Genomic DNA, 456,148 nt, shown 5'->3' with positions numbered 1-456,148 from the left:
GCAGAGTTGTACACGTCACCGGGGAGGTCGTCGCGGCAGGTCACCGCGTTGGGCGTGCCACTGACGGAGTCCTCGAAGACGGGCGCGGCGAAGGTGGTCTCCTCCGGGATGACACCGCCGGTCGCCCGTGCGACAGCGTGCTGCACGGCCAGTCGGACATTGTCGTTTCCGGTGGCGACGGTGAACAGCTTGAAGTCCGGGTTCGTCGCGACCTTCTCGTCATGGAAACAGGCCAGAACGTTGCCATCCGACGTGGCGAGGGCGGGGATCGAACGCCCGCTCTTTTCGAACTCGGGCAAGGCTCCCACCAAAGAGGGTCCGAAGTCCGAGATGATCACGTCGATCTGGTCGTACTTCGCGATGGCGGCAGTCAGCACCTGCTGCGTCAGGGCGGGGTCCCAGTTGGTCACCTCGAAGGGCTGCTCGCCGACGTATTCGTACTTCTCGTCGGTGAGGACCGATTCCAGGCCCTCACGCTCTTCCGCGCCCTGGCTGCTACCGGCCGGTCCGCCCACGAAGAGGATCTTCGCGCCGTCCGGGAAGTTCTCGAGGATCCACTCGCCCCATGCGACACCGTCGGATCGGAAGTCGGCGCCGATCCAGACGTCGTAGTCCTCGCCGGCGGTGCCACCCGGGTCGGCCCGGTAGGGAACCGTCACGACACCGGCGTTGTAGGCGCTGCGCAGCGCGGGGAGCATTGCTTCCCCGGCGTCAGGGAAGACGACAAGGGCGTTGGCGCCGGACGCGACCATGCCCTGGATGTCCGAGATGGATTTCTGGGTGTCGCCCTGGCCGTCCGCGTAGAGGTACTCCACCACGCTCGGGCACTTCTCCACTTCCTCTTGACCGGCCGCCGTCGTGATGAGCCGCCAGCTGTTACCGCCGAAGCCGTCGAGAAGGCCGACAACGGCCTCGTCGGGACCGCACCACTCCGGCGCGCCCTCGAGCGACGTGCCGGGGCCGTCCGCCTCATTCGAATTCCCGGAGCCGGAGCATCCTGCCAGCGCCAGCGCGGTCATGCCTGTCGCGGCGATCGCTGCGGCGATTCTGCGGTGAATCATGTTTCCTCCATATTGCAAGCGCCAGTCTTGACGCGGGTCTTGGTGTCTCGGGAGCGCGGGTCTTTAGGTCGCCGCGGAAGTCGCCGCCCGGGTGGGCGCGAGTCGACGCCGAACAGCGCCCCAGTCGACGGTGTAGATGGCGACGCCGACGGCGAGCGCTGCGGCTTGGACGAGCGTGCGCACCGCGAAAGGCACCCCCAGCGCGAGCACGACCTGTTCCAGGAGACTGAGGAACAGTGCGGCCACCACCGTGGCGGCGGGGAAGCCGCGCCCACCCAGCAGCGACGTGCCGCCGAGGACCACGACGGCGACCGAGGTCAAGAGATAGGTGTTGCCCTGGAACGCGGTGGGCTGGTTCATGATGCCGGCGAGGAGAATTCCCGCGGTGGCGAAGAGAAGCTGTGCCCACACGTACGCCGCGCCTCGATGCGTCTTGTACCGCAATCCCGTGGTGCGCGCCGCAGCGGGGCTGGCCCCGACGGCCTCGAATCGCCTGCCGGCGACCGTCTTCTTGAGGATGATCGTGACCAGAAGGAAGACCGCGAGCGCGAAGAGGACAGAGTTCGGGATGCCGAGAGTCCGCCCGCTCCCGATGGAACTCAGGAGCCTCGTGGTCGTACGCGGGATGCCGCCGGAGATGCCGAGGACCGCACCGAAGAGCAGCGCATTCGTCCCGAGCGTGGCGATGATCGGGTTCAGGCCCAGCCGTCCCACCATGAATCCGTTGAGCAGGCCTGCTCCGAGGGCCCACGCGTAGATCACCAGCACGGCCGGAAGGAGGAGGGCGTCATTTTCGTTCGGCATGTGCGTGGCCAGAACGACGGCGAGTGAGACGGCACCAGGAACGGAGAGATCGATGCCGGCCTGCTGAATCACCAGCATCTGCCCGAGGCCGATGATCGCCAGCACCGACGCGAACGGGAGCATGCCGAGAAGCGCTCCCTGAGACATGCTGCTCGGGGCGAAAAGGAACGCCAGCACGATGAGCACAATGGTCGAGATCGAGACGGTCAGGAAACCCTTGGAGACACCGAAACCTGCGCTCGGCGATCTGCGCGGCGTGGAGTCCACGGTCATGCTTCCCCTTTGAATGCGTTCAATTGGCCAGCACAGGCCGACGACAGTGTTGAGTCACACTGTAACCGCTGAATTTCGACCTCACAACTGAGGCGCTCCTACCCTGCCGATCCGCGGGCCATCGCGGGACCCGGAGAAGACTCGCCCCGCGACTAGTGTTTACTTCAGCTGAACGCTATTTCTTCAGGAGGAGCCGTCATGGTCAATGGGAACCCGCGTCGCGCATTGGTCGTCGGTGCGTCCGGCATTACGGGGCAGACCGTCGCGCGGCAGCTCACCGACGCGGGCTGGCAGGTCTCCGGCCTCGCACGCCGTGCGAGTCGCCTCCCCGCCTACGTCGATGCGGTGGAAGCGGACCTTCTCGACGCCGAGCAGACGAGGGCGGCGCTCGCGGGTGTTCGGCCCGAGATCGTCATCGTCACCGCGTGGATCCGCCGGGACACCGAGGCCGAGAACATCGAGGTCAACTCACGCACCTTGCGCAATCTCTTCGCCGCTCTCGAACCGGACGGAGGCGTTCGCCACGTCGCCCTTGTCACCGGGCTGAAGCACTACCTCGGCCCGTTCGAGGACTACGCCACGGGCGTCAGGGCGGAGACGCCGTTCAAGGAATCCGAACCGCGCCTGCCCAGCCCCAACTTCTATTACGCCCAGGAGGACGAGCTTTTCGCCGCCTCGGAACGAATGGGTTTCACCTGGAGCGTGCACAGGGCGCACACGATCTTCGGGTTCGCCGTGGACAACGCGATGAACATGGCGCTCACCCTCTCGGTCTACGCGACGATCTGCAAGGAGCTCGGTCGCCCCTTCGTCTTCCCCGGGTCGCAGCAGCAGTGGAACTTCCTCGCCGATGTCACGGACGCCGACCTTCTCGGGGAACAGCTGATGTGGGCGTCCACGCATCCGGCTGGCGAGAACGAGCCGTTCAACATCGTCAACGGCGACCAGTTCCGGTGGCGCTGGCTCTGGCCTCAGATCGCCGAGCACTTCGGCGTCGAGTGGGAAGGGCCCACCGATCAGCCGCAGACGCTCGAGGAATCGATGACCGACCTCGCGCCCGCTGTGTGGGAGCGCATCGCCGAGCGGACGGGACTGGTCGAGGCGGATGTCTCCAAGCTCGCGTCCTGGTGGCACACCGACAGCGACCTGGGCCGCGAAGTGGAGTGCGTGACCGATATGACCAAGAGCAAGGAAGCCGGGTTCCTCAACTTCCGGTCCAGCCCGAAGAGCTTCTTCGACAAAGTCGACCGCTATCGGCACGCACGCCTCATCCCCTGACGGATACCCGGCTCCTCATGCCCTGGCGTGAGGAGCCGGTATCCGTTGTCAGACCGATGCGGTGAACTCGATGTGCGCCTTGATGGTCTCCGAGGGCCGCTGCGCCGCCTCCAGGGCAGCGATCGCGTCATCGACGCCGAATCGCTGGGTCACCAGTGACGACAGGTCGATTCCCGTCTGCGCCATGAACCGCAGCGTCTCGGGCCACACGCCGGGGGATCCGATCGAACCGGTGATCGTCAGCTCCTTGGACTGGATCAGGCCGAGCTTCGCGGGAGCCTCCCGACCGACGTCGATCCCGATGTACCCGATGCGGCCCTTGAAGGCCGCGATCTCCAGAGCCTGAGCCATGACTTCCGGTCGACCGGTAGCCTCCATGACCACACTCGCGCCTCGCCCGCCGGTTTCGTCGGCAAGCACGGACTCCAGTTCCTCGGGGGCGATCGCGCGGTACGCGCCCAGTGCCAGAGCCTTCTCGCGACGGTGTGCGCTGGGCTCCACCACGATCGTGCGCCCACCGAGGGCGACCGCACCTGCCGTGACGGCGAGGCCCACAGGACCGGCACCGAGCACGACGACCGTGTCGCTGGCGTTCACGTTGCCGACGCGCATGAGGGCGTAGTAGCCCACGCTGAAGGGCTCGACGAGCGCGCCGTTCGTCCAGGAGACCGCGTCGGGCAGCTCGTGGAGCCAGGACTCCTTCGCGACGAACAGTTCGGCGGCGGCGCCGCTGATCGAGAACCCGAAGTGATCGTCCCCGATCACGCACTCCCCCACGACCCGGTCCCCCGGCGCGAAGCGGGTGACCTTCGAGCCGACTGCCGCCACCTCACCGGACCACTCGTGGCCCGGGATGATCGGATACTCGAACGGGATGATGTAGCGGCCCTCGAGCAATTCGATGTCGGAATGACAGACGCCCACGGAACGAGCCGCGACGAGCACCTCGTCCTCTCCGATTTCCGGTGTGTGCAGGTCGACGATCGACGGATCGCCGGCGGATTCGAAGCGCAATGCCTTCATGTGACTACCTTGCCTCTCAGTGTGCGCGAACCAGGACCTTGATCTGGTCCCCCGTGGGGGAGAGCAGGGTTTCGAAGCCCTGAGAGACGATGTCAGCCATGTCGATCCGCGCGCTGACGACCTTCTCGACATCCAGCCGCCCGCGCCCGATCAGGTCGATGATGCGCGGCCAGTCGGTGACCGGATAGCACCAGGTTCCGCGCAGCGTGATGTCACGCTCCGACAGCACCATCGGATCGATCGCCGCCGGCTTCGTGTGCAGTCCGGTCTGGGCGATGGTGCCGGAGGCGCGAACGGACGCCAGCGCGGTCTGCAGCGCGACCTCATTGCCCGAACATTCGATGACGGCATCGACTCCGATACCGCCGGTACGGTCCTTGAGCTCTGCGGCGACATCCGTGGAACGAGGATCCAGAAGCTCGCCCACGTCGAGCGACCGTGCGAGCTCCTGACGCTTCGGATTCACTTCCGACATGTACACGGTGGCCCCCAGCGACGCCGCGTACATCGACGCGAGCGCCCCGATCGGCCCGAGTCCCGTCACCAGCACCGTGTCGCCCGGTCGCACGCCGGCCTTGTCCACGCCGTAGGCGGCGACGGCGGTCGGCTCGACGAGAGCGCCCTGGATGTCGCTCATGGAGTCGGGCAGCTTGGCGACCTTCGACTCGTGCACCACGCACTGTTCGGCGATGCCTCCCCAGGAATCGCTGAGACCGATGCACGCCATCGAGACGCAGAGGTGGTTGAGTCCGCGCTGGCAGAAGTAACAGGTTCCGCAGAACAGCAGTGGCATGACGGATACGCGATCTCCGGCGCGTACCGAGCGGACTGCTGCACCGACCTCGAGCACTTCCCCGGAGAACTCGTGGCCGAGGATCTGGGGCGCGACCGATCCGTTGAGCCGATGCGGGCTGGTGGGGATGACGATGGGGCCGACGGCGTACTCGTGGAGATCCGTTCCGCAGATCCCGCACCAGAAAGGCTTCAGCCGCACCTCGTGCGGGCCGACGGATCCCGGTTCAGCGACATCCTCTACTCGGATGTCTTTCGCATCGTGGAAAACAGCCGCTCTCATGGCAGAACCATCTCTCTTTGTCTGATGGGGTCGTGGTCTGGATGGGGGTCGATATTCGACGGATCGAACGTCGACGGTTACAACGTGCGGGTCGGGTCGAACAGCACCTTGCCGGTGATCTTCCCGTGAGCCAGTCGGGCGATCTGGTCCGGGACCGCGTCCAGACCGTACACGGCCTCGACGAGTTCTTCCCCGAGGTTGGTCGACGCAAGGATCTCGAGGGCCGGAGCCATGTCCTGGTGGCAGACATGGGCGACGGTCGTCGCGATGGTCACCTCCTGCAGCACGAGGTGGTGGACATCGATCTCCTGCCGCGTCGCGGGCAGTCCCACGGCGAGGATGGTTCCTCCCGGCCGCACCAGATCGAGTGCGGCGGCCAACTGGCCGGACGCGCCCGTGGCTTCGATGACGATGTCCGCGCCCCGCGCGCCCACGACCTCGCGGAGGTTGGTGGGCGTCATGGCATCCACGGGGACCACCCGGGTAGCCCCGAGGCGGAGCGCGCGATCCAGGCGCTCCCCGGCGAAGTCCACCACCGTGATGTCCGCGCTGACCAGCGAGACGAGCCCGGCGAGGATGAACGTACCGATCGCTCCGGCGCCGTAGAGGACGATCCGGTCGCCCTCGTGGGGCTTGGCTTGCCGTGCCGCGTGGAGGCCCACCGCGAGTGGCTGCGCCACCCCGGCGGCGTCGAGGCTGCAGCCTTCCGGGACACGGACCAACGTCGAGACGGGTACCGCGACGTACTCGGCGAGGCCGCCGTCGATATTCAGTCCGTAGGTGGCGTAGCGATCACAGAGGTTCGTCCGCCCCTCCAGGCACCGTGGGCACTCGCCGCACGAGACACCCGCGCCGGAGGCCACACGGTCGCCGACGGCGAATCCGTCGTCGGCGCCAGCCGAAAGCTCGACGATCTCGCCGATGAATTCGTGGCCGAGGATGAGGGGACCCTGGTGGCCGCTCTGCGGGTGGGCGCGCTCGATCGGGAACAGAATCGGCCCGGCCTTCCACTCCGTCGCATCCGTTCCGCAGATGCCGCTGCGGAGGACCTTGAGCAGCGCCTGGCCCTCGCCGGCCGTCGGGATCGGACGTCGCTCGATGCGCACGTCGCCGCGACCGTGGTAGACGGCCGCCGTCATCGTTTCGTCAGTGCCGTTGGCCATGGTGACGTTCACGTTCTTCTCCAGATCTCTGCGGACGCTCAACCGGTCAGACGAGGATCATGCCGCCTTCGATGGGGATGATCTGGCCGGTGATGTAGTCGGAGTCGCTGGCTGCGAGGAAGATGCCCGTCGGGACGATGTCCTCCGGGTCTGCGGGGCGCCCGAGGATGATGCCGCTCGACATGGAGTCGAAGCCGTTCTGACCCTCACCGATCTCGTCCAGTTCTCGGTCCAGCTTCGTCCAGAGCGGCGTGGCGACCACACCGGGAGCGAAGCCGTTCACCGTGATCCGGTCGGCGGCGAGAGCGCGCGCGGAGGCCTGAGTGAGGGAGATGACAGCGGCCTTCGCGGCGCTGTAGGGCGCGAAACTCGAGAAGCCCTGACGCCCGGCGATCGAAGCGGTGTTGACGATCTTGCCGCCGCCGCCCTGGGCGATGAACTGCTTCGCGGCCTCTTGTGTCCCGATGAGGACTCCGAGCGCGTTCACCTTCATCACCAGCTCGAAATTCTCCTCGCTGATGTCCAGGAACTTCATCGGGGCGTTCATGCCCGCGTTGTTGAAGTACGCATCCAGGCGGCCGTACGCGGCCACCGCAGCGGCGATGCCGGAGCGCACGGATTCGCGATCCGTGACGTCCACGCGGGCCGCCGTCGCCTGACCGCCGGACTCGGTGATCTCCTGCGCGACCGCTTCCGCGGATGAGATGTTGAGGTCCGCGATGACGACGTTCGCTCGCTCGTGGGCAAAGCCCTTCGCAAGCGCGGCGCCGATGCCCGATGCTGCGCCGGTGACCACGATCGTGCGGCCTTCAAGCCGTCCTGTCATTGGATGCTCCTTTGATTCCTGACCAGGTCCGTCGCCATGTGGAAACCGGACCGACAGCTGTTCACTATAACTGAACTGCGCCGACATCCCGATGAGGTTCATTGAACACGCGCTCCTCGGCTCGGCAGCGTGCGGTCGGACCGCACGCGGCCGATCTCTGCTGATTTCCGGGCATCCGCAGGCCGCGGGGAGCGCACGGTCTCCGCTGCCTGACACGGTGTGGGCGGATGCGGTGGCAATAGTGTTGAGTGTGAGCGGATGAGAGTCCGCGACGCGGCTGCACAAACAGACGCGGCTGCACACAACAAAGGAGTTGCCATGACCTTCGCCATCCAGGGCGTCCACCATGTCGGCATCACCGTTCGCGACATGAAGCGGTCGTTCGAATGGTATTCACGGATGTTCGGGTTCACTCCGGGGCCGATCAATCAGGGATCCGGGCCCGAGCTGGAGCGCGGAGTGCAGGTGCCTGGAGCCGAGCTGTCGTTCTCGATGATCCGGGTCGGGAACGTCAACATCGAGTTCCTGGAGTATCACCGTCCCGCCGGCAAGGACTGGGATCGCACGAATGCAGATGTCGGCGCCTCGCACATCTGCTTCGAAGTGGACGATATCGAGGCGGCGTTCCACGACCTGAGCAGCCGCGGTGCGGTCTTCAGCGGCCCCCCGGTCACCCTGACCGAGGGGGATGTCGCCGGGTCTCGCTGGGCGTACCTGCGCGACCCCGATGGGATCCAGTTGGAGATCTGGCAGTACCCGAAGGCGTAACCCACCCCCGCTGACGGCGCACGTGCTGTCTCAACCGCGGGAGGAGTGACACCGGGCCACTCACCGCGGTCAGGTCAGCTCGTGCTGTCCGCGCGGATGGTGTGGATGATCGCGGAGAAGTCCTGGGCGCCGCCCGCCCCATCGGCGAACTCGCGATAGATCTCTCGCGCGAGCATGCCCAGCTTCGCGTCGACGCCGGTGAGGTCGATCGCCGCCTCGGCCAGCCCGAGATCTTTCGACATGAGGGCGCCGGCGAAGCCGGGCTGGTAATCACGGTTGGCCGGGCTCGTGGGCACCGGCCCCGGCACCGGACAGTTCGTCGTGAGCGCCCAGCACTGCCCCGACGCGTTGGAGGCCACGTCGAACAGCGCCTGATGCGACAGGCCGAGGCGCTCGCCGAGAACGAAGGCCTCCGCCACGGCGATCTGGGTGACACCGAGGATCATGTTGTTGCACACCTTGGCCGCCTGTCCGAGGCCGGGTCCCCCGCAGTGGACGATGCGCCGTCCCATGCGCTCCAGGAGAGGCAAGGCGGCAGCGAACGCCTCTTCCGACCCTCCGACCATGAAGGCGAGGGTCGCTCCCTCCGCGCCCACGACGCCCCCGGACACCGGAGCATCCAGGCTGCGATGTCCCGCCGCGGCGGCGAGCGCGTGCGCGGCGCGGGATTCGTCGACGGCGATCGTCGACGAATCGATGAAGAGGGTGTTCGGCCGTGCGGATGCGAGCAGACCGGGCGCATCCTCGCCGCCGGTGTACGCATCGATGACGTGACGGCCGGTGGGCAGCATCGTGACGACCACCTCGGCGTCGGCCACCGCGTCGCCGGAGGTGGCCGCCACCGCGATCCCGGCCGTCCGCGCAGCCTCCCGTGCGGCCGGGACCACGTCGAATCCGGTCACGGTGTGCCCGGCGGCGGCGAGGTTCTTCGCCATCGGCAGGCCCATGTGGCCGAGTCCGAGGAACGCGATCGTGGTCATTTCTTCTCCTTCGGTGTGGGGGTCACCTGGGTGCGGAGGGTCATCGGGGGTCCAGGAGACTGCGCCCGACGATGAGACGCATGATCTCGTTCGTACCCTCCAGGATCTGGTGCACCCGCAGATCGCGCACCACACGCTCGATTCCGTACTCCTGCAGGTAGCCGTACCCGCCATGCAACTGCAGCGCCTGATTGGCGACCTCGAATGCCGCGTCGGTGGCGAACCGCTTCGCCAGCGCGCACGATGCGGCCACCCCGGGTGCCCCGGCGTCGAGGTCGCTGGCAGCGCGCTCGAGGAGGGCGCGAGCGGCCTGCAACTGCGTTTCCATGTCGGCGAGGGTGAACAGCACGCTCTGGTTGGCGGCGAGGGGCGCTCCGAAGGCGTGGCGGTCCTGAACGTACCTGCGCGCACGATCGAATGCCCACTGCGCCCCGCCCAGCGAGACGGCGCCCATGTTGAGACGGCCGCCGTTGAGGCCCTTCATGGCGATACCGAAACCGTCGCCCTCCTCCCCCAGGCGAGAGGAGACGGGCACCCGCACGTCTTCGAGGATCACCTGACGCGTCGGTTGGGCGTTCCAGCCCATCTTCTTCTCGTTCGGACCGAAGCTCAGACCGGGCGTGCCGTCGGGAACGAGGATGGCGCTGATCCCGCCCGCCCCCGCCGCACCGGTACGGGCCATCACGACGTAGACCGCCGAGGAGCCGGCACCCGAGATGAACTGCTTCACGCCGTTCAGCACGTATTCGTCGCCCTCGCGCCGCGCGGATGTCGTGAGCGCCGCCGCGTCGGAACCGGCGCCCGGCTCGGTGAGGCAATAGCTGCCCAGCTGGGTCATCGCCGTGAGACCGGGAAGCCATTCCTCCCGGTGGGCGGGCGTGCCGAAGGAATCGATCATCCACGCGACCATGTTGTGGATGGAGATGTAGGCGGCGATCGTGGTGTCGCCGCCGGCCAGTGCCTCGAAGATGGCGACCGCATCCAGTCGGGTGAGGCCGGCGCCGCCACTCTCCTCGCGTACATACACGCCGCCGAGTCCCAGCTCGCCCGCCGCGGCCAGCGCGTCGACGGGGAAATGCTTCTGCGCGTCCCACTCGGCGGCATACGGAGCCAAGGCGACATCGGAGAAGTCACGGACCGCTTCGACGAGGGCGGCGCGTTCGTCTGTCATCTGCGCGTACATGTTCAGTGCATCGTCGGAATGACGAAGCTTGCTCCTTCCTTGATACCCGACGGCCAGCGGGTCGTGACCGTCTTGGTCTTCGTATAGAACCGGAACGCGTCGGGACCGTGCTGGTTGAGGTCACCGAATCCTGACCGCTTCCAGCCGCCGAACGTGTGATAGGCGATCGGCACGGGAATCGGAACATTCACGCCGACCATGCCCACGTTCACGCGCGTGGAGAAGTCCCGGGCGGCGTCACCGTCCCGCGTGAAGATCGAGACGCCGTTGCCGAATTCGTGATCGGATGCCATGGCCAGCGCCTGCTCGTAGTCATCCGCCCGAGCGATGACGAGCACGGGTCCGAAGATCTCCTCCCGGTAGATCGTCATGTCGGTGGTGACGTGGTCGAAAAGCGTGGGTCCCAGGTAGAAGCCGTTCTCGTAGCCCTCGACGGTGTGGCCCCGACCATCGGCGAGGAGCGTGGCGCCCTCCTCGATGCCCTTCTGGATGTACCCGCTGACGCGCTCGACGGCGTCCCGGCTCACGAGCGGGCCGTAGTCGACCCCCTCGGCGAGCGCCGGACCGATCTTCAGTGAGGTGATGCGCTCGGCGAGCTTGACGGAGAGGGCGTCCGCGGTCGCTTCGCCCACGGGCACGGCCACGGAGATCGCCATGCAGCGTTCGCCGGCGGAGCCGTAGCCGGCGCCGATCAGCGCATCGGCCACCTGCTCGAGGTCGGCGTCCGGCATGACGATCATGTGATTCTTGGCACCGCCGAAGCACTGCGCGCGCTTGCCGTTCGCGGCCGCGGTGGCGTAGATGTACTGCGCGATCGGGGTCGATCCGACGAACCCCACCGCTTTCACCCGGTCGTCGTGCAGGAGCGCGTCCACCGCCTCCTTGTCACCGTTCACCACGGTGAAGACGCCCTCCGGAAGGCCCGCCTTGAGAAACAGCTCCGCGATGCGCAACGGCACCGAGGGGTCGCGCTCGCTGGGTTTGAGGATGAAGGAATTGCCCGCCGCGAGGGCGGGTCCGGCCTTCCACAGGGGGATCATCGCCGGGAAGTTGAACGGCGTGATGCCGGCGACCACGCCCAGTGGCTGGCGCAGCGAATGCACGTCGATGCCGGTGCCCGCGCCGGTGGTGAACTCGCCCTTGAGAAGGTGCGGCGCACCCGCGGCGAACTCGATCACCTCGACGCCGCGCTGGATGTCGCCCTTGGCATCGTCGACGGTCTTGCCGTGCTCGCTGGAGAGGAGCCTGGCCAGGTGATCCATGTCCTTCGCGATGAGGTCGAGAAAGCGCAGGAGCACCCGCGCACGGCGCTGCGGGTTCCACGCGCCCCACACGAGCTGTGCCTCTTCGGCATTGTCGATCGCGGCTTCGACCTCCGCGGCGCTGGCCAGCGGGACGCGCGCCTGAACCTCGCCGGTCGACGGGTCGAACACGTCTCCGAAGCGGCCGGAAGTGCCGGCGACGTGCTTCCCCCCGACGAAATGGGTCAGTTCTCTCATCACGTTCTCCTTCAGTCAGACCATGGTCAGGGCACGTGCCGGATCCGCGAGAATCGCACCGAGCTCCGCCAACACGCTAGATCCGAGTTCGCCGTCCACCAACCGGTGGTCGAACGACAGCGCGAGCTGGGTGACCTGGCGCGGCACTATTGTGCCCGCCACGACCCACGGCATCTCCCGGATCGCGCCGAAGGCGAGGATCGCGGCTTCGCCGGGGTTGAGGATGGGGGTCCCCGCGTCCACTCCGAGCGCGCCGATGTTCGTGATGGTGAGAGTTCCCCCGCTCATCTCCGCCGGACTGGTCCGGCCCGCCCGCGCCTTCTCGACCAGCTGACCGAGGGCGTCGGCGAGGCCGGCGAGGTCCAGCGTGTCCGCGGCCTTGATGTTCGGCACGAGCAGTCCGCGTGGGGTCGCGGCGGCGATGCCCAGGTTCACATGTCGATACTGGATGATCTCCTGCGCCGCTTCGTCCCAGGAGGCGTTGATGGCGGGATGGCGGCGGATGGCGAGCAGGAATGCCCGCGCCACCAGGAGAAGGGGGTTCAGCCGGACCCCCTGGAATGCTCGATCGGCCTTCAGCCGGGCGAGGAAGTCCATCGTCGGCGTCACGTCCACCGTCAGCCAGACCGTCGTGTGGGGAGCGGTGAACGCGGAGCGCACCATCGCCTCCGCCGTCGCCTTCCGGACCCCCCGGATAGGGATGCGCAGATCGCCTTCCGCCGAGCGGGATGCCGCGGGGCTGGACGCGGACGCCGCATCCTCGCTCGCCGCGGCCGTTGCCAGCAGAGCATCGCGATGCACGACGCCGGACGCATCCGCCGGGACCCCCGCAAGGTCGACGCCCAGCGATCTGGCCAGGGCCCGCACGGGCGGCTTCGCGCGGGGACGGTCGGGTGCGTCGGCGGACAGGGAGGCCGCCCCGGAGACTCCGAGCCGCCGTTTGCGCGGCTGGGCTGCGGTGGGCCCGGTGCCGACCAGGACGAGCGGCTTCTCGTCCGCTTCCGTCCGCTCCTCTGCCGTGCGGGCCGACTCCGCCGCCGAGTCCGGTGCGGCCGGTGCGGAGGGCTGGACGCCGACGGCGGACACGTCGCTTCTGTCGCCCAGGGTGACGAGAACGGTTCCGACGGGCACCGTGGTGCCGGCATCCACATGGATCGACAGCACCGTACCGGCGATCGGCGAGGGAAGCTCCACGACGGCTTTGGCGGTCTCCACCTCGACGAGCAGATCGTTGATGCCGACGGGGTCACCCTCGGCCACGAGCCAGGTCAGGACGTCGGCCTCGGTGAGCCCCTCTCCCACGTCCGGGAGTGCGAATTCCACGACGGGCATTGTCGGCCTCTCTAGAAGTTGAGCGCGCGGTCGACGGCATCGAGGATGCGGTCGACGTCGGGCAGGAAGTGGTCCTCGAGGTCCGCCGCGGGGTACGGCATGTTGTAGGCGCCCAGGCGCAATACCGGTGCCTCCAGCTCGTAGAAGCACGCCTCCGTCACGGCGGCGGCGATCTCCGCGCCGATTCCGAGAAACGTCGAGGCCTCATGCACGACGACCATGCGCCCGGTACGGCGGGCGCTCTCGCGCAGCAGCGGCAGATCCAGCGGCGAGATCGAGCGGAGATCGACGACCGACACCGAGAACCCGTCTTCCTCCGCGGCCTGTGCGGCGGCGAGCGCGGTCGCGACCGACGGGCCGTGAGCGACGAGGGTGCAGTCGGTACCCTCCCTGACCACAGCGGCCTCGGAGAGGGTTCGGCTCGGCTCCGTCCGCACGGGAGCCTTCTCCCAGTAGCGCCGCTTGGGCTCGTAGAAGATGACCGGATCATTGGATCGGATCGCCTGCTGGATCATGTGGTACGCGTCATCAGGATTCGAGCACGAGACCACCCGGAGACCTGCGGTGTGCGCGAAGTACGCCTCGTTCGACTCGCTGTGGTGCTCAACGGCCCCGATGCCGCCGCCGGCGGGGATGCGGATGACGATAGGAAGCGCGATGCGCCCGCCCGATCGCGCGCGCAGTTTCGCCAGCTGGCTGACGATCTGGTCGAACCCGGGGTAGACGAATCCGTCGAACTGGATCTCGCACACCGGACGGAATCCGCGCAGGGCGAGCCCGATGGCGGTTCCGATGATCCCCGACTCCGCCAGCGGGGTGTCGATGACCCGGCGAGGGCCGAACTCGGCGCGCAGGCCGTCGGTGACACGGAAGACCCCGCCCAGCACACCCACGTCCTCCCCCATGAGGACGACACGATCATCGTCCGCCATGGCCTGGCGAAGGCCGGCGTTGAGGGCCTTCGCGAGAGTGAGGGTTCCCAGGGTGTCCTCCACCGCGTTCACGGAATCGAGCACGGCGCTCACATCCCCTCCATTCCGGCGGCTCGGCGCGCCCGCTCCAGGCGTTCCTCTTCCACAAGCGGATGCGGTTCGGCGTAGACGGCATCGAACAGGTCGTCGAAGTCGGGGCCGGTGAGCGCGCGACACTCGGCGCGGGTCGTCTCGGCGAGCTTCTCCAACGATTCGTCGAGGCGATCGAACCATCGGGCGGGTGTCCCGGTGGTCTCGAGGAGTACGCGGAGTCGGGTCAGCGGATCGCGCGCGGTCCACGCGTCCACGTCGGAATCGTCGCGATATCGCTTCGGATCGTCGGAGCTGCTGTGGCCGGCCAACCGGTACGTCTGGGCCTCGACCAACACCGGGCCGTTGCCCGAGCGCGCGTACTCGACCGCCTGGCGGGTCACCTCGTGCACCGCCAGCGCGTCGTTGCCGTCGACGTGGAAGCCGGGGATCCCGAAGCCCGCCGCGCGCCGATGCAGCGGCGATCCCATCTGGGTGTGTGTCGGGGTGGAGATCGCCCACTGATTGTTCTGTACGAAGAAGAGCACCGGCAGCCGCGCGGCGGCCGCCCAGTTGAGCGCCTCATTGACGTCGCCTTCGCTCGCCGCGCCGTCACCGAAGTACACCGCGACGACCTCGTCCGCGCCTTCCAGCGCGACGCCGGCCGCGTAGCCGACGGCGTGGAGCGTCTGCGTGCCGAGCACGAGCGAGTAGATGTGGAAGTTCGACTGCTCGCTGCTCCACCCGGCATGAGTGACCCCTCGCCACTGGGCCATCAGTTCGCTCGGGGTGAGCCCGCGCACGAGCCCCACGGCGTGCTCGCGGTAGCTGGGGAAGATGTGGTCGGAGTCGCGCAGTGCGCGAGCGGAGCCGACCTGAGCCGCCTCCTGCCCCCAGGACATGAGCCAGAGCTTCAGCTCGCCCTGCCGCTGCAGGGCGAGCGCTTCCCGGTCGAATCGGCGCGCCCGCGCCATGTCGCGGTACAGCTGGCGGGCCAGCACCACGTCGACTCCCTGCTCGGCGCCCTCGACCGTGAGCTGGCCGTCCGGCGCCACGAACTGTGTCGCGGGGAGGGCCGGCTCGGGTCGCGCGGGCGAGATCAGCCGGGGAAGAGCGGGGGCGGTCATGACGGCTCCTGCGACGTGGGCACGGTGACCTCGTATCCCGTCACGCCGACGGTGTTCGAGAGGGTGAGGGCGAGCGTGTGCAGGCGCGGCTCGGTGGTCTCCACCGTCGCCTCCATCCGCCGGAAGGACCCGGCCGAGGAGTAGGTGGCCTGGAGGATCTCGACCTGGCGGCGATGGAAGATCGACACCAGGCGCAGGAGACCTTCGGCGTCGCTGCCGTGGACCGTCACGGTGACAACGGAGCGTCGGACATCCTCCGTCGACGGCCGCCCCTGCACGACTGTGCTCATCGACGACCTCCTCGTTCAGCGACGCCCCGGCTCGCTCGCGACGCCCCGGAAAACAACTGCAGTGTCAGCTATGTTGGAAATACCTAGGCACAGTGTCAAGTGATGTGTTCGCAACTATTCACTTCGGAGACTTAATGCCGACCATGTCCCCCGGAGGTGTGCGAATTGCCAATGATCGACAGGCTCGACGCAGAGATCATCAGCAAGCTGGCCGAGAATGCGCGCATCGGCATCGCCGAACTCGCCGCGGACCTCGGGGTGAGCCGGACCACCGTGCAGCTTCGGCTCCGCAAGCTGGAGGACGAGGGCGTCCTGCTCGGCTTCCAGCCCATCGTCAATCTGAGCAAGATGGGAGCGCCGGTCGAAGCGCTCGTGACGCTCGAGATCGACCAGCGACGCATGGGTTCGATCGTGCGCGGGCTGCATGCGTTACCGGAGGTCCTCGAAGTGCGCATCCAGGCCGGCCGGGAGGACCTGCTCGCGCACGTGGGGATCGGCTCGCTCGAGGAGCTTCAGGTGCTCACGGCGGCGATCGTCGCGATCGAGGGGGTGCGCAAGACGACGTCGACTTTCACGGTCTCCACGCCCGTCCGCTACCGCCTGGCACCGCTCCTGCGTAAACTCACCCGCGAGTCGGGCTGGGGGCGTGCCAATCCGGCGCCGACCGACCTCCACGCGGCCCCCGGCCGCTAGTACCGCTGGGAGCGCATCCGTGTTCGAGGTTGTCGACCAGTCTCCGGCGCAGCCCTGCGAGGTGCTCTTCGTCAGGGGGCGGGTCATCGATCCGGAGACCGGGCTCGATGCGATCCGCAACGTCGGCATCCGCAACGGCTCGATCAGCTACGTCGGTGCGGAGCATCCGGCCTCGGATCTGATCGTGGACGTGAGCGGATGCGTCGTATCGCCCGGGTTCATCGACCTCCACAGCCACGCTCAGTCCCCGACCGGGGCACTGCTGCAAGCGCAGGACGGCGTCACCACGGCTCTGGACCTGGAGGGCGGAGCCCTCCCGGTCGGCCTCGTCTACGAGCGCGCCGAGGCGGAGGGCCGACCGATCAACTTCGGGTTCTCATCGTCCTGGGCGCTGGCACGGATGCACGTGGTGGATGGTGTCGAGCTCCCCGGCGCGAATTCGCCCGAGCCCCTCCCCGAACCGATCCACCTGTTCGAGGACAACCTGACCGGCCCGCGCTGGAATTCCCTCGCCACCGATCGCGAGGTGTCCGCGATCCTGGACCGCGTGGAGGAAGGGGTTCTCGAAGGCGGCATCGGCATCGGGGTCCTCCTGGGGTACTCGCCGCAGTCGGGACGCGACGAGTTCTATCGCACCGCCCTGCTGGCCGAGAAGCTGGGGGTGCCCGCCTTCACCCACGCGCGACAGATGTCGAACGTCGAGCCGGGCTCGTCATTGGACGGCGTTCTGGAGATCATCGCGGCTGCCGCGGGTACGGGGGCGGCCCTGCACATCTGCCACATCAACAGCACCTCGCTTCAGCGCATCGACGACATCGCGGCCGCCGTCGAGGGTGCCCAGTCCCGCGGGAACCGCGTCACGACGGAGGGTTATCCCTACCCTCGCGGGTCGACGGGCGTGGGAGCCGCCTTCTTGGAGCCGGGCAGCCTGCATCGCCTGGGCATCACGCCGCAGTCCATCCAGTACCTGCCCACCGGCGAGCGCGTCGCCGATGCGGAACGTCTGGCCGCGCTGCGTCGCACCGACCCGGCGGGTCTGTGCATCATCGACTTCCTCGACACCGACGACCCGACGCAGTTCGCGATGCTGATGCGCGGACTCACCCTTCCCGGCGGGGCGATCGCCTCCGATGCGATGCCTCTCACCTACGGCGCGCGCCGCCTCCACGACGAGTGGCCGGTTCCGGAAGGGGCCGTCGCCCACCCGCGGAGTGCGGGATGCTTCGCCCGCCTCTTCGCCTGGCTCGTCCGCGACCTGGGCGTGTTCACGCTCGCCGAAGCCGTCCGCCGTGTCACCTATATTCCGGCCTCGCTTCTGCAGGAATCCGTGCCGGCGATGCGCACCAAGGGTCGCGTGCAGGTGGGAGCCGACGCAGACCTCACCATCTTCGACCCCGAGACCGTCTCCGACCTGGCGACGTTCGAGGAGATGAGGGCGTCCACGGGCTTCCGGCACGTCCTGGTCGGTGGGGCCTTCGTCGTGCGCGACGGCGGGATCGTGGCATCCAGCCGCCCCGGCCGCGCGGTCCGCAGCGCGGTGCGGTAACGGCCCCCGCGGCCCACCGCGGATGTCAGCCCCGAGGATGACGCGGGACTCAGGACGTCACTCCCCCGGACGACGACACCGCGGCGGGCGACGGCGAGGCTGGGATCATGAATTCCTCAGTGCTGCATGCCAGCGGACTCGTCAAGACCTTCGGATCGACCCCGGCCCTCGCCGGAGTGGATCTCACCATCCGTCGCGGGGAGTCGGTGGCGGTCATGGGGGCGTCCGGATCGGGCAAGACCACCCTGCTGCACGTGCTCGCGGGAATCATCCAGCCCGATCAGGGTCGGGTCGCCTTCGCCTCGGCCGCCGGCGCGTCCGTCGATGTCACCGCTCTCGGAGAGACGGGCCGATCCCGGCTCCGCCGGGAGAGCTTCGGCTTCGTCTTCCAGCAGGGTCTTCTGATCCCCGAGCTGACGGCGATCGAGAACGTCGCCATCGCCGTGATGATCACCGGGCGCGGACGTGCCGAGTCGATGGAGCGCGCGTCATCCTGGCTCAGCGCCCTCGGACTCGCCGGCTGGGAAGATCGCCGCATCGGCGAACTCTCCGGCGGGCAGGCGCAGCGGGTGGCCATCGCGCGTGCCCAGGTCACCGGCGCGGAGGTGGTGTTCGCTGACGAGCCGACCGGGGCGTTGGACTCACGGACCTCGTCCGACGTCATGGATGCCCTCCTGTGGGCGACGACCCAGCAGGGGCGCACCCTTGTGGTGGTGACGCACGACGCCGACGTCGCCGCGCGCTGCTCGCGGACGGTCTCGGTCAGCGACGGACGTCTCGTCACCGAGGGGGTGTCGGCATGAACCCCGGCGTGCTCATGCTGCTGATGCGGCCGTCCCCGGGCCAGAACGACGTGCTTGCCCTGCCGATCGTCGCCTTTGCGACCGTCAGCGCTCTGGTTCTCACCGTCGTGGGCGGCGCGCAGTCGTTCTGGACGTGGACGGACCCCGAGGCACCGATCTATCACGCGCTGGCCGCCATCGCGCTCGTGCTGCTCGTGGTGCCCCTTGTCACCCTGGGTGGGGCGGCCGCGCGACTGTCGGCCCGGCGCCGGGACGAGCGGCTCTCGACCCTTCGGCTGCTGGGCGTCTCGCCCGCCGGCGTGGTGGTGGCGACCGTCGTGGAGTCCGTCGCCCTCGCCGCAATCGGCGCCGTGGTCGGGTTCGTCCTCCACCTCCTGCTGGTTCCGCTGGTCGGGCTCATCCCGTTCCGGGGCGAAGCGCTCGGGGCCGGTTCCGTCCTCCTCCCGGCACCGACCGTCGTCGCGGTCGTCGCCGGGATCGTGCTCCTGGCCGCCGGGAGTGCCGCTGTCGGACTGCGCAAGGTCGTCATCTCGCCGCTGGGAGTGCGCACGCGCGCGGTGGCCGGAAAAGCGCACTGGATGCGCGCGGTCGTCACCGTGATCGCCCTCGTCGCCGCGTTCGTGCTCATCTCCGTGGTTCCGCATGCGACAGGGATGCTGCCGACCATCGTCGTGCTGACGATCGTGTTCGCGGTCGCCTTCGGGGTGCTCAACGTCGTCGGCCCGTGGGTACTGGGCGTCCAGGCCCGGCGACAGCTGCGCCGCGCGAACCAGCCCCACCACCTGCTCTCGGCGCGGACGGTGCTCGAGTCACCGAAGGCGGCCTGGCGTCAGGTCAGCGGGATCGCGATGACGAGCTTCATCGCGGTGTTCGCCGGAACCGCGGTCGCGGCGCTCGAGGTCATGGGCACCGGTGCAACGGAGGACGTCCAGCTGGCCGCCGACATCCGCACCGGTGTGACGATCACCCTCGTCGCGTCGTTTCTCATGGTCGCGTCGTCCGTGGGGGTGAACCAGGCCGCCGAGATCCTGGACCGCCAGGAGCTGCACCGGAGCCTTCACCGGCTGGGGATGCCCGTCGGAACGGTGGAGCAGGCACGTCGGCGCGCGATCATGAGCCCCCTGCTCCTCACCGCGATCGGCTCCGCCCTCTGCGCGGGCGCGATGATCTTCCCGCTGCTGGGCATCGCGCTGATCACCGCCCCGGTGTCGCTCCTCACGATCGCGACGGTCGTGGCGGTCGGAATCGGGATCGTGTGGCTCAGCACCCGGGCGACCCGGCCCATCCTCCGCCGCGCGTTCGCTGCGGCGTGAATGTCGGATTCCGCGCATCCTTTCGGCGCGCCGCACGCCACGGGGAGTTGCCGCGGAGCGGTGGACCTGGTTGGCTCAGGTTATGACTCTTTCGCCGATCTTCAACCGCGAGGGTCGTGTGACGGGCTGGTCCGAAGCCGACCGACTCTACTCCGCCGACGGCCAGCCGATCGGCTGGAGCCGCGACGGGGCTGTGTATGCCTCCGACGGCGCCCATGTGGGATGGCTCGAACGCGGACAGTTCCGTGACGCCGCCGGATGCGTGGTCGCCTGGACGACCGGAGCGGTGGGCAGCCCCGCGAAGCCGAAGGTGCAGGATCCGGTGCGCAGCCCCGTGACAGGCCCGATTCCGAGGAAGCCGAGTTTCTCCCGACGGATGAGCCGGGTGCCTTTCGTTCCGCTGTGGAGCGAGCGCGAATGGGACACCTACCTCCGCCAGGAGGCCGAGGCGGGCGCCTCGCCCAGCCGTACTCTCGGCTTGTAACGTGCGGGCATGAAAGCGATCGCGTACTCCTCTCCCGGCGACTCCTCGGTCCTCTCCCTCGTCGACCGTGAACCCAGCGAACCCGGCCCCGGCGAGGTACGCGTACGGATCGTCGTGTCCGGCGTCAACCCCACGGACTGGAAGGCGCGAACAGGGTCCACCCGGCGGGACGACTTTCCCGAGATCGTTCCGAATCAGGATGGCGCCGGGATCGTGGATGCCGTGGGCGACGGGGTGAGCGGCCTCAGCGTCGGCGACCGGGTGTGGATCTACCTCGCGCAGCATCAGCGCCCCACGGGCACCGCGCAAGAGCAGGTCGTGATCCCGGCGGAGCGTGCTGTGCGGCTCCCCGACGGCGTGGACATGGCAGTCGGCGCGTCGCTCGGAGTCCCGGCGATGACCGCGCACCGCACGCTCACGGTGCACGAGGACGGGCCGGGGCGTCTGCATCCCGGCGCGCTCGCCGGCCGCACGGTCCTCGTTGCGGGCGGCGCCGGCGCGGTGGGGCACGCGGCAATCCAGCTTGCACGCTGGGCGGGCGCGACCGTTCTTGCCACCGTCTCCTCGCCCGCGAAGGCAGCTCTCGCCCGCGCCGCGGGAGCACAGCACGTCATCGACTACACGCGGGAGGACGTCGCCGCGCGGATCGGTGAGATCGTGCCGAGCGGCGTCGACCACATCGTCGAGGTCTCGATCGCCGCGAACGCCGGGATCGATGCCGCCGTGGCGGCCAATCATGCCTCGATCGCCTATTACGCCGACGACGGCGGCGACCGCTTCTCCATGCCCTCACGCCCGACATTCGCAAAGAACGTCCGCGTGCAGGGAGTTCTGCTCTACACGGTGGGCCAGAAGGCGTGGGAGGCAGCCGCAGCGGACATCACCGCGGCTCTGGAGGCCGGCGCGCTCCCCGTCGGCGAGGACGCCGGACTGCCGCTGACCTGGTTCCCGCTCGCCGAGACCGCCGCTGCGCACGATGCGGTCGAGCAGGGCGCGGTCGGCAAGGTGCTCATCCGAGTGACCGACCTGTAAGGCGGTCACCGGTCGGCGCGCTCAGACGAGGTTCCTCTCAGCCCACCGGCCGAGCTGCTGGAGCAGGGGTACCAGCTCCTCGCCCGCCGGTGTGAGAGCGTACGCGACGGAGACCGGCGGGCCGGGTTCGACGGCGCGGCAGAGGAGCCCCGCGTCGGCCAGCTCCGACAGCCGATCCGACAGCACGGCATCACTGATGCCGGGGACGGCGCGGCGGAGGAGAACGAACGAGAGCGCCCCGCCGCTCAGCCCGTCGACGATCATGCCGTTCCACCGTTTGCCCAGCACGGAGAACGCGAGAGTCACGGCCGCATCGCAGACGCGCGGGTCGTGCGCCACCTGCAACTCCGCATCCATGCCTCGATTCTACCGTGCTAGCCTCGACGAATCGCTCTGTTTTTCTTAGCGACTAATACAAACTTCGGGAGTTCACGTGACGTTGTTCCGCCTGGATGCCAGCATCCTTCCCTCCACCTCTTCAAGCCGGTCCCTCGGCGACCTCGTCGAACAGGAGTGGACGTCCGCTCACCCCGACTCGACCGTGATGCGACGCGACCTGGCGGCGAACCCGATCCGGTCGACCGCCTGGCAGGACGCCGTCGTCGGCTCGCAGCTGCCGGAGTCGGAGCGTACCGAAGGGCAGCGCGAAGCGATCGCCCTCGCCGCCTCCATCGCCGACGAGCTCATCGGCGCGGACGCACTCCTCTTCGCCGTTCCGCTGTACAACTACGGCGTCTCCCAGCACTTCAAGATCTGGTTCGACCTGGCCTATGCCGACCCCCGCATCAACCCGCGGGGCACGGCGCTGCGCGGAAAGCCGGCCACACTGGTCACGGTGCTGGGCGGCAACTACAACCCGGGAAGCCCCAAGGAGGGGTGGGACCACTCCACCGGCTGGCTTCGCCGCGTGCTCGAAGACGTCTGGGGGCTTGACCTGCGGGTCGTTCAGCGGCCTTTCACCCTCGTGGGCGTGGACTCCGCGCTCGACGCGTTCGCCGACGTGGCCGCGACCATCAAGTCGGAGGCCGAGACCGGCGCACGCCGGTCGGGCCGCGAGCTGGCCGAGCTGCGTCGAAACCAGTCCGCGGCCTGAGGCAGGGCCCTCCTCGCCTGAGCCGAGGAGATCGGCTGAAGCGAGGCCCGCTACGGCCGATCTCGTCCTCGCGCCGGCGGATGTCCTCGCCCGGGGCGAGGAGAGCCTGCCGAGTCCCCGTCCACGACGAGGCCCCCGCCGAGCCGCGTTCTCAGGCGGCTCGGCGGGGGCTTCTTCGTCGTGCCCGGGCGGACAGGTCAGAGGTCGCGGCGACGAAGGGCCACGGTGGCCGCTCCGAGGACGATGACGACCCATCCGGCGAGAGCGGCGAGCGCGGCCAGCGGGGCGATGGCTCCGGGGGTGGCGCCGATCGCGGTCTGGCTGAGCGTGAGCGGGAGCAGCTGCCCCCACACCGGCTGCGTGCCGGTGGCAAGGCCCACGAAGCTCTGCACCAGCAGCTCGAGCACGACCACGCCGAGCATGATCAACACGCCCGCGAGTTGGTTACGCGCCAGCACGCCCACACCGAGGCCCACCAGCGCCAGGAGCGCGACGACGACGGCACCCTGCGCGAGCACGGTCGCGATCTCGCCCCATCCGAGAACGAGCGTGGCGCCGGCAGCGGGAAGGGAGAAGAGGAGGGTGATGAGGCTCACCAACGCATAGGCCAGCCCCAGAACCAGCCCGGTGGCACCGGTGGCCAGCGCCTTCGCGGCGAGGATCCGGCCCCGACGAGGCTCGGCGAGGGCTGTCGGTACGATGCCGCCGAACCGGAAGTCGGTCGTTCCGGCCAGCACACCCAGCACGAGCACGGCCAGCGATGCGATACCCAGCGATCCGCCCCCTTCGCTGACGCCGAGTGGGCTCAAGGCGGCCAACTGCGCGGCGGCCGTGGAGAGGTCGTATGCAGGCAGGTCACCGTCGAGAGCCGCGGCGCCGGGACCGATGGCGCCGCTCTCCAGAGCAGGAAGCAGGGTGACCAGCGTGAGTTGCGTGCCGATCAGCCCGATGATCCCGACGGCCAGAGCGACCTTCGTCGCCGCCGTGGTCGTCAGCTTGAGAAGTTCTCCGCGAAACATCAGTGCACTCCATCCGTTGTCGAGGTGACATCGAGATAGAAGCGCTCGAGGTCTCCGTTGTGTGTTGCCACGAGCGACGCCATGTCGCCCGCTGCGGCGACGCGCCCTTGCGCGATCACCACCACGTCGTCCGCGATGAGTGCGATCTCCGACAGCAGATGTGAGGAGATCAGCACGGTGCCGCCTCCGTCGGCGAACGCCCGGAGGCGTTCTCGCAGCCAGTGGACACCCTCCGGATCGAGGCCGTTGGCCGGCTCGTCGAGGACGAGGATCTCGGGGTCCCCGAGGAGCGCGGCTCCCAGCGCGGTGCGCTGTTTCATGCCCAGCGAGTACCCCGACACGTGCCGTCGTGCGGCGGAGGTCAGCCCGACCTCCTCGAGTACGGCGTCCACGCGCTCGGGCGAGGCGCCGATCTGCGACGCGATGATGCGCAGATGGTTTCGGCCGCTACGTCCGGGGTGCAGGCCGCCGCCGTCGAGCATGGCGCCGACGGTCTGTCCGGGATGCGGCAGCGCCGAGTAGGGGCGGCCGTGAATCGACACCGTACCGGCGTCGGGGGCGACGAGCCCGAGGATCATTCGAAGGGTGGTCGTCTTGCCGGCGCCGTTCGGCCCGAGCAGCGCGGTCACCCGACCGGCGCGGACGTCGAACCCGACGTCCTCCACGGCCGCGTGCGTTCCGAAGCGCTTGGTCAGCCCGCGGACGGCGATGGCTGAGGGAGTGTTTTCGTCCATGCCCTCAGCCTTCTCGCGACGGCCACCGGGCACCCCGTCCCGGAGGACAGTCCGCCCCTGTCCGAGCGGATGGAAAGGCAGCGGAGGTCAGCTCGGCCCTGAGCGATGCCGCGCCGTCCACAGCAGGTACCCGCTCAACGTCGTGACGACGGTGACGCCGGCGCCCAGGAGGGTGCTCTGCCGGGAACGCCACCGGGAGTCTCCCGCGATGAGCTTGCCCACGGTGTTGATCACGGCGGCGGTGAGAACCCCGGCGACGAGCCGGTTCCCGATCCGCTCGGCCCGGGCGACGAGAGGCTCCAGCTCTGCCGCCCGCAGGTGCACCTGCAAGCCGTTGCGGTCCAGGTCGTCGATCGCCCGGCGGAGGCGCGTGGGCAGCTCCAGTGCCAGGGCACTGGCGTCGGCGGACGCACGGGCAACACGGTTCGCGATGGCCGATGGAGCGAACCGTTCTCGCACCAGCCGCCGGGTGTACGGAGTGAGCACGGAGGTCAGGTCGAACTCCGGGTCGAGCTGCACGCCCATGCCCTCGATCATCATGAGGACCTTGAAGATCAGGGACACCTCACGCGGCATCTGCAGCCGTTGCTCCCGGAGCACGACGAGCAATTCGCTCGCCAGGCGGGCGAACCCGACCTCGCTGAGCGAACGATCCGCGTACAGGGCGATGAACGACGTCAGCGCTTCGCGGAAGGCATACCGGTCCACGTTGCCCCTCGTCACCGAGACACCCTCCAGCGCGTCGGCCAGGCTATCGGGGTTGCGGAGGGTGAACGCGATGAGGAAGTCAGCGAACCGGTCGCGAAGTTCCTCGGTGATCTCACCGACCATGCCGAAGTCGATCAGCGCGATGCGCCCGTCCGGGTGCACGAAGAGGTTTCCCGGGTGGGGGTCGGCGTGAAAGAAGCGGTGTTCGAAGATCATGCTCAGCACGATGTCGGCCCCGCTGCGCGCCAGAGCGCGCCGGTCGACACCGGCGGCGTCGAGGGCGGCGAGATCATTGATCTTGATGCCCGTCATCCGCTCGAGCGTGAGGACGCGTGACGTGGTTCTCTCCCAGAAGACCCGCGGGATCAGGACCTCGGGCCGGTCGGCGAACTGCGCGGCGAACCGCTCCGCGTTCTGTGCCTCGCGGTGGTAGTCCAACTCGGCCCGGAGGGTCCGCGAGAACTCCCGGACGATACCCCGGATGTCGTAGGCCCGCGCCGGCGCCCACGCGCGGGCCGCGCGGGCAGCGAGGCTGTTGAGGATCTCCAGGTCTTCCTGCACCTGCCGGACGGCATCGGGGCGGCGCACCTTCACCACCACCGAGGTACCGTCCTCCAGCCTCGCGGCGTGCACCTGCCCGATCGATGCGGACGCCAGTGGAGTCCACTGGAACTCGGCGAACAGCTCCTCCGGCTCGGCTCCGAGTTCGTGTGTGATGATCTCCCGGACGTCCGCGGCGGGCACCGGCGGCGCCGCATCCTGGAGCTTCGACAGCTCGATGATGTAGGCGGGCGGCAGCAGGTCGGGTCGAGTGGAGAGCAGCTGGCCCAGCTTGATGAAGGTGGGGCCGAGCTCCTCGAGGGCGACGCGGAGCCGCTGCGCCACCGTGTACGGCGGAGTGCTCGGGTGGGCTGCGTCGCGACCGCGACGGGTGGGCACCCACTTGCTGATGCCGGTGGCTCCGGCCAGGAAACCGAGCCCGTGCCGAGCCAGCGTGTCGGCGATTTCCTGATACCTGCTGAAGTGGGTCCTCACCTGCGGGCAGACCCGGTGCCGGGGAGGGACGGGATGCAGGGGGAAGTCACCCTCGATTGCGCCATCGTGTCATTGTCGCCGACCCCCCTTTGCGCGGGCAAGGATACCCGGTGTGCGGCATCCGCGCTGCCGGTCATCGGCACGGCTGCGCGAGGCGTAAAATTGCGATCTTGACGGAGCGAGCCAGATGGGCGCGTTCGACGGAGGAATCGTGGCCGGAAATGCGACCACTCGCTTTGACAATGTCTCACTCTTGTCAGTGGCGAGTACCCTGCCCGGGAGAGTGACGACATCCGAGGAGATCGAGGATCGTCTCTCCTCCGCACTCCGACGACTCAAGTTGCCCGGCGGCCTCCTGCAGCGCGTCGCCGGCGTGCTCGAGCGTCGCAACTGGGCTGCGGAGGAATCGTCGGATGACGCGACGATCGATGCCGGCAGGCGCGCCCTGGCGGAGGTGGCCGTGGACCCGGCCGATGTCGGGCTTCTGATCAACACCTCCGTCTCGCGCAAGCATCTCGAGCCGTCCGTCGCTGTGCGCCTCCATCACGGGCTGGGGCTGCCGAGTTCGGCCATCAACTTCGATGTCGCCAACGCCTGTCTCGGGTTCGTGAGCGGCATGAGCCTGGCGGCGAACATGATTCAGTCGGGTCAGATCCGTTACGCCATCGTCGTCAATGGCGAGGACGCGGACGAGATCCAGGCCAACACGATCCGCCGGTTGTCGCACACGGATGTCGGCCGAGCAGGCTTCATGAGCGAGTTCGCATCCCTCACGCTCGGGTCGGGTGCCGCTGCCGCGGTCCTCGGTCGCACCGATGAGCACCCCGGCGGACACCGCATCCTCGGCGGAGTCACACGCGCCGCAACCCAGTTCCATGAACTGTGCGTCGGCAGCGTCGACGGCATGTTCACCGACGCGAAGGCACTCTTGAAGGGCGGACTGGACCTCGTGGTCTCCGCCTGGAAGGAGGCATCCGGGCCGTGGGACTGGTCGTCGATGGACCGGTACATCACCCACCAGGTGTCCTCCGTGCACACGAATGCGATCGTGAAGGCGGCGAAGCTCGACAGTGCTCGCGTGCCCGTGACCTTCCCGAAGTACGGAAACGTCGGGCCGGCCTCGATCCCCATCACCCTCGCCGAGGAGCAGGCAACCCTGGCCAGGGGCGACCGGGTGCTGCTCATGGGCGTCGGCTCCGGCCTCAACACGGCCATGATGGAACTCGCCTGGTGAGTGCCGGCGCGACCCTGCCCCCGCCTGGTCTCCCCGGCCTCGATCCCCGGTTCAGCCGTATCGTCGCGGTTCCCGGCGTGGGCGGAGACCAGGGACTCGTGCGCGAATGGCACTGTCTTGATACCGGGCCCGAGCTCGCCCGCCTCGGCGTCGCGGCCGTCGGCACGATCCTCGCCGTGCACGGCAACCCGACGTGGTCCTACCTCTGGCGTGACCTCGTCAGGCAGTCGGTGCGCGCGGCCGAGCGCGGAGAGCCCGCGTGGCGCGTCGTGGCGGTCGACCAGCTCGACATGGGATTCTCCGAACGCACCGGCGTGGATCGTCCGCTGGCGCAGCGCGTTGCCGACCTGGGGGCCTTCACGGCGGCGCTCGCCCTCGACGCTCCGGTCGTCACGCTCGGTCATGACTGGGGCGGAGTCGTCTCGTCCGGCTGGGCGATCGACCATCGGAGATCCCTTGCCGGTGTGATGCTGCTCAACACCGCCGTTCACCATCCGAACGGCGTGCCGATCCCCGCCCCGCTGCGGCTCGCGGGTGCCCGCGGAATGCTCGCCGCCTCGACGGTCGCCACGACGGCCTTCTTGGACACGACGCTCGCGCTCGCATCGCCCGCATTGGATGCTGCGACCCGGAACGCCTACCGGTCCCCGTACGCCTCCGCCGCGCGGCGTCGCGCGATCGGCGGCTTCGTGGCCGACATCCCGGTCGATGACCGTCACCCGAGTCATCCCGAACTGGAACGGATCGCGGCTGGCGTCGCGGAGCTCGACGTGCCGGCGCTGCTGCTATGGGGACCCAAGGATCCGATCTTCAGCGACCGTTACCTCGACGACCTCCTCGACCGCCTCCCTCAGGCGGATGTGCACCGGTTCGAGGGCGCGGGTCATCTCGTCGCCGAAGATCGCCCCTACGCGGAGGCGGTGCTGGCGTGGCTTCAGGAGCGGGGCGATCGGCTCATCGCGTCCGTGGGGATCTCGCCGCGCCATCCAGACCGGGCGACGGCGCTGCCTGCCGACGGCACGCCGTTCACCCCGATCTGGCACGGACTGGAGGAACGCCGATTCGACGATGAGACGGCGATCGTGGATATGTCGCCGACGCGCTCGGGGGCCATGCGCCGCGTGAGCTGGCGGCAGCTCGATGATCGCGTCCGGCGCCTCGCCGCGGGGCTCCACCGCATCGGTGTCCGCAAGGGCGACCGCGTGTCGCTCCTGGTGCCCCCCGGTCCGACGCTCTCGGCCATCGTCTACGCGTGCCTTCGGATCGGCGCGGTCATCGTCGTCGCCGACGCCGGCCTCGGCGTCCGGGGCCTGACCCGCGCCGTCCGCGGGTCGTGGCCCGACGTCATCATCGGTGAGACCCTGGGCCTCACCGCCGCTCGCGCCCTCGGCTGGCCGGGAGTGCGGATTTCGGCCAGGCGCCTCCCGGGACCAGCCGCCGCGGCGCTCGGTGTCCGCTACAGCCTGGGCGACATCCTGGCCCAGGGCACGGGCGAGCCCCTCCCCACCCCGCCCGGGCCGGAGGATGACGCCGCCATCCTGTTCACCTCCGGATCCACCGGACCCGCGAAGGGCGTCGCCTACACGCACGGGCAGCTCGCGGCGCTTCGCGACGTGCTCGCGCAGCATTTCATGGTGACGAAGGAGACCGGTCTCGTCACCGGGTTCGCGCCGTTCGCCCTGCTGGGCCCGGCGCTCGGCACCCGCTCGGTCACGCCGGAGATGGATGTCTCCTCGCCCCGGACGCTCACCGCGAGCGCAGTGGCCGCCGCCGTACGCGAATCCGACGCCGGCATCGTGTTCCTCTCCCCCGCCGCCGTCCTCAACGTCGTCGCGACCGCCGGTGCCCTCACCGCGGACGACCGCGCCGCCCTGGCGCGCGTCGACACATTCCTCTCCACCGGCGCACCGATCAGCGCGCGCTTGCTGGAATCGGCCGCGGAACTCATGCCGAACGCGACGCCGCACACGCCGTACGGGATGACGGAATGCCTTCTCGTGACGGATGTGACGCTCGACGGAGTGCGTGAGGCGGCACAGGCCCCGGACGCGGGTGTCTGCGTGGGGCTGCCGATCGGCGCCAATCGCGTGCTGGTGAGCGCGCTCGACGCGGACGGCCGCGCCACCGGCACGCCCACGGCGGAGCCGGGAGTGCTCGGCGAGATAGTCGTGTCGGCGCCCCACCTCAAGGATCACTACGACCGGCTGTGGCTCACCGACCGCGAAGCCGCTCGCGGCACCGACGACCTCGACCCCTTCGAGCCCGGAACCCGCTGGCATCGGACCGGTGACGTGGGGCACCTCGACGCGCACGGTCGGCTCTGGGTCGAAGGGCGGATGCCGCATGTTCTGGTCACCGCGGACGGGCCTCTCGCCCCCGTCGGACCTGAGCAGGAGGTGGAACGCGTGGATGCGGTGCGCCGCGCGGCCGTCGTGGGCGTCGGCCCGCACGGACTGCGGCAGGCGGTCGCGGTCGTCGAGACGATTCCGCCCACGCCGCGGGCGGCCCTCGCCGACCCCGACCTCACCGCCGACGTGCGAGCAAGCACCGGCATCCCGCTGGTCGCGGTCCTCGCGGTACCGCGGTTACCCACCGACATCCGTCACAACTCGAAAATCGACCGTTCGAAACTGTCCGGGTGGGCCGAGCGCATCCTCGCCGGCGAAAGACCCGTGGCGCCGTGATCGTCCTCGTCACCGGGGCATCGGGCTTCCTCGGACGCGCCGTCGCCGCGCGCCTCGTCGCCTCCGGCCACCGTGTGCGCACCTTACAACGCCGGCCGTCCGGTGTCGAAGGAGCGGCCGATATCCTGGGTTCCATCACGGCCCCGGGCGACGTCACACGCGCCGTGGACGGTGTCGAGGGGGTCGTGCACCTTGCCGCGAAGGTCTCCCTCGCAGGAGCGAGGGACGAGTTCGACGAGGTCAACGTGGAGGGGACCAGGGCGCTGCTGGACGCGGCTGAGCAGGCTGGCGCATCCCGATTCGTACAGGTCTCCTCCCCCTCGGTCGCCTACGCGGGTGCGGCGCTCGCCGGCGTCGGCGCCGAGCCGGCCGATCCGCTCCGCGCCCGGGGGGACTACGCGCGTACGAAGGCGAAGGCGGAGCTGATCGCGCTGGCGCGGAACTCGCCGTCGCTGCACGTCGTGGCGGTCCGCCCGCACTTGGTATGGGGTCCGGGTGATACGCAGCTGATCGCGCGGATCGTCGATCGGGCGCGCGCGGGGCGCCTTCCGCTCCTCAACGGCGGCACCGCCCTGATCGACACCACCTACATCGACAACGCCGCCAGCGGGATCGCCGCCGCCCTCGAGCGGGCGGAGGAGGCCGGGGGCCGCGCCTACGTCCTCACCAACGGTGAGCCGAGACCGGTGGGCGACCTCCTGGCGGGCATCTGCCTCGCCGCGGGCGTGAAACCCCCGCGGCTCAGCATCCCGGCGTGGCTCGGGCGCACCGCCGGCTCGGTGATCGAGCGCGCGTGGGCCATCAAGCCCGGCGCGGATGAGCCGCCGATGACCCGGTTCCTTGCCGAGCAGTTGTCGACGGCGCACTGGTTCGACCAGCGCGACACCCGCCGCGCTCTCGCCTGGGCGCCGACGGTCTCCATCGATGAGGGCCTTCGTCGCCTCGCCGCCAGCTACGCGAGCTGAAGGACGCGGGAGGGAGGAGTCGCCGCAATGCGAGCCGCCGACGGGCCGTCACATCTGCCCGCGGGCCTCCCACAGGCGCACGAGTTTCAGCGCGAGATGAAGAGTGCTCCGCTTCATGCCGTCCGCGAGCGCATCCTTCACCACCTGTGGCATCTTCTCCAGCCGGTAGTAGAGCGTCGTGCGGTGGATGAATAGCCGCTGGCAGGCATCAGCGACATTGGCGCCCGCGTCCAGGTAGGTCTCGACGGTGCTGCGACGAAGATCGTCCGCATCGAATCGAAGGGTGTACGCAGCGGGCGAGATCGTCTTCAGATCCGAGGGGTCTGCCGTCGTCCAGGCCACGAGGAGCCAGCCGCCGATCACGGATGCTTCGGCTGTCGGCCGGAGCTCGTCGAGAAGGGCGGACAGTTCCGCCGCAGCAACGGCCTGTGTGGCGGCGGCCGCCAAGTCCTCGGCCCCCCGCGTCGGTGACGCAGTACCCATACCGACGACCTGAATGCCGTGCGCAGCCGCCTGCTCCACGACCGTCGCGTCGGCCACCGGATCGCCGGGGGCTCCCACGAGAAACACCACGTCGTCTTGCCGACCGGCGATGTACAGCGCGGTGGGACGCATGGCCGACAGCCGCCGCCCCAACGCCGCGCACTGCAGCGGAGTCGCGGGCGCCTCGGTCATCAGCGCACGCACCACCGTGCCATGGCCCGGTCGTAACCAGCGCTTGGTCAAAGCGGTCGCCCATGCCACCTTGCGCGCCGAGATGCGGTCGGACAGCAGATCCGCCATGACGCCGAGCCGCTCGGACTGGGGAGGCGCCTCACCGTTCTCGAGGGCACGCCGCAGCAGCCCCGCCCCGGCGTCAAGCACGTCCAGCTGGGAACGCGGGATGGGCGGCTTTCCGCCTCCGCCCACCGCCAGGTAACCGAGTACGCCTTCCCCGCCCCTGACGGGCACCTGCAATTGGTGGTCATCCGCCCCGTCCGAACCCGACGGTGCCTGTACCGTGCCGGACGGGCCGTCCACGTGGGTGCTGGTGACGCGCAGCGACAGCGCGGCATCGCGGACGACCACGGGGCGCTCCAGGATTGCGGCGAGCTCGTCGACGATCTCCTGCAAGGCGAGTCGAAACTCTTCGGATGATGCAACTTCGGTGCCGACCATTTTCCCTGTCCCTCCCGAATTCTCGTGCCAGCGTGCGATGTGCGACCGATCCTCCTCGCTGCGTCGGAAGTCACCGATGTCTAGTCGCCTATAATCCGTTGCCGACAGTGTCGGCGCGCACATACTCTGGGGCATGGACACCCCGTCGCCCGAGCGGGCACTTCCCACGGATCTCGACGCCTGGCTGAACTCGCTGCGCGACCTCAGCGCGACAGTGGCTGCCGGAGGTTCGCTCGAGCATCTCCTCAACAAGGTGGCCGCCTACGCCTGCGTGCTGCTGGGATTCGAGCTCAGCGGCGTGTTCGTGCCGAACGCCCAACGCACCCATCTCACCCTCGCAGGTGCGAGCGGGCTGTCCGCCAACTTCGTGCGTACCGTGAACGAGAGCATCCGCGTCCCGCTGTCAGGCCCGGCGCCGGCAAGCCGAGCCTTTGCAACCGGACAGCCCGTCGCGGTGTGTGACATCTCCGTCGATCGCAGTTTCGCCCCATGGGGCGCCCAAGCTCTCCAGGAAGGGTTTCGTTCGCTCGCGGTCGTGCCCCTGCTCGCAGAGGGAGAAGTGCTGGGTACCCTCAGCGGCTACCATCGCCCGGTGCACCGGTTCTCGGTCGCCGAGCTCGAGCAGATGGCCCACCTCGCCGACCACGCCGCGATCGGAATCGCTGCGGCGCGGATCATCGGCGACCTGCGCGCGGCCAACGCCGAACTCGTCCGTCGGCAGGATCTCCTCGCCCGATCCGAAGACCTCCATCAGCGCTTCCTCACCGTCGCCCTCAACCTCGGAGGGATGGACGGCATCGCCGGCACCTTGGCCACACTGCTCCAGCGGCCGGTCCTCATCGAAGACACCCGCGGCACCGAATTGGCGACCCGTCGCGTCGACCGGACATTCGCGCCGGCCGCACTGCGCGCGTCGCTGATTTCCGGGAGGGAGTCACGCGTCCCCATCCGACTCGTCTCCGATGAGCGGCGCCTGTGGTGTTCACCGGTCCGATTGGCGGGTGACGAGGTCGCCCGGCTGTGGGTGTCGGAGGGCACGACGGCGTTGGATGAACTCGATGTGCGCGCGATCGAGCATGCGACGCTGGCGACCGCCCTCGAGATGATGCGACAGCAGACCGACGCGGAAACGGAGTACCGTCGCCGCTCGGAGCTCGTCGTCGACCTCCTGCACACGGGGGTGGACGATCGCCTGGTGGAACGCTCGCGCCACCTCGGCCACGACCTCTCGCTGCCGCATGTGGCGCTCGTGGTCGAACCTGTCGCGACCGGCCCCGAGGCGGTCGCGCAACTGCAGCGCGGACAGGCCACGGCCTCGGCGCTGGCGGCCTCGCTTCCCACGCCCCGACCCCTCGTAGCCGGGCACGCCGAAACCCTCATCGTCCTCTGGCCGATGATGCCGATCGAGGATGATTCGGGCGCGGAGGAGCCGGAAGCACGGATCGCGAGCCTGGAAGCGGAGGTTCGACGCACAGCCGGTGCCATCACGAGCATCGTCACGGCGGGACGGATGTACCGCTCACCCGCGCAGGCGCTCAGAGTCGCGCTGGGTGCGTTGAAGATGGTGCGCCGCGGCGGGCGCCACGGCGGGATGATCCGGATACCCGAGCTCGGCCTCGGCGGCATGCTGCTGCAGATGGAGGACACGGCCTCGCTCCTGGCGTACGTCGAGGAGAAGCTCGAACCACTGACGCAGTACGACCGCGAACACGGCACAGACCTGGTGGACACGCTCGCGGCGCATATCCGGTGCAACCTCGAGGTTCGAGCGACCGGCGCCCGCCTGCGCATCCATCCGAATACCGTCCGGCAGCGGCTTCGGCGTATCGAGGAGCTCACGGGCGCTGACCTGCGCCATCCCGACAGCGTGCTCGAGCTCAACACGGTTCTCACCATCCGTGAGGTCGTCGCCGCGTCATGACGAGCCGGCTCGACAATCGTTCAGCGAGGAATCGACGACCGTTCCTGGAGGCGGCATCCGCGCACGCCTAGCTTCGGTGGCACACCCACCGATCGCTCCGCAGAGCCGTACCCGGGAGAACCGAGCCCATGCCTTCCACCACCACCTCCGGCCCCACTCCGACCTTCGATACCGGAGGGTTCTCGTTCGAGGCCCTGCGCGCGGTCGCCTACACGCCCTACGGGGGCGGGGATATCGGTGAGGTCAGGACGACGTCGGAACGAGTGACGCCGGGAGATATCGATTCGTGGCATCGCGAATGGCACGCGCTCGCCGACCGCATCGCCGCCATCGGCGACGACTGCGCCGCGCGCGGGCACGCCGTCAGCGCCAGCGGCGCCTACCTCCGGGCATCGAACTATTACCGCACTGCCGAGTTCTTCCTGCGGGACGATCCGGCAAACGACCCGCGGGTGGCAGAGACGTCCTCCCGCGCGACCGAGACATTCCGGAAGGCGAGCGAGATCCAGACGCGGTGGAGTCACCTGCGGATCCCCTACGAGGGCGTGGAGTTGGACGGGTATTACCTCAACGTGAGCGGCGACGAGGCGGCACCGACGCTGCTGGCGCACGGCGGTTACGACTCGACCGTCGAGGAGATGTATTTCGCGGTGGGGGAGGCTGCGAGGCGGTACGGCTGGAACTGCCTCATCTTCGAGGGCCCCGGTCAGGGCGCAGCCCTGCGTGTGGACAAGCTCCGTTTCCGATACGACTGGGAGAAGGTCGTCACCCCCGTCGTCGATGTGGCCCTCCAGCTCCCGGGGGTCGACCCAGGCCGCATCGCCCTCATCGGCATGAGCATGGGAGGGTACCTCGCTCCCCGTGCGGCCGCCTTCGAACATCGGATCGCAGCGTGCATCGCATGGGACGGAGTGTTCAAGATCGCCGGTGCGTTCGGGGCGGGTCCCGGTCCCGACCCGACCGACCCGGGACAGCGGGTCGCGGCGCTCGAGCACCTGATCGCTCATCGGGCGGAAGCTCCGGTCGGGCAGCGCTGGCTGCTGTCGAACTCGTTGTGGGTCTTCGGAGTCGAGACGGCCCAGGATCTGCTGGCAGAGGTCGTGAAGTACGACCTCACCGATGTCGCGAGCCTGATCGCCTGCCCCACCCTGGTCTGCGAGGGAGAGAACGATCGGGTGGCCGCCGGCCAGGCCACCATGCTTTACGAAGCACTGCAGTGCCCGAAGACCTTCATGGAGTTCACGGAAGCCGAAGGCGCCGGGGAGCACTGCCAGGAAGGGGCCCTCACTCTCTTCCATCAGCGGATGTTCGACTGGCTCGATGAGACGCTGAGCTCCACCCCCGGCCCACTCTGAGCTCCTCCGCGTCCGCGGCGTGCGAGGGACGGCGGCTGAGACTGCGGGCGTGGCGGATGTCCAGAAGGAGAGAGCCGAGGCGGAGCATCGGTGGCCGGCAGCGATCGGCGTGATCGCCATCATTTTGAGTTATACCGCGCTCCCCGGCGATCTGCTCGGTACCCCGAGATACATGATCGTCGCGATCTGCGCCGGCCTGTTGATCACCGAGATCGTCGTGAATCCGCACCGGATGAACCCGGCAGACGACGTGGTCCCGGCGCGCGGGGGTGGCACTCGCACTTGCGATCGTGGTCGTGAACCAGGTCATCCTTCTTCAGCTGATTCCTCTTGCCTCTGGTCATCTCGCGCGGCGTCAGCCTGCTGGGGTGACACGGAGCCGGGAGCCGGCCACGGCACGCACGACGAGCCCGTTCACCCGTTCACTTGCGTCCACGCGACGATACGCATGTTCCGGATCTCGAATGAGGCGAAACCCGCGATCTCGTGGGTGTGCGAGATGCCGGGCAAGCGCAGAGTCAGCAGCTCCTGCACCAGGATGACCGGACCGCTCGCCGCGATGCGCATCACCCTCGGGTGGTACACGTCGAACGCCGCCCAGATGGCCTCGCAGACGTCGAGCACGCTCTCGCGGCCCACGGCACCGCATCCGGTGCCGTGGGCGAAGGACACGTCGTCGTCAAGGAAGGGGATCAGGGCGCTGCGGTCTCGCATCCCGAGAAGCTCGACGAAGTCGGAAACGACCCCTTCGCGCCGACGGCGGAGCGACGTGCGGGGCTCGTCACCCAGTCTCACGTGAGTCGTCCCCTATCCCGCCGACCAGGCGAGGATGTCCTGGTCGATGCTCATCAGCATGCCTGGTTCCATCGGATGTGTTGATGCAGGCCATGGCTTCGTTCTCCCGGAGTAACGGCTCTACTGAGCGACAGGTGGGTGTGCCACCGAAGCTAGGCGCGCACGGATGCGGCCTCCAGGAACCGCCGTCGATACCTCACTGAACGATTGTCGAGCCGGCGCATGACGGCCACGCCCATCCGATTCCGACGCGTCAGTTCCCGCCTGCGGCAACCCGGCCCCCCTCGTGCCGGGCGTGCGAGGCGCGTCCGAGCAGGACGGCCATCGCGACCAGGCTCCCCAGCGCGATCAGCACCCCCGCGAGGAGGACGCCGCCGCTCGGGTGCACGATCGACTGCCCCAGGAGGGCTTGCACCGTCAGGTTGGCCAGCGTCGCGGAGAACGCCGCGACCACGACTGCCAGCACCGGGAAGCGGGCGTGCGGCGTGGACAGTGCCCGAACTCGCCGCCCGAGGAGTTCGAGCGCGAGAAGCGCCAGCGGGATCGCCTGCAGGGCGTGCATGCCGACGAAGTGCGGGATGCGGAGGTCGCCGCCCACCGTGCTCCACCCCACGAGAGGAAGTCCCGGGCCATCGTCCGCAACGCCGACGGCGTGGGCGCCCACGATGCCCTGGAAGTCATTGATCTGATCGGCGGTCGGTAGCGTCATCAGGAAGCCGAGGCCCATCCCGATGAGGGCGAGGATGATTCCGGATCTCGCCGCGAGAGTGCGCGCGGGATCGGGTCCGGGGTTGCGGACCACCGCGATGGCGATGAGCAGCGTCATGACCCAGACCAGCGCGATCGAGGCCGCCATGATGCCCCAGACGATCGTGTGGAACGGCGTCGTGATGTTGAAATGGCTGGACAGTGCCGCGCCTGCCAGAACGAAGATGAGGAAGATCTCGACCGACAGGGCGACGACCACCCAGGTTCCCGCGCGGTCCGCGATGCGTCGTCCGCGGTGCACCTGTCCGATCAGCCACGCGAGCGTCAGCGTGTAGATGGCACCGGACAACGCGAACTTCAGGGGTTTGCTCCACACCCCGGCGCCCGTGACCTGGCGCTGATCGATCACGGCCATCGCCGCCGCCCCGACCGCGAGCACCACCATGGCGATGGCGAAGAAGAGCAGGGGGCGGTGCCAGTGGTCCGGTCTCGGAAGCGGGTCCGCGACAGGAGACGCACTCACGAGGTGACCCCCTGGACGATGAGTCCGATGCCTGCCGAGATCAGCCCGATCACGAGTACGCCGGCGCCGATCCACAGCAGGGCGATTGCCCGATTCGGACGCACCGGATCCTTTCCGACCACGGAGAGGAAGAATCCCGCCGGCATGAAGATCCCTGCCAACAGCACGGCGATCGATCCGGTCGCGAAAGGTTCGGGGACGTCGTTGGTCTGCACGATCACCATCGTGAGCAGACCGAGGATGACCAGCACTCCGGCATGAGCGTGTCCGGCTCGGAAGAACGACTTCTGAAGATCATTGAGGGGGAGCTTCCCCGTGAGGGCCGTGAAGACGACCCGCCCGCCGTAAGCGACTCCCACAACGGTGAGAAGAACGACGCCGGCGATGACCTGGTGGACGCTGTCGAGCATGTGGGTACCTTTCTCGGGCGGAGGCAACTGGTCAAACGGTACCGCTCGGTACGTAATGCCCGATATGTCGATGCGCAACACAATGCGCCAACTCCCGTAGCTCGGTTGACCTCGCGCTCAGTGCGGGACGAGCGCCGGACCGACCCGATGGATGGCGTGGAATACGGCGTCGTGATTCGTGACCGCCGCCTCCGCGAGTGAACGCGCGCGATTCTCGATCGAGATGTTCTCGTCGCCGATCGGTCCTCGGTACCCGGTAGCGAAGATCGCTGCCAAGAACCGGTCGACATCGAGATCACCACGCCCGGCCGGTCGGCGGTGATCGATGCTGTCTTGGATCAGGTCGCCCCGGAACGGCTCGCGCGCCCCGTCGATAAACTCGACGCTGACGATCCGCTCAGCGGGAATGCGCCGCTGGACGTCGTAGTCGACGCCTGCGGGCGCTAGCCGCCTCGATCCTCACCGAGATGTCATGGGGACTCACCTGACTGCCCGGCTGCACCTCCGGTGACACATCGCCCGCCAGAGTCAGATAGCTCCCGAGGATCACCGGCTCCCCCGCGGTTGCCCTCATGCTGTTCCTGACCGGTTGCCATCTGAACTCAGGAGAGGGGGTTCCGTCGGCGTCAGCGCAATCCGGTCGCGTGGCCCCGCGCCTCGGCTCTCTCGGCCGACGTTCAACCGCTTCCGCCCAAACTCGATAGCAACCACTGCTACCAACAAGGCGCCTGTGACCAGCTGCGCAACGCTGGGCTGGAGCCCCTGGTCCGCCGTGCCGCTGGAGATGAGCGAGATGATCGCCACGCCGAGGGCGATGTTGACCACCGTCCCCCGCCCCCCGGTCAGGGCGACACCGCCGACCAGCACCGCCGTCGGCGCCGCCAGCAAGAGCGTGGAGAAGTTGGTGGGTGACGCAACGCCCGACCCGAGAGCCACGAGCGTTCCGGCAAGCGCGGAGAAAGCACCGGAAAGCACGAATGCGGTCACGACAGAGAGCCCGGTGCGCGCTCCCGCTGCGCGCGCCTCGTCGCGGGCTCCGCCGGTCGCGTACATCTCATGTCCGAGTCGCGTGTAACTCATGAAGAAGCCGACGAGGACGAACAGAACGACAGCTACGAGGCTGCCGGTCGACAGCAACCAGAATCGCTGGAGAAGGGGCTCGCCGAGGGAGAGGTCGTTCGCACTGATGGGCGCTTCCGACGTGATGGCGAGCGCGATCCCCTTGAGCATGATCAGGCTGGCGATCGTCACGGCGAGGGAGCTGATCCCCAGCCGCGTGATGATGATCCCCTGTAACAGCCCGTAGAGCGCGCCGAAGCCCACCGCGATGACTGCCGCCGGCAGCAGACCCAGGTCGGAGAACGTGATGGCAACCACGCCCGAGAGTGCGGCCATCGATCCGACCGACAGATCGAGTTCCCCCACGATCATCGTCAGTCCGATGCCCAGGGCGACAACTCCCAGGAGCGCGAACGACTGCAGAACCGGGTACACGGCCGACGTTCCGCGGAAGGTGTCGCTCGTCGCGATGAAATAGATCCACATCGCGGCCAGAAGCACGACCTGCGGCGCGTACCGCAAGCCGGGAACGTGGCGACGGGTACCCGTCGAGAACGCGGAACTCATCGTCCAGACCTCCGACCGGCGACCTGCAATACGATCACAACCACGAGGACGATCGCCCCCACGACCGCCTGTTGGACGCCGTTGCTCGCATGGTTCAAAAGCAGAATGTTGGTGGCCTGCGATACCAGGACCGCGCCGGCGGCGGAACGGATGGGCGAACCTATCCCGCCGGAGATCGCGTTCCCGCCGATGAGAACGGCGGCGATCGAATTGACGGTCAGGTTGGGGAGGGTGCCGACTCCGGCCACGCCGAGTTGGGCGGCCCACAAGATGCCTGCGAAGGCAACGCCCACCGAGAAAATGATGAAGACCACCAGCGCCACCCGAACGCTGGAGATCCCGCTGAGAAGCGCCGTCTCGCGATTGGCGCCGAAAAGGATCAACTGGCGTCCGAGAACGGTCTTGCGCATGAAGACCACGGCCAGCGCCGTCACGACGAGGAATACGTAGACCGGCATCTGGAGGCCGAGGAAGCTGGCATTACCCCACGGCGGGCCGATGTTCCCGAGAGAGACGTTCGTTCCCCCGGTGATCGTCGCGAGCACGCCGAGGATGACGGTCGCGGTGGCCAGCGTAGTGAGGATCGGGTTGAGGCCGCCCGACACCACCAGTCCCTGAACGACACCGATCGCGGTGAGCAGGCCGATTGTAATCAGGCACGCAAGCACAACGTTCCCGCCCTGGCGGAACACTTCGATGAACAGCACGGCTGCCAAGGCGCCGGAGGCGGACCCGGCGATGGAGACGAAGTGTCCGGACAAGATCATGGGCGTCATCGCGACCGCGACGATTCCGGTGATCGACGCGCTCAGCAAGATCGCGGCGATGTTCTCGCCGCTGGCGAATCCCGGTGTGGTGACCGTACCCCCGAGGAAAATGACCACGACCGCGAGGAGCAGATTCAGCTCCGGCGAGAAGAATCTGCGTAGGCCGCCGCTCGGCGCTGCGGGGTCGCGCGTGGCGGTGCGGGTCTCGATGACCTGAGTGTCGCTCATGCGGGCACCTCCTCTGCCTGCATGACGGCTTTCACAAGACGTTCCTCCGTGAGTTCCTCTGTGCGATAGATGCCGGTGAGCTCGCCCTTGTAGAAGGCTGCGACGCGATCGCAGATACCGAGCACCTCTGAGGTGTCCGAGGAGGCGACGATGACGGCCATGCCGGCCTCGCACAGCGCGTTGATGCGCTGATAGATCTCGGCCCTGGCACCGACATCCACACCCCTCGTCGGCTCCTCCACGATGAGGACGGCGGGATCGACTCCGAGCCACTTGCCCAGCGCGACCTTCTGCTGGTTGCCGCCACTGAGATTTCCCACGAGCGCGTCGATCCGGCTCCCGTCGATCGCGAAGGCGGCGGAATCCGCCTTTACGCGACGCAGCTCCTTGCTGCGCGACAGCCACCCGCCGCGAGAGATCGCGCGCAGCCACGGCGCCGACATGTTGTAGCGCACGCTGATATCGGCAAAAATTCCGTCGCGCTTGCGATCGGACGAGCAGAACGCCACTCCGGCCTTGATTCCGGCCGCCCGCCGTCCCAGCGCCAGCTCACGCCCTCGGATGCGCACGACTCCCGCCGTCGCCGGCACCACGCCGGCCAACCCACGAGCGATGTTCGCGGCGCCGCTGCCGATCTGGCCGGCAAGGCCGAGGATCTCTCCCTCGCGGACCTCGAACGACACCGGTGAGCGCAACGTCGGAACAAGCAGATCCGTCACCTGCACGCTGACGTCACCGAACGAGCCCGATCGCTTCGGATACATCGAGCTGAGCTTGCGTCCCAGCATCATTTCGATGATGTGGTCGGAAGTGAGGCCGGCCAGCGGGCGGGGAGCACTCGCCCGGCCGTTGCGCACGACGGTCACGCGGTCGGCGATCTCGAACACCTCCGGTAGTCGGTGGGTGACGTAAATCACGCTCTGTCCGTTGTCGGCCAATCTGCGCACGACCTCCAGGACGCGCCGGATCTCGGCATCGTTCAGCGCGGCCGTGGGTTCGTCGAAGATGACGATGCGCGCGTCGTCGGCGAGGACTCGCGCCAACTCGATCAGCTGCATCTCGGCAACCGTCAGTTGTTCGACGGGCGTTGCCGGATCGACGTGCGACAGGCCTACGGCATCAAGAAGGGGCACGGCCTGCTGGCGCAAGCGTCGGGGGGTCCAGGCCGCGGGTGCGCCCGGTCGGCCCAGTGCAAGGTTCTGGGCGACCGTCCGGCATCCGATGAGGCTGAATTCCTGCTGGACCACGGCGATGCCCGCCGCACGTGCGCGCGTCCCGCTGGAGAGGTCGGCAGCGACGCCGTCGATCTCGATCTCGCCGCTGTCGGGGCGGACGAGACCGGTGAGGGTTTTCACGAGAGTGCTCTTGCCGGCTCCGTTCTCGCCAAGCAGGGCCATGACTTCACCGGGTCGAAGTTCGAAGTCGACGTCCGAGAGCGCCCTGACGGCGCCGTACTGCTTCGACAACCCGCGAACTGAGAGACGGAGCGCGGTGGACGCGCCCTCGCTCGAGTCGCGAAGGTCTGGCTCGAGGTTCACTGTGCTTCCTTCGCAGATGTCATCGTGCAGGATCCGGCCGGTCCGGGCGGTGCCGAGGGGCCGGCCGAGAGCTTCCGCACTCGACCGAACCCCCGCGCGTCACATCGGGCAGAGCTCTTCGACGGACTTGCCCCAGATCTTCACGCTGTCGAGCTCGTCGATGCCGTTGACGGCGACGACCGGCGGGCTCGTGACCTCGTAGGGTGCCTCTTCGGGGTCGAAGGGGGGCGGACCGTCGGGGCTGACCGGAGCCATCGTGCTCCCGGATGTGGCCGTACCTGTGGCGATCGCCTGCAGGATTGTCCGCACCCAGATGTGACCGCTGGCGTCGTGCGACAGCACCGCTTGGGCGGCGACCTTGCCGTCTCTCTGGTCCTGGACCCCGTAGCCGCTGGTGGAGCAGTCGCCCGAGACGATGATCACGTCCTTGCCGGGCTGGATGCCGGCCTGCTCGAACGCCTTGATGACACCGGCCGTCTGATCGCCGTTGTTGGACAGGACGAAGTCGATGCCCTCGTTCTTGATCTGAGGCAGCACCTGGGTCACCATCTCGTACGTGCCCTGGGTCGCGTTGTCCTCGACCCGGAGCTCGCGGATGATGTTGAAGGGCTGCTCCTCGAACTGGGCGTACGCTGCCGCCTGTCGGCGCTCGTACTCCGGGTAGTTGGGCATCGCCCCTACCACGAGCAGGTTGCCCTCGGGGCTGTGCAGTTGGCGGCCCGCCGCTTTCGCATCGTCGCGCACCTTCACCAGCGCGTCACCCATCACCTCGCCGATCGCCTCCGGGTTGAGGCCGGCGAATGCGGAGATGAAGTCGAAGTCCTCCGTGGGGGGCTCGATCTGCACCTGGACGACGGGGGCGACCCCGGTGAGACTGCGCACCGACGCCGATACGACCTCGGGATTGAGCGCCATGACCATGAACCCGTCGGGCTTCTGCCCGCTGTCGATGAATTGCTGGATCTGCTGCACCTGCGCCGACTGATCCAGCCCCGAAAGGATGTACTTGACGTCGACGCCGAGCTCCTCGGCCTCGTCGTCCACACCCGCATACATCAAGTCGAGGCAGGGGCACACCGCCCGGTCGAGTCCGAAGAACACGATCTGCTGGGCGTCCTGCTCACCGCCACCGCCGGACGCACCGGCGCCTGCCCCGCTGGCGCAGCCGGCTACGAGAACGCAGATGGCCGCACCGGAGACCAGCGCTTTGCCGCTACGGGCGATCGGCGTACGCCGACGTCGCATCGCCGCTCGCACCTGACTCCACAGACGAGCCCACCGATCTGTTTGATCCGCTCTGCTGCTTATCGACATGAATCACTCCTTCGTGATGAGGACGTCGCGTCCCTGAGCGTGACGGGTGCCCGACCTGAATATCCACCGACACGCTGCATTTTGTCAACCATTTTGGATACTCGAATTGTCGGGTTCTCTTGGTAACGCGCTATTTACATCCCCTTTTCGTCGTATATCTTCGATACTAGTTGCGCCGTGTTTTGCTCTCGTATACTCTTTCCGAAGCTCTCCGGCTCATCGATCGGCGCCGCCGCAACCGTCACGCGGCGGAGAACCGCCCAGGGGAGGGCGCTCACGGTGGGACAGCCCTCATACGGCGCGAACCCCTCCCTCGCCAGCCACCCGTTGGAGGTCACCATGTTCGAACCATTCCCCGGCAGATACGTGTGGAATCTGTCCGTTGGACTTGCCCTGGCCGTCGGCGGCCAGATCGGCGAGGTCGATCGCGCGTGCCGAGAGCTTCAGGGGCGGATCGGAGCGAACGACGACAGCGCCGCGCTCGCGTTCTTTGAGGAATGGTGCCGCCTCGGCGACCGCCTCGTGGAGCTGGCGAAGGACGACGAGGTCGCCGGCAACCACCGCAGCGCGGGCCTGAAATATGGACGCGCCTCCGTGTACTACCAGACGGCGGAGAGAATGCAGGCGCGAACGTACGCCCCGCGGACCGCTGCCTACGCCAACGCGCTCGACACGTTCGGTCGTTTCCTCGAGTTGTCCGGAGAGCCCGGCAAACGGGTGCGTGTGCCTTTCGGCGACAAGGATCTTGGGGGCATCCTGGTCGTGCCCGACCGGCCCGGCCCCGTGCCTTGCGTGCTCTTCTTCAACGGCCTCGACAGTACGAAAGAGCAGATCTACGGAACCGGTACGGCGCAGGAACTCGCTCGCCGCGGTATCGCGACGTTGATCGTGGACACCCCCGGTTCCGGTGAGGCGCTGCGGTTGGCGGACCTGCGTGCCATCCCGGAGAGCGAGGTATGGGCGAGCGCCTGCATCGATTACCTCGAAACCCGCAGTGAGATCGACAGCGAGCGCATCGGCATGGTGGCCTGGTCGCTCGGCGGTTACTACGGCCCGCGTGCGACGGCCTTCGAACCGCGAATCCGATTCGGCGTGGCATGGGGCTCTAATTATGACTGGGGCGAGGTCCAGCTTCAGCGGATGCGCGACGAGGGAGACCGACCCGTCCCGCACTACTGGGACCACGTGCAATGGGTGTGGGGAAGTGACAGCCTGGAAGAGTTCCTGGAGCTCGCGCCGAAGGTGACGCTGCGGGGCGTCGCAGACAAGATCCGAGTACCTTTCCTCGTGGTGCACGGCGAGCACGACCGGCAGATCCCGCTTCGCTACGCCTATCTGCTCTACGACGACCTGGTGAACTCCCCCGCGCCCCAACTGAAGATCTTCACCGACCGCGAAGGCGGCGTGGAGCATTGCAGCGTCGACAACATCCCCGTCGTCCGCGATTACATCTGCGACTGGATCGATGACACGTTGCGCCAGCTCGATGACTCGTCGGCACCCTTCGCCGTCGAGACGGCGGGCACCACGCCGCGGTGACCGCCCGCGACGGCTCCGCTGCTTCGCGCGCACGGCGATCGCCGTCGAAGTCACGCCGTACTTGGCCGCGAGCGCATCCAGCGCCTCATTGAGCGGACCGTATTCCTCTCGATCGCCGAGGAAGACGCCGTTGAACAGGTCCTTCTGAAGGGCGGCCACGCCTGAATCGTGAGGTCGTTGCGCCGGCTGTAGTCCAGTAGGCCGTTGTCCCGATCGATCGATCGCCCGTTCATGTTGGCGGCCACGCCCGCCGCGACGAGCGGAGCGTGCGTGATGCTCAGCTGCACCCGGTTCGCCACGAGCGGTTTCGGCCAGGACATCCGGCCGGTGCAGAAGCAGAAGATCGAGATACTCAGAGCGGGTCGATCCGCATCAAGGCGAGGAACACATGGGACGCGAGGATGTCCGTCTGCGGGAGCGCAATCATCTTCATGGGCGGTCCTCCCCCTCCAGCTGTTTCTTCAGCACGGCACCGTCGTGAATCGCAGACATGTGGCGGAACCTGCCGTTGCTGATGGTGTAGACCGCGAACTCGACGATCTCGAACCTCTTGTTACGGGGCGCCACTCCCAGCCACTCCTTCGTAGGGGTGCCGGAGTTGATCAGGCGTGCGCCGAGACGATCGCCATCAACGATCAACTCCTGGGTTTCCCAATGAAAGTCCGGCACCGCGTCGGTGAGGGAGCGGAGGTTGGCGATCAGGATGGCGCGGGAGGCCGGCTCGCCCTGCTGCGATACGTTCTCATGGGCGAACTCGTCCATGCGGTCAAACTCGTGCGCGTTGAGCGCCTCGATGTACCGGGCGTAGAAGTCCCGCAGATTCACGTCAGTCATCATTTCCGCCTCGCTGTCGCCGTGGAAGATCGTCTTCTCCGCTCGCCGTCGCGGCGCACTTCTCAGGCCTGCTCGGCGGGGTGCTTCGCCAGCGGGTGGACGTCGATGTCCATCCACGGCCACAGGGGCAGAGAACTCAGCACGTCGTGGAGTGCGGTGGCATCCGCAATCGAATAGAGGCTCCAGTTCTCGCGCCTCCCCGGCACTCGCCAGACGCGGAGGAGGGTGCCGGCCTGGCGGAGCTCGACTCCTCGCGCCAGCTCCGCCCGCCGCAGCTCTTCCTCCGTCGCCGCAGGCATGTCCGGCGGTAGCTGGATGCGGATGTGCACCAGGAACTCCACGCCGGTCATCCCGCCAGGAAATCGGCGATGGGCTGCATCTGGCCGATCAGCATGTGCCGACCCTCATGGACAGTCAATCCGCGAGCGGCCGCCGCGGCCAGGAAGGGCGTCAGCTCGCCGGAGACGATAACGTCGGCCGCGACAGCATCCGCGGCGAATCGCTCCACGTCGAAGACGACGTCCTCTCCGGGCGTCATGCCCACGGACGTCGCATTGACGACCAGGTCCGCGTCAGCGGCCCGGGTTCCGCCGACGCTCACGTCCGCGAACCCCAGGCGATCGGAGAGCCGCTGCGCCAGGGCCTCTGCCTTGGCGGGCGTGCGGTTCTCGATGTCGAGCGACGCGATACCGGCGCCGACCAGGGCAGCGGCTACGGCACTGGCCGCACCACCCGCACCCATCAGCAAGACGGCGCGCCCGGCCGGGTCGATTCCCTGCTCTCGCAGTCCGGCCACGAAGCCCGCACCGTCGAACGTTTCCCCGACCAGCCTGCCGTCCTCCGTCCGCCGGATCGCATTGATGGCGCCGCTGATCACGGCGTCCGGACCCAGCTCGTCGCACAGCCCTGCAGCAGCTTGTTTGTGGGGAACGGTCACCACAGCGCCCGCCGTGCTCCGGGTGGCGCGCATCATGTCCAGGAAGCCGGGAAGATGCGAGGCAGGTACGTGCGCGGGTACCGTGACGAGGTCGAGCCCCCGCTCCTGCCAGATCGCGTTCTGGGCCTGCGGCGTACGCAACTGGAACACGGGATCGGCGATCACGAACACTGTGCGCGTCGCCCCACTGATCGGCAATGGACTGACCGTCATCTCAATTCCTCGATTTCATCTCTCCGGCGGATGGCAAGGCGACGTGCTGGCATGGAATGACGACGTCCGTGCCGGCAGCGCGAGCGGCGTCGAGCGGTGAGGACCACTCGACGCCGGTCGCGTGAGATTCCGCCGCAGCGCAGCGCCAGGGCGCTGACGTCAGCTGATGCCCCGGATGGCGAAGGGGCTGGTCTCGAGGTCGCCATCGGGGTTGACCGCACCCGCGCGCCCGCCAGGGAAGAGTTCGTTGATGGAGTCCGGCACCGACCGGTTCCGGAACGCGTCCAACGAGCCCTGCTTGGCCAGCCAGCCGATCGGCTCCCAGTCAGGCATGTAGTTGCGGTAGCCGCCGGAGAAGAGCTCGATACGGAAGCCGGAAGGCTCCCGAACATAGAGGAAGGTGTTCTCCCCCATGCCGTGCTTGCCGGGGCCGTACTCCACCGGGAAGCCAGCCTCGATGAGCACGTCAGCCGCGCGGTAGACATCCATCTCCTGGTCGAGCCAGTAGGCGACGTGATGGACCGCGCCGGACACTCCGGTCGTGTTGTGCAGGATGCCGAGGTTGTGAGCCTGCTCGGTGGTGCTGACCATCCCGAAGAAGGGTGTCTCCGGCGACTCGTCCAACGCGGTGTACTCCATGTACCGGAAGTTGAGCTTGTCGCGGAACCAGGTCACGTCACGGAGAACGTCGTCGGTGCCGAAGGTCACGTGGTCGATGGAGCGAGCCGCCACTCCCAGGGGGGAAAACTTCTGGCGTCGGTTCGGGTAGGTCGAGCGCAGGTTCTCCGGAAGAGCGAGGTGCTTCAGATCCCAGAAGATCTCGTGTCCGTGCCCGCCCGGCGAGCGGAACTGGAATGCGCGGCCGCGCCCCAGGTTCTCCCCGATCCATGCCCCCTCACGACCCTCGGCGGTGAGGACCTCGACGGCGTGCTCGAGGTCCTCGGCGCTGTCTGCGCGCCACCCGATGCGCAGGGCCTGCGCCTCGGGACCCTCGGTCAGCTGCAGGCTGTAGGGAAGGAAGTCACCCCAGGCGCGGAGGAAGATCCCCGCGTCGTTATGGGCGACCTCGGTCATTCCCAGCACGTTGACGTAGAAGTCCCGCGACTGCTGGAGCTGCGGCGTTGCCAACTCCACATATGCCAGCTGGGAAACCGTGCGGTTTGACATGGTGTTCTCCGTTCGATTGGTAAGGCGACTCGAGTGCCCGACGGCGGATCTCCGTTGATGGGTGAGCGGCTCGGATACGACACATCGCTGCATCCAGACGAATCGCGTACTACTTGTATATTATAGGCCCTTGAATCCGCTATCCCAAGCAAATATGCAGTCTCAGTACATGACGAGCCCGGAAGAGACGTTCATGTCCTCACCCGTCACAGACGCGGAATCGTCCGAAGCCAGGAAGACAGCGGCATTGCCGACGTCCTCCGCCGGCGTGAACTGGCCGAGGGGAGACAGGCGGAGGAACTCCGCGTGGACCTCCTCGTACGTGATTCCTCGCGTCTCCGCCTGGCCTCGCAGCATCGCATCCATGCGCGGTCCGTCCGACCCGCTCGGGGAGATGAGGTTGGCGCGCAGACCGTAGGGACCGATCTCCCACGCGAGCGTGCGCACCAATCCCACCAGCCCGAGCTTTCCCGTGGTGTACGCGGTGCGACCGTGCAGCGGGCGCTTTCCCGACGGCGAGCCGATGATGATGATGTTTCCGCTGCGCCGCTCGATCATCGAAGGCAGAAAGGCCCGACAGGTAAGGAAGACCCCGCGGACATTGACGTCGAAGGTCTCGTCCCACTCGGCGGGGTCGATCTTCCACAGTTCCTTCATCGGGCCGGTAACACCGCTGTTGTTGACGAGGACGTCGACGTGGCCGAATCGATCGAGGGTTTGCCGGGCGAGATCGTCGATCTCGTCCTCGGAGCGAAGGTCGGTCGGCACGACGAACGCTTCACCGCCCGCCGCTTCGATCTCCGCCTGGACGGCCTCCAGGTTCGCGCGAGTTCGCGCCGCGAGGACGCAGCGCGCGCCCTCGCGAGCGAGAGCCAGCGCGATGCCGCGGCCGATGCCCTGACCACCTCCAGTGATGACAGCGACTTTGTCCTTCAAACGCATGGAACCCTCGATTCAGACGTGGGGGAACGGGCAGGTCATCCGTGAGACAGGTCCGGCGAGGGCAGTCGCCCCATCCACGGGTGGAAGAGGCCGGCCGGATCGTACCGGTGACGGATCTCATCCAGGCGCGCCAGGTTCTCGTCCGAGACGAAGCGAGCCGGTCGACGACCGAGGTTTTCGTCAGCCAGCTGAATTCCGGTGGACAGGTGGGCCATCGCGCCGATCCGCTCCTCGGCCCACGTCGCATAGCGGTCGTCGTCCGCGGGATCGTCCCAGACCCCGTAGGCGGCGATGTATGTCTCGTCCTCGACGCTGAACGCCATGGAGGGACGCTCCGGCCCGTCCCCTCCCCAGTGGTTCCACATCATGGCGGAGGGGTAGGGCGGAAGCGTCCGGGCGATCTCCTTCATCCCCGGCAGCAGGTCGGCGGCGCGCGCGTGGGTCCACATATTGTCGACCGCGTAGCGCGACCCGGCGGGATAGAACCCGCCGACGCCGGCGTACAGGTCGCCCAAAGAGGCTTCGGTGGCTGTCACGACCTCCAGCGCCCGCTCCCGCAGAGGACACTCGGCGATGAAGGCCAGCGCTGCGGCAGCCTCCTCCGCCGTGTCGACCAGGGCAGGAGCTGTGAGCGTGATCTCGGGGTCGCCGTTCTCCGCGCGGTGGATGAAGAGGGAGAGCTCGACCTCGCGGGCGAGCGTCGGGGCGACCTGCTGCACCCACGGGAACAGCTCGTCCGCGACGTCGAAGGGGAATCGCATCAGGCTGCTCGCGATGTAGCCGGGCGCCTTGTAGAGGCGGACATGGAACGCGACCACGACGCCGAAGAAGCCGGGCCCGGCCCCGCGGGCCGCCCAGAACAGGTCAGGATGCCGGTGCTCGTCGGCGTGTACGAGCTCGCCATCGGCGGTGACGACGTCGATCGCCTGAACGCTCATGCATGCCGGACCGTGGACGCGGCCGTTCCAGCCGAAGCCGCCCTGCAGAAGGTAGCCGCCGACGCCCACGTCGAGATCGTGGCCCCCCGGGAAGAAGAGCCCGTAGGGCTGGAGTGCGCCGGCGAGCCCCTTGAACCCGGGTCCGACCACGGCGGTCAGGGCCTCGGAATCCACCTCCAGCTGGTTCAGCCGTGAAACGTCGAGCAGCATGCCGCCGTCGCGGAGGTGATTGCCCGCCCAGCTGTGCCCGCCGGACTTGACACCGATCCGCATCCCGCGTTCGACGGCGCGGCGCACGGCAGCCACGACATCGTCGGCGCTCTCGGCGAGCACGATCTCGTCCGGGTATCGCGCCGGAGTGCGCCCATTCCAGACGGCGTTCCGTCTCGCCTCCTCGTAGGCGGAGTCTCCTTGCGCGAGCACCACTGGTTGCGTTCTTGCCATGTCCGTCATTGGGCACTCCGAGGGTTTTGGATATTTTACAGATAAAATATGCGTTATCGAGGAAGTATAGACCCTGAAAGACGCGACACGTTAGGCCGATATTCTGACGAGAGGCTTCTCCTCCGGCGGGAGGCTTTCCCGAAGATCACGTGCGAACTTCTCGCGCTCTGTCGCGCCGCCGATCGCGCCCATCATGCGAGCCAACCGCATCCCGGCCTCGATGTGGTGGCGGGCGAGTTCGCGCGCGACCGCTTCGCCGTCGCCGGCCTTGGCCGCGTCCAGGATGGCGCGGTGCTCGGTGAAGCGTTCCTCCCAGAAGCGCGGTAGCCCGGTCGCAAACGCCCATCGGTAGCGGCGTACGCGGTCGATCAGGTCGGCGATGGCTCCGAGGAAGACCGGTCCTGCCGGTGCCACCAGCCCCAAGTGGAACGCGACGTGAGGGCGTTCCAGTCTCTCGAAGTCGGCACTGCCGAGGTAGTGCGACATCTCGGCCATCAAGCCCTCCAGCCGTGCGAGATCGTCCATGTCCAGGCGCGGCACGGCAAGCCGCACCGCGGCGGATTCGAGCGCTATACGAGCGATCTGGATCTCTCCGAAAGCGCTCATCGAGAGCTCGGGCACTTTCAACCGACCGTTCGGCAGCACCTCGAGGAGGCCTTCGGCCTGCACCATGCGCACGGCCTCCCGAAAGGGCGTGCGCCGGACACCGAGCAGTTCCATGACGGCGTCCTGCGAATGCAGGCTGCTTTCCCGCAGGCGACCCTTGAGGACTGCCTCCCGGAGACGGTCCCGCACCTCGGGAACCCCGACAGCGCCCTGTTCGTCGACGACCGCCACCCCGCTCCCCGCTTTCATTCCGAGGTGTGGACCCACACCGCAGACGCCCTCAGATCCATTGCTACGCGCCGCACTCGTGCGGGTCAGAGAATGGCGACCGGTCCCGGAGGAGCACCGGCGGACCCCGTGAAGGCGAGGGGCGGCGCAGAGAAGAAGACCTCGTATCGCCCTTCCTCCGCGCAGGCCTGTGACAGCCCCTCGAAGTCGAACATCTCACCCAGCGCCAGTCCCATGTAGACCAGTGCCGGGATATGGAAGGGCTGGAAGGCTCCGGGAAGCTCGTTGGGCCGGACTTCGACGCCCCACGTGTCGCTGGCGATCGCCGCGATCCCGTGCGAGGCGAGCCACGGCACGGTGTAGTAGCTGAGGCCCGGGGCGTCGCCACCTGCATACGTACCCCACCCCTCGGCACGGCCGCGCTTGAGCTTGCCCGTCCGCAGCAGGAGGATGTCGCCTTCGCGTATCTCGACGTTTCCGAAGTCCGCCGCCGCATCCAACTGGTCGGCGTCGATGGCGTGCCCGTCCTCGAGCCACTCGACCCCGAGTGTGGCGGGCAGGTCGAGGAGCACCGCACGGCCGACCAGGGTCTCGCGCCAGAGTTCGGCCCCGCTGAACTGGGCTCCTCCCGCAGTGACCGTCGAAGCCGGGCGGCCGTTGTACATGCGACCATCGTGGAAGATGTGCGACAAGACGTCCCAGTGGGTGGCCGACTGCAGCGGCATCACGATGACATCGTCGGCGAATCCGAACCCATGTGGCAGCGGCTCCCCCGCCAGGCGTTGCAGTCCTTCGGCATGATCGGTGCCCGTCGCCGAGGAGTACCGCAGGCAGTTGGTTCGGCCCAGCACCCCGGTCTGCGGTCCGTTCTGGTCGAACGGCAAGCCCAGCCCGACGACACGACCTGCGCGCACAGCATGAGCGGCGCCTCGCACGATCGAGGGGGTGATGAGGTTGACTGCTCCGAGCTCGTCCTCGACACCCCAGCGGCCCCAGTTCGAGTACTTCGCGATGTACTCCTCGATGGCCTCGGTCGTGACCAGCGGCGTGCCCGCACTCATGCGGACACCGCCCTTTCGTAGTCCTCGACGTGCGGGTAGATGAGGATCTTCGCGTCCTGGCCCTTGAGCGCTCGCTCCATCGCGCCAAGTCCGTCGTCCAGGGGAAAGCGCGCCGTGACCATGCTGGTCAGGTCGAGCTTTCCCGCGGCGTGCAGAGCGATGACCGCAGGGAACCCACCCCCGAGGTGCCCCAGAGTGAAGTGCATGGACGCTGCCCGGAACATCAGCTTGATCGTGTCCACTTCGACCGGTGCCATGTTCGCTCCAACGGAGACGATCTTGCCGCCTACCGCGATGACCGGAACGATCTGCGGAATCACGAGTCGACCTACGCCCGTCGCATCCACCGCCATGTCGACGCCCGCACCACGGGTCACTTCGAGCAGCCACTCCTCCGTCCGCGCGGTGGTCGGATCGAAAGTCTCCGTCGCGCCGAGCGCGGAGGCGATCTCACGTTTGGAGGGGACCGGATCGATGGAAAGCACGCGGCCCGCTCCCAGTGCGTTCGCCAGAGCGACCGCGGCGAGCCCGATCGGACCGGCGCCGAAGACCGCGACGGTGTCGCCGGGACGGAACCCCCCGGCGCGGTTGACCATCCCGTTGTACGCGACGCTGGCCGGCTCGACCAGGGCGCCGATGTCGGCCGCCTTGCGCTCGCCGAAACGCTCCGCGACATCGGTCAACGACCAGCAGTGCCGTTCGTGCGCGACGGACATCGTGGCCGTGCCCCCGTCGAGCGTGAAACCGCGGTCCCACAGGTTCTCGCAGGCGGCCTTGAGACCCCGCAGGCACGCGCGGCAGGTTCCGCACTCCACCTGGGCCTCCACGGCGACGAGATCGCCGGGCTTGACGCGGGTCACTTGGCTTCCGACCTCGACCACAACGCCGGAGTTCTCGTGTCCGAGGGCCACAGGAACGCGGAACGGCGCCGGAAGGTCCATGTAGCCGTCCGCGTCAGAGATCACCATATGAAGGTCGCTTCCACAGATTCCGCTGGCGACATTGCGGATCAGGACGTCATGGTCCCCCGCGAGTACGGCGTCCGGGCGCTCGGCAACCGCCAGGCTCGGGTTATGAAGCACCTGGTTGGCCAGCCGCACACGACCGGTTCGTTCCTCCGTAGCGGTGACTCGGTAGCCCTCCTTGGGCTTCCAATCCGCGGATACCACAAGACCTCTCATGCGCCATTGCCCTCTCGTGAGCCTGAATATCCTGAACACCGTACCGCGTTCATCAGGCATGAAAGTATACAACGGGCTGAATTGGCGAACAACACCGCGACGCTGTCTGGCCGCGCGCCAACGCGAGCGGCGCCCCGGCCAGTCAGCGCGGGGCGTCACGGAGGACGGCCGTCCGCCTAGCGAAGCTTCAGGACATCCGACCGGACACTCGGCGCAAGGCTGGCCATAACAGCCTCTTCGAATTTGTCCCGACCGGTCGCGCCGTCGGAGGCCTGCGTCAGGTCAGCGAGCAACAACCCCGCTCTCAGGTAGTGCCGAACGAGCTGCGCGACGGCGGCTTCGACATCCCCGGCGATCGCGGCATCCAGAATCGCCCGATGCTCCGCGGTCCGATTCACCCAGTCGTCGCGCAACTCCACCGCGTGAGCCCATCGATAGCGCCGCACGCGGTCGCTGAGTTCGCCGATCTTCGAGACGATCGTCGACCCGGCGTCGACGATGAGCCCGTGGTGGAACTCCAGGTGCGGAGTCTCCACCCGATCGAAGTGATCCGAACTCAAGTAGTGCGACATCTGGGCCATGTATCCCTCGAGATGCGCGAGATCCTCAGGCCTCAGCTTCGGGATCGACAGTCGGAGGGCCGCCGACTCGAGGGCGATTCGGGCGACCTGCACCTGTGTGAAGTCATCCATCGAGAGCTCGGGTATCCGGAGCCTCCCGTTCGGGAGCATCTCGATGAGCTGTTCGACCTGAACCATTCGCAGGGCTTCGCGGAACGGCGTCCGGCCCACGTCGAGGAGCTTACGCACCTCGTCCTGGGCGTACACCGCCCCCGGCCGAAGCTCCGTGCGCAGCACGGCCTGCCGGAGTTGGTTCCGCGCCTCCGTGACACCCCCCGCGCGATCGTCGGATTCGACAGCCATAGGCACGGTCACCTCCCGCTCTCTGCACCGGTCCACGCACACATACGACCAGTATGCCAGCGCAGGCGAGGAATATCAGGGAGGCTTCTGTCGACGGCACTAGTCCGGGTGCACGTACGATGTCGCCCATGACGACGATGCTCATCACCGGAGCCAACCGCGGACTCGGCCGCGAAGCCGCCCGACGCCTGATCGACCTCGGACACGATGTGTGGGTGGCCGCCCGCGATTCCGAGCGCGGCCGCGAGGCGGCCGATGCGATCGGCGCCCGCTTCGTGCGCCTTGACGTCACAGACGACAAGAGTGTGAACGCAGCGGTCCAGACGGTGCGCGAGGCAGGCACCGGGCTCGATGTCCTCGTCAACAACGCCGGCATCTTCGGGCGATCGGTCGCCGTCGAGGACACGACGGGCGACGACGTCGAGGAGGTGATGCGCACGAATGTTGCGGGCGTGGTCCGCGTCACCAACGCGTTTCTTCCCCTCCTGCGCGACAGCGCGGCGCCTGTCATCGTCAATGTCGCCAGTGGGCAGGGATCGATCGTTCTGACCAGCGACCCCACCCGCGACGAGAACGCGAGCAACAATGTGACGTACGCGCCGAGCAAATCGGCGGTTGTCATGCTCACGACGCAATATGCGCGCGCGCTCCCCGGGGTACGGGTCAATGTCATCGACCCGGGCTACACAGCCACCGATCTCAACGATCACAGCGGCCCGCAGACCGTCAGAGAGGGCACCGACGCGATCGTCGCAATGGCCACCATCGGCCCGGGTGGCCCGACTGGGACCTTCACGGACCGCCACGGACCCGTCCCCTGGTAGCGGCGCGCGCGCGGCGGACTCGCTTCGCGCGGCTAGCGGGATGCGAACACCGAGTAGATATACTTACCACCTTGTGGCATATTGCTGACGAATCGATCGATGCGCGAAGGAGCACGCGATGCAGGGCAGAGTTGTCGCCGTGACCGGCGCCGCATCCGGACTTGGAGCCGCGTGCGCGCACCTGCTCGCCGAGCGCGGGGCCACCGTGATCGGCATCGACCGTCAGGCCGCCCCACCGCCGGCCGGCGGGAGTTGGGCACTCCTGGACCTCGCCGAGGTGGAATCGATCGAGCCGGCGTTGAACGAAGCCGTCGCCGTCCACGGCCGCCTGGACGGCCTGGTCAACGCCGCCGGCGTCATGCACACCGAGCGCTTCGACCGGATCACCCCCGACGCCTTCGATCGGGTCTTCGCCGTCAACATCCGCGCCGCGTTCTTCCTCCTCCAGGCCGCGGCCGCGCAGATGGCTCACTCCGGCGGCGGAAGCGCCGTGCTGTTCTCGTCCACAGCGGGTCGCGTGGGACGCCCTCTGGCCGCCCACTACGCGGCCTCGAAAGCGGCGATCGTCTCCCTCGTGAGGTCGACGTCCGTGGCACTCGCGGAATCCGGAATCAGGGTGAACTGCGTCTCGCCGGGGCTCGTGGAGACCCCCATGCTTCAGGGTATCCGCGTCGCCCGCACCGCCCAGGGGGCCGCGTCACCGGACGCCGTCCGGCAGGAATGGGAGAGCCGGATCCCGCTCGGGCGCCTGGGCTCCCCCGCCGAGGTTGCCGAGGTCGTCGCCTTCCTGATCTCGGACGCCTCCGCCTATGTCACCGGTGAAGACCTCGGGATCCACGGCGGACTTCAAGGGTCCTGAGCCCGACAACACCGACCCGATCACGAACGCGAACCGAGAGAGGACCGGCTGATGCGCGGACTGATTCTGACAGCACAGTGGAGGCCCCGCGAGGGCTACGACGTCACCGCCGCTGAGGAGAGCTCCCATCGGGCCCGCCACGGCAATCAGGTGTGGTTCAACCCGCAGATGGCGGTGGGGGAACGGCCCGACGCCGTCATCAGGGATGAGCACGACGTCCTCATCCGCAACCGGGTGTGCGGGATCTGCGGGTCGGATGTGCACATGTACGTCCCGGACGCGGACGGGTATCTCAATCATCCCGCGCAGTCGCGCGCACCTATTGCGATCGGGCACGAGTATTCCGGCGAGGTCGTCGCCGTCGGCCGCGCCGTCACGCGCGTCGCACCGGGCGACCTCGTGGCCGTCGAGGCGCAGGTGAACTGCGGACGCTGCCGGCCGTGCCTGCGCGGCATCCCCAGCAGTTGCGACAACATCGAGGATCGCGGCATCACCCTCGATGGGGGAACAGCGACCATGTCCGTCGCCGAGGAACGCTACTGCTGGCCGCTGACCTCCGTCGCGGAGCGGTACGGGGAGGCATTCGCCTTGGATGTCGGCGCACTGACCGAGCCCGGCGCGGTCGTCTACAACGGCATGGTCTCGCGCGCCGGGGGCTTCCTCCCCGGAGACACCGTCGCCGTGTTCGGCTGCGGTCCCATCGGGCTCGCGGCGGTCGGGCTGGCGGGCGCGCTGGGCGCGGGGAGAGTTCTCGCTCTCGAGCCCGAGCAGGTCAAACGCGACATCGCCACCCGACTGGGCGCTTCGGCGACGTTCGACCCCACCTCCGGCGACGCCGCGTCCTGGCTGATGGACCAGACGGGCGGGATCGGCGTCGACATGGTCGTGGATGCCAGCGGCGCCGGGTCGCGCGTCATGCCGGCGATCTTCGCCTCCATCGCCGTGGGCGCCAAGATCGTCGTCCTCGGCGTCAACGGCGCGCCGTTTCCGATGGACACAAATCCCCTGATGTTCCGCTCCGCGTCGATGCACGGCGCCGTAGCCCACCTCGGCGGCGGTTACCCCGCTGTGATCGCCCTGCACGCCGCCGGACGACTGGACTTGACGCCGATGATCACCGGGCGGTTCGCCCTGGAGGACGCGGTCGCGGCCATGGACCGCGCCGCGACCGGGCGCGACGCCAAGCTGTTCATCCACCCGCAGGGGCTGCCCGCGTAGCGGACCTCAGATGTGGAAGCCGCCGGCGATGTCCAGAACGCTGCCGCTGATGTACCCGATGCCCGGGCTCACCAGGAAGCACACCGTCGAGGTGACCTCGTCCAGCTCGGCGATGCGCCGGATGGCGTGGTAGTCCATCATCGTCGATGGCACGTTGTGTGCGGCATCCGCGGCCATGTCGGTGGGCATGACGCCCGGCTGCACGACGTTCACGGTGATGTTGCGCGGGCCGAGGTCACGCGCGACGCCTTTGGCGTACCCCGCGATGGCGGCCTTACTGCCGGCATAGTCGGCGACCCCCGTGAAGGCCACACGGCTGGCGATGGCCGAACCGATGAAGACGATCCGGCCGCCGTCGGCGATCACGCGGGAGGCGGCGCGCGTGACGGCCACGACTCCGAGCACATTGGTGTGCCAGAGGTGGTCCAGGTCCTTCCCCCGCAGCTGCGGGTCGTCCACCTTCTGCCCCTGGACGGTGATGGCGGCGTTGTTGATGAGGATGTCGAGCCGCCCGAAGTGGGAGATCACCGCGTCTACGAGCGGCCCCGCGGCGGTCAGATCGGCCTGGTCGCTCTGGATGGCGATCGCTCGGCGGCCGAGCCCTTCGACGAGCCGCACGACATCGCCGGCCTTCTCGGCCGACGCCACGTAACTGATCGCCACATCGGCCCCGCGCTCGGCGAGCGCGACGGCCGTGGCCGCTCCGAGGCCCCGCGCTCCGCCCGTCACCAGCGCGACTTTTCCGCTCAATTCATCGCTCATGAGATTCCTTTGCTTGTTCCTTGATTGCTCATCGGTAGGTGCGCCGCCGGACCCGGCGGCAGTGATTGGAGGGAGGAGAGGTACGTCAGGGGGCCAGCTGGGTGAGCAGCGTCTCCGCATCGTGCATCGACGAAAGGTGGAGGAATCTCCCGTCTCGGATCGTGTACACGGCGAACTCCACGATCTCGAACGACCTGCCTGTGGGCTCCGCCCCGAGCCACGTCTTCGTCGGGGTACCCGTATTGACCAGGCGCGCGGCCAGGCGTTCGCCGTCGACCGCGATCTCCTGGATGACCCAGTGCATGTCGGGAACGGCGTCGAGGATGCTGCTGAGCTGCTCCACGACTGCCTCTCGCGTGCTCGGCTCACCGTGAAGGGTGATGCGCTCGTGCACGAATTCGTCCATGCGATGCGCCTCGTGCGCATTGAGGACTGTGATGTAGCGGTGATAGAAGTTCCGAAGGTCGTCGGCGACCATGATGTCCTTTCCGGGGGCCACGGCGCCCGCCGGCTCAATGGGGAGCTACGAGAGCGTCAGTTTCGAACCGGGTTTCGCGGGGGTCGGCGTTGCGGGCTGTGGCCGAAAACACGGCCGGCGACCGTGGCGTTGAAGGCGGCGATCGGTTCCACGAGCTCCGTGTACGGCTCGTCATCCGGACTCTTCAGCCCCCAGCCACGGCTGTAGTTCTCCGAGTAGGAGCACCAGTGCCAGCCGATGAGCCACGGCTCGTCGATCACCGCCTCGAAGGCCGCGATGTAGTCGTCGGCGCGGGCGTGCTGATCGGCGAGGCCGCTCGCGCGCTGCGGATTGTGCTCGGTGGCGCACCAATTGCCGATGTCGGCGATGACGACGGGCTTGCCGGTTCGCTCATGCCACCGGGCCAGGTCGTCGCGCATCCGCGTGCGACCGTCATCATCGCCATCCGGGAAATACTGCACGGAGAGCACATCCACGTACGGGGCCATGGCATCGAGCACGACATCGGGGATGCCGACGTTGCCGTTGTATCGGTCTCCGAGGATCAGATGGTGCGGATCGTATGCGCGGATGACGTCGTGGATGCTCTGGTAATACCGCTCGGCCACGGCCGCGAGTGCGCTCGCGTCTCCCGGCTGCACCCCGGGGAAGTAGGCGCCGGTAGCATGCGACCTCCACGCGGGGATGTCGACGAAGAAGTAGCCGATCAGGAGCGGATCGTCGGCGTGGTCGGCGACGAGAGATCTACCGATGTAGTCGCACCACTGCTCCCATTCCTGGGAGAAGACGTCGGGAAAGGCCGGATGCATGTTCCACTCCTCGAATGCGGCGACAGGCAACGCGATGCAATACGGCATACCCGCGGAGGCGAAGTCCGCGCGCGCCCATTGCGAGGCATGCCTGGCATCGTAGGGGGCGTCATAGTCGTTGACCTTCACTTCCCCCAACGCCACGCATTCCGTCGTCCAACCGATGGTGTTGAAGCCCCAGGCCGTCAGATCGGGCACGACGCCCTGCGTGATCCACGAGGCACGCGAACCGTACCGCCGCCGCCAGACATCGATGTTGCTCAGGTACTTGAGGTTCGTCTCATCCGCATGGTTGACCCCGAGGCTGAAGAACGGCTCCCCCGCCGGGTCCGTGAATGCCCACCGGCCGTCGATGTCCGTTACGCCGAAAAACCCGCTTGCCTCCGGGCGCATGTCTGCCACGGCGGTCACAGATTCGTGTTCGCGAGCGTCTCCTGCAGCTCGCGGGGTGCGGGACGCAACGGGTCCTGCCCGTCCCAGCTGCCGGCAGCGACGGCCAGGGACGACCAGAACTCGTCGAACATCGGAAAGGGGCGGTGGACCTCGATGGTGTGACCGAGAAGCGGTGCGTCGAACAGAAGCGAGTCGTGCGGCCCATTGGACGCTTCGAACAGAAACGGCAGCCCCATCGCTTCCAAACGCGCCCGTTCGGCGTCCAGATCATCCGTCACGTATGCGACGTGGTTGATACCGTTCGTGCGCTGGTAGGAGGCACCCAGTGCATCCGCGGGCTCGAGCCTGTGCACCTCCTGCAGTTCGACGGCCACGTCGCCCCACTGGCCGAAGGCGGCCGAGTGTTCCCAGATGATCGGGCCGTTCGCGTTGCGGAGCACAGGGATGCGAATGTCGGCCATCAGGAAGAACGGCCCCGCACCCGCGGTGGTCATCAAGAAGTCCACCGCCTGCGGGATGCTCTCGACCGCATATCCGATGTGGTGGACGGGGCGACCGAGGATGCTGCGGCCCTCGGCCTTGTCGAGCGCGGTGGGGGACGTCACGGCGGTACTCCGTTTCACGGTTGATGCGGGCGGTGCGAGGTGGACCATCATGGCGCTGATACCGGGCCCTCGTGATCGGACGCCGCCGAAATGAGCTGAGGCGTGTCGGGGTCTCCGACGTCGCCGACGTTGATGGCTTCCATGAGGACGCTCTCGGACAGGCGATGCCCCTCGATCTCGCCGACCACCCTGCCGCCGAAGAACACGAGCACGCGGTCGCACACCGCTGCCATCTCCTCCAGGTCGCTCGAGGTGTAGAGAACCACCTTGTGACTGGCGGCCATCTGGGCGATGACCGCGTGCATCTCTTCTTTGGCGCCCACGTCCACGCCGCGCGACGGGTCGTCCAGGAGGATGACCGAGGGATCGGCCTCCAGCCATTTGGCGAAGACCACTTTCTGCTGGTTCCCGCCGGACAGCGAGCCAGCCGGCTGGTCCGGTGTGGCCATCGCGATACTGAGGGTCTTGTGCCAATGGTCGGCCCTGCTCCGCATCGCCCGTCGACCGAGGATGACTCCCATCCGCTTGAGCGGGCCGCCGCGGACCGTGCTGATGTTCTCGGCGATAGACACGTCCAACATGAGGCCTAGTCGCTTTCGATCTGCCGGGATGTAAGCAATGCCGGCCTTGACCGCGCGGTTCATCGTTCGCGGCCACCCCCCGCCGCCGGGCAGCGTGATCCGGCCCTGGCTAGGGCGCTGCAGCGCGAAGACGACATCGAGCACGGCGCGGGCGCCGGACCCCTCGAGGCCCGCGAGGCCGACCACTTCGCCCGGCCTCGCGACGAGGTCGATCGGCTCGAGGACGCCCTTGACGGCCACACCCTCGAGGACGAGCGGTTCGGCCGACTCCGAGGCGCCGCTGAAGGGCGCCGAGTCCGCCGATCGACGCTCCTCGGTGGCCGTCTCTCCCAGCATCGCCTGCACCGTCTGCGAAATCGTCATGTCGGTCCGCAGCCGACGCGCGACGACCACCTCCCCCGATCGCAGGATCGTGATCCGGTCGGCGACAGCGAAGACGTCCTCGAGGAAGTGGGAGACGTAGACGACGGCTACGCCACGATCCCGCAGGTTGCGGACCACACCGAGGAGACGCTCGGTTTCGGCGGCTTGTAGAGCCGACGTCGGCTCATCGAGAATCAGGATCTTCGGATCCTCCAGCAGTGCACGCGCAATCTCCACGAGCTGCTGTTCGCCCAGGCGCAGGGTGCCCAGTGGGCGGCTGACGTCCACGTCCAGACCGATGTCCTCCAGCACGGGAGCTGCGGCGCGGCGCATCGCCCGGCGGTCGATGGAGATGCCACCGGCGAGCGGCTCCCGACCCAGGAAGAGATTCTGCAGCACGTCGAGGTGCGGGAAGAGCGTCAGCTCCTGCGACACGATCGCGACGCCGCGGCGGGCCGCGTCGCGAGTGTTCGAGAAGCTCACCGGCTCGCCGTACAACTCGAGCGCGCCCTCGTCGGGGTGGGCCGCCCCCACGAGCACCTTGATGAGCGTCGACTTGCCCGCCCCGTTGGCACCGAGGAGGGCGTGCACCTCGCCGGGGACGATATCGAAATCGACGCCAGCGAGGGCCTTCACTCCACCGTAGGTCTTGTGTAGATCTCTGACCGTGTACATGAGGTCCTCGCTGACGTCGCTTCTCTGATTCCGATTACTTCCAGGCGTCCGCGATCGGAGCAGCCTCGGGCATTCCGTCGGCGAACAGCTCGTCCACCAGCGGCTGGTAGAAGGTCGCCGGATCGTTCTCGCGGACCTCGATCTCATCCGCGTTGGCCGGGGTGAACAGCGAGCCACCGGTCGAGACGAATCCTTCCGGAAGCTCCTCGCCGCGGGCGGCCATCGTCAGCATGCGCGCGGTGGTGTAGCCCATGAGCCAAGTATTGGCCGACTGGACAGCGGTGATCAGGCCGTCCTGCAGGCCCGCCACCCCCTCGGGGGTGAGTTCCATGGCGCCGAGAGCGAATTCGTATCCGCGCTCCTTCTTGAGGCGGTACAGGCTCTGGCCATCGGGCTCGCAGGTGCCGGCGGCGAGGATGGCGTCGGGTTCGGCCGTCAGGGCGGATGACCACCGGTCCTGGTTCTCCTTCACCGAGGGGGCGGTGACGACCGTCACGACGTTGGCGTTGGGCAGCAGCTCCTCGACGGCGTCGACGAAGCCCGCCAACCGCAGCGCGACGGTGCCGGTCGTGTCGGCCGTGCACGGTCCGAGAAGCACGGTCCCGGTGCTGGACTCCGGAAGCCCCGCCTCCTTGATGGTCGCCTCCATGAGGGCCTTCGACTGGCCGCGGTCGTTGTAGCCCACCGTCGTCGTGACGGCGGCGTCGGCGGCGTCCTCCTCCGCGGAGGTGGGGCGCTCGCTGAACGCGATCACCTTGCCGTCCATCTGCTCGACGGCGTCCTTCATCGTGCGCACCCACAGGTCGGGGGGCTGCGGAGTGAAGCCGATCGCATCCGGCTGAGTGGCGAGGAGATCGCGGATCTGCTTCTGGGCGACCTCGGCGTCGTAGGCGGGTGGTCCGGTGACCGTCAGATCGACGTTGCCGTCTTCCGCGGCGAAGTCCTTCGCCCCCTGCATCTCCTCCTGGTAGTACTTCGCGGCGGTGTGCAGCACCGTCATGGCGACGATGACTTCCCCGTCGCCTCCGCCCGAGCCGGCGTCCGATCCACTGTCGCTGGCGCAGCCGGCGAGGCCGACAGTGAGCGTGACGGCGGCAAGGCCCGCGAGAGTGCGCGTCGTCCTACCGAGGCTGTTCGTATTCATGCGTCTGAGTTCTCCTTTGACTCGTTCTTGCGTGATTGGGGGAAGTCGTGTGGTGTTCAGCGGCGCCGGGCGTCCCGGCGACGCCGGAGCACCGCATCCGAGCAGACGGCGATGACCACCACGGCGCCTGTGACGAAGCTCGTCCAGTTCGGGTCGACGCGGAAGAAGACCATGCCACTGTTGATCACCGCGACGATCAGTGCTCCGATGAGGGCTCCGGGCACCGTGCCGGTGCCGCCGCTGATCGCCGTTCCACCGATGATGGCCGCCGCGATGACCTGCATCTCGAAGCCCACCCCGACAGAGGGGTCGGCGCCCTGGTAGTACGCCAGGCTCAGGACGCCGGCGACCCCGGCGAGACCGCCGGTGAGCATGAGCGCGTACAGCCGGATGCGCCGGGTAGGGATTCCGGAGAACTCCGCCGCCTGGTAGTTCGATCCGCTGGCTCGAACCATGGCGCCGAAGCGCGTCTTCTTGAAGATGAAGGTGAGGATGATCCCGAGGATGAGCGCCGCCCACGCCGCAGCGGGCAGTCCCAGCACGTTCTCTCCGAGCACGCTGAAGAAACTCGCATCCAGGGGCAGGCCGGTGGCGGGGCTTCCTCCTGTGATCACTTGGACGAGACCGCGATACGCCGTGAACGTGCCCAGCGTGATGATGATCACGGGCACGCGGAAGATGTTCGCGAGGAGGCCGTTGATCGCGCCCAGACCGATGGCCACCACAATGGCGAGTCCCGCCGCGATCCACGGGTCGATCGAAGTCATCCACTCGGCCGCGAGGATGATCGCTACGGCGTATGTGCCGCCGACGGAGAGGTCGATCTCGGTCATCGCCAGCAGGAACACCATCCCATAGGCGGTGATCGCGACCAGGCACGCAGTGCGGAGCGTGGCCAGCAGCACGTCTTCGTCGAGGAAGCGGGGTTGGAATGCGCCGATGATCACGACCAGCGCCACGAGTGCCAGGAGCGGACCGAGCTCGTCGAACGACAGGAGGCGGCGCAGGGTGGTCTGCTGTCGGCCGCGGCCGAACGGGGCGTCAGTGCGGACGGTCGGCAGCGTGTCGGTTGGCGCCGCGGTAGTACCTCGAGTCTGATCCATCTCTCCCTCGAATCTCGTACGCCGTTGTCACGAGCGGTTCCCACTCACGATCGCCATAGTATACGAATAGGGCCGAAGTCGTCAAAGTGATTTGGATATACCCATAGGCGCGGTAATCGATCTAGGCTTCCCGGTATCCGACGACGCTCGTCGGTGCACCCTCGACGACGAAAGTGATTCTCACATGCATAACCTTTCTGATCGCGATGGCGCGGTTGGCGGCGGCTCCAGCGGAGCCGTAGGCGAGGCGGCAGGGGGCGAGAGTGGCGCTTCCGTCTTCCATATCGGCATGACCGTGAAAGACCTGGACCGCGCGATCGAATTCTTCGCCTACGGATTTGGGATGGAGGTCGTTCATACCCAGGTACAGGACAACCCGTACTCGCGCCTTCTCGTCGGCGAGCCGGAAGCTCGATTCCGGATCGCGCAGTTGCGGTTCACGGATGGCGCCAGGCCGCAGAGCGGACACGTGCTCGAGCTCATCTCCTATGACTCGCCCGAGCTGGAAGAGCTCACGTTGCGCAACCCGCAACCGGGGGCGATGCACCTGGCTTTCCTCGTGCCGGACATCGGCCCCGTCTTCGCCCGGATCACCGAGCGGGGCGCCGTTGCGCTGTCGGAGCCGGTTGCGATCACTGCCGGGATCAATGCCGGCGGCTGGGCGTGCTACCTGAAGGGCCCCGATGGCATCACCATCGAACTCCTGCAGCGCCCATCCGCCGGGGCCGTGATCGGCGCGGTCTGAGGCGGGCGGGTGACGCCGCGTGCGTGAGGTGACAGCCGGCAAGACGGGCGCGGAGAAGACCGTCTCCGCCGGGGCAGAGACGACCACGATGCAGGAATATCTCGTGTGCCTGGAAGTGGAGATCCCCGTGTGGGTCTCGCCGTCTGAGGTGCAGCATCTCCGGCGACGTGATCGCGAGTCCCTCACCGCACTCGCGGCGCAAGGCTCCCTGCAGCGCGTGTGGGGTGTGCGGGGTCGCTCGGCAACGTGGGGGTTGTGGCACGCACGGAACGCGGCGGAGCTGGATGCGATGTTGGCGACTCTGCCGCTGCGCTCCTTCACCGAGATCACTGTGCACGAGACGGACGCGCATCCCTCCGACCCTGGCGCCCCGAGAGGGTGTCCTCGCTCGCCGTCGGCGTTACAGTCCGCGACGGAGCGCTGAGCGCAAGCGCCCGTGCGTCAGCGCTGGGCTCCGGCCATGTCGTGCCGGTCGTCGCGGACCGACCCGTCCACGCGCGGCGCGACTGCGGCGAGCATCATGAGCTTCTCGGCATCGGCAGACTGGGCGTCCGGATGGAAGACCACCATCATCATCCCGTCAGCGCCGCCGATGCTCAGGCGCTCGCCGTTGAGGAAGAGCTCACCGACCTCCGGGTGCTGAATACGGAAGAGCGCGCCGCTTTGCCCGCGCACCTCATGCCGCTCCCACAGCTGGCGGAAGCGAGGGCTCGCGGCGGAGAGCTCGGCGGCGAGATGCACGAAGCCGGGGTCGTCCAGGTCGCTTCCCATGGCGTGCCGCAGGCTGGCGACGAAGCACTCGGTGACCGTCTCCCACTCGGGGTAGAGGGCGCGCACGGCGGGATTGAGGAAAAGATCCCGCAGGCGGTTGGATCCGACGCCGAGGTCGGGAGACAGCGCCCGCGCCAGATCATTGGAGGCGACGACGGTGAAGTACCGGTCTTCGATCAGGGCGGGCTGGGCCATCGACTCGATGAGCTTCACCGCCCCGGCGGGTGGATCCTGTAGCACCGGCCGGGGGCGCCGGGGAGCATCCGCCGCCAGGGAGAGCAGGTACGCGAGGTGCGCATCATCCAGGTGCAGGACGCGGGCAAGGGACTCCAGCACCTGCACGGACGGACGGCGGTCACGTCCGCGCTCGAGGCGGAGATAGTAGTCGGCGCTGATACCGGCGAGCAGGGCGACTTCTTCGCGCCGCAGACCCGTGACGCGCCGACCGCCGGTGTCGTGTATGCCTGCCTGGGCGGGCGACACCAGTGCGCGCCGCGCGCGCAGGAAGGATCCGAGCGGGTTGGTGAGATCAGCGCTGGCCGCCGGGTCAGGGCGCCCGAGCGAGGGAGACGAGGATGCGACCGATATGCGCGAGGTGAGAGCGGACCCGGCGAATGGCTGCGTGTTTCCCATGACGAGCAACAACCCTCTGCGGCTCGGACCTATTCCGGCCGTCACTGAGCCGGCGGCAGAGACCGAGGAGGTGGGCAACCGCTTCCGGGTGCTCACCTCCTCGGTCTGCGTGAGATCAGCCCCTGCGGATGCGCAGGCTGGTGATGAGCACAGCGCCCGCGAGGACGGCGACCGCACCCACGACGAACGGGCCGCTGGCCGCGACGTTGTCCACGAGAAGTCCGCCGACGACCCCGCCGATGGCCACCGAGACGTTGGACGTCGTGACGATGAGACCGCCGACCTGCTCGAGGCGAGTCGGCTCCGCGCGCGCCCCCCAGGTCAGCATCGCGGTCGGCGTACCACCGAACCCGATTCCCCACAGGACGGCGCCGATGAACAGCCCCACGGTCGATCCGCCCAGGAGCAGCGCCACGAGGAGTCCTCCGCCGACCAGGGCGGGGAACAACAACACCGCGACCCGCAGAGCGCGATCCGCCAGCGGGCCGGCCAACGCCGCACCGATCAGGTTCGCGACACCGAAGGTGCCGAGCAGCAGCGCAAGACCGCCGGCATCGATTCCGGCGATGAACTCCGCGGCAGGACGGATGTAGGTGAACCCGCTGAAGTGGCCGCCGAAGATCAGGAGCATGGCGAAGAGCCCAGCCAGCATCGTGCCCGAACGCAGCACCTGGCCGAGAGCACGAATGCCGTGACTCTGAGCAGGTGCCACGGCCGGCAGGGTCACCAGCTGAGCGATAAGGGCGACGGCCGAGACAACCGCGGCGAGCACGAACGAGCCGCGCCATCCCCAGAACTCGCCCAGCCACGCCCCGAGCGGGACGGCGATGACGGTGGCGAGCGCGACACCCGTGTTGATGATCGTCAGCGCGCGGCCCAGGTGGTCGGCACTCACCAGGTGAGCGGCCACGGCCGTCGCCAGGGCCCAGAATCCACCGAACGCCACGCCGAGGAGAATCCTCGACAGCATCACGAGTTCGAAGTTGGGCGCGATGGCCACCAGAAGGTCGGAGACGATCGCGAGAGTCGTCAGCACGATCATCACGCGGCGGCGATCGGCGCGCGGCAGGATCGCCGGCAGCAACAGAGCCGTCAACGCTGCGGCGATGGCGGTCACCGTGACCATCTGCCCGGCGGCGCCCGTGGTGATTCCGAGGTCGTCGCTGATGCGGGGCAGCACGCTCGCCGGCAGGAACTCTGCCATGACGAACGAGAAGATTCCGACGCCGAGCGCGACGACGCCGCCCCAGGCTGGCTTGTGCGGTGTCGACCGCTCGGTCGACAAGTTTGCGGTGGTCAACTTCTTCTCCTGAGTGTGAATAGGGTGGCGCGGATTTCGGCCCGCGACCGCTCCAACGGCACCCTGACGAGTTCGATTCCGCCGGAGAGGGGCCCTGCCGGCCCCCTGGCTCCGGGGGGAACTGGCTGGGGGATGACAGCGCTCGTAGCTTGTTCTCTGCCCCACCCGGGCACGGAAAACAGAAGAAGAAGGAAGCAACATGTCTGACATCGAGACCATGCGTCGCTGGTACGAGCGCTACATCGCGGACCTGAACGCCCACAAGTTCGACGGCATGGATGAGTTCATCAACGACACCACGACGCTCAACGGCGTACCGGCGACCCGTGATGTGCTCCTCACCGTTCAGAAGGCCGACGTGGAGGCGGTTCCCGACCTCCATTGGGAACTGCACGAACTGCTGTTCGACGGTGACCGTCTCGCCGCGCGCCTCACCAACACGGGCACTCCCGTGACGGAGTGGCTCGGCGTCCCGGCGACGGGCAAGTCGTTCTCCATCACGGAGTACGCCATCTACGAGGTGCGAGACGGCCGTTTCATCCACATGACGGCGCTGCACGACGCCGGGACGATGAAGCGGCAGCTCGCGGCCTGACAGCCGGAACCGGCATCGACGACCATGACTGTCACATTCATCACCGGAGGCGCCCGCGGTATCGGTTTCGAAACCGCCAAGCAGCTTCTCAGTGTGGGCCACACCGTTTACATCGGAGATCGCGACATCGCGGCGGGGGAAAGGGCAGCGGCCGACATCGGTGCGCGGTTCGTCCCGCTCGATGTCACCGACGACGCATCGGTGAACGCCGCCCTCGCTGCGATCTCGGCCGCCGAGCCGCGCCTGGACGTCTTGGTGAACAACGCCGGGATCCACGGCGACGGGGTCGTCGATGCCGCTACGGCCCTCCGGGTCTTCAACACCAACGCGGTGGGCTGGGTGCGCGTGACGGAGGCGGCTCTGCCGCTCCTGCGCGCGTCCGCCCACCCCACCGTCGTCACCGTGTCCAGCAGCGCGGGGTCGTTCTGGGCCGTCACCAACCCCGAGCGACCGGAGTACGCCGTCGCTTTGCCGTTGTACTCCGCATCCAAATCGGCCATCACGATGCTGACGGTGCAGTACGCGAAGGCCTATCCCGAGATCAAGTTCAACGCCGTGGAACCCGGCACGACTGCCACGGAGATGACGGCCGCCCTGCAGGTCGACGGGAGACCGGCTGCCGAAAGCGCGCGCGTTGTCGTCCGACTGGCGACCCTCGCTCCCGACGGCCCCACAGGGACCTTGCAGGACGACCACGGCATCTTGCCCTGGTAGTCAGCGGACACGCGTGAACTGACGGAAACGCCCGGAAGAGAAACTCTTCCGGGCGTTTCCGCGTCGACTCACCGCGCGACGTGGTCAGACGGACGCGGAGCCGTGTCTCTCGGACCAGGCCTGTTGCAGCGCATCCGCCATGAGCTGGGTGGGCTGCACGCCGGCCACCCCGTACCTGCCGTCGATCACGAAGAAGGGGACGCTCGTGATCCCGTAGGCTCCGGCAGCCGCTTCGTCGGCGTGGACAGCGTCCACGTACTCCCCCGCTTCGAGGGACCGGACGGCGTCTGCGCGATCCAGGCCGAGCTCGTCGGCGATCTGCCCGAGCGTCTCGACGTCCGAGACGTTGCGACCCTGCGAGAAGTAGGCCACGAACAGCGCCTCCTCGGCCTCCGGCTGCTTCCCGCGCGCCTTGGCGTAGTGGATCAGCTGGTGGGCCAGCGATGTGTTGGTGAGCAGGGCGGTGTCGAAGTTGATGTCGAGCCCGATGCTCCGGCCGCGCACGGTGACGCGCGCCAGAAGCGCGGTGGCCTCGCTCTCGCTCATCCCCTTGCTCTCGACGTTGAAGTCGAAGACCGACTGCGTCTGCCCGATCGGGAGGTCCGGCTGGAGCTCGAAGCTGTGGAACTCGACCTCGACCGCCCGGCCCTCGCCGAAGCCGGCGGCCTCGAACGAGCGAACAGCCTCCTCCAGACGACGCTTGCCGATGTAGCACCACGGGCACATCACGTCGGCCCAGACATCCACTTTTACCCGGCGATTGCCGCGCGATGCGGCGGTGAGTGAACTCACTTCTGTTCCTCTCAACCGACGACGCGTTGTGCGCGCTGCAGGTGGCGGATGAGGTCCTCGCGGCTCTGCCCATCCACGATGTGGCGCCACATCGGTGTGCCGGGGGCACTGCGCCAGGACTCGCTCAGCGGGCTGTTGTCGACGGCATCGAAACCGAGGTCGTCGTAGAAGCGCGTCAGGAGCTCGACGGCTTCCGGGTAATCGCTCGAGACGACCAGCGCCTTCCGGTCCGGGGCGCCGGCAGGCCGGGCCAGCCGCACGATGGCAGGCAGCGCGTCGCTGGGTACGCGGATCTGGAATCGCTCGTGGAACTGGATGTGACTGAACGCCTTGACGACCATCGATCGAGGCAGCTGCTCCTGACGCAACTCATGGATCGTCTTCAGGCCCGAGTCCACCTCTGGGTAGTTGCCGTCGCGCCAGACCATGTAGTTGTTGTTGTCGATGACGACCTTCCCGGCGAGTTCCTCGACCGGAAGGATGTCATTTGGCGTGTACGGGAAGGCCAGGAACGCGAAGTCCCCAGCGGCGGCGGCTTCTGCCGCGGTGGCGGCACGCGCCTGGGGGCCGAGCTCGGCGACGAGACCTCTCAGGGTCTGGGGTCCGCGCGAGTTGGCGATGACGACGTCATAGCCCGCCCTGATGGCGACGCGGGCGAGCGTGCTTCCCGCCTGGCCCGCCCCGAGGATGCCGATGGTGGTCACGAGTGTTCTCCTTGAAGGGTCGTCGGGGTCGTTGTGGTCTGCCCTCAGACGAAAGTAGAGCCTGCGGGCCCGGCGAGCTTCGGCGAGAGGGGGCCCTGTTGCACCCCGGGACCGCGGGGGCAGGACGGCATATGCCTCCGCGGGCACGTCCGGCATCCGTACCCGTTACGTAGTTGCACGGATGAGAGCGACCGTCCTCGCGAGAGTGAATGGATGGGTGCTTCCCCCGGCCTCTCCTTCCTCAGTCCTGCGCGCCCGAACGGCGCCGAACCGCGTGCGCGCCGTCGCAGCGACAGCGGGCGTCATCCTCGCCCTCTCGCTCGCGTCCACCCCGGCCCCTGCCCTCGGGGTGACCCCCGTCGGGGTCGTCGCAGCCTCGGGGGCGACCGACGAGGTGCCGTTCTACGTCGTCCAGACCGCCTTCAACGGTGAGCCGGAGTTCCTCTTCGAAATCGCGCAGCGCTTCCTCGGCGACGGCGAGCGCTTCCGCGAGATCTTCGCCCTCAACGAGGGCCGCGTACAACCCGACGGGCTGGCCATGACCGATCCCGCGGTGGTGAAACCCGGATGGATCCTGCAGCTGCCCACCGACGCGCGCGGAGAGGAACTGGAGTTCGCCCCGTCCATCTCCGAATTTCAGCCCGCGCGGCCGGTGGCCGGCGCGTCACCCTCGGCCAGCGCCCCCGCCGGCGACGGGACGGTCAACGAGTCGACGCCCGACGACGGACAGCCCGACGCCACCGGTGTTCCCGCATTCGCCGTCATCGCCGGGGCGGGCGCGATCGCGGCGATCGTGCTGGCGGGCCTGAGCATCATCGTGATCCGCCGGATGCGACGGCGCGGGGCCTCCGCGACGCGGGCGACGAGACTCCCCGCCGACCGGTCGTCGTCGTGGATCGTCGACAGCGCGCTGAAGATCCTCCTGGCCGCGTGCGCTCGCGAGAACGTGCGCTTCCCCGGCTTGTACCTGGTGACCGTCGACGATGACGCCGTTCACCTCCTCCTGACGGCCCCGGCTACCCCCGCACCCATCGGGTGGACGGCCTCGGCCGACGGGCGCACCTGGACGGCGACGCACGCGCATCTGCAGGCCCAGCCTGTCCCGGCCGGCGCCGACAGGTCCTTCTCCCGGCTGGTCGGGCTCGGCATGAGTGCGTCCGGCGCCATCCTCCTGGATTTCTCCCGCGCCAACGGTCCGATCAGCATCGACGGCCCCGCAGAGGCGGTGGACGAGGTGGTCGAGGCGTGGATCGCGGAACTCACGACGAGCCCCTGGTCCGACCCGGACCAACGCGTGGTGCGAGCGGGCGGGCGAGAGGAGAGCGGGCAGCGGAGCTTGGACGCCGTTCTCGAGCGCCTGGAGCAGGAGGGCACCGGGATCATCGTGCTCGAATCCCCTCCCTCCCGCGCGCAGGGTGAGGTTCTTCGCACGCTCTTCGGGTCGAGCGATTTCTCCTGGGTCGTCCTCGTCAAGGGCGGCTTCGGCGCCGCGCCGTGGCGCTTCACGGCGCGTGGCGGTGTGCTCACCAGCGGGTTCCTGCCCGACGTCCGGTACACCGCGCCGCGTGCCACGCCCGAGCCGGCGCACTCCTGATCCTCCCCTCCCCCTGAATGCCGGCGCGCCCGGCCCTGGAAGAAAGAAGGCACATCATGGCCAATCTCAGCGTCACCTACGACGACATGAAGGATGCAGCGACCCGGCTGAAGGCGGGCGAGCAAGAGATCAACGCACGCCTGGCCCAGCTACGGAGCCTCGTAGACAGCCTGGTCTCCGGCGGGTACGTCACCGACAAGTCGTCGGTGGCCTTTGATCGGGGCTATGCCGAGTTCACGGACGGTGCCAAGAAAACGATCTCGGGTCTCGACGGCATGAGCACCTATCTGACCAAGGCCGCCGAGCTGCTGCAGCAGACCGACAGCGACCTCGCCAACGCACTGCAGAAGTAACCCTCCCCAACCGCGGTTCCGCGTCCGCACGGACGCGGAACCGCGGTGCGTTCACCGGAGCATCCCCCATGCGCATCATCACCACCCTTCGCGACCTCGATCGGAGGAGCCGCGACTTCCTGGTGGAAGCCGAAGGCGACGCATCCGTCGGCGATGTCCTACGCCGCATGGGTGCCGACAGCGCCGCGGCCGCTGCCGGCGACGAATACATCATCATCGACGGCCGCGCGGTCGACCCGTCGCTCTCCCTCCGGGACGCCGGGATGCGGCAGGGCGCGGTGATGTCCGTCGCCCGCTCCTCCGCGAGCACAGCCTCGAGTACCGGCGCGGGTCTCGTCGACATCGGGCTCGCCGGCGGACGCGGCAGCGGGCGGGTCGTCCGCCTCGGCCCGGGCCGGCACTCCATCGGCGGGTCGGCGACGCGCGGCCCCTCGCTGCCCGGCCTGCCCGACGCCGCTCTGATCGTCGAGGTGGACGTCCGCATGCGGGTGCGGGTACGCGCCGCCGCCGTGGGCGTGGCGGCTGCGCTGGACTCACACGCTCTGGGTGACGAATTCGTCGACTGGCCATCGGGCACCGACATCCGCATCGGCGACCGGCTCGTGCAATATCGGCCGGCAACGCTCACCGACGCGGTGCTCGAACCGTCCGACGACGGTTCCGTACAGGAGTTCCACCGCCCGCCGCGCGTGCGGTTCGCCGAGCCCGAGTCGACGTTCACGATCCCGGCGGCACCGTCCCCTCAGGCGCGCAGTTCCTGGCCCTGGGTCGCCGCCTTCCTGCCGCTACTCGGAGCCGTTGTCACCGCGGTCGCGTTCGGGTCGGCCATGTTCCTCCTCATCGCCGTGCTGAGCCCGGTCATCGCCTTCGCCAACGCGTTCGTCAGCCGGCGGCAAGGGCGCCGCACGCACGCCGAACGCACCACTGAACACGCGACGCTCGTGGCGCAGATCGAGTCCGACATCGACGAGCGCCGCACCCAAGAGCGCGCCGCACTCCTGGAAACCGCGCCCAGTGCCGCCGATCTGTGGCCCATCGCAACAGGCCCGGCCGCGCAGCTGTGGGCCCGACGACCCGGCGATGACGACCACCTGCTGCTGCGGCTGGGCACCGCCGACATCCCCAGCCGGGTGGTCGTCGAGGATATGCGCGAACCGCTCGAGCACCGCCGACGGCGTCCGGCGACGCTGCACGACGTGCCCGCGACCCTGCCGCTGGCGGTGTCGGGCGTCGTCGGACTCGCCGGATCCGTCGCGGGGGTTCGATCCACCGCGGGATGGATCATCGCCCAACTGGCCGTCCTGCAGAGCCCCCGAGACCTGCAGCTGTACGTCCTGACCACCGGGGACCGAGCATCGGATTGGGGCTGGACCACGTGGCTTCCGCACGCCGTGCCGGCCCTCGGCCAGGACGCGCGCGCGCTCCTCGGCAACGACGCCGACACGATCGGCCGACGCGTGGCCGAACTGGCACAGCTGGTCGCCTCCCGCCGGGCCCAGGCGGCCGCATCCTTCGGCAAACCGGCGCGCTTCACGCCGGACGTGCTCGTGGTCTGGGACGGCGCCCGCCGACTGCGCAGCTACCCCGGTGTCGCCGGGGTGTTGCGCGATGGTCCCAGCGTCGGCGTCTACAGCGTCTGCGTGGACGAGGACGAACGCTCCCTCCCCGAAGAATGCACCGCCGTCGTCGCGATCGGATCCGACTCTCGCGCGGTCATCCGGCGGTCGTCGTTCCAGGCGGTGCGCGAAGTACGCCTGGACGGAATCGACCCCGACTGGTTCGAGGATGTGGCGCGCGCACTCGCGCCCCTGCGCGATCCCGGCGACGAGGATGACGCCATCCCCGACGCCGCACGGCTCACCGAGGTGATGGAGCTGGAGCCCGTGGCGGCGCCCGATCTCCTGCGCCGCTGGTCAGGTGGTGCCCGCAGCACCCGCGCCGTCGTCGGCGTCTCGCTGGACGGCGCGTTCTCGCTCGACCTCTCCAGTGACGGCCCGCACGGGCTCGTCGCCGGCACGACCGGCTCCGGCAAGTCGGAACTGCTGCAGACGCTCGTGGCGAGCCTCGCGGTGGCGAACCGTCCCGATGGCATCAACTTCGTGCTGGTGGATTACAAGGGCGGCGCCGCCTTCAAGGACGCGATCCGTCTCCCCCACACCGTGGGCATGGTCACCGATCTCGACGCCCACCTGGTGGAGCGCGCTCTCACCTCCCTGGGAGCGGAGCTGACCCGGCGCGAGCATCTGCTCGCTCGCGTCGGCGCCAAAGACATCGAGGACTACGTCGCCGACGCTCACACCGACCCGGACCGCCCGCCGATGCCACGTCTGGTCATCGTCATCGACGAGTTCGCGTCGATGGCCCGCGAGCTGCCCGACTTCGTCAGCGGTCTGGTGAACATCGCCCAACGGGGGCGCTCCCTCGGCATCCACCTCATCCTGGCCACGCAGCGCCCCTCGGGAGTGGTGTCGGCCGAGATCCGCGCGAACACCAACCTGCGCATCTCGCTGCGCGTGACCGACGCCGCCGACAGCACGGACGTCATCGACGCGCCGGACGCGGCCCGCATTCCAGCGTCGGTGCCCGGGCGCGCGTACGTGCGTCTGGGGCATTCCTCCCTCGTCCCGTTCCAGACTGCGCGGGTGGGCGGGCGTAGCCGGGGGGCCGCCTCCGCACGCCAGGCGGCGCCCTTCGTCGCGGAGGTGGGGTGGGACACCGCGGGCTATCCCCTGCCGGCGCCACCGCGCACGCCGTCCGCCGACGGCGAAAGCACCGACCTCTCCCGACTCGTGGATGCGGCGCGGGACGCCGCCGACCGACTCGCGCTCCCCCCGAACCATTCGCCGTGGCTTCCGGCGCTCCCCACCTCTGTTCTGCGCGCCGACCTGCCCGTCGACGCCGTCGCCGCAGGGAGCGCTCGGCTGCCCGTCGTGGCCTGGGCCCTGGCAGATGTACCCGCGGAACAGGCGCAGCGGCCCGTGACCATCGACTTCGCCGACTTCAGCCACCTGTTTCTCGCCGGGTCCGCGCGCAGCGGCCGGTCCCAGGCGCTGCGCTCGATCGCGGGAGGCATCGCCGCGCGGATCTCCAGCGCCGACGTGCACCTGTTCGGCGTCGACATGGGAAACGGCGCCCTCCTCCCCCTCAGCCGCCTGCCGCACACCGGCGCCGTTGTGCAACGGTCCGAGCGGGAGCGCATCACGCGCCTGTTCGACAGGCTGCAGGCCGAGCTCACCCGCCGCCAGGAGCTGCTGGGGCGGCTCGGCGTCGCCGACGTCGGTGAGCAGAGGGCACAGGCCGAGCTGCCCGATCGCCTCCCGCATCTCGTTCTGCTCGTCGACCGGTGGGAGAGCTTCGTGAGCACCTTCGGCGACGCCGACGCCGGGGCTCTCGTGGAGACGGTGCTCGGGTTCCTGCGCGAAGGCGCCGGCGCCGGCCTGCATGTGGTCCTCGCCGGTGACCGCTCGCTGCTGTCGGGTCGCATCAGCGTGCTGACGGAGGACAAGTGGATGCTGCGCCTGGCTGACCGCACGGACTACAGTCTGGGCGGGGTCAGTCCTCGTGTCATTCCGGAGTCCATGCCGGAAGGCCGGATGATCCGGGCGGGCTCCGGCCGTGAGGCGCACGTCGCGCTGCTCGCGGCCGACGTGAGCGCGACGGCGCAGGCGGTGGCGCTCACCGAGATCGCCATGGCGGCACGCGCCCGCGACCGGGACGTGCCGCGCACCTCACAGCCGTTGCGGATCGATCTGCTACCCAGTTCCCTCACCTGGGAGGAGGCGACCTCGTATCCGCGCTCGGGCACGGGGCACACGGCGCTGTGGGCGATGGTGGGCGTCGGTGGAGACGATCTCGCCGCCGTCGGCCCCGACCTGGGAGGCGGCGCACCGACCTTCCTGGTCGCAGGACCTCCGCGCTCGGGGCGCAGCAACGTCTTGGCGGTGATGACGCGTTCCCTGCTGGACGGCGGCTCCGATGTCGTCCTGCTGACTCCCCGCCGCTCCCCGCTTCCGGCGATGTTCGCGCACATGCCCGGCGTGCGCCGGATCTTCGAGCACGCCGACGTCGCAGAGGCCGAGCTCGCCCAGGCCCTCGCCCCCGGCGAGCGCCCGGTCGTCCTCATCGTCGACGATGGTGAGGACACCCGCGACATGCCGGCCAAAGACTTCCTGCGCACGTGGATCCGCGAAGCCGCCGGCGGGGACCGCGGCGTCATCCTCGGCGGCAGCGCGGCGGAGGTCGGCAGTGGCTTCACCGGCTGGCAGGTCGACATTCGCAACAACCAGCGTGGGGCGCTGCTGAGCCCACGGACCGTCCTCGACGGAGACCTACTGGGCGTGCGCCTCCCCCGCTCCCTCACCACGGCACCGATCGCTGCCGGTCGCGCCGTGGTGCACCTGGGGGGCGGGACCCTCCAGACCGTGCAGATCCCCCGGCTTCTGGACTGAACATCTCCGACTCGTAGAAAGGCACCACGATGGCCAATCTCATCGTCGATGACACCCTCGACGACACCAACCGCGACCTCAAGTCGATCCGCGACGAGTTCACGAACGCCGCCCGCAATGCCGACGACAAGGCAGCGATCTGGGGGCAGCGCGACGTGAGCCGCGCCATGGACGAGTTCGCCGACAACTGGCGTGTGCACCGGGACAAGATCCTGGAGCGGCTCGGGAAATTCAGCGACCGCGTCGAGGAGGCGTGCAACACCTGGAGCGAGGCCGACAAGCAACTCGCCGAGAGCATCGAGACGGAGGTGGCCCATGGCTGAACGTCCAGGACCGTGGGACCTGCTCGGGCTGGATGGCGACCCGGTGGTCGCGGATGTCGTCGCGATCGATGAGCGTGTCTCGCACTTCCGCTCCCTCGCGGAGGCCATGCGGGTGCAGGGCGATCGTCTCTCGCGGATCGCATCCGGCGAGTCGCTCCGCGGCGCATACGCCGACGAGTTACGCGGCTCCGCCGAGCAGGTGTCGAAAGACCTGACCCAGGTGGTCGGTCGGTACGAAGCGGTCGTCGGGGCCCTGACGCAGTTCCGCCCGGAGGTGGATGCCGCTCTCACCGGCTCCAGCGCAGCGCTCGACGACGCCATCGACGCGAGCGGCGCCGCGCGCCAGGCGGAGTCGCTCCCCGAAGCCCTGCCGCAACCCGGCGCCGAGCTCACACCGGAGCAGACGCAGGCGAACACCGATCGGACAGCCGCGGTGGATGCTGCGGCGTCGCGCGTGGCGGCGGCGAAGGCGAAACTGAACGATGCGTTGGCCCGATTCGACGAGGCCGGCGCCGCGGCTGCCCGAATCATACGCTCCGGCTTCGGTGACGGTTTGACCGACAGCTGGGTCGACCGCTTCGTCGCCGCCTTCAAGAAGTTCTTGAAGATTTTCATCCAGGTACTGACCTACATCGGGATGGCACTGGCCGTCCTGGCGCTGATCATCCCCGGGGTGGGCCCGCTCCTCCTGGCCGGAGCGATCATCGGCGCCGTCGCACTCGTCGCCGAGGTGGCGCTGATGGCCCTGGGAGAAGGCTCGTGGGTCGACCTCGGAATCGCCATCGCCGGAGTGCTCACCCTCGGAGCCGCGAAGCTGTTCGGCCCGTCTCTGAAGTCCGGCTTCCGCGCGACGATGGCTTCTCTGCGTAACCGTCCGGGGGTGCGACCCCCGACACCCACGCCCCGGCCCGCAACGCCTGACGCGACACCCACGCCCCGGCCCGCCACCCCTGACGCGACACCTACGCCGCGCCCCGCCACCCCTGACGCGACACCCACGCCGCGCCCCGCCACCCCTGACGCGACACCCACGCCGCGCCCCGCCACCCCTGACGCGACACCCACGCCGCGGCCCGCCACCCCCGACGCGACACCCACGCCGCGCCCCGCCACCCCCGACGCGACACCCACGCCGCGCCCCGCCACCCCCGACGCGACACCCACCCCGCGGCCCGCGACACCCAGCCCGACCCCAGCGCCTCTCCCCCAGAGCGCGGGACGATGGCGTCCGAAGAAGCGGGACAAGCCCACGGAAGAGCTTCCGCCCGACCTGGACAAGTTGGATCCCGACGAGATCCTCAGCCCCGAGGCCACCGCGATGCACAAGTACCTGGGCGGCGGAGCGACCCCGATGAATCGGTATCTGCGGGGACTCGACGGTCCGCCCAATCCCGCCCGAGATGGAGAGGCGGCACTCGTGTCGGCGGAGTTGCGCAAGCTTCCTCCGCTCGACGAAGCCGTGACCTACCGTGGCGTGAATGTCGACCTCGCGAGCAGGCTGAAACCGGGAGAGACCTTCGTGGACCCCGGGTTCGTCTCGACGTCGCTCTCACGAGGTGAAGCCGAGTCGTTCGTCGTGACCGGCGGTGAGCTTAACGGCAGGAACATGAGTGGGGTCGGGACCGTATTCCAGTTCGAGAGCCGAGGAACCGGGCGCGATGTCAAACCGCTGACGACCGCGGGCGAGCACGAAGTGCTTTTCGACAGGGGCACGCCGTTCGAAGTGGTCGACGTGCGGAACGGACCCCCGGTGCCTGACGGGCGCGGCGGCGAGATCAACATCCAGGAGGTCATCCTTCGAACGCCCGATGGTGTTGCCGGCGGAGTGGGCGGGAGCTGACATGGACCAGGACGACACGATCCTCCGTGCCGCGGGACTGCTGATCGGGCTGGCTCTCGCTGACGAGTGGTCGGCGACGACCGAGATCGCCCTGTGCGTGGCGGACGCGGCCGCGACGGGTCTGCCTCTGGACGACCCACGGGCGATCGACCTCCTCCGGCGCAACCTCCGGGATCGCCGTGCGACGGCGCCGGGTGGCGAACTCGGCGACGCGGTCTCGGCGGACGCTCTGCTCGCGGCGTGCGCCATCGTGGCCCTCGCCCACCATCGCGACACGCGAGACGAGCAGGAAAGTGCGCTGCGCGCGGTGCTGGCCGTCCTGGGCAGCCCGCTCTCTGCCGAACCGGAGCACCTCCTATGGACGGAGACGGTGGCAGCGCTCATGAACGCCGAATCGTTCGATGTCGCCCGCCGCCTGCGTGAGGAGTTCACATTGACGTCACTACGCGCGGTCGCGGACGCGGTGCAGACCGCAAGCGCGCCCCCCGCTGCGAGTCCGCAAGACGTCACGGAGGCGGCTCTCGACCCCCTCTCGTCCGCCATGAGGATCGCGCCGGGTGCGACAGGAGCGCTCGTCGGTGCGCTGTTCGGAATCGGCGCTCTCCCCGGAGCCCGCGTCGCGCGCCTGTCGGGCTGGCCGGATGCCGACGGGGCCGCACTCGTGCAGATCGCCCGCGACGTCGCCGCGCGACGCGAACGCGGGCTCCCGGGGGTAGCGCTCCCCGTCGGCGCGCCGCCCGCGGAGCCCGACGAGGGCACGCTCGATCCCACCGGCGACGGGAGCCGCTGGCGCGTTGTGCGCGTCGCCTTGACCGCACTCGCCACGGAGGGAGCACCATGAGCACGCACGGGGCCATCGAGAGGGTGCGGGTGCACCGCATTCCGGCGACGTGGCGCACCGGTGAGCGCGAGGGGGAATTCGTCGCCACGGCCCTTCCCCGTGGAGAGCAGACTGCCTTCGTCACCGCGCGCCCGCCCGAAAGCGCCAATCCCGACTATCTGCTCGAACGGTACGGCGCTCGAACGCCGGGGCCGCTCGGTCGCCCGGTAGTGCAGACCCTGCCCGACCTGCTGGCTGACGGGGTGTCGATCGTCTCCTTCCCCGCCGGACGAGACGGCGCCCTGCACGCCCGTATCGATCTCGTCCGTCGCGCCTGGAATCTCGATATCGCCGTCTCGGCTCGTGACGTGCACATCGAGAACGCGGACGCGCTGTACTCCGACATGCTGGACCTCCTGTGGGAAGTCCGCCCGGAAGGAACCCCATGACCGCATACGACATCGTCCAGATCCCCGGGTGGGAGAACCTGCCGCTGCAGGCCGCCGACGCGGCCGAGTTGGATCGACGACTGGACGAACTCGCCCACGATGCGGTGCCCGACGACGTGCCGCGCGACTCGGCGACGCCGTTCCGGGGCGAGCTGCGCAAACATCTCGGCCGGCTCGTCGACCGTGCACGATCGGCCGGCGCGGGGATGCTGTGCCTGCCGACCCAGCGGATGGGCGACCTCGCCATGCCCGCCTCCTACACGGTCTCGGAGTGGCGCGACCCGGAGGCGGGAACCGTCACACCCGACGAGGTGATCGCGTCGCTAGCCGCAGACAGCGGCGCAGCCGTCGCGAGGGTGGACGTCGACGGACAGCCGGCGCTGCGCGAGGAGGACATCGAGCGCCCTGAGCCGGGGGCCGACGTCCTCGCCACCCACGCGGGGCGGCGCGTGACGTACACGATCGCTGCCCCCGACACCGCGGGCGCGTGGCTCGTGTTCTCGTTCGTCACCATCGGCGACGGACACGCCGACGGCCCTCTCGCCGACGTCCTGGTGGAGTTGTTCGACGCCCACATGGGCACGCTGCGCTGGGGGTGACGAGGCCTTTCCACAGGGTGACGTATTCCCGAGCCGGTCCCCTCTGGCGCTCGTAGACTTGATCGCGATGTGCCCGGACGGACGCAGCGAGGATCTCGCCGCGATGATCTCCCGGGCGGAGCACTACCTCCGGGCATCCCAGCACGCCGAAGCCGCAGCCCTCATCCAGCGCAGCCGCCCCGCGCAGCTCCCGGCGGCACTTCTTGACCGCGCTCTGCCGACGCTGCTCATGGCGGTGAGCGTGGATGCCGGCGAGTTCGAGGCACGTCGCGTTTTCGATGCGATCGCCGAGGCGACCGAGAACGACGCCGCGCGCGGCATCCTGGACACCTACCGCGCCGAGGCCGCCCTCGACCCGGAGCAGCGCGCCACGCTCGCGCGAGCGGCGCTGGGCCGGCTCGATGACGACGCTCCGGTGTCACGGCACCGCGCGCTGGCGGCGCTGTTGATGGCCGAACTCGATCTGGGCCGTGGGCTCGACGAGACACTCCTGGACCGCATGGCGGCTCAGGAGTCACATCTGGAGCTGACCGCGCTCGTGGACAGCGCGCTCGCACAACGCGGTTTCTTCTCCTACCAGGTGGGAAAGCTCGATGAGTCGCGTACGGCGCTGCGCGCCCTGGTGCGCAGCGCTCACGACGATGGTCAGCCGTTCATCGAGCGGGTCTTCCGCACCCACCTTGCCACCGTCGACATCTACGCGGGCCGACTCGACACCGCCCGCCGTGCGCTCGACGATGCGGCACGTGCGGATGCGGGCGCCGCATCGATGTTTCCCGCCGAGGCCCGGGCCCGCGGGCTGCTCGCCATCCGCACCGGCGACGAGGAGACGCTGCAGGCGGTACTGCTGGAGCCCACCCTGCAAGGTTCGGAAGCAGCCGGTGAGTTCTCGCGTGCGGCGCTCACCGGGCTCGCCGCCGCTGTCCGCGAAGACTGGCGCGAGGCGTACGTGCAACTCGCCCGTGCCAGGGAGATGGCCGAAGGACTCGGCCTGCACGAGCCCGGCAGACGTTTGTGGATCGACTTCGATCTGGCTCGCGCGGCGGTCGAGTGCGGCCTCAGCGACGAGGCGGTCAAGATCGCCGACCGACTCGAAGAGATCGCCAAGAACGGGCGTCCGCTCCTCACGGGCCTCGTGCAACACATACGCGGGTTGGTCGAATCGTCGGTGGCGCGCCTGGAGGGGGCGGTGGCGGTCCTTGCCGGTGCGGGCTTCCCCGACCAGCACGCGCTGACACTCCTCGCACTGGGGCGCGCCTATACCGCGGCCGGTCAAGCAGGCCCGGCCCGCCGGGCACTGGACCGTGCGGACTTGATCGTGCGACGCACCGGAGACATCGCCATCGGGAGGCTGGTGGCAGCCGCCCTCTCCGCAGTCTCCTCCGAGGGTCGGCTGGCGATGCTGACGACCCGCGAACGGGAGGTCGCGCAGGCCGCCGCCGCGGGTGCGTCCTCCCGCCAGATCGCTTCATCGTCGTTCACCAGCATCCGCACCGTGGAGTCGCAGCTGTCGTCGGTCTACCGGAAGCTCGGCGTGCATTCGCGCACTCAGCTGGCCGCGCTCCTGGCCGACGGAGTGCGCGGGCGCGCGATCCTTGGAAGCGACCGCGCCGAGCGGTAGCAGAACGCGGACCCGCGAATCCGCCTCACTCCGTCAACTGCCACGCGGTGATCGGCGGACGGGCTTCTTCGTCGACGAGGACTTCGACGAGTGTCGGGGCCTCGGTGCGCAGCGCCGCGTCGAGCGCGTCGGCCAGCTGCGCCGCCTCTCCCACGCGCCAGTGTCGCATCCCCACCGCGGCGGCGATTCCGGTGTGATCGACCGGTGCGAACCGGATTGCGGACGTGTGCTCTCCGAACTGCTCGAGCTCGGAGTGCTTCTGGAAGCCGAGAATCGAGTTGTTCAGGACGATGACCGTCACATTGATGCGCTCCCGGACCGCCGTCTCCAGCTCGCTCCACACGTGGCCGAACCCGCCGTCTCCGGTCACGCAGACCACCGCGTGACCAGGACGCGCAACCTTCGCCCCCAGCGCCATCGGCAGGCCCCATCCCAGGCCTGCGAGGCCCCGGGGCGTGAGGAAGCGCTGTCCCCCGACGCGGGCGCGGAGGAAGCCGGTCACCCAGAGGGTTGAGAAACTTGCGTCCGCCACCACGATCGACTCCGCAGGAAGAAGGTCGTCCAGCGCAGACATCACGTGTCGCGGGTCGATGGCCGCACCGACGGATCGGACCGCGGCGGCGGCGGCACGGCCCTGCGTCCGCGAGGCCGAGATCTCCGCCTCCACCGCCGGACGCCGGTCTCTTCGACGCCGGCGCTGCTCCTCGCCCACCGCCGCCGTCAGGGCTTCGAGCCCCAGACGCGCATCGCCCACGAGCCGGAGGGCCTCGTAGTTGCGCCCCACCTCCGTGCCATCGATGTCGAGGTGGATGAACGTGGTGTCCTTCGAGAACAGCGTCCACGCATCCGTGCCGTTCTCATTCGTCCGCGTTCCCACGAGCACCGCGACGTCGGCGCCGTGGACGAGGTGGCGCAGGCGGTGGTTCGGAGCATCGGCGGACATCGCGTTCCCGATCACCCCGAGCGAGAGCGGATGCGTCTCGTCGACAGCGCCCTTGCCCATGTTCGTGGTCCCCACCGCCAGGGACAGCTCCTCCTGGAGCCGACCGAGTGCGGAGGCCGCGCCGGACAGGTGCACACCTCCCCCCGCGATCACCACCGGGCGCTCGGCGGACGCGAGCAGCGCGGCCGCCTCGTCGACCCGCCGCGGATCCGGCCCCACGCGGTCCAGGGGAAACCCGCCCAGCTGTGCGCTGCGCGCGGGCTCCCCCGCCTCGGCCGCCAGGATGTCCTTCGGCAGCAGCAGGACGACCGGTCCAGGCCGCCCTGTGGTCGCCTGCGTGATCGCCATATCCAGGAAGTCCTCCGCACGCTCTGCGGAGGGCAGCCGACGGCACCACTTCGTGACGCCGTCGAAGAGCCTGTGATGGTCCAGCTCCTGAAAGGCATTGCGATCCTGCCGGTCCGCGGTGACCTCTTGAACCAGGGCGAGCACCGGGATGGAGGCCTTGAAAGCCTCCGCCAGGGGAGGAACGAGCAGCGTCGCAGCGGGGCCGTTCTGCGCCGTCACCACGCCGATTCGCCGACTGATGCGCGCCGCAGCGTCCGCCATCGCACCCCCGGCGTTCTCCGTGCGGTACGCGACCTGACGGATGCCCCGTCGTTCCGCCTCCAGGATCAGCAGGCTGGGCAGGCTCTGCCCGAAGATCTGCTCGATTCCGTGACGGCGCAGTCCTTCGGCCAGGGCGATGGCGACAGTTCGGGTCATATCCCGAAGTCTTCGCCGAACGCGAGTCGCGGGCCAATACACGTTGCCTCTGGACGGATCAGGCTCCGTTATCGAAGTCGTCGCGGCTCACCCAGGTCTTCGCGAAGGCGATGAACCGTTCCACGGACGGCGCCATATGCGCGGTCTCGATCCACGCCACGCCATAGCCGACACGCGGCATCGGGTCTGCGAACCCACGGATCACGACACCGGGAGGGCACAGCATCTCGGCCCGGGCACGATCTAGCACCCCGACGCCGGCACCGGCGCGTACCGCCCCGAGCACGTACGCGGCATCGGCTTCCTCCACAACGACTGTCGGACCCTCGTCACCCCAGATCAGCCCGACGAGCGCGTCGTAATACCCCGGGGACTGTCGCCGCGGCCACATCACGATGCGCTCCCCGCGAAGCGACTCGCGCTCGATCCGCTCCTGACCGACGAGGGGGTGTCCGGCAGGCAGTGCGGCGACCAGCTCGCTCGTCCCGAGCGGCACATAGTCGATGCCCTTCGAGTCCATCAGCGGAAGGCGAACGAAAACCGCGTCCGCGTCGCCCTGGCGTAACAGCTGGCAGTTGTGGGCAGTCCATCCCGACTCGACCTCGATCGACATGTCCGGATGGTGCTCGCGGAACTCCGCGAGCAGCTCGGCGGCGCCGAGCTCCGGCGTCGAGCGATTGTGCGCGATCCGCAGCGTACCGCCGGCGCCGCTGCTCCATGCGCGGGCGGTCGCCTCGAACGCGTCGGCATGGCGCAACAAACTCTCCGCCTCCCCGAGCAGGGCGTGACCGGCACCCGTCAACGCCACACCGCGCCTACTGCGCTCGAACAGCCGCACGCCAAGCTCGTTCTCGAAGACCTGGATCTGCTGGGAGAGCCCCGGCTGAGCGATGTGCAGGCGCGCCGAGGCGCGCCCGAAGTGCAGTTCACGGGCGAGAACTACGAAGTAGCGAACTCTGCGTAGCTCCACTTCCTCAGCCTACGACCCGCTCCTCGGCCCGATCCGCGGCGCCGTCCCGAGACTGATCGACGGGCCGGGCGCGCCGCAGCCGCCCGGATGCCCAGGACCAGAGACGGGGCACGCCGCCGGCGATCCCCTCGGGGAAGAAGAGCACGACGACGATCACGGCGAGCGCGAAGACGGCACCCGGCAGGACGTCGAACGAGGAGTTACCGAGTGGGATCGCAAATCCCTCCAGGTTGATGTGCAGCCACCACACCAGCACCGCACCGATGACGGCGCCGCTGAGCCGGCGCATCCCGCCGAGGACGATCATCATGAGGAACTGCAGGGAGAACGCGAGGGAGAAGGAATCCGGGGTGACGATCCCGAGCACCATGGCGTACAGACCCCCGCCCAGACCCGCGACGAACGCGGCCAGCAGGAAAGACGACATCCGGTAGCGAAAGAGCGGAACGCCGCTCGCGCGGGCCGAGACGTCGCTGAATTCCAGGGCACGGATGGCCAGGCCGTGGCGGGACCGTGCGATAGCGCCCACGCAGAGTACAACCAGCACGAGAACGATCAGCACCACTGCGTATTGTGCGACGGAGCGCCCGACGAGATCGGCCCCCGGGATCATCGGCGCATCGAGGATCAGGCCGTTGGCGCCTCCGGTGAGGTCGCTGATCCCGTCGAGCTTGATCAGCGGGGGAAGGGCGACCACGAGGGCGAGGGTGACCATGGCCAAGTACAGTTCCTGCAGGCGCAGGGCGACCAGCCCGATGATCGTCCCGGCGACGGCGGCCACGATCGCACCGATCACCAAAGCGAACAGCCAGGGAACCCCGAGTGTGAAGGCGACGGCGAAGCCGTAGGCGCCGATCGCCGCGAGCGCACCCTGGCCCAGGGACATCTGCCCGGAAAGGCCGGTGATGAAGTACTGGCTGATCGCGATCACGCCGAGAGCGATCGCGATCGTGGCATTGTCCACGCTGATGATGCCGGGAAAGACGAAGGGGGTCAGGGCCGCGATGCACGCGGCCAGGCCGAGGAAGAACCATGCCGGAACTGTTGCGACGCGGCGTGCGAGAGAGGTACTCACGGTCGGACAACCTTTCCGCGCCCGAAGAACCCCTGCGGGCGGACGAGCAGAACAAGGACCAGGAGAAGGAACGCGATCGGCGTGCGCAGCGCGGCGGCCCCGTCCACGTAGGTTCCGAGGAGGCTCTGGGCCAAGCCGAGGATCAGGCCGCCGAGCACCGCTCCGAGCGGACTGGACAGGCCGCCGACGGCCATGGCCGCGAAGGCGAGGATCATGGGCATGACCATCATGGTCGGCTCGAGCAGCAGCATATTCGCCGAGAGGATGCCGGCGACGCCGCCCACCGCTGCAGCCAGCGCCCAGCCCGCCATGTAGGCCCTGTTCGGTTCGATGCCCACGATGCGGGCGGCGGTCTCGTTGGACGTAGCGCCCTGCAGACCGAGTCCGAGCTTGGTGAAGCGGAAGAACAGGGTGACGAGCACCATCGTCACGATCGCGATGATCAGGACGACGATGACGGTGCTGCTGATGCGCGCGCCACCGATGTCCAGCACCTCCGTTCCGAAGATCGGGGGGAAGGCCTTCGGGATGCCCGTCCAGGTGCTCAGTGTCACGCTCGCGAGAAAGGTGAAGAGGGCGAGGGTGAGGATGGCGATATTGGTGTGCTTCGCCCGCCCCCGGATCGGACGGACCAGGAACGTGAAGATCCCGGCTCCGAGCGCGGCCGATGCCACGAGCGCCAGCACGACTGCCAGCGGCCACGGCACACCGGCGAGGATCAGCGTGTAGGTGATGTACGCCGTGAGCGTCGCCATCTCCCCCTGTGCGAAGTTCACAACGCCGGTCGCCCGGTAGATCAGCACCAGGGCGAGCCCGAGCGCCGCATAAACCGAGCCGTTGGCGATGCCGATGATGATCTGCTCGATCATGACTCCTCCTGCTTACTCAGGGAGCCGAGATAGTGCTCGCGAACGACAGGGTCGCTGGCCAGCGCCGCGCCCGTCCCCTCCATGACGACACGGCCCGAGGAAAGCACGTACCCGCGATCGGCGATCCGCAGCGCCGCCGCCACGTTCTGCTCGGTCATCAGCACTGCGAGTCCTTCCGAGCGGTTCAACGCGACGAGGGCGTCCAGGATTTGTGCAGCCATCATCGGCGCGAGTCCCAACGACGGTTCGTCGAGCAGGAGCATCTTCGGGCGCCCGATGAGCGCCCGGGCGATGACGAGCATCTGCTGTTCACCTCCGGAGAGGGTTCCGGCCCGCTGAGTGCGGCGCTCCTCCAGGCGGGGGAACAGCTCGTACATGCGCAGGATGTCGGGCATCCTCGCCCCTCTCCCGCGGAAGCGGTAGGCGCCGAGGTGCAGGTTCTCCAGGACGGTGAGATCCCCGAAGACCTGGCGCCCCTCGGGGACATGCCCGAGGCCTCGGCGGACCGCTCGCGCGGCCCGCTGATTCTCGATGCGCTCGCCGGCGTAGCTGATCGAGCCGGACGACACACGCACGAGGCCGGTGATGGCCCTCAGCAGCGTGGACTTGCCGGCGCCGTTCGATCCGACGAGAGCGGTGATCTCGCCCTCGTGCGCTTCGAGCGACAGGTCTTCCACGGCCCTGACCGGCCCGTAGGAAACGGCGAGGTGTTCGATGATGAGTGACGACGAGCTCATGCGGCTTCTCCGTCCTCGGCAGCCGCGCCGAGATAGGCCTCCAAGACGGCGCGGTTCTCGCGCACCTCCGCCGGCGTGCCGTCCGCGATCTTGCGCCCGAAGTCGAGCACGGCGATCTTCGAGCACAGGCGCATGACCATGTCGACGTGGTGCTCGATGAGCAGGAAGGAGTGCACGCCACCCTCGCGGTGCAGCTGGGCGATGACGTCGGCGAGTTCCCCGGCCTCCGCGTCGTTGAGGCCCGCGGCAGGTTCGTCGAGGAGCAGCAGCTGGGGATCGGACGCCAGCGCCCGGGCGATGTCGACACGGCGTTGCTGCGGGAACGGCAGCGTGTCCACCCGGCGGTCTGCGAGATCGGCGAGATCGAGCGCGTCCAAGGTGGCCATGGCGGCCTCGCGACGGCTGCGCGTCTCCATCCGGGCACGAGGGAGGCGCAACGCGTAGGCGAGCATTCCGACAGTGCCGGTGTGGTGCGCGCCGACGAGCACGTTCTCGAGCACGGTGAGCTCGGTGAACAGATGCACGTGCTGGAACGTGCGTGCCATGCCCATCGCGGCCAGCTGCTCGGGCTTGCTGCGGTCGATGGACTCGCCGCGCAGGGAGATCGAGCCGGTGTTGTGGGAGAACGTGCGTGAGACGCAGTTGACGAGCGTGGTCTTACCGGCGCCGTTGGGGCCGATGAGGCCGTATGCGTCGCCGCGCTCGATCTTGAGCGAGACGTCGCTGAGGGCTTTGACTCCGCCGAAAGCGATACTCACCCCGCGGGCTTCGAGAAGGACGTCGGCGGTCATGAGGCCTCCCCAGCGAGGAATCGGCGCGGATTGTCGCGGCAGATGGTCTGGACGTCGAGTTCGCCGATGCCCGCGTCTGCGGCCCCGGGGAGGACGACATCGGGGATGAGGCGATAACCGTCGCTATTGCGCCCCCACCCGGAACGCGGCGGGATGCTGTGCGAGAACTCCACCGCCCAGTCGTGGGAGAGCAGGAGGTGGTCGGCCAGGCCCTCGTCCACCGCCGCGACGAGGAGATCGATCCGGGCCTGGAGATCGGCCCCGTGGTCGCCGGGGAATCGGTCGAAGCCCACGAATGCACCGCGCCCGGCGAGCTCCGAGACATAACCGAGGTCGACGGTGTCGTTACTGTGCCCGATGCAGATCCGGGCGGGATCCGCTCCGGCTGCGACGAGAAGATCCAGCTGTCCGAGACCGTCCCGCGTCGCGGAGGCGGAATGCGTGTAGACCGGGGCGCCCGTCAGTCGGCTGGCAATGCCCGCCGCTTCGATGATCACGCGGTATTCGTCGCTGATCGGCCCTTCAGAGGCCACCTTGATGACGCCCGCGCGCACCGAAGTCCCGGCGATACCCTCGGTCAACTCGCGAACGAACAGCGCCGCGACCTCATCCGGCTTGCGTCGATAGAACGACCGGGGCGCATCCATCCAGCATCCGGTGGCCACCACGACGTTGATCCCGCTCTGCATGGAGACACGACGCACGAACTCGACGTTCCGGCCCAGATCGTGGGTCGTGAGATCGACAATGGTGCGGAAGCGAGTGCCCAGCAGGGCGGTGAGCGCGGAGACGGAGTCTGTCTCCAGCCGCGCCTGATCGCCGATGAGCTCGGGGTACGAATCCCAGATGCCCGCGCTCGAGGTCACGACGTGCTCATGCGGGAGAACCCAGCCGAGCCTGTCGAGCTCGACGTCACCAAGCACCGTGTGTACCTTGCGAGTGGTCATGGAATTCGTACCCCGCACGTGCTCAGCCGGCGCAGATCGGGTCGGAGATGAACTCGAACGTCAGATCCGCCGTGTACTGCGTCATCGCCATGCAGCTGATCGCGTCGTGATCCTCAGCCGTTACCGTCACCTCACCGATGACCGGGAGACCCTGCACGTCCTTCAGGTTCTGCGCTGCCTCGACCAGGGCCTCACGTGTGGGGTTTTCTCCTGCCGCCTCCAGAGCGATCATGAAGAGCTTCGTGGCAGCGAAGGTCTGCATCGAGCTGGTGCCCACGGGTGTGGACGGGGAGTACTTCTCCATGAGCTCTCGGTACTCCAGCACAGACTCCTCGTCGCTGTCGATCGAGGGGAAGCTGGAGCCGGCGATCACGCCCTCCAGGGCGTCCGCACCGGCCTCGGAGAGGACCGCGGGGTCGTTCGCATTCGAACTGATGACGAGCGGGGCATCCCAGCCGGTGTCGTTCATCGCCCGCATCGCGAGGATGCCGAACTTGGCGAGCACGAATGAGACGACGACGTCGGCGCCGGACGCTTTCAACGCGGAAATCTGGCTGGAGACGTCCGAGTCCGAGCTCTCATAGGGCTGCTCGGCGACGATGGAGCTGCCGGCGAGTTCGTTGAAGACGCCTTGGAAGCTCTTGCCGAAGTCGTCGTTCTGGTAGAGCACGCCGATCTTCGCGTCGGGGTGCGACTCTTGAAGGTAGTTCCAGATCAGCTCCGGCTCCGTGCTGTAGGACAGCTGGAAGGGGAAGATCAGGGGATAAGTGTCCGGGTCATTGAACTGGGGGGCGCCGGTGACGATCCAGAGGTTCGGCACACCCTGCTCGTCGAGGTACCGCGCGACGGCGTCGTTCACGGGGGTACCCGGCGTCGACACGAAAGCGAAGACGTCGTCCTCGGTGACCGCCTTGCGGGCTGCTGCGAGCGACTTCGCCGGGTCGTAGCCGTTGTCGTACACCTTCAGCTCGACCTGCTTGCCGCCGATGCCGCCCGACTCGTTGACATGCTCCACGTACGCCTCGATGCCGCCCTGGTAGACCGGTCCGTAGTTCGCGGCCGCACCCGAGAGCGGCAGCAGCGCGCCGATGGTGATCGTGTCGCTCTCGGCCGTGTCTCCACCACCGCCCGTGCCCGCGCCCGCGGCGCAACCCGTCAACGCGAGCCCGAGCGCTGTGACAGCGCCGATCGCTTGCAGAATCCGACCTTTGATGTGCATTTCTCTCCTCAATGAAAGATGCCGAAGCTTGTCTTTCCATGCTGTTGTCCGGCGAGATCGCCGTCCAATACCGGGCTGCTCGCCTGTCATAGCCAGCGTCTATCAACGGGTGTGGGCACCGTCTGGGGGCCAAGGTGATCGGGCCTCGGCGTTAGCCGAACGCTCCTCGGGTTTGGAGCTGTTCCCTCTCATCCTCGCCGAGTTCGAGCCACTCCGTGAGCACGTCGCCGGTGTGCTCGCCGAGCCCCGGCGACGGACGCAGCCCCGACGCGGGCGCGCCGGCCATCCGGAGGACGGGACCGGCGAATTCAACGGGACCGGCGACGGGATGATCGATCTCGACGAAGTACTCACGCGCACGCAGTTGCGGATTGCGCACCACATCGGCCACGGTCTGGACCTTGCCGGCCGGCACCCGCGCCTCGCGGAGCGCGGCGACGAGTTCCTCAGACGTCTGGGCCCGAGTCCATCGACGGATCTCGTCCGTCAGGCTGCCGACGTTCTCAAGGCGCAGGGCGTTCGTCGCGAACCGTGGATCGCTGAGCATTTCTGGTCGTCCCATGGCCGTGGCGAGAGCGACGAAGAGCGCGTTGGTCGATGCGCTGAGCTGCACGAACCCATCCGCAGTCTCGAAGACATCTGCGGGGGCCGCGTGGATGCTGCGGTTCCCCTGCCTCGTCGGTTCGACGCCGGCCGCGGTATACCCCGGAACGAAGGTGGCCGACATCGACAGCAGGCTCTCTACGAGAGAGATGTCGATCGCCTGGCCACGGTCAGTGCGCGTCCGTGCGAAGAGCGCGACGACGGCGCCGAGCGCGGCGTGCAGAGCGGCCGCATAATCGGCCACGTAGAAGCCCGCGCGCGAGGGCGCCTCCCCCGGCGCTCCTGTCACGGACTGCAGCCCGCTCACCGCCTGGGCCACGGAGTCGAAGCAGCCGTCGCCGGCCTGCGGACCGGTCTGGCCGTATCCCGACACCGATACGGTCACGAGGCGAGGGTTGATCTCGGCGAGTCGTTCCGCCCCGAGCCCCATCGCCGCCAGGGTGCCCGGCCGGAAGTTCTCGATGAGGATGTCCGCCTGCGTGAGCAGCCGGATGAGCAGGGCGATCCCCGCCTCAGACCTGGTGTCAACCACAACGCCGCGTTTGCTTCGGTTCAGGGCCATGAAGTACGTGGACTCACCGTGGACGTGCGGTCCGGACAGGCGCGAGGGGTCTCCCCCGGGGCTCTCCACCTTGACGACGTCGGCGCCGAGGTCTCCGAGGATCAGCGCGGCGTGCGGCCCGGCGATCCACCGCGACATGTCGATCACCCGAACACCGCTGAGTGGACCGGCGCTCATCGCTGAACCCGGGCGTGCCCGACGGTGACGATCCGTTCCTGTTCGTCTTTCGCGAAGGCATGCAGGTGGACGGCTTCGGCGGTGACCTCGTCGATGACCGCGACGGCGGTCAGCGTGCTGCCCACGAGGACCGGGGCGATGAACGAGAACGAGAAGCTCGATGCGCCGGGCGCGCTGTCGCCGAGATCCTCCAGCACGGTCGAGATGATGTGGGAGGCGGACATCAGGCCCTGCGCGACGGGCGCGGGGTATCCCGCCGCTTCCGCGATGGCCGGCTCGGTGTGGATTCCTCGGCGCAACGGTTGCGGGGTCGGCTGCGCCCAGGAGAACGGGAAGCCGGAGAAGACGATGCTCTGCTCGTAGGAGACGCTCCGCGGTGAAGACCGGATCACATCCCCCGCCCGCGGCTCAGCTCCGGGCACGTACGGGGCGTCGTCCGGTCCGACCTCGGTGGTCACGCGGGGGAGATCCGCAGCCCAGTTCTCTGGCATCTCGCCCGAGTCCTGCTCGGACAGTACGTCGAATCCGACGGTCTCCGTGGCGAGCATCCGGATGGCCTCAACGCCGTCGCTGCCGGTGACCGCGCTGCGGCACGACCGATACCGGCGGCCGCGGCGGATGTACTTCGCGACATGGCTGCCCGTCACCGTGACCTCCTCGTCGACGGCGACCGGCCGGACGATGTCGATGACGGCGCGGGTGTGCAGCCCCCCGACCATCGGCGGTGTGCAGTCGTACCCCAGGAGGAAGAGCTTGAGCAGATCGTTGATGAACAGGGTGGACGGAACGAGACGGTTCCCATCCTCGCGATCCAGATAGCGGGCGGCACTCTCATCAATCGCGAAGGCGTGCGCCCGCACATGCGACTCCGAGACCCGCCCGGAGACGAGCCCCAGATCGTCGCCGACGGCGATGTTGTCCCAAGTAAACCGCGGTTGAGCAGGTGGCAGCGTCACCGTCATGGTGAGGTCCTCTCCGGAGAAGCGTGTCGGTGGTCGTAGAAGCCCCTGCCCGTCTTCGCCCCGAGGGAACCGGCGTCGACGAGGGCCTCGAGGGCGGGGGATATCGGGGTGCCGCGCTCGGCGGCGTACGCACGCTCGATGAGCAGGATGGTGTCCAGCCCGACGGCGTCCATCCGCTCGAACGGTCCGCGGGTAGGGCGCGGTTCGAGCGCGCGATAGATCTCGTCCACCTCTTCGGCGGTCGCGATGCCCTCGTCGACGATCGCTAGCGACTCACGCTTGACTGCCGCCCAGATGCGGTTGTACAGCAACCCGAAGCTGGGCTGAGCAAGCGTGAACACACGGAAGCCGAGAGCCTCCATGAAGGACCGCAGAGCGAGGAGACGTTCCGGCGCTGTGGTACCGGAGGTCATCAGCTCGACCACCTTGCGTTCCCAGGGTCGTACGTAAAAGTGCAGGTTGACCAGTCGGGCGGGGTCGGCGGCGAGACGCGCGACCGGCAAGGAGGATGAGTTCGACGCGATGGTTGCCCGCGGTGCAAGTTCCAAGAGCGCGGTGAGAACCGCCCGCTTGGCCGCCTCATCTTCGCTGATGGCCTCGATCACCAGGTGGACGTCGGAATGACCGTCCAACGCGGGTACCACCTGGATGCGCCCCCGCACCTCCTCATCGTCGATGAACTCGTCCAACCAAGCGCTGGCGTCGTCTCGCTGAAGAGAGCTCTGGTCGAACACCGCGACGTGCGCTGTTCCGGCGAGCGCGAGGGTCGCCGCGATCTGCCGTCCCATCGTCCCGCCGCCCACGACGAGTACGCGGCTGATGTCGTGCTCAGTCATTTCTTGCCACCCCCAGGTTCGAGGTGAGTGCGCCCAAACCCGCATCCACCGGCAGCACCACCCCCGTCATCCAGGACGCTGCGCGGGAGAGCAGGAAAGTCACCGGTGCCGCGATGTCCCACGCGGTGCCTTCGGTTCGAAGCATCGACGTCGACGCCCTGCCCGTGCGGGCACTATCCGTCAGGCCCCTGTCGGCGACCATCGGGGTGTACACCAGGCCCGGAAGCACGGCGTTGACGCGGACACCGTCGGGACCGTGGTGCCCCGCCATGGTGCGGGTGAGACCGACCACGGCCGCCTTGGTCGTGGGGTAACTCAGCGCGTGGTGACCGCCGCGGACAGCCGCGAGTGAGGAGATGTTCACCACACTTCCGCGTGTCTCGATGAGGTCGGGAAGTGCCGCCCGCAAGACCCGGACCATAGAGGTGACATTGACGTCGAAGGCCGTGGACCACGCGACCAGGTCGACCTCCGCCGTGGTACCGCGGGGGCCACCGATGCCGACGTTGTTAACGACCCCGCTGATCGCCGCGAACCGCTCCCGCAGTTCGTCCAGCGCCCTTGTCACATCGGCATCGTCTGTCACGTCGGCCTGCAAGGCGATCACCCGTTCCGCGACGTCCGGGTATATCTCTTCCGCTCGGGCCACGGTGCGCCGGGCCGCGTCGATGTCGACGTCGAGGACACCGATGCGCCCGCCCGCACCCGCGGCATAGGCGGCCACGGCCGCGCCTATCCCCCAGAGGCCTGGCGGGGTGTGCGCGGCCGTGCCGGCACCGGTCACGACGATCACATCGCCGTGCAGGGCGACAGCCGGTTCCTGCGCTGAAACACTCACTGTCGCCTCCTGGTCCGTGCGCGCTCACGCGGAACGCCTCTCTGTCCACCGTGGGCGACCAGTCGCGTAGGCGTCCAATAGGCATTGACCGGTCACTGATACGCGGTTCTTATGGGTACACGGGTGCGCCTGCATCGACGGTCGCTATCGGCTGATCGGCAGCATCTATTGGCTGTGCCACCCCGAGTCGGGAACGCTGGAAATGTGAGGTACGCGCAGACGACGATCGATGGGTCCCCCTATGTGCTGGTCAGCGCCGAGGGCGGTCCTTGGCGGCGCAGCGACTCCCCCCAGACGCTGCTGGCTCTGCTCGGCTCCGGGCGAGATCGCACTCTGTCAGTAACGGATGCGATCCTCACCCGTGGCATCCCCGTCGATACGGAGGTCCACCCGATCGGTGAGTCCTTCGGCACCCCCCCGACCGTGCGGGATTTCTACGCCTTCGAAGACCACGTCAAAGCCGGCCGCCGCTGGCGGGGGCTCGAGATGGACCCGCTGTGGTATGAGCGCCCGGTCTTCTACTTTTCCAACCCCTATGCCGTCGGCGGCGCGGGCGCGGTGTCGATGACGCCGGGCTCGGCGGAGTTCGACTTCGAGATGGAGGTCGCCGCCGTGCTGTGGTCCGGCGGACGCAACCTCGCTCCGGCGGATGCGGAGTCGCACATCGCCGGGTTCTGCATCATGAACGACTGGAGCGGCCGCGACGTCCAGCGCGAGGAGATGCGGCTGTCGATGGGACCCGTCAAGGGCAAGGACACCGCCACCACCCTCGGCCCGATCCTCGTCACGCCGGATGAGCTGGCGGACCGCCGGAGTGGTCGCAGCTTCGATCTGCGGATGAGCGTCGCCGTGAATGGGCGGGTCTACTCGGAATCCAACCTGTCGGAGATCTACTGGAGCTTCCCCGAGATGCTGTCCTACGCGTCGCGCGGCACGGAGGTGCGCGCCGGTGATGTGATCGGGAGCGGGACCGCCAACGGTGGGTGCCTCCTGGAGCTTCGCGGCACCCACGGCACCGAGGGGTACCCGTGGCTGACTCCCGGCGACACCGTCGAGCTTGCCGTGGAGGGTCTCGGGACGCTCCGCAACGAGGTGGTCGCCGCCGACCCGATTCACCCGTTGCGCTGACCGCGGTCCGGCCGCCGCGCGTCGGCCCGGGTGTGAGCTGTTGCTGGCCAGGAGGTTGTTGACGCGCGCGCTCGGAGGGCTGAGAGCGGGATTACTGAAGTATGCGGTCGACGAGTTCGTTAATGGTGGCGTCGACAGATAATCCTGTGTCGAGTGGCGCGGTGAGGTGGTCGAGCATCAGTCCGTCGATGGCGTAGTGAAACAGGGCGATCTCGGTTCGTCCCCCAGGCAGGCCAGAAGCGTCGTTGAATGCGACATCCTCCTGGAATGCTCGCTGTCGCCACGCTCCGAGCGTCTCGGCGATGGCGGGGCGTCGAGCAGCCTCGAGCCGCAGCTCGAAGAGGGCAAGCGCCACATGCGGGTCAGCGCTGAGTCGTCGCACGACGTCTCGCAGGTAGTCGGCAAAGAGTGCCCGGTCGGGAGACCGAGCGCCACGGGAAGGAACGATCTCGGGATCGGGTGTGAGTCGCTCTCCGATGCGGTCAACGAGTGCGGAGATGACATCGTCGCGGGTCGGGAAGTAATTCGACGCGGTGCCGCGTGGCGTGCCGGCTGCGGCATCGACAGCTCGGTGGGTGAGACCGCGGGCTCCTTCCTGAGCGAGCACACGGATCCCGGCGTCGGCGAGAGCAGAGCGTCGTTCGTCGTTGCGGGCCATGTCGCCCATGCTAGCCAAACCACGACTGCTGTTGTAGTTTAACTACGACAAGTGTCGTGATTGGAGACATCATGCGAGAGCTCATCTATTACGTCGCCGTCAGCATCGACGGGTATATCGCCGACCCGACGGGCGGGTTCGATGCGTTCCTTGTCGAAGGCGATCATGCGTTGGTGGTGTTCGGCGAGTACGCAGATGCCTTACCCGCGCATGCATATGCAGCGCTGGGCATCGAACCACCGAAAACGCGATTCGACACGGTGATCATGGGGTGGAACACACTCACACCCGCCCTCGATATCGGCATCACCAGCCCCTACCCTCACCTGCGTCAGATCGTCGCGAGTCGCCACCCACGCGACGTCGACCCGGCGATCATCCTCACTGACGATCCGCTCGCCACGGTCCGCAGCCTGAAGCGAGAAGAGGGTCTGGACGTCTGGCTCTGCGGTGGTGGCGAGCTTGCAGGCACGCTTCTGTCGGAGATCGATCACCTCGTCATCAAACGCCACCCCGTCGTCTTCGGCTCCGGCATCTCCATGTTCGGCGGTGCCCCCTACGAGCCGTCCGCGTTCGCTCTGACCGAAACCCGCTCCTTCGGGTCGGGTGTTGTGATCGAGGAGTACGCCTCCTGTGGCAGAGCCTGAATACCGTGAGCGTGCACGGGCCATCGCGCGTCGGCCACCGCACGCGAAGGCTCCGTTGACGCTCGAAGGTGGTCGCCGGCTGATCGAGCGGTGTCGCACACGTCCGATCGCTCATGTCGCCGCTGAGATGGGTATCTCCCGCGCGACCGCGTCCAAGTGGTCAACCGTTACCGGCAGTTCGGGGAGGTTGGCCTTCTCGATCGTCCCTCGTGGCCGCGTCAGCCCACCTGCATATCGATGTCAACAAGGTCGGCCGGATCCCCGATGGCGGCGGGTGGCGCATCCACGGCCGTGATAGGCCCGAGGCTCGTGCGTCGAGCGGACGAAGAAGCGAGGCGCCCCGCGCGGATACGTCTACCCCACTCAGCTGTCGATGGGCACACGCGCCTCGCTTACACCGAATCGCTCGACGACGAGAAGGACGTGACCGCAGCCGGGTTCCTCGTACGCGCAAAGACCTGGTTCGCGGACCACGGGGTCACCTCGATCGAGCGCATCGTCACCGACAACGGCGCGCGCTATCGCTCAAACGTGTTCGCCTTGGCCTCATTCAGCTAGCCCTCCGCGTTCGCGCGTCGGTGCGCACGTCCTCCGAAGTGGAGGTAGCTGGGGAGGCCGTTCTCCTCGGCGGGGTTGAAGAAGACCGCGAGGAGGGCGGCGTCAGCGATGGGGAGCTCGAGGAGGAAGGAGTCCTCCCGGGTAACAGGCACCAACGGCAGCTCGATCATCGGCGGCCAGCCCTGCTCTTGCGCCACTCCGTGAGACGGCGTCACCGTAGCACGCAGACGGCCCTCCTCGTCCGCTGAGATCTCGAAGGTCAGTCCCTCACGCTCGTAGCTGCCGGTGTATCGTTCCGGCTCGGTCACTCGCTGGTCGTCGAGGGCTGCGGGGTCAGGTCGCGGACCTACTCCGAGTCGCCGCCCGAACAACCAGTCGGCGAGCTCGCGGTACATGCCCAGCGCACTGTCGACGTTGGTCTGCAGGCAGAACCCGAAGCGCTGCTCGGGGGCCACGCGCATGAAGGCGTTCTGCCCGATGGAGTTCCCGTCGTGGCCGATGACCGTGACATCCCCCCAGCGGTCCAGGATCCAGCCGAGACCCCACCCCTGTCCGAGCACCGAATCGTCCACCAGCTCGACCTGCTGCTCGAGCATGCTCTCCGCCAGCGCCGCGTCCAGCAACCGAGTGCCGTCGGGGGCGACACCGCCGTCGAGGTGCAGTCGCGCGAACGCGAGCACGTCACCAGCCGAGGCCACGAGGGCGGAACCCATCGGCCCGAAGGCGCGCCAGAGCCCCCACGTCGGGCTGACCACCAGGGTCGAGGGATCGTCCTGGTCGGGCACGTGCCCGACCGAAGTGGGGTGGACGATCGCCTCGTCGGCGAAGGACACGGTGTGCTGCAGCCCGAGCGGCGTGAAGATCCGGTCGCGCAGCGCCTGCTCGAATGTCGTTCCCATGAGGACTTCGACGATCCGCCCGAGGATGGAGTAGCCGCTGTTGCTGTAGCTCCAGATGGCACCGGGGGCGGCGATCTGGGGCAGGCCGGCGCACCCGGCAACGTAGGCGGCGAGCGCGTCGTCGCCGCGGCCGGTGTTGGTGAAGTGGTCGCCGTCGAAGCCGCTGGTGTGGGTGAGCAGATCGCGCGGGGTCACGGTGTCGCGAGCATGCCGGTCGGCCACCTCGAAGTCGGGGAGGTACGTACGGATGGGGGTGTCCAGGTCGAGCGCACCCTCCTCGACCAGCATCATGATCAGCGTCGCGGTGTAGAGCTTGCCGATCGAGCCGGGCAGGAACAGCGAATCCGGGGTCGTGGGCAGGCCCGTTCGCAGACTCAGCACACCGGCCGCCACCTCTGTGACGGAGTTCCCGTCCAACACGGCCAGCTGCGCGCCTGGGACGCGGTGTTTAGCGATCAGTTCGGCGAGCTTCTGCTCCAGCTCCTGGGATGTGAACATCCGCGTCTCCTTCTCTCATAACCTACAGTGTAGGTGCATCATACCTACAGTGTAGGTATGCGTGTCAAGAGCGTTATGCTCATCCGGTGGCAGCACTGACGCGGGAGCGAATCGTGGACTGCGCGGTCGCCATGGCCGATCGTGACGGCTTGGACGCTGTGACCCTGCGGCGAATAGCCGGGGAATTAGGCGTCCACGTCACCTCGCTCTATAACCACGTCGAGACGCGCGACGCGATCACCGACGGCATCGTCGATTCTCTGCTCGATCAAGCGCACCTCCCCACGACGACGGTGGACTGGGAAGAGTGGGTCCGCACCTTTTTCGCCGCGATGAGCGCGCTGGCCACGCGTCACCCCGGAGCGTTCGCCGCCCTCTCACGCCGCCCCGTGCAAGGCGCCCGCGCGGCGGCTTCGTTCGAAGTCGCCATGGCGGCGTTCGCCGCGGCGGGGCTTTCACCCGGCGATGCCTACAGCGCCGTGAAGGCGGCCGTGTTCCCCGCGCTGATGGTGGGCGCTGAGCGCAGCTTGCTTGCCCGAGGCGAGCTGCCCGAGACGGTCATGGAGGACCTGCCGCCGGAGAGGTTTCCGCAGTTCCACGCGCTGGAGGGTTACGACCCCGCCCTGGCGTGGTCGTTCAGCCTCGAGACTCTCGTCTCCGGGCTGCGGGCGCAGATCGCGGAGAGCTCCGCCCCCGGTTAGACCCGCCCGGCCACCCGGTCTCCGCCGGGAGAGTGACGTCAGTCGGGCTGCTCGCTGTGGTCTCGAGTATCGGGTTCGGACCGCAGGACATCGGCGATCCCTTCCTCCGGCCGAGGCGGGATGCTCTCGTCGACCTCGAGCTCCGGGATGGTCGGCTCATCGGAGGCCGGAATGCGCTCGTGGGAGGACTGCTCGCTGTGGGAAGACATGCAAAGCCTTTCGATTGGCAACATCCACAGCGTATGACGACGAGCGAGGCGGATCCTCCTGCACCGGATGCGGCGGCCGGCGGCACGTGCGGCAGCCCCGGCATACACCGGGGCTGCCAGACGTCGCTCGCCTCGCGCGATCACACGGAGGGCGATCGGGGGACGAACCGGATCACCGGCAGGAGCCGCCCGGCGTGTGCCTGATACTGGCCGAAGGAGGGCGCCATCCGAACGAAGCGGGCGAACGCCCGCTCGCGCTCAGTGCCGCTGAGCTCCTCGGCGATCACCGGCACCTCGCGGATGCCGCCCGCCTCGGCGACCTCGATGACGGTGCGGGGATGCGCGCGCAGGTTCGCGACCCACGCGGGGTCCTTCGGAGAGCCCATCGCGGAGCCGACCACCATCCACGAGCCGTTCTCCCGGATCGACATGGCCGGGTTGATCCGGGCGAGACCGGTGCGCACACCCCGATGATGGACGAGCACCAGCTGATCGCCCCACCCTCCCACGACGCCGTTGCTCCGCCGGAACTGCGTGATGACCCGGTCATTGAATTCGGTCATGTCGTCGTCTCCTTCGTGTCAGTTCATGAACATGCCGCCGTCGACGTTCAGCGTCTGCCCCGTGACGAAGTCCGCGTCCGGTGAGGCAAGGAAGAACATCGGACCGACGAGGTCTTCGGCGTGCTGGTCGCGCTTGAGGGCTCGCCCCTTGCGCTGACTCTCGATGAGCTCCTGCGGGAAGTTCTCGAGAACAGGTCCGGTGAGGGTGAGACCCGGGGTGAGGAGGTTGACGGTGATGCCGTCCTCGCCGACCTCGCGGGCAAGACTCCGCGTGAATCCGATGAGTCCTGTCTTGGCGGACACGTAGTGAACCTGACCGGCGACGCCCGGGAACATCGATGCCGAGCCGACGTTGACGATGCGCCCCCATCCGCGGCCCTGCATCAACGGCAGAAGCGCGTGGGTGACCAGGAAGTACCCGGTGAGGTTCACATCGATGACGGTGCGCCAGCGGTCGGGGGTGGTGTCGGCGAAGGTGTCGAACGGGAAGAAGCCGGCGACGTTGAGGAGGACGTCGACCCGGCCGAACCCGCGGGCGACCTCGGCCAGAGCTTCGACCTGGGCTTGGTCGGCGATCTCGGCCGCGAGGGTCACGAGGCGTTCGGAGTCGAGGTCCTCGCTCAGCTTCTGTAGCGCGTCTTCGGAGATGTCGGTGGCGATGACGGTGTCGCCGTTGGCCAGGAAGCGGGATACGAGCTTCGCACCCATTCCCCCGGCGGCGCCGGTGATGACGACGACGCGACCGGTGCTGCGGTCAGCGGCAAGAGGAGCGGGGGCGGAAGTGGTGGTGGACATGGAACGGTTGCCTTTCTGGGAGGAGATGTCAGTTGCCGGCCGCGGTATCGGCCAAGCGGGGGTAGTCGGTGTAGCCGGCACTGTTGCCGCCGTAGGCCTTGCTGAGGTCGGGAAGGGCGAGTGCCGCGCCAGCGGCGAGCCGCTCGACCAGGTCGGGGTTGGCGATGAACAGGCGTGCGAACGACACCAGGTCGGCTGTGCCATTGGCGACCAGTTCCAGACGCTCCCGATGGGTCAGCGGGTCGGCTGCGGCGGAGTTGAGGATGAGCACGCCATCCCAGAGCTCGCGCACCGTGGGGGTGAAGCTCGGGTCGCCGGACTCGACGAGGTGCAGGTACGCCAGGTTCAGGGTTCCCAGGCTCGCGATCAGCACCGGGTACACGTCCCGGTAGTCGGTCTCGACCGTGTCTCCCAGGCCGTTGTGGGGGGAGATGCGGATGCCGGTGCGGTCGGAGCCGATCGCCTCGGAGACCGCGCGGGCGACCTCGACGGTCAGTCGGATGCGGTTCTCGACGCTGCCACCCCAGCGGTCGGTGCGCTCATTGGCGTTGGGGGCGAGGAACTGGTGCAGAAGGTATCCGTTGGCACCGTGGATCTCGACGGCGTCGAAGCCCGCATCGATGGCGTTGCGGGCGGCGTCGACGAAGTCGGCGATCGTGGCCTGGATGTCGTCCTCGGTCATGGCCACCGGCACGACGTAGTCCTTCATCCCGGCGGGGGTGAAGATCTGGCCGGCGACTTTCACGGCGGAGGGGCCGACGGGGAGCAGACCCTCATTGCCGACAGCATCCGTGGTGGCCGGATGTCCGATGCGCCCGGTGTGCATGAGCTGGGCGGCGATGATACCGCCTTCGGCGTGGACGCGGTCGGTCACGGCGCGCCACGACGCGACCTGCTCGGCCGTGTGGAGCCCCGGGGTGTCGGGGTAGCCCTGCCCGACGGCGCTGGGCTGAATCCCCTCGGTGATGATGAGTCCGGCGCCGGCGCGCTGGGCGTAGTACTCAGCCATGTCGTCGCTCGCCGTCGTGCCGAAGGCGCGACTGCGAGTCATGGGTGCCATCACGATGCGGTTGCCCAGGTGAAGGCGTCCGACCGAGACCGGCTCGAAGGCGGAAACGGTTCGCGTGCGGAAATCTGGCGTAGTCATTGCTGTCCTTTCGCGACCCATGGTGGATCGTTACTTGTTCGAGCAATGACTTAGCTCATCTTATTCCTTGTTCGAGCAACTTTCTTTGACGCCCGAATTCCACCCGGAGGCCGTCCTCAGGGGACGGGCATGGTGAGCCCCGGCTTCCGCACGCCTTCCAGGGCATGCGACCAGGCGATGAGCTGGTCGAACAGGGTGTTCAGGAGGTCGACTTGGAAGGCGCGGGGTGTGAAGGTGCGGAAGTTCTCGAACTCGGTCATGAGCGGGATCAGGCCGCGGCCGGCCTGGGTGAGCCCGCGGCGGCCGAGGCATCGATGAGTTCGCGGAGGTCATCTGCTGGGACGTTGGCACCGAACGTCGGGTTGCCGGGCTGCAAGAGAACGCCTGCAGCGAGGGGACCGGCGATGACAGGGTCGAACCCGAGCGCGTCGATGAACTCTGCGGTACGCGCGAGGTCGACTTCCCGGTCGCCGGCGAGTGCGATCGCCTTCCGGCCCGAAGCGCCAGCGGGGCGAGCTTCTTCCTCAAGGTCGTGGTAACCCATATGGTTCAGCGCCTTCACGACGCGCGACCCCGGGAGGAAGTCCTGGACGACCTCGCTCGTCGAGGTGCGCGGATCGTTCAGGTCGTCGCGAATGCCGTCGGTTTCCCACCAGTAGTTCATGGCGTCCACAACGAGCTTGCCGTGGAGCTGCGCCGCCGGAACAGCCCGGAACTTCCCGAGAGGCAGCGCAAGCACAACGATGTCGGCCTCGCGGGCGGCGACTTCTGCACCGACGGCAGTCGCGCCGGGCGCGAGCACATCGATGGTGAGAGCGATCCGCTCGGGGTCTCCCGAGCCCGCGATCAACACCCGGTAACCCGCGGCGACGGCAAGGCGGGCGAGCACCGTGCCGACTTTGCCCGCCCCGAGAATCCCCACCGTGACGTCGTCGCTGAAGTTGCTGTCCATGTCATTCCTCTCGCTCATCGCCGGAACGCCGCGCCGGTCATGGTGGGCCGCGTCGGCGTCTCGGCGAGCATCTCGCGGACCATCGGAATCACTTGCGTGCCATACAGCTCGACAGCGCGGAGGCGTGCGCTCGCGGACAGTGCGCCGCCGGCGGTGTAGATCAGGTCGAATCGGCCGACGTCCAGCGTGCGGATGGCATCGGCCATCCTTCGGGCGACGGTCTCCGGCGAGCCCACGTACAGCGACCCTTGCGCGACGTCGGCTTCGAACTCCGACCGCCGCAGGGGTGGCCACCCGCGCAACGCCCCGATACGGTCGCGGATCACCTTGTACCCGGGGTAGAAGATCTCCTTGGCCTCAGCATCCGTCGCCGCGATGAAACCAGGGGAATGCATGCCCACCGGATGGGCAGTCGTGCCCAGCTGCTCGGTTGCACGGCGATACAGATCTACATAGGGCGCGAAGCGGCCGGGGGCGCCTCCGATGATGGCGAGCATGAGCCGGAACCCGTACTGCGCGGTCCGAACGACAGACTGCGGCGTTCCGCCGACGCCGACCCAGGTGCGCAACCGCCCCGAATCGGTTTTCGGGAAGACGTCCGCCTCGTGAAGGGGCGCACGCGTCGTGCCTTCCCACGTGACCGGCTTCTCATCGAGCAAGGCGTGGAACAGATCGATCTTCTCGTCGAAGAGCAGCTCGTAGTCGGCGAGGTCATACCCGAACAGCGGAAACGATTCGGTGAAGGAACCGCGGCCGAGGATGACTTCGGCACGCCCGTTCGAGAGCGCGTCGACCGTGGCGAAGCGCTGGAATACCCGCACCGGGTCGTCGGAGGACAGCACGGTGACGCCGGAGCCGAGACGGATGCGGTCCGTCGCCGTCGCGATGCCGGCCAGCACGGTCTCCGGGGAGGAGATGGCGAACTCGGGGCGGTGGTGCTCTCCGATGGCGATCGCGTCGATCCCCAGCTGGTCGGCCAGGACCGCCTCCGCCACGGTGGCACGGATCGCCGCTGCGTAGGAGACGACCGCGCCTTGGTCGTCGCGTGGCAGGTCTCCGAATGTATCGACGCCGAACTCGAGGTCGGTGTAGTCGCTCATGATCGCTTTCCTTTCGTGAATGTCAGGCATGGGCGGCTTTGCCGCCCTTGATGATTTCGGCCGTGGCACGCCCGGTGAGGCGCCAGTTGCCGGGATCCTCGTGGAGCAACTCGCGCACCCGAGGGACGACACGTTCGCCGAACAGGCTGATGCTGTGCTCACGCGCTTCCCGCGGCATATGCAGCACGTCGTACTTCAGGTCGAAGCGCGACAGGTGGTTGGTACGGACGATGCCCGCGATCTTCTGCGCCACCGTTTCGGGCGATCCGACATACAGCGCTCCACGACCGACCTCCGTCTCGTACCTCTCGGCGGTAGGGGGGTAGAAGCCTCGCTCCTCATTGAGCGCAGCCACGACCGGCTGCCAGTACGTCCAGTGCATGTTCTTCGCCTCCTCGTCACTGTCGGCGATGAAACCGAGGGAGTGCTGACCGATCGGGAGTTCCGGGCGCCCGAACTGGGCGAGCGCACGCAGATACAGCTCGGCATGCCCGGCAAAGCGCTCCGGACGTCCACCGATGATCGCCATCATGAGCGGAAGGCCGTGGCGGGCCGCACGAATGACGGAGTCGGGGCTTCCGCCGATCCCGATCCACGTAGGGATTCCTCCCTGGGGCATTCGAGGATGCAGTCGCACGTTCTCCAGCGGAGCGCGGTAGTCACCGGTCCACGAGACACGGTCCTCACGCATCAGCCGCAGGAACAGGTCGAGCTTCTCCTCGAAGATCTGCTCGTACTCCGCGATGTCGTATCCGAACAGGGCGAACGACTCGATCGCCGATGCGCGGCCCAGCACCAGCTGCGCGCGGCCCCCCGACAGGCCGTCGACCGTCGCGAACTGCTGGTACAGCCGCACGGGATCCTGCGTCGACAGGACGGTCACCGAGGTACCGAGACCGAGGGTCGAGGTCCCCTGCGCGATCGCCGCCAGGATCACCGGGGTGGCCGAGTCGACCATGCCCTCCCGGTAGTGCTCACCGACGCTGAACACGTCGATCCCGACCGACTCTGCGAGCTGCGCCTCCTCGACGAGCAGCCGCAGCGTCTCAGCATCCGACATCACCCGTCCCCCGTCGGTGGCGATGTCACCGAACGAGTTCAGTCCGAACTCGACGTCCCCGATCTGCATTGCCATGGTCAACGCCTTTCTCGTCACCGGCCGCCCGGATTGACGTGTCAATGAGAGAACATAGGTGTTGACATGTCTATTCCCAGAGGAGAAGAGATGGCCCAACACCGGAAGACGCCGTCGCGGGAGCAGTTGCGCATCTGGCGGGACTACATCGAGACCTCGGAGGTGCTTCGCACGCGCCTGGGGAGTCGCCTGCAGAACGAGACATCGCTGTCGGCCGGCGACTACGGTGTGCTCCTCGCCCTGAGCGAGGCGCCGCAGCAGACTGTGCGGTCGTCGGAGCTGGCGGAGCTCGTCGGATGGGAACGCAGTCGGCTGTCGCACCACCTGGGCAGGATGGAGAAACGCCACCTGATCCGGAGGATCCCCTGCGCCGACGACGTGCACGGGGTGGACGTGACAGCCACCGAACTCGGCCGCGATAGGTTCCGGAGAGGGTCCGTCCCACATCTGCGCGCCGTGCACGAGCTGTTCGTCGAGGCGCTGACCCCCGAGCAATTCGCCCATCTCGACGACATCTCCGGCGCGCTACGCCGGCACCTCGGCTTGGACGCCGCGGGCACGCAGGAGTGAAGAGCCCGCACGAGGATCCCCACCCTCGGCGTCACATTACTGATGCGGCCGACACCCGGAGCTGGCAGTGTTCATCGTGTAAACCCTCCCCGTCCCGCACGACGCCCACCCCAAGGAGCACACGATGTCGACTTTCCGCGAACAGTCCGCGCTTGCAGACGCTCGAAAGTACGCCAGTGCTGCAAGCTTCGACATCCAGCAACTCCCGAACGACCTTGAGCAGCAGCAAGCGCTTCGCAACCTGCTCAGTGCGATCGAGTCGTTGATCACGGCCGTCGACGAATTGGCCGAACCCGACGACGAGGAATAGACCGTCCCGACCTTCTTCACCCCGTCGCGCCCGATGTGCGGTGGAACGGGAAGGCGCGCCGTCACGGTCGTTCCGCCGCCGACGGGACTGACGACCGACAACGTTCCACCCCCCGCCTCCACCCTGTCCATGAGGCCGGTGAGCCCGGATCCGCCGGCGGGGTCGGCACCCCCGATGCCGTCGTCCGTGACCACGATGAGGAGCTCGTCGCTCGCGCCGGTGATGTTGGCGGTGATCGCCAGCGCCGTGGCGTTGGCACGTTTGACGGCTCTGAAGGTGCGCGTTCACTTCCCCGGCATCCTCGCGCTCAACGGCGCCGAGGCGTAGATTGCCAGGATTGGTTTGCCGCGGAACTCCCTGGCGAACTTTCATCCGAGGGTGAGGCAGAGCATGAGACGCGACACGGTGAAGATCGGCGAAGACAGGTTCCTCCTCGCCCAGGGCCACGACATCGAGATCGTCAAGGCCGCCACAGTCGCCGCGCTCCGCGCCAACGGCGACCTCGTGGACCTCGTCGTCTACGGCAACCGGGAAGTGTCCGTCCTGGTCTCTCCCGGCGTCGCGGTCCTGTTCACGTCCGAGATTGTCGAAGACGAGGATCAGGACAGCCGCGACACCGGCGACGTCTCCTTCCCGTTCCCGGCGATCAGCGACTACGAGTACATGTAACGGCGCTGCATCCGCTCCGGCCCGCCGGCGCGATGTCGGACCATCGGCAAGGAAGGCGCCGCGCTACGCGCGGGTCGGTGCGTCGTTGGGGGGCTCTGGGATGAGCCGGAGACCTTGCGTGCTGTTCGCGGAGTCGGCCAGGAGTGCGAGCCATCGCCGGTTCAGCGGTCGATCCAGCGGTCGGTCGTAACTAAAGTACAGGGACGAACTCCGCGATATCCACACGGTGCCGTGGAGCCCGGTTTCGGGGACAGCGGCATCCCCGTCGACGTCCTGTTCGTCGTCCCAGCTGAAGCTGAAGCTCTCGTTACGCCGCAGCCGTGTGAGCATGACGGACTGAAGATGCCGAAGCCCCCAGTCCTCGATGCCGATGGCGGGCGCCACGCCATAAATCAAGTGGCCCATGCTCCCCCGTTCGATACCTGTACCCGTCTCAGATGCACGCGCAAACGTGCGCCGCTCCCGGATGACGTGAGCCTACGCCTCCAGGTCCGCAGGACGTGGGATGGGTCGCGTCACGTCTGACCTGACTTCGGGGGCGGGCGTCAGCCCTCAAGCGATCTGGTCGTCGTCCAGATCGACGATGTGCGGTCCCTCGTCGTATCGCGGTGAGGGCGGGTTACGGAGGCGGTTGATTTGGTTCCTCATGTACTCCAGGGCCTGCCCGTTGTCAGCCATCTGGGCGCGGGAGTTGGTGGACTCGGAGATCAGATTGCTGGCCCCGTTGAGCACGAATGTCGCTTCCGTCTCGTTGCCGTCTCGGCTCAACACATTGACCGTCACGGTGTCGGCGATGTTCTCCGTCCCGAGGAGCGCGGCATACTCGGTCAGGCAATCGGCGGTCTCGTCGTCGACGAATACCGACTTATCGGCAAAGGTGATGTGCTTCACGGGCCCCACTGTGGCCCGCTCACACACAGAATCGTGAAGGGGTTGACAGCCCACCCTTCCCCCCGATGCGTTCGAGGCGTTCCCCACTCGACGTCCCACAGAGGGACCCGGCGGCGCAAGCCCTGCCGACCCTGGTCGGCAATGTCGTAGCTTACGGAGGTGACCGAAGCAGAAACGATGGTGAGGACCGAACTCACGGTCAACGGTGAGAGCTACCTGCTCGCGCAGGGGCAGGACCTCGACGAGTTGCGCCGCGAGATGGAGGAAGCCGCTCGCGACGGGGGGCGCTTCGTCGAGTTCGTCGTGGTCGGGAACCGGTCAGTGTCGGTTCTCGTCTCGCCGCGCACGGAGATCGTCATGTCCGTCCAAACGGTCCAATTCGACTCGCGCGACACGGGCGACGACGAGACTCCCTACGGCGGCTTCTTCGATCTCTGAGAAGCCGCGCCTCGTGCCCGCACGCGCGATCGAATACGTAGACAGAGCGCGCAGCCGCGCGCGGTAGAGCAGGAGCCAGAATGGGCAAGTTCTCCTACAACACTCAGGTCAGCGCCACCTTCGATGATCGGCTGCTCGCTCACCTTCAGATCGTCATCGGTACCAAGCTCCGTCGAGCGGAGCCGTTCTTCTTCACGTGGAAAGACGATGTCAGCCTCGGCAGCGGCCGCACATCCCTGTGGATTCACCCCGGAGCCTCGCTGACTTTCAAGTTCAGCGGAAACCGCCAGCCCCAGATCAACCGCGCGTGGCTCGAAGTGCTCACCAGCGCGGCGAACTCCCCGACCGGCCTCTACATCATCAGCGAGCCACAGCAGGCCGAGAGGCCAAGTGACGGCATCCTCTACGGCTGACGCCCCCCGGTCCACCTGACACGGTTTCGTACGCTCACTTCTTCGAATCTGGACCCCGGCCCTCACCGGGCTGTGGCACCCGGCACACGTACCCGCGCTCGCGGTTGAGGCATGTCGGCAAGGGAACGCCGCTGCCATAATCGGTTGTCGGTCGGGACCCGGTCGACGACCCGTGCGAATGGACCTGAGGTCGGATGTCTGAGTCTTCCCTGGAGCGATTGCCGCCGGAGATCCCCTCCGGCCGGCTGGCACGTGCAAGGCGCTGGCTGCTCGAGGGACTTGTCGACGGCCAGGGCAGGCATCAAGGTCCGCACGCGCAGACCACGGGCCGGACGCACTCGTGGTGGCAGGTGATGTGCCTGACGGGGGTGGACTACTTCTCCACCCTCGGGTACCAGCCGGCGATCGCGGCGCTGGCGGCCGGGTTGCTGTCTCCGTTGGCGACGATCGTGCTGGTGCTGCTCACCTTGCTCGGTGCGCTGCCGGTGTATCGCCGCGTGGCGCGGGAGAGTTTCAACGGGTCGGGTTCGATCGCGATGCTCGAGCATCTGCTGCCGTGGTGGGCGGGCAAGGTGTTCGTCCTGGTTCTGCTCGGCTTTGCCGCGACCGACTTCATGATCACGATCACCCTCTCGGCCGCCGATGCCACCGCGCACGCGGTGGAGAACCCCTTCGCGCCCGAGTGGTTCGAGGGCAACGAGGTGGCGATCACGCTCTTCCTGGTCACGCTCCTGGCCCTCGTGTTCCTCAAAGGCTTCCGTGAAGCGATCGGCATCGCCGTTGTCCTGGTCGCCGTCTTTCTGGCCCTGAACCTCGTCGTCATCCTGGTCTCCCTCGCGCACGTGGCCCAAGCCCCCCTGGTGGTGACCGACTGGTGGGCAGCACTGAACACCCAGAACGGCAGCCCCTGGCTGATGATCGGCATCGCCCTGCTTGTCTTCCCGAGGCTCGCCCTGGGACTGTCGGGGTTCGAGACCGGCGTCGCCGTGATGCCTCAGATCCGGGGGGACGCCCACGACACGGCGCAGAACCCCGCGGGGAGGATCCGCGGGGCAGGACGCCTTCTGACAACGGCTGCCATCATCATGAGCGCCTTCTTGATCAGCTCCAGCTTCGTGACAACGCTGCTCATTCCGCAGGGAGAGTTTCAGCCGGGCGGCAGCGCCAACGGTAGAGCTCTGGCATATCTTGCGCACGCGTTCCTCGGCGACGGGTTCGGGACCCTCTACGACATCAGTACGATCTGCATCCTCTGGTTCGCCGGCGCCTCCGCGATGGCAGGCCTGCTGAATCTCGTGCCCCGCTATCTGCCGCGGTACGGGATGGCTCCGCACTGGGCGCGCGCGGTCCGCCCGCTGGTACTGGTGTTCACCGCGATCGCCTTCCTGATCACGATCGTCTTCGAGGCGGACGTCGACGCGCAGGGGGGCGCATACGCGACCGGGGTGCTGGTCCTGATCACTTCTGCGTCCGTCGCCGTCACCCTCTCCGCACGGCGGAGGAAGCAGCGTCCCGCCACCATCGGATTCGGCATCATCGCCCTCGTCTTCGTCTACACGACGGTGGCGAACATCATCGAACGACCCGACGGCATCCGTATCGCTGGGCTGTTCATCGTCGGGATCATGGTCATCTCTGCCGTGTCGCGGATCGGTCGCTCCTTCGAGATCCGGGCAACAACCGTCACGTTCGACCGGACTGCGCTGGCCTTCATCGAGGACGACGCGGAGGAGGGCGAGATACGGATCGTCGCCCACGAACCGGATGACGGCAGCCCGGAGGAGTACTCCAGTAAGGATGCCGCCGAGCGGCGGTACTCGCACATCCCGGCAGGGTCCCGGATCATCTTCCTCGAGGTCCACCCCACCGACCCGTCCGAATTCGAGGAAGAACTCCTCGTCGAGGGTGTGGACAGGTTCGGCCACCGCGTGCTGACCGTGAACAGTGCCAACATCCCCAACACGCTGGCCGCCGTGCTCCTGCAGATCCGTGATCAGACCGGCGTGATCCCGACCGCGTATTTCCAATGGACCGAGGGCAACCCGGTCTCGAACATGCTCAAGTACCTATTCGTCGGCTCCGGCGAGGTGGCGCCCGTGACCCGCGAGGTGTTGCGGGAAGCGGAGCCGAACGCGAAGCGGCGCCCCACCATCCACGTCAGCTGAGCGCCGGCGCGGACAACCGCTCGGTAGTCCATCAGGGTCACTTACGTGGCTTCTACCGACGCGGCAGATCCGCCCCCGCTGTGATCCTGTCTGCAGAGCCGGACAGGTGCCGATCACATCGACATCGCCGCTGGTCGGCCGGACGCGCTCACGGGACACGGCCCAGACGTACGCGAAGAGCGACGCACACCAGAACGGATCCACCGATGATCGAACAATCCATCCAAGCCCCGTCCGACGGACCTGCTCCCACGCACCCCACGCCGAGCGAGGCGCCGCTGGCCCACCCACCGGCCACGGCCGGCGAGAAGGACACGCGGTACGCAGCGGGCGTCAGTCTGGCTGCGGTGCTGGGCAGCACGCTCCTGGGCGTGAAGGGGCGGAAGGAGTTCGGTTGATCGCCTGGAGTACGCGTGAATTGGCGGAACTGGCGGGCACGACCGTCAACACGGTTCGCCACTACCACCGACTCGGCATCCTCAACGAGCCCGGGCGCAGGTACAACGGTTACAAGCAGTACGGGGTACGGGACCTGGTGAGGCTCCTGCGGATCCGCCGTCTGGGGGAGCTGAGCGTGCCGCTGTCCTGCATCGACCAGCTCCGCACGTGTGGGGAGAGCACACCAGATGCCCTGTCGGAGTTGGACTCCGAACTGGAGAGGAAGATCGAGCGTCTGCGGCGGGCGCGTGCTGACATCGCTACGCTACTTCGCGAGAATGCGCCAGTCGATTCGCCGGCGGGCTTTGCGTCAGTCGCGACGCGTTTGTCCCCATCGGACAACTCGATCCTCCACATCTACGCGCAGTTGTACGACGCGGATGCGATGGCGGATCTGCGGCGCATGGTGGAGGTCGACGCCGATGAAGGCGCGGTCGGGGATCAGATCAATGCGCTCCCACCGGATGCGGATGAGGAGACCCGGCAGCGCCTGGCAGAAGGTCTCGCGCCCACGCTCGCCCGAAACCTCATCGACTACCCGTGGCTGCAAGACCCGTCCCACCACCTGTCCAAGAGTGCGCACGTCGCCCAGGAGACGCTGCTGGAGGCGATGACCGAGCTGTACAACTCGGCGCAACTCGATGTCCTCTCTCGCGCGGGCGCGCTGGCTCACGACAGGTTGCGGACGAGCGGGATGACGACGCCCCGAATCAGAGTTGAAGCTCCTTGAGTTGGCGGCGAGAGGTGATACCCAGCTTTCGGAAGATGCTCCGCAGGTGAGCCTCGATCGTTCGCGGACTCAGGAACAACATCGCGGCCACTTCCCGTGAGGTGGCGCCGCTCGCGACAAGACGCGCGATGTGCAGCTCATGCTCCGTGAGTACCGCACGGGGCACAGAGTGGCGAGCACGAGGGTGCTCGCCCGTGGCGCGCAGTTCCCGGGCGGCGCGCTCGGCGAAACCTCTCGCTCCCATGTCGGTCAGCATGTCATGTGCCGTCCGTAGCTGTGCTCGGGCACCGCGACGACGGCCTTCGCGCCGGAGCCACTCACCGTAGAGCAGGTGAGCACGCGCGAGGTGACCCACCACGCGTGAGTCGGCCAGCCGTTCGATTGCCTCGCGATACTGGTTCTCGGCGGCATCACCCGGCGTGATCAGAGCTTGTGAACGTGCTGACAGACCGAGCGCCCACTGCGTGCCACTCGCGCGGGCTCGCGCGGCCAGTTGCTCGTACGCTGCTCGAGCTTCCTCGAGGTGACCTGCGCGTGCGGCCGCTTCGACCAGCTCCGGTAACGCGAGGCTGACGACCGCGAGTTCATCGGACTCCGCGGCGTGCTGAGCCGCAGCCATCGCCGGCACGAAGTTTCCCGTCGCGTTGTGCAGCACGGCGAGCGTGGTGTGCGAACGTGACCTCCGCTCCCCTGCCCTCCGCCGTGGTCCGGACGCTCGCCCGATAGAGCTCCGTGGTCTTTTCCTCCTGGCCGCGCCAGGATGCGAGCAACAGATCGGCGAAGCGCAACGGCACAGCCCCCGTCGCGCGAGCGATGGCCGTGCTCTCAGCGACGAGTTCGGCGGACCGAGTGAACTCGCCGCTCAGGGCGAGAGCGACCGAATGAGCGACCAGAGCGGTATGAAGCGTGGCCAGCGCCCCCGCCCCCCGCGTGAAAGCGACATTGCGAACGGCCAGGCGGTGCATCAGGTCGTCCTCGAAGAGCGCGACGGCCGTACGGCTGGCGAGCCACAGCCAGCGATCGCTGTCTGTCTGGCCAACGACGTCCCGATCGAGCTCTTCATCGCAGAACAACGTGAGCGCTCGTCGTAGCTCGCCCGCGCCGGTGGAGTACCCCTGCGTGTAAGCCGTCACGAGCCCGTCGAGCAGGAAGTCCACCGGCCTGGGCGGCTCCGGCGGCCGGGGCGCCGCTCGGGCTGCCTCGGCCACGTCTCGCACATCCCCGCCATCACCGGCACCAATGAGCATGGACGCGTTGAGGGCGAGGAGGAAGGTCTCCCGAGACATCGCGCGGTCGAGCGGCGCCAGTGCGTGCGCGGCTTCCAGGAACTCCGCGGGAACGTTCCCGCCCTGCGCGAGATAGAAGGTGATGTGCGCTTTGAAGAGGGTGAGGCGCGCAGACTGCAAAGGGTCCAGTGGCCCCTGCGCCGCAAGCGCGAGCAGCTTCAATGCCTCATCCGCGGCGCCCGCCTCATATTTCGCCTGTGCCGCCAGCATTGCGCGCTGTGTGCGGAGAGCGGGGTCCGGGGTGAGTTCCGCCGCACGCTGGATGAACGCGGCCGCCGCCGCCATGCCGCCGCGCGCGAGTGCGCGATGGCCGGCGCGCTCCAACTCGATGGCGATTCCCTCGTCTGTACCGAGGATCGCCTGTCCTTGATGCCACGCGCGGCGATCCGGATCGATGCGCGTGTCGGTGACCGCAGCCAGTGCGGAATGGGCATGGCGACGTTCCGACGCGGTGGCAGCGCTGTAGATCGCTGACCGCACCAAGGGATGCCGAAACCGCACCGCGGAGTCGATGCTCAGTAAGCCCGCGGCCTCCGCTGGGGAGGCGGCGGCCCGTTCGATTCCGAGGTGTGAGGCTGCCCGGAACAGCAACGTCACGTCTCCCGTCGGCTCCGCCGCAGCGACGAGGAGCATGCGTTGCGTCTCCACCGGGAGTGCTCTCGAGCGGCGCCGGAAGGCCTCTTCAAGACGGTGTGGGATGTCCGGCCGATCGTGAACATCGAAGCCGCTTGCCAGGATCGCGGGCCGGACGATTCGTGGCAACTCCAGCAGCGCCAGGGGATTCCCGTGCGCTTCCGCGATGACGCGGTCTCGCACGGAGTCGTCGATGGGGGTCCGGATCTCGGCATCAAGGAGCGCCTGTGCGTCGCGGTCAGCGAGTCCGGTGAGTCTCATGACCGGTATGCCGGAGAAGGCGGACTCGGTGTGGTCGTCATCCCGGCCCGCGATGACGAAGGCGATCCGTTCGGCAGACACGCGGCGAGCCGCAAAGGCGATGACCTCGGCCGACGACCGATCCAGCCATTGAGCGTCGTCGACGAGACACAGGAGAGGCTGATCTTCCGCGCACTCGGCCAGGAGATTCAGCACGGCGAGACCGACGAGGAACCGGTCCGGCGGCGGACCCGCCTTCCCACCGAAGGCGATGGCGAGTGCGTCGCGTTGCGGCTCAGCCAGCGCGGAGCCGTACTCCAGGAGAGGCGCACACAATTGGTGCAGCGCGGCGTACGCGAATTGCCTTTCCGATTCCATGCCGATCGCGCGTTCCACTCGGAACCCCAACGCGCCGGCGGCGGCGCGTGCGTACTCCAGGAGCGCGGACTTCCCTATCCCCGCCTCGCCGCGTGCCGACAGAGCACTGCTCCGGCCGGCTTGCGCGTCTGCGAGGACACGATCGAGCGCGTCTTGCTCTACCCGCCGGCCGAACAGCTGCACCCGCTACCCCCGTAGACGTCAGTCTAGTTCGTGACGGGCATAGTCATTCCGGGTCAGCGAATCGCACTTGACCATGTGCCTACAACACAGTGCCCACCGAGTGCAAGCTCTCCCCCCTTCCCTATTGCGCAGTATGGGGACTCTTGGATGCGGCTGCCTCGACACGATGCGGCGTTGTTCGGTGTCCGGGCCGGCCCGGTGCGCCGGGTGCGCGTCCACACCCCACAGTCGTGACAGCAGCGCCCAGGTGTCCGGGAAGCCGGCTGATCGGCGATGGCAGGAGGACGGTCATGCCGCTCGCGGGGATTCGTGCGTGCGCTCCGTCGTGGACATCGCGGCCTCGAGCGCCCCGACGACGAGATCACTGAGATCGATGGATACCGTCGGTGGTAAGGCGATGTCGCTGGGTCGTGGTTGGTACATGTCGTGCCTCCTGTGGGGCGATAGGGCGGCGAGGCCCTTCACATCGGTGCGGGTTCTCTACTCGCCGCCGTCGAAGAGACCGCCGTCGAGGAGCCAGTTGTAGCGCAGCCGCAGTGCACGCTCGGTGCTCGCCGTGAGCGTCGCAACCAAAAGCAAGATGTTCGTCCACATCGGAAGGCGGAAGGGGCTCGCGAACGTGCCGATAGTCTCCGCGATGAGCGGGACCTGCGTGATCTGCTCGATGACCTGTGGAACCCCGAGCACGAGGGCGACCGCGAGTACGCTCACCGACGCGATACCCAGCGCTCGGCTCAGCGCCGGGTTCGTCCGTTCAAGACGCGCACGCCGCCCCTCGGCTGAGGCCGGATCGGGCGTGAGCTGCCATTGCGCCCCGTCGTGCGTCACGTAGTGGCAGCGTTTGAGTCCGAAGCCGCTGGCAGCGACTTCGATGGTGCCACCCGGCACCGGGAACGCTGCGGGGAGCTTGGACGTGGCTTGGTGGGCACCGTCGCGGTAAAGCCGCGCGCGCAGCTCGCCGTCCGAATCGCCCCCGCGCCGGAAGTCGATGGACCACGTGTCCCGCGCGCCCCCCTCGCCGGCGAGATACAGATGAAAAAGGGAGCGCGAGAACAGCTGCCACCAGCGAAAGGGCGGCAGCGCGTGTCCGTCTCCGGGCTTCACCGTCTTTTTCCGGGTCACTGGTTCTTCTCCGTGTTGCTCAGAGTTGCTGGCCCCGAAAGGGATTCGGTTCGGGGGGCATTCTTGAGCGGATCGTGGAATCGAGCCATATTCGATTCGGCCCTCAGTAGAAACCGTGTTCTCAGAACAACGTCAAGCCGTGTCCTGCCGCGTCTTTTGATCTGGTGTCGCACGTGGCGACGCCACGGCACGCGAGCCATTCCCGGGTCGGGCCACAACGGTCGGCGCGCGCCTTTCAGCCACCGGGCTTGACCCTGTGCCCGGCACACGGCATTGAATAGGCCCGGCTCTCAACCGTGGAACGCACCGCTGGGACCGACGCCGAGAGAGGGAGAGATCGACCGCATGGCATGGAGCACACGAGAGGTCGCGAGTCTCGCCGGCACCACCGTCAACACGGTGCGGCACTACCATCGGGTCGGCATCCTCGACGAGCCGGACCGAATGCCGAACGGCTACAAGCAGTACCAGGTGCGGCACCTCGTGCGGCTTCTGCAGATTCGGCGCCTGCGGGAACTCGGCGTGCCACTCGAAAAGATCGAGCAGGTTCGTGGAGACGGTCACACGTCGGCGGAGGCACTCGCGGCGATCGATGCGGACCTGGCTACGAGCATCGAACGGCTGCAGCGTGCGCGAGCGGAGATCGGAGCGATCCGTCAGGGGTCCTCCGCGACAGACGTGCCACGCGGTTTCGAAGATGTCGCCGCCCGATTGTCCAGCGCTGACCGCGCCCTCATCCTCATCTACGCGCAGCTGTACGACCAGGAGGCGATGGCCGACCTACGGCGGATGGTCGAGGCAGAACGCGACGAGGCGACGGAGGCGTTCGATGCTCTGGCACCGGACACCGACGAAAGTGACCGGCGACAACTCGCCGAGAGGTACGCACCCACCTTGGCGCGGCACCTCGCCGACTATGCCTGGCTGAGCGACCCGGGTGCGCACCTCTCCCGTAGCCCGACGGCCACCCAGCAGATCTTCGTCGAGTCGATCGTCGCGCTCTACAACCCGGCTCAAATCGATGTCCTCAGTCGCGCCAGCGTGATTGCGCAGCAGCTGCTCGCGAACATGGACACCCGTGCGGATCGGCCAACAGGGCCCGAGGACGACGCGATTCAGCCATGACCAGCGCGTCGCAGTGCGTTCTCACCGCACCCGATGGGTGACGGAGCGGCGGTTTCGGGTGGCGGTCCCTACTCGCTGATGCTGCGCACCACGCGGGCCGGCGATCCGACAGCGATGGATCGGGGAGGAATGTCCTTCGTGACGATGGATCCGGCGCCGATGACGGCGTCGTCGCCGATGGTGACGCCGGGGAGCACGGTGACGTTCGCTCCCAGCCAGACGTTGCGCCCGATGACCACGGGCGACGGGATGAGGTCGCCGCGTCGGGCGGGATGGATGTCGTGCTGGAGGGTGGCGATCACGGCGTTGTGGCCGATGAGGCAGTCGTCGCCGATCGTGATTCCGCCTTGGTCTTGAAACCGGCAGCCGGAGTTGATGAAGATGCGCTGCCCGAGCGAGATGTTCTTACCGAAGTCCGCGGTGAAGGGCGGGAACAATGTGACGGAATCATCGACGGGGCGCCCGATGAGCTGTGCGAGGAGTTCCCTCACCCGCGTCGGTTCGTGGTACCCCGTGTTGAGCTCACCCGCGATGCGGAGCGCTTCCTGGCTGGTTTCGATCATCACCGCGTGCGCGGCCGAGCCGCCGATGATGGTCTCGCCGGCGTCGAGGGCGGCGAGAAGCTCGGTGAAGGTCATGCTGTGTCCTCCGCGCGGGGGGATGAGGCGACGGATGGATGAAAAGGCCGCCCGCGTGGGGCCATTCCGCCGTCGCTGTGTCCGCGGGCGAGATACGCGCGCCGGGTCATGAAAAACTCCCGCACCTCCGCCTGATTGTGCATGGAACCACAGTAGGACTGCCCTCACGTGCAGGGGATGCACAGTCAGTACACCCACCGCCAGGGGCTCCCTGAATGGGTGTGGTCCGGCTGGACTAGCCGCGTGACCGACGCGTGGCTCGACCAGGTCGTCTCACCCCAGGACGAGGGGCTGAGGCTGATCGTCGGGCTGGTCCGCTTCGCCCCGGGACCCGCACCGCGTGGCACTCGCACCCGCTGGGCAAGATCCTCCGCATCTTGGAGGGCACTGCGCTCATCGTTGAGAGAGGAAAGCTCATGCGAGCAACCCTGATGTACAGCGCCGGCGACGTGCGCGTTGCCGAAGTCCCTGACCCCGCCGTCAAGGAGCCGACCGACGCGATCATTCGTGTGACCTACTCATGCGTGTGCGGATCGGACCTGCACCCCTATCACTCCCTGAAGGAGACGCCGGAGGGACGCCGCATGGGACACGAGGCGATCGGGGTGGTCGAGGAGGTCGGTTCCGAGGTCACGCGCTTGGCCGTTGGGGACACGGTGATCGTCCCGTTCGCCTGGTCCGACAACACCTGCACCTTCTGCCGTGACGGTGTGACGACCTCCTGCGTGCACGGCGGCTTCTTCGACGGCGCCTCCTCGGCAATGCAGGCGGAGAAGCTGCTCGTCCCGCAGGCGGACGGCACCGCCGTCGTGATCCCGGAAGGCACCGACGAAGCTCTCATGCCGTCGCTGCTGACGCTCGCCGACGTTTACTTGACCGGTTACCACGCCGCGCACAAGGGTGGCGTCCGCGCAGGGAAGACCGTTGCTGTCATCGGTGATGGCGCCGTCGGCCTGTCAGCCGTCCTCGCCTCCACGCAGCTCGGCGCGGAGACGATCATCCTCATGGGTCGCCATGAGGATCGCACCTCGCTCGGACGGGAGTTCGGCGCTACCCACGTCGTCGCTGAACGCGCAGGAGCGGGCGTCGCGAAGGTCCTCGATCTCACCGGGGGTGAAGGCGTTCACGTTGTCCTCGAGGCCGTCGGGCACATGCCGGCGTACGAACAGGCGTACGGAATCGTCCGTCCCGGCGGCGTCATCTCCCGCGTCGGCGTCCCACAGTATGAAGAGGCCCCCGTGGGCTTCGCATCGCTGTTCGGAAAGAACGCGACGCTGACCGGCGGGCCTGCCACCGTCCGTGCATACATCGAGGCAGCTCTGCCTCAGGTGCTGGACGGCACGATCGCCCCGGGCAAGGTGTTCGACCGCGAGCTTCCTCTCGCCGAGATCGCCGAGGCGTACCGCTTGATGGACTCCCGCGAAGCCCTGAAAGTGCTCATCCGCCCCTGAGCGCCGAGCGTCGCGGGGAGGTCGAGCTGCGGTGCGCGGACGGCCGAGACGGGAGTGCCCCACCCCCGGCCAGGCCGCCGGTATCACGCGCCTCCGGGCATGGCAATGCCCTAGGGACACGGGGGTGGCCGGGTGCCTACTGTCGACCCAACAGATGGGTGAACCATGGTTTTTCACCACTACGTCGTCATCGACGGAGCCAGGTACTTCGTGCCGGACGACGGTGGCATAGACACGGTGAGACAGGAGCTACTGGACGCTGTCCGATCAGGCGCTGCATACGTGGCGCTGGGCCGTGAGGGCGCCGGGTACACGGAGGTCTTAGTGACCGCGGTGACGCCCATCCATATCGAGCACATCAACCCGGCAGCACCGCTGCTCGCGGATGACAGCGACCGAGCCGACATGCCGGACATCGACTGGTGGCTTTAGCCCGTCCCTCGCATCGACCGGACGTGCCGCGTGATCTAAGCGGAAACGCCCTCACGACGAGCCGGGCGACGCGAGCTGGGCGTGCCCGATTCTGGTTCGGGAATCAGCCGAAGACCCGCGCTGCTGAAGGCGGCGTCGGCGAGAACATTCAGCCACGCCCTGTTGATGATCTGGGGCTCCGGCGAGGAGTAGGTGAAACGCAGGGGAAGGGACGAAGTGAGCCACAGCACCGACTTCGGGCCGCTTGCCCCTTCCGCGGGGGAGAGCGTGAGGGTGAATCGTTCGTCTCGGCGCAGCTTGTTGCAGATCACGATCTGCAAGTGCGCCAGCGTCCGGTCGTCGATCTCCGCGATGTGTTGAGCGGTGACGTATTCCAGAGTGCCCATTATGATTTCCCGGTCCGTTGGTGCTCGTCCATGACATGGAGTCGACCGGGGTCTGGGGCAACTTCTTTGAAGCTACCGCGCGGAGGCCATCCTTCGCAATCCCTGGGCGGCAGAGCCCGGGCGGTGACGCGGGACCTTGTCCTCTGGCAATCTCTGGTAACACCTCTCAGGAGGATGAGGGGTGGGGGTGTTACTGTGACGGTGACGGCACCAAGACCCTGCGCCAAGTCATTCTGACGAGGACGGGTGGTATCCATGGCTAAGTCTCTACCGGGCGACGATCGTGAGGTCTTCGCCGAGGCCCTCACGCGTCTCACCGGCGCGGGCCACGCTGATGATCTGTGTGGACCGTTTGTGGATGCTGCGGATGTGACCGGCGCCGTCATCTCCACCCTCGGCCGACCGCTCGGTAGTCAAACCGTGTGTGCCAGCGACGGCGTGGCCGCGAGGATCGACGAGATTCAGATCGATCTGGGCGAAGGCCCCTGCTGGGATGCTCTGCGCACGCGCCGCCCCATCCTCGAGCCGGACCTGCAGCGCGGCGGCGGCACGCAATGGCCCGGTGCGAGAGAGGCGATGCGCGCGCTTCCCATCGGAGCGGTATACGCGTTCCCCCTGTTCGTCGGAGAGCTCAGTGTCGGGGTGGTCGACCTCTACTCTGAGCAACCTGGGCGACTGTCCCGGCAAGCGGTCAGCGATGTGACGGTGCTCGCGGAGGTCGCTTCCCGGCACCTGCTGCGACGCGCCCTGGACGAGGTCCACAATGTCGATGCCGGCGTCGCTGCCGGCCCGCACTCGCGACGAGAGGTGCACCAGGCGACCGGGATGGTCGCTGCGCAGCTGTCGATCGGGTTGGACGACGCGCTGCTCGTGCTGCGGGGTCGCGCGTTCTCCTCCGGCCGTACGGTGAGCGAGGTCGCCGCCGACGTCGTTGCGCGGCGACTGGCCTTCGACCGCTGACCTTGAGCGCCTACACTCAACTATGAGCACACGGGAAGATCAGTTGCTTCAGACAGTGGGCACGCTGGCGGACTCGCTCATCGACGACTTCGACATCGTCGAACTCCTCCAGCTCCTGGTAGAAGAGTGCGCGGCCATCTTCGATGCCGCCGCCGCAGGAATCCTCCTCGTCAGCCCGAGCGGAGACCTCGAGGTCCTGGTCTCCACGAGCGAGCGCAGCGAATTCGTCGGATTGATGCAGGTCCGCGCCGGCGAAGGGCCGTGCGTCGAGGCGATCTCCACCGGACAGGTCGTATCTGTCGAAGATCTCGGCAACATAGACGCCCGTTGGCCCGCGTTCGCCGCCGACGCCCGCCGTTCCGGGTTCGCCTCGCTGCACGCCATCCCCATGCGACTGCGCAACTCCGTCATCGGCTCCCTGAACCTCTTCCGCGACCGCGTAGGAGAGTTGAACGCGTCGGACGCGGCTGCCGCCAAGACCCTCGCCGACATCGCCACCATCAGCATCCTTCAGCAACGACTTGTCGAGGAATCCGTGGTCGCGCAAGGCCAGCTGCAGCGGGCCCTCGACAGCCGGGTGATCATCGAACAGGCCAAGGGATACATCGCCCAGAGCCACGGACTCGACATGGATGCCGCGTTCCGACTCATCCGCGCCCACGCGCGATCCACCCAGACCCGACTGAGCATCGTGGCAGAAGACGTCACCGCGGGCAGGCTGGTCCTCTAGGCGTGGGACCCGCCTACCGAGCGAAGAGGCCGGACGTCATCTGACCCCCGGCCCCCTCCGGATGCGACACCCCGTCCACGGCAGCGTGTCGCTCCCGAGGACGTACCCGTCGATGTCTGCCGCGAACAGCTCCTGAATCGCGTCCCGGTCCTGCCGGCAGTCGCACCAGGGTCTCGTGCTTCACGAGGCTACGTCTGCGCCCTTGCCTGCGGCTTCCTTCGTGGGCAGACCGGAGACGATGGACGTGAACGCGGCTCCGAGCGACTCGGCGATCGCCTCCGGCTCGCCAAGATAGCCGTTGACCATCGCGCCGTCACGCAGGAGCATCAGTTGCCGCGCAGCCGAGTCCACGTCCTGCACCCTCGCATCGGCGGCGATGGCGGCGAAATACTCCAGGGTCCACCGGCGGTGCGCGTCGACCGTGGTGCGTACCGGATCATCGGGGTCGGAGTACTCGGCGGCCGCGTTGATGAACGCGCAACCCCGGAACCCGGGATGACAGCTGGCCGCCCCGATCAGCGCTGCCACGTCCTGCAGCGACCGCTCAGGCTCGCCCTCATGACGGTGGTCCTCCAGCATCTGGCGTTCAGCCGCAGCCTGCTGCTCGAGATAGGCGACCACGAGCTGGCCCTTTGTGCGGAAGTGCCGGTAGAAGGTCACCTTAGTGATGCCGACCTCTTCGATGATGCGATCGGCGCTGGTGGCACGGATGCCCTGCGAATAGAACAAGTCGCGCGCGGCGTCGAGGATGCGCGAGCGCGTGTCTTGCCCAGACGGCGGGCGCTTGCCGGTCTGGCTGGTGTCGGCATTCACGTCTGCTCCTGATTTGTCGTGCGAGCTTGCCCCCGCGGTAGTGATAGTTTACAGTCACCCTGTAGACGTACTAGTAACTCTACCAGTCGTTCATCACTCATTCCCTCTCTGAAAGAAGCAACATGACCACCGAAAGTCGGGCCGCTTCCGGCCTCAGCAGCGCCCTGCGGCGCCTCTACTTCACCCGCTTCGCCTTCGCCGTCGTCTGGGCCGTGGCGCTCATCATCACCGGCGGCAGCCCGAGTCCCTTCCTGACCGTATGGCTGCTCATCTACCCGCTGTTCGATGCCGGCTCGGTGCTGTACCAGATCCGCTCCGAGGGGCGTTCGAGCTCGCCGCGGATCGCGGAGTGGACCAACGTCGTCCTGAGCGTTGTGGCGGGTATCGCCCTGGCGTTGGCATCCACCGTCTCCACGTCCGCCGCCCTCGTCACGTGGGGCGTGTGGGCCATCGTCTCCGGTCTCCTGCAGTTCATCGTCGCCATCCTGCGTCGCCGCGCCGGCGGTCAGGTGCCGCTCATGATCAGCGGCGCCGCGTCGGTCCTCGCCGGTGGCGCCTTCGTCGCGATGGGCGCGGCAGGCGCTGCCACCCTGGCCGTCGTCGGCGGATACGCGATCATCGGAGCCATCCTGTTCCTCATCTCGGCCATCCGCTTGAGCATCCTGCTAGGACGCAAGTCATGAGCGGCGAGACCTTCGACTACGACCTGATCGTCGTCGGGGCCGGCCCGGTTGGCGAGAACGTCGCGGACTACGCGCTCAAGCGCGGGGTCAGTGTGGCGATCGTCGAGGCCGAACTCGTGGGCGGCGAGTGCTCATACTGGGCGTGCATGCCCTCGAAGGCGCTCCTGCGCAGCGGCCAGGCCCTGCGCGCGGTCCAGCGCCTCGCCGGTGCCCGCGAAGCCGTCACCCGTCCGCTGGATGTCGCGGCGGTTCTGGCACGCCGCAACGCCTTCACCGAGGACTGGAAAGACGACGGTCAGGTGAGCTGGCTCGACTCCGCCGGAATCGACCTCATCCGCGGTCACGGCCGCCTGGTGGGCGCGCAGGAGGTGCAGGTCGGCAATCGGACCTATCGCGCGAAGGCCGTCGCAGTCGCCACAGGATCGGTGCCCTTCGTCCCGCCCATCCCTGGGCTCGAGGCCGTTTCGCCGTGGGGGACTCGCGAGGCGACGGCGGCCGACCACGTGCCGGGACGCCTCGTCGTCATCGGCGGCGGCGTGGCCGGCACCGAGCTCGCCTTCGCATTCCGCTCCCTCGGCTCGGAAGTCACCGTGATCTCTCGAACGCCGCTCCTCGAGCAGGAGGAGCCGTTCGTCGGCGAGCATCTGGCCAAGGCGCTGGCCGAGGACGGCGTGGACGTGCGGGTGGGCATCGGCCCGGAGCGCGTCGACCGCAACGGGGACGGCACCATCACCGTGAAGCTCGCGGACGGCACCACGATCGAGGCCGATGAGATCCTCGTCTCGACCGGGCGCCGACCGAACACGGCCGACGTGGGGCTCGAGACCGTGGGAATCGCCCCAGGCCAGGCGCTGCCGGTGGATGACACGATGCTCGTAGAGGGCACGGACTGGCTGTACGGGGTCGGCGACGTCAACGGCCGTGCACTGCTGACCCACCAGGGGAAGTATCAGGCGCGCGCTGCAGGCGAGGCCATCGCGGCCCGCATCCAGGGCAGACCCGTGCAGGACGAGCCGTGGGGCGCTCACGCGGCCACCGCCGATCACCAGGCGGTACCGCACGTCGTGTTCACCGACCCCGAGGTCGCCAGCGTCGGACTCACCGAAGCCCGCGCACTGGCCCAGGGAATCAACATCCGCGCCGTCGAGTACGACCTCGGTTGGGTAGCGGGTGCGAAGCTCCACGCCGACGGGTACGCCGGACGCGCCAAGCTCGTCGTCGACGAAGACCGCCACGTGGTCGTCGGCGCGACGTTCATCGGTCAGGACGTGGCCGAGATGCTGCACTCCGCCACGATCGCGATCGTCGGCGAAGTGCCGATCGAGCGCCTGTGGCACGCGGTGCCTTCGTACCCGACGATCAGCGAGATCTGGCTGCGACTGCTGGAGACTTACGGTCGCCCGTAACAGCCCGCAGCGAAAGGATGGCCCCGGCGCACTGCGCCGGGGCCATCCTTTGTGCCCGTGGGCCGGCGCCGTCGAAGGTGAGGGAACAGTCGTTGCCCTGTATCTGCGATAGCTGCCGGACCGCCGAGATCGAACTGTCAGTCCGCTTCGATGTCAGAGAAGAGCCCGGTGAAGGACGCTCCCGTTCCGAAGAGCCGCTGGAAGAACCCCCCGGCCGCGGGGGTGGCGACGGCAGCTGACGCATCGTCGTAACTGTCGAAGTACAGGTCGAGCGTGCGATACGCGGGTGTCGGCGTGCCGTCCTCCTTGGGCCAGACCTTCGCCGCCTCGAGCCGGCGGAGCCCGGGGAATTGCCGGGCCTGCGCAGCAATCTCGGTGTAGTCCTTCTCGAAGGCATCGGGGTCGGCGGGATTGTCGATGATGATCGTGATCTTCGTGGGCATGATGTGTTTCCTCTCGGGGGTCGTTCGGATGACTCGGTACGTATCGGGTCCGCCTATGCATGTAGACGAACTAGTACCTCTACCAGAGACTCTACGACCCACCGCTGCGGGGCGCAACCTGCGGAGCGAAGAGGAACACCAGCGCGAGCGCGGTCCGACTACCCAGAGGTGCTGCGCGCGCACGCGACGTTCTGGCTCGTAAGTGCCTCGAGTTCACCGACCTCCAACAGACCGGGCAAGCCGGTCGAAATTCCGTTGCGCGTAGCGGCGGCGCAGCAGGGTTTAGAGGAGACTGCCGCCCGAGACCTCGATGCGTTCGGCCGTCATCCAGCGCAGCTCGCTCGACGCGAGGGCTGCGATGGCATCGGCGATCTCGTCGGGCTGGCCGACGCGGCCGAGCGCGGTGGTGGCGGCCAGGGTTCTACGCAGCTCGGGATCGTCGCGCATGGCGCCGCCGTTGAAGTCAGTGGCCGTCGGGCCGGGGGCGATGCTGTTGATGCGGATGCCGCGGGGCCCGAGCTCCACGGCGAGGCTGCGGGTGATGGCCTCCACCGCCTTCTTCGACGCGGCGTAGAGCGAGGTTCCGGGGCTGACGTGGCGGGTGAGCGAGGTGGATACGTTGATGATGCGACCGCCGTCGCTGATGTGGGGTGCCAGCGCCTGGATGAGGAAGAATGTGCCGCGCACGTTCGTTCCGAACAGGGCGTCGAACTCGTCGACGGTGGCGTCTTCGAGGCGGCCGAACAGTCCGATCCCGGCATTGTTCACCAGTACGTCGATGCCGGAACGCCCCCAGCGCTCGTCGATGTCGCGCCGCAGCGAGACTGTGAAATCGGCGAAGGAGGCGACATCGGCCAGGTCGAGTCGCGCGGCGATGGCATCACCGCCTGCGGCGCGGATCTCCTCCACGACGCGGGATGCCTCGTCAGCATCGCCTCGATAGGTGAGCGCCACGGCGAAGCCCCGCTGGGCGAGGGTGCGAGCGGTCGCTCGGCCCAGGCCACGGTTGGCCCCGGTGACGACGGCGATTCGAGGGGTGTTCTCGGTCATTCGGTGTCTCTTTCCGGGAAGTCCCGCTGATGAGCGACTTCCCTGCATCCATTTGTCGAGGGGTGCGACCGGCCGCCGGATGCCGGCCGGGGTCCACGGTTGATTGAGGGCGTCGGGAGTTGACGAGAACACGGCCTCCCGCTGCCGGATGGCGTACCCACGTAAGTAGCCGTTTACTTATAGACTAGACGCGCGATGGAGATCGCGTCAAACGACGGCACTGAACGGAGTGAGCATGCGGCAGCGAGACGCGGAGGCGACTCGGGCGCGGATTCTCTCGGCGGCGGTGACGGAGTTCGCGGCGCATGGCTACTCGGGCGGCAGGATCGACCGCATCGCGAAGGATGCCGAGAGCAATGTGCGCATGATCTACGCGTACTTCGGCAATAAGAGCGGCCTTTTCGACGCGGCGCTCTCCGAAGCGATCGTGCGGATGGCGGAGGAAGTGCCCCCTCGTCCGTCCGATCTGGCGACCTGGGTCGGCGAGCTCTTCGACTTCCATCAGCGTCGGCCCGAGGTGCTGCGCATCTGCCTCTGGGCTCAGCTCGAACGGCCGGAGGCCGCCTCCGAGCCGCTCGAGACGTATCTGGCGAAAGTCGAATCAGTGCAGCAGCAAGCATCGCCCGCCATCGGCGCAGTCGACCTCCTCGTCATCATCTACGCCGTCGCCCAAGCCTGGCAGCTCGCCCCGATCGGCCTCCTGGCGGCCGACACGCGTGCCAGCAGCGACACGAGGCGGGCCGCCGCGGTCGAATCCATCACCCGCATCCTCGCCTGATCGCCGACCTGCCCACACTCTTCTCACCAGGGCGTCGAGACTTCGTCCTGGACCGACCTGCCCCCCGCCACACCGTCTTCCTGCGTGTCGGCACGTCGGGTGACACCGTTCTCTGCGCCCTCGACGACCACGTAGTTCCTGAAGTGATGACGGTGAAACCGTCGATGCAGCCGCGACGTCGTCGGTCCCTGCGCCGTCGGTCCTACGGCGATCTCCGTATGCGCCGCCTGCATCTGCACGACGACGGGACGGGGAGGGGTCGCGAGGCTGGGAACAGTCCCAATGAGAAGTGGAGTGCTCCCCCATGGCAAGCATGCTGAGTCGTCTTGGTCGTTTTTCCTATCGCCGAAGGTGGCTGGTCGTCGCCGTGTGGCTGCTCGCGCTCGGCGGGGCGGTGACGCTCGCCGTCACATCGGAGGGGCCGGTCAACACGCGGGCCACCATTCCGGGAATCGAGTCGCAGCAGGCGTTCGACCTCATCGAGGAACGCTTTCCCGACGCGGAAACGGATGCCGCGTCGGCGACCCTCGTGTTCGTCGCCCCGGCGGGCGAAGAGCTCGCGTCCGCCGAGAACGCCCTGGCTGTCGAGAAGGCGCTGGCATCCATCACCGACGGTGATCAGGTCTCGCGGGTGGTTCCACCCTCGCCCGGAGGCACCATCAGCGCCGACGGCGCGACCGGCTTCGCTTCGGTGTCGTACGAGGTGCCCTCGTCCGAGGTGACGGAGGCATCCCGCACAGCCTTGGCCGACGCGGTGGACCACGCGCGCGACGCGGGGTTGACGGCGGAGATGTCAGGGTCGGCGCTCAAGACCGGCACCAAGATGAGCATCATGGAGCTCGCCGGCGTCGCCATCGCCGCTGTCGTCCTGCTCATGACCTTCGGTTCGCTGCTCGCGGCGGGCCTTCCTCTCCTCACGGCTCTCATCGGTGTCGCCATTTCCTTCCTCGGCGTCTGGGTCGTGGCCGGCCCGCTCGAGATGACGATCACGACCGGAATGCTCGCCCTCATGCTCGGGCTCGCGGTCGGTATCGACTACGCGATGTTCGTCGTCTCGCGATTCCGGGAGGAGCGCCATGGTCCCGACGACGCCGAGAACGCTGCGGCTCGTGCGGTGGGCACGGCCGGCTCGGCCGTTGCCTTCGCGGGAACGACCGTGGTGATCGCGCTGGCCGCGCTGTCGGTGGTGGGCATCCCGTCGCTGGCGAAGATGGGTCTCGCCGCCGCGGGTGCGGTGGTGATCGCGGTCCTGGTGGCGCTGACACTCGTCCCGGCACTGCTGAGCTTCGCCCCGAACAGGGTTCTGTCGCGCGCACAACGTCGAGGCGATTTCCGTCTCCCGTCGCGCCACCCAGTAGCGCGCTCATGGACGCGGTTGGTGCTGCGTCGCCCGCTCCTGGTGACCGTGGCCGGTGTCGGTCTGCTCGCCGCAATCGCCGTGCCCGCGCTGTCGCTCCAGCTCGGCACGCCCGGGGACGCCTCGCTGTCGGTCACAGAGACGCAGCGGCGCGCATACGATCTGCGGGCCGCAGCGTTCGGTCCGGGGTACAACGGTCCGCTGACGGTGGTGGTCGACGCACGGGATGCGGCGGATCCGGACGTCGCAGTGGCAGCGGTCGTGGACAGCATCAGCTCGACCGACGGGATTGTGTCGGTCTCGGAGGCGACCTTCAACGAACAAGGAGACACCGCGATCCTCAGCGCTGTGCCCTCGACGAGCCCCACCGACGAGCGCACCGAGAAACTTGTCGATGAGCTGCGCTCCGCCCGCGCGGATGTGGAGATCGCCGAGCACGTGACCTACGAGATCACCGGCACCACCGCGCTGGACATCGACATGGCGCAGAAGATGCAATCGGCGCTCGTGCCCTACGTCGCGATCGTGATCGGCTTGGCCGTGCTGCTCCTGATGGTGGTGTTCCGCTCCCTCTGGATCCCCATCACCGCGGCGCTCGGCTTCCTGCTCTCCCTGTTCGCCGCGCTGGGCGTGATCGTCGCCGTGTTCCAGTGGGGGTGGGCGGCCGAACTCCTCGGCGTCGAGCAGATGGGGCCGGTGATGAGTCTGATGCCGATCCTTCTCGTCGGGATCGTCTTCGGACTGGCGATGGACTACCAGGTGTTCCTGGTCTCGCGGATGCGCGAGGCCCACGTGCGCGGGCTGCCCGCGCGGGAGGCAATCGTCACCGGCTTCCAGCAGAGCTCGAAAGTCGTGGTTGCGGCCGCGGTGATCATGATCGCGGTGTTCGGCGGGTTCACGGGAGCACATGAACCGCTCATCAAGATGGTCGGACTCGGGCTGGCGTGCGCGGTCTTCTTCGATGCGTTCATCGTGCGCCTCCTGCTCGTACCCGCCCTGCTGCAGCAGCTCGGTGAACGTGCCTGGTGGCTGCCCCGATGGCTCGATCGCGTCCTGCCGCGGGTGGACGTGGAGGGCGAGTCGCTGGAGAACGAGCCGCGCAATCCGGCGGATGCAGGGCCGGAACATCCCGAACTGGCGGATGCGGGAGCCCCGCAGTCATCTCCCCGGTAGAGTCGGCGCGGTGAACGTGTTGGCGGCGCTGGTCGCGTTCGTCTTCGCGGCCCTCGGTGCGAGCGTGAGCACCGAGGGCATCTTCCGGCCGGCCGCCCTCCTGCCGGGAGCGTTGCTGAGCCTGGTGGCGAGCGCGGCCCTGCTCGTGTCGGTGCGCTATCCGCGGGCCGCGACCGGTGTCGCGATCGGCTGCGGGGCTGCCGCGTGCGCGATGGGCTACCTGCCGACGCCGTTGCTGCTGGCGCCGCTGATCGGATGCCTGTACCGGCTCACGGTTCGCTGCGGCGCCCGCACCGCCGCCGGGTGGACGGGTGTCGCCGTGTTGGCGGTGACCGTGGCCGGAATCGCAACGGAGGTGCGGCCGACGACGGGGGCGGTGCTCCTGCAGACCGTCGGAGTCGCCCTGTGGCTCCTGCCCGCGGTGTTCGCCGGGCGGCTGGCCCACGCCCAGCGGGAGTACCTACGGGTGGTTCAGGCTCGCGCCGAAGACGCCGAACGCAACCGAGACGATGAGGTACGCCGCCGGTTGGACGAGGAACGCCTACGCATCGCCCGTGACCTGCATGATGTCGTCGCGCATCATCTCGCCGTGGCGAACGCGCAGGCCGGGACCGCCGCCCACCTGCTCGCTAAGCGACCCGATCAGGTGCCAGATCTCCTCGCGGGGCTGAGCGACTCTACGTCGGCCGCTCTCCGCGAACTCAAAGCGACTGTCGGATTGCTCCGTGGCGCCGGCGACGACACCACGGAGGCGACCCCGCCGGCGCCCGGCATCGACCAGCTGCCCGATCTGATCGAGGCTTGCCGGGCAACCGGGATGGACGTCAGCGTGGTCAGCGACGGGAACCCGCGGACCTTGCCGTCACTTGTCGGACTCACCGCGTTCCGCGTCATCCAGGAAGCCCTGACCAACGTCACCAAACACGCGGTCGATCCCGTCGTCACGGTCTCGCTGATCTATGACGAGCACACCTTCTCGGTTCGGGTCGTCAACACTTCCGTCGGCGGCGTCCCGGCCGGAGCGGAAGGCTATGGCCTGATCGGCATGCGTGAACGCGCGCGCGCGGTCGGCGGGTCGGTGCAGGCGGGCCCGACCGGCCCCGATCGGTACGAGGTCTGCCTCACCATCCCCCTCGCGCCCTGGCAGGAAGACGTGGTGACCGGATGATTCGAATCCTTCTCGCCGACGATCAAGCGCTCCTGCGCTCGACGTTCCGGATGCTGATCGACTCCTGCGACGACATGGTGGTCGTCGCGGAGGCGGCCAACGGAGAGGAAGCGGTCGATCTCGCGCAGCGGCACGGGCCCGATCTGGTGCTGATGGACATCCGCATGCCCGTCCTCGACGGGCTGGCCGCGACGAAGCGGATCTGCTCCGCCCCCGAGCTCGCGCGCACGCGGGTCCTGATCCTCACGACGTTCGAGACGGACGAGTATGTGGCCCGCGCGCTGGAAGCGGGAGCGAGCGGATTCCTCGGCAAGGACGTGACCCCGGATGTGCTGCTCGCCGGGATTCGCACGGTAGTGGGCGGGGAGGCGCTTCTGTCGCCGACGGCGACCCGCGCGCTGATCGGGCGCTACTTGTGCGGCGCTCGAAGCATCGGCGAGCCGCCCCGGGGTTCACTGGAGACGCTGACCGACAGAGAACGCGAGCTCACGGCTCTCGCCGCCCACGGCCTGTCGAACCAGGAGATCGCCGCGCGGCTGGTCGTGAGTCCTCTGACGGTTCGGACGCACATTCACCGCGCGATGATGAAGGTGGGGGCACGAGACCGCGCCCAGCTGGTCGTCGCCGCCTACCAGCAAGGGCTGGTCAAGGTCCGATGACTCGAGACACCACCTACGTTTGACGTGCGTCGCGGGCCATCACATCCGTCGCACCGAATCGGCCCCTGCGGCCGAAGCCGCGGGACGATCCGGGACGAGAATCAGTTCAGGTCCTCGGTCTCGGAGCGCTCTCCCGCGACGATGTCCGTGAAGATCTGGCCGAGTCCCTCCGCGCGTGTGACGATCATGTCGCCGGGCTGCAGGTACACGCCCGCCTCGTGGGCATCGCGGACGTAGACCTTCAGGGCGGAGTCGACGATGGAATCGGCGTTGGTGCCGAAGCTGGCCGCGTACTCCATGAACCCGAGGACACGCTGTCGGGTGTCGGGGGCGCGATAGATCACGCCCTCCGGCGTTCCGCTCTGGATGATGGTGCCCCGGCTGATCACCCCGGGCTCCGCGGTGAGCGGAGTCTGCACGCCGTCGCTGTCCCACGTGCGGTCGCCGATGGCGAGGGTCTGCTCGATCAGCTCGGCCGCGTCCCAGACCATGTCGGCGGGGTGGGCGCGCTGGCGCAGGTCGCCGTTGACGAAGAGGTCGAGTTCGAGGTCCCGGTAGAAGGTCTGCCAGTCCGCGGGGATCACGAACAGGTCGCCGGTGCTGAAGAAGCCGGGCTGGCTCTTCGCGTTGGTGAAGCCGGCCGCGTCGGTCAGGTTGTCAGGGTCGATCTGGCTGACGAGAAGCTCGCGATCGGTCCAGTCGTTGGTGAGCAGAAGGCCCATGTACTCGGGGATGCCGGTCTCGGCGGTGATGTCGTTCATCGCCACGAGGCCGAGTTCAACCTCATAGTCGAGCAGTCCACCGACGCCGGCGGCCAGCGGCTCGTTCGAATCGGTGATCGCACCCACCTTCGGGAAGAGATACGGCTCGTGGATGGTCGCCTCCTCCTGGTGCTCGACGTAGTTTGTTCCGGTCCCGACATGGTGCTTGTGCGTCTCGATCGCCGTGAGCACCGCGGAGGCCGCCACCGTGACCGTGGGTTGCGACGCGTCGGTCGCGACGTCGTGGAGCGTGTCGTAGCCGAGAGTGTTGAAGGCGGTGATCGGCTCGGTGTGAGCGGTACCGGTGGCAGCACTGATATCGATCCCGGTGATCTCGCCGCCGGAATAGTCGGTGACGGCGAGGACGGCAGGCCCAGTGGCCGTGGCTACCCGCGCGAAGGTCAGCGCGATCGCCGGGTCGGCCAGCGCGACCCCCTCGGTCGCGCCCGGCTCGATGGTCTCGGAGTAGACGAGGGGGAACTCCGGCGGGATGGACCGGAGCACGCCATACGAACCGAGGCTCCCGACGACGAGCCCGGCCGTGACGATCCCGGTGATCATGAGGCCTTTGCGGTGGCGACCCCAGAATGGGTCGGGGTGGCCGGTCTTGCTCACCGGCATGTCGCTGGTCGTGGGACTGGTCCTGCTGATCATCGCGGTCTCCCTGCTCGGGTCGTAGCCGCTCCATGCGACACTTCCCCGAAGGTACGAGCCGGATGCCGGAGGGGTCTTCACCCCGCCGGTGCTCTTTGCCCGTACGCGTGTAGGGGTACCCGGCGATCCTCAGCCGGGCGCACCGGGCCTGACGAGCCCGGTGTCGTAGGCGAGCATCACGGCGTGGATACGATCGCGGAGGTGCAGCTTGGACAGGATGCGGCTGACATGGCTTTTCGCGGTCTGTTCCGCCATAAACAGCTCCTTGCCGATCTCGGAGTTCGACCGCCCGGTGGCGATCAGCAGGAACACCTCGCGCTCACGGTCGGTGAGGCTGTTGAAGACGGTCGTGGACTGCAACCCGGTCGGCTTGCTCGCGACGAAGTCCTCGATGAGTCGGCGCGTCACGCGCGGGGAGAGGAGGGAATCGCCTCCGGCGACGATGTGCACCGCGGATGCGAGCTCTTGGGCGTCGGCGTCTTTCAACAGGAAGCCGCTCGCGCCGGCCTCCAGCGCGGCATAGACGTACTCGTCGATATCGAAGGTCGTGAGCATGATCACGCGTGGAATGTTCGCCGGCCCGGTGGGACGCGTCAGCTGACGGGTGGCGTCGATGCCGTTCATCTTCGGCATGCGCACGTCCATGAGCACGACGTCGGGATGAAGCACGCGGTTCCGCGCGAGCGCTTCCTCGCCGTCGCCGGCCTCCCCGACGACGGCGATGCCGTCCGCCGCCCCGAGGATGGCGGACATCCCCGCCCGGTACATCGGCTGGTCGTCCACGATGAGCACTCGGACGGTCATGACGTCTCCAGTCGGCTGTCGATCGCGGCGGGCAGGACGGCATTCACGAGGTAGCCGCCGTCAGGCGTAGGTCCGGTCGACACGTGTCCTCCTAAGAGGCTCACGCGTTCTCGCATTCCGCGCAATCCCTGGCCACCAAGGTCGGCGATCGGCGTTTCTTCCGCTGTGCCGGTCACGCGGCCGGGTCCGGCGTTGCGCACCTCGATGTAGACCGAATCCTCGCCGACGCTTACTCTCACCGTCGTCGGAGCGCCCGCAGCATGGCGCACGACATTGCTGAGGGCTTCTTGGACGATGCGGTATGCGGTCAGTTGCACGAGCGAGCTGGTTGTGAACGCGCGGGGATCGGTGACGATCTCGACATCGGTTCCGGCGCGCGACGCAGACTGCGCGAGCTCGGACAACTCGGTGAGCTGGGGCTGCGGTACGAGGTCGGCGTCCTCGTCACCGGAGCGGAGAGCGCCCAGCAGCTGCCTCATCTCGGACAACGCCGTGCGCGCGGAGCGGGCGATGCCGGAGAACTCCTCCTCGATGGCAGAGGGTGCGGCGTCGCGGAGGCGGAAGGGTGCGGAGATCGCCTGCATGTGGATGATCGACATGCTGTGGGCGACGACGTCGTGCAGCTCGCGCGCGATGCGCCCGCGTTCCTCGACGTACAGGCGCTGCGCGTGCTCGAGTTCGATATCCCGGCGTGCTCGCGCGAGATCGCTGCGAATGTGGGCTCTCTGGCCCACGGCGATCGCGGCAGCCAGAACGGTGACCGTGTAGCTGCTGTAAATGATCAGATTGGTCCCCCACTGATCGGGTGACGCGTACTGCGCGGGGGATGCGGCGATCACCGCGACGAGCACGACGATGCTCAGCCACCACACGGTCACGGACACGATCCAGCGTTCGCGGATCCCGAGAAGAAGGATCAGGGCGCCCAGCGAGATCAATCCGGTGACGGGCAGCGGCCACGGCCCTTCGGGGAAGCCGCGCGTCGCCAGGGCCAGCGCGACGATGGATGCGAGATGCGCGGCGGCGCCGACGAGCGGCCGGAAGATCGTGAGAATCAACGAGCCGGACTGAACGGTGCAGATCGCGAAGGCCACCAGAAGCGGAACGTCGTAGACCGCGGTCGTGATCGGAACCGAGGCCGTGAAGAGCGCCGCGCAGAATGCGGCGGCCGTGCACCATGCCCAGAACGGCAGTTCCACATTCGATTGACGGCCGGCTGCTCTCCCGTTCGTCGTGCTTGTCACGATCGCCCTCTCCGGCCGGCGGAGCGGCCTTCGCCGTTACGCTACGGCCGATCTCCTGCCGCGTCATCACCCGGCGGTGGGTGTCGGCCCCCTACCGTCGTATGGTGAGGCAGCTGCCCGCGAGACATTCGCCTGCGAGTGGGCGCAGTGTCTCGGCGGATCAGTGGAGGAAGGTCTCAGCGGCGATGATTCCGGCGCCGAAGCCCGCGGTCGTCACCGCCGCGAACAGCGAGCGCCGCATCGAAGCGTGGCGGTTGCGCAGAGACAGGAAGCCGACGATAGCGAGCGTGACAATCCCGGTGGTGAGGCTCACGGCGTATGCCATCGGCGAGGGCAGCACCCCGATCGATGCCAGGACGAGGGGGACGGCGGGAGCGATGCACGCCTCGAGAAGGGGGATGTGACGCCTCATCTCATGCCACACCGTCGCGATGCCGGTCGGCACGGAGGCGCTGGGGGTGTGCTGGTCGGCGAGGACTGCCGAGTAGACGTGTGCGCACCAGAAGAGGACGACAGCGCTCGAGGAGTAGATGAGCATCTTCCACGCGGGATAGTCGGCGACGAACGTCGCACCGACGACGGCGACGAAGAGCACAAGACCGTGGACGGCGTACTCGAGAGCCTCCGGGCCGATGGCCCGAGCCGCCCGCAGCGGGCTCAGGAGCCGTGTCGAGGCAGCGGAGCTCAGCGATGCTGGGGTGGCGGTCATGATGGTCATCCTTCGAATCCGTTTTGGGTCGATGCGGGTTGATTTCGGAAAGGTAGGGCCGCGCGTGCGCCGAGCACGTCACCCCTCGGTACGGACGAGGGGCATACCGCGGACCACGCTGATCGACACCACGGGGGGAGGCGCGGCTGCGGTGCAGATGCCTAGTGTCCTGACACGGCCGGATGAGCCGGCCGAAAAAGAGAAGGGAACACTCTCATGAGCGAGAACAGCCACAAGGCGTACGAGGAGTTCGAAGTCGATGCCGAGGACGCGGTCACCCGCGTTCGCGAGATCGTCCGTGAGGGCAACGTCAGCCGCCTCTTCGTCAAGCGCGATACCGGGGAGACCATCCTCGAAGTGCCACTCACGGCCGGCGTCGCAGTGGCCACGGTCGGTCTCTTCCTGGCTCCGGTCCTCGTCGCCGTCGGTGCCGTCGCGGCGCTCGTGACCCGCGTCACGATCGGAGTCGAGCGCCACGTGGTCACCGAGACCGTGGCTTGACGACCCGGCGCGGATACGCGAAGAAGCCCGGACCCGCAAAGGGTCCGGGCTTCTTCGTCTTCCGGGGTCATCCCGCCTCGGCGGCCTGCTCGATGTAGGCGATCTCTCGGCGGATGACGTCCTCCATGTAGCGCTTCCACAGTGGTGCGAAGACGAAGCGGAGGATGCTTCGCCGGTAGGGCCGGGGGGCGAACTCAGCCATCCGCTCGACGATAGTTCCGCCTGATGCGCCGACGGTGAAGCGGAGCTCGCTGTGCATCTCGGTCGTGAGGAAGCGCAGTGCGTTGGTGAACCCGACGGCACGGTACGTGTACCGCTCGCCCTCGCGGTACTCGAGGAGCGTCTCCTGCACGCTGCCGCCATCGGAGAACAGCAGGTCGCGGGACGAGCCCACCCGGCCCCAGCCGTCGGGGCCCGGTGTGCACACAACGACTGCGGGGAGTAGGCCACGCCCGGTGAAGATGGCTGTGACGTCGCTCGTCAGGATGCGCTCGGAGGCGATCGACGGGCTCGCAGCGGCGACACCACGTACGCTCATCCGGACCGGCTCGGCGTTCATCGGGTCTCCTCCACCCACGCGGCGGCCAGCTGGCCGGCGACGGCGGCTCCGCGCTCGTTGAGGTGCACGTTGTCGGCGGTGACCTGGAGTCCGTGACGGTCAGACATCTCGTTGAAGGTCTTGCCCCACAGGAACCTGTCGAAGGCGGTGCCAAGGATCGGGAACGAGAACTCGGGAGCCTCGTCGTCGAGCAACGGCACGAGCTCCTCGAAGAGCGGCAGGTAGGAGACGCCTCGTTCGGCGGCCTCCTCCTCGAGCATCAGGTTGTAGGCGCGGACCTTGTCGTTGTGCACGCTGCTTACTTGCTCGCCGAGCGGCTGCAGCGACATGACAGCGATATCGGCATCGGTCTCGGTCGTGAGCTTGTCGAGGATGTCCGACATGTTCCCGTGCGACTCGGCGGGGTCGACGCCGTGACGGATGTCGTTGGTGCCGACCAGCAGGATGACCCGCTCGGGGTCGAGATCGATGACATCGTGATCAAGGCGCGCCAGCAGGTCACCCGTCGTGTGACCGTTGACGCCGGCGTTCACGACATCGGTGCCGGGCTCGTACAGGCCGCTGACCCAGTCCGCGCTGATCGTGCCCTGGACGGTGCTGGCTCCTGCCACGACCATGAGCGAGGCGGACGCCGGCCTGTCACGGAAAGCGTCGGGGGTGTTGCTGGGGCGCGAGATGAACGCCTTGTAGAGCACGGTGCCACACGTGATCAGCACCACGGCCAACACGATGGATGTCGCCACGAGGACGCGCCCGAGCACAGCTCGTCGCCCCGTTCCGTCGGCCGGTGTCTCGGCTTTGCTGAACATGTTGGTTCCTCCACTGTTGTTGTCCTCGGTAATCCGAAGTGACGGTTGATCGTCGCGGGGCGACTCGCGTCATCGTCGGGCGAGGGCCGCGGACCGTGCATCACCCGTGCGGTGGGTCCCACGCGCTACGCCGGTACCGCCTGAGGCTGCTGCCGCGGGCGGATGCTTTGCCACCCCTCGTGTAACCCCGCCGCGCGAACGTCCGCGTCGCGTGACACCTCACGGCCTCCGCGGCACTGCGGCACTGCGGCAGGGCGGCAAGCCTCGCCATCAGCGGCGGCGTCAAGAGTCAGCGCGCTTGGATCACTGCGTCGCCGCGGCGGCGTCAAGCAAGGGGTACAGCCAGTCCTCGAGGGTGTGCAATGACCGCGAGGTCAGGCTGTGGAGCGCCTTCCGGTCCGACCGAACGCACTCGACGAGACCCGCTTCGCGCAGGATGCCGAGATGGCGCGACGCCGAAAACCGGCTCATGTTCACGCGAAGCGCCACCTCGGATATGGTCCTGGCGCCCGACCCCTGGGGCCAGGATTCGGCGGCTCGACGTAGCTCCGCGAGTATCGCCAGCCGATCCGCGCTGGCAAGAGCCGAGAACACCCGGGCAAGCTCTGGCGAGCTCATCGCCCCCATGCCGGCCTCGTCCTCACTCACGACCGGATCGCGCCGCGCGCATCTTGGCCTGTGAGCCTCGTTCCGTCCGGCCACCCCACCCCGCGGGCGCCCCTACCGATGACGATCACCTCGCCTGCGACAAGCCATGTGCCGCGCGTTTCCGGCTCTTTTCAGTTGCGGCGGCTCACTCACCGGAAATCTCCTCGAGCGCGCGTTTGGCTGTCCGCTCTCCCAGCAAGCCGATGATGAGCCCGACCACCACCACGATCACCGCCAGGACGAGGTAGAGGCCCTGGAAGCCGATAGCGGCGAAGATTCCCGCGACCACGAGTCCCTGCAGAACGCCCCCGATCCGGCCGACGCCGTTGATGAGCCCTGCACCGATACCGCGAACGTGCGTGGGCAGGATCTCTGGGATATAGGTGTAGAACGCAGCCGAGCCGACTGCCAGCATCGTCTGACCGATGAATGCGGAGACGACCATCACGATCGGAGAGATAGCGAACGAGAACACCGTGAAGCTCGCTGCCGCCACCAGGCAGGCGATCATGATCGTCGTCCTGCGGTTGAGTCGATCGGCGATGGGAAAAAGCAGCACCGGGCTGAGGAAGGACGAGAAGGACAACACAGAGACGAAGCCGAGCGCCTCCGTTTGCGACATCCCGGTCTCGACGAGCACAGTTGCCACCCAGGACAGGTGCCCGTAGACGACGAAGAGGAACAGGAACCACCCTGCCGTGGCAACACCGATGCGCTTCAGGTAAACCGGTGACAAGAGTTCCCGGTAGGTGCCCTTGGGTGTTGCCAGCTCGGGTACCGCGACCGGATCGGCCAGCGGCCGACGGGTATAGGCGACAGCTCGGCTTTCGAGATTCGACACGATCTGGTCCGCGACAGCATGGCGTCCCACGGATTGAAGCCACCGAACCGATTCAGGCAAGGAGATCGCTGCCAGGATGGCGACCACGAGACCTGCGGCGCCCAGCACGAACAGCCACCGCCAGGAGCCGGCGTCGCCTTCGGTTGCGAGCCGGAGCGCGAGGAGAGAGGTGACAGGACCTGCCGTGAGGCCAATGAATGTGAGCGCGCTGAAGAATCGGCCCCGCGAGAGCCGAGGGAACATCTCGGCAAGGTAGACCATGATGACCCCGGTCGCTGCTTGCACTCCGATCCCGGTGATCACGCGGCTCACGGCGAGGATCTCGTAGTTCGGAGCGAGCGCTGACATGAGGGACCCGAGCGAGTAGAGCACCGAGGACCACACGAGCAGGCGCTTTCTTCCGAATCGGTCAGAGACTCGGCCGCCGACGATTGCGCCGATCATCATGCCCACGAACACGGCGGAGGTGATGACTCCGATCGATTCGAGGGGGAGGCCCCACTCGGCCCGGATCGTGGGCGCCGCGTAGGCGAAGACCGAGTTGTCGAAGGTCTCGACGAAGTAGGCCAGGCCCAGCACGATCACCCAGAAGACCTGTATCCGGGTCACCGGGAGACGATCGAGGCGGGCGACGATACGTGCGCCGGTGTCGGGCAACGGTTGGGCAGCGCCGGGGATGGTGGTCATGTCTTCTCCTTTGAAGCGATGGACGGTTTGGGGTTCGGTCAGCTTTTCCGGCGGGCGCTTGCGTATGCCCGGGCCTCCGTGATGCCGGCCTCGTCCCAGTTGGGCGTGGATATGAAGTCGAAGCCTTCATCGATTGCGCGGTGAAGATCGATTGCGGCGGGGTTTCCGACGGGGATGCCCGCTGCCTTGCACGATGCGACGACGGCCGCCCGGTACGGATCAAGTACTGGGTCGGCGACGTCGAAGGTGTGGATACCGAGGCTTACGAGACCGTCGCCCGGTCCCCAGAGGACGGCGCCGACACCGGGCACGGCGACCAGTTCGTCGATGTTCTGCCAGGCCTCGACACTCTCCACGAGCAGCACGAGCATCAGTTCGCCCTGCGGGTTGAGGGGCCAGAGATCTGCTCGGGCGAAATACTCCTCGTGGGAGTCCATACCCAGGTATCGCATCGCCGTACCGGGTAGCGCGCCGCGCCGCCCGACAGGGCCATCGTCCGCCGGCCGGCGATATCTCATCGACTGCACAACCTCGCGGACGTCTTCGGGCCGGGACGCTTGCGCGAGCAGGAGACCCATCGCGCCGTAGTCGAGCGTTTGCTTATGGACCCACGCTGCCCGATCGTCCGCGGTGACAGGGGTTCGCACGATGGGCGAGGCGGGGGCCGGACGGAGATGAGAGGTGCGCCGGCTGAGGAGCCATTGCAACGTGTGGCCGAGCTCGGTGAATCCGAAGCCCGTGTGCTCCATGTCCACGATGACGAAGTCCGCGGACGAATCCCCCGCGCGCTGCGCCGCGGAGAAGTCGCCGTTCTGGAGCCACGCGCCGAAGGCGACATCGCCCTGTTCCAGCGTTGCGATGAGCCCATTCACGCGACCAGACATCAGCGCACGATCCCGAGCATTTCCCGTGCCTCGTCAGGGGTCGCCAGCTCGCGTCCGTGCTTCCGCGCGAGGTCGACGACGGCCTGAGCGAGTTCTTGATTGGTGGGCAGACCGAGCTCGGGGTAGGCGTAGTCGCCGATGCCGATCGAAATGTGCCCGCCGTTTTCGAGGACGTCAGGGGCGATCTGGAAGAGATTGTCCGCGAACACGGTGGCCGACCACTCCCCCCGCAGGTTCTCGGGCACGAGCGAGCGGTAGGCGTGCAGGCCCGCGAGGGTCGGCGGGTGATTGATGAAGGACCGCCCACCGCTCATCCCGAATGTCATCCACACCGGCGAGTCGAGAATCGCCATGTCGACGAAGATCTCGGCCAGCCTCAGGTTGGGCGCGTTCCAGATCTGCAAGTACGGTTTGATGCCCTCGTCCCGAAGGATTTCGGCGAACTGTTTGAGCGTGCCCGTGGTATTCACGTACACCTTGTCGGTCGTCTCGAAGTCCGAGCCGTCCGGGGTCAGCAGATCGAAGTTGCTGCTGCCCATGTCCAGCGGGATCAGATCCGGGCCCAGCCCGTCCCGGACCAAACGAATAACGTTCTCCAGCCGAGTCGCGGGGTCTGCGACCTGCATCTCCGCGCCGAGCGAGGTGTGCACCAGGATGTCCGATCCCGCCCGCACGCGCCGCATCACGTCGCGATAGGTCTCGTAAGAGAAATCGGGCTCGCCGGTCGCGGTGCGCGCATGGAAATGGAACATGGAGGCGCCGATCTCGCGGCAGTCGTCCGCGACCTGGCCTAGTTCCTCCGGGGTGAAGGGGATGTTCGGGTTGACATCGCGGGACGCGAACTCGTTCACGCGCATCTCAAGGATTAGCTTCTTCATCGAACCTCACTCGGTAAGGGAACTTTTACTTCACCATAGGATCGCACCACCGGCCAGGTCAAGAAGAACTTACTTCGCTAGACTTGCCGGGTGGCCTCCTCTCCCCCCGACACCTCGACCCGGATCCTTGATGCGGCCGTGCACGAGTTCGCATGGCACGGGCTCGCGGGCGCGCGGGTGGAACGCATTGCAACGCTCGCCAGCGCGAATGTGCGTTCGATTTACGCGCACTTCGGTAACAAGGAGGAACTGTTCTTCGCGGCGCTGAACTCCGCGCTCGACAGCATGGCGGCGAGCGTGCCGCTTACGGACGACGATCTCCCGCAGTGGGCGGGGCGCCTCTTCGACTACCATCGCGCTCACCCGGAGGCGCTGCGCATCCACTTATGGCGCCAACTCGAGCGCCCAGAGCAGGGTCACAATTCGACTCGGTCGTATATCGACCGCGTGCGAGCCATGTCAGCGGTCGACACCATCTCCACGCAATCCGTCGATACCCTTGCCTTCCTCTTCGGCCTCGCTCAAAGCTGGTACCTGTCCCCCGCCGCACTGCTGACAGCAGACGGAAGCGACCCGACTTCCGTCCAGCGCCTGCAGGATCACCGACGCGCGCTCATTGAGGCCGCAGCAGCCATCTGCGAGCGCACCTCCGTTCACGCTGGCACGACCGACTGATCCCCCGGTGGCCGAGCCCCGCGGGATTCGGGCGGGGCCTGCAGCCACTACGACCCCGGAATCGGCACCCTGTCCCATTCCCCCCTCGACCACGACGGAGAGCCACCAGCCACCATCGAGGAGGCCACACGCGCTAGTCCTCGGAGTTATCCCAGCGCCGCACGAAACCGGACATCGGCTCGATGGCCGACAACAGATCGTTCCCACGCTCGGTCAGGCCGTACCGCACGCTGACGGGTGTGGTCGGAATGACCTCACGCTCGACCAGCTGCGCCGCACCGAGCTGCCGCAGGCGCACGGTAAGCATGCGGGCTGACAGACCGGGGACCGCGGCGAGGATCTCGCTGAACCGTTCCGCCCCGCGGGCGAAGGCGAGCAGGATACTGGCCGACCAGCGCTGCCCGACGACCTCGAGCATCGCACCGGCCCGCTGGCAGTCCCGCTCGTCGGCGTGTTCCCATGCGGTCGTCGGCTTGGCAGAGGAGGCGGATGTCGCAGTCACTTACTCATCGTAAGTCAGTTACGCGGCGTTTGCATCGGTTCCGGGAAGAAGCACAGCATGGCCGCATGCCTGATTACGGTCACCCGCTGAAGTTCGGGAGCTTCATCACTCCCCGAAACGACATCCCCCAGCTCCCCGTCGACCTCGCGGTCCTGAGCGAGGAGGCGGGCCTCGACGTCGTCACCTTCCAGGATCATCCGTACCAGCCCACGTTCCTCGACACCGCCACGCTCCTGACGTGGGTCGCGGCGCGCACCTCCCGCATCCATGTCTCAGCGAACGTGCACAGCCTGCCGCTGCGCCCCGCCGCCGTGCTCGCGCGCGCCAGCGCCAGCCTGGACCTGCTCAGTGGAGGCCGCGCCGCCCTCGGGCTGGGGACCGGAGGGTTCGGCGGCCCCATCGCGGCGATGGGAGGCCCCGATCGCACCGTGGGTCAGGCCGTGAGCGCCCTGGACGAGGCCATCGACGTCATCCGCGGGATCTGGGCAGGGAACGACCCGACACCGCTGTATATGAACGGCGAGTATTACCAGCTCAAGGGCGCCAAGCGTGGGCCCAACCCGGCCCATGACCTGCCGATCTGGGTAGGCGCTTATAAGCCCCGCATGCTTCGACTTGTCGGGCGCAAGGCCGACGGCTGGCTCCCGAGCCTTCCCTGGCTGGAGATGGGTGTGACGCGGGCCAACGAGATCATCGACGAGGCGGCCCGCGGCGCCCGGCGCGATCCGCGCGACATCGTACGGCTGCTGAACGTCTTCCCGCAGACCACCACCGACGAGCTCGCCCGGCTCGCGATCGAGGACGGCGTGAGCACCTTCATCGTCGCGACTGATGACCCCGCCGAGATCCGCCGCTTCGCTCAGGTGGTCGCCCCCGAGGTGCGCCAGCGCCTCGAAGAGCACCGCGCCCGAGAGGCGTCGGCGGGAGGAGGCGGTCGACCGGCACCGAGGTTCGAGGACGATCACGTGCCGGGCTCGCTCGCGGCATCCGCCCTCACCCCGGGCGACACGGGGTACACGCGGTACACGTCGGGGTACTTCCGCGGCGCCCGCCCGGGCCTCGTGCTGCGGCCGCAGACGCCGGCGCAGGTCCAGGATGCGGTGCGCTTTGCCGCTCGTCACCGCGACGTGCCGCTGGGCATTCTCAGCGGGGGCCACGGTCTGTCTGGTCGCTCGCTCAACAACGGCGGCATCGTGATCGCCGTCGACGCGCTGAACCGGGTCGACGTGCGGGAAGGCGGGCGCTTCCGGGCCGGGCCGGGCGCACGTTGGGGGGAGGTGGCGCGCGCGCTCGCGTCGCACGGCTTCGCGCTCACGGCGGGCGACTACGGCGGGGTGGGCGTGGGGGGCCTTGCCACCGCCGGTGGCATCGGCTGGTTCGTGCGCGAGCACGGGCTGACAATCGACCACCTGCGCTCCGTCGAGGTCGTCATTGCCGACGGCGAACTCGTGCGAGCGAGCGCGGACGAGAACGCCGATCTCTTCTGGGCGATGCGGGGTGCCGGCGCGAACTTCGGGGTCGCGGTGTCGTTCGAGTTCGAAGCCCACCCCGTCGGGCCCTCCGTCGGCTTCGCGATGCTCACGTACGCCGTCGACGACATCGCCGAGTTCTTCCAGGACTGGGGCAGGGCGCTGGAGTCGGCGCACCCGAGCGTCACTGGAACGCTCATGATCGCCCCTCGCGGGCGGGCAGCCCCGCTCGGGGTGCAGGCGCTTCTCGTGGTCGACTCGCACGACCCCGACACCGTCATCACGCGGCTGCAGCCCTTCGCGCCGCTCGCTCCGCTGGCCGACCAATCGGTACAACTCGTCCCCTACTCCGCGCTGCTAGAAACGCCGATGGGCGAGCAGCAGCAGGGCCGCGGCGAGCCGCACTCGCATTCCGCCTTGACCAACCACCTGGGCGAAGACGTCGCCGCCGCGCTCGCCGATCTGCTGGGCGCTGATTCGCCGTTCATCCTCTCGGTCCGCTCGGCCGGTGGAGCAGCGGCGGACACCCCTGCGGATGCCACCGCATACGCCTGGCGCGGCGCGAACTTCCTCATCGCGACCATCGGCGGAGGCACGCCCGACTTCGAGGCACGGTGGGCGCGGGTGCGCGACCGCGGGGAGGGCATGTACCTGAGCTTCGAGACCGACACTGGCCCCGAGGTCGTCGCGCGCGCCTTCCCGCCCGCGCACCTCGCGCGCCTGCGAGAACTCAAGGGCCGCTGGGACCCCTCCGGGCTCTTCCGCGACAACTTCTCCATCGATCCCCACATATCCGACGGCGCCCCAGCCTGACCCTCGTCCGAAGGCACGCGCGTCCGCACCATCCGCCGCGCTATCCGGACGAGAACCATGCCCCCTGTTCCGTCTCGAGCCGAACCTGCGCAAGGAGCCCGTGAAGCACGGTTGAAGTCGGCGCTCAGGCTGGCGGGGCCACCCAGCCGCTACGCGGTCGGGATCGGCGCCCCGTCCCATTCCTCACACGTCAGGGTGCCTTCAGCATCCAGATGGGCGCGGACCATGGACGTGTTGGCGAGGCGATGCTCCTTGAGGATGAAGTCCGGCGTCAGGTCGGAGCCTTCGCAAATGGTGGGGAGCATCAGCGAGAGAGTGGCGAAGTGCGCGGCGACCACGACCGTTCCTTGCTCATGGCGGAACTCATCGGCGAACTCGGTCCACCAGGAGTGAAAACGATTGTTCACGACGTCGTAGTCACCCTCCGTGGAGTACTTCTTTTCGCGCTCTTCACCGTCGAGCCACGCGGCCATCCGCCGAGGGATCTCCACAGTCTTATCCGCATCACCGATGCCTTCGTTGAGGTCGACCTCGTTGAGGCGCGAATCCGCGAGGAGGGGGAGGTCGTGGCTCTCTGCGACCGCGGCCCCGGTCTGGAAGGCGCGGGTCATCATGCTGCTGTATACCGCTGCCACCGGCTCGTCCTGCAGCGTGGTGGCCAGGTCCGCCACCTGCTGCAGGCCGAGCTCGGACAGCGGGCCCTGTGAGGGCTTCGCTTCGCCGTGCCGAACAAAGATCATGTCGACGCCGGTCGTGTCAGGCGTTTGGGGTGCCGCCGGTGCTCCTGGAGTCGCGCCGCTGCAAGCGGTGAGAGCCGCAGCGCCTAGGGCCAGGGCGACCACGCCCCCCATCAGCCTTCGGGCCGGCCACCGCCGACGATAGGAAAAACGACCAAGACGACTCGGCATGCTTGCCATCGGGGGCACTCCACTTCTCATGGGAAACGTACTCCCAGCGTCTCTACCCGCTCCCGTCGCGTCATCGTGCAGATGCAGGCGGCGGGTACGCAGTTCGCCGTAGAACCGACGGCGCCGCCAAGCCCACGTGCTGCGCGACCCCCTCACTCCCGGTGAAGGGCGGGACGTCCGCGAATCCGCGACTGGAGCGGGGTTCGCACGGTGCGCGAGGTGGTCGGCGACACGCGCCGCGGGAGCTCCGCTTCGACGATTGTGCGGGACGCCGTCGCGCGGCACCGGGGCAGCACCGGGTCTCTCTCCGACCCGGCTGCTTCGGACCGGGTGTCTTCGGTCTCGGCGCGCCTCGGCTGAACGCAGCGCCACCGCATTGCGGCGATCGCCGTGCCGCGCGATGGTTAGGCATGTGCCTCGCTATCGCGACGAAGTGGACGTGATGCTTCGCGCGCTCGCTGATCCGACTCGTCGCGCGAACGTGGAGCGCGTCGCGAAGTCGCCGGCGGTGATGTCCCAACTGCTGGCCCCGTTCACCTGTCCCGCGCAACCGACGAGGAGACCGGAGAGATGACTCGCGTTCGGATCGACCTGTTCTCGTCACTCGACGGATACACCGCGGCGCCGGACGTCGCATCAGACAACCCGATGGGTGAGGATTGGGGCGCGCTCGCGGCGGCCTACACGGCCACCCGCACGTTCCGGAGGAAGGTCTTCGCCGACACCACCGGCGCAGGGACGACGGGCATCGACGAGGCCCACGCGGCCGCGTTCTTCGATGGTGTCGGCGCGGAGATCATGGGCGCCGCGATGTTCGGGCTCCATACCCATCCCGCCGACGCGGAGTGGAAAGGCTGGTGGGGCGACGAGCCGCCGTTCGGCTACCCGGTCTATGTCCTCACCCACTCCGCACCACGACCGCCGATCGCGATGGCCGGCGGCACCACGTTCCACTTCCGAGCGGGCGCGCTCGAGGACGCTCTTGCCGAGGCGACCACTGCTGCCGCTGGCCTCGATGTTCGTATCGGGGGCGGAATCCGAACAGCGCGCGCATTCCTCCGCGCAGGTTTGGTGGACGATCTGCACGTGGGAATCGCCCCGGTGGTACTCGGCCGCGGGAACCGTGTCTGGGACGATCTCCGGGGGCTCGAGCACACGCATGCGGTGAGATCCGAAGTCGCCGAGAGCGGCACCATCCACGTCACCTTCACGCGATAAGGCGCAACGATGTGAGCGCCTCGCGGACTGCCGCGTCGGCGACATGAGGCAGGGTTGAGCGCATGACCTCGACGACGCCCACGCACGCCCCGGCACTCGACGTCCTGCGTGCCCTCGTCGGCCGCGACGACGCCGAGTTCCACGACGGCCAGTTCGAAGCGATCGAGGCGCTCGTGGACGACCGTCGCCGCGCGCTCGTCGTGCAGCGCACCGGGTGGGGGAAGTCGGCGGTGTACTTCGTCGCGACGCTCCTTCTCCGTCGACGCGGCGCCGGTCCGACCGTGCTGGTGTCGCCTCTGTTGGCACTCATGCGCGACCAGATCGCCGCGGCCGAGCGTGCCGGGGTGCGGGCCGTCGCGATCAACTCCACCAACGCGCACGAGTGGGGCGACGTGCTCACGCAACTCGACCGCGACGAGGTCGACGTGCTGCTGGTGTCTCCCGAGCGCCTCAACAACCCGTCCTTCCGCGACGAGCAGCTGCCACAGCTGGTCGCGAGGATCGGGCTGCTCGTCGTCGACGAAGCGCACTGCATCAGCGATTGGGGGCACGATTTCCGCCCCGACTATCGACGGCTCCGCGACCTCATCGCACGCATACCCACGGGGGTTCCCGTGCTCGCGACGACCGCGACCGCCAACAGCCGCGTCGTGTCGGATGTGGCCGAGCAGCTCGGCGTGCCCGACGAGAGCACCGGCTCACCCGAGGTCCTCATCATCCGCGGTGCTCTCGCACGGACATCGCTCCGGCTCGGCGTGCTGCGGCTGCGGGACGCGCCATCCCGGCTCGCCTGGCTCATCAGCCATCTCGGCGAGCTCCCCGGTTCTGGCATCATCTACACGCTCACCGTCGCGGCCGCCAATGACACGGCCCGGCTGCTGCGTGACCGGGGATACGAGGTGCGCGCGTACACAGGTCAAACCGATCCCGATGAGCGCGAAGAGTCCGAGTCGCTCTTGAAGGACAACCGGGTCAAAGCCCTCGTCGCCACCAGCGCTCTGGGCATGGGCTTCGACAAACCCGACCTCGGGTTCGTCGTTCATCTCGGCGCGCCCTCGTCGCCCGTGTCGTACTACCAACAGGTCGGGCGCGCAGGGCGCGCCACCGCCTCGGCCGATGTGCTCCTGCTCCCCGGCGCCGAAGACCGCGACATCTGGCACTACTTCGCGACGGCGTCGATGCCCGACCGCGACCGGGCCGAGAGCGTGCTCTCGGCCCTTTCGACCGCGGGAAGCCCACTGTCGACGCCGTCGCTCGAGGCCCTGGTCGACATCCGTCGCACCCCGTTGGAGCTGCTGCTGAAGGTGCTCGACGTCGACGGTGCGGTCGCCCGCGTGCAGGGCGGCTGGGTCGCGACCGGTCGGTCGTGGACGTACGACGAGGAGCGCTACGACCGGATCGCCGCGGAACGCCTGGCCGAGCAGAAGCACATGATCGAGTACGAAGAGACCACCCGGTGCCGCATGGAGTTCCTGCAGCGCTCCCTGGACGATGACACCGCGACGCCATGCGGACGCTGCGACAACTGCGCCGGCGCATGGTTCCCCACCCGGATCGACGAGGAAGCGACGGATGCCGCATCCGCTGCCCTCGATCGCGTCGGCGTGCCGCTCGAACCGCGGCGGCAGTGGCCGACAGGTGCCGACCGACTCGGCGTGCCCGTGCGCGGTCGCATCCCCGCCGAGGAGCAGGCGAGCGAAGGGAGGGCGCTTGCCCGGCTCACCGACCTGGGATGGGGTGGAACGCTGCGCGAGATGTTCGCGGAGGGCGCCGATGATGCCCCGATTGCCCCGAGTGTTCTCGCCGCCTGCGTCCGGGTGCTGGCCGAGTGGGGATGGACGGAGCGTCCGGTCGCCGTGGTCGCGCTGCCCTCGCGATCAAGGCCGCAGCGGGTCGGCTCGCTCGCGCGCGGGATCGCTGAAATCGGGCGAATGCCGATGCTCGGAGCTCTGGATCTCGTGGAGGACGGCCCGAGGGGTGGGCCGGGCGGCAACAGCGCCTTTCGACTCGCCGGAGTCTGGGCGCGGTTCAGTGCGGCAGGCCTCGAGGTTCCGCCCGGCCCCGTGCTGCTCGTCGACGATCTCGTGGACAGCCGGTGGACGCTGACGGTCGCCGCGCGTGAGCTGCGCCGTGCCGGCGCGACCGGGGTCCTTCCCTTCGCCCTCGCGCTTCGCAGCTGACGCGCGGCCGCTCCGTTCTCCATGCGGCCTCCTCGCCAGCGACGTCAGCGCTCAGCGGCTCGACTTCTCTCTCGTGCCCGCCGTCGGGATTCCCCCGCTGAGCGGCGACTCGGTCGAGTGCCGTGAGGACGAGCCCGCCCAGCCGGTCTCGTAGGAGTCGCTCATCAAGGATTTCGTGCAGCACCCACCGGGTGATGCGACCCCCGATGGGCGCCAGCTCGGCGACGGGCGCGGCTTCACCCAAGCGCGGTTCGACATCGTGCTCGCGCCGGCGCACGCCGAGTGACGAGGTTCTCCCGCTCCCGGCACTGATACCGTCCCGTTGTCGCCCAGGACGGTCAGGGAGTCGCGTGGGTGTGCCCGGCAACAGCCCGGGGGCTCATCGGCTGGGTGACGCCACGCGGCTGTCAAGCAGGCTGACCAGACGCGCCAGCGCCTCCTCTGCTCTCGGCATCTCACTGATTGCTGTCGCGATCCCAGCGGCCGCTTCCCGGTAGGCCGGTTCTGTGATGAGGCGGTGCGCCGCGTCCGCCACGTCCGCCGGATCCTCGATGGCGATCGCTACGCCGGCGTTCGCGAGTCGTGTCGCGTTCCAGGGCTGATCCGCCAAGAAGGGGCGGATGACCATCGGCACCCCCGCGGTGAGAGCGGCGAGCGTCGTTCCGGTTCCCCCCGCGGACACGACCACATCCGCCAGCGGCAGAAGCCGCTGCAGAGGGATGAAGCCGACGCGATGCACGTTCTCGGGAGACGTCCCCGGCTCTGCGGCACCACGCGGGCTGGTGAGGAGGACCTGGAGCCCCGCTCCGGCGAGCCCCTGCACCAGGGCGGACTCGATCTCGGGCTCATCCACGCTCGTACCAAGGCTGACCACCGCGACCGGCCCGGAGCGGTCCAGCTCGAAGCCCAGCGGATACGACTCCGGTTCTCGGTAGACGGCGGGCTGCATCGCCTCGTGAGCGGAAGCTGCCTCCCGCTCCTCCCCGTCAAGCAGGGCCGCGGGGAACGGGTCGACCACCGCGATCGGCGTCGGGCGCGTCAGCTGCCGGGTGCTGAACGACGACGACGCTCGGTCCTCGATCGCCCGCATGAGCGGGCTGGGAATCGGCCCGGAGGGGATGAACTGCACGAAAGGCACTTGCAACGAGGCGGCCACCAGTGGAGCGAGCTGGTCGAGCAGATCGCCGATGACCAGGTCGGCATGGAGTCCGTCGATAGCTTCCAGCACAGCATCCGCGCCGAGGTCGGAACGCACTCCCCCGAAGAGCTCGATCGCACCCGCACCGGGATGCCGACCGTCGTCGCCGACGAGGCGATGCTCGGTCTCCGCCATGCTCTCCGCCACAGAAGGACCCGCCTCCACGACTCGGTGATGCGGGAGGAGCGCAGCGCCACCCGCACCCGTGATCACGATGACGTCGTGACCCGCGGATACAGCCGCATCCATCAAAGGAGTCATGGGGTACAGGTGGCCGGCAGCCGGAACACCCAGGAAGATGATGTGCATGGCCCAATGGTACCGCGAACGTTCATTCGCTTTGACGATGATGGGGCGGCGCTCGTGCCGAGGCTGACCCCGCAGACAGCGGCGTTGCGACGGGCGACGATCATCGACGCTGCGCGACGGGTGTTCGCCGATACCGGATTTGGGAATGCCTCGATGCAGCGACTGGCGGCAGAGGTGGGCATGTCGGTGGGCGGACTTTACCGGCACTTCCCCTCCAAGGCAGATCTCATCGCCGCCGTCGTCCGCGGCCGGGACGGCACTTCCGACCCGGCGGTCGACGAGCCTGCAGGCGCCGTCGCCATCCTCGACAGACTCCTCGAATACATCGACCCATCAGCCGGGGGCGATGACCAGGCGCGGTTGACGACGTTCATCTGGGCCGAGACGCTCACGGACGAGGCGGTGCGCCACCTCGCAGTCGAGCGGCACTCAGCCCTTCACGCGTTGTTCGCCAGGGCGCTGGGCGGCGACAGTTCGAACGCGACGCCGGAGACGAGCGCGGCCATCGACTCCGTCCTCGCCGCCCTGGTCGGATTCAGCGCGATGACGAGTGCCGGCTACACCGTCGACTTCCCGAGGTTCGCCGACATGCTGCGCCGCATTCTCGAGGGGGCCACCGAGACGGTATAAACCGACGCCAGGCACTACGTCGCCGAGGAGCAACCCGAGACCGTGGCCGCCGCGCTGGACAGGTTCGCCGTGGAGGCGACCGCAGCCCAATCCTGATGGCGAAGGGGTCCCGACACACTGGACCGTGGGCTGCGCCCCCAGGCTGACAGCGCCGGTCCTTGCATGCGTGGGAGTGGGGCTCGCCGGGGACCCTCAGCCCGCCACCTCGTGCAGGAGGAACGCGGCGAGGAAACCCAACGTCGCCCACAGGCCGGTGAGAGTGCGCTGCGTCTCGAACGCCTCGGGGATCATGGTGTTGCAGATCATGGCCAGCAGCCCGCCCGCGGCGATCGCGATGACGAATGCAATGAGCGCGGCCGGCGCGGCCTGGAACGCGGCGTACCCGAGCACCGAGGCGATCACGGTGATCAGCCCGATGCTCCCCCACAGCAGCGACACCGAGCGACCGCTGGATCCGCTGCGCTTAAGGGCGGCGGTGGAGCCCAGGCCCTCGGGGAAGTTGCTGATCGCGATGGCCGCAACGATCGGGATGCTGATCTCACCGCCGCGCAGCACCGACAGCCCCATCAGGATCGATTCCGGGATGCCGTCGATGAGCGCGCCGATGGCGATCGCCGCCCCGGTGCCGCTCGCCAGCCGTGCGTCGCGACGCCGCGCGGCGATGTTCGCCGGCGGGCTGGCGGTGGGGTCGGTGGGGCGCGAGACGAACCAGTCCGCCACGATGTACAGCAGCGCGCCGGCCAGAAGGCCGCACGCCGTCGGGGCCACTCCGCCGTCGGCGACCGCCTGGTCGACGAGTTCGAAGGCCACGGTCGCGATGAGCACCCCGGCGCCAAGCGCCATGATTCCCGCCACCACCCACTGTCGGATGTCGACGTACCACGCAATGGCAGCGCCGAGCAGCAGCGTGCCCCCGGCGATCAGTCCGCTCAACGCGGCGAGCCAGAGGCCTGTCATGGCCTCAACCTAGACCTCGCGGGTGCCGAGCGGTCCCGGACGGCCCGCGGTCGCCCGCATGTGCGGCGGCGGTTCCGGTAGCGGCCGCGCGACCCCGCGTCGCTCGAGCCCACGTCGGAGGGGTAGACACTCTGTGGTGCTGGGCGCTAATAGCAGGCCAAAAAAAGTTCCGACCGGTTACAATTTCCCGGTGACCTTCGCACTCGCCCTCGACATCGGAGGCACCAAGGCCGACGCCTGTCTCACTACGGAGGATGGCCAGGTGGTGGTGGGTACCCGAAGTCGCGCTGAGACCGGCCCAGCCACCACAAACGCTTCGCTGGACGCCGCCATATACGAAGTCATCCGCCGCGCGGTGTCGATGCTTCCTGCGCGCGCAGACCTCGCGGGTGTCGGAATCGGAAGCGCAGGGCCCATCGACGTGGTCGCGGGCACGATCTCACCCCTAAACATGCCCAAGGTCGATCGCTTTCCGGTAGTCGACCGGGTGAGGTCGCACCTGCCCGTCGAGTACCGCTCGAAGCCTGTCGCGCTCGCGCACGATGGTCAGTGCATAGCAGTGGCCGAACATTGGCTTGGTGCTGGCCGTGGCGCTCAGTCGATGCTGGGCATGGTGGTTTCGACAGGCATCGGTGGCGGGATCGTTCTCGAGGGCGCCCCCCTCCGCGGCGCAAGCGGGAACGCCGGTCATATCGGGCAGATCGAGGTCGCGAGTTTCGCCCCGCAAGGCGTCACTGGTTTGGAAGCCACAGTCGAGCGCATCGCGAGCGGTCCTAACATCGTGCGGTGGGCCCGGGAAAGAGGCTGGCGAGGCGTCAGCGGCGAGGACTTGTCCCGGGACTACGCGAATGCCGACGAGATCGCCGTCGCCGCGGTTCATCGCAGCGCCGCCGCAGTGGGCGCTGCGCTTACATCAGCGGCGGCCTTACTCGACTTCGACCTCGTCGTCATCGGTGGAGGATTCTCGTATGTATCCGACGACTACATAGACCTCGTCCGCAGAAGTCGGGACACAACGGCCGCGTTCCCGTTCCTCGCGCGCGCCGACATCACCCGAGCTCGCCTGGGCCCCGACAGTCCGCTCGTTGGGGCGTCAGCGATGATCTGGCGACGATGACGCGCAGGGTGGGGGAACCGTCCATGGCGCGCCTCACTGTTCCCGGCCCGGACGGCGCAGACTCCCATCGCCGCATGGTGGCGCTGGTGATCAACGGGCTGCGCGCCTGATCAGCGCAGCGACTGCCAGCCTGCGTTGACGGCCGAGCGACGCACTGCGTCGCCCACGCGCACGGCACGCACGCCGGCGTCGATCGTGGGAAGTCCGTCCACGACCTCGCCCGACATCGCGGCGTAGCTGTCGCGTACGAAGGCCGCGAAGGAGTGGAAGTAGTCCTGCACGGTTCCGGTGGGGGCGAACCCGAGCCGGGTCGCCTGCGCGGAGAGACCGCCCTCGGTGAGGGCGATCGTCGAGCCGGTGCCCTCGCCGGCGGTGCCCTTCCATAGCACGGTCGGCTCCTCCTGGTCGAGCGCGATCCCGGCGAGATGCCCCGACAGCTCGAGTGTGAGCGACTGGCCGCGGCCGGCGGTCACCTGCGACACCAGAAGCGTACCGATTGCGCCTCCCTCGAGCTCCAATGCCACCGCGATCGCGTCGTCGGCCTCCTCGGCCTGACTGCGGCCGGCCAGGACGCTGCGTTCGACCGCGACCACGCGGGCGACGCGCTCGCCCGCAACGAATTCGAGGAGATCGACCAGGTGCGACCCGACATCGCCGAACGCTCGCGACGGGCCGGTGCGATCGAGGTCGAGGCGCCACTCCGACTCGGGCGCCGAGAGCAGCCAGTCCTGCACGTATCCGCCGCGCACCGTGATGAGCGGCCCGAGCTCGCCGGCCGCCACCCTCGCCCGCGCCTCCTGCGCGAGCGGGTGATAGCGGTAGGTGAAGGCGATGGTGCCGATGACGCCGGCGCGAGCCGCCGCATCCCGCAGCTTTTCCGCGTCGTGCAACGAGGTCACGAACGGCTTCTCGCACACGAAGTGGCGACCGGCCGCGATCACCTCTCCGACCTGTTCCGCGTGCCGGGTGTTGGGCGAGGTGATGTGGACGGCCTGGATCGACTCGTCGGCGAGCATCTCGGTCGCGCTCATGTAGGCCGCGGGCACGCCGAGCCGCTCGGCCGCCTCGACCCCGCGTTCGGGCGTTGACGAGACGACTCCGGCGATCTCCGCACCCGCCGCACGGATGGCGCTGGCGTGCAGGTGCGCGATGCGCCCCGCGCCCACGAGCCCGACCCGCTCGATGGCCGTCATTTCATTCCCGAGAACGCCAGACCGTCGATGACGCGGCGTTGCATGAAGAGGAACAGGACGAGGATGGGCAGGCACGCCAGCAGCGCTGCCGCGAGGATCACCGGGTAATCCGTCGAGTACTGGCCCTGCAGACCCGCGAGCCCCACCGACAGCGGCTGCGCACCCGGCCGGGTCGACACCACGAGCGGCCACAGCAGATCGTTCCACGAAAGCAGCACACCGACCACGGCGAGGGCCGACAGGCCGGGGGTCGCCAGCGGCAGCATGACTCGCCAGAAGACCTGCCAGGGGTTCGCCCCGTCGATACGCGCCGCCTCTTCGAGCTCGGCGGGCAGCCCTAGGAAGAACTGCCGCATGAGGAACGTGCCGAAGGCGCTGAACAGTCCCGGGAGCACGATACCGGCGATCGTGTTCAGCAGCCCCAGGCCCTGCACGATCTGGTATTGCGAGAGCAGGAACACCTGCGGCGGCACGAGCAGTATGGCCAGCACCAGCGCGAAGATCACGTTGCGCCCAGGGAACCGCATGCGCGCGAAGGCGTATCCGGCCATCGAGCACAGGATGAGCTGAGCCCCCACGCGAACCACGGTGATGATGATCGACACGGTGAACTGCGAGAGGAACGGCAGGCGCTCGAAGACGGCGACGTAGTTCTCGGGATGCAGCGCCGAGGGGAACAGCTGCGGGGGCACGGCGGTGATCTCGGCGTTCGTGGAGAACGACGCCAGGATCTGCCACGCGAACGGGAACAGCATCACGAGGCTGCCGATGATCAGCACGACGTGTGCGACCGCGTTCCCCCCGGCCCGCTTGGCCGTGGTGCGCTCGAAGGTGGCCGTGGTGCGCTCAGACATAGTTGACCCATCTGCGCTGGAGCCGGAACTGGATCGCGGTCACGATGGCCACCACGACCAGGATGAGGATGGCGATGACCGCGCCGTACCCGCGGTTGTTCGCGATGAACGACTCGTCGTAGTAAAGGAATACGAGCGACTTCGACTGCGCGATCACGGGGCTCTGCGTCCCGATGAGTCCGTAGATCAGATCGAACAGCTGGAACCCGGCGATCACGTTGATGACCGAGACGAAGAAGATCGAGGGCGTCAGCAGCGGGATGGTGATCTGGAAGAACTGCGAGCGCCGCGAGGCGCCGTCGAGGGATGCCGCCTCGTACAGCTCGGGTGGGATGCCGCGCAGCCCCGCCGAGAGGATGATGATGTTGAACCCGATCGACATCCACAGACCCACGATGGACACCGAGACGATCGCGAGCCCGGGCGTCGACAGCCACCGCGGCCCTTCGATCCCGATCAGATCGAGCGTCGCGTTGAAGATTCCGAAGTCGCCGTTGAACAGCACGCGCCATACCAGCGCGATCGCGATCGGCATGGCGAGGTAGGGCAGGAAGAACATCGTCCGGTAGAAGGACGCGAACCTCAGCCCGGGTCGGTTGAGCAGGCTCGAGAGCCATACCGCCAGCGGGATGCCCAGCAGCACAATGACGATGTAGACCGCGGTGTTCAGGAAAGCCAGGGGGATCTCGGCGTCGCCGAGCAGGGCCGCCCAGTTCTCGAGGCCGACGAACTCGACCCCGCCGAACGCGCCCCACTCCGTCAGGCTGAAATAGGCGGTCTGCAGGATCGGGAACAGGTAGAAGACGGCGATCCCGACGAAGAAGGGTCCGACGAAAAGCAGGGTCCACCAGCCGGATCGGTCCGAGCCACGCCGGCGCTCCGGCGCCCGGGTGGGCGCGGCCGCAGCCGCGCCCACCCGGTCAAGAGTGTGCGATGTCATTCGTCGGCCAGCGCCTCGTTCATCTCCGCAGCGAGTTGCTGCGTGGCTTCCTCCACGGTCATCGCCCCGGCGAAGTACCCGCCCACGATGACCGGCTCGTTGGATGCCCACGCGTCGGTGTTGATCGACACCGGCATCGGGTAGGCGTAGTCGATCGCGTCGACGAACACCTGCAGACCGAGCTCCGGGTGACTGTCGACGAACGCCTTCGAGGTGCCCGCGTACGCCGACGGGCTGACGCCGCTCTCGGCCTGCAGCAGCTGCGCCTTCTCGGTCGCCGCGAACGCCTGGAACGCCTGGGCCGCAGCCGTGTTGGCCGACCGCGCATTCACGACGTTCGAGATCGCGTGCCCGACCGTCGCCTTGCGGTCGCCCTGCGGCAGCGGCACCGCGACGTAGTCGGCCGCTTCGGGAGCGTTCGCGATCAGGGCGACGCTCGCCCCCGCGATGCTGGGGAACATCGCCGCCTTGCCGCTGGTGAACCAGTCGTTGCCGCGCGTCTCCGACAGCTGTTGGACGGAGGGAGCCGAACCGTCGGCGATCACGTCGGCCCAGACCTCCAGGCCCTTCGCCGACCCCGGCTCCCCCCAGCCCGAGCTCACGCCGTCCTCGTTCACGACGGCACCGTTGTAGGCGAAGACCGAGCTGTAGTAGGTCGTTTGACCGTAGAGGTAGAACGCCGAGCCATAAACGCCCTCGGAGCCCAGGGCGTCGTGGATCTGCGCCGAAATTTCGCGGAAGTCGTCGTAGGTCCAGTCGGCCTCGGGAAGCGGCACGCCGGCCCGCTCGAAGAGCGCCTTGTTGACCCACATGGCGTTGGTGTCAGCGTCCTTCGGCACACCGTACTGCTCGCCATCCCAGGAGTAGGCCTCGGTGAGGTTCTCGGGATACTTGGCAGGCTCGATCTCTCCGGCGGCAACGAGGTCGTCGATCGGCGCCAGCTGATCGTTCGATGCGTAGAGCTGGAAGTGCGCCATGTCCATCCAGAACACGTCGGGGAGCGTGTTGGATGACGCCTGCGTCTGCAGCGCGGTCCAGTAGTCGGTGAAGGGCGTGACCAGCGGTGTCACGGTGACATCGGGGTACTCCTTCTCGAAGGCCTCGATGATGGACTCCATCGCGGGCTGCTGCAACGGGTCCCAGAATCCGTAGGTGATTTCACCGGAGATGTCTTCGGACGACGGCGTCTCCGACTGCCCTGAGCACCCCGACAGCGCAAGTGCGGCCACCGACAGCGTGGCCACCGCGAGAGCGACGGTCTTCTTCATGCTGCTTCCCTTCATGGAGACGCGCGTGCTCGGGTGATGCCACGTCGCGTCGGTCGAGTCGCGCGTCCTCACCAAGGAGGCGCGCAGGATTTGTGGTTCAGATGGTGGGGTTACCTGCGGCAGCCAGGCCGCCCGGTGTGCACATCGCCGGTGGCGGAGTCGTGCCCCGCCGGCAGCGAACAGACGTGCGGAGCGGTTCTGCTGCGCGCGTTTGAGTGACGACACCGTCATGCATGTGGTGACGGTAACACAAATGTTCCGCTCGGTACTTTGTTTTTCGTCACGATTTGTCGCGGCAGTCGCTACCCGGCGCGTGGGACGCGGGAAAAAAGATCCATACGGAACTTTTTATGTTAGGTTCGCACAGTCGCGGCGTGAAGGAGCCGAGAAGACGTCGAAAGAGAGTCCCCGTGGACGAGTCGCATCCCACATCTGCCACCGCCGTGAACCCCACCCCTCGCAGTCGCTCGGGCGCTGCTGCCACCGGGCTCGACGATCGACCGTCGTCTCGCTATGCCGTGGTCGCCATCCCTCTCGCGCTGCTGGGCTTCTCGATCGCGCTCACCCCGCCGCTGTTCATCACGATCGCGCTGCGGATGCGTGAGCTCGACCTCGAGAACTCGGCTGCGAACCTCGGCATCGTCCTCGGGGTCGGCGCGCTCTTCTCGTTCCTCGCCAACCCCATCGCCGGGCGTCTGTCCGACCGCACGACCGGGCGGTTCGGTATGCGCAAGCCGTGGGTGTACGGCGGCGCCGTCATCGGGTATCTCGGCATCCTGCTCATCGGGTTCGCGCCGAACGTGTTCCTCGTGATCGTCGGGTGGAGCGTCGCGCAGACGGGTCTGAACTTCGCCCTCGCCGCCCTCATCGCCATGGTCCCCGACCAGCTCGCGCCCGCCTCGCGCGGCAGGGCGTCGTCGTTCATCAGCCTGGCGCTGAACGTCGGCGGCGTCGGTGCCGCATTCCTGGTGCAGCTGTTCCCGATCGGGGTCGTGCAGAACCTCGTGCCCAGCGCCGTGGGCGTGATCCTCATGGTCGCGATCATCGCGCCGGTGAAGGACCGCGTACGCACCGAGCCACCGACCGAGCCCTTCGGGTTCAAGACGCTCATCGGAAGCTTCTACTTCAACCCCCGCAAGTACCCCGACCTCGGCTGGGCGTGGCTCACACGCTTCCTGCTCAGCACCACGCAGTTCACCGCGACGAGCTACCTCACGTACTACCTCATCGCCGTTTTCGGCGTCTCCGACGCCGACGCCCCCGCCCTCGTGTTCCAGGCGATACTCGCCAACGCCGTGGGACTCCTGCTGGTCACGCCCGTACTCGGCTGGCTCTCCGACCGCCTGAAGCGCCGCAAGGCCTTCGTCATGGCCTCCGCGCTCATCGCGACGGCCGGCCTCATTGTGATCGCCCTGGCCCCCTCCATCCCGATCGTGCTGCTCGGCGAGTTCATCCTCGGTGCGGGCATCGGCGCGTTCTTCGCCGTTGAACTTGCCCTGCTGACTGACGTGCTGCCCAACAAGGAGGACGCGGGCAAGGACCTCGGTGTGGCGAACCTGGCGCAGTCCCTGCCGCAGTCGCTGATCCCGATCGGCGCTCCCCCGGTGATCGCTCTCTTCGGCTATCCCGGGTTGTTCATCGGGGGCGCGATCTTCGGCATCCTCGGGGGGATCAGCGTGACGCGCGTCAAGAAGGTGCGCTAGCCGTGACGAACGTGAGCGATCCCGAATGGTGGCGTCAAGCGGCGATCTACCAGATCTATCCGCGTTCGTTCGCCGATGGCAGCGGTGACGGTGTCGGCGACTTCACCGGGGTGCTCTCGCGCATCGACTACATCGCACAGCTGGGCGTGGATGCTGTCTGGTTCAGCCCTTTCTACCCGTCCGCGCTCGCGGACGGTGGCTACGACGTCGACGACTATCGCGACGTGGATCCGACGATCGGCACGCTCGCACAGTTCGACGACGTCGTGCGCGCGTTGCACCGCCACGACATCAAGGTGATCGTCGACCTCGTCCCCAACCACAGCTCCGACCGGCACGCGTGGTTCCATGCCGCCCTGCAGGCGGCTCCGGGCTCTGCGGAGCGCGAGCGGTACATCTTCCGGGACGGTCGCGGTCCCGACGGCGCCACCGCCCCCAACGATTGGCAGGCGCTGTTCGGCGGCCCCGCGTGGACCCGCATCGTCGAGCCCGACGGCTCGCCGGGCCAGTGGTACCTGCACCTGTTCACCACGCATCAGCCCGACTGGAGCTGGCAGAACCGCGACGTGCGCGATGACTTCCTGCGCACCATCCGCTTCTGGGGCGACCGGGGGGTCGACGGCTTCCGTGTCGACATCGCGATGGGCCTGGCGAAGGACATGAGCGAGCCCTACCCGACGTGGGAGCGGGTGCGCAGCGGGGCGTCGCTGCTCGGCGGCAGCGACGACGTGTTCGGGCCAGGACGCCACCCGCTGTTCGATCGCGAGGAGCTCGACGACATCTACACCGAGTGGCGCGCGGCCTTCGACGAGTACACGCCGCCGCTGTTCGCCGTAGCGGAAGCGTGGGTGGCGCCCGAGCGGCGAGGCCGGTACGCCAGCTCGGAGGGACTCGGCCAGGCTTTCAATTTCGACCTGCTCACCGCGGGGTGGGATGCGGACACGTTCCGCGCGATCATCGGCTCGAACCTCGCGTTCGCCGAGGCGCACGACACCACGAGCACATGGGTGCTGTCCAATCACGACGTCGTACGTCATCGCACGCGCTACGCCCTCACGGCGGACGGCGCCTTCCCCAGCCGGCGGCTCATCGACGTGGACGAGGCGGAGTCGGCGCGCGGACTGGCTCGTGCACGCGCGGCGATCACGCTGGCCCTCGCCCTCCCGGGCAGCACGTACATCTATCAGGGCGAGGAACTCGGGTTGCCGGAGGTGACCGACATCCCCGTCGATCGCGTCCAGGATCCCTCGGCCGTGATCGAGGACGGACGCGTCGTATCGGGCCGCGACGGGTCGCGCGTGCCTCTGCCGTGGTCGACGGACGACGCGTCCTTCGGGTTCAGCAAGCACGCCGCCCACCTGCCGCAGCCGGCCTGGTTCGCGCAGTACGCGGTGCAGACCCAGGATGGCGACTCCGCTTCCACGCTCGAGCTGTACCGGGGTGCCCTTGCGCTGCGCCGCGAGCTCGTGACCGACGAACGCGCCGAGTGGCTCGACCTCGACCCCGCCACGGTCGCCTTCCGCCGGTCAAACGGATGGGTCAGCTTGACGAACTTCGGCGCGACGGCGATCGAGCTGCCCGACGGCGAGGTGCTCCTGCGCACCGACGGCGATGCGGGCCGCTCACCGCTCCCGCCCGACGCGACCGCGTGGCTGCGCGCCTGACCCATGCGGCCGCGACTCGCCGACTCACGATCGCCGGGGCCCAGCGGAGGTCAGTCGGAGGCCCCCCGCGGGGGCTGCAGGAGGGTCTCGAAGAGAAGCATGCCCTCATGCATGCTGACGTCCGGATCGACGAGCCATTGCGTCGACAGACCGTCCATGGCCGCGATCGCCAGGGACGCGGCGGTCTTCAGTGAGATGTCGGCGCGGAGCACACCCGCTTCGCGGGCGAGGGAGAGGATCTCCAGGGCCTCGGAGCGCAGGCGGTCGTAGCGCTCGGCGAAGAAAGCGCGCGAGTGCTCGTTCTCGCGTTCCATCGCGCGCGCCACCATGCTGTGGCGAAGCGCCATCAGACCGGGCGCGCGGGTCGCGAACGCGTCCAGGCGCTCCGCGAACTGGATGCGGGAATCCCCGCTGGCTTTGGCCTCGGCCAGCGCCTGCCGGTCCTTCTCGCGCAGCACCTCGAGGAAGAGTTCCTCGCGGGTCTCGAAGTACCGACGTAGCGCCGCGTGGCTCACCCCGATGGCCTCACCGATCGCCCGCAGACTCGTGCCCTCGAATCCCAGTTCGGCGAATACCTCGATGGTGCGATCGAGGATCTGCTGTCGCCGCTGGATGCCTTTCGGGTAGCGTCCGCGCCGCGGGGCGGACGTGTTGGACGGATCGATAACGGCATCGTTGGCGACTTCGTGCGACACTGCCTCACCCCTTTCACTGGAGGTCCCATCTAATCAGGACCGTGTTGGTGCGCCCAGACGCCGAAGGCGGCGATGCGGGGGATGATCAGCCGTTGACCCGCACGCGCAGCGTCGCCACCTCGAACGGCCGGAGGTCCAGCTCGACAGCATCCTCGGATCCCCACGCCGCTGTGCTGAGGTCCTGTTCGAGCAAGTCGGTGCGCCACACGGAGGACACGGGAACGCCCAGCTCCAGGCGCGCGCTCGCGCGCGCGCCCTGCGACTCGTACACGCGGACGATGACGTCACCCGACCGGTCTTGGGCGAGCTTGATCGACTCGACGATCACCGACGACGGTGACACGGTCACGAGCGGCTCGACCGTACTCACCGCCGCGTCGGAGACACGGCGCGCGGGCAGGTTGAGGCGGTATCCCGCATCCGCCGCCTCGCGCACCGTGGGCGCGGGGCCCAGCGTGGTCGAGAACGTGTGCTCGCCGCGGTCGGCCTGCGGGTCGGGGTACACCGGCGCGCGCAGCAGCGACTCACGCACGAGCGTCGTGGTTCCGCCGTCGGCGCGCACCGAGCGGGTGATGTCGTGACCGTAAGTGGCCGCGTTGGCGACGACGGCACCGAAGCCGGGCTCTCCGACGTGGACCCAGCGGTGCGCCACGGTCTCGAACCGCGCCGCATCCCACGACGTGTTCACGAACGTCGGACGCACCACGTGCCCGAACTGCACCTCCGAGGCCGCATAGTCGGTGCGCAGGTCGAGTGGGAAGGCGAGCTTGAGCAGCTTCTCCTGCTCGTGCCAGTCGACGAACGTCTCGATGCTCAGGTCGCTTGAGTCGCGGGGCAGACGGAAGCGCTGCACGATCGTCGACTGGCCGTACTCGTGCGTCACGACGACGGTCTCGCTCTCGATCTCGACCGACAGCGGCGTCTGCAGCTCGACGAGCGAGCGCTGATACGACCTGTCGATGTCCCACGCCTCGAAGAGGTTCGGGATGTCGCGGAAGATCTGCAGCCGCGCACCCGCCTCACCGGCCGGGATGAGGTCGCGGCCGCTCGGGAGGTCGATGAACGACACGAGCGCGCCCGCGTCGTCGAAGCGCACCGAGACCACGTCGTTCTCGAGGACGATCCCGCCGTCCGTGCGCACCGGCGGGACGTCTCCACGGGCGTCGGCCCGGCCCGCCCCGAGGGCGCGCACGCCGCCCACGGAGAGGGGCGTGGCGTTGAACGTGAGCGTGTGCTCGCCGCTACCGGCGAGCGCGCGCTGCGCACGGGCGATGATGTCCTCGAGTTCGACTGCCACCGCGGCGTACTTCTCCTCGGCCTCCTGGTGCACCCAGGCGATGGCCGATCCGGGAAGGATGTCGTGGAACTGCTGCAGCAGAACCGTGTGCCAAATCGCGTCAAGCTGCTCGTACGGGTACTCGAACACCCCGCGAGTCGCCCCGGTGCTCGCCCACAGCTCAGCCTCGCGGAGCAGGTGCTCGCTGCGCCGGTTGCCGAGCTTGGTCTTGGCCTGCGTCGTCAGCGTGCCGCGGTGCGCTTCGAGGTACATCTCCCCCGACCACACCTCGGGGTGCGCGAGCGCGCCCTTCGCCTCGGCGAAGAACTCCGCGGGCGATCCCAGCCGCACCTTCGGTGAGCCCTCGAGGTCGCGGAGGCGCTCCGCCGCCGCGAGCATGTCGGGGGTGGGACCACCGCCGCCGTCGGAGAAGCCGTACAGCGTGATCGAGCTGTTGGTGAGGCCCTTCTCGGCGAACTGCCGCTGGGACTTGGCGAGGTCGCCGGCGTTCAGATCCGAGCCATAGGTGTCGTTCGGCGGGAAGTGGGTGAAGATCCGGCTTCCGTCCAGACCTTCCCACAAGAAGGTGTGGTGGGGCAGGCGATTAGCGTCGTTCCACGACATCTTCTGCGTGAGGAAGCTATCCAGTCCCGCGCCGACCGCGATCTGCGGGAAGGCGGGGGTGAAGCCGAACGAGTCGGGCAGCCAGCCCTCGCGGGAGAGCACCCCGAACTCGCGCTCGAAGAAGCTCTGGCCGTACAGGAACTGCCGCACGAGTGCTTCGCCGCCGGGCATGTTCACATCGCTTTCGACCCACATCCCGCCTACGAGGATGAAGCGCCCCTCGGCCACGCGCGGACGGATGCGCTCGAACAGCTCAGGGTAGAACTGCTTGACCCACGCGAATTGCTGCGCGCTGGAGGCCGCGAACACGAAGTCCGGGTGAGCGTCCATGAGATCGAGCACGTTCGAGAAGGTGCGCGCGGCCTTGCGCACCGTCTCGCGCGTCGGCCACAGCCAGGCCGAGTCGAGGTGCGCATGTCCGACGGCGACGATCTCGTGCGCGCTCGCATACGCCGGCGACGAGAGGACGTCGGCGAGCGCCGCTCGGGCCACGTCGGCGGTGCCCGAGACATCTCGCGGGTCGAGCACGTTGCACGCCCGCTCGAGCGCGCGGAGGATCTCCGCCCGGCGGGGCAGGGCGGCGTCGAGCTGGTGCATCAGGCCCACGAGCACGCCCATATCCGTCAGCAGACGATCCACCGCGAGATCCCGCTCGACCAGCGTGATGTGGCGGAGTGTGTAGATGGGGTCGATGCCCGCGGTCGCTTTGTCGCCGAGGTGGGTGACATCCTTGCGGACGGGTCTCGCGAAGTTCGACGGCAGGGCCCCGCCGCCCGCCACCGGGGCCAGCGTCGAGACGAAGAGGTGCTCGAGCATGTTCGGGTTGGAGGCCGCCTCGATGTACAGCCGGACGGAGTCGCCGGGCGCGGCATCGATGTCGATCCCCTGATTGAACGGCTCGATGCCCTTCACGATCGACCCGTCGGGGCGGTACACCAGCGCCTCGGCCTGGAAGGCCGGAAGCAGGCCGCTGAACCCCAGGTCGACCATCAGCTGAACCGTCGTGCCCGCGTCGCCCCATCCCGTCGGCACGTCGGCGTCGACGCGGAACCAGGTGGTACCCCAGGGTTTGCTCCACGCCTGGCCGCTCGCGAACGGCGAGTACGCCTGCTCTATCGCTTCCGTGAACGGCACCGGCTCGTCGGGAACCTCCCACGCGGCGAGGCTCACGGGCTGAAAACGCCGGAAGAGCGCGGGGCCGATTTGTTCGCGCAGCGCCTTGTGGATCCGCATCTCTATCTGGACGGCGATGTCATGCATGGCACGACGGTAGCATGAAAGCTCCATGTGGAACTTTCTGTTCCTCCGCTCGCGTCGGCGCGAACGGAGACGAGCCTGGTCGCCAATCGGGCCAAGGCCAGTGCAAGCACTTGGGCTTGATCAGGTATTTCCTTCAGTCCTCGCGTGACACTCCTCACCCTCTATGCGTGCGGGCAACCATGTTGATCGCGTGCCTCGGCATGCTCGGGGTCACTTGCGGGTCACTTGAGCCCGGTGTGCGCATAGATCATGGACGCGTTTATGGTGGCGCGGGTCGCGCGTTAGGCGCAGTGGTGCCCTCGTCCCAGAAGTCCAGAAGCCACTGATGACCAGCCGGTGCTGCGAGTCGAGCCAGCAGGGCCTCCTCGGCTGAAACCCGGCCTCGCATGGGCTCGTCCTGCTTCCCGAGCCGGTCTCACCGACTCGGGAAGCAGGACCCCGACGAGGGCTGATGGCCCTACCGGCCAGATGCCAGCGGTGTCAGATGTCGAGCTGGTCGCGAACTGCCTGTGAGTCGATCAGGTAGTTCATCTCGTAGAACTTGCCGTCGCGGAGCTTGTGGAACGAGTACTCGGCGAACTCCAACGTCTTGCCCGTCGGCGCGACGCCGAACCACTCCTTGGTGTGGGTGCCCTTGTTGTACAGGCGGGCCACGACGCGGTCTCCGTCGATGGCGATGTCCTGGGGCCGCCACTCGTAGTCCGGCACGGCGTCGCCGTGCCCCTTCAGCTCGGCGATGATGTGCTCGCGCGTGACCGGCTTGCCGTTCTCGACGAGCTCGTCGTGGACGAACTCGGTCATGCGGTCGAAGTCGTGAGCGTTGAGCGCCTCGATGTAGCGCTCGAAGACGTCGCGGATCTCGCTCTCAGACATGGACATGGTGGTCTTCCTTTCTGTCCCCGGGGCCCGGGGGTGTGCACTTGCTGGTGATAGGGACGTCCTCCACGGTCTGGCTGTGGCGGCCGCTTCAGTGGGTGGGAACCGCGCCCGAACGACTTCTATTCCGAGCGTTCCAGAAAGGATGGGTCGAGCGCCTCGGACGGCACAGGCTTCGCTCGGTCGGCATGTGGGTGCGCCGATCGGGGTCGAAGCTCCTTAGCGACGGGCGCGCTGGTTCGAGGACTTCTTCGGACCCGACGACACCATCGACCCCCGATGCAGGTCGGCGCCGACGGCCCAGCCGGCGGGACTCCCGTGGGTGTTGCTCTCGATCAACGGAACGGTCGTCGTCGCTGACGGAGTGATCTCCGCCGTCGCCGAGGCCGACCCCCCATCCCGGAGGGCGCTCGCGTCGCCGACGTCACCGGCCGCTGGGTGCTTGCGGGATTCATCGAGGCTCACGGCCGCCTGAGCGTCCACGAAGACGGCGGGGGTGGTCGGGCAACGACACCAGCGAAAACGACCCGAACGGCGCGCGCTTCGGCGCGCTCGACAGCATCGACATCGAAGAGGTCAGCTTCCGCGACGCCCTGCGCGCGGGAGTGACATGTTCATGCCTCAGTGGTGGAAGGCCGGGTGCTGACCCTCGACCGGCATGGCCGACTCGAGGGCATCGAGGTACGCGGTCTCGGTCTGGATGTCGGCGAGGAGCTCGGCCGCGAGATCCATGCTCAGGCCGTTGCGGACCACGATGCGCTGCACGGTCAGCTGGGCGAGGTCGTCGGGCATCGGGTACGCCGGGACGAGCCATCCCTTCTCCCGCAGCCTGTCCTGCAGGTGGTAGAGGTTCCAGTTCTTCGTGTGCCCGTCCTTCAGGTACCACGCGAAGACGGGGATGTCGCTGCCGTCGTTCCAGAGCTCGAACGCGTCGAGCTTCGCGACTCCGGCGGACAGGTACTTCGCGACGTCCTGGGACGTCTGCTGAACGGCACGGTACCCGTCGAACCCCAAGCGGAGGAACATGTAGTACTGCAGCAGAACCTGGGCACCGGGGCGGGAGAAGTTCAGGGCGAAGGTCGGCATCTCACCGCCCAGGTAGCTCACCTTGAACACCAGGTCGTCGGGCAGCCACTGCGTGTGGCGCCAGACGACCCAGCCCAGGCCCGGGTAGACCAGACCGTACTTGTGGCCCGACGTGCTGATCGAGTGCACGCGCTCCAGCCGGAAATCCCACACCAGATCGGGCTGCAGGAACGGGGCGATCATCGCGCCGGATGCCCCGTCCACGTGGATCGGGATGTCGAGCCCTTTCTCGGCCTGGATGGCGTCGAGCGCCCGGGCGATCTCGGCCACCGGTTCGTACATGCCGGTGTAGGTGACTCCCATGATCGCGACGACCCCGATCGTGTTCTCGTCGATGTACTTCTCCAGGTCGTACCCGTCGAGCGTCTTGTGGTCCATGCTGATCGGCACGAACCGCGGCTCGACGTCGAAATAGTTGCAGAACTTCTCCCAGCACACCTGGACCGCGGACGACATCACCAGATTGGGCTTGGACGTGTCCTTGCCCGCGGCGCGACGGGAATGCTGCCAGCGCCGCTTGAAGGCCAGGCCGCCGAGCATGCAGGCCTCCGAGGAGCCGATCGTGGACGTGCCGATGCTGCGGGACGCGTCGGGCGCGTTCCACAGGTTCGCGAGCATGTGCCAGCAGTTGTCCTCGACGGCCGCGGTCTGCGGATACTCGTCCTTGTCGATCATGTTCTTATCGAAGGACGCCTCGTACACCTGCTTGGCGTCCTCGTCCATCCACGTACCGACGAAGGTCGCGAGGTTGAGCCGCGAGTTGCCGTCGAGCATCGTCTCGTCGTCCACGATCTGCTTGGCAGTGTCGGGAAGGGACTCCTCCTGGGGAATCACGTGGCGCGCGGCGAGGGTAGCCTCGCCCGGCCGCGCGAAACGCGGCGTGAGGTCATTGTCGGCCTGAAGATCGCTCATGGAAGCTCCCGTCTATGGGGTGCGCCGGACGGACGCCGACGCACGGTCATCCCAAATGTGTCGGTGTGAGCCGAGCCCGCGGGCTGGCCACGCGGACAACGGTAGGCCCGGGCACCTTCCAGGGCCAGGGACGCGGGACCAAGTGCTCGGTCCAGCCCGAGCTCTACGCTCACATCCTCGGCGAGGGCCAACGCCGAGCCCATCTTCAGCGTCTCGCCGACGCAGAAGCGGCAGAATCAGCCGGGGGCCACCTGGGGCCTGCACGGCCCGGCTGAGGGGATTGACCGGTAACATCACCAGAACCAAAATCCCCTGGCTTACCGGGGGATTTTTCGCGGAGACGGAGGGCGGTCCGTGACATCCGGCGTCAGTCGGGAGATGTGCCCGCTCGAAGGCACGGTCAGCCGCGCCGGCTCGCACCGGCATCGCCCCGTCGCGCGGCGAACGCGGCGATCAGGGTGACGACGCCGGCGCTGATGACCATGAGTGCCACCGGCCAGTACGCACCGCCGCTCACCGCCACCAGGTACGCCGCCAGAATCGGAGCCGGCGCTCCCGCCAGGAGAGAGCCGAGCTGGTAGCCGACGGAAACGCCGGTGTACCGGATTTCCGCGTCGAACAGCTCCGCGAACCACGCAGACAGCGGCGCGAACACCATCGAGTGGGCGAGAGCGAGAACGATGACGCAGGCGAGGATCACCGCCCACGGGTTCGCGGTGCCGACCAGCCAGAAGAACGGGAATGCCATGGCGATCATCACCAGGGTCCCCGTCACGACCACTGGCCTGCGTCCGAGCCGGTCAGAAAGCGCGCCGAAGAACGGCATGGTGACGAGTTCGATCGCCGATGCGGTCAGCACTCCTGCGAGGGCGACGCTGTTGGGCAACCCGAGTTGAGTCGTCATGTAGGTCAGCCCGAAGGTCGCGAAGACGTAGTACAGGACGTTATCGGCGAAGCGGATACCCGCGATGACGATGACATCGCGAGGATGCTTGCGAAGAACCTCGACCAGCGGCCGCTTCACCTGGGCCGCACTCTCGATGATCTTCTGGAAGGCCGGCGGCTCGCTGATCTTCGCGCGGATGTACAGTCCCGTCGCCACAAGCAACGAACTGGCGAGGAACGGCAGGCGCCAGCCCCATTCCAGGAAGGCGTCGTCCGGGAGCAGGTTCACCAAGGCGAATGCGGCCGAAGAGAGCAGGAGACCCGCGGGGATCCCCATCTGAGGCCAGCTCCCATAGAACCCCCTTCGCGCGGCGGGGGCGTGCTCCACGGCCAGAAGCGCCGCGCCTCCCCACTCGCCTCCCACACCGAGGCCCTGGCAGAGACGGAGGACGACGAGCGCGATCGGCGCCCAAACGCCGATCGCGTCATAGGTGGGCAGCAGTCCGACCGCCGTCGTCGCGATTCCCATGACCAGCAAGGTGGCCACGAGCGTTTTCTTGCGCCCGATCCGGTCGCCGAGATGACCGGCGATCACTCCGCCGAGCGGACGCGCGAAGAAGCCGACGCCGAAGGTCGCGAAGGCCAGCATCGTCCCCGCGAGGGGATCGGCGCCGGGGAAGAACAGTCGCCCGAAGATCAACGCCGCTGCCGTTCCAAACAGGAAGAAATCGTAGTATTCGATCGCAGCGCCGATGAAGCTGGCCGCAGCAACCCGCGCCATGCCCCCACGCGTCTCGGTGGCGGCAGGGGTGTGTGTCGTCGTCATTGATCGCCATCTCCTTGAATGTGCCGCGGGATCCCCGGCTCCGCGTGTCGACTACAGTTTCATTATTGGAACTGTAGGTTCACATGTGATTAATGACACGGACCTAGACTGGTTGTCAAGAGTCCGCACCCCGGCTGCCCGCGCAGGAGGGTGACGAAGACAGGAGACCCCCGTGGCCAGCATCGCCGCCTCCCCAGAAACCGCCCCCTCGGAAGGCACCCGCGCCGTCCATGCCGCCTTCCAGATCCTCGACGTCGTGGCGCTCGCCTCGGCACCGATGCGGATGACAGACATCGTCGCAGCCGTCAACCTGCCGAAGTCCAGCGTCTTCCGGCTCTTACGCGCACTCGAGATGGAAGGCGCCGTCCGACGCGGAGAGGGGGATCGTCGATACCGTCTCGGTCAGAAGTTCGACGACTATGCGCGGATCTCCCAGACGCCGCTGCTGGTGAGCAGGTTCCACGACAAAGCGGCACCGGTATTGCGGCCGCTCAACGAAACCGCGCAGTTCGGCGTCCTCACCGGGAGCGAAGTCACCTTCCTGACCGGGATCGAGTCCACGAAGCCAGTGCGCCTCGTCAGCTACGCCGGCCGGACGCTCCCGGCCCACGCCAGCGCCACCGGCAAGGCGATCCTGGCGTTCTCCGACGAACAGGCGCTCCACGAGACTATGGCCGGAGGCCTGCCCGCCCTGACACCGCGCACGGTCACCGACCGGGACCAGCTCCTGGACCAACTCGACGAGGTACGCCGGCTCGGGTACGCGACGGAGTCCGAAGAATCGACGGCGAATCTCTCGTGCCTGGCAGCTCCCATATGGGGACGCAGTCGTGACGTGCTCGGCGCCGTCACGGTATGCATACCGCGCGCCGACCTCCCCGCCGACCGGCTCCCCGCTATCCGCGAGGCCGCGCTGGACGCCGCACGCCGCATGTCTCTCAGCTGAGATCCTGCTGTTGACACGGTGGTGATCACTGTGTCAACCTCTGTTTCACATTCGGGATCCAAGTTCCAAATGTGAACCGGCTATCCCGGCGACGGTTCACGACATTGCCGCGGAGAGGACAGCAGGATCATGAGCACCACATCCTTGTCGGAGGCCAGCGCCATCGTCGCGGGCACGCGGGTGACGACCGGACTCCACATCTCCGGTCACTGGCAGGACGCCTCCGACACCTCCCGCTTCGAAGTGATCGACCCAGGATCGGGCAGGCTCCTCACCACCGTGGCGGACGCGACGCCCGACGACGCCGTATCGGCCTTGCGCAGCGCGGATGCCGCGCAGCCCGGATGGGCGCGCACGTCTGCTCGTGAGCGCGCGACGATTCTGCAGGCTGCCTTCGCGGCCGTCACGACGCGAAGGGAGGAGTTCGCCGCCGTGATCTCGGCCGAGGTCGGGCGCCCATTCACCCAGTCCCTCGCCGAGGTCGACTACGGCGCCGAGTTCCTGCGCTGGTTCGGGGAGCAAGCAGCACATGTGCACGGCGAGTTCGGCTCATCGCCACGCGGTGACTTCATGATCGCGACGACGCGCGTGCCGGTCGGTCCGTCGCTGCTCATCACGCCGTGGAACTTCCCGCTTGCGATGGGCACGCGCAAGCTCGGAGCCGCTCTCGCCGCCGGCTGCACGACCATCATCAAGCCCGCGGCGCAGACGCCGCTGACCATGGCTCTTCTCGTCGAGGTGCTCGAGCAGGCGGGCGTCCCGGACGGCGTGGTGAACCTGCTGCCGACGACGCGTGCGGCAGCGGTGTCCGAAACACTGATGGCCGATCCGCGGTTGCGGAAGGTCAGCTTCACGGGGTCCACGGCGGTCGGCTCCCGACTGCTCGAGCAGGCCTCCGCCCATGTGCTGCGCTCGTCCATGGAGCTCGGGGGGAACGGTCCCTTCCTCGTCCTCGAGCACGCGCATGTCCCCTCGGCCGTCGACGGGGCGATGATCGCGAAATTCCGCAACAGCGGGCAATCGTGCGTCGCGGCCAACCGCTTCATCGTGCACGAAGCCGTCGCTGACCAATTCATCGACGCTTTCGTGCAGCGCACGAAAGCGCTCCCCGTGGGCGGTGGAACCGACACCGCCCTGGGCATCGGCCCCATCATCGATGAGCGCCAGCGCCTCCGCATCCACGGGCTCGTCGAAGACGCCGTGGCATCGGGTGCGCGTGTACATACGGGGGGTCGCATCATCCCCGGCGAGGGCTACTTCTACGAGCCGACTGTTCTCACCGACGTCCCCGATTCCGCGTCCATCATCCGCGAAGAGATCTTCGGGCCGGTCGCGACAGTGACCGTGGTCTCGTCCGACGACGAAGCGATCGAGAAGGCCAACGCGACGCCCTACGGGTTGGCGGCGTTCGTCTACACGCAGGATCTCTCCCGCGCGCTGGACGCGACGGCCCGTATCGAGGCGGGCATGATCGGAGTGAACCGCGGGTTGGTGTCCGAGGCCGGCGCGCCCTTCGGCGGCCTCAAGGCGTCAGGGCTTGGCCGCGAGGGAGGCCACTTCGGCATCGACGAGTACTTGGAGACCAAGTACCTCGCCCTCGACCCGACCCTCCACGGCTGAGACCACTCGAAGGCAGGAAGAGAACATGAGAATCACTGGCGCCGTCCTCGAAGACGCCGGGCGGCCCCGACCCTTCGCCGCCTCCGCACCCATCACCATCCGGGATCTCGAACTCGACCCGCCCGGGCCCGGCGAGCTGCTCGTCAAGATCGAGGCGGCCGGACTGTGTCATTCGGACCTGTCGGTCGTCGACGGCAACCGGGTGCGCCCGTTGCCTATGCTGCTCGGGCATGAGGCGGCAGGCATCGTGATCGATCTCGGCGAGGGAGTCGACGACCTCACCGTCGGGCAACGGGTCGTCATGGCGTTCCTGCCACGGTGCGGGCAATGCCCGGCCTGCCTCACCGACGGCCGTTTGCCGTGCGAGCGCGGCACGGCGGCGAACACGGCGGGCACGCTGATGAGCGGCTCTCGCCGGCTGCACCTGGACGGCGAAGAGGTGCATCACCATCTCGGCGTCTCCGGTTTCGCCACCCACGCTGTCGTGGACCGCCGCTCGGTCGTGCCTGTCGGCAACGACGTCCCGCCCGATGTCGCGGCCGTGCTCGGATGCGCCGTCCTCACCGGCGGCGGCGCCGTCATCAACACGGGTCGACCCCAGCCTGGTGACAGCGTTCTCGTGGTGGGCCTGGGCGGCGTGGGGATGGCGGCGCTCATCACGGCCGTCTCCCTCGGCAACGGCGCGGTCATCGGGGTCGACGCGGTACCGGAGAAACTCGAACACGCGCTGCGACTGGGTGCTTCCCAAGCTCTGACCCCCGCCGAGGCGCTGGAGGCGGGGATCAGAGCCCCCATCGTGATCGAAGCGGCCGGGAACACGCGCGCGTTCGAGACCGCGATCGCGTTGACGGCCGTCGGCGGCACGACGGTGACAGTCGGACTGCCCCATCCCCGTGCCGAGGCCGTCATCAATCCCCTTGTGATCACCGCGGAGGCGCGCCGCATCGAGGGCAGCTACCTCGGATCGGCGGTGCCGTCCAGGGACATTCCCGCGTACGCCCAGCTGTGGCGCGACGGGCGCCTCCCCGTGGAGCAGTTGATCTCCGGGCGCACGACCCTCGTGGGTATCAATCAGGCCATGGACGACTTGGCCGACGGACGTGCCATCCGTCAGATCATCACGTTCGACGAGCCCGACTGACCGGCGTCATACGTATGGCAGCTTCCCGCCCGTGCGGACGACGCCGGTCAGTTGCAAGCCTCGTCGGGCCGGCGTCACCCGTTTGGCAGGCTCCCGCCCGTGCGAATGACGCCCGCGACGGCCTGGCGAATGGGAACGTCCCCCGCCGTCACTTCGAGGATCTCCTGAGTGATACGCGGCTCGTGAAGGATCTCCACCAGAGCCGCCGCGACGTCGGCGCGGGCGATCTCGTCGTGGATCTCCGCCAAGCCCAGCGCCACCGATCCTTCGCCCGGCCCATCCTGCAGGGCGGATGGGCGAAGGATCACCCAGTCGAGTCCGCTTTGCGAGAGGGCGATATCGGCCGTCTTCTTCACGTGAATGTAGTGGTCGAAACCCTCCCCCAGATTCCGCTCACGCCAGGCCTCCGGGAAGACCGACACCAGCACGAACCGGATGCGGCGCCCGGTGAGTTGTGCGGCGGCGATGGCCTTGGCCACACCGTCACCGTCGATCGCGGTGGTCGCATCCCGGCCTCCTCCGCTCGCGCCGGCAGCGAAGACGATGCTGTCGGCCGTCCCGATCATGGCGGCCAGGTGCTCCGCCGTGAGGGCGATGAGATCGCCGATCTGGGCGCTCGCTCCGATGGCGGCGAGCGAGTCTCGCTGGGATTCCGCCCGCACGAGTCCGGTGACGGAGTCTCCTCCCCTCCGCAGGTCACGCGCGACCAACGAGCCGACGCCACCGGTGACGCCAATGATGAATACGTGCACGATCGCTCCTTGCTTCCGGCGTGGGTTGGTGGTTGTGCCGATCCTCAAGCGGACGCGGCGTGCTCCGACATTCATCTCCGCGTTGAATGGCTGGTCGCCCGACGGCCACGCTCCGACTGTAGGAGTGCGGCAACGGCGAGAAAAAGGGGCAGAAGCGCACAACGTCTCTGCACTCTTGCGCAACGGAGGCCCAACAATGGCACATGAGATCGACATCCGTAGCATCCGCGCAGATGATCTTCGATACCTGGCGGCGGTGGCGGACACGGGTCGCTTGGTGGGGGCGGCTCGCAGCCTCGGTGTGGACCACAGCACCGTCTCAAGACGGTTGCGGGCGCTTGAGACGGCGCTGGGTGCACGCCTGGTGGGGCGCGGTCATGAGGGGTGGGTACTGACGGAAGAAGGGAGAAGGGTCGCCGAGCACGCGCGGACCATCCAGATTGCCGTGGAACGGGCCGCGCAGTCCATCGCAGGGGTCGCCACCGACGGGATCAGTGGAACAATCCGGCTTTCGGCCGCGGACGGGTTCGGCGCGCGTTTCGTCACTCCCGCGCTCACCAGGCTGCGTGTGCAGCATCCCGGACTCAACGTCGAGTTGGTGACAGGTGCCCAGCACCTCACCCTTCGACAGACAAACTTCGACATCGCCCTGATTCTGGGAGCACCTCCTTCGTCGGCCCTCTTCACCGAGAAGCTCTGCCGATACGACTCAGCCTTCTACGCAAGCGCCGCCTACCTGGCCGAGCACGGTGACCCCGGATCCGCCGAGGACCTGGCGCACCATCCACTGATCTACATGATCGACTCGCTGGAACGCGTGAAGGAGCACGAGATACGCTCCTACGTACCTGGCGCGTCGGTCGCTTTCGCGTCGACCAACATCTTCGCGCTGCTCGAGGCCGCCCGGCAGGGCGCGGGAGTTGCACTGCTGCCCAAGTTCATCGCTGACACCGCACCCGAATTGTGGCGGGTGTCCGCCAGAATGCCTCCCGCGCGAGCCGATGTCTCTCTCGCCTTTCGCAAGCAGTCCATCGATCGGGTGGACGTACGAGCCGTTCGCCTGGCCCTGCATCAGGAGGTTCTGCGCCGACGCGACGAGTTGGTGTGGCACGCCTCAGCGGAGCATGCCCCCACGAGTCGCTAGGTGGTGGCGCCCAGTGCTGGGCAGTCCAGGGCGAACGGCGTCTTCTTGCCAATACCGTCGAAGACCACGTCAGCCTTCTGATCATCCGTGGGCCGTGCGACCTCGGCGGGAAGGTCGCACGCCCCACACCAGCACAGCGTCGCACCCGATAGCCCAGCCCCCGGACTAGGCGTGCGAGGGCAACCACCACCACGTAGAAGATTGCACACCGGCGCGGAACACGCTGGTTCAGCGCGCGCCTCAGGCTCCCAGCCGAAACGGTCCCGTGCTGTCACGAGGTGTCGCACCGAACGGGGGGCTGGAGTCACCAGGCGGGGGTGGCGCCGGTTGCCTCGTCGTATGCGTCCCTGTGCCGTTCGACTTCGGCCAGGTGGTCGACCGTCCAGGCGCGCAGGGTCAAGAAGGGCTCCTCGAGCGTGCGACCCAGCGGCGTGATCCGGTACTCCACAGCAATCGGGCGTTGCGTCAGCACCCGGCGCTCAACGAGGCCGTTGCGCTCCAAGCGCCGCAGCGCCTGGGTGAGCGACTTCTGAGTGACCCCATCGAGCTCTCGCTTGAGCTCGTTGAAGCGTCGCGGCTGGTGGCACACCGCGGCCAGCAGCAGCTGACCCCACTTGTCCAGTAGCTGATCGAGGAGCTCGCGCTGAGGGCCGACGATGGTGTCGCGATTGGTGCGATCCTCGCCGATACCAGGTTTCGTTGAAGTACCCATCATGTACCAGGTATACCAGAGATACCTCACGTTAAGGAATCTCATGACTGAACAGTCCCTGCCCACCCTCCATCTCAAGCGCCAGGACGGAGTCCTGTGGGTTTCGATGGATGTTCCGCCCGTCAACCTGATTACGGCCCAGCTCCTGATCGACCTGGACGCCGTCGCAGCATCGGCGGAGAACGATACCGACCTGCACGTCATTGTGCTCCAGAGCTCCAATCCGGAGTTCTTCATGGCACACGGTGACCTCACATTCGTGAAGGACCCCGCGACGTACGCCGCCCTCCCGATCGCGGAGGAGACGCTCGTCGGGACCGGACCGATGATGCGGCTCCATGAACGCTGGCGGCGTCTGCCTCAGACCACCATCGCCAAGGTCGCGGGATTTGCCCGCGGAGGTGGATCCGAACTGGCCTCCAGCCTGGATCTGCGATTCGCGGCCCTCGAGACGGCGGCGTTCGGCCAGTTCGAAGCGCTGATCGGCATCGTTCCGGGATCTGGTGCAACTGCCCACCTCCCCCGCCTCGTGGGTCGCGCGCGCGCCCTCGAGGTCGTGCTGACGGGCGAGCTCGTCGACGCGGCGACCGCCGAGCGGTGGGGATGGGTGAACCGAGCCCTGCCCGCCGCAGAGCTGGACGAATTCGTCGATCGGGTCGCACGGATCATCGCGACTCTGCCCGACGGTGTCCGCGCCGCAGCGACCGAAGCGATCGACGCGGCGGACGGCACGCTCGAGGACGCACTGCGCGCGGAGGACCGCCTGCTCGGGGTGACCTTCACCCCCGCGTCTGGGGAGCTTGCCGCGGCGGCACTCGCCGCCGGGATTCCCACGCGGGAGGCGGAGTTGAATCTCGAAGAGGTCCTGCGGGCGAACCTCGCCCGACACTCGTGACCGCTATCGGCGCTGCGTAGCCGGACTACGGAGGTCGTCCACGACTCGTGTGCGACCCAGACTGAAATGACCGTGCCAGGGTCCGGCTCTCACCGCAGAGCCGGGCCCTGGCACGTCAGGTGCATGTCGGCCTTTGAGACGGCTGCGTGAGCCCGGGTCGCGCAGACGAGACTCACGGCTGCGCGCACCTCTGCAGCGAGGCGGGAGACACCTGGGGGACACCTCGCTCGAGGTCCACGTCGAGAATCGGAGGTCAGTCGCCGATATGGCGACGAAGTGCACCACCTGTGACGGATGGCGGGCCACCCGCTGCCGACGATGCCGAGACCGCCTCGAACCGCGAGTTCACGCGGGCGGGCGCCCCATGCTCCGAGTGTAGGTGGCCCCACCGGTGACCCCCGCAGTGGTCACTTCACCCCCCGAAATGAGGTCGAATGACGCCAGGCAATCGGAAGCGTCCTCGACGGGAATCCAGGCCGGGCCAGGCATTCTTTTGCGGAGACGGAGGGATTCGAACCCTCGGTCCCCGTAAGGGGACTCCACCTTAGCAGGGTGTCTCCCAAGCTCAATTTGGGCCGGACCGCCGCACCGATCTAGTGGAAACCCATCTCGAATTGGACTGGTGATCAGCCGATTCCCAGAATCGTCGCCAGGCTCGCTTGACACGCAGTGCACTCAAGGACACTCAGGTCGATCCCCTCCTCGAGATGCTCGGGGTCACCTGGGGGTCAACTCGCAGGTCGCGGCGCCCCATCCGCAGCGTCGGCTCACCGCAGTTCTGGCCGCGAGTACCCATCTTCGGGTCTCCGCGGTCCGCCGCTGGACGATCGTCGTGTTGGGGCCGCAGAGCGCTCTGACTCGGGTTTTCGTGCTATCTGGGCCTCCCCGAAGTAGCCGCTCCGGGCTCGACCAGGGCGCCCTGGAGGTCGGACACCTCGCCGGGAAGCACGCTGACGTTCGCGGCGGGAACGATCGCGACCTCGGCGAGGCCCCCCAGGCGTAGCTCAGTTCGATGCAGGCCATGCGCTGGCACAAGTGGTTCAGGGCGCGCCGACAGAAGTCGCACTCGCCGCAGAAGAGCAGGGGCATCACCGACACGCGCTGGCCCGCACGGACGTGACTGACCTCGGATCCGACCTCGATCACCTCGGCGGAGAACTCGTGACCGAGGATCTGCGGTGCGATCGAGCCGTTTAACGGGTGGGCTTGCTGGGGATCACGATCGGTCCCTGCGCGTACTCGTGCAGGTCGGTTCCGCAGATTCCGCACCAGCACGGCTTCAGCAGCACATCGCGAGGCCCCACGCGCCCGGGTGCCTGGACATCCGTCACGCGGATGTCGTGGTCGGCATGGAAGACAGCGGCTTTAATGATGCCCCTGCGAAGTGGGGATCGAGGTCCCCGTCGTTGCCGCGCAGCGACACCGACGGGGACGCAGGGATGGTCGGCTTCCTGACGCCGGTCAGAGACCGAGGTCCTCCGCCGAGTAGAAGCCGCTGTCGACCAGGACTTCCTGAACGTTGTCCTTCGTGACGTTCACAACGGGGAAGAGCTTCGCCGGCACTTCGAAGTTGTTGTTATCGAAGGTGGTGTCGGGCTCGGGCCAGTCGCCGCCGTCGAGCACGTCCGCGACCATGCTCGCGGCACCCTCGGCGAGGGTGATGACGTCGATCCAGGCGGAGGAGTACTGCTCGCCGGAGAGGATCAGCTTGATTGAATCGAGCTCGCCGTCACCCCCGGGCAGAATCGGCCAGTCTTCGGTGCCCGGCTGCAGTCCCGAGGATTTCAGTCCGGCGATGACACCACGGGTCATTCCGTCGAAGGGCACCCAGACGGCGTCGAGCTTCGTCCCGTCGGAGTAGTTCGCCGTCACGAGGTCCTCGATGCGGCTCTGTGCGCCCTCCGCGGTGAAGTTCGGCACCGCTGTCTGGTCGAACTCGGTCTGACCGGACGGGATGTTGATGACGCCCTCGTCGACGTAGGGCTTGATCGTTTCGAGGTAACCGTCGAACATGTCGTACGCGACCGAGTCGGTCGGGCTGCCGTTAACGATCTCGATGTTGAACGGCCCCGTCTCGCCCGTCGGGTTGCCGTCTGCGTCCTCGACACCGAGCGCCGTGAGGATCGAGTGCCCGCTGGCGGCGCCGTACGCGGTGTAGTCGAAGGTCGTGTAGTAGTCGACGGCATCGGTGTCCTGCAGCAGACGCGTGTAGGCGAGTACCGGGATGTCCGATGCCTCCGCGTCGGCGAGCGGCCCATTGAGCGACTGCGCATCCACGGCGACGACGACGAGCGCATTCACGCCCGACGTGATCATGTCCTCCATCTGCTGGACCTGCGTGGACGCGTCGTCATTGGCGAACTGCACGGTGGTGTCATAACCGCGCTCCTCGAACGTGTCAGTCATGACGTCCGCTTCGAGTTGCCAGCGGACGCTGGTGACACCCGGCATCAGGATGCCGACCGTGCCTTCACCGTCGCCGCCGGAGCCGGATCCGCCGCTGCAGGCGGCGAGTCCCGCCGCGAGGACAACCGTGGTTGCGGCGACTGCCAACGTCCGGCGGACCGGAAGGCCCTGGGCTACGGAACTGAGCTTCATAGCGTCTCGTCTTTCTGTGCTGTGTTTCGGATGGGACGATCCGCCCTCTCAGGCGAAGTTGGGGAGGAAATCCTTCAGACGGCGCGCGGCACCCGACGACTCTTGTTCCAGATGTCGAACGCCACGAACAGCAGGACGACGATGCCGAGCACGGTCTGCTGCCACTGCGTCCCGAGACCCATGATCGACATGCCGTTGTTGATGATGCCGATCGTGAGGCCCCCGACGAGCGCTCCGGCGATGGAGCCGACACCGCCCTGAACGGCAGCACCGCCCACGAATGCCGCGGCGATGGCTTCCAGCTCGAAGCCCGCACCGGCACCCGAGGTGGCGAGGTTCAGTCGAGCGGTGAGGATGATGCCGGCCAGTGCTGCCAAGACACCCATGTTGACGAAGAGGAAAAAGTCGACGCGACGATCTTTCACGCCGGACAGCTGCGCCGCACGGCGGTTGCTGCCCACCGCGAAGATGTGCCGGCCGATGACCGAACGCGTCATCAGAATTGTGTACCCGGCGGCGAGCACGATGAGGATGAGCAAGACGACGGGAAGGCCGCGAAAACTGGCCAGGGCGTAGGTCACCGCGAGAATCGCGATAGACACGAGGGCCAGCCCGATGATGAATCCGATGAGATTGCCCGCCGGCTCGCCATGCCGGGCCTTGCGGCGCCGGCTCGCGACCTGCCACCACACGATCGTCGCGGCGATCAGGACACCGATGGCCATCGTGACGATGTCGGGACCGGACCCGGAACCGAGATTGATGTACCCGGCGCCCAGGAACACGAAGGGTTCCGGCAGCGAGCCGATGTTGTTACCGCCTATCAGGGCGAGCGTGAGCCCACGGAAGATGAGCATGCCCGCGAGCGTGACGATGAACGACGGCACGCGCGCGAACGCGATCCAATATCCCTGGAACGCGCCGGCAGTGGCGCCGACGACGAGCGCCAGGATGACGGCGAGCCACCAGTCCAGGCGCCACTGCATCATGAGGATCGCCGCGACCGCCCCGGATAGCCCGGCGAGCGAGCCGACCGATAGGTCGATGTGACCGCCGATGATCACCATCACCATTCCGATGGCGAGGATGAGGATGTAACCGTTCTGAGTGACGATGTTTGAGATGTTCTGCTCGCGAAGCAGGATTCCGTCGGTCGAAAACGCGAAGACCGTGATCACGACGATCAGTGCGACAGCCATGCTGTATTTGTTAAGGAAGCGGCCGACGCGCGAGACGAGGTTCGTCGTCCGCACCAATCCGTCCTGGTCCTGCGGCGCAAGGCGGGTGGTGCCACTAGTTGACATGGCGCGTCCTCTCGAGGGTCATCAGCTCCATGAGCTTTTCGGGTGTGGCGTCGTCGATCGGCAGTTCTCCGGTGATCTCGCCCTCGTGCATCGCGATGATGCGGTCGCAGACGCCGAGCAGCTCGGGTAGCTCGGAAGAGATGAACAGAATCGCCTTGCCGCTCGCCGCCAGCTCTTGAATGATCGCGTAGATCTCGAACTTGGCTCCGACGTCGATTCCACGGGTCGGTTCGTCGAGGATCAGCACGCGCGGGTCGGTGTAGATCCACTTGCTCAGCACGACCTTCTGCTGGTTCCCGCCCGAGAGTTGGCCGACCGGCTCGAAGATGGAGGGTGTCTTGATGCGCATCGAAGTCTTGAAACCGTTCGCGGCGTGGATCTCCGCGTCTTCGTCCACCAGGCCGTTGCGCGAGAAGCGCCGCAGGTTCGGCAGGCTGATGTTGCGTACGACATCGTCGTCCAAGTGCAGGCCCAGAGTCTTCCGGTCCTCGGTCGCGTAGGCGAGGCCCGCGCCGATCGCCTTGCTCACGGTGGAGACGTCGCGGACGGAGCCGTCAACGCGCACCTCTCCCGAGATGCCCACGCCGTAGGAGCGACCGAACACGCTGAGCGCGAGCTCGGTGCGGCCCGCGCCCATGAGTCCGCAGATGCCGACGATCTCGCTGGCGCGGACGGTCAGCGACGCGTCGCGCACCTTGAAGCGATCGGGGTCGGCGGGGTCGCGGACGCTCCACGAGTCGATGCTGAAGGCTTCGTCGCCGAGTTCACGCTCGACGCGGTCGGGGAAGAGGTGGTTGATGTCGCGTCCGACCATTCCACGGATGATCCGAGGCTGCGAGATCTCCGCTTTCGTCAGCGTCTCGACGACCGAGCCGTCTCGGATCACGGTGACCCGGTCGGCGATCTCTTCGACCTCGTTGAGCTTGTGGCTGATGATGATGGAGGCGATGCCGCGCTTCTTGAGGTCCGCCACCAGGCCGAGGAGGTGCTCCGACTCCTCCTCGTTGAGCGCCGAGGTCGGCTCGTCGAGGATCAGGATGCGGACGTCCTTGCTAAAAGCCTTGGCGATCTCGACAAGCTGCTGTTTGCCCACACCGAGCTCGGCGACAGGCGTCGACGGCTTCTCGCGGAGACCGACGGTCTTCAGCAGCTCGGCCGCGCGTCGATGTGTCTCCTCCCAGTCGATCAGCCCGAACGCACCCTTGACCTCATTGCCGAGATAGATGTTCTCGGCGATGGACATGTTGTCGGTAAGGGCGAGTTCCTGGTGGATGATGACGATGCCGAGCCGCTCGCTCTGGGCGATGCCCGCCATTTCGACCGGCTGCCCATCGAGGAGGATCTGCCCGTCGTAGCTGCCGTGCGGGTACACACCGCTGAGCACCTTCATCAAGGTGGACTTGCCGGCACCGTTCTCGCCGCAGATCGCCAAGACCTCGTTCGCGCGGAGATCGATCGTGACGTCGCTCAACGCCTTGATGCCGGAGAAGTCCTTGGTGATGCCGCGCATCTCGAGGAGGCTGGAAGGCTCCATTGCCGCCGTTCTTTCGGGTCTGACCGGTGCTCTCGGTCAGCCGAGTGTGCACCTGTAGTGAACTGACATCGCTTACTGAACCCGGCTCGCCCCGTGTTGTCAAGTCCGCGGCGGGGGAGCTGTGTGTTGTGAGTGAACAGTGTGGCAGGATGTTTACGGCGTTCGTCGCTCCCGACGAGCCGAGTGGCAGAGGTCGAGGAGGACCACATGAGCGCAACTACGCGCACCGCCGTCGTCACAGGCGCGGCGGGAGGAATTGGACGTGCAATCGCCACGGCGTTCGCACGTCATGGCGTAAGGGTCGTCGTCGCCGACATTCGCCAGGACGCGGCCGAACGCACCGCGGCGGAGATCGCGGCCGAAGTTGGGTCCGAGCTCGTAGGCATCTCGGTCGATGTAACCGATTCCACCTCGGTAAAGGCGCTCGTCGCCGCCACCGTCGAGCGATTCGGCAGAGTGGATCATCTCGTGAACTGTGCGGGAATGTCGCTGGACGGGGCGTCCGCCGAGCAGCCTGACGATGTGTGGAAGCGAGTGGTCGATCTGAACCTGACCGGCACCTTCTATGGATGTCGAGAGTTCGCGCCCGAGCTCTTCAAGACGAAGGGCACGATCGTCAACATTTCCTCGATCACCGCCTTCGCGGCACCCCGGCCGGAGGTGCACGCCAGTTACGACGCGACTAAGGCCGCTATCGTCGCACTGTCGCGCACCCTCGGAGTCGAGTGGGCCTCCCGCGGCGTCCGGGTGAACGCGGTGGCCCCCGGTTACACGAACACCGAGCTGCTCAAAGACGTCGGGGCGAGTGATCCCGAGATCATGAGCACCTGGATCTCGCAGACGCCGCAGGGTCACCTCATGGAGCCCTCGGACATCGCCGAGGTCGTAGTCTTCCTGTCTTCGCCGGCTTCTCGCGCCATCACCGCGCAGACGGTCGTCGCGGACGGCGGATATCTCGCCGCTAAGTGACACTGATACCCGGGCGAACGTCCGACGGAGCGCTGGCCCCTTTTCGGGCCAGCGCTTCGTCGTATCCGGATCAACTCTGGCCGCGCGCGCAGCGAGCCCATCATCGACAGCACCTCGACGGCGGAAATGATCGGCGTGCCCCGGCTCGCGCTGGCCCCCTCGCCGCCCTGTTCCCCTCGGCGGCCGATTACAGACCACACTCCTCGCGCCGCCGACGAGGTGTGGTTGAAGTAGAGGTGCGGACGTTCGCTGTGGAAGGAGAACGAGTCGCGCACCGGAGACCGGGTCAACGTGCAGGCCCGGACAGCACATAAGGAGCAAGGAATCACCGCGGGCGCGGCCACCAGCTACACCCACGACTCCCGTAACCGCCTCACCCTGGCCCAAGAAGAATCCGGGTCGACGACGACAGCGTCGTGGGCGTACACCTATGACAACAACAGCAACCGGACGCAGCAGATCCGAGCTGGTGCCACCGGTGCCACCGCGGGAACCATCGACTACACGTACGACGCGGCCAACCAAATCACCGCGGCTACCGGACAAACCACCACCTGGACCTACGACGCCGCCGAGAACCAGACCCGCAACGGCCTCACCGGCACCACAGGAACGTTCGGAGACCGCGGCCAGCTGACCGCGCTCGGCAGCAACAACAGAACCTACTTCGGCACCGGAAACACCGACCGCCTTTCCCAAGGCAGCGTCACGTTTAACAGCGGCGCCCTCGGCCTCATGCAACGCACCAGCGGGACCACCGTCGACAACTACGTCCGCACACCCGCCGGGGACGCCGTAGGCGTCCTAGGCGGGTCAGACGACTCCCACAAGTACTACATCCACGACCACCTCGGCTCCGTCGTCGGTATCTTCACCGAAACAGGCACCTACGCGGGTGGCTACTCCTACACCCCCTACGGCGAAGCCCGCACAACCGACACCAACACCGCCGTGTACTCGGACCTCTTCGAAGCCGACCTCGACGCCGTCTCGAGTGCGCTCGACCGCGCCGCCGAGAATGCTGGCATCCGAGGAATATTCAGCGAGGACTGAGCAGGCCGACAGCTCCACGCGTGGTGCCGTTCGACGCGTTCCGCGACCGGGTTTACGCAATCCTTACGCAAACAGCCGTCCTACGAGAAAGCTATGGCCCGTGACCCCAGTGTTTCCAAGGGATCTTGGGCCAAATAGCTGCGCGGAGACAGAGGGATTCGAACTGACGTGACCGCGTTCCGAATCTCGTCGAGGGCGGCGGCCTCACACAGAGTTCCAATGCCGTAACAACTCAGGCCGCAACGCCACCCAAACCATGCTGACAAGCCGCCCTGTGAAGTCCACGGTGATCATGGCCGAGGCCCGCCCATGCGAGGTCACTACAAGGCCGGCCTGACCGTTCACAGAACGCTCCACGACGGAGGCTCCCGGTTGAGCCGCCATGCCATGAATCAGCAGTCCGGTCGCGTCTCGGGGTCCTCGCGCGGTCAGCATTCCGGGGTTTGCTCCCGCATCGGAAACGACCACGACAGCCACATCGGCGTGAAGAAGGGATTCGAGCCGCGGAGCGTCGCCTTCCTGTGCCGCGACCCGTAGGCTGCGCACGGCGCTGTAGTGCACCGGCCGAGCGAACCATTCCCAAAAGGTGTCCCAGCGGGAGGACGCGCGAGCGCGTTGACGCACACTGTCACGTCTGCTGATGACCGACATCTTGCACCTCCGCCCGTCGGCGCGACGGGGATCTCCTAGCTGGGTCCGGTTCGCCCCGCGGTTGAATGGGGTCTCTAGTTAGGACCGCAAACACCGCTCATTTGTGAGGGAATCAAAGCCCGCCCCGCGAGCGTTAGGCGGACCTCCTCGCGACGTCGCAGCCACCGCCGGTCCGTACGGGAGGCTGCAACGGAGCAGGGAATCCTCGGTCGGGGCCTGTGCCTCACCCTGCGGGCAGCATCTCCGCAGGTCCCCAGCGACATGTGCCTTCAGCCAGCGCAGTGCACCGATGCCAGACTCCGGTGCGACCGAACAGATCAAACGGCCGTCCGCCCTCACAGTCCGGCCGGCGAGGCTGTCTTGATAGATATGGACAATACTTCTCGACGAGTGGTCCTGGCCCTCACCATCCTCATCGGCCTTTACGTGGGTCTGTGGGCGCAGTTTTTCCCGCACGCGTTCTACACGTCGTTCCCCGGATTCGGGCTCACCTGGATCAGGCTCGACGGCGCCGAAAACGAGCACCTCATCCGGGACATCGGAAGTTTCTACCTGGCCCTGACCGCGATCAGTATGGCGGGATTCCTGTCCAAGACGGCGACGGTCGGACGCGTCGCCGGACTCGGCTGGGCGGTGTTCGGAGTACTGCACCTGGCTTACCACGTAAGCCACATCATCGGCGGACCGGTCGATGTCGTCGGAACAGCGCTCAGCCTCGGAGTGAGTGCCATCCTCGGTGTCCTTCTGGTCTTGCCTGTACGCACACCTCGCCCTAGGAGAACCGGCTCCGGAGAAGAAAGCGCACGATGAAGTTCGCGTTCGCGGGGCAACGGTGCCGCGAGGCGTCACGTCGTCGCCGGCACGACAGGCCGGCCACACGCCTCCGGTACTCACCCGCCGTACTGGCCTCGACTTGATGCGCGTAGCTGAGGGGCGCGAACGTCGGTCACTATCGGTCGTCGACCGCGACGGCGACGGCGCCGGCGTCGGCGAGAGCACCGCGCCCGCTTCCGCTCCCGAGTAAAGACCCCACGCGCTCCTGGTCCCCTCAGAGGAACGGTTAGATGGGGCAACGAATGCGCACACGGATTTGTCCCCGAACGTAAGCATGGTTCCGCTGTCCCCGCGGGGGGGCGATGGGATCGAGCACGTTCATAAGCATGATGTGGTCTCTCCCGGGCGCGAGCTCCCGTGCCGTCGTTCCCACGCATGACCCTCCTAGCGCCGCAACGCGAATCCCGGAAGCCTCTGCCGGCGACAGGCCGGTGTTCAACGGATTGGGGTGGGGCGCGGCGTCGCCGACGGTGAACCGCACGACACCCGGCATCGGCGTCCCGTAGGCCGAGATAACGCTCCAGCGCCGCTCGCACCGGCCCTCGGGAAACCCGGCCGCACATCGCCTTACCTGCTACAAACTGGTCAGGTTCTCTGCAGCGCGAACGTGATGATCCACCCGTCTCGCGATAGGTCGAGCAATGAATAGTGGGCTCTCATGTCGGGGACCCACCCCGTGGAGCGTAGGGGGTCCAATCTGACGTACTCGGGCCTGAGCCGTGCGCCGCGGCCGTCGGCGTCGAGAACAGCCTGCACCTTCGTCCAGTGCCGCAACAACGAATCGACGTTGTCCTCGTCGAACAGGTGCGAATGCAATTGCATCTCGGCCACCGCGCCCTCATCGGGATAAGGGTCGCGTAGGTCTAGTCCGAGCCGGACGCCGGGTTCCACGAGAGCAACTACCGTTGCGGCTCCGAAGTGCACGGTGCGCATCTTCAAGGGAATCCTCGTATGGGCGATCTCGGCAAAGGATTGCTGCTCAGACCCAAAGCCCGCAGGCGCTTCTCGCAGAACGCCGACCGCCTGCCTCTCCACGCCGAATCGCACCGCTACAAGCTCTCTGGCGAGGGTGCGATGCCGGTCCCAGGCCGACGCCCGCGGGTCGGCACCGAGCCGAGCCTCGATCCCGGCCGGGGTCTCAAGGCGAACTGAATTCATTGCAAACCTCCTGGTCGTGGTCGGGCATTCGGACGTGTCTCCGCCGCCTCTGGCGTGGCGGGTCACTCCCAGAGCGTTCGCGATGGAGCCCCTCTCGCAACCTCGAGCGACGGCGAGCACGGCCGAACCGACAACCCGCCACAGGGGTGTCCGCACTTCGGCAAACCCCGTCGCGCGGTCACCCCTTATGTGATCTGGTAAAACTCAAACGGTTACGGCGATGCTTCCCTGCAGCGGCACGAACCCCATTCTGGGGATGCTCCGCCACACTCGGCCTCTCCTTGATCGCGTGATTCTTTGGGGGCATATCGATCCGGTCCGCGAAAAACCAGCCCGCCAACTTTCCTCGGGCGCGTTCCAGCAGAGTGAGCTGCCCCGCGTCGTTGGGCCTCGCATCGGCAGCGAGGGTGTGCGAGTGCGCAGTCAGTCGCTCCTGCTCGTCGTCGTCAACGGAGTTGTGCACCTCCACGTACTCGCCTCCAGGAAGCCGAACGATACGCCCGGTCTCGTAGCCGTGCAGAACAAGATCCCGATCCTTCTTCTGAAGAGCGAGACACACGCGCCTCGTCAGAACAAAGGCGAACACAGGTCCGAGGATTAAAGTGATTTGGAGCGTCATGATGACCGACTCCAAGCTCAGACGGAACACCAGCGCGAGAATGTCGGCGCTGGCCGCCACCCAGAGGACACCGTAGAAGACGATCCCGGCAACGCCCAGACCTGTGCGGGAGGCGACGTTTCGCGGGCGGTCCAGGATGTGATGCTCTGCCTTGTCGCGAGAGATCCACCCCTCAATGAACGGATAGGCGACAACGGAGAGAAGGAACAGCCCGATAACACCCAACGGCGCCAAGACCGCTAGCGACCACGTGCGATCGAGCCGCACGAACTCCCACCCGGGGGGAACGAGCCGGAGGGCGCCGTCGAGAAATCCGGTGTACCAGTCCGGCTGGCTTCCCGCCGAGACGTTGCCGGGATCTGCGGGCCCATACAACCAGATCGGGCTGACCGTGACGGTGGCAGCGATCAGGACCAGGATGCCGGCAACCATCGAAAACAGACCGCCGGCGCGAGCGACGGCGACCGGGAAGAGAGGCACCCCCACGACGTTGTCCTCCCGACGCCCTCTCCTGGCGAACTGCGGCGGCTTGATGCGATAAGCCGCCCACGCGCGGGCAGCGACGAGCACGACGGCACCGGCGGGAATCACAAGAATGTGGATCACGTACAGGTTCTCCACGATGGTGCCGGGGAACTCGCCGCCGAACAACAACATCGACAACCAGGTGCCGACGAGGGGGATGCCGAGCATGATGCCCTGAACGATGCGAAGGCCTGAGCCGGACAGCATGTCATCGGGCAGCGCGTACCCGCTCCAGCCGCCGGCGAGCGCGATGACGAACAACAGGAACAGCAGTACCCAGCTCGTCCGACGTGGACGGCGGAACGCGCCGGTGAAGAAACTGACGAGCAGCTGCAGCATGATCGAAGCAGGAACGAGGAGCGCCGCCCAATGGTGCAGCTGCCGGATCAGGAGGCCACCGGGAACTTCGAAGGACAGCCGCATCACTGAGACGAACGCTCCTGAGGCCTCAACGCCCTGCAAGGGCGCGTACGGTCCGCGATAGGGGACAGGTTCGCTCGACGGCACGTAGACGATCATCAGTAGAACGCCGGTGAGGAACAGCACCGCGATGCTCGCCAGAGTGATGACGCCGAAAAGGTTGGTCCAGTGCAGAGGGACCCTTCGACCACGCAACTCGGCTGCGACCGCAGCGTACCTCCGTCCGAACGGCGTACGCTCCCGGAGGTATTGCGACGCCGTCGCCGTGAATGGCTTGGCGCGACGATTAACCGGCACGACGCGCCTCTGGCGGGGTCGCGTTCGCCGCGGTGGCCACTCCTGCTGTCGTGGTCGGTTCCGCGACGTGCGACGAGGGAAGCGGCAGTGCCGCCAGGAATGCCGCCCGGGGCTGCTGGACCGACTGCAAGGAGATGATGTCGCGGCCGAACAGGAACGCCACCACCCACAGCACCAGCACTCGTGCCTTCCGTTGCCACGTGGGCACGGCGAGTACGTGGTAGCCGCGATGCATGAGCCACGCCAGGACCCCCTTGATGACGATGCTGCGGTACTGGAAGATCCCGTGTCCGAGCCCCAGCGTTGCGATCGTTCCCGCGCTGTGGTGGAGGTAATTCCTCGGGACCTCGCCCTTCATCACGGCCGCGAGATTCTTGGCCAGGAGCTTGCCTTGGCGTACGGCGTGCTGGGCGTTGGGTACTGTTCGGGCTCCGTTGACGGCGACAGCAAGGTCGGGTACAGCGGCATTGTCGCCAGCGGCCCATGCGTCCTCGACGAAGGCTTCGCTCGTACCAATGCGCAAGTCCGGTCTCGTCAGGAGGAGCCCGCGCGCATCGACCGGCAAATCGGTGTTCGTAGCAACCACGGGATTCGCCGCGTTGCCAGCCGCCCAGACGAGGACATTGGTGAAGTACTCCTCGCCCGTGGACAGGACGACTCGGCCACCCCGCGCCGACACCATCTGTGTGTTGAGGTGGACGTGGGCACCGCGTCGGGTGAGGTGTTCGACAACCCAGCGGCCGGGCTGCTCGGTCACCTCGGGCAGAATGCGGCCGCTCGCTTCGATGAGGTGGAAGGCCAGGTCGGAGAACTTCAGCTCGGCATAAGACTTCAGCAGGGAAGAAGCCAAGGAGAGCATCTCCCCGAAAACCTCCACGCCGGAGAAGCCGCCCCCGACGACCGTGAACGTCAGCAGACGACGGCGCTCCGGTCCATCCGGAAGCCAGGCTGCCTGCTCGAACGCGGTGAGGAGCTGGTCGCGGACCGCGACGGCCTCTTCCACGGTCTTCAATCCGATCGCGTGTTCCGCGATGCCCTCGATGGGGAATGTTCGGGTGACCGCCCCTGCGGTTACGACGACGATGTCGTAGTCCAGCGTTCGGGTCGAGCCGTCGGGCATTTCCGCGAGTACTCGCTTGTCCGCGTGGGTGATGGAAACCACCCGCCCGGGGACCACGGACGTGCGGCGGAGGTTGCTCCGAAGGGAAACAGCCACATGTCGGGGCTCCACCGACCCCGCGACGACCTCCGGTAGGAACGGCTGGTAGGTCATATATGGCCGCGGCTCGACGATGGTGATCTGCGCGCGCTTCGCGTTCACCTTCTTCTCGAGGTGCCAGGCGGCGTAGAAACCGGCGTAGCCTCCACCGACGATGAGAATTCTTTGCATGGCTCCTCCGTGTTGCTCTCACTGTTAAGACCGGGCAGCTTGCTGAAATGTGATCGCCGATGCTCTGCTGAGGAGGTGTCCGCAAGGGAAGGGCGCCGGGCGACTCTCCCCCTCCCCCGCAGGCGCGACAAGCAGCTCCTCACGGCCGGGCTGGCGTGGACAGCACCGGCGCGAGCAAGCGTTGAACGGTCGAGAAGGAGTGCTGGTCTTCCCTACTCGACGAGCTTCCCGTCGGCCGAAACCTCTGTGATCAGCGCCTGCACCTCCGGCGCTACGGGCGGGATCCGCTCGTGTTCGACGGTGTCGTCGGGTGACCACACCAGGTTGACCGTGAGCTTCGGGTCCATTTCGGGATAGTCGCTGCGATTGTGTGCGCCGCGCGTCTCCCGCCGTTCGAGTGCTGCGCGCATGGTCGCTCTTGCGGCGATGGCTGCGGCGCGTAGGTCGAAGTAGTGGGCGAGGGCCTGGAAGCCGGCCACGTCCGGGTGCACGCCGATGTCGGTGAATCGGGTCTCGGTGTCGCTCAACTCTTCAAGACCGACCAGAAGACCTGCTTCGCTCCGAACGACTCCCGCGTGGGTGGTCATCGTGTTCCGGATGGCGCGCTGAAGCACACGGACGTTCTCGGCGCCGTCTGAGCGAAGAGCGGTTCGGATCTCTTGCCGGGCTTCGTCGACGGCGTCGGTTGAGCGCGTCTGTGCGGCGAGCCCGGCGCTGTAGTTTGCGGCGGCTTCGCCGACGATGCGGCCGAAGACGAGCAGTTCGATGAGGGAGTTCCCTCCGAGGCGGTTTGCCCCGTGCAGGCCGCTGGATGCTTCGCCAATGGCGTAGAGACCGGCGACATCGGTCGAATGGTCTTCGGGACGTACCCACACACCGCCCATTGAGTAGTGCGCGGTGGGTGCGATTTCCATGGGTGTCGTCGTGACGTCGAGCATCTGCAGTTCGAGCATGGTCGAGTACACGCGAGGGAGTTTGGTCATGATGGTCTCGCGGGGCAGATGGGACACATCCAGCAAGACACCGCCCTTCTCGGTCCCGCGACCTTCTGCGATCTCTGTATACGCCGCCAGTGCTACGCGGTCGCGAGTCGACAGCTCCATACGCTCAGGGTCGTAGCGGGCCATGAACCGTTCCCCGTGAGCGTTGCGGAGTAGTCCCCCTTCGCCCCGGGCCGCCTCGCTGATGAGAGTCCCGGCCGCGCCTTCCGGCTCGATGATGCCGCTGGGATGGAACTGTACGAGCTCGGGATCCCTGATACGTCCGCCGGCGAGGGTCGCAAGCCGGAACGAATCGCCGGTGTTCTCGTCGCGACGAGACGATGTCCGTCGCCAGATCCGGTTGTGGCCGCCCGCTGCCAGGATCACAGCGTCGGCATGGATCAGCACGCATTCTCCGCTGGAGGTGTTGAACCCGTAAGCGCCGAAGACCACGTTGTCCTTCACGAGGAGACGGGTGATGTAGACGTCGTCCATGACAGGTACGTCGAGTTCTTCCGCGCGTTTGATGAGAGTGCGCTGAATCTCCAGCCCGGTGTAGTCCCCTGCGAAGGCGGTGCGACGGTAGGTGTGCGCCCCGAAGAAGCGCTGGCTGATGCGCCCGTCCGCCTCACGAGCGAACGGCATGCCGTACCGTTCGAGATCCTCGATCCCCCGCTGTGCATTCTTTGTCACGATTTCCGCGGTGTGTGGATTCGCGAGGAAGTAGCTCTCTTTGATGGTGTCCGCTGCGTGCTGCTGCCAACTGTCATCTTCATCCATCGTGGCGAGGGCGGCGTTGATGCCGCCGGCAGCGAGCGAGGTGTGCGCGTCCTGTTTCGGTCGCTTGCCGACCGCGAGGACGTCTACGCGCCGCTCGGCGAGTTCGATGGCAGCACGGAGGCCGGAGCCCCCGGTTCCGATCACCAGAACTGTGGTGGAGATGCGACGTTCAGTCGGTTGCATGAGCGGTTCCTTCCGACGCCGGGCCTACTCGGAAGTGGCTGCTGATGGCGACCCGATTCGCGGAATTGATGGCGACGGCAACCCAGGTGGCCGCGGAGATCTGGTGGTCGGTAAGAACCGTGCCCACGTCGATGCCCCGGTCGACCTGCCACGGGGGCGTGCCGATGTGCGTGACCTGCTCGGCAATCTGCAGTGCCGCCTGTTCCTGCGGCGTGAAGTACTGCGACTCCCACCACGCCGCCAACACGGCCAGACGATCCTGGGTTTCGCCGAGTTTGACGGCGTCTTTGACATGGAGCCGCAGGCAGTACGCGCATCCGTTGATCTGTGAGGCACGGATCTTCACGAGTTCGACGAGCATCGCATCGAGCCCGGACTCCTTCGCGGCAGCTGCCGCGCGGGCGTTCAACTCCGTCATGGCCTGATAAGCGGCCGGATGCACCTTGCCCATATGCACTTGAGACATCGATCGTCCTCTCGTTTCCGGGCACGTCAGGTGCCCACATGGAAGACCACGTGCACGGCAGGTTTGTGAGGTTGTGCGGGACTCGGTAACCCGCACCTCACATGCGGAGCGGCCGCGTGGTCCTGATGGGTAAGCGCGTGTCGCGCAGAAGCGCGAATCGGCCAACTCGGAGATCCCGAGCACAGCGTTCACGTCTTCACGAGCGCGCCATGCGAGGCCGCCGCGCCTCGCCGAAAGGACCCGCATGCCCGAGAAGACGAACGCAGCTCGTCAGTCTGCTTCCGCGAAACGGAAAGCCGCCGGTCTCGCCGACCCAGGAATGCCTGTGCGCTTCTACCGGAAGATGGTGCTGATCCGTCGGTTCGAGGAGCGCGCTGCCCGGGCGTACTCGGAGGCGAAGATCGGCGGGTACTGCCACCTGAACCTCGGCGAGGAGGCGACAGTCGTAGGCATCGTGGCTGCCGTCGGCGCCGAGGACTACATCTATACGAACTACCGGGATCACGGCTACGCGCTCGCTCGGGGGATCAGCCCCGGCCGTGTCATGGCCGAACTGTACGGACGGAAGGACGGAGTGTCCAAGGGCTGGGGAGGGTCCATGCACCTTTTCGATGCGGCCTCCCGCTTCATGGGGGGTTACGGAATCGTCGGCGGCCAGGTGCCGCTCGCAACCGGTACCGCCCTGGCCGTGGCGTACCGCGGCGGCCCGGAAGCGGTGGTGTGCCTCATGGGGGACGGGACGACGAATATCGGCGCCTTCCACGAGTCGTTGAACATCGCGGCTTTGTGGTCGCTGCCTGTGGTCTACATCGTCAACAACAACGGCCTTGGCATGGGCACCACGGTGGCGCAGTCGTCGGCCGAACCCGAGCTCCACAAACGCGCGTCGTCTTACCGGATGGCTTCGGCCATCGTGGACGGCGAAGATCCTGCCGCGGTGTACGAGGCGGCCCTAGCCGCTCTCGACAGCGCACGGAACGGCAAGCCATACCTCCTGGAGACGACCACCAAGCGCCTCAAAGGCCACTCTGTCGTCGACCCGGCTCGCTACCGCAGCCGAGACGAGGCGAGCGCCCTGATCGCCGCCGATCCGGTGAGGAAGTATGCGCAGAAGCTGAAAGACCACGGCCTGCTCACGGACGAGACGATGGCGGAGATCGACGCGGAGGCGATGGCTTCCGTCGCAGAAGCTGTGCGGTACGCGGAGGCGAGCCCGCACCCGGAGATCTCGTCGCTGTTTGACTACACCTACGCGACGGCGGTTCCCAACGACTCACGTCGACTCCCCGGCCAGGCTCTCTACCCGGCGGCGCCCCGGCCGGCCGCGACACTCAGGGAGGTACCCGCATGAGCGTCATCAGCTATCGGCAGGCAATTCACGATGCTCTGAGGGAGGAGATGCTGCGTGATCCGAGTGTCTTCCTCATTGGTGAGGAGATCGGAATCTTCGAAGGCTCGTACAAGATCACGGCGGGAATGCTCGAAGAGTTCGGTCCGCGACGGGTGCGAGACGCCCCCATCGCTGAGGAGGGTTTCACCGGCGCGGCGATCGGGGCCGCGGTGGTGGGACTGCGCCCCGTGGTCGAGATCATGACCATCAACTTCTCACTGCTGGCCCTGGACCAGATCGTCAACCACGCGGCCAAGATCTATGGGATGTTCGGCGGGCAAGCGGCGGTTCCCATGGTGATCCGCACACCGGGGGGCGGCGGGCAACAGCTGGGAGCTACTCACTCACAGAACATCGAGCTGTACTACGCGTTCGTCCCGGGGATGAAGGTGGTTGCGCCGTCGACCCCTGCTGATGCGAAGGCGCTCATGGTCGCCGCGATACGCGACGACGATCCCGTGCTCGTCCTCGAGAACCTCTCTCTCTACAACACCACCGGCGAGGTCCCCGATATCACTAAACCGGTTGAGATCGGTCGCGCCGTAGTGGCCCAGGAGGGACGAGACGTCACCGTGGTGGCGTACTCCCGGATGGCCGTCATCGCCCGCCAAGCAGCCGCCCGGCTCGCCGAGGAGGGCATCGAGGTCGAAGTGATCGACCTCCGCAGTCTTCGCCCGCTGGACCGAGAGACCATCATCGCGTCAGTGAAGAAAACCCACTGTGCCGTCGTGTTGGAGGACGACTGGCTGACCTACGGCATCGGCGCAGAAATCGCGGCGACCATCTCTGATGGCGCCTTCGACTGGCTCGACGCCCCCGTGCGTCGAGTTGCGATGGCGGAGGTGCCGATGCCCTACGCGAAGTCGCTCGAGACTGCAGCACTCCCCTCGATCGACGACGCCATCATCGCGATCCTCGAAACCCTCGATTCCGTGGCTCGCCGGACCAGGAAGGACGACCATGATTGACATCCTCATGCCGCGGCTGTCAGACACCATGACCGAAGGCGCCATCGCCGCATGGCGAAAGAAGCCCGGCGACATGGTGAAGCCCGGCGACATCCTCGTGGAGATCGAGACGGATAAGGCTCTCATGGAGCAGGAAGCCTACGACGCGGGCACCCTCGTCGAGATCCTCGTCCCAGAGGGCCAGAACGTCGAGATCGGTACCCCCATCGCACGCCTCGACAACGGCCAGAACAACAACCAACCCGAGAGCGGATCCCGCGGAGCCGCTCCGCCTCCCACCGGCGGCGGGACCGCGGCGGTGAACCGGACGAGCGCAGAGACCACGTCAACGCCACGTGCACGGGAACACGATCCAGAGGATCGCCAAGCCGCTACGCCGCTGGTGCGACGGCTCGCCCGAGAACGCGGGATCGATCTGCACACCGTGTCGGGGAGCGGCCCCGCAGGCCGCATCGTGCGCGCTGATCTTCCAGGAGCAGCAGCGCCGGCCACCGACGTGTCCTCGATCCTCGAAGCCACCAGGGATCGTCGCGAACCGACGCGAGTGCCGTTCGACGCGGTTCGCCAGGCAGTCGCTGCGCGGCTGACGGCGAGCGGCTCAGACATCCCGACGTTCACCGCGACGGCATCCGCGGATGTGGACCACCTCTTGTCGCTGAGGGCGGAGATCAACTCGGCTCATTCGGAGGTAGGTGTCAAAGTCAGCGTGAACGATCTTCTCCTGCGCGCGGCCGCCGTGGCCTTGCGCCTCAACCCTGCCGTGAACGCGTCATACGACCCCGAAGGTGACGGGCACACGCTCCTGCACGCTCGTGTGAATGTGGGGTTCGCGGTGGCCTCACCGGCGGGGCTCATTGTGCCAGTGGTACACAACGCGGATCGCGTCTCGGTCAGCGCAATCGCCATCACCGCCCGCACACTCGTGTCCAGGGCGAGCGAGCGGAAGCTGACGTTCGCAGACATGAGCGACGGAACCTTCACCATCAGCAATCTCGGGATGTTCGGCATCGACCATTTCACCGCCCTCATCAACCCGCCGCAAGGTGCGATCCTCGCGGTGGGAGCCGTCCGGGACGAGCTGGCTCTCGAGAACGGACGAGTGGAGAGTCGCAAACGGCTCACCTTCACGCTCACGGCCGACCACCGCATCATCGACGGAGCCGACGCGGCCCGTTTCCTTGCCACACTCTCGTCTCTGCTCGAAGATCCGCTGCGCGTGATCAGCTGAGGCATCAGACAAGCGCTGTGGGGTTGCACCTCACATTTCTTCCGCTTGCTCGGTCAATTAGGTGACAGGAGGCTCACGATGGCCGGCAACGAGCACGACGGCGGGGACTACGACGTGTGGGACGAGCGTCGCCGATTGGTGTCGCTTGCTTTCCGGATGCTGGGCACAGTAGCGGACGCAGAAGACGCCGTGCAGGAGACTTACATTCGTTGGTATCGAATGAGTGAGTCCGAACGCGACGCCATAATCGTGCCACGGGCCTGGCTCACTCGAGCGACAAGCAGGATTTGTCTCAACGTCCTCGCCTCCGCAAGACACCGTCGGGAGACGTACGTCGGCGAGTGGCTTCCAGAGCCCGTCCCCGCGTTGGCTCTGGCGTCACCCGCGGCGGGGGCGGAGGACCCTCTCGAACGAGTGACTTTGGACGAGTCCATAAGCACCGCGCTGCTCGTCGTACTGGAAGCCATGACCCCCGCGGAGCGCGTCGCGTTCGTCCTGCACGATGTGTTCGCAATGACATTCGACGAGATCGCTGAGATCGTCGGTCGAACTCCGGCTGCGTGTAGGCAGCTAGCTATGTCCGCTCGGGGGCGCGTCCAGAAAAGTCGTAACCGTAGAGCGACGCACAGCGAACACGAAAGAGTTGTGAAGGCTTTCGCGGCAGCAGCCCGCGCGGGCGACATCGCCGGTCTCGTCGCCGTGCTCGATCCTCAAGTCGTCCTCCGCTCCGATGGAGGCGGCATCGTGACCGCCGCTTTGAACCCCATCATGGGGAGCAACAAGGTCGCTCGCTTCGTCCTGGGCGTGTTGAGCAAACACCCCTACGCGTCGGTCGTGGAGCAGGTCACGCCCGACGGGACGGGCTTCGCCCTGCGGGAGAACGGGCGAGTCTTCGGGGTCGTGACCCTGGACGTATTGAATGGTCTGGTAAGTGACGTACGGATGATGATGAACCCGCACAAGCTCACCATGTGGGCCTGACGATCGCGTCACGGCATCGCGTCTACGGCCATCGGTACGCTGGGGCGAGCGATTCGGACCAGTATCGTGCTCTGCCCCCGCACCAATGAACCCCGCGAGAGTGATGGATGCCTCCCGACGCACGTGTGGGCCCGACGGCGGTGGAGAGGGAACGCCCACGTTTGCTCGCTATAGCGTTCCGTATGCTCGGCACGGCGGCCGATGCGGAAGACGCCGTTCAGGACACCTACGTGCGTTGGTACCGCATGCGCGCGGAGGAGCGCGACTCCGTCGTCACGCCGGCCGCGTGGCTCACGCGCGCCGTCAGCCGCGTTTGCCTGAACGTTCTGACATCCGCTCGTCACAACCGCGAGCTCTACACCGGACCGTGGCTACCGGAGCCCGTTCCCGTAGGCGCCTTCGAGCCGACACTTACTTCAGAGCTTTCCGATCCGCTCGAGCGGGTCACTCTGGATGACTCCGTCAGTACCGCACTCCTCCTTCTCCTCGAATCGATGACCCCAGCCGAGCGGGTGTCGTTCGTCCTACACGACGTCTTCGCGGTCCCGTTCGACGAGATCGCCGCGATCGTCGGTCGCACGCCGGCCGGTTGCCGGCAACTGGCCACAGCAGCCCGCCGTCGCGTGAGGGACGGCCGGGGTCAGCCTGTCACCCGAGAGGAGCATGACAGGGTGGTTCGCGCCTTCGCTGACGCCGCGCGGGAAGGGGATTTGGCCGCCCTGCTCGCCGTCCTGGACCCTCGCGTGGAGGTGCGATCGGACGGCGGCGGTCACGTCACGGCCGCGCGCCGACCGATTTCCGGCGCCGACAAGGTCGCTCGGTTCCTCCTTGGTGTGATTCGCAAGTACCCATCGATCACCGTTGAAGACGTGGAAACGGCGGATCGCCTCGGCTTCGCACTGCGCCGCGACGGCCGCGTCGTCGGTGTTGCGACGTTGAATGTCACGGGGCGGACGGTTTCGGCGGTTCGTCTCGTGATGAACCCCTACAAGCTGTCGTTGTGGAACTGACTGCACACAGGCGAACAACCCAGTCAGGTCCTGGTCGTTTTCAACGGTATTCTCACGCGCGCCCGCCCCTTCAAGGCCGGCGTCAGCAAAGGTCCTCGTGCGCACCCTGTAGCTGAATCGCCGCAATTGCTTGGTGGCGGACGGCGACTGACACCGCTGCGATGATACGGCCGTCGTCCCAAAGCGCGAGCCCAAGACCTATGGGACTGTCCTGCGGGAGGACCGCCACGGCCGGACATCTCTCCAGAGAAGACAGAATGTACAACGACGCGTCCGCGGCACTGAGCACTCGCCTCCGCGTCTGCTTCGTGTTCCCGTCGCAGCTCGGCTCAAGTCGGACATGCGGATCCATAACGGCGAGAAGCGCCGCTTTGTCGCGGTTGTGGGCCGCCGACGCGAAAACCGTCACGACATCGTCATGCTGCGCGCGCTCGGTTCGCTGCGTGCGGCTTTCCGTCTTCCGGCGACGAGCGGCGTCGGTGATGCGCTGGCACACAGCCGGCGAGTGGTCCAGGATCTCGGCCATCTGCTCGAACGTCATGTTCAGCGCGTCGAGCACCAGGGAGACGCGTTCTGCTGGGGTCATCGCTTCCGTCACCTCGAAGCGCGTCTCCTCATCATCGGTGTGACGAGACTTGGGCAACCAGGCCTCCGAGTGGTGCGCGCTCTCTCGGTCTGCGTTCGTGAGTTTGCTCAGACAAGCACGAGATACGGCTCGAGTCAGCCATGTTCGGGGTGTCTCGACCGCGTCTTGTTCATCTGCCGTCAGGTAATACCAGCTGATGTAAGACTCCTGCACGGCGTCCTCAGCACCGGTCACGGATCCCAGCATCCGAAAGGCTAGTGATGCGAGGTGGCGTCTTTCCTCCTGCATTGCGGAGTGCTGTTCATTGAATTCGTCCGGCGTCATTGCTGTCTACTCAGCGGACTCGGACCGCGGATTTGCCGTCCGTCCTGGCATGGCCGAAATACATGACTTCCCAGATGGCCTCGTCGGTGAAGGTTTCGGCGAGTCGGTTCCCCGACCATCGTTCAACAGTGAGATCACCGACAAAACGAAGGTATGCGCCGTCGAACCGCATCAGCCGGGCGGCGAGCTTGCGCCACCCGTCCATCTGCTCGACGAAGGTCGCAGCGACGAGGTCGCGTCGTCTCGCGAAGGTGACGACGTACCGGTCGGCGCCGTCGTCGTAGGTATATCGCGTGACGTTGGCAACCGGCTTTCCAGTCCTCGGGTCGATGTACGCGTCGGAGGCGCGAAATCGGACGAACTCCGCACCGTCCGCGACGATGTGACCGTCCTTGGCAAGCATAAAGATGGGAATCCCGTCGAAGTCGAAATCTTCATGAGCAGTGATGTACGACGCGATGACGGAGTACGGTCCGGCCTTGCCGCGGGCCCAATACCAGTCATTGATGATCTTCGTCATGCCGACATTGCCCCAGTTGTGGTCGTGGTAGCCAACCCCCGTCACCTCAGTGCGGATACCCGCCACCTCGTAGTACCCACGAACCGTTCCCTCCGGAACTGCGGGCAACCAGGAGAATTCCCGGTCTCGCTTCTCGCCGAACACGAGGTATCCCGTTTCCGGGCGCCACGGGCGGATCGTCGCGTCCAGAGCCACGCGAACGACGACGTCGTCCAGCTCCACATCGATCTCGTAATGCGAGAGATCACCGACGAAGCGGTTCTCCGCGATACGCACATCCGCGCCCTCCGCGGATGCTGAGAACACGCCGGCCGGGAAGCTCCGGATGAAGCTTCGGCTGCGTCCGTCAGGCAGATCGAGATTCAATCGAATCATCGGCGATAGCGGCTTACCCGGCGTCGACAGATCCTTCGTCATGAAGATCGCGACGAGCTTCGCACCGTTGTCGAGGTGCGCATCGAAGTACCACCACTCGTAGGTCCCTCTGCGTCCGTCCGTGCGTGCTCCGTCTTCTCTCGCCACGATCCGGTCCCGGTCGATTCCGATGCGTCGATAATCGCGCTCGAGGCCCGCGATGCTTGCGGTGTGCATGGTGCTCACGATGACTCCCATCACGGCTGTGTCGGCGCCGCTCACAATAAGGACCAGGACGCGCGCCGCATTGTGAGGCGGCTAAGTCGCGTGGTCGCGAGGATGCCGGTGGGTACGCTAACCGGGTGGCCATGAGCATCCCGACCCCCTACGAAGACCTCCTGCGTGAGGTGATGTCCACCGGCACACCGAAGGGCGACCGCACGGGAACGGGCACGACGAGCGTGTTCGGCCGACAAATGCGGTTTAACCTCGCGCAGGGGTTTCCCCTGATCACGACCAAGCGCGTCCACTTTGCGTCGGTGGCCTACGAACTCCTCTGGTTTCTCCGGGGCGAGTCCAACGTTCGCTGGCTGCAAGAGCACGGCGTATCCATCTGGAACGAGTGGGCCGATGCGGACGGCGAGCTCGGTCCCGTCTACGGCGTCCAATGGCGCTCGTGGCCCACTCCGTCAGGCGAGAGCATCGACCAGATAGCGAACGTCGTCGTTCAGATCAAAAGCAACCCCGACAGCCGCCGGCACATCGTGACCGCCTGGAACCCCGCTGATGTAGACGCGATGGCACTCCCGCCGTGTCACGCCTTCTTTCAGTTCTACGTCGCGGACGGCAAACTGAGCTGTCAGCTCTACCAGCGCAGCGCGGACATGTTTCTCGGTGTGCCGTTCAACATCGCCTCCTACGCGCTGCTGACGTTGATGGTGGCACAGCAGACGAATCTGGAGCCGGGCGATTTCGTTTGGACCGGCGGCGACTGCCACATCTACGACAACCACCGCCTCCAGGTTCAGGAGCAGCTCTCACGTGCTCCCTTCCCTTACCCGCGGATGAAGCTGCGCCGGGATCCGTCCACCTTGTTCGACTACACCTTTGACGATTTCGAACTGCAGGACTACCAGCACCACGCGGCCATCCGGGCTGCGGTGGCGGTGTGACAACCACGTTGCGGGCCATCTGGGCACAATCGCGCTCGCGCGTCATCGGAGCCGACGGCGGACTCCCCTGGTACTTACCGGAGGATTTGGCGTACTTCAAGCGAGTCACCGCAACGGAGCCGGTGGTCATGGGCCGTCGCACCTGGCAGTCGCTTCCGGATCGCTATCGTCCGCTTCCGAACCGCCCTAACATCGTCGTCTCCCGAGACGTCTCATTCCGCGCCTCCGGCGCCACCGTGGTTCACTCCCTCGACGCTGCGCTGGAAAGCGCCGCGGCGCTGAGCCCTGACACCTGGGTCATCGGCGGTGGCACTCTTTACGCCGGCGCCTTGAGCCGGCTCCGTGAAGTGCACGTGACCGAGGTGGACGTCGAGGTCGACGGCGACGTGCTGGCCCCCGAACTGAGCGCGGAGTGGACTCGACTTCTCGTCGACCCGGGCGAGCGCGAATGGCATACCAGCCGGACCGGGACGCGGTACCGCTTCGTCATATACGTCCGTCGCTGATGCGCGAAGGTGTCGTGGAGCGACGCCCAGGTTCGATCAGCGCCCGTTCCCCTCGGGAGAGCGGATCTACCTCGCGAGAACGGCAGGAGCATCCGCGTAGCGGTCGACCAGCGCGTCGAATGCGTGAAGATATCCCACCAGGAACTCGGCTGTACCCTCGCTGGTCACCTCGCCCTCGTCGGTAAACATTCCCGGCAAGGACTGGATGTACCCCTCAGGCTGACCGAGCGTGGGCGCGTTCAGGTGGCTGAGGATCGCCTTCAGGTGCTGTTGCGCTGCGGCGGTGCTGACGGATCCAGCAGAGGTGCCGATGACGGCCGTTGGCTTGCCACTCAGCGAGCTCTGGCCCACCGGTCGCGCGATCCAGTCGAGGGCGTTCTTGAGTACTCCCGGAATTGACCGGCTGTACTCCGGGGTCACGATGATGACGCCGTCAACGTAGTCGATGGCCTGCTTGAACTCTCGGGCGACCTGCGGGATGTCGGCGTCGAAGTCCTGCGAGTAAAAAGGAAGGTCCCTGATGGGGATCTCGACGAGATACATGCCCTCCGGGGCGATCCTTCGCAGTGCCCTCGCGAGACGGCGGTTGATAGAGGTGGAGGAGATACTGCCGACGATGTATCCGATGGTGCGAACAGTCATTATTCAGCCCTTCTGGCACTGGCGGTACCGCAGTGACGGTCACTGCAGGCGCATCAATACTGACCAGGCGACCAGTGGCGTTGTGAGGCCGCGCCGCTCCACGGATTCTGCTCGTACGCGGTTGTCGTTCTACTGAAAGGAATTGGTCTTGCCAGCTTCCCCCGCTCCTAGCCGGCCGAGTTACCTCCGATGCGGGAGGTCCGCTTAGACGGTGTCATGGCGGGCGCCAATGGTCGCCTGAGTTTTACCCGGCGCGGTACCCGTGGCTACACGAGTCGGAGACGACGGTCGGTCCTATCTGCCGCTCGGACAGGATGACCACCCCACCCGGCCAAGCACGGATCGCTGGAAGCATCAGGCGTGGGGATCGCCGGCATCCGATCATGGACGCCTTTCCGCAGCACTCCCGGTTCGCGGCATCACAGTCAAGGCCTGATTGCGGTCAACGTGATGAGAGGTTTCACCTTCATCACGGTCGGGAGACACACATGACGAATTCGGGTAGAGCGCGCTACCACACCTGCGGCAGTCGCAGCATAATCCGAGGTACCAGGCGATGGCCGGGTTCAGCTTTTCTCAATCAGTGAGGGTACGCCGCTCATCCCCCCTGCCCCGGTACGAGCCGCCGAGGGTTCCTGAGGAGGCGCGCGGCCCCGAGCCGACCGGAACCATACCCGTGAAGAACGTCAGGTCGATGGCGGAGGGAGACTTCGGCGGCGGTCGGCTTCTTCTGGTACTCGATCAGATCCAGCGGCAGGGCCCTCCTCGCACGGTCGCCGGCTGGAGGGCCTTGGCCGAACGGCTCTTGGTGGACGAACGCTGTGCTGTTGACCGCAACCGACAGATCTCGTCGTACTACGCCTGGGCCTACATGGCTCTGCCCAGTTCCTTCAAGTGGGCGGGGATGGCCGCGATCGCTTCGCACCACGTCCGCGTCGCCCTTGTTCCGCTACACATCGAGACCGCCCTCGGAGGCACATATGGTCACATGCGCATCATGAAGAGATGTCGGGTGCTCACGACGGACGTGAATACCCTCCGGGCGACGAACAACGACATCTTTGACGATCTGTTCTGGGTCCACCTCGCGTACGTCACCTCGGAGGACGGGATCCAACTGCTCCGCGCCCTGCTGCGGAACGAGCGTCACTATGCGCCTGTACTGGCCGGATTCGAAGCACTTGACCAGGGCCGCCGGGTACTGGAGAACGCAACAGCGTCGCCTGCGGCTCGAGTAAGAGCACAGGCTCTTATCTGGAAGGGCACTCTCCTCCTTCTCGAGCACGAGCAGCGCTTCGTCGTGCAACCCCACTTCGATCGCCTCTCCGGCAGGTACGCCCGGGTCGTCTCAATCGGGTCGACGACGACGTTCGATTCGCGTGGACTGGGCCGGGCCATCAAGTTCTTCACATCGTTCTTCGTCTACACCCTCCTTCGCAAGAACCCACGCGGCCTCGACGGACGACTGTGCCCGCTCATCACCAACTACGACGACCGGTGGCGTTGGCTCGAGTCGAGCGTGGTGCCCCGGTTCCAACGCGTCGATACTGATCCGCACGTGATCCGGGCCATCCTGCGACGCATCCTCGACCAGGACCGCCAGCACCTTCCTTCCCCGTGTGGCACCTCGATCAGGAGAACGTCCACCGACTCACGTTCAACGGAGCCGTCATCGAAGCCGGTACTGTCTCCTGCCGCGTCGCCCGCCCTCTCCCCCTTGCCCTTGGCCGCTGAAGGATGAGTTGGTACTCCCTGCGGGGTCACCTGGGGGTCACTCGCGCTCAAGCGCTACTCAAAGGCGCGGCTCAGAGGGTGTTTTCAGCAGGAGGACGCCACCCTTCCGAAGCCATGCAGGGTGGTGCTCTCCCGGGGTCACCTGGGGGGTCACCTGAGATCGAATCCGCCGCCCCCGGTTGCCCATGGCGGCGGTCTTTCCAATCAGGAAAAATACGCTCACCAGGGCTTTATCTCGCGGAGACGGAGGGATTCGAACCCTCGGTCCCCGTAAGGGGACTCCACCTTAGCAGGGTGCCTTGGCGCGTTCCCGGAGCCGGCGCTCGAGGACTGTTCACGGTGCAACTGCCGTCATTTCTTCCTATTCATCTGGAGTTGCTCACAATCCTCATGTCGCTCATCTCGCACTCCGGAGTATCGGGCTGTACGCACTGCACGTGCGCCTCAGGATGCTCGGGGTCACTTGGGGGTCACCTGACGACGGGGCCGAGGGGGGCGTTGACGGCGACGCCGACATTGCGTTGACAAACACACCGACCCTCGGACCGGCTGCTCTCCGGTGTGTCAGCGAGGTCGCCGTGGTCTACTTTTACAGGCGCAGCTGCAGACGGATAGCCAGCTAAAGGGTCGCTGCGGCAAGCCGACTGCCTCGTTCGCTTTCACGACCGGATTGCCCGGCCTTTCCATTGAGAGAGGAGCCCTCCTCTTGCTCTAACGGATGGGGACGACGTCAGGCGCCCGCAACGACGAGATCCTCGACCATCCCGTGCGGCTGTTCGCCGCGCTGAGGATCGCCGCCTCGTCGTGCGGCTTCACTGGGTAGGGCCCTGTCCGCTCCCACCTCTCATATGCATGGGTGAAGCCTCGATCGTCTACCGCTCCAGTACTACGGCCAGACCCTGGCCAACGCCGACGCACAGTGCGGCGACAGCGACGCCGCCTCCCCTGCGTGCGAGTTCGTGGACGGCGTGACCGATGACACGTCCGCCTGACGCGCCAAGTGGGTGACCGATCGCGAGCGCGCCGCCATGGACGTTGAGCTTCTGCGGATCTATAGGCCATTGCGCGAGGTCAGCGAGGCACTGCGCCGCAAAGGCCTCATTAAGTTCGACGAGATCGACGTCTTCCCACGTCTTACCGGCCTTGGCGAGGGCCTTGTTCGCCGCCTCGATAGGAGCGAGGGGAAACACGTCTGGGTCGACGCCGTGCGTCGCGCGCCCCGCGATCCTCGCGAGCGGCTCAGCGTCGATCGCGCCTTCGGCGCCAATAAGCAGCGCGGAGGCACCATCGTTAATACCGGACGAATTGCCGGCGGTCACGGTGAGACCGCCACCAAAAAGCGGCTTCAACCGGGCGAGCGCCTCGACGGACGTATCGTCACGGATGCCCTCATCCCGTGGAAGTTCGGCGCCCGGCACCTGCACGATCTCCGCTTCATAAAAGCCGTCGGCCCACGCTTTTGCGGCACGGCGGTGCGACCGGACGGCAAACTCGTCCTGAGCCTCGCGCGTGAGCCCGAGCCCGTCGGCGACCTTCTGGGCGGACTCCCCGTTGGAGATCGTCCAGGCCTTCGGGAACGCGGGGTTGACCATGCGCCACCCGATCGACGTGTTCCAAAGCGTCCCGTTTCCGGTCGATGGCCAGCCTTTCGGCGCCTTCTCCACGACGAACGGCGCGCGGCTCATGGACTCGACGCCACCGGCGAGCACGATGTCCGCGTCGCCGGATTCCACTGCGCGCGATGCCTGAAAGACGGCCTCCATCGAAGAAGCGCACAGCCGATTGACGGTCACGCCCGTCACCGTCGTCGGCAGTCCCGCGAGCAGCGCGCCGAAACGTGCGACGTTGCGGTTGTCCTCGCCAGCCTGGTTCGCGTCTCCGAACACCACGTCCTGGATCCTCCCGGGGTCGACGCCGGTGCGCTCAACAATCGCCTTCATTACAACGGCGGCCAGATCGTCTGGTCGCACGCTCGCGAGCGCCCCACCCGCGCGACCAAAGGGCGTGCGCACGGCGTCATAGACGAAGGAGGCGGTCATGGCTGGGTCCTATCGATCAGGGCGAGACCGGTGAGCTGCCTCAACTCGGCCACGGTGGTGTCACCGAACGTCTCGATGACGGCGAACCCGTCTGGCGTGACCGCGAAGATTGCGTGATCGCTATACACACGGCTGACGCATCGCCTGCCGGTGAGAGGTAGCGCGCACTCGTTGACGAGTTTCGACCGACCGTCCCTCGTAATGAGATCCGTCATCACGAAGATGTCCTTCGCGCCGCTGGCGAGGTCCATTGCCCCGCCGACGGCAGGGATGGAGTCCGGCCCGCCAGCCGACCAATTCGCGAGGTCACCGTGCTCGCTGACCTCGAAGGCGCCCAACACGCAAACGTCTAGATGTCCGCCGCGCATCATCGCAAACGAATCGTGCTGCGCGAAGTAGGCGGCACCGGGCAACTCCGTCACGGCCCACTTCCCGGCGTTGATGAGGTCTGGATCAATCTCACCCGGCCCCGGTCTGGGCCCCATCATCAGCATCCCGTTCTCGGTGTGGAGGATGATTTGCTTTCCCTCCGGCAGGTGATCGGCCACGAGCGTGGGAACCCCAATACCGAGATTGACGTAAGCGCCGTCGGGAATGTCTCGCGCGAGTCGCGCCGCAAGGTCCGCACGACTGATCCGGGTCGCCATCAGCGGTCCTCCCCCTCGACCGAGGCCGTCTGATTGACCGCTCGACCGTTGACGTCCACGAGCCCTCCCACGAACGTGCCGTGGGGCGTCCAGGGACGCCATCCGACCGGCACCACGACGTCGACGAAGATGCCCGGAAGAGCGATGGCCTCGGGATCGAGTCCGCCAGGTTCGACGATCTCGTCGACCTGCACGATCGTACGTTTGGCCGCCATCGCCATCGCCGGCCCAAAGTTCCGACTGGTCTTGCGGAAGACGACGTTTCCGAGGCGATCGCCGCGGAAGCCCTGGACGAGCGCAACGTCGGCGCCCAGCGCCGGCACGAGCACATACTCGCGGTCGCCGAAGACCCTCGTTTCCGCGTCACGGTAGAGATCGGTGCCCGCGCCGGTCGCCGTGTAGAACGCAGGGATCCCGGCACCCGCTGCGCGGATGCGCTCCGCGAGATTGCCCTGTGGAACGAGTTCCATCTCTAATGCGCCCGCCCGGTAAGCGGCATCGAAATGCCACGAATCGCTTTGGCGGGGGAACGAGCAGATGACCTTCCGGACGCGCCCGAGCTGGATGAGCCTTGCGAGCCCCTCGTCCCCGTTGCCTGCGTTGTTGCTGATGACCGTCAGATCGCTTGCGCCCTGTTCGATCAGCGCGTCGATGAGCTGCACGGGCTGTCCCGCTCTCCCGAACCCGCCGACCATAATGCTCGCGCCGTCGGCGATGTCGCCGACGGCCGTGAGGGTGTCCAGCGTGGTCTTGTCGATCATGGTTGAACCTTCCGATAGCAAGTCGACTTCGGCCCTTGGGCCGTTCGGCTCACGCGCGCTGCCGCGGGCTCACGGAGGGGCCTACGCGCGCGTGTCGAGGGGCGGACGCGAATCCTGCGACGGAAGCACATTTGAGGGCGTGTCGCCTACGGCCCGCTGCTCCGACGAGGTCGCCACACCGACTCACCGCACCGTTTCGCATCACGCCTTTGTGCGGTCCACCGCCCGCACGAGCAGCCAGGCTCCCGGGACCAGCAAAGCGGCGGCAGCGGCCTTGATGAGGCCCGGCAGGATGAACGGCCACACCGCCGCGTCGAGCACCCCGGCGAGCGCGACATCCTGCCCGAGCACGAGCCCGAGGATCATCGCGGTGTACGGCACGCCGATCAGAAACGGCACGATGGAAGCGCCGGCGAAGCCGACGAACGCCAGCGCCGGGTTGCGATCCCAGGCGTGCTCGGCGAACCAGCCGGCCACGAACGCGGCCGCGATGAACCCGATGATGAAGCCGAAGGACGGCATGAGCACATAGGCGGGTCCGGCTGCCGGGCCAGCGAAGACGGGAGCGCCTGCCAGTCCGATCAGCATGTAGGTCGTCAGGGATGCGGCGGCCCGCTTCGCACCGAGCGCCGCGCCCACAACGATGACGCCGAGAGTTTGACCGGAGATCGGAATCGGACCGATGAAGAACGACACCTTGGCGAGGAGCGCGACAAAGGCAACGCCCGCGAACACGAGCCCCCCGTCGACAGCGAAAGCGTAGCGACGGCTCTGGGGACGTGTGATGAGATCCGCCAGGACGGGGCGGCGGGCGGGGATGGAGAGAGACGACACTGCGAACGCTCCTTGTCAGTTGGTGGTCGAGGTGGTCAGAATCGCGGCCTCGCTCCGACCCGCTATGAGGGCGGCGACGAAAGCGGTGTTGAAGTGGCCGCTGCGGAACCCTTTGCTCTGCAGGATCTCCTGGTGGAACTCCGCAGTCGTGGTGATTCCGTCGATCTGTAGCTCACGGAGGGCGCGAAGAGTGCGCGCGATCGCCTCCTCGCGGTCGGAACCCCAGCAGATGAGTTTGCCGATCATCGAGTCGTAGAACGGCGGGATCGTGTAGCCGGTCTCGACGTGGGTGTCGATCCTCACACCGAACCCACCGGGGGCGCGGAACCGCGTGATGACTCCGGGTTCAGGTGCGAAGGCGCGCATGGGATCCTCCGCATTGATGCGACACTCGATCGCATGGCCCCGCAGCGCGATGTCGTTCTGTGTCAATGAGAGCGGTTCTCCGCCCGCGATTCGCAGCTGCAGTTTGATGAGGTCGATGCCGGTCACCATCTCGGTGACCGGGTGCTCCACCTGGATGCGGGTGTTCATTTCGATGAAGTAGTACTTCCGGTCGATGTTGTCGAAGACGAACTCGACCGTGCCGGCGTTTCTGTAGCCGACCTCGCGGCACAGCGCGACGGCCGCCGCTGTGAGTCCCGAGCGGAGCTCAGCATCGAGCACGGGCGACGGCGATTCCTCGATGAGCTTCTGATTGCGCCGCTGCGCCGTGCAGTCCCGCTCACCGAGGTGAAGCACAGTCTCCCCGTCAGACACGACCTGCACCTCGATGTGGCGGATGTCTGTGAGGTAGCGCTCGATGTAGACCGACGGGTCTCCGAAAGCCATCTCGGCCTCCGACATGATCTCCGAGAGGTCCTGCTCCAGCGTCTGGATCGTCTCCACCACTCTCATTCCGCGGCCGCCTCCTCCCGCGGCAGCCTTGATGAGGAGTGGGAAGCCGACGTCGCGTGCGACTTCGAGCGCCTCGGCGTGCTCGGAGACAGCGCCGAGCGAACCGGGCACGGTGGGAACTCCGGCGCGACGGGCGATCTCCTTTGCCTCGATCTTGTCGCCCATGCGCCGGATGACGTCCGACGATGGTCCGACGAAGCGGATTCCTTCGCGTTCGCACAGGGCGGCGAAGTCGGCATTCTCCGAAAGGAAGCCGTAGCCGGGATGGATGGCGTCCACCTTGAGCGCGAGGGCTGCCCCGACGATCGCCTGGGCGTTCCGATAGCTCAAATTCACTTGGGCGGGACCGATGCATACGGCCTGATCGGCGAGCTTCACCGGCAGAGAGTCCTGATCGCCCTCGGAGTAAGCGAGCACGCTTCGGATACCGAGCTCCTGGCAGGCCCTGATAACTCGCAGGGCGATCTCGCCGCGGTTAGCGATGAGAACGCTCGACAGCGGCTCAGGCATCAGGACGGACCACCATGAGCGGCTGGCCGTACTCGACGGTTTGGTTGTTCTCGACGAAGATACTGGTGACGACACCCGCGATCGACGCCTCAAGGTTGTTCATGAGCTTCATAACCTCGACGATGCACAGGACGTCGCCCACCGCAACGCGGGCGCCAACTTCGACGAAGGCCGGAGCTCCCGGCTTCGACGCGGCGTAGAACGTCCCGACCATAGGCGCCTTCACCACGACGTCGCCGTCGGCAAGCGCCGTCTCGCCGCCCGCGACGTTCTGAGGTGCCACTGGGCTCGGGGCCGGCGCGACGGGACTGAGTGCGGGCGGAGCCGCGGCTGCAACGGGTTCGGACGGTGCCGGTGCCAGGGGGGCCGCAACTGCGGGCGGGCTTGCGACGGCGGGCGCAGAGGAGTGGTTGCGACTGATGAAGAGCTCTACGTCACCGTACTTCAGCGACAGCTCACGCACGTCTTCGCTCAGGTTGGCCCAGTCGATGATGGCCTTCAGTTCTTTGAGGTCTGGCGGGTTAAGCGACATCCTTTACTCCCTTGTCGATGCTGATGCGGATATCTCCGGCGTTGAGCGTGCGGCGTCCCGGGCCGCTCGAAGCGGCGAGCGAGCGGATGAGGTCGAGGATCGGACGCGGGACCTCGTCGGGGTTTCCTCCGGAGGCTGCGGTCGCCAGCATCTCGTCCACCTGGGATCCCGCGAACATGGCGCGGAGCAGGACCGTGTCGATGTCCTCGTCCGGGTGCTGGGCGACGAGATCGTCGAGCATGGGCGGGATCAGCGCTGGCGGCTCGAGGGCGATGTTCGCAGACCCGTTACGGATGATCTTTTCGAGGACGCCTGGCTCGATGTCCGTGAGGAGCTTGCCGAAATAGCCGAGGGCGTACTTCTTAATTTCATTGGGGACGACCGAGTAGCGGTCGCCTGTGATCACATTCATGACCGCCTGGACTCCAACGAACTGGGCGAACGGTGTGATCATGATGGGGTAGGCGAGTTCGCTACGCACTCGTGCAACCTCTGTCAGGAGATCGTGGTAGCGGTCTGACAGTCCCGCGGTCTCGAGCTGCGACCGGAAGTTCGCGAGCATTCCGCCGGGGATCTGGTGCATGTAGTGGAGTCCGTTGTACTCGACCGGAGCGCCCAGCGGCTTTCCCTCCGTTTGGGCGATGGTCACCAGCTGCTCGCTGATGCCGTCCACCCGGTCCAGGTCGACGTTGACCTGGTACCCCAGCGCACGCAGGTCGCGGACGAGGTTCTGTGTCGAGGGTTGCGCATTTCCCGTGGCGAGCGGCCACGTGGAAGTGTGAATCTGGTCGGCACCGAGCTCGACCGCTTCGAGGTACACGAGCGGGGCCAACCCCGTCAGAGAGTGGGTGTGGACCTCGAGCACTCGGTCACCCATCACCTCCTTTAGCGCCGGCACAAGCGTGCGGACACGGTCGGGTGTGAGCAGTCCCGCTGCATCCTTGAGCATGATCGCGTCGACATCCGCCTTCTCGATAAGCTCACGCGCCCTGGCTACGAAGAGCTCGTCGGTGTGCACGGGGCTTTCCGAGAACGAGACCGCACCGAAAGTGGACGCACCCAGCTCCTTCGCTCGGATGAGGCCCGGGATGATGTTGCCCATGTCGTTGAGACCGTCGAAGGAGCCGATCACGCGGAAGCCGTTCGCGTGTAGACGCTCAACCCACGCCATGATGACGTCGTCGGGGAGAAAGTCGAATGCCGCGATGTTGCGCGACCGGACGAGCGCTCGGAGCTTCGTGTTCGGCATGTGCTCATGCGCAAGCCGGACCCGCTCCCACGGGTTCTCCTTGAGATAGCGCACGGCGACGTCGAACTGAATCGGCGCGACCAGATCCACCTGCTCGAACCCAGCGGCGTCGTAGTTGTCGGCCATGGCGATGATGTGATCGGTCCGCATCCGAGTCGCCCAGAGGCTCTGATGCCCGTCGCGCAGCGACGTCTCGACGATCCTGATCTCACGGCGGCTGTTCGCCGGGCGACCACCCCCACTCATTACCGCGGTGATCGACTCCGAGTTCGTCGTTGACATAGCGACCCCTGCCCGTGTATTCGGCGCTCCGGTCAGGGGTCTGATCCCGCCGCTCCATCGCGTCCAGTCGTGGGGCGCCATACCTCCGCACGACGCCAAATGCGACACTACGCGCGTCATGAGCAAATGCAACTATGCTTCCTTGCGTGATACGCAAATTTGAGCCGGTGCAATCCGTGGAGCGCGCGCTCACCCTGGTGAAACTCGTCCTCGACGAGGGATCGATCAGTGTGACGGAGGCAGCCTCTGCACTCGACGTCAACCCGTCGACCGCCTACAGGCTGCTGGGCACCTTGGCGGTGCAGGGATTCGTCGTGCGAGGGAAGCGCAAGCGCTACGAGATCGGTCCTGTGCTCCGCGTCGATCACGCGGCGTATCCCCAACCGTCCCTCGTCATGCAGCTGCGGCCCGCTCTCGAGCAGCTCTTCGAACGCACCGATGAGACAGTGCACATCGCCACTTTGGCAGGGACTCAGATCCAGCATCTCGACGGCATCGAAGCAACCTCGCACTTTCTTCGCTTCGGTTCGAGAGTGGGGGTGTGGCTCCCCGCCCACCGCACGTCCGCGGGCAAGGTGCTTCTGGCGGAGCTGACGGACGACGAGATCGACGCAAGGTACAAGATGGCGATGGCCGGCCCACGTGGGCGTCGCATCACCGTGGACCTTGCAGCGCTGCACGAACAGATTGACGACGTGCGCGACACCCGCATCGGCTGGAATTTCGAGGAGAGCGAACCGGGAATCGCGGCCATGGCGATCGCGACATGCGATCTGAACGGGCAGCGCGCAGCGATCAGCATCTCCCTGCCGATCGTGCGGTTCACACGAGAGAAGGGAGAGATCTGGGCGGCCGAACTCATCCGGCTTGTCGACGAGCTGCGGGCACGCTGAGGCCCCCATCACCCCAGTGCCCGCGAGCCGCGAGCAGCACGATCGAAGGACTGCTCCCATCGTCGCGGCTCCGACAGCGGCATCAGCGTTGCAGCCCGGCCGAGGGGGTCGTGCCGCGGCCCCGGCTGCCCGGTGTGATGTCAATAGCCTCGCCGTACCAGGTCATGCCGTGCGGCACGTCCTTCGGCTGCCAGAGGATCGCCTCCCAGTCGGGATCGTAGACGTGGTACCCGCCCGAGTAGAGCTCGACACGGTGATCGGAGCCCGGGTCGTGGAGGTAGAGGTACATCGCCTGACCGACACCGTGCTTGCCGGGGCCGACTCCCCACGAGACATCGAGGTCGCGGATCTGATCGGCCGCCGTGAGCATGTCGTGGTAGTTCTCGAGGTTGAACGCGACGTGGTGCATCTGCGCGGTCTTCTCGTCGCGGTTCACCCCGATCGCGACGTCGTGCATCTGCGAGGTCACCGACATCCACGATGCCATGAGCGTCGTCGGGTGGTCGGGCATCATGATGTACTCCCGGCGCTTGAGCCCCATGAAGTCCTGCAACCACTGCTCGGCCTGGTTCATCGTGCCCGGGCTGGTCTGGATGTTGAAGTGGTCGATACGGCGGGCGCCGAGCCCTCGACGGGTCGAACTGTTCGACGCGAGCCGTGAGCGCAGCCCCTCGGGCGCGAGCGGCTTCTCGATGTCGTAGTAGAACTCGAACGGATGCTCGCTGAAGGGAGTGAGGAATCGGATGGCCGTGCCGCGGCCGGTCTCGAGGCCGGCCGGCAGTTCGAGCACCTCGATGTCGCTCGCGAGCAGTTCGTCGCGGAACAGCTCGACGTCCTGCGGGCGCTGGGTGCGGAACGAGTACGCGTTGACGGCGGCGGTCTCCTGCTGCGTCAAGACGAGCGAGTGGTGCGCGAGCTCCTGGTAGCCGCGGAGATAGGCGACGCCGTCGGTCTCGGCGACGACCTCCATGCCGAGCAGGTCTCGGAAGAACCAGAGCGATTTCTGCAGGTCGGGGGTTCCGAGGTCGATGCTGCCCGCGTGCGCGATGCGGGGGCCTGGGTCGTAGCCGGGGCGGGTCATGGCGTGCTCCTTCAGGACCGCTGCGCGGCGAGGGTGATGGCGATGTCGATGAGCATGTCCTCCTGGCCGCCGACGAGCTTGCGCGCGCCGGCTTCGATGAGGATGTCGCGGGCGTCGACGCCGTACTGGGCGGCGGCGTTCTCGGCGTGGCGCAGGAACGATCCGTAGACGCCGGCGAAGCCGATGGTGAGCGTCTCGCGATCGACCCGCACTGGCCGATCCTGCAGCGGGCGCACGAGATCGTCGGCGGCGTCCTCGAGGGCGAACAGGTCGCATCCCGTCTCCCAGCCGCGCAGCTGCGCGACCGCGACGAACGGCTCGATCGGCGTGTTGCCGGCGGCTGCACCGTGGCCGGCGAGCGAGGCGTCGACGCGGAAGGCGCCCTCCTCGACGGCGGCGACGGAGTTCGCGACCGAGAGCGAGAGGTTCTCGTGCGAATGGATGCCGACCTGCGTTGCGGGGTCGAGCACGTCGCGGTAGGCGCGGACGCGTTCGCGCACGTCATCGGTCGTGAGCCGGCCGGACGAATCGGTGATGTACACGCAGTGCGCGCCGTACGACTCCATGAGCTTCGCCTGGGCGGCGAGCTCGGCCGGCTCGAGCATGTGGGCCATCATGAGGAAGCCAGAGACGTCCATGCCGAGGTTGCGGGCTTCGGCGATGTGCTGGGCCGAGACGTCGGCCTCGGTGCAGTGCGTCGCGACGCGCACCGAGCGCACGCCGAGGTCGTAGGCCTTGCGCAGTTCGGCGATGGTGCCGACGCCCGGCAGCAGCAGGGTGGTGACGACCGCGTTCTTCACGTTGTCGACGATCGCGCTGATCCACTCCCAGTCGGTGTTCGAGCCCGGTCCGTAGTTCAGGCTCGCGCCCGCGAGACCGTCGCCATGGCTGACCTCGATCGCGGACACCCCGGCGGCGTCGAGCGCCGCGGCGATGCGGCCGACGTTCGCGGGGGTGATGCGGTGACGCAGCGCGTGCATGCCATCCCGCAGGGTCACGTCCTGCACGTAGATCTTCTGCGACATCACGCCGCTCCCTTCACGGTGCGTGCGGCGATGCCTTCAGCGACCCGCATGGCCGCCGAGGTCATGATGTCGAGGTTGCCGGCGTACGCGGGCAGATAGTGGGCGGCGCCCTCGACCTCGAGGAACACCGACACCTTGGTGTCGACCGCACCCGTGCCGTCAGGCAGCAGCGTCGCGACCTCGTCGCGGGTCACCGGGGTGAACTGCACCTGCTGCACGAGTCGGTAGCCGGGCACGTACTCGGCGACCTCGGCCGCCATCGCCTGGATCGACGCCTCGATCGCCGCATGATCGGCATCACCGACGAGGGCGAACACCGTGTCGCGCATGATGAGCGGCGGCTCAGCAGGGTTCAGGATGATGATCGCCTTCCCCCGGGACGCCCCGCCGACGGCCTCGATCGCGTGCGCCGTGGTCTCCGTGAACTCGTCGATGTTCGCCCGCGTTCCCGGACCAGCCGACTTCGAGGACACCGACGCGACGATCTCCGCGTACGGCACCGGCGTGACCCTCGAGATGGCGGCCACGATCGGGATCGTGGCCTGTCCGCCGCAGGTGACCATGTTGATGTTCGGCGCATCGAGGTGGTCGGCGAAGTTCACCGGTGGGATCACCATCGGCCCGATCGCGGCCGGCGTGAGGTCGATGAGGCGCACTCCAGAGCCCTCGAGCAGTTTGGCGTTCGCGATGTGCGCACCGGCGCTCGTCGCGTCGAGCACGATCTCCACCCCGGCGAACTCTGGCATGGCCATGAGCCCGGCGACACCGTCGGACGTCGTCGCGATGCCGAGACGACCAGCACGGGCGAGGCCGTCCGAGGCGGGATCGATGCCGACCATCACCGCGACCTCGAGCGTGGTCGACCCGCGGATGATCTTGAACATCAGGTCGGTGCCGATGTTGCCGGAGCCGACGATCGCGACCCCTGTCTTGTCACTCATACGTACTCCTTCACTTGCCGAACCGGGCCGTGACCGACCCGAGCGGCTCGATGCTCGCCACGAACGCGTCTCCCGGCTTCGCCGCGATCATCGGCCCGAGCGCGCCGGAGAGGACGACGTCGCCGGCTCGCAGCGGGTCTCCGAGCTCGATCGCGGTCGCCGCCAGCCAGGCCAGCGCGTTGAGCGGATCACCGAGGCAGGCCGCACCGCGGCCGTCTGAGACAATCTCGCCGTTCCGAGTCATCGACATCACGGCGTCGACCGGGTCGAACTCGTCGAGGGTCATCCCGCGGTCGGCGATGACGAACACCCCGGACGACGCGTTGTCGGCGATCGTGTCGACGATACCGATCTTCCAGTTCTCGATGCGCGAGTCGACGACCTCGATCGCTGCATGGGCCGTGGCGACCGCGGCGCGCACCGCGGTGGCATCGCCGGCGTCGAGGATGTCGGCCCCGAGCACGAACGCGATCTCGGCTTCGGCGCGGGGCTGCAGCAGGACTGCGGCGGGAATGGGCTCCCCATCGGTGAACCGCATGTCGTCGAAGAGCACGCCGAAGTCGGGACGGTCGACACCGACCTGGCGCTGGATCGCCTCAGAGGTGAGGCCGATCTTGCGCCCGATCACCCGACCTCCGCGTGCGATACGACGGGCCGTGAGCCGCTGTTGCACGCCATAGGCGGCGTCGATGTCGCGCTCGGCGAAGAGGCCGTTGATCGGGGAGCACGGGAGGCGCGTCGACGCGGCCGCGTCGAGCAGCGATGCGGCGAGGTCGAGGTTCTCCTCGCTCGCGCGGGTGGCGCTCACGCGCCACCCCCCAGAAACTCGAGCGCGACGCGGTCGAATTCGACCTGCTGCTCCCACTGGGGCCAGTGCCCGGCGTTCTCGATGAGCCGGAATTCGCCGGCCGGGATCCGCTCGGCCATCGACATGCCGGCGCCGGCCGGCCCTGAGGGGTCGTTGCTCGTCCAGATGACCAGCGTCGGCGCGGCCACGGCCGCGAGTTCCTCGTCGGTCACCAGGTTGCGACGGCGGACGTCTGGATCCTGCAAGCACAGGATGTGCCGCATCGACTCGGCGAAGCCGGGCCTCGAGTAGACGCCGCGGCGGATCGCGACGAGCTCGTCGGTCACCGACGCAGGATCGGCCATGAGCCACTCGAGACGGGTGCGGATGCGCTCCTTGCTCGGGTCGTCGGCGGCGGCCTGGCTCAGCGAGCGGATGCGCTCCATCACCTCGGGCGTCGCCATCGTGCCGCCTGGCGTGTTGAGGAGCAGGCGGCCGACACGGTCGGGGTGCGCCGCCGCGAATTTGATCGCGACCCAGCCGCCGAGCGACTCGCCACTGAGGTGCGCACGGTCGATGCCGAGGGCGTCCATGAGCGCGAGCAGGTGATCGATGTAGGCGTCGATCTCGAGATCGAGCGTCGAGGTCGTCGTCCAGCCGTGGCCCGGGTAGTCGTAGAGCACGACACGGTAGTGCGCCGCGAGCGCCGGGAGGTTCTTGGTGAACGCCTCGAGGTGACCTCCGGTGCCGTGCATGATGATGAGCGGCTCGCCCGAACCGGCCTCGAGGACGCGCGTCGACCATCCGCCGATGTCCACGTGTCGGATCGAGTAGTCGAGCCCCCCGAGGTCTGACCAGATGCTCATTCTGCACTCCGCTTCGCGGTGGGACGGGCGGTGGTTTCACGGTCGGTGGTGGCGATGCGCGCGACCTCGATGGCGTCGCCGAAGGCCCTGACCATGTCGGACGCCGCGAACGCCGGGCTCGCGCCGGCGACGATGCGGTCTGGCCGTACCAGGACGAACGACTCCGACCGATCGTCGAAGTACCGCTTGAGCGCACCGCTCGGGTCGCCGATGTGGATGATGTCGTCGGAGGCCTCGGCGTCGGCGAGCTGCACGGCCGGTCGCGCCCAGACCAGGCGGATGCCGAGCTGCTCGGCCAGCGCGATGGCGTCGTCGTCGAGGATGAGCCTCGGGTCGTTGTTCCAGCCGATGAGGGCGAACCACGGGCCGATCGCGTCGTCGAGCCGCACCGTCGCCCCGCTGATGGTGCGAACCGTCGGCTGGAAGAAGAGGCGACCGACCCCCTCCGCACCGATGGTCGAGCCGACCCGGGTGATCGCACCGGCCTCGATGGTCGGCATCGGCTTGAACTTCATGGTCACGATGTAGCGCTTCGCCCTCGGCAGGATCGAGATCCCCTTGAAGAACACATTGCGGAGACCGGCGACCAGACGATTGCGCACCGAGACCACGGCGCCGACCCGGGTCGAGAGGTCGATCATCGCCTGCGCGTGGTCGCGTCGCTCGAGCTCGTAGCTGTCCAGGACGGCCTCGCTGCCCAGACCGCCTGCCGCGAGCGCGAGTTTCCAGGACAGATTGAACGCATCGCGGATACCGCTGTTGTACCCCTGGCCCTGCCAGACCGGCATGAGGTGGGCGGCGTCGCCGATGAGGAACGCCCTGCCGACGCGGAAGCTGCCGGCCATGCGCGAGTGGTGGGTGTAGACGCGTCGACGGATGATGTCGATCTCGGCGGTCGGCGGGATCATCGGCGCGAGCACCGAGCGGACGAACTCGTCGGAGACCACCTGCTCCTCGGTCTCGCCCGGCAGCACCATGAACTCGAAGCGTCGGATCCCGTGCGGGATGCTGATGGAGACGTACGGGCGCTTCGGGTCGGCGTAGACCCACGCTCCCGGCTGCCCGAGCGGGTCGTTGCGGATGTCGATGACGAGCCAGTTCGCCGCGGATGAACGACCCTCGAAGCTCAAGCGGAGGGACTTGCGGGTCTGGCTGCTGCCGCCATCGGCGCCGACGATGTAGTCGGCCGCCGCGGTGCGCTCGCCGTCGGGCGTGTCGAGGGTGATGGTGACACCGCCGGCGTCCTGGGTGAATCCGGTCACCGCCGACGACCAGTGCACGCGCACGTGCTCGAATCGGCTCAGTCCCTCCATCAGCACCCGGTCGGCGAGCGGCTGCACGAACCCACTTCGCCTCGGCCAGCCGAACTCGGCCGCCGACGGCGCGAGCCTCGCGAGATCGCGGCCCTTCGCATCCACGAACACGAGCAGCTGGTTCGGAATGGTGTGCTGCAGCACGGCATCGGCGAGGCCGGCGTTCTGGAACGTCCGGAGGGTCTCGTCATCCATGCCGACCCCGCGCGGGAAGTCGATGAGCGACGGTCCGGCTTCGAAGACGTCGACGCGGACACCGTGCAGGCCGAGGAGGTTCGCGAGCATGAGGCCCGTTGGGCCCGCGCCGACGATCGCGACCTCAGCACGGTCGGCGGTGCCCAGGGGCATGCTCGCTTCGGACACCATCATCCTCGTTCAATAATTGATATCGTGTGTTCACTAACTGCTCTGACAGTAGTCAGGCCCCTTTGGACTGTCAAGTGGGGCGAGCGAGACCACCTCGTCATTTCGTCGATCGGCTGAATCGAAGGAGATCGCCATGACCGACCCACAGGTGTCACGACTCATCGACGTCGCGGCCGTCGAGCGCACCGTGCTCGACTACGCGGCCGCGATCGACCATCGCGACTACGGCCTCCTCAGAACCGTGCTGGCCGACGAGGTGCGGTTCGGACTCCGTCCGGGGAGCGCGGACGTGGCCTTCGTCGGATTCGGGGCCGGGGCCCGCGTGATCGGTGCCGACGAGTTCGTCGAACGCAATCGCACCCTGTTCCTGGGGTTCGCGGGGACCCACCATCAGGTCACGAACATCCGGATCGACATCGACGGCGACGTCGCGAGGGAGCGAGCCATGCTGCAGGCGACCCACTTCCTCCCCGGCGACCCCGACACCGAGTACACCTTCGGCGCGAGCTACGACAACCGGCTCGCCCGGACGCGAGATGGCTGGAAGCTCACCGACATCGATCTCACGGTCCACTGGGAGCGCGGCGATGCCTCGCTCACGGAACGGGCGCGCGCGGCCGGGGAAGCTCGGCTCGGGATGGGTTGACGGAGCACAGAGCGAGGGTTACGCTCGCGTCAAGTATTGATCATGAGCGTTCATCATATGCACGCTGAAATCATGACCGGGAGCAAGCGACGGAGCTTGCGACGGCACCCGTCGCCGGGCGCCGCACCCCGAATCAGCTCAAGGAGGAGTCGACGATGTCGAACGGCAACGCAGTGGAAGGTCGAGTCGCGATGGTCACGGGGGGTGGGGCCGGGCTCGGTCGGGCCACCGCCCTGATGCTCGCGCGTGAGGGCGCGGACATCGTCATCTGCGACCTCAACCCCGAGACCGGCGCTGCGGTCGCAGCGGAAGTCGAGGCGCTCGGGCGCCGCGCTGTGTCGGTTCCGACCGACGCTGCCGACGAAGAACAAGTCGAGTCGCTCGTGGCGAAGGGGATCGCCGAACTCGGCAAGATCGACATCCTCGTCAACAACGCGGGAATCGTCACGACCGACCAGATCCTCGACCTGTCCGTGGAGAACTGGGACCGGGTCGTCGCCGTGCATCTGCGGAGCACGTTCCTCTGCTCGAAAGCCGTCGTGCGCGACATGAGCACGCGCGACTGGGGACGCATCGTGAACGTCACCTCGCGGGCCGCCTACCGCGGCCGTGCCGGAGTCGGCCCGTACGCCGCCGCGAAGGGAGGCATGCTCGCCTACTCGCGCGTGCTGGCCAACGAGGTCGCGCAATGGGGGGTCACGGTCAACAACGTGGCCCCGGGCACGACCCTCACCCCGATGGTCGAGCGTGCGTTCCCGACGCTCGAGCAGCAGGTCGCCGAGGCGCACTCGTCCGGCGTGATCGCCTCACCGGTTCGACTCGGGGATGCCGACGAGATCGCCGCAGCGGTGCTCTACTTCTGCGGCCCGTACTCCGACCACACAACGGGCACGACGCTGCACGTCAACGGCGGAAGCTTCATGCCATGACCTCGTCGATTTACGTCGTCCACACCAACCCAGTCGAGGGCCGTGAGGACGAGTACAACGACTGGTACTCCAACCAGCACCTCAGCGACATCGTCGCGATCCCCGGCTTCGTACGAGCACGACGGTTCGAGCTCAACGACGATGCGGAGGCGGCGCTGAAGTCGCACCGCTACATCGCGATCTACGAGATCGAGGGCGACCCGCAGGTGGCGATGGCGAACATGTGGGAGGCCGTGTCGGCCGGCATGCACCTCTCGGAGGCGCTCGCGCCCGAACTGCTCGCGACGACGTACACGGCACTCACCGACTGGGTCACACCCGACGGGTCGTAGTCGCGGCCGGCGCCGCTCGCCTCATTCGGCGGCGGCGTCGGCTCGGCCCAGGTACGCGTCGCGGACAGCCTCCCGCACACCGTCGGCTCCGGCCGCGCTCGAGAGCACCAGGGTGCCGAGATCGATCACGACGAGATTCGACGCGATCGCCAGAGCGAAGTCGATCGATTGCTCGACGAGTACGATCGACATGCCGCCATCTCGCAACCGGGTAAGGCTGCCGAGTACCTCGCCGACGATGGACGGCGCCAGGCCGGCTGATGGCTCATCGACGAGCAGCACCCTCGGCTCCGGCATCAGCGCCTGCGCGATCGCGAGCATCTGCTGCTGGCCGCCGGAGAGCATGGCGGCGTTCTGACGGCGCTTCTCCTCGAGGATCGGGAACATGTCGTAGGCCCAGTGGATCCGTTCCGCGAGTCCGGCAGACGAGAACGACTTGGAGTAGGCCCCGAGCCGCAGGTTCTCCTCGACGCTCATGTCGCCGATCAGGCGCTTGTTCTCCTGCACGATTCCGATTCCTCGGCCGACGCGCTTGTACGGAGGGAGGCGGCCGAGATCATCACCGTCGAGGCGGATGTGCCCGGCGTGGACGGGGTTGAGCCCCATGATCGCCCGGAGGATCGTCGTCTTGCCGGCTCCGTTGCGGCCGAGCAGTGCCGTCACTTCGCCTTCGCCGACCTGGAAGCTGACATCCCAGACCACGCGCAGATCGCCGTACCCCGTTGCGAGGTGTTCGACTTCGAGGATGCTGCTCATGTCGCGCTGCCTTCCGTGGTCTCGATCGGAGCGGCGCCCGCGATGGTCGTGCCGGTGACGCCGGCGCCGGTGCCGAGGAATCGGCGCAGGACTTCGGGATGATCTGCGATCTCGGCCGGGGTGCCATCGGTCAACACCGTCCCTTCGGCGAGCACGACCACGTGGTCGGCGAGCGACTGCACGAGGCTGAAGTTGTGCTCGACGAGCACGATCGTGGCGCCGGCGTCGCGGACTCGACGCAGCACGAGGGCGAGTTCGGCCACCTCGTCGCGGTCGAGACCCGACGCGACCTCATCGAGGAGCACGATCGAGGGTTCCGAGTTGAGGGCCCGCGCGAGCTCGATCATGCGCCGAGTGCCGAGCGGCATCGCGCCCGCTGGGAATTCGGCGACCGCGCTGAGCCCGAGGAAGTGGAGCCATTTCGCGGCGGACTCGCGGTTCTCCCTGGTCACGCGCCCGTACTTCGGCAGACGAAGGATGGTGGCGAACAGCGAGACGCGGTGGCGCTGCAGCCGGCTCGAGGCGACGACGTCGAGCACCGAGAGCTCGATCGGGATCGCCGGCGTCTGGAACGTGCGCGCGACGCCTTGCCGTGCCACCTCGACGGCGCCCTGCGCGGTCACATCGGTGTCACCGATCATGATCCGTCCGCTCGTGGGTCGCATGAAGCCGCTGATCATGTTGAGCGTGGTCGTCTTGCCCGAGCCGTTCGGTCCGATGAGCGCGGTGATCTGCCCTGCCTGCGCGGTGAGCGTCACGTCGCGCACGGCGGCGACCCCACCGAACTGCTTCGAGACCGCATCCAGCCGGAGGGCTTGGCCGGGAAGGGCCGGCAGCTTCATCACCGGGATCGATTCGGCGGCGTGCGCCTCGGCGTCGGCGACCGCGGCCAGCGCGGACTCGGCCGCGGCCGCAGTCCGGCTCCGCTTCGCTCGCGCGATGAACCAGTGGGCGGCTCCGGCGACGCCGCCGCCGAACGCGATACCGCCGATGACGAGGAAGATTCCGAACGCGACGTCGCCGAACTCCCCGAACTTCGTCGAGAGGGAGTTCACGATCTGCACGAAGATCACGCCGACGAACACCGCATAGATGGCCCGCCGGCCGGCAACGATCGAGGCGACGAGTGTCGTCAGAATGAGCCCGAGCCCCATGGCTTCGGGTGCGACGAAGCGATCGTTGAACGCGTACAGCGTTCCCGCGAGACCCATCGGGAGCGAGGCGAAGGTGTACGTCGTGATCTTGAGGCGGTAGCGCGACAGGCCGAGCGACGGCGCGAGGTGATCACCGTGCTGGAGGATGAGCAGCGAGTTGCCGAAGGGCGAGCGGACCGCATTTCGGTAGGCGGCGAACCACAGCGACACCACGATGATGACGACGACGTAGAAGCCGAGGGTGTCGAGGGTGATCCCGAAGAGTTGAGGACGCGGGATCCCGGTGAATCCGGACTGCGCTCCGAGCACGTTGAACGGAATGACCTGCAGCGTCACGGGGATCAGGAGCACGAGCATGAACGTGCAGACCGCGAGCATCCATCCGCCGAGTCGGAGTCCAGGGGCGCCGGCGAGGAGCCCGACGGCGACCGCGGCGAGGGCCGCCAGGATGAAGCAGATGACGAGGTCGTTGAACACCCGGGTGGCGAAGTAGGCGGTGACGTAGGCGCCGGCGGCGTACATCGCCGGGAGGCCCATGTTGAATTCGCCCGCCCAGCCGATGCTGAGATTGAGGCCGCTCACGAGGAGGGCCGAGATGCCGACGAGCAGGATCTGCCGCGTCCAGAAGGGGGGCAGGCCCAGGTACGGCAACACGGCGACGATCACCGTGAGCGCGATCCACAGGATGGGGAGCAGGGGTCGGAAGGGGCGGCGGCCGACGACCGCGGTGCTGGTGCTCACTCAGACGCTCCTCAGGCTGCGCTTGCCGAACAGTCCCTGGCCTCGGAAGACGAGCACGAGGACGAAGAGGATGAAGACCGCGTAGTCGCCGAAGAACGGCCCGACCCAGAGGGCGACGAACGCCTCGACGAGTCCGATGATGAAGCCGGCGATGACGGCCCCGAGCTGGCTCCCGAGCCCACCGAGCGCCATGGCGACGAAACCCTTCAGCGCGATCGTCAGCGCAATCCAGGGACTCGCGGTGGTCGACATGAGCACGAACGGCCCGACGAGTCCGGCGAAGAGCCCGGAGACACCGAACGCGATGATCGAGAGCCATCGCACGTCGACTCCGCGCAACATGGTCGCCTCGCGGTCGAAGGCCTGCGCTCGGCTGGTGAGGCCGAATCGCGTCTTCGCCATGAGCAGGTGCAGCACGAGGCCGAATGCGACCGGCAGCGCGATCAGCACCAGGCTGATCGGCTGGACGCGCCCGCCGAGCAGATCCATCGGCGCCTGCGGGAAGAGGTCGAGCCGCTGCGGGTCGGCCCCCCAGATGATGGCGGTCAGCGCCGTGATCGCCGTGCCGGCTCCGAGGGTCGTGATGAGTTCCGCCTGTGAACCGGAGGGGAGGAAGCGGATCGCGCCGCGCTCGACGATGATCGAGAGCAGCGCGCAGGTGATCGCGGAGAGCAACAGGATGATCGGCAGCGGCAGGCCGAGGCCGATCCCGGTCAGCGCGACGAACCCGCCGAAGACGAGGATGTTCGCGAACGCGAAGTTCACCACGCCGGCAGACGTGAGCGTGATGTTGTATCCGATCGCGACCAGCGCATAGATCGCGCCGGTCGACAGGCCAGCGAACACGGCCGTCATCATGTGAGTGCCTCCTCCGACCGTTCACCGTTGAGCGATCGTCGCGTGTGCATTTAATGCTCCCGCGTATCCAATATGAGCACGATAGTGGTTGAGTTGCGTGCCGTCAATCCCGGTGATGTAGCGTCGCCGGGTCGGTCACCGCGAGCGTGACCCGGATGTTCCCCCTGGTCGCGTTGGAGTACGGGCACACCAGATGCGCCGCCTCGGCGAGCGCCAGGGCGTCCTGCCGTGAGAGGCCGGGAAGCGACACCTCGAGCACGACCGCGAGCCCGTATCCTCCATTGCCGTTGGGACCGATACTCACCCGCGCCGAGACGCTCGAGTCGGCCGTTTCGGCGCGAACCTCCCCCACCGCGACGGCACGCAGTGCCGAGTGGAAGCACGCGGCGTAGCCGGCGGCGAACAGCTGCTCGGGGTTGGCCCCCTCACCGGTGCCGCCCATCGCCCTGGCCACGGCGAGTTCGAGGTCAAGGCGGCCATCGGTCGTCCGGACACGACCGTTGCGACCACCTCCGGTCGAAATCGCCTCGGTCGAGTACAGCTCGGATTCCGAGCATGGCGGCTCCTTTCATTCCCGAGCAGGGGTGGCAGCAACTGGTCCTTGCGTCCGGACTGCGTCGGTGTCATTGTTGCGACCGTGCACATTACGCGCAGCCAAGTGCGCTATGTGCCTAGTCAAAGGAGACTGCACTCATGCACAAGCAATGGAAACTCCGGGGAGCGGCCGCCGGCGTCGCCCTGCTGACCCTCGCTGGCTGCGCCGCCGACGGCGACCCATCCGGCGATGCATCGGGCGAGCCATCGGACGGACCCATCCAACTCGCGGTGATGTACGGCCTCACCGGCCCATACGGCGCCTACGCCGACAGCTTCTTCGCCGGCTTCAATGCCGGAGTCGAAGCGGTCAACGCCGAGGGTGGCGTGCTCGGCCGCCAGATCGAGGTCGAACTCGTCGACACGAAGGGCGATGGCACCTTCGCCGTCAGCGCGCTCACCGAGTTGCTCGACTCCGGCTATGTGCCGGACGTGATCGTGCCGAGCGTCGTCGCGAACGAGACACTCGCCGTCCTGCCGATCCTCATGGAACGCGAGATCTTCTCGATCACCCCGGCGCTCTCACCCCTGCTGGAAGACCCCGAGTCGTTCCCGTACATGTTCGATCTCTCCCTGCCGTCGCGCGAGCCGCAGCGCGTGCTCGCCGAGCTCATGGACGCCGAGGGGGTCGAGACCCTCGGCGTGATCATCGGTGCCGACGCCGACGGTGACGCGTTCTGGAACGACCTCCAGACCGTCGCCGCCGAGAACGACATCGAGATCATCCAGGCTGAGCGACCAGACCCCGCGCAGTTGAGCTTCGACGTCGAATACCTGCGGATCCTCGAGGCCGAGCCCGACGCCGTGTTCTTCGACTTCAACAGCTTCGAGCAGATCTCCCGCGCCTTCACGGCCAGATCGACGGTCGGCGCAATGGACATCCCGGTGTACGTCGGCATCTCCAGCTCGGGATCGGTGCCGTCGTCGTACGCCGATGCCGGCAGCCTCGACAACTGCTCGATGCCGGTCTACGCGTCGACCGTGAAGACCGACGCGCCGGCCGAGTGGATGGAGCCCCTGCTCGACGCCTACGTCGGCAACCCACAGAGCGCAGCCGCGGGCTCGATCGGATTCGACATCGTGAAGCTCATGGCGCTCGCGATCGAGCGAACCGGTGGCGACACGTCGGCGAGCGCGCTCACGGCTGCACTGCTCGATGAGCCGATCCCGTCCGACTACCTCGTCGAGTACCCGGGCGGATTCGCGTACAGCGATGACTACCGGTTCCCGACGGTCGCGGACGGTGACCTCGTGCTCGTGCCGTGCGACTCCACGATCGCCGACGGTCTCTGGATCGCCAACTAGGACGAGAACGGGATGCTCGGGTGCGATCATCGGACCGCACCCGAGCATCCGCTCGTCCCCGGTCGTGCAATTAACGCTCACAGTTGATCACTATTAGGTTGACAACTGGTCCGTCTCTCCATAGCCTCGCCTCACCGTCACGTTTCTCGAGGAGCAAGCATTGAAGCTTGGAATGTTCATCATGCCGTCGCACCCGCCGGAGCGTCCCCTCGCGGACTCCTACGCGTACGACCTCGACATCATCGAGTGGGCCGACGAACTCGGCTACGAAGAGGTGTGGCTCGGATCGCACTTCACCGCACCCTGGGAGCCCGTCCCCGCGCCGGATCTGCTCATCGCCGCGGCCATCGCCCGCACGAAGAACATCAAGCTCTGCCCGGGGGCGCACCTCCTGCCGTTCTACAACCCGGCTGAGCTGGCCCACCGTTTGATGCAGCTGGACCACATGTCCGGCGGGCGACTCATGGTCGGCTTCGGCGCCGGCTCGGTACCGACCGACTTCCCCCTCTTCGGCATCGACTCGAGTACCGGCCAGCATCGAGAGATGATGGAGGAGTCGCTCGAGATCATCCTCAAGATCTGGACCGAGGACGGCCCGTGGAAGGTCGACGGCAAGTACTGGAACGTCGAGCTCGCCCCCGAGATGCTCGGATTCAAGCCCTTCATGAAGCCACTGCAGCAGCCGCATCCGCAGCTCGGGATCGCCGGGTTGACCGAGCGAAGCAGCTCGCTGCGCTTCGCCGGGACCCGCGGGTACATCCCGCTCAGCCTGCTGTTCAATCCGATGTATCTGAAGAGCCACTGGGACGCCTACGAAGAGGGCGCGAAGGAGGCCGGGCGCGAAGCCGACCGATCGATCTGGCGCATCGTCCGCGACGTATTCGTCGCACCGACCGACGCCGAAGCCAAGGAGCTCGTGCTCAGTGGCAACCAGCGGCGCCAGTGGGATGAAGCGAGTGCCCCGCTCAACCGCGCCGCAGGGTGGCCCCGCTTCCTCAAGCACGACCCGTCGATCTCCGACGACGAAGCGCTGACGGCCGAGTATCTCGTCGACCACCTCTGGTCGGTCGGGTCGCCTGACACCGTCGCCCGGCGCTTGTTCGAGACCTACACGCAGGTCGGCGGCTTCGGCACGGTGCTCGTCGAGGAGTACGACATGGCCGACACCCCGGAACTGTGGCGTCGATCGATGGAGCTGCTGGCGACCGAGGTCATCCCCCGGTTCGACGCGCTCGTCGCGAAATCGTGACCGCGATCTCGGCGGGCGACCCACGCGGACCGCTCGACGCCGACGCGGCCGCATTCCTCGCGGGATTCGGAGCCGCCCTCGCCCTCCGGGCCGACGAGGTGCAGACCGACGAAGCCATCGCCGCCTACCTGCACGACGAGCGCTCCCGGCTCACCGCGACGCCGGGGGCCGCGCTGCTCACGCCGCACGCGCGTGCGGTCGACGCTGAAGACCACGACCTCGGCGACGGCCTCCGGGTGCGCACCTACACGCCGGCGAGCGGTGCGACCGGGAAGCCGCTCGCCGTCTACATCCACGGTGGCGGCTGGGTGTCGGGCAGCATCGAACTCCACGACACGACCTGCCGCATCCTCGCCGCCGACGGCGACATGCTCGTGGTCAACATCGGCTATCGACTCGCACCGGAGGCGCCGTACCCGGGGCCGCTCGACGACTGCGACCGGGCACTGAAATGGGCGATCGACGTCGCCCCCCCTCGATTCGGCGCCGACGGGTCGAAGCTCGCGCTCATCGGCGCTTCATCAGGCGGAAACCTGGCGGCCGCGCTCACGCTGCGGTGGCGGGAACGTGGCGACGACGCCATCCGACTGCAGGTGCTGCTCTACCCGGCGCTCGATGCGTCGATGTCTGGTGCCGCCTATGCCCCATCGGTCAACGGCACCGACTACTTCATCTCCACTGAGCACATGCGGTGGTACTGGGATCGCTATCGCGCCTCGCAGCCGGGTCTCGACGAGGATCCGTCGTTCTCCCCGCTCGCCGCCACCGACCTCGCCGGGCTCCCTCCCGCTCTCATCGTGAGCGCCGAGTTCGACATGCTGCGGGACGACGCGATCGCGTACCACGAGCGTCTGCTCACCGCCGGGGTGCCATCGCGCCGACGGCACTACCAGCAGATCCACGGGTTCCTCGCGTTCTTCGACGTCATCGCGGCCGCGTATCCGACGGTGGTCGAGCTCGCACACGAGATCGGCGACGACCTGCGCGCGGCGGCCGAACCGACTGCATGAGCCAACCCCCGGCATCCGCCTACCCCGAACGTGTGCGGTGGCAGGCGTTCGCGATCTGTCTCACGGTCGCCGCGCTGACGATCATCGACATTTCAAAGGTCAACGTCGGTATCCCGGCGATCGAGCAATCGATGGGCGCGAGCCCGACCGCCCTCCAGCTCATCACCGCCGGCTACGCGCTGACCTATGGGCTCGCCCTGGTGCCGGCCGGCCGACTCGGAGACCTGTACTCGCGCCGCACCATGCTGCTCATCGGCGTCATCGCGTTCACGCTCGCCAGTGCGCTGTGCGCGACCGCACCGACCATCGAGTTCCTCGTCGCAGCTCGACTCATCCAGGGCGTCGCCGCCGGCATCCAGATGCCGCAGACCATCGGGCTCATCCAGCAGATCTTCCAGGGGGCCGCTCGAGGTCGTGCATTCGGAACCTTCGGCGCGTCGGTCGGCATCGCGGCGGCGATCGGCCCGACGCTCGGCGGCCTGATGATCTTCCTCGGCGGCGACGTCGACGGCTGGCGCTGGTTGTTCTGGATGAACGTGCCGATCGGGATCATCGTGCTGCTGCTCGCGATCCGATTCCTCCCCAAGCGCCCGGCTCGAACCGAGCCGGAGACCCGCACGCTCGATCCGATCGGAACGCTGCTGCTCGCGATCGCGACGTTCTCGCTCATGCTCCCGTTCGCGCTCACCACGGGCGGGCAGTCCGACTCACCGCTGCGGTGGCTCTGGCTCGTCGCCGCCGCGACCGCGGCCATCGCGTTCGTCTGGTGGGAACAGGCGTACCGCCGCCGCGGGCGCTCCCCGGTCGTCGACTTCGCCCTGTTCCGTCACCGGTCGTTCCGCAATGGCCTGATCCTCGCGACCGGGTACTACGGCGCGATGCCGGCCACCTTCCTCGTGACCACGATCTTCCTGCAGAAGGGCCTCGGTCTCTCGGCGATCCTCGCCGGACTCGTCTCCGTGCCCTTCGCGCTCATGAGCGCCCTCGCGTCGACGATCGCCGGCCGGCACGTGCTGCGGTGGGGTCGGGCCTTCGTCACCGCCGGACTCATCGGCGCGATCGCGGCCTTCGCCCTGCTCCTGGCCATCGCCAGCACCTCATCCGGCGAATCCACGCCGCTGCTGATCGCGGGGGCCCTCGCGATCGCCGGCTTCGGGGGCGGCTTCGTCACGTCGGCGAATCAGACCATCACGCTCGTCGACGTGCCGGTGACGGATGCCGGAGTCGCCGGCTCGCTCTCGCAGGTCGGCCAGCGGATCGGGACGGCGATCGGCACGGCGATCGCTGCATCACTCTTCTTCGCCACCATCGCGAACACGCGTGACACGGCTACGGGATCGGCAGGGTTCGCCACCGCCTACGGCGCCGCGGTGCTCGTGACGATCAGTGTGCTGGCCATCACGATGCTGCTCAGCGTCGTCGACCTCGTGCAGCACCGTCGGCGCGCGCTCTGAGGACGATGAAGGCCCCCGGACGGATCTGGGGGCCTTCATCGTCGTCCTGATCAGACGGGCAGATTCTCGAACGTCCGCTTGCCGTTTTCCTTGCCGAATCGCGCCCACCGCATGCCGGGCACGTGCGATCCCACGAAGGGCTCGCCAGTGTCGACGAGACCGCGCCGCACCACATCGATCTGGTGGGCTGCCGCCTCGCCGTCCTTGTGCGACGGGAGCGTCCAGTCCTCCTCTTCGAGCAGCTCAGGGTACCCGTGGATGAGGTCGCCGAGGATGAGCCCGGATTCCCCACCGTCGGCGATGCGGATCATGGAGGTGCCCGGCGTGTGGCCGGCCGCGTCGACGGTCTCGATGCCGGGGAACAGCTGCGAATCGCCGTTCCACGTCTCGAGGCGGTTCGCGATCGGACCGAGGCGGGGCTGCGGTGCGTCGAACTCCGGCTTCGCCAGGAAATGCTCCCACTCCGGAACCTCATAGCCGGGGGCCATGAAGTAGTTCCAGTCGCGCTCGTCGACCCGGTAGGTCGCATTCTCGAAGAAGGGCTTCCCGTTCAACGACGCCCACCCGATGTGATCGAAGTGCAGGTGGGTGAACAGCACATCCGTGATGTCGTTCGGATGCACTCCGAGCGCCAGCAGACCGGAGCGCAGCGCCCCGCCGGAGAACGGGAACGTCGGATTGTTCCCGACCCCCGCATCCACCAGGATCAGCCGGTCGCCGACCCCCTCGATGAGGAAGCTGCCGACGGTCTGCACCGGATTGTGCGTGATGTGGCAGAGCGAGAACGAGAACTCGTTCCAGTCGTCGTTCGTCTTCCCCTCGTTGTAGTAGTTCTCGGTCGGGATGGAGATCTCCCCGTCGATGACGGAGGTGATCGAGATGTTGCCGATGCGCATGAGGCGTCCTTGCTCTCGTGTGGCGAGGGATTACGAGGTGGTGGCGAGCTGCCCGGACGGGATCTGGCTGATGTGGCCCGGCGTCTGCCAGTCCTCAGGGATCCGACCCTGCAGTTCGGCCTGGATGCGCAGCGCGACGAGCGGCGCGTACCAGCGACCAGCGCAGATACCGCTGCCGCAGATCGCAAGGCGAGGCTGGCCGGCGATCGGCTTGTACTGGTGCCGCTCCGGGTCGCCGTCTTCGTTGTAGCTGCCGACGTCACCGATTCGTTCGGCGACCTCGGCGCCGAACAGTCGCTCGAGCAGCGTCTTCTGGTTCGTCCACCCAGTGGCCATGACGATGGCATCGAACTCGAGTTCCTCGCCGTCCTTCATGACAAGCCCGCTCCCGACGAAATGGTCGAGGTCGGCAGCCTGCTTGACGGTGATGTCACCGCGGATGATCGCCTGTGATGCGCCGACATTGATGTAGTAGCCACCGCCCACCTCGAAGTACTTCGCGAACCAGCCGTACTCCGATTCCTCGAGGACGAGTCCTGCCTTGCGCAGGTCCTCGTGCAGCTGCTTGTCGAGCTCGTTGCCCATCGCGGTCACCGCTTTGAAGTTGTTCAACATCATGGGCTTGATCTGTGACGACATCCACCGCTTGTCGAGCACGTCCGTCGGCACATCGCGGGTGTTGAACGCCCCGTAGTTGAGGTTCGCCGACGGCAGGTCGACCACAAAAGTCGGACCGCGCTGCAGCATGGTCGCCGAGCCGCCCTTGTTCACGATGTCGAATGCGATGTCGTGCGCGCTCGTACCGACACCGACGACGAGCACCTTCTTGCCCTGATAGTCGACACCTGAGCGGAACTTCGAGCTGTGGACGATCTCGCCCGTGAAGTCCTTCAGGCCCGGCAGGTCGGGGATGCGCGGAGTGCCGGCCGCGCCGGTCGACAGGATGATGTACTTCGGATGCAGCACCCGCTCGGAGCCATCGCCGCGACGGACGACGGCGGTCCACTCCTGCTTCTCCTCATCGAACTCGCCGCTGATGAACTCGGTCGACAGCCAGACGTTGAGGTCGAGGGCGGTGACGTAGACGTCGTACCAGTCGGCAAGACGGTCCTTCGAGATGTAGTCGGGGAAGCTCTCCGGGAACGGCAGGTACGGGAAGTGCATCATGCCGTGCGGCATGTGGAGCACGAGCGACTCGTAACGCTTGCGCCAGCTGTCGCCGTTGCGCTCGTAGCGGTCGACGACGAGCGCGTCGATGCCGAGTCGACCGAGGGCTGCGGCCGTCATGACACCGTTGTGTCCACCGCCGACGATGAGCACCTCGGGATCGTGGTCCTCGTACTCGGCCTTGGCGGCCTGCTGCTTGCGCTCGTTCTCGAGCTGCTCCTGGCTGTAGCGACCGAACTTCGGCCACGTCGGCTCGAGATCGCGAAGCTTCTTGAGACGGGTGAAGAGCAGGACGCCCTTGATCCCGACCGGCGACGACTCATCGACGACCACGTTGACGAGGGCATCGGCGTAGCCGGCGACGGTTTCGAACGTGAAGTTGATCTCGTAGGTTCCCTCGGGCGCGAACGGCACCGGGGAGATCGGGTCGACCGGGAACTCCGTGTCGACCGCGAAGTTCGACGGCTCGAGCTCGTCCGCCAAGGCCCAGATGATCTCGCCCATGGCGTCCCGGCTGTGGAATTGGCGGATCGTCAGGGTGAACGCCATGAGGTCGCGCCACATGGCGGTCTCGGTGAAGAGCTGCTCGAATCGAGCGTTGTCGCGAGTTCTGATCGCGCTTTCCAGTTCGGCGAGCCATTCGTTGGCCTGCACCGTGATGTCACCCATCGTTCCCACTTCCTCGTGATAGACAGTCGTGCATTTATCGATCAGCAATGATCAATACTTGGCGAAACAGTAGGGGCGCCCGTCTCGAAAGTCAAGCGTCTCCAATCAGGTGAACTCGAGGCTCGGATACCCGGCGGCGGCCTCGGCGTCGGCGTGGCGGACGTACGAGGGAAGCCCGCCGCCCCACGGCACGTAGACGCGACTGCCGTCGTCGTTCACCTTCACCATGTAGTTGTTCACCTGACGCCTGATGAGCTTCTCTGCGCCCTCCGCCTGGAGCGCGGCCCACCGATCCTGGGCCTCGTCGGTCGGTTGCACCTGCGTCAGGTCGTTCGCCTTCATGTGCGAGATGAGGTTGCCGATCCAGTCCACCTGATAGGTGTTGCCCACGTAGAGGTTGGCCAGTACCGAGGTGCTCCCCGGCGCCATGAGCATGAAGAGGTTCGGGAATCCTCTCGTCTGCAGCCCCAAGTAGGTGCGCGGCCCGCGGTCCCAGAGGTCCGTCGGCGCGATCCCCTCGTCATTGCGGATGTTCGCCTCGATCAGCGTGCCCGTGAACGCTTCGAACCCGATCGCGAAGACGATCACGTCGAACTCGATGTGACGGTCCTGGGTCTGCATCCCCGTCCGGGTGATCCGCTCGATCGGGTTCGAACGCACGTCGACGAGATCGACATTCGGCTGGGCGAACACCTCGTAGTAGCCGGTGTCGAGGATGAGCCGCTTCGTCCCCATCGGGTAGTCGGGCACGAGGCTCGCCTCGAGCGCCGGATCCTTGACGATGTCGCGGACCTTCTGCCTGACGAACTCGGACACGAGCTCGTTCGACGCCCAGTCGGTCATCTGGTCGTTGAAGACCCCGAGCATCGACTGGCTGCCGAAATCCCAGCGCTGCTGCATGAGCTGGTACTGGGTCTCTTCGGTGTACGACGCGGCCGGACCTGCGGGCGGTGGCATGAAGGTCGCCGCGTCCGTCGCCAGCAGGTCGCCGTAGAGCGCCGGGAACCGACCCTTGAGTCGCCGGATGCGCGACGCGTCCGGCGGGCGGTTCTGCGCGGGAATGGAGTAGTGCGGAGTGCGCTGGAAGACGGTGAGCTGCCCCGCGTATCCCGCGATGTCGGTGATCGCCTGCACGCCCGATGAACCGGTGCCGATTACGGCGACGCGCTTGCCGGCGAGATCGACCGCGTCCTCCGGCCAGTGGGACGTGCGGTACCAGTGGCCTTCGAACTCCTCGAGACCCGCGAACGTGAGATCGCGGGGTCGGGCGAGCTGCCCCGTCGCCATGACGAGGAAGCGGGCCTTCACCGACGGACCGGTGTCCGTCTCGACGAGCCAACGATCCTCATCCGGCAGCCAGGTGGTGCCGATCACCCGGGTGCTGAAGCGGATGCTGCGGCGCACGTCGAATCGGTCGGCGACGTGCTTGAGATACGCGAGCACTTCGGGCTGGGTGGCGTACCGCTCGGACCAGGTCCAGTCGCGGTAGAGGTCTTCATCGAAGAAGAAGCAGAAGGTATCGCTCTCGAGGTCGACCCGCGAGCCCGGATAGGCATTGTGGTACCAGACGCCGCCGACCTCGGGTGCCGACTCGATACCGACGACCGAGAAGCCCTCGGATCGGAGCTTGTGCACGGCGTAGATGCCGCCCATGCCCGCTCCGACGACCGCGACGTCCGGGGTGAGGAGACCGGCGTCGGCCCCGGCGTTCAACGGTCTCCTCCGTCGAGTGCCGGCGCCCAGACACCGTGTCTGGCGCCGCTTCGCGCCGCGGCGAGCAGCCCCCTGGCCTCGTCGCTTCCATCGAGCACGCGGTTCCACCTCCTGGCTATTTTCCATCCGTCGTCAGTGCGCACCATCTCCCAACGGTTCGCACTCACCCGCCACTGCCTGAATCCGTCGGCATCGGCGTCGCGGAGCAGCACCTGCTGGTAGCACGTGCCGACCGCGATGTCACCGTCGACCTCGATCATCGGGGCGCTCACGATGTGCGCCGCCCCGTCGTGGATGAAGCGCTGATGGGGGTCGGATGCGATCATGTCGGCGATGCCGGCAGCGCTGTCGAACGCGACGACCTTCGCGTCGTACACGCCGTCCTCGAGCCAGAGAGCACCCGTGTCATCCGGCGAGCCGCTGTCAGCGGCAGGACCGTATGACGCCATGAGCTTGGCCACTTCGAGTCGGTCTTCGAGCTGCGCCACTCGGGCGCTGAGCTCATCCACCACCGCCGACAGATCCAACGTGGACATCGTCGTCCTCCTGCAATAAGATTGACCTGTGCACTATTTGCGTCACTAAGTGCACTTATCGGCCACTCTATCGATCGGGTAGAGGCGGGTCAAGTGGGCGATGCACCGCCTCGATCGACGATGGAGTCGAAAGGAACACATGGGTACCTCCGCATTCCAGACGCGGCTCACCGGCAAGCGGATCGCCGTCATCGGCACCTCACCCGGACAGATCGGTGGGGCGATCGTCGCCCGGCTGACGTCGGAGGGCGCCGAGCTTGTCATCGGTGGTCGCAGTGTCGAACGCGCCCGCGCCGCCGCGGATGCTGCTGACGGCCCTGGGCGCATCCTCGCCGTCGAGCGGGTCGATCTTGCCGATGACGAATCGGTGAAGCACTTCATCGACGGCGCTGCGGAGACCCTCGGCGGACTCGACGGCTTCATCAACAATGCGGCGATGTACGGCGGCCCCGGCCAGGATGTGGATCTCGCCGAGATCGACCTCGACGTCTTCGACCAGCTGGTCCGGGTCAACCTTCGGGGGCACCTCGTCTCGGTGCGGTTCGCGGTGCCGCACCTCATCGAGTCCGGGGGCGGCTCCATCGCGCTGACGAGTTCGATGGCGGGGCTCCTCGGCGAACCCACGAGGGTGGCGTACGGGGTGGCGAAGGCCGGGATCATGGCCCTGACCCGCCACGTCGCCTCTCGATGGGGCAAACAGGGCATCCGATGCAACACGATCGTGCCCGGCAGGATCGTGACGGGCGAGCCGAGGGACGACGTCGACGCGATCTTCCGGAACGCGCACCTCGGCATCGCCGCATCCCCGCGGCTCGGACGACCAGACGACATCGCGGCGGCAGCCGCGTTCCTGATGTCGACCGACGCCGAGTTCGTCAACGGCACGAGCCTCGTGGTCGACGGCGGGATGTCGCCGATCTTCGCCCCGGCACCGGCCGATGTCGACGACTTCATCGACCGCTATCCCTTCTCCAAGTCCGACCTCGGGTTCGACTGAACTCGAGCCAATGCGAGAGGCCCCTCCCATGCCAGACGACACCGACATCATCGCGCGCCTCGAGGCGCGAATCGCCGCGCTCGAGGACCGGCTCGCGATCGCAGACTCAATCGTTTCCTACGGCTCGAGCGCCGACGCCGGCGACGCCGTCGCCGCGGCGTCGATCTGGACCGATGACAGCATCTTCGACGCCGCGCCTGGAATGGTCTTCACCGGCCGGGCCGGCATCGAGGACCACGTCGCAGCCGAACCGCACCAGGCGAACATCCGGAGTGGATCGGCCCACGTCATCGGGGCCCACCGGATTGAACTCGACGGCGACCGAGCGACCTCGTGGGGATACTCCGAAGTCTTCCGCTACGACCCCGAACAGCAGCACTACACGTGTTGGCGCATCGCCGCGAACCGCTGGGACTGGGTGCGCACTGACGACGGCTGGCGGGTGCAGCGCCGCATCGCGCGGCCGCTCGACGGCGGCGACGAAGCCCGTGCGATCCTGGGCTCGGCATTCACGGACCGTGCGTGATCGACGACACCGCTGCGGGCTTGACGAGGTCGAAACTCGACGGTAATGTGCGAATACTGCCCATCTGAGTGCGATAATTGAACACCCGATCGTCAGCGGACACTTGGTAGCCCAGAATCGATGAAGATGGCAACCGGTATCGCGGGCGAGGGTCGCTCTCGATCGACGGCGACCGAACCACTCCGACTCCAAAGGATCCCATGACCGACACCCTGTCGATCCCGACGTCGACCCTCTCGCCGACGGAAATCGCCGAGGTCTTCGGCACCTGGCTGAGCCGGTTCGCCGACGCGATCGCCGAATCCGACTCCGCTGCGCTCGGAGCGCTTCTCGGAGACGACATCACCTGGCGGGACTTCATGGCGTTCCTGTGGGACTTTCATCACACGGTCGGTCACGGCCAGACGGTCGACCGCCTCATCGAACTCGCCCGAGAGTGGAACGTCTCGGACATCGGCCTGAGCGCCGAGCAGGCACCGATTGCGTTCAACGGCGGGATCGCCGGCTTCTTCGACTTCACCACCACCGACCGCGTCGACCGCGGCTACGTGCAACTGCGCGCATCGGCGGCCGGATGGATCGCCTCGATGATGCAGACGCAGATCGTGGGTCTTCAGGACTTCCCCGAGCACGTCGGCGGTCACCGCCCCGAAGGGAAGGTCTACGGCATCGTCCCCGGCCGCACACGGTGGTCCGACGACCGCGCCGCCGAGTCCGCATTCGAGGACACCGATCCCGCCGTGCTCATCCTCGGCGCCGGCCACAACGGCCTCGCGCTCGCCGCACGACTCGGGGCCCTCGACGTGTCGACCCTCGTAATCGACCGCGAGGCGCGCGTCGGCGACACCTGGCGCAAGCGCTATTCCTCGCTCGCTCTGCACTCCAGCGTCCACGGCGACCACTTGCCGTACTTCGAACTGCCGCCGAACTGGCCGGCGCACGCGCCGAAGGACAAGGTCGCCGACTTCCTCGAGTCGTACGCCAAGCTCATGGACGTCAACACCTGGTTGAGCACGACGTTCATCGGCGGTCGCTACGACGAGGACAAGCAGCGCTGGGACATCCGGGTCCAGCGCGGCGACGGCAGCATCCGTGTGCTCCGGCCCCGTCACTTCATCGTCGCCGGCGGCCTCTTCGCCGGGCCGAAGATTCCGCAGATCCCGGGCCTCGACCGATTCACCGGGCTCGCAGTGCACTCCGACAGCTTCCAGGACGGCGCGAGATTCGACGGCAAGCGAGCGCTGGTCATCGGCGCCGGGGTCTCGGGGCACGAGCTCGCCCACGACCTGTGGGAGCACGGGGCCGACACCACGATGCTGCAGCGCAGTTCGACCTACGTCGTCACCTATGACACGTACCACAAGTACTGGGCGTCCCTCTTCTACGAGGGTATGCCGCTCAGCCCCGAGTTCGCCGATCAGATCACGTACGCGATGCCGAACGAGCGCTCGGACGAGATCAACAAGGAACTCGTCGAGCTCGCCGCCGAGGAGGACCGCGAGCTGCTCGAAGGGCTCGAGTCGGCCGGGTTCAAGCTGAACCGCGGCCTCAACGGCACCGGCATCCTCGGCAACCACCAGTCGGGCAAGGACTCCTACCAGATCGACATCGGCGCGTCGCAGCTCGTCGCGGACGGGCGGATCAAGCTCAAGCAGGGTGTCGAGGTCACGGAGATCAGGGACGGCAACACGGTCGTCTTCAGTGACGGTACCGAGCTCACCGACGTGGAGCTGCTTGTCTTCGCCACCGGGTACCACCAGTTCTGGGGCCACATCAAGCCGGCGCTCGGTCACATCGCCGACCGCATCGACAAGGCGTACGGCAGGGCAGCGGACGGCGAGTACGCCAACACCTGGCGCCGATCCGAACAGCCGGGCCTGTGGTTCGCCACCGGCTTCATCCGGATGGCGCGCTTCTACACCCCGTTCACGGCGCTCCTCATCAAGGCGATCGAAGAAGGTCTTCAGCCGATGGATCCCGAACGGCCCGAGGCCCGACCGGGCGCATGACCGAGGTCTGGCGCGCGGGCGGCGTCGACACGCTGGGCCTCGACCCGTCGTCGATCGTGGCCGAAGGCTGGGACGGCCAGATGTTCATGGACTCCCAGTCGCTCGGGGGTGATCCGTACGCGCTCATGGGCGTCTGGGCGGCGAAGACGTCATCCCTGCGGCTCTCCACCGGCGTCACGAACCCGCTGACCAGGCATCCGGCCGTGACCGCGGCCGCGATCGCGACGGTGCACGCCGTCTCGGACGGGCGCGCGGTGCTCGGCATCGGCCGCGGCGACTCCGCTCTCGCGTACCTGGGCTACTCGCCGTCCCCGACGAGCCGTTTCGAGACCGCACTGACGAACATCCGGACGCTCCTCAGCGGCGGATCGATCGCGTTCGGGGATGACGGACTCACGGGGGCCGCCGAATCCGCCGCCCGACTCGAGCTCGGCGACCGCCCATCCACGGCCAGTCTCGGCTGGCTCCCGTCCTCGCTGACGCCGGTCGCCGTCGATGTCGCCGCAACCGGACCGCGCGTGATCGACATCGCCGCGCGCGTGGCCGATCGGGTGACCTTCAGCGTCGGCGCCGAGCCCGAGCGGATCCGGTGGGCGATCGCGCGTGTCACCGACGCCGCGACAGCGGCCGGACGACCGACGCCCTCGCTCGGCGCTCAGCTGGTCGTGGTCTGCCATCGAGACCCGTCGGTGGTCCAGTCCGCCGCGGCGAAGCTCGCCCTCCCGCTCGCGCGCTTCCAGGTCATCGGGGGCGGCCGGGCAGCCGGCCCCGGGGGTTCCGCCGACGCGGCGCACTACGACGCCGTCCGACGGGGCTACGCCATGACCAAGCACAGCGACTTCGAGGGCGAAAAGCTCGTCGGCGAAGTGCTCGTCCCCGACTTCGTCAACCGGTTCGCGATCGTGGGCACGCCTGAGCACTGCCTCGAGCGGCTCCTCGAGCTCGAGGCGCTCGGCCTCGACCGGTTCGTCGTGTTCGGCCCCGGCTTCCACGACGACGGCGAGCGCGGCGCGAGCCTCTTCTCGAAGGAAGTGCTGCCGTTCCTCAGTGGCCGATCGACTCGGCCCAATACCCGTTGAGTTGGTCGCCGAGTTCGTCGGGACGCCAGGAATCCGTGCGGGTCGCAATCGAGTCGAGCTCGGTCCGGTAGGTGCTCACCGATCGGCCGTCGAATCGCACGATCCTGCCGGTGACGCTGCTCGTCGAGTCGGAGAGCAGGGCAACGACCAACGGGGCAATCTCGTCCGCGGTCGGGAACGACGTCGGATCGGCACCGCTCTGATCGATGTGCTCCGCCGTCATCGGCGTCATCGCCCACGGGGACACCGCATTGACCCGGATCCCGTGGGGCGCGCCTTCGATGGCCCAGTTGACCGTCATCGCGTTCACGGCACCCTTCGTGGCGCCGTAGGCGCTCATGCCGAGGATGCCGTGCTGGGCGCCGGAGACGATGGTGACGATCGACCCGCCGTTGCCCGCCTCCACCATGGCCGACAGTGCGTGCTTCACCCCGATCATGACGCCGACGACATTGATCTCGACGATCCTGCGCAGCGCGCTCTCGCGCTCGTCCCACGGACTCGCCATGTGCATGACCGCCGCGTTCGCGACGTATCCGTCGAGTCGGCCGAACCGCTCGATGGCGGTGGCGACCACGCGCTCGGAGTCGTCCCACGAGGTGACCGAGCCGGCTTGGGCGAGGGCGGTTCCGCCGGCCTCACGGATCCGGTCGGCCACGGCCTCGACCGCGGCTTCGTTCACGTCGACCAGCAGCGTCGTCGCGCCGGCGGCCGCGGCAGCGAGCGCGTACGCCTCGCCGAGCCCTTGGCCGGCGCCCGTGACGACCACAACGCGGCCATCGAGGGATGCGGCGTCGTGGCCGTCGGGGATGGACGTCGTGACTTCAGGCATTCGAGCTCCTTCGCGCGTGCCACTGCCATCCGCGATCTCGCGAACGTCGTTCCCTGAGAGAACGTTACAGTTCAATAGTTGCATTGAGCGTATTCGCTCCCACGCATCCCGTCAATCGCCCCTCGAAGCGGAGCATGACAGAATCGTGGGAGTTGCACTAAGGTTCGCATTTAGTGCACAGTTGCGTGCAGATAGCGCCGGCCGCCGGACGGGGGCGGAGATCGAGCAGACCACCAAATGGAGGCGGATGTGGACGAGCGCGGCAATCACGACGCCGACCGTGACCTTCCGACTTCGGTCGAACTCATCCCGGGAGTCGCGGTGCGCGTGCTCCCGAGCGTCGAGGTCCGCCTCCGCCCGCTGGTGCTGTGGATCGGCGACGAGGACGGACGCGACGACGTCGGCGCGGATGGACTCGCCGACCAGGCCGTGGTCGTCACCGTCGAGCACCGGCCCGGAGACGAACGGCGATCCGACCTCGATGACGTCGACCGAGCGCTCCAGTGGGTTCGCGCCCGAGGGGTGGCGCTCGGTGGGGATCTCCGACGCCTCGCCGTGGTCGGCATCGGCAGCGGCGCTCCGCTCGCCGTCGAGCTGGCCGACCGGGTGCGTGGTCGCGGCATCCGCGAAATCGCACTCGTCGTCGTGGCCCCCGGGTCGATCGTGATCGGTGACCACGACTCGAGCGCGGCACCCACGGTGACCGTCACCCGACCCGTCGACGTCGCGGCGACGATCCAGAGCACGATCGACACGGTCGATCCCAGCTCGGCCCCGCCGCCGGCGATCGACGTCGACCGACGCATCGAACCACCCAGCCGCGCATTCCTCGATCGACTCGCGCACTGGGACACGTCCAGCATCGCGACGATCCGGGCGACGTACGGCTCACTCCCCAGGCCGATCACCCCCGCATCCGACGACGTCGCCCGATCGGACGACACCGTCATCGGGGCGTCCGGCCACCCGATTCCGGTCCGCTGGTACCGTCCTGCCGACCTCACGAGCCCGGCGCCCGCGATGCTGTACCTTCACGGTGGCGCCTACATCATGGGCACCTTGAACGAGAACGACGAACGGCTCGAGCGGCTCGCGATCGAGCTCGGATGCGCGATCGTGTCGGTCGACTACCGACTCGCCCCCGAGCACCCGTACCCAGCAGGACTCGACGACGCGCTCGCGGTGTGGTCGACGCTCGGCGACGGATCGAATCCCGACATCGATCCGGATCGCCTCGTCGTGCTCGGCTCGAGTGCCGGTGCCGGCCTCGCGGCAGCGCTCTGCATCAGGTTGCGCGAGCTCGGAGCCCCGCAGCCGTTGCTCCAGGCCCTGGTGTATCCGATGCTCGACGACCGGGAGCATCCGTCGATCAGCGCGCTCGAGGGCGGCTCCGGTCACTGGGGGCTCTGGCACCTCAGCGCCGAGCGACTCGCCTGGGACGCGTATCTCGCCGGTGTCGGTGATCGCGGCGCTCCGCCGGTCACCGCCGTCCCCGGCCGGGCCGCACCGGACTTCGTGCGCGATGTCGCTGCGGCGTTCATCGGGGTCGGTGATGTCGACGCACTCGTGGACTCGAACCTGCGGTACGCGGCGACGCTCATCTCGGCCGGGGTGCCGACCGAGCTCCACGTCTATCCCGGGGTCATCCACGGCGGATTCGTCCCGCATCCCGTGACGGACGGCACCCGCGCGTTCCTGCGCGACGTGACCGCGGCGCTGCGGCGCGCCCTCAACGGTCGCGACGACGCGACACGCGCATGATCGGCGAAGCGATGACCTCAACAGAAGGCGAGACACGACCAGTGGCACGAATCGGCATCGTCGCAGAGGGCGACGGCGAGACGAGGGTGTCGGCGACGCCGGCGACGGTGACGACTCTGCTCGCCCTCGGATACATCGTCGCGGTCGAGACCGGCGCCGGTGTCGCATCCTCGTTCCCGGACTCCGCGTACGAGGCGTCAGGTGCTCAGATCACCGATCGACGGTCGGCGTGGGGCAGCGACATCGTGCTGAAGATCGCCGCGCCGTCACCGGCCGAGGTCGCGCTGCTCGCCGACGGCGCGACGATCATCGCGCTGCTGAGCCCCGCCCTCCGCCCCGACATCCGGGAATCGCTCGAGACACGAGGCATCACCGCACTCGCCCTCGATGCCGTGCCCCGCATCTCGCGGGCGCAGTCGATGGACGTGCTGAGCTCGATGTCGAACATCGCCGGCTACCGCGCCGTCATCGAAGCGGCGCACGAGTTCGGTCGGTTCTTCACCGGCCAGGTCACCGCCGCCGGCAAGGTGCCACCGGCGCGCGTTCTCGTCGCCGGCGCCGGCGTCGCCGGTCTCGCCGCGATCGGCGCCGCCTCGAGCCTCGGGGCGATCGTCGTGGCGACCGACCCCAGGCCCGAGGTCGCCGACCAGGTGAAGTCGATCGGCGGCACGTACCTCCCGGTCGTCGTCGACGAGGAGATGGCATCGACCGACGGCTATGCGAAAGCGACCAGTGAGGCGTACGACCGCGCTGCGGCCGACCTCTACTCGACCAACGCGCGCGACGTGGACATCATCATCACGACCGCGCTCATCCCGGGGCGGCCTGCCCCCAGGCTCATCACGGCCGCCGACGTCGCGGCCATGAAGCCCGGCAGTGTCATCGTCGACATGGCGGCGGCCCAGGGCGGCAACGTCGAAGGATCGAAGAACGGCGAGCGGACGGTCACCGAGAACGGCGTCGTCATCCTCGGCTATTCCGATCTCGCCGCCCGTCTCCCCGCCCAGGCCTCGCAGCTGTACGGACGGAACCTCGTCAACCTGCTGACCCTGCTCACCCCCGGCAAGGACGGCCGCCTCGTCCTGGACTTCGACGACGTGGTGCAGCGCTCGATCACCGTCGTCCGCGACGGGGAGTCGACCTGGCCTCCTCCCCAGGTCACGGTGTCCGCGGCACCGATCGCGGCGACCGCACCGCCGGCCCCCAATTCCCCGGCTCGCCGATCGTCGCCGATACGACGCGCCGCGCTCATCGTGCTCGGCATCGCCGCACTCTTCGCCGTCGCGGCGATCGCCCCCGCGCCGCTCCCTGAGCATCTGACGGTGCTCGTGCTCTCGACGGTCGTCGGCTTCTACGTCATCGGCAAGGTCCACCACGCGCTGCACACCCCACTCATGAGCATCACGAACGCGATCTCGGGCATCATCGTGATCGGCGCCATGCTGCAGCTGACCATCCCCGATCTGCCGGTGCAGATCCTGGCTTCGATCGCCGTCCTGCTGGCGTCGATCAACGTCGTCGGCGGATTCGCCGTCACGAGGCGGATGCTCGCCATGTTCCGGAAGGCCGACCGATGACCGCCGCCGCCATCTCGACCGCCGCCTACCTTGTCGCCGCGGTGCTGTTCATTCTGAGCCTGCGAGGACTCAGCACCCACGAGACCGCTCGATCTGGCGTCGTCTTCGGGATCACCGGAATGCTCCTCGCGGTGGGCGCCACCGTCTGGGTCACCGTCGAGAACGCGTGGGGCGATCCGCAGGCGACGGTCGGGCTCGTGCTCCTCATCGTCGCGGTCGTGGTCGGCGGCTCGATCGGTCTGTGGCGTGCGCGGGTCGTCGAGATGACCGGGATGCCCGAACTCATCGCACTCCTGCACTCGTTCGTCGGACTCGCCGCGGTGCTGGTCGGGTGGAGTGGCGCCCTCCATCACAGCGGTCTCGACGGCGCCCTCCGCGACATCCACAACGCCGAGATCTTCATCGGCGTCTTCATCGGCGCCGTGACCTTCACGGGCTCGATCGTCGCCCACCTCAAGCTGTCGGCGCGGATCTCGTCCCGACCGCTCATGCTGCCCGGCAAGAACCTGCTCAATGTCGGCGCCCTGGTCGCGTTCGTCGGGCTGACCGTCTGGTTCGTCGTCTCACCGGCGCTCTGGTTGCTCGTGGTCGTCACGATCCTCGCGCTCGCCCTCGGATGGCACCTCGTCGCCTCCATCGGCGGCGGCGACATGCCCGTCGTCGTGTCGATGCTCAACAGCTACTCGGGGTGGGCCGCCGCGGCCGCCGGCTTCCTGCTCTCGAACAACCTGCTCATCGTGACCGGTGCCCTCGTCGGTTCCTCCGGTGCCTACCTCTCGTACATCATGTGCAAGGCGATGAACCGATCGTTCTTCTCGGTCATCGCCGGCGGATTCGGCATCGAGGCCCCCGTCGTCGGCGACGACGCGGTGGGTGAGCACCGTGAGATCTCAGTGGCGGATGCGGCGGAGCTGCTCATGGACGCCGAGACCGTGGTCATCACCCCCGGCTACGGTATGGCCGTCGCCCAGGCCCAGTATCCGGTCGCCGAGCTGGCCAACCGGCTCCGCGAACGCGGCATCGACGTGCGGTTCGGGATCCATCCGGTGGCCGGGCGGCTACCGGGGCATATGAACGTACTGCTCGCGGAGGCGCGGGTGCCGTACGACATCGTGCTCGAGATGGACGAGGTCAACGACGATCTCGGATCGACCTCGGTCGTCCTCGTGATCGGAGCGAACGACACCGTCAATCCAGCGGCCGCCGAGGATCCGAGCAGCCCGATCGCCGGGATGCCGGTGCTTCGCGTGTGGGAAGCAGGCCACGTGATCGTGTTCAAACGATCGATGGCGTCAGGCTATGCGGGGGTGTCGAACCCGTTGTTCTTCCGCGAGAACACCTCGATGCTGTTCGGCGATGCGAAAGAGCGCGTCGAAGACATCCTGCGGCTGGTCTGACGTCGAGGCTATGCTGAGAAATGTGCAGAATGCGAACAGCAATGGAGCCGTGAAGCCCCGTGATGGCAACCAGACTCTCGCGAGGGGGTTGCACGTCATGCTGGCGATCGCCGACTCGCGCGAGGGACTCACGGTGCAGCGGGTGAGCGAGTTGCTCGGGGTCCACCGGTCGATCTCGTACCGCCTCCTGCAGACGCTCGTCGACTTCGACCTCGCCACCAGGACCCGCGATGGCCTCTATGCGCCAGGGGCTCGGCTCGCGACGCTGTCGGAGTCGTACCTGCCGACGCTGCGCGACATCACCCGGCCCGTCATGCGCACCCTCGCCGATCGGCTCCAATCCACCGTCTCGCTCTTCGTCGAACAGAGCGACGAGGCCGTCGCGATCGCGATGGTGGAACCGACGACGGCCTCGCACCACATCGCGTTCCGTCCAGGGATGCGCACGCCGCTCACTCTCGGCGCTGCCGGGTACGCGCTCCTCGCGGCCAAACCACCGCGCGACGGGGAACCCGAGGCGGTCGCGGTCGCGCGCACCCGCGGGTACGCATCGAGCCATGCCGAAATCGAAGAGGGCCAGTTCGCGGTCGCCGCGTGGATCCCGACCGATGGGGTCACGTCGGCCTGCCTGAACCTCATCACCTACCGCTCCGACATCGCCGAGACGGCCGGTCCGATCATGCGCCAGGCCGCCGACGACGTCGGCGCCCTCCTGCGCGGCGAGTCCTCCTAGACGACGAGGCCGGGCGGTGGAGCATCCGTGCTTCCCGCCTTGATTGCGCGTGCCGTGCCGGATAGGCTTGGTGCAATTAGGGATCAATCGTGCTCTCTATGCGCACGTTCGCCGAACGCCGCGTCGAGCACGATCGCCGGCGCAAAGGTGTGACATGCAGGAATCGTTCGATGTGATCGTCCTCGGTTCGGGCGCAGCCGGCCTCACGGCAGCCCTGGCAGCCTCGGTCGAGGGCGCCAAGGTCATCGTGCTCGAAAAGGCCTCCCTCATCGGTGGGACCACCGCGCTCTCCGGGGCCGGCATCTGGATCCCGGGCAATCATCAGGCCGAGGAACTCGGCATCGACGACTCGGTCGAGCGCGGTCTCGAGTATCTGATGAGCCTGTCGAACGACCTCATCGATCCCGAGCTGGCCGAGGTGCTCGTCAGCGGCGGGCCCGATCTCATCGACTTCCTCGAGCGCGAGACGCGACTCCGCTTCACCGTGGTCGAGGGCTTCCCCGATTATCACACCGAGAACCCGGGCGCCCTGGCCGGTGGCGGTCGCACGCTCGAGCCCGGTCTCTTCTCGTTCGAGCGCATCCCGGAGTGGGTCGATCGGATCAGCGGCGATGCGCGCCGCGTCGTGCTCGTCGAGATGCCGCTCGGCGGTGGAACCGGCGTGATCGCCCCCGAGGTGCTCGCCCAGCGAGAGGCTGCCCTGCAGGAGGGACTCGGTCGAGCCCTCGTCGGGGGTCTCCTCGAGGCCGTGCTCGAGCGCGGCGTCGAGGTGCGCACCGACGTCAGGGGCCTCCGGCTGATCATGGACGACGGCGTCCGAGGCGTGGAGGTGTCGACACCTTCGGGCGACATCGCCGTCACCGCCAAGGCGGTCGTCATCGCGACCGGCGGCTTCGAGTACGACGCCGAGCTCTCCCGGTCATTCCTCCGAGGTCCCCTCACGAGGCGCGTCGGGGCACCGACGAACACGGGTGACGGCCTCAGGATGTCGATGCGGGTCGGTGCCGACCTCGGCAACATGCGCGAGGCATGGTGGTCGCCGGTGATCGCCCTCCCCGGCGAGCGTCGCGACGGCGGCGAGCACGGCCTCCTGGTGGCCAGAGAGCGGGCGATGCCCGGCTCCATCATCGTCAACTCGGCGGGGCGCCGCTTCGCGAACGAGGCGGCGAACTACAACGCGTTCGGCGGCGCCTTCCATCATCTCGACGAATCGCGCCTCACCTACCCGAACCTGCCCGCCTTCATCATCTTCTCCCAATCGGTGGTCGATCGATTCGGCGTCTTCGGCGGCGGCGCCGGCGGCGGCGTTCCCGACTGGGTCACGAGCGCCGACACGCTCGACGAGCTCGCAGCACTCATCGGCGTGGACGCCGCGGGCCTCACCGAATCGGTGGCGAGGTTCAATGCGAACGCGATCGACGGGATCGATCCCGACTTCTCGCGGGGCGTCAGCGCGTACGACCGCTTCCCCGGCGGCCGCATCCTCGACCCCGATTCGGTGTTCTCGACGCTCGGCCCTCTCGAAGCCGGCCCCTTCTACGCGACCGAGCTCTTCAGCTCGGCACTCGGCACGAAGGGCGGACCGAAGACCGATGGGTCTGGTCGTGTCCTGCATGTCGACGGGCCAGTAATCCCCGGCCTCTACGCCGCCGGCAACGCGGCGGCGAGCGCGTCGGGCATGGTCTACGGCGGCGCCGGCGCCACGCTAGCGGTCGCCGGCATCTGGGGTCGCAACGCCGGCCGCGCGGCCGCCACCGACGAGCTCGGGATCTCGTGATCGCCGGCGAGTCCGCCGATCTCGATCGGCTCATCGCAATCCAGGAGGTCCTGCAGCTCAAGGCTCGTCGGGATCGGGCGCTCGACCAGAAGGATTGGTCGACCTATGCTGCCCTGCATGCCCCCGACCACGAGTCGGCGAACGACGGGTTTGAGTCGTGGATCGGCCCTGAGGCGCTGGTCGAGCGGGCGAGCGCGGTGCTCGAGGGCGTCGCGACGGTGCATCACTCGCACACGCCCGACATCACGATCGAATCGCCGGATTCGGCCTCGGCCATCTGGTACCTGGAAGACCAGCTCTACTGGTCGCAGGGCGACGCCGAGCACTGGGCACGTGGGTTCGGGTTCTATCACGAACGCTGCGAGCGCCGCGACGGCGTCTGGCTCTTCACCTACCGTCGCCTCGAGCGCACGCTGCTCATCTCGTCGCCAGGCGCCGAGCATCCCGCCATCAGCGGAGCGAAGGCCGCCGGAGCGCATCGCGTGGCCCCGGTCGCCTGAGCGTCACCCGCTGACGGACAGGTCGGGCAACCAGGTCACGATCTCCGGGAACACCGTCAGCAGCACGATGAGCACGACCGCGGCCGTGATGAACGGCACCACGCCCTTGTACACGTCGGTGAGTCGGATGTTGACGCCGGGCATGCCCTTCGTGCCCTGCCGCGCGATGGAGTGGACGACGAAGTTGAGCACCCCGAGCGGCGGTGCGATGAGGTCGATCTCGGCGATGATGATGAAGAAGATGCCGAACCAGATGAGATCGACGTCGAGCGCCGTGAGTGGTCCGAGCAGCACCGGGAACGTGAGCAGCATCATCGGCAGGGACTCGAGGAAGATGCCGAGGATCAGGTAGAGCGGGATCAGCATGAGCAGGAACCCCGTGCGGTCGAGCCCCATCGTGATGATGAAGTCGGCGAAGCTCTGCGCGAGTCCGCTGAGGGCCATGACCTTCGTCAGCACGAGCACACCGACGAGGAGCAGGAAGATCGACGAGACGGCGGCGATCGTCTCGCGCAGGGTGCCGCTGAAGAAGACGCCGAGGGATCGGACGACCCTCGGTTTCGGCTGGACTCCTGTGCGACGGGCGTTCAGCGTGGTCGTGATGACGGCGACCACACCGACCACGACGGTGATGGCCGCACCGATCGCGCCCGCTTCGGTGGCGGTGAAGAGTCCGAGGTAGATGCCGCCGAGCACGACGAGCGCGATAAGGAGGATCGGGAGCAGGAACGGGAGGACGCCGAACCGCTGTCGCCAGGTGTAGGTCGTGGCGTTCTTCGATCGCACCTTCGCGATGAGGCTCCACACGACGATGACGATGGTGAACAGGATGGCGAGGATGAATCCGGGGACGATGCCCGCGAGGAGCTGCTGGCCGACCGAGGTCTCGGCGACGCCGGCGTAGATGACCAGGAGGATGCTCGGCGGGATCACCATGCCGAGCGAGCCCGTGGCTGCTACCGACGCCAGCGCGAGCGACGGCGGATACTTCTCGCGGATCATCTCGGGGATCGCGACGCGGCCGATCGCGTAGGCGATGCCGATCGAGCTGCCGCTCGTCGAAGCGAGTCCGGCACCGGCGAAGTTCGTCGAGACGGCGAGTCCGCCGGGCAACCAACCGAGCCAGCGGCGGGCCACCTCGAAGGCCTTGATCATCAGGCCGCTCTTGCCGAGCGCGACCCCCATGAGCACGAACATCGGGATCACGCTGTACGACCACGAGGCGAAGGTGTTGAAGAGGGAGTCCTGTAGCGTACCGGTCACCGCTCGAGGGCCGACGAGGACGAAGATGCCGAGGATGCCGGGGAGCGCCATCGAGATGCCGATCGGAACCTTGATGAGCATGAGTCCGAGCATCAGACCGAGGGTGAGCAGTCCGATCGTGAGCTTGTCGAGCTCGACGGCGAGCAGGAGCACGACGAAGAGCACGCTGATCGATCCGGTGATGATGAGGCCGATCGACCATCGGCGCGCACGGACGAGCTGCTTGCGATCCGGCTCGGTGGCGACGGTGGTCATCGGATGCCCCCGCTGCTCTGCGCCGCGTCGAGCGCTTCGTCGAGGTTCGTGACCGGCGGCTGCGAGCCGAGGTTCACGAGTTCGTTGTCGTCTTCGGGGTCGAACTCGGGAACGGTGATCGCGCGCACCAACTGGGCGGCGGCCTGGAGCACGAGACCGAGGACGCCGATCACGAGCACCCATCGGAACGCCCAGATCGGCAGCCACGGGGTCGACGCCGGCGCTTCGGCGATCCCCGTCGCCGTCATCGCCCGCTCCATGCTGAACCACGCGAGTGCGGCGGCCGTGGCGAGGGTGACGGCCATGCCGATGATCTCGATGATGCGCTGAGTGCGCGGGGATGCTTCACCGGTGAGCAGGGTGACCCTGATGTGCTGGCCGACGAGGAGGGCGTACCCGAGACCCAGGCTGATGACGACCGGCATCCACGCGAACTGCGTGAGATCGACGGTGCCGGGCAACGGACGGGCGACTGCCCTCGCTATGACATCGGCGACGATGTTCACCATCATGCCGAGGCAGGCGATGCCCGCGAGGATGGCGAGCGCGGTCGTGGACCGGTCGATCCAGCGGAGCCACCCGAAGCGTTGCTCCCAGCGCTCGCGCTGCAGCACTGCAGACAGCTCATCGGCCATGGCGCCGTACCTCCATCGGTAACTCACGGACTGACCAAGTATCGCATACTGATGTTCGTTATACACACATCGGGTCGCGTGCCCTGCATGGATCCACTGCAACGACTGCTCGACATCGAAGATATCCGGCGTCTCAAGCACCAGTACATGCGCAGCATCGACACGCGTGACTACGTCGTGCTACGCGAAATGCCTCGCGGATGATGTGACGACGGCCTACGCCGACGGCACACTGCAGCTCCTGGGGGCCGACGCGGTCGTCGAGGAACTCCGCACCTGGTCGAGGCGTCACAGCACGCATGTCGTCGCCCAGCCCGAGATCGAGATCCTCGATGAGACGTCGGCGCGTGCGCGGTGGCGACTCGACGAGCTCGTGGTCTACGAGGACGACACCGTCATCCGCGCGGCGTCGATGTGCCTCGACGAGTACGTGAAGCGCTCTGGCCGCTGGGTCATCAGCCACACCGGGTATCTGCGGATCTTCCAGGTGCGCGGTCAGGTGCCCGCCGCGTTCACCGTGGTGGACCCGCTGTCGGTCGACATCATCTCGCCGGCGAATCCGGCCTGGCGGCCGTGGGCTCCGAAGCACTGACGTCCGGCGGAACGACCGCGTGCCGCGGGCTGCTGGCTTCAGCCCCACCACGGGCCGAGCCTGCAGCCCGCGGCACGCGAGTCTGGAGTGCGATCAGACGTCAGTTCGGCAGCGTCGTCAGCACCGATTCTTCACGGAATCGCTCCCAGAAGGGCTCGATGTCGATGTCAGCGGCACCGACGTAGAAGTCGAACACCGCCTCGGTGTCGGCGCCGTCGATGAGCGGGTATCCCAGCTCGACGAGCACGTCACCCCAGTACGCCTTGCGCTCGACGAACCGCTCGATGATCGCTTCCGGGTCGGTGACTCCGGCGGGCGCAGTGGCTGCGAGCTCCGCGAGGGTGTCTTCCTGATACTCAGTGAGCATCGGCAGGAGTTCGCTCACGTCGTTGATCCGCACGGTCTCGTCTTCGAGGAACGTGCCGAAGGCGCTGGTGTCCGCGAGCTCGATGGTCGAGAAGTCGAGCACGGTCGCCTTGGCGGCCTCTTCATAGATGATGTTTTGCAGCTCGGGCGACAGTGACTCCCAGAACTCGAGGTTCGCGGTGTAGCCGCCGAGTGGGGAGATGACGGGCAGTGGGAGGAACTCCGGCGAGACCTCTTCGAACCCGTACGACGCGTAGGCGCCGGGGTTGACGAGCTGGCAATCGATCACACCGCGCTGCAGACCCTCGTAGATCTCGTTGAACGGCAGGGTGACAGGCACGCCGCCGAGTGCCTCAGTGGCGCCGGACTGGTACACGCCGGATGCGCGGGTATTGCGGCCGGCGAACGCATCGGCGGTCTCGCCCGGCTCGACGCAGTACGGCGCAAATGGCACCGTGCTGGTCCAGTAGAGCGGCTTGAGGTTGTGGCCCGCGAACTCCGTGAGGAGGGGCTTGTAGTCCTGCACCATTTCCTGGATTGCTGCGGACCCGCCGACGAAGTCGTGGAGCGGTGAGCCGGTCTGGTCGAGACCGAGGCCGAGCAGCCAGGATGCGACGGGAAGCTCGGCGGGGAAGATGCCGCCGAAGATGAGGGCGATGTCGGCGGTGCCATCACGGACCCCGGAGAGCTGCTCGGGAGCGCCGAGGAGGGCACCGGCCCAGTAGTTCTCGAATGTCACGGCGCCGTTGGTACGCTCGGTGACGCCCTCCTGGAAAGCGAGGCTCATCCGCCCGAACGTCGACGTCTCGGTCAGGTAGTCGGCATAGGTGATGACGAGTGGTTCGAACTCGGTCGCCGTCTCCTCGACCTCGGGCGCCTCGCTGGTCGGGGTGCACCCGACCAGCACAGTCGCCATGACCGCAGTACTGGCGACGAGCGCGGCGAGCGCACGGCGGCGGGGATGAATGGTTCTCATGTGACGCTACCTCCATTGGTATCTCACGGTGCACGGTCTCTAACGCTTCTCAAGCATTCGGGGAGATCGCCACGAATCGGTCGCGGCTGCTGTGCCGCTGAATCCCAATTATTGCACACCCGCGTGCATTATGCACACATGCTCGTGAGGCTGATCAGCGACCCGCGAGCGCCTCGCAGACTCGATCCCGGATCTCTGCGAGAAAATCCAGGTGGTCCCGCAGCGACGTCAGCCCATATCGCGCCGTCGTCACGGTCGCGTCGGTACCTCCCGCATCACGAATTCGCAGCACGGCCGCCACCACATCACCGATGCTCCGACTGCCCACTTCCTCGGGCAGGAGACTGAACGCCGACCGGAATCCCTCGACAGGACGGCCCGCTTCGCCCAGGAGGTCCTGGACTCGCTGCCATGCGGTCAGCGCTTCGTCGCCCAATCCATACCCGAAGATGAACCCATCACCGAGGCGCGCACCGCGCGAATACGCCGCCTCGGACGATCCTCCGATCCAGATGGGGATGGGCTCGTGCGGCGGAGGGACGACCGCGGCCTCGAGAATGGTGTCGAATCGACCGCTGAAGGATTGCGGTTCGCCCGTCCAGAGCCGGCGCAGATACGGGATCTGCTCGTCGAGCCGACGCCCTCTGGTTCGGAAGTCCTGCCCGAGCGCCTCGTACTCGACCGGGTTGTATCCGACGCCGACGCCGAGCCGGAGTCGACCACCGGACAGCAGTGCGACGTCGGCGGCCTGACGGGCGACCAGGGCCGATTGCCGCTGCGGGAGCACGAGCACGGCGGTGATGAGCTCGATCCGCTCGGTCAGGGCTGCAAGGTGCGCGAACGCGACGAGTGGGTCGTGGAACGGGTCTCGCTCGGTATACGCGCGGGGCGGCAGCGGCGGGTCGCGGTCAATTCCGTGCACCGCGTTCACCGGGTGGTCGAACATTACGAGATGGTCGAAGCCGAGCCGCTCGACCTCACCGCCGAAGGCCCTGAACGCATCCGGGTCGCCCCCGAGCTCGCTCTGGGGGTAGGCGATCCCCACGCTGATCGATGGGTCCATCAGACTTCCCTGCTCTCAAGTGGCCGAAGATCGCTCGTCACGTGCTGCGCGGCGAGCCACGCGAAGGTCATCCCCGGGCCGAGCGTGCCGCCTGGACCCCCGTAGCCGGAACCGGTCGGCGACGAGACGTTCCCGGCGGCGTACAGGCCGGGTATCGGCTGACCGTCGAGATCGATGACCCTCGCATCGGCGTCGACCTTCGGGCCGCCCTTGGTGCCGAGCACGCCGGGCCGGAGCTCCATGGCGTAGAAGGGTGCGTCGGTGATCGGGCCGAGCGTCGACGCCGGAGTCCCCTTGTTCCATGGGTCACCCCACCACCGATCGTGGGCGCTTTCGCCACGGCGGAAATCGGGATCCACGCCGTCGGCGACGGCGCGGTTCCAACGCTCCACCGTCGACTCGAGTTCGTCGGCATCGATCCCGAGCCGTTCGGCGAGCGCGCGCAGGCTCGGCGCCGACGTGAGCCAAGGTGGCGCGGACGTGCCGTCGAACGGCGTCCCTCGGGATCCATAGCGCTCGAGGTACGTCTGGTCATGGATGACCCACGCCGGGATGTTCGCCGGCCCGAACGCCGTGACGTCCTCCTGGTGGAACGCACTTCCGAGTGCGTTGTAGTTCGCCGCTTCGTTCACGAACCGGCGTCCTCGACGGTTCACCATGATGCTTCGCGGTCGCGTGCGATCGCCGTTGATCATGTCAAGATTCATCGGGTTCACGCCGTCGGGCAGCATCGCGATCGGCGTCCACCACGCCTCCCGCATGTTCTGCAGGTCGGCGCCAACTCGCATCGACATCCGCAACCCGTCACCGGTGTTCGTCGGGATCGACGCCGGTCGATGGACCCCGCCCCGAAGATAGGTCCTGCGGTACGACTCGTTCCACTCGAAGCCACCGGTGGCGAGGATGACCCCGAGCCGCGCGCGCACCTCGCGCCGCCCCTCCGCATCCTCAATCTGCACTCCGACGACCCGATCTCCGTCTCGCACGAGCTCGAGGCCGCGCGTCGACGTCTCGACCGAGACGCCGGCGCCGAGGGCCGCCCGCAGGAGGAAACCGACGAGGCTGCCGCCCTGGCCGCGTTCATCGGAATCGGCTCGACGCTGCAGCTCGTCAGCGGTCGGCGGCTTCGGCACGCCGGAGCCGATCCCGGTCTCATCCATGCGGAAGTACGGCGAGTAGTACGGCGTGACCTCGACCCGGTCACGCCATTCGCCGAGTTCGCGGAACGGGAACAAGGGAGTACCCAGGGTGCGTCCGCCGCCAGGCCGGCCCCCGGGATGCTCGGGGTGGTAGTCGGGGAGCCCCGGGACCGAGTAGAACTCGATGCCGCCACGAGACTCGAGGTCGTCGATCATCGCGGCGCCGTTCTCGACGAAGGCGCGGACGAGCGGTTCCTCGGCAAGGCCCCGCCCGACGCCGAGCAGGTACTCGACGCCCGCGGCGATGCTGTCATCGAGACCGTGCTCGCGCATTTTCGAGTTTGCCGGGATCCAGACGTGACCGCCGGACCACGCGCTCGTGCCACCGACCCGGTCATGCTTCTCGAACAACGCGACAGTCGCACCGTCTGCCGCTGCGACGAATGCCGCGGTCAACCCGGCAGCCCCGCTGCCAAGCACGATGACATCGACTTCCATGGGTAAGGTCACTGGCCACCTCCGCCTCGTTGCGGGTCGCGCGTTCAGTCGAGCGCCTACTAGCCCACGATATGGGACGAATAGTGATTCGTACAACTCTATAAATGCACTATGACGAGAGGGGCGACATCGTCGTTGCATCCACCCACCCGTCTCGTGCCCCGATGGTGCAAGCCCTCGCACGCGGCAAGCAGCCCTACGAACTGCTCCTCGGCTCCGGCACCGAGCATCTGCGACCGCCGTCCCACAGGACGGGTCACCTGGGGCCTACACGGCCCATCTCACGGTGTCGACTGGTAACACCGTCAAAACCAAAATCCCCCGGCTTGCCGGGGGATTTCTGCGGAGACGGAGGGATTCGAACCCTCGGTCCCCGTAAGGGGACTCCACCTTAGCAGGGTGGTGCACTAGGCCTGACTATGCGACGTCTCCAGGCATCCGACGCCGAAACGGCGGACGCACGCACTAATACTAACCGGCGCGACGCGCCTCCTCGAACGGCGGATGCGGCTACCGGAGGTTGCCGTTGGAGCAGGTGTTCTGCGCTGCGGTCTGCCCGGTGATGTTCGAGGGAAGGGCGACGGCGCTCTCCTCCGGGGCGGGCGTCTCCGTCGCGCCCTCCGTCGGCTCAGCACCCTCGGCAGGCTCGGTCGGATCGGTCGGCTCGACCGGGGTCTCCCCGTCCGGCGCATCCGCGTCGATGACGCCATCGCCGCCGCTGACATCTCCGGTCAACTGCAGCGGCTGATTCGCCTCCAGGGCCGCCCACAGCGCGTCTGCGGCATCCAGGTCGGGCACCACGCGGTTCGGGTCGGCGGGGTCGGGGCCCGTGGGGTACTGAACGAAGACGATCTCTTCGAACGGCACGTTCTTCACGGCGAGGGCGATCTGCACGAGCGTCAGCGGGTTGGTGAGGCTCGTGGACGGGTCGACATTCTCCAGCGCGGTGGAGGCCAGCTTGTAAAGGGCGGCGGGGTTGGAGAGGACTTCCTCGCTGACCAGCTTGCGCGCCAGCTTGGACATGTACTGCTGCTGGTTGCTGATGCGCCCCAGGTCGCCGCCGTCACCCACGCCGTGCCGGGTGCGGAGGAACTGCAGGGCCTCGATGCCCTGGATGTTGCGGTTTCCGGCGGGCCAGTCGATGCCGGTGTGCCGGTCGCGGATGCCGTTGGCGATGCAAACATCCACTCCGCCGACGGCGTCGGTGATGTTGATGACGCCCCCGAAGCTCACCTTGGCCGCGAAGGGGATGTCCTGTCCACTGAGCTCAGACACCGTGTTCACGACGCACGATAGGCCCCCGGTCATGAAGGCGCTGTTGATCTGCTGCTTGCGCGACGCCGAGACGGAGCTCCCGTCCTCGGCCGTGCACGCGGGGATGGGGACCATCAGGTCACGGGGAAACGAGACCACCGTCACGCGACGTGGGTTGTCCGAGATGTGCACGAGCATGTTGACGTCGTTGAGGTTGCCCTCGGCGTCGGGGCCCGTGCAGCGCTCCCCGAAGTACCCGGCGAACTCGGGTTCGCACTCGTCCGTGCCGGTGATGAGGAGGTTCACGCCGCCTTCGATCTCACCGATGTCGGGCGGCACCGGCCCCTGCCCGTCGAGCTCAACGGCGTCGGCGTTGAAGCTCGATGTCAGGTCGTACCCGATGTAGGCGGCGACACCCGCCCCGGCGACCAGAACGACAGCGAGGCCGATGGCGAGGATCCGCATCACCTGGGCGAACGGGCGCGGCGAGGTCAGGCGACCGTGGCGGGCCACCGTACGGCGACCTCGCTGGACGGGCTTGATCGAGCTCACTCGTGTCCTTCCGGGCGTGCGGGCGGCGCTATCCTACGTTCGCCCACCTGAAAGGCCGGTGAGGACCGGCTGAAGAAGGTGATGCTCGGCGATCAGGGCGAGCGACAACTGCTTGTACCCCTGACTTTCGAAGAACACCGTCATCCGGTCATCCTCGACGGCCATCACCGTGCCCTCCCCCCAGATGGAGTGCCTGACACGCTCGTCCACCGCGAACCCACCGGGCTTCCTGGCTCCGGCCTCGACGCGGGGCACGTGGTCTTCGTACGCCGACCCGTCGGCGCAGGTGTCGCAGTTGCCGCACGGCTCGTCGAGAGTCTGCCCGAAGTAGCCGAGCAGCACGTGTCGCCGGCACCGGCGCGTCTCGGCGTAGCCGCGAAGCATCTCGATGCGAGATCGGTCGATCCGCTCACGCTCCTCGGTACGCTCGAGCGCCGCGGAGACGGCTGCCTCAGCGTCCTGCCCGCGCCGCAGCTTCGGGCCATCCTCTTCCGTGCGCACCGCGGCGACGTCCACGAGCAGGGCGACCAGCGCGGTGACCCGCCGCAGGCTCGCGTCGACCACTCGCGCAAGCTCGCTGGGCCTGGTGACGCCGTCTTGCAGCGCGGCGACGAGGCGGCGGAGCTCCGCGGCGTCCGGATGCTTCGTCGCGAAGTAGCGGCGGAGGGCGAGATCTTCGGGGCGATAGTGCAGGGTCGCGTGCGCGGGCTGTCCGTCGCGTCCGGCGCGACCCATCTCCTGCGCGTACGCATCCACGGAATCGGGGGCGTCCGCGTGGACGACGAAGCGGACGTTCGGCTTGTCGATCCCCATCCCGAACGCGGAGGTGGCGACGACCACATCGAGCTCGTCGGCATGGAACCGCTCGTGCACACGCTCGCGCTCGCGCGCGGGAAGGCCCGCGTGATAGGCGACGGCGCGGATGCCGCGCTTCTCGAACTCGCTCGCGTACTCCTCCGAGCCGCGGCGCGTGGCCGCGTACAGCAGACCGGGCTTCGGCAGCTCGGCCACTTCAGCCAAGACGGCGGCGCGCCTGTCGGAGCCTTCCGCGTAACGGTGGACGGTGAGGGTGATGTTGGGCCGGTCGACGTCGCCGGCGAGGATCAGCGGATCCCGCATTCCCAGGCGCTCGACGATCTCCTCACGGACAGGCGTGGATGCTGTGGCGGTGAGAGCGAGCACCGGCGGCCGGCCGAGCCGGTCGGCCACCGCATCCAGGAGCAGGTAGTCGGGCCGGAAGTCGTGCCCCCAGGACGCGATGCAGTGCGCTTCGTCGACGACGAGGAGCGATACGTTCTGCTCGGCGAGCCGGTCGACCACCTCGTCTTTGGCGAGCTGCTCGGGCGCGAGCAGCACGTACTCGACCTCACCCGCGCTCACCCGCCGCCACGCCTCGCGCTGCGCTTTGGCGCCGTGGGCCGAATTCACCGCGACGCCGGTCGGAGCATCCGGAGCCTCCTCCAGCCGAGCGAGCTGATCCTCCTGCAGTGCGATCAGCGGCGAGACGACGGCCGCGAGACCCGGGCGAAGCGCCGCCGCGACCTGGTATACCGCCGACTTCCCCGACCCGGTGGCCCACACCACGAGCACGTCGCGGCCGGCGACGGATGCCTCGATGGCCTCGCGCTGCTCGGGACGCAGGTGGTCGAGGCCGAAGTACTCGGAGGCTACGCGGGCGATCTCGTCGATTGTCATGAATCCGCTACACCGAAATGGGGCTTAGCCATGCGGGTTGCGCGGAGGGTGTGGGATTCGAACCCACGGGACATTGCTGCCCACTGGTTTTCAAGACCAGGTCCATCGGCCGCTCGGACAACCCTCCCGACGATGCTTCGCAGCATCCGTCGACCGGCCGAGTCTAGCCGAGCGCCGGACGTCGCATCCGCTCGCCCGCACTCGCACCGATCTCGAACGGCCGAGCCGTGCGTGTCATGGGCACTCAGGCGTCGTCGAAGGTGACCTCGGCGAGCGGGCTGCCGGCAAGCCAGTCCTCCACATACTGCGGCTGCGGAACGTGACCGGGGTTGCTCGGCTGGTTGAGGTCATCGACAAAGACCTGGAAGATGCGTCGCCGTTCCTCGGGGTCGGTGATCGGCGTGGCGACGGCCGGGAGGTCGGCGTGGATGCCGATCTTGAGATGGAAGATGAAATGCGGGTTCGCCAGGAGGTTGGCGTACCAGTCCCGCTTCGCCGGCGTGGTGCTGAGGTAGATGCGTCCGTAGGCGCGATAGAACCACACCTCGATGCGGTGCGGCTTTCCGCTGCGCCGGCCATAGGTGGTGATGTCCGCCAGCCGATCCTCCGTCGAGGAGGCGGGAGTGATGGCGAGGGCGCGGAGCACTTCGGGTGACAACATGGTTCTCTCCTTGAGAGAGTCGATTCAGAGCGGCTGAGTTGTGGGTGCGTATGCTCGCGCAACGAGTGTCCGCAGCACGTGCCGTCGGCGATCGTGCGCGGTCTCGTCGTCGGCCGAACTGGCCGCGAAGGTCGTGCTGGTCGGCCCCCACGTGAGGGACAGCGCAATCACCGTGGAGTGCACGTCCGCGGGTTCGAGAGTCGCGTCGATATAGCCGGCGCTCTGCGCGGCGGCGATGTCGGCCAGCTTCTCGGGCTCGCTGGGAAGCGACTCGCCTGTGAGAGCGCCTGTCGGTCGTCGCTCCAGCCGCGACCACGTCGCCAGACGAACGAGCTCCGGACGCTCGAGGTACTCGTCGTACAGGCGGGCCGCATAACCGGGAAGGTCGGTGGCGTCGAGCGCCACGGCGTTCACGATCGCGTGCAGAGCCTGGTCGAAGACCGCGTCGAAGAGGGCGTCCTTGCTCCCGAAGTACGCGTATAGCTGCGCCTTGTTCGCCCGGGCGTTCGCCGCGATCCGATCCACGCGCGCTCCGGCGATGCCATACGTCGCGAACTCGTCTGCGGCGGCCTCGAGGATACGGGCTCGCGTCGCTTCACCATCTGCTCTCATGCTCAGACTCTAGCAAACAAACTGGTTGGTTACAAATCGCGCGCGTCTGCCCTTGGCGACGTGTTCACCGGATTCGCGCCGCTCATGTCGCGCTGTGGTTCGCTCCTGGGCGCCCTGCTCTTCGCCGTAGTTGCGGCCCTGTACGCGCGGCGCCGTTCGTTCCGCGGGTACGACGCGGAGCATCCCCTCGCCTGAGCGTGGGGCGGCTCCCCGCCACCCCGCGGCCCGGCCGCGACGCGGCACGAGATCAGGAGATGACGCCGAGGCAGGCTCCTTTCGCGCGGAACGACCTGCTCTCGCCACATCTCCTGAACTCGCGACGGGGATGCCCCGGCGATGCGGCGGGGCGCACACAAGCGCGCGTCGGCCGACGCCCCGACGGCCCCACGCGGCCGCGGGCCGACGCTCGCACCACCCACATCCTCCCCGCCGCCCGCGGCCTCGCCACCCGCGAAACCTCCCAGGCGCCCACGGCACGAGATCAGGCGATGAGGCCGAGGCAGGCTCCTTTTTCCGGAAACGACCTGATCTCGCCACATCTCCTGAACTGGCAACGGGATGCGGCGGACTCGCCACGGGGATGCGGCGGACTCGCTACGGGGATGCGGCGGGCCTCACACGTTCAGAAGCGCGGGCGCACCACGCCGCCGGGCCGGAGCACCGCGCCGCCGAGCGCCACCACGGCGTTGCCCTCAAGGTCGAAGCGCCGGGCCGGAGCACCGCGCCACCCTGCCGCAGCTCCCCGCCACCGGCGACGATGCGCGCGAGGTAGGTGCGTACCGGTGCGCTGCCACGGGGAGCCGCCAGGGCGTCAGCCCGTCGGCATCCACCTCGACCTCGAGCGCTCCGGCGACGGCGTGGTGCGGGATGGCCGTGGCCGGCCGCATCCACGTCAGAGTTCCCGCAGGATGGCAGCGACGCCGCCTTCGCTGACCGACAGCCCGACTTCACCGGCCGCAGCGAGCACTTCCTCGGGGCCTTGCCCCATGGCGATGGCGCGCCCACCGTTGCGTAGCGCCCACTCGAACATCTCGACGTCGTTGCGGCCGTCGCCCATCACCAGCACGTTCGCCGGGGCGATCCCCAGCCAGGTGCGGACGAGCTCGAGTCCGGTGGACTTGTTGACCCCCTGCGGGGCGATGTCGAGCCACGCGGTCCAGCCGATCGCGTACGACACCTGGGTGAGCCCGATGCGCGACACCAGGTCGAGGAAGTCGGTGTCGGTGTGCTCGGGCGACACGACGACCACACGGCACACCGGCCGGTGCGAGAGTTCCTCGAAGGCGACCAGATCGGCCCCGCGCAGGTTCCAGTCCTCCAGGTACTCGGTGTACAGCCGCGTCCCGTCGGGCAGCTCGACCATGTAGCGCGCGTCGGAGAGGTGTCCGCGGAGCAACTCCAGCACCTCGGCGGGATCGAAGGTCTCCACGTGCGCGAGCTCGTAAGCCGCAGCGCCGGTGCCGCCGGCCTGGCGGCGCATCACGATCGCGCCGTTCGAGCACACCGCATAGTCCGGCTCGATACCGAGCAGCTCCATGATGCGGTGCGTCGTGTCCCAGCTGCGACCGGTCGCGAGCATCACCTCGTGCCCGCGCGCCTGCGCATGAGCCACAGCCTCGAGAACCCCCGGGCTCGGACTCTCGTCCTCGAGGATCACGGTGCCGTCGATGTCCAGAGCGATGAGGAGGCGGCCGTCGGGCGCGTCCTCAGCGATCTCCTCGACCAGTTCGGCCGCATCCCCCGGCGACGTCACCTCGACGCTGCCGGTGTCAGGCGGCGATGTGCGCTCGGGCGTCACGCGATGGGCTCCATGATGTCGAGTCCGCCGAGGTAGGGCCGCAGCACTTCCGGAACGACGACGGAGCCGTCGGCGCGCTGGTGCGTCTCCAGGAGGGCGACGATCCACCGCGTGGTGGCGAGGGTGCCGTTGAGCGTGGCGACAGGCTGCGTCTTGCCCTCGTTGCGCGAACGGATGTTGAGACGGCGGGCCTGGTAGGTCGTGCAATTGGAGGTGCTGGTGAGTTCCCGATAGGCGTTCTGCGTGGGCACCCAGGCCTCGACGTCGTACTTGCGCGCGGCGCTGGATCCGAGATCTCCGGCCGCGACGTCGATGACACGGTACGAAAGGCCGAGGTCTTGCAGCATCCCCTCCTGCAGCTCGACGAGGCGGAGGTGCTCGGCCTCGGCCGCGTCGGGCTCGGTGTAGACGAACATCTCGAGCTTGTTGAACTGGTGCACACGGATGATGCCGCGGGTGTCCTTGCCGTACGAACCGGCCTCGCGCCGGTAGCAGGTCGACCAGCCGGCGTAGCGCTTGGGTCCACGGCCGAAGTCGAGGATCTCGTCCATGTGATAGCCGGCGAGCGGAACCTCGCTCGTGCCGACGAGATAGAGGTCGTCCTCGGCCAGGTGATAGACCTCGTCGGCGTGCTCGCCGAGGAAGCCGGTGCCGCGCATCACCTCGGGTCGCACGAGCGTCGGCGGAATGATGGGGGTGAAACCCGCGGCCATCGCCCGGTCGAGCCCGAGGCTCATGAGCGCGAGCTCGAGGCGCGCGCCGATCCCGGTGAGGAAGTAGAAGCGACTGCCCGACACCTTCGTGCCCCGCTCCATGTCGATCGCGCCGAGCTTCTCACCGAGGGCGAGGTGGTCGAGCGGCTCGAAGTCGAAGGCGGGGACCTCTCCGTGCGTGCGCAGCGTGATGAAGGCCTCTTCGCCACCGGCCGGGACGCCGTCGATGACGAGGTTCTCGATCCTGGCGAGCGCCAGCTCCGCCGCCGCTTCCGCCTCGGTCACCGCGTGCTGCGCCGCCTTGGTCTTCTCGCTCAGCTCCTTGGCCTCGGCGACCAGTGCGGCCTTTTCCTCTTTCGGGGCCTGCGCGACCCGCTTGCCGTGGGCGTTCTGGGCGGCGCGCAACTCTTCGAAGGCGGTGATCGCGGCGCGTCGGTCGCGGTCGGCCGTCAACGCGGCATCCACTGTCTCCGGGGCCGCGCCGCGCGCGATCTGCGAGCGCTTGACCCGCTCGGGATCTTCTCGCAGCAGGGTCAGATCGATCACCGTCCAATCTTAGGCCAGGGCTTTTCCGTCGCAGCCCCGTCCGAACGCCTCGCGGGGCCGGGAGCGGCCCTAGGGTGGGAGCATGGCGGCCGATTCCGAAACGCGCGAGAGCGATGAGACAGCCGGCGCGGCACCTGAGCTCGACGAGGCGACGCGCGAGGGCGGCGAGACGGCGGGCGCCGAAGAGCGACCCGACGCCGCGCAGGCCGACGACGCGCCACTCAACAATGAGGCCCCGCCCGGCGCGGCCGAGCGAGCCGAGTTCCACGCCGACTCGCTGCGCGACGACGACGACCGCGACGACAACGCGGCTGCCTCGACCGACGCCGGCGGCACCGCGGATGCGCCGGAGGCACCCGGTCCACGGGGGGCCAACACCGAGACGCCCTCCGCGCACGAAGCCGCGGCGCCCGACGACGTCATCCGCGAACCCGAGGACGTGGCGCCCGACACGACCGACGGTGAGACCGGCGAGGCCGTTCAGGTCACCGCCGACGGCGAGCAGACCACGATGGATGCTCCGCCCACCGACCGAAAACGCGCCGCACTCGTCTACAACCCCACCAAGGTCGATCCCGCGGAGCTGCGCGCGTTGATGGTGCGCCTCTCCGAGGAGGCCGAGTGGGCTGAGCCGCTCTTCTTCGAGACGACGGTCGACGACCTCGGCGACGACGCCGCCCGCGCAGCCCTCGAGGAGGGCGCCGACGCGATCCTCGTGGCCGGAGGCGACGGCACGGTGCGCGCCGTTTCCGAGGCGCTGACCGACACCGGAGTCCCGCTCACGATCGTCCCCAGCGGCACCGGCAACCTGCTCGCGCGCAACCTCGCGCTGCCGCTGGATGACGCGGACGTGATGATCCGCGCGACCTTCGAGGGCGACGTCATCCCGGTGGACGTGGGAGTCGCCCGGCTCCGCCGCGAAGACGGCTCCACCGAAGAGCACGGGTTCGTCGTGATGGCCGGTATGGGGCTGGATGCGGCGATGATCGCCAACACCAACCCGCAGCTGAAGAAGACCGTGGGATGGGTCGCGTATGTGGACGGAGCGGCCCGCTCGCTCGTGTCCGCCAAGCCCTTCCGTATCGTCTACCAGCTCGACAAGCAGCGCCTGCACTCGGCCCGGGTGCAGAGCATCCTCTTCGCCAACTGCGGGTCCCTCCCGGCGGGGATCGCCCTCATTCCAGAGGCCTCGATCACCGACGGCATGCTCGATGTCGCCATCATCCAGCCGGCGGGCGCGTTCGGATGGCTCGGCGTGTGGCGGAAGATCTGGTGGGACAACTCCTTCCTGCGACGCTTCCGTGCCGGTCGCCGGGTGCTCGAGCGGCGCGGCCGCGACACCTCGGTGCACTACCGGAGCGGCCACGGGATCGAGACCGCGACGAGCCCGGCCCAGCCGGTGGAGCTCGACGGCGACGAGTTCGGCGAGGCCACCCGCATCTTCTGCCGCATCGTCCCCGGCGGCCTCCGGATCGCCGTTCCCGCCGGCCACGACACCTCCACCCTCTAACCCCCCTAGCGGACGATTACGGACGCTTTTCGTTCTGCGCGCCCAGACTCCGACAAGAGTCGTCCGTAACCGCAGGGGGAACTAGCGTGGGCGGATGACTACGGTCGTGTGGTTCCGCGACGATCTGCGGCTGGCGGACAACCCCGCACTGTCCGCCGCCCTGGAACGTGGCGAGCCGGTGATCGGCCTGTACGTGCGTGAGGACGGCGAGGGCATCCGCCCCCTGGGCGGCGCGGCGCGCTGGTGGCTGCACGAGTCGCTCGCTTCACTCGCCACCGCTCTCGAGGAGCGCGGCTCGACCCTCATCCTGCGCCGCGGGAGAGCGGCGGAGGTCGTCCCGGCGGTCGTGCGCGACGCCGGGGCCGGCGCCGTCTTCTGGAACCGGCGATACGGCGGAGCGGAGCGCGGCATCGACGCGGGCATCAAGACGGCGCTCCGCGGCACCGGGGTCGCGGTCGCCTCCTTCGACGGCTCGCTCCTCTTCGAACCGTGGACCGTGCGGACCGGCACCGACAGCCCGTACGCCGTCTTCACGCCGTTCTGGCGCGCGTGCCAGAGTCTCCCCGCCCCGCGTGCGCCGCTGCCCGAGCCGGGAGACATCCCCGGCCCGAGTTCGCGCCCCGCGTCCGAGGACCTCGACGCGTGGTCCCTGCGTCCGACGCATCCCGATTGGGCAGAAGGCCTTCGCGAGCGATGGGAGCCGGGAGAGCCGGCCGCCCGCGCACGACTGCGCGCTTTTCTCGCGCACGACCTCGGCGGCTACGACCGGTCCCGTGACGAGCCGGCCGGCGAGGCGACCTCGATGCTGTCCGCACGGCTGCGGTGGGGCGAGCTCAGCCCGCACCAGGTCTGGCACGCGACGGTCGAACACCCCGCGTCGAGTGCCCACCCCGACGCGGCATCGCGGTTCCTATCGGAGCTTGGATGGCGCGAATTCGCCTGGCACACGCTCTTTCACTTCCCCGACCTCGCCACCCGCAACTGGCGGGCCGAGTTCGACGCGTTCCCCTGGCCGCCGCTCGACCCCGGTCACCTCGAGGCGTGGCGGCGAGGACGCACCGGCCTCGCACTCGTCGACGCGGGGATGCGGGAGCTCTGGCGCACCGGCTACATGCACAACCGCGTGCGGATGGTGACGGCATCCTTCCTCGTCAAGAACTTGCTGATCGACTGGCGGCGCGGCGAGGAGTGGTTCTGGGACACCCTCGTCGACGCGGATGCAGCGAACAACGCCTTCAATTGGCAGTGGGTCGCCGGCTCCGGCGCCGATGCCGCGCCCTACTTCCGCATCTTCAATCCCGAACGGCAGCTGGCGAAGTTCGACCCGCACGGGGAGTACGTCCCGGAGGTGGGCGCCGGAGTACCTCGCCGATGACGCTCCCGAGCCGATCGTCGACCTCGCCGGCACACGTCGACAGGCGCTCGACGCCTACGACGCCGTCAAGCGATCCCGCTGACCCTCCCCGGGAATCCGGATAGCCCCCTGTCCATGCCGAGGCCCGGTCCGTACGCTCGAACGCACGCCAGCCCACCAGAGGAGAAGCCATGTCGCAGCCCCAGTACCCCGCCGCCCCGCAGCCCTACGGCGTCGCGCCCGCGGGACTGAGCCCCAAGTCCTGGCTCGCGACGCTCCTCCTGTCGATCTTCCTCGGCGAGCTCGGAATCGACCGGTTCTACCTCGGCAAGATCGGCACCGGCATCCTCAAGCTCATCACCGTCGGCGGCTTCGGCATCTGGTGGCTCATCGACCTCATCCTCGTGATCGCGGGTGCGACGAAGGACAAGCAGGGCCTCCCCGTCAAGTACGTGCCCGGCCGCTGATCCCCCGCGTGACCGTCACTCCGCGACCGGGATCGCCTGCGCTTTCAGGGCAGCGATCGTCGCCTTCTGGGCGGAGCTGAGCGCCTCGAGCAAGGTGCCCCGTCCCGTGACAGCCCTCTGGAATCCGTCCGACACATCGGCGTAGGTCTGCGTCATGGTCGGTCCCCACAGAAAGTCGGGGTTCACCTGCCCCGCGGCGGCGGCGAACACGTCGTAGATCTTCTGGCCGCCGTAGAACTCCACGCCCTCTTGCAGGGAGGGCAGGCTCAGCCCGGCCGTCGTCGCCGGGTAGATGTTCGCCGACTGGTTCAGCGCGGTGAGCGCCTCTTCCGACGTGTTCAGCCAGAGCGCGAATTTCGTGGCTTCGTAAAGGTGCTCGGTTCCCTTGAACACGGCGACGGAGGAACCGCCCCAGTTACCCGCGCTCTGGCCGCCGGCCTCCCACTGCGGCGACGGGGCGACCGACCACAGACCGGCTGTGTCGGGCGCGCCGCTCGCAATGGAGTTGGCGCCCCACACGGCCGCGGTCCAGCTCCACACCTGGCCGGAGTTATACGCGTTGTTCCACTCCTCGGTCCACGCGGGATACGTGGCCACGAGATCCTCATCGAGCAGCTCCTGCCAGTAATCCGCGACCTTGGTCGACTCCTCGCCGGTCAGATCGACCCGCCACTCATCCCCCTCGTCAGCGAACCAACTTCCGTTGGCCTGCCACACGAATCCCGCGAACTGGTTGATGTCCGCGGTGGAGAAGTTCGTGATGTAGCCACCGGCTTCGCGGATCTGAACGGCGGCTTCCTTGTACTCCGCCCACGTCGTGGGGACCCCGATGCCATGCTCCGCGAAGAGGTCGGAACGGTAGAAGAGCGCCATCGGCCCGGAGTCCTGCGGGACGCCGTACACCCCGTCGGCGGAACCGAGCGTGACCTGTCCCCATGTCCACGGGATGAAATCCGACTCCGCATCCACGACGTCTTCACACAGCGCAAGGTTCTCCAGGCCGTCCTGCACCCGGAAGCTCGACAGTGCGTCGTACTCGATCTGACCGAGGTCGGGAGTGTTTCCCGCCGCAATCTGACTGAAGAAGCTCTGGTATGTGCCGGAGTTGCCGTTCGGCCCGGTCTGGACGTCGACCTGGATCTCCGGGTTCTGTTCGTTCCAGATCTCGACGACGTCTTTCACGCCGGGGATCCACGACGTGAAGTCGAGCGTGACATTCCCCTCGGAGGGGGTGCAGGATGCGGCGGCCCCTCCCTCGGCTCCGCCCCCGCATCCGGCGAGTCCGATCGCGGCGAGCACTACGACTCCGGTGGCGACCGCCCTCTTCGTGTATTGCATGATCTTCCTCACTGGATGGCGCGGGTGACCGCGGGAGCATGGGTCATTTCACGGAGCCGGTGCCCAGGCCGTTGCGCCAGAAGCGCTGGAGCAGGAGGAACGCGATGATGAGGGGCACGATCGACAGGAACGAACCGACGAGGACATAGGTGCGCAGCTCGGGGATCTGGTTGAGCTGCGTGTTCCAGGAGTAGAGGCCGAACGTCACGGGGAACAGTTCCTCGCTGCGGAGCATGACCAGCGGCAGGAAGAAGTTGTTCCAGATCGAGACGAACTGGAAGAGGAACACCGTCACCAGCGCGGGCATCATCAGGCGCGACGACACGGTGAAGAACGCGCGGACTTCCCCCGCGCCGTCGATCCGGGCAGCTTCGATGAGCTCATCGGGCACCGACGAGGCGGCGTAGATGCGACTGAGGTACACCCCGAACGGGCTCACGATGCTCGGCAGCAGCACCGCCCAGTAGGTGTTCGTCAGGTTGACCTGGCTGAACAGCAGGAACAGGGGCAGGGCGAGAGCCGTGGCGGGCACCAGGACACCGCCGAGGACGATGTTGAAGAAGGCTTCGCGGCCCCGGAAGCGGTACTTCGCCAGGCCGTAACCGCACATCCCCGCGATGATCGTCGCCAAGAGGGCCCCGAGGCCTGCGTAGCCGAGGCTGTTGACGAGCCAGCGCAGGTAGACGCCGTCGCCGTAGGAGACGAGGTCACGGACGTTCTCGAAGAAGTTCCAGTCCGCGAACCACAGCGCCGGAGTGGTGAGCAGATCGCTGCGGTCCTTGGTGGAGGCGATGAAGAGCCACCAGATCGGCACCAGAAAGTACAGGGTGAAGACGGCCATGACGATCAGCGCCGCCGAGCGGGAGAGGATGCTCTCCCGGGGGCCGCGCGTGGGGGTCGGTTCGTCCGCGGTGGCGCCGCGGGTCCGGGCGAGGAGGCTCATGGGTTCGCCTTCCGCTGGGTGCCCCTGAGGAACGCGAACGAGAGCGCGAACGTCGCCAGGGCGAGCACCACCGAGAACGCCGCGGCGAGGTTGGTGTTGGGAATCGCGCTCGTGGCGTAGATGGTCATGTTCGGCGTGAAGGTCGACGACACGGCGGCGGTGAAGGATCGGAACACCTGCGGCTCGGCCAGCAGCTGAAGGGTGCCGATGATCGAGAACACGGCGGTGAGGATGATCGCGGGGGCGACCATCGGGATCTTCATCGACCACGCGATGCGAATCTGTCCGGCACCGTCCAGGCGTGCCGCTTCGTAGATCTCCGTGGGGATCGACAGCAGCGCGGAGTAGATGATGAGCATGTTGTAGCCGACGAAGACCCATGTCACGACGTTGGCGATCGACCACAGCACCAGCTCGGGAGAGAGGAAATCGATCACGCCCGTCACGTCGGTGAAGGGCGACAGGTTGGGCGAATAGAGAAAGCCCCACATGATCGCCGCAATGACCCCGGGCACGGCATAGGGCGCGAAGAAGGCGAGCCGGAAGAACTTCTTCCCCTTCAGAACCGGAGAATCCAGCAGCAACGCGAACAGCAGCGCCAGCCCCAGCATCACGGGCACCTGGACGACGCCGAAGAGCAACACCCGGCCGATGGACTCCCAGAACGGCCCGTTCTGGAACACCTGAACGTACTGGGCGAGACCCCCGAACACCTGCTGGGGAGCGCCGAAAGTGCCCTCTCGGTGCACGACGAACAGGGACTGCCAGACCGCATAGCCGATCGGAATCAGGTAGAAGAGCAGAAAAAGGATGCCGAAAGGTCCCGTGAAGATGGCGATCGCGCCCTTATGGGGCGTCTTGCGCTGGGGCGGGGCGGGCGGTGGCTGGGAGCGCGTGCTGCTGCTCCTCGTGCGCTCCTGTGTGGCGGTCATCCGGCCGTCCCCTCTCTGGTGCTTCGCGCGAAGCACCGCGCATGTCCACGTTCTGTGGCCGTTTACAGACCCGAGCCCGAAGCCAGCCGCATGCCTGCGAACGGCTGCACAGTACGAACGGGTCTGGTGGGTTGTCAACACGGGTGCGCAGGGGTCTGCTCTGTGCTGGGGGCCCGCGATCACAGGGGGCGCGAGGGCGGCGGGCGGTCGTCGTGCACTCGCCTGGGACCGCAGGCGCTCCCACGAGAATCGAGGGGATCGCGCCGATCGAGGAGCGGATGCTGCATCCCTCTCCTCGATTTCCGGGATGTCCTCGAAAACCGCGGGGGTGCCGCGCCGGGGCGGGGTGCGCGGTGCAGGGAATAGGAAGGGGGCGGCGCCGGGTTGGCATGAGTAATGACTGCTCCCGCTCCCGCTCTCTCCGTCCTCGACCTCGTCCCCGTCCGCGACGGGCAGACCAGCGCCCAGGCGGTCGCCGCATCCCTCGACACCGCCGTGCACGCCGACCGCCTCGGCTATCGCCGCTACTGGTTCGCCGAGCACCACAACATGCCCGCCGTCGCCTCGACGACTCCTCCGGTGCTCATCGCGGCCGCTGCTGCCCGGACAGACCGCATCCGCGTCGGCTCGGGTGGCGTGATGCTCCCCAACCACTCGCCGCTCATCGTCGCCGAGCAGTTCGCCGCACTCGAGGCGATCGCGCCCGACCGGATCGACCTCGGCATCGGACGGGCACCGGGTTCGGACCCCGTGATCACGCAGCTCTTGCACCGCTCGGGGACCACCAGCGACGTCGATCGCTTCCCCGACCACATCGCCGACATCATCTCGCTGACCTCCCCCGAGGGTGCGACCGTTCGGTTCAGTTCCGGCGGCGAGTACACCGTGCACGCGACGCCCGCCTCCACGACCACGCCCGAGGTGTGGCTGCTGGGCTCGAGCGACTACTCCGCTCAGCTCGCCGCGCGCTTCGGCCTGCCCTACGTGTTCGCGAACCACTTCGCCGGAGAGGGTCTGGAGCGGGCGCTGGACCTGTACCGCACGCAGTTCCAGCCCAGTGCGCAGCATCCCGAGCCCCGGACCTTCCTGACGACCAACGTCGTCGCCGCCCCCACTGCCGAGGAAGCCGAAGACCGCGCCCTGCCCCAGCTGCGCATGATGGCACGCCTGCGCACCAACCGCCCGCTGGTCCCGCTCGAGACGGTGGAACAGGTGAAGGCCGATCCGTGGGACGGCATGTCGACGTCGATCATGGATGCCGCGCGCCAGAAGTGGTTCGTCGGAACTGGCGAGCAGGTCACCGCGGAGCTCACCGCATTCGCCGACCGCTACGGCGTGGATGAGGTCATGATCTCGCCGGTCGCCGGCGCGTATGACGGCGAGCCGATGGAGACGGCGCCCGGCCGCATCCAGACCCTCGAACTCCTGGCGACCCCCGCCCGCGTCGGCTGATCGCCCCGCCCGCGTCGGCTGACCTTCCCGCCCGCGTCGGCTGATCTTCTCTGCCGCGTCGGGCTGGCCGCGGTTTTCGAGGGGATCTCGGAAATCGAGGAGCCCCTCCCCGGTTTCGGCCCTCGATCTGCGAGATCTCCTCGATTTCCGCGCCGCCGCAGCGCGTAATCGGAGGAGCCGTCCCGCGCAACCCTGGGCAGCAGGGGCGGTGGTGGCGTAATCTTCACGGAGTGACCGAAGCGACGGCGCCCTCCAGCCCCACGCGTGCCCCGGTGAGCACCGGACGCGCGATCCTCAACACGATCAAAGGATCGGCGGGAAACCTCGTCGAGTGGTACGACGTCTACGTCTACACGGTGTTCGCGTCGTACTTCGAGGCGCAGTTCTTCGCCGAGGATGACCGGAACTCGACGTTCTACATCTACGCGATCTTCGCCGTCACCTTCATCATGCGCCCGATCGGGTCGTGGTTCTTCGGCCGGTTCGCCGACCGGCGGGGCCGGAAGGCCGCGCTCACGGTCAGCATCACCGTGATGTCCGCCTGCTCCTTCTTCGTCTCGGTGATGCCCACCCGCGAGGCCATCGGGGCCTGGGCGGCGATCATCCTCATCGGAGCCCGGCTCGTGCAGGGCTTCGCGACCGGCGGCGAGTACGGCACCTCCGCCACCTACATGTCCGAAGCGGCCACCGCCCGTCGCCGGGGCTTCTTCTCCTCATTCCAGTACGTGACCCTCATCGGCGGCCACGTGCTGGCGCAGCTCACCCTGCTCATCGTGCTCGCCGTGCTGCCGGTGGAGGCGGTCGAGGACTGGGGATGGCGCATCGGATTCTTCATCGGCGGCATCGCGGCACTCGTGGTCCTGTGGATGCGACGGACGATGGATGAGTCGCTCAGCGAGGAGCACCTTGCGGCCGTCCGCTCGGGCGAAGACCGCGGCGCCGGGTCGCTCAAGACGCTCCTGACGTCGTACTGGCGGCAGCTGGTGTGGGTGTTCCTCGTCACCGCCGGTGGCACGATCGCGTTCTACACCTACAGCGTCAACGCGCCCACGATCGTCAAGACGACATTCGGGGAAGACGCCGCGGTCGCCGCGACCTGGACGAACCTCCTCGGCCTGATCTTCCTCATGCTGCTGCAGCCCCTCGGCGGACTCCTCAGCGACCGGGTCGGCCGAAAGCCGCTGCTGGTGTTCTTCGGGATCGGAGGCGTGCTCTACACGTGGGTACTCATCACGTTCCTGCCGCAGACGCAATCGCCGCTCGTCGCCTTCGCCCTGACCGCCGTGGGCTACGTCATCCTCACCGGCTACACGTCGGTGAACGCGATCGTGAAGGCGGAGGTCTTCCCCGCGGAGGTCCGGGCGCTCGGTGTGGGTCTGGGATACGCCCTGGCGAACTCGGTGTTCGGCGGCACTGCTCCGGCCATCTACCAGGCCTTCCTGGCCGGTGAGAACGTGACGTGGTTCATCGTCTACGTCACCGCCGTGATCGCCGTGAGCCTGACGGTGTACATCTTCTTCATGCGCAACCGCGCCCAGACCGCGCTCGACCGTGAGCAAGGCAGCGCGTGGGCCCCGGAGTACACGGACGCCGCACGCCGCTGACCATCCGGCCGGGCGCCTAGAGCGTGTCTTCGATTTCGCGCAGCGGCTTCTCGACGTCGGTCAGCAGGGCGAGGAACTGCTGACGCTGGCCCTCGCTCAACGACCGCGCCGTCAGGGCCTCGAGCTCGGCCCACGCGGCCTCCACATCCTTCCGCAGCGGGGCGCTGGCGTCTGTGGCCTCGACGACGGTGACGCGCCGATCGGTGGGGGATGGACCGCGGCGAACCAGGCCGGCCTTCTCCAGCCGCCCAATGCTGCGCGTCATCGACGGTGCATCCGTATCGAGGGTGCGGACCAGGTCCGTCATGCGCTGCGGGCCGTGCTCCCACAGGGTCATGAGCACCAGCTCCTGCCCCGGCCGCAGCCCCGTGCGCCGCAGCAGCTTCGCCGCGAGCGACTTGTGCACGCGGGCGAGGCGGAAGATCGCGGAACTCAGGGAACCTGTGGACAGCCGCAGCGGCTCACGCATCCCCACAGCGTAGATCACTGCGATCGAGGCGTCAGAGCGGGGAGGCCGTACCGGACACGGTGATGCCGCCGGCGTCGGGGATGTCAGCGATCAGCAGGCTCGGCCGCCCCACGTGCCGGCCCTGCCGGATCACGATCCGCGCGGGCGTCTCCACCGCGCCCAGCGCCCGAAGGTAGCCCCCGAAGGATGCCGCGGCCGAGCCGGTCGCCGGATCCTCGGTGATGTCGCCCACCGGGAAGAGGTTGCGCGCCTCCCAGGCCGTGTCGGCCACGCGGAGCATCACCGTCACGGTGCCTGACCACCCCTCCGCATCCATCATCGCCCGCCCCGCGGACGGGTCGAACGTGAACGCGTCGAAGACGCCCGCGTCCCGCAGCACCAGGACCGGATTGCGGTTGCCCGCGTAGGCGATACGGGGCGGAAAGGACGGATCGAGGTCTTCCTCCCGCATCCCGAGGAGTTCGAGCAGGGAGGCGAGCACGGCCGGGTCGAACTCCTCGACGCGCGGCTCGACGCTCGTGAACGCCGCCCGGAGCACCCCGTCCGTTCCGGGCGAGGTCTCCAGCGGCACGTCACCGACGGGCGTGCGGAAAGTCAGCGGCCCGGCGCCGTCGCGCGCGGCGAGCGCCACGGCGGTGGCGATCGTCGCATGTCCGCAGAAGGGCACTTCCGCCAGAGGCGAGAAGAACCGGATGCTGCCGTCCTGGCTGAGGAAAGCGGTCTCGCTGAACCCGACCTCGGCCGCTATGCGCTGCATCTCGGACGGGCCGAAATCGTCCGCATCCAGCACCACACCCGCGGGGTTGCCGCCGCCCGGCCGATCGGGGTCGGTGAAGGCTGCGTAGCGCAGGACCTCCGGCATCAGACGCCGGGCTCCCCACTGACCAGGCCGCGCACCCAGTCCCGCGCCTCGACGAACACGTCGTCGGAGTAGCGCGGGGGATAGCGGACGATCGCTCGGTCGGCGCGCGCGTACGACCCGAGGTAGATAACCTTCGGGCTGAAGCGGCGGAGACCGAGGAGGGCGTCCGCCATCCGCTCGTCCTGAATGTGCCCGTCGGCGTCGATGACGAAGCGGTATCGCCCGAGGGCGTCGCCGATGGGCCTCGACGCGAGCAGGCTCAGGTTGATGCCGCGGGTGGCGAACTGCTCGAGCAGCTCGAGGAGGGCGCCCGGGTGGTCTTCGGGCAGCTCCACGATGAGGGACGTCTTGTCCGCGCCCGTCGGCGGAGCCGGTGCCACCGTGCGGCTGACCAGGACGAACCGCGTCACGGCGTTCGGGTTGTCGCCGATCCCCTCTGCCAGGACGGCGAGGTCGTGGTGCGCGATGATGCCGGGCGCGGCGATCGCCGCATCCGCATCGGAGCTGCCATCCAGCATCCCCAGCGCGCTGGCGATGTTGCTGGCCGCGGGGATGTGCGCGTGGGCGGGGAGGGTCGCGGTGAGCCACTGCAGGCACTGTGCGTAGGCCACGGGATGCGCCGCGACGAGCGACACGTCTTCCATGCGCGTTCCCGGCCGGCCGACGAGCACGAAGTTCACCGGCACGAGGTACTCCCCCACGATGCGAAGGCCCGGCATCGTCGCCAGCGCATCCTGCGCGGTGGAGACCCCGCCGTCGACGGAGTTCTCGATCGCGATCATCGCCGCATCCGACCGCCCCTCGACCACGTCGGCGAGCGCTTCTCCGACGTTGCGCACCGAGCGCCAGATCTGGTCGCGGGCTTCGGGCACCTGCGCGAGGGCTGCCTCGGTGAAGGTTCCCGCCGGACCCAGGTAGCTGTACGTACGACGGGCAGGCGGGTTCTCGTGCTCGGGCGTCACGGCGATCAGCCTAGACCCGCCCGCTATGCCGTCCCGCCCGCTCGCCGCGTCCGCTCGCCCCGCGCGCTCGCCGAGAAACGACGTTCCGGACGAGAAACGGCGCGACGCGTCCTGTCTCGCCCGGGATGTCGTTTCTCGCTCGGCGCGTGCGTGCCGCCTGACAGAAGCCGACGGATCGTGTCAAACCAGTGCCGCCAGAGGCGACCGCGCGGCAGACTGGTGCCATGAGCAGTCGCGCAGGACTTCCCGCCGAAGCATCCGATCTCATCGACATCGACGAGCTGATCGCGGCGTATTACGACCGCAAACCGGATGCGTCGATCCCCGAGCAACGCGTCGCCTTCGGCACGAGCGGCCACCGCGGCTCGTCGCTGTCGACGAGCTTCAACGAAGACCACATCCTCGCCACCACGCAGGCCATCATCGACTACCGAGCGGCGCAGGGCATCACCGGTCCCCTGTTCCTCGGCCGCGACACGCACGGACTGTCTCTCCCGGCGGAGCGCACCGCGATCGAGGTGCTCGTCGCCAACGACGTGGACGTGCGGGTGGATGCGCGCGACTCGTGGGTGCCGACGCCCGCCCTGAGCCACGCCATCCTCACCTACAACCGGGGCCGGGCGCTCGATGACCCCGGCCGCTCGGACGGCATCGTCGTCACCCCGAGCCACAACCCGCCCCGCGACGGGGGCTTCAAGTACAACCCCCCGCACGGCGGCCCCGCCGACACCGATGCCACCGGCTGGATCGCGGACCGCGCGAACGAGCTCATCGCCGCGGGGCTGGACGGGGTGCGGCGCACCCGGTACGCCGACCTCGACGCGGGAACCCTCGGCGAGTACGACTTCCGCGACGCCTACGTGCGCGATCTCGCGACCATCATCGACATCGACGCCATCAAGCGCGCCGGGGTGAGGATAGGCGCTGACCCCCTGGGCGGCGCATCCGTGGAGTACTGGTCGCTCATCGCCGAGGTGTACGAGCTCGACCTCACCGTCGTGAACCCCGACGTCGACCCGACGTGGCGGTTCATGACGCTGGACTGGGACGAGAAGATCCGGATGGACCCTTCGTCGCCCTCCGCGATGGCTTCGCTCGTCGCGCGCCGGGACGAGTACGACATCCTCACCGGCAACGACGCCGACGCCGACCGCCACGGCATCGTGACGCCCGACGCCGGGCTCATGAACCCGAACCACTATCTCGCCGTCGCGATCGACTACCTCTTCGCACACCGGCCGGGCTGGCCCGCGGATGCTGCGGTGGGGAAGACGCTCGTCTCGTCGATGATCATCGACAAGGTCGCCGCATCCCTCGGCCGGACGCTCCTCGAGGTGCCGGTCGGGTTCAAGTGGTTCGTGCCGGGGCTGCTCGATGGCTCGGTCGCCTTCGGCGGCGAAGAGTCCGCGGGCGCCTCGTTCCTGCGGACCGACGGCTCGGTGTGGACGACCGACAAGGACGGGATCCTCCTGTGCCTGCTGGCGGCGGAGATCCTCGCGGTGACGGGGAAGACCCCCTCGCAGCGTTATGCCGAGCTGGAGGCCGAATTCGGGGCATCCGCCTACCAGCGCGTCGATGCTCCGGCGACCCCCGCGCAGAAGGCTCAGCTGGCGAAGCTGTCGCCGGATGCGGTGACAGCGACCGAGCTCGCGGGCGAGCCGATCACGGCCAAGCTCTCGCACGCCCCCGGCAACGGCGCGGCGATCGGCGGGCTCAAGGTGCAGACCGCCGATGCGTGGTTCGCTGCCCGCCCCTCGGGCACGGAGGACGTGTACAAGCTCTACGCCGAGAGCCTCCGGGGTGAGGAGCACCTCCGCGAGGTGCAGGCCGAGGCCCGCGCGGTGGTCTCCGCCGCGCTCGGCGACGCCTAGCCCGCGCGCCACGCGAGGCGCGCCACGCGAGTGCACGACTTCCTATCGAACGAACGGCCTACCTGCGCCGAGAAGCCGTGCGATCGGCAGGAACCCGTGCACTCGGCGGATGAGGCGGCTCGGCGGCGGCGCCGGGTCAGGGCAGCAGGGTGCGGGCGAGGCGGCTCCCGGCCTCGCGGAGCCAGCGAAGCGGGTCGCCCATCGCGGCCGTGGATGATCCGGCCAGGTCGGTGAGCGAGACGGATGCGGCGAACACCGCGGTGTCGGCATCCGGCGCGATGCGTCCCGCGACGAGACCCACGTTTCGCGAGGGCACGAGGCCGGCGACATACGCGGGTACCTTGCCGGCGGCGGACTGCACGTCGTAGGAGCCTTCCCCGGTGACGACCGCGTCGGCGGATGCGGCGGCCGCGGGCAGCCCGATGAGCTCCGCCACCTCGCGGGCGCCGGGCACCAGGCGCGCGCCCCACGCGGCGAGTGCCCATCCGGTGCCCCCGGCGGCACCGGCACCCGGCAGTTCCGGGTCGATGGACGGGATGAGCGCGGCGAGCCGGGCGAGCCCCGCCTCGGCGCGCGCGATCCCGTCGGCGTCGAGGCCCTTCTGCGGGCCGAAGACCGCGGCGGCCCCGGAAGCGCCGAGGAGCGGATTGGTCACATCAGTGAGGACGACGACTCCGCCCGGCGGCAGCGGCCGGAGGCCTGAGGGGTCAGCGCTCGCGACGACTCCGAGCCCGGCGACCCCCGCGAGGATCTCCGAGCCCGCGGCATCCCGGAATCGCGCACCCAGCGCCGTGAGCAGCCCGACCCCACCGTCCGTCGAGGCGCTGGACCCGATCCCCAGCACGAGGCGCGAAACCCCCGTCGTGAGTGCGGCGGCCACGGCCTGACCGAAGCCGAGGGTTGATGCCGTCTCGGGGAGGCGCCGGTCACCGAGCAGCTCGATCCCCGAGGTCGAGGCGAGCTCGACGACGGCGGTGCCCAGAGGGGCGTCGCGCGTGGGCGGAAGGAGGAGCCAGGATGCGAGCACCGGCGATCCATCCGGGCCGGAAACGGTGACGGGGATGCGTTCGGCGCCAGGAACGGCCGTCGCGATCGCGTCGATCGTGCCCTCCCCGCCGTCGGCCATCGGCCGGAGCACGAGGTCGTCGTGCGGACGTGCGCTGCGCCAGCCCTCCCCCAGAACCTGCGCCGCAGTGGCTGCCGGCACCGTGCCCTTGAAGCTGTCCGGTGCGAGGACGACGCGCGTCATGGCCTCGATGCTATGCGGGATGCGGCGCCTCAGACCGCGCGGCGCCCGGAGCTCGCCCGCACCACGAGTTCCGTGGGGATCAGCGTGCGCTCATCTTCCGGGGGCTGTCCGTCCAGCTCGGCCAGGAGGGCTCGGATCGCCCCTGCTCCGACGCGGTCGAAGTGCTGGCGCACGGTGGTGAGCGGTGGCCAGTAGTTGGCCGCCTCGGGCATGTCGTCGAACCCGACGACGCTCACCTCCGCGGGTATCGCCCGACCGGCCTCGTGCAGCGCGCGCACGACTCCGAGCGCCATCTGGTCGTTGGCGGCGAACACGGCGGTCGCTTCCGCCACCCCAGCGAGGCGTCGCCCGATCCGGTGGCCGGAATCGGCCGTCCAATCCCCCACCTCCACCTCTGGCACGGAGGATCCGCGGGCTTCGAGAGTTTCCCGCCAGGCTTGTCGCCGCCGCTCGGCTGCGAACGACTCCAGGGGACCGGAGACATGCCACACCGTCGCGTGCCCGAGGTCGAGGAGATGCTCGGTAGCCAACCGCGCGCCCAGCGCCTGGTCGTTGTCGACGACGGGATACGCGTACGTGGCGCTGGAGTCGACCACCACGACCGGAAGCCCGGAGGGCAGCGCGAGTTCCGCCTCACCCAGGCGGTGGCGTTCGATGAGGATGACGACACCGTCCACGGCGTGCTCTCGCAGCCGCACGAACGCCCCGGAGACGTCGGACTGCGTCGCTGTGTCGACGGTGATCAGCGTGATCGAGTAGCCGGCTGCCGCCGCGACCGACGCCACTGCATCCAGCGTCCGGCTGTTGCCGTAGCTGGCGAGCGAGAACATGATGACACCGATGCTGCGGAAGCGCCCCGACCGCAGTGCCCTCGCGGCGCTGTTGGGCCGATACCCCAACCGTTCCATGGCTTCGAGCACGCGCGAGCGCGTCACCGGATCGACGTTGGCGCGATCGTTCGCCACTCGCGAGACCGTCTGCCCCGAGACGCCTGCCGCTTCTGCGACGTCGGCCATCGAGACTTCGCGACGCGGTCGCGCGCGCGCAGCAGAGTCGGGTGTGTCGGTATCCGTCACGCGCGCCCCCTGGGATGTTGACGTTGACATGTTAGCGTGACCGCGCGTATGTTGACGTAAACATCGGCCGCGCTCCGCTGCGTGGCCTGCTCAGGGAAGAGGCTTCGGTGCGATGACGACCACGGCGGCACCCCCCACGGTGACACGCGCGAGCACCGGCAGTTCACCCCGCCGCCGACGCCTGCGCGTCGACGATCGCGGCTGGTTGTTCGTCGCACCGTTCGCCGTCGTTTTCGCGCTGGTGTTCCTCGCTCCGCTCGCGTACTCGTTGTATCTCAGCGTCTTCCGCGAGCAGCTGATCGGCGGCAACGCCTTCGTCGGCTTCGACAACTACATCGCCGCCTTCACGGATGCGAAGTTCTGGGACGGCTTCAGGGCGGTGAGATCACGTACTGGTCGTGGACGCCGTCGGCGGAGGCACAGGTCGCGGCGTTCGAGAAGGCGTACCCGGAGGTCACCGTCAACCTCGTCAACGCGGGCACCAACACCGAGGAATACACGAAGCTGCAGAATGCCATCAAGGCGGGCTCCGGTGCCCCCGATGTCGTGCAGATCGAGTACTACGCCTTCCCGCAGTTCGCTCTGACGGACGCCCTGCTCGATCTGGCGCCGTATGGGTTCGACGAGCTGGAAGACGACTACACCGCATCGACGTGGGGGTCGGTGGACTTCGACGGCAAGATCTACGGCCTTCCCCAGGACTCGGGCCCCATGGCGCTCTTCTACAACCAGGCCGTCTTCGACCAGTTCGGCCTGACCGTGCCCGCCACGTGGGACGAGTACATCGCCACCGCGCAGCAGCTCACGGCGGCCGACCCGACGAAGCACATCACCTCCGACACCGGCGACGCGGGCTTCACCACCAGCATGATCTGGCAGGCCGGCGGTCACCCCTTCGAGGTGGACGGGACCGACGTGACGATCGACATCGCCGACGAGGGGTCGAAGAAGTGGGCCGACACGTGGAACCAGCTCGTCGAGAACGATCTGCTCTCCGACACCCCCGGCTGGACCGACGAGTGGTACCAGGGCCTCGGTGACGGCTCGATCGCAACACTCATCACCGGCGCATGGATGCCCGGTGTTCTCGAATCGTCGGTTCCGGATGCTGCGGGCGACTGGCGTGTCGCGCCGATCCCCACGTACGACGGCACCGCCGTCAGTGCCGAGAACGGCGGCGGCGGACAGGCGGTGACGAAGCAGAGCAAGAACCCGGCGTTGGCTGCGGCGTTCCTGAAGTGGCTCAACAACGACGACGAGAGCCTGGCCATCTTCGCCGAGAGCGGCGGGTTCCCCTCCACCGTCGGACAGCTGGAGTCGGAGGACTTCCTGAGCCTGGAGTCGGAGTACTTCGGGGGGCAGAAGATCAACGAGGTCCTCACCGCCGCCGCCGGCGACGTGCGCGAGGGATGGAGCTACCTGCCCTACCAGGTGTACGCCAACAGCATCTACGGCGACACCGTCGGGCAGGCCTACGCGAATCACAGCGACCTGAACGAAGGGCTCGCCGCCTGGCAGGAGCAGCTGATCCAGTACGGCAACGACCAGGGCTTCACTGTCGAGTGACGCCTCGTGCGGGGCGGGCCGCCGGCTCGCCCCGCACCCCGAACCGAAAGGCACCGTGACCACCTTCACTCTCGGCGACACCGACTTCCTGCTCGACGGCGCCCCGCACCGCATCCTCTCCGGAGCGCTGCACTACTTCCGCGTGCATCCGGACGCGTGGGAAGACCGCATCCACACCGCGCGACTGATGGGGCTCAACACCATCGAGACATACGTGGCGTGGAATGCCCATGAACCGGTGCACGGCGAGTGGGATGCGACGGGGTGGAACGACCTCGGACGGTTCCTCGACCTGATCGCAGCGGAGGGCATGCACGCGATCGTGCGGCCCGGTCCCTACATCTGCGCCGAATGGCACAACGGGGGACTTCCGGTCTGGCTCACCGGGATGCCGGGCATCGGTGTGCGGCGGTCCGATCCGCGGTATCTCGACGAGGTGACGACCTACCTGCGACGCGTTTACGACATCGTCGCGCCGCGGCAGATCGACCGTGGCGGCCCGGTCGTGCTGGTGCAGATCGAGAACGAATACGGCGCGTACGGCAGCGACAAAGAGTACCTTCGCACTCTGGTCGATCTGACCCGGGAGTGCAGCATCACCGTGCCGCTGACGACCGTCGACCAGCCCGAACCCGACATGCTGCGCGACGGCAGCCTGCCTGAGCTCTTGGCCACCGGGTCGTTCGGTTCTCGGGTGGACGAGCGGCTCGCCACTCTGCGCGCTCATCAGCAGACCGGGCCGCTCATGTGCTCGGAGTTCTGGGACGGCTGGTTCGACTGGTGGGGAGGCGTGCATCACACGACGGATGCTGCCGCCTCGGCCGCCGAGCTCGATGCGCTGCTGGCGGCGGGCGCCTCCGTGAGCGTGTACATGGTGCACGGGGGGACGAACTTCGCCACAACCAACGGCGCGAACGACAAGGGCCGGTATGCGCCCACGGTCACCTCCTACGACTACGACGCGCCCGTCGATGAGGCCGGCTACCCGACGGAGAAGTTCTTTGCGTTCCGTGAGGTTCTCGCGAAGTACGCACCGGTGCCCGACGAGGTCCCCCCGTCACGGCCCGCCGCACCCGTGCTCACCATGCCGCTGACCGCCACCGGCGAGTGGGCGTCCGCCGCATCCGCCGCCCTCACCGATGCCCCGGCGTCGTTCGAGAGCCTCGGGCAGCTCGGCCCCCTCGTTCGCTACGACGTGACGCTCGCCGACGGCGCGTTCGCCGGGGATGCCGGCACGCTCAGCATCGGTGAAGTACGGGACATGGCGTGGGTGGCGGTGGACGACGCACCTGCCGGCCGGCTGTCGCGCGCTCTCCATGAGCGTTCGATCAGGGTGCCACGGGGTCGGACACTCACCATCGTCGTGGAGGATCAGGGGCGGGTGAACTACGGTCCCCGGCTCGGCGAGGAGAAGGGGATCCACGGCCCGGTGACCCTTGACGCTGCGCCGGTGACGGGGTGGCGAGCCACGCCGGTCGATCTCGTCGCCGCCGTGCGGCAGGTCTTGCACGCGGCCCCCGGCGACGGATCGGGCCGGGCGGGATGGCGCGGCACATTCACGCTCGACACCCCCACCGACCTTTTCCTCGACGTGGCTGCGTGGGGCAAGGGCTACGCCTTCGTCAACGGCTTCTTCCTCGGCCGATACTGGCGCAACGGCCCGCAGCGCACGCTGTACGTCCCCGCTCCGGTCGCGCGCGCGGGCGTGAACGAGCTGGTCGTGCTCGAGCTCGAGGGCTTCTCCGAGCCGGTCGCGCGCTTCGTCGCGGAGCCCGAGCTGGGTCACCAACACGAATAGGGCCGCTTCGCGCCGGCGTCACCCCGGAGCTGAACTCGCCCGCACCACGAGTTCCGGGGGGATGCTGGTCGCGCCGGGCGCAGCGCCGTCCTCGATCATCGCCACCAGTGCGTCGACCGCGCGCTTCCCGAGGACGTCGAAGTCCTGCCGCACGGTGGTCAGCGGGGGGCGGTATTGCGCGGCATCCACGACGTCATCGAAACCCACCACGGCGATGTCTTCCGGGATGCGGCGTCCGGCGTCCGCGAACGCGCGGAGCGCACCGAGAGCCATCTGATCGTTCGCGACGAACACCGCGGTCGCGTCGGTGAAGTCGGCCCCCACCGCGTAGCCGGAAGCCGAGGTCCAGTCGCCCCGCACCACCGGCGGAGCGCCTTTCCCGGCCGCCACCAGCTCGGCACGCCACCCGCGCTCCCGCTCGGCGGCGGCGTAGGAATCCGCGGGACCGGCGAGATGGTGCACCGTGCCATGCCCTTGCCCGAGAAGGTGCCGGACGGCGATCCGGGCCCCGTCGGCGTGGTCGGTCTGGACGACGGCGAACCGGTCGTCCTGCGGCGAATCGACCACGACCACGCACAGCCCCGCGGCGGGGTCGGACTCCCGCAGCAGTGTCGTGGCCTCGTTGAGGACGATCGCCCCGTCCGCGCCCTGGTCGCGAAGGAGGGCGAATGCGTCGGACACCGTCCGTGCGGCGGCGAGCGTCACAACGGTCAAGGCGTAGTCGCGCTGAGCGGCGACCTCGGCGATCGCCTCCAGCATCCGAGAGTTTCCGACCGACGCGAGGGAGGAGACGACGAGGCCGATCGTGCGGGTGCGGCCCGTGCGCAGAGCCCGCGCGGCGCGATGCATCCGGTACCCGAGCGTCGCCATGGCCGACTCGACGCGGGCGCGCGTGGACGGGTCCACGCGCGGGCTGCCGTTCACGACCCGCGATACGGTCTGCGCTGAGACGCCCGCGTGGGCGGCGACATCGGCCATGGAAACCGGCATCCGCACCCCCTCGGTGCTCTCACGAGACGTGTTGACGATAACATGCCCGGCGGCTAGCGTCATAACGTGAACACATCTGCCCTGGCGGAGACGACGCTCGGCGCCGGAGTCGTCAAGCGTCCCACACGGCTCGCCGACGGCCGCGAGCTCATCTACTACGACGATCCCGGTACGGGCCTCGGGCCGGATCGCTCGATCGACGCGCGTGTACTCGACCCGCGCCCGGGCACGGCGACCATGCGGCAGGACGTGCTCACCGGCGACTGGATCTCGATCGCCGCCGCGCGCCAGAACCGCGCGTTCCTCCCCCCTGCGCACCTCGACCCGCTCGCGCCGCAGACGCCGACCAATCCGTCGGAGATCCCCGACCGGTACGACGTCGCGGTCTTCGAGAACCGCTCGCCGTCCTTCGGGCCCGCGCTCGCCCGGGCGACCGGCGACGCACCCGAAGGCGACGACCCACCCCGAGGGCTCGACGACCTGACATCCCTCGGTCTCGGACGCTCGCGCACGTCGGTCGGGCGGTGCGAGGTCGTGTGCTTCAGTCCCGAGCACTCCGGCTCGTTCGGCACGCTCACCCGCACCCGCGCCCGTACCGTGATCGAGGCGTGGGCCGACCGCACCGCCGCACTCTCGGCGCTTCCGGGCGTGGAGCAGGTCTTCCCGTTCGAGAACCGCGGTGAGGCGATCGGCGTCACGCTGGCGCATCCGCACGGCCAGATCTACGCCTACCCCTACGTCACGCCGCGGACGCAGCGGATGCTGGATGCTGCGGCGCGCACGTCGAGCGACCTGTTCGCGCGCATCCTGGATTTCGAGTCGGACTCCGACCGTGTCGTGATGTCGGGCGAGCACTGGACGGCATTCGTGCCGTTCGCCGCGCGCTGGCCGATCGAGGTGCACCTGGTCCCGCACCGGCACGTGCCCGACTTTGCCGCCACCGACGAGGCTGAGCGCGAGGAACTCGCACCCCTCTATCTGCGGCTGCTGCGTGCGATCGATGCGCTGTACGGCTCCCCCACGCCCTACATCGCGGCGTGGCACCAGGCGCCCGTGCGCGCCGGCCGCGATGCCGTCCGCCTCCATTTGCAGCTCACCTCGCCCCGCCGGGCCGCGGACAAGCTGAAGTATCTCGCCGGGTCGGAGTCGGCCATGGGTGCGTGGATCGCCGACATCCCGCCCGAGACCCAGGCCGCGCGGCTGCGCGAGGCCCTCGCGACCGTCCCCGAGGAGCTCGCATGACCGCCGCATCCGACCTGCTCGCCTCGATCACCGATCGCGCCTCGGCCGGGGAATGGTCGGCGCCGGGCCGGGTCAATCTCATCGGCGAGCACACCGACTACAACGAGGGGTTCGTGCTGCCGTTCGCGATCGAGCACCGCACCTCGGCCGCCGTGGCCCTGCGTGAGGACGACCTGGTGCGCGTCTCCACGACCTTCACCGAGGGCGTCGCCGAGGTTCCCCTCGCCGACCTGGACGACGCCATCGCCGGCGGCGATCTGGACTGGGCTGCCTATCCGCTCGGCGTCGCGTGGGCGCTGCGCGCTGCGGCCCCGTCCGCAAAGCCCCGTGGCGTCGACATGGCGATCGCCTCCGACGTCCCGGTGGGCGCCGGCCTCTCGTCATCCGCTGCCATCGAGAGCGCGGTCGCCTGCGCCCTCGACGACGTATGGGCGGGGGGCCTCAGCCGCGTCGCCCTCGCGAGCGTGGGGCGCACCGCCGAGAACGACGCGGTCGGGGCGCCCACGGGCATCATGGACCAGATGGCGTCGATGCTCGGCGAGGCCGATGCGGCGACCTTCCTGGACTGTCGCACGCTCGAGACCCGCTCGGTCGACCTGGCGTTCGCCCGCGAGGGGCTGGAGATCCTCGTGATCGACACGCTCGTCACCCACGCGCATTCCTCCGGCGGATACCGCGAGCGCCGCGAGTCGTGCGAGGCCGGGGCACGTGCGATGGGCGTTCCGGCGTTGCGCGACGTGACGGTGGCCGACCTGCCGCGCGCGCAGGAACTCATGGACGATGTGACCTTCCGGCGGGTCCGGCACATCGTGACCGAGAACCAGCGGGTACTCGACACGGTCGCCACGCTGGATGCTGAGGGCCCGCGGGCGATCGGCGACCTGCTGACCGCATCCCACGTCTCCATGCGCGACGACTTCGAGATCTCCGTTCCCGAACTCGACCTCGCGGTGGAGACAGCTCTGGTTGCCGGCGCCCTGGGTGCCCGGATGACCGGCGGCGGCTTCGGCGGCGCCGCGATCGCCCTGCTCGATTCCGATCGCGTCGATGCCGCCGCATCCGCCGTCGCCGACGCCTTCGCGGCCGCGGGCTTCCGCGCCCCCCGCACGTTCACCGTGCGCCCCTCCCCCGGCGCCCGCCGCGACGCCTGACCCCGCCCGCCCGCCCGCCCCCGCCCGCGAGAAACGACGATCCGGACGAGACGGGACGCGCTGCGCCGTTTCTCGTCCGGATCGTCGTTTCTCGGGGAGAGCGCGGGGAGTGCGCGGGCGGGTCGACTGCGGATTGTCGGACAGGCATACTGGACGGCATGGACTACGTACGGCTGGGACGCAGCGGCCTCGAAGTGTCACCCCTCGCGGTCGGCTCGATGAGCTTCGGAGAGCCGGAGCGCGGAACGCACCCGTGGACGCTCCCCGAGGAACGCAGCCGCGAACTCATCGCGCATGCCCTCGAGCTCGGCCTGACGTTCTTCGACACCGCGAACGTGTACTCCGACGGCTCGGGCGAGGAGATCCTCGGTCGGGCGCTCCGCGACATGGCGAACCGCGACGAGATCGTGCTGGCGACGAAGGTGCACGGCGTCATGGGCTCCGGCCCCAACCGTCGCGGACTGTCGCGGAAGGCCATCGTGCAGGAGGTCGATGCGAGCCTCCGGCGGCTCGGCACCGACCGCGTCGACCTGCTCCAGATCCACCGTTTCGATCCGGACGTGCCGCTGGAGGAGACGCTGGTCGCCCTCGACGACGTGGTGCGGGCCGGCAAGGCGCTGTACCTCGGCGCTTCCTCGATGCGCACGTGGCAGTTCGTGGAGGCGCGTGAGCGGCAGCGCGAGCTCGGCCTCGCGCCCTTCATCTCGATGCAGAACCAGTACAGTCTCATCTACCGCGAGGATGAGCGCGACCTGCTCCCCTACTGCGCGCACGCCGGCGTCGGGGTCGTGCCGTGGAGCCCGCTCGCCCGGGGCAAGCTCACCCGGCCGTGGGGGGCCGAGACCCGCCGCACGGAGACCGACCTCGTCGCCCAAGCCAACTATCGGCAGGCGGTCGACTCCGACCACGCAATCGTCGACGAGGTGCAGGCCATCGCGGCCGAACGCGACGTGCCGATGGCGCACGTGGCGCTCGCGTGGCTGCGGCAGCAGCCCGCGGTCACGGCACCGATCGTGGGCGCCACCGACGAGCGTCACCTGCGGGATGCGGTCGCCGCCCTTGACCTCGTGCTGGATGACAGCGAGATCGCGCGGCTCACCGCGCCCTACCGGCCGCGGCTTCCCGAGCAGTACTGAGGCGCCGCTGCCGAGCGGGGCAACCCGCCGCGCCCCTACGGGGTGACGATCGGTGTGAGTTCGCGACGGTCGCGGGATGCGGCGAGCGTATCGGCCATCGCGGACAGGGGCCGGATGCCGCCGATCAGCGCCTGCGGGTCGACGCGGCCGTCGGCCATCCACGGCAGGAACTGCGCCATGTCACGCGTCATGTCCAGCCGACCGCTCTGCGAGCTGCGCACATCACGGCCCCGGAGCGCCAGGTCGAACAGCGGGAAATCGACCGACGTGTGACGGGTCACGTACGAGGTCAGCGTCACGATCCCTCCCAGCCGGGAGAGGGCGAAGGCGTCCCGCACCGATGCGGTCGTGCCGCCCGCGTCCAGTCCGTGGTCGGCTCCGCGCCCACCGGTGGCTGCGCGCACCCGCTCGGCGACGTCATCCGTCGCGGGATCGAGGGTGAGGGTCGCACCCAGGCGTGCCGCCAGTTCCCGCCGCTCCGCGAGAGGCTCGACGGCGATGATCTCGCCGGCGCCCACCGCGCGCGCGGCCTGCACCATCCACAGCCCGACCTGCCCGCATCCGATCACGACCACCGACTCGCCCGGCGCCACCCGCGCCACGTTGACCACGGCGCCCATGCCCGACACGACGCCGCATCCGAACATCGCCAGCCACTCATCCGGCAGGTCGCTGTCGGTGGGGAAGACCTGGATGTCGCGGATCACCGTGCACTCCGCGTAGGTCGCCGCGGCACCGGGGCCTCGTACCGTCCGGCCGTCCTCGAGCGTTCCGATCGCGGGAGCGGGCGCGAACAGCTCGGCGCACTGGTCGATACGCCCGCGGGTGCACCAGAAGCACCGCCCGCATTCCGGGGTGGCCGTGATCAGCACGCGGGTTCCGGGCCGGTGGCGCGCTTCTGCGCCGGCGTGCGTGATCGTCCCGACCGCCGCATGCCCGAGCACGGCGGGGTACAGCCCGCCCTCGGCGAGCCCCGCATCCCCTCGTAGGGAGATCCAGTCGCTGTAGCAGAAGGCGCTGGCGGCCAGCTCGACGACCACATCGGCGGTCCCGGGGTCGCGCAGTTGCACGGTCTCGACCGAGAACTCCGAAACACCCTCATACGCGACGGCGGCGACGGTGGGTATCGGCATGTCGAGCTCCTCGGGGATCAGGGAAGCGGGTCGGGGGTGGCCGCGCCCATCCGCGACGTACCGACCTGCGGGGCGCGCCGCGAGAGCGATCCGAGACCCGCCAGACCCACCGCGGCCACGGCCAGCGCGGCAGCGATCACCGACGCGGGGGTGAGGCCGACAGCATCCACCGGTGCCAGGAAGTCCACCGCGATGGACCCGAGAGCCTGCCCGGCCGCGATGCACAGCATCAGGCTGAGCACCCCGATGGCGCGGACGGCGAGCGCGGAGGCGACGCCGATCACAGCGCCGAGTGCCCCGCCCAGGGGCGCCCACCACGGGATGGCGCCGAAGTCGAGCGGTTCGACCGCCATCGACACCAGCAGAGCGGTGCCGATGAACAGCGCCGAGACACCGAAGTTGATGACGGACATGACGGAGAACTCCCCCGTCACCTCGATGATCCACGCGTTGGCTGCCTGCTGGATGGCGATGATCGCCCCGGCGACGACGACGATCACGATGACGAAGAGGTTGCCGATCTCGAACCGCCCGAAGGCGCCCACCGCGACAGCCACGACGGCCACCCCGATTCCGCCCAGGCGGAACGGGCTCAGCGCCCGTTTGCCACCCGGACCGAGGCTCCACGAGTCGGCCGCGATGGAACCGGCGAGCTGGCCGAGCGTCACGGCGACGCCCACCGCGACGACCCCTACGTCCGGGGTGACGGCGATGATCGCGAGGACGGCGGCGAACCCCATCACGCCCCCGAGGAACCACCACCACCGGACCTCGCTCCGTCGCCGCCGCAGCGAGCGGGCCGCCCGGGGGAACGCGCCCAGGGCGAGCGCCACGATGAGAGCGAGCGCGAGCGCGCTGCCGTGGTTGATCGCGGTCGCCAGGACCGGCGATCCCACGATCACGCTGGTGTGCCCGTTGATGGAGGTCTGCACCGACACCGCCGCGCCGGCGGCCAGCGCCGCGGCAGTGGCCACGAGCGCACCGCGACGGGTCGTCACCGTGCTGCGCCGAGCATCTCCGCGAGCAGGCTCGGATCAGGCTGGAGGCCTTCCCGCTCGATGCGGTGGGCGAGGCGCACGACGGCGTCGTTCACGGGGGTCGCGATCCCCAGCCGCCGTCCCTCTGCGGCGACGTGGCCGTTCAAGTCATCGACCTCGGAGTGCCGGCCCTTCGTCCAGTCCTGCAGCACGGTCGTCGTCGCGCCGGGCACGACGAAGCCCGCGAAGAGCTTGTCGGTCATGATGTCCACGACCGTGGCGGGGTCGGCGACCTCCTCGGGGGTCAATCCGAAGATCGGAAGGACGGGGTGACCCAGCGCCCTGCCCACCTCGAGGGCTTCGTTCCCGGCGGCGACCATGACCTCCCGGTACCCCGGAGTGTTCAGGGCATCCAGCATCGGCAGGCCGAGGACCGCGGACGTCACCAGGAGCGTCGAGTTGCTGACCAGCTTCATCCACTTGGCCGCTTCGATGTTCTCCATCATCGCCACGGTGCCCGCGTGCCGCAGCAGGTCGGCGATCTCCCCCGCACGATCAGCCGGACCGCCGGGCAGGGCACCGACGGCGAACCAGGAGCGCGAAACCGGGGTGTGGCGATGCACGACCCCCGGTTCGCTCATGGTCGCAGAGCACTCGATGACCGCGCCCATGGTGCGAGCGCTCCCGACCGCCTCTTCCACCGTGCGCGCGGTCATCCCGTTCTGCACACCCACCATCAGGCCGTCATCAGCCAGGTAGGGGGCGACCAGTCGAGCGGCCCACGGCGAGTCGTACGCCTTCATCAGCATCAGCACGATGTCGAACGGCTGCGTCAGCTCGGCCACTTCGCACAGGTTGATCACATGCGGCCGGACATGGAGGTCACCGTCGGGCGAGAGCACGTGCACGCCGTCGGCGCGCATCGCCTCGACGTGTACCGGCCACTGCTCGATGAGGGTGACATCGTGCCCGGCGGCGATGAGGTCGGCCCCGACAGAGGCTCCATTCGCCCCGGCTCCGAGCACGGCGATTCGTGGACGGCTCATGCCGACTCCTTCCCACGCTGGACAGCCTCACTTTACAACAGCCGTTCGACCGATTCGGCGCTACGCTGGATCTGCGCGGCGCGACGCCACAGAATGTAAATCTGCGCTGAACAGCTCGATGGAGAGAAGGAACGGGACGCCCATGATCCTGCACATCGCCGCCTTCCGGTGGAAAGAAGAAGTCACCGAGGCCGACGTATCGGCGCTCACGGACGCCCTCATGGCCATGGCGGAGGGGATTCCCGCGATCCGCTCGTACACCGCCGGCCCCAATCTGCACCTGCGCCCGGCCGGTTCCGACTATGGAGTCGCCGCGATCCTGGATGACCAGGAGGGTCTGGACGCCTACCTCGACCACCCCGACCACCTCGCGGTGTACGAGAAGTTCATCGGGTGGATGCTCGCCGAGCGCGCCGCCGTCCAGCTCCCGATCGACGAGGGCTCCTTCCGATGACCGACATGCAGGCTGCGGTCCTGCACGGAGTCGGCGATCTGCGGGTCGAGTCCAAGCCCGTCCCCACGCCGGGTCCGGGTGAGGTGCTGGTGCGGATCAGCGCGTGCGGCGTGTGCGGCAGCGACGCGACCGAGTTCGGCCGGCACCTCGTGCTCGCCGAGCCGCCGGTCGCCCTCGGGCACGAGTTCGTCGGCACGGTCGAGACGCTCGGCGAAGGCGTCGAGGGTCTTCCCGTCGGCGCGACCGTGGTGTGCGGCGCCGGCATCGCATGCGGGGAATGCAAGCCGTGCCGGTCCGGCCGCACGAACCTGTGCCGCTCGTACAAGACGCTCGGCTTCGCCTTCGACGGCGGGCTCGCCGGATACGTCGTGGCGCCCGCGAGCATTCTGCTCGACGTCTCCGACACCGGACTGACCACCGACACCCTCGCCCTGGCCCAGCCCCTGGCCATCGCGGTCCACGCGGTGCGGCGCAGCGGCCTGCGAGCGGGTCAGGATGCGGTCATCGTCGGCGCCGGCGGAATCGGGACGTTCATCACCGTGGCCGCCGCCGCCACGGGGGCGCGCGTTCTCGCGGTCGACCTGAACCAGGAACGCCTCGACCTCGCTCAGCGACTCGGTGCCACCGCGGGGCTGCTGTCGGGCTCGATGAGCCTGACCGAAAAGCTCGCCGAACTCGGCATGGACCCCGACGTCTTCTTCGAAGTCAGCGGATCGGCACCGGGTCTCGCCTCCGTGCTGGAGGCGGCCATGCCCGGTTCCACCATCGTCCCCGTCGGCATCCAGCGGGGCGAGCCGGCGCTCCCCCTCGGCACGTGGACGCTGCGCGAGTACACCATCATCGGCACGGTGGCGCATGTCTTCGCGGACGACTTCCCGGAGGCGGTGCGCCTGCTCGGGACACGTGAGGACTGGTCGGACATCGCCGGCGAGGTCATCCCGCTGGCAGATGTCGCCGACCTCGCCCTGACCCCGCTCTTCGAGGGCCGGTCGACGCAGATCAAGTCGCTCGTCGACCCGTGGGCCACCGAAGCGCGTCCCGCGCGCCACGGCCGTCGCTGACTCAGGCCAATTCGTCCATCGCACGCAGCACGTCGACCGCCGACGCCGGTGCCCCCGGCTCGGCGGTCGCGTCGTTCCCGGAGGCCGGCGCATCCGGCAGTGAACGGTTCTGCTGACGACGCCCGACGACGAACCAGACGCCCTTGGCGACGGCGTCGGAGCGGTTCGAGTACAGGTGCGGTCGCACGGAGTCGAACTGCAGCGAGTCTCCGGGGCGGAGCACATACGTCTCGAAATCGAGGTGCAGGGTCAGCTCCCCCTCGAGCAGATACGCGTACTCGACACCGGCGTGGCGCATGAGCTTGCCCTCGACGGAGCTGCTGGCGCCGGGTGCGTAGGTGACGAGGAGCGCGTCGGCGGGTCCGCCCGCGCCGGCCGCCAGCCGCTCCCACCGCACGCCGTTCTCCATCTCGATCACCGCGTTGTCCGCCGCGCGCTGCACATCCGGAAGGGGCGGACCGGCGTGGCCGAACATCGGGCTCTCGGGTTCGCGCGTCGAGGGGATGCCGAGGAGATCGTCGAGCGAGACGCCGAGGTGGCTGGCCAGGGCATAGAGGGTGGAGACGGACGGCTGGGTCTTGCCGATCTCCACCTGGGAGATGAGGCTCGCCGAGACACCCAGGGCTTGCGCGACACTGCGCAGGCTCAGCCCTCGTTCGGTGCGGGCCGCGCGGATGCGTTCGCCGAGCCTCTCCGGCATGATGCCGCCTTCCGTCGTCGCGTTCGCCCGCCGTAGCGAGCGCGCTGCCGTCATTGTAGATCGGCTGCTTGCCGGGGGTGTCCAGCGCCAGCCGATGGGCTCCGCAGCGGTGTGCGGGATCCCGCAGCGTGCACACCCCTCTCTGGGCTCGGCGGGCCCCCGGTGTTAAGCTGTACTTCACGCGCGTTCAGCGTTACCGCGACCATCCGCGATCATCCGCGACGAAGGAGAACTCGATGAAGAGCACGGGGACCACCGGGACCAACGGCGTCGACTGGGAGCAGCGGGTCGATTTCGACCGCCTCCGGGATGAGCGCCTGGCACGCCTGAAGGCGCAGCTGGATGCGTCCTCCCTCGGCGCGGTGCTGGCCTTCGACTTCTCCAACATCCGCTACATGAGCGCCACCCACATCGGCACGTGGGCGATGGACAAGCTCATCCGCTTCTCGCTCCTCACGCGCAACACCGACCCCATCGTGTGGGACTTCGGTTCCGCCGCCAAGCACCACAAGCTCTACAACCCGTGGCTCGACACGACCACCGCCGAGATGGACGCGAACCCGAACGCTCCCCACGAGGGCGCCAAGCGCCCGCGCATGGAGTCGGGAGCGCGCGCCGGCATTTCGACGCTGCGCGGGGCCTTCCCGCCCGACGCGGGGATCGCCGAGGGCGTGGCCAAGAAGATCAAGCGCGAACTGGAGAAGTTCGGCCTCGCCGATCAGCCCCTGGGCGTCGACGTCATCGAGCTCCCGATCCTGTTCGCCCTCCAGAAGGAGGGCATCCAGGTCGTCGACGGCCAGCAGATCTTCATGGAGGCCCGGCGCATCAAGACGCATGACGAGATCCGTCTCCTCACGCAGGCCGCGTCGATGGTGGATGCCGCCTACGAAGAGCTGTACCGGTTCCTCCGCCCCGGGGTCCGCGAGAACGAGGCCGTCGGACTCGTCGCCAAGACGCTGTACGACCTCGGCTCCGAGTACGTCGAAGGCGTCAACGCGATCTCCGGTGAGCGCTGCTCGCCGCATCCGCACGTCTTCTCCGACCGCCTCATCCGCCCCGGCGACCCGGCGTTCTTCGACATCCTGCACAGCTGGAACGGCTACCGCACGTGCTACTACCGGACGTTCGCCGTGGGTTCGGCAAGCTCCGCCCAGCGCGACGCGTACACCCGCGCGCGGGAGTACATGGACCGCGCGATCGCGCTGGTGAAGCCCGGCGCCACCACGGCCGACATCGTCAAGGTGTGGCCCACGGCCCAGGAGTTCGGCTTCGCCGACGAGGAGGCCGCGTTCGCCCTGCAGTACGGCCACGGCGTCGGACTGTCGATCTGGGAGAAGCCGATCTTCTCGCGCCTGACCTCGCTCGACCACCCGGAGGTGCTGCAGGAGGGCAACGTGTTCGCCCTGGAGACCTACTGGCCGTCGGCCGACGGGTGGGGTGCCGCGCGCATCGAGGAAGAGGTCGTCGTGACCGCTGACGGGTGCGAGGTCATCACGAAGTTCCCGGCCGAGGAACTCATCGTCGCCGGCCGCCGTTACTACACGATCGACGGCCCGCTGAACCTCGAGCGCGACGCACAGTCGCACAAGAACACGGTGTGGGGGCGCGGAGAAGCGTGAGCACCGTCGGATTCCTGGGCCTCGGGTTGATGGGGCGCGGCATGGCCGCGCGCCTGGTGGACGCGGGGCACGACGTGAAGGCGTGGAACCGGTCCGAGGGCGCGGTCTCCGCGCTTGTCGAGCAGGGGGCATCCGCGGCCAGCGTCGAGGAGGCCCTCGCCGCCGACGTGTCGTTCTCGATGCTCGCGAACGACGCGGCGGTGGAGAGCGTGCTGCATCCGGACGCGCTGGCGGCAGCATCCGGCTGCACCCACGTCGTCATGGCGTCGATCTCCCCGTCGCTCGCCGACCGCCTGGAGCGTTCGTTCGCGGACGCCGGTGTGGGCTACGTCGCGGCCCCCGTTCTTGGCCGCCCGGAGGTGGCCGCCGCGGGACAGCTCAACGTCCTCGCAGCCGGCGCCTCGGACGCCGTCGAGTCGGTGATCCCGTACCTCGAGATCATGGGCAAGCGCGTGTGGCGGCTGGGCGAGACGCCCTCGGCGGCCAACGCCGTCAAGGCCGCCGTGAACTACAACATCATCCACGCGCTGCAGGCCATCGGCGAGACCGTCGCGATGACCGAGCGCGTGGGCGTGCCGCCGGAGCTCTTCACCGAGCTCCTGTCGAACACGCTCTTCGGGGGCGTTGTCTACACCGGCTACGGCAAGATGATCGCGGACGAGAAGTACCACCCCGCCGGTTTCTCGATGACCCTCGGCCGCAAGGACCTCGGGCTCGCCGCGGAGGTGGCCGCCGCCGGCGGCGTCACCCCCGCCACTCTTCCGGCCCTCATCCAGGTGTTCGAAGCAGCCCTCGCCGATCCGGACCTGAAGGATGCGGACTGGAGCGCCATCGCGGAGGTCTCCCGCCGCAACCTCCTCTAGCCGGCACGTCCTGCGCGAAGGCCCCCCGCCACTCGGCGGGGGGCCTTCGCGTTCGCGCGCCTCGGCCTGGGCCGTCGGCCTCGCCCGGGCCTCGGCCGCGCCTAACTCAGGCCACACGCGGCGACACCCCGCGCCACCAGCCCTGGGAGGCCATGCGGCCCGGATCAGCCTGAGTCAGGACCGGCACCGGCCGCCCGGGGCAGGAACGAAGGACGCCCCCGCCGAAGCGGGGGCGTCCGAGGGATGCGGCGTCAGGCCCCGCGCTTGCGGAACGGCAGGGCGCGGCGGATGGCGCTGCCACGCTTGGCGGTGCGCTCCCACCGGGAGAGCCCGACGGCGGCGAGCAGCGCGACACCGTTGAACAGGTCGCTGACCCAGTTCTGCGCGCCGAGGAGTTGCAGACCCTTGATGCCGACGGCGAGCACGTACACCGAGATGACCGTGCCCCACACGTTGAAGCGGCCACCCTTGAACTGCGTCGACCCCAGGAACACCGCGGTCAGCGCGGGCAGGAGCAGGCCGGGACCGACCGTCGGGTCACCGGCGTTGATCCGGGATGTCAGCAGCACACCGGCGAAAGCGGCGATCACACCGCCCGCGACGAGCGAGAGGATCTGCAGACGGGCCACGTTCACACCCGACAGGCGCGCGCCGTCCGGGTTGTAGCCGGCGGCGTACATGCGGCGACCGAAGGGCGTGCGCTCCAGGGCGTACCAGACGATCAGCGCGATGATCAGCATGATGAACACCGGGTTGGTGATCTTCAGGCTCGGGTTGTCGGGCGAGAGCGGCAGGCCGCCGGTGGCGAAGGCGCGGAAGCCCTCCTCGAGCCCGATGATCTGACGGCTCTCCGACATGAACGCCAGGCCGGCCAGGAGGATCGAGCTCATACCCAGGGTGGCGATGAAGCTGTCGATCTTGCCCTTGGTGATGATGAGGCCGGAGATCAAGCCGATGAGCGCTCCGGCGGCGATCGTCAGCGGGATCGCCATGCCCCACGGCACGCCGAACTTCACCTGGAGGACAGCGACGAGGATGACCGCGAAGCCGACCTCCGCGCCGATGGCCAGGTTGAAGACGCCGTTGACCAGCGGGATGAGCACGGCGATGGCCGCGAGCACCGTGATCGACTGCGCGTCCAGGAGGACGAGCCAGGTGCCGGGGGTGAGGAACGTCCGCGGGGTGATGATCGCGAAGATCGCGAACAGCACGATGAAGATGTACAGCGCGCTGATGTTGCGGAAGGACAGCATCCGCCACCAGCCTCCGCGAGTGACGGTGGCGTTCGACCCGGTGGCCTCCGCCACGGGAATCGTCTCGGTCTTGTTCACTTCTCTCCCTTGCCCACGAGCCCGTAGCCCTCCATGATCAGCGCCGTCTCGGTCAGCCGATCACCTGCCAATTCCGCCGCGACCTTGCCGCCGCGCAGCACCAGCACGCGGTTGCACAGCCGGACGAGCTCCTTGGCCTCGGAGGAGCAGACCAGAACGGCCGCTCCTCCTTCCGCTGCGGCGTCGATGGCGTCGTAGATCGCTTGCTTCGCGCCGATGTCCACGCCCTGCGTCGGCTCCTCCAGGAGCAGCACGACCGGGTTGTTGCGCAGCCATTTGGCGAACACGATCTTCTGCTGATTTCCGCCGCTGAACTGCGCAAAGATCTGCTCGGCGCGCGGCGGCTTCACGTCGTACTTCGCCATGAGCTCGGTCGTGTGTGCGCGCTCGCGGGGGCCGCTGATCGCTCCGAGCGGACCGGTGAGCGATTTGAGTTCGGGCAGCGTCACGTTCTCCCGCGCGGTCATGGGGCGCACCGACCCGAAGCGCGCACGGTCGCCCGGCACGAATCCCATCCCCCGCCGGATGCTCTCTTGCGGGTTGCGGTGCGGGTAGTTCTTGCCCTGCACGGCGAAGGTCTCGGCATCCGAGTCGATCGAACCGAACAGCATGGCGGGCAGCGCTTCGCGGCCGGAGCCGAGCACCCCGGCGACGCCGACGACCTCGCCGGCGTGGATCGTGATGTCGACCCCGTCCAGCGCCGCGCCGGTGAGACCCCTCACGTCCAGCGCGACGGCGCCCAGGTCGCCGCGGAACGGCTCACCCGTCTCGGCCTCGCCCACCGGCACGCCGGTGACGAAGGAGACGAGCCGGTCGTGGTCCATCGTGACCCGCGACTCATCGGCGACCTTCACCCCGTCGCGCAGGATGACCACGCGATCGGCGATCTCCAGCACCTCGTCGAGGCGGTGCGAGATGAAGATGACGCCGGCCCCGGCGGCAGCCAGCGACTTCACGGCCTCGAAGAGCACCTTCACTTCGCTCGCGTGCAGGGCCTCGGTGGGCTCATCGAGGATGAGGATGTTGCGGGGGTGGGTCCAGCCGTCGAGGGCGCGAGCGATCCCGATGATCGAGCGCTGCGCCGGAGCGAGGCTGCCGATCGGCACATCGAGGTCGAACGGCTCACCGAAGCGGCCGATCAGCTCGCGGGCGTGCGCGCGTTCGCGCTTGCTGCGGAACGGAGCGAGCGCCGAAATGCCCTTGTCCTTGGTGATCCCGAGGTTCTCCAGCCCCGTCAGTTCCTTCGCGAGACCGAGGTCCTGGTGGATGACGTAGAGGTTGGTCTGCTGTCCGTCCACCTCGGCCAGCTCGACTGTGCCGCCGTCCGAGGTGTACACGCCGTCGAGGATCTTCACGAGGGTCGATTTGCCCGACCCGTTGTGCCCGACGACGGCGACGATCTCGCCGCTGGCGACGTCGAGGGAAACCTCATCCAGCGCCCGGTTGCCCGGGAAGTCCTTGATGATGCCGTCGATACGGAGGAGCCGCGGGGCGGCCGAAGCCGCCCCGCGTCCGGATGAAACATCGGTCATCGAATTACTTTCCCCACAGGGCTTTGAACTCGTCCTCCATGCCCGGGTACGCCACGTACCCGGTGCCGAGGGACTCCTCGGCGTTGCGAATGGTCACGAAGTGCGAGAGCGTCTGGGCGGTGTTCACCCAGTCGCCGAGGTAGGGCACATCCATGCCCTGCATCCGGCGCAGGCCCTCATCGACCTGCAGCCACATGAACAGGCCGAAGTCCACCGCGTAGCCGGCCACCTGCTGGCCGTCGGCGATCTGCTGGAAGTTCGGCGGCAGCGACGACTGGCCGAGTCCGTAGGCGTTCTCGATGCCGGCGAGGGCCGCCTTGTCCTGCAGCCCGATCTGGAACTGGTCACCCATGCTGATGAAGAACTGCGTCTCGGGGTGCGCCTGCAGGTCCGACACGATCTTGTCGGCCGGGCTCGGGTCGGCGATGGAGATGTCGACGATACGCAGGTTGCACTCGGCGCAGAGCTCCTCGAGCTTCTCCGCGATGCGCACGTTCTGCAGCGCCGAGGAGGGAAGCTCCGGGATGCTGTAGGCCACGAACTCGGTCGCGGTGCCGCAGGTGAGCGTGATGGCCCCGGCCGCGAGCACGTCGCTGTTGACCGTGACACTGCCCACGCCGCCCAGAGAATCGACGAGCCCGAACTCCTCGGCGTTGAGCTGACCGCCGTAAACCACCACGGCGCCCTGATCCTGCAGCTGCTTCAGCTGGTCCTGGAAGAAGATCGCGTCGACCGACTGATCGAAGACGATGTCCGGCTGCATCTCCACGACCGAGTTCATGGCCGAGTTGATGCTCTGAGCGTCCGAGCCGGTGTCGACGTTGACGAACGTGATCCCGGCCGCCGCGGACGCAGCCGCAAGACTCTCCTGGAAGATCGCCGCCACCGGCGTGCCGTTGTTCAGGTACACGGCCGTCGTGTCGGGTGACACCGGCTCCTCCAGCGGCTCGGTCGCGAGGATGGACGTCGCGGGCTCCTCGAACGGCGCGATGAATTCCTGCGCTGACTCGAAGTCGATGCCCTCGATGGGGTCGGTCGCGCAGGTTCCGTCGTCGGCCATGTAGGTGAGCTCGACCTCGGACTCGCCTCCCCCGCCGCCCCCGGCGGCGTCGCCGCCACCCCCGGAGCACCCGGCGGCGAGAAGCGCCACCGTTACCAGGCTCGTGAATCCCAGGACGTTCTTGATGCGTCTTTGCATGGTGTTCGCTTTCTCTCCCCGACGGCCGCGTCTACGCGGCTCGTTTTCAACGACCTCATCGTCCGAAGAAGGATTGTCCGACAATGAGCCAAGCATACAGAAAAGTTGCAAGATGTATACCTATATCAGGCGGGCTCGCGCCGAGTTCCACGCGCTTCACGCGGTGCTTGCCCGGAAAAGGCCGTTTGATCGCCCACCGCGTACGTGCGTACCGTCTGGCGACGGCGGCCCGATGGAGTGCGCCGGAGAGTCCCGAGGAGCACGCCATGACATCCACCCGCCCGCCCGGCCCCGCCGCAGACGTCCGGTTCGCCATCGACGACCTCTACGTGGACTACCTGTGGGCACTCGACACGCAGGACCTCGAGCGTTATCTGGGCACGTTCTGGGATGACGCCGTTCTCGAGGAGACGCAGCTGGACGGGTCCATCGATGCGCGGCGCGGGGTCGGCTCGATCCGGGAGTTCGCGGCCAGCCATTTCGGGGGCTACGCCGGGCACCAGCATCGCGAATCCAACCGGATGTATCTCCCCGACCCGGCGGGGTCACCCGACCGATGGATCCTGCGCTCGTACTGGTTCACGAGCCACCGCGAGAACAGCGAGGTGTCGTTCCACTCCACCGGCCACTCGAAAGACGTCGTGGAGCGGCGCGACGGGGAGTGGCGGTTCGTCTACCGGTGGCTGCAGCGGTGGCCGGGAGCGGTCACGCATCCCCTTTCCGAGCGCTGAGCGCGCCGTCGAACGCCTGCTCGATCGCGCGGTGCCGCGAGGTGACGATGTCGCGCCACTCGATATGGGTGAGCGCATAGAGGCTGTTCGCCTCGATCGCACGGATGGCGACCTCGGCGACCTCGTCGGGGTCCAGCCAGGGCAGGGTCCCACCGTCCTCGACGGTGAGGTCCTTGTCCCGAAGCGCGCCCCGGGAGTCGGCGGGGCGATTGCGGGAGCTCGAGCCCAGCCGGGTGCGCACCGGCCCCGGTGCCAGGAGCGTGACCCCCACGCCGTCGTCGGCGAGCTCGCGTGCGAGTACCTCGGTGTAGGCGGTCAGCGCCGACTTGGTCACGCCGTAACCGCCCGATCCCGTGTCTGCAGCCAGACCGGCCATCGATCCGGTGTTCAGCACGTGCCCCCGTTCGGCGCGGAGATCGGACAGGAACGCCGCCACGCCGTGGATCGGGCCGAGGAGGTTCACCCCCAGCATCCACGCCCAGTCGGCCTCGGTCATCTCCGCCAACGGCGCGGTGGATGCCACGCCGGCGTTGTTCACGAGGATGCCGGCGGCACCGAGATCTCGTCGGACACCCGCCGCCAGAGCCGCCACGCTGCCGGGGTCGCTCACGTCCACCACATACCCCCGGCCCCCGATCTCGCCCGCCACGCGCCCCGCCTGCTCCGCGTCGATGTCAGCCACCGCCACGGCGGCGCCACCTGCGGCGAGGCGATGCGCGATCGACCGCCCGATGCCGGAACCCGCCCCCGTCACGACGGCGACTCTTCCCTCGATACGCGTCATCTGTGCCCTCCTCCGGCGGATCCGCTGTCGAACCACCGTCACCACGTCATCACATGCCCGCGGCGAATACCATGCATCAGACCACCGATAAAGCGAGGAAGCACGACGGCTGCGCCGCGATGTGCCCCGCGGAACCGACCGGGAGCATCGTGCCCAGCAACATCACGCTCAGACAGCTCGAGTACTTCCTCGCGATCGCCGATTCCCGCTCGATGTCGGAGGCTGCCGCCCTGCTCCACGCCTCCCCCTCGGCCGTGGCGGGTGCGCTGACCACGCTGGAGCGCTCCCTCGGCGTGCGGCTGTGCGTTCGGCGCCGGGCGTACGGCGTCTCCCTCACCACGAGCGGGCGTGAGCTGCGTGACCGTGCCCGCGCGCTGGTGGCCGAGGCGGCGCTGCTCGAGCAGGACTTCACCGGCTCTGCGGCTCCCGTCTCCGGCGCCGTGCTGATCGGGGGGTCGGACGAGATGGCACCGACGATCCTGCCGCCCATCATCGATGCTCTCTCCAGGAAGCACCCCGGTCTCGTCCTCACCGCGGAGCTCGGGCTCGAGGAGTCGTTCTGGCCGCGCGTCAGCTCCGGGGAGGTCGACGTGGCCATCGCCCTCGACCATCGGCTGCCGGTCGACCTGGACTTCATCCGACTGCGCCCCATGCCCGTTCAGGTGGTACTTCCCGCCGGTCATCCCCTCGCCGACCGCGAGCGGGTCGAGCTGGCCGACCTGGTCGATGAGAGCTGGATCATGCTGGATACCGAACCGGGAGCCACCCACGCGGCATCGATGTTCCACACCGCCGGCCTGTCGCCGAAAGTGGCGTTCCGCTCCCCGAGCTCCGAGCTGGCGCGCTCGCTCGTGGGCCGCGGGCTCGGCTACACCATCCACATCCACCGCCCGTACGGAGACGTCAGCCACGAGGGCCGCGCACTCGCTGTGCGCCCTCTGGAGACCGGACTCCCCGTCGAGCACGTCGCGCTGGCGTGGTCACGTCGGATGCGGCCGTCTCCGGCCACGCGCGCCGTGATCGCCGCGGCCCGCGAGGTGTGGAAGACGGCGGATCAGCAGCAGGCGGCGCCCGAGAGCGGGTGAGTCATCCCGTCGCGCCAGATGGTCACGTGATGGTGCCGGATCGCCCAGTTCCCCGCCTCCTCTTCGAGGCGGTCGCAGATCCACCCGCTGGCGGCGAGATCCACCTCACCCGTCTGCGGCGAGCGCACGCTGGTGGACCAGTACGACCACACGGTGCAGGACCCATCGGCTCCCGGCACGAACAGGCTGTTCGTCACCCGGTGCTGTGAGCCGCCCGCAGACGAGGCGAGACGGGCGCGGAAGTCGGCGACCATCCCGTCCCGTCCTTCGATCCGGTGACGATCGTCGTCCGACTCGACGACGAAGTCGGCGTCCGGGGAGAAGACGCCCGCGAAGCGCTCGACGTCGCCGGTGTCCAGCGCCCAATTGAGGTCGATGAGAAGATCCTGCACCGCCTGACGTGCTTCCACGGAGAGCATTCCGGCCATCGTCATTTTCCTTCCGTTCCGGTCGGAACCTTCGGCAGGTCGAAGGCCGACTCCTGCACACCGAGGACGGTGGCACCGATCCCCTGCATCCACGCGCCGTACTGCGCGGCCGCGTGCGTGCGGTACATCTGCACGTCCCGCGAGTAGCGTTCCATCCGGCGACCCGGACGCGCCTCGGAAGACCCCGCCGACTGAACGAGCATCTCGGCCGCCTCAGCCGCCAGTCGCCCGGCCTCCAGACTCAGCCCGTTCAGGCGGGTGTCCATGCCGCGCGTGAGCGGCGCCGTGCCTGCGGCGAAGTCTGCCGACCAGCGCTCGATCGTCTCCGCCACCTGGAGGAGCATCGCTTCGGCCGCATCCGCCTTGACCGTGGCTTCGCCGAGGATCCGCTGACTCGCCGGGTCGTGATCACGGGGGACGAATGGCGGAAGGGGACTCATCCGCGTGCGGGACAGGTCCGTCCACTCGTCGATCGCGGCCCGGGCGGTACCCACCATGACGGCGGCAAGCTCGGCGCCGAGGAACGTCTGCACGCTGCCGATGTACATCGGGTTGCCGTGCACGCCGGCTCCGGTCTCCTCCGGCGGGGTCTGCCCCGCCCACGTGGGCGGCACCATCCGGTCGGCGGGAACGAACACGTCGTCGAACGCGACGGAGTTCGACCCGCTCGCCCGCATCCCCAGGACTCGGCCGCCGCCCCAATCGTCGAGCAGCCGGAACTGCTCCGCCGGGATGATGGCCTGCAGGGCCTGCGGAGCCCCCTCTGCCCCCTCGGATGCCGGGTCCGCCACCCGCACCAGCACGATCGCATGTGTCGAGTACGGGGAGCCGGACTGGTACCGGGAGACGCCCGTGAGCCGGTACCCGCCCTCGACGGGGACGGCGACGCCGGCCGGTGCGAGGCTGTGGGACGCACGGAAGTAGCCCGCCGCGGTGCCGAAGAGGTCATCCTGGACGCGCTGGCCGAAGAGGGAGGCGGCCTGGATGTTGTGCGAGTGCCCGAGGCAATAGCACCACCCGGTGCCCGGGTCTCCGGACGAGATCTCCATGACCGTGCGCAGCCAGGTCTTCAGCGACACCTCATATCCGCCATATCGCCGCGGAGTCAGCAGGTGGTAGAGACCGAGCTCGATCATGCGCTCGTGGACCGCTTCGGTGTAGTGGCCGCGCTCCTCCGCCGCATCCTGCTGGTCGCGGATGAGTTCCTTCAGCGATCGCGCCCGCGCGACGACCTCGTCCGCGCTCGGAACCGCTTCGCGTGTCGTCGTCGACATCGTTCTCCTTCTCTGCTGCTTCTCACGTCACCACACCGCGGTCCCGCACCGCCACGTCCGCCACCACGCATTACCCGCGGAACCTCAGTGGGTCGCACGTCCTTGACCGCCGCCGCGCATCATCAGCACGCCGGTCAGGTGGGCGGGGAGGGCGAGCAGGTCGTAGACCTCGGCGGCGTCCTCCAGGCTGCGCTCGGCCGTGAGGATCGACCGGGCATCGAGGATCCCGTCCTCGAGCATCCGCTCCAGCCGCGGCACGAGCGACAAAACGTCGCCGCCCCCGCACTGCGCGCCGGTGATGGTGCGCGAGCCGAGGGAGTACTGCAGGTTGTTGAGACTCACCCGGGCGACCTCGCTCTCGAGGCCCGTGGGCACCACGCGTCCGCCGTATCGGGTCATCTCGAACGACTGCTCCATCGCTGTGGTGGTGCCGGCCGCCTCGAGTCCGACGTCCACGCCACGGCCTTCCGTCAGGGCCCGCACCTGCTGCACCACGGCGTCACCGGGGTCGAGCACACGAGTCGCTCCCATGGCGAGCGCGATGTCGCGGCGCGCGGGATCGGGGTCGATGGCGATGATGGTGCCGGCTCCGGCGGCTCGGGCTGCCTGGATCATCCAGAGGCCGACGTGCCCGCATCCGGAGACCGCCACGGATTCTCCGGAGCGCACCTTCGCGACCTCGCTCACGGCGCCGGCACCCGAGGGGATGCCGCAGCCCAGCATCGCGAGGTGGCGCGGGTCGGCACCGCCGCGGATGGGCACCACGTTGGATTCGGGGAAGACCATGCGCTCGGCGTGCGTGCCGATCCCGCCGTCGGAGAAGATCTCCTCGCCGTCCGCGGCGGTGCCGATCTCGCGGGTCATGTACCGGAAGATCTCGTCGCACGCCCCCGGTGCGCCATGGGTGCAGAAGAAGCATCGACCGCACTGGCGCGTGCCGGTGACGATCACGGGCTGTCCCGGACGCACCCGCTCCACGTCGCCGCCGACCGCGGACACGACGCCCACGGCAGCGTGCCCGAGGATCGTGGGCGGGCCGGGGGCTGCGTCCGGATCGGCACTCCGGCGATCGATCGTGAGCAGCTCGGTGCGGCATACCGCCGCGGCGATGATCTCGACCAGCAACTCCCGCTCCCCCGGCGGGCGCAGGTCGACGTCGATCACGCGCGGACGGGATCCGTCGCCCCGGGCGACGAGGGCCCGCGTGCGGATCACGGGCGGGCCGCCGGGCCGCTGCGGGGCCAGATGCCCTGCTTGCCCGGCGCGAGGATGCCGCGGGGATCCACGGCATCCTTCAGCGTCCGGGTGAACTCCCGCAGCGCGCTGTCGTTCCACGAGAACTGGTCGGCGACGAGGTCCATGAACTCCAGATGCGCGCGGTACTCGCCGTACCCGTGCTCTGCGAGCATCGGGACGAGTTCGGCGAAGGCCTGCGCCACCTTTCGCGACTCCTCGACGTCGGCCGCGTCAAAGAAGATCATGAGCACGTTGACGGCATGACGCTCGGTGGCGAGCCATCCGCCGATGTAGTCGAATCCGGCGGCCTCGATGTGCTGGCGCATGATGCGGGAGACCGCGGCCACGTGCGTCCCGGTGAGGGGTGACACCGGGCACAACCCGATGTGCGCGCCGGTGGGGCCGTTCGCCCGCCACCGCACTCCGTCGGCGAGGATCATGCCGGGGATGCCGGCGGCGAAGTGATCCAGCGGCGGGATGTCAGCGGCGGGGGTGTCACCCGCGTAGCGATTCACCACGACGCTGCCGCCGGGAATGTCCTCGATGGCGGCACGCATCCGCGCCAACTTGAGATCGAGCATCGCGGGGGTCCCGTACACGGCGCACTTGATGTTCCAGCGGCCGAGCCCGAGGTCACCGGCGATCACATCCACGACGTCGTCGGGGACGATCCCGTCGCCGTCGTACCACCGCTCGCGCGGAGCCATCCCGGCGGCCACCCCGACCGCGTTGGCGGCATTGACGACGCCGTCGATGGTTCCGTCGAGCTTGAGCTCGCGGATGACATCCACGAGCTGCGGAAGCTGCTCCTCGCGCTCGATCGCGAGCCGGCACGCAGCGAACTCCTCCGGGCGCGGCATCAGCCACACGCCCATCTTCGTCACGATTCCGAGGTTGGACTGGAGGAACAGGCCCTCCAGGCCCGGGCCGAAGCCTCCGCGGTACAGCGCCCACGCCTCGGACCCGGGGAGGGCGCCCATACCCGTGCGGATGATCTCGCCGGTCGGCAGCACGACCTCCATCCCGCAGATGAACTGCTGGTGGTCACCGTGCGCCGTGTATCCGTAGCCGCGCTCCAGGGCGTTGCCCACGACGCTCCCCCACCCGAGGTCGGGAACCGAGGCCCACAGCCGCGAGCCACGCTCGCGGAGTGCGTCGTAGAGGTCGAAGAACCGCACCCCGGGTTCGACGATCGCGTACGCGGTCTCGTCATCGACGTGCAGCACACGGTTCATGCGGGAGAGGTCCACCGTGACGCTGCCGGAGACGCGCGGTGCGGGCCCGCCGTACCCGAAGTTCTTGCCGCGGCCGAACGGCCAGAGCGCGACGCCCAGGTCGTTCGCCTCGCGGACGATGGCCTGCACCTCCTCGGTGCTGGCGGGGCGCACCGCCCCGGCCGGCGCGAACTTCCCGGGGTCTCCCAGGGCATAGGTGTCCAGGTAGTCGTCCAGGTCGTCGCCGCGCGAGACGTGCTCGTCCCCGAGCAGCTGCGCCGCGAAGTCCAGGAGCATTCCTGCTGGCATGTCCGGCATGCTCATGCCTTTCTCACAGATGAGCGAGGGGGCGCCGCGGGATCCGCGACGCCCCCTCGGATCGGGTTACTTGGTCACGCCCCACAGGGTCGTGAATTCCTCTTCCATACCCGGGAAGGCGACGAAGCCCTGCAGGTAGTCCTCCGCGTTCGCCGGGGTGATCACGCGCGAGACGGAGCGGCCGACGGCCTCCCAGTCCTCGTACTCGGTGAACACGCCCTGCATCTTGCGGAAGCCTTCATCCAGCAGCATCCACATGAAGATGTTCAGGTCGACGCCGAACCCGGCGGTCTGCAGCCCGTCCGCGATCTGCTGCATGTTCGGCGGCAGCGAAGACTGTCCGATGCCATACGCGTTCTCCAGGCCCGCGAGGCCGGCCTTCTCCGCGAGCCCGACCTGGAACTGGTCGGCGGGCGTCACGAAGAACTGCGTCTCGGGGTGCGTCTGCAGGTCGCTGACGATCTTGTCCGCCGGGCTCGGGTCGGCGATGGAGATGTCGACGACGCGCAGGTTGCAGTCGGGGCAGATCGTCGCGAGTTCTTCCTGCGTCGCCTCGAGCTGGATCTGCGAGAAGCCCAGCTCGGGGATGTTGTAGAAGACGAACTCGCTGCCCGTGCCGCATGTGAAGGCGACCGCAGCGTCGGCGAGAACCTTGCCGTTGACCAGGGAGACGTTGTAACCGCCGAGGCTGTCGTTCAGACCGAACTCCTCCGCGTTCGGCTGCGAGGCGTAGACGATGGCGACGTCGTTGTCCATCAGGGCCTGGAGCTGGTCCTGCCAGAAGACGGCGTCGTTGGCGACGGCGATGACGACGTCGGGGTTCATCTCCACGACGGAGTTGAGGGCGGAGTTGATGCTCTGCGCGTCGGTGCCGGTGCTGACGTTGATGAGTTCGACACCCGCACCCGCGGCCGCCTGCTCCATGAACGAGTACATGATGCCGGCGACGGCGGTGTCATTGTTGAGGAACGCGACCGTGGTGTCGGGGCTCACCGGCTCGGGCAGCGGTTCGGTGAAGAGCAGCTCTTCCACCGGCTCGCCGAACGACGCGATGTACTCCTGAGCGGCCTCGAACTCGACGCCGTCCGCGGGGCCGGCGGCACAGTTGCCTTCCTCGTCCATGTAGGTGAGCTCGACGTCGCCGGATCCCTCGGGACCGCCCGGCTCGGTCTCTCCGCCGCCTCCCGCGCACCCTGCGAGCGCGACGATGGATAAGACCGTGCCGATTCCCAGAGCGCTCTTGATTCCTCTGCGCATGTGACTGTCTCCCTGACTTCGTTGTCATGGTCCGACCGCATTGTCGGACAGTGGGGCAATCCTACACAGGAGGTTTCAACGGGTATATATAAATTCGATCACGATCGGGATGCTGCCCGCATGCGCGCCCGGAGGGCGGCCGTCGCCGCCTCATCCACGGCAACACCCTCGGGGTCTTCGGCGGGATCGCCGGTCACCACGACGCCGTAGAGGCGGGCGGCGCCTTCGATGGTGACGTACTCGTCGCGGACGTCGACGCGCACCCGGTCGGGATCGCGCTCCAGTGGGTCGCCCCACCCGCCGGCCCCGTTGGTGATGTACCGGAGCACGGAGTTCGCCGTGCTGACATTGGCCGACGAGAACGGGTAGTGGTACTGGCCGTGCCGGGAGGGCGCGTGGCTCTCCGGGTCCAGCACACCTGCCCAGGGCGTGCCGTCGCGGAAGGAGTCGGGGCCCGTGGCGGGAACGTTGCGGGCTCCTTCGCCGGTCGGCGGATAGATCCACACGCCGCCGTTGACGCCGTGACCGCCGCCATACACGCCGAAGCCGGTGACCGACTTGTGCCGCAGCTCGATGATGGAGTGCGCGGCATCCGTGAGCCAGAGGGTGTCGCGGAGCATCGCGTTGCCGCCCCGGTGGTAGCCCGGCCCCGCCGTGTCGGGCACCGGCTCGTGGCGGAGCATGACGACGGGGCTGTCCTTCTCCACGGCCTCGACCGATGGCGCGACGCCGTTGGCGAGGTACGACATGCACTGCGTGTCGGCGTCGCCGTGCCGGTTCGCGCCGAAGGGCCCGATCTCGCCCCCGCACTGCATGGCCGACACCCACGGGTTTCCGTCCGGCCAGGCGCCGAACGCCGTGTGCAGGTTCGTCCCCCCTCGATCGCCGGCGATGGCCCGATCACCCATGGCCTTCTCCAGCGCCATGAGCGCGGTGGCCAGGATGACCTGGCTCTGTTCGAAGTACAGGAACACCGCGCCATCCGGAGGCAGTGCCGAGACGACACTGCCCTCGGGGATGACGATGTCGATGTTGCGGAACAGGCCGGAGTTGAAGCGGCCGCGGGGATCGAAGTTGTACTTCAGGGCGACCCCGATGGCGGTCTTGACCTCCCACACGGTGGCGTTGATCGACGTGCGCGCCTGGCGGTGCGTGCCCGACAGGTCGACCTCGATGCGGTCGCCGCGCTTGCGGATGGCCACGTGCACGGGGTACGACTCGGTGTCGTCGATGCCATCGCAGTCCACCCCGTGCTCGGCCTCCCAGTCGCCGTCGGGAAGCTCCGCCATCCCGACGGCCATCCGCTCGGCGGCGACGTCGGTCGCGTACCGCATGGCGCCGTGGAACGCCGGCAGTCCGTAGCGGTCGATGGACTCGTTCACGAGCGTCTCGCCGAGCTCCAGGCTCGAGCACACCGTCAGCATGTCGGGGTAGAGCACCTCGGCCATGCGCACGTTGTCGAAGATGACGCTCCAGTTCTCGGGCACATTGACGCCCTCGCTCACCAGCAGCCGAGGCGACAGGACGAGACCGTTCTCGAAGACGTTCTGTTTGGTCGCGCTGAACCCGCCGGGGACGGTGCCGCCCATGTCGAGCTGATGCGCATTGAGCGTCACGAACGCGACGATGCGGCCCTCGCGGAAGACGGGGCGCGTGAAGACCAGGTCGTTGTTGTGGTTGCCCGTGCGGTACGGGTCGTTGGCGATGAGCACGTCGCCCGGCCGCAGCCGGCCGACACCGAACTCTCCGACCATGTTCGGCACGGCGTCGATCGTCGTGCCGGCCATCAGCACGATGCCGTTGCTGGCGGCGGGGACCGGATAGTCGAGCTCGGGCGGGCCGGCGATCGTGCACGCGAGGTCGTAGAAGTCGCGGAGCACCGGCGAGAAGGCGCCGGTCAGCAGGCGCGCACTCATGTGCTCCACGAGGTAGTCGAAGCGGTTGCCGAGCACCGTGGCGGTGTAGCGGTCGCAGTCGTAGCGGTCCCGGAACGCGGCGACGTCGAGGTCGCGGAGGAGCGTGCGCCTCTGCGGTGCGGTGTCGATGGTGCTCACGCGGTCCTCCCCGAGGTGATGACGATCTCTCTGCAGCGGCCGATGACCGCCGTCTGGCCCGGCATGAGGAAGGTGGTGCTGAGCTCCTCTCGGATGACGGCGGGTCCGGTGACGGTCGCCCCCACCTCGAGAGCTTCGCGTCGGTACCACTCGGCCTGGATGGGCTGCTCGGTGAGGTACTCGAGGGTCACCGTGCCCTCCGGTGTCGCTGGGAACGACTCGCGTGCGGCAGCGGGCGTGTACTCGACCTTCTCGGCCGGGACGACGATCTCCACGCGGTAGGTCACCCCCTCCACGGGGAACCCGTCGAAGCGGTTGCCGTTGCGGGATTCGTACGTGTCGTGGAAGCCGGCGACCACGTCGAGGATCGACTCCGCGGTGATGGGTTCGTCGGGGATCCCGACGAACGGGGTCTCCCAGCTCTGCCCGACGAGGCGCCCGTCGAAGCTCCGGCGCACCGGCAGCCCCTCGGCCGCATCGCCGAGGCGGTCGCGCAGCCGGGCCTCCATCGCGTCGTACACCGCGGCGATCTGATCGGCCGAGTCGGGCGAGAAGACGACGTACGCGCTCTCCGATTCGTGGAACACCTGGTCGGCGGAGAGCAGCCCGAGGGCGGAGAACAGCCCCGGATGCGGCGGGATCACGACTTCGCGGAGCGGCAGGAGGTCCAGGGCCGCGGGCAGCAGCATCCCGCCCGCGGCGCCGTACGCCATGAGCGAGAAGTCGCGCACGTCCACGCCGTGGCGGACGGCCACGTTGAGGATCTCCTCGGCCATGTGTGCCACGGCGAGCCGGTACGCCGTGCTGACGCGCTCGGCGAACGGGATCGGCGTGTCCAGCGCATCGAAGGCGCGGCGTGCGGCGGCGGAGTCGAGCGTGAGCTCGCCCCCGGCGAACCCGTCGGGGTCGAGGATGCCGATGAGCAACGCGGCGTCCGTCACCGTCGGTTGCGTGCCGCCGCGGCCGTAGCACGCGGGTCCGGGCTCGGCCCCCGCGCTGCCCGGACCGACGAGCATGCCGCCGGCCGACGAGATGGTCACGAGGCTGCCGCCGCCCGCACCGACGCTCGAGACCTCGGTCGATAGCGCGTTGATGATGAGGTCGTGCTCGATCTCGAAGGTGTTCTGGACGAACGGCTTGTCGTTGATGATGATCGACACGTCTGTGGAGGTGCCGCCCACGTCGGCGCACAGGATGTTCGACCGGCCGATCGCCCGACCGAGGTGGCCGCTGGAGACCGTGCCCGCCGCGGGGCCGGCGAACAGGATGCGGAAGGGTCGCTGCAGCGCCTCCTCCCAGGGCAGGAGGTTGGCCGCGCAGTCGGCGAAGTTCAGCTGGCCACCGAATCCGAGGCCGGACAGGTCCGCGTTCAGGCGTGTGGCGTAGCCGCCGAAGAGCAGCTTCATAATGACGTCCACCACCGTGGTGGAGGATCGCTCGTACTCCTTGGCGAGCGGCGAGGTGGCCGAGGAGATCGACACCTCGATGTCGTCGCCGAGCACCTCACGGGTGAGTTCCCGGAGGCGTTCCTCGTGGGCAGGATTCACGTACGCGTTGATCAGGCAGATGGCCACGCCCTCGACCTCGCACCGGGCCAGGATCTCCAGCTCGTGCCGCGCCTGCGCCTCGTCGAGCTCGAGCAGCACATCGCCCTGCGCGGTCATCCGCTCGACCACCCCGCGGCGGAGGTACCGCGGAATGAGCGGCCGCGCCGCGTCGCCGAACGTGCGGCGCCACGACGGGTCGGTCTGCGCGTCGAGGGGCCGGTGCACCGAGCCGCGGTCGAGCACGTCACGGAATCCGTCGGTCGTGAGCAGCCCCACCTTCGGCAGACGGCGCTCGAGCACCGCGTTCAGCCCCATCGTGCTGGCGTGATTGAACACCGCGCTCTGGTCGACGCCGAGGCGCCGGGCGCCTTCGATGACCGACGCGGCCGGGTCGGTGCGGCCGCTCGGGACCTTGGTGACCTCCACGCGGCCGTCGCGAATGGACACCACGTCGGTGAACGTGCCGCCGACGTCGACCCCGATCATCGCGTTCCTCCCGACAGGCCCTCGACGGTCGTCCCCAGCGGCACGAAGCTGCCGAGCGGGGGCGCCTGGGTGCGCTCCACGGAGTGGAGGCAGTCCTGGCACTTCACCGCATCCCACCAGCCACCTTCGCTCAAGACGCGGTAGCGGCTCAGGTCGGCGCTGCCGCAGTTCGGACAGGTGCCGGAGACGGCAACGCGCTCGACCGAGAGCGTGGCCGTCCGCGGGCGGCTGAAGGTGTGCACGTCGATTTCTCCTTCGAAGTCGATCGGGGCGCGGCCGAGTCGAGTGCCCGACGCCCTGCAGATGCGATTATCGTACGACAATCAGACACTGGCGCAAGGGCAGGTTCGAAGATGAGCGACACAGGGTTCTCGCAGAGCGACGCGTGGCCGGGGATGCGGCGGTTCGAGGGGCGTGTGGCTGCCGTGACCGGCGCCGCACAGGGCATCGGGTTCGCGGTGGCCGATCGGCTTCGCGCCGAGGGGGCCGTCGTGTACGCCCTGGATCTGTCCGCGGACGCGCTGGCGCAGGCGTGGCCCGCCGACTCCGGAGTCACCCCCTTGACCGTCGACGTCGGTGACAGCGGCGCCGTCAACGCGGCCTTCGCGCGCATCGAGGCGGAGCACGGACGCCTGGACGCCCTCGTGACCGCGGCAGGCATCGCGGATGCTCCGTGGCGGCTGACCGAACGCGGCGGCGACCCCGATCCGTCCACGATCGACGACGCCGCCTGGGACCTCGTCATCCGGGTGAACCTCACCGGAACCTTCTACTGCGTCCGCGCGGCACTGCCGCTGATCCGCCGCGTCGGCGAGCGCGGCGGCGCGATCGTCACGATCTCCAGCGTCGGCGCGCTCGCCCCGTACCCCCTGCAGGCCGCCTACCCGGCGTCGAAGGCCGGCGTGCTCGGGATGACCCGGGCTATCGCGGCCCTCGTCGGCAGCGAGAACATCCGCGTCAACGCCGTCGCGCCCGCCGCCACCCGCACCGCGATGCTTCCGCAGGACGAGGAGCTTCTCGATTCACTCGTGCAGCTCCAGCCGATCCCGCGGGTGGTCCCGCCGTCGGAGATGGCGGCCACGATCGTCTACCTCTGCTCGGATGAGGCGCAGTTCATCACCGGTCAGACCATCAACGTCAACGGCGGCATGGTGATGTGACCCCGCCACCCGCGCCCGCCCGGCGCCGTCGCGCGCCGAGTTCAGGAGATGCGGCGGACACAGGAGGATCCGGCCGAAACCGTCCTGCCTCCGCCGCATCTCCTGATTTCGCGCCGGGCGGCGGGGGGGGCCGGAGGCGTGCGGGCCGGAGGCGTGCGGGCCGGCGGCCCCGGGGCGGGCGTCAGGACGGCGCGGCCTCAGGACGCCGCGGCCTCAGGACGCGGTGCGTGCCGAGCGTCACAGCGCCACGCCGCGCACAGTCCGCGGCGCGGGCGCTACGTCGCGCGCCGAGTTCAGGAGATGCGGCCGACACAGGAGGATCCGGCCGAAATCGTCCTGCCTCCGCCGCATCTCCTGATTTCGCGCCGGGGCGCGGGCCGGCGCGCGGACCGGGCCGGGGGGCGGGGAGCGCGGACCGGAGCCGTCAGGACGCGACGGCGGCCCGGCTCTCCTGCGGGCGGCGAGCGTGCAGGGCCAGGGTCTCCAGCACCTTAGCCACGTCACCGGACTCGTAGCCCTCGACGATCGCGGAGTGGTCATCCAGAAGCTTCGACGTGGCTTTCGTCGACTGGCGGATGGTGCGCAGCTCGAGCGACGGGAGGCGCAAGCCCTTGTACGTCTCGGTGAGGATGACGCTGCCGGCGAGCGTCACGAGATACTCGTGGAACGCCGCGTTGGACCGGATCCACCCCTCCGGGTCGACGAACTCGTCATCGTGCACGTACTGGAGCGTGTCCTCCATGAGCCGGCGGAGCTCGGCCAGCTGATCCTCGCCGAGCCGGCCGACCGTTTGTGAGGCCGCGCCCACTTCGATCGCGAGCTTGGCGGCGTAGTAGTCGAAGATCACCTGGTCGGGCACCGGCTCCACTTCGAAGGTGGCACCCGAGCGGCGGACGAGCCCCTCATCCACGAGCGCGACCAGGGCGCGGAAGGCGCGGCCGACCTCGATCTCGAGGGCCTCGGCGATGGCCTCCGCATCCAGGGGCACCGACTGATCGGTGACCGTATTCACGACGTAGTCGCGCACGGCACGCAGGGCCGCGGAGTCCGGGGCGGTCTCCATCGTTCCGAACGATCCACGGAAATACGCCAGCGGGTTACCGGGGTGGGAGGTCACGCGAACGACACGCGCCAGGAAGACGAGGTGGGTTCCCCCGCGCACGGAGTCCTCCACCACGCATTCGAACTGCGCGATGGAGCCCGACAGGAGCGGAGCCCCGCCGTGGCCGCGCTCGAGGGCCATCGACTGGAACTTGTCGGCGCCCTTGCTGGCGAACCGCTGCGCAATGGGTGCGGAGTCCTCGGCCAGGACATTGACGGCGAAGGTGCCGGTGCGGGTGATCGCCTGCGCCGTGGAGGAGGTGACGTTGAGGCAGATGAGGATCATCGGCGGTTCGTCGGAGAGGGAGCTGACGGCGCTGGCGGCCGCGCCGAAATCGACATCTCCCTCGCGCGTGGTGATGACGGTCACGCCGCTGGCGAACCGGCCCATCACGTCGCGGAACTCCCCCTTGGACGGCGGCTCGATGGGGGTGTCGAGAGTGTTCATCGTCGAGCTCCTTCGCGTCTTCGATCGCGACCGCACGGCCGCGTAGCGATGATAGCTTTTAGTTACAACACATACAACTATCTCTGCCGCGCGGTATAGTACTGTCTGACAATCCGGACGATGACGTTCGAAGAAAGGCACCCAGATGCGACTCATTCCGGGCAGATCAGGATCCGCCTCCGGACGCGCCAGCGGCACGTTCACCGGAGAAGTGTGGATGGATCCGGTGATCACCGATTCCCCTGACGTGAAGATCAACAACGTGATCTTCACGCCGTGCGCGCGTACCTACTGGCACCACCACTCGCAGGGACAGATCCTGCAGGTGTTCCGCGGCCGGGGCCTGGTGTGCGGGGCCGACGGCCAGCCGCGCGTGATCACCGAGGGTGACACCGTGTGGATCGAGCCCGGCGAACGCCATTGGCACGGCGGCACCGCCGAGTCCCTGATGGGTCACACCGCCATCACCCTCGGCGACACGGTCTGGCTGGAGGAGGTTTCCGAGGCCGACTACGACGCCGCGCAGCAGGCGGAGGGCACGCGATGACAGACCCCGTCGCGTCCGCGGCGCCGGTGCTTCCGGAGGCGGCGCGCGACGAACTCGTGGCCGTCGTCGGCCGCGAGAACACCCTGTTCACGCAGGAGGAGCGCGACACCTACCGTGACCCGTACTGGTTCCAGGAAGATCGCACGTACGACTCCTGCGGCGCGGTCTTCCCCGACAGCGTCGAGCAACTGCAGGAGGTCGTCCGCATCGCCGGGCGCCACGGCATCCCGGTGTGGACGTCGTCGCAGGGACGCAACAACGGCTACGGCGGTCCGTCCCCGCGGGTGAGCGGGTCGCTCCTCATCGGACTGCGCCGGATGAACCGCATCCTGCACATCGACACCGAACTCGCCTACGCCGTCGTGGAGCCGGGCGTCCGCTGGCTCGACCTTCATGAGGCGCTGCACGAGCTCGGTGACGAGCTGATGCTCTCGGTACCCGACATCGGGTGGGGCTCGATCATCGGCAACTCGCTCGACAACGGCATGACCTACCTGCCGCTGGGAAGCGACTACCAGGCACCCACCGGCATGGAGGTCGTGCTCGCCGACGGGTCGCTCATGCGCACCGGGATGGGGGCGATCCCCGACAGCGCGTCGTGGCACCTGTTCAAGCGGGGTCTCGGCCCGACGCTGGACCCGCTGTTCACGCAGTCCAACTACGGCATCGTGACGCGGATGGGCGTGTGGCTGCAACGCCGCCCCCGGTCCTATCTGCCCCTCTACCTGTCGGTGCCGCGCGACGCGCAGCTCGGGCAGGCCGTCGACATCATCCGCGAGCTGCGTCTGGATGGCATCATCCGCGGCGTGCCCAACCTGCAGAACCTCATCACCATGGGCACCCAGTTCCCCGAGCACATGGGGATGTTCCCCGGTGCGGACCCGACGTGGTCCGAGGAGCGCCTCGACGAGCTGGCGGATGCAACCGGCATCGGCCGCTGGGGCGTACGCACGGCGCTGTGGGGTGATGAGCCGGTCGTGGAGCACCACCTGTCGCGCATCCGCGAGGCGTGGTCGGACATCGACGGCGCCCGCGTCGACGTGCTCGGCCGGTTCACCCCGGACAACTGGGGCGAGATCACCACGTTCATGCAGAAGATCTCCGCCGGCATCCCCTCGATGGACATGATGGAGCAGATGCCCGACTGGGTCGGCCACGTCGGGTTCTCGCCGGTCGTGCCGCTGCAGGGTGGCGAGGTCGTGCGCGTGATCGACCGGATCAAGGAGCGCGTGGTGGCGCGGACGGGCGCGAACTTCGTGTGCGCGATCTTCCCGACCAACGACCGCAGCGCCATGATCGTCAGCGCCATGAGCTTCGACCGCCGGGATGAGGCGCAGGTGCGTGCGACCTTCGATACGGTCCGCGAGCTCATCGCCGAGGTCGGCGCGATGGGGTACGGCGAATACCGCGCCCACCTCGACTTCATGGATGACGCCGCGGCGCAGTACTCCTTCGGCGACCACGCGTACCGCCGGTTCGCCGAGGCCATCAAGGATGCTGTCGATCCCGGAGGGATCCTCTCCCCCGGCCGGCACGGCATCTGGCCCGCGAAGTACCGCGCCTGATCCGCGCGCACCGAGCGGATCAGGGACAGGCCCTCGGGCTGAGCCTTCGGGAGCTCAGCCCGAGGGGGCTCAGTGGTCGAAGACGATGACTCCGCAGACGTCTTCGAGCGACCCGGACCGGTCGCGGGCCGAGTCGAGCTCGGACAGCGCGTAGGTCCGCGTCAGGATGGGCGCAGGGTCCAGTCGCCCGCGCTCGAGCAGACCCGCGTAGCGCTGCAGGTCGCTGCGCATGTGCAGCTGCCCGTTCTGGGAGCTGAGGATGCGGCGGCTCTGCAGAGCCGTCTCCACCTGCGGCAGCGTGAGCTGCGCGCCACCGATCTCGAACCCGGTGAGCACGGTGCGCCCGCCGCGACGCGTCGCCTCCACCGCCGTGCGCTGGGATGCGGTGGGACCGGCTGCTTCGAGTCCGACATCGGCCCCGCGACCGCCGGTGAGGTCGCGCACGGCAGCGACGGGGTCGACGTCGGACGGGTCGATGACGTGGTCGGCGCCCATGTCGGCCGCGAGCAGGCGCCGCCCTTCATGCGGCTCGATGACGACGATCGTTCCGGCTCCCGCCAGACGTGCAGCCTGCAGCATCCACAGTCCGAGGTGGCCGGCGCCGACGATCGCGACCGACTCGCCGGGGGCCAGCTGCGCGACGTTCTCTACCGAGCCCACGCCCGTGCTGACGCCGCACCCGAGGAGCGAGAGCACCTCGGAGGACAGGTCGGACTCGACGGGGAACACCTGGTTGCCCGAGATCGACATGTACTCCGCGTAACCGCCGACGCATCCCGCGCACGAGATGAGCGCGCCGTCGGCACCGCGGGCGATGTCGGGGTAGATCCCACCCAGGTCGAACAGCTCGGAGCACTGCCACGGCTCACCGATGGAGCAGTAGTAGCAGCGGCCGCACTCGGGGGTGCCCGGCACGACCACACGCTGGCCGACGGAGACACCGCGCACGTCGGCGCCGACCTCGACGACCTCGCCGATGGAGGCGTGACCGAGGATCGTGGGCGGGATCTTGTAGAGCTTGCCCTGCCAGTTCTTCACGTCGGTCGAGCAGAACGGGCTCGCGTGGGTCTTCACCAGCACCCGGGTGGGATCCAGCGGCAGCATCTCGACCTGTTCGATCGAGAACGGCTCGCCGATCTGCCGCAGGACTCCGGCAGCACCGAAAACGCTCATGACTCCTCCACGGGGTATTTCTCGAACGCCGCACGGATCGCCTGCTGGCGCACGTCGACGATGTGCCACCAGTCCGGGTGGGTCACCGCGTACAGGTCGTCGTTGCGGATCGCCCGCGTGACGATGCGGCCCGCGTCGATGGGGTCGATCCACCGGAGGTCTCCCGCCGGACCCTCGGAGATGTCGACGTCGGCGAGCGCACCACCCTGCCCCGCAGGGCGATTGCGCAGGCTCGCCTTGATGTTGGTGCGCACGGTGCCGGGGGCGAGGAGCGTGACGTGCACGTTCGCGTCGTCCTCGGCGAGCTCGAGGGCGAGAGCTTCGGTGAGCGCGGCGACCCCGTACTTGGTCACGGCGTAGGCGCCGGCCCCCGACATCGGCGAGAACGACGCCATCGATCCGGTGTTCACGATGTGCCCGCCATCCGGGTTGGCCAGAAGTCGCGGCAGGAAGGTGGAGACCCCGTGGATGACCCCCCAGAGGTTCACGTTCACCAGGAAGCGCCAGTCATCCAGCGTCATCTCGGCCATGCGCGCCAGGGGTCCCACTCCCGCGTTGTTCACGACGATCCCCACCGAGCCGAACCGGTCGACCACCTCGTCGGCCAGCCCCTCCACGCTGGCGGGGTCGCTCACGTCGACGCGGATGCCGGTGGCCCCGATGTCCGCGGCCGTCGCCTCCAGCGCCCTGCGCTCGATGTCGGCGATCACGACAGTCGCGCCTTCGGCGATCAACTGCTCGGCGATGCCCCGGCCGATGCCCGAGGCTCCGCCCGTGACGACGGCGACGCGTCCCGCGATGCTCGTCACGTCAGTTGCCGAACTCGAACACGCCGGCGGGGTCGTGCGCGCGGCGGATCTCGCTCAGGCGCGCGGCGTTCGCCTTCGACCACAGCCGGTTCTGGAAGACCTCGGCGGTGGGGTGGCCCGCCCAGTTGTAGTTCACCTCGGCGCCGCTGTAGGTGGTCAGCCGGTCGCGGATGGCGTAGCCGGCGGCCTCGACGACCTCCCAGGGCGCGATGCCGTCGATGGGCACGCCCAGGACGAGCAGCGTGAAGGGCTCCTTGCGTCCGCCGATCGCGCTCGGGTGCTCGGGATCGCGGGCCAGCGCGCCACCGTGATAGCGCACCTCGACGGTAGCGAGGGGGCAGGCGACGCCCCCGCCGGCGTTCTCGACGAGCACGTCGATCAGCTCGTGGTCCACCCTCCCGAGGAAGTCGCCCCACTCCCACAGCGGCAGCGGGTCGGTGGGCTCGGAGTGGATTTCGGCGATCCGGTCGCTCGGCAGGATCCCGACGGTGTCGAGGATGCCGGGGCCGGCGATCTCCCGCCAGGAGGCGAGGATCGCCTCGCCGCGCTCGGCGAGCTCCTCGTTCGTGGCACCCAGCTCGACGTACGCGAAGCGGATGTGGAACACCGTCGCGCCACCCAGCGGAGCCGGGAGGTCGGGGGGAAGGCGCAGGATCGCGAACGACGTGTTCGCCGAGTCCTGCAGACCGGGCACCCAGTCCAGCCACGCGTGGGCGAGGCGGTCGATGTCCTCCTCGGCGTAGAAGATGCCGCCGCCGTAGACGTACGGCATGCGCGGGGCTTCGACGGTCATCTCCGTGACGACGCCGAGTCCGACCTTGCCGCCGCGGAGCGCCCAGAACAGGTCGTCGTTCTCGGTCGGGGTCGCCACGAGCACGTCGCCGTTCCCGTCGACCACGCGGAATCCGCGCACCCAGTCGCCGGCCATGCCGAGCGTGCGTCCGAGCGGTCCGATACCGCCGCCCAGCACCAGGCCGACCGCACCGACGGTCCGGGCGGAGCCGGTCACCGCGCCGAGTCCGGCGGCGTGCAGGGCGGGGACGATGTCCTGCCAGGTGAGCCCCGCACCGAGGGTGAATCGTGCGTTCTCCGCGTCGACGACGAGGGTGTCGAGGCGGCTGGTCTTCAACAGCACACCGGAGTCGAGCTGGCGGTACGCGCCGTGCCCGGTGGCCTGCGGATGGACGGTCGTCCCCTGCGCGGCGGCCCACCGCACCACGGTCTGCACCTCTGCCTCATCGGCGGGGGTGACGACCAGATCGGGGTTGTTCGGCGAGAGCAGGTTGAACCCGCCGATCTCGGCCGCGTATCCCTCTTCGCCACGCAGATACACCGTGCCGGTGATCGTGCCGCGGAGTTCATCGACGGCGCTGTCGAGTTGGGCTCCCATGTCAGTCCTTTCGTCTGTTCGCCGGCCAGATGCCGTGCCGGCCCGGTGAGAGGATGCCGCGCGGGTCGACGGCGTCCTTGATGCGTTCCACGAACCTGCGGTACGCGAAGTCGTTGAACGAGTACTGTTCGGCGGCGAGATCCATGAAATCCAGGTGCGCCCGGTACTCGCCGTAGCCGAGCTTGCCGGCCTCCCGGACCATCGTCTTGACCGTCGCGTAGGCGGTGCGGGACTGCTCTTCATCGGATGCGTCGAAGGCCAGGCCGCTGACCACGATCGCGCTGCGCTCGCTGGAGACGCAGATGCCGACGACGAAGTTCACTCCCGCCTCCCGCACGACGATGTCCTCGAGGAGATCGACGACCTCGCGGATCGCGGCGCCCTGCAGCGGCACCGCCGGGGAGAACCCGACGTGGCCGACGTTGTCTGGCATCGCCTCGAGCATGTCCAGGCTCGGGATGCCGCCCTGCACCTTGTCCACGAAGTGCTCGATCTGATCCCACTCGTCGTGGCGGTAGGTGCGGGCGTGGTCCACACGAGATCCCTCGATGGCAGACCAGGCGTGCGTGATCATCTCGACGTGGCGGGCCACGACCGCCGCATCCCCCCACACGGCGGTGCGCATGCCCCACCGGCCGACGCCGGTGAGATCGGCGATCTCGTCGAGCTTCTCGGAGCTGAGCGTCGTGTCCGCCCCCTGCATCTTGCCCAGGAGCTCGGGGAAGTGCGAGGCGAGGGTCACGGTGTTCTGCATGACCGGGACGCCCCGGATGACTCCGGCCAGGCGCAGCTCGCGAAGGATGTCGATGGCCTGCTCCAGCTGCCCGTCACGGGGCACGGTGAGGAAGAGCGGCGCGTACGCATCGGGCTTGCGCATGAGCCAGTAGCCCATGCGCGTGACGATGCCGAAGTTGGACTGCACGAACAGGGGATCCAGCACCGGGCCGAGCCCGCGCTTGTAGACGTGCCACGACGGGGAGTCGGGAATGGCACCCATGCCGGTCCGCAGCAGCGATCCGTCGGCGAGCACGACCTCCATGCCGGTGGGGGCCTGCCAGTCCATGCCCAGCGGCAGGTACGTCACGCCGCTGTCCATCGTGTTGCCGATGACCGATCCCCACCCGAGGTCCGGTATCGACACGAGCAGGTCGTAACCGGCCTCTTCGATGGCGGCGTGCAGCTCCATCCACGTGACGCCGGGCTCGACGACCGCGTAGGCGAGTTCGTCGTTGATCTCCAGCACGCGGTTCATGCGCCGCAGGCTCACCAGAACCGAGCCCTTCACCCGTGGCGAGGGCCCGCCGTAGCCGTTGTTGCGGCCCTGCGACGACGTCCACAGCGGCACACCGAGGTCGTTCGCGATGCGGACCAACGCCTGCACTTCCTCCGTGGAGGAGGGGTACAGCACGGCCGAGGAGTCGTACGTGCGGTCTTCGGGAAGCCAGTACGGGTCGCGGTACTCGTCGCGGCCGGCCTCGTCGACCACGACCGCCTCATCACCCAGCGCTTCGCGGAAGCGCTGCACGGCTTCGGCCGGCAGGGCATAGCTCGCGTCCCGCTGGGCGATGCTCATCGTCCCGCTTCCTCGGCGAGGATCGGGGCCGCTTCGAGCACGCCGTGGATGCCGAGGGTCGCGGCGATCTCCATGACCTCGATGAGCTCCTGCGCCGTCGCGCCATAACGCACCGCGTTCTGCAGGTGGAGCTTGAGTCCCGAGGTGTAGAGGTGCGTGGCGGCGGTGTCGAAGGCGATGTAGATGAATTCCTTCACCTTCGGTTCGAGCGGCCCACTCACCCACGGCACGGAGGAGAACTCGGTGTACGCGTCGAAGAACTCCGGCGCCAGCTCGAGGATCTCGTTCCAGAAGTCATGCCAATAGCCGCGCTTCTCGGTGAAGTCGGCCTTGAGCTTCTCCTGGTAGTCCGTCAGCGCGGCCGCCTCGGTGCGGATCCCGGCCTCCTCGAGCACCTCGACGAGGATCGGCACACCGATGTTCATGGCGTGGATTCCCAGCGTCGCGCAGCACTCGAGCACCTCCATCACCTCGGCCGGCGTCGCGCCGGCATCCAGCGCCCGGCGGATGTGGCCGCGCACCGGCGGAAGATAGAGGTGGGTGGAGTTGGCGGCGACGGCCAGGCGGATGAAGTGACGCACCTTCTCCGGGAGAGCGCCGGTGCGATCGGGGACCCCCGCGAGCCGCCCGTAGGCGGAGAGGAACTCGGGATCGAGGTCGAGCACGGCCTGCAGCCGTCCGTCCCATCCGCCGACGGTCTCTTCGACCTCGGTGCGGATCTGCTGGCGGCGTTCGGCGTCGGTCATTGCTGGGCTCCTTCCTTCGTCGTGGGGGCCTTCTCGGCGCGCAGCCAGCGAGCGACCTCGGTGTGATCGGCGCGCGGGCCGAGGTCTTCGGATGCGGTGGCCCAGTGCGCGACCGCCGCGTCGCTCAGTTCGTGCGGCACCCCGAGGCGCTCGGCGAGGCCCGTGGCGATCTTCATGTCTTTGAGCATGAGGCTCAGGCCGAACCCGGAATCGTAGGTCTCCCCGACGATGAAGTTCGGCCACTTGTGCTCGGTGGATCCGCTGCGACCGCTCGAGCGGTTGATCGCCTCGAGCATCACCTTCGGGTCGAGACCGAAGGCCATCCCGGTGAGCATCGCTTCGCTGGTGACCCACAGGTGCGCGGCGGACATCAGGTTGTTGAGAGCCTTCAGCGCATGCCCCGCGCCGATCGCGCCGACATGGGCCGGTCGCCCGAGCACCTCGAACACCGGCGTGGCCTCGGCGACGTCGGCCGCGTCGCCGCCGACCATGATCGTGAGCGTGCCCTTCTCGGCACCGCCGACGCCTCCGGATACCGGCGCGTCGATGAGTCGCGCGCCGCCGACGGCAACGAGGTCGGCGAGGGCCCGCGTGCGCAGGGGTTCTGACGAACTCATGTCGACGAACAGGGTGCCGGCCGGAGCGGCAGCGAGGAGTCCGTCGGGGCCGAGCACGGCCGCATCCACGATGTCGGAATTGGGCAGCATCAGGATGACGATCTGCGCATCCCGGACCACGTCGGTTGCGCGCGCGACGGCTTCGCCGCCCGCGGCGGTGAGGCGCTCACGCGCCGATTCCGCGATGTCGAAGCCGACGACACGATGCCCGGCCTCGACCAGGCGGCGCGCCATGGGCGTCCCCATGTTGCCGAGGCCGACGAAACCGACCGTGGAGACGCTCACAGTTCGCCCGCCGCCTTCATCTCCTCGAGCTTGGCCTCGGCGATGCGGAACGACTCCAGCGATGCCGGCACCCCGACGTAGACGGCGACCTGCATGAGGGCTTCCTGGATCTCTTCCGGGGTGACACCGTTGCGGATCGCGCCGCGCACGTGCACGCCGAGCTCGTGACCGCGGTTGAGCGCCGACAGCATCGCCAGGTTCAACAGGCTCCGTGTGCGGCGGTCCAGCCCAGGCCGGGTCCACACGGCACCCCAGCAGTACTCGGTGACGAGCTCCTGGATGGGGCGGGAGAACTCGGTGACCTGCCCCAGCGAACGGTCCACGTGTGCGGTGCCGAGCACCTCGCGGCGCACCTGGAGGCCGTCCTCGTATGTCTCACGTCGGGTGGGGTCGTCGTTGTTCGCCATGTCGCGGTTGTTCCTGTTCTGGAGGGGGGTGTGGGGCGCGCGAGCGGGGATGCTCACGCGGGATCGGTCAGGCGCACGTGTCCCGAGACGTCGCCGATCGCGTCGACGACGCGGTTGCTGATCTCGTCGGCATAGCCCAGCGCGTTGGCCAGTCCGAAGGCCGCCAGCGGGGCGGCGGAGTTGAGCGAGGCCACGCCCAGCTCGTGGAGGTGATCCACGTAGAGCACCACGTCCTTCGTCATGAGCGCGTTCGTGAGGCCGCCCTTGAGGTAGTCGCCGTGGATGATCTTCGGGAAGCGGTTCTGGGTGGCGAAGTTCACGCCCGAGCTGGAGTTGAGCACGTCGAGCACGGTCTCGAGGTCGAGCCCCGCCTTCTTCGCGGCCACCATGACCTCCGCGGTGGCGGACAGGCTGATGGCGTTGAGGAAGTTGTTGAGCAGCTTCATGCTGTGCCCGGTGCCCGAGGCGCCCATGGGGTGGATGCCGGTGGCGAAGTGGGCCAGAACGGGACGTGCTCGCTCGAGCGCCTCGGCCGAGCCGCCCACCATCAGGGTGAGCGTGCCCTTCTCCGCAGCGGCCGCGCCGCCGGAGATCCCGGCATCGACGTAATCGACGCCGCGCTCGGCCAGCAGCGCCGAGATGCGGACGGTCGAGCTGGGTGCGGCGGTGCTGAGGTCGACGACGACGGTGCCCTCGCGGAGGGCCGGGATGAACGCCTCGTCACCCAGGATCACGCGCTCCACGACCTTGCTGTCCGGGAGGGACAGGAAGACGATGTCGGACTGGGAGGCGACCTCGACGGCGCTTCCGGCCGGATCGGCGCCGGCGGCGGTCACGGCGTCGCGCACCATGTCGAAGCCGAGCACGGGAACGCCGCCGTCGACGATCCGCCGCGTCATGCGGCCTCCCATGTTGCCCAGGCCGATGAATCCGACGCGATCGGTCATGCTGTTCCCTTTCGTGATCCGGCGGTGCCGATGGTCGCTGCGACCCCGGCGAGCGGTCCCGACTCCACCTTGCGGAATCGGCCCAGTGTGTCGGGGTCGTGGCCCGACACGAGATGCCGCACCCCGTCGCCCATCAGTGCCCGCACGCGGTCGAACCCGGCGTACATCTTCGGCAGGTCCGCGACGAACGCGAAGGGCAGGTCGTCCTCGTACTCCTCGTAGTAATGGACGGCATCCGACGCGAGCAGAGCATCGCCCTCCGAGGTGCGCACGCGCACCGCGCACTGGCCGGGCGTGTGCCCGCCGAGTTCGAGCAGCTCGACGCCGGGAGCGAGTTCCAGCCGGTCGCGGAACGTGCGCACGCGGCCCTGCGCGTGCGCCGCCCGCAGCTCATCGATCTCGGCGTCCTCGGTGGAGTAGCGGAACTGGGCGCGCCGGCCCATGTCGCCGGTCCAGAAGTCGAACTCCGACTCGGCGATCACGATCTGCGCGCGCGGGAACAGGCCGAGGTTGCCGATGTGGTCGTAGTGGGCGTGGGTGACCACGATCGTCTGCTCGGCGTCGGTGTCGATCCCGAGCGCCGCGTAGATCTCCGGGAGCTCGCGCACGAACGTGCGATGGCGGTTGCGTCCGCCTTCCTCCGAGAACCCCGTGTCGACGAGGATCGTGCGCTCGTCGTTGCGGAGCACCCAGACGAAGTAGTCCATGCCGATCGGAGCATCGTCCTGGCCGTAGATGTGGTAGTTCAGGAAGACCTCGGAGCGGCGCCCTCGTCGTGTGCCGTACTGAACGATGACGACCTCGTACTCGTCGCTCATCCGGCCACCCCCTGCGGGGCCGACGGCCAGCCGGCTCGGCGCTCCTGCATGAGGTCGATCAGGCGCCGGGGCTTGCGCCCCGTGAACCGCTCGACGACGTCGGTGACCTTCGCCATGCTGCCCATCCGCACCATCTGTCCGAAGGAGACCATGCCGTCGCTGCACCACGGAACGGGCGAGGAGGAGAAGTCACCCGTCGCCTCGCGCGGAACCCCGAGGGCGTCCCACATGGCGTACATCTCGTCATCGCTGAGGTCGACGATCTGGATGGGCGCCCCGCTGAGCTCGATGATCATCTCCCCCACCTCCCGGTAGGTGAACATCTCCGGGCCGGTGACGTCGTACCCCGTGTTCGGTTCGCCGGCGCCCTTGAGGATCTCGGCGGCCACAGCGGCGACATCGTCGCGGGCCACGAAGGCGACCTTTCCGTCGGCGGTGTTGCCGATCGACTGACCGCTCGTGATGGCGATGGCGGCCTGGTTCTCGGCCATCGCGTCGGCGTACTGGTTGTTGCGCAGCATGTTCCAGCTCATGCCGCTGTCCATGATGAGCTTCTCGGTGAACTTGTGGTCCGCGACCTCGTGCGACATCACGTCCGGCCGCTCTGTTCCGATGAACGACGTGTAGATGATGTGCTGGATGCCGGCATCCTTCGCCGCCTCCACCGCGTTGCGATGCTGGCGCTGGCGGTTGGGGCCCGCCTCCATGGCGGAGACCAGGAACAGGCGATCTCCGCCGGCGAAGGCCGCCCGCAGCGAATCGGCGTCCTCGTAGTCGGCCGCGCGAGCCGCGACCCCGCGTTCGGCCCACCGTTCGAGCACGTCCGGGTTGCGGCTGGTCACGATGATCTGATCAGCGGGGACGGAAGCGAGAAGGTTCTCCGCGACCGCGTTTCCCACGTATCCGCCCACACCAGTAATGACGTACATGGCGGCTTCTCCCTTGAAACAGCGCGGATGGGTGTCCCCCATCCTGTCTGACAGTTTGTGTGATGTAAATACCGTATGACAATCTATGGGCGGTTCCCGAACAGCTGATGAAGGTCGGCATCCACCGCAGCGGTATCCCACAGGCCTGCCCCTCCGCCATAACGGTTGGTGTTCTGCACGCTCGCCCCGCCGTCCACCGACAGGACGGTACCCGTGATGTACGAGCTGTCGTCACTGAGGAGGAACGCCACGGCGGCTGCCACCTCATCGGGGGTGCCCGCGCGGCGCAGCGGCGACGTGCTCGCGCGGTGGTTCATGTCCTCGATCCCGGCTGCGCCGAAGATCGGCGTCGGAACGATGCCCGGCGCAACCGCATTGATGCGCACCCCAGCGGGCCCGGCGTACACGGCCGCGCCGTGGACCAACCCGATGACGCCGTGCTTCGACGTCGTATAGGCCAGCAGGTCGGCCGCGCCGCGCAGGCTCGCAATCGAGGCGGTCACCACGATCGACCCCGTGGTCCCGGTGGCGGCGTAGTGGCGGATCGCCTCGCGGATGCCGAGATAAGGGCCGCGCAGGTTCACTCCCATGACGGCGTCCCACTCCGACACGGTGGTGTCGGGAACCTGAAGTCCCGGCTTTCCGGCGATGCCCGCGTTGAGGTGGTGGAGATCGGCTGAGCCGAACTCCCCGAGTGCCGCGTCGAGGTACGTCCGGACACCCTCTTCCGTCGACACGTCGGCGCCGACGCCGATGGCCTCCCCTTCGACGGCGTCCGCCGCCGCCTTCGCCCGTGCTTCGTCGATGTCGACGACCACGAGCTTTGCGCCCGCCTCGGACAATCGCGTGACGACGGCCGCGCCGATCCCGCCGGCTCCTCCGGTGACGATGGCCACCTTCCCCTGCAGACCCGCGTACGACATCGTCCCGCCTTTCCGCGCCTCCGTCGACGCCCGCATCCGCCGGGCGAGCCCCGCGCAGATTGTCTGACGATAATATAGGTCAGCGGAGCGGCGCCTTTGCATGATTGCCCGACGATCCCACCCTCCCGCGGGTATGATCTGTGTCACCGCCCGCAGTGAGGATGCCCCCTGATGTCGACAACGAACCCCGTGGCAGCATGGTCAGGATCGCCGGTCGACAGAGTGGCCGCCCCGCTGCGAGAACAGGTCATCATGGCCCTGCGCGCAGCCATCCTCGACTTCCAGTTGCGGCCAGGACAGCGCCTGGTCGAACGCGAACTCATCGAACAGCTCGGGGTCTCGCGCACCACCGTCCGTGAGGCACTGCGCGAACTCACCAGCGAGGGCCTGGTCACCGTCGTCCCCCAGCGCGGCGCCGTCGTCAGCGCACCCTCGCTCGCCGAGGCCGAGGACATGTACGACATCCGCGCCGTTCTCGAATCCGTGCTGGTGGAGCGCTTCGTCGAGCGCGCCACCGACGCACAACTCGACCGCCTCGACGCGAGCGTGGAAGACTTCGCCCGCCTCACCGCGGGCACCGACGACATCCGCATCGTCCTGGACGCCAAGGACAAGATCTACGAGGTTCTCGTCGAGGGAGCCGCCAGTCCGTCGCTGCAGAACATCATCGAGGGGCTGCAGGCCCGCGTGCGGCTGCTGCGGGCGACGTCCATGAGCGAACCCGGCCGCGCCGAAGTGGCCGCCGAAGAGCTGCGCGCGGTGGCAGCGGCAGCACGAAAGCGGGAGGGCAAAGCCGCGGCCGAGCTCTGCGCCACCCACGTGCGCAATGCCGCGAAGACCGCCCTCAAGCACCTTCGCGCCGCCGAGAACGCCGAGTAGCGGGCCCCGCCGGGCGCCATACAGGCGCTCCGGAGCAGGTTAGTTATAGCGGGTATATTGACCGCATCTGTCCGCCGTATTATTGTCGGACAAGGCCGCGCGTTGCACTCGCCGGTTCTCAATGGAGAGGAATCGCATGTCTTCCACGCACACTCGACACCGTTCGCGACTGGCTGCTGTCACCGGTGTCATGCTCGCGGGCGTACTCGCCCTGTCCGCTTGCACCTCCGGGGCCGGCGGCGACGACGACGCGTCCACCCCCGAGGCCACCGGCGACCCCACGGCGGCCGAGGTCACCGATGTGACGCTCACCGGCATCCGCGGCCCGGGCACCATCCCGTTGCAGTTCGCCGCCGACGAGTACGGCAGCGAATACGGGCTGACCATCGAGCCCTCCTTCGTCGACAACAGCGGAATCGCGGTCACCTCGGTGATCTCCGGTGACGCCGCAGCGGCCAACACCAGCTACTTCGGCGTGATCGACGCCATCAACCAGGGCCTCCCGCTCGTCGTCATCGCCGAGGGCTGGGCGAGCACGCCGGAGACCGGCTCGCTCGAAGCGCTCCCGGATTCGGGCATCGAGGGCATCGAAGACCTCGCGGGGAAGACGGTGAACGTCATCTCCCTCACCAGCAGCCACGCCATCAAGCTGCGGGACGCGATGCTCCAGGCCGATCTCGATCCCGAAGAGGTCAACTGGGTCGAGCTGCCCTATGGCGAGGTCGCCGCCGCCCTCGAGCAGGGCACCGTCGACGCGTCCAGCGCCGTCGGCCCGACCCTTGCCGCCGTCCGCGGCATGGGTAGCGTTCCCGTGTTCGACTACGGCTCGGGCGAGTACGAGGGCATGGCCGAATCGGGCTGGGTCGCTTCGCGTGACTTCGTCGAGAAGAACCCCAACACCGTCGCCGCCATCCAGTGCTCGATCTTCGCAGCGCAGGGTGCGCTGGCGGAGGACCGCGCCCTCTTCGAGGAGCAGTTCTCGGCGTTCCTGGGTGCGCCTGCCGAGGTCGCTGCCAACGAAGTGATGCTCGACTACCAGACGGAGAACCGTCTGGTAGAGATCCAGCGCAACGCGGACATCTACTTCGCCAGCGGCAGCCTCGAGGAAGAGTTCGACTTCTCTTCCCACGTCCTGCCGGCTCCGTCCAACTGCTGACCCGGTGCGGCGGAGCGGGTGAACCTCGCTCCGCCGCACTCCCCCGACCGAAGGAACCACCCCGTGACCAGTCCGACCACCGTGGCGCCTCGCCGCGCGGCGCGTTCGGCGCAAGGGCGCGCAGCCTCCCGGCGCCGGACGACGGCCATCCTGCGCGGCGTCGCCGGCGTGGTGGGTCTTGCCGTCCTGCTCGAGATCATCTCGCGCTCGGGATTGGTCAGCACGACCTACCTGCCACCTTTCTCGGCCGTCGTCGTCGAGGCGGTCGCCCTGTGGGGCGATCCCGTCTTCCGGGCCGACGTCGGCTCCACGCTCCTGACCTACATCCTCGGGATGCTGATCGCCTGCGTCATCGCGATTCCCCTGGGCGTGGCCTTCGGCATCTACCAGCCCGCGTACCGCGGCGCGCGCGCGATCGTCGAGCTCGTCCGCCCCATCCCGCCGGTCGCCCTGGTGCCGCTCGTGCTGCTGATCCTCGGGGCGGGCATGGAGATGAAGCTCGTCATCGTGGTGTTCGCCGCCGTCTGGCCCATCGTCTTCAATACCCTCTACGGCGTCCATGACGTCGACCCCTACGCCAAAGACATGGCGCGCACCTTCGGCATCGGCCGATGGGGAATCGTCCGGCGCATCGTCGTCCCCTCCGCCGCGCCGTTCGTGATGACCGGCATCCGCATCGCCAGCTCGATCGCGCTGATCGTCGTCATCACCGTGGAACTCATCGCCGGCGGCGCCGAAGGCATCGGGGCGTTCATCTCGCGCGAGCGTGCCTACGGCGACGCCGGCGCGTACCTCGCGGTCCTGGCCGCGACCGTCACCGCCGGCGTGCTGGGCCTTGTCATCAACCTGGCCATCGGCTGGGTGGAGCGCCGCTTCTTCGGCTGGGAAGCCACGACCCGAGCGGAGGGGCGATGACCCAGATCCAGGCAGCGCCGCACTCGCTGCTCACCCACGGCGTCCCCACGGTCCGGCGTCCTCGTCGCAGCCGACGGTTCCTGGTAGGACTCGCCTACTTCCTGGTGCCTCTGGCCGCCGTCGTGGCGGTGTGGCAGGTGGCAACGACACTCGCACCCTCCCCGTTCTTCCCCCCGCCGCTGGCCATCGCGGCGAACCTGTGGCAGCTGCTCTTCGGCGGCCCGGGGTTCTTCACACCGCTCTTCTTCGGCGACTTCCTCGCCACGGTGGGGCGCATGGTGCTCGGCTTCGCCATCGGAACGGTCTGGGGCGTCATCGTCGGCACGGCGATGGGTCTCAACCGCGCCGCCCGCGAGACGGTGACGCCGATCGTGGAGTTCCTCCGCTCGATCCCCGCGACCGCCACGCTGCCGTTGTTCATCATCCTGCTCGGCGGCGGCGACGACATGCGCGTCGCGTTCATCGCCTACGGCGTTTCCTGGTTCGTGCTGATCAACACCGCATCCGGCGTCGGTTCGATCGCGAGCACGATGCTCGACATGGGCCGGGTCTTCAAGATCTCCCCCGCACGGCGACTGTTCTCGATCATCCTGCCGGGGGCGATGCCGAAGATCTTCGCGGGCCTGCGCATCGCGAGCACCGCGGCACTCCTCCTCGCGATCGTCTCGGAGTTCATGCTCGCCAGCAACGGCATCGGATTCCTCCTCATCCAGGCGCAGGGCCGCTTCCAGCTACTGGACATGTGGTCGTGGATGCTGGCGCTGGCCATCCTCGGACTGATCATCAACTCGCTACTCGACCTCGTGGAGCGCCGCACCCTCGCGTGGCACCGGCTCTCCCGTGCTCGGACCTGAAGGACGCAGCCATGACTGACACCACTCCCCAGACCGCGGGCACATCGCCCGCCACCTCCGACGCGATCGTCGTCGTCGACAATGTGTCGCACGTCTACGGCTCGGGTCCCACGGCTCACCACGCGATCCAAGGCCTCGCGTTCTCGGTGCAACCGCGCGAGTTCGTCTCCATCGTCGGCCCCTCCGGCGCGGGGAAGACGACACTCCTGCGCACCCTCGCCGGGCTCCTCACCCCCACCGAGGGTGCGGTCTGGGTGGGCGGGAAGAAGAGCGCGGGCGTTCCCGCCGGCATGGCCATGGTGTTCCAGGACTACAGCCGCTCGCTCCTGCCATGGCTCACGATCGAGAAGAACGTCGCCTTCCCGCTGCAGGGATCGAGCATGTCGAAGGCCGAACGCGCCGCGCTCGTCACCGAGTCGCTGGACGCGGTGGGCCTCACGGGGATGGCCAAGCGCTACCCGTGGCAGCTTTCCGGAGGGATGCAGCAGCGCGTCGCGATCGCGCGGGCTCTCGCGTACCGCCCGAAGCTCCTCCTCATGGACGAGCCGTTCGCCTCGGTGGATGCGCAGACCCGAGAGGGCCTGGAGGATCTCGTCCTGCAGATTCGCGAGCGGTACGACATGACGATCCTCTTCGTCACGCACGACATCGACGAGAGTGTCTATCTCGCCAACCGCGTGCTCGTTCTCTCCCGCCCTCCGGCACACATCGTCGAAGACATCGCCGTGCACCTTCCCGAACCGCGGAACCAGATCACGACGCGCGAGAACCCCGACTTCATCCACCTCCGCGGACACGTCGCCCGCCTCATCCACGGCGACGACCGAGGCCACTGACGTGCGGGCACGCGCAGCCGTCCTCACGGCCTTCGCCTCGCCCTTCGAGGTGCGCGATGTCGAGCTGCGGGAGCCCGACGCCGGCCAGCTGGTCGTCCGGACGACGGCGGCGCCCTTCTGCTCCACGGATTGGATGGGATGGCGCGCGATGCGCCGCAAGGTGCCCCCGGTGATCCTCGGTCACACCGCCATCGGTGTCGTCGAAAGCGTCGGCAGCGCCGTGGATGGTCTCCGCCCGGGGCAGCGGGTGATCGTCTCCGCCACTCCGCAGTGCGGCGAGTGCTTCTATTGCGCGGCCGGCAGACCCGACCAGTGCTCCGTCCTGATGGACGGCTCCGACCCGATCGTGGCCGATCTCCCGGACGGGCGGGAGGTGCGTGCGGCGGGCCGTGTCGGCGCGTACGCCGAGCTGCTCCGCGTCGACCGTGTGCAGGTGCATCCCCTCTCCGACGCCCTTCCGGATGAGGTGGCGTGCCTGCTGGGGTGCGGCGTCAGCACGGCGCTCGGCTCGGTCTTCACCATCGCCCAGGTGCAGCCCGGCCAATCGGTCGCCGTGGTCGGGCTCGGCCACGTGGGCCTGTGGGCGGTGCAGGGCGCCCGTCTGGCCGGAGCGGAACGGATCATCGCGCTCGATCCCGACCCGCATCGCCGCGCGGTGGCACGCCGGCTCGGCGCCACCGACGACGTGGATCCGGCCAGCACCGACCCGGTGGCGGCCGTGCGCGCGCTCACGGAAGGGCGCGGCGCCGACGCGGTCATCGAGGCAGCCGGGCCTGCGCGCGCCACCCGGCAGGCGGTGCTCATGGCGCGCCGCGCCGGCACGGTGGTGCTCGCGGGCGTGGACCACTCCGACACCGAGGTCGTGTTGCCCCAGCTGGAGCTGACGGTGTACGGCAAGAAGGTCGTCGGTTGCCAGAACGGCCAGATCGTTCCGGCTCCAGACCTGGCCCGCTGGGCGGGCATGCTCGAGCGCGGCGAACTCGACCCGAGCCCGATCGTGACCCGGACCTACGCGCTGGGAGATATCGACCTCGTGGTGCGCAATTCGCTCACCGCGGAGGACATCACCGGTGTGTTCGTCGGATTCTGAGCGCGCTCAGCGCTCCCGGGTGCTGCGGCCTGAGCGCGCTCAGCGCTCCGGCGTGCGGCGACCGCCGCGTTCGAGCCCGTCGGCGATCTCGGCGATGACCTGTGCCGCCACAGCCAGGCGCTCGTCGTCCTCGGGCGCGACCGGCGCGAGGTGCTCGGCCCACACGGAGCGGTACTTCAGGAGGTTCTCGCGCGCGAGGTCGGTCGCGAAGACGCGGACCTCTCGCCCGTCCGCCTCCGCCGAGGCCTTCCGGGCCAGCCCTTTCTCCACGAGAGCGGCCACCCGCGTGCTCGTGTTGCTCTTGTGCTGGCCGAAGGCGCGGGCGATCTCGGTCACCGTCGTTCCCGGCGACTCCATGAGGATGCGCATGATGTCGGCCTCGGAGCGGGTCACGTGGATGAGGCCCTCGCGGGGCACGGTCACCTGGCCTTGCAGCGCCCGGAAGACCTCGATGATGCGGTCGCCCAGCTCGCCGAGCAGCTCGTCGCGCGTAGGGGATTGCGGCATGCCCCGAGCTTACCGAGCGGCGGCTCGACGCCTTGCGCCCCCCACCGCGCGCCGGTATCGTTATAGTTGGTATATACATTGCGCACCGCTACGCGATGAAGCGAACGGAGATCCACATGACGATGGTCGAGGAACGCGACGCGACCGAGCAGCCGACCGCGGACGAACTCATCGCCCGCGCCCGGGCGCTGCGCGAACGCCTGCGCGAGCTGCAGCCGGAGCACGCGCAGCTCGGGACCTACTCGCCTGAGATCCACGAGGCGTTCCGCGAGGCCGGGCTCTATGACCTTCTTCGCCCGCGCCGCTACGGCGGGTTCGAGACCGACCTCGAGACCTTCTTCCGCGTCGCCATCGAGATCTCGCGCGGCGACCCGGGCGTGGGCTGGTCATGGGAACTGGGAGCCAGCCATGCCTACCAGTTCGCCTCGCACTTCCCCGCGCAGTCGCAGGACGAGGTGTTCGGGTCGGCGCATCCGTTCATCTCCCCCTCCCGCGCGTTCCCGCAGCGCGCCGAGGTCACCGCCGTGGACGGCGGCTACCGCCTGACCGGCCGGTGGGACTACAACTCGGGATGCACGTACGGCACGCATTTCATGCCGGTCGCCCCGATCACGCAGGAGGACGGCAGCAAGGCGCTGTACATGTTCATCCTGCCGCGCGAGGACTTCACCATCCTGGATGACTGGGGCTTCGGAAAGACCATCGGCCTGCACGCGTCCAGCTCCAACTCGATCGAGATCGACGACGCGTTCGTCCCCTCCCACAACGTGGTGCCGTTCAACTTCAAGGACATCGTGTGGGGCGAGAAAGGCACGCCCGGCTACCAGCTGCACGGGAACCCGCTGTACCTCGGTCGCACGTCGGCGTTCTTCATCGCGGGCCTCACGCAGACCCAGGTGGGCGCAGCCCTGGCCTGCATGGACGAGTACGAAACCCTCATGCAGCGCGGCTCGAGCTTCCCCCCGCGGATCCCCCGCTCGCAGTCACCGGAGTACCAGCTCTGGTACGGCAAGGTCACCTCGCTCGCCGAGGCGTCGCAGACGCTGCTGCTCGGGGCCATCCGCGAGTTCGAGCAGCTCAACCGCGCGTGGAGCGAAGGCGGCGCGGAGTTCACCACCGCCGATGACGTCCGCATCCGCGGCCAGATCGTGCAGGCCGCGCGCCTCGCACAGGAGGCCATCGAGATCGCCTTCACCACGGCGGGCAGCACGTCGGCCGGACTGGCAGGGACCCGGATGGGCAAGTACTACCAGGATGCGGCGATGTACCGCACGCACATCGGCGCGCAGCACGACGTGCTGCTCGCCTCCCAGGGCCGCGTGATGCTGGGTCAGCCTCTCACGATGTAACGAGGGCGCACATATGTATAAGGAGGGGTGGAGCGCTCAGCGCTCCACCCCTCCTGCTCAGTCATCAGCGGGTGGGCCCGCGGGCGGTGCGAGCCACCTACCAGGGCAGTTCGCCATCTTCGTCCTGGAAGGTGCCGCTCTGGCCGTTCACGCCCAGAGTCACGGCGCGCACGACGACCCGGGCGCTCTCTTCGGGCGACCTGCCCGTTCCGAAGCGGGCGGTCATGTCGGTCGCCGTCGTTCCCGGCTCCAGGGCGTTGAACGTGATGTCCGGATGCGCCTTGGCGTACTGCACGGTGAGCATCGTTGCCGCGGCCTTGGACGCCGAGTAGAGCGCGACGGACAGGCCCGACTCCATCCGATCCGGGTTGTTCACCGCCCAGAACGAGCCCGCACTGCTGGAGAGCGTGACCACGGTGGGCCGCGACGCCGCCCGAAGCAGGGGGAGGGCCGCCTCCGTCACCCGCACGATCCCCACGGCGTTCGTGTCGAACATGCGCAGGGCGGTGGGGCCGTCCATCTGCAGCTCCAGGATGCCCGCATTGTGCACGAGCACGTCGATCACCCCTTCGGCCTCATCGATCACGGAAAGCGCCCGGGCCACCGACGCGTCGTCCGTCACATCCAGCTGCACGGATCGGGCGCCCAGGGATGCCGCCGCCTGCGCGCCCCGCTCGGCGTCGCGAGCTCCGAGGTAGACGATGTGCCCCTGTTCCACGAGCTGTCGCGCCGTCGCGAAACCGATGCCCTTGTTCCCTCCGGTGATCAATGTGACTGTCATGCGTCTCCTTCGAAATAGACGACCCGAGCGGGCCGTTACGCACGCTATGCGTGCCTCTCTGCGTGAACCAGTACCGCCGCGTGACCGGGGAATGAAACTACCCCCCGCGTCCCGGCAGGGGCGTCCGGTCGAGGTGCACCGGAGATCCGCGCAGGAATTCACCAACCCCCTGGGTGCGTTCCTGCGGGCGCGGCGAGGACTCGTGACGCCGCAGCAGGCCGGGATCCGCGGCGAGGCGGGGCGACGGGTTCCGGGGCTGCGCCGGGAGGAGGTCGCGGTTCTGGCCGGCATCAGCGCGGACTACTATCTGGGGCTCGAGCGTGGCCGCCACCGCAATCCGTCGCGCCAGGTGATCGACGCCCTCACCCGCGTCCTGCGGCTCGACGAGGCCCACGCCGCGCACCTGCGGATTCTGGTCGATGCGGCTCCGCACCCGGGGTCACACCGCCCGCCCGCCGCGGCCGTCCCCGCCGGTGCGCTGAAGCTCTTGGAATCCCTCGCGCAGCCCGCCTTCATCGAGAGCCGCTCCTTCGACGTGCTCGCCGCCAACGCTCTCGCGGCGAGGATCGACCCCCGCCTCGTCGTCGGCCGGAACCAGCTGCGCGATATGTTCCTCGACCCCGCCGCGCAGGCGTTGTATCCGGCGTGGGAGAACGTGACGGAGTGCCTCGTCGCGAACCTCCGACAGTCGGTGGGAGGCGACCTGGACGATCCCCGATTCGTCGCCCTGGTGGTGGAACTCGCGCAGGCCGCTCCCCGGTTCCGCACGCTCTGGGCCCGGCACGAGGTGAGAGGACAGCACGGCGCACCGATCCGCCTCAATCATCCCGACGTCGGGGCGATGACCCTCAACCGGGAGCGATTGAGCATCGGCGGCGCCGAGGGAATGATGCTCGTCGTGTACCACCCGGATCCCGGCTCCGGCGAGGCCGAGAAGCTCGCGTTCCTCGCCTCCCCGGGGCTCGCAGCGCGCGCCTCCGAGGCCTGAGCGCGCCCGCCGCGGGGACGACTCCCGGCGGTCCTCCGCGGCGGGCCGTCAGTCGATGCGGGCGATCCAGTCCAGGATCGGGCCGATGGATGCGTCGGAGTTGGCCTCGAGCATCATCGCGTGGCCGTTGCCGGGAACCCCGGCTTCACCGAGGTTCAGGAACTCCGCGTCGGATCCGGCGGCCCGGAGGAACTCGACCACCTGCGGCTCCCACTCGGTGAACGGCGAGGTCTCCCCCACCACGACCACGACGGGGATGCCATCGAGGGACGGCAGCCGATACGTCCCGGGCGCTGCCGCCTCGAGCTCGGCGGGATCGGACACGGCGGGCTCCCATTTCACGGGGGATGCCGTGAGGCCCCAGTCCAGGCGAGAGCCCGGACCGAATTCGAAGAACGGCGGGCCCATCGGCTCGATGGCCACGATCGCCCGCACGGCGTCCGGTCGCGCGTCGGCGGCGAGCCATCCGGTGGGCCCGCCCGCCGAATGCGTCACGACGATGGCCGGCCCCGTGCGGTCCAGAAGGCGCGCGATGCGATCCTGGTCCATGCGGTGCGACTCCGCCAGATCGGCCGGCAGGAACCCCATCCCGGCGATCAGCTGGTCCAGCATCGGGTCGCCGATGCCTCCGCTCCACGTGGACTGGTCGTGACCGGGGATCGGGGTGTCGAACAGCCCCATCGCCATCTCGTAGCTGAACTGCGCCCCCGGCTCGCCGAGCACATCGGGGTGCGCCCACGAGCGGCCATGGCCCGGGCGGTCCACGCGGTAGACGAGGTACCCCGCATCCACGAAGAGGTCCGACCAGCCGGGCCGCCCATCGGGCGTTCCGGTCCAATCCGTGATCTGCCCGCCGCCACCGTGCACGAGGATCAGCGGGTACGGCCGCGTGATCTCCTCGGGTGCCTCCCACTCCACGAACATCGGCGCGCGCTGCACCGTGCCGCGCTCACCCGGAATCCGTTCACCCGCGATCCAGAAGTGCCCGCGCCGGACCGTCCGCAGCGGGTACTTCGCGAAGGCGTCGGGAAGCTGCGCCGCCATGTCAGGCGCCCTTCAGAGCGTCGAGTGCGACCATCTTGAACGCGACATCCCGCAGCTGCGGGTTGCGGTGGCCGGCGGCCTGCGCCATGTCGCGGAAGATCCGTTCGAAGCGCTCGCCCTTCTTCGACGCGGAGGCACCGATGGTGCGGTAGAGGTCTTTCTCCACGACCTCCCATGCCTGGAGCATCACCTCGCGGCCGATGCCGCCGAGGAGGTTGTCCATCGCTCCGCTGAATTCTGCGACCCCCGCGACGTTGTCGCTGGCCGCCTTCTCCCACGTGCCGAGAGCGTGGAACACCGCGGCCTCGGCCGTCGCGAGCTTCACGATCGCGCCGCCGTAGTAGCGCTGGAAGTCGGGGTCCTCGGCGCGCAGCACGAACGGCGGGATCGTGATCTTCCGCGCGGTCATCCCGTCGGCGTACTCGTCCAGCGCACCGTACGCACCACCGACGCAGAGGACGCCCAGCGCGAGAGCGAAGGAGCTGCCGTGACGGGCCGAGTACATGGTGTTGCCGTACGCGGCCGAACCGGGGCTGTCACCGCTGAACGCGTAGTCCATGAGGTCGGCGTCCTCGACCATGAATCGCGCCGGGAGGAACGCCTTGTCGAAGCGGATGCTGTTGGAGCCCGAGGAGTTCAGGCCCATCATGTTGCCCCAATCATCCAGGATCTCGTACGAACCGGCGGGGGCGATGTACAGCCCCACGCGCGGCGTGCCGTCCTCGCCCTTGGGCAGGCGCGCCTGTCCGAGGAAGAACGTGCTCCAGGGGATGCCCGAGCAGTAGTTCACGACACCGTCGATCTCGTATCCGCCATCGACGGGAGTCGCGGTCACCGTCGGGGCGTACATCGATGCGGCACGGAAGTTGCCCCCGTCGTACACCTCCTCGTGGATCTCCGCGGGGAACCAGTTCGCCAGCATCAGGGCGTGGTTGGACGAGAGGCAGAGGCACCACGCGATGCCCATGTCGGCGCGCGCGACCTCCATCACGACACGGAAGAACGTGGTGGGCGACACCTCGAGACCGCCGTGGGCCTTCGGGATGAACATCCGGTAGAAGCCCACCTCCTCGAAGCGGCGGTGCAACCCCTCGGGGATGTGGGTCGCCTGCTGCCCCTCTTCGGAGTACGAGATGATCTCGTCGCGCATCGCACGGGCCGTCTGGACGAGAGCCTCTTCGGGGTCCAGCGCGGCATCGAGGTGAGGCGGCGCCGTCACGGAGGTGTCGGTCATCGACGGTGTCCTTTCATCGTTGGAAGGGCGCGACCCGTGGGCCGATTCACACTCGGTGCGTCTCGCGTCGGTTCATCATACAATCTAGTTATAGAGTGCACAACGAGTGGCCGCGTCAGCGGTCCTTCGCAAGCCAAGTGACACTGGACAACCATGTTCAGCAGTGCTTAATTTGAGTCAAGTCGACCCGCACGACGCAAGTCAAGCGACGGCGCGCCGTCGCGCCGCCCGAGCGGGGCCACCCGACGGCAATCAAGGAGGATGAACGTCTCATGACCGGTACCCCGGCACCGCAGCCAGGCCAGCCCATCGTGATCCGCGACGCCATCGTGCTCACGATGGACGACGCGCACACCGTGATCCCCGAGGGCGACGTTCTCGTCGTCGACGGGAAGATCGCCGAGGTCGGTGTCGACCTCGCCGCACCAGACGGCGCGTTCGAGATCGACGCCAAGGGCGGCATCGTCCTGCCCGGCATGATCGACACCCACCGCCACATGTGGCAGACCGCCATGCGCGCCTACGGTGGCGACTGGACGCTGACGCAGTACTTCGTCTGGTACTACCTCGAGCACGGCATGAAGTTCCGCCCGCAGGACATCGCCTCCGGCAACCTCCTGTCGGCACTGGATGCGGTGGAATCCGGCGTCACGACCAGCGTCGACTGGTCGCACGGCCTCCGCACCCCCGAGCACGGCGAGGCGGCTCTCGAGGCGCTCACCACCTCACCGGGGCGCTTCATCCTCGCCTACGGCAACATCCACGCCGGTCCGTGGGAGTGGACCCAGGACCCCGCGGTCCGCCGCGTGATCGAGAAGGCACGCGACGACTCGCGCATGTTCGGCGCACAGGTCGCCTTCGACGTTCCCGGCGACGAGAGCTTCCCGGAGGCTGCGGCCTTCAAGGCCGCGCGCGACCTGGGCGTCTCGGTGACCACCCACGCCGGGGTGTGGGGCGCCACGAACGACAACGGCATCCGCCTCATGTACGACAACGACGCCATGCAGCCGGGCAACGTCTACGTGCACGCCGCGACGCTCAGCGACGACTCGTACATGAAGATCGCCGCGACGGGCGGCACCGTGTCGCTCTCCACCGAGAGCGAGCAGACCTGCGGTCAGGGCTACCCGCCCGCACATGCGCTGCGCCGGCACGGAATCGGAGCATCCCTCTCCGTCGACACGAGTGTGTGGTTCAGCGCCGACATGTTCTCGGCCATGCGCACGACGATCGGCGCCGACCGGTCGCTCGAGCACTACATCGCGCACCAGACGGATGAGACCATCACGCACGCCACCATCCGCGTCGAGGAGGTCGTCGACTGGGCGACCCGCGGCGGCGCGAAGGCGCTGGGCAAGTGGGATCAGGTGGGCAGCCTCGAGGCCGGAAAACTGGCCGACATCGTCGTCATCAAGAACGACAACTCCCCCACGATGTTCCCGATCCTCAACCCGTACAGCCACGTGGTGTACCAGGCACAGCGTGGCGACGTGCACACCGTGCTCGTCGGCGGCGAAGCGGTCAAGTTCGACGGCAAGCTCGTGGCCGGCGACCTGCAGGGCGTCCGCGCGAAGATCGAGGACACCGTGGAGTACCTGCGTTCGGAGCTCGGCGAGGAGACCTGGAAGTCGGGGATGAACCCGGAGATCCCCGAGAAGGAGATCCTCACCAACCCCTACCAGTACCGGCGCGAGACCGAGCCCTCGCACTGACGCTCGTTCCGTGAACGGCCCGCTCCCTGTCGGGGGCGGGCCGTTCCGCATGCAGGTCAGGCGGCGAAGGAGCGGCGGAAGATCGCCCGCGCCCGCACGGCGACGTCGTCCCGGTCGGCGGGCCCGGTGCGGGCGAGTTCGGAGGCCAGCATGGACACCGCGAGGAGAACATCATCGGTCTGAACGTGGGCGCCGATGCGTGCCGCGGCACTCTCGCGGGCGACCAGGTGCGCGACGACCTCACGAAAGCGCTCGCCCAGGCGCAGGACGGCGGGGTCGTGCCGAGCGGACGTGGTCAGTTCGATGAAGGCGGTCGCGGGGGCCGCCTGATCGACGATCGAATCGAAGAGATCGGACAGCCGGGCGTCGGGCCGGTCGGCGAGGCGCTCGAGTTCGGCCACGTTCTCCTCGAACACGGCGGCGGCCAGCGCCACGGGCGTCGGGAAGTGGCGATACAGGCTCCCCTGCCCCACGCCGGCGTGGCGCGCCACCGCACTGAAGGGCGCCCCGAGCCCGCGCTCGCGATAGACCTCCCGCGCGGCGTCGAGGATCGCGCGGCGATTGGCGGGACCGGCGGCCGGTCCGCGATTGGCCTTGACGACCTCTTCCTCTGAACGCGGCACGGGGGCAGCCTAGTACCGGACAAACTTGTCCGGTAGAGAGGAGCCACCCATGGCATCCAACGGAGCACCGCTCAGCGGCGACTCATCCATCGCAACCTGGCTCGACGACCCGGTAGGCGGGGCGATCCTCCGCGATCTGCTGGCGCAAGGCGGTCAGAGCGCGGAAGTCTTCAAGCCGGTGCGCCGGCTGGCGATCAAGCGACTCGTGAAGATGAGCCGGGGCGCGTTCACGCAGGAGATGCTCGACGACCTCGTGCGCCGCGCCGCCGCGGGCGACGTGCCATCCGGCGCCGCCGCCCCCGATGCGGCAGCTCCGTCCGCCACCCCCGCCCCGTCCGAGGATGGCTCCGTCGCGGCCTCGCCGACCGCGGGAGAATCCGCGCCGCTGCGGGAATGGTCCGAGCGGATCGACGGGGGCCGCTTCGCCGACCGTACGGTGATCGTCACCGGCGCAGGCTCCGGTATCGGCCGCGCCGTCGCATCGCGCGTCGCGCGTGAAGGCGGTCACGTCATCGCCGTCGACATCTCGCAGGAGCGCCTGGACGAGCTCGTCGCCGACCACGCGGGAGCCGCGATCGACGCGATCGTGGCCGACATCACCGACGACGACGGGGTCGCCCGGATCGTCGCGACAGCCGGCGACACGATCGACGGCCTGGCGAACATCGCCGGGATCATGGACGACATGACCCCCGTCGGCGATGTGAGCGACGCGGTCTGGCAGCGGGTGTTCCGGGTGAACGTCGACGGCACGATGAAGCTCATGCGCGCCGTCATCCCGGCCATGCTCGCTCAGGGCGGCGGCTCCATCGTCAACACCGCCTCCGAGGCCGCACTGCGCGGCTCCGCCGCCGGCGCTGCCTACACCGCGTCCAAGCACGCGGTGGCCGGGCTGACGAAGAGCTCGGCGTTCATGTACGGCCCGTCGGGCCTCCGGGTGAACGCCGTCGCGCCGGGCGCGACGATCACCAACATCGAGGCGTCGTTCGCATCGCCCCTCGGCGCGGAACGCGTGCAGACCGCCATGGCCGTCATGCCCGATCCGGCCGAAGCGGAGGCCGTCGCCGCATCCATCACGTTCCTGCTGAGCGATGACGGAGTGAACGTCAACGGCCAGATCCTCGCCAGCGACGGAGGCTGGTCCGCCGCCTGACCGCTGCCCCACTCCGTCGACTCGCCACAAAACGTCCGAATTCGGCGGAAAACCGAACGGATTGTGGCGACTCGACGGAGAATGCCGGGATGACGGCATCCCCCGGCCCCGTGGTCCGTACCCGTAAGGGGTCGGTGCGCGGGCTCGCGCGCGAGGGCTCGGCGGCGTTCCTCGGCATTCCGTTCGCCCAGGCGCCGGTGGGCGCGCTGCGTTTCGCGGCCCCCGTGCCGCCGGATCCATGGGAGGGGGTCCGCGATGCCACCGCCTACGGCCCCACACCCCAACGCGGAGACACCGGGGTCACGCTCATCCCCGAGCCGAGCATCCCGGGCGAGGCGACGCTCAACGTCAACGTCTTCACGCCGCGGCCGGGGGATGAGGACGCGGCGCTCCCCGTGCTCGTCTATCTCCACGGCGGCGCCTACGTCTCGGGGTCGCCGGCCAGCCCGTGGTACGACGGCGCGGCGTTCGCGCGCGACGGCGTCGTGACCGTGACACTCTCGTACCGCCTGGGCTTCGACGGGTTCGGCGTCATCGACGGGGCGCCGTCCAACCGAGCCGTGCGGGATTGGCTCGCGGGGCTCGCGTGGGTGCAGGAGGAGATCCGGGCGTTCGGAGGCGACCCTGCGAAGGTGACGCTCGTCGGTCAGAGCGCCGGCGGCGGCGCCGTCCTCACCCTCCTGTCGATGCCTGCCGCGCGAGGGCTCTTCCGCTCGGCCCTCGCGATCTCCCCCGCGCTCAGCGATATCGACCGCGAGCGCGCCGGCGCCGCGGCCGGGCGCCTCGCAACAGCAGCCGGGGTGCCCGCGACGCGGGCGGATTTCGCGAGCATCCCCGAGGAACGGCTGCGAGAGTTGCAGGACAAGGCCGGAGAACCCGAGACCCGCAATCGGCTCGACGTGCTCACCTCGCTCCTGTCCGAAGGCCTGCCGTGGGGGCCGGTGGTCGACGGTGACCTGATACCCGCGCCCGTCGTGGACGCACTGGCCCGGGGCGAGGGCAGCGGCATCCCGCTCGTCCTCGGCTCGACCGATGACGAGTTCACCATGGCGACCCACGGGGCCCGTCGGCTGCTGCGGTTCCTTCCCCTCGGACTGGTGCTGGCACGGCTCGGCCTCCGCGGGACCGCCCAGCGCGCATACCTGCAGGCCAACCGCGCTCAGCGGCGGAAGGGCAACGCGGCACTCCTCGGGCGTTACGCCACCGACCGGGTGTTCCGCGCCGACATCCCCCGGGTCGCCACGGCCCGCGGGGATGCCCCGACGTGGGTGTACCGGTTCGCGTGGCCCTCGCCGGTGATCGGGTGGGCGTGCCACTGCCTGGACGTGCCGTTCTGGTTCGACTGCCTGGATGCCCCGGGGGTGGCCGACATCGCCGGCGACGCACCGCCGCGGAGCCTGGCCGACGCACTGCACTCCAGCGCCGTCGCATTCGTGCGCGAGGGGATGCCGGGATGGGGGGCGTGGTCGGCGGTACCGGGCACGACGCGCGTCTTCGGCGGGCCGGCATCCGCACCCGAGGTGGTGCGCGACGGTTATGCCTCGGTGACCGCACTGCACTGAGGTCCTCGGCGCACCCCCGCCGGCGTCCGCCTGCACGCTTTCAGGCGCGCAGTCGGGGCAGGCGACGCACCGCGCGATCGCGTCAAGGGGCCTCCCCGCGCACGCACGCCGGGCGATGATCGAAGTCGCCGACGCCAATCCGGGCGCTCCAATCGGAAGGCAGGACACGCACATGACGGAATCATTCGACGGCAAGGTCGCTCTCATCACCGGAGCCGCCTCGGGGATCGGCCGGGCCGTCGCGCTCGACCTCGCCGGCCTCGGCGCGAAGGTCGTCGCGGTCGACCTCCAGGAGGATGGGGCGCAGAAGGTGGTCGACGAGATCGTCGCCGCCGGCGGCGAGGCGCGCCCGGTGGCCGCCGACGTCTCCGACGCCCGGCAGGTGAAGGCGGCGGTGGACAGCGCCGTGGAGGCCTTCGGCGGCCTGCACCTCGCGTTCAACAACGCCGGCATCGGCGGACCGCAGGGCCTCCTCGGCGACTACGACGACAGCGACGACTTCGCGGCATACCAGCGCCTCATCGACATCAACCTCAACTCCGTGTACTACGGCATGCGGTACGAGATCCCGGCGATCATCGCCGCGGGCGGCGGTGCGATCGTGAACACGTCCTCCATCCTCGGCCTCGTCGGCGAGGCGACGGCCGCGCCGTATGCGGCGGCGAAGCACGGCGTGGCGGGCATGACCAAGTCGGCCGGTGCCGCCTATGCCGCCCAGGGCGTGCGGATCAACTCGGTGCATCCGGGATACATCGCCACCCCCCTGCTCGACGGGCTGCCGCCGGAGGCGTACGACGCCCTCGTGCAGAAGCACCCGATCGGACGCCTCGGCACCGCGGAGGAGGTCTCGCACCTCGTCGTCTTCCTCCTCAGCGACCGCGCCTCGTTCATCAACGGCTCCCAGCACGCGGTCGACGGCGGCTACACGGCCGTCTGAGCGGGCGCGCGATGTCGGGAGCCGGCGGTATCGTCCTCGCATGAACGGCGACGAGGTCATCGCGTGGCTGCGCGGCGCCGATCCCAGTCTCCGCTGGCAGGTCGAGCGCGACCTGGGCCACGCCCCCGACGCGGTGTGGCAGCGGACCCGCGAGCGGGTCACGACGGAGGGACACGGCGCGGCGCTGCTGACGAAGCAGGCGGATGACGGCCTGTGGGCGGGGGGCGCCTACTTCCCCGCCGACGCGCGTCGCGATGAGCCGGGGCAGCCATGGACGGCGACGACATGGTCGCTCAACTCCCTGCGGGAGTGGGGCGTCCCCCCGGACGCGCTGCGTCCCGATACCGCGGTTCTGCTCGCACGCAACGCGCGGTGGGAGTACGACGACCTTCCATACTGGGGAGGCGAAGTCGACGCGTGCATCAACGGCTACACGCTCGCCAACGGCGCGTGGCTCGGCGCCGACGTGACCGCGATCGCGACATGGTTCGTCGAGCACCGCATGAGCGACGGCGGCTGGAACTGCGACTGGGTCGAAGGCGCCACCCACTCGTCGTTCCATTCGACGCTGAACGCCCTCATCGGAATCCTCGAACACGAACAACGCGCCGGCGGCACGCCGGAGCTGGCGGCGGCACGCCGGGCGGCGGAGGAGTACCTCCTCGAACGCGGCCTCATGCGGCGACTCTCCACCGGCGAGGTCCACGCCCCGTGGGCGACCCACTTCGCGTATCCGTACCGGTGGTTCTACAGCGTGCTGAAGGCCGTCGACTACTTCCGCGCGGCGTCGCTCCACGACGGTACGCCGCCCGACGAGCGGATGTCCGACGCGATCGCGCTCGTGCGCGATGCCCGGGACGCCGACGGAACGTGGCATCAGCAGCTCCGCCACGAGGGACGAACCTGGTTCGACGTGGATGCCCCGCCCGGCGAACCCTCGCGCTGGCTGACGTTCCACGCTCTGCGCGTTCTCGACTGGTGGGATGCGGCACACCGGCCCGTTCCCGTCGCGTGACGTGCGACCCTGGACCATGCGCATCGCACTGACCGGCTCGTCCGGAAAACTAGGCACCGTCGTCGAGCGCGAGCTCCGTACCGCCGGGCACGACGTGATCGCACTGGATGCGGTCGGCCCGCGCCGCGACGGGTTCGTACACGTCGACCTCACCGACTACGGCCAGGTGATCGACACGTTCGGCGGTGTCGGCGATGACCGGGGCGAACTTGACGCGGTCGTGCACCTCGCGGCGATCCCCGCTCCGGGCCTCCGGCCCGATGTCGCGACTTTCCACAACAACATAACGGCGACGTTCAACGTTTTCTGGGCGGCCGTGCGCTCCGGCGTCCGGCGGATCGTCTACGCGTCGAGCGAGACCGTGCTCGGGCTCCCGTTCGACGTACCGCCGCCCTACATCCCGGTCGACGAGGACTACGCCGCGCGCCCGGAGTCGGTGTACTCGCTCGTGAAGCACCTCGAGGAGCAGCTCGCGACCGAGCTGGTGCGGTGGCATCCCGACCTCTCGATCACGGCGCTACGGTTCTCGAACGTCATGGTGCCGGAGGATTACGCGGGGTTCCCCTCCTTTGACGCCGATGCGCGGCTGCGGAAGTGGAACCTGTGGGGCTACATCGATGCGCGCGACGGCGCGCAGGCCGTCCAGCGCGCGCTCGACGCGGCGCCCGCGGGGTTCGACCGCTTCATCATCGCCGCCGCCGACACCGTGATGAGCCGCCCCAACGCCGAGCTCGTCGCCGAGGTGTTTCCGGACGTGCCGGTGCACGGCGACCTCGGCACGAACGACACGCTCCTGTCGATCGACAAGGCGCGGCGCCTGCTCGGGTACGACCCGCAGCACTCCTGGCGCGACTCCTGATCCGGTGAGTGTCCACGCCGTGCACACGGCGACGCCGCCGCATCCGCGGGTCGTGGACGCCCACAGAGGGCCCCGCCGGGGTCAGCCGAGCTGAGGAACCACCTCGCGCTCGAACAGCTCGATGCCCGAGCGGTCGTACGCCGCCTCGGGGAAATAGTGGATGGCGTAACCGAGACCGCGGGCCGCGCGCTCGGCGAGGCGCTCCGCGATCTGCTCCGGGGTCCCCACCCCGGGGGAAGCTCGGTACTCGCGCTCGATGACGTCGGCGCGCTCGGGTCCGACGAAGGGGGCCAGGCGAGCGATGACCGCGGTCAGTCGCTCTTCGACCTCCGCCTCGCTGGAGGCGATGATCGTGTTGAAGTTCGACGAGCGCGTGATGGAGTCGAAGTCGCGCCCGAGGGCGTCGCAGTGACCGCGCAGTACGTCCGACTTGTGGTCGAACTCCTCGAGGGACCCGGCGAAGTTCGTGTACGACGCATACTGCGCCGCGATCTTCAGCGTGACCTTCTCGCCGCCGCCGGCGATCCACAGCGGGATGCCCCCGTCCTGCAGCGGCAACGGCCGCACGATGGCGCCATCCACGGTGTAGTACTTCCCGTCGAGCGTCGCGGATCCGGTCGTCCACGCCTGGTGCATGATCTCGACGCCTTCGCGCAGGCGTCCGAGTCGCTCGGCGATCGGCGGGAATCCGTAACCGTAGGCACGCCACTCGTGCTCGTACCATCCGCCGCCGATACCCATCTCCGTGCGCCCCCCGGAGACGGCATCGACGGTCGCGGCCACCTTCGCCAGATACGCCGGGTTGCGGTAACTCATGCACGTGCACATCTGGCCGAGGCGGATGCGGTCGGTGGATGCGGCGAAGGCCGCCATGAGCGTCCACGCCTCGTGGGTGGCCTCCTCGCTGGCGACGGGGGTGGTGTGGAAGTGGTCGTAGACCCACAGCGACTCCCACGGGCCGGCGTCGGCCTGCTGAGCCAGGTCGCGCATGGTCGCCCAATGCCGGGCCGGGTCGATGCCGACGAGGTCGAAGCGCCAGCCTTGGGGAATGAAGAGTCCGAATCTCATGCCCTCACCCTAGGGATTCGTGGCAATTTTGGCCGCTGGGCTGGACATGACGCAGATCATGTCTCACTTCTGCAGCTTCTGGGGCTCGGAAACCTGCGGAAGTGGGACATCAGGCGAAGGGATGAGCGTGGCATGCGGCATCCGCGCCCGCATGACCGCCACGGCCTCCGGATTGTCGTCCACCAGCACCGCGTCGCGCCCGAGGGCGCTCGCCACTGCGCCGGTCGTCCCGCTGCCCGCGAAGAGGTCCAGCACCCGGTCTCCGGGGCGGCTGGACGCCTGCACGATGCGGCGGAGGATCCCCTCGGGCTTCTGCGTGGGGTACCCGGTCTTCTCGCGTCCCGACGTGGGGACGATCGTGTGCCACCACACATCGGTGGGGAGCTTGCCGCGCGCCGCCTTCTCGGGGGTGACGAGCCCTGGCGCCATGTACGGCTCGCGGTCCACCGCATCCGAATCGAACCAGTACTGCTGCGGGTCCTTGACGTACACGAGGATCGTGTCGTGTTTGGTCGGCCAGCGGCGCCGTGACTTGGCGCCGTAGTCGTACGCCCACACGATCTCGTTGAGGAACCGCTCCCGACCGAACAGCGCATCCAGGAGCACCTTCGCGTAGTGCGCCTCGCGATAATCCAGGTGCACGTAGAGCGTGCCGTCGGGCGCGAGGAGGCGCCACGTCTCCAGCAGCCGCGGCTCGAGAAAACCCCAGTAGTCATCGAAGCGGTCGTCGTAGATGCGCAGATCGCCGCGCAGCTTGTCGTACTCGCGACCGCGGAAGCCGAACCGCGGTCCCATCGGGATGGACGGTTCTTCGCCCGCGGACGCGGGCTGCGGCACCCCCACAGCCGTACTCAGGCTGAGCGGTGCCGGACCCGCCGCCGAACCGGATGTTTCCGCGGCCTGGTCCGACGCCGCGTGCGACGGGGCCTGAGTACGGTCGCGCGGACGCATCGTCTCGACCGCGCGTTCGCGGGAGCGCCCGGTGTTGAACGGCGGGTCGAGATAGATGAGCGTGAACGACGAATCCGCCAGTCCGCGGGCGACCTCGAGATTGTCGCCCTGATGGATGCGGACGGCCCCGGCCGGCGACGCGAAGCCGGGCTCGCCTGCGCTCACGGCACCCGCTGGAGCCACGCGTCGGTGGCGAACTTCGACTCCACCAGCGCCTCGGCCTCGGCGTATTCCTCTTCGGTGATATGCCCCGGGACCGCGCCGTACAGCTGCGTGAACGTGTCGATGAAGCGCTCGATGATCGCCTCGCGAGACAGCCCCGTCTGGCTGCGCAGCGGATCGACCCGCTTGGCGGCCGAGACCGTGCCCTTGTCGCTCAGCTTCTCCCGCCCGATGCGGAGCACGTCGGTGAGCACTCGCCCATCCATGTCGTAGCTCAGCGTGGCGTGGTGGAGCACCCCGCCGTTGGCGAGGCGCTTCTGCGCAGCACCGCCGATCTTGCCGTGCGGACCGGCGATGTCATTGAGCGGCTGGTACGTCGCGTCGATGCCGATGGAGCGGAGCGCCTGCAGCACCCAGTCGTCGAGGAAGGCGTAGGAGTCGGCGAAGGTCATGCCCGCCACGAGGGATGCCGGGACATAGAGGGAGTACGTGACGATCGAGTTCGCCGCCATGAGCATCGCCCCGCCGCCCGAGATGCGGCGCACGACCTCGAATCCGTGCCGCTCCGCGGCCTCGGGATCGACCTCGTTGCGCACGGACTGGAAGGAGCCGATCACGACGGCGTTCTCGTTCCATTCCCACAGCCGGAGAGTCGGGTTGCGCCGCCCGTCGCCGACCCGGGTGGTGAGCACCTCGTCCAGTGCCAGGTTCATCCGCGGGGAGACGGGACGGTCGTGCACGACCTCCCACGAGAAGTCGCGCCATCCCGGTGCTGTAATGAGCGCGCGGCGCACCGCCGTGCCGACGGCCTCGGGCGTGAAGCCCAGCAGCTGAGCGCCCTCGGGGAGCGCGGCGCGGATGGCCGCGGCGATCGTCGTGACATCCGATTCGACGGGAAGCCCGTTGACCGCCGCGTCGATGTCGGCGAGCGCCGAGTCCGGCTCGAGGAAGAAGTCGCCCGCGAGGTGGAACCCTGCGATCCGCCCGTCCCGGTCTTCCAGGTCGACCACCACGAGCTTGCCCCCGGGCACTTTGTATTCGCCGTGCATGCCCCTCAGCCTACGGCGGCGAGCGGCGCGTTCACCCGAGAAACGACATCCCGGGCGAGACGGCACGCATCGCGTCGTGTCTCGCCCGGATCGTCGTTTCTCGCGGGGGTCAGGCGAGGGTCAGGCGCGGGACGGGAAGCGGGGATCGAGCCAGGCCAGGAGGTCGGCGCGCACGTCGGCCTGCATCACCTCGTTGAAGATCTCGTGCCGGGCGCCGGGGTAGACGAGCGTCGTCACGTCGGTGAGCTTCGAGCGGCTGCGGTACGCGTCGGCGAGGCGGTGCACGCTGCGCGGACCGCCCACAGTGTCGTCACCACCCACCATCAGCAGCACCGGGATGTCGCGGCCGAGGTCGCGCCGCGGTCGGCCGTACAGCCGGACGCCCTCGGCCACACCGAACAGGCGGGCGATCGGCACGGAGGTGGTCAGCGGGTCTTCCACGAACGCGGCGCCGACGGCGTCGTCGGACGACAGCCACTGCATCCCGTGGCCCTTGGCGCTCTTCCACGGCTTGTTGAGGTCGCCGGCGTTGAGCGAGACCGGGGTGCGCAGCCCCGATCCGCTCAGCACGAGCGCGTCATAGGCGTCCGGGTGCCGGTCGAGGAGGATCTGCGCCAGGAACGATCCCCACGAGTGCCCGAGCAGGATGAGGGGGAGGCCGGGATGCTGCGCACGGATGCGCTGCGTCAGCATCCACACCGCTCCGACGGCCGCGCGGTGTCCGCCCGGACCGAGCCGGCCCAACCTGCTCGCGTCACCCCGGTGCTGGCGGAGGCCGGTGCGCCCGTGCCCGCGGTGATCATCGGCGTAGACGGTGTAGCCCGCGTCGGTGAGCGCCGCGACGAGGGCGCCGTATCGGCCGGCGTGCTCACCCACTCCGTGCAGCAATTGGACGACTGCCCGGGGGTGCGCGGCCTCGGCGACGTCGTAGACGATCGCGATCCCGTGCGCGTCGGTGAACTCCGGCATGCGCCGAGTCTAGGGTCCGACCGACCCCGCGCAATTTCCCTTAGCAAGGCTAATGAGCTATGCTAATGACCGGCATGACAGAGTCGAACACACCCTCCCCCGACCTCCGTGCCGCAGCATCCGACGTGCGGATGGCGACCTTCCGCCTCGCCCGTCGCCTTCGCGCCGAACGCGCCGTCGACTCCATGAGTGACGGACAGTTCGCGGTGCTCGCGGCACTCACGGTGCACGGTCCGCACACCCTCAGCGCGCTCGCCGACCGCGAGCGCGTGACCTCGCCCTCCATGAATCGCACGGTGAATTCCCTGCAGGAGTCGGGCTACATCACCCGCGCCCCCGTCGATGACGATCGCCGCAAGGTGCTCGTCGATCTCACCGACGCCGGCCGGAATGTGGTCGAGGAGACCGTCCGCCGCCGTGACGCGTGGCTGGAATCCGCGCTCGGCGAACTCACCGGCGACGAGCGCGACCTGCTCGCCGGCGCCGCGGAAGTCATGCGGAAGCTGGCCGAGCGATGACCGCGATGTTCCGCTCGTTCGCCGTCTTCAATTACCGGCTGTGGTTCATCGGAGCCCTGGTGTCCAACGTCGGAGCGTGGATGCAGTCCACCGCGCAGAGCTGGGTGGTCCTCACCGAGCTGACGAACAACGACGCCGGCGCCATGGGCGTCACGATGGCCCTGCAGTTCGCCCCTCCGCTGCTTCTCGTGGGTGTCACCGGCTGGGTCGCCGACCGGTTCGACCGCCGCAAACTCATCATGCTCACCCAGACGCTGATGCTGCTGCTCGCCGTGGCACTCGGCATCCTGGTGCTCTCCGGGGCGATGACCCTCCCCCTGATGTACTGCTTCGCCTTCGGGCTCGGCATCATCACGGCGTTCGACAACCCGGCACGTCAGGCCTTCGTGTCCGACCTGGTGGCGCGCGAGAACGCCTCCAACGCCGTCGCACTGAACGCGGCGTCCTTCAACACCGCTCGCCTCGTCGGCCCGGCCGCCGCGGGCATCATGATCGTGCTGATCGGCAGTGGATGGGTGTTCCTGGTCAACGCCACGACCTTCACCGCGATGATCATCGCTCTCGCACTCATCCGCGTGCACGAACTCATCCCGCGGGCCACCGGATCCGGCCGCTCGCGTCTCGCCGACGGGTTCCGCTACGTCGGAAAGCGGCCCGATCTCCTCGTGATCTTCACGATGGTGTTCCTGCTGGGTGCGTTCGGGATGAACTTCCCGATCTTCGCGTCCACCATGGCGCTGGAGTTCGGTCAGGGCGCCGACGGATTCGGCCTGCTCAGCTCCATCCTCGCGATCGGGTCGCTCGCCGGCGCGCTGCTGGCCGCCCGGCGAGACCGTGCCCGCATGCGCGTGGTCACCCTCGCCGCCGGCGGATTCGGGCTGGCGATGATCGCCTCATCCCTCGCGCCGACCTACCTCACCTACGCGATCACCCTGGTGTTCACCGGCTTCGCGGTCGTCACGATGCTCACGACCGCGAACGGTTATGTGCAGACCACGACCGACCCCGCTCTCCGCGGGCGCGTGCTCGCCCTGTACATGGCGATCCTCCTCGGCGGCACGCCGATCGGCGCACCCGTCGTGGGATGGATGGTGGACCAGTTCGGCACGCGCGTGGCGATCTTCGTCGCGGCGATCATGGCGCTGGTGGCCTGCGGCATCGGCGTGGCGTGGACGCTCGCATCCGGACGCCTGCGCCGGCACGAGTCGCGGCGGTTCCGGCTCACCCTCGACGAGACGCGGCCCATCGGCACCATCCCCGCCGCGGTTCCGGAGGAGTTCAGCGACGAGGTCGCCGGTACCACGCCGATCCCGCTTCCCCAGTCGGCCTCGGCCCGCGCTCTCCGCGACGCGCGTGAGCGCTCGGCGTAAAGGCCTCGGGCCGGCCCGCGGGATCCCACGGGCCGGTCAGCGGCGCGGCGACGTGGAGGCGCGTGCCACGAGCTCGGGCTGGAACACCGTCTGCCGCGGGATGCTCGTCGGATCGGCGGCTTCCTCCAGGAGGATCCGCAAGGCCGTCCGTCCGATCATGCGGCTGGGCTGACGCACCGACGACAGCGGCACGGCAGCCGCGGCGGCGAACGGGATGTCATCGAAGCCGATGACCGCGATCGTGTCGGGCACCAGCATCCGCCCGTCGACGACCAGCGATTGCAGGAGACCGAGAGCGAGCAGGTCATTGGCGGCGAAGATCGCGTCGGGGCGCTCTTTCGGCGGCCGCGCCAGGATGCGCGCGCCCGCGCGGGCACCTTCCTCGACCGTCATCGCCTCCGTGACGATGACCTCGAGCTCCGCATCCACATCGCCGTTTTCGACAGCGGCCCGCCCGCCGGCGAGGCGGTCCGTGACCTGCCGGATATCGAAGGGCCCCCCCACGAACGCCACCCGCCGGCGTCCGCTCGACAACAGGTGCTCCACGGCGAGCCGGCCCCCCGCGACGCTGTCGACCGACACCGACGAGAAGCGGCCGTCTCCGCTGAACCGGTCGACGAGCACAGCGGCGATCCCGCGGTCGCGGAGACGGTGCAGCCGCCCCGTCACATCCCCGTAGGGGGCGATGAGGAGCCCGCGCACCTGCTGCTCCTCGAACAGGTCGATGTACAGGCGCTCCCGCGCGTGGTCCTCGTCGGTGTTGCCGTGAAGGAGCGCCATCCCGTGGCGGATGGCCTCGTCCTCGGCTCCGCGCACGACATCGGTATAGAAAGGGTTCTGCCCGTCCAGGACGACGAATCCGACCGTGCTGCTCACACCCGCGCGAAGTTTCCGGGCCGCGTCGTTGCGGACGTATCCGAGCTCCTCGATGGCACGGTTCACGCGCTCGACGGAGTCGACGGAGACTTCGGAAGGACGGTTCAGCACGTTCGAGACGGTGCCCACCGAGACGCCCGCGCGCTGGGCGACATCCCGGATGCTCGCCGCCATCGTGCCGCCCTCTCCGTCGAATCACGATCGGGTCTCGTTCGCTCTGCGACTTGACCCGCTCTGGTGCGCTCCTTAGAGTATCTGAAACCCACCTGAATCGATTCAGGTACTTTTCATCCTCAACGAGGAGGCCGAATGGCAGTCGCAGCGGACGCCCCTGCGCTCCCCGCCCACGCCCTCGAGCTGCGCCGCGTGGTGAAGTCGTTCGGCCCCGTCATCGCGCTGCGATCGGGCACGCTGACCCTGGACCGCGGGTCGATCCACGCGCTCGTCGGCGAGAACGGCGCCGGAAAGTCGACGCTCGTCAAGATCATCGCGGGGTTGTACCGCCGGGATGCGGGAGACTTCCTCCTCGACGGCGAATCCGTCGACTTCACGACGACCGCGCAGTCCAAGGCCGCCGGTATCGCCGTCATCTACCAGGAACCGACGCTCTTCCCTGACTTGTCGGTGACGGAGAACATCTTCATGGGTCGCCAGCCCGTCGGCGCGATCCGCCGCATCGACCGGAAGGCCATGCGGCGCGAAGCATCCGAGATCTTCCAGCGGCTCGGCGTCGCGCTGGATCCCGACCGCATCACCGAGGGCCTCTCGATCGCCGATCAGCAGATCATCGAGATCGCCAAGGCCATCTCGCTCGACGCGCAGGTGCTGATCATGGATGAGCCCACCGCGGCCCTGAGCGGCGTTGAGGTGGAGCGTCTGTTCGCCGTCGCCCGGAGCCTCCGCGACGAGGGCCGCGCGCTTCTGTTCATCTCCCACCGCTTCGACGAGGTCTTCGCGCTGTGCGACACGGTCACCGTGATGCGCGACGGCACGTACGTCGACACGACGCTCATTGCCGAGACCACCGTCGACGATCTGGTTCGGCAGATGGTGGGTCGCGACGTGACGGAACTCTTTCCGAAGCTTCCCTCCACCGTGGGAGAGGTCGTCCTCGAGGTCGAGGGCCTCACCCGCACCGGGGTGTTCCGCAACGTCTCCTTCACGCTCCGCTCCGGCGAGATCGTCGGACTCGCCGGCCTCGTGGGTGCCGGCCGCAGCGAGGTCGCGCGTGCCGTCTTCGGCGTCGACCCGTACGAATCGGGGACCGTCCGTCTCCGTGGCACCCCGCTCCCCAAGGGCAACCCCCGCGCGGCGACGGCCCGCGGGATCGCCCTCGTCCCCGAAGACCGCCGCAAGCAGGGTCTTGTGCTGGACGAGAGCGTCAGCCGCAACATGACCCTCGCCATCCGCGGGAAGCTCGCCAAATGGGGCCTCCTGTGGGGCGCCGCCGAGAACCGCGCGGCCCAGGTGTGGGCGAGCCGGCTGGAAGTGAAGACCGCCGCCCTCGACGCCGAGGCCGGCACCCTCAGCGGCGGTAATCAGCAGAAGGTCGTGCTCGGCAAGTGGCTCGCCACGGAGCCCCGCGTTCTCATCGTGGACGAGCCCACCCGCGGCATCGATGTGGGGACGAAGGCCGAGGTGCACCGCTTGCTGTCCGAGCTCGCTCAGCAGGGCATGGCGATCCTCATGATCTCGTCCGAACTGCCGGAGGTACTGGGAATGGCCGATCGAGTCCTCGTGATGCGGGAGGGACGCCTCACCGGCGAGTTCGACCGCGCTGCTGCGACTCCCGAGGCGATCATGTTCGCCGCGACGGCGGATGCGGAGGCACTCCGGTGAGCGCTCCGCTGACGACGTCTGCCCCGCCCGTCCGCCCCGGATCAAGCTCCGCGACGAAGTTCGTCTCGCACGTCGCAACGGCCCGCGAAACCGGCATCGTCGTGGCGCTCGTGCTCATCGTCGTCATCGCCACGACCCGCAACCCGTCGTTCGTCTTCTCCTCCGACGGATTCCGGGACCTGCTCCTCACTCCGTCGCTGCTGCTGCTCGTGGCCGTCGGCCAGGCGATCGTCATCATCACCCGCAACGTCGACCTGTCGGTGGGCTCGGTCGTCGGGCTCACCGCGTACCTCACCGGCCGGTTGTTCGTCGACATCCCGGGCATCCCGCTGATCGGCGTGTTCCTCGGCGGCCTCATACTGGGCGCGGTCCTGGGCCTCATCAACGGCGCACTGGTGGCCTACGCCAAGGTGCCCGCCCTGGTGATCACGCTCGGGACGATGTACATCTACCGGGGCATCAACGTGGCGTGGGCCGGCAGCGACCGCATCAACGCGTCTGACCTCCCTCGCGACTTCCGGGGCCTCGGCACGGGGCAGCTCCTCGGCATCCCGATCCTCACGATCATCGCTGTCGTCGTGCTGGTTCTGGCGGCGTGGTACCTGCGCAACCTCCGCAGCGGACGGGAGCTCTACGCGATCGGCTCCGATCCCTCGGCCGCCCACCTCTACGGGCTCAAGGTCACGCGACGCGTCGTCGGAGCATTCGTCGTGAGCGGTGCCCTCGCCGGCCTCGCCGGTGTTCTTTACGCCGCCCGCTACGGCACGGTCAGCTCGGGCGCCGGATTCGGGTGGGAACTGCAGGCGATCGGTGCGGCGGTCATCGGCGGCGTCGCCATCTCGGGCGGCGTGGGCACCGTGTGGGGCGCGGCGATCGGCGCGTTCCTCCTGCTGACGATCAACCGCGCCCTGCCGATCCTCGGGATCGACGACTTCTGGCAGCGCGCCGTCGTGGGCGCGCTCATCCTCGGCGCCATCGTGCTCGACCGTGTCCTCGCCGTCCGGCAATCCCGAAGACTCACCGCACAGAGGGAGGCCGGCCGATGAGCGCCCCGGCCGTCGTGACCCCGGCACGCACCTACCGCACCCACGCGCGACCGCTGTGGCGCCGCATCCTGCTCACGCGGGAGACCGCGGTGATCGCCCTGCTGCTCCTGGTGATCATCGTGTCGCTGGCGACCGTGCGCAATTTCGACAGCCCGCTGACCGTCACGTACCTGCTGCGCGACGTCGCACCGATCCTGTTGATCGCTCTGCCGATGACCCTCATCATCATCACCGAGGAGATCGACCTCTCCGTCGCCAGCATCGTCGGGCTCACCAGCGTGGTCACCGGTGTCCTCACCGCGGGCGGCTGGCCCTTCGAGATCGCCGCTCTCCTCGCGATCGTGGTGGGCGTGTCGGCGGGGGCCCTCAACGGGTTCCTCGTGACGGTGGTGGGGCTCCCTTCGCTCGCGGTCACGATCGGGACGCTCGCCCTCTTCCGCGGCATCGCGGTCGGGATGCTGGGCACCGAAGCCATCACCGACTTCCCCGAGTACTGGACCGACCTGGCCAAAGCCAACATCCCCGGCACGCCTGTTCCCGTCATCATGATCCCGTTCGTGATCCTGGCGATCGCGTTCGCCGTGCTGCTGCACCTCACGCCGTTCGGGCGGTCGTTGTATGCCATCGGACTCAATAAGGAGGCGGCACAGTTCTCGGGCGTCGACGTCGGGCGGACGAAGTTCACGCTCTTCGTGCTCAGCGGCGCGGTGTCCGGGTTCGCGGGGGTGTACTTCACGCTGCTGTACGGCAACGCGCGAGGTGAGAACGCCATGGGACTCGAGCTGCAGATCATCGCCGCGGTGCTGCTGGGCGGGGTGTCGATCTTCGGCGGCCGCGGGGCCATCCACGGCGTGATCGCCGGCGTCCTCCTCATCGGCACCCTCGGCAGCGCGCTGCGCCTGGCCGGCGTGACGAGCGACATCATCAACGTCATCACCGGAGTGCTTCTGGTGCTCTCGGTGGTGTCCGCCAGCCTCCTCGCCTGGCTGCAGGCCCGGAGGTCGGCAGCCCTCGGCAAGAGGAACGGGAGAGCTCGGCGCGACGCGGAGGCGTCGGGCGCGTCTCTCCCTTAGACCCCACCCGCACCACGGAAGGAAACAATGATGTTCGGACTTCAGCGAAAGGCCCGCGTCGGCACCGCCGCGGCCGCGCTCGCGCTTGCCGTGACGCTCGTCGCGACGGGCTGCTCGGGCGGCAGCGGCAGCGGCGGGAGCAACGGAGGCGACGGAGGTGGCGAGGGCGGCGACCTGTCGATCACGTTCCTGCCGAAGAACCTCGGCAACCCCTACTTCGACACCTCCAACTCGGGCGGCGAGGAAGCGATCGAAGAGTTCGGTGGCACATTCGAGGAGGTCGGACCCAGCGAGGCGACCCCGACGTCGCAGGTGAGCTTCATCCAGACCGCCGCCCAGCAGGGCGTCGGCGGCCTCGTCATCTCGGCGAACGATCCCGAGGCCATCTGTGACGCCTTGGATGAGGCGCGCTCGGCGGGTGTGAAGGTGGTCACGTTCGACTCCGACACCAACCCCGAGTGCCGCGACCTGTTCATCAACCAGGCCTCGGCCGAGGGTATCGCCAAGGCACAGGTCGACCTGATCGCGGAGCAGATCGGCGACGCCGGTCAGGTCGCGATCCTGTCGGCGGCGGCCAACGCCACGAACCAGAACGCCTGGATCGAGCTCATGCAGGAAGAGCTGGCCGCGAACCACCCCGACATCGAGCTCGTGGATGTCGTCTACGGTGACGACGACGACCAGACCTCGTTCGACCGCACGGCGGCACTCCTGCAGACCTACCCCGAGCTCAAGGGCATCGTCTCGCCCACCACGGTCGGTATCGCTGCAGCGGCGCGCTACCTCTCCACCTCGGAGTACAAGGGCAAGGTCGCGCTGACCGGGCTCGGCACGCCGAACCAGATGCGGGAGTACGTCGAGGACGGCACCGTCACCGCGTTCGCCCTGTGGAACCCGGCCGACCTCGGCTACCTGGCCGCCTTCGCGACGAAGTCGCTCATCGACGGCGACATCACCGGCGAGGCCGGCGACACCTTCGAAGCCGGCAAGCTCGGCGAGTACGAGGTGGGCGAGGACGGCGTCGTGCTGCTCGGCGACCCCTTCGTCTTCGACGCGGAGAACATCGCCGAGTTCGACTTCTGATCCATCCGCCTCGGAGCCCCGGTCGTCTTCGGACGGCCGGGGCTTCGGCGTCCTCGGCCACACTCCCGGTCGCTTCGCGGGCCGGGAGCCTTCGCGTTCGCGGGGCGACGCCGCCCGCTTGCGGATCTCCTGGGTTTTGACGGCAACGAAATCGGCCATCCGGCCGATAGCTAGATAAGCTAGCGATATGCCGCACTCGTCGCGTCGCCGCTGGCTCGGACTCGTCTTCATCAGCATCGCCGTTTCGCTGATCATCGTCGACTCGACGATCGTCAACGTCGCGATCCCCTCCATCGTGGACGAGCTCGGCATCACCTCCACCGAGGTTCAGTGGGTGCAGGAGTCGTACACGCTCGTGTTCGCCTCGCTGCTGCTGGTCTTCGGCAGCCTTGCCGACAGGTTCGGGCGACGGTGGATGCTGCTGATCGGCGTCGTGATCTTCGCGGTGGCATCCGTGGCCGCCGCCCTCGCTCCCACCGGAGAGCTGCTCATCTTCTCGCGCCTGATCCAGGGCGTGGGCGGTTCGATGATCCTGCCGACGACGCTCTCGATCATCAATGCGACATTCCGCGGACGCGAGCGGGGCATCGCGTTCGCCGTGTGGGGCTCGACGATCGGTGGGATGGCGGCGCTCGGGCCGCTCCTCGGCGGCTGGCTGACCACGGCGTTCTCCTGGCGCTGGGCCTTCGGCATCAACATCCCACTCGGGCTCATCATCTTCATCGGCGTGCTCCTCACCGTGACGGAGTCGCGCGGCGAACGCACGCAGCGCACGGACGTCGTCGGAGCACTCCTGTCCGTGATCACGATGGCCACGCTCGTCTTCGGACTCATCGAAGGGCGCACCTATGGCTGGTGGCGCACCGACACCCAGCCGCAGATCGGCGGGTGGACGTGGCCCTGGGAGCTCTCTCCCGTGCCGATCGCCTTCGGAATCTCGCTGGCCGGCTTGATCGCGTTCATCGCCTGGGGGCTCCGTCGTCAGCGGCGCGGAGAATCCACGCTGCTCGCCCTCGGCCTGTTCCGCATCGCGTCGTTCCGCAACGGCAACATCGCCGCGATGGTGGTCTCGCTCGGTGAGTTCGGCATCATCCTGGCCCTGCCGCTGTGGCTGCAATTCGTCCTGGGCTTCGATGCCCTGCAGACCGGGCTCGTGCTCCTCGCCCTGGCCGTCGGCTCGTTCGTCGCGAGCGGGGTGGCTGCCGCTCTGGCGAACCGCGTCGCCCCCGTGTGGGTGGTGCGGGTCGGATTGCTCGCGGAGGTCATCGGCGTCGGCGGGGTGGCGTTCGCCATCGGCCCCGACTCGTCCTGGGGTCCGCTGCTGCCCTTCCTCTTCGTATACGGGTTCGGTGTGGGGCTGGCCACCGCACAGCTGACCGGCGTCGTGCTCGCAGACGTTCCTCCGGCCGAGGGAGGGCAGGCGTCGGGTACGCAGTCGACGTCGCGGCAACTGGGGGCGGCACTCGGTGTCGCCGTGCTCGGGACAGTGTTGTTCTCAAGCACCGCCGGCATCCTGGACGCGAAGCTCGCGGATCGGGGCATCCCCGACACCCAGAGGGAGCAGACGGTCTCGGCCGTGGTCGACAGCGCGGGCGGCGCGATCGCCGGGCTCGCCGCATCCCCCGAGACCGCCGACCTCGCCGAGGACGCGAGAGCCGCCTTCTCCGAGGGCACCCGCGCTGCGGGCTTCACAGCGGCGGGTTTCCTCGCCCTGGGCCTGCTGTCGACGCTTTCGCTCGGCAGCGCGGCATCCCGTCCACGTCCGGAGGAGGAACCAGCCAGCGCCGCCCCCGCCCCCTGACTCCGCCGCGCCTCCGGGTTCATGCGGCACACCTCGGCTTGACGTGCCCGCCGGCCCGCGGCACGCCGCCGGCTCGACGCGTCCGACCGCCCCGGCCCACGCACGCCGTCAGCCGGAGGTGGAGGCTCGCACGACGAGCTCGGGGCGGAAGCGCACGGTCGACTCGGCCGGCGCCAGCACCCCGGCGGCTTGCCGCAGGGCGAGGTCGACCGCCGTCCATCCGATCAGTTCCGCAGGCTGGCGCACCGAGGTGAGCGGCACCACCGCGGCCGCCGCGAAGTCGATGTCGTCGTAGCCGACGAGCGCGATGTCATCCGGAACCCGCACCTGAGCCAGCATGGACAGGGCCTGAAGCACACCCATGGCGAGCAGGTCGTTGGCGGCGAAGACCGCGTCGGGGCGGTCGGTCGCAGCCCGCTCACGCAGCTGCTCCCCCGCGGTACGTCCGTGGAGGACGGTCATCCCCGCGCACTCGACCACCTCGAGCACGGCGCCTCCGACCGCGGCCACCGCGCGCCGGGCGCCGGCGAGCCGGTCGGCGACCTGGCGCGTGTCCGATGGTCCGCCGAGGTACACCAGCCGCCGACGGCCGAGGGAGAGCAGGTGCGCCGCGGCGAGGTACCCGCCCTCCTCGTCGTCGACCGCCACCGACGCGAGCCCCGATCCCGGCGCCTCCCGGTCGACGAGGGTGACGGGAATTCCGGATGCGGTCAGCCGCGCCAGCGCGGAGAGATCCTCGGATACGGGCGAGACGAGCACCCCGTTCACGCGCTGCTCGCGGAAAAGGTCGAGGTAGGAGGCCTCACGCCCCGCGGATTGCTCGCTGCTCCCGAGCAGCACCACGAGCCCGTCCTCGGCGGCGCGGCTCTCGGCACCGCGTGCGACGGCCGCGAAGAACGGGTTCCCGACATCGGGCACCACGAGGCCGATGCCCCGGCTGCGGCCGGCCCGGAGTTGCCGCGCAGCATCGTTGCGGACGTACCCGAGCTCGGCGATCGCCGCTCGCACGCGCTCGACGGCGTCGGGGGCCACCTGCGTCCGGGCGTTCAGCACGTTGGAGACCGTGCCGACCGAGACGCCCGCGCGCGCGGCGACGTCTCGGATGGTGGCGGTCATGCGGGCGCGGACCTTTCGGGCTCGGGGTGGCTTGACTGTACCGCAGCCGCTCTCCGCCGAGGATGGCCTGATTGACGGAGCGAAGCCACCCGTCTACTCTGGTATGAAACGATTCACCCGCGCAAAGACGCCCGCCCCTCACCGAAGAGACCCGCCCATGTCCTCTCCCGCTCGTCCGGCCCGTGTGTGCTTCACGCTGCAGGTGCGGCCGGAGAAACTGGACGAGTACCTCGCGCGCCACGCGCCCGTGTGGCCCGAAATGCTCGCCGAGATCGCGGCTGCCGGACGGCGCAACTACTCGCTCTTCCTCGGCGAGGGTGGCCGCCTCATCGGCTACTACGAAACGGACGACGACGCGGCCGCGCAGGCGTACCTGGCAGCATCCGCGGTCGCCGCCCGCTGGGAAGAGGACATGGCCCCCTTCTTCGTGGGGCTCGACGGTCGGCCCGACCAGGCGGCCACGCCGCTGGCCGAGGTGTTCCACCTCGAAGACCAGCTCGCGGATGCGGCGCCCCCGGCATCCGCGCCTCCCGCAGTCACTGCATCCACCTCCACCGAAAGCGACCACGCATGAACTCTCTCTCCCCCGAGATCTTCTCCACTCTCGAAGCCCAGAAGATCGAGCTGCCGTCCTGGGCTTTCGGCAATTCCGGCACGCGCTTCAAGGTGTTCACGACCCCCGGGACCCCGCGCGACCCGTTCGAGAAGATCGCCGACGCCGCAGAGGTGAACCGCTTCACGGCCCTCGCCCCGAGCGTCGCGCTGCACATTCCGTGGGACAAGGTCGAGGACTACGCCGCCCTCCGCCGGCACGCCGAAGACCTGGGTGTGACGCTCGGCACGATCAACTCCAACACCTTCCAGGACGACGACTACAAGTTCGGCGCGCTCACCCACGCCGACGACACGATCCGCCGGAAGGCCATCGATCACCACCTCGAGTGCATCGACATCATGGGCGAGACCGGCTCGCGCGACCTGAAGATCTGGCTGGCGGAGGGGTCGAACTACCCCGGCCAGAACGATATGCGGGCCAGACAGGATCGCCTTTCCGAGTCCCTCAGCGAGATCTACGCGCGCCTCTCGGGCGACCAGCGCCTCGTACTCGAGTACAAGTTCTTCGAGCCGTCGTTCTACCACACCGATGTTCCCGACTGGGGGACGTCCTACGTGCAGGTCGCCGCCCTCGGCGAGCGGGCTGTCGTGTGCCTCGACACGGGACACCACGCCCCCGGCACCAACATCGAGTTCATCGTGATGCAGCTGCTGCGTCTGGGAAAGCTGGGGTCGTTCGACTTCAACTCGCGTTTCTATGCCGATGACGACCTGATCGTCGGTGCCGCCGACCCCTTCCAGCTCTTCCGCATCCTGGTCGAGGTCGTCCGCGGCGGAGGCCTCAACAATCCGGACGTGGCGTTCATGCTCGATCAGTGCCACAACATCGAGAAGAAGATCCCCGGCCAGATCCGCTCGGTACTGAACGTGCAGGAGATGACTGCGCGAGCGCTGCTGCTGGACCGCGACGCGCTCAGCGCCGCGCAGGATGCCAACGACGTCCTGGCCGCCAACGCGGTGGTGATGGATGCCTTCTATACCGACGTGCGTCCGGCCCTGGCCGAGTGGCGCGAGTCGCGCGGGCTGCCTGCCGATCCGATGGCCGCCTACGCCGCATCCGGATACCAGGAACGCATCGAAGCGGAGCGCGTCGGCGGAACCCAGGCAGGCTGGGGGGCGTGAGGTCCGCTCACGCGGCGGGTCTTGCCCGCCCGAAGTCGCACCTCCGCGCGGGAACGGACCTCCCCGCCGAACCCGCCTCTCTGCCCGCCTCCTGACTCGAAGGATCCCCGAATGACGAACCCCACCGCCGCCGAGCTGATCGCGCGGAGCAACCGCCTGGGCGCCGACCCCAAGAACACGAACTACGCCGGCGGTAACACCTCCGCGAAAGGCACCGAGACCGACCCCGTCACGGGCGAGCCGGTGGAACTGCTGTGGGTGAAGGGCTCCGGCGGAGACCTCGGGACGCTCACCGAGAAGGGCCTCGCGGTGCTGCGGCTGGACCGCATGCGCGCGCTCGTCGACGTCTACCCGGGCATCGAGCGCGAGGACGAGATGGTCGCGGCGTTCGACTACTGCCTGCACGGCAAGGGCGGCGCCGCCCCCTCCATCGACACCGCGATGCACGGCCTGGTGGATGCTGCGCACGTCGACCATCTGCATCCCGATTCCGGCATCGCGATCGCCACCGCCGCCGACGGCGAGGCGCGCACGACGCAGATCTTCGGTGAGAAGGTCGTGTGGGTGCCGTGGCGTCGGCCCGGCTTCCAGCTCGGCCTGGACATCGCCGCCATCAAGGCGCAGAACCCGCAGGCGATCGGGTGCATCCTGGGCGGTCACGGCATCACGGCGTGGGGTGACACGTCGGATGAGGCGGAGGCGAATTCGCTGTGGATCATCCGCACCGCGGAGGCCTACATCGCCGAGCACGGCCGGCCCGATCCCTTCGGCGGGGTGCGCGCCGGCTTCGAGGCGCTGCCCGAGACCGAGCGGCGGGCAAAGGCCGCGGCCCTCGCCCCCACCATCCGTGGGCTCGCGTCGACCGACAAGCCGATGGTCGGGCACTTCACCGATTCGGCGGACGTGCTGGAGTTCCTCGCCGCGGAGAAGGCCCCGGCGCTGGCCGCCCTCGGCACGAGCTGCCCCGACCATTTCCTGCGCACCAAGGTCAAGCCGATGCTGCTCGACCTGCCCGCCGCGGCGACCGTCGAGGAATCCATCGCCCGCCTGAAGGAACTGCGCGAGCAGTATCGCGCCGACTACCAGGCGTACTACGACGCGCACGCGGATGCGGACTCCCCCGCCATGCGCGGAGCCGACCCGCTCATCGTCCTGATCCCCGGTGTCGGGATGTTCTCGTACGGCGCGAACAAGCAGACCGCCCGGGTGGCGGGAGAGTTCTACGTCAACGCCATCCACGTGATGCGCGGCGCCGAGGCGCTGTCGACCTACACGCCGATCTCGGACGCGGAGAAGTTCCGCATCGAGTACTGGGCGCTGGAGGAGGCGAAACTGCAGCGGATGCCGAAACCGAAGTCGCACCAGGGCCGCGTCGCGTTCGTCACCGGCGCCGCATCCGGAATCGGCAAGGCCATCGCCACCCGCCTGGCGGCCGAAGGCGCGTGCGTCGTGGTCGCCGACCTGGACCTCGAGAAGGCACAGGCCGCGGCGGCCGAGCTCGGGAACACGGATGTCGCGATCGGCATCGCCGCGAACGTCGCAGACGCCGATGCCGTGCAGGCAGCGATCGACGCGACTCTGCTGGCGTTCGGCGGCATCGACCTCGTCGTCAACAACGCGGGACTCTCCCTGTCGAAGCCGCTCCTGGAGACCACCGAGAACGACTGGGATCTGCAGCACGACGTCATGGCGAAGGGCTCGTTCTTCGTGTCGAAGGCCGCGGCTCGCGCGCTCATCGCGCAGAGCATGGGCGGCGACATCATCTACATCTCTTCGAAGAACTCCGTCTTCGCCGGTCCGAACAACATCGCGTACTCCGCGACCAAGGCCGACCAGGCGCACCAGGTGCGGCTGCTGGCGGTCGAGCTCGGTGAGTACGGCGTGCGGGTGAACGGCATCAATCCCGACGGTGTCGTGCGCGGTTCGGGCATCTTCGCCTCCGGCTGGGGCGCCAACCGCGCCGCGACGTACGGCGTGAAGGAAGAAGACCTCGGGCAGTACTACGCGAACCGCACCATCCTCAAGCGCGAGGTCGTGCCCGAGAACGTCGCCGACGCCGTGTACGTGCTGACGGGACCCGAGCTGTCCCGCACGACGGGACTGCACGTGCCGGTCGACTCCGGCGTCGCCGCCGCGTTCCTGCGATGAGCGATCGGCCTCGGGTGTACGGCTTGCCGCCGAACGCACGACGTGCCGACGCCAGCATGCCGTGCACTCGGCGCGACGTCGTGCATTCGGCGGGCCGGGCCGCCGCTGCGGCAGCCGCGGTCCGTGCGGCAGGAGCGGTCCCCGAGCGTGTCGAAGGGCCCGCGACCGGCACCGGACCCCTCGACACGCTCAGCGACCGGCGCGGAGTCGCCACGTGACAGGCGCCGTCGCCGCGGTGGACCTCGGAGCCACCAGCGGGCGCGTCATGATCGGCCGGGTCGGCCCGGGAGTCCTCACCCTCGAGGCGGTCGCGCGCTTCCCGAACGGACCCGTCGAGCGCCCGGACGGGTGGCACTGGGACTTCGACTCTCTCTTCGGTCATGTCGTGGCTGGGCTGGCGGATGCCGTGCGCACCGAGCCGGGCGTGGCCAGCGTCGGCATCGACTCGTGGGCGGTGGACTACGGATTGCTGCGCGGCACGCAGCTCCTGGCCGAGCCGTTCCACTATCGCGACGGACGCACAGCGGCCGGCGTGGCGGCGGTGCATGCCCGGGTGCCGTTCGCGGACCTGTACCGCCGGAACGGCCTGCAGCACCTGCCCTTCAACACGCTCTACCAGTACGCGGTCGAGGCGCGCCTGTCCGAGGCGGAGACGAGCCTTCTCATTCCGGACCTCTTTGCCTACCTGCTGACGGGGCGGGCCGTGGCCGAGCGGACGAACGCCTCCACGACCGGCCTTCTGGACGTGCGCACGCGCGAGTGGGACTTCGCCCTCGCGCAGCGCCTCAGCATCCCCGCTGCCCTGCTCCCGCCCCTGATCGACCCCGGCGCGGTCGTGGATTCGCTCACTCCCGCGCTCGCGGAACGGATCGGCGCGCCGCTCGACGTGATCGCCGTCGGATCGCACGACACCGCCTCCGCCGTGGTGGCAGTCCCCCTGTCGATGCCGAACGCCGCGTACATCTCCTGCGGCACGTGGGGGCTCGTGGGGCTGGAACTCGACGCCCCTATCGTGACGGAGGCCGCCCGCGAGGCGAACTTCACCAACGAAGGCGGCGTCGACGACCGCGTGCGGTTCCTGCACAACGTGACGGGGCTGTGGCTGCTGAGCGAGACCGTGCGGGCGTGGGAACAGGAGGACGGGGCATCCATCGACCTGCCGGCGCTCCTCGCTGCGGCGGCACGGGAGGGTGCTCCGCCCACGCTGTTCGACGCCAACGACCCGTCGCTGTCAGCTCCGGGCGAGATGCCGAGCCGCATCGGATCGGTGCTGCGTATGGCTGGCGGCCGGGTGCCCGAGGGGCGCGCGGCGTTCGCCCGCGTGATCGTCGAGAGCATCGCGGCGGCCTTCGCCGACGCCGTGCGGACGGCCGCTCGTCTGGCCGACCGGGAGGTCGACGTCATCCACATGGTCGGCGGCGGGTCGCTCAACGAGCTCCTCTGCCAGGCCACGGCTGATCGCGCCGGCGTTCCGGTGCTCGCCGGCCCGGTCGAGGCGACCGCCCTCGGCAACGTCCTGGTCCAGGCACGCGCGCATGGCTGGTTCGGCTCGGATGCTCCGCTCGAAACGTTGCGCGCGGCGGTCGCCGGCGCGTTCCGCCTCCGCCGGTACGACCCGCGCTGATCTTCGCGCGCGGGGCCGACACCGCCGGCTTCGGCTCTGGAGGCCCCGGAGGTCCCGGAGGTCCGCGGCGCCGGCGAGTCTCGCAGCGCACCGGATTCCGAGGGGATCCCGCGAATCGAGGATCGGAACGGCCATAGGCGTCCTCGATCCGCGAGATCTCCTCGATTTCGCGGCCGAGCGCCGCCCGATCCTGGGACACGGATGCTGACCACCCAGCCGTTGTGCCACCGGCCGCGACGCTCAGCGGGCCGCCCCGAACCCCGACACGGAGCGGGCCGCCCCCGAACCCGGACTCTGAGCGCACGGACGCGGAACCGCGACCCTGGACGGGCGACTCCGACGGGCAGGGCGCGGCCGGGATACGGAAGGGACGGAGCGAGACGGGGGGACCGGGGGTCAGCGACCAGGGATCGGCTGACGTCCGAACACTCCGCTGCGGGGTCTCGGCAGGCCGGCAACATCCACGGTCGGCCACCCCTCGTCGCGCGTAAGCACCTCGATGCCGCCGGTGCTCACCACCACGGTGTCTTCGATCTTGGCGCCCGGCGCCGAGGGGTTCCAGGCGAAGGCATGGGTCTCCTGCACGCGGTCCCGCGTGCGCGGAGTGGCCCGCGGGTCGCGACCGGCGTATCCCGTCGGACCACCCTGATGGTGGTTGCGCCACTCATCGGCCGCGAAGCCCGCCGCGGCATACCCCGCCGTTCCACGTGCGAAGACCTCATCGAGCGCCGCACCGGGGACGGTGGCGGCGAAGAATGCCGCCTCCACGTCCCGGATGCGGCGGTCACCTTCGTCGGCCGCAGCCGCCTCATCCTCCGTCGCTATCCAACGAGTCGCGTTCGCAATCAGTCCATGCCGTTTTCCGCATACGACGAGCATGGCGCGGTCACCGAGGCGCCCCGCTGTCGGAAGCGGGTGTCGGAATCCCAGACGCTCCACCCCGGCGACGAGCACCACGAGCGGGTCGATGCCCTCCCCGCGCAGCATGCCCGCCGCATCCGCCGCCAGCGCCTGCTCACTCTGAGCCGGGTCGGCGCGTGACAGCACGGTCGTGAGAACGCCGGCCGTCGCCGAACCGAGCTCGCGATACCGCTGCAGTTCGGCGGGCAGGAGGCTCGCCCGGATGCTGCGCAACTGGGCCGCGAAGGCCGACTCCCGCGCGCCCTCCACGGCCTCCGCGACGGGTTCGTCCCAGGGCACGCGCTTGATGCGGGCTGCGTCCTCGGGCAGCAGCTCCTCGGCGGCGAGGCGGTCGGCCTCGTTCGCGGCGACGTACAGCTCATCGCCGTGACGGCCCGCTCGGACGGCGAGTACGGGCGGGCCGGCGAGCGACACGTGGGTGCGCGCGCCCTCGAGGTACCAGGAAAGCGCCTCGTGCGAGGTCAGCACCACCGCATCCGCGTCCCGCTCGCGCAGCATCCGCTGCATCCGCTCCCGCTTTTGCGCGCGATCCTCGGCCGATCCGGTCACCGCACTCCCTCCGTCGCCGTCCATCCACTCGTGAAGCGTTTTCTCACGTTCGGCACCATTGTGCCGGTCAGTCTGGCAGAACCCCGGTCGCCCCTGGACATAATGGGTCCAGCCCAGCAAGCACAGATCGGAGGCGGGATGGTCCGCTCACCCGTCAAGTCAGCCACGATCGCCGACGTCGCACGTCAGGCGGGCGTCTCGCTCGCGACCGTTTCGCGGGTCATGAACGGCAACACCCAGGTGGATGCCGCGATGAGCGAACGCGTGCGTGCGGCCGCCGCGGACCTGAACTACCGCGCGAGTCCCCTGGCGCGGAGCCTCGTTCTCGGAAAGACGCAGACGGTGTCGGTCATCGTGCCCGATCTCGCCAACCCCACGTTCCAGGCGGTGCTGCGCGGCCTCAGCCGGGCCGCGGCCGCCGACGGTCACCACATCCTCATCGCGGATACGGCCGAACAGGTCAGCGAGGAGCGTGTGCTGGCCGTGGAGACGCGCCGCCGCACCGATGGCCTCATCCTCGTGGCGCCGCGCACCCCGGCGCCCGAACTGGCCGAGCTGGTGGCGGAGAACGCACCGGTCGTACTGGTCAACCGCGAGGCGTACGACGGTGTGCCCACGATCGCTGCCGACTACCGGGCGGCCCTCCGCGCGATCCTCGACGAGCTGTACAGGCAGGGGCACCGCCGGATGCTGTTCCTCTCCGGCATCGTCGTGAGCGCGTCCAACGCCGCTCGTGTGGCGGCTATCGAGGAGTTCACGACGGCGCATCCCGATACCCACATCGCCATCCGCCAGACGGGCGTCGACTTCGACGCAGGCTTTGACGCGGCCGACGCCGTGCTCGCCAGCGGTGCGAGCGCCGCCGTCGGGTTCAACGACCTCGTGGCGATGGGGCTCCTCAGCGCGCTGTCGGAGCGCGGTGTCCGGGTGCCGGAAGACATCTCGGTCACCGGCTTCGACGACATCCCTTTCGCGCGGTTCACCACGCCACCCCTGACGACGGCAGCCGTTCCCGCCGCCGACCTGGGCGCCGGCGCGTGGGAGGCGATGAGCGCGCTGCTCGGCGGAGCATCCGCCCCCGAGCGCCGGGTGCTGCAGGCGGATCTGGTCGTGCGGGGTTCGACCGGCCCCGCGCCGGCCTGAGGCGGGCGCATCTTCGGGCCCTGCCGCTCGCGTCTGTGCCGCCCGCCCGCCGCGCTTGCCGCCGGCCGGCCCGCTTCACATCCCGGCCGCGTTCCCAACTCAGGCCCAAACATGGGCGAGCCGCACGGGTCCCGCGTCATCACGCGAATCCTTCCGCGCGCCCTACCATCCGGCCTGAGTTACGCGCGAGCCATGGCGGAGAGTCGGGCCGGCACACGGGCGCCGCCCCGCCGTGACCACATGCTCGCGCACGCCAGGGCGCGGGCTCGCGCATGTCGGGGCGCGGGCTCGCCGAGGGGGTCGTCACGACCAAGATGCGTGGCCCTCTTGAGGCCCCCGGGGGCCTGCGTGCTACGCTGAGAAAACGTTTCCTGAGGAGTGACATGAGCCATCGCCGGTACGCCGTCGTCGGGGCCGGGCATCGCGCACAGATGTACATCGACGCCATTACCACCACCTACGCCGATCGCGCGGTGCTCGCCGCGATCTGCGAGCCGAACCCCGGCCGGGCGCAGTTCTACGCCGACGAAGTCGTGGGCCGCGGCGCTGCGGCGCCGAGCATCTGGAGTCCCGACCGGCTCGAGGAGATGATCACCGCCGAACGCATCGACCGCGTCATCATCACCGCCCGCGACGACCTGCACGCCGAACTGATCGTCCGTTCGCTGGAGGCGGGCGTCGACGTGGTGGTCGAGAAGCCGCTCACCATCGACGCCGCAAGCGCCGCGCGCATCGAGGACGCCGTCGAGCGCACGGGGCGCGACGTCGTCCTGACTTTCAACTACCGCTACTCCCCCCGCAACAGCGCGCTGCGCCAGGTCATCCGCGACGGCCTCATCGGCGAGGTCACGTCGGTGGACTTCTCCTGGATGCTGGACACCAAGCACGGCGCGGACTACTTCCGCCGTTGGCACCGCGAGAAGGAGCACTCCGGGGGACTTCTCGTCCACAAGGCCAGCCACCACTTCGATCTCGTCAACTGGTGGATCGGCGCCGCTCCGCGCCGCGTCTTCGCCTCCGGCGGTCTGCGGTTCTACGGGGCGGACAACGCTGCTGCGCGCGGCATCGGACCGCGCCCCGAGCGCGGCACCCGCGACGGCGAGCACGACGGGTTCGAGCTCGACCTGCGCGACGATCCCCGCCTCAAGGCGCTGTACCTCGATGCCGAGCAGCACGACGGCTACCTCCGCGACCGTGATGTGTTCGGTCCCGGCATCACCATCGAAGACAACCTCGCGCTCGTGGTCGACTACGACTCCGGCGCGACGATGAGCTACTCGCTGAACGCGCACGCCCCGTGGGAGGGCTACCGCGTCGCGGTCAACGGCACGCTCGGTCGCGTCGAGCTCGAGGTCGTCGAACGCGGCGCGGTGCTCGCGGACGAAGGCCTCCACCCCGTGCTCGACCCCAGCGCCGTCGACGCGGGCGCCTCCGGATCGCTCCGCCCGGAGGGCGAGCGTCTCCTGCTGCAGCGCCATTGGACCGACGCCGTGGAGGTTCCGATCGAGAGCGGAGCGGGTGGACACGGCGGGGGCGACGCGCTCCTGCTCTCGGACGTGTTCGTCGGTCCCGGCGACGACCCGCTCGGCCGCCCCGCGGACTGGCGCGACGGAATGCGGTCGATCGCCGTGGGCATCGCCGGAAACCGCTCGCTCGAGACGGGCCTGCCCGTGCAGGTCTCCGACCTCGGCATCGCGCTCCTCTCGGCCGCACGCGCATGAGCCGGGTCGTCGTCACCGGCGGTGCCGGGCGGCTCGGGCGCAGCATCGTCGCGGGCCTGGGCGCCACCGGGCATGAGGTGGTCTCCTTCGACCGCGTGCGCTCGGACGCGGCGGAATTCGCCGACGCCGAGCAGGTGGCGATCGATCTCACCGACGCGGACGCCACGCACGCCGCCATCGCCGCCGCACGCCCCGACGCCCTCGTCCACCTCGCCGCCATCGCGGTGCCCTTCAGCGCACCCGAAGACGTCATCCTCCGCACCAACGCGCAACTGGCAGCGTCCGTGCTCGGCGGGGCCGTCGGCGCCGGCGTCACCCGTATCGTCGCCGCATCCAGCCCCACCGTCCTCGGGTACGGGGCACCCACCGGCTGGACGCCCGAGCGGTTGCCCCTGGATGAGGACCTCCCCGCCCTCCCCTGGAACGCGTACGCGCTGTCGAAGCACCTCATCGAGCAGGCACTGCGGATGCTGCGCCGTCAGACCGGCGACGGCACCAGGTTCGCCGCGTTCCGCCCCTGCTACGTCATCGCCCCCGAGGAGTGGGACGGCGCCCCGACCCAGCAGGGACACACGGTGCGCGAGCGATTGGACGACCCGGCGCTGTCGGCGCCCGCGATCTTCAACTACGTCGACGCCCGGGATGCCGCGGACTTCGTGAACACGCTCCTGTCGGCCCTCCCCGAGATCCCCAATGCCGAGGTGTTCTTCGTCGGCGCGGACGACGCACTCGCGCGCGAGCCTCTCGCCGACCTCGTGCCGCGGTTCTACCCCGGCACGGAAGAGCTCGCCGCGGGCCTCACCGGCACAGCACCGGCTTTCTCCACCGCCAAGGCGCGCCGGCTCCTCGGCTGGCGTCCCCAGCACGACTGGCGCACCGAACTGGCCGGCGCCACCGTCGATGCCCCCCGACACGCTCGAAAGGACGACGCCACATGGACTTCGACGGCATCCTCTTCTTCCCCGTAACCCCGTTCGACGCGCAGGGACGAGTCGACACCGACCTGCTGGCACAGCACGTCGCCACGACGCTGGAGCACGGCCCCGGCGGCGTCTTCCCCGCCTGCGGCACCGGCGAGTTCCACGCGCTGTCGGCGACCGAGGCCGCGCAGGTGGTCGCCACCACCACCCGTGCCGTCGACGGCCGCGTCCCCGTCGTCGCCGGAGCCGGGGGTCCGCTCGGCCACGCCCTCGAGGTGGCCCGGGCCGCGGCCGAGGCCGGCGCCGACGCCCTCCTCGTGCTGCCGCCGTACCTCGTCGCGGGCACCCAGGCCGGTCTCGTCGCGTATGTGCAGGCCATCGCGGATGCGGCGCACCTCCCCGTCATCGTCTACCACCGTGCGACCGCCCAGTACACCGCCGACACCGTTCGTGCCCTCGCGGAGGACCCGCGGGTGGTCGGGTTCAAGGACGGCACCGGCGACATCGGTGTGGCACAGCAGATCGTCCGGGCCGTCGCCGACGCCGGACGCACCGACTTCGCGTTCTTCAACGGCCTGCTCACCGCCGAACTCACCCAGGCCGCGTACCGGGGTATCGGCATCCCGCTGTACTCGTCCGCCGCGTTCGCGATGGCCCCCGACATCGCCAACGCCTACTACCGTGCCTACGTCGACGGCGACGAGGCGCGGAGGCTCGCGTTGCTCGACGGTTTCTACACCCCCCTCGTGCGGCTGCGCGATGAGACTCCCGGTTTCGGCGTCTCGCTCATCAAGGCGGGGCTTCGGCTTTCCGGGCTGCCCGTCGGCGGCGTCCGGCCGCCGCTGGTCGACCCGACCCCCGACCAGGAGGAGCGCCTCGGGGCGATCCTGGAAGCGGGGCGCGCACTGCTGTGACCGCGATCGTCCGCTTCGAGGCGCACCCGATGCGCATCCCGCTCCGCCGCCCCTGGGGCACCGATGTGACGAGCATCGGCGTCGTCGCGACGCACGTCGTACGCGATGACGGCGCCGAGGGGTGGGGCTTCTCGTGGACGCCGCAGATCGGTCTCGAGGCGGTCACCGCGCTGCTGCAGCACGACATCGCCCGAGCGGCCCCGGGGCGGGATGCCGAGCCCGGCGCCGCGTGGCAGGGAATGTGGGAGCACCTCCACGAAGCGGGCGGCGGCGGGGTCACCACCATCGCCCTGGCGGGGCTCGACCTCGCGCTGTGGGATGCCGAGTCCCGGGCGCGCGGTCGGTCGGTGTCGGCGCTGATCGGGCGACGGCGCGACCGGCTGCGCGCCTACGGCAGCGGCGTGAACCTGCACTATTCCGCCACCGACCTGTGCGCGCAGGTGGAGCGGTGGATCGCCGCCGGGTTCGACGCGGTCAAGGTCAAAGTGGGAAAACCCGACCTCGCCGAAGACGTCGACCGCGTGGCCGCGGTGCGCGGCCTTCTCGGGCCGGGCCGCGCCCTCATGATCGACGCGAACCAGCGGTGGGACCTCGACCGTGCCACCACCGCGATGGAGGCCCTCGCCGCCTTCCACCCCGCCTGGATCGAGGAGCCGCTGCGCGCCGACGACCTCCCCGGTCACGCCGAACTGGCCGCGCGCATCCCCGTGCCGATCGCGGTCGGCGAGAACCTGCACACCGCCTACCGTTTCGCGGAGTTCCTCGACGCCGGAGCGGCGCACATCGTGCAGCCGAACATCGTGCGGGTGGGAGGCATCACGCCGTTCCTGCGCATCGCCCGCATCGCCGAGGAGCACGGCGCGGCGCTGCATCCGCACCTTCTTCCCGAGCTGTCCGGCCAGCTGGCCCTCACCCTTCCCGGAGACCCGCTGGTCGAGGATGTCGAGGACGCCGATTTCGGTGCACTCGGGGCGCTCGATGGCATCAGCCCCGGCCGCATCGCCGACGGCGAGTTCACCGAGGTCGAGCATGTCGGCCTCGGCCTCCGTTTCCTTCCCCCTGGAGAGGACCCCTCATGACCACCACCACGGAACAGCTCGAGCGCGTCGCATCCGCCGCCGCCGCGGCAGCGCCGGTCTGGCGTACGTCCACCGCATCCGAGCGCGCGTCGTGGCTCCGCGCCGCCGCCGACGCGCTGGATGCCGCGCACGACGAGATCGTCGCGATCGCCGACGAGGAGACGCGGCTCGGGGCCGGACGGCTGAGCGGCGAGGTGGCCCGCACGACGGGACAGCTGCGCCTGTTCGCGTCGGTGGTGGAGGAGGGGTCGTACCTCGAACTGACCGTCGATGACGCCGACCCCTCGGCCACGCCGCCGCGTCCGGAGCTCCGCCGGATGCTCGTGCCGGTGGGGCCAGTCGCCGTGTTCTCGGCGTCGAACTTCCCGTTCGCGTTCTCCGTCGCCGGGGGCGACACCGCCTCGGCCCTGGCCGCCGGCTGCCCCGTGATCGTCAAGGCCCACTCCGGACACCCCCGCCTGTCGGCGCGCACCGCCGAGATCCTCGCGCAGGCCCTCACCGCCGCCGGCGCGCCGGAGGGTTCGATCGCCCTCGTGGAAGGCCGGGAGGCGGGCAACGCGCTCGTGCAGCATCCCGTCATCCGCGCCGCAGGGTTCACCGGATCGCTCTCGGGCGGGCGGGCGCTGTTGGACCTCGCATCCGGACGGCCCGACCCCATCCCGTTCTACGGCGAGCTCGGCAGCGTCAATCCGGTCGTCATCACCTCCGCCGCGATCGCCGCGCGGGGCGACGAGCTCGCCCGCGGCCTCGCCGCATCCTTCACCCTGGGCGTCGGGCAGTTCTGCACCAAGCCCGGCGTGGTCTTCATTCCGCGGAGCACGGGATTCGAGGATGCGGTGGCCCGCGGCGCCGCGGACGCCTCGGGCGGCCCGCTCCTGACCGACCGCATCACCGCCGCCTTCCCCGCGGGGGTGGCGCACCTGTCATCGGATCCATCGGTCGAGGTGCTCTTCGGGCAGGCCGAGGAGGGAGCATCCATCGCCACGCCCGTCGTGCTGGCGACGACCGCTGAGGCGGTTGCCGAGCGCCCCGACACCCTGCTCGAGGAATGCTTCGGGCCGGTGACGCTCCTGATCCGCTACGACGGCGACGACGACCTGCGCCGCGCCCTCGAAGCCGTCGAGGGCGCGCTGACGGCGACGCTGCACAGCGAGCCCGGCGACGACGTGGACGCCGTGCTCGAGATCCTGCAGCAGCGCGCCGGCCGCGTGCTCTTCGCCGGATGGCCGACGGGAGTCGCCGTGACCTGGTCGCAGCAGCACGGCGGCCCGTGGCCGGCGACCACGTCCCTCCACACGTCGGTGGGCGCCACCGCCATCCGCCGGTTCCTCCGCCCCCTGGTCTTCCAGGATGCTCCGGAGCGGCTCCTGCCGCCCGTGCTGCGCGACGATGCCCTCGCCGCGCTGCCGCACCGCCGCAACGGCGTCCTCCGCGCCTGACCTTCCCCGCACCCTCCCCGAGAAACCACGTTCCGGACGAGAAACGGCGCGACGCGTCCTGTCTCGTCCGGAATGTCGTTTCTCGCGCAGTGGCGCGAGGGAGGGCGGGTCAGGCGGGGGGAAGGCAGGAGTCGCGCTCGATGAGCCTGACGTCCACGACCGCGGGGAGCGCCTCGGCGTCGGGCGCGGAGAGGCGCGACAGGACGCGCTCCGCGGCGAGACGGCCCAGCCGCTCGGGGTTCTGATCGATCACCGTGATGGCGGGCAGGAGCAGATCCGCGAGCGGGAAGTCGCCGAAGCCCACCAGGGGCAGAGGATGCTCGCGCTGCCCCCGGGCGAGCGCCATCGTCGTCCGAGCATTGGCCGAGAAGACCGCGGTGGCCGGGTCGGCGAGCCCGAACACGCGCGCGACGGCACTCTCGGCGTCCGTGGCGGTCGCGACGCTCCCGGCGACGAGCTCCTCGTCGACCTCGATCCCCGCATCGCGGAGTGCGGAGCGCCATCCGGCCAGGCGCGCCTGTTCGGTCGAGCGCTCCAGCACGTCACCGAGGTACGCGATGCGGCGGTGCCCATGCTCGACGAGGTGAGCGGTCGCCATGCGGGCGCCGCCCTCGTCGTCGGCGGTGAACGTGTCGGTGCGGAGGCCACGAGGTGCGCGGTCCACGCACACGATCGGCGTGGACTCCTGCCAGCGGTCGAGGTACGACTGGTCGTCGGCCACGGGCGCGACGATGAGCCCGGAGAGCTTCCGGCCGAGGAGCGACTCGATCGTGGCCCGTTCATCCGCGGGGTCATCGCCGAGGCTCGTGACGAGCGTGGACATCCCGGCCTGCCGGGCCACCGCATCCACCGCCCGGGCGATGGCGGCGAAGAACGGGTCCACGATGTCGGGGACGGCCACCCCGATCACCGACGAGCGCCCGGCCCGGAACGTCGTCGCCAGAACGTTGGGCACGTAGTTCAGCTCGCGCATCACTGCCTGCACGCGCTCCCGCGTGGCGGGAAGCACATGGGGATCGTCGTTGAAGACGCGCGAAACGGTCTTGGCGCTGACCCCGGCACGCGCGGCCACTTCTCGCATGGTCGTCACGCCGTCATCCTGCCATCCCGCGAGCGACCCTGCGGCGCGCCCTGCACAGGGCCGCGCTCACCGCCCGCCGCCGAAGCGCCGGGCCGGCGTGATCGGGTGTGCTCAGCGTCCGTCGACCACGTCGGCCAGTTCGCGAAGGCGCACCAGAGCGCGCGAGGTGAGAAGCTCCTCGCGGGTCTCTGCCGAGTACGACAGGCTGTCTTTCCACAGTGAGCGGCCGGCCATCGCTCCGGCAGCGCCGCCGGCCATGGCGGTGCGGACCTGGCCGATGAAGGTCTCATGGTCGACTCCGGCGGAGAGCACGGCCCACGGCACACCCAGGGCGGCGGCGGTGACCGCTGCGCACCCCTCGGCACTGCCGGGGTACTGGAGCTTGAGCACCTTCGCCCCGCAGGCCACGGCCAGCGCGGCACCGTCGGCGACCAGGCTCGGGAACGCGGCGGCGTACTCCTCGTCGCTCTCCCCCTCGAGCTGGTAGGTCAGCAGCTCGACGATGAGCAGCACCCCTTCGGCCTCGCACGCGGCAACGAGGTCGCGGATCTCGTCCGCGACGCGGGAATCCGCATCCTGTCGATCGGGGCGCACGTACCAGAGCATCTTCGCGACGTTCCCGCCGAGATCACGGACGGTCACCGCCGTGGCGCCGTCGACGAACTTGGTGAAGCGAAGGCCGTCGACCTCCTCGAAACCGGATGCGTCGAGCCCGACCACGAGCGCCGTGTCTCGCGCGAGCACGCCGTCGTCCACGATCGCGGGAAGGGCGACCTCGGGATCGAGCAGGATGGCGGGCGCGTGGTTGGCGAGGTGACGGACGAGGTCGGCCTTGACCTCGGCCAGTTCGGCCTTCGTGATCGCCGACGACCCGTTCGGGGCATCGAGGATCGCAGCCTTCATCCCGTTCCGCTGGTCGGCCGCCACGATCAACATGTGGCCGTCGGGCGTCGAGATCGCCTGCATGCCACGTCGCTCGGGTGTGGTCAGTGCGTTCATGCGCGTTTCCTTTTCGGTGAAGTCAAAACGACAAACCCCGGAAATTCAGCCATGACACCGGTGACTTGCGCTCCCCCTATGGTGCCTCTCCGGAGCCCCCGTGTCAATGCGGGAGGTGCTCGGCGGCCGCGGGCGTGGGGTCCGGAGCGTTGCCACCATCCGCGGCCGGCGGGTCAGGACGCGGGCTCGGACAGCGGTGTGGCCGGATCGGGGGTCGGCGTCACCGTCGGCGTGGGAGCGCCATCGATCCCGGGGAGGATCGTGCTGTTCTGCGCGACGGCGTGCGCACCCCAGGATGCCGCGCGTGCCACGGCCGACGCGAGTGGGTCCGACCCGCCCTCGCCGAGACCGACGAGAAAGCCGGCGAGCGAGGCATCCCCTGCGCCGGCGGTATTGCCCAGACGGACGGGTCTCGCGATCGCGTGCACGACCTGGTCGGGCGAGACGGCGAGCGCACCGTCGGCGCCCATGCTGATGTACGCCAGCCGCAAGCCGCGCCCGAGGAGCTCCCGTGCGGCGGCGACGACGTCGCCGATGGTCGACAGCGCGCGGCCGGTGAGTTCGGCGAGCTCGGCGGTGTTCGGCTTGATCAGATCGAGGTCGGGCGTGCGCTCGAGGAGGCGTGCCAGGCCCGCACCGCTGGTGTCGACGGCCACGCGGATGCCACGCTCCCGGGCACGGGCGAACAGCGAGGCGGGGTCGACGGGGTCGTCATCCACACCGGCGAGGCCGGGCAGCGTTCCGCAGAGCACCAGCCAGTCGCCCGCGCGGCCTTCGGCCACGGCGGTGTCGACCGCCCGCTCCCACGCGTCGGCCGGCAACGGCGGAGCGGGAGCGTTGACCTTGGTCGTGGCACCCGTGGAGTCGAGGATCGCGGTGTTGACGCGCGTCGCCCCGGGGATGGGCACGATACGCAGGAGCGGGGCCTGCGGCGACCGGCCGGCGAAGGCGAGGTCATCCTCTCCGAGCACGACGACGGCGGACGTGGGAACGCCGGCGAGGTCGATCGCGGCCGAGAGGTTCACGCCCTTCCCGCTGACTTCGCGGGTGTACCCGGAGGCGCGCACCAAGTCGCCCCGCTCGAAGCCGGCGACCACGTAGGTGGCGTCGATGGCCCCGGCGGGGGTGAGCGTCACGACCCGGGATGCCGTCACGATTCGGCCCCCGCCGACGGATCGCCGTGCGTGATGAGGCGCAGCATCCGGGCGACTTCCCCGGCGACCGCATCCCGCGCGGGCCGGACGTACGTGCGCGGGTCGACGACGGACGGGTCGGCGGCGAGCGCCGCTCGGACGGCACCCGTGAAGACGACGTTCAGGTGCGTGCCGATGTTGATCTTGCGCATTCCCGCCCGGATGGCGCCGTCGATGCCCGCGTCGGGCACCCCGCTCGATCCATGCAGCACCAGTGGTACCGGAAGGCGCGCGGCCAGGCGGGCGATCAGCCCCTCGTCCAGCGTCGCGGCGCGCTCGGTCATGGCATGGCTGCTGCCGACGGCCACCGCGAGGGCGTCGACCCCGGTCGCGGAGACGAAGGCCACCGCATCCTCGACATCCGTACGCACACCGGGCGTGTGCGCACCGCCTTTGCCGCCGATCTCCCCCAGCTCGGCCTCGACCCATGCGCCGGCGGCATGCGCGCGCTCGGCGACCGCACGGGTGCGGGTGACGTTCTCCGCGTCGGTCAGGTGCGCGCCGTCGAACATCACCGAGCGCACCCCGACGGCGAGCGCCGCATCCACGAGCTCCTCGTCGGTGGCGTGGTCCAGGTGCACGAGCACGGGGACACGGGCGGATGCCGCCAGCTGCAGCGCCGCGGATGCTGCGGGCACGAGTCCGCCGTGGAAACGCACGGCGTTCTCCGACAGCTGCAGCACGACGCCCACGCCCGCCCGCTCGGCGCCGGCGACGATCGCCTCCGCGAGTTCCAGCTGCACGAAGTTGAAGGCGCCGACGGCGCGGTGATCCTCGAGGAGCGCGGACATGTTCGTCAGCGTCATGCGCGGACGTCCCTTCGATAATCGACCGCGAAGACGCGGTCGGCGCGGTGCGCGGTGGTCTGCACCAGTTCGGCGTTGCGCTGATCGGTGCCGAGGGCCCACGCGCGAGCGGCGTCGGGGTCGCGGCCGTAGCTTTCGTGACGGGCGATCAGCCACCGCTGCCGCTCGGCCTCGTCGGGCTGGACGAACCAGACCTCGTCGAGACAGGGGCGCACCCGCTCCCATCCCCCGTCGGAAAGCAGGAGGTAGTTGCCCTCGGTGATCACGACCGGCACTTCGGGATCCACACGGACGGAACCGGCAATCGCCGCCTCGAGCCCACGATCGAACACCGGCACGTAGACGGGGCGGTCGCGCGCGCGGATGCGGTCGAGGGTGGCGACGTAGCCGTCCACGTCGAACGTGTCGGGCGCGCCCTTGCGGCCACTGCGGCCCAGGCGAGCCAGCTCCGCGTCGGCGAGGTGGAACGCATCCATTCCGACGAGCACCGCGTCCCTGCCCAGGGCGCTCAGCAGGGCGTCGGAGAGCACGCTCTTGCCCGCGCCGGGGGCACCGGTGATGCCGAGCACGATCCGCTCGGTGCCGGCGGCGAGCGCGCGCACCCGGGCCACGAGATCGTCGATCGCGACGGTCGGCACGCTCATGCGGGGCCCCCGGCCGAGTCCGGCGCCGCCGCGGCGGCCGCCGCGCCCGGTGCGACCGGCGGCACGTCGCTGAGGTCGAGCACGATCTTCGGACGGCTCGTCCGCCCGCCGGCCAGGATCTCGAGCGCCTCGGCCGCACGGTCGGCCGGCAGCACGGCGTCGATGATCGTGTCGGGACGCACCACACCGTCGGCGAGAAGCCGCACGGCCCGCGCGAGGAAGGGGATCCCGCCGAGGATGCCGGTGAGCTGGAGGCCCTTGACCACGACGGGCATCGCGTCGAAGCCCTCGGGGCGACCGGGGACGCCCACGAGCGCCACGCGCCCTGCCGGACGGGCGAGTCGCACCGCCAGACCGAGCGATCCGTCGCCGCCGGACGCTTCGATCACGGCGTCGTGGCGGTCCTCTTCCGCATCGGCGGTGCGGACGAAATCGGCGTCGCAGTCCCGCGCGCGCTCGGCCCGGTCACCGCGCGCGTACATCGTCACGCGCGCACCGGTCGCGCGGGCGACCTGGGCAGCCAGCATCCCGAGCGTTCCTGCACCGATGACCCCGAGTGATTCGCCCGCCTCCAGCCGCAGCGACGAGAGGGCGTGGAGCACGGTGACCAGCGGTTCGGCAAGCACGGCGGCGGACGGGTCGACGCCCGCGGGGACGACCGCGACATTCTCGACCGGGACCGCGACGTACTCCGCCAGGGCTCCCGGCGCATCGCCGCGCACCCCCATCTCGTCGCGCGTCGGGCACTGGTCGCGCCGCCCGGCTCGGCACAGCGCGCAGCGCCCGCAGCTGAGGAAGGGCTCGCCGACCACGCGATCACCGACCCGGACGTCGGTCACGTCATCCGTGACGGCGACCACGGTGCCGGACCACTCATGGCCCGGACGCATCGGGTAGCGGGTCAGGCCCGACTCCACGTAGCCCATCGATCCGTCCAGGAGGGCCAGGTCCGTGCCGCAGATGCCTGCGCGCTCCACACGGACGAGCACGGCGCCCTCCCGTTCCGGCGGGATCGGCACCTGTCGCCATTCCGCGACACCGGGCGCCGCGAAGACGAGAGCCGCCATGCCGCCAGTCGGCCACGCCATCAGATGTCCTGACCGGTCGGAAGGAGGACGAGGTCGCGGACGACGACGTGGGCGGGGCGGGTGAGCATGAACACGATCGCCTCGGCCACATCGGAGGACCGGATGCCGGTGCCGGCCGCGATGCGCTCCGCCTCCTCCGGCGAGTCGTGGGCGAACCCCCACAGCGGGTTGAGCACGACACCGGGCGCGATGGCTCCGATCCGCACGCCGGTGGCCGCCGTCTGGCGACGCACGGTGTGGACGAACGACTGCACGGCGTGCTTGCTGGCGGAGTACACCGGCTCCCACTCGATGTCCTGATGGCCCGACACGGAGCTCGTCACGAGGATGTCGCCGGAGCCCTGCGCGATCAGGTGCGGGAGCGCCGCCCGCACGAGCGTCATCACGCCGGTGACATTGGTGGCCACCAGCGCCGCGATGTCGTCCTGGGCGGCGTCGACGAGGTCGCCGCCGACGTAGATGCCGGCGTTCGGCAGCACGATGTCCAGGCGCCCGTGCCGCTGGAGGGTCGCTGCCACGACGCGATCCGCGGTGGTGGGGTCGGCCACATCCGCCACCAGAGTCGTCACGCGATCACCGAGGTCGGCCGCGAGATCGGCGAGCTTGTCCTCCGAGCGCGCGATGGCGACGACGTCAGCGCCCTCGGCCACGAGGGCGTGCGCGGTGGCCAGTCCGATCCCCGAGCTCGCGCCCGTGAGGAGCACCACCTTGTCCTGCAGCGTCGTCATCGGATCTCCTTCCCCGCGAGCAATGCTCGCCGGTATTTCTCGTCGGGTCGGCTGTCGATGCGTGCGACCTCCTCGGGCGGCATGAAGTGCACGCCCCCGACGGCCCCTGCCCCGAGGATCACGCGCGCGCACTTCTGCGCCATCGCGGTGATGCCGAGCACCTCGGCGCCGGTGGCACCCAGCGCGAACATCCCGTGATTGCGGAGGTAGATCGCCTTCGGTGGCTCCCCGTGCACGTCCCGATGCCGGCGCAGGAGCGCGCGGACTTCGCGGGCCAGCCGCACACCCGGGTCGATGTACGGCACGAGGAGCGGAGTGGCACCGAGCACCACGATCTGGTCGGGGAAGAGCGCGCCGTCCACGAGCAGCTCGGCCGAGCGCGAGCACAGCAGCGCGTTCACGCTCGTCGGGTGGCTGTGCGCGACGACCTGCGCGTCGGTGGCGTCGTACGCGACGACGTGCAGGAGCGCCTCGACCGAGGGCCGCCGACCCTCCCGGGCGGCGATGGCGGTGAACAGCGCGTCGACCTCGGCGTCGCCGGCACGGTCGTCGCCGATGACGGCGAGAGCCTCGGCGAAATCCATGCGCACGAAGTCCTCCGCTTTCGCGTCGCCGAGGACAGCGCCGCTCGCCTTGACGAGCATGCTCTCACCCACGCGGACGGAGGTGTTGCCCTCGCCCAGCAGGGCGGCGTCGGCCGCAGGATCCCCCAGCCGGCGCGACAGGTCGACGACGGTTTCGCGGGCGTGGTCGGTCATGAATCTCCTTGGGACGGGAACGCGGATGACGCGACGGCCGTCGCGGCCGATCGGCGGGTAGCGGGGAAGAGACGTGGCGACGGCTCGCCGTCGTCCACGTCCATACGGCGCGCGGCAGTGAGGTCGGGCACGATTCCGGCGGCGACAGCGAGCTGCAGCAGCAGCCCCCGCACGGACGCCTCCGCGGGTCCCGCGGTCACCGGCAGGCCCGCGGCGCTGGCCGTCAACGAGCCCAGCAGCTCACCGCGGGAACCCCCTCCGACAAGGCGCAGGGCGGTCACGGGGCGACCGGTGACCTGGGCGATGTCGGTCATGGTGCTCGCATACGCGCGGGCGAGACTCACGAGGATGGCGCGAACGAGGTCGGCCCGCGTAGACGGGGGCGCTCCGGCATCTGCAGCGCACCGCGCCGTCAGGCGACCGATGAGCCCGCCCGGCGCCTGCAGAGCGGTGTCGGCGGGATCGAAGCATCCGGCGTAATCGGAATCGGCGGCGTCTGCGAGCAGCCGGTCCAGGTGCGGGAGGGGCGCGTCGCCTGCACCATCCTGCTCCGCCCACTCCCGCGTGACCTGCTGCAGGAGCCACATGCCGCTGAGGTTTCGAACGAGAAGCGTCGCCCCTTCCGCGCCGGTCTCCTGCGTGAACCCGCGTGTCCGCGCCGCCTCGGTGAGCACCGGTGCGGGCAGCGCGACGCCCGCCACCGCCCAGCTGCCGCACGCCACCACACCGGTGAGGTCTGCGCCGTCGTCCGGGGAGACCACGGCAGCGAAGGCCGCCGCGGTATCGTGCGCCGTGACGTGCCACACCGGGACGGGCTCGGGAGCGCCGATCCGCGTCGTGACCTCGGCGGTCGTGTGCCCCGCCGATTGCCCGGCGGTCACCAGCGGGGGCAGTGTGGCGGGAAGGCCCGCAGCGAGCCCGGCCGACCAATCGTCCGGGGTGCGAGCGACCAGCGCCGTGGTGGAGGCCAGAGAACGCTCGGCGGCGACCGTGCCGGTGAGGAAGAAGACGAAGGCGTCGGCGACGAGGAGGATCGTGTCCTCCGGCGCCCCGATGCCGTCGCGGGCATCCTGGCGCAGCTGATGCGCGGTGTTGATCGCCTGGTCCAGGACGCCGGTCACGGCGTAATCCGCCGCGACGTCGCGCTCTGCGGATCCCCCCGCCGCGAACGCCGCATCGACGTCGCGGTGATGGCGGGAGAAGGGCCGGACCGTGCCGTCCGGGCGCACGCGGATGTAGTCCACGCCCCACGAATCGATGCCGATGCCCCGGATCTCGGCGCCGAGGGATGCGGCAGCCCGGCAGCCGTCGGCGAGTCCATCGAGGACGCCCTCGCGGAGGGCCTCGAGGTCCCAGCCGAGGCCCTCGGGGAACGCCGCGGGACGGTTGGCGAATCGGGCGACCTCGCTGACCGCCATCCGCCGGTGTTCCCCATCGAGGACGCCGAGCATCACCCGCCCGCTGGACGAACCCAGATCGACGGCGAGAAAGGCGGCGGACGTCGTCGCAGACATGCTCAGATGGCGGTGTAGCCGCCGTCGATCACGAGCGTCTGCCCGGTGAGATACGACGAGGCCGACGAGGCGAGAAGGAGAACGAGGCCGTCGAGGTCCGCGGGCTCGCCCATGCGGCCGGCGGGGATCGCGGAGACCCACTGGGCTGCCAGGTCGGGGTTCGCCTCGGTGAACTGACGCGTCATGTCGGACAGGATGTAGCCCGGCGCGATCGCGTTGACGCGCAGCGCCGGCGCCCACTCCACGGCGAGCGACTTGGTGAGCTGGTCGACCGCAGCCTTGGAGGCGTTGTACGACGCCTGGCGCTGCGGGACGTTGACGATGCGGCCCGACATGGAGGAGATGAGGATGGCCGATCCCTCCCGGCCTTCGGCCAGCAGCGGACGAGCGAAGGCCTGGGTGCTGTAGAACGTGCCGCTGAGGTTGACGTCGATCACCTTCCGCCAGGTGGCCGGCTCGACCTCGGCCGAGTCGCCCCAGATCGTGATGCCGGCGGCGGTGATGAGGATGTCGGCGACACCCAGGCGCTCCTGCACGCGGGCGAACGCTGCATCCACCGACGCCGCGTCGGTGACGTCGACGACGGCCGACGCCGTCTGCACCGCGTAGTCGTCGGCGAGCTGTTCGGCCGAGTCCGCGACCTCGGGCAGGAGATCGAGCAGGCCGATGTGCACGCCCTGGCGCGCGAGGGCGGAGGCGAGCGAGTAGCCGATGCCTCGGGCGCCGCCGGTGATGACAGCCGTGCGTCCGGCCAGGTCGGGGAAGTTCATGTTGCTCCGTAGGTGGTGCTGCGCGCAGAAGATGCCGTGGCGGCCGGAGCGGAAGGCTCCGGCCGCCACGACCGGATCAGCAGGAGGAAACGTAAGCGGCTTCGCCGCCCTCGCCGTCGATGTTGTCCTCGGTGATGATGGTGAAGCCCGTCTCGATCTTCTCCTCGGTCTCCTCACCGTCCAGAGCCGCGATCGCCTGCTCGACGCCGTCCTTGCCGATGGTGGCGGGCTCCTGCGCGACGAGCGCCTGCACGATGCCACCCCGGAGCTGCTCGACCTGGGCGGGACCAGCGTCGAAGCCGACGATGGTGACGTCACCGGTCTTGCCGGCCTGCTGCACACCGGTGGCGGTGCCCTCGGCGGCGAACAGGTTGGCCGCGAAGATGCCGACGATGTCGGGGTCCTTCTGCAGCGCCGCCGTCACGATCTCTGCCGCGGTGGCCGGCTCGTTGTGGCTGTACTGGATGCCGAGGAACTCGAAGTTCTCGTCTTCCGCGACCGCCTGCTCGAAGCCTTCCGCGCGAGCGTCGGACGTCGAGATGCCCGGGTCGATCGAGACGACGAGCACCTTGCCACCCTCGGGGTGCGCCTCCTTGATGGCGTCGAAAGCGGCAGCTCCACCGCCGACGTTGTCGCTGGAGATCTGCGATACCGCCATCGAGGGGTCCTCGAGCGTGGTGTCGACGAGGACGACCTTGATGCCGGCGTCGGCGGCGGCCTGGATGGGCGCTGCCATCGCGGTCACGTCGGTGGGCGCGACCAGCAGCGCGTCGGGCTTGGAGGCCACGACGGAGTCCACGAGCGGCTTCTGCAGCGTCGGGTCGAACTTCTCCGGGCCCTGCACGGTGACGGTGGCACCGGCGGCCTCGGCCGCCTCCTTGATGCCGCACTCCATCGAGATGTAGAACTCGTCGCCGGCGACGCCCTGAACGAAGGCGATGCTGTAGCCCTCGTCCGAGTCGCCTCCGCCGGAGCCGCCGGCGTTTCCGCCGCCTGACGAACATCCCGCGAGCATGAGCGCGGCGGATGCGCCGAAGACAGCGATGCCGAGACCTTTCTTACTCCACTTCATTGTGATCAACCGTTTCTCTTGTGGTGGGTGGTGTCAGTCGCCGCGGTCACCCGCGTCGACCTCCGCTGACGAACTTGCGCCAGAGGCTTTGGGTGTTGCCCCGCATCGCTGCGGAGCGGCGGGCCTGGTCGATGTAGACCGCCGTGATGAGGACGGCGCCGACGGCGACCTGCTGCCAGAAGGGCTGCACGCCGGTGATGACGAATCCGTTCTGCAGCACGGCGGGGATGAACAGACCCACGACCGTGCCGAAGATCGTGCCGATGCCGCCGAACAGCGACGTGCCACCGATGACGACCGCGGCGATGACGTTCAGGTTGGTCTGCGACTGTCCTGCGATCGCCGTGGTGGAGAACTGCGAGAGCGACAGGATGCCCGCGAAGCCGGCGAGGCCGCCCGAGAGGGTGTAGATGGCGATGAGCTGGCGGTCGACCTTCACACCCACGCGCCGTGCCGCGATCTCGCTCGAGCCCACCGCGAAGGTGTGGAGGCCGAAGCGGGTGTAGTGCAGGATGATCGCGCCGATGATGATGAGCACGAGTGCGATGACGGAGATCGTGGGAATGGTGCCCAGGATGTTCCCGTAGCCGATCGAGGTCGTCAGGACCGTCGGCACCTGGCGGATGTCGACACCGCCGGTGAGGATCTGCGAGAAGCCCAGCGCCATCCCGAGGGATCCCAGCGTGACGATCAGCGGCGGGATCTTGCCCTTGGCGATGAGGAAGCCGTTGAACAGTCCCCACGCGACCCCCGAGGCGATCGCGACGAGGATGCCCACGATCGCGACGCCCCATCCCTGCCCGCCCATGGCACGCATGACCATGGCCGACACGACCCCGGAGAACACCAGGACCGAACCGACCGAGAGGTCGATGCCGGACGTGATGATGACGAAGGTCATCCCGATTCCCAGCACGGCCAGGATGGAGGCGTTCTGGATGATGAGGCGGAAGTTCGACCACTGCGCGAACGTGTCCGGCGCGAGGGCGCTGAAGATGGCGACGATCACCAGGAGCACCAGCAGAATCTGGAACGCCTGCGCCTTGAGGAGGTGCTTGAGGAAGCTCTCCTTCGGTTCGGCGGTGCCGATGGCCATGGTCTCCGTCGGCGGACTGGACGTGCTCATCGGTTCCCCTCCTTCGTGATCGCGCCGGTCATGAGACCGACGAGCTCCTCCATTGATGTGCTCTTGGCATCCAGGACCGCGGCGCGGGTGCCCAGTCGGAGCACCTGAATGCGGTCGGCGACCTCCATGACGTGCGGCATCGAGTGGCTGATGAGCACGACGGCGATGCCCTTGTCGCGGACACGACGGATGGTGTCGAGCACGTTCTGGGTCTGGCGCACGCCCAGCGCCGCGGTCGGCTCGTCGAGGAACACCAGGCGGTTGGCCCAGTGCACCGCGCGAGCGATCGCGATCGCCTGACGCTGCCCGCCCGACATCTCGCCGACGGGCGAGGTGAGCGAGCGGACGGTCGCCCCGAGATCGGCGAAGGCCGCGCGGGACTGATCGCGCATCTCTTTGGTCTTCATGAAGCCGAAGGCGCCGCCGATGCCCGACGCCGGCAGCTCGCGGCCCAGGTACATGTTCTGCACGGGGTCGAGGTGGGGGGCGAGGGCGAGGTCCTGGTACACCGTCTCGATCCCCAGCGCGCTGGCCTGGGAGGGGGAGGTGAGTTCGATCGGTTCGCCGTCGAACTTGATCGTGCCGCTGTCCACGGCGAGGTTGCCGGAGAGGGCCTTGACGAGGGTGGACTTTCCGGCGCCGTTGTCACCGATCAGTGCGGTGACTTCGCCGGGGTACACCTCGAAATCGGCCTCGTTGAGCGCGCGGACGTGTCCGAACTGGCGGGACAGTCCCCGTGCCTCGAGTACTGGGGTGGGCATCTCAGCTCCTTTCTCTGCGGTGGGTGATGTGCTGGTTGTTCACGATCGCTCCGTTCATTCGAGCCGCCCCGCCGGCCCGGCGGCGGAAGCGGAGTACGTGCGGGGGGAGTAGGCGGCGAGGAAGGATGCGGCGAACTCGGCGAAGTCGTCGGTCGCGCCGGATGCGGCGTAGGCCGCGAACAGGGCGGCGCCGTAGGCCGTCCCCTCGTCGTGCGTGGACAGGGAGACACCGGGGAGGACGAGCTCGCGGGCGCGGACGACGCTGGCCATCTTCGACCAGCCGCCGGTCAGGAGCGTCGCCGTGGGAGCCGGCACTTCACGGTCCATGACCTCCATGACCTCGGCGCACATGTCGTTGCCGTGGAGAAGTGCCGCGATGAACAGCTCCTCGGGCGAGAGCCCATCACTGTTGGCGACGACCTTCAGAACGCCGTCGTCGTTGCGTGCGCCGCTCACGGCCAGCCCCCCGTCGGAGAGTGCACCACGCACCGGCAGCGTCATGACTCGCGCGTCGAGGTCGCCGCGACCGCGCTCGTCGGTCACACCGAGCAGCTGCAGGACCCGCCTCATCAGCAGGCCCGACTTGGTGCCGGCCAGCAGCACGTATTTGCCGGGGAGAACGTGACGGACGGTGTTGATCCCGGCGACGGCCAGGCGTTCGCGGGCGTCGAAGGGGAGCGCGGCGTCGAGGACCCGCACGAGCGCCTCGGCGGTTCCCATCGAGTCGTAGAGCTCGTCGCTCGCCGTGGCCCCCGCAGCGACCGCCGAGACGAGGTGATCGTGCCCGGCGACGGTGAGTGCCGCCCCGGCGAAGGCCCGCGGCATCCGCTCGTCGGAGAGGACCCCGACCGGAGTTCCGGCGCCGACGCGTTCGGCGAGGACCTCCGGACCCACGCCGAGGACCTCCAGCGCGGCGTCCCACGGGCGGCTGTCGTCCTGGTCGATCATGCCGGTGCGGGAGACGAGCGAGTACTCGGCCACGCGTGGGCCACCGAGGGAGCGGACGACGTACTCGGGAACGTTGAGGAAGGTGCGGCCGCGCAGCGCGACCCCCGCGTCACGGAGGTACAGCAGCTTCGAAATGGTCGCGAGCGGCCCGACGGGCAGGCCGGTGCGGCCCAGGAATTCGGCGCGGAACTCCGGCGGCGTGTTCAGGATCTGCTCGCCGCCGCGGGGGTCGAACCACGCCATGATCGGCGCGGCCGGCACGTCGGCAGCATCCAGCAGCACGCCCGCTTCGGCCATGCCCGAGACCGCGAGCGCGGTGATCCGGTATGACCCTTCGGGCGACAGGGCCGCGTCCACCTCGGAGGCCAGGTCGTGCACGACTCCGAGCACCCGCTCGGCGGGCATCTCGGCCTGACCGTGGTCGAGGCTGATCCACGGCGAGCGGCGACTGACGACGAGAACCTCACGCCCGTCGGGAGTGGCGACGAGCATCTTGATGCTCGTCGACCCCACGTCGATGCCGACGACGTATTCGCTCACGGCAGTTCCCCTCGGGAGAGGGTGGCGGGCCAGCCCGCGCCGGGCCGGGACACCAGCACGACAGCGTCGCCCTCGATGTGCCATGCGCCGAACGCGTGCGGGACCGCGACGGCCTGACCGCGCTCCAGTGCCAGCGTCTCCGTGCCCGACACCAGGGCGCCGGAGCCGTCGGTGACGAGCACGACCGCGAACCCGGCATCCACCGGGTCGGATGCGGAGCCCGCGCCGGTGGCCACGGCCAGGCGGAAGTACGGGTCAGCCGCAGCGGGCAGCACGCTGCGGATGTCGCGCCCCGGGCGCGCGGCACCCGCGGTCGTGATGAGCGAGGCGAGCTCCTCGGCGCCGAGCGCGGCGGTGCTGACGGCGGGCATGACCGTGTCGAACCCCAGGTCGAGGTGCGATTCCTCGCGCGTGGAGGTCGTGACCGACCACTCCAGCAGGATCGAGAAGTCCGTGGGTTCCTGGACCTCGGCCACGAAGATGCCCCCGTCGATGGCGTGGGCCGTGCCGGCGGGCACGAGCACGCCCATGCCCTCCCGCACCTCGATGCGGTTGAGGTGATCCAGCATCCATTCGCTGTCCTGTGCGTCGCGGCGGCGGTCGAGCTCGTCGCGGTCGACGGCTTCCTTCCATCCGACGTACACGGCGCAGCCCGGCTCGGTGTCGAGCACGTACCACGCCTCCGTCTTGCCGTACGGGCAGTCCAGGTGCGCGGCGGCGAAGCCCCGCTGCGGGTGAACATGGACGGGGAGACGCTGGCGCGCGTCGAGGAGCTTCACGAGGATGCCGACGTCGGAGGCGTTGCGACCGGCGCCCTGGCCGATCCATGCCGCGGGGTCCGCGGCGACGAGATCGCGCAGGTAGTCACCGTCGGAGGTGATGGCGAGACCGATCTCGGCGTCGCCGAAACGGGTCACCGTGGAACCGAGCCACTCCTCGGGCTGACGATCCGTCTCGGGGACGATTCCCCGGAGGGCGGCGATGCGGTCACCGCCGAGATAGAAGTGCTGCACGGGGTTCGGCGGGAGGAGGACGGGCTTCATGATTCGGCTCCGGAGAGGGTTGCGGCAAGCGGGATGCGCGGCGGGAGTTCGCCGGATCCCCGCAGGACGAGCGAGGTGGGCAGGACGATCTGCTGCGGCTCGGACGACGGGTCGTCGATGAGCTCGAGCAGCCGCTGGAAAGCGGCCGTGGCGATCGGACGGGGGGTGTGGTCGACGACGGTGATGGCAGGGGTGAACAGGTCGGCCAGCTCGAAATCGCCGAAGGAGATGATGGCCAGCCCTTCGATGCCGGCCGCGCGGATCGCGTCGATGGTCGCGATGGACGCGCGCGAGGTGGCGCACAACACGGCGGTCGGGGCATCCGGTCGCGCCAGCAACGTGGCGGAGGCCGAAGCCATCGCGGCGCGGGTGCGGGCGTGGTGAACGACGAGCGACTCGTCCACGGGGATCCCGGCCTCGGCCAGCGCTGCGCGGAACCCCTGCATCCGCGCGGTGTTCGTCGGATACTCGGGATCTTCGCCGATGAAACCGATGCGGCGGTGTCCGTTCGCCACGAGCTGCCGGGTCGCATCGCGCGCGGCGCCGAAGTCATCGACGAGCACCGAGTCGATGCCGTCACGGGCGCGGTCGACGCTGACGATGGGGAACCGCCGGCGGAGCAGCTGCAGCTCGTCGGCCGTCACGCCCACCGGCGCGATGATGAGCCCGCGCAACTGATGCCCGGCGAGGCGTTGCAGCTGTTCGCGCTCGCGGTCGGCATCGAAGCCGGTGCTCGCGAACAGCAGGCTCATCCCCCGCTCGATGGCGAGTTCTTCCAGCACGCTCACCAGGTCGGCGAAGAACGGGTCGGCGATTGCGTCGATGACGACGCCGATGGCATCCTGGCCCCCCGTTTTGAGGGAGCGCGCGGTGGTGTTCGGGAAGAAGCCGAGTTCGCGGATGGCGGTGAGAACGCGCTCGCGCGTGGCCTCACGAACGCCCGGCTCGTCGTTGACGACGCGCGAGACCGTCTTGATGCTGACCTTCGCGCGGTCGGCCACGTCGGTGATGCGGGCTCGGGGGTGGGCGACCGCACGAACGGCGTTCGTCGCTGTCCCCGCCATCTCGTCCTGCGCCATGTCCTTCTCCGACATCGTTGTCATTTCGGGTCCCCGCCCACTCCGGCATCCACCCGTCGATATAGTGGGCCTCGCACGACAACGTTGTCAAGTCCCATGGAAAGTGACCGGATGATTTTCCTCGCTGTGACCGGCGCCGCCGGTGCGGGCAAGTCCACGCTCGGGCGGGCGCTCGCCCGTTCCCTCAGCCTTCCCCTGCTCGACCTGGACAGCCTGACGAACGCCCTCCTCGAGGACGTGGTGAGCCCCCGTCTCGGGGACGCGCACTGGAACGACCCCGCCCTCCGGTCATCCGTGCGCCCCGCGCGCTACCGCGCACTGCGCGACGCCGTGGCCGATCAGCGCAGCGTCGGACTCGGCGCCGTCGTCGTGGCGCCGTTCACGGAGGAGCTGTCCGGCGGCGAGGCGTGGACCGCTCTCGTCGAGGCGTGCGGGCAGGAACCGACCGTCGTGTGGATGACGGGAACCCCCGAGACCCTCGCGGCCCGGCGAGCGACGCGCAGCGCCGACCGGGATGCGCACGCGATGGCGGCACCGCCGCATCCGCCGACGGTCCCGCACGTCCGGATCGACGCTGCGCTGTCGACCGCGCAGCAGGTCACGCGCGTCCTCCGGGCCCTCGGCATCCACCGCGAGATTCCCGCGGACGCGCCACTGTGGTCGCGGCACTTCGATGCCGCCCTGTTCGACCTCGACGGGACGCTCATCGACTCCACCCCGGCGGTGCTGCGGTCGTGGACCATGCTCGCGGCCGAGTACGACATCGACCTCGACCTGCTGGCTTCCGGCCACGGCCAGCCCGCGGCGGCACTGATCGCACGGATGTTCCCCGCTGACCGGGCAGCCGAGGCCCTCGCCCGCATCTCCGCGATCGAGACCGCGGAGGTTTCGGACGTGGTTCCGATTCCGGGATCTGCGGAGTTCTTCGCCTCCGCGCCGCGGCGGGCGATCGTGACGAGCGGCACTCGCCCGATCGCCGACAGCCGTCTCCGGGCGGCAGGGCTGCCTCGCCCGGAGGTCGTGGTGACCTTCGATGACGTGACCCGCGGCAAGCCGCATCCCGAGCCCTTCCTCGTCGCCGCAGAACGCCTGGGCGTCGATCCGCGGAGCTGTGTCGTGTTCGAGGATGCACCCGCCGGCATTGCCGCCGCGCGCGCGGCTGGCTGCGCGGTGGTCGCGATCACCGGCACGCACGACGCCGAAGAGCTCACCGCTGCCGACGTCATCGTCGACCGCCTCGACCAGCTGGAGGTAGTCGCGGACGCGGGCGGCTTCCGCCTGCGCGTCCGCGCCTGACCCGGCCGCGCGCGGTGCGGGGGCCTCGGGCCGTACGGGCGGTACGGGAGGAGATGGCGCATCGGGAGGAGGAAAACCGGCATCTAGGCCCTCCGAAACGCACATTTCCTCCCGAGGCGCACACCCCCGCCGCACCCCACCCCACCCACCCCACCCACCCGGGCAGTACGGGAGGAGATGGCGCTTCGGGAGGATGACATCCGGCATCCAAGCCCTCCGAAACGCACATCTCCTCCCGAGGCGCTCGGGGTCCGCCGCATCCACCTCGCCCACCCGGGCCGTACGGGAGGAGATGGCGCTTCGGGAGGCTGAAATCCGGCATCCAAGCCCTCCGAAACGCACATCTCCTCCCGAGACGCTCACCCCACCGCGCGGCAGGGGCCCCTTTGCAGCGGTAAGCGGGCGGTCAGCGGGCGGTGTAGCCGCCGTCGATCGGCAGCGAGACAGCGGTGATCATCGCGGCCTCGTCGCTGAGGAGGAACGCGATGGGTCCCGCGATGTCATCCTCAGTCGCCCAGCGACCCAGCGGCATCTGCTCCAGGAAGGGGCCCTGGATGTCGTCGCGACCCCAGTACCACGCCGACATCGGCGTCATCACGACCGTCGGGTTGACGCTGTTGACGCGGATGCCGTAGCGCCCGAGTTCCAGCGCCGACACTCGGGTGATGTTGTCCAGGGCCGCCTTGGACGAGCCGTACGAAATGTGGCCCGTGAGGGCCACGAGGCTCGCTTGACTGGAGACGTTGACGATCGCGCCGCCCTTGCCCAGACGGATCATCTCGCGGGCGGCGTACTTGATGACCAGCAGCGAACCGCGGGCATTGACCGATATCACCTTGTCGAAGACCGCGATGTCGGTGTCCTGGGGCGTGGCGATCTCGCCGCCGAAGCCGGCGCAGTTCACGACACCCCACAGGTCCCGTCCTTCCAGAGCCTCGCGGACCGAGTCCTCCGACTCGAGGTCGAACGCCAGCGGTCGGGCGGCGGTCTCCTCGACGATCGCCGCGAGCGATTCCTCCGTGCGACCGGCGGCGATGACATCCGCCCCTCGAGCAACCAGATGACGGACCGTGGCGCCGCCGATACCTCCTGCCGCACCCGTCACCAGGACGGTACGACCCTCGAAGTCTCGCATTTCTTGTGTTCCCCCTCGTTAGACTCTCGGCCGTGACCGATTTGAAAAGCTCGACGCTGAGTTCCGTCAACGACAACGTTGTCATCCCACCGTACGATCGAGACGCGACTCTATCCGGGATTGTGCACTTCGGTCTAGGCGGGTTCAGCAGGGCGCACATGGCGATGTACCTCGACCGCGCCCTGAGCGAAGGGGGATCCCCGGAATGGGCGCTGTGCGGAGTCGGGTTGATGCCCGGCGACGCGCGGATGCGTGACGTCATGGCCGCGCAGGACCGGCTCTACACACTCGTCACTCGCGCCCCGGACGGAGCAACGACGGCGCGCATCATCGGGTCGGTCGCGGAGCACCTCTACGCGCCGGATGATCGCGAGGCGGTGATCGAAAAGCTCGCCTCCCCCGCCGTGCGGATCGTGTCGCTCACGGTGACCGAAGCCGGGTACGGGGTCGACGACGCGACAGGACTCTTCGATCTCGACCGGGCCGGCGCACGCGCCGACACCGTCCCCGGCACGCTGCCGACCACCGTCTGGGGATTCCTCGCCGCCGGACTCGCCCGACGCCGGGAACGGGGCATCCCGGCCTTCACGGTGCTCTCGTGCGACAACATCCAGGGCAACGGCGCCGTGGCCCGCGAGGCCCTGGTCTCCTTCGCGCGGGCAATGGATGCGGAACTGGCGGAGTGGATCGCCGCGGAAGTCGCGTTCCCCAACTCGATGGTCGACCGCATCACCCCGGCCACCACGCCCGACGACATTGCGACCGTCGCCGAACTGACCGGCCTGCGCGACGGGTGGCCCGTGGGCGCCGAGGAGTTCGCGCAGTGGGTCATCGAGGATCGGTTCCCGGCCGGACGCCCCGCCCTGGAGGCCGTCGGCGCACAGTTCGTCAGCGACGTGGCGCCCTACGAGAAGATGAAGCTGCGGCTGCTCAACGCGTCGCATCAGGCCATGTCGTACCTCGGTCTCCTCGAGGGCTTCACGTATGTCCACGACGTCGTCGATGACCCCGACTTCGCCGCCTTCCTCGCCGGCTACATGCGCGAGGAGGCGGCGCCGACGCTGGATGCGGTGCCGGGAATCGACGTTGTGGCGTACCAGGCGCAGCTGCTCGAGCGATTCTCCAACCGGGCGATCGCAGACACCCTCGCTCGGCAGATCGTCGACGGGTCGGACCGCATCCCCAAGTTCCTCGTGCCCGTCATCCAGGACCGCCTTGCAGCGGACGGCGAGCTGGCACGGTGCGCCCTCGTGCTCGCTGCCTGGCAGGCATGTCTGGCGCGGGGTGCCCGCCATCCGCAGGAGCGACTCATCACCTCGGACGCGCGGCTCGAGCTGCTCGAGGCAGCTGCAGCGGCCGACGACGAACAGCCCGGGGCGTTCCTCACCCTCGTGCCGACGCTCGGAGTCGACGATCCTCGCCTTCGCGCCGCCTACCTCGCGGCGCGCTCGCTCCTCGCGGAGCGCGGGCCGCGCGGTGCCGTGCGCACCTTGGCCTGACCCCGGGCGGGGCTCATCCGACTCGGACACTTCGTCTCGCTGCGCTCGCTCAGTGTCCGGGAGCGTCCGGGTCTCCGTTCCGGACCCTGAGCGAGGAGCGTAGCGACGAGACGAAGGGTCGAGGTCGCGCGGGGACACTTCGTCTCGCTGCGCTCGCTCAGTGTCCGGGAGCGTCGGGCTCTCCGTTTTCTAGGACAGCGAGCCGGTCGCCTCGATCTCCACGCCCAACGCGATCGATGCCCCGGGGGCGAGGGGGCGGAGCAGCCCCTGCTCCCGTGCCGCGCTTCGGCCGAGGATCGTCGGCACGAGGGCGGGCTCGATACCGAGAACGAACGTCCCCGGTTCCGCGACGCGCCACTGGAACAGGCCCGGCAGCTGGGCGGTATCGAAGCGCACGGCCACCGAAAGCCCGCGCGGATTCACGACCTCGACCGCGACCGGCTGACCCGGAGGCAACTCATGCGCGAAGACCTGCTCGGGGTACGGCAGATGCGGAGCGGGGAGGGTGTCCCACGTGTCGGCTCCGGCGGCCGCATCCGCGTCGCGCGGCAGCACGGCCGTCGCGGGGCTGCGGAGGCGCGTGCCCTCGTCGATCAAAGGCCATCCGAAGTTGAGGTGGTACAGCACCATCGGCTCGACCGGATGGGCGCCACGGTTGCGGACGACGTCGTGAACCCGGATGCTCCGTCCTCCGACCGGCACGGAGATCCGTCGGCGCAGCTCGAGGTCGGCGCCGAACACCGCCGCCTCACGGATCACGCCCTCCACGACCACCTCGTCCTCGGTCGCTTCGGCCCGGACGATGGCCGCCGACAGGGACGTGAACCGCCCGTGCATCGGATGCTCCGCGCCCTCGTCCTGCGCGGCCGGCCCGACGTTGAGGAGGCCGCAGGTGGTCAAGAGCCCGCCGCCGAACGCCCGCATCCATCCGCGGCCATCGGCGTCGTGCACGCCGGCGCGCGGGAATCCGGTCGGCGAGATCCACGCGAGCGGGACGCCTCCCACGCGCACCTGGCCGAGGTCGAGGCCTCGGTCGGGCAGGAGCTCGACGTCGACGTCGCCCGCGACCATCCGGATGCGCCGCATGCCCGCCGACGGTCCGTCCGTGATGATCGACGCTTCGACCGATGCGGTCTGCAGAAGCGACCCGCGACGCTCTTGGGCCTCCCCGATGGGCCTTCCGTACAGCTCGGACACGATGCCATCCCTCCGTCGATGCGCCACGGTAGCAGCCCGGGCACCTGCCTGGGGGCGCGCGCGTCCTCGTATTGACAACGTTGTCTCACGCTGCTCATACTGTGAGGGCCGCCGCATCGGAGCGGCCCCGCATCCAGCTCCCGGAGAACGACCTCCCATGACGAAGCACCGGCTCAACCGCCTCTTCCACCCGCGATCCGGTCGCGCCCTCGACGTCGCCGTCGATCACGGCGCGTTTCACGAGCACGCGTTCCTCTCCGGCATCGAAGACATGGCGGCCACCATCGCCACCCTCGTCGACGCCGGCCCCGACGCGATCCAGCTGACCCTCGGGCAGGCTCCGCTGCTGCAGTCGGTGCCGGGCAAGCAGAAGCCCGGTCTCGTGCTGCGCACCGACATCGCGAACGTCTACAACAGCCCGCTCGAGTCGCCGCTGCACAGCATCCACGTTCCCGACGCGATCGAGGTCGCGGTGCGACTGGATGCGGTGGCGGTGTGCGTGAACCTTCTCGACCTTCCCGGGCACCCTGAGGTGCGCGAGCAGTGCATCCGCTCGATCCTCGCTCTCCGCACCGACGCGGAGCGCTACGGGATGCCGCTGATGATCGAGCCGCTCGTGATGCAGACCAACTCCGGCCAGGGCGGGTACATGGTCGACGGTGACACCCGGAAGATCGTCACGCTCGTCCGCCAGGCTCGCGAACTCGGGGCCGACCTCATCAAGGCCGACCCCACCGATGACATCGAGGACTACCACCTCGTCGTGCAGGCCGCCGCCGACACCCCCGTTCTCGTGCGCGGCGGCGGGCGCGTCGATGACCGCACGCTCCTCGAGCGCACCAAAGCCGTCCTCGCGCAGGGGGCCCGCGGCATCGTCTACGGCCGCAACGTCATCCAGCATCCGCATCCGGCCGGCATCACCGCGGCGCTCATGGCCGTCGTGCACGACGACGCCTCGGTCGACGACGCCCTCGCCCTCATCGGAGGTCAGCGATGACCGAATCACGGCGCGTGAACGTCGGCATCATCGGCGGCGGCCTGATGGGACGCGAGATCGCGGCGGCCCTCCGGCGCTGGCCCGCCCTCCTCGACCATCCCGCCGACCCGCAGCTCGTCGCGGTGTGCGACATCAACCCCGCCGCGATGGAGTGGTTCGACCGCATCGAGACCGTGCGCCTCAAAGTCACCGACTATCGCGAACTGCTCGCCGATCCCGGCATCGACGTGGTCTACATCGCCGTGCGGCACGACCTGCACGAGCAGCTGTACGTCGACACCATCCGCTCCGGCAAGGCCCTCCTGGCTGAGAAGCCGTTCGGAATCGACGGGGCGGCGGCGGATGCGGTGGTCCGCGCCATCGACGAAACCCCCGGGTCGTTCGTCCGCGTCTCCAGCGAGATGCCGTTCTTCCCGGGCGCCCAGGCCGCCGTCGACTACATCCGCAGCGGGGCGCTCGGTCGGGTCATCGAGGCGAAATGCACCTTCCTGCACTCCAGCGACCTCGATCCGGCGAAGCCGCTGAACTGGAAGCGGCAGAAGCAGTTCTGCGGCGAGGCCGGTGTCATGAACGATCTCGGCATGCACACCTGGCATGTTCCCCTGCGGCTCGGGTGGGTGCCCGAGCGGGTGGTCGCACTGCTTCAGGACATCGTGACCGAACGCGCCGGACCCGATGGCGACCTCCTCCCCTGCGACACGTGGGACAACGCGGTCATCCACAGCTGGACCACCCACGAGGGCGCGCCGTTCGTGCTGACGACCGAGACCAAGCGCATCGCTCCCGGCGAGAAGAACACCTGGGAGTTCGAGGCCGTCGGCATGGATGGCGGCGTGCGGTTCAGCACGAAGAATCCCAAGTCGGTCGAGGTCTTCGCCGTCGTGGACGTGCCCGGGGTCGGTCGCGAGCAGAGCTGGCAGCGCATCGACTCGGGGAGCCAGTCGGTGTGGCCGACGGTCACCGGCGCGAACTTCGAGTCGGGATTCTCGGACGCCATCCTGCAGATGTGGGCCGCGTTCCTCGCCGAGTACACCGGTGACCTCGGCGACCGGTTCGGCACCGTCCGGCCGGAGGAGGCCGCCCTCACCCACCGCATCTTCGCCGCGGCGATCGCGTCGCGCGACGAAAGCGCCCTGGTCGCGGTGGCACGCTGATCTGCGCCGTGGGCGGCTCGGCTCCGTAGGATCGATCCGAAACGTCGCGGGAGGGAACTCGATGCGCAAGAGCGGTCGCCCCACCATGGTGGACGTCGCCGCCGATGCCGGAGTGAGCCTCAAGACCGTTTCTCGGGTCATCAACGCCCAGCCCAACGTCGACGCGGCGCTCATCGACCGGGTGAACGCATCCATCGCCCGACTCGGTTTCCACCGCAACGCCCTGGCGGCGAGCCTGCGGTCGGGCAGCCGGGACACCATCGGCTTTCTCGCCGCGGACCTGTCGAACACGTTCTATATGACCATCGCCGCCGCGGTGTCGGCGATCGCGGTCGGTCGGCGGATGCAGGTCATCATGGCCTCGAGCGAAGAGGATGCGGCCGCCGAGCGCACCCTCGCGCTCGACCTGTGTCACCGACGTGTGGGCGGTCTGCTTCTCGTCCCGGCGGGCGATGATCAGTCCTACCTGTCCGGCGAGATGGCGACGACGCCCGTGGTCTTCCTCGACCGCCCCGGCGGCGGGCTCGACGCCGACGCGGTGCTCATCGACAACCGCGGCGGTGCGCGGGATGCCGTGGCCGAGCTGCTGCGCGACGGCCATGAGCGCGTCGCGATGCTGTTCGACTCCCCCTCGATCTTCACCATGGCCGAGCGCCGGCAGGGCGCCCTCGACGCATTCGCCGATTCCGGACGCACGCCGGATCCTGCCTTGGTGATGACGGGCTTGCACACCCCTGCGGACGCACGGGAGGCCATGGAGCGCCTGCTGGGAGCGGAGCATCCGCCGACCGCCGTCTTCTGCGCGAACAACCGCTCCACGATCGGGGCGCTGGAGGCGATCCTCCCCCGCAACGCCGAGGTGGCCGTGACCGGGTTCGACGACTTCGAGCTGGCCGGGGTGCTGCCCCGCCGCATCCGCATCGTCGACTACGACATCGAGCGCCTCGGCACGGTCGCGGCCGAGACGCTCTTCGCCCGCATCGACGGCTCGGCCGGCGCCGAACCGTCACGCTTCTTGCTGCCGACCCGCCTCATCACGCGCGGCGGCTACGCGCGCTGACCCGGTGCGCCGCCCCGTGCCACGGCGAGAAACGACGATCCGGGCGAGACGCCCCGCGACGCGGGGTTTCTCGTGCGGGATGTGGTTTCTCGCGGCGAGCGAGCTCGCGGCGGAGAGGCGAGCGGCGCTAGGCCTCGCGGGTGATCGTCACCTTCACGCGCAGCTGGCTCTTGAACGGGCCGGCGTAGACGCCACGCAGCGGCGGCACGTCGTTGTAGTCGCGACCTCGCCCGACCAGCACGTGCCGGTCACCGATCTCGATGTTGTTCGTGGGATCGAACCCCTGCCAGTCGCCGGCGAACCACTCCACCCACGCGTGCGACTCGCCAGTCACCGAAACGCCGACCTCGGCGTTCGGGCGCGGATGCAGATACCCCGACACGTAGCGGGCCGGGATCCCGACCTCCCGAAGCGCGCCGAGAGTGATGTGCGCGAGGTCCTGGCAGACGCCCTTGCGCGCCTCCCACGCCTCCGACGCCGTGGAGTGCACACCGGTCACGCCGTGCATGTACTCCACCGCATCGCCGATCGCCTCGGCGATCGCGTGCGCCGCGCGCCCGGGGTGGTCGTGCTGCGCCGCGATCGACCGGGCGATCTCGGCGACCTCGGGATGCGGCCGCGTGCGCCGCGTCTGGACCAGCTGCTCGACCGTTCCGATCGACCGCCCCGCCTCGGCGGCGAGCGCGTCCCAGGTGAGGTCGACGTGGGAGATCGGGCGCGGACGGACCTCGACCAGCGAGCGGGCCGCGATCGCCAGAGCCGAGTGCGGCGACAGCACATCGAAGGCGCTCACCCGCGTGCCGAAGTAGTCGACGTACGAGTTCACGCTCGTGGACGGCTCGATGTCGAGGGCCGAACTCAGCACGAACTGGCTGTCGGTGGAGACCGGCAGCATCCGCGCCTCGTTGTACGACGCCGAGACGTCGCCCTGGTACGCGAACCCCGTGGAGTGTTCGATCCGGAGCCGCTTCATGAGATCTCCCCGATCCAGCTGGGTTCGGCCTGGGCCGGGAAGAACCGCGAGCGGATGGCTTCGGATGCTTCGCGCGTGACCTTCTGCACACGCTGCATGTGCAGCGGCAGCTCACCGAGGATGTCGCTGATGGGGCGGTACTCGAGATCGTTGCGGATCTGTCCGAGCGCCCGCAGCACGGTGTTCGAGTGACCGACCCGATCGGCCCGCGGGTCGATGGCGCTCATGCACTCCTCGGCGCGTTGGATCGAGTAGATGATCGAGCGCGGAAAGAGGCGATCCAACAGCAGAAACTCCGCGGCGTTGCGGGCGCTGGGCATGCCGCGGTACGTGCGCAGATACGCCTCGTACGCGCCGCACGACCGCAGGATCGTCGTCCAGGACGGGCCGGACGCCTGGGTCAGGGAGCGGGTGGCCAGGAGCCGCGCGGTCATGTCGGCACGCTCGATGCTGCGGCCCAGGGTGAAGAACTGCCACGCTTCATCGCGGCTCGTCGAGGAGTCCACGATGCCGACCGCCAGGGCGGAGCGCTCGCGGACCCAGCCGAAGAACTCGTGCACCTTGTCGGTCTGCAGGCGCCGCGGCATCCGCGAGTTCGTCGTGTTCAGTGTTTCCCACAGCTCGCTGGAGACGATCTCGCGGGCACGGCGAGCGTTCTCGCGCGCCGCGGTGAGCGCGTACGCGATGCTCGCGGGGTTCATCCGGTCCACCGCGAGGCGCTGCAGCACATCACCGCGGCGCACCTTGTCGTCGCCCTCCGGGACGACCGACCCCATCACGCTCAGCAGCGATCGGCACGCGGTGTCCTCGTCGATCCAGGGGTCCTCGAGCAGGAGCTGAAGGTGGATGTCGAGAATCCGCGCTGTGCCGTCGCTGCGCTCGATGTAGCGCCCGATCCAGAACAAACTCTCGGCGATGCGGCTCAGCATGCGCCGTCCTTCCCGGTCGGCCGAGTCATGTCCCGCAGTCGCAGGTAATCCGGGCCGGAATCCTGCACGACTGAGACATCATCTTCGCGCTGCTGTTGCTGCTGCTCGTGCTGAGGGCCGTGCTCCTGCGGGCGGTCCTCCTGTTGCTGTTGCTGCTGCTGCTCGGTGCCCGTGCGGGGACGGTCCTGCGGTGAGTGCGTCACCTCGGGCTGACCGTCGTAGATGATCGGAATGGATGCCGTCACCGTGGCCGCCTGGTCCGCGACGAGCCCGGCGAGGCCATGCCCCTGCCCGTACTCGACGTGCGTGGGCGCCGAACCACCGACGATCCATGTGTCCTTCGACCCGCCGCCCTGGCTCGAGTTGACCACGAGCTGACCCTCGGGAAGAGCCACCCGGGTGAGGCCCCCGGGAAGAACCCACACGTCGTCACCGTCGTTGACCGCGAAGGGCCGCAGGTCGGCGTGGCGCGGCCGCATCCCGTCCTCCACGAGCGTCGGGATGGTGGAGAGCATCACGACGGGCTGTGCGATCCACCCGCGCGGATCGGCGATCAGGCGCTGCCGGAGCTTGTCCAGCTCCGACGGGGATGCATCGGGTCCGACGACGAGCCCCTTGCCGCCCGACCCGTCGACGGGTTTGACGACGAGTTCGTCCAGGCGGTCGAGCACCTCTTCGAGTGCCCCCGGATCCTCCAGGCGCCAGGTGTCGACGTTCCGCAGGATCGGCTCCTCGGCGAGGTAGTACTGGATGAGCTCGGGCACGTAGGTGTAGAGGAGCTTGTCGTCGGCGACGCCGTTGCCGACCGCGTTGGCGATCGTGACGTTGCCCAGACGCGCGGCGAGCATGAGCCCCGGCGCTCCGAGCATCGAGTCGGCGCGGAACTGCAGGGGGTCGAGGAAGTCATCGTCGACACGGCGGTAGATGACATCCACCCGCCTGGGTCCGTGGGTCGTGCGCATGAAGACCTTGCCGCCCATGCACAGCAGGTCGCGCCCTTCGACCAGCTCGACGCCCATGAGGCGGGCGAGCAGGGTGTGCTCGAAGTACGCGGAGTTGTACACCCCCGGGGTGAGCACGACGACATTCGGGTCGTCGATGCCGCCGGGGGCGGAGGCGCGGAGGGCGGCGAGAAGCTTGTTCGGGTAGTCGCCGACGGGCCGCACGCGGAGCGACGTGAACAGCTCCGGCAGCGTCTGCGCCATGACACGGCGGTTGGAGATGACGTAGCTGACGCCGCTCGGCACGCGGACGTTGTCCTCGAGCACCCGCATCTCGCCGTGCTCGTCCCGGATGAGGTCGATGCCGGCGACTTGGATGCGGACGCCGTTGGCGCTGTGGATGCCGGCGGCCTGCCGGTAGAAGTACTGCGACGAGGCGATGAGCTGCGCGGGGAGGATGCCGTCGCGGACCGCGTGCTGGTTTCCGTACGCGTCGTCGAGGAACGCCTCCAGGGCCCGAACGCGTTGCTTGACCCCCGCCTCGACGCGCGACCACTCGTCGTAGTCGATGATGCGCGGCACCGCGTCGAGCGGGAACGGTCGTTCTTCGCCGGCGAAGTCGAAGGTGACACCCTGCGCGAGGTAGGAGCTCGCCAGTGACTCGGTGCGCCCGCGCAGCTCGTCCTGCGTCATCTGGGCCAGTGCCTGGTAGAGCTCGCGATACGCGTCGCGGGATTCCGCGTGAGCCCCCGGATGCGCCGGATCACCGAACATCTCGTCGAAGGGCGGGATCCCGGACGGGGTCTTGCGTGGCGCCAACGTGGCGCCGTAGCCGTCGAACAGGTCACCCATGTCATGAGCCTATCCGGGGCCGTGTTGCCGAAATGTTTCCGACCCAGGGGCTTGCGCGTCGCCCTCTCGCCGCCCAGGGCTCGCGGAGATGGCGCACGTGCGTCACGGCGCATATGCGGCACCGCCATCGGGTTCACCTCGATGAGACGCGGCCACACTGGAGGCACCATCCCCCTGGCCGCTCAGTTCGGAGACGCATGTCCACGCGCCGCACTCGCACCCTCTGGCGAGGTTCCCTCGCCGCAGCCCTGTCGACCACGCTCATCGTGACGGGAACGACCGCCTCCCTGGGCGCCGCATCCCCGCCTCCCCCATCGCCCGATCTCGCCGCACCGGCGGCTGCGGGCGGGGAGCAGCGGGTGACGCTCATCACCGGTGACGTCGTGACCGTGGGCGACGCCGGTGGCGGTCGCAAGACGGTCTCGGTCGCCCCCGCCGAGGGGCGCGAGAGCGTGACCTTCCAGACCACCGAGGTCGACGGAAAGTTCCTCGTCATCCCGAGCGACGTCGTGCCGTACCTGGGCGAATCCATCCTCGACCGTCGCCTGTTCGACGTCACCTCCCTCATCGAAGACGGCTACGCCGAGCGTGATGCGCTTCCCCTCATCGCGACCTACGCCGACCCCGAGGCCGTCCGCACCCAGTCCTTCCCGGAGGCGACGGCCACCCGCCTGCTCCCCTCGATCGACGGCACGGCCCTCGAGACGCGAACCGATTCCCTCGCCGAGCTCTGGCGGGCGCTGACGCCCGGCGAAACCGGCGTGGCCGACACGTCGGGCGGCGCCGCCCTCGGCAACGGCATGTCGGGTCTGTGGCTCGACGGGCTCGTGCGCCCGACGCTGGAGCAGAGCGTGGGCCAGATCGGCGCACCCGACGGCTGGGCGGCCGGCTACACCGGCGACGGCGTCAAGGTCGCGGTGTTGGACACGGGTGTGGATGCCACGCACCCCGATCTCGCCAACCGGGTCGCGGCGGCGGAGGACTTCTCCGAGAGCGCGACGGGAACCAGCGACCTCTTCGGCCACGGCACTCACGTGGCCTCGACGATCGCAGGGTCGGGGGCGGGCAGCGAAGGCCGCGAGCGCGGCGTCGCCTACGACGCCGACCTCCTCATCGCGAAGGTCTTGGCCGACGACGGGTTCGGTCAGTTCTCCTGGGTGATCGCCGGCATGGAGTGGGCAGCGGCCGAAGGCGCCGACATCGTGAACATGAGTCTGGGTAGCGGACCGACCGACGGCACCGACCCGCTGAGCGTCGCGCTCGACCGCCTCGCGGCCGAGACCGGCACGCTGTTCGTCGTCGCTGCCGGGAACGAAGGCGGTGTCGAGACCGTCGGTGCCCCCGGTACCGCGGCCCGTGCACTCACAGTCGCCGCCGTGGACGCCGAGGGCGCGATGGCCGACTTCTCCAGCCGTGGACCACGCTATGGAGACGGAGCCCTCAAGCCCGACATCTCGGCGCCGGGAGTGGACATCGTCGCCGCCCGAGCGGCGGGCACCGACATGGGCGACGCGGTGAACGACCTCTACACAGCGGCCTCCGGCACCTCGATGGCGACCCCGCACGTCGCCGGGGCAGCAGCGCTTCTGGCCCAACAGCGGCCCGAACTGACCGGCGCCGAGCTGAAGGAACTGCTGATGAGCTCGGCCACGTCCGCTCCCGACGCGTCGGTGTGGGAGCAGGGCGCGGGCGAGGTCGACGTGACCCGCGCCATCGGCCAGCAGGTGCGTGCCAGCGGGTCGGTCGACTTCGCGCACGTGAGCGAGGATGCACCCGTCACCCGGACGATCACCTACCGCAATGACTCGGCCGACGCCGTCCGGCTGACGCTCGCACTGGATGTGCGCAACGCGGATGATCGCAGCGTGACGTCGGACGCGTTCACGGCGCCTGAGAGTGTCGATATCCCCGCCAAGGGGTCGGCGGACGTCACGGTGACCCTCGACTCGGGTCTCCTGCCCCACGCCAACTGGTCGGGCGCCCTGACAGCCGCCTCGGCCGACGGCGAAGTCAGCGTGCAGACCGCCGTAGGCGCGATCCGCACCGGGCCGAAGCACCGCGTGACGGTCACCGCCGTCGGTTTCGAGGGTGAGCCGGTGACCACTCCCGTCGACTTCTTCGGCGAGCGACTGGGGACCGATGTGTTCGATTGGGTGGGCGAGAACGAGGGGCCACGGCAGATCTTCCTCGAGGAGGGCTCCTACCTCCTCAGCGGTCTCATCACTAACGGAGGCGGACAGCACGCGCGCACGGCGGCGATCGTCGATCCCAACGTGGAGGTCACCGGCGACATGTCGATCGTGCTCGACGCTCGGAAGACGCGTGAGGTGACCGTGCGCACCCCGCAGCTCGCCCAGCAGCAGACGGTGCACAGCTTCTACGCCTACCGGAAATTCGCGAGTGGTCGCGCCGTCAGCGCAGGAGTCCGCGAGTTCGGCGAGACCGGCGTGTGGGTCACCCCCACGAAGGAGGTCACCGACGGTGCGTTCGAATTCTCCTCACGCCGGCAGATGGTGCGCCCCTCCGCCGTCCTCGAGACCCGCGGTTTCGGCGGGGTCCCCGTGACGAACCTGATCGCGACGTCTCCCCAGTGGGATCGTCCGCGGACGCTGGGGCTCGTGGCCCCGGGACCCGACTTCGCCGGCGTACGCGGGCGAATCGCCGTCGTCGAGGCAACCGACGCCAGCGAGCAGGGCGACCTGGTCGCCCGGGCGGCCGCGGCGGGTGCGGCAGCGGTCATCCTCGTCTTCCCCGAGGAATTCTCCATCCGCGACGTCTTCGACCCGAGTGCCGAACGAGATCCCATCCCGGGGATGGTGACGAACGCCCGCGACGGCGAGAAGCTCCTCGCGCTCGCTCGAAAGCGCGGCGCGACGGCGAAGCTCGAGGTCAGTCGGTCGAGCCCCTACCTCTACGACATCCAGCACTCCGTCTCGGGCAGCATCCCGGACGGGATCGAGATCGAGGTGACGAAGGCGAACACTCACCGCGTCCGCACCACCTACTCCGACACCGGCGGCTTCCCGTGGACGGATGAGCAGCGATTCAGCTGGCGGCCGTGGCAGGAGTATGCGCTGAACGACACGTCGCGGATCGTGGCGACACCCTCGACGCGGGAGGAGTGGGTCACGGCGGATGACTCGCTGTGGCAGCACAGAGTCCTCGCATCGCGCTTCGACCTCAACTGGGGGGCTCTGCAGGGCGGGGTGGCGGGGCTGCCCCGGACCTACGAACCCGGACGCTCGGAAGAGACCTGGTACGGCACCGTGATGCGCTCAGCCGGCGTGGCGGGCGTGCCCTCCGCGCGCACCGACGATGTGATGTCGCTGCGGATCCCGGAGTACGTGGATGCGGAGGGCCACTTCTCGATCGGCGAGACATCGAGCACGGCGGCGCGGCTCTACCGCGACGGCGCCCTGATCGCCGAGACGAACTCGGGGGTGGCGGACGTGGCGGTGACGGGCGGGTCGGCGCAGTACCGGCTGGAGCTGTCCGTCCGGCGGGATACCCCCGAGTGGCGCTGGTCGCCCGCGGTCGACACGGCGTGGACGTTCCGCTCCGACCGCCCGGCGGACGGGAAGACGGCGGAACTGCCGCTCATCCATGCGGCGTACGAGCCTCCGGTCGACGACACCGGAACAGCATCCCGGCGCTCGCACACGCTGCCCATCCGCATCACGGATGCAGCCGGCGCGACGGTCCGCGACGCGAAGGTCGAGGTGTGGCTGTCTTCCGACGCCGGGGCGACGTGGAAGCCCGCGCACGTGCGCGGCCACAAGGGCGAGCTGAAGGTGGAGGTGCCGCGCGGAGACACGCCCGTGTCCGTTCGGGTGGTCGCGTCCGCCGGTAAGGATCGCCAGGTCGAGCAGACCGTCGTCGACGCCTACGGGCGAGGCTGACTGCGCAGAGGCTGACGCACGGAGGGGCTGGCTCGGATCAGAGCCAGCCCCTCCGGGCCGCCTGATACGCCAGCGCCGGCCGGCTGTCCACGCCCGCGATCGCCATGAGCCGCAGAAGGCGGCGCTGCACCGTGCGGCGGCTGATGTCGAGCAGCGTGCTGAGCGACTTGTCGGGCATGCCGGCGACGAGAAGCGAAAGCAGAGCCCGATCCTCCTCGGTCACTTCCGCACCCCCCGCATGGCCGTCGTCGCGCCCACCGGCCAGCCGGAGCGGCGTGGCCCCCTCCCACACACTGTCGAAGAGGGCCAGAAGTGCGTCGAGGAGCTGACCGGGACCGATCACCGCGGCCGTCGGTTCGGCCACGCCGCGCTCGGCGTCCGGAAGCAGCGGGCAGAGGGCCGTGGTGCGGTCCACGATCGCCAGCCGCACGGGCAGCGACGCGACCACCCGGCTCTCCTCCCCCCACCCGATCGCTTCGGCGACACCGTCCATCTCCCCCGGCATCTCGAGCAGTGCCCGTTCGTACACGGCTCGATAGCGCACGCCGCGCTCCAGGGCCGCTCTCTCCTCACCGTTCTCGGTTCCGGCCATCGCCAGCGGGTTGGCCCGGCAGAACCAGAGGATCTCCTGGCGCGCGGACGACTGCAACGCGCGCAAGGTCTCCCGGAGCGGCTGGGCACCCGTGACCACCTCGACGACGAAGCGCGGATCGCGACGCCGGTTCGCGGTCCGGTAGGTCTCGCTCAACGAAGCGACCAGAAGGCGCGAGGCATCCAATTCCTGCTGCCGCCGGGCGAGAGGCGCGGCGAACGCGACATCGGGCGACATCGCCTCCACCGCCCCGGCGACCGCCCCGTGGTCGCTCACGAGCCCCCTCCGGCGCAGTCGCTCCAGCAGCCGCCGCGCGTCCGGCAGCGGCACGCGCATCGCCTCGGCCACCCGTGCCGCGTCGGCCGTGCCCGACCCGAGGATCACCCGGTAGGCCGCCTCCTCGTCGTCGTCGAGAAGACCGCCGGCCTGCACGGGGCCACGGTCACCCGCATGCGGCGCCGAGCGCCACGTCTCCGTGTGCGCGAGAGCGCCCCAAGGGGTTCCATCCGAGGTCAGAGCTGCGCCATGGCCGTCGAACGGTTCACCCATGCAGCGAGCGTAATCGCCCGCTCATTGCGGAGATGTTTCCGTACACAGGCTCGGCGTCAGGCGGCCAGGACGTGCCTCAGCTGTTCGACGGCCCAGTCCAATTCGGTCGCGCGGATGACGAGGGGTGGGGCGACGCGGATCGTCTGCCCGTGCGTGTCCTTGACGAGAACGCCCCGCGCGAGGAGCCGCTCGGCGATCTCACGGCCGGAGCCCACCGCCGGGTCGATGTCGACGCCGGCCCACAGGCCGGCGATCCGCACGGCCGTGACCCCGTGCCCGACCACCTCGGCCAGCTTGCCCTCGAGGTGCTCCCCCAGCGCCGCAGCGCGGGTCTGGAACTCGCCCGACGACAGCATCTCGACGACCCGCAGGCCGACGGCGGCCGCCAGCGGATTGCCTCCGAAGGTCGAGCCGTGCTCGCCCGGGCGGATGACGCCCAGCACGTCGCGGTCGGCCACGACGGCGGACAACGGCAGGATGCCGCCCCCCAACGCCTTGCCGAGGAGATAGACGTCGGGCACGACCCCTTCGCGATCGCACGCGAAGGTCGTGCCCACCCGGCCGAGGCCCGACTGGATCTCGTCGGCGATGAACAGCACGTTGTTCTTCGTCGTCATCTCCCGCACCGCACGGAGGTAGCCCTCCGGCGGAATGATGACGCCGCCCTCGCCCTGGATCGGCTCGATCAGCACCGCGGCGGTGTTCTCGTCGATCGCCGCTGCGATCGCCGCCGCATCCCCGTAGGGAACCCGGATGAAGCCGGGCGCATACGGACCGAAATCGTCCCGGGCGGTGGGGTCGTCGCTGAAGCCGACGATGGTGGTGGTGCGGCCGTGGAAGTTCCCGTCGGCCACGACGATGGTCGCCGCATCCGGGGCGATGCCCTTCACGCGGTACCCCCAGGCGCGTGCCACCTTGATGCCGGTCTCGACCGCCTCGGCGCCGGTGTTCATGGGCAGGACGAGCTCTTTGCCGCAGAGCTCGGCGAGAGCTGCCGCGAAAGGCCCGAGCTGGTCGTTGTGGTAGGCGCGGCTCGTGAGGGTCAGGCGCGTGAGCTGCTCCTGCGCGGCGGCGATGAGCGCGGGATGCCCGTGGCCGAAGTTGAGCGCGGAGTAGGCCGACAGGAGGTCCAGGTAGCGCTTGCCCTCGACATCGGTCACCCAGGCACCGTCGCCGCGAGCGATGACGACGGGCAGCGGCGAATAGTTCGAGGCGAGGTGCTCCCGCTCGGCGCCGATGATGCGCACCGTCCCGGTGTCGAGGGAGGTGCTCATCGAGCCCCTCCCCGCAGTTCCAGGGTGCAGCACTTGATGCCACCACCACCGAGGAGCAGTTCCGAGAGGTCGAGGAGGATCGGGGTGTAGCCGCGTTCGCGGAGCTGCGCCTCGAATCCGGCGGCGCGGGGGGAGATGATGACGTTGCGGCCGTCGCTGGCCGAGTTGAGGCCGAAGACGGCACCGTCGGCGTCGGAGACCTGGATGGCGTCGGGGTAGCGCTCGCGCAGGATCGCCTGGCTGCGGTCGTCGAACGCGTTGGGGAGATACGCGATGTTCGCGCGCTCCACGCCGCCGGCGCCCTGGACCGGGTCCAGCACGGCGATGGCGGTGTCGAGGTGGTAGAACCGCGGGTCGGTCAGCGTGAGGGAGACGACCTCGCGGCCGAAGACCTCGCCCACCTCGCGGTGGCTGTCGCCGGTCGAGCGGAAGCCGGTGCCGGCGAGGATGGTGTCACCCACGAGGAGGAAGTCGCCCTCGCCCTCGTTCACCTCGACCGGGTCGACGACATCGAACCCGTTCTGCCCGAACCACTCCATGAACGCGGGGCCTTCGGGAACCCGCTCGGCGAAGCGGAACTTCGGCCCGTACGCGATGCCGTCGATGACGAATCCGCCGTTGGCGGTGTAGACCATGTCCGGCAGTCCGTCGATCGGGTCGATCAGCTCGACCTCGTGACCGAGCTCGAGGTACGTGTCATACAGCGTCTGCCACTGCGCGACCGCGCGAGCGGTGTCGGTGGGCCGGGTCGGCTCCATCCACGGGTTGATGCTGTAGCTGACCGTGAAGTGCTCGGGGCGGCACATCAGGTAGCGCCGGTACTGCTGGACGCGCTCGGTGCGGAGGGTAGGGGCGATCGATTCGTGCGTGGACATACGGCTCCTCGTAGAAGATCGGCGGACGCTGTCCACTGGCCCGGCGGAGCTCTTCGAAGCCGGCGATCCGGGCACGCCGCGACCATTGTGCCACGCCGCATCCCGGAAAGACGAGAGCCGGCTGCCCCCGCGAGAAATGGCATTCCGGATGAGAAAGGATGCGCCGCGTCGTGTCTCATCCGGATCGTCGTTTCTCGCCAGCAGGAGCGGGCGATGGCGGGGGCGCTCACTCCGGGAGACGCACCCGCCCGTCGTGCAGTTCGAGGACGCGATCGGCTCGCTGGACCAGCAGAGGATCGTGGGTCGTGACGATGGCGGCGATGCCGCGGCTGTGCACGAGCTCGCCGATGAGGTCCATCACGGTCGCGGCGGTGCGCGAGTCCAACTGTCCGGTGGGCTCGTCGGCCAGCAGCACCCGTGGCCGCACGGCGAGCGCGCGGGCGATCCCGACGCGCTGCTGCTGGCCGCCCGAGAGCTCATCGGGGCGTTGGGCGGCGTGGTCGGCCAGGCCCACCAGACGCAGCGCCTCGGCGACCCGCTCGTCGCGCTCGGCCGGCGGCGTGCGCGCGATCCGCAACGCCAGCTCCACGTTCTCGGCTGCCGAGAGGATGGGGATGAGCCCGAAGGCCTGGAACACGATCCCGAGGTTCTCCCGCCGGAGCCCGGCGACCTCGTCCTCTCCCAGCCCGGTGAGCTCGGTGTCGCCGATCCACACCCGACCCGACGTGGGGGTTTCCAAGCCCGCGAGCATGTTCAGGAGCGTGGTCTTTCCCGCACCCGAAGCCCCGCGCACCACGACGAGTTCACTGGCGGCGACCTCGATGTCGATGTCGACGCAGGCGTGCACGTCGCCGGCCGGGGTGGAGAACGTGCGGCTCAGGCGCTCACCGCGAAGGGCGACGGTGCGAGTGGATGCGGTGGTCATCTCTCCTCCTCGGACGGGGACGCGGCGCGGTCGCGGTTCTGCCCCGGCCAGACGCCGACATGGTCGGTCTCGAGAGCCAGACGCACCCGGTCGCGGAGATCCAGCGCGGCGACGAACTCGTCAGGCAGTTGCAGCCGGCCCACCCGGTCGAGCACGGCGTACTCCTCGGCGACATGGTGCTCCGCACCGTGCTCGTCGCGACGGGTGGAACGGAGTACTTCGGTGGAGGTGCGCCCGTCGCGGATCTGCACGGTGCGGGCGACATGTTCGGACACGCCGGGGTCGTGGGTCACGATGAGCGTGGTGACGCCCAGCTCCCGGTTCACCGCCCGCATCGCCTCGAGCACGTGGGCGCTCGTGGTCTCGTCCAGCTCACCGGTCGGCTCGTCCGCCAGCAGCACCCGGGGCCGGTTGGCGATGCCCACCGCGATCGCCACCCGCTGCTGCTGACCTCCGGACATCTCCGCGGGCAGGCGTTCAGCGCAATCCGACACCTCCAGGAGGTCGAGGAGTTCGCGCACTCGGGCACGGCGGGCGGATCCGCGCACCTCACCCGGGATGGCAAGTGCCGCCGCGACGTTCTCCGCCGCGGTGAAGTACGGCACGAGGTTGCGTGAGGTCTGCTGCCACACGAAACCGACGCTCTTCCGCCGGAAAGCCACCCGCTCCTTCTCGCCCATGGTGAGGAGGTCGTGCCCCGCCACCCAGGCGACGCCGGCGGTGGGCTGGTCGAGACTCGACAGGATCGACAGGAGGGTCGACTTGCCCGAACCGGAGGCGCCGACGACGGCCACCAGCTCACCGGGGTCGACGCGGAGATTCAGACCCTGCAGCGCCTGCACCTCGACGCCCGGCCCCGTGCTCGCGCGCACCTGGAAGATCCGCACGAGATCGACGCACAGGATGTCAGCATCCGGGACGGCACGTACAGCCATGGTCTTCTCCTTCCTTCAAGCTTCCTCTACCCCGCGCAGCGCAGGGTCGTTCCGGGAACCCCGCCCGGCCATCAGCGCGACCGCACTGAGGACGCCTGCTCCCACGACGAAGCCGAGGAGCGTGAGAGCCACCGTCGCGGGGTCGGCCACGTAGGCGGGGGCGACGGATGACCCGGTGAAGGGGCGCAGGTCGACCGCGGCGAGGACGAGGAGCGGCAGCGCCGCACCGAAGAGGGAACCGACCACCACCGCGGCGACCGCCGGTGGTCCGATCTCCCAGGCGATGAGGCGCATCCGCGTGCCACGGCCTACCCCGAGAGCGCTCAGCAGCGCCAGCACGCGCTCCCGGGAGCGTGCCACCAGCGTCAGGGTGAGCACGACGGCCAGCGCCGCGAGCGCCGCCGCGAACCCGGTGGCCGTTGCCAGGGCGGTGCGCAGACCGCTGACGGCCGGGCCGTCCTCGATCTCGCGCAGGATGTCGCCGGGCGCGTCGATCCGCACGAGCGGTCCGAGCATGGCCCGCAGCTCGTCTTCGACGGAGCCGAGGGACGCGCCCGGGTCGAGTCTCAGGAGAACGAGGCGGATCGGGGCGTTTCCGCCGAGCAGCGCCTCGGCGTACGCGGCGTCCACCGCGATCCAGTTCGCCCGAGAGCTCAGGGGCGCCTGTCCGGTGGCGACCCCGACGATGTCGGACGCCACTCCTTCGATCGAGACCGCTTCGTTCCCGACGAGTCCCGCAACGCCGGCGGAGACGACGATCGGCACCGGCCCGCTGCCGGGGACGAGGGAGGTTCCCTCGGGCAGGATGCCCGGGCCGTCGCCCTGCGCCTCGGCGAGCGCGCGCGCATCGACCAGGTGGACGGAGGTCTGTCGCGCGCTGCCACCGATTTCGAGCTGAACGGGTTCCGCCCCCGACACCCCTGTCGCGACGGCGACCCCGTCCAGGGCCTGGATCCGCTCGAGAACCGCGGCGTCGAAGCGGGCGCCGTCGACCCGCACGTCTGCTCCGACCTCTCCCTCGGCCGACGTGCGGATGCCGGTCTGAAGCGTCGACAGCAGCACGGCCGACGAGACGGCGACAGACACCCCCACCACGAGCGCGACGACCGGGACCAGGCCCAGCGCGGGCTCACGGATGGCGCGCGCCGCTCCGAGGAACGATGTCATCCGTTCTCCCCGCCGCGCGCGCTCGAGGACGGCCCGCAGCGGCAGAGGGTACAGCCGCAGAGTCACCATCGACCCCGCGATCGCGACCAGCAGCGGCGCCGCCGCGAGGAGGGGGTCGGCCCGGGCGCTCGAGTATCCGCGCAGCACCAGGAGGGCGACAGCCGCGGCCGCGAGAGCGAGGGCGAGCGCCTCGATCACGGCGCGCAGACGCGGTACGCGCCGGCCGAGGTCGGCCCGTGCCGTCCGATCGGCGGCGGAGCCGGCCACCGCAGTGAGCACGACAGCCGGCGCGAGGGCGAGGAGGACCGGGGCGAGGAGCATCCCCGGTTCGGGGGCGGTGCGGGCCAGCGCGAGCGCGGCGGCGGTGCCGACGGCGGCGGGGATGACCCCGAGCGCCAGCCCCTCGACGCCCAGGAGGGCGCGGAGCTGGCGGCCCGAGCCGCCGCGAGCCGACAGCAGGCGCAGCGTGGGCCGGCGACGTTCCAGGATGAGGCGGCACCCGAGCAGCAGGACGAGCGCCGCCACGCCCGCAGGGCCGGCGGCGATCATCGCGAGGATCGCCGCCGTCGCACGCGACTGGTCCAGCGCGATGTCGATGGTCTCGACCACGGGAGCCTCGAACCGCAGGCTGGTGATTCCACGTCCGGCGTCAGGAGCTTCGGCGACCGGGTGCGCCTCGGAGGCGAAGCGGCGCAGTGCCGTTCCCGCGCCCTCGGCGTTCGCGCCGGTGATGCGGGCCGTGTCGACGGGGTACCACACCGCCGTCTCCGATCTGCCGGAGAGGAGGTTCGCCGCATCCACGGCAGCGGGGTGGGCGAAGCCGGTTCCCGTGACGACGGGAGCGCGATTGCCGTCGTCCACGACGTCCGGGGCGAGCACCGAGCGCACGTGCTGCCAGTAGTCGTCGCCCGGGTCGACCGCCGCGAAGGTGCCGACCAGACGCCACACGACCGGGTCGGCGACGGCCGCGCGCTGAGGAACCGCGCGCGTCTCGCCGATGCTCCATCCCATCGCCGTCGCGGTGTCCGCCGACACCACGATCTCGAGGGTGCCGGGGAGCAACTCTCCGCGGTCCGAGAAGCGGAGGACGGGTGTCGCCGGCCAGGCGCCGTCGACGAGCGTGACCCGCTCCCGATATGCCGGGTCGAAGGCGACCGTCAGCGAGCGTGTGCGCTCCTCCCCGACGAGGACGTTGCCGATCGACCGCGTCACGGCGTGCGCGGGCGCGAGAACGTCATCGAGCGGGGGTTGCGCCGACGTGCGGACCTCTTCCAGTCCCTGGATGAAGGGTCCCCACGCCCCCTCGGTCGTCGGTGACCCGCCGTCCCGCGCCGTGGCCGCCGCCGGCGCGCCCGGGGCGACGGCTCCGACGTCGCGCTGGTTCGGTCCGGTCTGCGCGAGCTGGTCGCGCAGGGTGCCGCGGTCAAGGCCGGCCACGGCGATGGGCAGGAAGGTCGCGACGGCGGCCAGCACCGCGACGAGGACGGCGACGACGGTCGCCGCGGGGAGACCGCGCGCGAGGTGCCGCAGGAACAACCCGCCGATACCCGTCCGCCGGCTCATCCCGACGCCTCCACATCCACGGCCCTGCGCGCATCCCGGTCGACCCGTCCGGCGGCACCCGCCACGATCACGGTGAGTCCGGCCACGAGCGCCGCAATGCCGACGATGAGCGGGACGGGCGCGAAAGCCACAGGTGTCGCCAGCGGAGCCGGGACCCCGGCAGCGGTGGCTCGCACGAGGTCGGGCACGACGAACCACGCCGCGAGCGCGCCGATCAGACCGCCCGCGATGAGGGCGAACCCGGTCACCTCTCCCAGCTCGGCGGCACGCATCCGGGCCGAGAGCCGCGGGGTCACCCCCACCGCCCGCAGTGCGGCAAGCTCCGCCCGCCGCCCGCGTGTCAGGGTCTGCACGATCGCGAGCACCGCGATCAGGGCGAGGACGAGCCCACCGGCGGTCGCGATCCCCCACGCCGGGACGAGCGCACCCGCGATGGATGCGGCGACGCCGGGTGCGGCCGTCCGCACGAGGCGGTCGCCCGCCGCCGCGCTGACCTCGTCGGCGGAAGCGGGATCCCCTGACGCCCACACCGAGCTGGGGGCGATAACCGAGACGTCGCTCTGCAGCATCGCGGCGCGGAGCGTTGTGAGATCGGCGAAGACCGCCGGAGCGCCGCCCGCGCCGGGCACCGCATCCACGATGCCTGCGACCACGAGCGACCCGGAGCGGCCTGACCCGGCGTAACGAATGTCCACGGCGTCGCCCTCGACCAGTCCGAGCAGATCGGCCAGCGCCGAGCTGGCGACGACCGGCACGCGCACCGGCGCGTCGGCCCGCACCGCCGGGTCGGCCAGCCACAAATGCGATTCCGGCGCGTCGTCGGTCAGCTCGGCGGTGCCGGCGATGCCGAGGTCGCCGGCGCCCCCGACGCCCTCGACGGAGGCCACCGTGATCGTCGCGGCCGGCCGGAGGATCGACGCGCGGAACTGCGCGGTGAGGGCGAGGACGCTCCAGGGCGCGGTGCCGTCGGGCAGGACCGCCTCGCCGGTCACCCGGCGGACGCCGTCGGCTGCGGGCGTCGCGGCGCCCGTGAAGCGCAGACGCGCCGTCGCTCCGGTGGCGTCGGCGACGAGGGCGCCCAGTTCGACGAGATCGGCCGCTTGGCTCTGCGTCGAGGCGACGTCGACCGTCAGGCGCAGGGCGGTCGCCCCGTCCCCCAGGTCCACCGCGTGCGTCTCCGCCGCGACGTCGTGCTGCACCTGCAGCGGATCGACCGCGCCTCCGGCCGGCGAAAGGAGTTCCGGGATGCTGCTTCCCGGCAGCGCGATCAGCTCGAAGGCGGTCGATCCCGCCTCCACGGGGGCGATGAGCGCCGGGCCGGCCGCCTCGATGCCGTCGACGGCCGCGATCTCGGCGACCAGGCCCGGGGTCGCTGCATCCGTATCGAGGTCGACACGGATGTCGGCTCCGGTCTCCACCGCTGCGGACAACGCGACGAGGTTCTGCCACGTGGCGGTGACGGCCGCGCCGAACACGGCCTGCGCTGCCGCGAAGGCGACGAGCAGCACCGCGACGCGGTAGACAGCGACCCGGCGCGCTGCGTGGCGGGCGGGCAAGGCGGGAACGAGCCCCGGACGACGTGCCGCGATGCCGGCCACAGCCCGGGAGAACGGCGCGAACAGCGCGACGGTCAGGATGCCCGCGGTCGAGAGCAGAACCGCGGGGGCGATCGCGACCACCGGGTCGAAGCTGCCGGGCGCCGCACGCACGAACCGGAGCTGCCACAGCACGAATCCGGCCGCGAGGAGCACGGCGACCACCAGCGCGACACTCGCCGCCCGGGCCGCCCGCCCGAGCGGCCGCCGGTCGGGGAAGCGGCTCGACCGCGCGGCGACGCAGCCGAGGAGGCCGGCCAGCGCGACCGCGGCGAGGACGACCGGTCCGGTTGCCGGGTGTGCCCAGACGTCGCCGGTCCGTTCGCCGGTGACGGTCCGCGTTCCGGCGGCGATCCCCCACCCCGCGGCGATCCCCGCCACCGCGCCGGCGGATGCGACCGCGGCACTTTCGACCGCTGCCGCTCCGAGCGCCTGCCGCCTCGACAGCCCGCGGGCGCGCGCGAACGTCGTCTCCGCCTCCCGTGCGATGGCGAGGAGCCGGCCGAGCTGGGCGACGGCGATGGCCGCGAGCAGCACGACGACGAGCACGAGGCCGGGCGCGCCGGCGGCGAGGGCCCGCACTCCCTCATCGATCTGGGCGGCGTATGCGTCGTCGCTCATCCCGGCGGGCCGGAGCATCCCGGGTGCGGCGGCGCCGCGGACCAGCCACATGCCGAGAGTGAGCGTCGTCGCGACGGCGACGGCGATCGTTCCCGCGAGGCTCGCGAGGAGCCCCGCGCGAGCCCCCGCGCGCGTTCGAAGCAGGCGGCCGGTCGCGAGCGTCGACGGGCGGGGTGCGGGCATATCCCCTGGATCCTATCGGCGCTCCGCGAGCGCCCGAGAAACGGCATTCCGGACGAGAAAGGATGCGACGCGTCGTGTCTCGTCCGCATTGTCGTTTCTCGCCGGGAGTGCGGGGCGGCGAGGCGGGCGGGGCGGGGACGGGCGGGCTAGGCGGCTCGGACGACGACCTTGCCGACCGTGTGACCCGCGTCCACCGAGGCCAGCGCCGCGCGCGCCTCGGACATGGGCCAGGTCGCCTCGATCACCGGGGTGAGGCGACCCGCGGCGGCCAGTTCCAGGAGCGAGGCGGTGACGGCGGGCTTTGTGGTGGCGGCGATCGGCCGGAAGCGCGCGCGGACGACAAGGGTGCGCAGCATCCGCGGAATCGGGCCGAGGATGCCGTCCCCTCCGCCGACGAGAGCAACGGTGCCGCCCGGGCGGAGCAGGCGGCGGAGGATGCGGAGCGGCGGCAGGCCGGCGATGTCGATGATCGCGTCGAACGACGCGGCGGGAAGATCCGTCAGGTCGGTGCGGCGGTAGTCGAACGTGTGTGATGCGCCGAGGCCACGGAGCGTTTCCTCCGCGCGGGCGCCACAGGTCGCCCAGACCTCGGCGCCGCGCTCGGCGGCCAGCTGCACCGTGAAGGTTCCGACTCCCCCGCCGGCGCCGACGACGAGCACGCGGCTCCCGGAGCCGACCCTGCAGGCGTCGAGAGCTGCGACGGCGGTGTTCCCGGCGATCGGGAGCGCGGCTGCGACCGCCACGTCCACGGCCGGTGGCCGGTGCGTCAGCCGGGCGGCGCGGACCATCGCGTAGTCGGCGAGTGTCTCGCTCCCGGCTCCGACCACCCGATCGCCGACGGCGAAGTCTTCCACGCCCTCGCCCAGCGCGATGATGGTGCCGGCCACGTCCATGCCTCGGCCGCGCGGGCGAGGACGGCGCAGCCCCGCGAAGAGGCGGATCAGGGGCGGGTCGCCCCGCATCATCCGCACGTCACCGGAGTTGAGCGAGACGGCCTCGACCCGCAGGAGCACTTTCCCCCGGCCGGGAGGGCGAACATCTGCGGTCTCGGCAGCGACCGCGTCGGCCGAGCCATAGGCGTGCTGGCGCCAGACGGTGCGGGTACGCGGCAGTGGGGCGGCAGCATCCATGGGTCTACTCCTCGGGGTAAGAGAACACGTCGTCCAGCGGAACGCCGAAGACGCGGGAGATCTGGAAGGCGAGCTCGAGCGTGGGCGAGTAGCGCCCCTGCTCGATCGCGATGAGGGTCTGGCGGGTGACGCCGACGCGGCGGGCGAGTTCGGCCTGTGTCATGTCGCCGTGGGCGGCGCGGAGGGCGCGGATCTCGTTGGTGACACGGGTGGGCTTGACCATCAGACCAGCCCGCGACGGTAGGCGATGACCCGGGCGATGCCGCCGACGAGGGCGGAGAGCGCGAAGCCGAAGAAGAGGGTGTTGGCGATCCAGAAGCCGTCGACTTCGACCGCGCACAGCACGATCCCCCCGAGGCCCGCGACGACCATGAACGCCTGCCCGACGCGGTCGCCCATCTGGGAGATGTCGCGATCGCGCTGGTCGGACCGGCCGACGCCGTCGGGATCGCGCATGCCGGCGAAGATCCCCCACAGGATGCTGAGGAGGATCGCTCCGACGATCGAGATGCCGATCGTCCAGAACATGAGGGGCGCCCAGTCGACCTCGGTCAGCTGGCCGCCGTCGGCCCGCTGCAGCACCAGGACGACGTAGACGGTCAGAGCCACGATCGTCACCACCAGGCTCGACCACGTGTTGCGCTCTTGGTAGACCATGTCATCCTCCGATGTACAGAATTCTTTACATCGGAAGCATGCCACGCGCGCACTCCCGTGTCAAGAATTCTTTACACCCTCGTTTCCGGCGCCTCTTCGCCCCCCGAGAAACGACATTCCGGACGAGAAAGGATGCGCCGCGTCGTTTCTCGTCCGGATCGTCGTTTCTCGCGGGAGGGAGGGGGGACGGGCGGGAGGGCGGGACGGGAGGGCGGGAGGGAGGGGCGGGCGGGTCAGATGACGGCGGCGGTCCAGGGGTCGGGGGTGCCGTAGCGGTGCGCGGTGATGCTGATCGACTGCTCGTGGAGGAAGGGCAGCAGCTCGATCCGGCCGGCCGTGGTGACCTCGTCGGCGTAGACCGCCACGTCGGGGTCGCCCTCGACGGCGTGGGCGAGCGCGCGGTGCAGGGCCGCGACCGACTCGGCCGCTCCGACCAGCCGCACGCGCGCCGGACGGGGGGATGCGTCGCCCTCGGCCGCGTCGACCCCTCCGGCCCCCGCTGCGATGCGCTGGAGCCACTGCTCATCCGTCTCCACCGAAACCGGCACACCGAGCTCCCCGAGCGCGCGCCGCACGTCCGCCGGAAGGCCGACCGGGGCGCTCAGCGTGAACCGGCCGCCCGCCCGCACGGCGGCCAGGACGACGCGCAGCACCGCCTGCCACGGGGCGTCCGCGGTCGCTCGGATCGCCGCATCCACCGGCCGGTAGCGCAAGAGGTTGCGCTCGATCCGCAGGTGCGACACATCCTTGACGCGCCCGAACTCGCGGTCCCATGCGACGGCGTCCGAGAGCGCGCCGCGGCGGAGCCACTCGAACGCGTCGTAGTCCAGCGACGACTGGGCGGCCTCGATGACCCCGGTGATGCGGGAGTCGAGGCCGCGGAGGTGCAGCGTGGAGGACGGCGCCCCGCCCGTCGTGCTCCGCCACGATCCGAGCCCGACGAGGTAGTTCGGCCCGCCGGCCTTGGCGCCCGGCCCCACCGACGAGCGCTTCCAGCCGCCGAAGGGCTGCCGCTGCACGATGGCGCCCGTGATGCCGCGGTTGACGTAGAGGTTTCCGGCCTGCACGCGCTCCAGCCACAGGGCGAGGTCATCGGGATGCTGCGTGTACAGCCCGGCCGTGAGCCCGAACTCCACCGCATTCTGGAGTTCGACCGCCTGCGCGAGCGAGTTCGCGTGCATGATCCCGAGCACCGGACCGAAGAACTCTTCGCGGTGGAAGCGTGATCCCGGCGCGACGCCCGTGCGGATCCCCGGCGTCCAATACCGACCTGCCTCGTCAGGGCCGAAGTCGAGTTCGCGCGGGGCGACGAGCCAGCGCTCGCCCTCGTCCAGGGTGGTGAGCGCCCACTGCAGCTTGCCTTGCGGCGCCTGGATGACCGGGCCCACTTCGCTCAGCGGGTCCGACGCCGGACCCACCCGCAGCGAGGTCGTGGCGTCCACCAGCTGCTGCGCGAAGCGGCGGGAACGGGCCACGGGTCCGACGAGGATCGCCAGGGATGCCGCCGAGCACTTCTGCCCCGCATGACCGAAGGCGCTGCGCACGAGATCGGATGCGGCGAGGTCGAGGTCGGCCGATGGCATGACGATGATCCCGTTCTTGCCGCTGGTCTCGGCGAGGAGCGGCAGATCGGGACGCCACGAACGGAACAGCTGCGCGGTCTCCCACGACCCGGTCAAGACGACGCGTTCCACGTCCGGGTGCTCGATGAGCGCGCGGCCGAGGAGGTCTTCGTCGAGGTCGACGAGAGCCAGCACCTCGCGCGGGACGCCCGCATCCCACAGGGCCTCGGCCACCACCGCGGCGCAGCGTCGCGCCTGCGGGGCGGGCTTGAACACGACCCCGCTTCCGGCGGCGAGCGCGGCCAGGACGCCACCGGCGGGGATCGCGATCGGGAAGTTCCACGGAGGCGCGACCACCGTGACGCCGGCCGGGACGAACACGGCCCCCGCCACCCGATCGAGCTCGCGCGCCGTCGCGGCGTAGTAGTTCGCGAAGTCGATCGCCTCGCTCACCTCGACGTCGGCCTCGGCGAACACCTTGCCGGTCTCGGATGCGGCGACTTCGATGAGCACCCCCCGACGGGATGCGAGCGCACGGGCAGCCCGGGCGAGCACCTCGGCACGCTCGGCCGCAGGACGCGCGCCCCACGCCGTCGCGGCATCCCGTACCCCGGTCACCACGGCGTCCAGGGCCGCGGCGTCATCAACCTGCGCCGCCTCCAGCGTCGTGTCTCCCGCGACGCTGGTCGCCACACGGGCGAGCACGGCGGTGCCCCACTCCCGGTTCGACGGGAGGGCGGGATCGGAGTCGGCGGCGTTGCGGAACCCCGGGGCGCCCACCGCATCCACTTCGTCCTCGCGCGGCGAGAAGACGGCCGTCTCCACGAACGCCTCACCCCCGAAGATCACCTGAGCGGGATCGGTGTCGGTGGCGGACGCCGACCGTGCGATGCCCAGCACCGCCTGTGTGAGGCCCTGCGCGGCGTCGGCCGGGTCGCGCAGGATGCGCGGCGCGTCAGGATCCAGGTCGACATCGCGCTCCTGAGCCCGCTTCGGTCCGAGCGCCAGCCTCGGGTCGGCCGCACGGTCGACCGAAGCGAGGTAGCGGTCACGTTCTCGGGCGAACAGTTCGGGATCGTCGTCCAGGTCGAACGCGGCGGAGAGGAAGTTCTCACCGGAGGCGTTCTCCTCCAGGCGGCGGACGAGGTAGCTGATGGCGACGTCGAACTCGTCCGGGCGGACGACCGGGACATACAGCAGCACGTGCCCGACCTCGCGCGTGACCGCGGCCACCTGCCCCTGCGCCATGCCGAGCAGCATCTCGAACTCGACGTCCGCCCGCACGCCCCGTTCCCCGGCGAGCAACCAGGCGTGCGCGATGTCGAAGAGGTTGTGACCGGCGACACCCACGCGCACGGCGGCGGTGTTGGAGGGTCGGAGCGCCTCGTCGAGGCACCGCAGGTAGTTCGCGTCGGTGTCGAGCTTGCTGTCGTAGGTGGCCAGCGCCCAGCCGTGAAGGACCGCATCCACCCGCTCCATGGCGAGGTTCGCGCCCTTGACGAGGCGGATCTTGATCCGCGCCCCGCCGTCGGCCACGCGGTGCCGCGCCCAGGCGTTCAGCTCGCGCAGCGCCGGGAGCGCGTCGGGAAGGTAGGCCTGCAGCACGATGCCCGCCTCGAGGGCGCTCAGGCGCGGGTCTTCCAGCAGCCGCGTGAACACCGCGATCGTCAGGTCGAGATCGCGGTACTCCTCCATGTCGAGATTGACGAACGTGCCGTCGGCCGCGGCACTGAGATACAGCGGCAGAAGCCGCTCGGTGATGCGCTCCACCATGTCGTCGAACGCCCACAGGGTCAGGTGCGACGCGATCGCCGACACCTTCACCGAGACGTAGTCCACGTCGGGGCGGCGGATGAGGTCGTGGATCCCCTCGAGCCGGCGCTGCGCCTCCGCCTCGCCGAGCACCGCCTCGCCCAGGAGGTTCAGGTTGAGCCGCGCGCCGCCTTCCCGCAGCTTCGCGAGGGCGGGGCCGAGCTTGTCCGGTCGCGCGTCGACGACGAGGTGCCCGACCATTTCCCGCAGCGCCCGGCGCGCAATCGGTACGACCGGGGCGGGAAGCGCAGGGGCCACCACCCCGCCCAGCTGCACGGCGCCGCGCAGGTACCACGGCAGGAAGCCGGGCACGAGCGGGGCGATCCGGTGGAGTGAGGATGCGGCGGCCGAGAGGCTCTCGGGTCGCATCACTCCGTCGACGAAGCCGATCGTGAATTCCAGACCGCGAGGGTCGCGCAACACGCCCGCCAGCCGCGCCGCCGCCGGGTCGACGGGCTCGCCGGCGGCCTCTGACGCCCAGCGCCGGGCGAGCTCCACGGCGCCATCCGGCAGATCCGGAGAAGGCGGCGCGGGCGCTGTCGTGCTCATGATCCACAGCCTAGGCAGGGCGTCCGAGGGCCGGCATGCGGCGTGCCGCGGCGGACGCAACTCCTCAACCCCGGCCCGTCCTGGACCCGGAATCGGGCCAGGGGGCCGTCTGCTGAGGAGTTGTGCGCACGGCGCAGGGGAGACGACGCTCGACGCCGGCCCTTTCGGATCGGGCGCGCGTCAGTGGTCCCAGACGCTGGGCGCGGGGCGGCGGGTGGACGGAAGGGCGGATGCGGCGGCCCACTCGTGCACCCACGGCTCGACATCCGGAAGCCCCTCCGGCTGGCCCATGGCGGCGAACAGTTCCTCGTGCGGGAGGGTGCCGCCTTCGCGCTTGAGGAAGCGCGCGCGGATGATCGCGCGGGCGTAGATCTCGCCCCGCACCACGGCGCGGTGCTCGAGGTAGAGGGCGCGGTCGTCGTGCCCGAGGAGGCGCGTCTCCAGCTCGAAGCGCTGCCACAGGTTCAGCGACTTGCGGAAGGTCACCGTCTCACTCGACACCACCGGATACCACCCTCGTTCGCGCATCTTGTCGGAGATGCCGGTGCGGACGAGCAGGTCCCACCGGCCGAGGTCGAACAGCGACAGGTACCGGCCGTTGTTCATGTGCCGCAGCATGTCGATGTCGGTGGGGAGCGTCGTGAGGCGGATGCGGCCGACCTCGGTCAGGGCGAGGCGTCCGCCGGGACGGCGGGCCTTCCGGCGGGCATGGGCGATGACGAGGAGGGTGCGCCAGAGCAGGTTCACGATCCGCGAGCGTAGCCGACCCCGGCCCACCCCGGGGCCGCGAGACTCCACCTGCGCCACGAGACCGCATCCGCCGCCGGCAGTCTCGTGGCGGAGATGCAGTCTCGCGGCCCGGAGAGGGGGTGGGGGGTCAGGAGCGGGTTACGTCGAGCTGCACGACGGACCACGACAGCGGCGGAAGCGTCGCGCGCAGCGTGCCGTCCTCGAGGCCCACCGATCGCAGGGGCACAAGACCCACCGTGTCGGGGGCGTCCTGGGTGTTCGCGGCATACCGGTCACCGCCGTCGGGGAGGGTGAGCACCTCCGCGTCCCGCACGCCCGTGGCACCCAGACCGCGCAGTTCGATCGAGACGTCGGTCGCCTCATCGAGCGAGCGGTTGGCGAGGAAGAGCGCGACCCGGCCCGACTCCTCGTCCCAGGTGGCCGCGGCATCCACCGCATCCACATCGCCGAATTTCACCGTCGGGATCTGCGACGATTCCACGGCGAGACGGAGGATGCGGCCGCGGGCGAGCTCGGCGATCCGCGCGAACGGCCAGAAGATCGTCTGCCGCCAGGCCGGGCCGTTCTCCTCGGAGCGGATGGGCGCGATGACGTTGACGAGCTGTGCCTGGTTGGCGATGCGCACGCGGTCGCCGTGCCGCAGCAGGCTGTGCAGGAACGTTCCGACGACGACGGCGTCGGTGACGGAGTAGGTGTCTTCGATGAGCCGGGGATGCTCCCGCCACTGCCGTGCGACCAGATGCGGCTGGTCCTCGGTCTGCTGACCCTCCTGGTACCAGACGTTCCACTCGTCGAACGAGATGTGGACCTGCTTCGTGTGCTTGCCGGCAGCCTTCACGGCGTCGATCGTGGCGACCACTCCGTCGATGAAGGCATCCATGTCGACGGCCTCGGCGAGGAAGGATGCCGCATCCTCGTCGCGCTCCTGGTAGTACGCGTGCATCGAGATGTAATCCACCTCGTCATACGCGTGCGTGAGGACGGTGTGCTCCCACGAGCCGAAGGTCGGCATCTGCCGGCCGGACGACCCGACCGCGACCAGTTCCAGGTCGGGGTCGATGAAGCGCATGGCCTTCGCGGTCTCCTGCGCGAGGCGGCCGTACTCGTGCGCCGTCTTGTGTCCGATCTGCCACGGTCCGTCGAGTTCGTTGCCCAGGCACCACAGGCGGATGTCGAAGGGTTCGGATGCTCCGTTGCGCCGGCGCAGATCGGACCAGTACGTCCCGCCGGGATGATTCGCGTACTCGACGAGCGCGCGCGCCTCCTCGACGCCGCGGGTGCCCAGGTTCACCGCCTGCATCACCTCGACGTTGGCCTCACGGGCCCAGTCGACGAATTCGTGCAGACCGAAGGCGTTCGTCTCCACCGTGTGCCACGCCCCGTCCAACCGTCGAGGACGATCGGCCACGGGCCCGACACCGTCCTCCCACAGGTAGCCCGAGACGAAGTTGCCTCCCGGGTAGCGCACGACGGTCGGACCCATCTCCTTCACGAGCGCGAGGACGTCCCGTCGAAACCCGCGCTCATCCGCTTCGGGGTGCCCCGGTTCGAAGATGCCGGTGTACACGCAGCGGCCCATGTGCTCCACGAAAGAGCCGAAGAGCCGTCGCGGCACGTCGGCCACGGTGAAGTCACGGTCGATGACGATGCGGGCGCGGGACATTGTTCTCCTGTTACGACGGATGGGGCGGGGGAACGGCGGGACGGCGGAGACGGCTCAGGTGCCGCCGAAGCCGGTGGTGGCGACGCCGCGGACGATCTGCTTCTGGAAGATCAGGAACAACACGATCAACGGCACCGAGGCGAGCACCGCCTGAGCCATTATCTGGGCGTATTGCACGCCATACGCGCTGATGACGGTCTGGAGGCCGACGGGGAGGGTCATCAGGTTCGTGTCGTTGATGATGAGGAACGGCCACAGGAAGTTGTTCCAGGTGGTGATGAAGACGAAGATCGCGACGGCCGCGAGGATGCCGCGGGACAGGGGCAGGACGACGGACCAGAAGACCCGGATCCGGCCCGCACCATCCACCCGCGCCGCGTCCTCGAGCTCGATCGGCACCTGGTCGAAGAACTTCTTCAGGATGAACACCATCGGCGGCGCCACGATCTGCGGCAGGATCAGCCCGAGAGGCGTATCGACGAGGTTGAACGCGAGCATCTCGTAGAACAGGGGGATGATCAGCACCTGCGGTGGGACCACGATCGACGCGATGACGGCGCCGTACAGGAAGCTCTTCCCCGGGAAGTCCAACCGGGAGAACGCATAGGCGGCGAGGGCCGAGATGGCCAGAGTGATGAACGTGACCGCGGCCGACGTCCACAGGCTGTTGAACGCCCAGACGTAGACGTTCCCCTGCGCCAGGATCGTCTGGTACGCGTCGATGGTGGGACCGGACGCCCCGATCCAGCTCCCCCCGGACGCAGCATCCGTTTCGGTCATGAACGAGGTCGCCACCGCCCAGAGGAACGGCAGCAGCCAGCCCAGAGCGAGAAGTGCCAGTGCCACGAAGGCGAGCACATTGAGAAGGCTGAACCGGCGCCCGCCGGGCTTTTTCACGCGGTCGGGGGCGGTTCCTGCCCCCTCCGGCGTGGCGAGCGGTGTGCGGGCCTGAGCGGTGGTGGTCATGACTGCTCCCCCCGGCGGCGCAGAGCGAGCGCCTGTATGACGCCGATGACGACGATGATCGCGAAGAAGACGTAGGAGATGGCGGCGGAGTAGCCGAAGCGGTAGCCGACGAATCCCGCCTCGTAGATGTACTGCACGATCGATCGGGTGGTGTCGCTCGCGATGCCCCCGAGCATCTGGTACGCCTGGTCGAAGAGTTTCAGCGAGGCGAGCACCTGCAGGATCACGATGAGCACGGTCACCTGCCCGAGCTGCGGAAGGGTGATCGACCACAGCTGACGCCACGGCCCGGCACCGTCCAGCGACGCCGCCTCGTACTGCTGGTGAGGGATGTTCTGGAGCGCGGCGAGATAGAGCAGGAAGTTGAAGCCCACGGTCCACCACACCGTGGCGATGACGATCGCGTACATGTTGGTGTCGGGGCTCTGCAGCCACGCGAGCGGCTCGAGCCCGAAGGTCTGCAGGATCCGGTTGGCGGCACCGATCTGGGGGTTGAAGATCCACACCCAGATCTGCGAGATCACGGTGGAGGCGAGCAGATACGGCATGAAGAACGACAGTCGCCACAGCCATTGGCCGGGGAGCCCGCGATGCACGAGCAGCGCCATCACCAGCGCGAGCAGCACGAGCGGCACCGTGGAGAGGATGGTGAACCATGCGGTGTTGCCGAGCGAACGCCACATCACCGGATCGGTGAGCGCCTCGGCGTAGTTCGCGAATCCCACGAAGGATCCGCCGGCGCCGGTGAGGGACTGGTTGGTGAAGCTGAGGTAGAGGCCGTGCAGAAGCGGCCAGACGAGGAAGAGCGCGAAGGCGAGGAGGAAGGGCGCGAGGAAGCCCCAGGCGGCGGCGGCCTCGCGGCGGTCTCCGGCGTGGCGTCGGACACGGGGGGCCGGGCGGCCGGTCACGACCGTGGTGGTCGAGGTGGCGGGTGCTGTGGTGGTCATGCCGTGCCTCCCTCGGGATTGGCCGGGTTGGGCGTTTTCAGTTGCGCGTCCAATCGGGAGCGGAACCGGGCGATCGCCGCGGACGGGTCGTCTCCGCCCAGCAGCACGTTCTGCACCGCCGAGCCGAACTCGGCCTGGAAGCGCGACCCGGAGCCGGTGAACCACGCCGGCGGGTCGTAGACGACGTACTCCGCAGCCTCGGCGTAGTGGGCCTGCGGGAGCAGGTCGGCGTAGTCGGGCGCCTCGGTCACCGGGAGGTACGCCGGGATGTGTCCCGCCCCGGCCCAGTCGAAGGATCCTTTGAGGATGTCCGCGACGAACCGGTAGACGAGGTCTCGCTTCTGCGGGTCGGGGGAACTCTGGTGCGGCAGGGTGAACGCGTGCGAGTCGGCGTAGACGCTCGGAGTGCCGAAGAGCGTCGGGATGATCGTCGCATCCAGCGGGAGGTCCTGCTCCTGCATCGATCGCAACTCCCACACGCCGGTGAGGAAGAGCCCGCTGCGACCGGTGGCGAATTCGGCGATCGCGGACTGGTAGTCGTTCTCGCGCGCCGCGATCTCGCCGTCGAGGAGCTCCTGCATGAAGCTCAGCGCCGTGACCGCGACATCGTCGTCCATCTCGGCGTTTCCGCCTTCGGGCAGCTCGATCTCCATCCCGTGCTGGGTGTAGAAGGTGTAGAACAGCCGCCACATCTGGGCGCCGTCGCCGAGGTATCCGTACGACAGGCCGTGGCCCTCCGACTCCCCCGCCACCGCCCGAGCCAGTTCGAGGAAGTCCTCCGGGGACGACACCGGCCGCAGTCGCCCGTCACTGTCCAGGACGCCGGCCCGCTCGCAGATCTCGGTGTTGTACATCAGGATGAACGGGTGCGCGTCCAGCGCGACACTGTAGAGGTTGTCGCCGACGAACCCCTTCTCCCAGATCGCGGCCGGGAACGTGCTCTCGTCGAGACCGAGTTCGCCCAGCCGCTGCACATCCCAGGTGTCCAGGAGTCCGCCCGGGGCGTAGCCCACGACGCGCGAGGCGTGCATCACCGACAGGTCGGGCGCTCGCCCGCCGGCGGCCGCCATGGCGAGCTTCGTGTAGTAGGGCTCCCCCCACGACAGCACGGTGGGGTGGACGCGGTATGCGCTCTGCCCGGCGTTCGCGGAATCGATCAGACCCGACATCGTGACGCCGTCCGCGCCGCTGAGCAGGTGCCAGAACTCCAACGGTCGCGCGCCCGACGCCGATACGGCGCCCGGACTGCACGCCGCGAGCGCCGCGGTGCCGGCCAGCGCCGTCGCGAGGCTGAGGAACTGCCTTCGGGTGAAGGCTGAGGGTGCCGTCATCGCCACTCCTTCGTGACCAGTCCGCGGTGAGAGTGACAGCATCCTTACATCGATGTAACCGGGGAGCAAGAGCCAGTGGCCGACGCGCCGTCTCAGCGGGCCTACGCGGCCGGCTTCACCGTGCTCTCCCGCTCGATGACGCGATGCGGGATGGTGACGGCCTCCGGCTCCTGTCCCGGCCGCGCGATCCGCTCGACGAGGAGGCGCAGCGACTCCTGCGCGAACAGGCGCCGGTCGAAGCCCACCGTGGTGAGCGAGGGGGTCGTGAACCGTGCGACCTCGATGTCGTCGAATCCCACGATCAGGACGTCATCGGGTACCCGCACCCCGCCCTCGGCGAGTTCGCGGACGGCCCCGACGGCGAGGGAGTCCGTGAACGCGACGACTCCGTCGACGGGGATGCTGCGCCGGCGGAGCTCGCGGACGGCCGCGGCGCCGGCGGCCATGCTCCATGGCAGGAGATTGACCTCGCTCGCCGGGTCGGAGCTCATCCCCGCCTCGGCCAGTGCGTCCCGGAACCCCGCCAGCCGGAGACGACTGGTCGCCGTGGCGTGTTCGGCTCGGTCGTCCCCGCCGATCGCGGCGATGCGGCCAGCCCCCCGAGCGATGAGGTGCCGCGTCGCATCCTTCGCCGCCTGGCGACTGTCGATGAGCACCCGGTCGGTGCGGTGCTGCTCGACCTCGCCGATCAGCACCACCGGTGGCAGGTCGTCGGCGCGATCGATCACGCTGTCTTCGAGCCGGATGGGGTTCAGGATGAGACCGTCCACGAGGTGCGCCCGGGCGCGGGAGAGCAGATCGCGTTCGCGTTGAGGACGGGCGGCCGTCTCCTCGATCTGCACCGCGAACCCACGCTCGTGCGCCGCCTCGACCAGGAAGTGCAGGAGGTCGGCCGAGAAGGCCGTTGCCAGGTCGGGAAGGGCGACGGCGATGACTCCGGACCGGCCGCTGCGCAGACCTCGTGCACTGAGGTTGGGCACGAAGTCCAGTGCGGCCATGGCCTGCTCGACGCGTGCGCGGGTCTCGGGGCGGACGTGCACGGTGCCGGTGAGCACGTTCGACACGGTCTTGGGTGACACGCGCGCGAGCGCCGCGACGTCTTTGACCGTGGCGCGGGCCGTACGCATCTGCTCAGGATAGGGGCGGGGGCACCGCGCCCGTGCCGCGTACCCAGCTCGGCCGGTTCGCCTCTAGGCTGGCGCCGTGGACTCGGGGGCGCCGCAGAGCGAGGGTGGGAGGGCTCCGTCTCCCGCGCCCGGCGGCCGGTTCCGGTGGGTGCACGCCGCGACCGACCGCATACCCACCCGGTGGTTCGGCGGGTTGGGGGCCGCGGCGTTCCTCGCAGCGACAGCCGGCTTCGGCGGTTTGGCGACCGTCGCCGCGCCGGCGATTCCCGAGCTCACCGCCGGGGACGAGCACGTCAACGAGCAGCTCGCGATCACCGTGGAGCGGGCCGTCCTCATCGACGATCTCCCGGAGGCGGGGGTGACGGTCGAGCCATGGGAACGGGTGCTCGTACTCGTGGTCACCGCCGAGAATCGGTGGACCGAGGCCCTCGCCACGACAGGCGACTCCAGCGTGTCGCAGAACTTCCGCATCCCGGAGCTCGGTGACCGACCTCCCAGCGCGGTCGCGCGCTTCGATGACACGACGCGGTCACCGTATCTTCAGCCGGGAGTTCCCGCCGAACTGGCCATCGTGTGGCGAGTGGAGGCCGGCCGCTTCCGAGAGGGGGCCGAGCTCGTCGTCGAGCTGGGCGACGCGGAGTTGCACACCGGCTCCTTCGTCACGGCCGGTCAGTCGTGGATCGACCCGGTCGTCGGAGCCCGCGTGGCGGTTCGCCTCACCGACGTGGGCGCGGGCGCCTCGGCGGGAGCAGAGGAATGAGGCCGTGGCTGGCGTGGTCGATCGGCGTGGGGCTGCTCGTGGTCGCGTGGATCATCACCCTGATCACACCGCCGGAAGACGCGGCCGAGGCGCCCTTCCCCGTCGTTGCGGTGATCGGCGAGGAGGTCGCAGCCCGCACGCTCACCGCGACGATCAGGGACGCGCGCGTGGCTGAGCGCGTCACCGCCGAGGGATGGAGCGCGGAGGGGACGTGGCTCGTGGTCGATCTCGACATCGCCGCACGGATGGACGAGCAGGGAGCACTCCTCCGCGGCGCCACCCTCACCATCGGTGATCGCACCTTCCGCGCCAGCGAGAGGCCCGCGTCGCTGTTCCGGGAACCGCTCTTCGTCGGCATCCCGCTCTCCGGCAGCATCGCTTTCGAGTTGCCCGCCGATGCCGCTGCCGATGTGGGGATCCTGCGCCTCTCGGAGGACACGGAGACGCGGCTGGACGCGCTCATCGAGCTGACGATCGACCTCGGGGCTGTCGAGCACCTCCCCGAGACGGAGTTGCTCCCGACCGAATGGGCACAGGCATGACCTCCTCCTGGCTGCGCCGCAACAGCTTCGCCCTGACGGCGGCGGCCCTCCTCGTCCCCGCGAGCGCTGTCGTCATCGGCGGCAACGAGTGGTGGGGGTACTACTCCGGCCGCGAGGTGTTCCCCGTCGCCGTCGACGCCGGGGAAACGGCCGACTTCTCCGGAGCCACGTACGGACCGGCGACGGTCACGGAGCTGCGGGAAGACCCGGACTGGGAGCTTCCGCAGGGAGTGAAGGTGCTATCGGTGGAGGTTCCGGTGCGAACAGACGATGCGCCCGCACGGTGCGGTTCCCCGACCCTGCGCGAGCTGTCCGGTGAAGGCCGACGGTGGACCAACGCCACCCTCACCATCGATCTGCCCTCCGACGAGGACGCGACGTGGTCATGCGACTCCGAGCGGATCGGCGGCTACACCGTCGCCGTCCCGTTCCTCGTTCCCGACGACGTCTCCGGCTCCGTCGGCCTCGACTTCACGGTCGTGGACGAGCTCCCGCGCTTCCTGCGACTCGTCGTCGACGTGCCCTGACGACACCACGGGTGCGCCGATCAGCGCGCCGATCGTCGCGTCGTAGGCGCTGGCGACCAGTACCGCGCGCAACGGTTCGATGACGAGCGGGACGGCGAGGAGCACGAGGGTGTCGGCCACGATCCAGAACGAGTAGAAGTCGTGCGGGCCCAGCGCCCGCGTGAGCCCGACCGTCAGCAGCCGCTCGCCCAGCAGCAGGACGGTGTACAGCAGGACGTACCCGCCGACGAGGATCGGGCCGCCCCGCCACATGAGCACCAGTGCCCGCCAGATCGGCTGGAACCGCGACCCCAGCCCCGAGCCGATGTCGCCCACGCGTCGGCGGAGTCGCTGCGGGAGGCTCGTGTACCGCCCGCGCACCTTCTCCACGAGAGGCGCACGCACCGCGACGCCCTGCGGTGACACGGCCTGTCCGTAGATGACGCCGGCGATCGTCAGCCACGCAAGGGGCAGCAGGACGACCGCGCCGACCTGTCCGATCAGCCACTCCGCCGCATCCCACGCCCACGCCACCGGGGCCACGGCGCCGGCAAGCCAGCCGCGCATGTCGGCGAGCCACGCCATCGCCTGACGCGTGTCGATCCATTCGGTCACCCAGCCGACGGCGTCCGAGATGAGGAAGAGAGTGAGGAAGACCCACACCGCCTCGAGGTACACCGCGCCGACCGCGAACCAGCGCGGAACCCGGGACGCCCACCGCTTCCACGCCCAGCGCCCCGTGAAAGCCAGAACGATGGCGGCGGCGGTCCAGGGCTCGAAGCCGAGCTCCAGGACGGTGCCACTCGTGTCCACCTCCGGCCCGCCGGAGAAGGTCGAGACGATGATGCGTTCGGACTGCACCTCGAGAGCCCGGTTCATGTACGCCGTGACGTCTTCCCGCAGGAACCCCCACGCGGTGTAGACGGCGAAGAACGGCAGGATCGACGCCAGCAGAGCGTCACGGAACGCCCGGCGGCGTCCGGCGGGCTCGGCCGGCACCGGCGCGATGGCGCCCAGGCGCGCCATCCCGTCGCGCAGGACGAGGAACATCGCGACGAACCCGATCAGGCGCGCGAGGATCGCCAACGGCAGCAAGAGGAAGCCGCCGATCGCGGTGTACGCGCCGACGAAGCCGGCCAGCTCGATCGCGAGGTAGCGGCCGAGGATGCCCGCGAAGAACCAGGCGATGAGCGCGGGCCAGTGGGCGACGAGGAGCCGGCCCATCGTCACCACGACCGTCCGCACGCTCTCACAGTAGCTTCGCGGGGGCGGCGAACGGCACCCCGGAATCGCGACACGAGACACCTTTGTATTGAATTTCTCGCCCCGCACCCGCGCGCGTAGAGTCACGCCCATGGACGCCGAACTGCACACCGACATCGTCGTGCGACCCGTACGCGACGTGGATATCGAAGCCCTCGGACGTGTGCACGCGACCTGCTGGCACGAGACGTACGACCACCTCATCAGCAAGGCGGCGCTCGAACGGGTCTCGCCGAAGCGGATGGCGGAGCTCTGGACCCACTGGGCCGTCCAGGGCCCGGAGTTCACGATGCGAGCCGCTCTCCTCGATGGCGACATCGTCGGATTCGCCGGCTCCGGACCCGCCCGCGACCGGGACGCCCCGCGCAACCGGGAGCTGTATTTCATCTACCTCCTCGACGCGTGGCACGGCACCGGCATTGGCCAGCAGCTCTTCGACGCCGTCGTGGAGAAGGACGAGCCGGTGTATCTGTGGGTCGCCGAAGACAACCCCCGCGCGCACCGTTTCTACACGCGCAACGGGTTCACCCTCGACGGCGCCTCACACACCGAGCCCTTCCTCGGCGAGACGCTCACCGAAGTCCGCTTCGTCCGCTGACGTGTTGCAGGTCTGGGCCCTCGAGGGCATCGGCGAGGTCGCACCGGGGACCGATCTGGTCGCGGTGATCGCGGATGCGGCGCGAGATGAGTTGCGCGACGGCGACATCGTCGTGGTGACCTCCAAGATCGTGTCGAAGGCCGAGAACCGTTTCGTCATCGCCGAAGACCGCGAAGACGCGATCACCGCCGAGACGGTGCGGACCGTGGCGACCCGCACCGCGCCGACCGGACATGTCACGCGGATCGTCGAGAACCGACTGGGGATGGTGGCGGCCGCCGCCGGCGTCGACGCGAGCAACACCCCTGACGGTACCGTCCTGCTGCTGCCGGAAGACCCGGATGCGTCGGCGCGCGCGCTCGCGGAAGGCCTGCGCGAGCGGACCGGCGCCCTGGTGGGGGTCCTCATCTCCGACACACTCGGGCGCGCGTGGCGCGAGGGGCAGACCGACTCGGCGATCGGAGCTGCCGGCGTGCTGGTGTTCGAGGATCTCCGCGGGGGCGTGGATGCGGAGGGCCGGCCGTTGGTCGTCACGATGCCGTGCGTCGCCGACGAGCTGGCATCCGCCGCCGACCTCGTGAAGGGCAAGGCCTCGCGCCGCCCCGTCGCGGTGGTCCGGGGCCGGGCCGACCTCGTCGGGTCGCTGGACCTTCCCGGTGCCCGCTCGATCGTCCGACCGACCGAGCGCGACATGTTCCGCCTGGGTGCCGACGAGGCGTACGCCGCCGGCTACGCCGACGGCGCCGCATCCCGCTGACCTGCCAAGAAGTGCGGTGTCCGGCGTGCGGCTCGCATCGGGCCGTTATCGAGATCCCTCGTCCGTGACGCCGGCCGCGCGAAGCACCCCACCGGAGGCGACGAAGTCGGTCGCCGCGGCGATCTCCGGGGCGAGGTAGCGGTCGGGACCTGCGCCGGGCACCGTTTCGCGGAGCGCGTCGACCACGCGGCCGGTCGCTGGAGCGGCGCCTTCGCCGCGCATTTCGATGCCGCGCGCCGCGGTGAACACCTCGATCGCCAGCACCGTGGTCAGCCCTTCGATTGCCCGGCGGAGCTTTCGGGCCGCGCTCCATCCCATCGACACGTGGTCCTCCTGCATCGCGCTCGTCGGGATGGAGTCGACGGATGCGGGCACCGCGAGCCGCTTGAGTTCGCTGACGATCCCGGCCTGCGTGTATTGGGCGATCATGTGTCCGCTGTCCACGCCCGGGTTATCGGCGAGGAACGGCGGCAGCCCATGACTGCGCGTGCGGTCGAGGAAACGGTCGGTGCGCCGCTCGCTCATGCTCGCGACGTCCGCTGCGGCGATCGCGAGGAAGTCGAGGACGTACCCGATCGGAGCGCCGTGGAAGTTCCCGTTGGACTCGACCCGGCCATCGGGCGTCACGACGGGGTTGTCGATGGCGCTCGCGAGCTCGCGATCGGCGACGAGCCGCGCATGGTCGACAGTGTCACGCGCTGCGCCGTGCACCTGGGGCGCGCAGCGCACCGAGTACGCATCCTGCACGCGCGTGAACCCCGCCGTCTGATGGGCGGCGATGACCGGCGATCCGTCGAGCATCCCGCGCATCACGGCCGCCGACGCGGCCTGCCCGGGGTGCGGCCGGAGGGCGTGGAGGTCGGCGGCGAAGACCCCGTCGGTGCCCGCCAGTCCCTCGACGCTCATGGCCGCCGCGATGTCGGCGGTGTGCAGCAGTGCGTCGAGATCGGAGATGGCGAGCGCCAGCATCCCCAGCATCCCGTCGGTGCCGTTGATGAGCGCGAGCCCCTCCTTCTCTTGCAGCACGAGCGGGGTGATGCCGGCCTCGGCGAGGGCGGATGCGGCGTCCCGGCGCGTGCCGGACGGGTCGTGCACCTCGCCCTCGCCGATGGCGGCCAGCGCGAGGTGAGCGAGCGGGGCGAGGTCGCCCGAGCATCCGAGTGACCCGTACTCGCCGATGATCGGGGTGATGCCCGCATTGAGCATCGCGGCGTACGTTTCGGCAACGACCGGGCGGACTCCGGTACGGCCGGTGGTGAGCGTCGCCAGCCGGAGGAGCATCGTGCCGCGGACGACCTCGCGCTCGACCTCCGGCCCGGCGCTGGCGGCGTGGCTGCGCACCAGCGAGCGCTGCAGCCGGCGGCGATCGTCCGGCGGGATGTGCGTGGTGGCCAGGGCGCCGAACCCGGTCGAGACGCCGTAGTGCGGCAGCGGGTGGTCGGCGAGCCGGTCGATGACGGCGCGGGTGTGCGCCATCCGGCCGAGGGCGTCGGGATCGAGCCGCACGGGCGCGGCATCGCGCGCCACGGCGACGACGTCGGGGATACGGAGAGGACCTGCGCCCACAAGAACATCCGGCATGCCCTCAGTGAAGCCCCGCCGACCGCGTCGCGCATCGGCGGGGCGCGCTATTCTGTCTGAAATCCCAGACAGCCAGGAGAACCCGTGCCTCAGGTCCCCGCTGCACGGAACGCGCTGCGGATGCTGCGGATCCTCGCCGAACGCACCGACCCGGTGCCCGCCTCCACGCTCGCGCGGGAGCTCGGCATCCCCCGGTCGTCGCTGTACCAATTGGCGCGGGCGATGATGGACGAGGGGTTTCTCGTGCACTATCCCGAGGAGCGCGCCTATGGTCTCTCGGCCCTGGTCGCAGAGATCGGCGCAGGGTCGCTCCAGACCGATCGGCTGCGGCGGATGGCGCGCCCCCTCGTGGAGCAGCTGGTCGCCGGTGCCCCGGTCCCCGCTGCGGGGCACCTCGCGGTCCTCATCGGAGCCGAGGTCACCTACGTCGACGCGCTCTCGGCGCCCCGCGCGCCCACCACGGTGTCGAACGTCGGAGTGCGGCTGCCGGCGCACCTGACGGCAACGGGACGCGCCGCGCTCGCCGTCCTGTCGACCGATCAGGTGCGCGCCCTGTACCCCCACCGCGAGGCCCTGTACCGCCGCGTCGGCCCCGGACCGTCGACGCTCGGGGAGCTCGAGGGGCTCTTGCGTGCCGCTCGTCGGCGCGGCTGGGCGACCGAGGACGGCGACATCACGCCGGGATACGCCTCGGTCGCCACCGCCGCGGTGGACCGCAACGGCTACCCCGTGGCATCCGTCGGTCTCACCTTCCGCGCGCGGGAGGAGGAGGGCCTCGTCGAGGCCCTCGGCGGCGCCGTCCGCCACGCCGCGGCGGCTCTGACGGCGCGCCTCGCCGGCCACTGAGCGGCGGAACGGTCGTCGCGGGGGTTTAGCGGCCCTTGATGTCGCCGAACAGACGCGCGATCGGAGCGAGGATGAGCGGGCGGGCGGCGACCCAGGCTGCCGCGGTGACGGCGATGGATGCCACGAAGATCCAGAACCCGGTCCAGTTCACCGCATCCTGCGCCGCATACATGTGGTTGAGGTTGCGCAGCGCCCCGGTCGCGAAAACGAGCGCGACGTGGGCGATGATGAACAGGACGAAGTAGATCATCACCGGGAAGTGGATGCGGCGGGCCCACTCGAGCGGATAGATCCGGTTCAGCGCGGTGGCGTTCGCGGGCCAGATGCCGCTCATCCGAACCCCGGTGATCACCGCGAGCGGGGCGGCGAGGAACACCGTCGCGAAGTACGCCAACTGCTGCAGCGAGTTGTAGTTGACCCATCCGTTCTCGGTGGGCCAGTTCAACGACACGTACTGCAGGCCCGCCGAGATCGCGTTGGGGACGACCTCCCACGAGGTCGGGACGATCCGCATCCACTGCCCTGTGACGAACAGCAGCACGACGAAGATCAGGCCATTGGCGAGCCACAGAATGTCGAGCGACTGGTGGAACCAGAGGGCAAGGCTGATCTTGCGCTTGGAGTTTCCGCGCGGTGACCAGAACACGCTCGGACGCTTGTCCCGACGCACCTCCAGGCCCGATCGGATGATGAGGACGATCAGGAACGCGTTGAAGAAATGCTGCCACCCCAGCCACGCGGGAAAGCCCACAGGGGCACCGGCGGGCAGGTGGTACTCGCCGGGGTAGGCCGCGAGGAACCCCGTTCCCCACTCGGTCGAAAGCAGCCACCGCACGAGCGCGACCGCCATCCCCGCGGCGACGAGCAACCCGCCGCCGGCGACCACCGCGGCCCCGGCCCACTGCACGCGGGTGAAGGGTCCGTACCGCTTCGGCTCCGGCCGCGGGATGCGCGGCCCGGATGCTGCCGGCCCGGGCCAGACGGTGGGCGGGAACGGCAACGGCGGCCGCGGACCCGCCGGCACCGCTGCGGATGCGGGGACGGCTGCGGCTGCGGCGACGGGGACGGCCTCGGCGGGCAGTGTCGTCGCGTCGCGCCCGCCGGCGGACTCGGGCGCGGACGCGGCCGGCGCCGCGGCAGCCACGACCACGGCGTCCACCGGGGGCCACGGCTCGCCGCCGGGCTCGCGCGGCATCCCCCGGCGGAGGCTCACCCCCGCTCGGGTGACGGCCACCTGCGGCGCAACGGACTCCGGTGTCGCCGTCGACGGCGTCACACGTCCGGGAGAGAGTGCGGCCGGCACCGCGGCCACCGCATCCGCACCGACGTCTGCCGTCCGCGGCGATTCGGATCGGCCCGCGTTCGCCGACGTGCCAGTACCGGGCGACGCGGTCGCCATCACTGCCGATGCAGGAGGCCACGGCTCCCCGCCTGGCACACGCGGCAGTCCGCGGCGCAGACCGCGCGGCCGCTCGGCCGCACTCTCCTGGGGCACCAGAGACGCGGCCTTGCGCGGCGCGGACGTGCCACCAGAGGCCGGCATCGTCGCTGCGCCCGGCGCGGCCGCGGCCGGGACATCCTTGCCCGGCGCTTCGGCCTTGCCCGCCGCAGCCTCCCCCGGCACTTCGGCACCCTCGGGTATCCCAGGCGGGCGTGCTCCCGCGGCCGTATCCGGCGTCGCCTCCGCCCCGACCGCGTCACCGCGCGCAGCGACCCCGGGCTCCCCTGCCACGTCGGCGAGCGCACCGGGAACCGGCACGCCGGCGGGAGGCCACGGCTCGCCGCCCGGAGTGCGCGGCAGGCCTCGGCGGAGGGTGCGGGTCGGACTCACGGGCGGCCTATCCCTTGCGCTGTTCGAGCGCCGCGATGAGTTGCGGCACCACCGTGAACACGTCGCCCACGACGCCGAAGTCGGCGATGGAGAAGATCGGAGCGTCGCCGTCCTTGTTGATCGCGACGATCGTCTTGGCCGTCTGCATGCCCGCGCGGTGCTGGATGGCCCCGGAAATCCCGAGGGCGACGTAGAGCTGCGGCGACACGGAAACTCCGGTCTGCCCGACCTGCGCCGAATACGGGATGTATCCGGCGTCGACGGCGGCGCGGGATGCGCCCACTGCGGCCCCGAGCGCATCGGCGAGCTGCTCGACCAGCACGAACTTGTCCACCGATCCCAACCCGCGGCCACCGGAGACGACCTTGACCGCACCACGCAACTCCGGTCGGGCCGATGTCGCCACGGCAGGGTCGTACCCATGAACGGATGCGGCGGGGGCACCGGATGCGTCCACCTCCAGCCGTTCGATCACCGGCTCGGCGACGGCCTCGGCGCGCGCGTCGATCGCGCCCTGTCGCACGGTGACCACGAGCGTGCCGAAGGTCGCCGCCGACTCGGTGCTGTACGCACCGCCGTAGACGGAGTGCTGCGCGAGGATGCCCTGGTCGTCTCGGGCCACCCCCACCGCGTCCGCCGCGATCGCCAGCCGCAACCTCGCCGCGAGACGGCCGGCGATATCACGGCCCTCGATCGAATTGGCCACGAGCACCGCATCGGGCCGCACCGTGGCGACCGCCACGGCGAGGGCGTCGACGACCGGCACGGTCAGGTGCGAGGAAGCCCTGTCCAGCTCGGCCACGAGCACCCGCCGGGCGCCGAGGGAGGCCGCCTCCTGCGCCGCCGCGTCGCCGGAACCCGCGCCTGTCACGACGACGCCGACGGGCTCCCCGACCGCCGCTGCCGCGCCCAGCAGGCCGGCGGCCGTGGAGACGACCGTGCCGTCGGGGGTGGTCTCGATCAGCACGAGGATCGGGTTGGAAGTCATCGCATTCCCCTCACGCCAGCCGGTTCGCGATGAGGAATTCGGCCAGCTTGGTGCCTGCATCCCCCTCATCGACGATCTTCATGCCGGCCGCCCGGGCAGGGCGCTCGGCGACCGTCACCAGGATCGACCGGGGCACCGAGAAGTCCTCCGGATCCACACCGAGATCAGCAACGGTCAGGGTCTCGTACGGCTTCTTCTTCGCGGCCATGATGCCCTTGAAGTTCGGGAACCGCGCATCCGGCAGCGCCTCCGTGATCGAGATCACCGCCGGATAAGGCGCCGAGACCGACACCGCTCCCGCATCCGAGGCCCGCGTCCCCGACACCGACCCTTCCGCGATCTCCACGCTCGATAGCGCCGTCAGCTGCGGCATCCCGAGGTGTTCGGCGAGCATCGCCGGGATCACCCCGCCGGTGCCGTCCGTCGATAGATTTCCCGTGATCACCAGATCCGGCTGCGCCCGGCGCACCGCTGCGGCGAGCGCCTCCGCCGTCAGGGACATGTCGGCACCCCGCAGACCGTCATCCACGACATGCACCGCCGACGTAGCTCCCATCGCCAGGCCCTTGCGAACCGTCGTCACCGCCGACGCCGGCGCCATGGTCACCAGGACCACCTCGGTACCGGCATGCGCATCGGCGTACGTCAACGCGACCTCGAGAGCACGTTCCCCGATCTCGTCCAGCACCGCGTCACTCGCGCCCCGATCGGCCAATCCCGTCTCCAGGTCGAGCTTGCGATCCCCGTACGTGTCGGGGACCTCCTTCACGAGAACCACGATCCTCATCGATTCCGCTCCTCACGTCGGATCGAGTCTAGGCGGCGCGCACTCTCGCCCTTCGGCCGTCCCGCCGCAGCCGCTCCGATGCGCCTCACCGGCCGATGAACTCCGGCGCGCGCTTCTCCCGGAAGGCCGACATGCCCTCCTTCTGGTCGTGCGTGGCGAACAGCGACGAGAAAGCGGCGCCCTCATAACGCAAGCCCTCACTGAGCGTCGTTTCCAGCGCCGCATCCAGCGCAGCCTTCGCGGCATACAGGGACGGCAGCGACTTCGCAGCGATGGTGCCGGCCACCTCCTCCGCAACCACCAGGAGTTCGGCGGCCGGGACGACGCGTGACACGAGGCCCGCGCGCTCGGCCTCTTCAGCGGGCATCCGGCGCCCGGTCAACACGAGGTCGGCCGCCTTGTAATAGCCGAGGGCGCGGACCAGCCGCTGCGTGCCACCCATGCCCGGGATCACCCCGAGGTTGATTTCGGGCTGGCCGAAGGCAGCTGTGTCGGCGGCGAGGATGACGTCGCACATGAGGGCGAGTTCGCAACCGCCGCCCAGCGCATAGCCGGAGACGGCAGCGATCACCGGTGTGCGCACGTCGGCGAAGCGGCGCCACGCGCCGAAGTGGTCGTCCAGCACCATGTCGACGGAGGTCTTCCCCTCCATCTCCTTGATGTCGGCACCTGCAGCGAACGCCCGCTCTGATCCGGTCACGACGATCGCGCCAACGCCGGGATCGTCGTCGAATGCCTCTGCGGCAGTCACCACCTCGTGCATCGCCCGGGTGTTGAGCGCGTTGAGCGCATCAGGACGGTTCAGGGTGATCCATCCGACCCGTCCGCGCTGTTCCACGAGGATGGTTTCGTAGCTTGTCACATCGGGCTCCTTACGTCGCACTGCCGGACCGGATCGGTGGTTCGATCCCGGACAAATCCTGCCCCGCCATCGGCCCGCGCGCGAACCGACCGGCTTTCCCCGTCCACTCCTGCCCCGCCTCCCCCGGGCCTGACTCAGGCCCGATCAGCAGTAACGCCTGCAGCCCTGCCGTAATCTCGGGCACCTCGCAATTCAGGCGGTGATTCAGCCTGAATACGGCGCGCGGGAGCCGCGAAGGTCAACCGTCCCAGCGGCGAAGCAGCGCTGCCAGCGCCTGGCCGCCGCCGATGCACATGGTCACGACGGCGTACTCGAGGTCACGACGGTGCAGGTCCATCGCCGCGCGGACGGTGAGAATTGCGCCGGTGGCGCCGACCGGATGCCCGAGGGCGATGGCTCCGCCATACGGGTTCGTCTTCGCCGGATCCAAGCCCGCATCGCGGATGACCGCAACCGCCTGCGACGCGAAGGCCTCGTTCAGCTCGACCGTGTCGACGTCGCTGGGCGACATCCCGGTCTGCTGCCAGAGCCGCTCCAGTGCGATGACCGGCGCGTAGCCCATGATCTCCGGCTCGATGCCCGCTGTCGCGACCGCCTCGATCGTGGCGAGGCCCGTCAGCCCGCGGTCACGCGCGTCCGACTCCCGCATGAGCACGGTTGCCGCGGCTCCGTCGTTGATGCCGGAGGAGTTACCGGCCGTGACACTGCCGCTCTCCTCGAACGCGGCGCGCAGACCCGCGAGCACCTCTACCGTCGTCCCGGGGCGGGGATGCTCATCGACCGAGACCTCGACCGGCTTCCGACCACCGGTCGTCACCGGCACGATTTCCTCCGCGAATGCCGCGCGCGCCGCATCTGTGGCCGCTCGCCGCTGGCTCTCGACGGCGAACTCGTCCTGCGCCTGCCGGCTCACGCCGTAGCGCGTCGCGACGGTCTCCGCTGTCGTCCCCATATGCCGGCCACTGAAGGGATCGGTGAGGATCGCGAGAGTCCCATCGAGGAGCTTCCGGTCGCCCAGACGCGCGTTGCCGCGCGCGCCGAAGTCGAGGAAGGGCGTCCGCGACATGCTCTCGTCGCCGCCAGCGACCACCACGTCCACGCCGCCCCACAGGAGTTCCTGGGCTCCCGACCAGATGGCCTGGAGACCCGATCCGCACAGGCGGTTCACTGTGAAGGCCGGGATGCGGGGATGCAGCCCGGCCGCGAGCGCCACCCGCCGCGCGTTGTACGCGTCGGGACCGTTCTGGGCGATGCATCCCATCACGACCTCGCCCACGTCGTCCCCGGAGACGCCGGCCCGCGCGAGTGCCGCGGTGACGGCGGTCGCGCCGAGCTCGTGCGCGGGGACGCTCGCGAGCGACCCGCCGAAGCTTCCCACCGGCGTGCGCGCGCCGGCAAGGATCACGACCTTCTCGTGCGCCGTGGAACCCATCAGTCCGCCGCCTCCTCCGCGCGTTCGGCGACTTCGATGACCGCGGTGTCGGGGACGTAGCCCGGGATGTGCCGCTCATCGGGACCGTTGTAGTGGGACAGCGGCCGGATGAGGGCGTTGGATGCCTGCTGCTCCATGATGTGGGCGGTCCAGCCGGTGATCCGCGCCGCCACGAACAGCGGCGTGAAGGTGAGGATGTCGAACCCCATCAGGTCGTACGCGGGACCGGACGGGTAGTCCAGGTTCGGGTAGATGCCCTTGCGCTCGACGAACTCGCGCTCGAGGGTGTTGTACAGGTCGGCGACGTCGGGCCGGTCGTAGTGGGCCACGAGCGTGTCGAGGGCCGCCTTCATCGTCGGGACCCGGGAATCGCCGCGCTTGTACACACGGTGACCGAAGCCCATGATCTTGCGCTTCTCGGCGAGCGCCGCATCCAGCCACGGCACGACGTTGTCAGCCGTGCCGATCTCCTCGAAGATGTGCAGCACCGCCTCGTTGGCCCCGCCGTGCAGCGGGCCCTTCAGCGCTCCGATGGCTCCGACGACCGCGGAGTACAGGTCGCTGAGGGTGGAGGTGATGACGCGGGCGGTGAACGTCGAGGCATTGAAGGAGTGCTCGGCGTAGAGGACCATCGACCGGTTGAACGCGTCGACGACCACCGGGTGCGCCTCCTCGCCGAACGTGAGCCAGAGGAAGTTCGCGGCGTAGTCCAGGTCGTCGCGCGGCTCGACAGGCTCCAGGCCCCGGCGGCGCCGCTGCCCGTACGCCACGATCGCCGGCAGCTGCGCGAACAGGCGGATGCTGCGTTCGAGGTTCTCATCGGGGGTTCCCACCGCATCCATGACGTTCGCGATACCGGCGGTGTCCTGCGCTCCGATGACGCTGACGGCGGTGCGCACCTCGTCCATCGGGTGGGCGCTGGTCGGCAGGATGTCGATCGCGGCCTTGACGTGAGGGTGCAGTGCCCGATGCCGCCGCTCGGTGGCGCGGAGTTCCGCGAGCTGCCCATCGGTGGGCAACTCGCCGTTCCACAGCAGGTACGCCACCGCTTCGAACGGCTGGGTCGCCGCCAGCTCGTGCACCGGGTAGCCGCGGTAGAGAAGGCTGTTGGTGTCCGGGTTGACCTTGCTGACCGCGGTGTAGTCCACCACGACGCCCGCGAGGCCCTTTTTGATGTCGGTGTCGGTCATTGCCGTGTCCTTCGAGGATGCCGCGTCAGCGGGCGACGGTGAAGTTGAAAACGCTCGTGTCGAAGTGGTTGTAGCCCTCGTAGTCCATCAGGTCGTAGAGGTCTGCGCGATGTTGCATCTCGTCGAGTTTGGAGGTGAGGTGCCCCTCCTCGACGAGCGTGTCCAGCGCGCGCTCCGCGGCGCCCATCGCCATCCGCAGCAAGGAGACGGGCCAGATGACGATGTTCACCCCGACGTTGCGGAGGGCATCGACGCTGAACAGCTCGCTCTTTCCGAACTCGGTCATGTTCGCGAGGATCGGCACGTCGACGGCGGCACGTACGGCGGCGAACTCCTCCAGGGAGCGCATCGCCTCGGGGAAGATCGCGTCCGCCCCGGCATCCACGAGAGCCTTGGCGCGGTCGATCGCCGCATCCATACCGTCGATGGCGCGGATGTCGGTGCGCGCCATGATCAGGAAGTTCGGGTCGCGGCGGGCGTCGACGGCGGCGCGGATCCGCTGGATGGCGGTGTCGGCATCCACGACCTGCTTCCCGTCCAGGTGCCCGCACCGTTTGGGGTTGACCTGGTCTTCGATGTGGGTGCCGGCGAGGCCCGCATCCTCGAGGGTCTGGATGGTGCGTGCGACGTTCATCGGCTCCCCGAAGCCGGTGTCGGCGTCGATGATCGCCGGCAGCTCCGTCATGCGCGCGATCTGCTGCCCACGGCCGGCGACCTCGGTGAGGGTCGTGAGGCCGATGTCGGGAAGACCGAGGTCGGCCGAGAGCACGGCACCGGAGATGTAGACACCCTCGAAGCCCTTGCGTTCGATGAGCCGTGCCGAGAGCGGATTGAAGGCCCCGGGAAAGCGGAGCACCTCGCCCGAGGCGAGCCGCTCCCGGAACAGGCGGCGCTTCTCGGCCGCGGGAGTCTTGGCGTACAGCATCAGAACAGGCCCTTCGGGGCGGGGGCCATCGCGAGCACGCCGGGTTTGGCCACGATGTTCAGCTGCTGCACTTCCGCAGCCGTCAGCTCGGGCAGCCGCTGGGCGAGGTCGAGGAACCGCTCGATCTCCTCGGGGAGCATCACCGGCTCGGCGAGGAGGCGGAACTTCCGGAGGTAGTCCTCGCGGGCGAACGGCCGTGCCCCGAGCGGATGGGCGTCGGCGACGGCGATCTCGTCCTCGATCGTCGAGCCGTCGGTGAGCGTGATGACGACCCGGCCACCGAAGGCCTTCTCGTTCGGGTCCTCCGAGTGGTAACGCCGCGTCCACTCCGCGTCCTCGGCCGTGGTGACCTTGCGCCACAGCTCGACCGTGTCGGGCCGGCCGGCACGCTCGGGCGTGTACGAGTCGACGTGGTGCCACGCGCCGTCCTGCAGCGCGACGGTGAAGATGTACGGAATCGAGTGGTCGAGAGTCTCGCGAGAGGCCGTCGGGTCGTACTTCTGCGGATCGCCCGCGCCCGACCCGATGACGTAGTGCGTGTGGTGGCTCGTGTGCAGCACGACGGAGGCGACGTTCTGCGGGTCGCGAAGGGCGGGATGCTGCGCGCCGAGCCGACGCGCGAGGTCGATCCACGCCTGCGCCTGGTACTCAGCGGAGTGCTCCTTCGTATAGGAGTCGAGGATGCCGCGCTTGGGCTCGCCCTCGCCCGGCAGCGGCACGTCGTACGCGGCAGCCTTGCCGTCGAGCAGCCACGCGATGACGCCGTCTTCGCCCTCGTAGATCGGGGACGGGCTGGTCTCGCCGCGCATCGCGCGGTCCACGGCCTCGACGGCCATCTTTCCAGCGAAGGCCGGGGCGTGCGCCTTCCACGTGGAGATCTCGCCCTTGCGCGACTGGCGGGTGGCGGTGGTGGTGTGCAGCGCCTGGCCGACGGCCTGGTAGATCGTCTCGGCGTCCAGGCCCAGCAGCGTACCGATACCGGCCGCGGCCGAGGGGCCGAGGTGGGCGACGTGGTCGATCTTGTGCTTGTGGAGGGAGATCGCGCGCACGAGGTCGATCTGGATCTCGTAGCCGGTGGCGAGGCCCCTCAGGAGCGCCGCGCCGTCGTGCCCGGTGTGCTGGGCGACAGCGAGGATCGGGGGGATGTTGTCGCCGGGGTGCGAGTACTCGGCGGCGAGGAACGTGTCGTGGTAATCCAGCTCGCGCACGGCCACGCCGTTGGCCCACGCCGCCCACTCCGGGCTGGATCGCCGGTCGAGCGCGCACCCGAAGACGGTCGCACCGACCCCGCCAATGGACACGGCGTGGTCGAGCGCCTGCTGACGAGCCGCGCTCACGGGGCGGCGGGTGAGGGATGCCGCGGCCACCGCCGCGTTGTCGATGATGCGGTTGATGATCATGTCGGTGACGTCGGCATCCACGGCGACCGGATCGGCGGCGACGCGCGCGATGGCCCAGGCCAGCTGACCCTCCCGGGGCAGGTTCTCGTCGCTGCGGTGCACCCGAACGTGGTGGGTGATGGTCATGGCTGTTCCTCCGGGAGGGAATCGAGGATGGTCGTGAGGGCGTTGTGCAGGTGCACGTGGGTGGCGTGTGCGGCGAGTTCGGCATTGCCGTCCGCAATCGCCCGGGCGATGAGTTCGTGCTCCCGCGCCGACTGCTGCAGCCGCGCGGGGTTGTCGCGTGCCATCCGGCGCACCCGCACCAGGTGCGTGCGCACCGTGCGCAGAGCGGACGTCAGGTAGTCGTTACCGAGAGCGGCATCGATCGCCGCGTCGAAGCGGGCGATGAGGGCGTAGTAGGCGTCGGAGTGGTCGGCCACGTCCGGGTCCGCTGCGGCGAACTCCTCGGCGAGCGCCGCGAAGGCGTCGGCGTCACCTCGAGCCGCGGCGATCCGGGATGCGGCCTCCTCCAGCGCCCGGCGGAGCTCGAAGAGCGCCCGGATGTCGTCGGCGTCGACGTCGCTGACCACGGTGACGCGCGGTGAGAGCTGGGAGACCAGTCCGTCGCCGGCGAGACGGCTCAGCGCTTCGCGGAGCGGTGTGCGGCTCACGCCGAGTCGCGTGGCCTGCTCGACCTCCCCGAGCACGGCGCCAGGGCGCAGCGATCCATCCTGGATTTCACCGAGGAGGGTCGCGTACGCGCGATCACTGGCTCGCATCCCGCACCTCCTCGTGGTTTCGTCTCATTGTATACATAGACGGCGCAAAGGCCGCACTTTTTCCGCCCTGTTGCACCTTCTGGTATACATCCCGCCCCTCAGCGGGAGGGATGCTGCGGCGGTACGTTCACCGGCGTAGCGTCCCGCCTATGGAAGCTGTCATCCGCACCCGCGGGCTGGGGAAGCTCTACGGCCGCGTCCGCGCGCTGGATGGGCTCGACCTCGACGTGTCGCCCGGCGAGATCCACGGGTTTCTCGGTCCGAACGGCTCCGGCAAGTCGACGACGGTCCGGATCCTCCTGGGCCTCGCGCGCGCCAGCAGCGGCGAAGCATCCGTCCTGGGTGGTCATCCGTGGCGCGATGCGGTGCAGCTTCATCGCCGCATCGCGTCCGTGCCCGGTGACGTGAACATCTGGCCGAACCTGTCCGGCGGCGAAGCGATCGACTTCCTCTGCCGCCTTCGCGGGAGCGGGCGCTCCGCCGCCTACCGCGACGAACGCGCCCGGCTCCAGGAGGCGTTCCAGTTCGATCCGCGCACGAAGGGCCGCGCCTACTCCAAGGGCAACCGGCAGAAGGTCGCGCTGATCGCCGCGTTCGCCGTCCCCGCCGACCTCTACATCCTCGACGAACCGACCAGCGGGCTCGACCCGCTGATGGAGGTCGTGTTCCAGCGCGAGTTGATGCGCGTGCGCCAGGCCGGAAGTTCTGTGCTGCTGTCCAGCCACATCCTCTCGGAGGTCGAGCAGCTGTGCGACCGGGTCAGCATCATCCGCGCCGGTCGCGTGGTCGAAAGCGGCAGTCTGGGCGACCTGCGGCACCTGACCCGCACCGAGGTCTCGTTCGCAGCCCTCGACGGGCGGGTGCTCCCGCCCCTCCCGGACGCTCACGACGTGGTCGTGAGCAACGGCCGGGTGCGATTCACCGTCGACAGCGACCGCGTGACGGCCGTGCTTCCCGCGCTCGTCGACGCCCACGTCGCGGGGCTGCGCATCGAGCCGCCTTCTCTCGAGGAGCTTTTCCTGCGTCACTACGGCGACGACGTGACAGCCTCCGAGGCACTGTCGTGACGCGATTCTTCCTGCTGCTGCGTCACCGCGCACGACGCGACGTCATTCAGCTGGCGCTGTGGATTCTCGGCACGGCAGCCCTTGCTGCCGCCGCCTACGCCGGCGTGCGGGAGACGCTCGGGACCGAGCAGGATCGCACCGCGTTGCTCGCGACCGCGATCGCCAATCCGGTCATCCTGCTCTTCCGGGGGCTGCCGTCGGGTTCCGCGGAGGGGTCGTTCATCGCCTTCGTGATCCTGCCGTTCCTCGCACTTCTGGCCGCGTTCATGAGCAGCTTCCTCGCGGTGCGCCACACGCGGGCAGATGAGGAGCTCGGCCGGGCGGAACTCGTCGCGGCCACGCCCGCAGGGCGCATGGTCCCGCTCCTCGCAACGATGGTGCACGGCGTCCTGGCCAATCTCGTCCTCGCAGCTGCGGTGTGGCTGGTGCTCCTCGCGCTGGGGCTCGGCGGAACGGGAAGCCTCCTCATCGGCGCGGCCAGCGGCGGCACCGGCATCGTCTTCCTGAGCGTCGCGCTGCTGGTGGCGCAACTGGTGCGCACCGCACGCGCGGCCAACGCGGCCGCGGTGTGGGCGATCCTCCTCACCTATCTGGTGTGCGGGGTCGGCAATGCCGTGGGAACACCCAGCGCCGACCTGCAGCGGATGACCAGTGCGCCGCTCGCGTGGTTCTCGCCGTTCGGCTGGGCGGAGAACACCCGCCCGTTCGACACCGACGACCCGCGCCCGCTCGTGCTGAGCGCGCTGCTGGCGACGGTGTGCGCCGCCGCGACCGTCGCGCTGCAGTCGAGGCGCGACCTCGGCGGCAGCCTGCTGCCCGAGCGTCTCGGCCGTTCCACCGCGACAGTCGCACTCTCAGGCCCGTGGGGATTGAGCTGGAGGTTGTCCCGGGGCGCCATCCTGGGATGGGCCGTCGGCGGGCTGGTCGTGGGGATGCTGTCGACGCGGCTCTCCGATGTCATCTCGCAGATCGGTGACAGCATCCCATCGGTGGATGCCCTCCTTGCCTCGCTCGGCGGCGACGGAACGCTCCCGCAGGGCACCGTGACGATCTTCTTCACGCTGGCCGGCGTCCTTGCCGCCTGCGCCGCCGTCCAGACCGTCGTCCGCGCGCGCCAGGAAGAAATCCGCGGCACGGCGGAACCGGTGCGTGCCGCCGCCGTCGGCCCGGTGCGGTGGCTGGCGGGCTACCTCGTCATCGCGGGAGTCGGCATCCTGGCCACTGTGGGCAGCGCGATCGTGGGAGCGATCGTGGGCCTGTCGTCGCTGTCCGATCCGGATTGGTCGCTGGTGGACGTGACCCTCGTCGCGGGTGTCGGTCAGGTGGCTGCGGCCGCGGTCTTCCTGATGGCGACCGCTGTGGTCTTCGTCGCCGCACCGCGCCTGACCATCGCCCTCGGATGGACGCTGATAGCGCTGGGAACGGTCGTCGGCCTGTTCGGGCCGCTCTTCGGTTTTCCCGACGCCGTCGTGAACCTCTCGCCGATCGCCGTGACACCGACCCTGTCGGGGAACGACGTCGACGTGCGCGGGCTCTGGTGGCTGGTTCTGATCGCCGTCCTCGGCATCGGCCTGACCCTGGCGCTCATGCGCCGGCGGGAGCTCGCCACCGCCGAATGACCCGCCCCGTCCCGCCCGGTCGACTCGCCACAATCCGTCGCGATATGCGCCGAAACATGACGGTTTGTGGCGAGTCGACGGGGGTTAGAGGTCGGAGAGGTGCGAGAGCAGGGCATCGAGGGCGGGGCGCTGGCCCTTCACGAGCCGCTCGCGTGCCTCATCGGGGCTGCACCACTCCGCCCGATCGACCTCGGGAAACCGCGCCGTCTTGCCCGATCGAGGGGGCCACTCCAGGTCGAACTCGCCGAAGACGAACGCGGTCGCCGTGAACGATGCCCCGTCGGCGACGAAGACGACGACCTTCTTCCCCGACGAATACGGGAAGGTCCCGAGTTCGGCGTAGTCGGCCTCGGGCGGCTCGACCCCCAGTTCCTCGCGGAACTCGCGGCGCGCCGCATCCAACGCCCCTTCGCTATCGGGGTCGTACTCGCCTTTGGGGATCGACCAGGCGCCGGCGTCTTTCGCCGCCCAGTACGGGCCGCCCATGTGGGCGAGGAGCACCTGCACATCGCCCTGCCCGTCGAGGCGGTACAGCAGGATGCCGGCGCTCCTCGCCGCCACCTCAGGCCGGTCGCTTCTTCGGCGACACCGTGTAGGTGTCCTCGGAGTCGCGGTTCACAATGCCACCGAGCGCACCGTCGATGGCGGTCAGGGTGTCGGCATCCAGCGTGACACCCGACGCCTTGACCGTGTCGGCCAGCTGCTCGGGTCGGGATGCTCCGACCAGCGCCGCGGCGACGTTGGGGTTCTGCAGGACCCACGCGATCGCCAACTGCGGCATCGTCAGGCCGGCCTGCTCGGCGATGGGCTTGAGCCGCTGGACCGCGGTGAGCACCTCATCGGTCATGAAGCGTTTGATGAACGCCGCGCCGCTCTTCTCGTCGGTCGCGCGGGAACCCTCCGGGAGCGGCTGCCCGGGCAGGTATTTGCCGCTGAGCACGCCCTGCGCCATCGGCGACCACACGATCTGCGAGATGCCGAGCTCTTCGCTGGCGGGGACGACCTTGCCCTCGATGACCCGCCACAGCATCGAGTACTGCGGCTGGTTCGAGATCAGCTGGATGCCCAGTTCCTTGGCGAGCGCGGAGCCTTCACGCAGCTGCTCCGCCGTCCACTCCGAGACGCCGATGTACAGCACCTTTCCCTGACGCACGAGGTCGGCGAACGCCTGGAACGTCTCCTCGAGCGGGGTCTCGTAGTCGAAACGGTGCGCCTGATACAGATCGACGTAGTCCGTGCCGAGCCGCTTCAGCGACCCGTGAATCGACTCGAAGATGTGCTTCCGGCTGAGGCCGGTGTCGTTCGGGCCCTTGGGTCCGGTCGGGAAGTAGACCTTCGTGAAGATCTCCAGCGACTCTCGGCGCTGACCCTCCAGCGCCTTGCCGAGGATGACCTCCGCGGCCGTGTTCGCGTACGTATCCGCGGTGTCGAACGTCGTGATCCCGGCATCCAGGGCCGCGTGCACCGTCTTGACTGCGGCGTCATCCTCGACCTGGGAGGCGTGCGTCACCCAGTTGCCGTACGTGATCTCCGAGATCTTGAGGCCGCTGTTGCCGAGGTATCGATAGTTCACCATTCCTCCACGCTAGCCGCCGTGCCCCGTCCGCGATGCGGGGTTGCGCGGGGGGACGCTGCGCGGGTGGGACGAAGGCTTTCGGGCGAGACGCGGGCTTTCCGGCCGCGATCGCCCGCGTCCGGGACGATTGCCCGCGGCCGGACGGCGGCGGGGTCACCGCGCCACGACGGCGGGGTCACCCGATGGCGGCGTCCTCGGCTGCCGGAACCGCGCCGCTCGCCGCCGCGAGCTCGTCGTCCGGGTCGGATGCGGCCTGCTGGAACTGGGCGTTGTAGAGCCGGTAGTACGCACCGCGGGCGGCGATCAGATGCTCGTGCGTTCCCTGCTCGACGATCGCACCGTTCTCCATGACGAGGATGAGATCGGCATCCCGGATGGTCGAGAGACGGTGGGCGATGACGAACGACGTGCGTCCCTCCCGTAGTGCGGCCATCGCGCTCTGCAGCAGAAGTTCGGTCCGCGTGTCGACGGAGCTCGTCGCCTCGTCCAGGATCAGCACGCTCGGCTGCGCAACGAACGCCCGCGCGATCGTGATGAGCTGCTTCTCCCCGGCCGAGATGTTCGAGGCATCCTCGTCCAGAAGCGTGTCGTACCCGTCGGGAAGGGAGTGCACGAAGCGGTCGACGTAGGTCGCACGGGCGGCGATGAGGATCTCGTCATCCGTCGCGTCGGCGCGACCGTAGCGGATGTTCTCGCGGATGGTCCCGGCGAACAGCCACGGGTCTTGCAGCACCATCCCGGTCTTGGCGCGGATGTCGTGGCGGGTGAGCTCCGCGATGCTCTGCCCGTTGAGGAGGATCCGGCCGCCGTCGAGCTCGTAGAACCGCATGATGAGGTTCACCAGCGTCGTCTTGCCGGCGCCTGTCGGCCCGACGATCGCGACGGTCTGCCCGGGTTCGACGCGGAAGGACAGGTCGGTGATGAGCGGTCGCTCGGGCGAGTAGGAGAACGACACCGAGTCGAACTCGATCGTTCCGTCCCCCTCCACCGGCGCCGGCGCATCCTCGGCGTCGGGCTCCTGCTCGGTTTCGTCGAGGAGCTGGAAGACCCGCTCGGCCGAGGCGGTTCCGGACTGGACGACCGCGGCCATGCCCCCGAGCTCCGACAACGGCTGCGTGAACTGCTGCGAGTACTGGATGAAGGCCTGCACGTCGCCGAGGCGCAGCTGACCGGCGGCGACCATCAGCGCACCGAACACGGCGATGCCCACGTAGGTGAGGTTCCCGATGAACATCATCGCCGGCATCATGATGTTCGAGAGGAACTGCGCCTTGAACGCGGCCTGGTAGAGCTCCTCGTTCTCCTCGCGGAACGCCTCGCGGGAACTCTGCTCCCGCCCGAAGACCTTCACCAGCGCGTGACCGGAGAACGACTCCTCCACGCGCGCGTTGAGGCGCCCGACCTTGCGCCACTGGATCCCGAAGGCCTTCTGCGAGCGCGGGCCGATGACGCCGAAGAGCACCGCCATGAGCGGGAAGCTCACCAGCACCACGAGCGTCAGCTGCCAGGAGATGGACAGCATCATGATCAGCACCCCGAGGATGGTGAGGATGCTGGTGAGCGCCTGCGACAGCGACTGCTGCATCATCTGCGTGATGTTGTCGATGTCGTTGGTCACCCGCGAGATCAGCTCACCGCGCTGGACGCGGTCGAAGTAGCTGAGCGGAAGGGCGTTGATCTTCTCCTCGACCCGCTCGCGGAGGCGCCACATCGTGCGCACCATGATCACGTTGATGACATAGCCCTGCAACCACGACAGCACGGAGGCGGCGATGTAGAGGGCCATGACGCCGGCGAGCACCTGGCCCAGGCGGGTGAAGTCCACCCCGACGCCGGGCTGGAAGTTCTGGAACGCCGACACGATGTTCGCCAGATCCTGCTCGCCGGATGCGACGAGCCCGTCGATCACCTGCTGCTTCGTCGCTCCGGCCGGGGCCATCTGCGACACGACGCCTTCGAAGAGGATGTTCGTCGCCTCGCCGAGGACCTTGGGTGCGAGCACGGCCAGCAGGACGCCGATCGCGCCCATCAGCGACACGAACACGAAGGCGACGGCGTTGGGGCGCAGCAGTCCGATCAGGCGCCGGAACGACGGACCGAACTGCGCGGGCTTTCCCGGCGCCACCGCTCCGCTCCAGTCATCGGCACCGATGCGAGCCTGCTCGGCCAGCTCCAGTTCGAGCTTCTCCTCGTCGGTGAGCTCTTTCTCGCGGCTCATCGGGTCACCTCCGCACCGAGCTGCGATTCGACGATCTCGCGATAGGTCTGGTTCGTCTCCAGGAGCTCCTCGTGTGTTCCGAGCCCCACCATCCCGCCGTCATCGAGCACGACGATGCGGTCGGCGTCGGTGATCGTCGACACGCGCTGGGCGACGACGATCTTGGTGACCTCGGGAAGTTCACGCCACAGCGCCTGCCGCAGGCGGGCGTCGGTGGACAGGTCGAGGGCCGAGAAGGAGTCATCGAACACCAGCACCTGGGGGCGATGGACGATCGCGCGGGCGATGGCGATCCGCTGGCGCTGGCCACCCGACACATTCGTGCCGCCCTGCGCGATCCGTGCATCCAGACCGCCTTCCATCTGGGCGACGAAGTCGCTGCCCTGCGCGATCTCGAGCGCGTGCCACAGCTCGGCATCGGTCGCCTCCTCGCGACCGAAACGGAGGTTGCTGGCGACGGTCCCCGTGAACAGGAACGGCCGCTGCGGCACGAGGCCGATCGTGCTCCACAGCGCCTCGAGGTCCGCCTCCCGCACATCCACACCGCCGACCCGGACCGCCCCGGCGGTGACGTCGAAGAGGCGTGGGATCAGGGAGACGAGCGTGGTCTTGCCGGCGCCGGTGGAGCCGACGATCGCGACGGTCTCACCGGGTTCGGCCGAGAAGGAGATGTCGGAGAGGATCGGGGCTTCCGCGCCGGGATAGACGAACGCCGCCTCGCGGAACTCCACCCTTCCCGGGGAGGGGAAGACGCGCACCGCGTCGGCGGATCGTTCCAGCGCTGCCGAGGTCTCGAGCACCTCGCTGATGCGCTCCGCCGACACCGCGGCGCGGGGAATCATCATCGTCATGAAGGTGGCCATCATGACGCCGCCGAGGATGATCATCACGTACTGCATGAACGCGAACAGCGTGCCGATCTGCACGTCGCCGCTGTCGACCTGCATACCGCCGAACCAGATCACGCCGACGACGGTGAGGTTGAGGATGAGCATCACCGCGGGGAACAGCACGACGAACAGCGATCCGACCTTGCGGCCGACGACCATGATCTCCGTGTTGGCGTCGCGGAAACGTGCCTCTTCGATCGGTTCGCGCACGAACGCGCGGATCACCCGGATGCCCGTGAGCTGCTCCCGCATGATCCGGTTGACCGCGTCCAACTTCGTCTGGAAGCTGCGGAACAACGGGACCATGCGGCTGATGACGAGCACGGCCACCAGGAGAAGCACCGGCACCGCGACCGCGATGATCCACGAAAGCCTGACGCTCTGGGAGAGGGCGAGCACGATGCCGCCGATCGCGAGCAGCGGCGCCGTCACCAGGAACGTCGCGGCCATCATCGCGAGCATCTGCACCTGCTGGACGTCGTTGGTGTTGCGGGTGATCAGCGATCCTGCGCCGAAGCCGGTGACCTCGCGCTCGGAGAAGGAGGAGACGCGATCGAAGATGTCGTCACGCAGGTCGCGACCCAGGCGCATCGCCGCGCGCGCAGCGAAGTACGTCGCGATGATGGACGCGATGATCTGGCCGAGCGACACGGCGAGCATGAACGTGCCCGTGCGCCAGATGAAGTCGGTGTCGCCGCGGGAGACGCCCTCGTCGATGATGTCGGCGTTGAGGCTGGGCAGGTACAGCGAGCCCAGCGCCGAGACGAACTGGAAGACCAGCACGCCGGCGAGAAGCCAGCGGTACGGCTTGAGATAGCGAATGAGGAGCCTGGCCAGCACGTTTCTCCCGGGAGGCGGCGGGGGCGCGATGCGGAGCGCCGAGGGTGACCAGCACAGCCTGCCACGGACGTGCGACATCCGCACCGGGGAACGGTGCGGAGGAGGACGTCAGGAGTCCTTGCGGATCCAGCGGAAGGTCAACCGCACCAGGATCAGGCCGCCCACGAGCCACAGGAGGCACACCAGGAGCGTGAGCGGATGCTCCCACGATCCGGACGGCTCCGCCGCGGCGAACGCTTCCGGGAGGAACACCGACCGCATCCCCTGGGCGAGCCACTTCAGCGGGAACACGCTCGCGAAGTTCTGCAGCCACTCGGGGAGGGCCGAGAAGGAGATGTACACCCCGGAGATGAACTGCAGGATCAGGACGATCGGGATGACGACGGCCGTGGCGCTGCGCCCGGTACGGGGCAGGGCGGCCAGCCCGATGCCGAGGATGGCGCAGGTCGTCACCCCGAGGAGGAAGACCCAGGTGAAGGTGAGCCAACGTTCCGCGTCGGTGGGAAGGGCGACCCCGAAGCCGACGGCCGCGACAGCGATGAGGAGGGCGGACTGCAGGAGCCCCGTGATCAGCACCTGCCCGAGCTTGCCGATGAAATACGACACGGGGCTCAAGGGGGTCCCGCCCAGTCGTTTGAGCGTGCCGTCGCCGCGCTCCATGGCGATGTCGATGGACATGTTCTGCAGCCCGGACAGCAGGAGACCGGCCGCGAGCAGACCAGGCAGGTAGAACTCCGCCGACGACACCTCTTCCCCGGGCGGCCCGAACGTCTGGGACGTGAAGGCGACCGAGAAGATGAGCAGCATCACGACGGGGAACAGGAACGTGAAGAAGAGCGTGTCACCCTGTCGGAAGTACGCGCGGACCTCGTACCGGATCCGCGATGCGCCGAGCCGCAGGGTCCGGGCGACGCCGAAGACCGCCGACGTCGCCGGGGTCTGGGACGGCACAGTGCTCTCGCTCAT

The 456,148-nt window shown here is 68.6% G+C and carries 416 protein-coding genes, 2 tRNA genes and 3 pseudogenes (2 of these 421 running past the window's edge); 164 read left to right on the top strand and 257 right to left on the bottom strand.

Annotated elements, in window-relative coordinates; translation table 11 throughout:
- Both AC4FS1_RS15300 and AC4FS1_RS15295 read right to left on the bottom strand, forming a co-directional pair.
- Positions 1-1,061 carry the 5' portion of a substrate-binding domain-containing protein gene (locus tag AC4FS1_RS15300; RefSeq protein ID WP_491156549.1) on the bottom strand. The gene continues 40 nt to the left of window position 1, outside the view, so only the first 1,061 of its 1,101 coding nucleotides appear in the window; its start codon is at positions 1,059-1,061; its stop codon lies off the left edge, out of view.
- Positions 1,062-1,124: 63 nt separating this feature from the next.
- Entirely contained in the window at positions 1,125-2,138 is a 1,014-nt protein-coding gene (locus tag AC4FS1_RS15295; RefSeq protein ID WP_491156547.1) for an ABC transporter permease, read from the bottom strand.
- A gap of 198 nt (positions 2,139-2,336) precedes the next feature.
- Between AC4FS1_RS15295 and AC4FS1_RS15290 the strand changes: the two genes are divergently transcribed.
- Positions 2,337-3,416: an SDR family oxidoreductase gene (locus AC4FS1_RS15290; RefSeq protein ID WP_491156545.1), complete on the top strand. Its 1,080-nt coding sequence runs from the start codon at positions 2,337-2,339 to the stop codon at positions 3,414-3,416.
- A gap of 48 nt (positions 3,417-3,464) precedes the next feature.
- Here AC4FS1_RS15290 and AC4FS1_RS15285 read toward each other — a convergent pair whose 3' ends face one another.
- The 4 genes from AC4FS1_RS15285 to AC4FS1_RS15270 all read right to left on the bottom strand — a co-directional run bounded on the left by AC4FS1_RS15285 (position 3,465) and on the right by AC4FS1_RS15270 (position 7,503).
- Positions 3,465-4,439 (bottom strand): zinc-dependent alcohol dehydrogenase, encoded by a 975-nt coding sequence (locus AC4FS1_RS15285; protein ID WP_491156543.1) that lies wholly within the window; start codon positions 4,437-4,439, stop codon positions 3,465-3,467.
- A 16-nt stretch (positions 4,440-4,455) separates the two neighbouring features.
- Positions 4,456-5,514 carry a 2,3-butanediol dehydrogenase gene (locus tag AC4FS1_RS15280; RefSeq protein WP_491156541.1) on the bottom strand — a complete coding sequence of 353 codons (1,059 nt, stop codon included), beginning with the start codon at positions 5,512-5,514 and terminating at the stop codon, positions 4,456-4,458.
- A gap of 77 nt (positions 5,515-5,591) precedes the next feature.
- On the bottom strand, positions 5,592-6,719 hold the full coding sequence (locus AC4FS1_RS15275) for a zinc-dependent alcohol dehydrogenase (RefSeq protein WP_491156540.1): 1,128 nt from the start codon (positions 6,717-6,719) through the stop codon (positions 5,592-5,594).
- Positions 6,720-6,723: 4 nt separating this feature from the next.
- The gene (locus tag AC4FS1_RS15270; RefSeq protein ID WP_491156538.1) at positions 6,724-7,503 is read right to left on the bottom strand and encodes an SDR family NAD(P)-dependent oxidoreductase; all 780 of its coding nucleotides are present in this window, start codon (positions 7,501-7,503) and stop codon (positions 6,724-6,726) included.
- Positions 7,504-7,821: 318 nt separating this feature from the next.
- Between AC4FS1_RS15270 and AC4FS1_RS15265 the strand changes: the two genes are divergently transcribed.
- On the top strand, positions 7,822-8,271 hold the full coding sequence (locus AC4FS1_RS15265) for a VOC family protein (protein ID WP_491156537.1): 450 nt from the start codon (positions 7,822-7,824) through the stop codon (positions 8,269-8,271).
- Positions 8,272-8,345: 74 nt separating this feature from the next.
- Here the strand turns inward: AC4FS1_RS15265 and mmsB (AC4FS1_RS15260) are convergent, their stop codons facing one another.
- Genes mmsB (AC4FS1_RS15260) through AC4FS1_RS15230 form a run of 7 tightly spaced genes read right to left on the bottom strand, consistent with a single transcriptional unit; the run spans position 8,346 to position 15,683 of the window.
- The gene (gene mmsB / locus AC4FS1_RS15260; RefSeq protein WP_491156535.1) at positions 8,346-9,251 is read right to left on the bottom strand and encodes a 3-hydroxyisobutyrate dehydrogenase; all 906 of its coding nucleotides are present in this window, start codon (positions 9,249-9,251) and stop codon (positions 8,346-8,348) included.
- A 40-nt stretch (positions 9,252-9,291) separates the two neighbouring features.
- The gene (locus AC4FS1_RS15255) at positions 9,292-10,422 is read right to left on the bottom strand and encodes an acyl-CoA dehydrogenase family protein (protein ID WP_491156534.1); all 1,131 of its coding nucleotides are present in this window, start codon (positions 10,420-10,422) and stop codon (positions 9,292-9,294) included.
- Positions 10,423-10,436: 14 nt separating this feature from the next.
- Positions 10,437-11,936 carry a CoA-acylating methylmalonate-semialdehyde dehydrogenase gene (locus AC4FS1_RS15250; RefSeq protein WP_491156532.1) on the bottom strand — a complete coding sequence of 500 codons (1,500 nt, stop codon included), beginning with the start codon at positions 11,934-11,936 and terminating at the stop codon, positions 10,437-10,439.
- 12 nt (positions 11,937-11,948) lie between these two features.
- Positions 11,949-13,265, bottom strand: coding sequence for a dihydrolipoamide acetyltransferase family protein (locus tag AC4FS1_RS15245; protein WP_491156530.1), 1,317 nt, complete (start codon positions 13,263-13,265; stop codon positions 11,949-11,951).
- A gap of 11 nt (positions 13,266-13,276) precedes the next feature.
- On the bottom strand, positions 13,277-14,290 hold the full coding sequence (locus AC4FS1_RS15240) for an alpha-ketoacid dehydrogenase subunit beta (protein WP_491156529.1): 1,014 nt from the start codon (positions 14,288-14,290) through the stop codon (positions 13,277-13,279).
- Positions 14,287-15,393 (bottom strand): thiamine pyrophosphate-dependent enzyme, encoded by a 1,107-nt coding sequence (locus tag AC4FS1_RS15235; RefSeq protein WP_491156527.1) that lies wholly within the window; start codon positions 15,391-15,393, stop codon positions 14,287-14,289. Before AC4FS1_RS15235 ends, AC4FS1_RS15240 begins: the two co-directional genes overlap by 4 nt.
- Positions 15,390-15,683 carry a hypothetical protein gene (locus AC4FS1_RS15230; RefSeq protein ID WP_491156525.1) on the bottom strand — a complete coding sequence of 98 codons (294 nt, stop codon included), beginning with the start codon at positions 15,681-15,683 and terminating at the stop codon, positions 15,390-15,392. The genes AC4FS1_RS15235 and AC4FS1_RS15230 overlap by 4 nt, the downstream gene beginning before the upstream one ends.
- A gap of 171 nt (positions 15,684-15,854) precedes the next feature.
- Between AC4FS1_RS15230 and AC4FS1_RS15225 the strand changes: the two genes are divergently transcribed.
- The 6 genes from AC4FS1_RS15225 to AC4FS1_RS15200 all read left to right on the top strand — a co-directional run bounded on the left by AC4FS1_RS15225 (position 15,855) and on the right by AC4FS1_RS15200 (position 21,554).
- Positions 15,855-16,376, top strand: coding sequence for an Lrp/AsnC family transcriptional regulator (locus AC4FS1_RS15225; protein WP_491156523.1), 522 nt, complete (start codon positions 15,855-15,857; stop codon positions 16,374-16,376).
- Positions 16,377-16,395: 19 nt separating this feature from the next.
- Complete coding sequence (locus AC4FS1_RS15220) at positions 16,396-17,922, top strand: amidohydrolase family protein (protein ID WP_491156521.1); 1,527 nt, start codon at positions 16,396-16,398, stop codon at positions 17,920-17,922.
- Between the two features lie 107 nt (positions 17,923-18,029).
- Positions 18,030-18,725 (top strand): ABC transporter ATP-binding protein, encoded by a 696-nt coding sequence (locus tag AC4FS1_RS15215; RefSeq protein WP_491156519.1) that lies wholly within the window; start codon positions 18,030-18,032, stop codon positions 18,723-18,725.
- Positions 18,722-20,038 carry an FtsX-like permease family protein gene (locus tag AC4FS1_RS15210; RefSeq protein WP_491156517.1) on the top strand — a complete coding sequence of 439 codons (1,317 nt, stop codon included), beginning with the start codon at positions 18,722-18,724 and terminating at the stop codon, positions 20,036-20,038. The genes AC4FS1_RS15215 and AC4FS1_RS15210 overlap by 4 nt, the downstream gene beginning before the upstream one ends.
- Positions 20,039-20,120: 82 nt before the next feature.
- A complete protein-coding gene (locus AC4FS1_RS15205) occupies positions 20,121-20,522 on the top strand; it encodes a 4-fold beta flower protein (RefSeq protein ID WP_491156516.1) in 402 nt (133 codons plus the stop codon).
- A 9-nt stretch (positions 20,523-20,531) separates the two neighbouring features.
- A complete protein-coding gene (locus AC4FS1_RS15200; RefSeq protein ID WP_491156514.1) occupies positions 20,532-21,554 on the top strand; it encodes an NADPH:quinone reductase in 1,023 nt (340 codons plus the stop codon).
- Positions 21,555-21,575: 21 nt separating this feature from the next.
- On the opposite strand, the gene AC4FS1_RS15195 is transcribed toward AC4FS1_RS15200, so the two are convergent.
- Positions 21,576-21,911: a winged helix-turn-helix transcriptional regulator gene (locus AC4FS1_RS15195; protein WP_491156513.1), complete on the bottom strand. Its 336-nt coding sequence runs from the start codon at positions 21,909-21,911 to the stop codon at positions 21,576-21,578.
- A 76-nt stretch (positions 21,912-21,987) separates the two neighbouring features.
- Here AC4FS1_RS15195 and AC4FS1_RS15190 point away from each other — a divergent pair, with 76 nt between their 5' ends.
- Positions 21,988-22,647: an FMN-dependent NADH-azoreductase gene (locus AC4FS1_RS15190; protein ID WP_491156511.1), complete on the top strand. Its 660-nt coding sequence runs from the start codon at positions 21,988-21,990 to the stop codon at positions 22,645-22,647.
- 197 nt (positions 22,648-22,844) lie between these two features.
- Here AC4FS1_RS15190 and AC4FS1_RS15185 read toward each other — a convergent pair whose 3' ends face one another.
- From AC4FS1_RS15185 to AC4FS1_RS15175, 3 genes are all read right to left on the bottom strand, one after another.
- The gene (locus tag AC4FS1_RS15185) at positions 22,845-23,666 is read right to left on the bottom strand and encodes a hypothetical protein (protein WP_491156510.1); all 822 of its coding nucleotides are present in this window, start codon (positions 23,664-23,666) and stop codon (positions 22,845-22,847) included.
- Complete coding sequence (locus tag AC4FS1_RS15180; protein ID WP_491156508.1) at positions 23,666-24,400, bottom strand: ABC transporter ATP-binding protein; 735 nt, start codon at positions 24,398-24,400, stop codon at positions 23,666-23,668. The genes AC4FS1_RS15185 and AC4FS1_RS15180 overlap by 1 nt, the downstream gene beginning before the upstream one ends.
- A gap of 87 nt (positions 24,401-24,487) precedes the next feature.
- Positions 24,488-26,143: an ABC1 kinase family protein gene (locus AC4FS1_RS15175; protein WP_491156506.1), complete on the bottom strand. Its 1,656-nt coding sequence runs from the start codon at positions 26,141-26,143 to the stop codon at positions 24,488-24,490.
- 187 nt (positions 26,144-26,330) lie between these two features.
- On the opposite strand from AC4FS1_RS15175, the gene AC4FS1_RS15170 reads away from it, so the two are divergent.
- Genes AC4FS1_RS15170 through AC4FS1_RS15160 form a run of 3 tightly spaced genes read left to right on the top strand, consistent with a single transcriptional unit; the run spans position 26,331 to position 31,026 of the window.
- Positions 26,331-27,377: a 3-oxoacyl-ACP synthase III gene (locus AC4FS1_RS15170; protein ID WP_491156505.1), complete on the top strand. Its 1,047-nt coding sequence runs from the start codon at positions 26,331-26,333 to the stop codon at positions 27,375-27,377.
- The gene (locus tag AC4FS1_RS15165) at positions 27,371-30,061 is read left to right on the top strand and encodes an alpha/beta fold hydrolase (protein ID WP_491156779.1); all 2,691 of its coding nucleotides are present in this window, start codon (positions 27,371-27,373) and stop codon (positions 30,059-30,061) included. The genes AC4FS1_RS15170 and AC4FS1_RS15165 overlap by 7 nt, the downstream gene beginning before the upstream one ends.
- The gene (locus tag AC4FS1_RS15160; protein ID WP_491156504.1) at positions 30,058-31,026 is read left to right on the top strand and encodes an NAD-dependent epimerase/dehydratase family protein; all 969 of its coding nucleotides are present in this window, start codon (positions 30,058-30,060) and stop codon (positions 31,024-31,026) included. Before AC4FS1_RS15165 ends, AC4FS1_RS15160 begins: the two co-directional genes overlap by 4 nt.
- Positions 31,027-31,074: 48 nt before the next feature.
- Here AC4FS1_RS15160 and AC4FS1_RS15155 read toward each other — a convergent pair whose 3' ends face one another.
- On the bottom strand, positions 31,075-32,139 hold the full coding sequence (locus AC4FS1_RS15155; RefSeq protein ID WP_491156503.1) for a helix-turn-helix domain-containing protein: 1,065 nt from the start codon (positions 32,137-32,139) through the stop codon (positions 31,075-31,077).
- 178 nt (positions 32,140-32,317) lie between these two features.
- Between AC4FS1_RS15155 and AC4FS1_RS15150 the strand changes: the two genes are divergently transcribed.
- Together AC4FS1_RS15150 and AC4FS1_RS15145 are read left to right on the top strand one after the other, a co-directional pair.
- Entirely contained in the window at positions 32,318-34,105 is a 1,788-nt protein-coding gene (locus tag AC4FS1_RS15150) for a helix-turn-helix domain-containing protein (RefSeq protein WP_491156501.1), read from the top strand.
- Between the two features lie 128 nt (positions 34,106-34,233).
- Positions 34,234-35,460, top strand: a complete 1,227-nt coding sequence (locus tag AC4FS1_RS15145) for an alpha/beta hydrolase family protein (RefSeq protein WP_491156500.1) — start codon at positions 34,234-34,236, stop codon at positions 35,458-35,460.
- 414 nt (positions 35,461-35,874) lie between these two features.
- On the opposite strand, the gene AC4FS1_RS15140 is transcribed toward AC4FS1_RS15145, so the two are convergent.
- The 8 genes from AC4FS1_RS15140 to AC4FS1_RS15105 form a co-directional block, all read right to left on the bottom strand.
- The gene (locus AC4FS1_RS15140; RefSeq protein ID WP_491156498.1) at positions 35,875-36,255 is read right to left on the bottom strand and encodes a nuclear transport factor 2 family protein; all 381 of its coding nucleotides are present in this window, start codon (positions 36,253-36,255) and stop codon (positions 35,875-35,877) included.
- A gap of 253 nt (positions 36,256-36,508) precedes the next feature.
- The gene (locus AC4FS1_RS15135) at positions 36,509-37,486 is read right to left on the bottom strand and encodes a hypothetical protein (RefSeq protein ID WP_491156496.1); all 978 of its coding nucleotides are present in this window, start codon (positions 37,484-37,486) and stop codon (positions 36,509-36,511) included.
- Positions 37,483-37,896, bottom strand: a complete 414-nt coding sequence (locus AC4FS1_RS15130) for a hypothetical protein (protein WP_491156494.1) — start codon at positions 37,894-37,896, stop codon at positions 37,483-37,485. Before AC4FS1_RS15130 ends, AC4FS1_RS15135 begins: the two co-directional genes overlap by 4 nt.
- Before the next feature lie 570 nt (positions 37,897-38,466).
- Positions 38,467-39,522: an ABC transporter permease gene (locus tag AC4FS1_RS15125; RefSeq protein ID WP_491156492.1), complete on the bottom strand. Its 1,056-nt coding sequence runs from the start codon at positions 39,520-39,522 to the stop codon at positions 38,467-38,469.
- Positions 39,519-40,517, bottom strand: coding sequence for an ABC transporter permease (locus AC4FS1_RS15120; protein ID WP_491156490.1), 999 nt, complete (start codon positions 40,515-40,517; stop codon positions 39,519-39,521). The genes AC4FS1_RS15125 and AC4FS1_RS15120 overlap by 4 nt, the downstream gene beginning before the upstream one ends.
- On the bottom strand, positions 40,514-42,055 hold the full coding sequence (locus AC4FS1_RS15115; RefSeq protein ID WP_491156488.1) for a sugar ABC transporter ATP-binding protein: 1,542 nt from the start codon (positions 42,053-42,055) through the stop codon (positions 40,514-40,516). Before AC4FS1_RS15115 ends, AC4FS1_RS15120 begins: the two co-directional genes overlap by 4 nt.
- Before the next feature lie 99 nt (positions 42,056-42,154).
- Entirely contained in the window at positions 42,155-43,300 is a 1,146-nt protein-coding gene (locus tag AC4FS1_RS15110) for a sugar ABC transporter substrate-binding protein (protein WP_491156487.1), read from the bottom strand.
- Positions 43,301-43,503: 203 nt separating this feature from the next.
- Positions 43,504-43,710, bottom strand: coding sequence for a hypothetical protein (locus tag AC4FS1_RS15105; protein WP_491156486.1), 207 nt, complete (start codon positions 43,708-43,710; stop codon positions 43,504-43,506).
- On the opposite strand from AC4FS1_RS15105, the gene AC4FS1_RS15100 reads away from it, so the two are divergent.
- Positions 43,709-44,908 carry an alpha/beta hydrolase family protein gene (locus tag AC4FS1_RS15100; RefSeq protein WP_491156484.1) on the top strand — a complete coding sequence of 400 codons (1,200 nt, stop codon included), beginning with the start codon at positions 43,709-43,711 and terminating at the stop codon, positions 44,906-44,908. The genes AC4FS1_RS15105 and AC4FS1_RS15100 overlap by 2 nt on opposite strands.
- A 429-nt stretch (positions 44,909-45,337) precedes the next feature.
- Here AC4FS1_RS15100 and AC4FS1_RS15095 read toward each other — a convergent pair whose 3' ends face one another.
- The 10 genes from AC4FS1_RS15095 to AC4FS1_RS15050 form a co-directional block, all read right to left on the bottom strand.
- The gene (locus AC4FS1_RS15095; protein WP_491156482.1) at positions 45,338-45,742 is read right to left on the bottom strand and encodes an ester cyclase; all 405 of its coding nucleotides are present in this window, start codon (positions 45,740-45,742) and stop codon (positions 45,338-45,340) included.
- A 62-nt stretch (positions 45,743-45,804) separates the two neighbouring features.
- Positions 45,805-46,092 (bottom strand): muconolactone Delta-isomerase, encoded by a 288-nt coding sequence (locus tag AC4FS1_RS15090; protein ID WP_491156481.1) that lies wholly within the window; start codon positions 46,090-46,092, stop codon positions 45,805-45,807.
- Positions 46,089-46,892 (bottom strand): shikimate dehydrogenase family protein, encoded by an 804-nt coding sequence (locus AC4FS1_RS15085; RefSeq protein WP_491156479.1) that lies wholly within the window; start codon positions 46,890-46,892, stop codon positions 46,089-46,091. The genes AC4FS1_RS15090 and AC4FS1_RS15085 overlap by 4 nt, the downstream gene beginning before the upstream one ends.
- 159 nt (positions 46,893-47,051) lie before the next feature.
- Positions 47,052-48,059 carry a VOC family protein gene (locus tag AC4FS1_RS15080; RefSeq protein WP_491156477.1) on the bottom strand — a complete coding sequence of 336 codons (1,008 nt, stop codon included), beginning with the start codon at positions 48,057-48,059 and terminating at the stop codon, positions 47,052-47,054.
- A gap of 162 nt (positions 48,060-48,221) precedes the next feature.
- Positions 48,222-49,001 carry an SDR family NAD(P)-dependent oxidoreductase gene (locus AC4FS1_RS15075; protein WP_484508101.1) on the bottom strand — a complete coding sequence of 260 codons (780 nt, stop codon included), beginning with the start codon at positions 48,999-49,001 and terminating at the stop codon, positions 48,222-48,224.
- A 35-nt stretch (positions 49,002-49,036) separates the two neighbouring features.
- A complete protein-coding gene (locus tag AC4FS1_RS15070; protein ID WP_491156475.1) occupies positions 49,037-50,383 on the bottom strand; it encodes an FAD-binding oxidoreductase in 1,347 nt (448 codons plus the stop codon).
- Between the two features lie 90 nt (positions 50,384-50,473).
- Positions 50,474-51,238, bottom strand: a complete 765-nt coding sequence (locus AC4FS1_RS15065) for a GntR family transcriptional regulator (RefSeq protein WP_491156473.1) — start codon at positions 51,236-51,238, stop codon at positions 50,474-50,476.
- Positions 51,239-51,303: 65 nt separating this feature from the next.
- Positions 51,304-52,278: a cyclase family protein gene (locus AC4FS1_RS15060; RefSeq protein WP_491156471.1), complete on the bottom strand. Its 975-nt coding sequence runs from the start codon at positions 52,276-52,278 to the stop codon at positions 51,304-51,306.
- On the bottom strand, positions 52,275-53,459 hold the full coding sequence (gene iolM, locus AC4FS1_RS15055; protein WP_491156469.1) for a scyllo-inosose 3-dehydrogenase: 1,185 nt from the start codon (positions 53,457-53,459) through the stop codon (positions 52,275-52,277). The genes AC4FS1_RS15060 and iolM (AC4FS1_RS15055) overlap by 4 nt, the downstream gene beginning before the upstream one ends.
- A gap of 176 nt (positions 53,460-53,635) precedes the next feature.
- Entirely contained in the window at positions 53,636-54,382 is a 747-nt protein-coding gene (locus tag AC4FS1_RS15050; RefSeq protein ID WP_491156467.1) for a GntR family transcriptional regulator, read from the bottom strand.
- Between the two features lie 128 nt (positions 54,383-54,510).
- Here AC4FS1_RS15050 and AC4FS1_RS15045 point away from each other — a divergent pair, with 128 nt between their 5' ends.
- The 3 genes from AC4FS1_RS15045 to iolM (AC4FS1_RS15035) all read left to right on the top strand — a co-directional run bounded on the left by AC4FS1_RS15045 (position 54,511) and on the right by iolM (AC4FS1_RS15035) (position 57,283).
- Positions 54,511-55,206 carry an SDR family NAD(P)-dependent oxidoreductase gene (locus AC4FS1_RS15045; RefSeq protein WP_491156465.1) on the top strand — a complete coding sequence of 232 codons (696 nt, stop codon included), beginning with the start codon at positions 54,511-54,513 and terminating at the stop codon, positions 55,204-55,206.
- 118 nt (positions 55,207-55,324) lie between these two features.
- On the top strand, positions 55,325-56,065 hold the full coding sequence (locus AC4FS1_RS15040; protein ID WP_491156463.1) for an SDR family NAD(P)-dependent oxidoreductase: 741 nt from the start codon (positions 55,325-55,327) through the stop codon (positions 56,063-56,065).
- Positions 56,066-56,116: 51 nt separating this feature from the next.
- Positions 56,117-57,283: a scyllo-inosose 3-dehydrogenase gene (iolM, locus tag AC4FS1_RS15035; protein ID WP_491156462.1), complete on the top strand. Its 1,167-nt coding sequence runs from the start codon at positions 56,117-56,119 to the stop codon at positions 57,281-57,283.
- A 6-nt stretch (positions 57,284-57,289) separates the two neighbouring features.
- On the opposite strand, the gene AC4FS1_RS15030 is transcribed toward iolM (AC4FS1_RS15035), so the two are convergent.
- The 7 genes from AC4FS1_RS15030 to AC4FS1_RS15000 form a co-directional block, all read right to left on the bottom strand.
- Positions 57,290-58,045 carry an SDR family NAD(P)-dependent oxidoreductase gene (locus tag AC4FS1_RS15030; RefSeq protein ID WP_491156460.1) on the bottom strand — a complete coding sequence of 252 codons (756 nt, stop codon included), beginning with the start codon at positions 58,043-58,045 and terminating at the stop codon, positions 57,290-57,292.
- An 85-nt stretch (positions 58,046-58,130) separates the two neighbouring features.
- On the bottom strand, positions 58,131-58,544 hold the full coding sequence (locus tag AC4FS1_RS15025) for an ester cyclase (RefSeq protein ID WP_491156459.1): 414 nt from the start codon (positions 58,542-58,544) through the stop codon (positions 58,131-58,133).
- Between the two features lie 35 nt (positions 58,545-58,579).
- Complete coding sequence (locus AC4FS1_RS15020; RefSeq protein ID WP_491156457.1) at positions 58,580-59,743, bottom strand: agarase; 1,164 nt, start codon at positions 59,741-59,743, stop codon at positions 58,580-58,582.
- On the bottom strand, positions 59,740-60,330 hold the full coding sequence (locus AC4FS1_RS15015) for a VOC family protein (protein WP_491156455.1): 591 nt from the start codon (positions 60,328-60,330) through the stop codon (positions 59,740-59,742). Before AC4FS1_RS15015 ends, AC4FS1_RS15020 begins: the two co-directional genes overlap by 4 nt.
- A 47-nt stretch (positions 60,331-60,377) precedes the next feature.
- A complete protein-coding gene (locus tag AC4FS1_RS15010) occupies positions 60,378-61,949 on the bottom strand; it encodes a sugar ABC transporter ATP-binding protein (protein WP_491156454.1) in 1,572 nt (523 codons plus the stop codon).
- A 34-nt stretch (positions 61,950-61,983) separates the two neighbouring features.
- On the bottom strand, positions 61,984-63,093 hold the full coding sequence (locus AC4FS1_RS15005; protein WP_491156453.1) for a sugar ABC transporter substrate-binding protein: 1,110 nt from the start codon (positions 63,091-63,093) through the stop codon (positions 61,984-61,986).
- A gap of 56 nt (positions 63,094-63,149) precedes the next feature.
- A complete protein-coding gene (locus tag AC4FS1_RS15000; protein ID WP_491156451.1) occupies positions 63,150-64,196 on the bottom strand; it encodes an ABC transporter permease in 1,047 nt (348 codons plus the stop codon).
- A gap of 289 nt (positions 64,197-64,485) precedes the next feature.
- Between AC4FS1_RS15000 and AC4FS1_RS14995 the strand changes: the two genes are divergently transcribed.
- Together AC4FS1_RS14995 and AC4FS1_RS14990 are read left to right on the top strand one after the other, a co-directional pair.
- On the top strand, positions 64,486-64,941 hold the full coding sequence (locus AC4FS1_RS14995; protein ID WP_491156449.1) for a VOC family protein: 456 nt from the start codon (positions 64,486-64,488) through the stop codon (positions 64,939-64,941).
- A gap of 19 nt (positions 64,942-64,960) precedes the next feature.
- A complete protein-coding gene (locus tag AC4FS1_RS14990) occupies positions 64,961-65,365 on the top strand; it encodes a muconolactone Delta-isomerase family protein (protein ID WP_491156448.1) in 405 nt (134 codons plus the stop codon).
- Positions 65,366-65,382: 17 nt separating this feature from the next.
- Here AC4FS1_RS14990 and AC4FS1_RS14985 read toward each other — a convergent pair whose 3' ends face one another.
- The gene (locus AC4FS1_RS14985) at positions 65,383-66,345 is read right to left on the bottom strand and encodes a helix-turn-helix domain-containing protein (RefSeq protein WP_491156447.1); all 963 of its coding nucleotides are present in this window, start codon (positions 66,343-66,345) and stop codon (positions 65,383-65,385) included.
- Positions 66,346-66,460: 115 nt separating this feature from the next.
- Entirely contained in the window at positions 66,461-67,645 is a 1,185-nt protein-coding gene (locus AC4FS1_RS14980; RefSeq protein ID WP_491156444.1) for an MFS transporter, read from the bottom strand.
- A gap of 199 nt (positions 67,646-67,844) precedes the next feature.
- On the opposite strand from AC4FS1_RS14980, the gene AC4FS1_RS14975 reads away from it, so the two are divergent.
- Both AC4FS1_RS14975 and AC4FS1_RS14970 read left to right on the top strand, forming a co-directional pair.
- Positions 67,845-68,240, top strand: coding sequence for an ester cyclase (locus tag AC4FS1_RS14975; RefSeq protein ID WP_484508081.1), 396 nt, complete (start codon positions 67,845-67,847; stop codon positions 68,238-68,240).
- 24 nt (positions 68,241-68,264) lie between these two features.
- Complete coding sequence (locus tag AC4FS1_RS14970) at positions 68,265-68,954, top strand: SDR family NAD(P)-dependent oxidoreductase (protein ID WP_491156442.1); 690 nt, start codon at positions 68,265-68,267, stop codon at positions 68,952-68,954.
- Positions 68,955-69,038: 84 nt separating this feature from the next.
- On the opposite strand, the gene AC4FS1_RS14965 is transcribed toward AC4FS1_RS14970, so the two are convergent.
- On the bottom strand, positions 69,039-69,746 hold the full coding sequence (locus AC4FS1_RS14965; RefSeq protein WP_491156441.1) for a DsbA family oxidoreductase: 708 nt from the start codon (positions 69,744-69,746) through the stop codon (positions 69,039-69,041).
- Between the two features lie 11 nt (positions 69,747-69,757).
- On the bottom strand, positions 69,758-70,450 hold the full coding sequence (locus tag AC4FS1_RS14960; protein WP_491156440.1) for an NADPH-dependent F420 reductase: 693 nt from the start codon (positions 70,448-70,450) through the stop codon (positions 69,758-69,760).
- A gap of 274 nt (positions 70,451-70,724) precedes the next feature.
- On the opposite strand from AC4FS1_RS14960, the gene AC4FS1_RS14955 reads away from it, so the two are divergent.
- The 9 genes from AC4FS1_RS14955 (at position 70,725) to AC4FS1_RS14915 (ending at position 82,497) form a co-directional block, all read left to right on the top strand.
- A complete protein-coding gene (locus AC4FS1_RS14955; protein WP_491156438.1) occupies positions 70,725-72,044 on the top strand; it encodes a LysM peptidoglycan-binding domain-containing protein in 1,320 nt (439 codons plus the stop codon).
- A 56-nt stretch (positions 72,045-72,100) separates the two neighbouring features.
- A complete protein-coding gene (locus AC4FS1_RS14950; protein ID WP_491156436.1) occupies positions 72,101-72,397 on the top strand; it encodes a WXG100 family type VII secretion target in 297 nt (98 codons plus the stop codon).
- Between the two features lie 68 nt (positions 72,398-72,465).
- Positions 72,466-76,845 carry an FtsK/SpoIIIE domain-containing protein gene (locus tag AC4FS1_RS14945; protein WP_491156434.1) on the top strand — a complete coding sequence of 1,460 codons (4,380 nt, stop codon included), beginning with the start codon at positions 72,466-72,468 and terminating at the stop codon, positions 76,843-76,845.
- A gap of 29 nt (positions 76,846-76,874) precedes the next feature.
- The gene (locus tag AC4FS1_RS14940) at positions 76,875-77,168 is read left to right on the top strand and encodes a hypothetical protein (RefSeq protein ID WP_491156431.1); all 294 of its coding nucleotides are present in this window, start codon (positions 76,875-76,877) and stop codon (positions 77,166-77,168) included.
- Positions 77,161-79,008, top strand: coding sequence for an ADP-ribosyltransferase (locus AC4FS1_RS14935; RefSeq protein ID WP_491156429.1), 1,848 nt, complete (start codon positions 77,161-77,163; stop codon positions 79,006-79,008). Before AC4FS1_RS14940 ends, AC4FS1_RS14935 begins: the two co-directional genes overlap by 8 nt.
- A gap of 1 nt (position 79,009) precedes the next feature.
- Positions 79,010-79,849 carry a hypothetical protein gene (locus AC4FS1_RS14930; protein ID WP_491156427.1) on the top strand — a complete coding sequence of 280 codons (840 nt, stop codon included), beginning with the start codon at positions 79,010-79,012 and terminating at the stop codon, positions 79,847-79,849.
- On the top strand, positions 79,846-80,277 hold the full coding sequence (locus AC4FS1_RS14925) for a hypothetical protein (RefSeq protein WP_491156425.1): 432 nt from the start codon (positions 79,846-79,848) through the stop codon (positions 80,275-80,277). Before AC4FS1_RS14930 ends, AC4FS1_RS14925 begins: the two co-directional genes overlap by 4 nt.
- Positions 80,274-80,876: a hypothetical protein gene (locus AC4FS1_RS14920; protein WP_491156423.1), complete on the top strand. Its 603-nt coding sequence runs from the start codon at positions 80,274-80,276 to the stop codon at positions 80,874-80,876. The genes AC4FS1_RS14925 and AC4FS1_RS14920 overlap by 4 nt, the downstream gene beginning before the upstream one ends.
- A gap of 67 nt (positions 80,877-80,943) precedes the next feature.
- Positions 80,944-82,497 carry a LuxR C-terminal-related transcriptional regulator gene (locus tag AC4FS1_RS14915; RefSeq protein ID WP_491156422.1) on the top strand — a complete coding sequence of 518 codons (1,554 nt, stop codon included), beginning with the start codon at positions 80,944-80,946 and terminating at the stop codon, positions 82,495-82,497.
- 25 nt (positions 82,498-82,522) lie between these two features.
- On the opposite strand, the gene AC4FS1_RS14910 is transcribed toward AC4FS1_RS14915, so the two are convergent.
- The 12 genes from AC4FS1_RS14910 to AC4FS1_RS14855 form a co-directional block, all read right to left on the bottom strand.
- Complete coding sequence (locus tag AC4FS1_RS14910) at positions 82,523-84,205, bottom strand: acetolactate synthase catalytic subunit (protein WP_491156420.1); 1,683 nt, start codon at positions 84,203-84,205, stop codon at positions 82,523-82,525.
- Positions 84,206-84,263: 58 nt separating this feature from the next.
- Positions 84,264-85,175, bottom strand: a complete 912-nt coding sequence (locus tag AC4FS1_RS14905; protein WP_491156418.1) for a LysR family transcriptional regulator — start codon at positions 85,173-85,175, stop codon at positions 84,264-84,266.
- 4 nt (positions 85,176-85,179) lie between these two features.
- On the bottom strand, positions 85,180-86,250 hold the full coding sequence (locus AC4FS1_RS14900; protein WP_491156416.1) for a branched-chain amino acid ABC transporter permease: 1,071 nt from the start codon (positions 86,248-86,250) through the stop codon (positions 85,180-85,182).
- Entirely contained in the window at positions 86,247-87,119 is an 873-nt protein-coding gene (locus tag AC4FS1_RS14895) for a branched-chain amino acid ABC transporter permease (RefSeq protein ID WP_491156414.1), read from the bottom strand. Before AC4FS1_RS14895 ends, AC4FS1_RS14900 begins: the two co-directional genes overlap by 4 nt.
- The gene (locus AC4FS1_RS14890) at positions 87,116-87,856 is read right to left on the bottom strand and encodes an ABC transporter ATP-binding protein (protein ID WP_491156413.1); all 741 of its coding nucleotides are present in this window, start codon (positions 87,854-87,856) and stop codon (positions 87,116-87,118) included. The genes AC4FS1_RS14895 and AC4FS1_RS14890 overlap by 4 nt, the downstream gene beginning before the upstream one ends.
- Complete coding sequence (locus AC4FS1_RS14885; protein ID WP_491156411.1) at positions 87,853-88,647, bottom strand: ABC transporter ATP-binding protein; 795 nt, start codon at positions 88,645-88,647, stop codon at positions 87,853-87,855. The genes AC4FS1_RS14890 and AC4FS1_RS14885 overlap by 4 nt, the downstream gene beginning before the upstream one ends.
- On the bottom strand, positions 88,644-89,594 hold the full coding sequence (locus tag AC4FS1_RS14880) for a phosphotriesterase family protein (RefSeq protein ID WP_491156410.1): 951 nt from the start codon (positions 89,592-89,594) through the stop codon (positions 88,644-88,646). Before AC4FS1_RS14880 ends, AC4FS1_RS14885 begins: the two co-directional genes overlap by 4 nt.
- Positions 89,595-89,616: 22 nt before the next feature.
- A complete protein-coding gene (locus tag AC4FS1_RS14875; protein ID WP_491156409.1) occupies positions 89,617-90,813 on the bottom strand; it encodes an ABC transporter substrate-binding protein in 1,197 nt (398 codons plus the stop codon).
- A 151-nt stretch (positions 90,814-90,964) separates the two neighbouring features.
- Positions 90,965-92,155, bottom strand: a complete 1,191-nt coding sequence (locus AC4FS1_RS14870; RefSeq protein WP_491156407.1) for a CaiB/BaiF CoA transferase family protein — start codon at positions 92,153-92,155, stop codon at positions 90,965-90,967.
- The gene (locus AC4FS1_RS14865) at positions 92,152-93,117 is read right to left on the bottom strand and encodes a MaoC family dehydratase (RefSeq protein ID WP_491156405.1); all 966 of its coding nucleotides are present in this window, start codon (positions 93,115-93,117) and stop codon (positions 92,152-92,154) included. The genes AC4FS1_RS14870 and AC4FS1_RS14865 overlap by 4 nt, the downstream gene beginning before the upstream one ends.
- Positions 93,114-93,953: a 3-hydroxyacyl-CoA dehydrogenase family protein gene (locus tag AC4FS1_RS14860; protein ID WP_491156403.1), complete on the bottom strand. Its 840-nt coding sequence runs from the start codon at positions 93,951-93,953 to the stop codon at positions 93,114-93,116. The genes AC4FS1_RS14865 and AC4FS1_RS14860 overlap by 4 nt, the downstream gene beginning before the upstream one ends.
- Entirely contained in the window at positions 93,946-94,791 is an 846-nt protein-coding gene (locus AC4FS1_RS14855; RefSeq protein ID WP_491156401.1) for an SDR family NAD(P)-dependent oxidoreductase, read from the bottom strand. Before AC4FS1_RS14855 ends, AC4FS1_RS14860 begins: the two co-directional genes overlap by 8 nt.
- Before the next feature lie 204 nt (positions 94,792-94,995).
- Here AC4FS1_RS14855 and AC4FS1_RS14850 point away from each other — a divergent pair, with 204 nt between their 5' ends.
- Positions 94,996-95,919 carry a fumarylacetoacetate hydrolase family protein gene (locus AC4FS1_RS14850; RefSeq protein WP_491156399.1) on the top strand — a complete coding sequence of 308 codons (924 nt, stop codon included), beginning with the start codon at positions 94,996-94,998 and terminating at the stop codon, positions 95,917-95,919.
- Between the two features lie 91 nt (positions 95,920-96,010).
- On the opposite strand, the gene AC4FS1_RS14845 is transcribed toward AC4FS1_RS14850, so the two are convergent.
- Positions 96,011-96,577 carry a TetR/AcrR family transcriptional regulator gene (locus tag AC4FS1_RS14845; RefSeq protein WP_491156398.1) on the bottom strand — a complete coding sequence of 189 codons (567 nt, stop codon included), beginning with the start codon at positions 96,575-96,577 and terminating at the stop codon, positions 96,011-96,013.
- Between the two features lie 71 nt (positions 96,578-96,648).
- Between AC4FS1_RS14845 and AC4FS1_RS14840 the strand changes: the two genes are divergently transcribed.
- Together AC4FS1_RS14840 and AC4FS1_RS14835 are read left to right on the top strand one after the other, a co-directional pair.
- On the top strand, positions 96,649-97,224 hold the full coding sequence (locus AC4FS1_RS14840) for a dihydrofolate reductase family protein (RefSeq protein WP_491156396.1): 576 nt from the start codon (positions 96,649-96,651) through the stop codon (positions 97,222-97,224).
- Positions 97,225-97,246: 22 nt separating this feature from the next.
- Positions 97,247-97,764: pseudogene (locus tag AC4FS1_RS14835) on the top strand (helix-turn-helix domain-containing protein); the annotation flags it as partial.
- A gap of 14 nt (positions 97,765-97,778) precedes the next feature.
- Here AC4FS1_RS14835 and AC4FS1_RS14830 read toward each other — a convergent pair.
- Positions 97,779-99,179 (bottom strand): serine hydrolase domain-containing protein, encoded by a 1,401-nt coding sequence (locus AC4FS1_RS14830; protein WP_491156394.1) that lies wholly within the window; start codon positions 99,177-99,179, stop codon positions 97,779-97,781.
- A gap of 86 nt (positions 99,180-99,265) precedes the next feature.
- On the opposite strand from AC4FS1_RS14830, the gene AC4FS1_RS14825 reads away from it, so the two are divergent.
- Entirely contained in the window at positions 99,266-99,880 is a 615-nt protein-coding gene (locus tag AC4FS1_RS14825) for a TetR family transcriptional regulator (RefSeq protein ID WP_491156392.1), read from the top strand.
- Between the two features lie 38 nt (positions 99,881-99,918).
- Here AC4FS1_RS14825 and AC4FS1_RS14820 read toward each other — a convergent pair whose 3' ends face one another.
- The 8 genes from AC4FS1_RS14820 to AC4FS1_RS14785 all read right to left on the bottom strand — a co-directional run bounded on the left by AC4FS1_RS14820 (position 99,919) and on the right by AC4FS1_RS14785 (position 105,781).
- Positions 99,919-100,089 carry a hypothetical protein gene (locus AC4FS1_RS14820; protein ID WP_491156391.1) on the bottom strand — a complete coding sequence of 57 codons (171 nt, stop codon included), beginning with the start codon at positions 100,087-100,089 and terminating at the stop codon, positions 99,919-99,921.
- Positions 100,090-100,229: 140 nt separating this feature from the next.
- A complete protein-coding gene (locus AC4FS1_RS14815) occupies positions 100,230-100,652 on the bottom strand; it encodes a nitroreductase/quinone reductase family protein (protein ID WP_491156389.1) in 423 nt (140 codons plus the stop codon).
- Positions 100,653-100,670: 18 nt separating this feature from the next.
- Positions 100,671-101,447, bottom strand: a complete 777-nt coding sequence (locus AC4FS1_RS14810; protein WP_491156387.1) for an SDR family NAD(P)-dependent oxidoreductase — start codon at positions 101,445-101,447, stop codon at positions 100,671-100,673.
- A gap of 28 nt (positions 101,448-101,475) precedes the next feature.
- Entirely contained in the window at positions 101,476-102,594 is a 1,119-nt protein-coding gene (locus tag AC4FS1_RS14805; protein ID WP_491156386.1) for an alkene reductase, read from the bottom strand.
- Between the two features lie 116 nt (positions 102,595-102,710).
- A complete protein-coding gene (locus AC4FS1_RS14800; RefSeq protein WP_491156384.1) occupies positions 102,711-102,854 on the bottom strand; it encodes a hypothetical protein in 144 nt (47 codons plus the stop codon).
- Between the two features lie 8 nt (positions 102,855-102,862).
- On the bottom strand, positions 102,863-103,564 hold the full coding sequence (locus AC4FS1_RS14795; protein ID WP_491156382.1) for an NADPH-dependent F420 reductase: 702 nt from the start codon (positions 103,562-103,564) through the stop codon (positions 102,863-102,865).
- A complete protein-coding gene (locus AC4FS1_RS14790; RefSeq protein WP_491156381.1) occupies positions 103,561-104,646 on the bottom strand; it encodes an LLM class flavin-dependent oxidoreductase in 1,086 nt (361 codons plus the stop codon). Before AC4FS1_RS14790 ends, AC4FS1_RS14795 begins: the two co-directional genes overlap by 4 nt.
- Positions 104,647-104,668: 22 nt before the next feature.
- Positions 104,669-105,781 (bottom strand): LLM class flavin-dependent oxidoreductase, encoded by a 1,113-nt coding sequence (locus AC4FS1_RS14785; RefSeq protein ID WP_491156380.1) that lies wholly within the window; start codon positions 105,779-105,781, stop codon positions 104,669-104,671.
- Positions 105,782-105,871: 90 nt separating this feature from the next.
- Between AC4FS1_RS14785 and AC4FS1_RS14780 the strand changes: the two genes are divergently transcribed.
- From AC4FS1_RS14780 to AC4FS1_RS14765, 4 genes are all read left to right on the top strand, one after another.
- Positions 105,872-106,351 carry a MarR family winged helix-turn-helix transcriptional regulator gene (locus AC4FS1_RS14780; RefSeq protein WP_491156378.1) on the top strand — a complete coding sequence of 160 codons (480 nt, stop codon included), beginning with the start codon at positions 105,872-105,874 and terminating at the stop codon, positions 106,349-106,351.
- A 124-nt stretch (positions 106,352-106,475) separates the two neighbouring features.
- Complete coding sequence (locus AC4FS1_RS14775) at positions 106,476-106,661, top strand: hypothetical protein (RefSeq protein ID WP_491156376.1); 186 nt, start codon at positions 106,476-106,478, stop codon at positions 106,659-106,661.
- Between the two features lie 186 nt (positions 106,662-106,847).
- Entirely contained in the window at positions 106,848-106,988 is a 141-nt protein-coding gene (locus AC4FS1_RS14770) for a hypothetical protein (RefSeq protein ID WP_491156375.1), read from the top strand.
- Between the two features lie 63 nt (positions 106,989-107,051).
- Positions 107,052-107,330: a hypothetical protein gene (locus AC4FS1_RS14765; protein ID WP_491156373.1), complete on the top strand. Its 279-nt coding sequence runs from the start codon at positions 107,052-107,054 to the stop codon at positions 107,328-107,330.
- Positions 107,331-107,393: 63 nt separating this feature from the next.
- On the opposite strand, the gene AC4FS1_RS14760 is transcribed toward AC4FS1_RS14765, so the two are convergent.
- Together AC4FS1_RS14760 and AC4FS1_RS14755 are read right to left on the bottom strand one after the other, a co-directional pair.
- On the bottom strand, positions 107,394-107,735 hold the full coding sequence (locus AC4FS1_RS14760) for a DUF7882 family protein (RefSeq protein WP_491156372.1): 342 nt from the start codon (positions 107,733-107,735) through the stop codon (positions 107,394-107,396).
- Positions 107,736-107,882: 147 nt separating this feature from the next.
- Positions 107,883-108,221: a hypothetical protein gene (locus AC4FS1_RS14755; RefSeq protein WP_491156370.1), complete on the bottom strand. Its 339-nt coding sequence runs from the start codon at positions 108,219-108,221 to the stop codon at positions 107,883-107,885.
- Between the two features lie 159 nt (positions 108,222-108,380).
- On the opposite strand from AC4FS1_RS14755, the gene AC4FS1_RS14750 reads away from it, so the two are divergent.
- The 5 genes from AC4FS1_RS14750 (at position 108,381) to AC4FS1_RS14730 (ending at position 112,405) form a co-directional block, all read left to right on the top strand.
- A complete protein-coding gene (locus AC4FS1_RS14750) occupies positions 108,381-108,659 on the top strand; it encodes a hypothetical protein (protein WP_491156368.1) in 279 nt (92 codons plus the stop codon).
- 80 nt (positions 108,660-108,739) lie between these two features.
- Positions 108,740-109,072, top strand: a complete 333-nt coding sequence (locus tag AC4FS1_RS14745; protein ID WP_491156367.1) for a DUF7882 family protein — start codon at positions 108,740-108,742, stop codon at positions 109,070-109,072.
- 194 nt (positions 109,073-109,266) lie between these two features.
- Positions 109,267-111,237, top strand: a complete 1,971-nt coding sequence (locus AC4FS1_RS14740; RefSeq protein WP_491156365.1) for an APC family permease — start codon at positions 109,267-109,269, stop codon at positions 111,235-111,237.
- A gap of 206 nt (positions 111,238-111,443) precedes the next feature.
- A complete protein-coding gene (locus tag AC4FS1_RS14735) occupies positions 111,444-111,635 on the top strand; it encodes a hypothetical protein (RefSeq protein WP_491156363.1) in 192 nt (63 codons plus the stop codon).
- Positions 111,632-112,405, top strand: a complete 774-nt coding sequence (locus AC4FS1_RS14730) for a MerR family transcriptional regulator (protein ID WP_491156361.1) — start codon at positions 111,632-111,634, stop codon at positions 112,403-112,405. Before AC4FS1_RS14735 ends, AC4FS1_RS14730 begins: the two co-directional genes overlap by 4 nt.
- Here the strand turns inward: AC4FS1_RS14730 and AC4FS1_RS14725 are convergent.
- From AC4FS1_RS14725 to AC4FS1_RS14710, 4 genes are all read right to left on the bottom strand, one after another.
- Positions 112,386-113,024: a helix-turn-helix transcriptional regulator gene (locus AC4FS1_RS14725; protein WP_491156359.1), complete on the bottom strand. Its 639-nt coding sequence runs from the start codon at positions 113,022-113,024 to the stop codon at positions 112,386-112,388. The genes AC4FS1_RS14730 and AC4FS1_RS14725 overlap by 20 nt on opposite strands.
- On the bottom strand, positions 112,990-115,125 hold the full coding sequence (locus tag AC4FS1_RS14720; protein WP_491156357.1) for an AAA family ATPase: 2,136 nt from the start codon (positions 115,123-115,125) through the stop codon (positions 112,990-112,992). The genes AC4FS1_RS14725 and AC4FS1_RS14720 overlap by 35 nt, the downstream gene beginning before the upstream one ends.
- Positions 115,126-115,413: 288 nt before the next feature.
- On the bottom strand, positions 115,414-115,548 hold the full coding sequence (locus AC4FS1_RS14715) for a hypothetical protein (protein ID WP_491156355.1): 135 nt from the start codon (positions 115,546-115,548) through the stop codon (positions 115,414-115,416).
- 57 nt (positions 115,549-115,605) lie between these two features.
- Positions 115,606-116,247 (bottom strand): hypothetical protein, encoded by a 642-nt coding sequence (locus tag AC4FS1_RS14710; protein WP_491156353.1) that lies wholly within the window; start codon positions 116,245-116,247, stop codon positions 115,606-115,608.
- A gap of 345 nt (positions 116,248-116,592) precedes the next feature.
- On the opposite strand from AC4FS1_RS14710, the gene AC4FS1_RS14705 reads away from it, so the two are divergent.
- A complete protein-coding gene (locus AC4FS1_RS14705) occupies positions 116,593-117,372 on the top strand; it encodes a MerR family transcriptional regulator (protein ID WP_491156351.1) in 780 nt (259 codons plus the stop codon).
- 68 nt (positions 117,373-117,440) lie between these two features.
- On the opposite strand, the gene AC4FS1_RS14700 is transcribed toward AC4FS1_RS14705, so the two are convergent.
- Positions 117,441-118,010, bottom strand: a complete 570-nt coding sequence (locus AC4FS1_RS14700) for a sugar O-acetyltransferase (RefSeq protein ID WP_491156349.1) — start codon at positions 118,008-118,010, stop codon at positions 117,441-117,443.
- A gap of 416 nt (positions 118,011-118,426) precedes the next feature.
- On the opposite strand from AC4FS1_RS14700, the gene AC4FS1_RS14695 reads away from it, so the two are divergent.
- Together AC4FS1_RS14695 and AC4FS1_RS14690 are read left to right on the top strand one after the other, a co-directional pair.
- The gene (locus tag AC4FS1_RS14695; protein ID WP_491156347.1) at positions 118,427-119,461 is read left to right on the top strand and encodes a zinc-binding dehydrogenase; all 1,035 of its coding nucleotides are present in this window, start codon (positions 118,427-118,429) and stop codon (positions 119,459-119,461) included.
- Positions 119,462-119,626: 165 nt separating this feature from the next.
- Positions 119,627-119,893 (top strand): hypothetical protein, encoded by a 267-nt coding sequence (locus tag AC4FS1_RS14690; RefSeq protein WP_491156345.1) that lies wholly within the window; start codon positions 119,627-119,629, stop codon positions 119,891-119,893.
- A gap of 35 nt (positions 119,894-119,928) precedes the next feature.
- On the opposite strand, the gene AC4FS1_RS14685 is transcribed toward AC4FS1_RS14690, so the two are convergent.
- Entirely contained in the window at positions 119,929-120,279 is a 351-nt protein-coding gene (locus tag AC4FS1_RS14685; RefSeq protein ID WP_491156344.1) for a DUF7882 family protein, read from the bottom strand.
- 255 nt (positions 120,280-120,534) lie between these two features.
- Here AC4FS1_RS14685 and AC4FS1_RS14680 point away from each other — a divergent pair, with 255 nt between their 5' ends.
- Both AC4FS1_RS14680 and AC4FS1_RS14675 read left to right on the top strand, forming a co-directional pair.
- The gene (locus AC4FS1_RS14680) at positions 120,535-121,239 is read left to right on the top strand and encodes a GAF and ANTAR domain-containing protein (RefSeq protein ID WP_491156342.1); all 705 of its coding nucleotides are present in this window, start codon (positions 120,535-120,537) and stop codon (positions 121,237-121,239) included.
- Positions 121,240-121,261: 22 nt separating this feature from the next.
- Positions 121,262-121,969: a GAF and ANTAR domain-containing protein gene (locus tag AC4FS1_RS14675; RefSeq protein WP_491156341.1), complete on the top strand. Its 708-nt coding sequence runs from the start codon at positions 121,262-121,264 to the stop codon at positions 121,967-121,969.
- Between the two features lie 180 nt (positions 121,970-122,149).
- Here AC4FS1_RS14675 and AC4FS1_RS14670 read toward each other — a convergent pair whose 3' ends face one another.
- On the bottom strand, positions 122,150-122,782 hold the full coding sequence (locus AC4FS1_RS14670; RefSeq protein WP_491156339.1) for a TetR/AcrR family transcriptional regulator: 633 nt from the start codon (positions 122,780-122,782) through the stop codon (positions 122,150-122,152).
- 122 nt (positions 122,783-122,904) lie between these two features.
- Between AC4FS1_RS14670 and AC4FS1_RS14665 the strand changes: the two genes are divergently transcribed.
- Positions 122,905-123,465, top strand: coding sequence for a DUF308 domain-containing protein (locus AC4FS1_RS14665; protein ID WP_491156337.1), 561 nt, complete (start codon positions 122,905-122,907; stop codon positions 123,463-123,465).
- Positions 123,462-124,871, top strand: a complete 1,410-nt coding sequence (locus tag AC4FS1_RS14660; protein WP_491156336.1) for a dihydrolipoyl dehydrogenase family protein — start codon at positions 123,462-123,464, stop codon at positions 124,869-124,871. The genes AC4FS1_RS14665 and AC4FS1_RS14660 overlap by 4 nt, the downstream gene beginning before the upstream one ends.
- A gap of 137 nt (positions 124,872-125,008) precedes the next feature.
- Here AC4FS1_RS14660 and AC4FS1_RS14655 read toward each other — a convergent pair whose 3' ends face one another.
- On the bottom strand, positions 125,009-125,314 hold the full coding sequence (locus AC4FS1_RS14655; protein WP_491156334.1) for an EthD family reductase: 306 nt from the start codon (positions 125,312-125,314) through the stop codon (positions 125,009-125,011).
- Positions 125,315-125,596: 282 nt separating this feature from the next.
- Entirely contained in the window at positions 125,597-126,364 is a 768-nt protein-coding gene (locus tag AC4FS1_RS14650; RefSeq protein WP_491156333.1) for an SDR family NAD(P)-dependent oxidoreductase, read from the bottom strand.
- 235 nt (positions 126,365-126,599) lie between these two features.
- On the opposite strand from AC4FS1_RS14650, the gene AC4FS1_RS14645 reads away from it, so the two are divergent.
- From AC4FS1_RS14645 to AC4FS1_RS14630, 4 genes are all read left to right on the top strand, one after another.
- Positions 126,600-127,142, top strand: coding sequence for a TetR/AcrR family transcriptional regulator (locus tag AC4FS1_RS14645; RefSeq protein WP_491156331.1), 543 nt, complete (start codon positions 126,600-126,602; stop codon positions 127,140-127,142).
- A gap of 304 nt (positions 127,143-127,446) precedes the next feature.
- A complete protein-coding gene (locus AC4FS1_RS14640) occupies positions 127,447-129,672 on the top strand; it encodes an MMPL family transporter (protein ID WP_491156330.1) in 2,226 nt (741 codons plus the stop codon).
- Between the two features lie 10 nt (positions 129,673-129,682).
- A complete protein-coding gene (locus AC4FS1_RS14635) occupies positions 129,683-130,840 on the top strand; it encodes a sensor histidine kinase (RefSeq protein WP_491156328.1) in 1,158 nt (385 codons plus the stop codon).
- A complete protein-coding gene (locus AC4FS1_RS14630; RefSeq protein WP_491156326.1) occupies positions 130,837-131,499 on the top strand; it encodes a response regulator transcription factor in 663 nt (220 codons plus the stop codon). Before AC4FS1_RS14635 ends, AC4FS1_RS14630 begins: the two co-directional genes overlap by 4 nt.
- 101 nt (positions 131,500-131,600) lie before the next feature.
- Here AC4FS1_RS14630 and AC4FS1_RS14625 read toward each other — a convergent pair whose 3' ends face one another.
- The 4 genes from AC4FS1_RS14625 to AC4FS1_RS14610 all read right to left on the bottom strand — a co-directional run bounded on the left by AC4FS1_RS14625 (position 131,601) and on the right by AC4FS1_RS14610 (position 135,671).
- Positions 131,601-132,914 (bottom strand): fumarylacetoacetate hydrolase family protein, encoded by a 1,314-nt coding sequence (locus AC4FS1_RS14625; protein WP_491156325.1) that lies wholly within the window; start codon positions 132,912-132,914, stop codon positions 131,601-131,603.
- A gap of 129 nt (positions 132,915-133,043) precedes the next feature.
- Positions 133,044-133,718, bottom strand: a complete 675-nt coding sequence (locus AC4FS1_RS14620) for a response regulator (protein WP_491156323.1) — start codon at positions 133,716-133,718, stop codon at positions 133,044-133,046.
- Positions 133,715-134,962 (bottom strand): sensor histidine kinase, encoded by a 1,248-nt coding sequence (locus tag AC4FS1_RS14615; protein WP_491156322.1) that lies wholly within the window; start codon positions 134,960-134,962, stop codon positions 133,715-133,717. Before AC4FS1_RS14615 ends, AC4FS1_RS14620 begins: the two co-directional genes overlap by 4 nt.
- A gap of 160 nt (positions 134,963-135,122) precedes the next feature.
- Positions 135,123-135,671 carry a hypothetical protein gene (locus AC4FS1_RS14610; RefSeq protein ID WP_491156321.1) on the bottom strand — a complete coding sequence of 183 codons (549 nt, stop codon included), beginning with the start codon at positions 135,669-135,671 and terminating at the stop codon, positions 135,123-135,125.
- A 216-nt stretch (positions 135,672-135,887) separates the two neighbouring features.
- Here AC4FS1_RS14610 and AC4FS1_RS14605 point away from each other — a divergent pair, with 216 nt between their 5' ends.
- A complete protein-coding gene (locus tag AC4FS1_RS14605) occupies positions 135,888-136,172 on the top strand; it encodes a DUF4342 domain-containing protein (RefSeq protein WP_491156319.1) in 285 nt (94 codons plus the stop codon).
- A 67-nt stretch (positions 136,173-136,239) separates the two neighbouring features.
- Here the strand turns inward: AC4FS1_RS14605 and AC4FS1_RS14600 are convergent, their stop codons facing one another.
- The 6 genes from AC4FS1_RS14600 to AC4FS1_RS14575 form a co-directional block, all read right to left on the bottom strand.
- Complete coding sequence (locus AC4FS1_RS14600) at positions 136,240-136,731, bottom strand: SRPBCC family protein (RefSeq protein WP_491156317.1); 492 nt, start codon at positions 136,729-136,731, stop codon at positions 136,240-136,242.
- On the bottom strand, positions 136,728-137,540 hold the full coding sequence (locus AC4FS1_RS14595) for an SGNH/GDSL hydrolase family protein (protein WP_491156315.1): 813 nt from the start codon (positions 137,538-137,540) through the stop codon (positions 136,728-136,730). Before AC4FS1_RS14595 ends, AC4FS1_RS14600 begins: the two co-directional genes overlap by 4 nt.
- Positions 137,541-137,843: 303 nt before the next feature.
- Entirely contained in the window at positions 137,844-138,188 is a 345-nt protein-coding gene (locus AC4FS1_RS14590; RefSeq protein ID WP_491156314.1) for an ArsR/SmtB family transcription factor, read from the bottom strand.
- A 145-nt stretch (positions 138,189-138,333) separates the two neighbouring features.
- Positions 138,334-139,716: an MFS transporter gene (locus tag AC4FS1_RS14585; RefSeq protein WP_491156312.1), complete on the bottom strand. Its 1,383-nt coding sequence runs from the start codon at positions 139,714-139,716 to the stop codon at positions 138,334-138,336.
- Between the two features lie 38 nt (positions 139,717-139,754).
- Entirely contained in the window at positions 139,755-140,600 is an 846-nt protein-coding gene (locus tag AC4FS1_RS14580) for an HpcH/HpaI aldolase family protein (RefSeq protein WP_491156310.1), read from the bottom strand.
- Entirely contained in the window at positions 140,600-141,478 is an 879-nt protein-coding gene (locus AC4FS1_RS14575; RefSeq protein ID WP_491156308.1) for a beta-keto acid cleavage family enzyme, read from the bottom strand. Before AC4FS1_RS14575 ends, AC4FS1_RS14580 begins: the two co-directional genes overlap by 1 nt.
- 90 nt (positions 141,479-141,568) lie before the next feature.
- Between AC4FS1_RS14575 and AC4FS1_RS14570 the strand changes: the two genes are divergently transcribed.
- Positions 141,569-142,153, top strand: a complete 585-nt coding sequence (locus tag AC4FS1_RS14570; RefSeq protein ID WP_491156307.1) for a TetR/AcrR family transcriptional regulator — start codon at positions 141,569-141,571, stop codon at positions 142,151-142,153.
- A 133-nt stretch (positions 142,154-142,286) separates the two neighbouring features.
- Here the strand turns inward: AC4FS1_RS14570 and AC4FS1_RS14565 are convergent, their stop codons facing one another.
- Complete coding sequence (locus AC4FS1_RS14565; RefSeq protein WP_491156305.1) at positions 142,287-142,655, bottom strand: winged helix-turn-helix transcriptional regulator; 369 nt, start codon at positions 142,653-142,655, stop codon at positions 142,287-142,289.
- Between the two features lie 65 nt (positions 142,656-142,720).
- On the opposite strand from AC4FS1_RS14565, the gene AC4FS1_RS14560 reads away from it, so the two are divergent.
- Positions 142,721-144,937, top strand: a complete 2,217-nt coding sequence (locus AC4FS1_RS14560) for an LLM class flavin-dependent oxidoreductase (protein ID WP_491156303.1) — start codon at positions 142,721-142,723, stop codon at positions 144,935-144,937.
- Between the two features lie 149 nt (positions 144,938-145,086).
- Here the strand turns inward: AC4FS1_RS14560 and AC4FS1_RS14555 are convergent, their stop codons facing one another.
- Positions 145,087-145,677: a histidine phosphatase family protein gene (locus AC4FS1_RS14555; RefSeq protein ID WP_491156301.1), complete on the bottom strand. Its 591-nt coding sequence runs from the start codon at positions 145,675-145,677 to the stop codon at positions 145,087-145,089.
- Positions 145,678-146,415: 738 nt separating this feature from the next.
- On the opposite strand from AC4FS1_RS14555, the gene AC4FS1_RS14550 reads away from it, so the two are divergent.
- Both AC4FS1_RS14550 and AC4FS1_RS14545 read left to right on the top strand, forming a co-directional pair.
- Positions 146,416-147,063 (top strand): dihydrofolate reductase family protein, encoded by a 648-nt coding sequence (locus AC4FS1_RS14550; protein WP_491156300.1) that lies wholly within the window; start codon positions 146,416-146,418, stop codon positions 147,061-147,063.
- A gap of 62 nt (positions 147,064-147,125) precedes the next feature.
- A complete protein-coding gene (locus AC4FS1_RS14545) occupies positions 147,126-149,243 on the top strand; it encodes a RecQ family ATP-dependent DNA helicase (protein ID WP_491156298.1) in 2,118 nt (705 codons plus the stop codon).
- Between the two features lie 379 nt (positions 149,244-149,622).
- Here the strand turns inward: AC4FS1_RS14545 and AC4FS1_RS14540 are convergent, their stop codons facing one another.
- Positions 149,623-150,750, bottom strand: coding sequence for a glycosyltransferase (locus tag AC4FS1_RS14540; protein ID WP_491156296.1), 1,128 nt, complete (start codon positions 150,748-150,750; stop codon positions 149,623-149,625).
- 54 nt (positions 150,751-150,804) lie between these two features.
- Here AC4FS1_RS14540 and AC4FS1_RS14535 point away from each other — a divergent pair, with 54 nt between their 5' ends.
- Complete coding sequence (locus AC4FS1_RS14535) at positions 150,805-151,380, top strand: TetR/AcrR family transcriptional regulator (RefSeq protein WP_491156294.1); 576 nt, start codon at positions 150,805-150,807, stop codon at positions 151,378-151,380.
- A gap of 192 nt (positions 151,381-151,572) precedes the next feature.
- Here the strand turns inward: AC4FS1_RS14535 and AC4FS1_RS14530 are convergent, their stop codons facing one another.
- Entirely contained in the window at positions 151,573-152,337 is a 765-nt protein-coding gene (locus AC4FS1_RS14530) for a ZIP family metal transporter (protein ID WP_491156292.1), read from the bottom strand.
- 136 nt (positions 152,338-152,473) lie between these two features.
- Here AC4FS1_RS14530 and AC4FS1_RS14525 point away from each other — a divergent pair, with 136 nt between their 5' ends.
- Entirely contained in the window at positions 152,474-153,454 is a 981-nt protein-coding gene (locus tag AC4FS1_RS14525) for an ROK family protein (protein ID WP_491156290.1), read from the top strand.
- A gap of 110 nt (positions 153,455-153,564) precedes the next feature.
- On the opposite strand, the gene AC4FS1_RS14520 is transcribed toward AC4FS1_RS14525, so the two are convergent.
- The 4 genes from AC4FS1_RS14520 to AC4FS1_RS14505 are packed head-to-tail and all read right to left on the bottom strand — an operon-like array spanning position 153,565 to position 157,709.
- A complete protein-coding gene (locus tag AC4FS1_RS14520) occupies positions 153,565-154,647 on the bottom strand; it encodes a Gfo/Idh/MocA family protein (RefSeq protein WP_491156289.1) in 1,083 nt (360 codons plus the stop codon).
- Entirely contained in the window at positions 154,644-155,501 is an 858-nt protein-coding gene (locus tag AC4FS1_RS14515) for a carbohydrate ABC transporter permease (RefSeq protein WP_491156287.1), read from the bottom strand. Before AC4FS1_RS14515 ends, AC4FS1_RS14520 begins: the two co-directional genes overlap by 4 nt.
- Positions 155,494-156,441: a carbohydrate ABC transporter permease gene (locus tag AC4FS1_RS14510; RefSeq protein WP_491156285.1), complete on the bottom strand. Its 948-nt coding sequence runs from the start codon at positions 156,439-156,441 to the stop codon at positions 155,494-155,496. The genes AC4FS1_RS14515 and AC4FS1_RS14510 overlap by 8 nt, the downstream gene beginning before the upstream one ends.
- A complete protein-coding gene (locus AC4FS1_RS14505; RefSeq protein WP_491156283.1) occupies positions 156,438-157,709 on the bottom strand; it encodes an ABC transporter substrate-binding protein in 1,272 nt (423 codons plus the stop codon). Before AC4FS1_RS14505 ends, AC4FS1_RS14510 begins: the two co-directional genes overlap by 4 nt.
- A gap of 410 nt (positions 157,710-158,119) precedes the next feature.
- Between AC4FS1_RS14505 and AC4FS1_RS14500 the strand changes: the two genes are divergently transcribed.
- Together AC4FS1_RS14500 and AC4FS1_RS14495 are read left to right on the top strand one after the other, a co-directional pair.
- Positions 158,120-159,412: an MFS transporter gene (locus AC4FS1_RS14500; protein ID WP_491156281.1), complete on the top strand. Its 1,293-nt coding sequence runs from the start codon at positions 158,120-158,122 to the stop codon at positions 159,410-159,412.
- An 11-nt stretch (positions 159,413-159,423) separates the two neighbouring features.
- The gene (locus AC4FS1_RS14495; protein WP_491156279.1) at positions 159,424-161,076 is read left to right on the top strand and encodes a glycoside hydrolase family 13 protein; all 1,653 of its coding nucleotides are present in this window, start codon (positions 159,424-159,426) and stop codon (positions 161,074-161,076) included.
- Between the two features lie 50 nt (positions 161,077-161,126).
- On the opposite strand, the gene AC4FS1_RS14490 is transcribed toward AC4FS1_RS14495, so the two are convergent.
- From AC4FS1_RS14490 to AC4FS1_RS14465, 6 genes are all read right to left on the bottom strand, one after another.
- Complete coding sequence (locus tag AC4FS1_RS14490) at positions 161,127-161,771, bottom strand: TetR/AcrR family transcriptional regulator (protein WP_491156277.1); 645 nt, start codon at positions 161,769-161,771, stop codon at positions 161,127-161,129.
- Positions 161,772-161,856: 85 nt separating this feature from the next.
- Positions 161,857-164,931, bottom strand: a complete 3,075-nt coding sequence (locus AC4FS1_RS14485; RefSeq protein WP_491156275.1) for an alpha-mannosidase — start codon at positions 164,929-164,931, stop codon at positions 161,857-161,859.
- Between the two features lie 480 nt (positions 164,932-165,411).
- Positions 165,412-165,810: an ester cyclase gene (locus AC4FS1_RS14480; RefSeq protein WP_491156274.1), complete on the bottom strand. Its 399-nt coding sequence runs from the start codon at positions 165,808-165,810 to the stop codon at positions 165,412-165,414.
- Between the two features lie 216 nt (positions 165,811-166,026).
- The gene (locus tag AC4FS1_RS14475; protein WP_491156272.1) at positions 166,027-166,272 is read right to left on the bottom strand and encodes a hypothetical protein; all 246 of its coding nucleotides are present in this window, start codon (positions 166,270-166,272) and stop codon (positions 166,027-166,029) included.
- A 156-nt stretch (positions 166,273-166,428) separates the two neighbouring features.
- The gene (gad, locus tag AC4FS1_RS14470; protein WP_491156270.1) at positions 166,429-167,805 is read right to left on the bottom strand and encodes a glutamate decarboxylase; all 1,377 of its coding nucleotides are present in this window, start codon (positions 167,803-167,805) and stop codon (positions 166,429-166,431) included.
- Positions 167,806-168,205: 400 nt separating this feature from the next.
- Complete coding sequence (locus AC4FS1_RS14465; RefSeq protein WP_491156269.1) at positions 168,206-169,516, bottom strand: MFS transporter; 1,311 nt, start codon at positions 169,514-169,516, stop codon at positions 168,206-168,208.
- 172 nt (positions 169,517-169,688) lie between these two features.
- On the opposite strand from AC4FS1_RS14465, the gene AC4FS1_RS14460 reads away from it, so the two are divergent.
- The 3 genes from AC4FS1_RS14460 (at position 169,689) to AC4FS1_RS14450 (ending at position 173,223) form a co-directional block, all read left to right on the top strand.
- On the top strand, positions 169,689-170,462 hold the full coding sequence (locus AC4FS1_RS14460; RefSeq protein WP_491156267.1) for an IclR family transcriptional regulator: 774 nt from the start codon (positions 169,689-169,691) through the stop codon (positions 170,460-170,462).
- A 129-nt stretch (positions 170,463-170,591) separates the two neighbouring features.
- The gene (locus AC4FS1_RS14455) at positions 170,592-172,082 is read left to right on the top strand and encodes an NAD-dependent succinate-semialdehyde dehydrogenase (RefSeq protein WP_491156266.1); all 1,491 of its coding nucleotides are present in this window, start codon (positions 170,592-170,594) and stop codon (positions 172,080-172,082) included.
- A 25-nt stretch (positions 172,083-172,107) separates the two neighbouring features.
- The gene (locus tag AC4FS1_RS14450) at positions 172,108-173,223 is read left to right on the top strand and encodes an alcohol dehydrogenase catalytic domain-containing protein (protein WP_491156264.1); all 1,116 of its coding nucleotides are present in this window, start codon (positions 172,108-172,110) and stop codon (positions 173,221-173,223) included.
- Positions 173,224-173,297: 74 nt separating this feature from the next.
- Here AC4FS1_RS14450 and AC4FS1_RS14445 read toward each other — a convergent pair whose 3' ends face one another.
- On the bottom strand, positions 173,298-173,975 hold the full coding sequence (locus AC4FS1_RS14445; RefSeq protein ID WP_491156263.1) for an NAD(P)H-binding protein: 678 nt from the start codon (positions 173,973-173,975) through the stop codon (positions 173,298-173,300).
- Positions 173,976-174,171: 196 nt separating this feature from the next.
- Between AC4FS1_RS14445 and AC4FS1_RS14440 the strand changes: the two genes are divergently transcribed.
- A complete protein-coding gene (locus AC4FS1_RS14440) occupies positions 174,172-175,119 on the top strand; it encodes a LysR family transcriptional regulator (RefSeq protein WP_491156261.1) in 948 nt (315 codons plus the stop codon).
- 304 nt (positions 175,120-175,423) lie between these two features.
- Here the strand turns inward: AC4FS1_RS14440 and AC4FS1_RS14435 are convergent, their stop codons facing one another.
- Positions 175,424-175,834, bottom strand: coding sequence for a winged helix-turn-helix transcriptional regulator (locus AC4FS1_RS14435; RefSeq protein ID WP_491156259.1), 411 nt, complete (start codon positions 175,832-175,834; stop codon positions 175,424-175,426).
- A 40-nt stretch (positions 175,835-175,874) separates the two neighbouring features.
- Between AC4FS1_RS14435 and AC4FS1_RS14430 the strand changes: the two genes are divergently transcribed.
- Positions 175,875-176,726 carry an enoyl-CoA hydratase/isomerase family protein gene (locus AC4FS1_RS14430; RefSeq protein ID WP_491156257.1) on the top strand — a complete coding sequence of 284 codons (852 nt, stop codon included), beginning with the start codon at positions 175,875-175,877 and terminating at the stop codon, positions 176,724-176,726.
- A gap of 717 nt (positions 176,727-177,443) precedes the next feature.
- On the opposite strand, the gene AC4FS1_RS14425 is transcribed toward AC4FS1_RS14430, so the two are convergent.
- The 4 genes from AC4FS1_RS14425 to AC4FS1_RS14410 form a co-directional block, all read right to left on the bottom strand.
- Entirely contained in the window at positions 177,444-177,995 is a 552-nt protein-coding gene (locus AC4FS1_RS14425; protein WP_491156778.1) for an alcohol dehydrogenase catalytic domain-containing protein, read from the bottom strand.
- Between the two features lie 192 nt (positions 177,996-178,187).
- Positions 178,188-179,324, bottom strand: a complete 1,137-nt coding sequence (locus tag AC4FS1_RS14420; protein ID WP_491156255.1) for a substrate-binding domain-containing protein — start codon at positions 179,322-179,324, stop codon at positions 178,188-178,190.
- 74 nt (positions 179,325-179,398) lie between these two features.
- On the bottom strand, positions 179,399-180,628 hold the full coding sequence (mmsB, locus tag AC4FS1_RS14415) for a multiple monosaccharide ABC transporter permease (RefSeq protein WP_491156253.1): 1,230 nt from the start codon (positions 180,626-180,628) through the stop codon (positions 179,399-179,401).
- Positions 180,618-182,162, bottom strand: a complete 1,545-nt coding sequence (locus tag AC4FS1_RS14410) for an ATP-binding cassette domain-containing protein (protein WP_491156251.1) — start codon at positions 182,160-182,162, stop codon at positions 180,618-180,620. The genes mmsB (AC4FS1_RS14415) and AC4FS1_RS14410 overlap by 11 nt, the downstream gene beginning before the upstream one ends.
- A gap of 207 nt (positions 182,163-182,369) precedes the next feature.
- Here AC4FS1_RS14410 and AC4FS1_RS14405 point away from each other — a divergent pair, with 207 nt between their 5' ends.
- The 3 genes from AC4FS1_RS14405 to AC4FS1_RS14395 all read left to right on the top strand — a co-directional run bounded on the left by AC4FS1_RS14405 (position 182,370) and on the right by AC4FS1_RS14395 (position 185,645).
- Positions 182,370-183,131 carry an SDR family NAD(P)-dependent oxidoreductase gene (locus AC4FS1_RS14405; RefSeq protein ID WP_491156250.1) on the top strand — a complete coding sequence of 254 codons (762 nt, stop codon included), beginning with the start codon at positions 182,370-182,372 and terminating at the stop codon, positions 183,129-183,131.
- A 291-nt stretch (positions 183,132-183,422) separates the two neighbouring features.
- Positions 183,423-184,184, top strand: coding sequence for a hypothetical protein (locus AC4FS1_RS14400; RefSeq protein ID WP_491156249.1), 762 nt, complete (start codon positions 183,423-183,425; stop codon positions 184,182-184,184).
- A 1,020-nt stretch (positions 184,185-185,204) separates the two neighbouring features.
- Complete coding sequence (locus AC4FS1_RS14395) at positions 185,205-185,645, top strand: hypothetical protein (RefSeq protein WP_491156247.1); 441 nt, start codon at positions 185,205-185,207, stop codon at positions 185,643-185,645.
- A gap of 609 nt (positions 185,646-186,254) precedes the next feature.
- Here AC4FS1_RS14395 and AC4FS1_RS14390 read toward each other — a convergent pair.
- From AC4FS1_RS14390 to AC4FS1_RS14370, 5 genes are all read right to left on the bottom strand, one after another.
- Positions 186,255-186,827 (bottom strand): hypothetical protein, encoded by a 573-nt coding sequence (locus AC4FS1_RS14390; protein ID WP_491156245.1) that lies wholly within the window; start codon positions 186,825-186,827, stop codon positions 186,255-186,257.
- Between the two features lie 178 nt (positions 186,828-187,005).
- A complete protein-coding gene (qcrB, locus tag AC4FS1_RS14385) occupies positions 187,006-188,688 on the bottom strand; it encodes a cytochrome bc1 complex cytochrome b subunit (protein WP_491156243.1) in 1,683 nt (560 codons plus the stop codon).
- Positions 188,678-190,078: an NAD(P)/FAD-dependent oxidoreductase gene (locus tag AC4FS1_RS14380; protein WP_491156241.1), complete on the bottom strand. Its 1,401-nt coding sequence runs from the start codon at positions 190,076-190,078 to the stop codon at positions 188,678-188,680. Before AC4FS1_RS14380 ends, qcrB begins: the two co-directional genes overlap by 11 nt.
- 212 nt (positions 190,079-190,290) lie before the next feature.
- Positions 190,291-192,021 carry an FAD-binding protein gene (locus AC4FS1_RS14375; protein WP_491156239.1) on the bottom strand — a complete coding sequence of 577 codons (1,731 nt, stop codon included), beginning with the start codon at positions 192,019-192,021 and terminating at the stop codon, positions 190,291-190,293.
- A complete protein-coding gene (locus tag AC4FS1_RS14370) occupies positions 192,008-192,487 on the bottom strand; it encodes a carboxymuconolactone decarboxylase family protein (RefSeq protein WP_491156238.1) in 480 nt (159 codons plus the stop codon). The genes AC4FS1_RS14375 and AC4FS1_RS14370 overlap by 14 nt, the downstream gene beginning before the upstream one ends.
- 244 nt (positions 192,488-192,731) lie before the next feature.
- Between AC4FS1_RS14370 and pdhA the strand changes: the two genes are divergently transcribed.
- The 5 genes from pdhA to sigJ (AC4FS1_RS14345) all read left to right on the top strand — a co-directional run bounded on the left by pdhA (position 192,732) and on the right by sigJ (AC4FS1_RS14345) (position 198,064).
- Positions 192,732-193,838: a pyruvate dehydrogenase (acetyl-transferring) E1 component subunit alpha gene (gene pdhA, locus AC4FS1_RS14365; RefSeq protein WP_491156237.1), complete on the top strand. Its 1,107-nt coding sequence runs from the start codon at positions 192,732-192,734 to the stop codon at positions 193,836-193,838.
- A complete protein-coding gene (locus tag AC4FS1_RS14360) occupies positions 193,835-194,845 on the top strand; it encodes an alpha-ketoacid dehydrogenase subunit beta (RefSeq protein WP_491156235.1) in 1,011 nt (336 codons plus the stop codon). The genes pdhA and AC4FS1_RS14360 overlap by 4 nt, the downstream gene beginning before the upstream one ends.
- Positions 194,838-196,073, top strand: a complete 1,236-nt coding sequence (locus tag AC4FS1_RS14355; RefSeq protein WP_491156233.1) for a dihydrolipoamide acetyltransferase family protein — start codon at positions 194,838-194,840, stop codon at positions 196,071-196,073. The genes AC4FS1_RS14360 and AC4FS1_RS14355 overlap by 8 nt, the downstream gene beginning before the upstream one ends.
- A gap of 78 nt (positions 196,074-196,151) precedes the next feature.
- The gene (gene sigJ, locus AC4FS1_RS14350) at positions 196,152-197,054 is read left to right on the top strand and encodes an RNA polymerase sigma factor SigJ (protein ID WP_491156232.1); all 903 of its coding nucleotides are present in this window, start codon (positions 196,152-196,154) and stop codon (positions 197,052-197,054) included.
- 107 nt (positions 197,055-197,161) lie between these two features.
- Positions 197,162-198,064, top strand: a complete 903-nt coding sequence (gene sigJ, locus AC4FS1_RS14345) for an RNA polymerase sigma factor SigJ (RefSeq protein ID WP_491156230.1) — start codon at positions 197,162-197,164, stop codon at positions 198,062-198,064.
- Between the two features lie 82 nt (positions 198,065-198,146).
- Here the strand turns inward: sigJ (AC4FS1_RS14345) and AC4FS1_RS14340 are convergent, their stop codons facing one another.
- Both AC4FS1_RS14340 and AC4FS1_RS14335 read right to left on the bottom strand, forming a co-directional pair.
- The gene (locus AC4FS1_RS14340) at positions 198,147-198,974 is read right to left on the bottom strand and encodes a sigma factor (protein ID WP_491156228.1); all 828 of its coding nucleotides are present in this window, start codon (positions 198,972-198,974) and stop codon (positions 198,147-198,149) included.
- Positions 198,975-198,984: 10 nt separating this feature from the next.
- Positions 198,985-200,085, bottom strand: coding sequence for a lipocalin-like domain-containing protein (locus AC4FS1_RS14335; RefSeq protein ID WP_491156777.1), 1,101 nt, complete (start codon positions 200,083-200,085; stop codon positions 198,985-198,987).
- Positions 200,086-200,216: 131 nt separating this feature from the next.
- On the opposite strand from AC4FS1_RS14335, the gene AC4FS1_RS14330 reads away from it, so the two are divergent.
- Positions 200,217-201,020, top strand: a complete 804-nt coding sequence (locus AC4FS1_RS14330) for a thymidylate synthase (RefSeq protein WP_491156776.1) — start codon at positions 200,217-200,219, stop codon at positions 201,018-201,020.
- Complete coding sequence (locus AC4FS1_RS14325; RefSeq protein WP_491156226.1) at positions 201,017-201,526, top strand: dihydrofolate reductase; 510 nt, start codon at positions 201,017-201,019, stop codon at positions 201,524-201,526. Before AC4FS1_RS14330 ends, AC4FS1_RS14325 begins: the two co-directional genes overlap by 4 nt.
- Positions 201,527-201,592: 66 nt before the next feature.
- Here AC4FS1_RS14325 and AC4FS1_RS14320 read toward each other — a convergent pair whose 3' ends face one another.
- Entirely contained in the window at positions 201,593-202,168 is a 576-nt protein-coding gene (locus AC4FS1_RS14320) for an NADPH-dependent FMN reductase (RefSeq protein ID WP_491156225.1), read from the bottom strand.
- A gap of 556 nt (positions 202,169-202,724) precedes the next feature.
- Between AC4FS1_RS14320 and AC4FS1_RS14315 the strand changes: the two genes are divergently transcribed.
- A complete protein-coding gene (locus tag AC4FS1_RS14315) occupies positions 202,725-203,909 on the top strand; it encodes a DUF2515 family protein (protein ID WP_491156224.1) in 1,185 nt (394 codons plus the stop codon).
- Positions 203,910-204,774: 865 nt separating this feature from the next.
- Here AC4FS1_RS14315 and AC4FS1_RS14310 read toward each other — a convergent pair.
- The 7 genes from AC4FS1_RS14310 to AC4FS1_RS14280 all read right to left on the bottom strand — a co-directional run bounded on the left by AC4FS1_RS14310 (position 204,775) and on the right by AC4FS1_RS14280 (position 211,653).
- Positions 204,775-205,941 (bottom strand): thiolase family protein, encoded by a 1,167-nt coding sequence (locus AC4FS1_RS14310; RefSeq protein ID WP_491156222.1) that lies wholly within the window; start codon positions 205,939-205,941, stop codon positions 204,775-204,777.
- Positions 205,938-206,588, bottom strand: a complete 651-nt coding sequence (locus AC4FS1_RS14305; protein ID WP_491156220.1) for a 3-oxoacid CoA-transferase subunit B — start codon at positions 206,586-206,588, stop codon at positions 205,938-205,940. Before AC4FS1_RS14305 ends, AC4FS1_RS14310 begins: the two co-directional genes overlap by 4 nt.
- The gene (locus AC4FS1_RS14300; protein ID WP_491156219.1) at positions 206,588-207,349 is read right to left on the bottom strand and encodes a 3-oxoacid CoA-transferase subunit A; all 762 of its coding nucleotides are present in this window, start codon (positions 207,347-207,349) and stop codon (positions 206,588-206,590) included. Before AC4FS1_RS14300 ends, AC4FS1_RS14305 begins: the two co-directional genes overlap by 1 nt.
- A gap of 201 nt (positions 207,350-207,550) precedes the next feature.
- Complete coding sequence (locus tag AC4FS1_RS14295) at positions 207,551-208,183, bottom strand: biotin transporter BioY (RefSeq protein ID WP_491156218.1); 633 nt, start codon at positions 208,181-208,183, stop codon at positions 207,551-207,553.
- Between the two features lie 15 nt (positions 208,184-208,198).
- Positions 208,199-209,590: an acetyl-CoA carboxylase biotin carboxylase subunit gene (gene accC / locus AC4FS1_RS14290; protein ID WP_491156216.1), complete on the bottom strand. Its 1,392-nt coding sequence runs from the start codon at positions 209,588-209,590 to the stop codon at positions 208,199-208,201.
- Entirely contained in the window at positions 209,583-210,122 is a 540-nt protein-coding gene (accB, locus tag AC4FS1_RS14285) for an acetyl-CoA carboxylase biotin carboxyl carrier protein (protein ID WP_491156214.1), read from the bottom strand. Before accB ends, accC begins: the two co-directional genes overlap by 8 nt.
- Positions 210,112-211,653, bottom strand: a complete 1,542-nt coding sequence (locus tag AC4FS1_RS14280) for a pyruvate carboxylase subunit B (protein WP_491156212.1) — start codon at positions 211,651-211,653, stop codon at positions 210,112-210,114. The genes accB and AC4FS1_RS14280 overlap by 11 nt, the downstream gene beginning before the upstream one ends.
- Before the next feature lie 146 nt (positions 211,654-211,799).
- Here AC4FS1_RS14280 and AC4FS1_RS14275 point away from each other — a divergent pair, with 146 nt between their 5' ends.
- The gene (locus tag AC4FS1_RS14275; RefSeq protein WP_491156211.1) at positions 211,800-212,546 is read left to right on the top strand and encodes an IclR family transcriptional regulator; all 747 of its coding nucleotides are present in this window, start codon (positions 211,800-211,802) and stop codon (positions 212,544-212,546) included.
- Between the two features lie 82 nt (positions 212,547-212,628).
- Here AC4FS1_RS14275 and AC4FS1_RS14270 read toward each other — a convergent pair whose 3' ends face one another.
- Genes AC4FS1_RS14270 through AC4FS1_RS14245 form a run of 6 tightly spaced genes read right to left on the bottom strand, consistent with a single transcriptional unit; the run spans position 212,629 to position 218,907 of the window.
- A complete protein-coding gene (locus AC4FS1_RS14270; RefSeq protein WP_491156209.1) occupies positions 212,629-213,627 on the bottom strand; it encodes a VOC family protein in 999 nt (332 codons plus the stop codon).
- A gap of 11 nt (positions 213,628-213,638) precedes the next feature.
- Positions 213,639-214,652, bottom strand: coding sequence for a 4-hydroxy-2-oxovalerate aldolase (gene dmpG, locus AC4FS1_RS14265; protein WP_491156208.1), 1,014 nt, complete (start codon positions 214,650-214,652; stop codon positions 213,639-213,641).
- Positions 214,652-215,593 carry an acetaldehyde dehydrogenase (acetylating) gene (locus tag AC4FS1_RS14260; RefSeq protein WP_491156207.1) on the bottom strand — a complete coding sequence of 314 codons (942 nt, stop codon included), beginning with the start codon at positions 215,591-215,593 and terminating at the stop codon, positions 214,652-214,654. The genes dmpG and AC4FS1_RS14260 overlap by 1 nt, the downstream gene beginning before the upstream one ends.
- Positions 215,594-215,603: 10 nt before the next feature.
- A complete protein-coding gene (locus AC4FS1_RS14255; protein ID WP_491156206.1) occupies positions 215,604-216,401 on the bottom strand; it encodes a 2-keto-4-pentenoate hydratase in 798 nt (265 codons plus the stop codon).
- Entirely contained in the window at positions 216,398-217,246 is an 849-nt protein-coding gene (locus AC4FS1_RS14250) for an alpha/beta fold hydrolase (protein WP_491156205.1), read from the bottom strand. The genes AC4FS1_RS14255 and AC4FS1_RS14250 overlap by 4 nt, the downstream gene beginning before the upstream one ends.
- Positions 217,243-218,907 carry a bifunctional 3-(3-hydroxy-phenyl)propionate/3-hydroxycinnamic acid hydroxylase gene (locus AC4FS1_RS14245; RefSeq protein ID WP_491156775.1) on the bottom strand — a complete coding sequence of 555 codons (1,665 nt, stop codon included), beginning with the start codon at positions 218,905-218,907 and terminating at the stop codon, positions 217,243-217,245. Before AC4FS1_RS14245 ends, AC4FS1_RS14250 begins: the two co-directional genes overlap by 4 nt.
- A 151-nt stretch (positions 218,908-219,058) precedes the next feature.
- Between AC4FS1_RS14245 and AC4FS1_RS14240 the strand changes: the two genes are divergently transcribed.
- The 3 genes from AC4FS1_RS14240 to AC4FS1_RS14230 all read left to right on the top strand — a co-directional run bounded on the left by AC4FS1_RS14240 (position 219,059) and on the right by AC4FS1_RS14230 (position 220,832).
- Positions 219,059-219,571 carry a nuclear transport factor 2 family protein gene (locus AC4FS1_RS14240; protein WP_491156203.1) on the top strand — a complete coding sequence of 171 codons (513 nt, stop codon included), beginning with the start codon at positions 219,059-219,061 and terminating at the stop codon, positions 219,569-219,571.
- Between the two features lie 155 nt (positions 219,572-219,726).
- The gene (locus AC4FS1_RS14235) at positions 219,727-220,500 is read left to right on the top strand and encodes an SDR family NAD(P)-dependent oxidoreductase (protein WP_491156201.1); all 774 of its coding nucleotides are present in this window, start codon (positions 219,727-219,729) and stop codon (positions 220,498-220,500) included.
- Positions 220,497-220,832, top strand: coding sequence for a hypothetical protein (locus AC4FS1_RS14230; RefSeq protein WP_491156199.1), 336 nt, complete (start codon positions 220,497-220,499; stop codon positions 220,830-220,832). Before AC4FS1_RS14235 ends, AC4FS1_RS14230 begins: the two co-directional genes overlap by 4 nt.
- Before the next feature lie 21 nt (positions 220,833-220,853).
- Here the strand turns inward: AC4FS1_RS14230 and AC4FS1_RS14225 are convergent, their stop codons facing one another.
- The 4 genes from AC4FS1_RS14225 to AC4FS1_RS14210 form a co-directional block, all read right to left on the bottom strand.
- Positions 220,854-221,588, bottom strand: a complete 735-nt coding sequence (locus AC4FS1_RS14225; protein WP_491156197.1) for an ABC transporter ATP-binding protein — start codon at positions 221,586-221,588, stop codon at positions 220,854-220,856.
- Positions 221,585-223,483 carry a branched-chain amino acid ABC transporter ATP-binding protein/permease gene (locus tag AC4FS1_RS14220; RefSeq protein ID WP_491156195.1) on the bottom strand — a complete coding sequence of 633 codons (1,899 nt, stop codon included), beginning with the start codon at positions 223,481-223,483 and terminating at the stop codon, positions 221,585-221,587. Before AC4FS1_RS14220 ends, AC4FS1_RS14225 begins: the two co-directional genes overlap by 4 nt.
- Positions 223,484-224,341: a branched-chain amino acid ABC transporter permease gene (locus tag AC4FS1_RS14215; RefSeq protein ID WP_491156194.1), complete on the bottom strand. Its 858-nt coding sequence runs from the start codon at positions 224,339-224,341 to the stop codon at positions 223,484-223,486.
- A gap of 103 nt (positions 224,342-224,444) precedes the next feature.
- Positions 224,445-224,882, bottom strand: coding sequence for an organic hydroperoxide resistance protein (locus tag AC4FS1_RS14210; protein ID WP_491156774.1), 438 nt, complete (start codon positions 224,880-224,882; stop codon positions 224,445-224,447).
- Between the two features lie 152 nt (positions 224,883-225,034).
- On the opposite strand from AC4FS1_RS14210, the gene AC4FS1_RS14205 reads away from it, so the two are divergent.
- The 4 genes from AC4FS1_RS14205 (at position 225,035) to AC4FS1_RS14190 (ending at position 229,953) form a co-directional block, all read left to right on the top strand.
- Complete coding sequence (locus AC4FS1_RS14205; protein WP_491156193.1) at positions 225,035-226,240, top strand: ABC transporter substrate-binding protein; 1,206 nt, start codon at positions 225,035-225,037, stop codon at positions 226,238-226,240.
- Positions 226,241-226,400: 160 nt separating this feature from the next.
- Positions 226,401-227,489: an LLM class flavin-dependent oxidoreductase gene (locus AC4FS1_RS14200; RefSeq protein ID WP_491156191.1), complete on the top strand. Its 1,089-nt coding sequence runs from the start codon at positions 226,401-226,403 to the stop codon at positions 227,487-227,489.
- A complete protein-coding gene (locus AC4FS1_RS14195) occupies positions 227,486-228,499 on the top strand; it encodes an alpha/beta hydrolase (protein ID WP_491156189.1) in 1,014 nt (337 codons plus the stop codon). Before AC4FS1_RS14200 ends, AC4FS1_RS14195 begins: the two co-directional genes overlap by 4 nt.
- Positions 228,496-229,953, top strand: coding sequence for an MFS transporter (locus tag AC4FS1_RS14190; protein ID WP_491156187.1), 1,458 nt, complete (start codon positions 228,496-228,498; stop codon positions 229,951-229,953). The genes AC4FS1_RS14195 and AC4FS1_RS14190 overlap by 4 nt, the downstream gene beginning before the upstream one ends.
- A gap of 50 nt (positions 229,954-230,003) precedes the next feature.
- Here the strand turns inward: AC4FS1_RS14190 and AC4FS1_RS14185 are convergent, their stop codons facing one another.
- The 4 genes from AC4FS1_RS14185 to AC4FS1_RS14170 all read right to left on the bottom strand — a co-directional run bounded on the left by AC4FS1_RS14185 (position 230,004) and on the right by AC4FS1_RS14170 (position 234,934).
- A complete protein-coding gene (locus tag AC4FS1_RS14185; protein WP_491156185.1) occupies positions 230,004-230,849 on the bottom strand; it encodes an MBL fold metallo-hydrolase in 846 nt (281 codons plus the stop codon).
- A gap of 30 nt (positions 230,850-230,879) precedes the next feature.
- Positions 230,880-232,685 (bottom strand): flavin-containing monooxygenase, encoded by a 1,806-nt coding sequence (locus tag AC4FS1_RS14180; protein WP_491156184.1) that lies wholly within the window; start codon positions 232,683-232,685, stop codon positions 230,880-230,882.
- A 105-nt stretch (positions 232,686-232,790) separates the two neighbouring features.
- The gene (locus AC4FS1_RS14175) at positions 232,791-234,398 is read right to left on the bottom strand and encodes a flavin-containing monooxygenase (protein WP_491156183.1); all 1,608 of its coding nucleotides are present in this window, start codon (positions 234,396-234,398) and stop codon (positions 232,791-232,793) included.
- Entirely contained in the window at positions 234,395-234,934 is a 540-nt protein-coding gene (locus tag AC4FS1_RS14170) for a nuclear transport factor 2 family protein (protein ID WP_491156181.1), read from the bottom strand. Before AC4FS1_RS14170 ends, AC4FS1_RS14175 begins: the two co-directional genes overlap by 4 nt.
- Before the next feature lie 139 nt (positions 234,935-235,073).
- On the opposite strand from AC4FS1_RS14170, the gene AC4FS1_RS14165 reads away from it, so the two are divergent.
- The 4 genes from AC4FS1_RS14165 to AC4FS1_RS14150 all read left to right on the top strand — a co-directional run bounded on the left by AC4FS1_RS14165 (position 235,074) and on the right by AC4FS1_RS14150 (position 239,545).
- The gene (locus AC4FS1_RS14165) at positions 235,074-235,931 is read left to right on the top strand and encodes an SDR family NAD(P)-dependent oxidoreductase (protein ID WP_491156179.1); all 858 of its coding nucleotides are present in this window, start codon (positions 235,074-235,076) and stop codon (positions 235,929-235,931) included.
- A gap of 28 nt (positions 235,932-235,959) precedes the next feature.
- Complete coding sequence (locus AC4FS1_RS14160; protein ID WP_491156177.1) at positions 235,960-236,457, top strand: nuclear transport factor 2 family protein; 498 nt, start codon at positions 235,960-235,962, stop codon at positions 236,455-236,457.
- Between the two features lie 200 nt (positions 236,458-236,657).
- Positions 236,658-238,466: an NAD(P)-binding domain-containing protein gene (locus AC4FS1_RS14155; protein WP_491156176.1), complete on the top strand. Its 1,809-nt coding sequence runs from the start codon at positions 236,658-236,660 to the stop codon at positions 238,464-238,466.
- Positions 238,463-239,545 carry an LLM class flavin-dependent oxidoreductase gene (locus AC4FS1_RS14150; RefSeq protein ID WP_491156174.1) on the top strand — a complete coding sequence of 361 codons (1,083 nt, stop codon included), beginning with the start codon at positions 238,463-238,465 and terminating at the stop codon, positions 239,543-239,545. Before AC4FS1_RS14155 ends, AC4FS1_RS14150 begins: the two co-directional genes overlap by 4 nt.
- Here AC4FS1_RS14150 and AC4FS1_RS14145 read toward each other — a convergent pair.
- On the bottom strand, positions 239,511-240,377 hold the full coding sequence (locus tag AC4FS1_RS14145) for an SDR family NAD(P)-dependent oxidoreductase (RefSeq protein ID WP_491156172.1): 867 nt from the start codon (positions 240,375-240,377) through the stop codon (positions 239,511-239,513). The genes AC4FS1_RS14150 and AC4FS1_RS14145 overlap by 35 nt on opposite strands.
- A gap of 237 nt (positions 240,378-240,614) precedes the next feature.
- On the opposite strand from AC4FS1_RS14145, the gene AC4FS1_RS14140 reads away from it, so the two are divergent.
- From AC4FS1_RS14140 to AC4FS1_RS14115, 6 genes are all read left to right on the top strand, one after another.
- A complete protein-coding gene (locus tag AC4FS1_RS14140; RefSeq protein WP_491156170.1) occupies positions 240,615-242,138 on the top strand; it encodes an alpha/beta hydrolase fold domain-containing protein in 1,524 nt (507 codons plus the stop codon).
- 41 nt (positions 242,139-242,179) lie between these two features.
- Positions 242,180-243,715: a Re/Si-specific NAD(P)(+) transhydrogenase subunit alpha gene (locus tag AC4FS1_RS14135; protein ID WP_491156168.1), complete on the top strand. Its 1,536-nt coding sequence runs from the start codon at positions 242,180-242,182 to the stop codon at positions 243,713-243,715.
- The gene (gene pntB, locus AC4FS1_RS14130; protein ID WP_491156167.1) at positions 243,712-245,112 is read left to right on the top strand and encodes a Re/Si-specific NAD(P)(+) transhydrogenase subunit beta; all 1,401 of its coding nucleotides are present in this window, start codon (positions 243,712-243,714) and stop codon (positions 245,110-245,112) included. Before AC4FS1_RS14135 ends, pntB begins: the two co-directional genes overlap by 4 nt.
- 49 nt (positions 245,113-245,161) lie before the next feature.
- Positions 245,162-245,845: an IclR family transcriptional regulator gene (locus AC4FS1_RS14125; protein WP_491156165.1), complete on the top strand. Its 684-nt coding sequence runs from the start codon at positions 245,162-245,164 to the stop codon at positions 245,843-245,845.
- A 154-nt stretch (positions 245,846-245,999) separates the two neighbouring features.
- On the top strand, positions 246,000-247,622 hold the full coding sequence (locus AC4FS1_RS14120) for an FAD-dependent oxidoreductase (RefSeq protein WP_491156163.1): 1,623 nt from the start codon (positions 246,000-246,002) through the stop codon (positions 247,620-247,622).
- The gene (locus AC4FS1_RS14115; RefSeq protein ID WP_491156161.1) at positions 247,619-248,122 is read left to right on the top strand and encodes a nuclear transport factor 2 family protein; all 504 of its coding nucleotides are present in this window, start codon (positions 247,619-247,621) and stop codon (positions 248,120-248,122) included. Before AC4FS1_RS14120 ends, AC4FS1_RS14115 begins: the two co-directional genes overlap by 4 nt.
- 3 nt (positions 248,123-248,125) lie before the next feature.
- On the opposite strand, the gene AC4FS1_RS14110 is transcribed toward AC4FS1_RS14115, so the two are convergent.
- Complete coding sequence (locus AC4FS1_RS14110; protein ID WP_491156159.1) at positions 248,126-249,640, bottom strand: TRAP transporter large permease; 1,515 nt, start codon at positions 249,638-249,640, stop codon at positions 248,126-248,128.
- A complete protein-coding gene (locus AC4FS1_RS14105) occupies positions 249,637-250,302 on the bottom strand; it encodes a TRAP transporter small permease subunit (RefSeq protein WP_491156157.1) in 666 nt (221 codons plus the stop codon). Before AC4FS1_RS14105 ends, AC4FS1_RS14110 begins: the two co-directional genes overlap by 4 nt.
- Before the next feature lie 139 nt (positions 250,303-250,441).
- Between AC4FS1_RS14105 and AC4FS1_RS14100 the strand changes: the two genes are divergently transcribed.
- Positions 250,442-250,867 carry a nuclear transport factor 2 family protein gene (locus AC4FS1_RS14100; RefSeq protein ID WP_491156155.1) on the top strand — a complete coding sequence of 142 codons (426 nt, stop codon included), beginning with the start codon at positions 250,442-250,444 and terminating at the stop codon, positions 250,865-250,867.
- Between the two features lie 100 nt (positions 250,868-250,967).
- Here the strand turns inward: AC4FS1_RS14100 and AC4FS1_RS14095 are convergent, their stop codons facing one another.
- From AC4FS1_RS14095 to AC4FS1_RS14055, 9 genes are all read right to left on the bottom strand, one after another.
- Complete coding sequence (locus tag AC4FS1_RS14095) at positions 250,968-252,209, bottom strand: type 2 periplasmic-binding domain-containing protein (protein WP_491156153.1); 1,242 nt, start codon at positions 252,207-252,209, stop codon at positions 250,968-250,970.
- Positions 252,210-252,363: 154 nt separating this feature from the next.
- Entirely contained in the window at positions 252,364-253,272 is a 909-nt protein-coding gene (locus AC4FS1_RS14090) for an LLM class F420-dependent oxidoreductase (protein ID WP_491156151.1), read from the bottom strand.
- On the bottom strand, positions 253,272-254,921 hold the full coding sequence (locus AC4FS1_RS14085; protein ID WP_491156149.1) for an FAD-dependent oxidoreductase: 1,650 nt from the start codon (positions 254,919-254,921) through the stop codon (positions 253,272-253,274). Before AC4FS1_RS14085 ends, AC4FS1_RS14090 begins: the two co-directional genes overlap by 1 nt.
- 331 nt (positions 254,922-255,252) lie before the next feature.
- A tRNA-Ser gene (locus AC4FS1_RS14080) sits at positions 255,253-255,341 on the bottom strand.
- Between the two features lie 78 nt (positions 255,342-255,419).
- Positions 255,420-256,715 carry an LCP family protein gene (locus tag AC4FS1_RS14075; RefSeq protein ID WP_491156146.1) on the bottom strand — a complete coding sequence of 432 codons (1,296 nt, stop codon included), beginning with the start codon at positions 256,713-256,715 and terminating at the stop codon, positions 255,420-255,422.
- 33 nt (positions 256,716-256,748) lie between these two features.
- Positions 256,749-258,410 (bottom strand): RecQ family ATP-dependent DNA helicase, encoded by a 1,662-nt coding sequence (locus tag AC4FS1_RS14070; RefSeq protein ID WP_491156145.1) that lies wholly within the window; start codon positions 258,408-258,410, stop codon positions 256,749-256,751.
- 42 nt (positions 258,411-258,452) lie between these two features.
- Positions 258,453-258,537: transfer RNA gene (locus AC4FS1_RS14065), tRNA-Ser, on the bottom strand.
- Between the two features lie 117 nt (positions 258,538-258,654).
- A complete protein-coding gene (locus AC4FS1_RS14060) occupies positions 258,655-259,071 on the bottom strand; it encodes a nitroreductase/quinone reductase family protein (protein ID WP_491156143.1) in 417 nt (138 codons plus the stop codon).
- 24 nt (positions 259,072-259,095) lie between these two features.
- Positions 259,096-259,683, bottom strand: coding sequence for a TetR/AcrR family transcriptional regulator (locus tag AC4FS1_RS14055; RefSeq protein WP_491156141.1), 588 nt, complete (start codon positions 259,681-259,683; stop codon positions 259,096-259,098).
- A gap of 60 nt (positions 259,684-259,743) precedes the next feature.
- On the opposite strand from AC4FS1_RS14055, the gene AC4FS1_RS14050 reads away from it, so the two are divergent.
- Positions 259,744-259,878 (top strand): hypothetical protein, encoded by a 135-nt coding sequence (locus AC4FS1_RS14050; RefSeq protein WP_491156140.1) that lies wholly within the window; start codon positions 259,744-259,746, stop codon positions 259,876-259,878.
- A 697-nt stretch (positions 259,879-260,575) separates the two neighbouring features.
- Here the strand turns inward: AC4FS1_RS14050 and AC4FS1_RS14045 are convergent.
- Together AC4FS1_RS14045 and serS are read right to left on the bottom strand one after the other, a co-directional pair.
- Positions 260,576-261,481 carry an HAD family hydrolase gene (locus AC4FS1_RS14045; RefSeq protein WP_491156139.1) on the bottom strand — a complete coding sequence of 302 codons (906 nt, stop codon included), beginning with the start codon at positions 261,479-261,481 and terminating at the stop codon, positions 260,576-260,578.
- Positions 261,478-262,740, bottom strand: a complete 1,263-nt coding sequence (serS, locus tag AC4FS1_RS14040) for a serine--tRNA ligase (protein WP_491156138.1) — start codon at positions 262,738-262,740, stop codon at positions 261,478-261,480. The genes AC4FS1_RS14045 and serS overlap by 4 nt, the downstream gene beginning before the upstream one ends.
- An 82-nt stretch (positions 262,741-262,822) precedes the next feature.
- On the opposite strand from serS, the gene AC4FS1_RS14035 reads away from it, so the two are divergent.
- From AC4FS1_RS14035 to AC4FS1_RS14025, 3 genes and pseudogenes are all read left to right on the top strand, one after another.
- Positions 262,823-264,250 carry a diacylglycerol kinase family protein gene (locus AC4FS1_RS14035; protein WP_491156137.1) on the top strand — a complete coding sequence of 476 codons (1,428 nt, stop codon included), beginning with the start codon at positions 262,823-262,825 and terminating at the stop codon, positions 264,248-264,250.
- A 94-nt stretch (positions 264,251-264,344) separates the two neighbouring features.
- Positions 264,345-265,707: pseudogene (locus AC4FS1_RS14030) on the top strand (cryptochrome/photolyase family protein).
- 88 nt (positions 265,708-265,795) lie between these two features.
- Positions 265,796-266,071: a TM2 domain-containing protein gene (locus AC4FS1_RS14025; protein ID WP_491156135.1), complete on the top strand. Its 276-nt coding sequence runs from the start codon at positions 265,796-265,798 to the stop codon at positions 266,069-266,071.
- A 15-nt stretch (positions 266,072-266,086) separates the two neighbouring features.
- Here AC4FS1_RS14025 and AC4FS1_RS14020 read toward each other — a convergent pair whose 3' ends face one another.
- The 3 genes from AC4FS1_RS14020 to AC4FS1_RS14010 are packed head-to-tail and all read right to left on the bottom strand — an operon-like array spanning position 266,087 to position 269,284.
- Positions 266,087-267,409 carry a type 2 periplasmic-binding domain-containing protein gene (locus tag AC4FS1_RS14020; RefSeq protein ID WP_491156133.1) on the bottom strand — a complete coding sequence of 441 codons (1,323 nt, stop codon included), beginning with the start codon at positions 267,407-267,409 and terminating at the stop codon, positions 266,087-266,089.
- A gap of 43 nt (positions 267,410-267,452) precedes the next feature.
- Entirely contained in the window at positions 267,453-268,352 is a 900-nt protein-coding gene (locus AC4FS1_RS14015; protein WP_484507961.1) for a carbohydrate ABC transporter permease, read from the bottom strand.
- Positions 268,349-269,284, bottom strand: a complete 936-nt coding sequence (locus AC4FS1_RS14010; protein ID WP_491156130.1) for a carbohydrate ABC transporter permease — start codon at positions 269,282-269,284, stop codon at positions 268,349-268,351. Before AC4FS1_RS14010 ends, AC4FS1_RS14015 begins: the two co-directional genes overlap by 4 nt.
- 396 nt (positions 269,285-269,680) lie before the next feature.
- Here AC4FS1_RS14010 and AC4FS1_RS14005 point away from each other — a divergent pair, with 396 nt between their 5' ends.
- Both AC4FS1_RS14005 and AC4FS1_RS14000 read left to right on the top strand, forming a co-directional pair.
- Positions 269,681-270,736 (top strand): LLM class flavin-dependent oxidoreductase, encoded by a 1,056-nt coding sequence (locus AC4FS1_RS14005; protein WP_491156128.1) that lies wholly within the window; start codon positions 269,681-269,683, stop codon positions 270,734-270,736.
- Positions 270,737-270,966: 230 nt separating this feature from the next.
- Complete coding sequence (locus AC4FS1_RS14000; protein ID WP_491156127.1) at positions 270,967-272,340, top strand: MFS transporter; 1,374 nt, start codon at positions 270,967-270,969, stop codon at positions 272,338-272,340.
- Positions 272,341-272,356: 16 nt separating this feature from the next.
- Here AC4FS1_RS14000 and AC4FS1_RS13995 read toward each other — a convergent pair whose 3' ends face one another.
- The 3 genes from AC4FS1_RS13995 to pheA are packed head-to-tail and all read right to left on the bottom strand — an operon-like array spanning position 272,357 to position 274,633.
- Entirely contained in the window at positions 272,357-272,809 is a 453-nt protein-coding gene (locus tag AC4FS1_RS13995) for a MarR family winged helix-turn-helix transcriptional regulator (RefSeq protein WP_491156125.1), read from the bottom strand.
- Positions 272,810-272,840: 31 nt separating this feature from the next.
- On the bottom strand, positions 272,841-273,671 hold the full coding sequence (locus tag AC4FS1_RS13990) for a PhzF family phenazine biosynthesis protein (RefSeq protein WP_491156123.1): 831 nt from the start codon (positions 273,669-273,671) through the stop codon (positions 272,841-272,843).
- The gene (pheA, locus tag AC4FS1_RS13985; RefSeq protein WP_491156121.1) at positions 273,671-274,633 is read right to left on the bottom strand and encodes a prephenate dehydratase; all 963 of its coding nucleotides are present in this window, start codon (positions 274,631-274,633) and stop codon (positions 273,671-273,673) included. Before pheA ends, AC4FS1_RS13990 begins: the two co-directional genes overlap by 1 nt.
- A 224-nt stretch (positions 274,634-274,857) precedes the next feature.
- Between pheA and pgm the strand changes: the two genes are divergently transcribed.
- Positions 274,858-276,504: a phosphoglucomutase (alpha-D-glucose-1,6-bisphosphate-dependent) gene (gene pgm, locus AC4FS1_RS13980; protein ID WP_491156119.1), complete on the top strand. Its 1,647-nt coding sequence runs from the start codon at positions 274,858-274,860 to the stop codon at positions 276,502-276,504.
- Positions 276,505-276,640: 136 nt separating this feature from the next.
- Here the strand turns inward: pgm and AC4FS1_RS13975 are convergent, their stop codons facing one another.
- Both AC4FS1_RS13975 and AC4FS1_RS13970 read right to left on the bottom strand, forming a co-directional pair.
- Positions 276,641-277,753, bottom strand: coding sequence for a glycerate kinase (locus tag AC4FS1_RS13975; protein ID WP_491156117.1), 1,113 nt, complete (start codon positions 277,751-277,753; stop codon positions 276,641-276,643).
- 29 nt (positions 277,754-277,782) lie between these two features.
- On the bottom strand, positions 277,783-278,769 hold the full coding sequence (locus AC4FS1_RS13970) for a LacI family DNA-binding transcriptional regulator (protein WP_491156773.1): 987 nt from the start codon (positions 278,767-278,769) through the stop codon (positions 277,783-277,785).
- A 141-nt stretch (positions 278,770-278,910) separates the two neighbouring features.
- Between AC4FS1_RS13970 and AC4FS1_RS13965 the strand changes: the two genes are divergently transcribed.
- Positions 278,911-280,395 carry an ABC transporter substrate-binding protein gene (locus tag AC4FS1_RS13965; protein WP_491156115.1) on the top strand — a complete coding sequence of 495 codons (1,485 nt, stop codon included), beginning with the start codon at positions 278,911-278,913 and terminating at the stop codon, positions 280,393-280,395.
- A gap of 55 nt (positions 280,396-280,450) precedes the next feature.
- A complete protein-coding gene (locus AC4FS1_RS13960; RefSeq protein ID WP_491156114.1) occupies positions 280,451-282,193 on the top strand; it encodes a glycoside hydrolase family 35 protein in 1,743 nt (580 codons plus the stop codon).
- Between the two features lie 18 nt (positions 282,194-282,211).
- Here AC4FS1_RS13960 and AC4FS1_RS13955 read toward each other — a convergent pair whose 3' ends face one another.
- Positions 282,212-283,183, bottom strand: a complete 972-nt coding sequence (locus AC4FS1_RS13955) for a LacI family DNA-binding transcriptional regulator (protein WP_491156112.1) — start codon at positions 283,181-283,183, stop codon at positions 282,212-282,214.
- Between the two features lie 66 nt (positions 283,184-283,249).
- Here AC4FS1_RS13955 and galT point away from each other — a divergent pair, with 66 nt between their 5' ends.
- From galT to AC4FS1_RS13940, 3 genes are all read left to right on the top strand, one after another.
- Complete coding sequence (galT, locus tag AC4FS1_RS13950; protein WP_491156110.1) at positions 283,250-284,425, top strand: galactose-1-phosphate uridylyltransferase; 1,176 nt, start codon at positions 283,250-283,252, stop codon at positions 284,423-284,425.
- Entirely contained in the window at positions 284,422-285,576 is a 1,155-nt protein-coding gene (galK, locus tag AC4FS1_RS13945; RefSeq protein ID WP_491156109.1) for a galactokinase, read from the top strand. The genes galT and galK overlap by 4 nt, the downstream gene beginning before the upstream one ends.
- Positions 285,577-285,734: 158 nt before the next feature.
- The gene (locus AC4FS1_RS13940; protein WP_491156107.1) at positions 285,735-286,712 is read left to right on the top strand and encodes an aldo/keto reductase; all 978 of its coding nucleotides are present in this window, start codon (positions 285,735-285,737) and stop codon (positions 286,710-286,712) included.
- A 35-nt stretch (positions 286,713-286,747) separates the two neighbouring features.
- On the opposite strand, the gene AC4FS1_RS13935 is transcribed toward AC4FS1_RS13940, so the two are convergent.
- Genes AC4FS1_RS13935 through AC4FS1_RS13925 form a run of 3 tightly spaced genes read right to left on the bottom strand, consistent with a single transcriptional unit; the run spans position 286,748 to position 289,868 of the window.
- The gene (locus AC4FS1_RS13935) at positions 286,748-287,845 is read right to left on the bottom strand and encodes a zinc-binding dehydrogenase (RefSeq protein WP_491156105.1); all 1,098 of its coding nucleotides are present in this window, start codon (positions 287,843-287,845) and stop codon (positions 286,748-286,750) included.
- Positions 287,846-287,862: 17 nt separating this feature from the next.
- On the bottom strand, positions 287,863-288,843 hold the full coding sequence (locus AC4FS1_RS13930; protein ID WP_491156104.1) for a DMT family transporter: 981 nt from the start codon (positions 288,841-288,843) through the stop codon (positions 287,863-287,865).
- The gene (locus tag AC4FS1_RS13925) at positions 288,840-289,868 is read right to left on the bottom strand and encodes a ketopantoate reductase family protein (protein WP_491156102.1); all 1,029 of its coding nucleotides are present in this window, start codon (positions 289,866-289,868) and stop codon (positions 288,840-288,842) included. Before AC4FS1_RS13925 ends, AC4FS1_RS13930 begins: the two co-directional genes overlap by 4 nt.
- A 142-nt stretch (positions 289,869-290,010) precedes the next feature.
- On the opposite strand from AC4FS1_RS13925, the gene AC4FS1_RS13920 reads away from it, so the two are divergent.
- Positions 290,011-290,322: a Dabb family protein gene (locus AC4FS1_RS13920; protein ID WP_491156101.1), complete on the top strand. Its 312-nt coding sequence runs from the start codon at positions 290,011-290,013 to the stop codon at positions 290,320-290,322.
- Complete coding sequence (locus tag AC4FS1_RS13915; RefSeq protein WP_491156100.1) at positions 290,319-291,383, top strand: zinc-dependent alcohol dehydrogenase; 1,065 nt, start codon at positions 290,319-290,321, stop codon at positions 291,381-291,383. Before AC4FS1_RS13920 ends, AC4FS1_RS13915 begins: the two co-directional genes overlap by 4 nt.
- 1 nt (position 291,384) lies before the next feature.
- On the opposite strand, the gene AC4FS1_RS13910 is transcribed toward AC4FS1_RS13915, so the two are convergent.
- On the bottom strand, positions 291,385-292,083 hold the full coding sequence (locus tag AC4FS1_RS13910) for a helix-turn-helix domain-containing protein (protein WP_491156099.1): 699 nt from the start codon (positions 292,081-292,083) through the stop codon (positions 291,385-291,387).
- Positions 292,084-292,319: 236 nt separating this feature from the next.
- On the opposite strand from AC4FS1_RS13910, the gene AC4FS1_RS13905 reads away from it, so the two are divergent.
- Entirely contained in the window at positions 292,320-293,702 is a 1,383-nt protein-coding gene (locus tag AC4FS1_RS13905) for a M24 family metallopeptidase (RefSeq protein ID WP_491156097.1), read from the top strand.
- Positions 293,699-294,565, top strand: a complete 867-nt coding sequence (locus AC4FS1_RS13900; RefSeq protein ID WP_491156095.1) for an NAD(P)-dependent oxidoreductase — start codon at positions 293,699-293,701, stop codon at positions 294,563-294,565. The genes AC4FS1_RS13905 and AC4FS1_RS13900 overlap by 4 nt, the downstream gene beginning before the upstream one ends.
- 251 nt (positions 294,566-294,816) lie before the next feature.
- Here the strand turns inward: AC4FS1_RS13900 and AC4FS1_RS13895 are convergent, their stop codons facing one another.
- The 3 genes from AC4FS1_RS13895 to AC4FS1_RS13885 are packed head-to-tail and all read right to left on the bottom strand — an operon-like array spanning position 294,817 to position 298,626.
- Positions 294,817-295,896 (bottom strand): ABC transporter permease, encoded by a 1,080-nt coding sequence (locus tag AC4FS1_RS13895; RefSeq protein WP_491156093.1) that lies wholly within the window; start codon positions 295,894-295,896, stop codon positions 294,817-294,819.
- On the bottom strand, positions 295,893-297,428 hold the full coding sequence (locus AC4FS1_RS13890) for a sugar ABC transporter ATP-binding protein (RefSeq protein ID WP_491156092.1): 1,536 nt from the start codon (positions 297,426-297,428) through the stop codon (positions 295,893-295,895). Before AC4FS1_RS13890 ends, AC4FS1_RS13895 begins: the two co-directional genes overlap by 4 nt.
- A gap of 4 nt (positions 297,429-297,432) precedes the next feature.
- Positions 297,433-298,626, bottom strand: coding sequence for a hypothetical protein (locus AC4FS1_RS13885; protein WP_491156090.1), 1,194 nt, complete (start codon positions 298,624-298,626; stop codon positions 297,433-297,435).
- 266 nt (positions 298,627-298,892) lie between these two features.
- Between AC4FS1_RS13885 and AC4FS1_RS13880 the strand changes: the two genes are divergently transcribed.
- Positions 298,893-299,357, top strand: coding sequence for a nuclear transport factor 2 family protein (locus tag AC4FS1_RS13880; protein WP_491156088.1), 465 nt, complete (start codon positions 298,893-298,895; stop codon positions 299,355-299,357).
- Here AC4FS1_RS13880 and AC4FS1_RS13875 read toward each other — a convergent pair.
- Entirely contained in the window at positions 299,332-300,141 is an 810-nt protein-coding gene (locus tag AC4FS1_RS13875; RefSeq protein WP_491156086.1) for an SDR family oxidoreductase, read from the bottom strand. The genes AC4FS1_RS13880 and AC4FS1_RS13875 overlap by 26 nt on opposite strands.
- A 149-nt stretch (positions 300,142-300,290) precedes the next feature.
- Between AC4FS1_RS13875 and AC4FS1_RS13870 the strand changes: the two genes are divergently transcribed.
- The gene (locus AC4FS1_RS13870; RefSeq protein WP_491156084.1) at positions 300,291-301,226 is read left to right on the top strand and encodes a LysR substrate-binding domain-containing protein; all 936 of its coding nucleotides are present in this window, start codon (positions 300,291-300,293) and stop codon (positions 301,224-301,226) included.
- On the opposite strand, the gene AC4FS1_RS13865 is transcribed toward AC4FS1_RS13870, so the two are convergent.
- From AC4FS1_RS13865 to AC4FS1_RS13830, 8 genes are all read right to left on the bottom strand, one after another.
- Positions 301,196-301,654, bottom strand: coding sequence for a nuclear transport factor 2 family protein (locus AC4FS1_RS13865; RefSeq protein WP_491156082.1), 459 nt, complete (start codon positions 301,652-301,654; stop codon positions 301,196-301,198). The two genes, AC4FS1_RS13870 and AC4FS1_RS13865, sit on opposite strands and share 31 nt — an antisense overlap.
- A 2-nt stretch (positions 301,655-301,656) precedes the next feature.
- Complete coding sequence (locus tag AC4FS1_RS13860) at positions 301,657-302,928, bottom strand: acyl-CoA dehydrogenase family protein (RefSeq protein WP_491156080.1); 1,272 nt, start codon at positions 302,926-302,928, stop codon at positions 301,657-301,659.
- A gap of 84 nt (positions 302,929-303,012) precedes the next feature.
- Positions 303,013-304,092: a zinc-binding dehydrogenase gene (locus AC4FS1_RS13855; RefSeq protein ID WP_491156078.1), complete on the bottom strand. Its 1,080-nt coding sequence runs from the start codon at positions 304,090-304,092 to the stop codon at positions 303,013-303,015.
- A gap of 47 nt (positions 304,093-304,139) precedes the next feature.
- Entirely contained in the window at positions 304,140-305,687 is a 1,548-nt protein-coding gene (locus tag AC4FS1_RS13850) for an FAD-binding oxidoreductase (protein ID WP_491156075.1), read from the bottom strand.
- A gap of 75 nt (positions 305,688-305,762) precedes the next feature.
- Complete coding sequence (locus tag AC4FS1_RS13845; protein WP_491156073.1) at positions 305,763-306,953, bottom strand: sugar ABC transporter substrate-binding protein; 1,191 nt, start codon at positions 306,951-306,953, stop codon at positions 305,763-305,765.
- A 98-nt stretch (positions 306,954-307,051) separates the two neighbouring features.
- The gene (locus tag AC4FS1_RS13840) at positions 307,052-309,007 is read right to left on the bottom strand and encodes a hydantoinase B/oxoprolinase family protein (RefSeq protein ID WP_491156072.1); all 1,956 of its coding nucleotides are present in this window, start codon (positions 309,005-309,007) and stop codon (positions 307,052-307,054) included.
- Entirely contained in the window at positions 309,004-311,040 is a 2,037-nt protein-coding gene (locus tag AC4FS1_RS13835; protein ID WP_491156070.1) for a hydantoinase/oxoprolinase family protein, read from the bottom strand. The genes AC4FS1_RS13840 and AC4FS1_RS13835 overlap by 4 nt, the downstream gene beginning before the upstream one ends.
- Positions 311,037-311,282 carry a hypothetical protein gene (locus AC4FS1_RS13830; RefSeq protein ID WP_491156068.1) on the bottom strand — a complete coding sequence of 82 codons (246 nt, stop codon included), beginning with the start codon at positions 311,280-311,282 and terminating at the stop codon, positions 311,037-311,039. The genes AC4FS1_RS13835 and AC4FS1_RS13830 overlap by 4 nt, the downstream gene beginning before the upstream one ends.
- A gap of 111 nt (positions 311,283-311,393) precedes the next feature.
- On the opposite strand from AC4FS1_RS13830, the gene AC4FS1_RS13825 reads away from it, so the two are divergent.
- Complete coding sequence (locus AC4FS1_RS13825) at positions 311,394-312,200, top strand: SDR family NAD(P)-dependent oxidoreductase (protein WP_491156066.1); 807 nt, start codon at positions 311,394-311,396, stop codon at positions 312,198-312,200.
- A gap of 424 nt (positions 312,201-312,624) precedes the next feature.
- Here AC4FS1_RS13825 and AC4FS1_RS13820 read toward each other — a convergent pair whose 3' ends face one another.
- The gene (locus tag AC4FS1_RS13820) at positions 312,625-313,749 is read right to left on the bottom strand and encodes a flavin reductase (protein ID WP_491156064.1); all 1,125 of its coding nucleotides are present in this window, start codon (positions 313,747-313,749) and stop codon (positions 312,625-312,627) included.
- Between the two features lie 145 nt (positions 313,750-313,894).
- On the opposite strand from AC4FS1_RS13820, the gene AC4FS1_RS13815 reads away from it, so the two are divergent.
- Both AC4FS1_RS13815 and AC4FS1_RS13810 read left to right on the top strand, forming a co-directional pair.
- Positions 313,895-314,296: a cupin domain-containing protein gene (locus tag AC4FS1_RS13815; RefSeq protein WP_491156062.1), complete on the top strand. Its 402-nt coding sequence runs from the start codon at positions 313,895-313,897 to the stop codon at positions 314,294-314,296.
- On the top strand, positions 314,293-315,861 hold the full coding sequence (locus tag AC4FS1_RS13810; RefSeq protein ID WP_491156060.1) for an FAD-binding oxidoreductase: 1,569 nt from the start codon (positions 314,293-314,295) through the stop codon (positions 315,859-315,861). Before AC4FS1_RS13815 ends, AC4FS1_RS13810 begins: the two co-directional genes overlap by 4 nt.
- 69 nt (positions 315,862-315,930) lie before the next feature.
- Here the strand turns inward: AC4FS1_RS13810 and AC4FS1_RS13805 are convergent, their stop codons facing one another.
- From AC4FS1_RS13805 to AC4FS1_RS13755, 11 genes are all read right to left on the bottom strand, one after another.
- Positions 315,931-317,034 carry a zinc-binding dehydrogenase gene (locus AC4FS1_RS13805; protein WP_491156058.1) on the bottom strand — a complete coding sequence of 368 codons (1,104 nt, stop codon included), beginning with the start codon at positions 317,032-317,034 and terminating at the stop codon, positions 315,931-315,933.
- A complete protein-coding gene (locus AC4FS1_RS13800) occupies positions 317,031-317,843 on the bottom strand; it encodes an SDR family NAD(P)-dependent oxidoreductase (RefSeq protein ID WP_491156056.1) in 813 nt (270 codons plus the stop codon). Before AC4FS1_RS13800 ends, AC4FS1_RS13805 begins: the two co-directional genes overlap by 4 nt.
- A 1-nt stretch (position 317,844) precedes the next feature.
- Positions 317,845-319,233 (bottom strand): FAD-binding oxidoreductase, encoded by a 1,389-nt coding sequence (locus AC4FS1_RS13795; protein WP_491156055.1) that lies wholly within the window; start codon positions 319,231-319,233, stop codon positions 317,845-317,847.
- 1 nt (position 319,234) lies between these two features.
- Positions 319,235-320,806: an FAD-binding oxidoreductase gene (locus tag AC4FS1_RS13790; protein ID WP_491156053.1), complete on the bottom strand. Its 1,572-nt coding sequence runs from the start codon at positions 320,804-320,806 to the stop codon at positions 319,235-319,237.
- The gene (locus tag AC4FS1_RS13785; RefSeq protein ID WP_491156052.1) at positions 320,803-321,552 is read right to left on the bottom strand and encodes a carboxymuconolactone decarboxylase family protein; all 750 of its coding nucleotides are present in this window, start codon (positions 321,550-321,552) and stop codon (positions 320,803-320,805) included. Before AC4FS1_RS13785 ends, AC4FS1_RS13790 begins: the two co-directional genes overlap by 4 nt.
- Positions 321,549-322,454 (bottom strand): NAD(P)-dependent oxidoreductase, encoded by a 906-nt coding sequence (locus AC4FS1_RS13780; RefSeq protein ID WP_491156051.1) that lies wholly within the window; start codon positions 322,452-322,454, stop codon positions 321,549-321,551. The genes AC4FS1_RS13785 and AC4FS1_RS13780 overlap by 4 nt, the downstream gene beginning before the upstream one ends.
- Positions 322,451-322,861, bottom strand: a complete 411-nt coding sequence (gene pcaC / locus AC4FS1_RS13775; RefSeq protein WP_491156050.1) for a 4-carboxymuconolactone decarboxylase — start codon at positions 322,859-322,861, stop codon at positions 322,451-322,453. The genes AC4FS1_RS13780 and pcaC overlap by 4 nt, the downstream gene beginning before the upstream one ends.
- A 53-nt stretch (positions 322,862-322,914) precedes the next feature.
- Positions 322,915-323,808, bottom strand: coding sequence for an NAD(P)-dependent oxidoreductase (locus AC4FS1_RS13770; RefSeq protein WP_491156048.1), 894 nt, complete (start codon positions 323,806-323,808; stop codon positions 322,915-322,917).
- The gene (locus AC4FS1_RS13765) at positions 323,805-324,626 is read right to left on the bottom strand and encodes an N-acyl homoserine lactonase family protein (protein ID WP_491156046.1); all 822 of its coding nucleotides are present in this window, start codon (positions 324,624-324,626) and stop codon (positions 323,805-323,807) included. The genes AC4FS1_RS13770 and AC4FS1_RS13765 overlap by 4 nt, the downstream gene beginning before the upstream one ends.
- A complete protein-coding gene (locus tag AC4FS1_RS13760) occupies positions 324,623-325,555 on the bottom strand; it encodes an NAD(P)H-binding protein (protein WP_491156043.1) in 933 nt (310 codons plus the stop codon). Before AC4FS1_RS13760 ends, AC4FS1_RS13765 begins: the two co-directional genes overlap by 4 nt.
- 83 nt (positions 325,556-325,638) lie before the next feature.
- Positions 325,639-326,478, bottom strand: coding sequence for an SDR family NAD(P)-dependent oxidoreductase (locus AC4FS1_RS13755; RefSeq protein WP_491156041.1), 840 nt, complete (start codon positions 326,476-326,478; stop codon positions 325,639-325,641).
- A 171-nt stretch (positions 326,479-326,649) separates the two neighbouring features.
- Between AC4FS1_RS13755 and AC4FS1_RS13750 the strand changes: the two genes are divergently transcribed.
- From AC4FS1_RS13750 to AC4FS1_RS13725, 6 genes and pseudogenes are all read left to right on the top strand, one after another.
- Positions 326,650-327,357, top strand: coding sequence for a GntR family transcriptional regulator (locus AC4FS1_RS13750; protein ID WP_491156039.1), 708 nt, complete (start codon positions 326,650-326,652; stop codon positions 327,355-327,357).
- Positions 327,358-327,478: 121 nt separating this feature from the next.
- Positions 327,479-328,294, top strand: a pseudogene (locus tag AC4FS1_RS13745) (ABC transporter substrate-binding protein); the annotation flags it as partial.
- A 282-nt stretch (positions 328,295-328,576) separates the two neighbouring features.
- A complete protein-coding gene (locus AC4FS1_RS13740) occupies positions 328,577-329,428 on the top strand; it encodes an ABC transporter permease (protein ID WP_491156037.1) in 852 nt (283 codons plus the stop codon).
- Complete coding sequence (locus AC4FS1_RS13735) at positions 329,425-330,282, top strand: ABC transporter permease (RefSeq protein WP_491156036.1); 858 nt, start codon at positions 329,425-329,427, stop codon at positions 330,280-330,282. The genes AC4FS1_RS13740 and AC4FS1_RS13735 overlap by 4 nt, the downstream gene beginning before the upstream one ends.
- 11 nt (positions 330,283-330,293) lie before the next feature.
- Positions 330,294-331,118: an ABC transporter ATP-binding protein gene (locus AC4FS1_RS13730; protein ID WP_491156035.1), complete on the top strand. Its 825-nt coding sequence runs from the start codon at positions 330,294-330,296 to the stop codon at positions 331,116-331,118.
- A 1-nt stretch (position 331,119) separates the two neighbouring features.
- Complete coding sequence (locus tag AC4FS1_RS13725) at positions 331,120-332,208, top strand: zinc-binding dehydrogenase (RefSeq protein ID WP_491156033.1); 1,089 nt, start codon at positions 331,120-331,122, stop codon at positions 332,206-332,208.
- A 39-nt stretch (positions 332,209-332,247) separates the two neighbouring features.
- Here the strand turns inward: AC4FS1_RS13725 and AC4FS1_RS13720 are convergent, their stop codons facing one another.
- On the bottom strand, positions 332,248-332,715 hold the full coding sequence (locus AC4FS1_RS13720; protein ID WP_491156031.1) for a MarR family winged helix-turn-helix transcriptional regulator: 468 nt from the start codon (positions 332,713-332,715) through the stop codon (positions 332,248-332,250).
- A 116-nt stretch (positions 332,716-332,831) separates the two neighbouring features.
- Between AC4FS1_RS13720 and AC4FS1_RS13715 the strand changes: the two genes are divergently transcribed.
- On the top strand, positions 332,832-334,064 hold the full coding sequence (locus AC4FS1_RS13715) for an acyl-CoA dehydrogenase family protein (RefSeq protein ID WP_491156030.1): 1,233 nt from the start codon (positions 332,832-332,834) through the stop codon (positions 334,062-334,064).
- A 97-nt stretch (positions 334,065-334,161) separates the two neighbouring features.
- On the opposite strand, the gene AC4FS1_RS13710 is transcribed toward AC4FS1_RS13715, so the two are convergent.
- Positions 334,162-334,845: an SDR family NAD(P)-dependent oxidoreductase gene (locus tag AC4FS1_RS13710; protein WP_491156028.1), complete on the bottom strand. Its 684-nt coding sequence runs from the start codon at positions 334,843-334,845 to the stop codon at positions 334,162-334,164.
- 91 nt (positions 334,846-334,936) lie between these two features.
- On the opposite strand from AC4FS1_RS13710, the gene AC4FS1_RS13705 reads away from it, so the two are divergent.
- Entirely contained in the window at positions 334,937-335,833 is an 897-nt protein-coding gene (locus AC4FS1_RS13705) for a helix-turn-helix transcriptional regulator (protein WP_491156026.1), read from the top strand.
- A gap of 48 nt (positions 335,834-335,881) precedes the next feature.
- On the opposite strand, the gene AC4FS1_RS13700 is transcribed toward AC4FS1_RS13705, so the two are convergent.
- Both AC4FS1_RS13700 and AC4FS1_RS13695 read right to left on the bottom strand, forming a co-directional pair.
- Positions 335,882-336,877: an alpha/beta fold hydrolase gene (locus AC4FS1_RS13700; RefSeq protein ID WP_491156024.1), complete on the bottom strand. Its 996-nt coding sequence runs from the start codon at positions 336,875-336,877 to the stop codon at positions 335,882-335,884.
- Position 336,878: 1 nt separating this feature from the next.
- Positions 336,879-338,111 (bottom strand): acyl-CoA dehydrogenase family protein, encoded by a 1,233-nt coding sequence (locus AC4FS1_RS13695; RefSeq protein ID WP_491156022.1) that lies wholly within the window; start codon positions 338,109-338,111, stop codon positions 336,879-336,881.
- Positions 338,112-338,383: 272 nt separating this feature from the next.
- On the opposite strand from AC4FS1_RS13695, the gene AC4FS1_RS13690 reads away from it, so the two are divergent.
- Entirely contained in the window at positions 338,384-339,823 is a 1,440-nt protein-coding gene (locus tag AC4FS1_RS13690; RefSeq protein ID WP_491156020.1) for an amidohydrolase family protein, read from the top strand.
- A gap of 56 nt (positions 339,824-339,879) precedes the next feature.
- On the opposite strand, the gene AC4FS1_RS13685 is transcribed toward AC4FS1_RS13690, so the two are convergent.
- On the bottom strand, positions 339,880-340,446 hold the full coding sequence (locus AC4FS1_RS13685) for a TetR family transcriptional regulator (protein WP_491156018.1): 567 nt from the start codon (positions 340,444-340,446) through the stop codon (positions 339,880-339,882).
- 49 nt (positions 340,447-340,495) lie between these two features.
- Here AC4FS1_RS13685 and AC4FS1_RS13680 point away from each other — a divergent pair, with 49 nt between their 5' ends.
- The 5 genes from AC4FS1_RS13680 to AC4FS1_RS13660 all read left to right on the top strand — a co-directional run bounded on the left by AC4FS1_RS13680 (position 340,496) and on the right by AC4FS1_RS13660 (position 345,972).
- Positions 340,496-341,599 carry an SDR family NAD(P)-dependent oxidoreductase gene (locus tag AC4FS1_RS13680; protein WP_491156017.1) on the top strand — a complete coding sequence of 368 codons (1,104 nt, stop codon included), beginning with the start codon at positions 340,496-340,498 and terminating at the stop codon, positions 341,597-341,599.
- 89 nt (positions 341,600-341,688) lie between these two features.
- The gene (locus AC4FS1_RS13675; protein ID WP_491156015.1) at positions 341,689-343,161 is read left to right on the top strand and encodes a carboxylesterase/lipase family protein; all 1,473 of its coding nucleotides are present in this window, start codon (positions 341,689-341,691) and stop codon (positions 343,159-343,161) included.
- 172 nt (positions 343,162-343,333) lie between these two features.
- Positions 343,334-344,098: an SDR family NAD(P)-dependent oxidoreductase gene (locus AC4FS1_RS13670; protein WP_491156014.1), complete on the top strand. Its 765-nt coding sequence runs from the start codon at positions 343,334-343,336 to the stop codon at positions 344,096-344,098.
- 40 nt (positions 344,099-344,138) lie between these two features.
- Positions 344,139-345,113, top strand: coding sequence for a squalene cyclase (locus AC4FS1_RS13665; RefSeq protein ID WP_491156012.1), 975 nt, complete (start codon positions 344,139-344,141; stop codon positions 345,111-345,113).
- A gap of 16 nt (positions 345,114-345,129) precedes the next feature.
- Positions 345,130-345,972: an NAD-dependent epimerase/dehydratase family protein gene (locus tag AC4FS1_RS13660; RefSeq protein ID WP_491156772.1), complete on the top strand. Its 843-nt coding sequence runs from the start codon at positions 345,130-345,132 to the stop codon at positions 345,970-345,972.
- A gap of 81 nt (positions 345,973-346,053) precedes the next feature.
- On the opposite strand, the gene AC4FS1_RS13655 is transcribed toward AC4FS1_RS13660, so the two are convergent.
- From AC4FS1_RS13655 to AC4FS1_RS13640, 4 genes are all read right to left on the bottom strand, one after another.
- A complete protein-coding gene (locus AC4FS1_RS13655; RefSeq protein ID WP_491156010.1) occupies positions 346,054-347,040 on the bottom strand; it encodes an LLM class F420-dependent oxidoreductase in 987 nt (328 codons plus the stop codon).
- A gap of 63 nt (positions 347,041-347,103) precedes the next feature.
- On the bottom strand, positions 347,104-348,156 hold the full coding sequence (locus tag AC4FS1_RS13650) for a DNA-methyltransferase (RefSeq protein WP_491156008.1): 1,053 nt from the start codon (positions 348,154-348,156) through the stop codon (positions 347,104-347,106).
- Positions 348,153-349,202, bottom strand: a complete 1,050-nt coding sequence (gene lplAB / locus AC4FS1_RS13645) for a lipoate-protein ligase LplAB (RefSeq protein WP_491156007.1) — start codon at positions 349,200-349,202, stop codon at positions 348,153-348,155. Before lplAB ends, AC4FS1_RS13650 begins: the two co-directional genes overlap by 4 nt.
- Before the next feature lie 120 nt (positions 349,203-349,322).
- A complete protein-coding gene (locus AC4FS1_RS13640) occupies positions 349,323-350,171 on the bottom strand; it encodes an alpha/beta fold hydrolase (RefSeq protein ID WP_491156005.1) in 849 nt (282 codons plus the stop codon).
- A 59-nt stretch (positions 350,172-350,230) separates the two neighbouring features.
- On the opposite strand from AC4FS1_RS13640, the gene AC4FS1_RS13635 reads away from it, so the two are divergent.
- Both AC4FS1_RS13635 and AC4FS1_RS13630 read left to right on the top strand, forming a co-directional pair.
- Positions 350,231-350,689, top strand: a complete 459-nt coding sequence (locus AC4FS1_RS13635) for a MarR family winged helix-turn-helix transcriptional regulator (protein ID WP_491156003.1) — start codon at positions 350,231-350,233, stop codon at positions 350,687-350,689.
- On the top strand, positions 350,686-352,059 hold the full coding sequence (locus AC4FS1_RS13630; RefSeq protein WP_491156000.1) for an MFS transporter: 1,374 nt from the start codon (positions 350,686-350,688) through the stop codon (positions 352,057-352,059). Before AC4FS1_RS13635 ends, AC4FS1_RS13630 begins: the two co-directional genes overlap by 4 nt.
- A 36-nt stretch (positions 352,060-352,095) precedes the next feature.
- Here AC4FS1_RS13630 and AC4FS1_RS13625 read toward each other — a convergent pair whose 3' ends face one another.
- Positions 352,096-353,109: a LacI family DNA-binding transcriptional regulator gene (locus AC4FS1_RS13625; protein ID WP_491155999.1), complete on the bottom strand. Its 1,014-nt coding sequence runs from the start codon at positions 353,107-353,109 to the stop codon at positions 352,096-352,098.
- Positions 353,110-353,244: 135 nt separating this feature from the next.
- On the opposite strand from AC4FS1_RS13625, the gene AC4FS1_RS13620 reads away from it, so the two are divergent.
- The 5 genes from AC4FS1_RS13620 to AC4FS1_RS13600 all read left to right on the top strand — a co-directional run bounded on the left by AC4FS1_RS13620 (position 353,245) and on the right by AC4FS1_RS13600 (position 359,777).
- Positions 353,245-354,774: a sugar ABC transporter ATP-binding protein gene (locus AC4FS1_RS13620; protein WP_491155997.1), complete on the top strand. Its 1,530-nt coding sequence runs from the start codon at positions 353,245-353,247 to the stop codon at positions 354,772-354,774.
- On the top strand, positions 354,771-355,820 hold the full coding sequence (locus tag AC4FS1_RS13615) for an ABC transporter permease (RefSeq protein WP_491155995.1): 1,050 nt from the start codon (positions 354,771-354,773) through the stop codon (positions 355,818-355,820). Before AC4FS1_RS13620 ends, AC4FS1_RS13615 begins: the two co-directional genes overlap by 4 nt.
- Positions 355,817-356,893, top strand: a complete 1,077-nt coding sequence (locus tag AC4FS1_RS13610) for an ABC transporter permease (protein WP_491155993.1) — start codon at positions 355,817-355,819, stop codon at positions 356,891-356,893. The genes AC4FS1_RS13615 and AC4FS1_RS13610 overlap by 4 nt, the downstream gene beginning before the upstream one ends.
- Positions 356,894-356,923: 30 nt before the next feature.
- Positions 356,924-357,976, top strand: a complete 1,053-nt coding sequence (rhaS, locus tag AC4FS1_RS13605; protein WP_491155991.1) for a rhamnose ABC transporter substrate-binding protein — start codon at positions 356,924-356,926, stop codon at positions 357,974-357,976.
- Between the two features lie 187 nt (positions 357,977-358,163).
- Positions 358,164-359,777: a DHA2 family efflux MFS transporter permease subunit gene (locus AC4FS1_RS13600; protein ID WP_491155988.1), complete on the top strand. Its 1,614-nt coding sequence runs from the start codon at positions 358,164-358,166 to the stop codon at positions 359,775-359,777.
- Between the two features lie 108 nt (positions 359,778-359,885).
- Here AC4FS1_RS13600 and AC4FS1_RS13595 read toward each other — a convergent pair whose 3' ends face one another.
- Positions 359,886-360,893, bottom strand: coding sequence for a LacI family DNA-binding transcriptional regulator (locus tag AC4FS1_RS13595; protein WP_491155986.1), 1,008 nt, complete (start codon positions 360,891-360,893; stop codon positions 359,886-359,888).
- 157 nt (positions 360,894-361,050) lie between these two features.
- Between AC4FS1_RS13595 and AC4FS1_RS13590 the strand changes: the two genes are divergently transcribed.
- The 4 genes from AC4FS1_RS13590 to AC4FS1_RS13575 all read left to right on the top strand — a co-directional run bounded on the left by AC4FS1_RS13590 (position 361,051) and on the right by AC4FS1_RS13575 (position 366,402).
- Positions 361,051-361,467: an L-rhamnose mutarotase gene (locus AC4FS1_RS13590; protein ID WP_491155984.1), complete on the top strand. Its 417-nt coding sequence runs from the start codon at positions 361,051-361,053 to the stop codon at positions 361,465-361,467.
- Positions 361,464-362,630: an L-rhamnose isomerase gene (rhaI, locus tag AC4FS1_RS13585; RefSeq protein ID WP_491155983.1), complete on the top strand. Its 1,167-nt coding sequence runs from the start codon at positions 361,464-361,466 to the stop codon at positions 362,628-362,630. Before AC4FS1_RS13590 ends, rhaI begins: the two co-directional genes overlap by 4 nt.
- Before the next feature lie 111 nt (positions 362,631-362,741).
- A complete protein-coding gene (locus tag AC4FS1_RS13580) occupies positions 362,742-364,778 on the top strand; it encodes a bifunctional aldolase/short-chain dehydrogenase (protein ID WP_491155981.1) in 2,037 nt (678 codons plus the stop codon).
- Between the two features lie 214 nt (positions 364,779-364,992).
- On the top strand, positions 364,993-366,402 hold the full coding sequence (locus AC4FS1_RS13575; protein WP_491155978.1) for a rhamnulokinase: 1,410 nt from the start codon (positions 364,993-364,995) through the stop codon (positions 366,400-366,402).
- Between the two features lie 396 nt (positions 366,403-366,798).
- Here AC4FS1_RS13575 and AC4FS1_RS13570 read toward each other — a convergent pair whose 3' ends face one another.
- Complete coding sequence (locus AC4FS1_RS13570) at positions 366,799-367,872, bottom strand: M24 family metallopeptidase (RefSeq protein WP_491155975.1); 1,074 nt, start codon at positions 367,870-367,872, stop codon at positions 366,799-366,801.
- Between the two features lie 138 nt (positions 367,873-368,010).
- Between AC4FS1_RS13570 and AC4FS1_RS13565 the strand changes: the two genes are divergently transcribed.
- The 6 genes from AC4FS1_RS13565 (at position 368,011) to AC4FS1_RS13540 (ending at position 375,088) form a co-directional block, all read left to right on the top strand.
- The gene (locus AC4FS1_RS13565; RefSeq protein WP_491155973.1) at positions 368,011-369,015 is read left to right on the top strand and encodes a LacI family DNA-binding transcriptional regulator; all 1,005 of its coding nucleotides are present in this window, start codon (positions 368,011-368,013) and stop codon (positions 369,013-369,015) included.
- Between the two features lie 383 nt (positions 369,016-369,398).
- A complete protein-coding gene (locus AC4FS1_RS13560; RefSeq protein WP_491155971.1) occupies positions 369,399-370,736 on the top strand; it encodes a Gfo/Idh/MocA family protein in 1,338 nt (445 codons plus the stop codon).
- Positions 370,733-371,704, top strand: coding sequence for an NAD-dependent epimerase/dehydratase family protein (locus tag AC4FS1_RS13555; RefSeq protein WP_491155969.1), 972 nt, complete (start codon positions 370,733-370,735; stop codon positions 371,702-371,704). Before AC4FS1_RS13560 ends, AC4FS1_RS13555 begins: the two co-directional genes overlap by 4 nt.
- The gene (locus tag AC4FS1_RS13550) at positions 371,671-372,570 is read left to right on the top strand and encodes a 5-dehydro-4-deoxyglucarate dehydratase (protein WP_491155968.1); all 900 of its coding nucleotides are present in this window, start codon (positions 371,671-371,673) and stop codon (positions 372,568-372,570) included. The genes AC4FS1_RS13555 and AC4FS1_RS13550 overlap by 34 nt, the downstream gene beginning before the upstream one ends.
- Positions 372,567-373,649 carry a mandelate racemase/muconate lactonizing enzyme family protein gene (locus tag AC4FS1_RS13545; protein ID WP_491155967.1) on the top strand — a complete coding sequence of 361 codons (1,083 nt, stop codon included), beginning with the start codon at positions 372,567-372,569 and terminating at the stop codon, positions 373,647-373,649. The genes AC4FS1_RS13550 and AC4FS1_RS13545 overlap by 4 nt, the downstream gene beginning before the upstream one ends.
- Complete coding sequence (locus AC4FS1_RS13540; RefSeq protein ID WP_491155965.1) at positions 373,646-375,088, top strand: aldehyde dehydrogenase (NADP(+)); 1,443 nt, start codon at positions 373,646-373,648, stop codon at positions 375,086-375,088. Before AC4FS1_RS13545 ends, AC4FS1_RS13540 begins: the two co-directional genes overlap by 4 nt.
- A 109-nt stretch (positions 375,089-375,197) precedes the next feature.
- Here the strand turns inward: AC4FS1_RS13540 and AC4FS1_RS13535 are convergent, their stop codons facing one another.
- From AC4FS1_RS13535 to AC4FS1_RS13460, 16 genes are all read right to left on the bottom strand, one after another.
- The gene (locus AC4FS1_RS13535) at positions 375,198-376,169 is read right to left on the bottom strand and encodes a LacI family DNA-binding transcriptional regulator (protein ID WP_491156771.1); all 972 of its coding nucleotides are present in this window, start codon (positions 376,167-376,169) and stop codon (positions 375,198-375,200) included.
- A gap of 111 nt (positions 376,170-376,280) precedes the next feature.
- Positions 376,281-377,168: a hypothetical protein gene (locus AC4FS1_RS13530; RefSeq protein ID WP_491155963.1), complete on the bottom strand. Its 888-nt coding sequence runs from the start codon at positions 377,166-377,168 to the stop codon at positions 376,281-376,283.
- A 173-nt stretch (positions 377,169-377,341) separates the two neighbouring features.
- The gene (locus AC4FS1_RS13525) at positions 377,342-378,322 is read right to left on the bottom strand and encodes a 1-phosphofructokinase family hexose kinase (protein ID WP_491155961.1); all 981 of its coding nucleotides are present in this window, start codon (positions 378,320-378,322) and stop codon (positions 377,342-377,344) included.
- Positions 378,319-379,167, bottom strand: coding sequence for a class II fructose-bisphosphate aldolase (locus AC4FS1_RS13520; RefSeq protein ID WP_491155959.1), 849 nt, complete (start codon positions 379,165-379,167; stop codon positions 378,319-378,321). Before AC4FS1_RS13520 ends, AC4FS1_RS13525 begins: the two co-directional genes overlap by 4 nt.
- Positions 379,164-379,811 (bottom strand): nucleoside/nucleotide kinase family protein, encoded by a 648-nt coding sequence (locus tag AC4FS1_RS13515; RefSeq protein WP_491155957.1) that lies wholly within the window; start codon positions 379,809-379,811, stop codon positions 379,164-379,166. Before AC4FS1_RS13515 ends, AC4FS1_RS13520 begins: the two co-directional genes overlap by 4 nt.
- Positions 379,808-380,899, bottom strand: a complete 1,092-nt coding sequence (locus AC4FS1_RS13510) for a zinc-dependent alcohol dehydrogenase (protein ID WP_491155956.1) — start codon at positions 380,897-380,899, stop codon at positions 379,808-379,810. The genes AC4FS1_RS13515 and AC4FS1_RS13510 overlap by 4 nt, the downstream gene beginning before the upstream one ends.
- Positions 380,899-381,627 (bottom strand): SDR family oxidoreductase, encoded by a 729-nt coding sequence (locus tag AC4FS1_RS13505; protein ID WP_491155954.1) that lies wholly within the window; start codon positions 381,625-381,627, stop codon positions 380,899-380,901. Before AC4FS1_RS13505 ends, AC4FS1_RS13510 begins: the two co-directional genes overlap by 1 nt.
- On the bottom strand, positions 381,624-382,385 hold the full coding sequence (locus tag AC4FS1_RS13500; protein WP_491155952.1) for a class II aldolase/adducin family protein: 762 nt from the start codon (positions 382,383-382,385) through the stop codon (positions 381,624-381,626). The genes AC4FS1_RS13505 and AC4FS1_RS13500 overlap by 4 nt, the downstream gene beginning before the upstream one ends.
- The gene (locus AC4FS1_RS13495; protein ID WP_491155950.1) at positions 382,382-383,899 is read right to left on the bottom strand and encodes a rhamnulokinase; all 1,518 of its coding nucleotides are present in this window, start codon (positions 383,897-383,899) and stop codon (positions 382,382-382,384) included. Before AC4FS1_RS13495 ends, AC4FS1_RS13500 begins: the two co-directional genes overlap by 4 nt.
- Before the next feature lie 2 nt (positions 383,900-383,901).
- Positions 383,902-384,738 carry an SDR family oxidoreductase gene (locus tag AC4FS1_RS13490; protein WP_491155948.1) on the bottom strand — a complete coding sequence of 279 codons (837 nt, stop codon included), beginning with the start codon at positions 384,736-384,738 and terminating at the stop codon, positions 383,902-383,904.
- A gap of 7 nt (positions 384,739-384,745) precedes the next feature.
- Positions 384,746-385,741 (bottom strand): ABC transporter substrate-binding protein, encoded by a 996-nt coding sequence (locus AC4FS1_RS13485; protein ID WP_491155946.1) that lies wholly within the window; start codon positions 385,739-385,741, stop codon positions 384,746-384,748.
- A 46-nt stretch (positions 385,742-385,787) separates the two neighbouring features.
- A complete protein-coding gene (locus tag AC4FS1_RS13480) occupies positions 385,788-386,867 on the bottom strand; it encodes an ABC transporter permease (protein ID WP_491155943.1) in 1,080 nt (359 codons plus the stop codon).
- Entirely contained in the window at positions 386,864-387,628 is a 765-nt protein-coding gene (locus AC4FS1_RS13475; protein ID WP_491155941.1) for an ATP-binding cassette domain-containing protein, read from the bottom strand. The genes AC4FS1_RS13480 and AC4FS1_RS13475 overlap by 4 nt, the downstream gene beginning before the upstream one ends.
- A 54-nt stretch (positions 387,629-387,682) precedes the next feature.
- The gene (locus tag AC4FS1_RS13470; protein ID WP_491155939.1) at positions 387,683-389,116 is read right to left on the bottom strand and encodes an FGGY-family carbohydrate kinase; all 1,434 of its coding nucleotides are present in this window, start codon (positions 389,114-389,116) and stop codon (positions 387,683-387,685) included.
- Positions 389,113-390,159, bottom strand: a complete 1,047-nt coding sequence (locus tag AC4FS1_RS13465) for a class I mannose-6-phosphate isomerase (protein ID WP_491155938.1) — start codon at positions 390,157-390,159, stop codon at positions 389,113-389,115. Before AC4FS1_RS13465 ends, AC4FS1_RS13470 begins: the two co-directional genes overlap by 4 nt.
- Entirely contained in the window at positions 390,156-391,262 is a 1,107-nt protein-coding gene (locus AC4FS1_RS13460; protein WP_491155936.1) for a LacI family DNA-binding transcriptional regulator, read from the bottom strand. The genes AC4FS1_RS13465 and AC4FS1_RS13460 overlap by 4 nt, the downstream gene beginning before the upstream one ends.
- An 87-nt stretch (positions 391,263-391,349) precedes the next feature.
- On the opposite strand from AC4FS1_RS13460, the gene AC4FS1_RS13455 reads away from it, so the two are divergent.
- The gene (locus AC4FS1_RS13455) at positions 391,350-392,534 is read left to right on the top strand and encodes an HAD-IA family hydrolase (RefSeq protein ID WP_491155934.1); all 1,185 of its coding nucleotides are present in this window, start codon (positions 391,350-391,352) and stop codon (positions 392,532-392,534) included.
- A gap of 406 nt (positions 392,535-392,940) precedes the next feature.
- Here the strand turns inward: AC4FS1_RS13455 and AC4FS1_RS13450 are convergent, their stop codons facing one another.
- Complete coding sequence (locus AC4FS1_RS13450) at positions 392,941-393,669, bottom strand: SDR family oxidoreductase (RefSeq protein WP_491155932.1); 729 nt, start codon at positions 393,667-393,669, stop codon at positions 392,941-392,943.
- Positions 393,670-393,701: 32 nt separating this feature from the next.
- Here AC4FS1_RS13450 and AC4FS1_RS13445 point away from each other — a divergent pair, with 32 nt between their 5' ends.
- The gene (locus AC4FS1_RS13445; protein ID WP_491155930.1) at positions 393,702-395,168 is read left to right on the top strand and encodes a mannitol dehydrogenase family protein; all 1,467 of its coding nucleotides are present in this window, start codon (positions 393,702-393,704) and stop codon (positions 395,166-395,168) included.
- Positions 395,169-395,357: 189 nt separating this feature from the next.
- Here AC4FS1_RS13445 and AC4FS1_RS13440 read toward each other — a convergent pair whose 3' ends face one another.
- The gene (locus AC4FS1_RS13440; RefSeq protein ID WP_491155929.1) at positions 395,358-396,365 is read right to left on the bottom strand and encodes an aldose 1-epimerase family protein; all 1,008 of its coding nucleotides are present in this window, start codon (positions 396,363-396,365) and stop codon (positions 395,358-395,360) included.
- Between the two features lie 157 nt (positions 396,366-396,522).
- On the opposite strand from AC4FS1_RS13440, the gene AC4FS1_RS13435 reads away from it, so the two are divergent.
- From AC4FS1_RS13435 to AC4FS1_RS13425, 3 genes are all read left to right on the top strand, one after another.
- On the top strand, positions 396,523-397,362 hold the full coding sequence (locus AC4FS1_RS13435) for a class I fructose-bisphosphate aldolase (RefSeq protein WP_491155928.1): 840 nt from the start codon (positions 396,523-396,525) through the stop codon (positions 397,360-397,362).
- Positions 397,359-398,516, top strand: a complete 1,158-nt coding sequence (locus AC4FS1_RS13430) for a Gfo/Idh/MocA family protein (RefSeq protein WP_491155927.1) — start codon at positions 397,359-397,361, stop codon at positions 398,514-398,516. The genes AC4FS1_RS13435 and AC4FS1_RS13430 overlap by 4 nt, the downstream gene beginning before the upstream one ends.
- A 61-nt stretch (positions 398,517-398,577) precedes the next feature.
- Positions 398,578-399,576 (top strand): LacI family DNA-binding transcriptional regulator, encoded by a 999-nt coding sequence (locus AC4FS1_RS13425; RefSeq protein ID WP_491155925.1) that lies wholly within the window; start codon positions 398,578-398,580, stop codon positions 399,574-399,576.
- 127 nt (positions 399,577-399,703) lie between these two features.
- Here the strand turns inward: AC4FS1_RS13425 and AC4FS1_RS13420 are convergent, their stop codons facing one another.
- The 3 genes from AC4FS1_RS13420 to AC4FS1_RS13410 are packed head-to-tail and all read right to left on the bottom strand — an operon-like array spanning position 399,704 to position 403,271.
- On the bottom strand, positions 399,704-400,549 hold the full coding sequence (locus AC4FS1_RS13420; protein ID WP_491155924.1) for a transglutaminase family protein: 846 nt from the start codon (positions 400,547-400,549) through the stop codon (positions 399,704-399,706).
- Complete coding sequence (locus tag AC4FS1_RS13415; protein ID WP_491155923.1) at positions 400,546-401,478, bottom strand: alpha-E domain-containing protein; 933 nt, start codon at positions 401,476-401,478, stop codon at positions 400,546-400,548. The genes AC4FS1_RS13420 and AC4FS1_RS13415 overlap by 4 nt, the downstream gene beginning before the upstream one ends.
- Positions 401,472-403,271, bottom strand: coding sequence for a circularly permuted type 2 ATP-grasp protein (locus AC4FS1_RS13410; RefSeq protein WP_491155922.1), 1,800 nt, complete (start codon positions 403,269-403,271; stop codon positions 401,472-401,474). Before AC4FS1_RS13410 ends, AC4FS1_RS13415 begins: the two co-directional genes overlap by 7 nt.
- A gap of 197 nt (positions 403,272-403,468) precedes the next feature.
- Between AC4FS1_RS13410 and AC4FS1_RS13405 the strand changes: the two genes are divergently transcribed.
- Entirely contained in the window at positions 403,469-407,170 is a 3,702-nt protein-coding gene (locus AC4FS1_RS13405; RefSeq protein ID WP_491155920.1) for a S8 family serine peptidase, read from the top strand.
- Positions 407,171-407,207: 37 nt separating this feature from the next.
- Here the strand turns inward: AC4FS1_RS13405 and AC4FS1_RS13400 are convergent, their stop codons facing one another.
- The 17 genes from AC4FS1_RS13400 to AC4FS1_RS13320 all read right to left on the bottom strand — a co-directional run bounded on the left by AC4FS1_RS13400 (position 407,208) and on the right by AC4FS1_RS13320 (position 429,943).
- Positions 407,208-408,311 (bottom strand): hypothetical protein, encoded by a 1,104-nt coding sequence (locus AC4FS1_RS13400; protein ID WP_491155918.1) that lies wholly within the window; start codon positions 408,309-408,311, stop codon positions 407,208-407,210.
- A gap of 56 nt (positions 408,312-408,367) precedes the next feature.
- Positions 408,368-409,585: an ornithine--oxo-acid transaminase gene (rocD, locus tag AC4FS1_RS13395; RefSeq protein WP_491155917.1), complete on the bottom strand. Its 1,218-nt coding sequence runs from the start codon at positions 409,583-409,585 to the stop codon at positions 408,368-408,370.
- The gene (ddaH, locus tag AC4FS1_RS13390; protein WP_491155915.1) at positions 409,582-410,460 is read right to left on the bottom strand and encodes a dimethylargininase; all 879 of its coding nucleotides are present in this window, start codon (positions 410,458-410,460) and stop codon (positions 409,582-409,584) included. The genes rocD and ddaH overlap by 4 nt, the downstream gene beginning before the upstream one ends.
- A gap of 226 nt (positions 410,461-410,686) precedes the next feature.
- Positions 410,687-411,385 carry an ABC transporter ATP-binding protein gene (locus AC4FS1_RS13385; protein WP_491155913.1) on the bottom strand — a complete coding sequence of 233 codons (699 nt, stop codon included), beginning with the start codon at positions 411,383-411,385 and terminating at the stop codon, positions 410,687-410,689.
- Complete coding sequence (locus tag AC4FS1_RS13380) at positions 411,382-412,320, bottom strand: ABC transporter ATP-binding protein (protein ID WP_491155911.1); 939 nt, start codon at positions 412,318-412,320, stop codon at positions 411,382-411,384. The genes AC4FS1_RS13385 and AC4FS1_RS13380 overlap by 4 nt, the downstream gene beginning before the upstream one ends.
- Positions 412,321-412,335: 15 nt before the next feature.
- Positions 412,336-415,050, bottom strand: coding sequence for an FtsX-like permease family protein (locus AC4FS1_RS13375; protein ID WP_491155909.1), 2,715 nt, complete (start codon positions 415,048-415,050; stop codon positions 412,336-412,338).
- On the bottom strand, positions 415,047-417,449 hold the full coding sequence (locus AC4FS1_RS13370) for an ABC transporter permease (protein WP_491155908.1): 2,403 nt from the start codon (positions 417,447-417,449) through the stop codon (positions 415,047-415,049). The genes AC4FS1_RS13375 and AC4FS1_RS13370 overlap by 4 nt, the downstream gene beginning before the upstream one ends.
- Positions 417,450-417,595: 146 nt before the next feature.
- Positions 417,596-418,579, bottom strand: a complete 984-nt coding sequence (locus tag AC4FS1_RS13365) for an NAD(P)-dependent alcohol dehydrogenase (RefSeq protein WP_491155907.1) — start codon at positions 418,577-418,579, stop codon at positions 417,596-417,598.
- Between the two features lie 4 nt (positions 418,580-418,583).
- Positions 418,584-418,802, bottom strand: coding sequence for a helix-turn-helix transcriptional regulator (locus AC4FS1_RS13360; protein ID WP_484507852.1), 219 nt, complete (start codon positions 418,800-418,802; stop codon positions 418,584-418,586).
- A complete protein-coding gene (locus AC4FS1_RS13355; RefSeq protein ID WP_491155906.1) occupies positions 418,802-419,236 on the bottom strand; it encodes a hypothetical protein in 435 nt (144 codons plus the stop codon). The genes AC4FS1_RS13360 and AC4FS1_RS13355 overlap by 1 nt, the downstream gene beginning before the upstream one ends.
- A 233-nt stretch (positions 419,237-419,469) precedes the next feature.
- Entirely contained in the window at positions 419,470-423,159 is a 3,690-nt protein-coding gene (locus tag AC4FS1_RS13350; RefSeq protein ID WP_491155903.1) for a bifunctional proline dehydrogenase/L-glutamate gamma-semialdehyde dehydrogenase, read from the bottom strand.
- A 180-nt stretch (positions 423,160-423,339) separates the two neighbouring features.
- Positions 423,340-423,906 (bottom strand): thioesterase family protein, encoded by a 567-nt coding sequence (locus AC4FS1_RS13345; protein WP_491155901.1) that lies wholly within the window; start codon positions 423,904-423,906, stop codon positions 423,340-423,342.
- Between the two features lie 130 nt (positions 423,907-424,036).
- Positions 424,037-425,572 carry an arabinosylfuranosidase ArfA gene (arfA, locus tag AC4FS1_RS13340; RefSeq protein ID WP_491155900.1) on the bottom strand — a complete coding sequence of 512 codons (1,536 nt, stop codon included), beginning with the start codon at positions 425,570-425,572 and terminating at the stop codon, positions 424,037-424,039.
- Between the two features lie 54 nt (positions 425,573-425,626).
- Complete coding sequence (locus AC4FS1_RS13335; RefSeq protein ID WP_491155899.1) at positions 425,627-426,538, bottom strand: carbohydrate ABC transporter permease; 912 nt, start codon at positions 426,536-426,538, stop codon at positions 425,627-425,629.
- Complete coding sequence (locus AC4FS1_RS13330; protein WP_491155897.1) at positions 426,535-427,485, bottom strand: carbohydrate ABC transporter permease; 951 nt, start codon at positions 427,483-427,485, stop codon at positions 426,535-426,537. Before AC4FS1_RS13330 ends, AC4FS1_RS13335 begins: the two co-directional genes overlap by 4 nt.
- On the bottom strand, positions 427,482-428,816 hold the full coding sequence (locus AC4FS1_RS13325) for an extracellular solute-binding protein (RefSeq protein WP_491155895.1): 1,335 nt from the start codon (positions 428,814-428,816) through the stop codon (positions 427,482-427,484). Before AC4FS1_RS13325 ends, AC4FS1_RS13330 begins: the two co-directional genes overlap by 4 nt.
- A 101-nt stretch (positions 428,817-428,917) precedes the next feature.
- Complete coding sequence (locus tag AC4FS1_RS13320) at positions 428,918-429,943, bottom strand: LacI family DNA-binding transcriptional regulator (RefSeq protein WP_491155893.1); 1,026 nt, start codon at positions 429,941-429,943, stop codon at positions 428,918-428,920.
- Positions 429,944-430,019: 76 nt separating this feature from the next.
- On the opposite strand from AC4FS1_RS13320, the gene AC4FS1_RS13315 reads away from it, so the two are divergent.
- Together AC4FS1_RS13315 and AC4FS1_RS13310 are read left to right on the top strand one after the other, a co-directional pair.
- Positions 430,020-430,703 (top strand): hypothetical protein, encoded by a 684-nt coding sequence (locus tag AC4FS1_RS13315; RefSeq protein ID WP_491155892.1) that lies wholly within the window; start codon positions 430,020-430,022, stop codon positions 430,701-430,703.
- On the top strand, positions 430,700-431,245 hold the full coding sequence (locus AC4FS1_RS13310) for a hypothetical protein (RefSeq protein WP_491155891.1): 546 nt from the start codon (positions 430,700-430,702) through the stop codon (positions 431,243-431,245). The genes AC4FS1_RS13315 and AC4FS1_RS13310 overlap by 4 nt, the downstream gene beginning before the upstream one ends.
- Before the next feature lie 383 nt (positions 431,246-431,628).
- Here AC4FS1_RS13310 and AC4FS1_RS13305 read toward each other — a convergent pair whose 3' ends face one another.
- Entirely contained in the window at positions 431,629-432,996 is a 1,368-nt protein-coding gene (locus AC4FS1_RS13305; protein ID WP_491155889.1) for a hypothetical protein, read from the bottom strand.
- Between the two features lie 109 nt (positions 432,997-433,105).
- Here AC4FS1_RS13305 and AC4FS1_RS13300 point away from each other — a divergent pair, with 109 nt between their 5' ends.
- A complete protein-coding gene (locus tag AC4FS1_RS13300) occupies positions 433,106-433,612 on the top strand; it encodes a GNAT family N-acetyltransferase (protein ID WP_491155888.1) in 507 nt (168 codons plus the stop codon).
- Position 433,613: 1 nt separating this feature from the next.
- Entirely contained in the window at positions 433,614-434,369 is a 756-nt protein-coding gene (gene cofE / locus AC4FS1_RS13295) for a coenzyme F420-0:L-glutamate ligase (RefSeq protein WP_491155886.1), read from the top strand.
- Between the two features lie 45 nt (positions 434,370-434,414).
- Here cofE and hutH read toward each other — a convergent pair whose 3' ends face one another.
- Positions 434,415-435,950 (bottom strand): histidine ammonia-lyase, encoded by a 1,536-nt coding sequence (hutH, locus tag AC4FS1_RS13290; protein WP_491155885.1) that lies wholly within the window; start codon positions 435,948-435,950, stop codon positions 434,415-434,417.
- An 84-nt stretch (positions 435,951-436,034) separates the two neighbouring features.
- On the opposite strand from hutH, the gene AC4FS1_RS13285 reads away from it, so the two are divergent.
- A complete protein-coding gene (locus tag AC4FS1_RS13285) occupies positions 436,035-436,796 on the top strand; it encodes an IclR family transcriptional regulator (RefSeq protein WP_491155883.1) in 762 nt (253 codons plus the stop codon).
- A gap of 25 nt (positions 436,797-436,821) precedes the next feature.
- Here AC4FS1_RS13285 and AC4FS1_RS13280 read toward each other — a convergent pair whose 3' ends face one another.
- The 9 genes from AC4FS1_RS13280 to AC4FS1_RS13240 all read right to left on the bottom strand — a co-directional run bounded on the left by AC4FS1_RS13280 (position 436,822) and on the right by AC4FS1_RS13240 (position 446,972).
- A complete protein-coding gene (locus AC4FS1_RS13280; protein ID WP_491155881.1) occupies positions 436,822-438,627 on the bottom strand; it encodes a cytochrome b/b6 domain-containing protein in 1,806 nt (601 codons plus the stop codon).
- A gap of 7 nt (positions 438,628-438,634) precedes the next feature.
- Positions 438,635-439,615: an electron transfer flavoprotein subunit alpha/FixB family protein gene (locus AC4FS1_RS13275; RefSeq protein ID WP_491155879.1), complete on the bottom strand. Its 981-nt coding sequence runs from the start codon at positions 439,613-439,615 to the stop codon at positions 438,635-438,637.
- 10 nt (positions 439,616-439,625) lie between these two features.
- Entirely contained in the window at positions 439,626-440,402 is a 777-nt protein-coding gene (locus AC4FS1_RS13270) for an electron transfer flavoprotein subunit beta/FixA family protein (RefSeq protein ID WP_491155877.1), read from the bottom strand.
- 85 nt (positions 440,403-440,487) lie between these two features.
- Positions 440,488-441,264, bottom strand: coding sequence for an enoyl-CoA hydratase-related protein (locus AC4FS1_RS13265; protein WP_491155875.1), 777 nt, complete (start codon positions 441,262-441,264; stop codon positions 440,488-440,490).
- 238 nt (positions 441,265-441,502) lie between these two features.
- Entirely contained in the window at positions 441,503-442,696 is a 1,194-nt protein-coding gene (locus tag AC4FS1_RS13260; protein ID WP_491155873.1) for a thiolase family protein, read from the bottom strand.
- Positions 442,696-443,886: a bifunctional 2-methylcitrate synthase/citrate synthase gene (locus AC4FS1_RS13255; protein WP_491155871.1), complete on the bottom strand. Its 1,191-nt coding sequence runs from the start codon at positions 443,884-443,886 to the stop codon at positions 442,696-442,698. Before AC4FS1_RS13255 ends, AC4FS1_RS13260 begins: the two co-directional genes overlap by 1 nt.
- A gap of 25 nt (positions 443,887-443,911) precedes the next feature.
- Positions 443,912-444,811 (bottom strand): methylisocitrate lyase, encoded by a 900-nt coding sequence (gene prpB / locus AC4FS1_RS13250; protein WP_491155869.1) that lies wholly within the window; start codon positions 444,809-444,811, stop codon positions 443,912-443,914.
- Entirely contained in the window at positions 444,811-446,337 is a 1,527-nt protein-coding gene (locus AC4FS1_RS13245; RefSeq protein ID WP_491155867.1) for an MmgE/PrpD family protein, read from the bottom strand. Before AC4FS1_RS13245 ends, prpB begins: the two co-directional genes overlap by 1 nt.
- The gene (locus AC4FS1_RS13240) at positions 446,334-446,972 is read right to left on the bottom strand and encodes a GntR family transcriptional regulator (RefSeq protein ID WP_491155866.1); all 639 of its coding nucleotides are present in this window, start codon (positions 446,970-446,972) and stop codon (positions 446,334-446,336) included. Before AC4FS1_RS13240 ends, AC4FS1_RS13245 begins: the two co-directional genes overlap by 4 nt.
- Positions 446,973-447,121: 149 nt before the next feature.
- Between AC4FS1_RS13240 and AC4FS1_RS13235 the strand changes: the two genes are divergently transcribed.
- Together AC4FS1_RS13235 and AC4FS1_RS13230 are read left to right on the top strand one after the other, a co-directional pair.
- Positions 447,122-448,039: an ABC transporter ATP-binding protein gene (locus AC4FS1_RS13235; protein WP_491155864.1), complete on the top strand. Its 918-nt coding sequence runs from the start codon at positions 447,122-447,124 to the stop codon at positions 448,037-448,039.
- Positions 448,036-449,658 (top strand): ABC transporter permease, encoded by a 1,623-nt coding sequence (locus AC4FS1_RS13230; protein WP_491155863.1) that lies wholly within the window; start codon positions 448,036-448,038, stop codon positions 449,656-449,658. Before AC4FS1_RS13235 ends, AC4FS1_RS13230 begins: the two co-directional genes overlap by 4 nt.
- A gap of 84 nt (positions 449,659-449,742) precedes the next feature.
- Here AC4FS1_RS13230 and AC4FS1_RS13225 read toward each other — a convergent pair whose 3' ends face one another.
- Positions 449,743-450,219, bottom strand: coding sequence for an NUDIX hydrolase (locus AC4FS1_RS13225; RefSeq protein WP_491155861.1), 477 nt, complete (start codon positions 450,217-450,219; stop codon positions 449,743-449,745).
- Position 450,220: 1 nt separating this feature from the next.
- A complete protein-coding gene (locus AC4FS1_RS13220; RefSeq protein WP_491155859.1) occupies positions 450,221-451,234 on the bottom strand; it encodes an aldo/keto reductase family protein in 1,014 nt (337 codons plus the stop codon).
- A 175-nt stretch (positions 451,235-451,409) separates the two neighbouring features.
- A complete protein-coding gene (locus AC4FS1_RS13215) occupies positions 451,410-453,452 on the bottom strand; it encodes an ABC transporter ATP-binding protein (protein WP_491155858.1) in 2,043 nt (680 codons plus the stop codon).
- Positions 453,449-455,182, bottom strand: a complete 1,734-nt coding sequence (locus AC4FS1_RS13210) for an ABC transporter ATP-binding protein (protein ID WP_491155857.1) — start codon at positions 455,180-455,182, stop codon at positions 453,449-453,451. The genes AC4FS1_RS13215 and AC4FS1_RS13210 overlap by 4 nt, the downstream gene beginning before the upstream one ends.
- Positions 455,183-455,290: 108 nt before the next feature.
- A complete protein-coding gene (locus AC4FS1_RS13205; RefSeq protein ID WP_491155855.1) occupies positions 455,291-456,148 on the bottom strand; it encodes an ABC transporter permease in 858 nt (285 codons plus the stop codon).
- Positions 456,145-456,148 carry the 3' end of an ABC transporter ATP-binding protein gene (locus tag AC4FS1_RS13200; RefSeq protein WP_491155854.1) on the bottom strand. Its footprint extends 872 nt past the window's final position, so only the last 4 of its 876 coding nucleotides appear in the window; the start codon falls outside the window, past its right edge; the stop codon is at positions 456,145-456,147. The genes AC4FS1_RS13205 and AC4FS1_RS13200 overlap by 4 nt, the downstream gene beginning before the upstream one ends.

This window comes from Microbacterium sp. Z12_35 (assembly GCF_058310475.1).
Note: the sequence above shows the minus strand (reverse complement) of the source record. Positions and strands in the feature narration are given on the sequence as shown.

Bases quoted from the DNA above. Each gene is read 5' to 3' on its own strand.
- AC4FS1_RS14895 (WP_491156414.1), bottom strand. From the start codon at position 87,119: ATGATCGAGCAGATCATCATCGGCATCGCCAACGGCTCGGTTTATGCG.
- AC4FS1_RS13915 (WP_491156100.1), top strand. From the start codon at position 290,319: ATGACCGACATGCAGGCTGCGGTCCTGCACGGAGTCGGCGATCTGCGG.
- AC4FS1_RS15200 (WP_491156514.1), top strand. From the start codon at position 20,532: ATGAAAGCGATCGCGTACTCCTCTCCCGGCGACTCCTCGGTCCTCTCC.
- AC4FS1_RS14205 (WP_491156193.1), top strand. From the start codon at position 225,035: ATGCACAAGCAATGGAAACTCCGGGGAGCGGCCGCCGGCGTCGCCCTG.
- AC4FS1_RS14555 (WP_491156301.1), bottom strand. From the start codon at position 145,677: ATGATCTTTGTTCGGCACGGCGAAGCGAAGCCCTCACAGGGCCCGCTG.
- AC4FS1_RS14215 (WP_491156194.1), bottom strand. From the start codon at position 224,341: ATGATGACGGCCGTGTTCGCTGGCCTGTCGACCGGCGCGATCTATGCG.
- AC4FS1_RS13925 (WP_491156102.1), bottom strand. From the start codon at position 289,868: ATGAGCCGTCCACGAATCGCCGTGCTCGGAGCCGGGGCGAATGGAGCC.
- AC4FS1_RS15215 (WP_491156519.1), top strand. From the start codon at position 18,030: ATGAATTCCTCAGTGCTGCATGCCAGCGGACTCGTCAAGACCTTCGGA.
- AC4FS1_RS14520 (WP_491156289.1), bottom strand. From the start codon at position 154,647: ATGACGGCCATCGAGCGGGTCGGGCTCGTGGGCGCGGGGCGCATCGCG.
- AC4FS1_RS13595 (WP_491155986.1), bottom strand. From the start codon at position 360,893: ATGACCGCCACCATCCGAGACGTCGCCGCGCGCGCGGGCGTCTCGGTC.
- rocD (WP_491155917.1), bottom strand. From the start codon at position 409,585: ATGAGCACCTCCCTCGACACCGGGACGGTGCGCATCATCGGCGCCGAG.
- AC4FS1_RS13920 (WP_491156101.1), top strand. From the start codon at position 290,011: ATGATCCTGCACATCGCCGCCTTCCGGTGGAAAGAAGAAGTCACCGAG.
- AC4FS1_RS14950 (WP_491156436.1), top strand. From the start codon at position 72,101: ATGGCCAATCTCAGCGTCACCTACGACGACATGAAGGATGCAGCGACC.
- AC4FS1_RS13875 (WP_491156086.1), bottom strand. From the start codon at position 300,141: ATGACGCGTATCGAGGGAAGAGTCGCCGTCGTGACGGGGGCGGGTTCC.
- AC4FS1_RS14455 (WP_491156266.1), top strand. From the start codon at position 170,592: ATGAGCACCACATCCTTGTCGGAGGCCAGCGCCATCGTCGCGGGCACG.
- iolM (WP_491156462.1), top strand. From the start codon at position 56,117: ATGCGCGGACTGATTCTGACAGCACAGTGGAGGCCCCGCGAGGGCTAC.
- AC4FS1_RS13465 (WP_491155938.1), bottom strand. From the start codon at position 390,159: ATGAAGCCCGTCCTCCTCCCGCCGAACCCCGTGCAGCACTTCTATCTC.
- AC4FS1_RS15285 (WP_491156543.1), bottom strand. From the start codon at position 4,439: ATGAAGGCATTGCGCTTCGAATCCGCCGGCGATCCGTCGATCGTCGAC.
- AC4FS1_RS14375 (WP_491156239.1), bottom strand. From the start codon at position 192,021: ATGCAACCGACTGAACGTCGCATCTCCACCACAGTTCTGGTGATCGGA.
- AC4FS1_RS14815 (WP_491156389.1), bottom strand. From the start codon at position 100,652: ATGACCGAATTCAATGACCGGGTCATCACGCAGTTCCGGCGGAGCAAC.
- AC4FS1_RS13700 (WP_491156024.1), bottom strand. From the start codon at position 336,877: ATGGCGGCGCAGCTTCCCGACGCCTTCGCGAAGTACCCGCTGCGGACG.
- AC4FS1_RS14150 (WP_491156174.1), top strand. From the start codon at position 238,463: ATGACCGAGGTCTGGCGCGCGGGCGGCGTCGACACGCTGGGCCTCGAC.
- AC4FS1_RS14795 (WP_491156382.1), bottom strand. From the start codon at position 103,564: ATGAGCGAGAGGAATGACATGGACAGCAACTTCAGCGACGACGTCACG.
- AC4FS1_RS14465 (WP_491156269.1), bottom strand. From the start codon at position 169,516: ATGACGACGACACACACCCCTGCCGCCACCGAGACGCGTGGGGGCATG.
- AC4FS1_RS13860 (WP_491156080.1), bottom strand. From the start codon at position 302,928: ATGTCGACGACGACACGCGAAGCGGTTCCGAGCGCGGACGAGGTCGTC.
- AC4FS1_RS15045 (WP_491156465.1), top strand. From the start codon at position 54,511: ATGACGACGATGCTCATCACCGGAGCCAACCGCGGACTCGGCCGCGAA.
- AC4FS1_RS13300 (WP_491155888.1), top strand. From the start codon at position 433,106: ATGGACGCCGAACTGCACACCGACATCGTCGTGCGACCCGTACGCGAC.
- AC4FS1_RS15280 (WP_491156541.1), bottom strand. From the start codon at position 5,514: ATGAGAGCGGCTGTTTTCCACGATGCGAAAGACATCCGAGTAGAGGAT.
- AC4FS1_RS13935 (WP_491156105.1), bottom strand. From the start codon at position 287,845: ATGCCGATACCCACCGTCGCCGCCGTCGCGTATGAGGGTGTTTCGGAG.
- AC4FS1_RS14805 (WP_491156386.1), bottom strand. From the start codon at position 102,594: ATGACTACGCCAGATTTCCGCACGCGAACCGTTTCCGCCTTCGAGCCG.
- AC4FS1_RS13495 (WP_491155950.1), bottom strand. From the start codon at position 383,899: ATGTCTGCGACGACGTCCGCCGCCTTTCTCGCCGTCGATCTGGGTTCG.
- AC4FS1_RS13705 (WP_491156026.1), top strand. From the start codon at position 334,937: ATGAAACTACCCCCCGCGTCCCGGCAGGGGCGTCCGGTCGAGGTGCAC.
- AC4FS1_RS13450 (WP_491155932.1), bottom strand. From the start codon at position 393,669: ATGCGAGACTTCGAGGGTCGTACCGTCCTGGTGACGGGTGCGGCAGGA.
- AC4FS1_RS13240 (WP_491155866.1), bottom strand. From the start codon at position 446,972: ATGCGAGCCAGTGATCGCGCGTACGCGACCCTCCTCGGTGAAATCCAG.
- AC4FS1_RS13365 (WP_491155907.1), bottom strand. From the start codon at position 418,579: ATGGATGCTGCCGCCCCACTGCCGCGTACCCGCACCGTCTGGCGCCAG.
- AC4FS1_RS14165 (WP_491156179.1), top strand. From the start codon at position 235,074: ATGGGTACCTCCGCATTCCAGACGCGGCTCACCGGCAAGCGGATCGCC.
- AC4FS1_RS14870 (WP_491156407.1), bottom strand. From the start codon at position 92,155: ATGAGCGCCGGTCCACTCAGCGGTGTTCGGGTGATCGACATGTCGCGG.
- AC4FS1_RS13910 (WP_491156099.1), bottom strand. From the start codon at position 292,083: ATGCCGGAGAGGCTCGGCGAACGCATCCGCGCGGCCCGCACCGAACGA.
- AC4FS1_RS14430 (WP_491156257.1), top strand. From the start codon at position 175,875: ATGACTGAACAGTCCCTGCCCACCCTCCATCTCAAGCGCCAGGACGGA.
- AC4FS1_RS13205 (WP_491155855.1), bottom strand. From the start codon at position 456,148: ATGAGCGAGAGCACTGTGCCGTCCCAGACCCCGGCGACGTCGGCGGTC.
- AC4FS1_RS13410 (WP_491155922.1), bottom strand. From the start codon at position 403,271: ATGGGTGACCTGTTCGACGGCTACGGCGCCACGTTGGCGCCACGCAAG.
- AC4FS1_RS14145 (WP_491156172.1), bottom strand. From the start codon at position 240,377: ATGCCTGAAGTCACGACGTCCATCCCCGACGGCCACGACGCCGCATCC.
- AC4FS1_RS13865 (WP_491156082.1), bottom strand. From the start codon at position 301,654: ATGGCCGGAATGCTCTCCGTGGAAGCACGTCAGGCGGTGCAGGATCTT.
- galK (WP_491156109.1), top strand. From the start codon at position 284,422: ATGACCGCCGCATCCGACCTGCTCGCCTCGATCACCGATCGCGCCTCG.
- AC4FS1_RS14095 (WP_491156153.1), bottom strand. From the start codon at position 252,209: ATGAGAACCATTCATCCCCGCCGCCGTGCGCTCGCCGCGCTCGTCGCC.
- AC4FS1_RS13940 (WP_491156107.1), top strand. From the start codon at position 285,735: ATGGACTACGTACGGCTGGGACGCAGCGGCCTCGAAGTGTCACCCCTC.
- mmsB (WP_491156253.1), bottom strand. From the start codon at position 180,628: ATGTCAACTAGTGGCACCACCCGCCTTGCGCCGCAGGACCAGGACGGA.
- AC4FS1_RS14745 (WP_491156367.1), top strand. From the start codon at position 108,740: ATGGGCAAGTTCTCCTACAACACTCAGGTCAGCGCCACCTTCGATGAT.
- AC4FS1_RS13580 (WP_491155981.1), top strand. From the start codon at position 362,742: ATGACGAACCCCACCGCCGCCGAGCTGATCGCGCGGAGCAACCGCCTG.
- AC4FS1_RS14800 (WP_491156384.1), bottom strand. From the start codon at position 102,854: ATGACCGAGTTCGAGAACTTCCGCACCTTCACACCCCGCGCCTTCCAA.
- AC4FS1_RS15130 (WP_491156494.1), bottom strand. From the start codon at position 37,896: ATGCTCGACAGCGTCCACCAGGTCATCGCCGGCGTCGTTCTTCTCACC.
- AC4FS1_RS14180 (WP_491156184.1), bottom strand. From the start codon at position 232,685: ATGGGTGACATCACGGTGCAGGCCAACGAATGGCTCGCCGAACTGGAA.
- AC4FS1_RS13815 (WP_491156062.1), top strand. From the start codon at position 313,895: ATGCGACTCATTCCGGGCAGATCAGGATCCGCCTCCGGACGCGCCAGC.
- AC4FS1_RS14390 (WP_491156245.1), bottom strand. From the start codon at position 186,827: ATGAATTCAGTTCGCCTTGAGACCCCGGCCGGGATCGAGGCTCGGCTC.
- AC4FS1_RS14370 (WP_491156238.1), bottom strand. From the start codon at position 192,487: ATGTCTCAAGTGCATATGGGCAAGGTGCATCCGGCCGCTTATCAGGCC.
- AC4FS1_RS13660 (WP_491156772.1), top strand. From the start codon at position 345,130: ATGCGCATCGCACTGACCGGCTCGTCCGGAAAACTAGGCACCGTCGTC.
- AC4FS1_RS14995 (WP_491156449.1), top strand. From the start codon at position 64,486: ATGACCGTGAAAGACCTGGACCGCGCGATCGAATTCTTCGCCTACGGA.
- AC4FS1_RS13975 (WP_491156117.1), bottom strand. From the start codon at position 277,753: ATGACGCGCGTCGTCCTCGCACCGGACAGCTTCAAGGGCACGGTGCCG.
- AC4FS1_RS14665 (WP_491156337.1), top strand. From the start codon at position 122,905: ATGACCACCGAAAGTCGGGCCGCTTCCGGCCTCAGCAGCGCCCTGCGG.
- AC4FS1_RS13565 (WP_491155973.1), top strand. From the start codon at position 368,011: ATGGTCCGCTCACCCGTCAAGTCAGCCACGATCGCCGACGTCGCACGT.
- AC4FS1_RS14485 (WP_491156275.1), bottom strand. From the start codon at position 164,931: ATGCATGACATCGCCGTCCAGATAGAGATGCGGATCCACAAGGCGCTG.
- AC4FS1_RS14820 (WP_491156391.1), bottom strand. From the start codon at position 100,089: ATGTCTTCCCACAGCGAGCAGTCCTCCCACGAGCGCATTCCGGCCTCC.
- AC4FS1_RS14140 (WP_491156170.1), top strand. From the start codon at position 240,615: ATGGAGGCGGATGTGGACGAGCGCGGCAATCACGACGCCGACCGTGAC.
- AC4FS1_RS14760 (WP_491156372.1), bottom strand. From the start codon at position 107,735: ATGGGCCACTTGATTTATGGCGTGGCGCCCGCCATCGGCATCGAGGAC.
- AC4FS1_RS14550 (WP_491156300.1), top strand. From the start codon at position 146,416: ATGACTCGCGTTCGGATCGACCTGTTCTCGTCACTCGACGGATACACC.
- AC4FS1_RS13520 (WP_491155959.1), bottom strand. From the start codon at position 379,167: ATGACGCTGACGAACATGTCCGCGCTCCTCGAGGATCACCGCGCCGTC.
- AC4FS1_RS15230 (WP_491156525.1), bottom strand. From the start codon at position 15,683: ATGAGCACAGTCGTGCAGGGGCGGCCGTCGACGGAGGATGTCCGACGC.
- AC4FS1_RS14600 (WP_491156317.1), bottom strand. From the start codon at position 136,731: ATGAACGCCGAGCCGGTCCGGATGAGCGTACGTGGTGTCGCCGCTGCG.
- AC4FS1_RS14530 (WP_491156292.1), bottom strand. From the start codon at position 152,337: ATGACAGGCCTCTGGCTCGCCGCGTTGAGCGGACTGATCGCCGGGGGC.
- rhaS (WP_491155991.1), top strand. From the start codon at position 356,924: ATGTTCGGACTTCAGCGAAAGGCCCGCGTCGGCACCGCCGCGGCCGCG.
- dmpG (WP_491156208.1), bottom strand. From the start codon at position 214,652: ATGTCGCAGAAGATCTACGTGCAGGACGTGACCCTGCGGGATGGCATG.
- AC4FS1_RS14985 (WP_491156447.1), bottom strand. From the start codon at position 66,345: ATGGGAAACACGCAGCCATTCGCCGGGTCCGCTCTCACCTCGCGCATA.
- AC4FS1_RS14690 (WP_491156345.1), top strand. From the start codon at position 119,627: ATGGTTTTTCACCACTACGTCGTCATCGACGGAGCCAGGTACTTCGTG.
- AC4FS1_RS14640 (WP_491156330.1), top strand. From the start codon at position 127,447: ATGGCAAGCATGCTGAGTCGTCTTGGTCGTTTTTCCTATCGCCGAAGG.
- AC4FS1_RS13375 (WP_491155909.1), bottom strand. From the start codon at position 415,050: ATGAGCCGGCGGACGGGTATCGGCGGGTTGTTCCTGCGGCACCTCGCG.
- AC4FS1_RS13770 (WP_491156048.1), bottom strand. From the start codon at position 323,808: ATGACCGATCGCGTCGGATTCATCGGCCTGGGCAACATGGGAGGCCGC.
- AC4FS1_RS14410 (WP_491156251.1), bottom strand. From the start codon at position 182,162: ATGGAGCCTTCCAGCCTCCTCGAGATGCGCGGCATCACCAAGGACTTC.
- AC4FS1_RS13600 (WP_491155988.1), top strand. From the start codon at position 358,164: ATGCCGCACTCGTCGCGTCGCCGCTGGCTCGGACTCGTCTTCATCAGC.
- AC4FS1_RS14775 (WP_491156376.1), top strand. From the start codon at position 106,476: ATGTCGACTTTCCGCGAACAGTCCGCGCTTGCAGACGCTCGAAAGTAC.
- AC4FS1_RS13460 (WP_491155936.1), bottom strand. From the start codon at position 391,262: ATGACAACGATGTCGGAGAAGGACATGGCGCAGGACGAGATGGCGGGG.
- AC4FS1_RS13515 (WP_491155957.1), bottom strand. From the start codon at position 379,811: ATGAGCGTGCCGACCGTCGCGATCGACGATCTCGTGGCCCGGGTGCGC.
- AC4FS1_RS13350 (WP_491155903.1), bottom strand. From the start codon at position 423,159: ATGAGCACGACAGCGCCCGCGCCGCCTTCTCCGGATCTGCCGGATGGC.
- AC4FS1_RS14010 (WP_491156130.1), bottom strand. From the start codon at position 269,284: ATGACCGCCACACAGGAGCGCACGAGGAGCAGCAGCACGCGCTCCCAG.
- AC4FS1_RS13995 (WP_491156125.1), bottom strand. From the start codon at position 272,809: ATGCGTGAGCCGCTGCGGCTGTCCACAGGTTCCCTGAGTTCCGCGATC.
- prpB (WP_491155869.1), bottom strand. From the start codon at position 444,811: ATGCTGTACGCCAAGACTCCCGCGGCCGAGAAGCGCCGCCTGTTCCGG.
- AC4FS1_RS15100 (WP_491156484.1), top strand. From the start codon at position 43,709: ATGTTCGAACCATTCCCCGGCAGATACGTGTGGAATCTGTCCGTTGGA.
- AC4FS1_RS14230 (WP_491156199.1), top strand. From the start codon at position 220,497: ATGACCTCGTCGATTTACGTCGTCCACACCAACCCAGTCGAGGGCCGT.
- AC4FS1_RS14405 (WP_491156250.1), top strand. From the start codon at position 182,370: ATGAGCGCAACTACGCGCACCGCCGTCGTCACAGGCGCGGCGGGAGGA.
- AC4FS1_RS14610 (WP_491156321.1), bottom strand. From the start codon at position 135,671: ATGACCGCCACCCCAGCATCGCTGAGCTCCGCTGCCTCGACACGGCTC.
- AC4FS1_RS14935 (WP_491156429.1), top strand. From the start codon at position 77,161: ATGGCTGAACGTCCAGGACCGTGGGACCTGCTCGGGCTGGATGGCGAC.
- AC4FS1_RS14245 (WP_491156775.1), bottom strand. From the start codon at position 218,907: ATGCCCCTGGGCACCGCCGACCGTGCTGAGGTCGCGATCGTCGGCGCG.
- AC4FS1_RS13485 (WP_491155946.1), bottom strand. From the start codon at position 385,741: ATGAAGTGGAGTAAGAAAGGTCTCGGCATCGCTGTCTTCGGCGCATCC.
- AC4FS1_RS13510 (WP_491155956.1), bottom strand. From the start codon at position 380,899: ATGGCGTGGCCGACTGGCGGCATGGCGGCTCTCGTCTTCGCGGCGCCC.
- AC4FS1_RS14510 (WP_491156285.1), bottom strand. From the start codon at position 156,441: ATGACATCGCACACTCTTGACCGGGTGGGCGCGGCTGCGGCCGCGCCC.
- AC4FS1_RS13380 (WP_491155911.1), bottom strand. From the start codon at position 412,320: ATGGCTGTACGTGCCGTCCCGGATGCTGACATCCTGTGCGTCGATCTC.
- pcaC (WP_491156050.1), bottom strand. From the start codon at position 322,861: ATGGCGAACAACGACGACCCCACCCGACGTGAGACATACGAGGACGGC.
- AC4FS1_RS15090 (WP_491156481.1), bottom strand. From the start codon at position 46,092: ATGACCGGCGTGGAGTTCCTGGTGCACATCCGCATCCAGCTACCGCCG.
- AC4FS1_RS13370 (WP_491155908.1), bottom strand. From the start codon at position 417,449: ATGCCCGCACCCCGCCCGTCGACGCTCGCGACCGGCCGCCTGCTTCGA.
- AC4FS1_RS14360 (WP_491156235.1), top strand. From the start codon at position 193,835: ATGAGCGTCATCAGCTATCGGCAGGCAATTCACGATGCTCTGAGGGAG.
- AC4FS1_RS14545 (WP_491156298.1), top strand. From the start codon at position 147,126: ATGACCTCGACGACGCCCACGCACGCCCCGGCACTCGACGTCCTGCGT.
- AC4FS1_RS13785 (WP_491156052.1), bottom strand. From the start codon at position 321,552: ATGACCGACGCCGAACGCCGCCAGCAGATCCGCACCGAGGTCGAAGAG.
- AC4FS1_RS13760 (WP_491156043.1), bottom strand. From the start codon at position 325,555: ATGTACGTCATTACTGGTGTGGGCGGATACGTGGGAAACGCGGTCGCG.
- AC4FS1_RS14190 (WP_491156187.1), top strand. From the start codon at position 228,496: ATGAGCCAACCCCCGGCATCCGCCTACCCCGAACGTGTGCGGTGGCAG.
- AC4FS1_RS14830 (WP_491156394.1), bottom strand. From the start codon at position 99,179: ATGTTCACATCCCAGGAGCTGGAGCAGAAGCTCGCCGAACTGATCGCT.
- AC4FS1_RS14035 (WP_491156137.1), top strand. From the start codon at position 262,823: ATGGCGGCCGATTCCGAAACGCGCGAGAGCGATGAGACAGCCGGCGCG.
- AC4FS1_RS13810 (WP_491156060.1), top strand. From the start codon at position 314,293: ATGACAGACCCCGTCGCGTCCGCGGCGCCGGTGCTTCCGGAGGCGGCG.
- AC4FS1_RS13790 (WP_491156053.1), bottom strand. From the start codon at position 320,806: ATGAGCATCGCCCAGCGGGACGCGAGCTATGCCCTGCCGGCCGAAGCC.
- AC4FS1_RS14685 (WP_491156344.1), bottom strand. From the start codon at position 120,279: ATGGGCACTCTGGAATACGTCACCGCTCAACACATCGCGGAGATCGAC.
- AC4FS1_RS13330 (WP_491155897.1), bottom strand. From the start codon at position 427,485: ATGACCACCACAGCACCCGCCACCTCGACCACCACGGTCGTGACCGGC.
- AC4FS1_RS14940 (WP_491156431.1), top strand. From the start codon at position 76,875: ATGGCCAATCTCATCGTCGATGACACCCTCGACGACACCAACCGCGAC.
- AC4FS1_RS14340 (WP_491156228.1), bottom strand. From the start codon at position 198,974: ATGACGCCGGACGAATTCAATGAACAGCACTCCGCAATGCAGGAGGAA.
- AC4FS1_RS14310 (WP_491156222.1), bottom strand. From the start codon at position 205,941: ATGACCGCCTCCTTCGTCTATGACGCCGTGCGCACGCCCTTTGGTCGC.
- AC4FS1_RS15065 (WP_491156473.1), bottom strand. From the start codon at position 51,238: ATGAAAGCGGGGAGCGGGGTGGCGGTCGTCGACGAACAGGGCGCTGTC.
- AC4FS1_RS14110 (WP_491156159.1), bottom strand. From the start codon at position 249,640: ATGACCACCGTCGCCACCGAGCCGGATCGCAAGCAGCTCGTCCGTGCG.
- AC4FS1_RS14160 (WP_491156177.1), top strand. From the start codon at position 235,960: ATGCCAGACGACACCGACATCATCGCGCGCCTCGAGGCGCGAATCGCC.
- AC4FS1_RS14585 (WP_491156312.1), bottom strand. From the start codon at position 139,716: ATGACCACCATCCCCGGCGCTGCCCAACCGTTGCCCGACACCGGCGCA.
- AC4FS1_RS13355 (WP_491155906.1), bottom strand. From the start codon at position 419,236: ATGGTCTACCAAGAGCGCAACACGTGGTCGAGCCTGGTGGTGACGATC.
- AC4FS1_RS13325 (WP_491155895.1), bottom strand. From the start codon at position 428,816: ATGACGGCACCCTCAGCCTTCACCCGAAGGCAGTTCCTCAGCCTCGCG.
- AC4FS1_RS14015 (WP_484507961.1), bottom strand. From the start codon at position 268,352: ATGAGCCTCCTCGCCCGGACCCGCGGCGCCACCGCGGACGAACCGACC.
- AC4FS1_RS14620 (WP_491156323.1), bottom strand. From the start codon at position 133,718: ATGACCGTCCGAGTGCTCATCGTGGACGACCAGCCGATGTACCGGGCG.
- AC4FS1_RS15120 (WP_491156490.1), bottom strand. From the start codon at position 40,517: ATGAGCGACACTCAGGTCATCGAGACCCGCACCGCCACGCGCGACCCC.
- AC4FS1_RS14355 (WP_491156233.1), top strand. From the start codon at position 194,838: ATGATTGACATCCTCATGCCGCGGCTGTCAGACACCATGACCGAAGGC.
- AC4FS1_RS14970 (WP_491156442.1), top strand. From the start codon at position 68,265: ATGACTGTCACATTCATCACCGGAGGCGCCCGCGGTATCGGTTTCGAA.
- AC4FS1_RS13720 (WP_491156031.1), bottom strand. From the start codon at position 332,715: ATGCCGCAATCCCCTACGCGCGACGAGCTGCTCGGCGAGCTGGGCGAC.
- AC4FS1_RS13425 (WP_491155925.1), top strand. From the start codon at position 398,578: ATGCGCAAGAGCGGTCGCCCCACCATGGTGGACGTCGCCGCCGATGCC.
- AC4FS1_RS14005 (WP_491156128.1), top strand. From the start codon at position 269,681: ATGACTGCTCCCGCTCCCGCTCTCTCCGTCCTCGACCTCGTCCCCGTC.
- AC4FS1_RS14845 (WP_491156398.1), bottom strand. From the start codon at position 96,577: ATGGCCCGCAACGACGAACGACGCTCTGCTCTCGCCGACGCCGGGATC.
- AC4FS1_RS14250 (WP_491156205.1), bottom strand. From the start codon at position 217,246: ATGAGCATCTGGTCAGACCTCGGGGGGCTCGACTACTCGATCCGACAC.
- AC4FS1_RS15235 (WP_491156527.1), bottom strand. From the start codon at position 15,393: ATGACCGCCCCCGCTCTTCCCCGGCTGATCTCGCCCGCGCGACCCGAG.
- AC4FS1_RS15180 (WP_491156508.1), bottom strand. From the start codon at position 24,400: ATGGACGAAAACACTCCCTCAGCCATCGCCGTCCGCGGGCTGACCAAG.
- AC4FS1_RS13235 (WP_491155864.1), top strand. From the start codon at position 447,122: ATGGAAGCTGTCATCCGCACCCGCGGGCTGGGGAAGCTCTACGGCCGC.
- AC4FS1_RS13955 (WP_491156112.1), bottom strand. From the start codon at position 283,183: ATGCCGGTTTCCATGGCCGATGTCGCCGCCCACGCGGGCGTCTCAGCG.
- AC4FS1_RS14740 (WP_491156365.1), top strand. From the start codon at position 109,267: ATGTCTGAGTCTTCCCTGGAGCGATTGCCGCCGGAGATCCCCTCCGGC.
- AC4FS1_RS13795 (WP_491156055.1), bottom strand. From the start codon at position 319,233: ATGGGAGCCCAACTCGACAGCGCCGTCGATGAACTCCGCGGCACGATC.
- AC4FS1_RS14580 (WP_491156310.1), bottom strand. From the start codon at position 140,600: ATGTCTGGTCGCGTGAATGGGCTCATCGCAACGCTGGAACAGGGCGAT.
- accC (WP_491156216.1), bottom strand. From the start codon at position 209,590: ATGCCTGAGCCGCTGTCGAGCGTTCTCATCGCTAACCGCGGCGAGATC.
- AC4FS1_RS14700 (WP_491156349.1), bottom strand. From the start codon at position 118,010: ATGACCTTCACCGAGCTTCTCGCCGCCCTCGACGCCGGCGAGACCATC.
- AC4FS1_RS15195 (WP_491156513.1), bottom strand. From the start codon at position 21,911: ATGGATGCGGAGTTGCAGGTGGCGCACGACCCGCGCGTCTGCGATGCG.
- AC4FS1_RS14695 (WP_491156347.1), top strand. From the start codon at position 118,427: ATGCGAGCAACCCTGATGTACAGCGCCGGCGACGTGCGCGTTGCCGAA.
- AC4FS1_RS15245 (WP_491156530.1), bottom strand. From the start codon at position 13,265: ATGCCCGTCGTGGAATTCGCACTCCCGGACGTGGGAGAGGGGCTCACC.
- AC4FS1_RS13755 (WP_491156041.1), bottom strand. From the start codon at position 326,478: ATGTCGTACGCGGGTCTGCAGGGGAAGGTGGCCATCGTCACCGGAGGA.
- AC4FS1_RS15105 (WP_491156486.1), bottom strand. From the start codon at position 43,710: ATGGTGACCTCCAACGGGTGGCTGGCGAGGGAGGGGTTCGCGCCGTAT.
- AC4FS1_RS14380 (WP_491156241.1), bottom strand. From the start codon at position 190,078: ATGCAAAGAATTCTCATCGTCGGTGGAGGCTACGCCGGTTTCTACGCC.
- AC4FS1_RS13500 (WP_491155952.1), bottom strand. From the start codon at position 382,385: ATGACCGACCACGCCCGCGAAACCGTCGTCGACCTGTCGCGCCGGCTG.
- AC4FS1_RS14885 (WP_491156411.1), bottom strand. From the start codon at position 88,647: ATGACCGCCGACGTCCTTCTCGAAGCCCGCGGGGTGAGTATCGCTTTC.
- AC4FS1_RS13420 (WP_491155924.1), bottom strand. From the start codon at position 400,549: ATGAAGCGGCTCCGGATCGAACACTCCACGGGGTTCGCGTACCAGGGC.
- AC4FS1_RS15270 (WP_491156538.1), bottom strand. From the start codon at position 7,503: ATGACAGGACGGCTTGAAGGCCGCACGATCGTGGTCACCGGCGCAGCA.
- AC4FS1_RS15040 (WP_491156463.1), top strand. From the start codon at position 55,325: ATGCAGGGCAGAGTTGTCGCCGTGACCGGCGCCGCATCCGGACTTGGA.
- AC4FS1_RS13335 (WP_491155899.1), bottom strand. From the start codon at position 426,538: ATGACCACCACCGCTCAGGCCCGCACACCGCTCGCCACGCCGGAGGGG.
- AC4FS1_RS13480 (WP_491155943.1), bottom strand. From the start codon at position 386,867: ATGAGCACGTCCAGTCCGCCGACGGAGACCATGGCCATCGGCACCGCC.
- AC4FS1_RS13695 (WP_491156022.1), bottom strand. From the start codon at position 338,111: ATGACCGACACCTCCGTGACGGCGCCGCCTCACCTCGATGCCGCGCTG.
- AC4FS1_RS13455 (WP_491155934.1), top strand. From the start codon at position 391,350: ATGATTTTCCTCGCTGTGACCGGCGCCGCCGGTGCGGGCAAGTCCACG.
- AC4FS1_RS15075 (WP_484508101.1), bottom strand. From the start codon at position 49,001: ATGCGTTTGAAGGACAAAGTCGCTGTCATCACTGGAGGTGGTCAGGGC.
- AC4FS1_RS15295 (WP_491156547.1), bottom strand. From the start codon at position 2,138: ATGACCGTGGACTCCACGCCGCGCAGATCGCCGAGCGCAGGTTTCGGT.
- AC4FS1_RS13260 (WP_491155873.1), bottom strand. From the start codon at position 442,696: ATGGGTTCCACGGCGCACGAGAAGGTCGTGATCCTTGCCGGCGCGCGC.
- AC4FS1_RS15010 (WP_491156454.1), bottom strand. From the start codon at position 61,949: ATGTACACGGTCAGAGATCTACACAAGACCTACGGTGGAGTGAAGGCC.
- AC4FS1_RS14860 (WP_491156403.1), bottom strand. From the start codon at position 93,953: ATGACTGAGCACGACATCAGCCGCGTACTCGTCGTGGGCGGCGGGACG.
- AC4FS1_RS14540 (WP_491156296.1), bottom strand. From the start codon at position 150,750: ATGCACATCATCTTCCTGGGTGTTCCGGCTGCCGGCCACCTGTACCCC.
- AC4FS1_RS13435 (WP_491155928.1), top strand. From the start codon at position 396,523: ATGACGAAGCACCGGCTCAACCGCCTCTTCCACCCGCGATCCGGTCGC.
- AC4FS1_RS15050 (WP_491156467.1), bottom strand. From the start codon at position 54,382: ATGGCTGTCGAATCCGACGATCGCGCGGGGGGTGTCACGGAGGCGCGG.
- AC4FS1_RS13320 (WP_491155893.1), bottom strand. From the start codon at position 429,943: ATGCGTACGGCCCGCGCCACGGTCAAAGACGTCGCGGCGCTCGCGCGC.
- AC4FS1_RS15030 (WP_491156460.1), bottom strand. From the start codon at position 58,045: ATGAGCGATGAATTGAGCGGAAAAGTCGCGCTGGTGACGGGCGGAGCG.
- AC4FS1_RS14070 (WP_491156145.1), bottom strand. From the start codon at position 258,410: ATGACAATCGACGAGATCGCCCGCGTAGCCTCCGAGTACTTCGGCCTC.
- AC4FS1_RS14785 (WP_491156380.1), bottom strand. From the start codon at position 105,781: ATGGCAATGCAGATCGGGGACGTCGAGTTCGGACTGAACTCGTTCGGT.
- AC4FS1_RS15000 (WP_491156451.1), bottom strand. From the start codon at position 64,196: ATGGATCAGACTCGAGGTACTACCGCGGCGCCAACCGACACGCTGCCG.
- AC4FS1_RS13750 (WP_491156039.1), top strand. From the start codon at position 326,650: ATGTCGACAACGAACCCCGTGGCAGCATGGTCAGGATCGCCGGTCGAC.
- AC4FS1_RS14435 (WP_491156259.1), bottom strand. From the start codon at position 175,834: ATGATGGGTACTTCAACGAAACCTGGTATCGGCGAGGATCGCACCAAT.
- AC4FS1_RS15170 (WP_491156505.1), top strand. From the start codon at position 26,331: ATGGGCGCGTTCGACGGAGGAATCGTGGCCGGAAATGCGACCACTCGC.
- AC4FS1_RS13255 (WP_491155871.1), bottom strand. From the start codon at position 443,886: ATGACCGACACCGACATCAAAAAGGGCCTCGCGGGCGTCGTGGTGGAC.
- AC4FS1_RS14735 (WP_491156363.1), top strand. From the start codon at position 111,444: ATGATCGAACAATCCATCCAAGCCCCGTCCGACGGACCTGCTCCCACG.
- AC4FS1_RS14975 (WP_484508081.1), top strand. From the start codon at position 67,845: ATGTCTGACATCGAGACCATGCGTCGCTGGTACGAGCGCTACATCGCG.
- AC4FS1_RS15080 (WP_491156477.1), bottom strand. From the start codon at position 48,059: ATGTCAAACCGCACGGTTTCCCAGCTGGCATATGTGGAGTTGGCAACG.
- AC4FS1_RS14810 (WP_491156387.1), bottom strand. From the start codon at position 101,447: ATGTCCACCACCACTTCCGCCCCCGCTCCTCTTGCCGCTGACCGCAGC.
- arfA (WP_491155900.1), bottom strand. From the start codon at position 425,572: ATGTCCCGCGCCCGCATCGTCATCGACCGTGACTTCACCGTGGCCGAC.
- AC4FS1_RS13400 (WP_491155918.1), bottom strand. From the start codon at position 408,311: ATGGGTGAACCGTTCGACGGCCATGGCGCAGCTCTGACCTCGGATGGA.
- AC4FS1_RS14725 (WP_491156359.1), bottom strand. From the start codon at position 113,024: ATGGCTGCGGCTCAGCACGCCGCGGAGTCCGATGAACTCGCGGTCGTC.
- AC4FS1_RS14025 (WP_491156135.1), top strand. From the start codon at position 265,796: ATGTCGCAGCCCCAGTACCCCGCCGCCCCGCAGCCCTACGGCGTCGCG.
- AC4FS1_RS14120 (WP_491156163.1), top strand. From the start codon at position 246,000: ATGCAGGAATCGTTCGATGTGATCGTCCTCGGTTCGGGCGCAGCCGGC.
- AC4FS1_RS15255 (WP_491156534.1), bottom strand. From the start codon at position 10,422: ATGACAGACGAACGCGCCGCCCTCGTCGAAGCGGTCCGTGACTTCTCC.
- rhaI (WP_491155983.1), top strand. From the start codon at position 361,464: ATGAACTCTCTCTCCCCCGAGATCTTCTCCACTCTCGAAGCCCAGAAG.
- AC4FS1_RS14705 (WP_491156351.1), top strand. From the start codon at position 116,593: ATGGCATGGAGCACACGAGAGGTCGCGAGTCTCGCCGGCACCACCGTC.
- AC4FS1_RS14155 (WP_491156176.1), top strand. From the start codon at position 236,658: ATGACCGACACCCTGTCGATCCCGACGTCGACCCTCTCGCCGACGGAA.
- gad (WP_491156270.1), bottom strand. From the start codon at position 167,805: ATGAGCGATCTTCAGGCCGACAATGACCTCACGCCGCGTTTCGCGCGG.
- AC4FS1_RS13715 (WP_491156030.1), top strand. From the start codon at position 332,832: ATGACGATGGTCGAGGAACGCGACGCGACCGAGCAGCCGACCGCGGAC.
- AC4FS1_RS14420 (WP_491156255.1), bottom strand. From the start codon at position 179,324: ATGAAGCTCAGTTCCGTAGCCCAGGGCCTTCCGGTCCGCCGGACGTTG.
- AC4FS1_RS15290 (WP_491156545.1), top strand. From the start codon at position 2,337: ATGGTCAATGGGAACCCGCGTCGCGCATTGGTCGTCGGTGCGTCCGGC.
- AC4FS1_RS13905 (WP_491156097.1), top strand. From the start codon at position 292,320: ATGAAGAGCACGGGGACCACCGGGACCAACGGCGTCGACTGGGAGCAG.
- AC4FS1_RS13550 (WP_491155968.1), top strand. From the start codon at position 371,671: ATGGACTTCGACGGCATCCTCTTCTTCCCCGTAACCCCGTTCGACGCG.
- hutH (WP_491155885.1), bottom strand. From the start codon at position 435,950: ATGCCGGATGTTCTTGTGGGCGCAGGTCCTCTCCGTATCCCCGACGTC.
- AC4FS1_RS13385 (WP_491155913.1), bottom strand. From the start codon at position 411,385: ATGACCACCGCATCCACTCGCACCGTCGCCCTTCGCGGTGAGCGCCTG.
- AC4FS1_RS14880 (WP_491156410.1), bottom strand. From the start codon at position 89,594: ATGACCACTCGCAAGGTACACACGGTGCTTGGTGACGTCGAGCTCGAC.
- AC4FS1_RS14945 (WP_491156434.1), top strand. From the start codon at position 72,466: ATGCGCATCATCACCACCCTTCGCGACCTCGATCGGAGGAGCCGCGAC.
- AC4FS1_RS13680 (WP_491156017.1), top strand. From the start codon at position 340,496: ATGGCATCCAACGGAGCACCGCTCAGCGGCGACTCATCCATCGCAACC.
- AC4FS1_RS13690 (WP_491156020.1), top strand. From the start codon at position 338,384: ATGACCGGTACCCCGGCACCGCAGCCAGGCCAGCCCATCGTGATCCGC.
- AC4FS1_RS13880 (WP_491156088.1), top strand. From the start codon at position 298,893: ATGACATCCACCCGCCCGCCCGGCCCCGCCGCAGACGTCCGGTTCGCC.
- AC4FS1_RS13990 (WP_491156123.1), bottom strand. From the start codon at position 273,671: ATGCCGGAGGTCCTGCGCTACGCAGCCTTCACCGACCCCGATCGGCCG.
- AC4FS1_RS14630 (WP_491156326.1), top strand. From the start codon at position 130,837: ATGATTCGAATCCTTCTCGCCGACGATCAAGCGCTCCTGCGCTCGACG.
- AC4FS1_RS15110 (WP_491156487.1), bottom strand. From the start codon at position 43,300: ATGCGACGTCGGCGTACGCCGATCGCCCGTAGCGGCAAAGCGCTGGTC.
- AC4FS1_RS13405 (WP_491155920.1), top strand. From the start codon at position 403,469: ATGTCCACGCGCCGCACTCGCACCCTCTGGCGAGGTTCCCTCGCCGCA.
- AC4FS1_RS13475 (WP_491155941.1), bottom strand. From the start codon at position 387,628: ATGCCCACCCCAGTACTCGAGGCACGGGGACTGTCCCGCCAGTTCGGA.
- AC4FS1_RS13540 (WP_491155965.1), top strand. From the start codon at position 373,646: ATGACCACCACCACGGAACAGCTCGAGCGCGTCGCATCCGCCGCCGCC.
- AC4FS1_RS13310 (WP_491155891.1), top strand. From the start codon at position 430,700: ATGAGGCCGTGGCTGGCGTGGTCGATCGGCGTGGGGCTGCTCGTGGTC.
- AC4FS1_RS14090 (WP_491156151.1), bottom strand. From the start codon at position 253,272: ATGGACCCATCGATCAGCGTGGGGATCGCCTACCCCCAGAGCGAGCTC.
- AC4FS1_RS14240 (WP_491156203.1), top strand. From the start codon at position 219,059: ATGACCGACCCACAGGTGTCACGACTCATCGACGTCGCGGCCGTCGAG.
- AC4FS1_RS13625 (WP_491155999.1), bottom strand. From the start codon at position 353,109: ATGGCGGCGAGCATCCGGGATGTCGCCCAGCGCGCGGGCGTCTCGGTG.
- AC4FS1_RS14865 (WP_491156405.1), bottom strand. From the start codon at position 93,117: ATGACGGTGACGCTGCCACCTGCTCAACCGCGGTTTACTTGGGACAAC.
- AC4FS1_RS14395 (WP_491156247.1), top strand. From the start codon at position 185,205: ATGGACAATACTTCTCGACGAGTGGTCCTGGCCCTCACCATCCTCATC.
- AC4FS1_RS15005 (WP_491156453.1), bottom strand. From the start codon at position 63,093: ATGAATACGAACAGCCTCGGTAGGACGACGCGCACTCTCGCGGGCCTT.
- AC4FS1_RS13710 (WP_491156028.1), bottom strand. From the start codon at position 334,845: ATGACAGTCACATTGATCACCGGAGGGAACAAGGGCATCGGTTTCGCG.
- sigJ (WP_491156232.1), top strand. From the start codon at position 196,152: ATGGCCGGCAACGAGCACGACGGCGGGGACTACGACGTGTGGGACGAG.
- AC4FS1_RS14655 (WP_491156334.1), bottom strand. From the start codon at position 125,314: ATGCCCACGAAGATCACGATCATCATCGACAATCCCGCCGACCCCGAT.
- AC4FS1_RS14515 (WP_491156287.1), bottom strand. From the start codon at position 155,501: ATGTCTGAGCGCACCACGGCCACCTTCGAGCGCACCACGGCCAAGCGG.
- AC4FS1_RS13655 (WP_491156010.1), bottom strand. From the start codon at position 347,040: ATGAGATTCGGACTCTTCATTCCCCAAGGCTGGCGCTTCGACCTCGTC.
- AC4FS1_RS13270 (WP_491155877.1), bottom strand. From the start codon at position 440,402: ATGAGGATCGTGGTTCTCGTGAAGGAGGTCCCCGACACGTACGGGGAT.
- AC4FS1_RS13845 (WP_491156073.1), bottom strand. From the start codon at position 306,953: ATGCGCAGAGGAATCAAGAGCGCTCTGGGAATCGGCACGGTCTTATCC.
- AC4FS1_RS14335 (WP_491156777.1), bottom strand. From the start codon at position 200,085: ATGCACACCGCAAGCATCGCGGGCCTCGAGCGCGATTATCGACGCATC.
- AC4FS1_RS13735 (WP_491156036.1), top strand. From the start codon at position 329,425: ATGACCCAGATCCAGGCAGCGCCGCACTCGCTGCTCACCCACGGCGTC.
- AC4FS1_RS13620 (WP_491155997.1), top strand. From the start codon at position 353,245: ATGGCAGTCGCAGCGGACGCCCCTGCGCTCCCCGCCCACGCCCTCGAG.
- AC4FS1_RS13610 (WP_491155993.1), top strand. From the start codon at position 355,817: ATGAGCGCCCCGGCCGTCGTGACCCCGGCACGCACCTACCGCACCCAC.
- lplAB (WP_491156007.1), bottom strand. From the start codon at position 349,202: ATGCACGGCGAATACAAAGTGCCCGGGGGCAAGCTCGTGGTGGTCGAC.
- AC4FS1_RS15125 (WP_491156492.1), bottom strand. From the start codon at position 39,522: ATGAGTTCCGCGTTCTCGACGGGTACCCGTCGCCACGTTCCCGGCTTG.
- AC4FS1_RS13665 (WP_491156012.1), top strand. From the start codon at position 344,139: ATGAACGGCGACGAGGTCATCGCGTGGCTGCGCGGCGCCGATCCCAGT.
- AC4FS1_RS13640 (WP_491156005.1), bottom strand. From the start codon at position 350,171: ATGCCGGAGTTCACCGACGCGCACGGGATCGCGATCGTCTACGACGTC.
- accB (WP_491156214.1), bottom strand. From the start codon at position 210,122: ATGTCGCTTAACCCGCCAGACCTCAAAGAACTGAAGGCCATCATCGAC.
- AC4FS1_RS14650 (WP_491156333.1), bottom strand. From the start codon at position 126,364: ATGACCGAGAACACCCCTCGAATCGCCGTCGTCACCGGGGCCAACCGT.
- AC4FS1_RS14840 (WP_491156396.1), top strand. From the start codon at position 96,649: ATGCGAGAGCTCATCTATTACGTCGCCGTCAGCATCGACGGGTATATC.
- AC4FS1_RS13765 (WP_491156046.1), bottom strand. From the start codon at position 324,626: ATGAGCGACGAGTACGAGGTCGTCATCGTTCAGTACGGCACACGACGA.
- AC4FS1_RS14305 (WP_491156220.1), bottom strand. From the start codon at position 206,588: ATGGCGACCCGGATCAGTCGTGCGGACCTTGCGGCGCGACTCGCGCGA.
- ddaH (WP_491155915.1), bottom strand. From the start codon at position 410,460: ATGTCCACGCACGAATCGATCGCCCCTACCCTCCGCACCGAGCGCGTC.
- AC4FS1_RS14055 (WP_491156141.1), bottom strand. From the start codon at position 259,683: ATGAGAGCAGATGGTGAAGCGACGCGAGCCCGTATCCTCGAGGCCGCC.
- AC4FS1_RS14575 (WP_491156308.1), bottom strand. From the start codon at position 141,478: ATGAAGAAGCTAATCCTTGAGATGCGCGTGAACGAGTTCGCGTCCCGC.
- AC4FS1_RS13275 (WP_491155879.1), bottom strand. From the start codon at position 439,615: ATGACTTCCAACCCGATCCTCGTGCTGATCGAGACCACCCCCGACGGC.
- AC4FS1_RS13555 (WP_491155969.1), top strand. From the start codon at position 370,733: ATGAGCCGGGTCGTCGTCACCGGCGGTGCCGGGCGGCTCGGGCGCAGC.
- AC4FS1_RS14560 (WP_491156303.1), top strand. From the start codon at position 142,721: ATGCCTGATTACGGTCACCCGCTGAAGTTCGGGAGCTTCATCACTCCC.
- AC4FS1_RS15210 (WP_491156517.1), top strand. From the start codon at position 18,722: ATGAACCCCGGCGTGCTCATGCTGCTGATGCGGCCGTCCCCGGGCCAG.
- AC4FS1_RS13415 (WP_491155923.1), bottom strand. From the start codon at position 401,478: ATGCTGAGCCGCATCGCCGAGAGTTTGTTCTGGATCGGGCGCTACATC.
- AC4FS1_RS14225 (WP_491156197.1), bottom strand. From the start codon at position 221,588: ATGAGCAGCATCCTCGAAGTCGAACACCTCGCAACGGGGTACGGCGAT.
- AC4FS1_RS14060 (WP_491156143.1), bottom strand. From the start codon at position 259,071: ATGTTGTCACCCGAAGTGCTCCGCGCCCTCGCCATCACTCCCGCCTCC.
- AC4FS1_RS13560 (WP_491155971.1), top strand. From the start codon at position 369,399: ATGAGCCATCGCCGGTACGCCGTCGTCGGGGCCGGGCATCGCGCACAG.
- AC4FS1_RS14020 (WP_491156133.1), bottom strand. From the start codon at position 267,409: ATGCAATACACGAAGAGGGCGGTCGCCACCGGAGTCGTAGTGCTCGCC.
- AC4FS1_RS13505 (WP_491155954.1), bottom strand. From the start codon at position 381,627: ATGACGACGCTGCAGGACAAGGTGGTGCTCCTCACGGGCGCGAGCTCG.
- AC4FS1_RS13530 (WP_491155963.1), bottom strand. From the start codon at position 377,168: ATGAACGCACTGACCACACCCGAGCGACGTGGCATGCAGGCGATCTCG.
- AC4FS1_RS14645 (WP_491156331.1), top strand. From the start codon at position 126,600: ATGCGGCAGCGAGACGCGGAGGCGACTCGGGCGCGGATTCTCTCGGCG.
- AC4FS1_RS14260 (WP_491156207.1), bottom strand. From the start codon at position 215,593: ATGAGTGACAAGACAGGGGTCGCGATCGTCGGCTCCGGCAACATCGGC.
- AC4FS1_RS14280 (WP_491156212.1), bottom strand. From the start codon at position 211,653: ATGTCAACGACGAACTCGGAGTCGATCACCGCGGTAATGAGTGGGGGT.
- AC4FS1_RS15185 (WP_491156510.1), bottom strand. From the start codon at position 23,666: ATGTTTCGCGGAGAACTTCTCAAGCTGACGACCACGGCGGCGACGAAG.
- AC4FS1_RS14170 (WP_491156181.1), bottom strand. From the start codon at position 234,934: ATGTCCACGTTGGATCTGTCGGCGGTGGTGGATGAGCTCAGCGCCCGA.
- pgm (WP_491156119.1), top strand. From the start codon at position 274,858: ATGAGCAGTCGCGCAGGACTTCCCGCCGAAGCATCCGATCTCATCGAC.
- AC4FS1_RS15265 (WP_491156537.1), top strand. From the start codon at position 7,822: ATGACCTTCGCCATCCAGGGCGTCCACCATGTCGGCATCACCGTTCGC.
- sigJ (WP_491156230.1), top strand. From the start codon at position 197,162: ATGCCTCCCGACGCACGTGTGGGCCCGACGGCGGTGGAGAGGGAACGC.
- AC4FS1_RS15205 (WP_491156516.1), top strand. From the start codon at position 20,121: ATGACTCTTTCGCCGATCTTCAACCGCGAGGGTCGTGTGACGGGCTGG.
- AC4FS1_RS13630 (WP_491156000.1), top strand. From the start codon at position 350,686: ATGACCGCGATGTTCCGCTCGTTCGCCGTCTTCAATTACCGGCTGTGG.
- AC4FS1_RS14625 (WP_491156325.1), bottom strand. From the start codon at position 132,914: ATGATCAGCAGGACCAGTCCCACGACCAGCGACATGCCGGTGAGCAAG.
- AC4FS1_RS13430 (WP_491155927.1), top strand. From the start codon at position 397,359: ATGACCGAATCACGGCGCGTGAACGTCGGCATCATCGGCGGCGGCCTG.
- AC4FS1_RS14450 (WP_491156264.1), top strand. From the start codon at position 172,108: ATGAGAATCACTGGCGCCGTCCTCGAAGACGCCGGGCGGCCCCGACCC.
- AC4FS1_RS14765 (WP_491156373.1), top strand. From the start codon at position 107,052: ATGAGACGCGACACGGTGAAGATCGGCGAAGACAGGTTCCTCCTCGCC.
- AC4FS1_RS13220 (WP_491155859.1), bottom strand. From the start codon at position 451,234: ATGGTGAACTATCGATACCTCGGCAACAGCGGCCTCAAGATCTCGGAG.
- AC4FS1_RS13970 (WP_491156773.1), bottom strand. From the start codon at position 278,769: ATGGCCGACGTCGCAGAAGCGGCAGGCGTCTCGGGGCAGACGGTCTCG.
- AC4FS1_RS15145 (WP_491156500.1), top strand. From the start codon at position 34,234: ATGCCTTCCACCACCACCTCCGGCCCCACTCCGACCTTCGATACCGGA.
- AC4FS1_RS14925 (WP_491156425.1), top strand. From the start codon at position 79,846: ATGAGCACGCACGGGGCCATCGAGAGGGTGCGGGTGCACCGCATTCCG.
- AC4FS1_RS13670 (WP_491156014.1), top strand. From the start codon at position 343,334: ATGACGGAATCATTCGACGGCAAGGTCGCTCTCATCACCGGAGCCGCC.
- AC4FS1_RS13820 (WP_491156064.1), bottom strand. From the start codon at position 313,749: ATGAACACTCTCGACACCCCCATCGAGCCGCCGTCCAAGGGGGAGTTC.
- AC4FS1_RS15085 (WP_491156479.1), bottom strand. From the start codon at position 46,892: ATGACGGTCAGTCCATTGCCGATCAGTGGGGCGACGCGCACAGTGTTC.
- AC4FS1_RS13850 (WP_491156075.1), bottom strand. From the start codon at position 305,687: ATGCCAGCAGGAATGCTCCTGGACTTCGCGGCGCAGCTGCTCGGGGAC.
- pntB (WP_491156167.1), top strand. From the start codon at position 243,712: ATGACCGCCGCCGCCATCTCGACCGCCGCCTACCTTGTCGCCGCGGTG.
- AC4FS1_RS13675 (WP_491156015.1), top strand. From the start codon at position 341,689: ATGACGGCATCCCCCGGCCCCGTGGTCCGTACCCGTAAGGGGTCGGTG.
- AC4FS1_RS15070 (WP_491156475.1), bottom strand. From the start codon at position 50,383: ATGGCAAGAACGCAACCAGTGGTGCTCGCGCAAGGAGACTCCGCCTAC.
- AC4FS1_RS14505 (WP_491156283.1), bottom strand. From the start codon at position 157,709: ATGAAGAAGACCGTCGCTCTCGCGGTGGCCACGCTGTCGGTGGCCGCA.
- AC4FS1_RS14660 (WP_491156336.1), top strand. From the start codon at position 123,462: ATGAGCGGCGAGACCTTCGACTACGACCTGATCGTCGTCGGGGCCGGC.
- AC4FS1_RS14680 (WP_491156342.1), top strand. From the start codon at position 120,535: ATGGCTAAGTCTCTACCGGGCGACGATCGTGAGGTCTTCGCCGAGGCC.
- AC4FS1_RS14675 (WP_491156341.1), top strand. From the start codon at position 121,262: ATGAGCACACGGGAAGATCAGTTGCTTCAGACAGTGGGCACGCTGGCG.
- AC4FS1_RS13885 (WP_491156090.1), bottom strand. From the start codon at position 298,626: ATGCAAAGACGCATCAAGAACGTCCTGGGATTCACGAGCCTGGTAACG.
- AC4FS1_RS14715 (WP_491156355.1), bottom strand. From the start codon at position 115,548: ATGTACCAACCACGACCCAGCGACATCGCCTTACCACCGACGGTATCC.
- AC4FS1_RS13825 (WP_491156066.1), top strand. From the start codon at position 311,394: ATGAGCGACACAGGGTTCTCGCAGAGCGACGCGTGGCCGGGGATGCGG.
- AC4FS1_RS13245 (WP_491155867.1), bottom strand. From the start codon at position 446,337: ATGACCATCACCCACCACGTTCGGGTGCACCGCAGCGACGAGAACCTG.
- AC4FS1_RS14915 (WP_491156422.1), top strand. From the start codon at position 80,944: ATGTGCCCGGACGGACGCAGCGAGGATCTCGCCGCGATGATCTCCCGG.
- AC4FS1_RS14270 (WP_491156209.1), bottom strand. From the start codon at position 213,627: ATGACCCGCCCCGGCTACGACCCAGGCCCCCGCATCGCGCACGCGGGC.
- AC4FS1_RS15150 (WP_491156501.1), top strand. From the start codon at position 32,318: ATGGACACCCCGTCGCCCGAGCGGGCACTTCCCACGGATCTCGACGCC.
- iolM (WP_491156469.1), bottom strand. From the start codon at position 53,459: ATGAGAGGTCTTGTGGTATCCGCGGATTGGAAGCCCAAGGAGGGCTAC.
- AC4FS1_RS14480 (WP_491156274.1), bottom strand. From the start codon at position 165,810: ATGTCCATGTCTGAGAGCGAGATCCGCGACGTCTTCGAGCGCTACATC.
- AC4FS1_RS13890 (WP_491156092.1), bottom strand. From the start codon at position 297,428: ATGACCGATGTTTCATCCGGACGCGGGGCGGCTTCGGCCGCCCCGCGG.
- AC4FS1_RS13635 (WP_491156003.1), top strand. From the start codon at position 350,231: ATGCTAATGACCGGCATGACAGAGTCGAACACACCCTCCCCCGACCTC.
- AC4FS1_RS14790 (WP_491156381.1), bottom strand. From the start codon at position 104,646: ATGAGCGACTACACCGACCTCGAGTTCGGCGTCGATACATTCGGAGAC.
- AC4FS1_RS14330 (WP_491156776.1), top strand. From the start codon at position 200,217: ATGAGCATCCCGACCCCCTACGAAGACCTCCTGCGTGAGGTGATGTCC.
- AC4FS1_RS14875 (WP_491156409.1), bottom strand. From the start codon at position 90,813: ATGCACATCAAAGGTCGGATTCTGCAAGCGATCGGCGCTGTCACAGCG.
- AC4FS1_RS13805 (WP_491156058.1), bottom strand. From the start codon at position 317,034: ATGAGCGTTTTCGGTGCTGCCGGAGTCCTGCGGCAGATCGGCGAGCCG.
- AC4FS1_RS14920 (WP_491156423.1), top strand. From the start codon at position 80,274: ATGACCGCATACGACATCGTCCAGATCCCCGGGTGGGAGAACCTGCCG.
- AC4FS1_RS14185 (WP_491156185.1), bottom strand. From the start codon at position 230,849: ATGCGCATCGGCAACATCTCGATCACCTCCGTCATCGACGGGGAGATC.
- pdhA (WP_491156237.1), top strand. From the start codon at position 192,732: ATGCCCGAGAAGACGAACGCAGCTCGTCAGTCTGCTTCCGCGAAACGG.
- AC4FS1_RS14300 (WP_491156219.1), bottom strand. From the start codon at position 207,349: ATGATCGACAAGACCACGCTGGACACCCTCACGGCCGTCGGCGACATC.
- AC4FS1_RS13835 (WP_491156070.1), bottom strand. From the start codon at position 311,040: ATGATCGGGGTCGACGTCGGCGGCACGTTCACCGACGTGGTGTCCATT.
- AC4FS1_RS14595 (WP_491156315.1), bottom strand. From the start codon at position 137,540: ATGTTCAGCAAAGCCGAGACACCGGCCGACGGAACGGGGCGACGAGCT.
- AC4FS1_RS14440 (WP_491156261.1), top strand. From the start codon at position 174,172: ATGGCACATGAGATCGACATCCGTAGCATCCGCGCAGATGATCTTCGA.
- mmsB (WP_491156535.1), bottom strand. From the start codon at position 9,251: ATGACCACGATCGCGTTCCTCGGACTCGGCCACATGGGCCTGCCGATG.
- AC4FS1_RS14320 (WP_491156225.1), bottom strand. From the start codon at position 202,168: ATGACTGTTCGCACCATCGGATACATCGTCGGCAGTATCTCCTCCACC.
- AC4FS1_RS13215 (WP_491155858.1), bottom strand. From the start codon at position 453,452: ATGAGCCGCGAGAAAGAGCTCACCGACGAGGAGAAGCTCGAACTGGAG.
- AC4FS1_RS14605 (WP_491156319.1), top strand. From the start codon at position 135,888: ATGAGCGAGAACAGCCACAAGGCGTACGAGGAGTTCGAAGTCGATGCC.
- AC4FS1_RS14315 (WP_491156224.1), top strand. From the start codon at position 202,725: ATGGCCGGGTTCAGCTTTTCTCAATCAGTGAGGGTACGCCGCTCATCC.
- AC4FS1_RS15225 (WP_491156523.1), top strand. From the start codon at position 15,855: ATGATCGACAGGCTCGACGCAGAGATCATCAGCAAGCTGGCCGAGAAT.
- AC4FS1_RS15095 (WP_491156482.1), bottom strand. From the start codon at position 45,742: ATGACTGACGTGAATCTGCGGGACTTCTACGCCCGGTACATCGAGGCG.
- AC4FS1_RS13590 (WP_491155984.1), top strand. From the start codon at position 361,051: ATGTCCTCTCCCGCTCGTCCGGCCCGTGTGTGCTTCACGCTGCAGGTG.
- AC4FS1_RS15060 (WP_491156471.1), bottom strand. From the start codon at position 52,278: ATGAGTGCGGGCACGCCGCTGGTCACGACCGAGGCCATCGAGGAGTAC.
- AC4FS1_RS13730 (WP_491156035.1), top strand. From the start codon at position 330,294: ATGACTGACACCACTCCCCAGACCGCGGGCACATCGCCCGCCACCTCC.
- AC4FS1_RS13535 (WP_491156771.1), bottom strand. From the start codon at position 376,169: ATGCGAGAAGTGGCCGCGCGTGCCGGGGTCAGCGCCAAGACCGTTTCG.
- AC4FS1_RS14235 (WP_491156201.1), top strand. From the start codon at position 219,727: ATGTCGAACGGCAACGCAGTGGAAGGTCGAGTCGCGATGGTCACGGGG.
- AC4FS1_RS14930 (WP_491156427.1), top strand. From the start codon at position 79,010: ATGGACCAGGACGACACGATCCTCCGTGCCGCGGGACTGCTGATCGGG.
- AC4FS1_RS14780 (WP_491156378.1), top strand. From the start codon at position 105,872: ATGGCCCAACACCGGAAGACGCCGTCGCGGGAGCAGTTGCGCATCTGG.
- AC4FS1_RS14910 (WP_491156420.1), bottom strand. From the start codon at position 84,205: ATGACCCGAACTGTCGCCATCGCCCTGGCCGAAGGACTGCGCCGTCAC.
- AC4FS1_RS14890 (WP_491156413.1), bottom strand. From the start codon at position 87,856: ATGAGCTCGTCGTCACTCATCATCGAACACCTCGCCGTTTCCTACGGG.
- AC4FS1_RS13360 (WP_484507852.1), bottom strand. From the start codon at position 418,802: ATGGTCAAGCCCACCCGTGTCACCAACGAGATCCGCGCCCTCCGCGCC.